Source organism: Pseudomonas sp. AP3_22 TE3818 (assembly GCF_053628995.1).
In genome coordinates this window covers 111,125-565,015 of sequence record NZ_JBRJHL010000001.1, presented here as the reverse complement: position 1 = coordinate 565,015, position 453,891 = coordinate 111,125, and the positions used below count along the sequence as shown (strand labels likewise).

421 protein-coding genes, 1 other RNA gene, 4 pseudogenes and 1 riboswitch (2 of these 427 only partly in view) are annotated in these 453,891 nt (G+C 60.6%); of the genes and pseudogenes, 195 read left to right on the top strand and 231 right to left on the bottom strand.

Going from position 1 to position 453,891, the window contains the following annotated elements; genetic code table 11:
- Positions 1 to 1,647, top strand: the 3' portion of a protein-coding gene (locus AB7M25_RS02700; RefSeq protein ID WP_454236956.1) for an RHS repeat domain-containing protein. Its footprint begins 1,098 nt before the window's first position; the window shows 1,647 of its 2,745 coding nt (coding positions 1,099-2,745); the start codon falls outside the window, past its left edge; it ends in the stop codon at positions 1,645 to 1,647.
- Here the strand turns inward: AB7M25_RS02700 and AB7M25_RS02695 are convergent.
- Positions 1,644 to 2,639 (bottom strand): GlxA family transcriptional regulator, encoded by a 996-nt coding sequence (locus AB7M25_RS02695; protein ID WP_429388495.1) that lies wholly within the window; start codon positions 2,637 to 2,639, stop codon positions 1,644 to 1,646. The two genes, AB7M25_RS02700 and AB7M25_RS02695, sit on opposite strands and share 4 nt — an antisense overlap.
- Positions 2,640 to 2,849: 210 nt before the next feature.
- Between AB7M25_RS02695 and AB7M25_RS02690 the strand changes: the two genes are divergently transcribed.
- The 6 genes from AB7M25_RS02690 (at position 2,850) to AB7M25_RS02665 (ending at position 8,423) form a co-directional block, all read left to right on the top strand.
- A complete protein-coding gene (locus AB7M25_RS02690) occupies positions 2,850 to 3,794 on the top strand; it encodes a choline ABC transporter substrate-binding protein (protein ID WP_007975498.1) in 945 nt (314 codons plus the stop codon).
- A gap of 95 nt (positions 3,795 to 3,889) precedes the next feature.
- Positions 3,890 to 4,777: a BKACE family enzyme gene (locus AB7M25_RS02685; RefSeq protein WP_007975497.1), complete on the top strand. Its 888-nt coding sequence runs from the start codon at positions 3,890 to 3,892 to the stop codon at positions 4,775 to 4,777.
- Between the two features lie 213 nt (positions 4,778 to 4,990).
- Positions 4,991 to 5,956, top strand: a complete 966-nt coding sequence (locus tag AB7M25_RS02680) for an L-carnitine dehydrogenase (RefSeq protein WP_095964145.1) — start codon at positions 4,991 to 4,993, stop codon at positions 5,954 to 5,956.
- A gap of 164 nt (positions 5,957 to 6,120) precedes the next feature.
- A complete protein-coding gene (locus AB7M25_RS02675) occupies positions 6,121 to 6,597 on the top strand; it encodes a thioesterase family protein (RefSeq protein ID WP_104450079.1) in 477 nt (158 codons plus the stop codon).
- Between the two features lie 13 nt (positions 6,598 to 6,610).
- Positions 6,611 to 7,774: a gamma-butyrobetaine dioxygenase gene (locus tag AB7M25_RS02670; protein ID WP_429388492.1), complete on the top strand. Its 1,164-nt coding sequence runs from the start codon at positions 6,611 to 6,613 to the stop codon at positions 7,772 to 7,774.
- Between the two features lie 385 nt (positions 7,775 to 8,159).
- Positions 8,160 to 8,423 carry a hypothetical protein gene (locus AB7M25_RS02665; protein WP_218481214.1) on the top strand — a complete coding sequence of 88 codons (264 nt, stop codon included), beginning with the start codon at positions 8,160 to 8,162 and terminating at the stop codon, positions 8,421 to 8,423.
- 174 nt (positions 8,424 to 8,597) lie between these two features.
- Here AB7M25_RS02665 and gbdR read toward each other — a convergent pair whose 3' ends face one another.
- Positions 8,598 to 9,701, bottom strand: a complete 1,104-nt coding sequence (gene gbdR, locus AB7M25_RS02660) for a choline metabolism transcriptional regulator GbdR (RefSeq protein WP_007975492.1) — start codon at positions 9,699 to 9,701, stop codon at positions 8,598 to 8,600.
- A 680-nt stretch (positions 9,702 to 10,381) separates the two neighbouring features.
- On the bottom strand, positions 10,382 to 11,758 hold the full coding sequence (locus tag AB7M25_RS02655) for an L-serine ammonia-lyase (RefSeq protein WP_429388491.1): 1,377 nt from the start codon (positions 11,756 to 11,758) through the stop codon (positions 10,382 to 10,384).
- Between the two features lie 435 nt (positions 11,759 to 12,193).
- On the opposite strand from AB7M25_RS02655, the gene AB7M25_RS02650 reads away from it, so the two are divergent.
- The 3 genes from AB7M25_RS02650 (at position 12,194) to choV (ending at position 15,225) form a co-directional block, all read left to right on the top strand.
- Complete coding sequence (locus AB7M25_RS02650; RefSeq protein ID WP_429388489.1) at positions 12,194 to 13,138, top strand: choline ABC transporter substrate-binding protein; 945 nt, start codon at positions 12,194 to 12,196, stop codon at positions 13,136 to 13,138.
- A 66-nt stretch (positions 13,139 to 13,204) separates the two neighbouring features.
- Positions 13,205 to 14,050, top strand: coding sequence for a choline ABC transporter permease subunit (gene choW, locus AB7M25_RS02645; RefSeq protein ID WP_104450084.1), 846 nt, complete (start codon positions 13,205 to 13,207; stop codon positions 14,048 to 14,050).
- On the top strand, positions 14,047 to 15,225 hold the full coding sequence (choV, locus tag AB7M25_RS02640; protein WP_218473364.1) for a choline ABC transporter ATP-binding protein: 1,179 nt from the start codon (positions 14,047 to 14,049) through the stop codon (positions 15,223 to 15,225). The genes choW and choV overlap by 4 nt, the downstream gene beginning before the upstream one ends.
- 200 nt (positions 15,226 to 15,425) lie before the next feature.
- Here the strand turns inward: choV and AB7M25_RS02635 are convergent, their stop codons facing one another.
- Positions 15,426 to 17,366 carry a BCCT family transporter gene (locus AB7M25_RS02635; RefSeq protein ID WP_240629017.1) on the bottom strand — a complete coding sequence of 647 codons (1,941 nt, stop codon included), beginning with the start codon at positions 17,364 to 17,366 and terminating at the stop codon, positions 15,426 to 15,428.
- Positions 17,367 to 17,747: 381 nt separating this feature from the next.
- Here AB7M25_RS02635 and betI point away from each other — a divergent pair, with 381 nt between their 5' ends.
- The 9 genes from betI to yccS all read left to right on the top strand — a co-directional run bounded on the left by betI (position 17,748) and on the right by yccS (position 31,545).
- Positions 17,748 to 18,341 (top strand): transcriptional regulator BetI, encoded by a 594-nt coding sequence (gene betI, locus AB7M25_RS02630; RefSeq protein WP_454236955.1) that lies wholly within the window; start codon positions 17,748 to 17,750, stop codon positions 18,339 to 18,341.
- A gap of 60 nt (positions 18,342 to 18,401) precedes the next feature.
- Positions 18,402 to 19,874 carry a betaine-aldehyde dehydrogenase gene (gene betB / locus AB7M25_RS02625; protein ID WP_007975485.1) on the top strand — a complete coding sequence of 491 codons (1,473 nt, stop codon included), beginning with the start codon at positions 18,402 to 18,404 and terminating at the stop codon, positions 19,872 to 19,874.
- Between the two features lie 177 nt (positions 19,875 to 20,051).
- Positions 20,052 to 21,752: a choline dehydrogenase gene (betA, locus tag AB7M25_RS02620; protein ID WP_429388487.1), complete on the top strand. Its 1,701-nt coding sequence runs from the start codon at positions 20,052 to 20,054 to the stop codon at positions 21,750 to 21,752.
- Between the two features lie 245 nt (positions 21,753 to 21,997).
- Positions 21,998 to 23,440, top strand: coding sequence for a TldD/PmbA family protein (locus AB7M25_RS02615; RefSeq protein WP_429560384.1), 1,443 nt, complete (start codon positions 21,998 to 22,000; stop codon positions 23,438 to 23,440).
- Positions 23,440 to 24,777 carry a TldD/PmbA family protein gene (locus AB7M25_RS02610; RefSeq protein ID WP_429388485.1) on the top strand — a complete coding sequence of 446 codons (1,338 nt, stop codon included), beginning with the start codon at positions 23,440 to 23,442 and terminating at the stop codon, positions 24,775 to 24,777. Before AB7M25_RS02615 ends, AB7M25_RS02610 begins: the two co-directional genes overlap by 1 nt.
- A gap of 122 nt (positions 24,778 to 24,899) precedes the next feature.
- A complete protein-coding gene (gene mdtD / locus AB7M25_RS02605) occupies positions 24,900 to 26,342 on the top strand; it encodes a multidrug transporter subunit MdtD (protein ID WP_429388508.1) in 1,443 nt (480 codons plus the stop codon).
- A 105-nt stretch (positions 26,343 to 26,447) separates the two neighbouring features.
- Complete coding sequence (gene dbpA / locus AB7M25_RS02600) at positions 26,448 to 27,785, top strand: ATP-dependent RNA helicase DbpA (protein ID WP_238540823.1); 1,338 nt, start codon at positions 26,448 to 26,450, stop codon at positions 27,783 to 27,785.
- Positions 27,786 to 27,917: 132 nt separating this feature from the next.
- Positions 27,918 to 29,096 (top strand): BaiN/RdsA family NAD(P)/FAD-dependent oxidoreductase, encoded by a 1,179-nt coding sequence (locus tag AB7M25_RS02595; protein ID WP_218481204.1) that lies wholly within the window; start codon positions 27,918 to 27,920, stop codon positions 29,094 to 29,096.
- 265 nt (positions 29,097 to 29,361) lie between these two features.
- Positions 29,362 to 31,545 carry a YccS family putative transporter gene (yccS, locus tag AB7M25_RS02590; protein WP_429517792.1) on the top strand — a complete coding sequence of 728 codons (2,184 nt, stop codon included), beginning with the start codon at positions 29,362 to 29,364 and terminating at the stop codon, positions 31,543 to 31,545.
- A 155-nt stretch (positions 31,546 to 31,700) separates the two neighbouring features.
- On the opposite strand, the gene AB7M25_RS02585 is transcribed toward yccS, so the two are convergent.
- On the bottom strand, positions 31,701 to 32,438 hold the full coding sequence (locus tag AB7M25_RS02585; protein WP_429388481.1) for a substrate-binding periplasmic protein: 738 nt from the start codon (positions 32,436 to 32,438) through the stop codon (positions 31,701 to 31,703).
- Between the two features lie 257 nt (positions 32,439 to 32,695).
- Here AB7M25_RS02585 and AB7M25_RS02580 point away from each other — a divergent pair, with 257 nt between their 5' ends.
- Positions 32,696 to 33,148, top strand: coding sequence for a GNAT family N-acetyltransferase (locus AB7M25_RS02580; protein WP_102699231.1), 453 nt, complete (start codon positions 32,696 to 32,698; stop codon positions 33,146 to 33,148).
- 95 nt (positions 33,149 to 33,243) lie between these two features.
- Here AB7M25_RS02580 and AB7M25_RS02575 read toward each other — a convergent pair whose 3' ends face one another.
- From AB7M25_RS02575 to AB7M25_RS02565, 3 genes are read right to left on the bottom strand one after another with little or no spacing between them, the layout of a single operon-like run.
- Positions 33,244 to 33,540: a winged helix-turn-helix domain-containing protein gene (locus tag AB7M25_RS02575; protein WP_454236954.1), complete on the bottom strand. Its 297-nt coding sequence runs from the start codon at positions 33,538 to 33,540 to the stop codon at positions 33,244 to 33,246.
- A gap of 36 nt (positions 33,541 to 33,576) precedes the next feature.
- Positions 33,577 to 34,068 carry a YgjP-like metallopeptidase domain-containing protein gene (locus AB7M25_RS02570; protein ID WP_429388479.1) on the bottom strand — a complete coding sequence of 164 codons (492 nt, stop codon included), beginning with the start codon at positions 34,066 to 34,068 and terminating at the stop codon, positions 33,577 to 33,579.
- 45 nt (positions 34,069 to 34,113) lie between these two features.
- A complete protein-coding gene (locus AB7M25_RS02565; protein ID WP_454236953.1) occupies positions 34,114 to 36,237 on the bottom strand; it encodes a putative bifunctional diguanylate cyclase/phosphodiesterase in 2,124 nt (707 codons plus the stop codon).
- Between the two features lie 322 nt (positions 36,238 to 36,559).
- Between AB7M25_RS02565 and AB7M25_RS02560 the strand changes: the two genes are divergently transcribed.
- Positions 36,560 to 37,228 (top strand): polysaccharide lyase family 7 protein, encoded by a 669-nt coding sequence (locus AB7M25_RS02560; RefSeq protein WP_429388473.1) that lies wholly within the window; start codon positions 36,560 to 36,562, stop codon positions 37,226 to 37,228.
- A gap of 193 nt (positions 37,229 to 37,421) precedes the next feature.
- On the opposite strand, the gene fba is transcribed toward AB7M25_RS02560, so the two are convergent.
- The 6 genes from fba to tkt form a co-directional block, all read right to left on the bottom strand.
- Positions 37,422 to 38,486 (bottom strand): class II fructose-bisphosphate aldolase, encoded by a 1,065-nt coding sequence (gene fba, locus AB7M25_RS02555; RefSeq protein WP_007975467.1) that lies wholly within the window; start codon positions 38,484 to 38,486, stop codon positions 37,422 to 37,424.
- Between the two features lie 264 nt (positions 38,487 to 38,750).
- Positions 38,751 to 39,092 (bottom strand): MliC family protein, encoded by a 342-nt coding sequence (locus tag AB7M25_RS02550; RefSeq protein WP_454236952.1) that lies wholly within the window; start codon positions 39,090 to 39,092, stop codon positions 38,751 to 38,753.
- A 56-nt stretch (positions 39,093 to 39,148) separates the two neighbouring features.
- Entirely contained in the window at positions 39,149 to 39,370 is a 222-nt protein-coding gene (locus AB7M25_RS02545; RefSeq protein WP_104450097.1) for a hypothetical protein, read from the bottom strand.
- A 35-nt stretch (positions 39,371 to 39,405) separates the two neighbouring features.
- A complete protein-coding gene (locus AB7M25_RS02540; RefSeq protein WP_454236951.1) occupies positions 39,406 to 40,569 on the bottom strand; it encodes a phosphoglycerate kinase in 1,164 nt (387 codons plus the stop codon).
- A gap of 12 nt (positions 40,570 to 40,581) precedes the next feature.
- A complete protein-coding gene (epd, locus tag AB7M25_RS02535) occupies positions 40,582 to 41,634 on the bottom strand; it encodes an erythrose-4-phosphate dehydrogenase (protein ID WP_104450099.1) in 1,053 nt (350 codons plus the stop codon).
- Between the two features lie 185 nt (positions 41,635 to 41,819).
- Complete coding sequence (gene tkt / locus AB7M25_RS02530; protein ID WP_454236950.1) at positions 41,820 to 43,817, bottom strand: transketolase; 1,998 nt, start codon at positions 43,815 to 43,817, stop codon at positions 41,820 to 41,822.
- A 261-nt stretch (positions 43,818 to 44,078) separates the two neighbouring features.
- Here tkt and AB7M25_RS02525 point away from each other — a divergent pair, with 261 nt between their 5' ends.
- The 4 genes from AB7M25_RS02525 (at position 44,079) to AB7M25_RS02510 (ending at position 48,696) form a co-directional block, all read left to right on the top strand.
- Positions 44,079 to 45,074, top strand: coding sequence for an ArsR/SmtB family transcription factor (locus tag AB7M25_RS02525; protein ID WP_102699239.1), 996 nt, complete (start codon positions 44,079 to 44,081; stop codon positions 45,072 to 45,074).
- 18 nt (positions 45,075 to 45,092) lie between these two features.
- Positions 45,093 to 46,283: a methionine adenosyltransferase gene (gene metK, locus AB7M25_RS02520; RefSeq protein WP_007975460.1), complete on the top strand. Its 1,191-nt coding sequence runs from the start codon at positions 45,093 to 45,095 to the stop codon at positions 46,281 to 46,283.
- A gap of 241 nt (positions 46,284 to 46,524) precedes the next feature.
- Positions 46,525 to 48,204, top strand: coding sequence for an NAD-dependent DNA ligase LigB (ligB, locus tag AB7M25_RS02515; protein WP_454236949.1), 1,680 nt, complete (start codon positions 46,525 to 46,527; stop codon positions 48,202 to 48,204).
- A gap of 96 nt (positions 48,205 to 48,300) precedes the next feature.
- Positions 48,301 to 48,696, top strand: coding sequence for a DUF1090 domain-containing protein (locus tag AB7M25_RS02510; RefSeq protein ID WP_429388460.1), 396 nt, complete (start codon positions 48,301 to 48,303; stop codon positions 48,694 to 48,696).
- A 158-nt stretch (positions 48,697 to 48,854) separates the two neighbouring features.
- Here the strand turns inward: AB7M25_RS02510 and AB7M25_RS02505 are convergent, their stop codons facing one another.
- A complete protein-coding gene (locus tag AB7M25_RS02505) occupies positions 48,855 to 49,304 on the bottom strand; it encodes a c-type cytochrome (RefSeq protein ID WP_429517799.1) in 450 nt (149 codons plus the stop codon).
- 128 nt (positions 49,305 to 49,432) lie between these two features.
- On the opposite strand from AB7M25_RS02505, the gene mltA reads away from it, so the two are divergent.
- Positions 49,433 to 50,617: a murein transglycosylase A gene (gene mltA, locus AB7M25_RS02500; protein ID WP_429388456.1), complete on the top strand. Its 1,185-nt coding sequence runs from the start codon at positions 49,433 to 49,435 to the stop codon at positions 50,615 to 50,617.
- A 127-nt stretch (positions 50,618 to 50,744) separates the two neighbouring features.
- Here the strand turns inward: mltA and AB7M25_RS02495 are convergent, their stop codons facing one another.
- Both AB7M25_RS02495 and AB7M25_RS02490 read right to left on the bottom strand, forming a co-directional pair.
- The gene (locus AB7M25_RS02495) at positions 50,745 to 51,128 is read right to left on the bottom strand and encodes an MAPEG family protein (RefSeq protein WP_429388454.1); all 384 of its coding nucleotides are present in this window, start codon (positions 51,126 to 51,128) and stop codon (positions 50,745 to 50,747) included.
- A 49-nt stretch (positions 51,129 to 51,177) separates the two neighbouring features.
- Entirely contained in the window at positions 51,178 to 52,011 is an 834-nt protein-coding gene (locus AB7M25_RS02490) for an EamA family transporter (RefSeq protein WP_429388453.1), read from the bottom strand.
- A 317-nt stretch (positions 52,012 to 52,328) separates the two neighbouring features.
- On the opposite strand from AB7M25_RS02490, the gene AB7M25_RS02485 reads away from it, so the two are divergent.
- Positions 52,329 to 53,498, top strand: coding sequence for an MFS transporter (locus tag AB7M25_RS02485; RefSeq protein WP_429391508.1), 1,170 nt, complete (start codon positions 52,329 to 52,331; stop codon positions 53,496 to 53,498).
- 3 nt (positions 53,499 to 53,501) lie between these two features.
- Here AB7M25_RS02485 and AB7M25_RS02480 read toward each other — a convergent pair whose 3' ends face one another.
- Complete coding sequence (locus AB7M25_RS02480) at positions 53,502 to 54,398, bottom strand: formate/nitrite transporter family protein (protein WP_429560379.1); 897 nt, start codon at positions 54,396 to 54,398, stop codon at positions 53,502 to 53,504.
- A gap of 179 nt (positions 54,399 to 54,577) precedes the next feature.
- Positions 54,578 to 54,982, bottom strand: a complete 405-nt coding sequence (locus AB7M25_RS02475; protein ID WP_102699934.1) for an acyl-CoA thioesterase — start codon at positions 54,980 to 54,982, stop codon at positions 54,578 to 54,580.
- A 198-nt stretch (positions 54,983 to 55,180) separates the two neighbouring features.
- A riboswitch (S-adenosyl-L-homocysteine riboswitch) is annotated at positions 55,181 to 55,280 on the top strand.
- A gap of 23 nt (positions 55,281 to 55,303) precedes the next feature.
- On the opposite strand from AB7M25_RS02475, the gene ahcY reads away from it, so the two are divergent.
- The 4 genes from ahcY to AB7M25_RS02455 all read left to right on the top strand — a co-directional run bounded on the left by ahcY (position 55,304) and on the right by AB7M25_RS02455 (position 60,783).
- The gene (gene ahcY / locus AB7M25_RS02470; protein ID WP_007975450.1) at positions 55,304 to 56,713 is read left to right on the top strand and encodes an adenosylhomocysteinase; all 1,410 of its coding nucleotides are present in this window, start codon (positions 55,304 to 55,306) and stop codon (positions 56,711 to 56,713) included.
- 158 nt (positions 56,714 to 56,871) lie between these two features.
- Entirely contained in the window at positions 56,872 to 57,717 is an 846-nt protein-coding gene (metF, locus tag AB7M25_RS02465; RefSeq protein WP_007975449.1) for a methylenetetrahydrofolate reductase [NAD(P)H], read from the top strand.
- Positions 57,718 to 57,882: 165 nt separating this feature from the next.
- Positions 57,883 to 58,698: a substrate-binding periplasmic protein gene (locus tag AB7M25_RS02460; protein WP_429388444.1), complete on the top strand. Its 816-nt coding sequence runs from the start codon at positions 57,883 to 57,885 to the stop codon at positions 58,696 to 58,698.
- A 222-nt stretch (positions 58,699 to 58,920) separates the two neighbouring features.
- Positions 58,921 to 60,783, top strand: a complete 1,863-nt coding sequence (locus AB7M25_RS02455; protein WP_429388441.1) for a DEAD/DEAH box helicase — start codon at positions 58,921 to 58,923, stop codon at positions 60,781 to 60,783.
- Positions 60,784 to 60,950: 167 nt separating this feature from the next.
- On the opposite strand, the gene AB7M25_RS02450 is transcribed toward AB7M25_RS02455, so the two are convergent.
- From AB7M25_RS02450 to AB7M25_RS02440, 3 genes are all read right to left on the bottom strand, one after another.
- A complete protein-coding gene (locus tag AB7M25_RS02450; protein WP_104450113.1) occupies positions 60,951 to 61,544 on the bottom strand; it encodes a YceI family protein in 594 nt (197 codons plus the stop codon).
- Between the two features lie 32 nt (positions 61,545 to 61,576).
- Positions 61,577 to 62,128 (bottom strand): cytochrome b, encoded by a 552-nt coding sequence (locus AB7M25_RS02445; protein WP_104450114.1) that lies wholly within the window; start codon positions 62,126 to 62,128, stop codon positions 61,577 to 61,579.
- Positions 62,129 to 62,390: 262 nt separating this feature from the next.
- On the bottom strand, positions 62,391 to 64,145 hold the full coding sequence (locus AB7M25_RS02440) for a flavin monoamine oxidase family protein (RefSeq protein WP_429388439.1): 1,755 nt from the start codon (positions 64,143 to 64,145) through the stop codon (positions 62,391 to 62,393).
- A gap of 224 nt (positions 64,146 to 64,369) precedes the next feature.
- Between AB7M25_RS02440 and AB7M25_RS02435 the strand changes: the two genes are divergently transcribed.
- Positions 64,370 to 65,776, top strand: a complete 1,407-nt coding sequence (locus AB7M25_RS02435) for an adenosylmethionine--8-amino-7-oxononanoate transaminase (protein ID WP_454236948.1) — start codon at positions 64,370 to 64,372, stop codon at positions 65,774 to 65,776.
- Between the two features lie 175 nt (positions 65,777 to 65,951).
- A complete protein-coding gene (locus AB7M25_RS02430; RefSeq protein WP_454236947.1) occupies positions 65,952 to 66,671 on the top strand; it encodes a 16S rRNA (uracil(1498)-N(3))-methyltransferase in 720 nt (239 codons plus the stop codon).
- Between the two features lie 116 nt (positions 66,672 to 66,787).
- Here AB7M25_RS02430 and AB7M25_RS02425 read toward each other — a convergent pair whose 3' ends face one another.
- The 3 genes from AB7M25_RS02425 to AB7M25_RS02415 are packed head-to-tail and all read right to left on the bottom strand — an operon-like array spanning position 66,788 to position 69,339.
- A complete protein-coding gene (locus AB7M25_RS02425) occupies positions 66,788 to 67,690 on the bottom strand; it encodes a transporter substrate-binding domain-containing protein (protein ID WP_454236946.1) in 903 nt (300 codons plus the stop codon).
- Between the two features lie 29 nt (positions 67,691 to 67,719).
- Positions 67,720 to 68,070 (bottom strand): RidA family protein, encoded by a 351-nt coding sequence (locus AB7M25_RS02420; protein WP_454236945.1) that lies wholly within the window; start codon positions 68,068 to 68,070, stop codon positions 67,720 to 67,722.
- 27 nt (positions 68,071 to 68,097) lie between these two features.
- Entirely contained in the window at positions 68,098 to 69,339 is a 1,242-nt protein-coding gene (locus tag AB7M25_RS02415; RefSeq protein ID WP_454236944.1) for a D-amino acid dehydrogenase, read from the bottom strand.
- 109 nt (positions 69,340 to 69,448) lie between these two features.
- Between AB7M25_RS02415 and AB7M25_RS02410 the strand changes: the two genes are divergently transcribed.
- Complete coding sequence (locus AB7M25_RS02410) at positions 69,449 to 70,366, top strand: LysR family transcriptional regulator (protein WP_007975435.1); 918 nt, start codon at positions 69,449 to 69,451, stop codon at positions 70,364 to 70,366.
- Here the strand turns inward: AB7M25_RS02410 and trhA are convergent.
- Complete coding sequence (trhA, locus tag AB7M25_RS02405) at positions 70,363 to 70,980, bottom strand: PAQR family membrane homeostasis protein TrhA (RefSeq protein WP_429388428.1); 618 nt, start codon at positions 70,978 to 70,980, stop codon at positions 70,363 to 70,365. The two genes, AB7M25_RS02410 and trhA, sit on opposite strands and share 4 nt — an antisense overlap.
- Before the next feature lie 232 nt (positions 70,981 to 71,212).
- Between trhA and AB7M25_RS02400 the strand changes: the two genes are divergently transcribed.
- Positions 71,213 to 72,127: a LysR family transcriptional regulator gene (locus AB7M25_RS02400; RefSeq protein WP_104450122.1), complete on the top strand. Its 915-nt coding sequence runs from the start codon at positions 71,213 to 71,215 to the stop codon at positions 72,125 to 72,127.
- A gap of 92 nt (positions 72,128 to 72,219) precedes the next feature.
- On the opposite strand, the gene madM is transcribed toward AB7M25_RS02400, so the two are convergent.
- The 15 genes from madM to pilG all read right to left on the bottom strand — a co-directional run bounded on the left by madM (position 72,220) and on the right by pilG (position 89,825).
- On the bottom strand, positions 72,220 to 72,984 hold the full coding sequence (gene madM / locus AB7M25_RS02395; protein ID WP_007987763.1) for a malonate transporter subunit MadM: 765 nt from the start codon (positions 72,982 to 72,984) through the stop codon (positions 72,220 to 72,222).
- A 1-nt stretch (position 72,985) separates the two neighbouring features.
- Entirely contained in the window at positions 72,986 to 73,402 is a 417-nt protein-coding gene (gene madL / locus AB7M25_RS02390) for a malonate transporter subunit MadL (protein WP_429388425.1), read from the bottom strand.
- Between the two features lie 57 nt (positions 73,403 to 73,459).
- On the bottom strand, positions 73,460 to 74,371 hold the full coding sequence (mdcH, locus tag AB7M25_RS02385; protein ID WP_454236943.1) for a malonate decarboxylase subunit epsilon: 912 nt from the start codon (positions 74,369 to 74,371) through the stop codon (positions 73,460 to 73,462).
- The gene (locus AB7M25_RS02380; RefSeq protein ID WP_429388421.1) at positions 74,368 to 74,988 is read right to left on the bottom strand and encodes a malonate decarboxylase holo-ACP synthase; all 621 of its coding nucleotides are present in this window, start codon (positions 74,986 to 74,988) and stop codon (positions 74,368 to 74,370) included. The genes mdcH and AB7M25_RS02380 overlap by 4 nt, the downstream gene beginning before the upstream one ends.
- Positions 74,982 to 75,785: a biotin-independent malonate decarboxylase subunit gamma gene (mdcE, locus tag AB7M25_RS02375; protein WP_429388419.1), complete on the bottom strand. Its 804-nt coding sequence runs from the start codon at positions 75,783 to 75,785 to the stop codon at positions 74,982 to 74,984. Before mdcE ends, AB7M25_RS02380 begins: the two co-directional genes overlap by 7 nt.
- On the bottom strand, positions 75,782 to 76,633 hold the full coding sequence (locus AB7M25_RS02370) for a biotin-independent malonate decarboxylase subunit beta (protein WP_429388417.1): 852 nt from the start codon (positions 76,631 to 76,633) through the stop codon (positions 75,782 to 75,784). Before AB7M25_RS02370 ends, mdcE begins: the two co-directional genes overlap by 4 nt.
- A complete protein-coding gene (locus AB7M25_RS02365; RefSeq protein WP_008001147.1) occupies positions 76,626 to 76,925 on the bottom strand; it encodes a malonate decarboxylase subunit delta in 300 nt (99 codons plus the stop codon). The genes AB7M25_RS02370 and AB7M25_RS02365 overlap by 8 nt, the downstream gene beginning before the upstream one ends.
- The gene (locus AB7M25_RS02360) at positions 76,925 to 77,800 is read right to left on the bottom strand and encodes a triphosphoribosyl-dephospho-CoA synthase (protein ID WP_429388415.1); all 876 of its coding nucleotides are present in this window, start codon (positions 77,798 to 77,800) and stop codon (positions 76,925 to 76,927) included. The genes AB7M25_RS02365 and AB7M25_RS02360 overlap by 1 nt, the downstream gene beginning before the upstream one ends.
- Positions 77,800 to 79,470, bottom strand: coding sequence for a malonate decarboxylase subunit alpha (gene mdcA, locus AB7M25_RS02355; RefSeq protein ID WP_454236942.1), 1,671 nt, complete (start codon positions 79,468 to 79,470; stop codon positions 77,800 to 77,802). Before mdcA ends, AB7M25_RS02360 begins: the two co-directional genes overlap by 1 nt.
- 235 nt (positions 79,471 to 79,705) lie before the next feature.
- Entirely contained in the window at positions 79,706 to 80,167 is a 462-nt protein-coding gene (locus AB7M25_RS02350; protein ID WP_015097194.1) for a chemotaxis protein CheW, read from the bottom strand.
- The gene (locus tag AB7M25_RS02345; RefSeq protein WP_454236941.1) at positions 80,160 to 86,180 is read right to left on the bottom strand and encodes an Hpt domain-containing protein; all 6,021 of its coding nucleotides are present in this window, start codon (positions 86,178 to 86,180) and stop codon (positions 80,160 to 80,162) included. Before AB7M25_RS02345 ends, AB7M25_RS02350 begins: the two co-directional genes overlap by 8 nt.
- A gap of 37 nt (positions 86,181 to 86,217) precedes the next feature.
- Positions 86,218 to 88,278 carry a methyl-accepting chemotaxis protein gene (locus tag AB7M25_RS02340; RefSeq protein WP_126048068.1) on the bottom strand — a complete coding sequence of 687 codons (2,061 nt, stop codon included), beginning with the start codon at positions 88,276 to 88,278 and terminating at the stop codon, positions 86,218 to 86,220.
- 169 nt (positions 88,279 to 88,447) lie between these two features.
- Entirely contained in the window at positions 88,448 to 88,987 is a 540-nt protein-coding gene (locus tag AB7M25_RS02335) for a chemotaxis protein CheW (protein ID WP_429388406.1), read from the bottom strand.
- Between the two features lie 10 nt (positions 88,988 to 88,997).
- Positions 88,998 to 89,363, bottom strand: coding sequence for a twitching motility response regulator PilH (pilH, locus tag AB7M25_RS02330; RefSeq protein ID WP_007975417.1), 366 nt, complete (start codon positions 89,361 to 89,363; stop codon positions 88,998 to 89,000).
- Positions 89,364 to 89,420: 57 nt separating this feature from the next.
- Positions 89,421 to 89,825 carry a twitching motility response regulator PilG gene (gene pilG, locus AB7M25_RS02325; protein ID WP_090451937.1) on the bottom strand — a complete coding sequence of 135 codons (405 nt, stop codon included), beginning with the start codon at positions 89,823 to 89,825 and terminating at the stop codon, positions 89,421 to 89,423.
- A 347-nt stretch (positions 89,826 to 90,172) separates the two neighbouring features.
- Here pilG and gshB point away from each other — a divergent pair, with 347 nt between their 5' ends.
- The 7 genes from gshB to AB7M25_RS02290 all read left to right on the top strand — a co-directional run bounded on the left by gshB (position 90,173) and on the right by AB7M25_RS02290 (position 96,180).
- Positions 90,173 to 91,126 (top strand): glutathione synthase, encoded by a 954-nt coding sequence (gshB, locus tag AB7M25_RS02320; protein WP_104450132.1) that lies wholly within the window; start codon positions 90,173 to 90,175, stop codon positions 91,124 to 91,126.
- Between the two features lie 64 nt (positions 91,127 to 91,190).
- Complete coding sequence (locus AB7M25_RS02315; protein ID WP_104450133.1) at positions 91,191 to 92,090, top strand: energy transducer TonB; 900 nt, start codon at positions 91,191 to 91,193, stop codon at positions 92,088 to 92,090.
- 182 nt (positions 92,091 to 92,272) lie between these two features.
- Entirely contained in the window at positions 92,273 to 92,845 is a 573-nt protein-coding gene (locus AB7M25_RS02310) for a YqgE/AlgH family protein (protein WP_429517813.1), read from the top strand.
- Entirely contained in the window at positions 92,845 to 93,282 is a 438-nt protein-coding gene (gene ruvX, locus AB7M25_RS02305; RefSeq protein ID WP_007975412.1) for a Holliday junction resolvase RuvX, read from the top strand. Before AB7M25_RS02310 ends, ruvX begins: the two co-directional genes overlap by 1 nt.
- A gap of 79 nt (positions 93,283 to 93,361) precedes the next feature.
- A complete protein-coding gene (gene pyrR, locus AB7M25_RS02300; RefSeq protein WP_429388400.1) occupies positions 93,362 to 93,865 on the top strand; it encodes a bifunctional pyr operon transcriptional regulator/uracil phosphoribosyltransferase PyrR in 504 nt (167 codons plus the stop codon).
- 27 nt (positions 93,866 to 93,892) lie between these two features.
- Entirely contained in the window at positions 93,893 to 94,912 is a 1,020-nt protein-coding gene (locus AB7M25_RS02295) for an aspartate carbamoyltransferase catalytic subunit (protein ID WP_104450136.1), read from the top strand.
- The gene (locus AB7M25_RS02290) at positions 94,909 to 96,180 is read left to right on the top strand and encodes a dihydroorotase (protein ID WP_102699956.1); all 1,272 of its coding nucleotides are present in this window, start codon (positions 94,909 to 94,911) and stop codon (positions 96,178 to 96,180) included. The genes AB7M25_RS02295 and AB7M25_RS02290 overlap by 4 nt, the downstream gene beginning before the upstream one ends.
- A 73-nt stretch (positions 96,181 to 96,253) precedes the next feature.
- Here AB7M25_RS02290 and AB7M25_RS02285 read toward each other — a convergent pair whose 3' ends face one another.
- Positions 96,254 to 96,685: an NINE protein gene (locus AB7M25_RS02285; protein WP_454236940.1), complete on the bottom strand. Its 432-nt coding sequence runs from the start codon at positions 96,683 to 96,685 to the stop codon at positions 96,254 to 96,256.
- 251 nt (positions 96,686 to 96,936) lie between these two features.
- Here AB7M25_RS02285 and AB7M25_RS02280 point away from each other — a divergent pair, with 251 nt between their 5' ends.
- Positions 96,937 to 97,557, top strand: a complete 621-nt coding sequence (locus tag AB7M25_RS02280) for a C40 family peptidase (RefSeq protein WP_454236939.1) — start codon at positions 96,937 to 96,939, stop codon at positions 97,555 to 97,557.
- A gap of 171 nt (positions 97,558 to 97,728) precedes the next feature.
- Here the strand turns inward: AB7M25_RS02280 and AB7M25_RS02275 are convergent, their stop codons facing one another.
- Positions 97,729 to 98,763, bottom strand: a complete 1,035-nt coding sequence (locus AB7M25_RS02275) for a type IV pilus twitching motility protein PilT (protein WP_429388391.1) — start codon at positions 98,761 to 98,763, stop codon at positions 97,729 to 97,731.
- Between the two features lie 56 nt (positions 98,764 to 98,819).
- On the opposite strand from AB7M25_RS02275, the gene AB7M25_RS02270 reads away from it, so the two are divergent.
- The 10 genes from AB7M25_RS02270 to AB7M25_RS02225 all read left to right on the top strand — a co-directional run bounded on the left by AB7M25_RS02270 (position 98,820) and on the right by AB7M25_RS02225 (position 105,768).
- A complete protein-coding gene (locus AB7M25_RS02270; RefSeq protein WP_429560375.1) occupies positions 98,820 to 99,506 on the top strand; it encodes a YggS family pyridoxal phosphate-dependent enzyme in 687 nt (228 codons plus the stop codon).
- A gap of 35 nt (positions 99,507 to 99,541) precedes the next feature.
- Positions 99,542 to 100,360, top strand: coding sequence for a pyrroline-5-carboxylate reductase (gene proC / locus AB7M25_RS02265; RefSeq protein ID WP_429519170.1), 819 nt, complete (start codon positions 99,542 to 99,544; stop codon positions 100,358 to 100,360).
- A gap of 10 nt (positions 100,361 to 100,370) precedes the next feature.
- Positions 100,371 to 100,961, top strand: coding sequence for a YggT family protein (locus tag AB7M25_RS02260; protein WP_007975402.1), 591 nt, complete (start codon positions 100,371 to 100,373; stop codon positions 100,959 to 100,961).
- A 4-nt stretch (positions 100,962 to 100,965) separates the two neighbouring features.
- A complete protein-coding gene (locus AB7M25_RS02255) occupies positions 100,966 to 101,253 on the top strand; it encodes a DUF167 domain-containing protein (protein WP_429388386.1) in 288 nt (95 codons plus the stop codon).
- 158 nt (positions 101,254 to 101,411) lie between these two features.
- Complete coding sequence (metX, locus tag AB7M25_RS02250) at positions 101,412 to 102,551, top strand: homoserine O-succinyltransferase MetX (RefSeq protein ID WP_218473274.1); 1,140 nt, start codon at positions 101,412 to 101,414, stop codon at positions 102,549 to 102,551.
- A 7-nt stretch (positions 102,552 to 102,558) separates the two neighbouring features.
- Positions 102,559 to 103,179, top strand: coding sequence for a methionine biosynthesis protein MetW (metW, locus tag AB7M25_RS02245; protein ID WP_223456686.1), 621 nt, complete (start codon positions 102,559 to 102,561; stop codon positions 103,177 to 103,179).
- A 26-nt stretch (positions 103,180 to 103,205) separates the two neighbouring features.
- Positions 103,206 to 103,640 (top strand): DUF4426 domain-containing protein, encoded by a 435-nt coding sequence (locus tag AB7M25_RS02240; protein ID WP_429388383.1) that lies wholly within the window; start codon positions 103,206 to 103,208, stop codon positions 103,638 to 103,640.
- Complete coding sequence (gene rdgB / locus AB7M25_RS02235; protein WP_007975395.1) at positions 103,637 to 104,233, top strand: RdgB/HAM1 family non-canonical purine NTP pyrophosphatase; 597 nt, start codon at positions 103,637 to 103,639, stop codon at positions 104,231 to 104,233. Before AB7M25_RS02240 ends, rdgB begins: the two co-directional genes overlap by 4 nt.
- Positions 104,230 to 105,435: a radical SAM family heme chaperone HemW gene (gene hemW / locus AB7M25_RS02230; protein WP_429388380.1), complete on the top strand. Its 1,206-nt coding sequence runs from the start codon at positions 104,230 to 104,232 to the stop codon at positions 105,433 to 105,435. Before rdgB ends, hemW begins: the two co-directional genes overlap by 4 nt.
- Positions 105,436 to 105,444: 9 nt before the next feature.
- Positions 105,445 to 105,768, top strand: coding sequence for a DUF3392 domain-containing protein (locus tag AB7M25_RS02225; RefSeq protein ID WP_429388379.1), 324 nt, complete (start codon positions 105,445 to 105,447; stop codon positions 105,766 to 105,768).
- A 118-nt stretch (positions 105,769 to 105,886) separates the two neighbouring features.
- On the opposite strand, the gene trmB is transcribed toward AB7M25_RS02225, so the two are convergent.
- The 4 genes from trmB to AB7M25_RS02205 form a co-directional block, all read right to left on the bottom strand.
- Positions 105,887 to 106,612 (bottom strand): tRNA (guanosine(46)-N7)-methyltransferase TrmB, encoded by a 726-nt coding sequence (trmB, locus tag AB7M25_RS02220; RefSeq protein WP_008065101.1) that lies wholly within the window; start codon positions 106,610 to 106,612, stop codon positions 105,887 to 105,889.
- 9 nt (positions 106,613 to 106,621) lie between these two features.
- A complete protein-coding gene (locus AB7M25_RS02215; RefSeq protein WP_007975390.1) occupies positions 106,622 to 107,416 on the bottom strand; it encodes a thiazole synthase in 795 nt (264 codons plus the stop codon).
- A 60-nt stretch (positions 107,417 to 107,476) separates the two neighbouring features.
- A complete protein-coding gene (thiS, locus tag AB7M25_RS02210; RefSeq protein WP_429388375.1) occupies positions 107,477 to 107,677 on the bottom strand; it encodes a sulfur carrier protein ThiS in 201 nt (66 codons plus the stop codon).
- 178 nt (positions 107,678 to 107,855) lie between these two features.
- Positions 107,856 to 108,224 carry a DUF423 domain-containing protein gene (locus AB7M25_RS02205; RefSeq protein WP_454236938.1) on the bottom strand — a complete coding sequence of 123 codons (369 nt, stop codon included), beginning with the start codon at positions 108,222 to 108,224 and terminating at the stop codon, positions 107,856 to 107,858.
- A gap of 74 nt (positions 108,225 to 108,298) precedes the next feature.
- Between AB7M25_RS02205 and mtgA the strand changes: the two genes are divergently transcribed.
- Positions 108,299 to 109,021 (top strand): monofunctional biosynthetic peptidoglycan transglycosylase, encoded by a 723-nt coding sequence (mtgA, locus tag AB7M25_RS02200; protein WP_429388372.1) that lies wholly within the window; start codon positions 108,299 to 108,301, stop codon positions 109,019 to 109,021.
- A gap of 169 nt (positions 109,022 to 109,190) precedes the next feature.
- Here mtgA and rpoH read toward each other — a convergent pair whose 3' ends face one another.
- The 4 genes from rpoH to ftsY form a co-directional block, all read right to left on the bottom strand.
- Complete coding sequence (rpoH, locus tag AB7M25_RS02195; RefSeq protein ID WP_007975386.1) at positions 109,191 to 110,045, bottom strand: RNA polymerase sigma factor RpoH; 855 nt, start codon at positions 110,043 to 110,045, stop codon at positions 109,191 to 109,193.
- Positions 110,046 to 110,165: 120 nt separating this feature from the next.
- The gene (gene ftsX, locus AB7M25_RS02190) at positions 110,166 to 111,188 is read right to left on the bottom strand and encodes a permease-like cell division protein FtsX (RefSeq protein WP_095964214.1); all 1,023 of its coding nucleotides are present in this window, start codon (positions 111,186 to 111,188) and stop codon (positions 110,166 to 110,168) included.
- The gene (ftsE, locus tag AB7M25_RS02185) at positions 111,185 to 111,856 is read right to left on the bottom strand and encodes a cell division ATP-binding protein FtsE (RefSeq protein ID WP_007975383.1); all 672 of its coding nucleotides are present in this window, start codon (positions 111,854 to 111,856) and stop codon (positions 111,185 to 111,187) included. The genes ftsX and ftsE overlap by 4 nt, the downstream gene beginning before the upstream one ends.
- The gene (gene ftsY / locus AB7M25_RS02180) at positions 111,853 to 113,385 is read right to left on the bottom strand and encodes a signal recognition particle-docking protein FtsY (protein ID WP_454236937.1); all 1,533 of its coding nucleotides are present in this window, start codon (positions 113,383 to 113,385) and stop codon (positions 111,853 to 111,855) included. Before ftsY ends, ftsE begins: the two co-directional genes overlap by 4 nt.
- A gap of 343 nt (positions 113,386 to 113,728) precedes the next feature.
- On the opposite strand from ftsY, the gene AB7M25_RS02175 reads away from it, so the two are divergent.
- From AB7M25_RS02175 to AB7M25_RS02145, 7 genes are all read left to right on the top strand, one after another.
- Entirely contained in the window at positions 113,729 to 115,084 is a 1,356-nt protein-coding gene (locus tag AB7M25_RS02175) for a M16 family metallopeptidase (protein WP_429519175.1), read from the top strand.
- Positions 115,077 to 116,567 carry a M16 family metallopeptidase gene (locus tag AB7M25_RS02170; RefSeq protein WP_454236936.1) on the top strand — a complete coding sequence of 497 codons (1,491 nt, stop codon included), beginning with the start codon at positions 115,077 to 115,079 and terminating at the stop codon, positions 116,565 to 116,567. Before AB7M25_RS02175 ends, AB7M25_RS02170 begins: the two co-directional genes overlap by 8 nt.
- A complete protein-coding gene (gene rsmD, locus AB7M25_RS02165; RefSeq protein WP_108217068.1) occupies positions 116,567 to 117,163 on the top strand; it encodes a 16S rRNA (guanine(966)-N(2))-methyltransferase RsmD in 597 nt (198 codons plus the stop codon). The genes AB7M25_RS02170 and rsmD overlap by 1 nt, the downstream gene beginning before the upstream one ends.
- Before the next feature lie 127 nt (positions 117,164 to 117,290).
- Positions 117,291 to 118,637 (top strand): M16 family metallopeptidase, encoded by a 1,347-nt coding sequence (locus AB7M25_RS02160; protein WP_454236935.1) that lies wholly within the window; start codon positions 117,291 to 117,293, stop codon positions 118,635 to 118,637.
- Positions 118,630 to 120,069, top strand: coding sequence for a M16 family metallopeptidase (locus AB7M25_RS02155; protein ID WP_454236934.1), 1,440 nt, complete (start codon positions 118,630 to 118,632; stop codon positions 120,067 to 120,069). The genes AB7M25_RS02160 and AB7M25_RS02155 overlap by 8 nt, the downstream gene beginning before the upstream one ends.
- 98 nt (positions 120,070 to 120,167) lie before the next feature.
- The gene (locus AB7M25_RS02150) at positions 120,168 to 121,160 is read left to right on the top strand and encodes a hydrolase (RefSeq protein ID WP_429388357.1); all 993 of its coding nucleotides are present in this window, start codon (positions 120,168 to 120,170) and stop codon (positions 121,158 to 121,160) included.
- Between the two features lie 3 nt (positions 121,161 to 121,163).
- Positions 121,164 to 122,003, top strand: a complete 840-nt coding sequence (locus tag AB7M25_RS02145) for an AraC family ligand binding domain-containing protein (protein WP_454236933.1) — start codon at positions 121,164 to 121,166, stop codon at positions 122,001 to 122,003.
- Between the two features lie 129 nt (positions 122,004 to 122,132).
- Here AB7M25_RS02145 and AB7M25_RS02140 read toward each other — a convergent pair whose 3' ends face one another.
- Positions 122,133 to 122,987 (bottom strand): sulfurtransferase, encoded by an 855-nt coding sequence (locus tag AB7M25_RS02140; RefSeq protein WP_429388353.1) that lies wholly within the window; start codon positions 122,985 to 122,987, stop codon positions 122,133 to 122,135.
- Between the two features lie 34 nt (positions 122,988 to 123,021).
- Entirely contained in the window at positions 123,022 to 123,693 is a 672-nt protein-coding gene (locus AB7M25_RS02135; protein WP_095964222.1) for a TetR/AcrR family transcriptional regulator, read from the bottom strand.
- A gap of 145 nt (positions 123,694 to 123,838) precedes the next feature.
- Between AB7M25_RS02135 and AB7M25_RS02130 the strand changes: the two genes are divergently transcribed.
- The 5 genes from AB7M25_RS02130 to AB7M25_RS02110 all read left to right on the top strand — a co-directional run bounded on the left by AB7M25_RS02130 (position 123,839) and on the right by AB7M25_RS02110 (position 128,600).
- The gene (locus tag AB7M25_RS02130; protein WP_429388351.1) at positions 123,839 to 125,269 is read left to right on the top strand and encodes a coniferyl aldehyde dehydrogenase; all 1,431 of its coding nucleotides are present in this window, start codon (positions 123,839 to 123,841) and stop codon (positions 125,267 to 125,269) included.
- A 28-nt stretch (positions 125,270 to 125,297) separates the two neighbouring features.
- Complete coding sequence (locus AB7M25_RS02125; protein WP_429560372.1) at positions 125,298 to 125,843, top strand: twin-arginine translocation pathway signal protein; 546 nt, start codon at positions 125,298 to 125,300, stop codon at positions 125,841 to 125,843.
- Between the two features lie 132 nt (positions 125,844 to 125,975).
- The gene (locus AB7M25_RS02120) at positions 125,976 to 127,571 is read left to right on the top strand and encodes a GMC family oxidoreductase (protein ID WP_429560371.1); all 1,596 of its coding nucleotides are present in this window, start codon (positions 125,976 to 125,978) and stop codon (positions 127,569 to 127,571) included.
- 115 nt (positions 127,572 to 127,686) lie between these two features.
- Positions 127,687 to 128,166 (top strand): pantetheine-phosphate adenylyltransferase, encoded by a 480-nt coding sequence (gene coaD, locus AB7M25_RS02115; RefSeq protein ID WP_003176711.1) that lies wholly within the window; start codon positions 127,687 to 127,689, stop codon positions 128,164 to 128,166.
- A gap of 182 nt (positions 128,167 to 128,348) precedes the next feature.
- Positions 128,349 to 128,600, top strand: coding sequence for a YfhL family 4Fe-4S dicluster ferredoxin (locus tag AB7M25_RS02110; RefSeq protein ID WP_003195146.1), 252 nt, complete (start codon positions 128,349 to 128,351; stop codon positions 128,598 to 128,600).
- Between the two features lie 101 nt (positions 128,601 to 128,701).
- Here AB7M25_RS02110 and mutM read toward each other — a convergent pair whose 3' ends face one another.
- Complete coding sequence (mutM, locus tag AB7M25_RS02105) at positions 128,702 to 129,514, bottom strand: bifunctional DNA-formamidopyrimidine glycosylase/DNA-(apurinic or apyrimidinic site) lyase (RefSeq protein ID WP_015097228.1); 813 nt, start codon at positions 129,512 to 129,514, stop codon at positions 128,702 to 128,704.
- Between the two features lie 42 nt (positions 129,515 to 129,556).
- The gene (locus AB7M25_RS02100; protein ID WP_104450160.1) at positions 129,557 to 130,426 is read right to left on the bottom strand and encodes an HDOD domain-containing protein; all 870 of its coding nucleotides are present in this window, start codon (positions 130,424 to 130,426) and stop codon (positions 129,557 to 129,559) included.
- A gap of 153 nt (positions 130,427 to 130,579) precedes the next feature.
- On the opposite strand from AB7M25_RS02100, the gene AB7M25_RS02095 reads away from it, so the two are divergent.
- The 4 genes from AB7M25_RS02095 to ilvD all read left to right on the top strand — a co-directional run bounded on the left by AB7M25_RS02095 (position 130,580) and on the right by ilvD (position 136,085).
- A complete protein-coding gene (locus AB7M25_RS02095) occupies positions 130,580 to 131,776 on the top strand; it encodes a class I SAM-dependent rRNA methyltransferase (protein WP_008019997.1) in 1,197 nt (398 codons plus the stop codon).
- 336 nt (positions 131,777 to 132,112) lie between these two features.
- Positions 132,113 to 133,225: an MFS transporter gene (locus AB7M25_RS02090; RefSeq protein WP_429560370.1), complete on the top strand. Its 1,113-nt coding sequence runs from the start codon at positions 132,113 to 132,115 to the stop codon at positions 133,223 to 133,225.
- 193 nt (positions 133,226 to 133,418) lie between these two features.
- The gene (locus AB7M25_RS02085) at positions 133,419 to 133,877 is read left to right on the top strand and encodes an REP-associated tyrosine transposase (RefSeq protein WP_429519184.1); all 459 of its coding nucleotides are present in this window, start codon (positions 133,419 to 133,421) and stop codon (positions 133,875 to 133,877) included.
- A gap of 366 nt (positions 133,878 to 134,243) precedes the next feature.
- Entirely contained in the window at positions 134,244 to 136,085 is a 1,842-nt protein-coding gene (gene ilvD / locus AB7M25_RS02080) for a dihydroxy-acid dehydratase (RefSeq protein ID WP_102673479.1), read from the top strand.
- Positions 136,086 to 136,646: 561 nt separating this feature from the next.
- Here ilvD and AB7M25_RS02075 read toward each other — a convergent pair.
- The 3 genes from AB7M25_RS02075 to AB7M25_RS02065 all read right to left on the bottom strand — a co-directional run bounded on the left by AB7M25_RS02075 (position 136,647) and on the right by AB7M25_RS02065 (position 140,106).
- Positions 136,647 to 138,119, bottom strand: coding sequence for a PAAR domain-containing protein (locus AB7M25_RS02075; RefSeq protein ID WP_429519186.1), 1,473 nt, complete (start codon positions 138,117 to 138,119; stop codon positions 136,647 to 136,649).
- A 187-nt stretch (positions 138,120 to 138,306) separates the two neighbouring features.
- Complete coding sequence (locus AB7M25_RS02070; protein WP_218473248.1) at positions 138,307 to 138,594, bottom strand: DUF6124 family protein; 288 nt, start codon at positions 138,592 to 138,594, stop codon at positions 138,307 to 138,309.
- A 456-nt stretch (positions 138,595 to 139,050) separates the two neighbouring features.
- Positions 139,051 to 140,106 carry a haloacid dehalogenase-like hydrolase gene (locus AB7M25_RS02065; RefSeq protein ID WP_454236932.1) on the bottom strand — a complete coding sequence of 352 codons (1,056 nt, stop codon included), beginning with the start codon at positions 140,104 to 140,106 and terminating at the stop codon, positions 139,051 to 139,053.
- A 256-nt stretch (positions 140,107 to 140,362) separates the two neighbouring features.
- On the opposite strand from AB7M25_RS02065, the gene AB7M25_RS02060 reads away from it, so the two are divergent.
- A complete protein-coding gene (locus tag AB7M25_RS02060; protein WP_429388332.1) occupies positions 140,363 to 141,754 on the top strand; it encodes an L-cystine transporter in 1,392 nt (463 codons plus the stop codon).
- A 121-nt stretch (positions 141,755 to 141,875) separates the two neighbouring features.
- On the opposite strand, the gene AB7M25_RS02055 is transcribed toward AB7M25_RS02060, so the two are convergent.
- Positions 141,876 to 142,388, bottom strand: a complete 513-nt coding sequence (locus AB7M25_RS02055; RefSeq protein WP_429388329.1) for a dihydrofolate reductase — start codon at positions 142,386 to 142,388, stop codon at positions 141,876 to 141,878.
- An 85-nt stretch (positions 142,389 to 142,473) separates the two neighbouring features.
- On the opposite strand from AB7M25_RS02055, the gene AB7M25_RS02050 reads away from it, so the two are divergent.
- Complete coding sequence (locus AB7M25_RS02050) at positions 142,474 to 143,844, top strand: DUF2868 domain-containing protein (RefSeq protein ID WP_454236931.1); 1,371 nt, start codon at positions 142,474 to 142,476, stop codon at positions 143,842 to 143,844.
- Positions 143,837 to 145,213 carry a GTPase/DUF3482 domain-containing protein gene (locus tag AB7M25_RS02045; protein ID WP_429388325.1) on the top strand — a complete coding sequence of 459 codons (1,377 nt, stop codon included), beginning with the start codon at positions 143,837 to 143,839 and terminating at the stop codon, positions 145,211 to 145,213. The genes AB7M25_RS02050 and AB7M25_RS02045 overlap by 8 nt, the downstream gene beginning before the upstream one ends.
- 127 nt (positions 145,214 to 145,340) lie before the next feature.
- Here the strand turns inward: AB7M25_RS02045 and AB7M25_RS02040 are convergent, their stop codons facing one another.
- The 6 genes from AB7M25_RS02040 to AB7M25_RS02015 all read right to left on the bottom strand — a co-directional run bounded on the left by AB7M25_RS02040 (position 145,341) and on the right by AB7M25_RS02015 (position 153,252).
- On the bottom strand, positions 145,341 to 145,898 hold the full coding sequence (locus AB7M25_RS02040) for a phosphonate degradation HD-domain oxygenase (protein WP_429560369.1): 558 nt from the start codon (positions 145,896 to 145,898) through the stop codon (positions 145,341 to 145,343).
- 135 nt (positions 145,899 to 146,033) lie between these two features.
- The gene (locus tag AB7M25_RS02035; RefSeq protein ID WP_429388320.1) at positions 146,034 to 147,059 is read right to left on the bottom strand and encodes a putative 2-aminoethylphosphonate ABC transporter substrate-binding protein; all 1,026 of its coding nucleotides are present in this window, start codon (positions 147,057 to 147,059) and stop codon (positions 146,034 to 146,036) included.
- Positions 147,060 to 147,093: 34 nt separating this feature from the next.
- Entirely contained in the window at positions 147,094 to 148,818 is a 1,725-nt protein-coding gene (locus tag AB7M25_RS02030; RefSeq protein WP_454236930.1) for a putative 2-aminoethylphosphonate ABC transporter permease subunit, read from the bottom strand.
- Positions 148,818 to 149,894: a putative 2-aminoethylphosphonate ABC transporter ATP-binding protein gene (locus AB7M25_RS02025; RefSeq protein WP_454236929.1), complete on the bottom strand. Its 1,077-nt coding sequence runs from the start codon at positions 149,892 to 149,894 to the stop codon at positions 148,818 to 148,820. Before AB7M25_RS02025 ends, AB7M25_RS02030 begins: the two co-directional genes overlap by 1 nt.
- A 216-nt stretch (positions 149,895 to 150,110) precedes the next feature.
- Complete coding sequence (locus AB7M25_RS02020) at positions 150,111 to 150,974, bottom strand: LysR family transcriptional regulator (RefSeq protein ID WP_454236928.1); 864 nt, start codon at positions 150,972 to 150,974, stop codon at positions 150,111 to 150,113.
- Between the two features lie 16 nt (positions 150,975 to 150,990).
- Entirely contained in the window at positions 150,991 to 153,252 is a 2,262-nt protein-coding gene (locus tag AB7M25_RS02015; protein ID WP_454236927.1) for a heavy metal translocating P-type ATPase, read from the bottom strand.
- A gap of 93 nt (positions 153,253 to 153,345) precedes the next feature.
- On the opposite strand from AB7M25_RS02015, the gene cadR reads away from it, so the two are divergent.
- Positions 153,346 to 153,795, top strand: coding sequence for a Cd(II)/Pb(II)-responsive transcriptional regulator (cadR, locus tag AB7M25_RS02010; protein ID WP_429388309.1), 450 nt, complete (start codon positions 153,346 to 153,348; stop codon positions 153,793 to 153,795).
- Between the two features lie 127 nt (positions 153,796 to 153,922).
- On the opposite strand, the gene AB7M25_RS02005 is transcribed toward cadR, so the two are convergent.
- The 3 genes from AB7M25_RS02005 to AB7M25_RS01995 all read right to left on the bottom strand — a co-directional run bounded on the left by AB7M25_RS02005 (position 153,923) and on the right by AB7M25_RS01995 (position 156,636).
- Positions 153,923 to 154,894 (bottom strand): thymidylate synthase, encoded by a 972-nt coding sequence (locus AB7M25_RS02005; protein ID WP_414929500.1) that lies wholly within the window; start codon positions 154,892 to 154,894, stop codon positions 153,923 to 153,925.
- 49 nt (positions 154,895 to 154,943) lie between these two features.
- Positions 154,944 to 155,756 carry a prolipoprotein diacylglyceryl transferase gene (lgt, locus tag AB7M25_RS02000; RefSeq protein WP_007976415.1) on the bottom strand — a complete coding sequence of 271 codons (813 nt, stop codon included), beginning with the start codon at positions 155,754 to 155,756 and terminating at the stop codon, positions 154,944 to 154,946.
- A gap of 97 nt (positions 155,757 to 155,853) precedes the next feature.
- A complete protein-coding gene (locus AB7M25_RS01995; RefSeq protein WP_102700000.1) occupies positions 155,854 to 156,636 on the bottom strand; it encodes a sulfite exporter TauE/SafE family protein in 783 nt (260 codons plus the stop codon).
- Between the two features lie 134 nt (positions 156,637 to 156,770).
- Here AB7M25_RS01995 and AB7M25_RS01990 point away from each other — a divergent pair, with 134 nt between their 5' ends.
- A complete protein-coding gene (locus AB7M25_RS01990) occupies positions 156,771 to 157,517 on the top strand; it encodes an NRDE family protein (RefSeq protein WP_429388303.1) in 747 nt (248 codons plus the stop codon).
- Between the two features lie 124 nt (positions 157,518 to 157,641).
- Here the strand turns inward: AB7M25_RS01990 and ptsP are convergent, their stop codons facing one another.
- The gene (gene ptsP, locus AB7M25_RS01985) at positions 157,642 to 159,921 is read right to left on the bottom strand and encodes a phosphoenolpyruvate--protein phosphotransferase (RefSeq protein ID WP_429388300.1); all 2,280 of its coding nucleotides are present in this window, start codon (positions 159,919 to 159,921) and stop codon (positions 157,642 to 157,644) included.
- A 22-nt stretch (positions 159,922 to 159,943) separates the two neighbouring features.
- Positions 159,944 to 160,423, bottom strand: coding sequence for an RNA pyrophosphohydrolase (locus AB7M25_RS01980; protein ID WP_003229203.1), 480 nt, complete (start codon positions 160,421 to 160,423; stop codon positions 159,944 to 159,946).
- A gap of 143 nt (positions 160,424 to 160,566) precedes the next feature.
- Here AB7M25_RS01980 and AB7M25_RS01975 point away from each other — a divergent pair, with 143 nt between their 5' ends.
- Positions 160,567 to 161,223, top strand: a complete 657-nt coding sequence (locus AB7M25_RS01975; RefSeq protein WP_429560365.1) for a histidinol-phosphatase — start codon at positions 160,567 to 160,569, stop codon at positions 161,221 to 161,223.
- A 102-nt stretch (positions 161,224 to 161,325) separates the two neighbouring features.
- Here AB7M25_RS01975 and AB7M25_RS01970 read toward each other — a convergent pair whose 3' ends face one another.
- Together AB7M25_RS01970 and ilvA are read right to left on the bottom strand one after the other, a co-directional pair.
- Entirely contained in the window at positions 161,326 to 161,751 is a 426-nt protein-coding gene (locus AB7M25_RS01970) for a DUF2269 domain-containing protein (RefSeq protein ID WP_429560364.1), read from the bottom strand.
- A 39-nt stretch (positions 161,752 to 161,790) separates the two neighbouring features.
- Positions 161,791 to 163,305: a threonine ammonia-lyase, biosynthetic gene (gene ilvA / locus AB7M25_RS01965; protein WP_429519208.1), complete on the bottom strand. Its 1,515-nt coding sequence runs from the start codon at positions 163,303 to 163,305 to the stop codon at positions 161,791 to 161,793.
- 269 nt (positions 163,306 to 163,574) lie between these two features.
- Between ilvA and rpiA the strand changes: the two genes are divergently transcribed.
- Positions 163,575 to 164,249 (top strand): ribose-5-phosphate isomerase RpiA, encoded by a 675-nt coding sequence (rpiA, locus tag AB7M25_RS01960; protein ID WP_454236926.1) that lies wholly within the window; start codon positions 163,575 to 163,577, stop codon positions 164,247 to 164,249.
- Positions 164,250 to 164,367: 118 nt separating this feature from the next.
- Here rpiA and AB7M25_RS01955 read toward each other — a convergent pair whose 3' ends face one another.
- From AB7M25_RS01955 to AB7M25_RS01940, 4 genes are all read right to left on the bottom strand, one after another.
- Positions 164,368 to 165,285, bottom strand: a complete 918-nt coding sequence (locus tag AB7M25_RS01955) for an SdiA-regulated domain-containing protein (RefSeq protein WP_429388293.1) — start codon at positions 165,283 to 165,285, stop codon at positions 164,368 to 164,370.
- Positions 165,286 to 165,402: 117 nt separating this feature from the next.
- Positions 165,403 to 166,329, bottom strand: a complete 927-nt coding sequence (locus AB7M25_RS01950; RefSeq protein ID WP_454236925.1) for an SdiA-regulated domain-containing protein — start codon at positions 166,327 to 166,329, stop codon at positions 165,403 to 165,405.
- Positions 166,330 to 166,474: 145 nt separating this feature from the next.
- Positions 166,475 to 167,140, bottom strand: a complete 666-nt coding sequence (locus AB7M25_RS01945) for a fumarylacetoacetate hydrolase family protein (protein ID WP_102699606.1) — start codon at positions 167,138 to 167,140, stop codon at positions 166,475 to 166,477.
- Positions 167,141 to 167,180: 40 nt separating this feature from the next.
- A complete protein-coding gene (locus AB7M25_RS01940) occupies positions 167,181 to 168,575 on the bottom strand; it encodes an FAD-binding oxidoreductase (protein WP_429388290.1) in 1,395 nt (464 codons plus the stop codon).
- Positions 168,576 to 168,779: 204 nt separating this feature from the next.
- Between AB7M25_RS01940 and serA the strand changes: the two genes are divergently transcribed.
- Positions 168,780 to 170,009 (top strand): phosphoglycerate dehydrogenase, encoded by a 1,230-nt coding sequence (serA, locus tag AB7M25_RS01935; RefSeq protein WP_007976393.1) that lies wholly within the window; start codon positions 168,780 to 168,782, stop codon positions 170,007 to 170,009.
- A gap of 59 nt (positions 170,010 to 170,068) precedes the next feature.
- Here serA and AB7M25_RS01930 read toward each other — a convergent pair whose 3' ends face one another.
- Entirely contained in the window at positions 170,069 to 170,494 is a 426-nt protein-coding gene (locus AB7M25_RS01930; protein WP_104450185.1) for a DUF4399 domain-containing protein, read from the bottom strand.
- A gap of 135 nt (positions 170,495 to 170,629) precedes the next feature.
- Here AB7M25_RS01930 and AB7M25_RS01925 point away from each other — a divergent pair, with 135 nt between their 5' ends.
- Complete coding sequence (locus AB7M25_RS01925; RefSeq protein WP_454236924.1) at positions 170,630 to 171,214, top strand: transporter substrate-binding domain-containing protein; 585 nt, start codon at positions 170,630 to 170,632, stop codon at positions 171,212 to 171,214.
- A gap of 109 nt (positions 171,215 to 171,323) precedes the next feature.
- On the opposite strand, the gene AB7M25_RS01920 is transcribed toward AB7M25_RS01925, so the two are convergent.
- Together AB7M25_RS01920 and AB7M25_RS01915 are read right to left on the bottom strand one after the other, a co-directional pair.
- Positions 171,324 to 171,809 carry a DUF523 domain-containing protein gene (locus tag AB7M25_RS01920; protein ID WP_429388285.1) on the bottom strand — a complete coding sequence of 162 codons (486 nt, stop codon included), beginning with the start codon at positions 171,807 to 171,809 and terminating at the stop codon, positions 171,324 to 171,326.
- Positions 171,810 to 171,811: 2 nt separating this feature from the next.
- Positions 171,812 to 172,444 carry a 2OG-Fe(II) oxygenase gene (locus AB7M25_RS01915; protein ID WP_429388283.1) on the bottom strand — a complete coding sequence of 211 codons (633 nt, stop codon included), beginning with the start codon at positions 172,442 to 172,444 and terminating at the stop codon, positions 171,812 to 171,814.
- A gap of 108 nt (positions 172,445 to 172,552) precedes the next feature.
- Between AB7M25_RS01915 and AB7M25_RS01910 the strand changes: the two genes are divergently transcribed.
- Positions 172,553 to 173,305 carry a DUF2059 domain-containing protein gene (locus AB7M25_RS01910; protein ID WP_429388281.1) on the top strand — a complete coding sequence of 251 codons (753 nt, stop codon included), beginning with the start codon at positions 172,553 to 172,555 and terminating at the stop codon, positions 173,303 to 173,305.
- Positions 173,306 to 173,434: 129 nt separating this feature from the next.
- On the opposite strand, the gene AB7M25_RS01905 is transcribed toward AB7M25_RS01910, so the two are convergent.
- Positions 173,435 to 174,382, bottom strand: coding sequence for an alpha/beta hydrolase (locus tag AB7M25_RS01905; protein WP_429519216.1), 948 nt, complete (start codon positions 174,380 to 174,382; stop codon positions 173,435 to 173,437).
- Positions 174,383 to 174,478: 96 nt separating this feature from the next.
- On the opposite strand from AB7M25_RS01905, the gene AB7M25_RS01900 reads away from it, so the two are divergent.
- Both AB7M25_RS01900 and AB7M25_RS01895 read left to right on the top strand, forming a co-directional pair.
- The gene (locus AB7M25_RS01900; protein ID WP_429388277.1) at positions 174,479 to 175,060 is read left to right on the top strand and encodes a DUF6436 domain-containing protein; all 582 of its coding nucleotides are present in this window, start codon (positions 174,479 to 174,481) and stop codon (positions 175,058 to 175,060) included.
- 103 nt (positions 175,061 to 175,163) lie between these two features.
- Positions 175,164 to 177,563: a penicillin acylase family protein gene (locus AB7M25_RS01895; protein ID WP_429560361.1), complete on the top strand. Its 2,400-nt coding sequence runs from the start codon at positions 175,164 to 175,166 to the stop codon at positions 177,561 to 177,563.
- Positions 177,564 to 177,710: 147 nt separating this feature from the next.
- Here the strand turns inward: AB7M25_RS01895 and AB7M25_RS01890 are convergent, their stop codons facing one another.
- Positions 177,711 to 178,676 (bottom strand): GlxA family transcriptional regulator, encoded by a 966-nt coding sequence (locus tag AB7M25_RS01890; protein ID WP_429388273.1) that lies wholly within the window; start codon positions 178,674 to 178,676, stop codon positions 177,711 to 177,713.
- A 305-nt stretch (positions 178,677 to 178,981) separates the two neighbouring features.
- On the opposite strand from AB7M25_RS01890, the gene AB7M25_RS01885 reads away from it, so the two are divergent.
- Entirely contained in the window at positions 178,982 to 179,623 is a 642-nt protein-coding gene (locus AB7M25_RS01885) for an HD domain-containing protein (RefSeq protein ID WP_429388270.1), read from the top strand.
- A gap of 134 nt (positions 179,624 to 179,757) precedes the next feature.
- Here AB7M25_RS01885 and AB7M25_RS01880 read toward each other — a convergent pair whose 3' ends face one another.
- From AB7M25_RS01880 to AB7M25_RS01850, 7 genes are all read right to left on the bottom strand, one after another.
- Positions 179,758 to 180,648 carry an ABC transporter permease subunit gene (locus tag AB7M25_RS01880; protein ID WP_104450194.1) on the bottom strand — a complete coding sequence of 297 codons (891 nt, stop codon included), beginning with the start codon at positions 180,646 to 180,648 and terminating at the stop codon, positions 179,758 to 179,760.
- On the bottom strand, positions 180,645 to 181,526 hold the full coding sequence (locus AB7M25_RS01875; protein ID WP_240629020.1) for an ABC transporter permease subunit: 882 nt from the start codon (positions 181,524 to 181,526) through the stop codon (positions 180,645 to 180,647). The genes AB7M25_RS01880 and AB7M25_RS01875 overlap by 4 nt, the downstream gene beginning before the upstream one ends.
- Before the next feature lie 35 nt (positions 181,527 to 181,561).
- Positions 181,562 to 182,704, bottom strand: a complete 1,143-nt coding sequence (locus tag AB7M25_RS01870) for an ABC transporter ATP-binding protein (protein WP_007976366.1) — start codon at positions 182,702 to 182,704, stop codon at positions 181,562 to 181,564.
- Between the two features lie 72 nt (positions 182,705 to 182,776).
- Entirely contained in the window at positions 182,777 to 183,874 is a 1,098-nt protein-coding gene (locus AB7M25_RS01865; protein ID WP_454236923.1) for a polyamine ABC transporter substrate-binding protein, read from the bottom strand.
- Between the two features lie 241 nt (positions 183,875 to 184,115).
- Positions 184,116 to 185,228 (bottom strand): polyamine ABC transporter substrate-binding protein, encoded by a 1,113-nt coding sequence (locus tag AB7M25_RS01860; protein ID WP_007976361.1) that lies wholly within the window; start codon positions 185,226 to 185,228, stop codon positions 184,116 to 184,118.
- A gap of 188 nt (positions 185,229 to 185,416) precedes the next feature.
- Positions 185,417 to 186,781: an aspartate aminotransferase family protein gene (locus tag AB7M25_RS01855; RefSeq protein ID WP_007976359.1), complete on the bottom strand. Its 1,365-nt coding sequence runs from the start codon at positions 186,779 to 186,781 to the stop codon at positions 185,417 to 185,419.
- Positions 186,782 to 186,840: 59 nt separating this feature from the next.
- Entirely contained in the window at positions 186,841 to 188,199 is a 1,359-nt protein-coding gene (locus AB7M25_RS01850; RefSeq protein ID WP_218473213.1) for a glutamine synthetase family protein, read from the bottom strand.
- A gap of 667 nt (positions 188,200 to 188,866) precedes the next feature.
- Here AB7M25_RS01850 and AB7M25_RS01845 point away from each other — a divergent pair.
- Entirely contained in the window at positions 188,867 to 190,243 is a 1,377-nt protein-coding gene (locus AB7M25_RS01845; protein WP_007976355.1) for a glutamine synthetase family protein, read from the top strand.
- Between the two features lie 226 nt (positions 190,244 to 190,469).
- A complete protein-coding gene (locus AB7M25_RS01840; RefSeq protein WP_429519498.1) occupies positions 190,470 to 191,108 on the top strand; it encodes a TetR/AcrR family transcriptional regulator in 639 nt (212 codons plus the stop codon).
- 175 nt (positions 191,109 to 191,283) lie between these two features.
- Here the strand turns inward: AB7M25_RS01840 and AB7M25_RS01835 are convergent, their stop codons facing one another.
- The 9 genes from AB7M25_RS01835 to AB7M25_RS01795 form a co-directional block, all read right to left on the bottom strand.
- Complete coding sequence (locus AB7M25_RS01835; protein WP_007967989.1) at positions 191,284 to 191,499, bottom strand: TOBE domain-containing protein; 216 nt, start codon at positions 191,497 to 191,499, stop codon at positions 191,284 to 191,286.
- Between the two features lie 33 nt (positions 191,500 to 191,532).
- Positions 191,533 to 192,339, bottom strand: coding sequence for an aliphatic sulfonates ABC transporter ATP-binding protein (gene ssuB / locus AB7M25_RS01830; protein ID WP_429388260.1), 807 nt, complete (start codon positions 192,337 to 192,339; stop codon positions 191,533 to 191,535).
- Entirely contained in the window at positions 192,336 to 193,118 is a 783-nt protein-coding gene (gene ssuC / locus AB7M25_RS01825) for an aliphatic sulfonate ABC transporter permease SsuC (RefSeq protein WP_007976348.1), read from the bottom strand. The genes ssuB and ssuC overlap by 4 nt, the downstream gene beginning before the upstream one ends.
- Positions 193,119 to 193,127: 9 nt before the next feature.
- Entirely contained in the window at positions 193,128 to 194,276 is a 1,149-nt protein-coding gene (gene ssuD, locus AB7M25_RS01820; protein ID WP_015097281.1) for an FMNH2-dependent alkanesulfonate monooxygenase, read from the bottom strand.
- Positions 194,277 to 194,317: 41 nt separating this feature from the next.
- Entirely contained in the window at positions 194,318 to 195,283 is a 966-nt protein-coding gene (locus tag AB7M25_RS01815) for a sulfonate ABC transporter substrate-binding protein (RefSeq protein ID WP_454236922.1), read from the bottom strand.
- 105 nt (positions 195,284 to 195,388) lie between these two features.
- On the bottom strand, positions 195,389 to 195,982 hold the full coding sequence (ssuE, locus tag AB7M25_RS01810; protein ID WP_007976342.1) for an NADPH-dependent FMN reductase: 594 nt from the start codon (positions 195,980 to 195,982) through the stop codon (positions 195,389 to 195,391).
- A gap of 298 nt (positions 195,983 to 196,280) precedes the next feature.
- Positions 196,281 to 196,919: a peroxiredoxin gene (locus tag AB7M25_RS01805; protein WP_429388254.1), complete on the bottom strand. Its 639-nt coding sequence runs from the start codon at positions 196,917 to 196,919 to the stop codon at positions 196,281 to 196,283.
- 291 nt (positions 196,920 to 197,210) lie between these two features.
- Complete coding sequence (locus tag AB7M25_RS01800; RefSeq protein WP_104450204.1) at positions 197,211 to 198,551, bottom strand: OprD family porin; 1,341 nt, start codon at positions 198,549 to 198,551, stop codon at positions 197,211 to 197,213.
- A 412-nt stretch (positions 198,552 to 198,963) separates the two neighbouring features.
- Positions 198,964 to 200,319 carry an OprD family outer membrane porin gene (locus AB7M25_RS01795; protein WP_429388252.1) on the bottom strand — a complete coding sequence of 452 codons (1,356 nt, stop codon included), beginning with the start codon at positions 200,317 to 200,319 and terminating at the stop codon, positions 198,964 to 198,966.
- 370 nt (positions 200,320 to 200,689) lie between these two features.
- On the opposite strand from AB7M25_RS01795, the gene tauA reads away from it, so the two are divergent.
- Positions 200,690 to 201,673 carry a taurine ABC transporter substrate-binding protein gene (tauA, locus tag AB7M25_RS01790; RefSeq protein WP_429388392.1) on the top strand — a complete coding sequence of 328 codons (984 nt, stop codon included), beginning with the start codon at positions 200,690 to 200,692 and terminating at the stop codon, positions 201,671 to 201,673.
- Positions 201,674 to 201,729: 56 nt separating this feature from the next.
- Here the strand turns inward: tauA and argA are convergent, their stop codons facing one another.
- Together argA and argE are read right to left on the bottom strand one after the other, a co-directional pair.
- Complete coding sequence (gene argA / locus AB7M25_RS01785; protein ID WP_007978929.1) at positions 201,730 to 203,028, bottom strand: amino-acid N-acetyltransferase; 1,299 nt, start codon at positions 203,026 to 203,028, stop codon at positions 201,730 to 201,732.
- A 247-nt stretch (positions 203,029 to 203,275) separates the two neighbouring features.
- Positions 203,276 to 204,445, bottom strand: coding sequence for an acetylornithine deacetylase (gene argE / locus AB7M25_RS01780; RefSeq protein ID WP_429388250.1), 1,170 nt, complete (start codon positions 204,443 to 204,445; stop codon positions 203,276 to 203,278).
- 157 nt (positions 204,446 to 204,602) lie between these two features.
- Between argE and AB7M25_RS01775 the strand changes: the two genes are divergently transcribed.
- On the top strand, positions 204,603 to 205,970 hold the full coding sequence (locus AB7M25_RS01775) for a CYTH domain-containing protein (protein ID WP_454236921.1): 1,368 nt from the start codon (positions 204,603 to 204,605) through the stop codon (positions 205,968 to 205,970).
- Between the two features lie 108 nt (positions 205,971 to 206,078).
- Here the strand turns inward: AB7M25_RS01775 and AB7M25_RS01770 are convergent, their stop codons facing one another.
- On the bottom strand, positions 206,079 to 206,543 hold the full coding sequence (locus AB7M25_RS01770; protein ID WP_008015415.1) for an Lrp/AsnC family transcriptional regulator: 465 nt from the start codon (positions 206,541 to 206,543) through the stop codon (positions 206,079 to 206,081).
- Positions 206,544 to 206,669: 126 nt separating this feature from the next.
- On the opposite strand from AB7M25_RS01770, the gene AB7M25_RS01765 reads away from it, so the two are divergent.
- From AB7M25_RS01765 to AB7M25_RS01745, 5 genes are all read left to right on the top strand, one after another.
- The gene (locus tag AB7M25_RS01765) at positions 206,670 to 207,008 is read left to right on the top strand and encodes a hypothetical protein (protein WP_454236920.1); all 339 of its coding nucleotides are present in this window, start codon (positions 206,670 to 206,672) and stop codon (positions 207,006 to 207,008) included.
- 90 nt (positions 207,009 to 207,098) lie between these two features.
- Positions 207,099 to 208,883 (top strand): GspE/PulE family protein, encoded by a 1,785-nt coding sequence (locus AB7M25_RS01760; protein WP_429388247.1) that lies wholly within the window; start codon positions 207,099 to 207,101, stop codon positions 208,881 to 208,883.
- An 84-nt stretch (positions 208,884 to 208,967) separates the two neighbouring features.
- The gene (locus AB7M25_RS01755) at positions 208,968 to 209,888 is read left to right on the top strand and encodes an SPFH domain-containing protein (protein WP_429388245.1); all 921 of its coding nucleotides are present in this window, start codon (positions 208,968 to 208,970) and stop codon (positions 209,886 to 209,888) included.
- Positions 209,889 to 209,896: 8 nt separating this feature from the next.
- Positions 209,897 to 210,346 carry an NfeD family protein gene (locus AB7M25_RS01750; RefSeq protein WP_429388243.1) on the top strand — a complete coding sequence of 150 codons (450 nt, stop codon included), beginning with the start codon at positions 209,897 to 209,899 and terminating at the stop codon, positions 210,344 to 210,346.
- Between the two features lie 68 nt (positions 210,347 to 210,414).
- The gene (locus tag AB7M25_RS01745; protein ID WP_007978921.1) at positions 210,415 to 210,732 is read left to right on the top strand and encodes a DUF2388 domain-containing protein; all 318 of its coding nucleotides are present in this window, start codon (positions 210,415 to 210,417) and stop codon (positions 210,730 to 210,732) included.
- A gap of 172 nt (positions 210,733 to 210,904) precedes the next feature.
- Here the strand turns inward: AB7M25_RS01745 and gcvP are convergent, their stop codons facing one another.
- Positions 210,905 to 213,778, bottom strand: a complete 2,874-nt coding sequence (gene gcvP / locus AB7M25_RS01740; protein WP_429519503.1) for an aminomethyl-transferring glycine dehydrogenase — start codon at positions 213,776 to 213,778, stop codon at positions 210,905 to 210,907.
- 154 nt (positions 213,779 to 213,932) lie between these two features.
- Here gcvP and AB7M25_RS01735 point away from each other — a divergent pair, with 154 nt between their 5' ends.
- Positions 213,933 to 215,072, top strand: a complete 1,140-nt coding sequence (locus AB7M25_RS01735; protein ID WP_429388238.1) for a DegT/DnrJ/EryC1/StrS family aminotransferase — start codon at positions 213,933 to 213,935, stop codon at positions 215,070 to 215,072.
- Positions 215,073 to 215,156: 84 nt separating this feature from the next.
- On the opposite strand, the gene gcvH is transcribed toward AB7M25_RS01735, so the two are convergent.
- The 9 genes and pseudogenes from gcvH to AB7M25_RS01690 all read right to left on the bottom strand — a co-directional run bounded on the left by gcvH (position 215,157) and on the right by AB7M25_RS01690 (position 224,379).
- Positions 215,157 to 215,540, bottom strand: a complete 384-nt coding sequence (gene gcvH, locus AB7M25_RS01730; protein ID WP_116579697.1) for a glycine cleavage system protein GcvH — start codon at positions 215,538 to 215,540, stop codon at positions 215,157 to 215,159.
- A gap of 49 nt (positions 215,541 to 215,589) precedes the next feature.
- Entirely contained in the window at positions 215,590 to 216,672 is a 1,083-nt protein-coding gene (gcvT, locus tag AB7M25_RS01725; protein ID WP_429387163.1) for a glycine cleavage system aminomethyltransferase GcvT, read from the bottom strand.
- A gap of 156 nt (positions 216,673 to 216,828) precedes the next feature.
- On the bottom strand, positions 216,829 to 218,445 hold the full coding sequence (locus AB7M25_RS01720; RefSeq protein WP_454236919.1) for an ABC transporter permease: 1,617 nt from the start codon (positions 218,443 to 218,445) through the stop codon (positions 216,829 to 216,831).
- 204 nt (positions 218,446 to 218,649) lie between these two features.
- On the bottom strand, positions 218,650 to 219,654 hold the full coding sequence (locus AB7M25_RS01715; RefSeq protein WP_218473187.1) for an extracellular solute-binding protein: 1,005 nt from the start codon (positions 219,652 to 219,654) through the stop codon (positions 218,650 to 218,652).
- A 246-nt stretch (positions 219,655 to 219,900) separates the two neighbouring features.
- Entirely contained in the window at positions 219,901 to 221,118 is a 1,218-nt protein-coding gene (locus AB7M25_RS01710) for a 2-octaprenyl-3-methyl-6-methoxy-1,4-benzoquinol hydroxylase (protein ID WP_162831824.1), read from the bottom strand.
- 9 nt (positions 221,119 to 221,127) lie between these two features.
- Positions 221,128 to 221,238 (bottom strand): annotated as a pseudogene (locus tag AB7M25_RS01705) (tetrameric acyl-CoA thioesterase); the annotation flags it as partial.
- 37 nt (positions 221,239 to 221,275) lie between these two features.
- A complete protein-coding gene (gene ubiH, locus AB7M25_RS01700) occupies positions 221,276 to 222,463 on the bottom strand; it encodes a 2-octaprenyl-6-methoxyphenyl hydroxylase (protein WP_429387155.1) in 1,188 nt (395 codons plus the stop codon).
- Positions 222,460 to 223,794, bottom strand: coding sequence for a Xaa-Pro aminopeptidase (gene pepP / locus AB7M25_RS01695; RefSeq protein ID WP_015097302.1), 1,335 nt, complete (start codon positions 223,792 to 223,794; stop codon positions 222,460 to 222,462). Before pepP ends, ubiH begins: the two co-directional genes overlap by 4 nt.
- Positions 223,795 to 223,821: 27 nt before the next feature.
- Entirely contained in the window at positions 223,822 to 224,379 is a 558-nt protein-coding gene (locus tag AB7M25_RS01690) for a YecA/YgfB family protein (RefSeq protein WP_429517507.1), read from the bottom strand.
- Between the two features lie 194 nt (positions 224,380 to 224,573).
- On the opposite strand from AB7M25_RS01690, the gene AB7M25_RS01685 reads away from it, so the two are divergent.
- From AB7M25_RS01685 to AB7M25_RS01670, 4 genes are all read left to right on the top strand, one after another.
- Positions 224,574 to 224,783, top strand: a complete 210-nt coding sequence (locus AB7M25_RS01685; RefSeq protein WP_007982902.1) for a TIGR02449 family protein — start codon at positions 224,574 to 224,576, stop codon at positions 224,781 to 224,783.
- Positions 224,780 to 225,097: a cell division protein ZapA gene (locus tag AB7M25_RS01680; RefSeq protein WP_007978902.1), complete on the top strand. Its 318-nt coding sequence runs from the start codon at positions 224,780 to 224,782 to the stop codon at positions 225,095 to 225,097. Before AB7M25_RS01685 ends, AB7M25_RS01680 begins: the two co-directional genes overlap by 4 nt.
- A 30-nt stretch (positions 225,098 to 225,127) precedes the next feature.
- Positions 225,128 to 225,306: non-coding RNA, 6S RNA (gene ssrS / locus AB7M25_RS01675), on the top strand.
- Positions 225,307 to 225,392: 86 nt separating this feature from the next.
- The gene (locus AB7M25_RS01670; RefSeq protein WP_007978899.1) at positions 225,393 to 225,998 is read left to right on the top strand and encodes a 5-formyltetrahydrofolate cyclo-ligase; all 606 of its coding nucleotides are present in this window, start codon (positions 225,393 to 225,395) and stop codon (positions 225,996 to 225,998) included.
- A 35-nt stretch (positions 225,999 to 226,033) separates the two neighbouring features.
- On the opposite strand, the gene AB7M25_RS01665 is transcribed toward AB7M25_RS01670, so the two are convergent.
- Positions 226,034 to 226,189, bottom strand: coding sequence for a hypothetical protein (locus AB7M25_RS01665; protein WP_007978897.1), 156 nt, complete (start codon positions 226,187 to 226,189; stop codon positions 226,034 to 226,036).
- 195 nt (positions 226,190 to 226,384) lie between these two features.
- Here AB7M25_RS01665 and AB7M25_RS01660 point away from each other — a divergent pair, with 195 nt between their 5' ends.
- A complete protein-coding gene (locus tag AB7M25_RS01660) occupies positions 226,385 to 226,834 on the top strand; it encodes an EVE domain-containing protein (RefSeq protein ID WP_429387150.1) in 450 nt (149 codons plus the stop codon).
- A gap of 84 nt (positions 226,835 to 226,918) precedes the next feature.
- Here the strand turns inward: AB7M25_RS01660 and AB7M25_RS01655 are convergent, their stop codons facing one another.
- A complete protein-coding gene (locus AB7M25_RS01655) occupies positions 226,919 to 227,326 on the bottom strand; it encodes a flagellar basal body-associated protein FliL (protein ID WP_429395014.1) in 408 nt (135 codons plus the stop codon).
- Positions 227,327 to 227,476: 150 nt separating this feature from the next.
- On the opposite strand from AB7M25_RS01655, the gene AB7M25_RS01650 reads away from it, so the two are divergent.
- A complete protein-coding gene (locus AB7M25_RS01650; protein ID WP_095964288.1) occupies positions 227,477 to 228,454 on the top strand; it encodes an NADPH:quinone oxidoreductase family protein in 978 nt (325 codons plus the stop codon).
- A 41-nt stretch (positions 228,455 to 228,495) separates the two neighbouring features.
- Here AB7M25_RS01650 and AB7M25_RS01645 read toward each other — a convergent pair whose 3' ends face one another.
- Entirely contained in the window at positions 228,496 to 229,113 is a 618-nt protein-coding gene (locus tag AB7M25_RS01645; protein ID WP_429395011.1) for an energy transducer TonB, read from the bottom strand.
- A gap of 263 nt (positions 229,114 to 229,376) precedes the next feature.
- Here AB7M25_RS01645 and AB7M25_RS01640 point away from each other — a divergent pair.
- Positions 229,377 to 229,601 (top strand): annotated as a pseudogene (locus tag AB7M25_RS01640) (hypothetical protein); the annotation flags it as partial.
- Here AB7M25_RS01640 and AB7M25_RS01635 read toward each other — a convergent pair.
- The 6 genes from AB7M25_RS01635 to AB7M25_RS01610 all read right to left on the bottom strand — a co-directional run bounded on the left by AB7M25_RS01635 (position 229,577) and on the right by AB7M25_RS01610 (position 235,796).
- A complete protein-coding gene (locus AB7M25_RS01635; RefSeq protein WP_007978886.1) occupies positions 229,577 to 230,245 on the bottom strand; it encodes a gamma-glutamylcyclotransferase in 669 nt (222 codons plus the stop codon). The pseudogene AB7M25_RS01640 and the gene AB7M25_RS01635 sit on opposite strands and share 25 nt — an antisense overlap.
- Positions 230,246 to 230,554: 309 nt before the next feature.
- Positions 230,555 to 231,523: a CDP-6-deoxy-delta-3,4-glucoseen reductase gene (locus AB7M25_RS01630; RefSeq protein WP_429387141.1), complete on the bottom strand. Its 969-nt coding sequence runs from the start codon at positions 231,521 to 231,523 to the stop codon at positions 230,555 to 230,557.
- The gene (ubiD, locus tag AB7M25_RS01625; protein ID WP_104450230.1) at positions 231,523 to 232,989 is read right to left on the bottom strand and encodes a 4-hydroxy-3-polyprenylbenzoate decarboxylase; all 1,467 of its coding nucleotides are present in this window, start codon (positions 232,987 to 232,989) and stop codon (positions 231,523 to 231,525) included. Before ubiD ends, AB7M25_RS01630 begins: the two co-directional genes overlap by 1 nt.
- A gap of 141 nt (positions 232,990 to 233,130) precedes the next feature.
- Entirely contained in the window at positions 233,131 to 234,390 is a 1,260-nt protein-coding gene (gene rho / locus AB7M25_RS01620) for a transcription termination factor Rho (protein ID WP_003206716.1), read from the bottom strand.
- Between the two features lie 247 nt (positions 234,391 to 234,637).
- Positions 234,638 to 234,967 (bottom strand): thioredoxin TrxA, encoded by a 330-nt coding sequence (gene trxA / locus AB7M25_RS01615; protein ID WP_003206727.1) that lies wholly within the window; start codon positions 234,965 to 234,967, stop codon positions 234,638 to 234,640.
- Between the two features lie 121 nt (positions 234,968 to 235,088).
- Complete coding sequence (locus AB7M25_RS01610; RefSeq protein ID WP_007978878.1) at positions 235,089 to 235,796, bottom strand: FadR/GntR family transcriptional regulator; 708 nt, start codon at positions 235,794 to 235,796, stop codon at positions 235,089 to 235,091.
- 256 nt (positions 235,797 to 236,052) lie between these two features.
- On the opposite strand from AB7M25_RS01610, the gene AB7M25_RS01605 reads away from it, so the two are divergent.
- From AB7M25_RS01605 to ppx, 5 genes are all read left to right on the top strand, one after another.
- Entirely contained in the window at positions 236,053 to 236,838 is a 786-nt protein-coding gene (locus tag AB7M25_RS01605) for a transporter substrate-binding domain-containing protein (RefSeq protein ID WP_429387138.1), read from the top strand.
- A 22-nt stretch (positions 236,839 to 236,860) separates the two neighbouring features.
- Positions 236,861 to 237,529, top strand: a complete 669-nt coding sequence (locus tag AB7M25_RS01600) for an amino acid ABC transporter permease (RefSeq protein ID WP_429560955.1) — start codon at positions 236,861 to 236,863, stop codon at positions 237,527 to 237,529.
- Entirely contained in the window at positions 237,526 to 238,176 is a 651-nt protein-coding gene (locus AB7M25_RS01595; RefSeq protein WP_429387132.1) for an amino acid ABC transporter permease, read from the top strand. Before AB7M25_RS01600 ends, AB7M25_RS01595 begins: the two co-directional genes overlap by 4 nt.
- Entirely contained in the window at positions 238,163 to 238,897 is a 735-nt protein-coding gene (locus AB7M25_RS01590; protein ID WP_454236918.1) for an amino acid ABC transporter ATP-binding protein, read from the top strand. The genes AB7M25_RS01595 and AB7M25_RS01590 overlap by 14 nt, the downstream gene beginning before the upstream one ends.
- Positions 238,898 to 239,095: 198 nt before the next feature.
- Complete coding sequence (ppx, locus tag AB7M25_RS01585; protein ID WP_429560957.1) at positions 239,096 to 240,598, top strand: exopolyphosphatase; 1,503 nt, start codon at positions 239,096 to 239,098, stop codon at positions 240,596 to 240,598.
- A 155-nt stretch (positions 240,599 to 240,753) separates the two neighbouring features.
- Here the strand turns inward: ppx and ppk1 are convergent, their stop codons facing one another.
- Both ppk1 and hemB read right to left on the bottom strand, forming a co-directional pair.
- A complete protein-coding gene (ppk1, locus tag AB7M25_RS01580) occupies positions 240,754 to 242,976 on the bottom strand; it encodes a polyphosphate kinase 1 (protein WP_454236917.1) in 2,223 nt (740 codons plus the stop codon).
- Between the two features lie 18 nt (positions 242,977 to 242,994).
- On the bottom strand, positions 242,995 to 244,008 hold the full coding sequence (gene hemB, locus AB7M25_RS01575; protein WP_007978864.1) for a porphobilinogen synthase: 1,014 nt from the start codon (positions 244,006 to 244,008) through the stop codon (positions 242,995 to 242,997).
- A gap of 207 nt (positions 244,009 to 244,215) precedes the next feature.
- Here hemB and AB7M25_RS01570 point away from each other — a divergent pair, with 207 nt between their 5' ends.
- Complete coding sequence (locus AB7M25_RS01570) at positions 244,216 to 244,848, top strand: DedA family protein (protein ID WP_104450239.1); 633 nt, start codon at positions 244,216 to 244,218, stop codon at positions 244,846 to 244,848.
- On the opposite strand, the gene AB7M25_RS01565 is transcribed toward AB7M25_RS01570, so the two are convergent.
- Positions 244,829 to 246,064: a sterol desaturase family protein gene (locus tag AB7M25_RS01565; RefSeq protein WP_454236916.1), complete on the bottom strand. Its 1,236-nt coding sequence runs from the start codon at positions 246,062 to 246,064 to the stop codon at positions 244,829 to 244,831. The genes AB7M25_RS01570 and AB7M25_RS01565 overlap by 20 nt on opposite strands.
- 115 nt (positions 246,065 to 246,179) lie before the next feature.
- Here AB7M25_RS01565 and elbB point away from each other — a divergent pair, with 115 nt between their 5' ends.
- Complete coding sequence (gene elbB, locus AB7M25_RS01560; RefSeq protein ID WP_454236915.1) at positions 246,180 to 246,848, top strand: isoprenoid biosynthesis glyoxalase ElbB; 669 nt, start codon at positions 246,180 to 246,182, stop codon at positions 246,846 to 246,848.
- 116 nt (positions 246,849 to 246,964) lie between these two features.
- Here the strand turns inward: elbB and AB7M25_RS01555 are convergent, their stop codons facing one another.
- The 5 genes from AB7M25_RS01555 to AB7M25_RS01535 form a co-directional block, all read right to left on the bottom strand.
- Positions 246,965 to 247,420 carry a YaiI/YqxD family protein gene (locus AB7M25_RS01555; protein ID WP_429387118.1) on the bottom strand — a complete coding sequence of 152 codons (456 nt, stop codon included), beginning with the start codon at positions 247,418 to 247,420 and terminating at the stop codon, positions 246,965 to 246,967.
- Between the two features lie 112 nt (positions 247,421 to 247,532).
- The gene (locus tag AB7M25_RS01550; RefSeq protein ID WP_454236914.1) at positions 247,533 to 249,431 is read right to left on the bottom strand and encodes an FTR1 family protein; all 1,899 of its coding nucleotides are present in this window, start codon (positions 249,429 to 249,431) and stop codon (positions 247,533 to 247,535) included.
- Positions 249,432 to 249,589: 158 nt separating this feature from the next.
- Positions 249,590 to 250,222, bottom strand: a complete 633-nt coding sequence (gene rhtB, locus AB7M25_RS01545) for a homoserine/homoserine lactone efflux protein (protein WP_007998964.1) — start codon at positions 250,220 to 250,222, stop codon at positions 249,590 to 249,592.
- 226 nt (positions 250,223 to 250,448) lie between these two features.
- On the bottom strand, positions 250,449 to 251,030 hold the full coding sequence (locus AB7M25_RS01540; RefSeq protein ID WP_007978849.1) for a mechanosensitive ion channel family protein: 582 nt from the start codon (positions 251,028 to 251,030) through the stop codon (positions 250,449 to 250,451).
- The gene (locus tag AB7M25_RS01535) at positions 251,030 to 252,940 is read right to left on the bottom strand and encodes an ATP-binding cassette domain-containing protein (RefSeq protein WP_104450245.1); all 1,911 of its coding nucleotides are present in this window, start codon (positions 252,938 to 252,940) and stop codon (positions 251,030 to 251,032) included. The genes AB7M25_RS01540 and AB7M25_RS01535 overlap by 1 nt, the downstream gene beginning before the upstream one ends.
- Before the next feature lie 50 nt (positions 252,941 to 252,990).
- Between AB7M25_RS01535 and AB7M25_RS01530 the strand changes: the two genes are divergently transcribed.
- Complete coding sequence (locus AB7M25_RS01530; protein ID WP_258682911.1) at positions 252,991 to 253,455, top strand: TIGR02444 family protein; 465 nt, start codon at positions 252,991 to 252,993, stop codon at positions 253,453 to 253,455.
- Here the strand turns inward: AB7M25_RS01530 and AB7M25_RS01525 are convergent.
- A complete protein-coding gene (locus AB7M25_RS01525) occupies positions 253,452 to 254,639 on the bottom strand; it encodes an AlgP family protein (RefSeq protein WP_429560962.1) in 1,188 nt (395 codons plus the stop codon). The two genes, AB7M25_RS01530 and AB7M25_RS01525, sit on opposite strands and share 4 nt — an antisense overlap.
- A gap of 192 nt (positions 254,640 to 254,831) precedes the next feature.
- On the opposite strand from AB7M25_RS01525, the gene AB7M25_RS01520 reads away from it, so the two are divergent.
- Entirely contained in the window at positions 254,832 to 255,497 is a 666-nt protein-coding gene (locus AB7M25_RS01520) for an FKBP-type peptidyl-prolyl cis-trans isomerase (RefSeq protein WP_429387107.1), read from the top strand.
- Between the two features lie 60 nt (positions 255,498 to 255,557).
- On the opposite strand, the gene AB7M25_RS01515 is transcribed toward AB7M25_RS01520, so the two are convergent.
- The 8 genes and pseudogenes from AB7M25_RS01515 to AB7M25_RS01480 form a co-directional block, all read right to left on the bottom strand.
- Positions 255,558 to 256,016, bottom strand: a complete 459-nt coding sequence (locus AB7M25_RS01515) for an Rsd/AlgQ family anti-sigma factor (RefSeq protein WP_015097328.1) — start codon at positions 256,014 to 256,016, stop codon at positions 255,558 to 255,560.
- A 177-nt stretch (positions 256,017 to 256,193) separates the two neighbouring features.
- On the bottom strand, positions 256,194 to 256,745 hold the full coding sequence (locus AB7M25_RS01510; RefSeq protein ID WP_429517486.1) for a disulfide bond formation protein B: 552 nt from the start codon (positions 256,743 to 256,745) through the stop codon (positions 256,194 to 256,196).
- Positions 256,746 to 257,008: 263 nt separating this feature from the next.
- Positions 257,009 to 258,247 carry a heme biosynthesis HemY N-terminal domain-containing protein gene (locus AB7M25_RS01505; RefSeq protein ID WP_454236913.1) on the bottom strand — a complete coding sequence of 413 codons (1,239 nt, stop codon included), beginning with the start codon at positions 258,245 to 258,247 and terminating at the stop codon, positions 257,009 to 257,011.
- Entirely contained in the window at positions 258,244 to 259,407 is a 1,164-nt protein-coding gene (locus AB7M25_RS01500) for a uroporphyrinogen-III C-methyltransferase (protein WP_258682915.1), read from the bottom strand. Before AB7M25_RS01500 ends, AB7M25_RS01505 begins: the two co-directional genes overlap by 4 nt.
- 16 nt (positions 259,408 to 259,423) lie before the next feature.
- Positions 259,424 to 260,191 (bottom strand): uroporphyrinogen-III synthase, encoded by a 768-nt coding sequence (locus AB7M25_RS01495; protein WP_454236912.1) that lies wholly within the window; start codon positions 260,189 to 260,191, stop codon positions 259,424 to 259,426.
- The gene (hemC, locus tag AB7M25_RS01490) at positions 260,188 to 261,129 is read right to left on the bottom strand and encodes a hydroxymethylbilane synthase (RefSeq protein WP_429517483.1); all 942 of its coding nucleotides are present in this window, start codon (positions 261,127 to 261,129) and stop codon (positions 260,188 to 260,190) included. Before hemC ends, AB7M25_RS01495 begins: the two co-directional genes overlap by 4 nt.
- A gap of 138 nt (positions 261,130 to 261,267) precedes the next feature.
- The gene (locus AB7M25_RS01485) at positions 261,268 to 262,014 is read right to left on the bottom strand and encodes a LytR/AlgR family response regulator transcription factor (protein WP_454236911.1); all 747 of its coding nucleotides are present in this window, start codon (positions 262,012 to 262,014) and stop codon (positions 261,268 to 261,270) included.
- Positions 262,011 to 262,133, bottom strand: a pseudogene (locus AB7M25_RS01480) (sensor histidine kinase); the annotation flags it as partial. The pseudogene AB7M25_RS01480 and the gene AB7M25_RS01485, both read right to left, overlap by 4 nt.
- A 403-nt stretch (positions 262,134 to 262,536) precedes the next feature.
- Here AB7M25_RS01480 and argH point away from each other — a divergent pair.
- Positions 262,537 to 263,931 carry an argininosuccinate lyase gene (gene argH / locus AB7M25_RS01475; protein ID WP_007978825.1) on the top strand — a complete coding sequence of 465 codons (1,395 nt, stop codon included), beginning with the start codon at positions 262,537 to 262,539 and terminating at the stop codon, positions 263,929 to 263,931.
- Between the two features lie 112 nt (positions 263,932 to 264,043).
- Here argH and AB7M25_RS01470 read toward each other — a convergent pair whose 3' ends face one another.
- A complete protein-coding gene (locus AB7M25_RS01470; protein WP_429387091.1) occupies positions 264,044 to 264,703 on the bottom strand; it encodes a glutathione S-transferase family protein in 660 nt (219 codons plus the stop codon).
- 124 nt (positions 264,704 to 264,827) lie between these two features.
- Between AB7M25_RS01470 and AB7M25_RS01465 the strand changes: the two genes are divergently transcribed.
- The 3 genes from AB7M25_RS01465 (at position 264,828) to AB7M25_RS01455 (ending at position 268,618) form a co-directional block, all read left to right on the top strand.
- Complete coding sequence (locus AB7M25_RS01465; protein ID WP_007978820.1) at positions 264,828 to 265,112, top strand: hypothetical protein; 285 nt, start codon at positions 264,828 to 264,830, stop codon at positions 265,110 to 265,112.
- 222 nt (positions 265,113 to 265,334) lie between these two features.
- Positions 265,335 to 265,580 carry a TIGR02647 family protein gene (locus AB7M25_RS01460; RefSeq protein WP_104450258.1) on the top strand — a complete coding sequence of 82 codons (246 nt, stop codon included), beginning with the start codon at positions 265,335 to 265,337 and terminating at the stop codon, positions 265,578 to 265,580.
- A 194-nt stretch (positions 265,581 to 265,774) separates the two neighbouring features.
- Complete coding sequence (locus AB7M25_RS01455; protein WP_454236910.1) at positions 265,775 to 268,618, top strand: class I adenylate cyclase; 2,844 nt, start codon at positions 265,775 to 265,777, stop codon at positions 268,616 to 268,618.
- Between the two features lie 7 nt (positions 268,619 to 268,625).
- Here AB7M25_RS01455 and rnk read toward each other — a convergent pair whose 3' ends face one another.
- The 3 genes from rnk to cyaY all read right to left on the bottom strand — a co-directional run bounded on the left by rnk (position 268,626) and on the right by cyaY (position 269,818).
- Complete coding sequence (gene rnk, locus AB7M25_RS01450) at positions 268,626 to 269,036, bottom strand: nucleoside diphosphate kinase regulator (protein WP_429387086.1); 411 nt, start codon at positions 269,034 to 269,036, stop codon at positions 268,626 to 268,628.
- 229 nt (positions 269,037 to 269,265) lie between these two features.
- Positions 269,266 to 269,481 carry a DUF1289 domain-containing protein gene (locus AB7M25_RS01445; RefSeq protein ID WP_429387084.1) on the bottom strand — a complete coding sequence of 72 codons (216 nt, stop codon included), beginning with the start codon at positions 269,479 to 269,481 and terminating at the stop codon, positions 269,266 to 269,268.
- 4 nt (positions 269,482 to 269,485) lie between these two features.
- Positions 269,486 to 269,818, bottom strand: a complete 333-nt coding sequence (cyaY, locus tag AB7M25_RS01440; protein ID WP_429387082.1) for an iron donor protein CyaY — start codon at positions 269,816 to 269,818, stop codon at positions 269,486 to 269,488.
- A 307-nt stretch (positions 269,819 to 270,125) separates the two neighbouring features.
- Here cyaY and lptM point away from each other — a divergent pair, with 307 nt between their 5' ends.
- From lptM to AB7M25_RS01410, 6 genes are read left to right on the top strand one after another with little or no spacing between them, the layout of a single operon-like run.
- On the top strand, positions 270,126 to 270,302 hold the full coding sequence (lptM, locus tag AB7M25_RS01435) for an LPS translocon maturation chaperone LptM (protein WP_007980804.1): 177 nt from the start codon (positions 270,126 to 270,128) through the stop codon (positions 270,300 to 270,302).
- A 12-nt stretch (positions 270,303 to 270,314) separates the two neighbouring features.
- Positions 270,315 to 271,562, top strand: coding sequence for a diaminopimelate decarboxylase (gene lysA / locus AB7M25_RS01430; RefSeq protein WP_454236909.1), 1,248 nt, complete (start codon positions 270,315 to 270,317; stop codon positions 271,560 to 271,562).
- A 4-nt stretch (positions 271,563 to 271,566) separates the two neighbouring features.
- Positions 271,567 to 272,397 (top strand): diaminopimelate epimerase, encoded by an 831-nt coding sequence (dapF, locus tag AB7M25_RS01425; RefSeq protein WP_429394954.1) that lies wholly within the window; start codon positions 271,567 to 271,569, stop codon positions 272,395 to 272,397.
- A gap of 13 nt (positions 272,398 to 272,410) precedes the next feature.
- Positions 272,411 to 273,136, top strand: coding sequence for a DUF484 family protein (locus AB7M25_RS01420; RefSeq protein ID WP_429560968.1), 726 nt, complete (start codon positions 272,411 to 272,413; stop codon positions 273,134 to 273,136).
- Between the two features lie 2 nt (positions 273,137 to 273,138).
- The gene (xerC, locus tag AB7M25_RS01415) at positions 273,139 to 274,038 is read left to right on the top strand and encodes a tyrosine recombinase XerC (protein WP_429560969.1); all 900 of its coding nucleotides are present in this window, start codon (positions 273,139 to 273,141) and stop codon (positions 274,036 to 274,038) included.
- Entirely contained in the window at positions 274,035 to 274,742 is a 708-nt protein-coding gene (locus tag AB7M25_RS01410) for an HAD family hydrolase (RefSeq protein WP_218481084.1), read from the top strand. Before xerC ends, AB7M25_RS01410 begins: the two co-directional genes overlap by 4 nt.
- Before the next feature lie 186 nt (positions 274,743 to 274,928).
- On the opposite strand, the gene sutA is transcribed toward AB7M25_RS01410, so the two are convergent.
- The 4 genes from sutA to glnK form a co-directional block, all read right to left on the bottom strand.
- Positions 274,929 to 275,252: a transcriptional regulator SutA gene (gene sutA / locus AB7M25_RS01405; RefSeq protein ID WP_007980816.1), complete on the bottom strand. Its 324-nt coding sequence runs from the start codon at positions 275,250 to 275,252 to the stop codon at positions 274,929 to 274,931.
- Positions 275,253 to 275,353: 101 nt separating this feature from the next.
- On the bottom strand, positions 275,354 to 275,779 hold the full coding sequence (locus tag AB7M25_RS01400; protein WP_015097344.1) for a secondary thiamine-phosphate synthase enzyme YjbQ: 426 nt from the start codon (positions 275,777 to 275,779) through the stop codon (positions 275,354 to 275,356).
- 214 nt (positions 275,780 to 275,993) lie between these two features.
- The gene (locus AB7M25_RS01395) at positions 275,994 to 277,331 is read right to left on the bottom strand and encodes an ammonium transporter (RefSeq protein WP_104450262.1); all 1,338 of its coding nucleotides are present in this window, start codon (positions 277,329 to 277,331) and stop codon (positions 275,994 to 275,996) included.
- 35 nt (positions 277,332 to 277,366) lie between these two features.
- Complete coding sequence (gene glnK / locus AB7M25_RS01390; RefSeq protein WP_002555808.1) at positions 277,367 to 277,705, bottom strand: P-II family nitrogen regulator; 339 nt, start codon at positions 277,703 to 277,705, stop codon at positions 277,367 to 277,369.
- Positions 277,706 to 278,124: 419 nt separating this feature from the next.
- Here glnK and AB7M25_RS01385 point away from each other — a divergent pair, with 419 nt between their 5' ends.
- Positions 278,125 to 278,385: an accessory factor UbiK family protein gene (locus AB7M25_RS01385; RefSeq protein WP_007980822.1), complete on the top strand. Its 261-nt coding sequence runs from the start codon at positions 278,125 to 278,127 to the stop codon at positions 278,383 to 278,385.
- Positions 278,386 to 278,774: 389 nt separating this feature from the next.
- Positions 278,775 to 279,296: a BRO-N domain-containing protein gene (locus AB7M25_RS01380; RefSeq protein ID WP_454236908.1), complete on the top strand. Its 522-nt coding sequence runs from the start codon at positions 278,775 to 278,777 to the stop codon at positions 279,294 to 279,296.
- 50 nt (positions 279,297 to 279,346) lie between these two features.
- Here the strand turns inward: AB7M25_RS01380 and AB7M25_RS01375 are convergent, their stop codons facing one another.
- Positions 279,347 to 279,652: a HigA family addiction module antitoxin gene (locus AB7M25_RS01375; protein WP_429387062.1), complete on the bottom strand. Its 306-nt coding sequence runs from the start codon at positions 279,650 to 279,652 to the stop codon at positions 279,347 to 279,349.
- Between the two features lie 8 nt (positions 279,653 to 279,660).
- Positions 279,661 to 279,939 carry a type II toxin-antitoxin system RelE/ParE family toxin gene (locus tag AB7M25_RS01370; RefSeq protein ID WP_007980828.1) on the bottom strand — a complete coding sequence of 93 codons (279 nt, stop codon included), beginning with the start codon at positions 279,937 to 279,939 and terminating at the stop codon, positions 279,661 to 279,663.
- A gap of 272 nt (positions 279,940 to 280,211) precedes the next feature.
- Here AB7M25_RS01370 and AB7M25_RS01365 point away from each other — a divergent pair, with 272 nt between their 5' ends.
- Entirely contained in the window at positions 280,212 to 281,705 is a 1,494-nt protein-coding gene (locus AB7M25_RS01365; RefSeq protein ID WP_429387059.1) for a YifB family Mg chelatase-like AAA ATPase, read from the top strand.
- A gap of 125 nt (positions 281,706 to 281,830) precedes the next feature.
- Here AB7M25_RS01365 and AB7M25_RS01360 read toward each other — a convergent pair whose 3' ends face one another.
- Positions 281,831 to 282,751: a LysR substrate-binding domain-containing protein gene (locus AB7M25_RS01360; protein WP_015097348.1), complete on the bottom strand. Its 921-nt coding sequence runs from the start codon at positions 282,749 to 282,751 to the stop codon at positions 281,831 to 281,833.
- 158 nt (positions 282,752 to 282,909) lie between these two features.
- Here AB7M25_RS01360 and AB7M25_RS01355 point away from each other — a divergent pair, with 158 nt between their 5' ends.
- Complete coding sequence (locus AB7M25_RS01355) at positions 282,910 to 284,307, top strand: NorM family multidrug efflux MATE transporter (RefSeq protein ID WP_454236907.1); 1,398 nt, start codon at positions 282,910 to 282,912, stop codon at positions 284,305 to 284,307.
- 135 nt (positions 284,308 to 284,442) lie between these two features.
- Here AB7M25_RS01355 and AB7M25_RS01350 read toward each other — a convergent pair whose 3' ends face one another.
- On the bottom strand, positions 284,443 to 286,116 hold the full coding sequence (locus AB7M25_RS01350; protein ID WP_429517476.1) for a putative bifunctional diguanylate cyclase/phosphodiesterase: 1,674 nt from the start codon (positions 286,114 to 286,116) through the stop codon (positions 284,443 to 284,445).
- Positions 286,117 to 286,380: 264 nt separating this feature from the next.
- Here AB7M25_RS01350 and rep point away from each other — a divergent pair, with 264 nt between their 5' ends.
- Positions 286,381 to 288,390: a DNA helicase Rep gene (gene rep / locus AB7M25_RS01345; protein WP_007975144.1), complete on the top strand. Its 2,010-nt coding sequence runs from the start codon at positions 286,381 to 286,383 to the stop codon at positions 288,388 to 288,390.
- A 55-nt stretch (positions 288,391 to 288,445) separates the two neighbouring features.
- A complete protein-coding gene (locus tag AB7M25_RS01340) occupies positions 288,446 to 289,018 on the top strand; it encodes a xanthine phosphoribosyltransferase (protein ID WP_007975145.1) in 573 nt (190 codons plus the stop codon).
- A 119-nt stretch (positions 289,019 to 289,137) separates the two neighbouring features.
- On the opposite strand, the gene AB7M25_RS01335 is transcribed toward AB7M25_RS01340, so the two are convergent.
- The 6 genes from AB7M25_RS01335 to dadA form a co-directional block, all read right to left on the bottom strand.
- Positions 289,138 to 291,060 carry an acetyl-CoA hydrolase/transferase C-terminal domain-containing protein gene (locus AB7M25_RS01335; protein ID WP_454236906.1) on the bottom strand — a complete coding sequence of 641 codons (1,923 nt, stop codon included), beginning with the start codon at positions 291,058 to 291,060 and terminating at the stop codon, positions 289,138 to 289,140.
- A 259-nt stretch (positions 291,061 to 291,319) separates the two neighbouring features.
- Positions 291,320 to 291,742: a c-type cytochrome gene (locus tag AB7M25_RS01330; protein ID WP_429387167.1), complete on the bottom strand. Its 423-nt coding sequence runs from the start codon at positions 291,740 to 291,742 to the stop codon at positions 291,320 to 291,322.
- Between the two features lie 182 nt (positions 291,743 to 291,924).
- Complete coding sequence (locus AB7M25_RS01325; RefSeq protein ID WP_007975150.1) at positions 291,925 to 292,473, bottom strand: cupin domain-containing protein; 549 nt, start codon at positions 292,471 to 292,473, stop codon at positions 291,925 to 291,927.
- A 128-nt stretch (positions 292,474 to 292,601) separates the two neighbouring features.
- Entirely contained in the window at positions 292,602 to 293,675 is a 1,074-nt protein-coding gene (gene alr, locus AB7M25_RS01320) for an alanine racemase (protein ID WP_454236905.1), read from the bottom strand.
- A 99-nt stretch (positions 293,676 to 293,774) separates the two neighbouring features.
- The gene (locus AB7M25_RS01315) at positions 293,775 to 294,128 is read right to left on the bottom strand and encodes a RidA family protein (protein WP_095964325.1); all 354 of its coding nucleotides are present in this window, start codon (positions 294,126 to 294,128) and stop codon (positions 293,775 to 293,777) included.
- Positions 294,100 to 295,404 carry a D-amino acid dehydrogenase gene (gene dadA, locus AB7M25_RS01310; RefSeq protein ID WP_126048278.1) on the bottom strand — a complete coding sequence of 435 codons (1,305 nt, stop codon included), beginning with the start codon at positions 295,402 to 295,404 and terminating at the stop codon, positions 294,100 to 294,102. The genes AB7M25_RS01315 and dadA overlap by 29 nt, the downstream gene beginning before the upstream one ends.
- A 157-nt stretch (positions 295,405 to 295,561) precedes the next feature.
- On the opposite strand from dadA, the gene AB7M25_RS01305 reads away from it, so the two are divergent.
- The gene (locus AB7M25_RS01305; RefSeq protein WP_007975155.1) at positions 295,562 to 296,050 is read left to right on the top strand and encodes an Lrp/AsnC ligand binding domain-containing protein; all 489 of its coding nucleotides are present in this window, start codon (positions 295,562 to 295,564) and stop codon (positions 296,048 to 296,050) included.
- Positions 296,051 to 296,185: 135 nt separating this feature from the next.
- On the opposite strand, the gene AB7M25_RS01300 is transcribed toward AB7M25_RS01305, so the two are convergent.
- Positions 296,186 to 296,539 (bottom strand): YkgJ family cysteine cluster protein, encoded by a 354-nt coding sequence (locus tag AB7M25_RS01300; RefSeq protein ID WP_429387046.1) that lies wholly within the window; start codon positions 296,537 to 296,539, stop codon positions 296,186 to 296,188.
- A 147-nt stretch (positions 296,540 to 296,686) separates the two neighbouring features.
- Between AB7M25_RS01300 and AB7M25_RS01295 the strand changes: the two genes are divergently transcribed.
- Entirely contained in the window at positions 296,687 to 297,994 is a 1,308-nt protein-coding gene (locus tag AB7M25_RS01295) for an NAD(P)/FAD-dependent oxidoreductase (RefSeq protein WP_429387043.1), read from the top strand.
- A gap of 116 nt (positions 297,995 to 298,110) precedes the next feature.
- On the opposite strand, the gene AB7M25_RS01290 is transcribed toward AB7M25_RS01295, so the two are convergent.
- A complete protein-coding gene (locus AB7M25_RS01290; RefSeq protein WP_454236904.1) occupies positions 298,111 to 298,356 on the bottom strand; it encodes a DUF1127 domain-containing protein in 246 nt (81 codons plus the stop codon).
- Positions 298,357 to 298,535: 179 nt separating this feature from the next.
- On the opposite strand from AB7M25_RS01290, the gene AB7M25_RS01285 reads away from it, so the two are divergent.
- Entirely contained in the window at positions 298,536 to 299,969 is a 1,434-nt protein-coding gene (locus AB7M25_RS01285; protein WP_454236903.1) for an aminotransferase-like domain-containing protein, read from the top strand.
- A gap of 60 nt (positions 299,970 to 300,029) precedes the next feature.
- Positions 300,030 to 301,604: a phospholipase D family protein gene (locus AB7M25_RS01280; protein WP_454236902.1), complete on the top strand. Its 1,575-nt coding sequence runs from the start codon at positions 300,030 to 300,032 to the stop codon at positions 301,602 to 301,604.
- Between the two features lie 79 nt (positions 301,605 to 301,683).
- On the opposite strand, the gene AB7M25_RS01275 is transcribed toward AB7M25_RS01280, so the two are convergent.
- Together AB7M25_RS01275 and AB7M25_RS01270 are read right to left on the bottom strand one after the other, a co-directional pair.
- Positions 301,684 to 302,826, bottom strand: coding sequence for an MFS transporter (locus AB7M25_RS01275; protein WP_429387033.1), 1,143 nt, complete (start codon positions 302,824 to 302,826; stop codon positions 301,684 to 301,686).
- Between the two features lie 192 nt (positions 302,827 to 303,018).
- Positions 303,019 to 304,512 carry an aldehyde dehydrogenase gene (locus AB7M25_RS01270; protein ID WP_007975163.1) on the bottom strand — a complete coding sequence of 498 codons (1,494 nt, stop codon included), beginning with the start codon at positions 304,510 to 304,512 and terminating at the stop codon, positions 303,019 to 303,021.
- A 235-nt stretch (positions 304,513 to 304,747) separates the two neighbouring features.
- On the opposite strand from AB7M25_RS01270, the gene AB7M25_RS01265 reads away from it, so the two are divergent.
- Together AB7M25_RS01265 and AB7M25_RS01260 are read left to right on the top strand one after the other, a co-directional pair.
- Entirely contained in the window at positions 304,748 to 305,110 is a 363-nt protein-coding gene (locus AB7M25_RS01265; RefSeq protein WP_116579750.1) for a cupin domain-containing protein, read from the top strand.
- A 168-nt stretch (positions 305,111 to 305,278) separates the two neighbouring features.
- Entirely contained in the window at positions 305,279 to 305,497 is a 219-nt protein-coding gene (locus tag AB7M25_RS01260) for a peptidase inhibitor (protein ID WP_116579751.1), read from the top strand.
- Positions 305,498 to 305,592: 95 nt separating this feature from the next.
- Here the strand turns inward: AB7M25_RS01260 and rpmG are convergent, their stop codons facing one another.
- Positions 305,593 to 305,748, bottom strand: coding sequence for a 50S ribosomal protein L33 (gene rpmG, locus AB7M25_RS01255; protein WP_003177274.1), 156 nt, complete (start codon positions 305,746 to 305,748; stop codon positions 305,593 to 305,595).
- A gap of 11 nt (positions 305,749 to 305,759) precedes the next feature.
- Positions 305,760 to 305,993, bottom strand: a complete 234-nt coding sequence (gene rpmB, locus AB7M25_RS01250; protein WP_007975166.1) for a 50S ribosomal protein L28 — start codon at positions 305,991 to 305,993, stop codon at positions 305,760 to 305,762.
- A 445-nt stretch (positions 305,994 to 306,438) separates the two neighbouring features.
- Between rpmB and AB7M25_RS01245 the strand changes: the two genes are divergently transcribed.
- Positions 306,439 to 308,025 carry an ABC transporter substrate-binding protein gene (locus tag AB7M25_RS01245; protein ID WP_429387030.1) on the top strand — a complete coding sequence of 529 codons (1,587 nt, stop codon included), beginning with the start codon at positions 306,439 to 306,441 and terminating at the stop codon, positions 308,023 to 308,025.
- 131 nt (positions 308,026 to 308,156) lie between these two features.
- On the opposite strand, the gene radC is transcribed toward AB7M25_RS01245, so the two are convergent.
- Entirely contained in the window at positions 308,157 to 308,831 is a 675-nt protein-coding gene (gene radC / locus AB7M25_RS01240; RefSeq protein ID WP_429387029.1) for a RadC family protein, read from the bottom strand.
- Between the two features lie 135 nt (positions 308,832 to 308,966).
- Between radC and coaBC the strand changes: the two genes are divergently transcribed.
- The 4 genes and pseudogenes from coaBC (at position 308,967) to argB (ending at position 313,196) form a co-directional block, all read left to right on the top strand.
- Complete coding sequence (gene coaBC / locus AB7M25_RS01235) at positions 308,967 to 310,175, top strand: bifunctional phosphopantothenoylcysteine decarboxylase/phosphopantothenate--cysteine ligase CoaBC (RefSeq protein ID WP_102700099.1); 1,209 nt, start codon at positions 308,967 to 308,969, stop codon at positions 310,173 to 310,175.
- 5 nt (positions 310,176 to 310,180) lie between these two features.
- Entirely contained in the window at positions 310,181 to 310,636 is a 456-nt protein-coding gene (gene dut, locus AB7M25_RS01230; protein WP_007975171.1) for a dUTP diphosphatase, read from the top strand.
- A 260-nt stretch (positions 310,637 to 310,896) separates the two neighbouring features.
- Positions 310,897 to 312,273, top strand: a pseudogene (locus AB7M25_RS01225) (phosphomannomutase/phosphoglucomutase); the annotation flags it as partial.
- Positions 312,274 to 312,290: 17 nt separating this feature from the next.
- Complete coding sequence (gene argB / locus AB7M25_RS01220) at positions 312,291 to 313,196, top strand: acetylglutamate kinase (protein WP_007975174.1); 906 nt, start codon at positions 312,291 to 312,293, stop codon at positions 313,194 to 313,196.
- A gap of 179 nt (positions 313,197 to 313,375) precedes the next feature.
- Here argB and pyrE read toward each other — a convergent pair whose 3' ends face one another.
- Positions 313,376 to 314,020 (bottom strand): orotate phosphoribosyltransferase, encoded by a 645-nt coding sequence (gene pyrE, locus AB7M25_RS01215; RefSeq protein WP_007975175.1) that lies wholly within the window; start codon positions 314,018 to 314,020, stop codon positions 313,376 to 313,378.
- Positions 314,021 to 314,101: 81 nt separating this feature from the next.
- Between pyrE and AB7M25_RS01210 the strand changes: the two genes are divergently transcribed.
- The gene (locus tag AB7M25_RS01210; RefSeq protein WP_003176915.1) at positions 314,102 to 314,881 is read left to right on the top strand and encodes an exodeoxyribonuclease III; all 780 of its coding nucleotides are present in this window, start codon (positions 314,102 to 314,104) and stop codon (positions 314,879 to 314,881) included.
- Positions 314,882 to 314,965: 84 nt separating this feature from the next.
- Here AB7M25_RS01210 and gltS read toward each other — a convergent pair whose 3' ends face one another.
- The 3 genes from gltS to rph all read right to left on the bottom strand — a co-directional run bounded on the left by gltS (position 314,966) and on the right by rph (position 317,718).
- The gene (gene gltS / locus AB7M25_RS01205) at positions 314,966 to 316,174 is read right to left on the bottom strand and encodes a sodium/glutamate symporter (protein ID WP_429387024.1); all 1,209 of its coding nucleotides are present in this window, start codon (positions 316,172 to 316,174) and stop codon (positions 314,966 to 314,968) included.
- A gap of 425 nt (positions 316,175 to 316,599) precedes the next feature.
- A complete protein-coding gene (locus AB7M25_RS01200; RefSeq protein WP_007975177.1) occupies positions 316,600 to 316,968 on the bottom strand; it encodes a DUF4870 domain-containing protein in 369 nt (122 codons plus the stop codon).
- 27 nt (positions 316,969 to 316,995) lie between these two features.
- Entirely contained in the window at positions 316,996 to 317,718 is a 723-nt protein-coding gene (rph, locus tag AB7M25_RS01195; RefSeq protein WP_007975179.1) for a ribonuclease PH, read from the bottom strand.
- A 268-nt stretch (positions 317,719 to 317,986) separates the two neighbouring features.
- Here rph and AB7M25_RS01190 point away from each other — a divergent pair, with 268 nt between their 5' ends.
- From AB7M25_RS01190 to AB7M25_RS01165, 6 genes are all read left to right on the top strand, one after another.
- Positions 317,987 to 318,850 (top strand): YicC/YloC family endoribonuclease, encoded by an 864-nt coding sequence (locus AB7M25_RS01190; protein WP_429387021.1) that lies wholly within the window; start codon positions 317,987 to 317,989, stop codon positions 318,848 to 318,850.
- A gap of 12 nt (positions 318,851 to 318,862) precedes the next feature.
- Entirely contained in the window at positions 318,863 to 319,483 is a 621-nt protein-coding gene (gene gmk, locus AB7M25_RS01185; protein WP_454236901.1) for a guanylate kinase, read from the top strand.
- A 167-nt stretch (positions 319,484 to 319,650) separates the two neighbouring features.
- Positions 319,651 to 319,914: a DNA-directed RNA polymerase subunit omega gene (gene rpoZ, locus AB7M25_RS01180; protein ID WP_007921129.1), complete on the top strand. Its 264-nt coding sequence runs from the start codon at positions 319,651 to 319,653 to the stop codon at positions 319,912 to 319,914.
- Between the two features lie 57 nt (positions 319,915 to 319,971).
- The gene (gene spoT / locus AB7M25_RS01175) at positions 319,972 to 322,077 is read left to right on the top strand and encodes a bifunctional GTP diphosphokinase/guanosine-3',5'-bis pyrophosphate 3'-pyrophosphohydrolase (RefSeq protein WP_007975182.1); all 2,106 of its coding nucleotides are present in this window, start codon (positions 319,972 to 319,974) and stop codon (positions 322,075 to 322,077) included.
- 22 nt (positions 322,078 to 322,099) lie between these two features.
- Positions 322,100 to 322,480: a RidA family protein gene (locus AB7M25_RS01170; protein WP_003229509.1), complete on the top strand. Its 381-nt coding sequence runs from the start codon at positions 322,100 to 322,102 to the stop codon at positions 322,478 to 322,480.
- A gap of 67 nt (positions 322,481 to 322,547) precedes the next feature.
- Positions 322,548 to 323,288, top strand: coding sequence for a hypothetical protein (locus AB7M25_RS01165; protein ID WP_429387019.1), 741 nt, complete (start codon positions 322,548 to 322,550; stop codon positions 323,286 to 323,288).
- Positions 323,289 to 323,417: 129 nt separating this feature from the next.
- On the opposite strand, the gene AB7M25_RS01160 is transcribed toward AB7M25_RS01165, so the two are convergent.
- Positions 323,418 to 324,275, bottom strand: a complete 858-nt coding sequence (locus tag AB7M25_RS01160; RefSeq protein WP_429387017.1) for an SDR family oxidoreductase — start codon at positions 324,273 to 324,275, stop codon at positions 323,418 to 323,420.
- A gap of 188 nt (positions 324,276 to 324,463) precedes the next feature.
- Here AB7M25_RS01160 and exbB point away from each other — a divergent pair, with 188 nt between their 5' ends.
- From exbB to AB7M25_RS01130, 6 genes are all read left to right on the top strand, one after another.
- Positions 324,464 to 325,435 (top strand): tonB-system energizer ExbB, encoded by a 972-nt coding sequence (exbB, locus tag AB7M25_RS01155; protein WP_429387015.1) that lies wholly within the window; start codon positions 324,464 to 324,466, stop codon positions 325,433 to 325,435.
- 6 nt (positions 325,436 to 325,441) lie between these two features.
- A complete protein-coding gene (gene exbD / locus AB7M25_RS01150; RefSeq protein ID WP_407800767.1) occupies positions 325,442 to 325,870 on the top strand; it encodes a TonB system transport protein ExbD in 429 nt (142 codons plus the stop codon).
- Positions 325,867 to 326,616, top strand: coding sequence for an energy transducer TonB family protein (locus AB7M25_RS01145; protein ID WP_015097375.1), 750 nt, complete (start codon positions 325,867 to 325,869; stop codon positions 326,614 to 326,616). The genes exbD and AB7M25_RS01145 overlap by 4 nt, the downstream gene beginning before the upstream one ends.
- A 251-nt stretch (positions 326,617 to 326,867) precedes the next feature.
- Positions 326,868 to 327,797, top strand: a complete 930-nt coding sequence (locus tag AB7M25_RS01140) for a hydrogen peroxide-inducible genes activator (protein WP_007975189.1) — start codon at positions 326,868 to 326,870, stop codon at positions 327,795 to 327,797.
- A 9-nt stretch (positions 327,798 to 327,806) separates the two neighbouring features.
- Positions 327,807 to 329,882 carry an ATP-dependent DNA helicase RecG gene (gene recG / locus AB7M25_RS01135; RefSeq protein ID WP_454236900.1) on the top strand — a complete coding sequence of 692 codons (2,076 nt, stop codon included), beginning with the start codon at positions 327,807 to 327,809 and terminating at the stop codon, positions 329,880 to 329,882.
- A 78-nt stretch (positions 329,883 to 329,960) separates the two neighbouring features.
- Entirely contained in the window at positions 329,961 to 331,361 is a 1,401-nt protein-coding gene (locus AB7M25_RS01130; protein WP_454236899.1) for an aminoacyl-tRNA deacylase and HDOD domain-containing protein, read from the top strand.
- 97 nt (positions 331,362 to 331,458) lie between these two features.
- On the opposite strand, the gene AB7M25_RS01125 is transcribed toward AB7M25_RS01130, so the two are convergent.
- Positions 331,459 to 331,842 carry a helicase gene (locus tag AB7M25_RS01125; protein WP_116579764.1) on the bottom strand — a complete coding sequence of 128 codons (384 nt, stop codon included), beginning with the start codon at positions 331,840 to 331,842 and terminating at the stop codon, positions 331,459 to 331,461.
- A 375-nt stretch (positions 331,843 to 332,217) separates the two neighbouring features.
- Here AB7M25_RS01125 and AB7M25_RS01120 point away from each other — a divergent pair, with 375 nt between their 5' ends.
- The 3 genes from AB7M25_RS01120 to AB7M25_RS01110 all read left to right on the top strand — a co-directional run bounded on the left by AB7M25_RS01120 (position 332,218) and on the right by AB7M25_RS01110 (position 334,673).
- Positions 332,218 to 332,610 carry a DUF6124 family protein gene (locus tag AB7M25_RS01120; RefSeq protein WP_429387006.1) on the top strand — a complete coding sequence of 131 codons (393 nt, stop codon included), beginning with the start codon at positions 332,218 to 332,220 and terminating at the stop codon, positions 332,608 to 332,610.
- A gap of 267 nt (positions 332,611 to 332,877) precedes the next feature.
- Positions 332,878 to 334,290 carry a PAAR domain-containing protein gene (locus AB7M25_RS01115; RefSeq protein WP_429517468.1) on the top strand — a complete coding sequence of 471 codons (1,413 nt, stop codon included), beginning with the start codon at positions 332,878 to 332,880 and terminating at the stop codon, positions 334,288 to 334,290.
- Complete coding sequence (locus AB7M25_RS01110; RefSeq protein ID WP_429517466.1) at positions 334,287 to 334,673, top strand: hypothetical protein; 387 nt, start codon at positions 334,287 to 334,289, stop codon at positions 334,671 to 334,673. Before AB7M25_RS01115 ends, AB7M25_RS01110 begins: the two co-directional genes overlap by 4 nt.
- A gap of 155 nt (positions 334,674 to 334,828) precedes the next feature.
- Here the strand turns inward: AB7M25_RS01110 and AB7M25_RS01105 are convergent, their stop codons facing one another.
- From AB7M25_RS01105 to AB7M25_RS01095, 3 genes are all read right to left on the bottom strand, one after another.
- Positions 334,829 to 335,104: an HU family DNA-binding protein gene (locus AB7M25_RS01105; protein ID WP_003195589.1), complete on the bottom strand. Its 276-nt coding sequence runs from the start codon at positions 335,102 to 335,104 to the stop codon at positions 334,829 to 334,831.
- Positions 335,105 to 335,298: 194 nt separating this feature from the next.
- A complete protein-coding gene (locus AB7M25_RS01100) occupies positions 335,299 to 336,447 on the bottom strand; it encodes an NAD(P)/FAD-dependent oxidoreductase (protein WP_007975199.1) in 1,149 nt (382 codons plus the stop codon).
- Between the two features lie 18 nt (positions 336,448 to 336,465).
- Entirely contained in the window at positions 336,466 to 336,636 is a 171-nt protein-coding gene (locus AB7M25_RS01095) for a rubredoxin (protein WP_218473074.1), read from the bottom strand.
- A gap of 199 nt (positions 336,637 to 336,835) precedes the next feature.
- Between AB7M25_RS01095 and AB7M25_RS01090 the strand changes: the two genes are divergently transcribed.
- Together AB7M25_RS01090 and ubiA are read left to right on the top strand one after the other, a co-directional pair.
- The gene (locus AB7M25_RS01090) at positions 336,836 to 337,399 is read left to right on the top strand and encodes a chorismate--pyruvate lyase family protein (RefSeq protein WP_429386995.1); all 564 of its coding nucleotides are present in this window, start codon (positions 336,836 to 336,838) and stop codon (positions 337,397 to 337,399) included.
- Entirely contained in the window at positions 337,399 to 338,289 is an 891-nt protein-coding gene (ubiA, locus tag AB7M25_RS01085; RefSeq protein ID WP_429517464.1) for a 4-hydroxybenzoate octaprenyltransferase, read from the top strand. Before AB7M25_RS01090 ends, ubiA begins: the two co-directional genes overlap by 1 nt.
- Positions 338,290 to 338,367: 78 nt before the next feature.
- Here ubiA and AB7M25_RS01080 read toward each other — a convergent pair whose 3' ends face one another.
- The gene (locus tag AB7M25_RS01080; protein ID WP_104450295.1) at positions 338,368 to 338,751 is read right to left on the bottom strand and encodes a COG4315 family predicted lipoprotein; all 384 of its coding nucleotides are present in this window, start codon (positions 338,749 to 338,751) and stop codon (positions 338,368 to 338,370) included.
- A gap of 152 nt (positions 338,752 to 338,903) precedes the next feature.
- On the opposite strand from AB7M25_RS01080, the gene phoB reads away from it, so the two are divergent.
- The 3 genes from phoB (at position 338,904) to AB7M25_RS01065 (ending at position 342,419) form a co-directional block, all read left to right on the top strand.
- A complete protein-coding gene (gene phoB / locus AB7M25_RS01075; protein ID WP_003229608.1) occupies positions 338,904 to 339,593 on the top strand; it encodes a phosphate regulon transcriptional regulator PhoB in 690 nt (229 codons plus the stop codon).
- A gap of 75 nt (positions 339,594 to 339,668) precedes the next feature.
- Positions 339,669 to 340,955 (top strand): phosphate regulon sensor histidine kinase PhoR, encoded by a 1,287-nt coding sequence (gene phoR, locus AB7M25_RS01070; RefSeq protein WP_238540821.1) that lies wholly within the window; start codon positions 339,669 to 339,671, stop codon positions 340,953 to 340,955.
- Between the two features lie 123 nt (positions 340,956 to 341,078).
- Complete coding sequence (locus tag AB7M25_RS01065; protein ID WP_007975205.1) at positions 341,079 to 342,419, top strand: hemolysin family protein; 1,341 nt, start codon at positions 341,079 to 341,081, stop codon at positions 342,417 to 342,419.
- Between the two features lie 170 nt (positions 342,420 to 342,589).
- Here AB7M25_RS01065 and AB7M25_RS01060 read toward each other — a convergent pair whose 3' ends face one another.
- The 8 genes from AB7M25_RS01060 to AB7M25_RS01025 all read right to left on the bottom strand — a co-directional run bounded on the left by AB7M25_RS01060 (position 342,590) and on the right by AB7M25_RS01025 (position 353,287).
- Entirely contained in the window at positions 342,590 to 343,486 is an 897-nt protein-coding gene (locus AB7M25_RS01060) for a peptidoglycan DD-metalloendopeptidase family protein (protein WP_429517463.1), read from the bottom strand.
- A 209-nt stretch (positions 343,487 to 343,695) separates the two neighbouring features.
- Positions 343,696 to 344,598, bottom strand: coding sequence for a response regulator (locus AB7M25_RS01055; protein ID WP_429560979.1), 903 nt, complete (start codon positions 344,596 to 344,598; stop codon positions 343,696 to 343,698).
- A 168-nt stretch (positions 344,599 to 344,766) separates the two neighbouring features.
- The gene (gene phoU / locus AB7M25_RS01050; protein WP_015097389.1) at positions 344,767 to 345,528 is read right to left on the bottom strand and encodes a phosphate signaling complex protein PhoU; all 762 of its coding nucleotides are present in this window, start codon (positions 345,526 to 345,528) and stop codon (positions 344,767 to 344,769) included.
- A gap of 109 nt (positions 345,529 to 345,637) precedes the next feature.
- Positions 345,638 to 346,471, bottom strand: coding sequence for a phosphate ABC transporter ATP-binding protein PstB (gene pstB / locus AB7M25_RS01045; protein WP_015097390.1), 834 nt, complete (start codon positions 346,469 to 346,471; stop codon positions 345,638 to 345,640).
- A gap of 184 nt (positions 346,472 to 346,655) precedes the next feature.
- On the bottom strand, positions 346,656 to 348,326 hold the full coding sequence (gene pstA, locus AB7M25_RS01040; RefSeq protein ID WP_108230919.1) for a phosphate ABC transporter permease PstA: 1,671 nt from the start codon (positions 348,324 to 348,326) through the stop codon (positions 346,656 to 346,658).
- A 15-nt stretch (positions 348,327 to 348,341) separates the two neighbouring features.
- Entirely contained in the window at positions 348,342 to 350,624 is a 2,283-nt protein-coding gene (locus AB7M25_RS01035; protein ID WP_454236898.1) for an ABC transporter permease subunit, read from the bottom strand.
- Positions 350,625 to 350,786: 162 nt separating this feature from the next.
- Entirely contained in the window at positions 350,787 to 351,788 is a 1,002-nt protein-coding gene (locus tag AB7M25_RS01030; protein ID WP_454236897.1) for a phosphate ABC transporter substrate-binding protein PstS, read from the bottom strand.
- A 200-nt stretch (positions 351,789 to 351,988) separates the two neighbouring features.
- Positions 351,989 to 353,287: an MFS transporter gene (locus tag AB7M25_RS01025; RefSeq protein ID WP_454236896.1), complete on the bottom strand. Its 1,299-nt coding sequence runs from the start codon at positions 353,285 to 353,287 to the stop codon at positions 351,989 to 351,991.
- 364 nt (positions 353,288 to 353,651) lie between these two features.
- On the opposite strand from AB7M25_RS01025, the gene AB7M25_RS01020 reads away from it, so the two are divergent.
- A complete protein-coding gene (locus AB7M25_RS01020; protein WP_007942704.1) occupies positions 353,652 to 354,056 on the top strand; it encodes an acyl-CoA thioesterase in 405 nt (134 codons plus the stop codon).
- 68 nt (positions 354,057 to 354,124) lie between these two features.
- Positions 354,125 to 355,024, top strand: coding sequence for a D-hexose-6-phosphate mutarotase (locus AB7M25_RS01015; RefSeq protein WP_429517456.1), 900 nt, complete (start codon positions 354,125 to 354,127; stop codon positions 355,022 to 355,024).
- Between the two features lie 75 nt (positions 355,025 to 355,099).
- On the opposite strand, the gene AB7M25_RS01010 is transcribed toward AB7M25_RS01015, so the two are convergent.
- From AB7M25_RS01010 to AB7M25_RS00990, 5 genes are all read right to left on the bottom strand, one after another.
- On the bottom strand, positions 355,100 to 355,636 hold the full coding sequence (locus AB7M25_RS01010; protein ID WP_104450451.1) for a DUF3299 domain-containing protein: 537 nt from the start codon (positions 355,634 to 355,636) through the stop codon (positions 355,100 to 355,102).
- A gap of 87 nt (positions 355,637 to 355,723) precedes the next feature.
- Positions 355,724 to 355,969, bottom strand: coding sequence for a GlsB/YeaQ/YmgE family stress response membrane protein (locus tag AB7M25_RS01005; RefSeq protein ID WP_104450305.1), 246 nt, complete (start codon positions 355,967 to 355,969; stop codon positions 355,724 to 355,726).
- Between the two features lie 106 nt (positions 355,970 to 356,075).
- On the bottom strand, positions 356,076 to 357,158 hold the full coding sequence (locus AB7M25_RS01000) for a 5-(carboxyamino)imidazole ribonucleotide synthase (protein ID WP_429386973.1): 1,083 nt from the start codon (positions 357,156 to 357,158) through the stop codon (positions 356,076 to 356,078).
- Positions 357,159 to 357,169: 11 nt separating this feature from the next.
- On the bottom strand, positions 357,170 to 357,661 hold the full coding sequence (purE, locus tag AB7M25_RS00995; RefSeq protein ID WP_007971731.1) for a 5-(carboxyamino)imidazole ribonucleotide mutase: 492 nt from the start codon (positions 357,659 to 357,661) through the stop codon (positions 357,170 to 357,172).
- A gap of 296 nt (positions 357,662 to 357,957) precedes the next feature.
- Positions 357,958 to 358,872 (bottom strand): LysR substrate-binding domain-containing protein, encoded by a 915-nt coding sequence (locus AB7M25_RS00990; RefSeq protein ID WP_429386971.1) that lies wholly within the window; start codon positions 358,870 to 358,872, stop codon positions 357,958 to 357,960.
- A gap of 180 nt (positions 358,873 to 359,052) precedes the next feature.
- Between AB7M25_RS00990 and aspA the strand changes: the two genes are divergently transcribed.
- The 6 genes from aspA (at position 359,053) to AB7M25_RS00960 (ending at position 367,103) form a co-directional block, all read left to right on the top strand.
- A complete protein-coding gene (gene aspA / locus AB7M25_RS00985) occupies positions 359,053 to 360,477 on the top strand; it encodes an aspartate ammonia-lyase (protein WP_003229645.1) in 1,425 nt (474 codons plus the stop codon).
- A 530-nt stretch (positions 360,478 to 361,007) separates the two neighbouring features.
- Positions 361,008 to 362,459 (top strand): alanine/glycine:cation symporter family protein, encoded by a 1,452-nt coding sequence (locus AB7M25_RS00980; protein WP_429517512.1) that lies wholly within the window; start codon positions 361,008 to 361,010, stop codon positions 362,457 to 362,459.
- Between the two features lie 100 nt (positions 362,460 to 362,559).
- Entirely contained in the window at positions 362,560 to 363,564 is a 1,005-nt protein-coding gene (locus tag AB7M25_RS00975; RefSeq protein ID WP_454236895.1) for an asparaginase, read from the top strand.
- Positions 363,565 to 363,730: 166 nt separating this feature from the next.
- A complete protein-coding gene (locus AB7M25_RS00970; RefSeq protein ID WP_454236894.1) occupies positions 363,731 to 364,738 on the top strand; it encodes an AraC family transcriptional regulator in 1,008 nt (335 codons plus the stop codon).
- A gap of 221 nt (positions 364,739 to 364,959) precedes the next feature.
- Positions 364,960 to 365,991: a histone deacetylase family protein gene (locus AB7M25_RS00965; RefSeq protein WP_007971719.1), complete on the top strand. Its 1,032-nt coding sequence runs from the start codon at positions 364,960 to 364,962 to the stop codon at positions 365,989 to 365,991.
- Positions 365,992 to 366,002: 11 nt separating this feature from the next.
- Positions 366,003 to 367,103, top strand: a complete 1,101-nt coding sequence (locus AB7M25_RS00960) for a polyamine ABC transporter substrate-binding protein (protein WP_429386959.1) — start codon at positions 366,003 to 366,005, stop codon at positions 367,101 to 367,103.
- A gap of 63 nt (positions 367,104 to 367,166) precedes the next feature.
- On the opposite strand, the gene pdxR is transcribed toward AB7M25_RS00960, so the two are convergent.
- The gene (gene pdxR / locus AB7M25_RS00955; RefSeq protein ID WP_429386956.1) at positions 367,167 to 368,720 is read right to left on the bottom strand and encodes a MocR-like pyridoxine biosynthesis transcription factor PdxR; all 1,554 of its coding nucleotides are present in this window, start codon (positions 368,718 to 368,720) and stop codon (positions 367,167 to 367,169) included.
- Positions 368,721 to 368,812: 92 nt separating this feature from the next.
- Here pdxR and AB7M25_RS00950 point away from each other — a divergent pair, with 92 nt between their 5' ends.
- Genes AB7M25_RS00950 through AB7M25_RS00940 form a run of 3 tightly spaced genes read left to right on the top strand, consistent with a single transcriptional unit; the run spans position 368,813 to position 370,582 of the window.
- The gene (locus AB7M25_RS00950) at positions 368,813 to 369,436 is read left to right on the top strand and encodes an FMN-binding negative transcriptional regulator (protein ID WP_429561109.1); all 624 of its coding nucleotides are present in this window, start codon (positions 368,813 to 368,815) and stop codon (positions 369,434 to 369,436) included.
- 10 nt (positions 369,437 to 369,446) lie between these two features.
- Positions 369,447 to 369,893, top strand: a complete 447-nt coding sequence (locus tag AB7M25_RS00945) for a GNAT family N-acetyltransferase (RefSeq protein ID WP_429386951.1) — start codon at positions 369,447 to 369,449, stop codon at positions 369,891 to 369,893.
- A gap of 17 nt (positions 369,894 to 369,910) precedes the next feature.
- Entirely contained in the window at positions 369,911 to 370,582 is a 672-nt protein-coding gene (locus tag AB7M25_RS00940; protein ID WP_429386948.1) for a GNAT family N-acetyltransferase, read from the top strand.
- A 228-nt stretch (positions 370,583 to 370,810) separates the two neighbouring features.
- Here the strand turns inward: AB7M25_RS00940 and oadA are convergent, their stop codons facing one another.
- Complete coding sequence (gene oadA / locus AB7M25_RS00935; protein WP_429561110.1) at positions 370,811 to 372,619, bottom strand: sodium-extruding oxaloacetate decarboxylase subunit alpha; 1,809 nt, start codon at positions 372,617 to 372,619, stop codon at positions 370,811 to 370,813.
- An 11-nt stretch (positions 372,620 to 372,630) separates the two neighbouring features.
- On the bottom strand, positions 372,631 to 374,046 hold the full coding sequence (locus tag AB7M25_RS00930; protein WP_007971702.1) for an acetyl-CoA carboxylase biotin carboxylase subunit: 1,416 nt from the start codon (positions 374,044 to 374,046) through the stop codon (positions 372,631 to 372,633).
- 192 nt (positions 374,047 to 374,238) lie between these two features.
- Between AB7M25_RS00930 and AB7M25_RS00925 the strand changes: the two genes are divergently transcribed.
- Positions 374,239 to 375,201 carry a LysR family transcriptional regulator gene (locus tag AB7M25_RS00925; RefSeq protein ID WP_007971700.1) on the top strand — a complete coding sequence of 321 codons (963 nt, stop codon included), beginning with the start codon at positions 374,239 to 374,241 and terminating at the stop codon, positions 375,199 to 375,201.
- Here AB7M25_RS00925 and AB7M25_RS00920 read toward each other — a convergent pair.
- Both AB7M25_RS00920 and hexR read right to left on the bottom strand, forming a co-directional pair.
- Positions 375,143 to 375,352 carry a PA3496 family putative envelope integrity protein gene (locus AB7M25_RS00920; protein ID WP_007971698.1) on the bottom strand — a complete coding sequence of 70 codons (210 nt, stop codon included), beginning with the start codon at positions 375,350 to 375,352 and terminating at the stop codon, positions 375,143 to 375,145. The genes AB7M25_RS00925 and AB7M25_RS00920 overlap by 59 nt on opposite strands.
- Before the next feature lie 226 nt (positions 375,353 to 375,578).
- The gene (gene hexR, locus AB7M25_RS00915; RefSeq protein ID WP_007954250.1) at positions 375,579 to 376,445 is read right to left on the bottom strand and encodes a transcriptional regulator HexR; all 867 of its coding nucleotides are present in this window, start codon (positions 376,443 to 376,445) and stop codon (positions 375,579 to 375,581) included.
- Positions 376,446 to 376,802: 357 nt separating this feature from the next.
- Between hexR and AB7M25_RS00910 the strand changes: the two genes are divergently transcribed.
- On the top strand, positions 376,803 to 377,114 hold the full coding sequence (locus AB7M25_RS00910) for a hypothetical protein (protein ID WP_429386978.1): 312 nt from the start codon (positions 376,803 to 376,805) through the stop codon (positions 377,112 to 377,114).
- A 58-nt stretch (positions 377,115 to 377,172) separates the two neighbouring features.
- Here AB7M25_RS00910 and AB7M25_RS00905 read toward each other — a convergent pair whose 3' ends face one another.
- Positions 377,173 to 380,043, bottom strand: coding sequence for a putative bifunctional diguanylate cyclase/phosphodiesterase (locus tag AB7M25_RS00905; RefSeq protein WP_454236893.1), 2,871 nt, complete (start codon positions 380,041 to 380,043; stop codon positions 377,173 to 377,175).
- 257 nt (positions 380,044 to 380,300) lie between these two features.
- On the opposite strand from AB7M25_RS00905, the gene uvrD reads away from it, so the two are divergent.
- The 4 genes from uvrD (at position 380,301) to AB7M25_RS00885 (ending at position 384,685) form a co-directional block, all read left to right on the top strand.
- Entirely contained in the window at positions 380,301 to 382,484 is a 2,184-nt protein-coding gene (gene uvrD / locus AB7M25_RS00900) for a DNA helicase II (protein ID WP_102701936.1), read from the top strand.
- A 156-nt stretch (positions 382,485 to 382,640) separates the two neighbouring features.
- Positions 382,641 to 383,081, top strand: a complete 441-nt coding sequence (locus tag AB7M25_RS00895) for an EamA family transporter (RefSeq protein ID WP_007971691.1) — start codon at positions 382,641 to 382,643, stop codon at positions 383,079 to 383,081.
- 179 nt (positions 383,082 to 383,260) lie between these two features.
- Positions 383,261 to 384,139: a Tim44 domain-containing protein gene (locus tag AB7M25_RS00890; protein WP_095964377.1), complete on the top strand. Its 879-nt coding sequence runs from the start codon at positions 383,261 to 383,263 to the stop codon at positions 384,137 to 384,139.
- A 138-nt stretch (positions 384,140 to 384,277) separates the two neighbouring features.
- Positions 384,278 to 384,685, top strand: a complete 408-nt coding sequence (locus AB7M25_RS00885; RefSeq protein ID WP_003187120.1) for an SMI1/KNR4 family protein — start codon at positions 384,278 to 384,280, stop codon at positions 384,683 to 384,685.
- A 22-nt stretch (positions 384,686 to 384,707) separates the two neighbouring features.
- Here AB7M25_RS00885 and AB7M25_RS00880 read toward each other — a convergent pair whose 3' ends face one another.
- Positions 384,708 to 386,471: a cation:proton antiporter gene (locus AB7M25_RS00880; RefSeq protein ID WP_429386936.1), complete on the bottom strand. Its 1,764-nt coding sequence runs from the start codon at positions 386,469 to 386,471 to the stop codon at positions 384,708 to 384,710.
- Positions 386,472 to 386,757: 286 nt separating this feature from the next.
- Here AB7M25_RS00880 and AB7M25_RS00875 point away from each other — a divergent pair, with 286 nt between their 5' ends.
- Entirely contained in the window at positions 386,758 to 387,240 is a 483-nt protein-coding gene (locus AB7M25_RS00875; protein WP_007971685.1) for an acyl-CoA thioesterase, read from the top strand.
- Positions 387,241 to 387,370: 130 nt separating this feature from the next.
- Here the strand turns inward: AB7M25_RS00875 and pdxY are convergent, their stop codons facing one another.
- Positions 387,371 to 388,243, bottom strand: a complete 873-nt coding sequence (gene pdxY / locus AB7M25_RS00870; protein WP_015097416.1) for a pyridoxal kinase PdxY — start codon at positions 388,241 to 388,243, stop codon at positions 387,371 to 387,373.
- A 119-nt stretch (positions 388,244 to 388,362) separates the two neighbouring features.
- Between pdxY and AB7M25_RS00865 the strand changes: the two genes are divergently transcribed.
- Positions 388,363 to 388,776: a DUF3301 domain-containing protein gene (locus AB7M25_RS00865; RefSeq protein ID WP_429517527.1), complete on the top strand. Its 414-nt coding sequence runs from the start codon at positions 388,363 to 388,365 to the stop codon at positions 388,774 to 388,776.
- 4 nt (positions 388,777 to 388,780) lie between these two features.
- On the opposite strand, the gene AB7M25_RS00860 is transcribed toward AB7M25_RS00865, so the two are convergent.
- A complete protein-coding gene (locus AB7M25_RS00860) occupies positions 388,781 to 389,752 on the bottom strand; it encodes a CobW family GTP-binding protein (RefSeq protein ID WP_454236892.1) in 972 nt (323 codons plus the stop codon).
- 27 nt (positions 389,753 to 389,779) lie between these two features.
- On the opposite strand from AB7M25_RS00860, the gene AB7M25_RS00855 reads away from it, so the two are divergent.
- A complete protein-coding gene (locus AB7M25_RS00855; protein ID WP_429386928.1) occupies positions 389,780 to 390,136 on the top strand; it encodes an NADH:ubiquinone oxidoreductase in 357 nt (118 codons plus the stop codon).
- A gap of 15 nt (positions 390,137 to 390,151) precedes the next feature.
- Here the strand turns inward: AB7M25_RS00855 and zigA are convergent, their stop codons facing one another.
- Positions 390,152 to 391,357, bottom strand: coding sequence for a zinc metallochaperone GTPase ZigA (gene zigA / locus AB7M25_RS00850; RefSeq protein ID WP_429517528.1), 1,206 nt, complete (start codon positions 391,355 to 391,357; stop codon positions 390,152 to 390,154).
- A 142-nt stretch (positions 391,358 to 391,499) separates the two neighbouring features.
- Here zigA and AB7M25_RS00845 point away from each other — a divergent pair, with 142 nt between their 5' ends.
- The 7 genes from AB7M25_RS00845 (at position 391,500) to AB7M25_RS00815 (ending at position 396,907) form a co-directional block, all read left to right on the top strand.
- On the top strand, positions 391,500 to 391,877 hold the full coding sequence (locus AB7M25_RS00845; RefSeq protein ID WP_429386924.1) for a glutamine synthetase: 378 nt from the start codon (positions 391,500 to 391,502) through the stop codon (positions 391,875 to 391,877).
- A 131-nt stretch (positions 391,878 to 392,008) separates the two neighbouring features.
- Complete coding sequence (gene folE2, locus AB7M25_RS00840) at positions 392,009 to 392,905, top strand: GTP cyclohydrolase FolE2 (RefSeq protein ID WP_429386922.1); 897 nt, start codon at positions 392,009 to 392,011, stop codon at positions 392,903 to 392,905.
- Positions 392,902 to 393,570: a metal ABC transporter ATP-binding protein gene (locus AB7M25_RS00835; RefSeq protein ID WP_429386920.1), complete on the top strand. Its 669-nt coding sequence runs from the start codon at positions 392,902 to 392,904 to the stop codon at positions 393,568 to 393,570. Before folE2 ends, AB7M25_RS00835 begins: the two co-directional genes overlap by 4 nt.
- The gene (locus AB7M25_RS00830; RefSeq protein ID WP_454236891.1) at positions 393,570 to 394,436 is read left to right on the top strand and encodes a metal ABC transporter permease; all 867 of its coding nucleotides are present in this window, start codon (positions 393,570 to 393,572) and stop codon (positions 394,434 to 394,436) included. Before AB7M25_RS00835 ends, AB7M25_RS00830 begins: the two co-directional genes overlap by 1 nt.
- Positions 394,437 to 394,447: 11 nt before the next feature.
- Positions 394,448 to 395,323: a metal ABC transporter substrate-binding protein gene (locus AB7M25_RS00825; protein WP_429386916.1), complete on the top strand. Its 876-nt coding sequence runs from the start codon at positions 394,448 to 394,450 to the stop codon at positions 395,321 to 395,323.
- Complete coding sequence (locus AB7M25_RS00820) at positions 395,320 to 395,880, top strand: gamma carbonic anhydrase family protein (protein ID WP_429386914.1); 561 nt, start codon at positions 395,320 to 395,322, stop codon at positions 395,878 to 395,880. Before AB7M25_RS00825 ends, AB7M25_RS00820 begins: the two co-directional genes overlap by 4 nt.
- Before the next feature lie 139 nt (positions 395,881 to 396,019).
- A complete protein-coding gene (locus AB7M25_RS00815; RefSeq protein WP_429561113.1) occupies positions 396,020 to 396,907 on the top strand; it encodes a His/Gly/Thr/Pro-type tRNA ligase C-terminal domain-containing protein in 888 nt (295 codons plus the stop codon).
- 104 nt (positions 396,908 to 397,011) lie between these two features.
- Here AB7M25_RS00815 and AB7M25_RS00810 read toward each other — a convergent pair whose 3' ends face one another.
- Positions 397,012 to 397,533, bottom strand: a complete 522-nt coding sequence (locus tag AB7M25_RS00810) for a DUF3617 domain-containing protein (RefSeq protein WP_429386910.1) — start codon at positions 397,531 to 397,533, stop codon at positions 397,012 to 397,014.
- A 132-nt stretch (positions 397,534 to 397,665) separates the two neighbouring features.
- On the opposite strand from AB7M25_RS00810, the gene cls reads away from it, so the two are divergent.
- Positions 397,666 to 399,105 (top strand): cardiolipin synthase, encoded by a 1,440-nt coding sequence (gene cls, locus AB7M25_RS00805; RefSeq protein ID WP_454236890.1) that lies wholly within the window; start codon positions 397,666 to 397,668, stop codon positions 399,103 to 399,105.
- Here the strand turns inward: cls and cfaB are convergent.
- The 5 genes from cfaB to hflK (AB7M25_RS00780) form a co-directional block, all read right to left on the bottom strand.
- Positions 399,102 to 400,286: a C17 cyclopropane fatty acid synthase CfaB gene (gene cfaB, locus AB7M25_RS00800; protein WP_429386906.1), complete on the bottom strand. Its 1,185-nt coding sequence runs from the start codon at positions 400,284 to 400,286 to the stop codon at positions 399,102 to 399,104. The genes cls and cfaB overlap by 4 nt on opposite strands.
- Positions 400,287 to 400,504: 218 nt before the next feature.
- Entirely contained in the window at positions 400,505 to 402,415 is a 1,911-nt protein-coding gene (locus AB7M25_RS00795; protein WP_454236889.1) for a cation-translocating P-type ATPase, read from the bottom strand.
- Complete coding sequence (gene hflK / locus AB7M25_RS00790; protein WP_429386902.1) at positions 402,412 to 403,470, bottom strand: protease modulator HflK; 1,059 nt, start codon at positions 403,468 to 403,470, stop codon at positions 402,412 to 402,414. Before hflK (AB7M25_RS00790) ends, AB7M25_RS00795 begins: the two co-directional genes overlap by 4 nt.
- On the bottom strand, positions 403,467 to 404,513 hold the full coding sequence (gene hflC / locus AB7M25_RS00785; protein ID WP_429517536.1) for a protease modulator HflC: 1,047 nt from the start codon (positions 404,511 to 404,513) through the stop codon (positions 403,467 to 403,469). Before hflC ends, hflK (AB7M25_RS00790) begins: the two co-directional genes overlap by 4 nt.
- A complete protein-coding gene (hflK, locus tag AB7M25_RS00780; protein ID WP_454236888.1) occupies positions 404,510 to 406,468 on the bottom strand; it encodes a protease modulator HflK in 1,959 nt (652 codons plus the stop codon). The genes hflC and hflK (AB7M25_RS00780) overlap by 4 nt, the downstream gene beginning before the upstream one ends.
- Before the next feature lie 214 nt (positions 406,469 to 406,682).
- On the opposite strand from hflK (AB7M25_RS00780), the gene lpdA reads away from it, so the two are divergent.
- The gene (gene lpdA, locus AB7M25_RS00775) at positions 406,683 to 408,083 is read left to right on the top strand and encodes a dihydrolipoyl dehydrogenase (RefSeq protein WP_454236887.1); all 1,401 of its coding nucleotides are present in this window, start codon (positions 406,683 to 406,685) and stop codon (positions 408,081 to 408,083) included.
- A 122-nt stretch (positions 408,084 to 408,205) separates the two neighbouring features.
- Here the strand turns inward: lpdA and AB7M25_RS00770 are convergent, their stop codons facing one another.
- Complete coding sequence (locus AB7M25_RS00770) at positions 408,206 to 408,679, bottom strand: Lrp/AsnC family transcriptional regulator (RefSeq protein WP_007969928.1); 474 nt, start codon at positions 408,677 to 408,679, stop codon at positions 408,206 to 408,208.
- Between the two features lie 145 nt (positions 408,680 to 408,824).
- Between AB7M25_RS00770 and AB7M25_RS00765 the strand changes: the two genes are divergently transcribed.
- Positions 408,825 to 409,454: a LysE family translocator gene (locus AB7M25_RS00765; RefSeq protein WP_429386893.1), complete on the top strand. Its 630-nt coding sequence runs from the start codon at positions 408,825 to 408,827 to the stop codon at positions 409,452 to 409,454.
- Positions 409,455 to 409,458: 4 nt separating this feature from the next.
- Here AB7M25_RS00765 and AB7M25_RS00760 read toward each other — a convergent pair whose 3' ends face one another.
- The 5 genes from AB7M25_RS00760 to AB7M25_RS00740 form a co-directional block, all read right to left on the bottom strand.
- Positions 409,459 to 411,573 carry a hypothetical protein gene (locus AB7M25_RS00760; RefSeq protein WP_454236886.1) on the bottom strand — a complete coding sequence of 705 codons (2,115 nt, stop codon included), beginning with the start codon at positions 411,571 to 411,573 and terminating at the stop codon, positions 409,459 to 409,461.
- The gene (locus AB7M25_RS00755; RefSeq protein WP_454236885.1) at positions 411,560 to 412,756 is read right to left on the bottom strand and encodes a DUF3142 domain-containing protein; all 1,197 of its coding nucleotides are present in this window, start codon (positions 412,754 to 412,756) and stop codon (positions 411,560 to 411,562) included. Before AB7M25_RS00755 ends, AB7M25_RS00760 begins: the two co-directional genes overlap by 14 nt.
- Positions 412,757 to 413,014: 258 nt before the next feature.
- Entirely contained in the window at positions 413,015 to 415,045 is a 2,031-nt protein-coding gene (locus tag AB7M25_RS00750; protein ID WP_454236884.1) for a 2Fe-2S iron-sulfur cluster-binding protein, read from the bottom strand.
- A 63-nt stretch (positions 415,046 to 415,108) separates the two neighbouring features.
- A complete protein-coding gene (locus AB7M25_RS00745) occupies positions 415,109 to 415,735 on the bottom strand; it encodes a glutathione S-transferase family protein (RefSeq protein WP_429386883.1) in 627 nt (208 codons plus the stop codon).
- Between the two features lie 126 nt (positions 415,736 to 415,861).
- Positions 415,862 to 416,764: a LysR family transcriptional regulator gene (locus AB7M25_RS00740; RefSeq protein ID WP_429386880.1), complete on the bottom strand. Its 903-nt coding sequence runs from the start codon at positions 416,762 to 416,764 to the stop codon at positions 415,862 to 415,864.
- A 575-nt stretch (positions 416,765 to 417,339) separates the two neighbouring features.
- On the opposite strand from AB7M25_RS00740, the gene AB7M25_RS00735 reads away from it, so the two are divergent.
- The 4 genes from AB7M25_RS00735 to AB7M25_RS00720 are packed head-to-tail and all read left to right on the top strand — an operon-like array spanning position 417,340 to position 422,149.
- The gene (locus AB7M25_RS00735; RefSeq protein WP_429517544.1) at positions 417,340 to 418,497 is read left to right on the top strand and encodes an AI-2E family transporter; all 1,158 of its coding nucleotides are present in this window, start codon (positions 417,340 to 417,342) and stop codon (positions 418,495 to 418,497) included.
- A 14-nt stretch (positions 418,498 to 418,511) separates the two neighbouring features.
- Complete coding sequence (locus AB7M25_RS00730; protein WP_454236883.1) at positions 418,512 to 420,023, top strand: efflux transporter outer membrane subunit; 1,512 nt, start codon at positions 418,512 to 418,514, stop codon at positions 420,021 to 420,023.
- Positions 420,016 to 421,134, top strand: coding sequence for an HlyD family secretion protein (locus AB7M25_RS00725; RefSeq protein ID WP_454236882.1), 1,119 nt, complete (start codon positions 420,016 to 420,018; stop codon positions 421,132 to 421,134). Before AB7M25_RS00730 ends, AB7M25_RS00725 begins: the two co-directional genes overlap by 8 nt.
- Entirely contained in the window at positions 421,124 to 422,149 is a 1,026-nt protein-coding gene (locus tag AB7M25_RS00720; RefSeq protein WP_454236881.1) for a DUF2955 domain-containing protein, read from the top strand. Before AB7M25_RS00725 ends, AB7M25_RS00720 begins: the two co-directional genes overlap by 11 nt.
- 45 nt (positions 422,150 to 422,194) lie before the next feature.
- Here the strand turns inward: AB7M25_RS00720 and glmS are convergent, their stop codons facing one another.
- The 21 genes from glmS to rpmH all read right to left on the bottom strand — a co-directional run bounded on the left by glmS (position 422,195) and on the right by rpmH (position 442,476).
- Positions 422,195 to 424,027 (bottom strand): glutamine--fructose-6-phosphate transaminase (isomerizing), encoded by a 1,833-nt coding sequence (gene glmS / locus AB7M25_RS00715; RefSeq protein ID WP_429386865.1) that lies wholly within the window; start codon positions 424,025 to 424,027, stop codon positions 422,195 to 422,197.
- Position 424,028: 1 nt separating this feature from the next.
- On the bottom strand, positions 424,029 to 424,805 hold the full coding sequence (locus AB7M25_RS00710) for a DeoR family transcriptional regulator (RefSeq protein ID WP_007969913.1): 777 nt from the start codon (positions 424,803 to 424,805) through the stop codon (positions 424,029 to 424,031).
- A 215-nt stretch (positions 424,806 to 425,020) separates the two neighbouring features.
- On the bottom strand, positions 425,021 to 426,388 hold the full coding sequence (gene glmU, locus AB7M25_RS00705; protein ID WP_429561123.1) for a bifunctional UDP-N-acetylglucosamine diphosphorylase/glucosamine-1-phosphate N-acetyltransferase GlmU: 1,368 nt from the start codon (positions 426,386 to 426,388) through the stop codon (positions 425,021 to 425,023).
- A 113-nt stretch (positions 426,389 to 426,501) separates the two neighbouring features.
- On the bottom strand, positions 426,502 to 426,927 hold the full coding sequence (locus tag AB7M25_RS00700) for a F0F1 ATP synthase subunit epsilon (RefSeq protein WP_007969909.1): 426 nt from the start codon (positions 426,925 to 426,927) through the stop codon (positions 426,502 to 426,504).
- 45 nt (positions 426,928 to 426,972) lie between these two features.
- Entirely contained in the window at positions 426,973 to 428,349 is a 1,377-nt protein-coding gene (gene atpD, locus AB7M25_RS00695) for a F0F1 ATP synthase subunit beta (RefSeq protein ID WP_007969907.1), read from the bottom strand.
- A 27-nt stretch (positions 428,350 to 428,376) separates the two neighbouring features.
- Positions 428,377 to 429,237 (bottom strand): F0F1 ATP synthase subunit gamma, encoded by an 861-nt coding sequence (gene atpG, locus AB7M25_RS00690; protein WP_007934344.1) that lies wholly within the window; start codon positions 429,235 to 429,237, stop codon positions 428,377 to 428,379.
- A gap of 50 nt (positions 429,238 to 429,287) precedes the next feature.
- Positions 429,288 to 430,832: a F0F1 ATP synthase subunit alpha gene (atpA, locus tag AB7M25_RS00685; protein WP_007969905.1), complete on the bottom strand. Its 1,545-nt coding sequence runs from the start codon at positions 430,830 to 430,832 to the stop codon at positions 429,288 to 429,290.
- 21 nt (positions 430,833 to 430,853) lie between these two features.
- Positions 430,854 to 431,390, bottom strand: coding sequence for a F0F1 ATP synthase subunit delta (locus tag AB7M25_RS00680; protein ID WP_007969904.1), 537 nt, complete (start codon positions 431,388 to 431,390; stop codon positions 430,854 to 430,856).
- Positions 431,391 to 431,402: 12 nt separating this feature from the next.
- A complete protein-coding gene (locus AB7M25_RS00675; RefSeq protein WP_007969903.1) occupies positions 431,403 to 431,873 on the bottom strand; it encodes a F0F1 ATP synthase subunit B in 471 nt (156 codons plus the stop codon).
- Between the two features lie 58 nt (positions 431,874 to 431,931).
- Positions 431,932 to 432,189 carry a F0F1 ATP synthase subunit C gene (gene atpE / locus AB7M25_RS00670; RefSeq protein ID WP_003097235.1) on the bottom strand — a complete coding sequence of 86 codons (258 nt, stop codon included), beginning with the start codon at positions 432,187 to 432,189 and terminating at the stop codon, positions 431,932 to 431,934.
- Positions 432,190 to 432,323: 134 nt separating this feature from the next.
- Positions 432,324 to 433,193, bottom strand: coding sequence for a F0F1 ATP synthase subunit A (gene atpB / locus AB7M25_RS00665; protein ID WP_104450363.1), 870 nt, complete (start codon positions 433,191 to 433,193; stop codon positions 432,324 to 432,326).
- Between the two features lie 16 nt (positions 433,194 to 433,209).
- A complete protein-coding gene (locus AB7M25_RS00660; RefSeq protein WP_429386857.1) occupies positions 433,210 to 433,617 on the bottom strand; it encodes a F0F1 ATP synthase subunit I in 408 nt (135 codons plus the stop codon).
- A gap of 148 nt (positions 433,618 to 433,765) precedes the next feature.
- A complete protein-coding gene (locus tag AB7M25_RS00655) occupies positions 433,766 to 434,638 on the bottom strand; it encodes a ParB/RepB/Spo0J family partition protein (protein WP_454236880.1) in 873 nt (290 codons plus the stop codon).
- Positions 434,639 to 434,647: 9 nt separating this feature from the next.
- Positions 434,648 to 435,445 (bottom strand): ParA family protein, encoded by a 798-nt coding sequence (locus AB7M25_RS00650; RefSeq protein WP_007969897.1) that lies wholly within the window; start codon positions 435,443 to 435,445, stop codon positions 434,648 to 434,650.
- Between the two features lie 18 nt (positions 435,446 to 435,463).
- Complete coding sequence (gene rsmG, locus AB7M25_RS00645) at positions 435,464 to 436,108, bottom strand: 16S rRNA (guanine(527)-N(7))-methyltransferase RsmG (RefSeq protein ID WP_007969895.1); 645 nt, start codon at positions 436,106 to 436,108, stop codon at positions 435,464 to 435,466.
- Positions 436,105 to 438,003: a tRNA uridine-5-carboxymethylaminomethyl(34) synthesis enzyme MnmG gene (gene mnmG / locus AB7M25_RS00640; protein WP_116579893.1), complete on the bottom strand. Its 1,899-nt coding sequence runs from the start codon at positions 438,001 to 438,003 to the stop codon at positions 436,105 to 436,107. Before mnmG ends, rsmG begins: the two co-directional genes overlap by 4 nt.
- Positions 438,004 to 438,553: 550 nt before the next feature.
- Positions 438,554 to 439,924 (bottom strand): tRNA uridine-5-carboxymethylaminomethyl(34) synthesis GTPase MnmE, encoded by a 1,371-nt coding sequence (mnmE, locus tag AB7M25_RS00635; protein ID WP_454236879.1) that lies wholly within the window; start codon positions 439,922 to 439,924, stop codon positions 438,554 to 438,556.
- 79 nt (positions 439,925 to 440,003) lie between these two features.
- Positions 440,004 to 441,683 carry a membrane protein insertase YidC gene (gene yidC / locus AB7M25_RS00630; protein WP_429398306.1) on the bottom strand — a complete coding sequence of 560 codons (1,680 nt, stop codon included), beginning with the start codon at positions 441,681 to 441,683 and terminating at the stop codon, positions 440,004 to 440,006.
- 2 nt (positions 441,684 to 441,685) lie between these two features.
- On the bottom strand, positions 441,686 to 441,931 hold the full coding sequence (gene yidD / locus AB7M25_RS00625; RefSeq protein ID WP_010207715.1) for a membrane protein insertion efficiency factor YidD: 246 nt from the start codon (positions 441,929 to 441,931) through the stop codon (positions 441,686 to 441,688).
- Complete coding sequence (gene rnpA, locus AB7M25_RS00620; RefSeq protein ID WP_015097448.1) at positions 441,924 to 442,325, bottom strand: ribonuclease P protein component; 402 nt, start codon at positions 442,323 to 442,325, stop codon at positions 441,924 to 441,926. Before rnpA ends, yidD begins: the two co-directional genes overlap by 8 nt.
- Positions 442,326 to 442,341: 16 nt before the next feature.
- Positions 442,342 to 442,476 carry a 50S ribosomal protein L34 gene (gene rpmH / locus AB7M25_RS00615; protein ID WP_003213577.1) on the bottom strand — a complete coding sequence of 45 codons (135 nt, stop codon included), beginning with the start codon at positions 442,474 to 442,476 and terminating at the stop codon, positions 442,342 to 442,344.
- Between the two features lie 566 nt (positions 442,477 to 443,042).
- Here rpmH and dnaA point away from each other — a divergent pair.
- Genes dnaA through gyrB form a run of 4 tightly spaced genes read left to right on the top strand, consistent with a single transcriptional unit; the run spans position 443,043 to position 449,256 of the window.
- On the top strand, positions 443,043 to 444,566 hold the full coding sequence (dnaA, locus tag AB7M25_RS00610; RefSeq protein WP_454236878.1) for a chromosomal replication initiator protein DnaA: 1,524 nt from the start codon (positions 443,043 to 443,045) through the stop codon (positions 444,564 to 444,566).
- A gap of 39 nt (positions 444,567 to 444,605) precedes the next feature.
- The gene (dnaN, locus tag AB7M25_RS00605; RefSeq protein ID WP_007969885.1) at positions 444,606 to 445,709 is read left to right on the top strand and encodes a DNA polymerase III subunit beta; all 1,104 of its coding nucleotides are present in this window, start codon (positions 444,606 to 444,608) and stop codon (positions 445,707 to 445,709) included.
- A gap of 20 nt (positions 445,710 to 445,729) precedes the next feature.
- Entirely contained in the window at positions 445,730 to 446,833 is a 1,104-nt protein-coding gene (recF, locus tag AB7M25_RS00600) for a DNA replication/repair protein RecF (RefSeq protein ID WP_007969883.1), read from the top strand.
- Positions 446,834 to 446,838: 5 nt separating this feature from the next.
- Entirely contained in the window at positions 446,839 to 449,256 is a 2,418-nt protein-coding gene (gene gyrB, locus AB7M25_RS00595) for a DNA topoisomerase (ATP-hydrolyzing) subunit B (protein WP_007969881.1), read from the top strand.
- A gap of 293 nt (positions 449,257 to 449,549) precedes the next feature.
- Here gyrB and AB7M25_RS00590 read toward each other — a convergent pair whose 3' ends face one another.
- The 4 genes from AB7M25_RS00590 to glyQ form a co-directional block, all read right to left on the bottom strand.
- The gene (locus tag AB7M25_RS00590; protein ID WP_429386846.1) at positions 449,550 to 450,329 is read right to left on the bottom strand and encodes a lysophospholipid acyltransferase family protein; all 780 of its coding nucleotides are present in this window, start codon (positions 450,327 to 450,329) and stop codon (positions 449,550 to 449,552) included.
- Between the two features lie 82 nt (positions 450,330 to 450,411).
- Positions 450,412 to 450,951: a D-glycero-beta-D-manno-heptose 1,7-bisphosphate 7-phosphatase gene (gene gmhB / locus AB7M25_RS00585; RefSeq protein WP_177318960.1), complete on the bottom strand. Its 540-nt coding sequence runs from the start codon at positions 450,949 to 450,951 to the stop codon at positions 450,412 to 450,414.
- Positions 450,952 to 450,955: 4 nt separating this feature from the next.
- Entirely contained in the window at positions 450,956 to 453,010 is a 2,055-nt protein-coding gene (glyS, locus tag AB7M25_RS00580) for a glycine--tRNA ligase subunit beta (RefSeq protein WP_454236877.1), read from the bottom strand.
- Positions 453,007 to 453,891: the 3' portion of a glycine--tRNA ligase subunit alpha gene (gene glyQ, locus AB7M25_RS00575; RefSeq protein ID WP_003187265.1), read on the bottom strand. Its footprint extends 69 nt past the window's final position; 885 of the gene's 954 nt are visible here — the last part of the coding sequence; its start codon lies beyond the right edge, outside the window — the gene reads right to left on this strand; it ends in the stop codon at positions 453,007 to 453,009. The genes glyS and glyQ overlap by 4 nt, the downstream gene beginning before the upstream one ends.

The following is a 453,891-nucleotide window of genomic DNA, read 5'->3' as shown; positions in this document are numbered from 1 at the left end:
CCCTTAACGCGCCCGTCGCAATCGACAGTGACAAGCAGCTACAAACAGACATTCTCATATGATCCCGCGGGAAACCTGAAAACCCTCATCCATGAAGGCCTTCGAGGTTACACCCGTGAGATGGTGAGCGAGCCTTCAAGCAACCGAAGCCTGACTAAACCGCAGACAGGCGAACCGGACTTCATCAAGAGCTTCGACAGCAACGGCAACTTGTTGATCCTGTCCCCTGGCGCACAAGTCATGCACTGGGACAGTCGCAATCAACTCAGCGAGGTCATTCAGGTCACCCGACACGATGAACCGAATGATGATGAACTCTATCGATATGACGGCCACGGCCAGCGACTACGCAAGGTACTCCATCGCAAGACAAAATCTGCAACCTTAACCAGCGAAGTGCGTTATCTGCCCGGGTTGGAGATCCATTACAACGGTCGCGAAGAAGTACGGTATGTCGTGAGTGCTGATGCCGACGGTTGCAACGCGCGGGTTTTGCATTGGCACGAAGACCCGCCCGAAGGCATTGCCAACGACCAGATTCGTTACAGCCTGGGCGATCACCTTGGATCCTGCACACTGGAACTTGACGAGGATGCCACGCTGATAAGCCAGGAGGGTTATTACGCCTTTGGCGGCACCGCCTGGTGGCTCGCCCGAAGTGAAACCGAGGCCAGCTACAAAACACTCCGATACTCCGGAAAGGAGCGGGATGCCACTGGGCTTTACTACTACGGGCTTCGTTACTACGCTCCTTGGTTACAGCGCTGGATCAACCCGGATCCAGCGGGTGACATTGATGGTTTGAACCGCTACCGGATGGTTCAGAACAATCCACTGCGCTTCAAGGACAGCCAAGGCCTTGCACCGGTTGAGCCCATGAATGAAATGGAACAGGAAATGATCGCCGCCGGGCAGGAAATACTTTATCGGCGGGCAGATGATTTACCGAAAGAACAGAGGCGTGAATTCGAGAGCGATTTCTCTGCCATGATCGACTTCACGAATAATGCGATTTTGTCCCTCAACGAGCCAAAACTTTCCAAAGAGACGCGAGCAAAACTGAGGAATATCTACGGTCAAAGAAAGAGCAAACAATATCTGAGAATTGCTGCGATGGCGGCCAAAGAAAAACTTGAAAACATCCTTTCTGGCGCAATAGAGGATTATGTTAGCGGTGATCGTTTTGTCTTCACCGCGAACAACCCAAACTACCCTAGCGAGCTGGCATTTTCAGACCCGCTAGAAACAAAAGCGAATATGTTTATTTACTTTAACGTCGAGGCACGCGAACAATCAGCAATGTACAGAGCAGGGACAATCTTTCACGAACTTAGCCATGTTCATGCAGAAACCCATGACTACTGGTATTTATTTTCCGCCTCCTCGCGTGAGCATACGGAAAGGGCCAGTGAGGCAATCATGGAGGACGTCATTGAACAATCCTTACGGATTGCGGAAAGCACTCCAGACCTATCAAAAATCGGAGACAGGCAAAAAAGCTCCATACAAGAACATGTACGCCTAGCACAAGAAACGTACCCAACTTCGGAGCTCCAGATATGGAATGCCCAAATAGCAATCACCACTCACAACGCTGACAGCCTTACCGCTCTAGCCCTCCAGTTCAAGTCCCGGCAGTTGCACTAAATAACTGGCGTCTCTGTGGGAGGAGGTTGCGGCACACCGGCACCTTGCCGACCGCCAACACTATGCCGATCCTCCCGCGGACAACGCTCATATTTCGCCCGATAACTGCGGGTGAAATACGACGGCGATTCAAACCCGCAGGCAATGCTCACTTCAAGCACGCTCATGTCGGTCTGCCGCAGCAACTGCCGTGCTTTTTCCAACCGTAACCGCAGATAGAAATTGCTCGGCGTGTCGTTCAGGTGCAACCGAAACAGTCGCTCCAGCTGCCGCCGCGTCACCTTGATCGATTCCGCCAGTTCCAGGGTGCTGAGCGGCGGTTCGCTGTGCTGCTCCATCTCGCCAATCACATGCACCAGTTTCTTGTTGCTGATGCCGTAGCGCGTGGCGACTTCCATGCGTTGGTGGTCTTTGCGCGGGCGGATGCGGCCGAGCACGAATTGCTCGCTGACCTGGATCGCCAGATCGGGACCGTGGGCCTGGGCGATCAGATCCAGCATCAGATCAATGGAAGCGGTGCCGCCGGCGGAGGTGATGCGCCGGCGGTCGATCTCGAACAATTCCTGGGTGACGCTGAGCTGTGGATAAGACTCCTTGAAGGCGTCGATGGCTTCCCAGTGCAGGGTCAGGCGATGACCGTCGAGCAAACCGGCCTCGGCGAGGATGAAACTGCCGGTGTCGATGGCGCCAAGGGTCACGCCTTCGTTGTCCAGTCGGCGCAACCAATGCTCAAGTGCCGGGGTCGCGAATTTCAGAGGTTCGAAGCCGGCGACCACCAACAAGGTCGCGCCCTTCTTCAGCGGCTCCAGCGCCGCATCGGCGTTGACCGACATGCCATTACTGGCCAGCACTGCCCCGCCATCGGCGCTCAGCACATGCCAGCGATAAAGCTCGCCACGAAAGCGATTGGCAACCCGCAACGGCTCGATGGCCGAGATAAATCCGATGGCCGAGAAACCCGGCATCAACAAGAAGTAGAAATCCTGGGACATGGGGCGCACTCGATTGGCGGGGAGCAAGAGGGCGGGTAGCGTGAGGATGTAGATACGCCAGTTGCAAGCGGCTTTCAAGAGCACAGGTCGCTGCAGTGCAAGAGCTGGTCGCCGCAGTGCGCTTTCATCGGTGCTTTGCTGCGTAACTTGGCATCACCGGCGCATCAGACACCGGAACTCACAATAAACGAACTGCCGAGGAACCTGAGAATGAAACGACTGATCAGCAGCTGTGTTCTTGCACTCAGTGGTACCGCGTTACTGAGCGCCAGTGTCATGGCCGCCGAACCCGCCGCATGCCAGAACGTGCGCATGGGTGTAGTGAACTGGACCGACGTGATCGCCACCAGTGCCATGACCCAGGTATTGCTCGATGGCCTCGGCTACAGCACCAAACAAACCAGCGCCTCCCAGCAAATCATCTTCGCCGGGATCCGCGACCAGCGTCTGGACCTGTTCCTCGGGTACTGGAACCCGCTGATGACCCAGACCATCACCCCGTTCGTCGATGCCAAACAGGTCAAGGTGCTTGAAGCGCCAAGCCTGCAAGACGCCCGCGCGACCCTCGCCGTGCCAACCTACCTCGCCGACAAGGGCCTGAAAACCTTCGCTGACATCGCCAAATTTGAAAAAGAACTGGGCGGCAAGATCTACGGCATCGAGCCTGGCTCGGGCGCCAACACCCAGATCAAGGCGATGATCTCCAAGAACCAGTTCGGCCTCGGCAAGTTCCAGCTGGTCGAGTCCAGCGAAGCCGGCATGCTCGCCGCGGTGGATCGCGCCGTGCGTCGCAACGAAGCCGTGGTGTTCTTCGGCTGGGCGCCGCACCCGATGAACGTCAACGTGAAAATGACCTACCTCACCGGCAGCGACGACGCCCTCGGCCCGAACGAAGGCAAGGCCACCGTGTGGACCGTCACCGCGCCGACCTACGCCGAGCAATGCCCGAACATCGGTCGCCTGCTGAGCAACCTGACGTTCACCGCCGAAGACGAGAGCCGGATGATGCAGCCACTGCTGGATCACAAGGACGCTCTCGAGTCGGCCAAACAATGGCTCAAGGATCACCCGCAGGACAAAAAACGCTGGCTTGAGGGTGTCACCACCTTCGATGGCAAACCGGCCGCTGAAAACCTGCAACTGACCAGTAAATAAACCTGAACCCACCACCGTCTCGCAGCCCCAAGGGGCTGCGAACGGGACCACCACGCCTGGCCAAAACCAAAAACTCGCCTGTAAGGAACCGCCAAATGAACCACGACGTCATCATCACCTGCGCACTCACCGGTGCTGGCGACACGACCAGCAAGAGCCCACACGTGCCGGTCACCCCGAAACAAATCGCGGCTGCCGCCGTGGAGGCCGCCAAGGCCGGTGCCACCGTGGTTCACTGCCATGTGCGCGACCCGCAAACCGGCAAGTTCAGCCGTGATGTGGCGCTGTACCGCGAGGTGATGGAGCGTATCCGCGAGGCGGACGTGGACATCATCGTCAACCTCACTGCCGGCATGGGTGGCGACCTGGAAATCGGCGCCGGCGAAAATCCGATGGAGTTCGGCCCGAACACCGATCTGGTCGGTCCGCTGACCCGTCTGGCCCATGTCGAAGAACTGCTGCCGGAAATCTGCACCCTCGATTGCGGCACCCTGAACTTCGGCGACGGCGACACCATTTACGTCTCCACCCCGGCCCAGCTGCGCGCTGGTGCCAAACGCATTCAAGAGCTGGGCGTGAAGGCCGAGCTGGAAATCTTCGACACCGGCCACCTGTGGTTCGCCAAGCAGATGATCAAGGAAGGCCTGCTCGACAATCCGTTGTTCCAGCTGTGCCTGGGCATCCCGTGGGGCGCGCCGGCGGACACCACCACCATGAAGGCCATGGTCGACAACCTGCCCGCCGACGCGGTCTGGGCCGGTTTCGGTATCGGTCGCATGCAAATGCCGATGGCGGCTCAAGCGGTGCTGCTCGGCGGCAACGTGCGGGTCGGGCTCGAAGACAACCTGTGGCTGGACAAGGGCGTGCTGGCGACCAACGGCCAACTGGTCGAACGCGCCACGGAAATCCTCAGCCGCCTCGGTGCCCGCGTGCTCACCCCCGCTGAAGGCCGCAAGAAAATGGGCCTGACCCAGCGCGGTTAATAGAACTTACACCCAACCCTGTGGGAGCGGGCTTTTGTGGCGAGGGGGCTTGCCCCCGTTGGGTCGCGAAGCGGCCCTAAAACCAGCAACTGCGGTGTTTCAGACACACCAAGCACAATGGTTTACGACTGCTTCGCAGCCGAACGGGGGCAAGCCCCCTCGCCACAAAAGCCCGCTCCCACAGGGTTTTTTTGAACTCTTTAGGACGTGACCATGAGCTTTATCACCGAAATCAAAACCTTCGCCGCCCTGGGCAGCGGCGTCATCGGCAGCGGCTGGGTGTCCCGCGCCCTCGCCCATGGCCTGGACGTAGTGGCCTGGGACCCGGCACCAGGCGCTGAAGCCGCACTGCGCAAACGCGTCGCCAACGCCTGGGGCGCACTGGAGAAACAAGGCCTGGCGCCGGGCGCATCGCAGGATCGCCTGCGCTTTGTCGCGACCATCGAAGAATGCGTTCGCGACGCTGACTTCATCCAGGAAAGTGCCCCGGAACGCCTTGAGCTGAAACTGGACCTGCACAGCAAAATCAGCGCGGCAGCCAAGCCCAATGCGTTGATCGGCTCCAGCACCTCCGGCCTGTTGCCGAGCGAGTTCTACGAGAGCGCCACGCACCCGGAGCGCTGCGTGGTCGGTCACCCGTTCAACCCGGTTTACCTGCTGCCGCTGGTCGAAGTGGTCGGCGGTAAAAACACCGCGCCCGAAGCCGTGCAAGCGGCGATGAAAGTATATGAATCCTTGGGGATGCGCCCGCTGCACGTGCGCAAGGAAGTGCCGGGATTCATCGCCGACCGCCTGCTCGAAGCGCTGTGGCGTGAGGCCCTGCACCTGGTCAACGACGGCGTGGCGACTACCGGTGAAATCGACGATGCGATCCGTTTCGGCGCAGGCTTGCGCTGGTCGTTCATGGGCACCTTCCTGACCTACACCCTGGCCGGTGGTGATGCCGGTATGCGTCACTTCATGGCGCAGTTCGGCCCGGCGTTGCAATTGCCGTGGACTTACCTGCCGGCACCGGAACTGACTGACAAACTGATCGACGACGTGGTCGACGGCACCAGCGATCAACTGGGTAAACACAGCATTTCGGCACTGGAGCGCTATCGTGATGACTGCCTGCTGGCAGTGCTGGAGGCGGTGAAGACCACCAAAGAGAAGCATGGGATGGCCTTCAGCGAGTAAACCTTACGTTATGAGGCCAGCAGTACCGGCCTCTTCGCGGGCAAGCCCGCTCCCACAGTGATTTGTGGTGTTAACACTGACTTGTTCACTCAGCAGAACCCTGTGGGAGCGGGCTTGCCCGCGAAGACGGCAGCCCAGCCACCACCAATGTTGGATCAGACATCATGCCCACCCTAACCACCTACCAAACCACCATCATCCCCGACTGGGTCGACTACAACGGCCACCTGCGCGACGCCTTCTACCTGCTGATTTTCAGCTACGCCACCGATGCCTTGATGGATCGCCTGGGCCTGGACAGCAACAGCCGGGAAGCCAGTGGCAACTCGTTGTTCACTCTCGAACTGCACCTCAACTATCTGCACGAAGTGAAACTCGACGCCCAAGTCGAAGTGCACACCCAAATCATTGCCCACGACAGCAAACGCCTGCACCTCTATCACAGCCTGCATCGGGTCGGTGATGCCCAGGAGCTTGCGGGCAACGAACAGATGCTGCTGCACGTGGATCTCGCCGGACCACGCTCGGCCCCGTTCAGCGAACAGTCCTTGAATCGGTTGCAAGCCATTGTCGCTGAACAGGCGGACCTGCCAACGCCCGGGTACATTGGCCGAGTGATCGCATTACCCCCAAAAAAATAACAAGGAGATCGCCATGAACACCGCCGCTGCATTTGCCGACTTTCGTACCTATCCGTTGATCAGCGCGCTGACTGGCGTGCAGACACTGGCGGACCGGATTCTGGTGAAGTGGGCCGACGATCGCGTCAGCCCTTTCCACCATCAATGGCTGCGGGATAACTGCCCGTGCCCGCAGTGCGTCTACACCGTGACCCGCGAGCAAGTGCTGGAAATCGTCGATGTGGCTCAAAACCTGATGCCTGACGCCGTACACCTCGACACCGAAGGTTGCCTGTCGGTGGATTGGCAGGATGGCCACGCCAGCCGCTTCGATCCCGGCTGGCTGCGCGCCCACGCCTATGACGATGAATCCCGCGCCGAACGCCTGGCGCGCAAGCCCAAAGCCAGGCTCTGGCACAGTGATTTGCAGTTGCCGGTGTTCGAATATCAGGCACTGATGAACGACCCGCAGGCGTTGCTGCAATGGCTGCTGGCGGTTCGCGATGTCGGCCTGACCCAGGTTCGTGGCGTGCCCACCGAGCCCGGCTCGCTGAAGCTGATCGCGCAACGGATTTCCTTCATCCGCGAAAGCAATTTCGGCGTGCTGTTCAACGTGCAATCGAAGGCCGATGCCGACAGCAACGCCTACACCGCCTTCAACCTGCCGCTGCACAGCGATTTGCCGACCCGGGAGTTGCAACCGGGGCTGCAATTCCTGCATTGCCTGGTCAATGACGCCGAGGGCGGCGAAAGCATTTTTGTCGACGGTTTTGCCATCGCCGATGCACTGCGTCGCGAAGACCCGGAGTCATTCAAAAGCCTTTGCGAAATTCCCGTGGAGTTTCGCAACAAGGACCGCCACAGCGACTACCGCTGCCTCGCGCCGATCATCGCCCTGGATGCGTTGGGGCAGGTATCGGAAATCCGCATGGCGAACTTTCTGCGCGGACCGTTCGACACCTCGGTGGAACAGATGCCCAAGCTCTATCACGCCTACCGGCGCTTCATCGCGATGACGCGCGAACCCCGGTTCCGCCTGATGCAGCGGCTCAATCCCGGTGAGCTGTGGTGCTTCGACAACCGCCGCACCCTGCACGCCCGCAACGCCTTCGACCCCGCTTCCGGGGCGCGGCATTTCCAGGGCTGCTATGTTGACCGGGATGAGTTGTTGTCGCGGATTCTGGTGTTGCAACGCTAGACCGCGTCATCGTTCTTCGCGAGCAAGCCCGCTCCCACATTCGACCGCATTCCCCTGATGGGACTCGGTCAACTGTGGGAGCGGGCTTGCTCGCGAAAGCGGTCTATTAATCGATACAAAACCCATTGATTCACAGACAAAAAAAGCCCCGATCAAGCCGTGACAGGATCGAGGCAGAGGGTACTGTTGAGGAGCCGCCGTGCGAGGGTGACCAAACCTTCGTGAAGCGAGCTGAGCCCAGTGTGCCCACTCCTGCGCACGGCAAGTTAGTCGAAAACGACCTGTTCATAGCCATTGCGGCCATTGCGACAATTCGCCCTTGCCGCTACTGCGTGGCCCTACCAGAATCGAGCCACGACACCGTTCCCTGAAGAAGGATTGCGTCATGATGCACGCCGATTTGATAGACCAGGAAGACCTGTTGGGCCAGCTCAAGTCGTTGGGGTTCGAGGTGCCCACCGGCGCCACCGCCGAGCAGGCCTGCGAGTGTGCTGTACGGGGTTTGAACGATGTACGGGCGATGACCCTGCGGACCATGGTCAAGCAGATGTACACCAGCAGCGCGACGATCCTGCCAGCAGTGCGTCAGGCGATCGACAAGCAGTTGTTGCCAGCGTTGGCGGAGTATCAGCAAAGCCACCGCACCTGATTTTCGAGATTAGACAATCAGGACTTGTGGGGTTTTCTGTGGCGAGGGGGCTTGCCCCCGTTCGACCGCGAAGCGGTCGCAATCCAATCACAGTGTTCCAACTGACACGACTCTGTGAATGGTTTTGGGTCTGCTGCGCAGACCAACGGGGGCAAGCCCCCTCGCCACAATGATTTAAAGCCTTACGCTTGCAAACGTCGACTCATTACGCGCCTGGCTCAGCGCCGACAACGGCCCGGACAACGGCGACAGCACCAAGGCTTGCGGCAGCGGCATCATCGCCACTTGCTGCGTCGTGTTGGAGCCTACGCGCTCGTCACGCGGCGGAATGCCGAAGTATTCGCGGTAGCACTTGGAGAAGTGCGGCGTGGACACAAAACCGCACACCGACGCCACTTCGATGATCGACATCGGCGTTTGCTTGAGCAGTTGCCGAGCGCGGATCAGCCGCAGTTTGAGGTAGTAACGCGACGGCGAGCAGTGCAGGTATTTCTGGAACAGGCGCTCGAGCTGACGACGGGATACCGCGACATAGACGGCCAGTTCGTCGAGATCGATCGGCTCTTCGAGGTTGGCCTCCATCAGCGCAACGATTTCCTGCAGTTTTGGCTGATTCGTGCCGAGCATGTGCTTGAGCGGCACACGCTGGTGATCCTGCTCGTTGCGGATGCGCTCGTAGACGAACATTTCCGAAATGGCCGCCGACAGTTCACGGCCGTGATCGCGGCTGATCAGGTGCAGCATCATGTCCAGCGGCGCGGTGCCACCGGAGCTGGTGAAACGGTTACGGTCGAGGGTGAACAGGCGGGTGCTCATGGCTACACGCGGGAAAGCTTCCTGCATGGCTGCCAGGCATTCCCAGTGCACGCTGCAATCGAAGCCGTCGAGCAGGCCGGCGCAGGCCAGGGCCCAGCTGCCGGTGCACACCGCGCCGAGGCGGCGGGACTGGCGGGCCTGGCTTTGCAGCCATGACACGTGTTCACGGGTCACCGTGCGCTGGATGCCGATACCGCCGCACACGATGACAGTGTCCATTGGCGGGGCTTTGTGCATGGAGGCGTCGGGGGTGATCTGCAGGCCGTCACTGGCCCAGACCTGGCCGCCATCGACGGTGAGGGTGGTCCACCGATATAGCTCGCGACCGGACAACTGGTTGGCCATGCGCAGGGGTTCCACTGCGGAGGCCAGAGAAATCAGCGTGAAATTGTCCAGCAGCAGAAAGCCGATGGATTGAGGCGCACGGTTCTGGGGTTGGGCCCCGGAGTTGAACGTCGTCATCGCGGTATCTCCTCACACAAAGCGGGTGATGGCCTCAGGCGGAGGCTCTTTTTATTGCCATCGTTCTCGCGTGGGAGACGGGCTTTGTAATGACAGAGCAATTGCCATGCCTAAATTTGAATGCGCGTTCAATAACTCCTAAAAACGACGTCGGGATGTGTCTATATATGTCTTGCAAGGCGTGGGGATTTAAATGGCCATCAGGACTGGCAAGCGCCCCGGCTCACGAGCGGTGAGCAATTCGGTAGCACTTGTGGGAACAGCGTTGCGCCGCACTGGAAAGGAGTGTCACCGCAAGCACGGGTGACGGGCGGTCAAAGGCGAGTTGGCGCCCGATCACTGGCGAGGCGATTTATCTGTGAGCGACGCGCTAAAAGGTGGCGCGTTTTCGAGCGGGTGTTCACTTAACGCGCAATTTTGACTGGTCTGGCCCCTTCGCTGGCAAGCCAGCTCCCACAGGGTTTTGTGGTGTGATCGAGATATCAGCTACACCGAAGAACCTGTGGGAACTGGCTTGCCAGCGATGAAGTCAGCACGGTGCCAGCATTCAACAGTACTCACCGCCGCTGGCCTCTTCGCTGGCCAGCCAGCTCCTACAGGGATTTGTGGTGTGATCGAGATATCAGCTACACCGAAGAACCTGTGGGAGCTGGCTTGCCAGCGATGAAGTCAGCGCGGTGTCAGCATTCCACAGCACTCACCGCCAACCCGCCCCGCGATGTCTCCTTGTATTTGTCATGCATGTCGGCACCGGTATCGCGCATGGTGCGGATCACCCGGTCCAGCGAAATGAAGTGCTGGCCATCGCCCCGCAACGCCATCTGCGCGGCATTGATCGCCTTCACCGCTGCAATCGCGTTGCGCTCGATGCACGGCACCTGGACCAGTCCACCCACCGGGTCGCAGGTCAGGCCGAGGTTGTGTTCCAGACCGATTTCCGCCGCGTTGCACAGTTGCTCTGGCGTGGCGCCAAGGATTTCCGCCAGCCCGGCGGCCGCCATGGCGCAGGCCGAACCGACTTCGCCCTGGCAACCGACTTCGGCACCGGAGATCGAGGCGTTCTTCTTGCACAGGATGCCCACCGCCGCCGCACCGAGGAAGTAGTCGACGACATTGGCGTCGGTCACGGCCTCGCTGAACTTCATGAAGTAGTGCAGCACTGCCGGAATGATCCCCGCCGCGCCGTTGGTCGGTGCCGTGACCATGCGCCCGCCGGCGGCGTTTTCTTCGTTGACCGCCAGGGCGAACAGGTTGACCCATTCCATGGCGCTCAAGGTCGAGCCAATCACGTTGGGTTTGTTCAGTTCCTGCAGGCTGCGATGCAGCTTGGCCGCGCGGCGACGCACGTTCAGCCCGCCGGGCAGGATACCTTCGTGTTTCAGGCCCTGTTCGACGCAATCCTGCATGGCGCGCCAGAGCTTCATCAGGCCGCTGCGGATTTCCTCTTCGCTGCGCCAGACTTTCTCGTTGGCCATCATTAATTCAGCCACGCGCAGGTTGTGCTTCTTGCACAGCTGCAACAGCTCGGCGGCGCTGGAAAAGTCATAAGGAAGTACGGTGCGATCCAGATCCACGACACCGCTGGAGGCTTGCGCCTCATCGACGACAAAACCGCCGCCGACCGAATAGTAGGTATCGCGATGCAATTCGCCGTCATCGCCTTCGACAATCAGGGTCATGGCGTTGGGGTGGAACGGCAGGTTTTCGTCGATCAGGCGCATGTCCCGGGCCCAGACGAACGGCACCGACAGGCGACCGTCGAGCAATAGCGTGTGGGTTTCGCGCAAAGCCTGGATACGGATGCCGATTTGCGACGGATCGATCGCATCCGGCCACTCGCCCATCAGGCCCATGATCACCGCGTTGTCGCTGCCGTGGCCGATGCCGGTGGCCGACAACGAGCCAAACAGCTGGACTTCGACACGCCGCACCTGTTCCAGCAGCCCGCGCTCACGCAGGTCCTGCACAAACAACGCCGCCGCCCGCATGGGCCCCACGGTGTGCGAACTGGAAGGGCCGATGCCGATTTTGAACAGGTCGAAAACACTGATAGCCATGACTGCCGAACTCCTGAATGGGCCCACTGCGCACGCCAAAGCGCACGGTGACGGAGCTGCTACGCTCAAGCTGCAATCCGTCGAGATGACCGCATCATCAAGCTTTTATCGTGTTGTTCGACGTCTCTAACCGACGCACTCATGCCCACCAACGCCGCGTGTCTTTTACGCCGTGTTTTCGCCGTTTTTTTGCGGTTCAGAGGGGAAAAAAGGGCTGAAAAAATCTGTAAACGACGTCACCGACACTGGATGCGACCATCCCTGTACTGGATACGACGCGCCCTGTAGGCGTCAGATTTTCACTGGTACATGATCATATCGACTCGATTGCAAGGCGCCGTGGTAGAGCTGTCTCCAGAACGCCATCCAACCGCAACCTATAAGTGCGGTGGTCCAGTCGGAACACTGCCAAAAAAAACACCAAGGAGTCCATCCATGAAAGGTTCCCCGTCGTTGTTGTTGGCCGCCATGCTTAGTCTGCCGGTTCTGGCGCAAGCTGCAGAACCGGCGCAGTGCAATACCGTAAACTTCTCCGATGTCGGCTGGACCGACATCACCGCGACAACCGCGACGACCAGCGTCGTGCTCAACGCCCTCGGCTACAAGACCAAGACCACCATGATTTCCGTGCCCGTGACCTACAAGTCGCTGGCCGACGGCAAGAACATGGACGTGTTCCTGGGTAACTGGATGCCGACCATGGAAAACGACATCAAGGCCTACCGCGATGCCGGCACCGTGGATACCGTGCGTACCAACCTCAAGGGCGCCAAGTACACCCTCGCCGTCCCTCAAGCGCTGTACGACAAGGGGCTGCATGACTTCGCCGACATCGCCAAATTCAAGAAAGAACTCGATGGCAAGATCTACGGCATCGAGCCTGGCAACGACGGCAACCGCCTGATCCAGTCGATGATCGACAAGAACGCCTTCGGCCTCAAGGACGCGGGCTTCAAGGTCGTCGAGTCCAGCGAAGCCGGCATGCTGTCGCAGGTCGACCGCGCGCAGAAACGCGACACCGCCGTGGTGTTCCTGGGTTGGGCGCCGCACCCGATGAACAAGCGTTTCAAGATTCAATACCTGACCGGCGGCGACGATTTCTTCGGCCCCGACTTTGGCGCCGCCACTGTGGCGACCAACACCCGCAAGGGCTACGCCGAGGAATGCAGCAACGTCGGTCAGTTGCTGAAAAACCTGGAGTTCACGGTCGACATGGAAAGCGAACTGATGGGCAACATCCTGGACGACAAGATGAAGCCTGACGCGGCCGCCAAGGCCTGGCTGAAAAAGAATCCACAGGTGCTCGATACCTGGCTCGCTGGCGTGACCACCATTGACGGTAAACCTGGCCTGGAGGCCGTGAAAGCCAAACTGCAGTAATCGCTTATGCCGGACGGCCCAAGCCGTCCGGGCTGTTTATTTCCTTGCATGCGGACGTTCACTACCATGCTGATTGATCAGAAAATACCTCTAGGCCAGTACATCGCGGGCTTCGTTGAATGGTTGACGCAACACGGCGCCAGCACCTTCGACGCAATCGCCGTGACACTGGAAACGATGATCCACGGCGTGACGTTTGCGCTGACCTGGTTCAACCCGCTGGTGCTGATCGGCCTGATCGCTCTACTGGCACACTTCATTCAACGCAAATGGGGCCTGACCGCGTTTGTCGTTGCCTCCTTTCTGCTGATCCTCAATCTGGGGTACTGGCAGGAAACCATGGAAACCCTCGCCCAGGTGATGTTCGCCACCCTGGTCTGCGTGGTCATCGGCGTGCCCCTGGGCATCGTCGCCGCGCACAAGCCGATGTTCTATACTTTAATGCGTCCGGTACTCGACCTGATGCAGACCGTACCGACCTTCGTGTACCTCATTCCTACCCTGACCCTCTTTGGTCTGGGTGTGGTCCCGGGCCTGATTTCGACGGTGGTGTTCGCGATTGCCGCGCCCATCCGCCTGACCTACCTGGGTATCCGCGATGTTCCGGAAGAACTGATGGACGCCGGCAAGGCCTTTGGCTGCTCCCGGCGTCAGCTGCTCTCGCGAATCGAACTGCCCCACGCCATGCCAAGCATCGCGGCAGGCATCACCCAGTGCATCATGCTGTCTCTTTCGATGGTGGTGATCGCGGCACTGGTGGGCGCCGATGGTTTGGGCAAACCGGTGGTCAACGCACTGAACACTGCTGATATCGCCCTGGGCTTCGAAGCAGGCCTGGCGATCGTACTGCTGGCGATCATGCTCGACCGTATCTGCAAACAACCCGACGCCAAGGTAGGGGGTGACGCATGAGCATTATTCGCTTCGATAACGTTGACGTTATCTTCTCCAAAGATCCACGCGAGGCGCTCAAGCTGCTGGATCAGGGCATGACTCGCAACGAGATCCTGAAAAAGACCGGGCAGATCGTCGGTGTTGAAAAAGCCAGCCTGGATATCGAAAAAGGTGAAATCTGCGTACTGATGGGCCTGTCCGGCTCCGGCAAGTCCAGCCTGCTGCGCTGCATCAACGGCCTGAACACCGTCAGCCGTGGCAAGCTGTTCGTCGAGCACGAAGGCAAGCAGATCGACATCGCCTCCTGCACCCCGGCCGAACTGAAAATGATGCGCACCAAACGCATCGCGATGGTGTTCCAGAAGTTCGCCCTGATGCCTTGGCTGACCGTTCGCGAGAACATCAGCTTTGGCCTGGAAATGCAGGGTCGGCCCGAGAAGGAACGACGCAAACTGGTGGACGACAAGCTTGAGCTGGTGGGCCTGACCCAGTGGCGCAACAAGAAACCCAACGAGCTGTCCGGTGGTATGCAACAACGTGTGGGCCTGGCCCGCGCCCTGGCGATGGACGCCGACATCCTGCTGATGGACGAACCGTTCTCGGCACTCGACCCGCTGATCCGCCAGGGTCTGCAGGACGAACTGCTGGAACTGCAACGCAAGCTGAGCAAGACCATCGTGTTCGTAAGCCACGACCTCGACGAAGCCCTGAAACTGGGCTCCCGTATCGCGATCATGAAAGACGGCCGGATCATCCAGTACAGCAAACCGGAAGAGATCGTCCTCAACCCGGCGGACGACTACGTGCGGACCTTCGTGGCCCACACCAACCCGCTGAACGTACTGTGCGGCCGCAGCCTGATGCGCACCCTGGACAACTGCAAACGCATCAACGGTTCGGTGTGCCTGGATCCAGGCGGTGATTCGTGGCTGGACCTGGCCGAAGGCAACACCATCAAGGGCGCTCGTCAGAACGGGTCTGTGCTGGACTTGCAGAACTGGATGCCGGGTCAGGCCGTTGAAGGCCTGGGTCGTCGACCAACCCTGGTGGACTCGAACATCGGCATGCGTGATGCGCTGCAGATTCGTTATCAGACCGGCAACAAGCTGGTGCTGCATGACAACAACAAGGTGGTGGGGATTCTGGGCGACAGCGAGCTGTATCACGCACTGCTCGGCAAGAACCTGGGGTAAGGCAACAGACACAAAAACGCCGCGAGAGAATCGCGGCGTTTTTTTTTGATCGCGTTATTTGTAACGACGCTATCCCTGTAGGAGCTGGCTTGCCAGCGAAGGCGGTGCGTCAGGTACACCGCAGTGAGGCATTCGCTGGCAAGCCAGCTCCTACAAAAGCGGCGCGGTGTTTCAGGCTGAAACACCGCGCCCCTCACAACTCAGCTGTAAACCCGGCCAAGAAGCTGCCGATGGCTTTCAAACTGATCGAGCACGTCACGGGTGATCTGATCCTGGGTGAAACCCATCAAGTCGTAGTCCTGGCTACCGTTATGCAGGTAAACCTCGGCGCGATAGAAACGCTGACGCGCCTCATCGGACTGTGCCGATTCAGTCGGCGTGGCCAGGTAACCGTCCAGGCTGACTTCGTAGACAAACGGGTTGCCCTCTTCCATCTCGACGCGCACGCCCATGCAACGCTTGGACTTGCCCAACAGCGTCTGAACCTGCAGGCCTTGAGCACGCATTTGCGCCGTCGCATCTTCCAGCGCCGGGCTCACTTGCTTGTCCATGAAGCGCTGCACCACCGACTGGCTCGGCTGCAGGTCCAGCTGGGTCAAACGCTCGCTGAAACCACGACGACCGCGTGCCGCCAGCTCCGCTTGCTCCTGTTCGATCTGCACGTCCTGGCGCATGGCCTTGTGCAAGCCGAACATGAAGAACACCAGCACCACCGAGAACGGCAGACCAGCCAGTACCACCATGGTTTGCATGGCTTCGAAGTTACCGGCGAACAGCAAGCCAATGGTCACCAGGGTGATCACCGCCGACCAGAAGATCCGCAGCCAGTGTGGCGCGTCTTCATCGACGGTACCGCCCTTGCACGACAGGTTGGCCATCATCACCGCACCGGAATCCGCCGGGGTCAGGAACAACACGAAACCGACGAAGATCGACACGCCGATCACCACCTTCGAAGCCGGGTAATGCTCAAGCAACTGGTAGATCGCCATGGATGGCTGTTCCAGCGCCGTTTTTCCAAGCTCCACCGCCCCATGGTTCATCACCAGGTCCAGGGCCGAGTTACCGAAGATCGACAGCCACGCCAGGGTGAAGCCCAGCGGAATCAGCAGTACGCCAGCCACTAGTTCACGCACCGTGCGACCACGGGAAATACGTGCGATGAACATGCCCACGAATGGTGCCCAGGAAATCCACCAGGCCCAGTAGAACAGGGTCCACAGGCCCAACCAGCGGTCGGACTTCTCGGCGTCGCCTTCATACACATAAAGGTCGAAGGTCTTCAGCACCACGCCGTTCAGGTAGTCGCCGACGTTCTGCACGAAGCCGTTGAGCAGGTGCAGGGTCGGGCCGAACAGCAGGACGAAAATCAGCAGGCCGCTGAACAGCACGATGTTCAGGTTGGACAGACGACGGATGCCGTTTTCCACACCCGACACAGCGGCGATGGTCGCCACGGTGCTCATCACGATGATCACGATCAGCAGGTTGGTGTTGCTGTGCTCCATGCCGAACAGGTTTTCAAGGCCCGACGACACTTGCAGCGAACCGATCCCCAGGTTGGTCACCAGACCCAGCAGGGTCACGAACATGCCGAAGCCGTCCACCGCATGACCGGCCGCGCCCTTGACCCAGCGCTCACCCACCAGCGGATACAGCGCCGAACGCAACGCCAGCGGCTGGTTATGACGGTAGGCAAAGTACGCCACCGCCAAACCGACCAGCGCGTAAATCGCCCAGCCGTGCAAGCCCCAATGCAGGAACGTCAGTTGTACTGCCTGACGTGCCGCGAGGTTGCTGCCGGCCACGCCTTCCGGCGGGTTGAAGTAGTGGTCCAGCGGTTCGGACGCGCCGAAATACAACAACGAGATGCCGATACCCGAGGAAAACAGCATCCCCGCCCAGGCGCCGTAGCTGAAATCCGGGGTGTCATCCTTGCTGCCCAGCTTGAGTTTGCCGTAGGACGAAAACGCCAGGCCGACGACGAAAATCAGATAGGCGGCAATCACCACCATGTAGTACCAGCCAAAGCTGCGGGACAACCAGGCTTGCGCCGTACCCAGCATTCTGCCGGCCTCTTGCGGGGCGATGATCAGAATGGCGGTCAACAACAGAATCAACGCGGTAGAGGTGTAGAACACCCAACCGTTGACCGACACCTTCTGCGGTGGGGTCTTTATTAGCGAGGCAGAACTCATGGCACAGATGCTCCGGGCAGTGCGAGAGAAGAACGCAAGGCAAACGAGTTACCCGACCAATCGGTTAGTGGGCAGCCGACCGGCGGGTGATATAAAGACACCCCGAAAAAAGCCCGAAACCCCTTGAGCGCCACAGCGCGTAGGTTTCGAGCAGATTCGGAAGTCATTTTTTCCGCCGCTACATGTAGGAAAAATCTGTAGGCAGCGACGATTTGTCGCAGATCTTATTCTTTGTTGATTGAACGTTCAATCAAAACAAAATAGACTGGCCCTCAAGCCGGTAGTCGTTTGACGTCTGCCGGAAGGCCTAAGGAGATGTGCAAGATGCCCAAGGTCGGTATGCAACCCATCCGCCGCCAACAGTTGATCGAAGCCACATTGCTGGCGGTCGACCAGGTCGGAATGGGGGACGCCAGCATTGCGCTGATCGCCCGTTTGGCCGGTGTCTCGAATGGCATCATCAGTCATTACTTTCAGGACAAGAACGGCCTGATCGCTGCCACGGCGCAGTACCTGATGAGTGTCCTCAGCGAGAACGTCACCGCGCGCCGTCAGGCGCTGACAGATGCAAGCCCGCGGGCGCATCTGCAGGTGATCATCGAAGGCAACTTCGACGCCAGCCAGGTCAATGGCCCGGCAATGAAAACCTGGCTGGCCTTCTGGGCCTCCAGCATGCACCACCCGTCTTTGCACAGGTTGCAGCGGATCAACGATCACCGTCTGTATTCCAACCTGTGCTGCCAGTTCCGCCGCGTACTGCCGCTCGACGATGCGCGCAGTGCAGCCCGTGGCCTGGCAGCCCTCATTGACGGTTTGTGGTTGCGCGGCGCGCTGTCGGGAGATGCTTTCGACACCGGGCAGGCGCACCAGATCGCTTACGAATACATGGATTTCCAACTGGCCAAGCAGGTGAGTTAGAGCACACAGAACGCTCAACCACCGGACCGCGCCAATCACTGATGCACTTGCGAGGACTTTATGGCCCGTTTCGAATTGCAAAAACTCTACATCGATGGCGCTTACTCTGACGCCAGCAGCGACGCCACTTTCGAAGCCATCAACCCGGCTAACGGTGAAGTCCTCGCAAAAGTACAACGTGCCACCTTCGATGACGTCGAGCGCGCCGTCGTCAGCGCCGAAAAGGGCCAGAAAATCTGGGCCGCCATGACCGCCATGGAGCGTTCGCGCATCCTGCGTCGCGCCGTGGAAATCCTGCGTGAGCGCAACGACGAACTGGCCGCCCTGGAAACCCTGGACACCGGCAAGTCGTACTCCGAAACCCGCTACGTCGACATCGTCACCGGCGCTGATGTGCTGGAGTACTACGCAGGCCTGGTTCCAGCCATCGAAGGCGAGCAGATTCCGCTGCGCACCACTTCGTTCGTCTACACCCGTCGCGAGCCGCTGGGCGTCGTGGCCGGTATCGGCGCGTGGAACTACCCGATCCAGATCGCCCTGTGGAAATCCGCGCCAGCACTGGCGGCCGGTAACGCGATGATCTTCAAGCCAAGCGAAGTCACCTCGCTGACCACCCTGAAACTGGCCGAGATCTACACCGAAGCCGGCGTGCCAAACGGCGTGTTCAACGTCCTGACCGGCAGCGGCCGTGAAGTCGGCACCTGGCTGACCGAGCACCCGCGCATCGAGAAAGTCTCGTTCACCGGCGGCACCGACACCGGCAAGAAAGTCATGGCCAGCGCTTCGAGCTCTTCGCTCAAGGAAGTGACCATGGAACTGGGCGGCAAGTCGCCGCTGATCATCTGCGACGACGCCGACCTCGATCGCGCTGCCGACACCGCGATGATGGCCAACTTCTACAGCTCCGGTCAGGTGTGCACCAACGGCACACGCGTGTTCGTACCGGCCCACCTGAAAGCCGCTTTCGAAGCCAAGATCGTTGAGCGCGTTGCGCGCATCCGCGTCGGTAACCCTGAAGACGAAAACACCAACTTCGGCCCACTGGTCAGCTTCGCCCACATGGAAAACGTACTGGGCTACATCGCCAAGGGCAAGGAAGAAGGTGCCCGCGTACTGTGCGGCGGCGAGCGCCTGACCGACGGCGAATTCGCCAAAGGCGCCTTCGTGGCCCCGACCGTGTTCACCGACTGCACCGACGACATGACCATCGTCCGTGAAGAAATCTTTGGCCCGGTGATGGCGATCCTCACCTACGAAACCGAAGAAGAAGTGATCCGTCGCGCCAACGACACCGAATTCGGCCTGGCCGCCGGTATCGTCACCCGCGACCTGAACCGCGCGCACCGCGTGATTCACCAACTGGAAGCCGGTATCTGCTGGATCAACGCCTGGGGCGAGTCCGACGCGAAAATGCCAGTTGGCGGCTACAAGCAGTCGGGCGTGGGCCGTGAGAACGGCATCAGCTCACTGAACAACTTCACACGCATCAAATCGGTACAGGTCGAGCTGGGCGATTACGTCTCGGTGTTCTAAGACCCGAGTCTTGTATTGCCTGCCAGGCCGTCATCGCTGGCAAGCCAGCTCCTACAGGTTCGGCGTCGTTCGCCAAACCTGCGGTTACCCCGCCCTTGTAGGAGCCGGCTTGCCGGCGATCGAGTGCGCAGCACTCGCCGAGGCCCGACCTGACCACCATCAAAGAGGGTGCATTCAATGTCCCAAGAATTCGACTACATCATCATCGGTGCCGGCTCGGCCGGTAACACCTTGGCGACCCGTCTGACCGAAGACGCCGGCGTCACCGTCCTGCTGCTCGAAGCCGGTGGCCCGGACTACCGTTTCGACTTCCGCACGCAAATGCCGGCCGCCCTGGCGTTCCCGCTGCAAGGCCGTCGCTACAACTGGGCCTACGAAACCGATCCTGAGCCACACATGGACGGTCGTCGCATGGAGTGCGGTCGCGGCAAGGGCCTGGGCGGTTCTTCGCTGATCAACGGCATGTGCTACATCCGCGGCAACGCCATGGACTACGACGGCTGGGCGAAACTGCCAGGCCTGGAAGACTGGTCGTACCTGGACTGCCTGCCGTATTTCCGCAAGGCGGAAACCCGCGACATCGGCCCGAACGACTACCACGGTGGCGATGGCCCGGTCAGCGTGACCACGCCGAAAGCCGGCAACAACCCGCTGTTCCACGCCATGGTTGAAGCTGGCGTGCAAGCCGGCTACCCGCGCACCGAAGACTTGAACGGCTACCAGCAGGAAGGCTTCGGCCCGATGGACCGCACCGTGACGCCGAAAGGTCGTCGTGCCTCCACCGCCCGTGGTTACCTGGACATCGCCAAGAAGCGTTCGACCCTGACCATCGTCACCCACGCCCTGACCGACAAGATCCTGTTCGAAGGCAAGCGTGCGGTCGGCGTGCGTTACCTGGTGGGCGCGGCTGAAGAGCGTGTTGAAGTCAAGGCCCGCAAGGAAGTGCTGCTGTGCTCCGGCGCCATCGCTTCGCCGCAGATCCTGCAACGCTCCGGCGTCGGCCCGGCCGAGCTGCTGAACAAGCTCGACATTCCGGTGGTCCACGACCTGCCGGGCGTTGGTGAAAACCTGCAGGACCACCTTGAGTTGTACCTGCAATACGCTTGCACCCAACCGGTCTCGCTGTACCCGTCGCTGCTCTTGCACAACCAGCCGGCCATTGGTGCCGAGTGGCTGTTCAACGGCACCGGCATCGGCGCCAGCAACCAGTTCGAAGCCGGCGGTTTCATCCGCACCCGTCCGGAATTCGAATGGCCGAACATCCAGTACCACTTCCTGCCGGTGGCGATTAACTACAACGGCAGCAACGGCGTGAAAGAGCACGGCTTCCAGGCGCACATGGGCTCCATGCGTTCGCCAAGCCGTGGGCGCATCCAGCTGAAGTCCAAGGATCCGCGCCAGCACCCGAGCATCCTGTTCAACTACATGGCCACCGAGCAGGACTGGCAAGAGTTCCGCGACGGCATCCGCCTGACCCGTGAAATCATGCAACAGCCGGCGCTGGACGCTTTCCGTGGTCGCGAGATCAGTCCGGGCATCGAGGTGCAAACCGACGAGCAACTGGACAAGTTCATCCGCGAACACGCCGAAACCGCGTTCCACCCGTCCTGCTCGTGCAAGATGGGCACCGACGACATGGCCGTGGTCGATGGCGAAGGCCGCGTGCATGGCATGCAAGGCTTGCGGGTGGTCGATGCCTCGATCATGCCGATCATCACCACCGGTAACCTCAACGCACCCACGATCATGATGGCCGAGAAAATCGCCGACAAGATCCGTGGCCGCAAGCCATTGCCGCGCAGCACAGCCACTTACTATGTGGCCGGTGGAGCGCCGGTGAAGGGCAAGCCGGTGCGGGAAGTGAGCCAGACGGCGTAAGGCGTTACACCGCGTCACGGCCATTCGCGAGCAAGCCCGCTCCCACAAGGTCATGCGTCGATTTTGATATCACGCATATCCTGTGGGAGCGGGCTTGCCCGCGATGGGGCCCGACCAAACAACAACACACCTCTACCGATCCAAACTTGATCCTCCCCCCATGCAGGCCTACTCTAGTGCCGCGCAATCGCTTCATCCCCTCGCCGCACCGCTGCACCGCCACTCCATACCCAGGAGGTTCACGAATGTTCGACTTCTACCCCCAGCTCAAGCAGCGCTTCGCTGCCTTGCGCACGGGTGCTGAATTCTTTTCCCTGCGTTATGTGCGCGAGTCCGGGCAGTACCTGTCGGTGCGCAAGAACGTCGCCGAACCGCCGAGCCTGAGCCGTGACGAAGGGGCGATGCTGACCGTGCGGGTCAATGGCGTCGAGGCCTATGCGGCGACCAACGATCTGTCGCAACAAGGCCTGCAGGCCGCCCTCGAGCGCGCCGAACTCCAGGCCCGTCGACTCAAGCCCCACGCCTTGCTGGACCTGCGTGAACAGGCTGTTTCCAGCGACCGTGCCGATTATTTTTCGCCGAACCTCGACCAGCCCTTCCCGTCCCTGAGCGACTGCTACCAACTGCTCGGCGCCGAGTCCGCCGCCGTGCCCAGGGACGAGCGTCTGGTGAACTGGCAGGTCAGCCTCGGCATCACTCACGTCGAACAGATTTACCTCAACAGCGCCGGTGCCGAACTGCGCCAGGCGCAACGCTTTGTTTACCCCGGCCTGGACGTCACTGCCTACGACGGCAATGACAGCCAGACCCGCAGCCTGGGTCGCGAGAACTTCGGCCAGCAAGGCGCGGCGGACGTCATCAGCCGCTGCGGCCTGATCGGTGCCGGTGCCCAGGTGGCTGATCAGGCGCTGCAACTGCTGCTGGCGCCGAACACACCGCAAGGCAAGCGCGACCTGCTGCTGATGCCCGACCAGATGATGCTGCAAATCCACGAATCCATCGGCCATCCGCTGGAGCTGGACCGCATTCTGGGTGACGAGCGCAATTACGCCGGCACCAGCTTTGTCAAAGCCGAAGATTTCGGCCGACTGCAATACGGCTCCGGTCTGCTCAACGTGACCTTCGACCCGGACATCCCCGAAGAACTCGCCAGCTATGGCCATGACGACGACGGCACGCCCGCCAGCAAACAGTTCCTGATCCGCGAAGGCCTGTTGCTGCGCCCGCTGGGCGGTGCGTTGTCGCAATTCCGGGCCGGCATGGACGGCGTCGCCAACAGCCGCGCCTGCGGCTGGAACCGCCCGCCGATCGATCGCATGGCCAACCTCAACATCGAGCCGGGCGATCAGTCCATCGAGCAGTTGATCGGCGGTATCGAACACGGCGTGCTGATGTCGACCAACCGCTCGTGGTCGATCGACGATGCCCGCAATAAATTCCAGTTCGGCTGCGAATGGGGCCAACTGATCGAAAACGGCGAACTCAAGGGGGTGGTAAAGAATCCCAATTACAGGGGCATCTCCGCGCAGTTCTGGAAAAGCCTCAGCGCCGTCGGCGATGCCAGTACCTTCAAGGTCCTCGGTACACCGAATTGCGGCAAGGGCGAGCCGAACCAGGTGATCCGCGTCGGCCACGCGTCACCGGCCTGCGTGTTCAGCAACGTTGATGTATTCGGAGGAGACGTCTGATGCATCCGTCAATCAGCCAGTCCGCATCGTTCAAGGCGCTGGTCAACAGCCTGCGTGCAGCGCTTCACGAGCCCGAACAGTTCACCCTCAGCTACGCCGCCGAATCTTCGGCCTTCATACGTTTCAACCACGCCAAGGTGCGTCAGGCCGGTCAGGTGCAGCAGGCGAGCATCGGCCTGAAACTGATCAACGAAGGCCGCCATGCCGACCTGCAAATCACGTTGGCCGGCGACCCCCAGGTTGATCTGCAACGCTTGAACGAAGGTCTGCAACAACTGCGCGACACCTTGCCGCTGTTGCCTGCGGACCCGTATCTGCTGCTCAACCACAATGGCTGGCAGAGCAACAACGTGCAGGCCCAACCGCTGCCGGACACCGAACAGGTGGTCGCGCAAATCACCCAGGCCGCCCAAGGCCTGGATCTTGTCGGTTTCTATGCTGCCGGACCGATCAGTCGTGGCTTTGCCAGTTCTTCGGGCGCCTTCGGCTGGCATCAGGCCAACAGTTTCAATTTCGACTTCAGCCTGTTCCACGAGAACGGCCAGGCGGTAAAGGCCAGCTATGCCGGGCAAGACTGGAACAGCGAAGGCTTTGCCAAACGCTTCGAGCAAGCCCGCGAGCAGCTTGAGTTTCTGGGACGCCCGCTACGCACGTTGGCGCCCGGCCAGTACCGTGCTTACCTGGCACCGGCGGCGCTGGAAGAAATCATGGGCATGCTGTGCTGGGGTGGTTTCTCGGCACAGTCGATTGCCAGCAAAAGCAGCCCGCTGCAAAGGCTCTACGGTGGCGACAGCGCGTTCAGCCCGCTGGTCTCGCTGGACGAAAAAGTCAGCGGCTCACTGAGCCCGGCGTTTTCCGATGAAGGTTATCCGCGCAGTGACCTGGGGTTGATCGTCAACGGCAAGGCCGGGGCACAACTGGTCAGCTCGCGCAGCGCCGCGGAGTACGGTTTGACTGCCAACGGCGCCAGCGGCGGTGAATCCCCGAGCGCGCTGAACATGAAAGCGGGGGCATTGCCTGACGCGGACATCCTCAAGCAGTTGGGTACGGGGCTGTACATCAGCAACCTGTGGTACCTGAACTTTTCGGATCAACCGGCCGCACGCCTGACCGGCATGACCCGCTTTGCCACGTTCTGGGTCGAGAACGGCGAGATTCAAGCACCGGTCAACACCATGCGCTTTGATGACAGCGCCTTCAGCCTGCTCGGTTCGCAGCTGGAAGCGTTGACCGCAGAGCGGGAGTTGTTGCTGTCGGCGAGTACGTACAGCCAGCGGGCGACGGCGTCGTCGTTGTTGCCGGGGGCGTTGGTCAGTCGTTTGACGTTAACCCTATAGCAACGCAACACCTGTAGGAGCTGGCTTGCCAGCGATGAGTCCGTCACATCCAACGCAGATGTTGGCTGACAGTCCGCCATCGCCGGCAAGCCAGCTCCTACAGGAACGGAGCAAAGCTCACACTGACAAGAGGTCCCATGCCCAACCGCCCGCCTCTCGACGCTGTCACCGCCCGCTGGGTGCCGTGGGTCGTCGCCATTGCCTTCTTCATGCAGTCCCTCGACGGGACGATCCTCAACACCGCCCTGCCGGCCATGGCCCGCGACCTGGCCGAGGACCCATTGCGCATGCAAGGGGTGATCATCGCCTACATGCTCACGGTCGCCTTGCTGATCCCGGCTTCGGGCTGGATCGCCGACCGTTTTGGCACCAGGAAGATCTTCTTCAGCGCAATCCTGCTGTTCAGCCTCGGCTCGTTGCTCTGCGCATTGTCAAGCAGCCTGAGCCTGCTGATCGGCGCCCGGGTGATCCAGGGGCTGGGCGGGGCGTTGATGCTGCCGGTCGGGCGGCTGGTGGTGCTGCGCGCCTACCCGCGTTCGGAACTGGTGCGGATCATGGGCTTCATCACCATTCCCGGGCTGCTCGGCCCGCTGATCGGCCCGACCATGGGCGGCTGGATGGTGCAGTACCTGACCTGGCACTGGATCTTCCTGATCAACCTGCCGGTGGGGCTGGTGGGATGCTACGCCGTATGGAAATTCATCCCGGACCTGCGCGGCTCGGAACGCACCCGTTTCGACAGCCTGGGCTTCGTGCTGTTCGGCGCGGCGATGATTCTGATCACCATCGCCATGGAAGGCCTGGGCGAATTGCACCTGCCGCACCTGCGGGTGATGTTGCTGCTGTTCGGTGGCATGGCGTGCCTGGCGGCGTACTGGTTGCGCGCAGGGCACATCGAGAACCCGTTGTTTGCGCCGTCGCTGTTCAAGACCCGGACTTTTGCCGTGGGCATTCTCGGCAACCTGTTCGCCCGTCTCGGCAGCGGTGCCCTGCCCTTTCTGGTGCCGTTGCTGCTGCAAGTGGCGCTGGGCTACTCGCCGTCCCAGGCCGGGATGAGCATGCTGCCGCTGGCTGCTGCGGCGATGATCGCCAAGTGGGTGGCCCGGCCGCTGATCGAGCGTCTGGGTTACCGCATCGTGCTGACCGGCAACACCCTGGCACTGGGCATCATGCTGGCGAGCATGGGCCTGGTCAGCGAGCAGACGCCGTATTGGCTGCTGCTGTGCCTGCTGGCGATCCTTGGCGCGATCAACTCCCTGCAGTTCACCGCGATGAACACTGTGACCCTGATCGACCTCGACGACGCCAGCGCCAGCAGCGGCAACAGCCTGCTGTCGGTGGTCGCGCAATTGTCCCTGAGCCTGGGCGTTGCCTGCGCCGGTGCGTTGCTCGGCGGCTTCACGGCGGAGATCGGAAACGACGGCGTCGAGACGGTTTTGGGCGCGTTCCAGCTGACCTTTGTGACCGTTGGAATCATGGCGATGCTAGCGGCGACCATCTTTTCCCAGCTCTCGAAGCAAGACGGACGGCGTGTCAAACGTCCGGAAGAACACATAGAGCCTTAGGGCGAATGGCCACTGGACTGGTACACTGCGCGACATTTTGTTTTGCAGGCCAGTCCCGTGACCACCATCGCCACCGAATTTAATACTTTGCCGCTGTCTGCCGCCATGCTGGCTAACCTCGAATCCCTCGGTTATGCCCAGATGACGCCGATCCAGGCGCAAAGCTTGCCGGTGATCCTCAAAGGGATGGACCTGATCGCCCAGGCCAAGACCGGCAGCGGCAAGACTGCGGCCTTCGGCATCGGCCTGCTGAACCCGATCAATCCGCGTTACTTCGGTTGCCAGGCACTGATCCTGTGCCCGACCCGCGAGCTGGCCGACCAGGTCGCCAAGGAAATCCGTCGCCTGGCCCGTGCCGAAGACAACATCAAGGTCCTGACCCTGTGCGGCGGCGTGTCCCTCGGCCCGCAGATCGCTTCGCTGGAGCACGGCGCGCACATCATCGTCGGCACTCCGGGGCGCATCCAGCAGCACCTGCGCAAGGGCTCGCTGGTCCTTCACGGCCTCAACACCCTGATCCTCGACGAAGCCGACCGCATGCTCGACATGGGTTTCTACGATTCCATCGAAGAAATCATCATGCAGGCCCCGGAGCGTCGCCAGACCCTGCTGTTCTCCGCGACCTACCCGGTGGGCATCAAGCAGCTGGCCTCGAAGTTCATGCGCAATCCGCAGCAAGTGAAGGCCGAAGCGTTCCACGACGACACGCAGATCGAGCAGCGCTTCTACGAGATCTCCCCGGATGACCGCATGAGTGCGGTGACCAAGGTACTTGGCCACTTCCGCCCGGCGTCCTGCGTAGCCTTCTGCTTCACCAAACAGCAGGTTCAGGAAACCGTCGATCACCTGACCGCCAAGGGTATCTCCGCCGTTGGCCTGCACGGTGATCTGGAACAGCGTGACCGCGACCAGGTGCTGGCGATGTTCGCCAACCGCAGTACTTCGGTACTGGTCGCCACCGACGTCGCTGCCCGTGGTCTGGACATCGATTCCCTGGACATGGTGATCAACGTCGAGCTGGCCCGTGATTCGGAAATCCACATCCACCGCGTCGGCCGTACCGGCCGCGCCGGTGAGAAAGGCCTGGCGATCAGCCTGGTGGCGCCGTCCGAGGCGCAGCGTGCACAAGCCATCGAGCAATTGCAGAAAACACCGCTGACCTGGGATCAGGTGGACAACCTCACCTCCAAGGGCGGTGGTCCGCTGTTGCCGCAGATGAGCACCCTGTGCATCGCTGGCGGCCGCAAGGACAAGGTCCGTCCGGGCGACATTCTTGGCGCACTGACCGGTGACGCCGGCATCCCCGGCGCCCAGGTCGGCAAGATCGCGATTTTCGACTTCCAGGCCTATGTGGCCGTGGAGCGCGGCGTCGCCAAGCAGGCCTTGCAGCGCTTGAACGACGGCAAGATCAAGGGCCGTTCGTTGCGCGTGCGTATCCTCTGATCTCCCTGTAGGAGCCGGCTTGCCGGCGATGAACGAAAACGCGGTCTACCTGATGGAACGCGGTGCCTTTATCGCCGGCAAGCCAGCTCCTACAGGTTTTGCGTCGTTTTGAAATTCTTTGAGGACACCGTTTTGCGCTCTACCGAAGTCGTGATCATTGGCGCTGGCGCCGCAGGGTTGATGTGTGCGCTGACCGCCGCCGGGCGCGGGCGCAAGGTGCTGCTGCTCGACCACGCGAATAAGGCCGGCAAGAAAATCCTGATGTCGGGCGGTGGTCGCTGCAATTTCACCAACATGTACACGGAACCAGGCAATTTTCTCTCGCAGAATGCCCATTTCTGCAAATCCGCCCTGGCCCGTTATACCCAGTGGGATTTCATCGGCATGGTGGCCAAGCACGGCGTGCCGTACCACGAGAAAAAACTCGGCCAGTTGTTCTGCGATAACAAATCCAGCGACATCCTCGAAATGCTGCTGAACGAGTGCGACCAGGTCGGCGTCAACCTGCACCTGGACACCTCTATCCAGACCATCGAGAAGCTCGAAAGCGGCTACCTGCTGGACACGACCCTCGACCAGATCACCTGCGAATCCCTGGTGATCGCCACCGGCGGCCTGTCGATCCCGACGCTGGGTGCCACCGGCTTCGGTTACCAGGTGGCCAGGCAATTCGGCCACGAGCTGCTGCCGACCCGCGCCGGTCTGGTGCCATTCACCATCACCGATCAGCTCAAGGTGTTGTGCACCGAGTTGTCCGGTACCTCGGTGGATTGCCTGGTGAGCTGCAACGACCAGAGCTTCCGCGAGAACATCCTGTTTACCCACCGCGGCCTCAGCGGCCCGGCGATTTTGCAGATCTCGTCGTTCTGGGAGTCCGGCGATACCGTCGAGATCAACCTGATGCCGGATCACGACGTGCCGGGCTGGCTGCAACAGCAACAGGCCGAACGCCCCAACAGCGAGCTGAAAACCCTGCTCGGTGAAATCTTCACCAAGAAGATGGCCAACCTGCTGGCGGACAACTGGTTCGTCTCCAAACCGATGAAGCAGTACACCCACGCGGAACTGGCTGACATCGCCGAGAAACTGGCGAGCTGGAAAGTCGTGCCGGCGGGCACCGAAGGTTATCGCACCGCCGAGGTGACCCTGGGCGGCGTCAACACCAATGAAGTGTCGTCCAAGACCATGGAATCGCTGAAAAGCCCGGGCCTGTACTTCATCGGCGAAGTGCTGGATGTCACCGGGCATTTGGGCGGATTCAACTTCCAGTGGGCCTGGGCTTCGGGCTACGCGGCGGCGCAGTACGTCTGACCCCACATTTCGCTAATGCGAAATGCAATCACTGTGGGAGCTGGCTTGCCAGCGATGAGGCCGGTACATCCAACATCTTTGTTGACTGTCAGACCGCTATCGCTGGCAAGCCAGCTCCCACAGGGTTCTTTGCCAATCTCAAAGATTGCGGTCGGCACAGGATCTCAAAGGAACAGATTTTGCTGTCTGATGTGATCGGCGCCATTGCGTCGGCGTCATTAGTGGCTCAATTTAGCGTCATTGCCTCGGAAGGCCTTCGCACTTCATGTCATCGACTTCGTTCCGCCAGTCTCTGCGGCGCCTTTGGGCGCTGGATAAATTCAGCTACAGCGTGCGGGTATTCATTGCCCTGACCGGCACCATGACGCTGTGTTGGTATCAGGACGAAATGGGCCTGCTGATCCCGTTGTTCCTGGGGATTATCGCCAGCGCCCTGGCCGAGACCGACGACAGCTGGCAGGGTCGTCTCAACGCGCTGGCGGTGACGCTGGTGTGTTTCGCTGTCGCGGCCCTGTCCGTCGAACTGCTCTTTCCCTATCCCTCGCTGTTTATCATCGCTTTCGCCCTGGCCGCGTTCTGCCTGACCATGCTCGGTGCTCTCGGCGAGCGCTATGGCGCGATTGCTTCGGCAACCTTGATCCTGTCGGTCTACACCATGATCGGCGTGGACCAGCGTGGCGGCGCGGTGACCGATGTCTGGCACGAACCGGTGCTGCTGGTGGCCGGTGCCGCCTGGTATGGCCTGCTGTCGGTGCTGTGGCAGGCGCTGTTTTCCAATCAGCCGGTGCAGCAGAGCCTGGCGCGGTTGTTCCGCGAACTGGGCTATTACCTGAAGCTGAAATCTTCGCTGTTCGAGCCGGTCCGGCAGATGGACGTGGAAGCGCGGCGCCTGGAACTGGCCCAGCAGAATGGCCGGGTGGTGGCGGCACTGAATGCCGCCAAGGAGATCATCCTGCACCGGGTCGGCAACGGTCGCCCGGGGTCGAAGGTCAGCCGCTACCTGAAACTGTACTTCCTCGCCCAGGACATCCACGAACGCGCCAGCTCCTCGCACTATCCGTACAACGCACTCGCAGAAGCGTTTTTCCACAGTGACGTCATGTTCCGCTGCCAACGCCTGTTGCGTCAGCAAGGTAAAGCCTGCCGTGCCCTGGCCGAATCGATCCAGATGCGTCAACCGTTCACCTATGACGCCAGTTTCACCGAGGCTCTCAGCGATCTGGATGCCTCTCTCGAACACCTGCGCATCCAGAGCAACCCGGCCTGGCGCGGCCTGCTGCGTTCGCTGCGGGCACTGGCGGCCAACCTCGGCACCCTCGACCGCTTGCTCAGCGATGCCAGCAACCCCGACGCCCTGGCCGACGCCACCGACAGCAGCTTGCTCGACCGTTCGCCACGCAACCTCAAGGACGTGTGGGTTCGCCTACGCACGCAGCTGACGCCGACTTCATTGCTGTTCCGTCATGCCCTGCGATTGCCCCTGGCGTTGAGCATCGGCTACGCCATGGTGCATTTGATTCACCCGTCCCAGGGCTACTGGATCATCCTCACGACGCTGTTCGTCTGCCAACCGAACTACGGCGCCACCCGCCGCAAACTCGGTCAACGGATCATTGGCACCGCCATCGGCCTGACGTTGGCCTGGGCGCTGTTCGACCTGTTCCCGAACCCGCTGATCCAGTCGTGCTTCGCCATTGCCGCCGGGGTGGTGTTCTTTACCAACCGCACCACCCGCTACACCCTGGCGACGGCGGCAATCACCCTGATGGTGCTGTTCTGCTTCAACCAGGTGGGTGACGGTTACGGACTGTTCCTGCCACGGCTGTTCGATACCTTGCTCGGCAGCCTGATCGCCGGGCTGGCGGTGTTCCTGTTCCTGCCGGACTGGCAGGGCCGGCGCCTGAACAAAGTGCTGGCCAACACCCTGGCCTGCAACAGCATTTACCTGCGCCAGATCATGCAGCAATACGCAGCGGGCAAAAGCGACGACCTGGCCTACCGCCTGGCCCGCCGCAACGCGCACAACGCCGACGCGGCGCTGTCGACCACGCTGGCCAATATGCTGATGGAGCCGGGGCATTTCCGAAAGGAAGCGGACGTGGGCTTCCGCTTCCTGGTGCTGTCGCACACGCTGCTCAGTTACCTGTCGGGCCTGGGTGCGCACCGGGAAACCCAACTGCCGGCAGACGTGCGTGAACAGTTGATCGAGGGGGCCGGGGTGAAACTGGCTGCCAGCATCGACGAGATCGCCCAGGGGCTGGCGAGCAAGGCTTCGATTGCGATCCAGAGCGATGAAGAAGAAGCACTGGCCAATGAGCTGGAACAGATGCCGGATGAAATCGATGAAGGCCAGCGGCTGGTGCAGACGCAACTGGCGCTGATTTGTCGGCAGCTCGGGCCGTTGCGGACGCTGGCGGCGCATCTCATCAAGGACACCAGTGAGGATTGAGATCCAGGCTGGCTGTACCGGCCCCTTCGCGGGCAAGCCCGCTCCCACAGGGTTATCTGATGGTCACAAGATTTGTGTTCACCCTCGCCCACTGTGGGAGCGGGCTTGCCCGCGAAGAGGCCATCAGCAACAGTACAGAATCCGGGTCAATGCACTTACATCCCGTGCTGTTTAATCAGCTTGTCATAACTCCCGTCTGCCTTCATCGCCGCGATCTCCCGGTCGAATCCGGCAACGATCTGCTCATGCTGCGGGTTCTTCAGGCTGACCAGAATATGCAGGCTGTTCTCGCTCAAAGCCTTGGGCAGGAATTCCACGGCGTTTCGTACCTTGGGTGACTCGCGGGCCAGGTAATAGCGGGCGACGTACTCATCTTCCAGCGTCAGCTTGACCCGGTCGGCAGCGACCATGCGCACGGCCATGGCGAAGCTGTGCACGGGGACTTTCTGCAACGAGTCATCGTTGTCGAACCCGGGCGAATAAGCGTAACCGCGCACGATGGCAATCGGATAAGTGTGCAATTGCTGCAGGTTATTGAACTCGATGGGCGCGTCCTTACGCTTGAGAAAACGAACGCGGTTGAGCAGGTATTCGCCGGAAAACTGGCCGAGTCTTGTACGCTCCTCGGTGTACCAGGCGTTGACCAGCACGTCGTATCGGCCCTCACCCAATCCCATCAAGGCCCGCGCCCAGGGCACTTGTTCAAACTCACTGGCATAGCCGGCCCTGGCGAGCGCGGTACTGACAATGTCCGTGGCCAGGCCACCGTTGACGAGCGTGGCATCGGTAAAGGGTGGCCAGGCATCGGCGACCAACCGCAGTTTTTCTGCCGCCGCTCCCTGAACCAGCAACAGCAATCCAATCAAAGCAAAAGCTCGATGCAATCGCGGCATGCTAGAAAATCCTTAGCGGGCGATTGCCCGACGTGTTTTCAGCCAAAACCCCAAGGCCCCTGATCCGGCAATACCCGGGTACTCAACATTAGCTCATCGAAGCCACAGCACAGCGCTTCGATCCAGATTACACAAAGAAGACATCCACGCGAGAAATGAATGATGGCATTTTGGCCTTTGTCACAGATTCTTCCGCCATAAAGACTTCTGGCGTGAGTGCGCTTAGTATCGGAACGACGTTTTCAGGGAATCAAAACATGACAGTCGATTGGATCTGCAAACACCACAGCGACCTGGGCAAGGAGCAGCTGTACGCCATTTTGCAGTTGCGCGCAGAAGTGTTCGTCGTCGAGCAGAAATGCGTTTACCAGGATATTGATGGCCAGGACCTGGATGGCGACACCTGCCACGTGATGGCCTGGGACGGTAACCGGCTGGTGGCCTACCTGCGGTTGCTGGACCCGCAATCGCAGGGCGGCGACGTGGTGATCGGGCGGGTGATCATTGCCCCGCAGGCACGCGGCGTGGGCCTGGGGCATGAACTGATGGACCAGGCGTTGAAACAGATCGAGAAGTACTGGCCCGGCCTGCCGGTCTACCTTTCGGCCCAGGCGCATTTGCAGGGGTATTACGGGCGCTATGGGTTTGTCGTGGCGGGTGAGGAGTATGTGGAAGATGGCATTCCACACATTGGCATGCGTCGCCCTTAAAGACCCTATCGCTGGCAAGCCAGCTCCTACAAGGACGGTGCAGACCTGTGGGAGCTGGCTTGCCAGCGGTGGCGTCAGCTCAGGTACCGCAAATCTCAGGGATACTCCAGCACCGCCTTGATCTGCCGCAGATTACGTTCGATCCACCCCCGATCAATCGCCCCCCACTCGCGAATCCGATAGCGCCCCGCATGGTTGCGCGCGCCCTCTTCCTGCTCGAATTCACAGACGATATCCAGATCCGCCAACGCCGCGATGGTGTCCTGCGCCGTGCGCCGGGGCATGCCGGTCACTTCGGTGAGCGCCGGGACGCTGCTGGCCAGTCCGATGTCGATCAGGTACGCCACATACAACCGGCGATAGAAGCTGCTCTTGGTCTTGCTCACGTCCATCCACACACTCCTTGTTGCGATTCTCGGCGGCGATAGCTACTGCATATCCCGCCACGTCAGGTACACCCGCACATCGAACTCCACCTGGTGATACCCCGGCAGCATGTGCTCGCACAGTTTGTAGAAAGCCTTGTTGTGGTCCGATTCCTTGAAGTGCGCCAGCTCATGCACCACGATCATTTTCAGGAACTCGCAAGGCGCTTCCTTGAACAGCGAGGCGATGCGGATTTCCTTCTTGGCCTTGAGCTTGCCGCCTTGCACCCGGGAGATCGTGGTGTGCAGGCCAAGGGCACGGTGAGTGAGGTCCAGGCGGTTGTCGAACAGCACCTTGTCGATGGCCGGCGCATTACGCAGGTATTCCTGTTTGAGGTCCAGGGCATAGGTGTACAGCGCCTTGTCGCTCTGCACCCCGTGTTTTTCCGGGTAGCGCTGGCTCAGGTAGTCGCCCAGCCGACCGTCGGCGATCAGCTGGCGCACCTGATCCTGCAAGGTGGCGGGATAGGCCTGGAGATATTTCAACACGGTCATCGGGGCGGCAATACAGGTCACTGAAAGGTCGCCAGTGTAGCGAATTCAGCGGGACAGCGCGCTCCAGTCAAACGGCTGGACAAAGCCCCCGGCGTCCTCGGCCATCATCGGCCGGGCCACCAGGAAGCCTTGCACACATTCGCAGCCGTTGGCCCGCAGCCATTCATACTGCGCGACGGTTTCCACCCCTTCGGCAATCACCAGCACCCCGAACTGTTTGCACAGGTCGATCACACTGCGCACCAGCGCCGCATCCCGTACCGAGTCCGGCAACCGGGCTATCAAATGCCGGTCGAGCTTGAGGGTGTCCAGCTCCAGGTCGCGCAGGTGCGACAGGGAACACGGGCCGACCCCGAAGTCATCCAATGCCACTCGTACGCCCAGATTGCGCAACAGGCGTAACTGCTTGCGGGTTTCCTCGGGGTGATGCATCAAGGCCTCTTCCGTGATCTCGACCTCCAGATGACGCGGCCGCAAGCCATGGCGCTCCAGCACCTGGCGCAGTTCAGTGGCCAGATTGGGCATGCCGAACTGCGTACTGCTCAAGCTGACGCTGAGCACCAGATCCTCGGTAAACAGGGTTTCCCAGGCTTTGCGCTGCCCGGCGCTGCGGTGGTAGATCCAGCTGCCCAGGCGACTGATCAGCCGCGCCTCTTCCAGCAATGGCAAAAACAGCCCCGGCGGCACATCGCCAACGCTCGGATGCTGCCAGCGCAGCAAGGCCTCGAAGCCACGAGTCCGACCGTCCGCAATCGCAACCTGAGGCTGATACACCAGGTTGAAATCCCGGTTCTCGATGGCCGTGCGCACACTTTCTTCCAGCATCAGCCGCGACCGCGCCCGGCCGTTCATTTCGTGATCGTAGAAGCGATATTGCTGACGCCCGGCACGCTTGGCTTCGTACATGGCGATGTCGGCCGCCCGCAGCATCCCGTCGAGATTGGCACCACAATCGGGGAACGTAGCAATGCCGATGCTGGCACCCAGGGCGATATCGAGGCCGTCGACCTGCTGACAGATCGACACGCGCTCGATGAGCTTCTCGGCAATCTTCGCCGCTTGCTCGGGAACCTCCAGATCCAGCAGCGCGGTGAATTCATCGCCGCCCATCCGCGCCAGAATGTCGAAGGGCCGCAAGCACGCCTTCAACTGTTCGGAGACCCAGCGCAGCACCCTATCGCCCGCATCGTGCCCGAGCGAATCATTGACGCGCTTGAAGCCATCGAGGTCCAGATACATCAAGACCCAGGAACTGTCGGAACGCTCACCGCGCAACAGCAGGTTCTCTACGGTCTGGTAGAAACCGCGGCGGTTGAGCAATCCGGTCAGCGGATCGGTGACCGCCTGAAACTCCAGTTGCTGATGCAGATGGCGCACCACCGACATGTCCAGCACGGTCACTACCATTGCATGTTGTTCGGCAGGCAATGGCGCACAGGACAAGGCCACCGGCACCTGCTGGCCGCGCGTCGTACGCAGCAGAGCATCGTGCAGGCGCAAGGTTTCGCCACGTTTGTAGCCCGAGAAAAACTCGGAATCGGCCCAGACCGGGACATGGGGCTTTTGCAGATAGTCCAGAAACTCCCTGCCTTGCAGTTCCTGCACCGGGGCATTGAGCAGACGCGACATCGCCGGATTGGCAAAACCGATCAGACCGTCCTCCCCCAATACCAGAATGCCTTCGGCCGCGTTATCCAGCACCGATGCATTAAAGGCCCGGGCGGATTCCAGATCATGACTCAAGCGCTGCAAGGCCCGGCGGTTGCGCTGGTGTTCGAGCAACGCCTGGACCTTGGGCGTGAAGATCTGCGGGTCGAACGGCTTGAACAGGTAATCCACCGCACCGCTGGCATAGCCCTTGATGACCGCGTCCTGGGACTGTTCATTGGCGGTCAGGAAAATGATCGGCGTGAGGCGGGTCCGCTGACTACCACGCATCAGGCGCGCCACTTCATAACCGTCCATGCCTGGCATCTGCACGTCCAGCAGTACCAGGTCGATATCGTGCTCAAGCAACAAGCCGAGGGCCTCGAATCCCGAGGTGGCAGTAATGACTCGCCAGCCCTGGCGCTGTAACAACGCGCGCATGCTGATCAGGTTTTCAGGGTAATCGTCTACGACTAAAAGGGTTGAGCCGCCTTCTACTGGCGTGGGTTGCGCGCATTCCATGCTGCTTCTCTTATTGCGGGGCGTCAGGCCGGTTTCTCGTGAAAACCGGACAAATACTGTGCCATCACTCTAGACCCGGTTCTGCAAAAGCAGAAGGTGTCAGTGAGCCATCATTCACCATTGTGACTTTTTGCCGACTAACGGTCGATGGTTCAGCACCATAAAAACCGGTAAAGATGGCATTTTGACAGAATGTTGACGCCAGCCACCCGTCAGACAAGCGTTAACAAAAACTCTCGCTACGCTTATAAAGGCCGCCCCAAAAGCGCGGTCTAGAGCATCTGGCACGCCCGTTCAGCATGAATCAAGCGGAAGAACCAACATGATCGATCTCGCAACCTGGAACCTCAGCGTCCCCGTTGGCAGCCCGCCGTACACCGTCGAAACCTCCAAGCTGGTGGATGGCTTCAAGGATCAATACTTCCACTCCGACACCGGCACGTTGTTTTTCTGGACGCCCGTGACCGGCTCTCGTACTGAAAACGCGATTTATCCGCGCACCGAGCTGCGTGAGACTTACAGCAATGGCACGCTGCACAACTGGTATTACCCGGATGCCGACAATTTGTTGCATGCCACGCTGGCAGTGAACCAGGTGCCGAGCTCCGGAAAAATCGTCATTGGCCAGATCCATGCCTATCAAAGCCAGAAACCGCTGGTGAAGCTCGAGTACCAATACAAAACCAGTACGGCCACCGGCAATATCGTCGCCAAGGTCCGGATGCATCCCGATGACGATACAGGCCGGGTGATCATCGTTGCGACAGGGGTGAAACTCGACCAGGAGTTCAACTACCTCATTCACCTCAGCCCCGGTGGCGCCTTGGGCATCAGCGCGGCAGGCTATCAGTGGGATACGCAAATCAGCACAACCTGGCGCGACAAGCCGCTGTACTTCAAGGCCGGGGTCTATGTGCAGGACAACACCGGGTACACCACTGAAGGCGGGAAAGTGACCTTCAGCAAGCTGGATATCGATCACAATCAATGATGTCGGGGCACCGTTGACCCTATGGGAGCGGGCTTGCTCGCGAAGGCGTAATGTCAGGCGACATTAATGTTGAATGACACAGCGCTTTCGCGAGCAAGCCCGCTCCCACACTGACCGCGTCGGCCATGGATCATCGCCCACAAAAAACCCGCCTCGCGGCGGGTTCTTCGTTTGTGCAGCTTAACGCCCGGACTTAGTTGACCTTGGCGTTCAACTCACCTTTCAGGTAACGCTGATACATGCCTTCCAGAGAGATCGGCTTGATCTTCGAAGCGTTGCCCGCAGTACCGAAGGCTTCGTAGCGAGCGATACACACGTCGCGCATGGCGGTGACGGTGGCGCCGAAGAATTTACGTGGGTCGAACTCGCTCGGGTTGGTGGCCATCAGGCGACGCATGGCGCCAGTGGATGCCAGGCGCAGGTCGGTGTCGATGTTGACCTTGCGCACGCCGTGCTTGATGCCTTCGACGATTTCTTCAACCGGTACGCCGTAGGTTTCCTTGATGTCGCCGCCGTACTGGTTGATGATCGCCAGCCACTCTTGCGGAACCGAAGACGAACCGTGCATCACCAGGTGAGTGTTCGGAATGCGCTTGTGGATTTCCTTGATGCGGTCGATCGCCAGCACGTCGCCGGTAGGCGGCTTGGTGAACTTGTAGGCGCCGTGGCTGGTGCCGATGGCGATTGCCAGGGCATCAACCTGAGTGCGTTTTACGAAGTCAGCGGCTTCTTCCGGGTCGGTCAGCATCTGGCTGTGATCCAGAACGCCTTCGGCGCCGATGCCGTCTTCTTCACCGGCCATGCCGGTTTCCAGCGAACCCAGGCAACCCAGCTCGCCTTCTACCGAAACGCCGCAGGCGTGAGCCATGGCCACGGTCTGTTGGGTGACGCGCACGTTGTAGTCGTAGTCAGTCGGGGTCTTGCCGTCTTCGCCCAGGGAGCCGTCCATCATCACCGAGCTGAAGCCCAGCTGGATGGAACGCTGGCAGACGTCAGGGCTGGTGCCGTGGTCCTGGTGCATGCACACCGGGATGTGCGGGAATTCTTCGATTGCCGCCAGGATCAGGTGACGCAGGAACGGTGCACCGGCGTATTTGCGAGCACCGGCCGAAGCCTGGACGATCACCGGGGAGTCAGTCTTGTCAGCGGCTTCCATGATGGCGCGCATCTGCTCAAGGTTGTTGACGTTGAAGGCTGGAACGCCGTAGCCGAACTCGGCTGCGTGGTCCAGCATCTGGCGCATGCTGATAAGTGCCATTGTGTGTGTCTCTCCCGGTTGAGGGTCGTTAATCGTGCCAGCCTGCCGTAGCGGGGGCGGCTATTCAAGTTATTGCAGATCGGGGGTTGAGCCCGGGCTGCGAATTCGGGTGATGCCAATATCTCAACAACTGCACAGAACCCTTGTGGGAGCGGGCTTGCTCGCGAATGCGGCTCAACATTCAACATCTATGCAAGCTGATCCACCGCTTTCGCGAGCAAGCCCGCTCCCACATTTGGATCTCTGTACGTCAAATCAATTGTGTTACCCAGCCTTACAGCCACGGCCAATCAAATCATTCGTGGCGACCCAGTAAACCAGGCCTTCCTCACCTTTTATGTGAAACGCCAGCATGTCATTGCTGTACAGCGAACCCGATGCACCCGGTTCCTGCTTCAAGCGGTAGACCTGATCGGCACCGCCCAGGCGCACGTCAACTTCCTTGCGGCTGTCGTCGGTGTAGCGCCACAGCACTTTGGCCTGGCTGTCGCAAGTCCAGGTGGTCCAGTTATCCACAGGTGCGGACGACTGGAACGGGTTCAACTGATTCAGCTGAGCACAACCGGCCAACAACGCCAGCGCCGTAACGGCGATAAAACCTTTCATCCGTGTCCCTCGACTGGCGGCGCACGCTGCCAGCCCTGAGTAATGAGTCAGACCCATCAAGGGCAGCCATGTTCCTTGGCGGGCGTCCGGGTCTCGTATTTGTCCAGGCCTTCCGGCCCGGAACGCTTGTTGAGCACCGGGTTGGTTTCGGCCTGCCAGTCAGCCTGGTAGCAGCCCTTGTCCGACTCGGACGGCGCCGGTTCCGCAGTGGCCTTCGGGTTACTCCCGCACGCCACCAGCGAACCTGCGATGATCAACAGCGCTAACGTCTTGACCATGTCAACACTCCCTTGCCTGGTCAAACGGGCGACCCTCAGGCCTTGGCCCGGCTTTCCAGGACTTCAACGGCTGGCAACACCTTGCCTTCGACGAATTCGAGGAACGCGCCGCCACCGGTAGAAATGTAGGAGATCTGCTCGGCCACGCCATATTTGTCGATGGCGGCCAGGGTGTCGCCACCGCCGGCAATGGAGAACGCCGCGCTGTCTGCGATGGCCTGGGCCAGCACTTTGGTGCCATTGCCGAACTGGTCGAATTCGAACACGCCGACCGGACCATTCCACAGGATGGTCTTGGACGATTTCAGCAGTTCGGCGAAGTTCGCGGCGGTCTGCGGGCCGATGTCCAGGATCATGTCGTCGGCAGCGACGTCAGCGATCAGCTTGACGGTCGCAGCGGCGCTTTCAGCGAATTCCTTGGCAACCACCACGTCCACTGGCAGCGGCACGCTGACTTTGGCGGCGATGGCGCGAGCGGTGTCGAGCAGGTCCGGCTCGTACAGCGACTTGCCGACCGGGTGACCGGCAGCGGCCAGGAAGGTGTTGGCAATGCCGCCGCCGACGATCAACTGATCGCAGATCTGGCTCAGGCTGTTCAGTACGTCGAGTTTGGTCGACACCTTGGAGCCGGCGACGATGGCCGCCATCGGCTGGGCCGGGGCGCCCAGGGCTTTGCCCAGTGCGTCCAGTTCAGCAGCCAGCAGCGGGCCGGCAGCGGCGACTTTGGCGAACTTGGCCACGCCGTGGGTCGAACCCTCGGCACGGTGAGCGGTGCCGAAGGCGTCCATCACGAACACGTCGCACAGGGCGGCGTACTGCTGGGCCAGTTCGTCGGCGTTCTTTTTCTCGCCTTTGTTGAAGCGCACGTTTTCGAACAGCACGATGTCGCCGGCCTTGACGTCAACACCGCCCAGGTAATCAGACACCAGCGGCACTTCACGGCCCAAGGCGCGGCTCAGGTAGTCGGCAACCGGCTTGAGGCTGTTCTCGGCCGAGAACTCGCCTTCGGTCGGACGGCCAAGGTGCGAGCAGACCATCACGGCCGCGCCTTTTTCCAGGGCCAGCTTGATGGTCGGCAGCGAGGCCAGGATACGCGCATCGCTGCTGACAACACCGTCCTTGACTGGGACGTTGAGGTCTTCGCGGATCAATACGCGCTTACCTTGCAGATCGAGGTCGGACATCTTCAACACGGTCATGGGTCGCACTTCCTACGGTTTTTTTGAAGTTGCTGTTTGCAGATAGTGTTCTGCAACGTCCAGCATTCGGTTGGCAAAACCCCATTCGTTGTCGAACCAGGCCAGGATGTTCACCAGCCGAGGGCCGGAAACGCGGGTCTGACTGGCATCGACGATCGCCGAATGTGGGTCATGGTTGAAATCACAGCTTGCGTGGGGTAACTCGGTGTAAGCCAGCAGGCCTTTGAGCGGGCCGCTGGTGGCGGCTTCGCGCAGGATCCGGTTGACCTCGGTGGCGTCGGTCGTGGTGGCGGTCTGCATCGTGATATCGAGGCAGGACACGTTGACCGTCGGCACCCGCACGGCTTTGGCCTGAATTCGTCCGGCAAGTTCCGGCAACAGGCGTTCGATACCGCGCGCCAGACCGGTGGACACCGGAATCACCGACTGGAACGCCGAACGGGTGCGGCGCAGGTCTTCGTGGTGATAGGCATCGATGACCGGCTGATCGTTCATCGCCGAGTGAATGGTGGTGATCGACACGTAATCCAGGCCAATGGCCTGATTCAGCAGGCGCAACAGCGGCACGCCGCAGTTGGTGGTGCAGGACGCGTTGGACACCAGCAGCTCATCGCCGGTCAGGCAATCCTGGTTCACGCCGTAGACGATGGTGGCGTCGACATCGGTCTCGCTGGCCATCGGCTGGGAAAACAGCACGCGCGGGGCGCCGGCGTCGAGGAAACGCTGGCCGTCTTCGCGAGTGTGGTAAGCGCCGGAGCACTCCAGCACCAGATCGATGCCCAGGGATGCCCAATCGATGCCTTCGGGGGTGGCACTGCGCAGGACCTTCACGCAGTCACCATTAATATGCAGACAATCGCCGTCGACCTTCACTTCGCCGGGGAACCGGCCATGGGTGGAGTCGAAGCGTGTCAGGTATTCGATGCTGGCCATGTCCGCCAGATCGTTGATCGCGACAATCTCGAACCCGGCTTTCTCGCCTCGCTCGAACAACGCACGCAAGACGCAACGACCAATCCGGCCGTAGCCGTTGAGTGCAACTTTGTAGGGACGCGGTTGAGGCATGGGGTTCTCGATAGACGCAGTCAGACGAAATCTCGTTAACAACACATCCTTGTAGGAGCGAGCTTGCTCGCGATGGACTTCAGGACAACGCGTTCATCCAGACAGCCAGCGTTATCGTTAACGACCATCGCGAGCAAGCTCGCTCCTACAGGGGATCGCGGTGGCCAGGGCCACCGCGTCGTGTTTTAGTCTTCCAGCAGTTCTTCAGCCTGACCCAGGATGTTTTCCAGGGTGAAGCCGAACTCTTCGAACAGGGCCGACGCAGGCGCCGACTCGCCGTAGGTGGTCATGCCGATCACGCGACCTTCCAGGCCCACGTACTTGTACCAGTAGTCCGCGTGAGCGGCCTCGATGGCGATACGGGCGCTGACCTGCAACGGCAGGACCGATTGCTTGTAGCCGGCGTCCTGGGCATCGAACACGCTGGTGCACGGCATGGAAACCACGCGAACCTTGCGGCCCTGCTCGGTCAGTTTGTCGAAGGCTTGAACAGCCAGGCCGACTTCCGAACCGGTAGCGATCAGGATCAGCTCAGGCTCGCCTGCGCAGTCCTTCAGCACGTAACCACCGCGGCTGATGTCGGCGATCTGGCCGGCATCACGGGTTTGGTGCTGCAGGTTCTGACGGGAGAAAATCAGGGCCGAAGGACCGTCCTTGCGCTCCAGTGCGTACTTCCAGCTCACTGCCGATTCAACGGCATCCGCCGGACGCCAGGTATCGAGGTTCGGGGTGCAGCGCAGGCTGGCCAGTTGCTCGATTGGCTGGTGAGTCGGGCCGTCTTCGCCCAGACCGATGGAGTCGTGGGTGTAGACGTGGATCACGCGCTGCTTCATCAGGGCCGACATGCGCACAGCGTTGCGCGCGTACTCCATGAACATCAGGAAGGTCGCGCCGTAAGGCACCAGGCCGCCGTGCAGGGCAACGCCGTTCATGATCGCGGTCATGCCGAACTCGCGCACGCCGTAGTACATGTAGTTGCCGCTGGCGTCTTCAGCGGTAACGCCTTTGCAACCTTTCCACAGGGTCAGGTTGGAACCGGCCAAGTCAGCCGAACCGCCGAGGAACTCGGGCAGCAGCGGGCCAAATGCGTTCAGCGCATTCTGGCTGGCTTTACGGCTGGCGATGGTTTCGCCCTTGGCGGCCACTTCAGCGATGTAGGCCGCGGCTTTTTCGCTGAAGTCGGCTGGCAGGTCACCGCTCAGGCGACGAATCAGTTCGTTGGCTTCAGTCGGGAACGCAGCGGAGTAGGCAGCGAAACGCTGGTCCCACTCGGCTTCGGCGGCGGCGCCGGTTTCCTTGGCGTCCCACTCGGCATAGATGTCCGCCGGGATTTCGAACGGGCCGTGGTTCCACTTCAGTGTAGCGCGGGTCAGGGCGATTTCCGCGTCACCCAGCGGGGCGCCGTGGCAGTCTTCCTTGCCTTGCTTGTTCGGCGAACCGAAGCCGATGGTGGTCTTGCAGCAGATCAGGGTTGGCTGCGAGCTTTTGCGCGCAGTGTCGATCGCCGTCTTGATCTCTTCCGGATCGTGACCGTCGACGTTACGGATCACTTGCCAGTTGTAGGATTCGAAACGCTTCGGCGTGTCGTCGGTGAACCAGCCTTCGACTTCACCATCGATGGAGATGCCGTTGTCATCGTAGAAGGCGATCAGCTTGCCCAGGCCCAGGGTACCGGCCAGGGAAGCGACTTCGTGGGAAATGCCTTCCATCATGCAGCCATCACCCAGGAACACATAGGTGTGGTGGTCGACGATGTTGTGGCCAGGACGGTTGAACTGCGCCGCCATGACTTTTTCAGCCAGGGCAAAACCCACGGCGTTGGCCAGGCCCTGGCCCAGTGGACCAGTGGTGGTTTCCACGCCCGGGGTGTAGCCGAGTTCCGGGTGGCCCGGGGTGCGGCTGTGCAGTTGACGGAACTGCTTGAGGTCATCGATCGACAGGTCGTAGCCGGTCAGGTGCAGCAGCGAGTAGATCAGCATCGAGCCGTGGCCGTTGGACAGCACGAAGCGGTCACGGTCGGCGAACGATGGATTGCTCGGGTTGTGCTTGAGGTAGTCGCGCCAAAGTACCTCGGCGATATCCGCCATACCCATTGGGGCACCGGGATGGCCGCTGTTGGCTTTTTGCACGGCATCCATGCTGAGGGCACGAATGGCGTTGGCACGCTCACGACGGCTAGGCATCGCTGTTCTCCTGGGGACTTGAATAAAACGAAACGGAAAAAAGGCGAGCATTTTCCCTCACCGGGCCGCCTCGGGGCAATGACAGATAGTCATCTGAAGGCGTTTTTCCAATGGATAACGACGTATTCGCCTGATGAAACCTTTCCGCTGTTCGTTTGTTGACTGAAGCTAACGTTCGGAAGTGCCATCTATCGAGCAATATCAAAACTTTTTGATATTGCTCTTGCGATGCCTTCGACCCGTGACTAGACTGCCGGCCTTATGAATTTACGCGTGCCCTCCATTCAACATGACGATTGCGATGAGCTGGCGGCCTTGTGCAAGGCTGGCGGCGATCCCCTGCGGTTGAATGTTTTGCGCGCACTGGCCAACGATTCGTTTGGCGTGCTGGAGCTGGCGCAGATCTTCGGCATCGGCCAGTCAGGCATGAGCCACCACCTCAAGGTACTGGCCCAGGCCGGCCTGGTGGCAACGCGCCGCGAAGGCAATGCGATTTTTTACCGTCGCGCCCTGCCCCACACCGAACTGCTGGGGGGCAAATTGCACGCAGCCCTGCTCGAAGAAGTGGACAACCTGACGCTGCCAGCCGATGTGCAGGCGCGCATCGCCCAGGTCCACGGGCAACGAGCAGCCGCCAGCCAGGACTTTTTCTCACGGGTAGCGGAGAAGTTTCGCGCCCAGCAAGACTTGATCGCCGGCCTGCCGCAGTACCGCGAAAGCGTGGTGGCCCTGCTCGACAAGTTGAGCCTGGGCAAAGACGCCACGGCCATTGAAGTCGGCCCCGGCGATGGCGCATTCCTGCCGGAACTGGCGCGCCGCTTCTCGCAAGTCACGGCACTGGACAACAGCACCGCGATGCTCGAGCTGGCGCGCCAGGTCTGCGAACGCGACAAGCTGACTAACGTTAGCCTGCAATTGGCCGATGCATTGAACGGCGTCAGCCTCAAGGCCGATTGCGTGGTACTGAACATGGTACTGCATCATTTTGCCGCGCCGGCCGATGCGCTCAAGCACATGGCCCACTTGCTGCAACCAGGCGGTAGCCTGTTGGTGACAGAGTTATGTAGCCACAACCAGAGTTGGGCCAAGGAGGCCTGCGGTGATCTCTGGCTGGGGTTTGAACAGGACGATCTGGCCCGTTGGGCCACCGCTGCGGGACTCGTTCCCGGGGAAAGCCTCTATGTAGGCTTACGTAATGGTTTCCAGATCCAGGTCCGCCACTTTCAGCGGCCGGCTGGCGACACTCACCATCGGTAATTTCAGGAAAACATCGAGATGAGCGAATACTCCCTTTTCACCTCCGAGTCCGTGTCTGAAGGGCATCCGGACAAAATCGCCGACCAGATTTCTGATGCGGTGCTGGACGCCATCATTGCTGAAGACAAGTTCGCCCGTGTGGCGTGCGAGACTCTGGTGAAAACGGGCGTGGCCATCATCGCCGGCGAAGTCACCACTTCGGCCTGGGTTGACCTGGAGCAGATCGTTCGTGACGTGATCACCGACATCGGCTACACCAGCTCCGACGTCGGCTTCGACGGCGCCACCTGCGGCGTGATGAACATCATCGGCAAGCAGTCCCCTGACATCAACCAGGGCGTCGACCGTGCCAAGCCTGAAGATCAGGGTGCCGGCGACCAGGGCCTGATGTTCGGCTACGCCAGCAACGAAACCGACGTGCTGATGCCAGCGCCGATCACCTTCTCGCACCAGCTCGTGCAAAGGCAAGCCGAAGCCCGCAAATCCGGCCTGCTGCCTTGGCTGCGTCCGGATGCCAAGTCGCAAGTGACCTGCCGCTACGAAAACGGCAAGGTTGTCGGTATCGACGCGGTCGTCCTGTCGACCCAGCACAACCCGGAAGTGTCGTACAACGACCTGCGCGAAGGCGTGATGGAGTTGATCGTCAAGCACGTGCTGCCTGCCGAACTGCTGAGCAAGGACACCCAGTTCCACATCAACCCGACCGGCCAGTTCATCATTGGCGGCCCGGTGGGTGACTGCGGCCTGACCGGTCGCAAGATCATCGTCGACAGCTACGGCGGCATGGCCCGTCACGGCGGTGGCGCATTCTCCGGCAAAGATCCATCGAAGGTTGACCGTTCGGCGGCCTACGCCGGTCGTTACGTGGCCAAGAACATCGTTGCCGCCGGCCTGGCCGAGCGTTGCGAGATCCAGGTTTCCTACGCGATCGGCGTTGCCCAACCCACTTCGATCTCGTTGAACACCTTCGGCACCGGCAAGATCAGCGACGACAAGATCGTCAAACTGGTTCGTGAAGTGTTCGACCTGCGTCCATACGCGATCACCACCATGCTCGACCTGCTGCACCCGATGTACCAGGAAACCGCTGCGTACGGCCACTTCGGTCGCACCCCGGCAACCAAGACCGTGGGTGACGACACCTTCACCACGTTCACCTGGGAAAAAACCGACCGCGCCGACGCCCTGCGTTCTGCTGCCGGCCTGTAAGACTTCCCCGCAATACCCGAAGCCCCGCACGGTTCGCGCCTTGCGGGGCTTTTTATTGGGGATTCGCTTTACACCGCGTCGCAGCCTTCGCGGGCAAGCCCGCACAGTGGACGGTGTGGGAGCGGGCTTGCCCGCGAAGAGGCCCGCCCAGCCACCAGAAACACTCGGCAAAAACCCCACCCGCTGCACCGACAGATACTGACCTAGCCTTCACGCACCTCACCGAGCAAGGACGCTCAAGATGCTTCCCGACCTGCGCCTGTTTTTCGCCGCCCTGCTGACCTTTGCCTGCCTGAGTGCCAGCGCCACCGAGTGCCCGGACTGGCCACCCGAACGCGCTCTGAACGAAGTCGGCACACTGCAACAGCAGATCGACTTATGGGACGACAGCTATCACCGTCAGGGACACTCACTGGTCGCCGATGAACTCTACGACCAGTCCCGCGCGCGACTCACCCAATGGCGCCACTGCTTCAACCTGAACCCGCCCGCAGACCCCTTGCGCACTGCGCGCGGCGCACTGCCCCACCCCATCGCCCACACCGGCCTTGGCAAACTGCATGATCGGCCGTCCGTCGAAAAATGGCTGCACGACCGGGTGGACGTCTGGGCCCAACCTAAAATCGACGGGGTGGCGGTGACCCTGGTTTACCGTAAGGGTCTGTTGGCCCAGGCCATCAGCCGCGGCGACGGCGAGAGCGGTCAGGACTGGACGGTTCCGGCACGACAGATTCCGGCCATCCCGCAACAGCTGTCCCAGCCTCGGGATGTGCTCGTGCAAGGCGAACTGTATTGGCGCCTGACCGATCATGTGCAGGCCCGGGCCGGCAGCCTCAACGCCCGCGCCACGGTGGCGGGCCTGATGGCGCGCAAGGTCTTGAGCGCCGAACAGGCCGCCGGCATCGACCTGTTTGTCTGGGACTGGCCCCGAGGGCCGACAGGCACACTCGCCCGGGCCGAAGCACTGACGGCGCTGGGCTTCCCGAGTACCACGGCATACAGCCAGCCAATCGCCTCAGTCATCGATGCCGAACGCTGGCGCGAACACTGGTATCGCGCTTCCCTGCCCTTTGCCAGCGACGGCATCGTCCTGCGCCAGAACCAGCGCCCGGCCGCCGAACGCTGGCAAGCCCGGCCACCCTACTGGGCCATCGCCTGGAAATATCCCTTCGCCCAGGCACTGGCCGAAGTCCGCCAGGTTCACTTCAAAATCGGCCGGACCGGACGGATCACTCCGGTACTTGAACTGACCCCGGTGACGCTCGATGACCGGCAGATCAAACGCGTCAGCGTCAGCTCGTTGCAACGCTGGCGGGCAATGGATATACGGCCGGGTGATCAGGTCGCCATCAGCCTGGCCGGGCTGACCATTCCCAGGCTCGATGACGTCGTGTTGCGCAGCAGCGAACGCGTCGAATTGACCGTGCCCAAGGCAGCGGACTTTCATTCATTGAGTTGCTGGCAACCGACTCCGGGTTGTGAGGGTCAATTTCTCGCACGCCTGACCTGGCTCAGCGGCAAACAGGGTCTGGCGCTGCCCAATGTCGGTCCGGGCACTTGGGAAAAACTTCTTGCAACAGGTCGCCTGAACGGTCTGCTGGATTGGTTGACCCTTGATGCCCAAGAGCTTGCTACCATTAACGGTCTCGGCGAGCGCAGCGCGACTCGCCTTGCAGACAGCTTCAACCAGGCCCGGCAACGCCCGTTCGCGCACTGGCTGAAAGCCCTGGGATTGCCACCTGCAGGTCCGGTGCCTCTTGGCGATTCATGGCAGACGCTGGCGCAGCGAGACATCGAACAATGGCGGGCCGAGGCCGGTATCGGGCCGGGACGCGCGGCGCAACTGAGCGCTTTTTTCCGAGATCCGCAGGTCCTGGCCTTGAGTGAAACGTTACGTGAAACGGGGATTGACGGCTTTTAGCTGCCAGCCCCGTGCCCACCGGGAACCCCTGGGGATCGCTGGGCTCCAACAAGCCATTGCCACACCGGCCCGCCGGCCTTCCTACATGGAGCTTTTATGAAATTTCTTTCACCGTTCGCCCTCCTGGCCCTGTGCAGCATGCTGGCCACCCCGTTGATGGCGGACGAGGAAGCGCCGGGGCTGTCCGGTTGCGCCGCCAAGAAGCAAGGTATCGTCAACCAGATCGAATTGGCCAAGGTCCACGGCAACGCCGACCAGCAGGCCGGCCTGGAAAAAGCCCTGAGCGAAGTCGAAGCCAACTGCACCGATGCCTCGCTGAAGAAGGAGCGGGAAAACAAGGTGCTCGACGCCAGGCACGAAGTCAGCAAGCGTCAGGCAGACCTCGACAAGGCCATGAGCAAAGGCGACCCCGAGAAGATCAACACGCGCAAAGACAAACTCGCCGATGCCCGCAAGGAATTGCAGGACGCCCTGGATGAGCTGGATAAATAAGCACTGGCAGCGAACATGGATCCTTGGTGCTAATAAAGCAGCCTTCGCGAGCAAGCCCGCTCCCACATTGGTTCTTCAGTGAACACAACATTTGTGCCAACCGAAATTCAATGTGGGAGCGGGCTTGCTCGCGAAGACTTCAGACCGAACAACGCCAATCAATGATCCCGAAACGCCTTATGACACGCACTGCAAGCATCTTCGACTTTCTGCACCGCCGGCCCCAGGTTGCTGGCCTTGTAGGGTTGGACCTGGCTGGCGATCACCAATTCACCGGTGGCGGATTCAAGATCACGGGCCATGCCCTGAAAGCGCGCCTGCTGCTCCCAGACATCACTCTTGGCGCTGGTGTGATCCTCCTCGCGCACCTGCGGAAAATGCTGCCACGGCTCACGGGACAACCCATCGAGCTTCACCGCGCCCTCGGCGAATTTCGGGCCATCGAACGGGATACGCCCGCGCAACATGCCACCCAGGTCTTCGCCGGTCTTGAGCATCTGCTTGAAAATGGCCTTGCGCTGACCGAGCGGCGAGTTGGGGTCAACGCCGCCACAAGCGGACAATGTCAGGCAGGCCAGCAATACAACATAAAATCTTTTAAGAGTCATGGTGGCTTCAGGTCACGGGAAACGGCGGCCAGTATCCTCGTGTCATCGGCAAAGACCAATAGCCCTATTATCAACAAGGGTTGCTTGAGCGCATGGAGCGATCAGGCAACCGGCAAAGGAATCACTCCATGAACAGCCGTTTCAAGGCATGGCGTCACAGCCTGGCCTGGACCCTGCCAATGATGGCCCTGCTCGCAGGCTGCACCGGTGGCGACAAGCAACAACCGAAAACCCATGCCCTGGCCACTTACTCCAGCGCTACATGGGAAGCGCTGCCGGCGGTGTCCGACGCCGACCTGGTCGCCGGTTTCGGCTCCTGGCGCAGCGCCTGCACCCGACTCAAGGCCGACCCGGTCTGGGGTGGCGCCTGCGCGGCGGCGGCCAACGTGCCGCAAACCGCCAGCGACATTCGCGGCTTTCTCAAACAGAACCTCGATGTGTATGGCCTGCGCGCCGCCAACGACAATCCCAACGGCTTGATCACCGGCTACTACGAGCCGGTCTATCCGGGCAGCCTGACCCAGACCGGCTTGGCCAATGTCCCCGTCTATGGCGTCCCCGAAGACATGATCATCGTCGCCCTCGACAGCATTTACCCGGAACTCAAGGGCAAACGCCTGCGCGGTCGACTTGAAGGTCGCGTACTCAAGCCGTACGACGATGCGGCCACCATCGAGAGCAAAGGGGTCAAGGCACCGGTCGTGGCCTGGCTGACCGATCCGATGAACCTGCAGTTCCTGCAAATCCAGGGTTCGGGTCGTATCCAGCTCGATAACGGCCGCCAGTTGCGCATCGCCTATGCCGACCAGAACGGCCATCCGTATCGACCGATCGGCCGCTGGCTGGTGGAACAGGGCGAGTTGAAAAAAGAAGACGTGACCATGGGCGCCATCAGCACCTGGGCCAAGGCCAATCCCTCGCGGATTCCCGAACTGCTCGGCAGCAACCCCAGCTATGTGTTCTTCACCCGCAACCCGGACAGCAACGAAGGGCCGCGCGGCTCGTTGAACGTACCGTTGACCGCCGGTTACAGCGCAGCGGTGGATCGCAAGGTGATTCCGCTTGGCAGCCTGCTATGGCTGTCCACCACCAGACCGGACGGAACCGCGCTGGTTCGACCCGTAGCAGCGCAGGACACAGGCGGCGCGATTGCCGGCGAAGTCAGGGCGGATCTGTTCTGGGGCACCGGCGATGCAGCCGGACAACTGGCCGGGGACATGAAACAGCAGGGACAGATCTGGATGCTCTGGCCCAAAGGTGCGGCGTTGCCGCAAGTACCGCAGGTGGCGGATGCGGTTAAAACCAACCCTTGAGCAACTGATTACTGTAGGAGCCGGCTTGCCGGCGAAGGCGGCGGATTGATCAACGATGATGTCGCCTGACACTCCGCTTTCGCCGGCAAGCCGGCTCCTACAGGTCAATGGTGTCGGCGAAGTTCTTTCAGACTGACACCACAAAGAAACTCACGATCAACGCCATCCCCACGAACCACACCAGCGACCGCAATATCGCCCAGTCCGCCAGGTAGCAAATGATGTAGAGCAGGCGGCTGGTAATGAACAGCACGGCCAGCACATTGATCGTCACCAGTTCGGCATTGCCGGCCAGATGCGCCACGATCACCGCAGCGGCGAACGCCGGGGTCACCTCAAAACTGTTCAGTTGCGCGGCATTCGCCCGCTTGCCAACGCCTTCCAGACTGTCGAGAAAGCCCCGAGGGTCATGATTGTTTTTCAGCCTGTACCCACCACCGGCCTTGGCGACACCCGTACACACATACGGCAGGAAAATCGCGATCAATATGCACCATAGAGCCACCGTCATAACGCCGTCCTTTCTTCCAGTTGTAGAGAGTTGAATTCCATCCGGGCTATCAAAACTTCATCACCAGTATGCCGATCAGCACCAGCCCACAAGCTAGGAGGCGTGGCCCGCCAAAAGGTTCTTTGAGGTAACGCATGCCAAACAGCACCACCAGAATGACGCTGATCTCGCGCAACGCTGCCGCCTCTGCAATCGAGCCCAATTGCATCGCCCACAGCACCAGAGCGTAGCTGAACAACACGCAAAACCCGACCGCCAGGCCCAGGCGCCACTGCTCGCGCCAGAACAGCATGAACGCGGGTCGTTTGCGCACCCATGCCAACAACGGAAACGGCCAGGCACTGAGCAAGGTGACCCAGACCAGGTAATCCAGAGGATGAGACCAGCGCCGCAAGGCCTGACCGTCGATGTAGGTGTAACAACCGATGCACAGGCCGATCAACGCCACCACCGGCAGCATCGACCACGGCAAACGCGCACCGCCACCGCCCTGCCAGAGCAGGCACAGCATGCCGAACGGGATCAGCAGGATCCCGAAAATCTGCTGATGGGTCAGCACCTCCCCGGCAAAGATCAGCGTCAGCGCCAGCACCACCAACGGTGACAGGCCGCGCATCAGCGGATAAACCAGCCCGAGATCGCCGACCCGATAGGCCTGGATCAGCAAGTAGCGATAGAGCAACTCGAACGCCGCCGAGGCCAGGATCCACGGCCAGATCTCCAGCGGCGGCATGCTCAGGAACGGCACCATCAGCGCGACAAAGAGCAGCGCCACGCTGTCCATGCAGGCCACCACCAGCAGCCGCTCCGCACTGAACTTGATCAGGGTATTCCACGCCGCGTGCAACAGCGCCGCCACCAACACCAACACCGTCGCAAGCACGGCCCACTCCTTTTGTTGTCTACACGATCCCTGTAGGAGCGAGCTTGCTCGCGATGGACGCTAACGATAACGCGTGCTGTCTGGATAAACGCGGCGCCTTGACGTCCATCGCGAGCAAGCTCGCTCCTACAGTATTCGGGTAGAGAATTGATTCGCCATATGTCAGCAGCTGTTTATACTGCAAACGACCACGCCGCACTCAGTTGCGCACAGACCAATTCCAATAAAAATCCTGCCCCGCCCGCTCTCGTCGAGAACGGTCGTCGGCCTGCGTATGCCTGATCACAGCGTCAAGACTACCGACAGAGACCTTGCGCATGCCACTCGCTTTGCTTGCCCTCGCTGTTGCCGCCTTCGGCATCGGCACCACCGAATTCGTCATCATGGGCCTGTTGCCCGACGTCGCCCGCGATCTCGGCGTCAGCATTCCCGACGCCGGATTGCTGATCACCGGTTACGCCCTTGGCGTGGTGTTCGGTGCACCGATCCTCGCCGTCGGCACCGCCAACATGCCGCGCAAAGCCACCCTGCTGGGCATGACGCTGATGTTCATCCTCGGCAACATGCTCTGCGCACTGGCACCGAACTACGCCACGCTGATGGCCGCGCGGGTGATCACGGCACTCTGCCACGGCGCATTTTTCGGCATCGGTTCGGTGGTGGCTGCAGGACTCGTTGCCCCCAATAAACGGGCCCAGGCGATTGCCATGATGTTCACCGGCCTGACCCTGGCCAACGTGCTCGGCGTGCCATTGGGTACCGCGCTCGGGCAATACGCGGGTTGGCGCTCGACGTTCTGGGCGGTGTCGGTGATCGGTGTGCTCGCCGCGATTGCGCAATGGATCTGGCTGCCGAAAAACATCGCGATGGATAAAGCCAACCTGGCCAGCGAGTTCAAGGTGCTGGGCAAGGCCAACGTGCTGCTGGCCCTGGGCATGAGCGTGCTGGCCTCCACCAGCCTGTTCAGTGTGTTTACCTACATCGCGCCGATCCTGCAGGACATCACTGGCGTCAGCCCCCACGGCGTCACCATCATGTTGCTGTTGTTCGGCGTTGGCTTGACCGCCGGCAGCATGCTCGGCGGTCGTCTGGCGGACAGCCGTTTGTTGCCATCGCTGGTGGGCATGGCATTGGCAGTGCTGGTGGTGCTGGCGGCATTCACACAAACCAGCCAATCGGTGATCCCGGCGGCAATCACACTGGTGCTGTGGGGGACGTTCGCCTTCGCGCTATGCCCGATCCTGCAACTGCTGATCATCGATCAGGCCCATGAAGCACCGAACCTCGGCTCAACGTTGAACCAGAGTGCCTTCAACCTCGGCAACGCCGCCGGCGCATGGATTGGCGGCCTGGTAGTGGCCAGCGGCGCGGACCTGGCGGATTTGCCGTGGACCGGCGCACTGGTCAGCGGCTTGACCGTACTGACCGCGCTGTTCTTCATCTATCGCCAGCGTCGCGGTGCGGCTGCGCTGAATGTAGCGGGCTGAGCATCACCTTGATGGTTTTTTGATCTTCTGCGGATCAGGTGCTTCGCTCTGATCCGCTGATGCTTTCGGCGGCCCGCTTTCACTGCGAATCTGCGCATGACTGATCAGCGCGAAAATAAAGCTGCCACCCATGATGTTCCCCGCCAGCGTCGGCCCGGCGAACACCAGCCAGAAGTCCTTCCACGGCAACTCGCCGGCAAACACCAGATACGAAACCTCCAGCGAGCCGACGACGATGTGGGTGAAGTCCCCCAGCGCCATGAGGTAGGTGATGAGGATGATGATCCACATCTTGGCGCTCTCCATCGACGGAATCATCCAGACCATGGTCGCGATCATCCAGCCGGAAACGATGCCCTTGGCGAACATCTGGCTGGCGTGGTTTTCCATGACCTTGCGGCCGATATCGAGGAAGGCGACGTCGGTCTTGCTGTCGAAAATCGGCAGTTCCAGCATCACGTACGCCACCAGCAAGGTACCGCAGAGGTTACCGATCAGCACCACCGTCCACAGCCGCAGCAGACGGCCGAAGTTGGCCAGGGTCGGTTTGGTCATCACCGGCAGCACGGCGGTCAGGGTGTTTTCGGTGAACAGTTGCTGACGCGCGAGGATTACCGCGAGGAAACCGGCGCAATAACCGAAACTGGCGATCACCTTGAATCCCTCGCCGTCCGGCAGGCGCGAATTGAGCAGGCCCATGCCCATCAGCGACAGGCCCATGGTCAACCCCGCCGCCAGCGCCGACCACCACAAAGCGGCAATGCTGCGCTCCAGCTCCTGGTCGCCCTGGGTGCGGATGATCTCGTGCAACACCGCGGCACGGGGCGGCTGGCTCTTTTCGACATCGTGCTCTTCTTGCGCCGACAGGTTCGGGGTCTTGCCGTCTTGTGCCGAGTTCATGATGTGCGCAACCAGTGGCGGACTATTTAGCTACGACACGCGCTATCCGGAGCTGTTCAGTCGTTGCGGCGATGACACCGCTTCCGTAGGAGCTGGCTTGCCAGCGATGGCGATATTGGCACCACCACGGAAATCGCGGCGATGCTATCGCTGGCAAGCCAGCTCCTACAGGGCTCGCATTACGAGCCGGCATCATCGTCCTGGAACTGGTCTTTGACGTACTTGATCTCGGTCCGGCCGTGGGGCGCCGGCAAGCCGTCTTCACCGAGATTCACGAAGACCATTTTCTCGACCGTGAGGATGCTCTTGCGGGTGATCTTGTTGCGCACTTCGCAGGTCAGGGTGATCGAGGTACGGCCGAATTCGGTGGCGGTGATGCCCAGTTCGATGATGTCGCCCTGGCGCGAGGCGCTGACGAAGTTGATTTCGGAAATGTACTTGGTCACCACACGCTGGTTGCCCAACTGGACGATGGCGTAGATCGCCGCCTCTTCGTCGATCCAGCGCAACAGGCTACCGCCGAACAAAGTGCCGTTAGGGTTGAGGTCTTCGGGTTTTACCCATTTGCGGGTGTGGAAATTCATGTTCACTCCTGAGCGTCTTGCCGAATGATGCTGACCATCATGGCAGAGCCCGACCCAGAGCTCTATTGAGCATCGACTATGGTCTCGATTACCGTTCGGACATTGACCGACAGAAACGCTTTGGAAGATCAGCATAGCCCGCTATAATCGCCACCGTTTCAAAACGGCCATCATCACTTGATACCGTTTTCCCGCCACCTGTCCGAGGGGCGCTGCAGCAGGTTCGACCTGTCAGGCTCGGATGGGGCGTTGCCTGGCCTTAAGCCAGACACTAAACGCACAACGGCGCCCATTCGCATACATTACGAATGGAGGCTCTTCATGAGCGCTGTTATCACGCCTGCAGATTTTACCGATTACAAAGTCGCCGACATGTCCCTGGCTGCCTGGGGCCGTCGCGAAACCATCATCGCCGAATCCGAAATGCCAGCCCTGATGGGTCTGCGCCGCAAGTACTCCGAAGAACAACCGCTCAAGGGCGCGAAGATCCTCGGCTGCATCCACATGACCATTCAGACTGCCGTGCTGATCGAAACCCTGGTTGCCCTGGGTGCCGAAGTGCGCTGGTCGTCCTGCAACATTTTCTCGACTCAGGATCAGGCCGCCGCTTCCATCGCCGCTGCCGGCATCCCGGTTTTCGCCTGGAAAGGTGAAACCGAACAAGAGTACGAGTGGTGCCTGGAGCAGACCATCCTCAAGGATGGCCAGCCATGGGACGCCAACATGATCCTCGACGACGGCGGCGACCTGACCGAACTGCTGCACAAGAAGTACCCACAGGTTCTGGATCGCGTCCACGGCGTGACCGAAGAGACCACCACCGGCGTTCACCGCCTGCTGGACATGCTGGCCAAGGGCGAGCTGAAAATCCCGGCCATCAACGTCAACGACTCGGTGACCAAGAGCAAGAACGATAACAAGTACGGCTGCCGTCACAGCCTGAACGATGCCATCAAGCGCGGCACCGACCACCTGCTGTCCGGCAAGCAAGCGCTGGTCATCGGCTACGGTGACGTGGGCAAGGGTTCCGCTCAGTCCCTGCGTCAGGAAGGCATGATCGTCAAGGTTTCCGAAGTCGACCCGATCTGCGCCATGCAAGCCTGCATGGACGGATTCGAAGTGGTTTCGCCGTTCATCGACGGTATCAACAACGGTACCGAAGCCAGCATCGACAAGGCACTGCTGGGCAAGATCGACCTGATCGTGACCACCACCGGCAACGTCAATGTTTGCGACTCGAACATGCTCAAGGCCCTGAAGAAGCGCGCTGTTGTCTGCAACATCGGCCACTTCGACAACGAAATCGACACCGCTTTCATGCGCAAGAACTGGGCATGGGAAGAAGTGAAGCCACAGGTTCACAAGATCCACCGCACCGGCGCTGGCGATTTCGACCCACAGAACGACGACTACCTGATCCTGCTGGCCGAAGGCCGCCTGGTTAACCTGGGCAACGCCACCGGCCACCCGAGCCGCATCATGGACGGTTCATTCGCCAACCAGGTTCTGGCGCAGATCTTCCTGTTCGGCCAGAAGTACGCCGACCTGTCGCCAGCCCAGAAAGCCGAGCGCCTGACCGTTGAAGTACTGCCGAAGAAACTCGACGAAGAAGTGGCCCTGGAAATGGTCCGTGGCTTCGGCGGCGTAGTGACTCAACTGACCAAGACCCAGGCCGACTACATCGGCGTGACCGTCGAAGGTCCGTTCAAGCCGCACGCTTACCGCTACTGATACACCCTGCCGCTCCCTTGTAGGAGCGAGCTTGCTCGCGATGGACGTCAACGATAACGCGTGCTGTCTGGATAAACGCGTTGCCTTTACGTTTTTCGCGAGCAAGCTCGCTCCTACAGGAGCCTGCGTCCGGCTTACGTGTTTCCAAGGATATGACCATGTCCCAAGATCGTCGCTACAGCTTCGAGTTCTTCCCTACGAAGACCGATGCTGGGCATGAAAAGCTGCTCGCCACTGCTCGTCAGCTGGCCCTCTACAACCCCGATTTCTTCTCCTGCACCTATGGCGCCGGCGGTTCGACCCGTGATCGCACGCTGAACACCGTGTTGCAGCTGGAAAGCGAAGTCAAAATCCCTGCCGCTCCGCATCTGTCCTGCGTGGGTGACAGCAAAGACGACCTGCGCGGTCTGCTGGCCCAGTACAAGGCCGCCGGCATCAAGCGCATCGTTGCCCTGCGCGGTGACCTGCCTTCGGGCATGGGCATGGCCAGTGGCGAAATGCGCCACGCCAATGACCTGGTTGAATTCATTCGTGAAGAAACCGGCGACCATTTTCACATCGAAGTCGCCGCCTACCCGGAAATGCATCCGCAAGCGCGCAACTTCGAAGACGATGTCGCCAACTTCGTGCGCAAGGCAAACGCCGGCGCCGACAGCGCGATCACCCAGTACTTCTTCAACGCCGACTGCTACTTCTACTTCGTGGAACGTGTGCGGGCGTTGGGCGTGGACATCCCGATCGTGCCAGGCATCATGCCGATCACCAACTACAGCAAGCTGGCGCGCTTCTCCGATGCCTGCGGTGCGGAAATCCCGCGCTGGATCCGCAAGCAACTGGAAGCTTACGGCGACGACACCCAGAGCATTCAGCGCTTTGGCGAACAGGTCATCACCGAGATGTGCGAACAACTGCTGCAAGGTGGCGCTCCAGGGCTGCACTTCTACACACTGAACCAGGCTGAAGCGAGCCTGGCGGTGTGGAACAATCTGAAGTTGCCGCGTTAAGCAAAGCAAGATCAAAAGATCGCAGCCTACGACAGCTCCTACAGGAGCTGCCGTAGGCTGCGATCTTTTGCTTCAACGCACTATAAATGTGCAGCAATCCACGGAGTTAGAGCATCTGCGGTGAGTTTCTGGCTCTTTCCGGTTTCTCGTCGTAATCTCAAGCCCATGCCTTTGATCACGCAGTTAATCGCCGTACTTGCCTTCACTTGCCTTAGCTTCGCCGCCCGGGGCGAGAAGTTGCGCATTGTCACGGAGCCGTGGGCGCCTTATGTGTACGATGACAACGGCAAATCACTGGGCCTGGACTACGAAACCACCGCCATTGTCTTCAATCGCCTGGGCATCGAAGTGGAGTGGCAGTTCCTGCCATGGAAACGCTGCCTGTCGATGCTTGAATCAGGCCAGGCCGACGGCGCGCTGGACATCTTTCACAGCGATGAGCGTGATGCGACCCTTCTCTACCCCAGCGAACCACTGTCTGAAGTGCAGTTCGTGTTGTTCTACGCCAATGACCGGCCCCATCCGTTTCGCACCCTTGATGACTTGCGCGGCCTGACCATCGGCACCTCGCCGGGTTACCTGTACAGCAAGGACTTCAGCGACTCCACGCTGTTCACTCGCGAGCCGGCGCCCACCCACGAAGCCAACTTCGGCAAACTGCTGCGCGGGCGGATTGACCTGTTGATTACCGACCGCCGGGTCGGCCAGCATTTGCTCGATGAACTGGGCATCCGCGACAAGATCACCGAAAACCCGACGATCATCAGCCAGCAAAGCCAGTTTCTCGCGGTGCGGCGCAATGCGGGCATGGATCTGCTGGTGCAACGTTTCGGTGCCGAACTCAAGCGCTTCAAGCGCGAGCCCGCCTACGCCGAACTGAGTGCCCGCTATGGCGCGGAACCGGCCGTCAACATGAAGACTGAAAAGGCCACGGCTGCCACGGAAAAAACCGTTGAGCAGCAGGAAAGCGGCGCGCAGTGATTGCTCTGTTATACTCCCGCCTTCCCGCCAGGCTCACGCCCGGACGCCCGGAATCGTTAAAGGCATCTCAACCCCGCTACTGCGCAGCTTTCAGCCCGCGCGAGCGCTTGCAGACGAGCCTTCGAGACCCAGCAGGACCGGACGGGATTGCGTCCTCTTAAACGCCATTCGCGCCAGGCAAGACTCCCATTGGGCCAAGCCCTAACTAAAACAGGATTACTCATGTCCTTTGCTTCCCTCGGTCTCTCCGAGGCTTTAGTCCGCGCCATCGAGGCAGCGGGCTATACCGAGCCTACTCCGGTGCAACAGCGGGCCATTCCCGCCGTGTTGCAAGGTCGCGACCTGATGGTCGCGGCACAGACAGGTACTGGTAAAACCGGCGGTTTCGCCCTTCCGATCCTGGAGCGGTTGTTCCCCAACGGTCACCCGGACAAATCCCAGCGTCACGGCCCGCGCCAGCCGCGCGTGCTGGTCCTGACCCCGACTCGCGAGCTCGCCGCGCAAGTGCATGAAAGCTTCAAGGTCTATGCCCGTGACCTGAAGTTCGTCAGCGCCTGCATCTTCGGTGGTGTCGGCATGAACCCGCAGGTTCAGGCCATGTCCCGTGGCGTAGACGTGCTGGTGGCCTGCCCTGGCCGCCTGCTCGACCTGGCCGGCCAAGGCAGCGTCGATCTGTCCCACGTGGAAATCCTCGTGCTGGACGAGGCCGACCGCATGCTCGACATGGGCTTCGTCCATGACGTGAAAAAGGTCCTGGCCCGCCTGCCGGCCAAACGCCAGAACCTGCTGTTCTCGGCGACCTTCTCCAAGGACATCACCGACCTCGCCGGCAAGCTGCTGCACAACCCGGAACGCATCGAAGTCACGCCGCCGAACACCACGGTCGAGCGTATCGAACAACGCGTATTCCGTCTGCCGGCCAGCCACAAGCGTGCCTTGCTGGCGCACCTGATCACCGCTGGCGCCTGGGAACAGGTGCTGGTGTTCACCCGCACCAAGCACGGCGCCAACCGCCTGGCCGAGTACCTGGACAAACACGGCCTGAGCGCCGTCGCGATCCACGGCAACAAGAGCCAGAACGCCCGCACCAAAGCCCTGGCCGACTTCAAGGCCGGCACCGTGCGCATCCTGGTGGCCACCGACATCGCCGCCCGCGGCCTGGACATCGACCAGTTGCCACACGTGGTCAACTTCGAACTGCCGAATGTCGATGAAGACTATGTGCACCGTATCGGCCGTACCGGTCGTGCCGGTCGTTCGGGCGAGGCGATTTCGCTGGTCGCCCCGGACGAAGAAAAACTGCTGAAAAGCATCGAACGCATGACCAAGCAGAAAATCGCCGACGGCGACCTGATGGGCTTCGATGCAAGCACCATCGAGGCGGAAAAGCCTGAAGTGCGCGAGCGTCCGGACATGCGTAACCCGCGCAATCCGCGTGGCCCGCGCGGCGACGGCCCGAACGGCAGCGGTGGCGGCGGCGGTCGCAAGGACAAAGGCAAGGACAAGGGCAAGGAAAAACCGGCCGGCGAACGCGGCGAGCGCCCTGCCCGCCAGCAAAAGCCACGTGAAGGCACTCCGGCTCGCGAACAGCGTCCGTCGCAGCCTCCTCGTGCCGCCGCTGACCGTGCCCCGGACGAGTTCCTGGACGACGATATCGATAACTTCGGTAACCGCGTCGACTACGTACCGCAGCAGAAACCCGCGCAAGGCCGTGGTCGCCGTCCGGGTGCTCCGGCACAGGGCACCGCAGCAGGTACTCCACGTCCCGGCAAGCCACAAGGTCGCCAGAACGGTCCGCGCAACAGCGATGGCGCCAGCACCGGCACCCCACCGGCCAAGCGTAGCGGTCCTCGCAGTGGCGCACCGCGCGATGGCCAGGCCCGCCGCGAAGACTCACGCAATCGCCGCCCGGCCCGTGACGACCAGCCTCGTTCGGAACCGGCTGTGCAGAACCCGCGTGGCCCGGCACCGAAGATCATGCACAAGGAATCGAAAGCCGACCGCTTCCCGACACCTGAGCAGCTGGATCAACTGCCAAGCCGTCCTCGTGGCGAAAAACCGGCATTGCTGACCCGCAATCGCTGAGTTTCGGTAAACAATAAAAAACGCCCCTGATCGCGAGATCAGGGGCGTTTTTTTATGCCTCAACACAAAACCTGTAGGAGCCGGCTTGCCGGCGATGGGATCACCCTGATTTCTGCGGGGTCGCCAATTGCGCCTTCGCTGGCAAGCCAGCTCCTACAGACTCAGCATTACTTCGCTTTGACACCTTCAAACGTAACGTACAGATCCACGGCGTCGGACTGTGGACCCAGGTCCATCATCTTGCCGAAATCGGAACGCTTGATGCTGGTAGTGCCCTCGAAGCCAGCACGGTAGCCGCCCCATGGATCCTTGCCTTCGCCCAGGAAAGTGGCCTTGACCACGACTGGCTTGGTTACGCCCGCAATGGTCAGGTCGCCAGTCACGTCGGCAGTGTCTTTGCCGGCGGCATTTTTACCAGTGGACTTAACGCTGGTGGACTTGAAAGTAGCCTTGGGGAAATCAGCCACTTTCAGGAAGTCTTTGCTGGAGATGTGCTTGTCACGTTCGGCGTTGTTGGTGAAAACGCTGGCGGTGTTCACGTTGAACTCGATCTTGCTGTCTTCAGGCTTGGCAGCGTCGAAGCTGAACGTGCCGTCGATGTCCTTGAAGGTACCGGTGATGTAGCTGTAGCCCAGGTGGCTGATCTTGAAGTTGACGAAGGCGTGCTGGCCTTGCTTGTCGACGGTGTAGTCAGCCGCCATCACGTTGGCGGACAGCAGGGCGGAACCGATTGCCAGAGCGGCGAGAGTCTTTTTCAACATGCTTTGTTTTCCTTGGGAGTCGAGGTTGAACTTCAGGCTTTGCGACCCAGCATGCGCTTGAGGGTCACATCACGATCGATAAAGTGATGCTTCAATGCTGCCAACGCATGGAGGCCGGAAAAAATTACCAGCACCCACGCCAGGTAGAGGTGAATGGCACCGGCGTTATCTGCCTGGTCCGGTAGTCCGGAGATCAGGGCAGGCACTTCAAACCAGTCAAACACCGGAATCCCGACACCTTCTGCGGTGGAAATCAGGTAACCGGCAATCATCACAGCGAACAGGCAGAGATACAGAAAGCCATGGCCGAATTTCGCGCCCAGACGCGTCATGCGGCTGTAGCTGCTCAAGGTCGGTGGCGGTGGGCTGACGAATCGCCACAGCACCCGCAACACCATGACGCCCAGCAGGATCAATCCAATGCTCTTGTGCAGATCCGGCCCTGCCTTGCGCCATGGGTCGTAATAGCCGAGGCCAACCATCCACAGGCCAAGGGCGAACAAACCGAACACGGCCAGCGCCACGCCCCAGTGCATGAAGATGCTGACCCAGCCGTAGCGGGAGGTAGAGTTACGTAGCTGCATTGCCTGGATCCTTGTAATTGCTGGCCCAAGAGTATCGAGTTATCTATCGAATTAAAGCGGAAAAATTTGCTTTGAAATATCGAAAAATACGATCAACAGTCTGAAGCCTGCGAGTTAAGGAAAGATTAAAGTCGAAATTGTGAGAAAAAATGAATACAAACCAGAGAACACCTGTATCAAAAAATTTATTCGATTCTGGTCCCGGCTTTTTCCAGGCAAAAAAAAGCGCGGCCCTTGAGCCGCGCTTTTTTTTGCCTGAACGTTACTGCGCCTTGGCATCCGTTGCCGGAGTCGCAGCCGGTTTGGCCGCAGGCTTCTTGGCCGGCTCGACTTTCTTGGCGGGTGCCTTGGCCGGGGCTTTTTTCGCCTCGGTCTTGGCGGCTGGTTTCGCCGGAGCCTTCTTGGCTGGCTCGGTTTTTACCGGTGCCGCAGGCTTCGGTGCTTCCACCGGTGCCGGCGCGGCGGCCGGGGCTGGCGCCGGAGCAGGTGCTGGCGGTGCAACAGGCTCAGGCGCCTTGACCGGTTCCGGCTTCTTCTCGTCATCCGAGCCGCCGAACAGGTTGCTGAAGAAGTTGCCCTTCTTCGCCGCCACCGCACCAGCGCCCGCCGCAGCGGCGGCCGGAACCACTTTCGCCGGTTCGAACGACTTGCCCGCCGCCAGGTCTTCAACCTGGCTGGCCGCACGCTGACCGGTGCGCAGCGCACCTTCCAGGGTGCCCGGGTACAGGGTGTCGGTGTGTTCGCCAGCAAAGGTTACGCGCTGAATCGGGCGTTCCCACAGGCGCCAGAACTTGCTGATCTGGCCCGGGCCGAAGGCCAGGTAGGCACCGCCAGTCGACGGGTCAGTGCTGTAGCGACGGATTTCATAACCGGTGAACGAACCGCGGGCCTGTGGATAAAACGCGTGCAGGCGGATCAACACCTGATCGACCATCTGCTTGTCACCGAATGCCTGCATCACCCGCGCGTTGTCGCCGGACAGGTTGATCACCACGTTGGCGCCGCCCTTCAGGGCAGGCTCGATCCACAACATGCCCAGGCCGGTGTTGCTGTAGATCTCGCCGGACATGCGCGCCTTGCTTTCCCACACCGGCGTCTTGAACTTCAGCATGATCTGGTCGCGCCAGCCGTAGTTGGTGCCCTTGATCGCTGCCAGGTGCTGGGCGTCCAGCGCCGGGGTCATCTGGATCTTGTTCAGGGCGCGCAATGGCACGGCCAACACCACGTAGTCAGCCTGGTAGCCGACGTTGTCGACTTTGACGGTCACGCCGTCCTTGTCCTGGATGATCGCCGAGACCGGGGAGTTGGTCTTGATGGTTTTCAGCTGCTTGACCAGGGCCTGGGCCAGCACCGGGCTGCCACCGACCAGGCGCGAAGCACGCAGGTCACGATCGGAGACGCCACGGTAGACGCGGCTCTGCTGCGCGAAGTACAGCAGCGACAAGCGCGAAGGTTCGTCATAGCGGGTACGGATCTGCTGGTTGATCAACTGGCGGGCGGTGGCCGGCAGGTTCTGCTTGTCGAGCCAGCTCGACACGTTGATCTGATCCAGCGCGTGCAACGTGTTGTTGGCGGCCGGGTTCAGCGGGTCGTCGATCGAGCGCGCCAGATCGTCCACGGTCTTGTCGAAGCGCTTGAGCGCCTCGGCGGTGGCCGGTTGTTTGGTCGCCAGATCGGCGGCAGAGAAGTACTCGCCATCGATCAGGTAGCCTGGGGTCCGCACGAATTCAGGGGCCGGCGTGGTGCTCAGCTTGAAGTTCGATACGTACTTGTTCAGCACCGGCTGGGTCTTGTCGTTGCCGATCCACTCGCTGGTGGCCATGCCGGAACGGCCGCCCAGGCTCGACTTGGCTTCCAGCAGGGTGACCTGCCAGCCCTTGTTCTGCAGCTCGTACGCGGCAGTCAGGCCCGACAGGCCGCCGCCGATCACGATCGCGGTTTTATCCTTGGCCAGCGCAGACACGCTGAACAGCCCCAACATCACCAGCGCACAGGCGCGCAGCCAACCGACAGACATTCAGCGAACTCCGGAATTACACGAGGAAAACAGCAGTTTTTTGCGAGCCAGACGGCTCAAGAAGCGCGAAGGATACGTCAGCTATCAGGCACCTGCCAGCAACGTCTATCGGCCTGGGCAAAGTAGCTCTTTCGACACAATGGGTTGTCCCCGTGGCACGCATTGCATAGGCTTGCCCGAATGTTTGTCCGCGCAGGTAACGGACCGCCTCCAGGAGAGTGAAAATGGGCCTGAATAATCAGTGGATGCAACGCGATCTCGCCGTGTTATGGCATCCCTGCACCCAGATGAAAGATCACGAACAACTGCCGCTGATCCCGATCAAACGCGGGGAAGGCGTGTGGCTGGAAGACTTCGAAGGCAAACGCTACCTCGATGCGGTCAGCTCCTGGTGGGTCAATGTGTTCGGGCACGCCAACCCGCGGATCAATCAGCGCATCAAGGATCAGGTCGATCAGCTCGAACATGTGATCCTTGCCGGCTTCAGTCATCAACCGGTGATCGAGTTGTCCGAGCGCCTGGTGAAGATGACGCCGGAAGGCCTGACCCGGTGCTTCTACGCCGATAACGGCTCGTCCTGCATCGAAGTCGCGCTGAAAATGAGCTTTCACTACTGGCTCAATTGCGGTCAGCCGAACAAGAAGCGCTTCGTCACCCTGACCAACAGCTACCACGGCGAAACCATGGCGGCGATGTCGGTGGGCGACGTGCCGCTGTTCACCGAGACCTACAAGGCGCTGTTGATGGACACCATCAAAGTGCCGAGCCCGGACTGCTACCAGCGTCCCGAGGGCATGAGTTGGGAAGAACACTCGCGCAACATGTTCGCCGCGATGGAGCAGACCCTGGCCGAGAACCATGACAGCGTCGCAGCCGTGATTGTCGAGCCGTTGATCCAGGGTGCCGGTGGCATGCGCATGTACCACCCGGTATACCTCAAGCTGCTGCGCGAAGCCTGCGACCGCTACGGCGTGCACCTGATCCACGACGAAATCGCCGTCGGCTTCGGCCGCACCGGGACGATGTTCGCCTGTGAACAGGCCGGCATCCGCCCCGATTTCCTGTGCCTGTCCAAGGCCCTGACCGGCGGCTATCTGCCGCTGGCGGCGTGCATGACCACAGACGAAGTCTATAGCGCCTTCTACGACGACTACCCGACCCTGCGCGCCTTCCTGCACTCCCACAGCTACACCGGCAACCCGCTGGCGTGCGCGGCGGCCCTGGCGACGCTGGACATCTTCGAAGAAGACAACGTCATCGAGAACAACAAGGCCCTGGCGCAGCGCATGGCTTCGTCGACGGCGCATCTGGTGGATCACCCGAACGTGTCCGAAGTGCGCCAGACCGGCATGGTGCTGGCCATCGAGATGGTCAAGGACAAGGCCAGCAAAGAGGCTTACCCGTGGCAGGAGCGCCGAGGCCTGAAGGTGTTCCAGCACGCCCTGGAGCGCGGTGCTTTACTGCGTCCATTGGGCAGCGTGGTGTATTTCCTGCCACCGTACGTGATCACCCCGGAGCAGATCGACTTCCTGGCCGAAGTGGCCAGTGAAGGGATCGACATCGCCACCCGTGACAGCGTCAGCGTGGCGGTGCCGAAGGACTTCCATCCGGGGTTCCGTGATCCCGGTTGATTGTTTTCACCCGATCTTCTGTGGTGCCTGGTCTGCCGCTATCGCTGGCAAGCCAGCTCCTACAGGTCAGGGTTGTATAAAAGATTTGCGGCGGCCCGTTCCTTGTAGGAGCTGGCTTGCCGGCGATAAGGTCGGCACGACCTTCTGATGATTTGCACCTTTCCAGAGACCCCGAATGAGACTGTCCCGCTTCTTCATCGACGCCCCCCTGAGCACCGGCGAGCACGAGTTGCCCGAAGCCCAGGCCCATTACATCAGCCGCGTGCTGCGCATGGCCGAGGGCGATGCGTTGCAATTGTTCGACGGCTCGGGCCACGAGTTTCGCGCCAGGCTGGTCGACGTCGGCAAAAAACGCGTCGTGGTGCAGATCGATGAAAGCTTCGCCGGGCAGATCGAATCGCCGTTGCAAATCCATCTCGGCCAGGGCCTGTCCCGAGGTGAGCGCATGGACTGGGCGATTCAGAAAGCCACGGAACTGGGCGTCAGCGAAATCACCCCGATCTTCACCGAACGCTGCGAAGTCCGCCTCAAGGACGAGCGCGCCGACAAACGCCTGCTGCACTGGCGTCAGGTGGCGATCAGCGCTTGCGAGCAATGCGGGCGTTCACGGGTACCGGTGATTCATCCGCCACTGTTGCTGACTGACTGGTTGAAGCAGACGCAAGCCGAGTTGAAGCTGGTGCTGCATCCGGTGGCCGAGCCGCTGGTGAGCCATGCCAAACCTTCAAGTCTGGCATTCCTGATCGGTCCGGAGGGCGGTTTGTCCGATGCCGAAGTCGATCAGGCCAAGGCCGGCGGCTTCCACGCCGCCCGCCTCGGTCCACGGGTACTGCGCACCGAAACCGCGCCGGTGGTGGCGTTGGCGGTGGCCCAGCAACTCTGGGGTGACTTCTAGTGCCTCTTCGCGAGCAAGTCGGATCGCCGCACCGCCGCTCCCACATTGGAACGCGTTCTGTGGGAGCGGGCTTGCTCGCGAATGGCCGCGACACGGTCTAGAGGCCGATCTGGCTGCTACTGCACCGGATCACTCACCGGTTTGGCAATGATCGCCTTGAGTTCGCTGGTCATCGGGAACTCAAGGTTCAAACCCTTCGGCGGGATCGGCTGCTCGAACCAGCGTTTGTAGATGCCATTGATCTGGCCCGAGCTGTACAGATCCGCCAACGCACCGTTGACCAGCGCCAGGAACTGCGGATCGTCCTTGCGCACCATGCAGCTGTAGATCTCCCGCGATTGCTCCTCCCCGACCACCACCCATTTGTGCGGGTCGTTGGCCTTTGCGCGCTCGCCATAGAGCAGCGCGTCGTCCATGTAGAACGCCACCGCCCGGCCCGACTGCAGCATCTGGAAGGCTTCGCCGTGGTCCTTGGCGCTGATCACGAACATGTCGATCTTGTGATCGACGTTGTAGCTTTTCAGGAAGCGCTCGTTGGTGGTGCCGGCGGTGGTCACCACGTTCTTGCCGCGCAGGTCAGCGAAGCTCTTGATCCCGCTGTCCTTCGCGGTCAGCAACTGGCCTTTGACGTAGATGAAACCATAAGAGAACGCCACCTGCTTCTGTCGTTCGGCGGTCACGCCGGTGGAGCCGCACTCCAGGTCCACGGTGCCGTTTTGCACCAGTGGAATACGGGTCTGCGAGGTCACCAGGTTGTACTTCACCTTCAAGTCCGGCAGCGCCAGTTGCTGCTGGATGCGCTCGACGATCTTGCCCGCCAGATCCACCGAGTAACCCATCGGCTTGCCGCTGTGATCACCCACGTACGAGAACGGCACCGAAGCATCGCGATAGCCCAGGGTGATGCTGTTGGCGCTGGCGATTTTGCTCAGGGTGCCGGTCAAGGGCGCGTCATTGGCCTGAACCTGACTGCCGAGCAACAGGCCAAGCGTACAAGCGAGCAACGTGATTTTTTGCATTGTTATTCTCCGTTGTGGGTGTGGGTTTATCAGACGCGTGCAGCAATGACGGTGATTTCCACCAGCACCTGCGGACGTGCCAGTTCGGCCTGCACGGTGGTGCGGCTCGGTGCCTGCCCCGGCGATAGCCAGGCCGACCAGGCCTCGTTCATCGCGGCGAAATCCTCGGTGATGTTCTTCAGGTAAATGGTCGCACTGAGCAGATGATCCTTGTCGCTGCCCGCCTCGGCCAGCAAGGTATCGATTTTCGCCAGCACTTCGTGGGTCTGGCCGCTGGCATCCCGGGCATCGCCCGGCACCTGCCCGGAGAGAAACACCAGGTCGCCAAAGGTCACGGCGCCAGACAGGCGCGGGTTGCTGTGCAGTCGGGTAATGGTCATTGCAGTGTCCTCCTTAGAAATCAGTATTCAGGCGGCCCGGTGGTTGAAACCCTGCAGGTCGATGGAAGGCCGGCGCTCGCCGATCAGTTCACTGAGCAAGCGCCCGCTGCCGCATGCCAGGGTAAAACCCAGTGCGCCGTGGCCGAGGTTGAGCCACAGGTTGCGGTACGCCGTCGCGCCCAGCAACGGCACACCGCTAGGGGTGGCCGGGCGCATGCCAGCCCACTCGACGGCTTCGTCATAGGCGCCGGCATCTGGAAAGGTGTCATGGGCCTGACGCTTGATCAGCGCCAGACGCTTGGGGTCCAAAGCAGGGTCGAAGCCGACAATGTCGACCATTGCCGCCACTCGTAATTGTTTGCCGATGCGGGCGTAGACGATCTTACGGTCGTAGTCGGTGATGCTCACGTCCGGCGCCCGGTGACCGGCGCCGATCGGCACGGTCAGGCTGTAGCCCTTGAGCGGATAAAGCGGCAGTTGCAGTCCGGGCAGCGCCAACAGCGGGCTGCGGTGACCGGCGGCGATCACCAGTTGATCGACCGGCAGCACTTGCTCACCCAGTTCGATGGCGTTGACGCTGCCGTTGCTGTGGCGGATGCCGGTTACCGCTTGCCCGAGACGAAACTCGCAACGGCCGGACGCTTGCAGCCGGGCGGACAATTGCTGGCAGAAACCGTGGCAATCGCCGACCTCTTCGTCCGGGGTGTAGATCGCCCCGACAAAGGGCGCATTGATCAGCGCCGGTTCCAGTTGTGCGCATTCGGCCGGCGACAACACCTGCTGTTGCTGCGGGTCGGCCAGGCTCTGGCGCGCACGCTCGAAGCTGCTGTTCTGGCGGAAAGTCACCAGTTTGCCATTGCGCCGCCACTGGAATCCCGTCAGCCCATCGCCCTCGCGCCAGGACTTCAATGTGTCCTGGCTGAACAGCGCCAGACGCAGCAGGTGCGCGGCGTTCTCGCGGTTGACCGAGCGGCGGCAGGCGCCGAGGAACGATGCCATCCAGCGCCACTGGGCCGGATCAAAGCGCGGGCGCAGCTTCAACGGTGAATCACCGCGCAGCATCCAGCCTATGGCTTGCAAAGGCACACCGGCGTCGGCCAGGGGCGCGACATAGCGATAGGACAACTGGCCGCCGTTGGCGAAGCTGGTTTCGCTGCCCAGCGAGTCCCGTGCCTCGACCACCGTCACCTCAAAGCCGTCGCGCACCAGCGCATAGGCCGTTGCCAGGCCAATCACACCGCCACCGATGATGCACACACGCTTAGCCATGTCCGTCCTTAAAACCGTTGTGAAGACGAGGCCAAGGTTAGTGCCAGGTGACAGACGTTGAACAATGCATAAAGATGGCAAACCCATAAACAAAGGTTATGGACTTGCCATGCGCCTTCGCCATATCGAGATTTTCCAGGCCATCCGCCAGACCGGTTCGATCAGCGCTGCCGCGCAATTGCTGCACGTCTCGCAGCCGGCGGTGAGCAAGGTGTTGCAGCACGCCGAGCAACAATTGGGTTTCCCGCTGTTCCTGCGGGTACGCGGCAAGTTGCAGGCGACACCGGAAGCGCTGGAACTGGAGCGTGAAGTGGACAAGGTCAGCGAAAGCCTGCAAGGCGTGCGACGCCTGGCGCAGAGCCTGCGCCGCGAACCGGGCCACAGCCTGCGCATCGGTGCCACCCCGGCGCTGGCCCTGTCATTGCTGCCGCCGGCCATTCACGAATGGACCGGGCGTTACCCGGACATCGCTTGCGAACTCTCCAGCGCCCACAGTCGCGAACTGGTACAGAACCTGTTGATGCGCGAAGTGGATGTCGCCCTGACCCTGCAACGTCCGGATCACCCGGGGCTCAAGGCCCAGGCGCTGGCGTCCGGCGTGCTGGTGGCGCTGGCGCCGAGTGGTTACTGGCCTCAGGAAGAAGTGGGTAAACCGTTGCCGCTGATGGCACTGGCGGATGCGCCGCTGATCGGCTTATCCAGCGCCGATCCATTGGCCGCGCGGCTCGACAGTTACCTGGAAGCGGTCGAACCGCCGCCCCGGGTACGCATCGCCGTGCAAACCTACTCACTGGCACGGGCGATGGTGGAATCCGGCGCGGGCCTGGCGGTGATCGATCCGTTCACCGCCCTTGGCGCCTCTCCCGCCAACACAATGATCCGCCCTCTGGCACCGCCGTTACCCATCACCCTGTACGCAGTGACCCGTGCCGCCGAACCGCCGCCCCACACCTTGAACGACCTGTTGCAGGTATTCAGCCGCCGAGCCCGGGAGCAACTGGATCGGCTGGCCCCGGTACAGCCTTAAAGGACATAAAAGAAAATCGCCACAAAGTGCAGCAAGCTCCCGGCGATCACGAACAGATGCCAGATCCCGTGGGCATGGCGCAGGCGATGATCAAGGGCAAAAAAGATAATCCCCACCGTGTACAACACCCCGCCCGAGGCCAACCACGCAAATCCGGCGCCGCCGAGCGCCGCGAGCAGCGGCTTGACCGCCACCAGCACAATCCAGCCCATCACCGCATAAATCACGATCGACAGAATCCGCGCCTCCGAACGCGGCTTGATCTCTTGCAGGATGCCGATCAGCGCCAGCCCCCAGACAATCCCGAACAAGGTCCAGCCCCACGGCCCGCGCAGGGTCACCAGGCAGAACGGCGTGTAACTGCCGGCGATCAACAGGTAGATCGAGAAGTGATCGACCTTCTGCATGATCGCTTTCTTGCGCCCGCGCACGCTGTGGTACACGGTCGATGCGCTGTAAAGCACCAGCAAGGTAAAGGCGTAGATCGCCATGCTGACAATCTTCCACGGACTGCCGTCGAGACTGGCCAGCACAATCAGCCACACCCCTCCGACAAACGCCGCCACTGCCCCGGCCAGATGCGTCCAGGCATTCAATCGTTCCCCGTGATACATGTGGTGCTCACCTCGAATTTCATCACCGCAACGCGCAAGGCTCAGGCTTCAAGCGTAAAAGCGCAATGTTTCAGAACACAATCACCCTGTAGGAGCCGGCTTGCCGGCGATGGGTCCCTGGAATTTTGCGCTGTACTCAAGATTGCTATCGCTGGCAAGCCAGCTCCTACAAAGGTCGGCGTGGGCTTGTTGAATTAGGCACAATCGAGGCATTCGAATAAGAGCCACGTCCATGCTGATCGATGAAGAGTTGACCCTGAAAAAACTCGAGGTGTTCCTGGCCTTCATGCGCACCGGCAACCTGGCGCGGGCGGCCGCCGAGTTGCAGACCAGCAACGTCAGCGTGCATCGGGCGATCCATTCCCTGGAAAGCGCCCTGCGCTGCCCGTTGTTCAAGCACGAAGGCCGCAACCTGACACCGCTGGAAAGCGCTTATGTGCTGGAAGAACGGGCGCAGAAGCTGATTCAGGACGTCGTCGAAAGCGTGCGCCTGACCCGCGAAGCCGCCGGGTTTTCGGCCGAACGTTTCAAACTGGGTTCACTGTATTCCCTGACGGTGAAGACCGTGCCACAGCTGATCATGGGTTTGAAAATCCGCCGCAGCGAACTCAACATCGACCTGATTCTGGGCTCCAATATCGACCTGCTCTACAAGCTCAAGAACATGGAAGTCGATGCGATCCTCGTGTCGCTGGACGACAGCGTCAACGACCCGGACTGCGAACAGATCCCGCTGTTTTCCGACGACATTTTCCTCGCCACTCCCGCCGACTCGAAGTTTGCCCAACGGACTGAAGTCGACCTGGCCGAAGTCCGCGACGAAACCTTCATCACCCTGACCCAGGGCTTCGCCACCCATCAGGACGGCAAGCGGGTATTCGAGCAGGCAGGGTTCGAGCCGAAGGTGGCGATGCAGGTCAACGACATCTTCACCCTGCTGAGCATGGTCAGTTCGGGCGTGGGTTATGCGTTGCTGCCAGGGCGGATTGCGGCGGTGTACGAGAACCGGGTGAAGCTGATCCCGTTGCAGGAAAAGTACCGCTTGCAGCAACACATTGGCGTGGTGTTTCTGAAGGCCAAGGAGCGTGATCCGAACCTGCTGGCGTTGCTGGCGGAGTGTCGGATGTATGCCAATCGGCAAGTCTGAAACCGTGTCGCACCTATCGCCGGCAAGCCGGCTCCTACAAGGGCTGCGTCAATCCTGTAGGAGCCGGCTTGCCGGCGATGGCGTCGGTATGGTCAGCCCACAATCCCGCGAACGATGAAGAACAACAGCGAAGGCCCGAGCAAGCAGCCAAGCCCGGTGTGGAAGGTCGCGGTCAACGCGCCGTAAGGCACCAGGCGTCGATCTGTCGCCGCCAGCCCCGCAGTCACGCCACTGACCGTCCCCGCCAGCCCACCGAACACCATCGCCGAACGCGGGTTGTCCAGGCCCATCCAGCGCGCCGCCATCGGCGTGCCGACCATCACCAGGATCGCCTTGATCAGGCCGGTGGCAATCGACAGCGCCACCACATCGGAACTGGCGCCAATCGCGGCTCCGGTCACTGGGCCGACGATGTAGGTCACCGCACCGGCGCCAATGGTGGTCATGCTCACCGCATCGCGGTAACCGAATGCCCAGGCCATGCACGCGCCGACAATGAACGGCAGCACCGTGCCCAACAGCAGCGCGATCACGCCGATCAAACCGGCCTTTTTCGCTTCGGTGGCCTGCACCTCGAATGCCGTGGCGACGATGGCGAAGTCCCGCAGCATGGCGCCGCCCATCAACCCGATACCGGAAAACAGCGTCAAGTCCGCCAGGCCTTTTTGCCCGCCGGTCATCGTGCCACCGACCCAGGCCAGCACCAGGCCAATGACGATAGCGATGGCAGAGCCGTGAATCCGTCCGAAGGTCAGGCGTTTGGAGAGTATTACCGACACCCACATGATGATGCCGACGAAAGCGAATGCGGTGACCAGACTGTTCGTTGCCAGGCCTTTCTCAAAGAGTTCCCACATATCAGCGACCTCCTGCCGATGCGCCAACCGGCGTTACATCCGCCGGTTCATCGGGCAAGGGTTCGCCTTTGTGGGTCCGGCTGATCAGGGCAATGGTGCAACCGCAGACCACCACCGAACCGATCGCCGCCAGCACCGCCACGGGACCACCGTGCAGCGCCGTGACCACGTTTTGTTGCGCCGCCATCGCCACCACCACCGGGATGTACATCGCGCCCCAGAAGCCGACGCCCATCTCGCACTCCCGGGTCATGCCGCCACGCCTGTGCATCCACAACCGCGCGCAAATCAGCAGGATCATCGCGATCCCGACGCCGCCGACGTTTGATTTCACACCCAGCAACACCCCGAGCATGTCACCCATGATCACCCCTGCCAGCGTACAGATCGCCAACAGCGCCACACCGTAAATAATCATCGTCGTAGTCCTCAAAGTGCATTTCGAATGTTGTTTTTGTTGTTCGAAGCCTGAGTTTTAGGAGTGGCGGCTTCCCTCCTCACGCATCAGCGCCTGCAGGGTATCGAGCCGAGCACCGTCGAAGGCAATCACGGTGCCCTGCTCGAACACCCGGCGCGCCAGCCCGGTCAGCACCGCACCGGGCGGCAGTTCGATCTGTAGACGTACGCCGCGCTCGTAGGCGCTTTGTACCGTGCCGCGCCAGTCGACAATGCGGCACATGTTGAAAGCCAGGTCGTCACGCAAGGCTTCAGGCTTGATCAGCGGACGCGCACGGCTGCCGCTCAGGTAACCCATCTTCGGGGTTTGCAGCGGTACCCTGGCGAAGGCGTCGGCTAGTCGTTGCGCGGGCACCTCAAGCAGTGGGCAGTGGGATGGCACGCTCACTGCCAGACGCTTGGCCAGGCCAGCTCCGCAACCTTTCGCCAACTCCACCACCGCTTTCATCGCCGCATCGCTGCCGGCAATCACCACCTGGTTATCGGCGTTGATATTGGCCAGATAAACCGGCGCATCGGCACTGTGAACCTGCGCCAACAAATCGTCCACCAAGGCCAGCTCCAGACCGATGATCGCGGTCATGCCGTAGCCCTGTGGATAAGCCTGCTGCATCAGCTCACCGCGCAGGCTGACCAGATGCAGCGCATCGCTGAAACCCAAGGCACCCGCCACCACTGCCGCCGGATAAGCGCCGATCGACAAGCCGGCCACATAGTCCGGGGCCATGGCCAACTGGCGTGAAGCGGCGACGCCAGCGATCAGCAGGCAAAGCTGAACCGCCCTCGTCGACCGCAGTGCTTCGGCAGAATCCAGCTGCGTCACGTCTTCACCGAGCCAATCGCTCGCCTCGTTCAACGTTTCCCGAGGCAAGCGCGCCAGCATGCCGGGTTGCTGCGCACCCTGGCCGGGGAACACCAGCAAGCTGCTCACGCTGCCTGCTCCTGTGGATGCCACGGGTCAGTGACCAGACTGGCCTGAGTGGCACTCTTCAACAGGACCCGCGACGCAGTGCCGGCCCATTCGCGCAAGGCAACGGCGCCCAAGGGTGTCTGCAACTGCATGTCCACGCGGCACACAGCCGTGTCGAGAACAGCCACCAGCGCCTGCGCGTCGGCACGACTCAACGGCCGCGGCGTTCGCAGGATCAGGTCGAGGTCGCTGCCCTCGTGCAACGCGGCAAACCCGCTGGCCAATTCGAATCCGGCGCTGCCGCTGACACCCCACCCCCAGCCACTCCCATCAAGGTGCGAGCGCAGTTGCGCCAAGGCACGCAGCGCCGGGAAATCACGCGAGCCTTGAACATGGCAGAGTTCTTCCGGCCGCACCCGCCGCGTGATGGCGGCGACTTCCATCTGCGTCGCAAACCGCTGCTCGCGCAACGGCCCGCGCACGCCCACCGCCACCTGCCCCGCCGCGCTCAAGGCGCGACGGACCACCACCGGCTGGCCGGCACTGATCGACTCGATCACCCACGCCGGGGCATCCACAGGCAACTGTCGCGGGGTCATGCCCCACAGCAGGTCGTGAGCCAGAAGCGCATTCACCACTGCGCTCTCAGCAATTGGCGAACCTTGCTCGACGCCGCACGATTGGCTGCACCGAGACGACCGCTGAGATCTGCACCCTTCTCGGCGATATCGCCCATCGCCTGACCCAGGCACTCGGTCACCCGCGCCAGATCCGCCGCAGTCGGCTGCTCGATCTGCTCAACCGACAAGGTTTCCCACAGCAGCCCGAGGCTGGCATAGCTGTCGATGTCATAGGCCATCGGCGGCACGCTGGCCGCCAGGGCTTCGAGCTCTTCGACGCTGCGCAAGGTCACCCGCGCCGCCGACGCCTTGCCCATGGCATGCACCATCACTCCCGGATCGCGCAGGGCGATCAAGCGATTGGCCTGATACCCGTGGGCCAGGAACGCCCCGGACATTGCCTTGCCCACCAGCAAACCGATCACTGCATGGCCGGCCAGACGGGCACGGGCGTAACTGCCCGCCGCTGCGGCCAGCGCCTGATGGATGCCGAGCGCTTCTTCGCGGCGACCATAAGCCTGGCTTGGCACATCGACAATGGCGATCAGGGCGCGTTTGCGGGCCTTGTTCTGATCGGCGGCGATGACTTCATCCACGGCCTTGGCCAGGCCCCAGCCTTCGAGCAAACCCACTTCGCCATTGCGCGCACGGACGAAGCGGTTTTCCGGGTCGGCCACCACCGCGATGAAACGCACAGGCTGATCGCCCAGTGAACCGTCCGCGACCTTCAGTGAAGCCGGCAAACCCTCGACCGCTGTCGCCCCGGCACTCAAGGCGTTGAACCAGTTCAAACCACGCAGGGAATACGAGCTCATGGGCGTTCTCCTTGGTACAGATCGCGAACCACGGACGGCTCGATTTGCGGTTCGGCGTCCAGACGCGCCAGGCGTTGCAGGAACAGTTCGGCCTGACGACTGCGTGATTGCGCCGGCAAACCCTGCTGGAGCAACTCACCCACCTGCTGGCGAATCTGCGCCACGTCGTCGGCCACATAGCGATCCACCAGACCACTGGCGAAGCGCTGTTCGCCACCGGTCAGGCTCCAGATGAAGGGCCGGTCGCGGGAGTCGTATTCCTCGAGTCCGGCTTCCTGCTCGATCACCTGCGGGCCGTTCAGGCCGAGTCGCGCTTCCTGGGTCACCAACAGGTAGCTGCACAACCCGGCGGCAATCGACATGCCGCCAAAGCAACCGACGCTGCCCGCCACGACTCCGACCACGGGTTGGTACTGCTGCAAATCGACAATCGCCGCGTGGATGTCGGCAATCGCCGCCAGACCGAGGTTGGCTTCCTGCAAACGCACGCCGCCGGTTTCCAGCAGCAGCACGGCGCGGGTCGGGATGCCGTTGCGGTTGTCTTCAGCGGCCAGTTCCAGTGCGCCGGCGATTTTTGCCCCGCCGACTTCACCGAGGCTGCCGCCCTGGAACGCACCTTCGATGGCGGCGATCACCACCGGCAAACCATCGAGGTTGCCCTTGGCGATCACCACGCCGTCGTCGGCTTGCGGCACCACACCCTGACGCGACAGCCACGGCGACATGATCCGTTGAAAAGGGTCGAGCAGTTCGCGGAAGGTGCCGACGTCGAGCAGAGCCTTGGCCCGTTGCCGCGCACCGAGTTCGACGAAGCTGTGCTTGTTCAGCAGAGATGCGCTGTCAGTCATGGCCGATCTCCTCGAAACCCTGTTCCAGACGCAGGCGCACCACGCCGGGGGTCGCGCCGAAATCGTGGATGTCGATGGCCATCGCCGGTGGCGTCTGGCCGTCGAACATCCGTGCGAACAGATGCTGCCAGCGTTGTTCGCTGCCATTGACCGAGGTCTGCACGTTGATCGTCAGCTTGCCGGCCTGACCCGGTTCGATCAGCACTTCCAGATCGCCCGAGCCGACACAGCCCACCAGGGTACGACCACGTGGCGGCTGCCCGGCGGGAAATTCAAAAGATAAGGTTTCCATCAAAACACTCCCTGGATAAGGCCGTCGCCAGACTCGATACGGTCAATGAACAGACAGGCTGCGAGCAGGTCCGCAGCACCACCGGGCGAGGCATTCAACGCGATCAGTTGTTGGTCCAGCTCATGCAGGCGGCGACGTCCGGCGAGGCTGGCGCTACCCCCGGCATCGAGCACGGCCTGGGCGCCGAGTTGCATCGTGTGCAGACCTTGTTCTCCCGCGCGATACAGCACGCAGGTGTCGGCCAGATTCGTCATGATCGCCAGCAGCGCATCGAGCCGGGCGTTCTGTTCGCCATGGCCGGCGGCGCGGCTGAATTTGAGTTGCGGCAACGCACGTTGCAACACCGCCGGGAAGCCCAGTTGCGCTTCTTCACGGGCGCCCCGTGCGCCGTAGCGTTGGGCGACTTGAGCGCCGTGGCTGAGTGGACGCGGCGCGTAACGGTCGTCGAGCAATGCCAGACGCGCCGCACGAATCGATACGCTGCTTGCAGCCGTGGATTGAGGGTCCAGCGCAGCGGCAGTGACCAACAGCCCCAAGGCCCAGATCGCTCCGCGATGAGTATTCACACCGCCCGTGGTGTCGAGCATTGCTTGCTCGCCTTCGCGACCGATACGGCCGACGGCTTCGCGCAGAGGCAAGCCGATCTCACCGAACGCTGTCGCGGCATCGGCCATCGCCTTGAAGGCCGGCCACAGGGACAGCGCCGAAGCGTGCATCAGCCCCAGGTGCAAATCGGTGTGGGCGCCATTGCCGCGACGGTCGACCAGTGCCGGTTTCGGCGACAGATCAGCCTCGTCGATCAGCGCGTCCACCGCCAGGTCCGCCAGCCGCTCGGCCAGGCTCAGAGTTTTGGGTTGCAGGTTGAGCGCGTGCATTACCAGCTCCTGAACTTGGCGGGCGGGTTGTAGAGGCCACCGGACCACTCCACCAGATCGGCCACGCTTTTCGCCGCGAGCAGTTCGCGGGTGGCGTCGGTGCGGCGGATGCCGAGGTCTTCGGGCAAGGCGATCAGGCCTTCGCGGCGCATGCGCGCGGTGTCTTTGGGGTTGTGGCGCAGGCCGATGGCGGTCACCCCGGCGACGGCGGCGATCATCGCCTGGCGTTCTTCCAGCGAGCGCGCCTTGTACAGGTAGGCGATGCCTTCTTCGGTCAACAAATGGGTCACGTCGTCGCCGTAGACCATGATCGGCGCCAGCGGCATGCCGCTTTTCTTCGCCACATCAACGGCATCAAGGGTTTCGACGAAGGTCGGTTTGCCGCCCTCCTGGAAGGTCTCGACCATCTGCACCACGAGTTTCTTGCCGCGCTCGAGCATCGGCTCGGCCACGTCGGTGTTGCGCATGTCGAGCCAGGCGGGTGTGCCGTGGCGGCGACCGCGCGGGTCGTGGCCCATGTTCGGCGCGCCGCCGAAACCGGCCAGGCGCCCGCGGGTCACAGTGGAGGAGTGGCCGTCGCCATCGACCTGCAATGTCGCGCCGATGAACAGGTCCACGGCGTATTGCCCGGCCAGTTGGCTGAACATCCGGTTGGAGCGCAGGGAACCGTCGCGCCCGGTAAAGAACACATCCGGCCGCGCCGCAATGTAGTTCTCCATCCCCAGTTCGGTGCCGAAGCAATGCACGCTTTCGACCCAGCCGCTTTCAATCGCGGGGATCAGGGTCGGGTGTGGGTTGAGCGTCCAGTTGCGGCAGATCTTGCCTTTGAGACCGAGGGATTCGCCGTAGGTCGGCAGGATCAGTTCGATGGCCGCGGTGTTGAAGCCGATGCCATGGTTGAGGGATTGCACGTTGTGTTTTTCGTAGATGCCGCGGATCGCCATCATCGCCATCAGCACGTGCACAGGCTTGATGTGCCGTGGGTCGCGGGTGAACAGCGGTTCGATGTAGAACGGCTTGTCGGCGACCACCACGAAGTCGACCCAGGACGCCGGGATGTCCACCCGTGGCAAGTCGCTGACGTCGTCCACCAACTGGTTGACCTGGACGATAACGATACCGTCGCTGAAGGCCGCCGGTTCGATCAGTGCCGGGGTGTCTTCGGTGCTCGGCCCGGTGTAGATGTTGCCGGCGCGGTCGGCCATGAACCCGGCCGAGAGCACGACGTTGGGAATCAGGTCCACCACCAGCCGCGCGTAAAGTTCGATGTAGGTGTGGATCGCGCCGATTTCCAGCAGGCCGTCTTCGAGCAACTGGCTGATGCGCAGGCTTTGGGTGCCCGCGAAAGAGAAGTCGAGCTTGCGGGCGATGCCGCGCTCGAAAAGGTCCAGATGCTCGGAGCGCCCGACACTGGGCATGATCATGTGCAGGTCATGCAGCTTCGCGGGATCGGCCTTGGCCAGGGAACGTGAAAGGAAATCCGCCTGCTTCTGGTTGTTGCCTTCGAGCACCACGCGGTCGCCCGGCAGGATCAACGCCTCCAGCGCCGCGACGATGTTATCGGTGGGCAGCACCACACCGTCGGCAAGACCTCGCACCAGCTCGAGACGCCGCTGCTTTTCGCTGCGCCGCCGCGTCCATCGCGAGTCGGGGGATATTGTTATTGTCATGACCACTCCACGGGTTCGCTGTCGTGGAGGTCACATTAGGAGTGTTGGGTGGGGGCATCAATCAAGCAGAGTGGCGGATCGTTACGCTCAGGGTAATGGTTGTCTGGACTGACGCCTTCGCGGGCAAGCCCGCTCCCACAGGGTTGGTGGTTGCCGTTGAATTTGGGCAATACACGGACACTGTGGGAGCGGGCTTGCCCGCGAAGGGGCCGGTCAGATCACCACTGAATCGGGATCAGTTGATCAACCCGGCATCCACCAACAACGCCTCCAGCGCCAGCAGATCCGGCACCTTTGCCACCTGCTCAGCCACCTGCACCGCCGCCTGCTCCAGCGCACACAATGGCACATCCACATAACTCAACTGGCTGTCGAGCTTGCACGAGCGCGGAATCCCCTGCACCAACAGCGCGATGAATTTCAGTTCGGGGCGCCCGCCGAGAGCGTTGAGGATGACGATCCGCGCGCGTTCACCGATGACGATTTTCTGCCCGCAGGCCGACTCGAAACTCAGCAGCGGTATTTGCCGTTCGCGCCATGTCACCAGGCCCAGGTACCACGGCGGCGTGTCGAGATCGAAGGTCCCCGGTTGCTGGTAATCGATCAGCTCGGCCACGGCGACGTTGGGCAGAATAAGGTTGCGGTCGGCCAACGGCAGCAGCAGGCCGGTGAGGTTGCTGGTGCGGTGTTCAAGCATGGGTCTTGCTCCAAAAGGCGATGCTTTCGAGCAGCACCGATTCCTGGTACGGCTTGCCCAGGTAGTCGTTGACGCCGATGGCCATGGCGCGGTCGCGGTGTTTCTGCCCGGTGCGGGAGGTGATCATGATGATCGGCAGGTGCTGCAGGCGTTCGTCGTTGCGCACCTGGGTCGCGACCTCGAAGCCGTCCATGCGCGGCATCTCGATGTCCAGCAGCATCAGGTCGGGCATGTGCTCTTCCAGCAGCAGCATGGCATCGACCCCGTCCTTGGCGGTCAGCACGTTCATGCCGTGGCGTTCGAGCAAGCGGCTGGTGACCTTGCGCACGGTGACCGAGTCGTCGACCACCATCACCAGCAACGGCCGATGCGGTTCGACCTCGACCTCCTGCCCCGAGGGATGTTGGGGTACACGGACCTGCATGGCGCGGATCGGCGCCAGCAGATCCAGAATCAGCACCACCCGGCCATCGCCGAGAATCGTCGCCCCGGACACCCCTTGCACCGCCGCGAACTGCGGCCCCAGGCTCTTGACCACGATCTCGCGAGTGCCGGCCATGGCGTCCACCAGCACGGCGATGTGACGTTCGTTGCACTGCACCAGCAGCACCGGCAATGGCAGGCTCTGGCCCAACAGTTTCGGGCGCGGGATGGTTTTCAGCAGCTCACCCAGATAGCACAGCTCGTAACGTTGCCCGGCGTATTCGTAGGTGGGCGAATCGAAACGGAAATAGCCTTCAAGCTCATTGGGCAGGACGCGAACGATGCCGTCGATGGTATTGAGCGGGATCGCGTATTGATCCTCACCGCACTGCACCATCAGCGCCCGGTTGACCGATACGGTAAACGGCAGGCGAATGCGGAAATGCACGCCCTGCCCGGGCACCGAGTCGATGTTCATGGTGCCGCCCAGTTGCCGCACCTCTTCGTGCACCACGTCCATGCCGACGCCGCGCCCGGAGATCTGGGTGATTTTCTCGGCCGTGGAAAACCCCGGTTGCAGGATGAACTGCAACACGTCGTGATCACTGATGACGCTGTCCGGGGCGAGCATGCCGCGCTTGATCGCCTTGCGCCGCACCGCGTCCAGCGGCACACCGGCGCCGTCGTCGCGGATGTCGAAAATGATGTCGCCGCCTTCGCGCAGCAGATCGAGGGTAATCTTGCCCTTGGCCGGCTTCCCCGCCGCCAGCCGCGCTTCGACGGACTCCAGGCCGTGGTCGACGGCGTTGCGCAGCATGTGTTCCAGCGGCGCGGCCATGCGCTCAAGCACGTTGCGATCCATCTCGCCTTCGGCGTTATCGACGATGAAATCCACGTCCTTGCCCAGTTCGCTGGACACCTGGCGGACAATGCGCTGTAACCGCGGGAGCATGCGTTCGAACGGCACCATGCGCGTGCGCATCAGCCCTTCCTGCAACTCGGTGTTGATCCGGCCCTGCTGTTGCAGCAGGTTTTCCGTGTCGTGATTGCGTCGTTCGAGGGTTTCCTTGAGGTCGAGCAAGTCAGAGGCCGATTCGAACAGCGCGCGGGACAGTTGCTGCAATTGCGAGTGGCGGTCCATTTCCAGCGGGTCGAACTCTTCATAGCCCAGGCGTTCGGCGTCGACTTGCTGGCGGCTGAGGATCCGCCCCTGGGTTTCGGTATCGAGGCGGCGCAACTGGTCGCGCATGCGCTCGATGGTGGTCTCCATCTCGCTCAGGGCGATGTGCGCATCGTTGACCTGCTGTTCGATCCGGCCACGGAAGATCGATGTTTCACCGGCCAGGTTGACCAGATCGTCGAGCAGCTCCGCCGAGACCTTGACCATATCGGCGCCGGCATCGGGCGGCGGCGCCAGTGGCTCGGCCTTGGGCGTGGCCGGTGACGCAACCGGCGCGGGCGCTTCGGGCACGGCCGGGTGGCTGAAGTTCTTGATCGCATCGATCAAGCAGTCGGCGGGCGGCATCGGCTCACCGGCGCGGGCCGCGTCGAGCATCTGCGCCAGGCGGTCATGGCTGCGTTGCAACAGCGCGAACAACGGCGTCGTCGGTTGCAGCACGCCGGTGGACAGACCTTCGTAGAGGAATTCCAGTTCATGGGCCAGGTCGCCAATCGCGACGATTTCCACCATGCGTGCGCCGCCCTTGAGGGTGTGCAGGTCGCGCAGCAGGGTTTCCACTTCCTGGCGACTTGAAGGCTGGGCCTGCCAGCGTTCCAGCGCCGCACCGGAGCTTTCGATGATGTCGAAACCTTCCTCGAGGAAGATCTCCAGCAACTCCGGATCATGGGCGACCGAGTCATTGGTGGCCGCCAGTTCGCTGACCTCGGCGGCGCCCGAGTGGCCCTGCCGGTAGGCGCGAATGGCCTCGATCAGCTCAGCGCAATCGCCCAAGGGCTGGCTGTGCCGTAACTGGCCAAGGTACTGCGCCAAGCGGTCATGGCTCTGCTGCAACAGCACCGCCAATGAGTCGCTGTAGGCGTAGCGACGATCCACCAGGCCTTCGTAAAGGCTTTCCAGCTCATGGGCCAGATCACCGACCGGCCCGACCTCAGCCATGCGCGCGCCGCCTTTGAGGGTGTGCAAATCCCGTTGCAGGGACGACAGCGGCGCGGCGTTGTCCGAGTCGCGCAACCAGCGCTGCAAGGCCTGGCCGGCACTTTCGAGGATATCCACCGCTTCTTCAAGGAAGATCGCGACGATTTCATCGTCCACGCCGACAACACGGTCCTCTGTAGGAGCTGGCTTGCCAGCGAAGGACTCACCGGCACTGCGTTTACCCAGTGAAAACGCGTCATCGTTAACGTCCATCGCTGGCAAGCCAGCGCCTACAGTGGGTTGCGCCGTGTGCTCTAGATCGGCGGTGGCAGCGCCCAATTCGCGGATACTCAGGGTGCGGCTGCCATCACTGCGGATCAGGCCCATGGCCGATGGATCGAGGCTCTCGTCGAGCAGCTCGCGCAAGGCCCTGATCCGTTGCGGCTGCGGGCTGACTTCCTGACCGGCGGCCAGTTCGTCGAGCATGTTGATCAGCGCTTCGTGGGCACCCTGAGCCTCATGGAAAAACCGCTCGCTGACCGCCAGGCTGCTTTCTTCCACGGCACCGTAGAGGTCGAGCAACGCCTCGCACAGCTCATCCACCGGGTGCAGGTCGGCCAGGTGGGCGCCTTCGCCGAGGGTGGTCAATTCATCCAGCAGCGCGCTGAGCTCCTGGCGTTCGCCGGGGTGTTGCTGCCAACGTTGTAGCAGGCTCTCGGCGTCCAACAGGATGTCCATGCCCTGGGCGAGGAAGTTGTTGATCAGCTGCGGATCGCGCTTGATCCGCAACCCGGTGCTCGGTGTGCTCAGGAGGTTTTCCAGGCGTTCGGCCAGCAGCGCTTTGGCTCGCTCGGTCAAACCCCGGGCGCCGGGAATTTCCGCCAGCGGATCGGTCTTGAGCTGGCGCAGACCGAGGCGGAACAGCCCTTCTGCTTCCAGCAGCAATTCCACTTCATCCAGGTCCAGCGCGATCAGGTGCGCCTTGTATTCCCGGGCCAGTTGATCCAGCGGCGCAGCCAGTTCGGCAATCGGCAAGACGCCGGCCATGGAGGCACTGCCCTTGAGGGTGTGCAAGGCGCGCTGCAATTCGTCGCTGGCCTGCAACGGCACGTGCTCGGCGGCCTGATCAAGGAAACGATTGAGGCTGCCCAAGTGGGTTTGCGCCTCTTTGCGGAAGATCTCCAGCAACAGCGGGTCGAGGGCCGCGACATCCTGCGTATCCTCATCGGACACCGGTTCGTCGCCCTTGGCCAGGGCATGGGCGCGGGCGGCCAAGTGGTCGACATCGTTGCGCTGACGCTGGGCATTGGCGGCGTATTCAGCCACCAGCTCCGGCAGCAGATGCAGCACATCGCCGATCAGTTGCTGCACCGTAGCCCCCGGTTCCACGCTGTTTTCCAGTACGCGGTTGAGCAGGTTCTCCACGGCCCAGGCCAGCTCGCCCAGCACCAGGGCACGCACCATGCGGCCACTGCCCTTGAGGGTATGAAAGGCGCGGCGCAGTTCGCTCAGGGCCGAGCGGCTGTCAGGGTTGACCGCCCAGCGCGGCAAATACTCGCGCAGGATTTCCAGGACTTCGTCGGTCTCTTCAAGGAACACCTCGCGCAGTTCCTCGTCCACCGGCTCTTCGCCCGGGGGTGGCGGCAGCAGGCTGCCCGGGGTGTCCAGGGCGGGCGGGTTCAGGCTCGAAACCGGGCTGGCGAGCACATCGGCCAGGGTCTGGACGATCTGCGGGTCATCCAGCTCCTGCATCATCTGCATGACCTGCGCTTCGCTCGGGTTGAGCACATCGTCAAGCACGGGCACACGCTGCTCACTGGGGAAAAACCCGAGGCTCGCCAGGCTTTTTTCCGCGACATCGAGCAGGTTTTCACCCTGCGCCTGCGGGTCATCGCCGAGGCGCTCGAGGTAGTACTCGATGCTGGTGATCACGTCGGCCAGGCTGTCCAGCTCCTGCCAGCCCGGCTGACCCGGCTCGTGCAACAGGTGCTCGCGAATGAAGTGATTGCAGGTGTCGACCAGGCTCGCCGCCCGGCTCAATGGAATCATTGCCAGCGCGCCGCGTACCTGGGTCAGCAAGGCCGGCAGTGCCTGCAAATGCTGGCGGTCCCAATCGGCGTCGATGTAGTCGACGATCATGTCCTTGGCCTGCTGCAAACAGATGCGGGCCTCCTTGATCACAATCTGATGGATCTGCGTCAGGTCGGTGGTCGGCAGGCGATTGTCATCCTGGCTCTCCGGCTCCACGGTGCCGACCATGCCGGCCAGCGTCGCTTCGACGTACAGCAAGGCCCCGGCAACGTCCATGAGGATCGCATCGTTGGGTTCGCGCTGGCCCTGGGCGAGGCTGAGTACCACCGCCAATTGGTCGATGATCACCTTGCGCGGCTGGCCGAAGCCCAGGACCGCCAGGGTGTCGGCGATTTGCCGCAGCGGCGCCAGCAGGCTGTCGAGGTCAGACGTGTGCTGGCGGTCACTGCGCACGAACAGATCCAGGCGTTCCTTGACCCGCACCAGCTCTTCGCACAGCGCTGCCAGCACCGAGCGCATGGCGTCACGGTCGGGACCGGCCAGCCGCGCGCGTTCTTCATCGACCATCGCGCTGTCGGGCAGCGCGTCGTCCAGTGAGTAGCGTTCTTTCATGGTCAGCATCTGCCCGGTGGGATGTTCGGCCTTGGCAATGTAGAACAGCAAACTCTTGAGCAGCTCCGGTGGCGCCGGTTGGTTGATGCCGCGCATGCCTTCTTCGAGCAGGCGCTTGAGCTCCTTGTCGGCATCCTTGAACAGGCTGCGCAAGGCCGGGCTGTTGGCGATCGCACCGCCCTGCATGCCTTCGACCAGCGCCGAGGCCACCTGCCATAACGGGTTCAGGGGGGCATTGGCGCACAGTGCTTCGAGGCGGGCGAAGACCTTGGCCAGGTAATCGAGGTTGGTTTCGTTGTCCTGCTCTCGCAGGAACCCGACCAACGCCATTTGCAGCATCTGCCGCAGCTTGCGCAACACATTGGGCAATTCGGCCGGCTCAAGCTGCGCCAGCGTTTCTGCGTCCAGCGCAGGCAACTCGGGCAACTGTGGGCTGAACAGGCTGGTTTCCGACAGCAGGCTTTCGCCACGGGCGCTGCGCAGGTCGTTGATCAGGGGCAACACCACCAGTGGCAAATCGCGGCGCGCACCTTGCACCCGGTCCAGGTAGATCGGCAACTGCCCGAGGGCCTGCATCAACAGGTGTAACGCCTCGTCGCGATGGCTGACACGGTTGCCCTGCAAGGCCATGGCCAGATGTTCCATTTCTTCGGCGAGCAATGCCGCACCGTAGAATTCGACCATCTGCAGACTGCCGTGGACCTGATGGATGCATGCAAGGCATTCATCCAGCGCGTGCGTCGCCTGCGGGTCATCGAGCAGGTTTTCAATCGCGTGATGAGCCTGTTTCAGCGTTTCGGCAATCTCGCCCTTGACCCACTCGAGGGCCACATAGTCGTGCCGATCACCCATAACCACTCCAATCACAATTCAGATACCCATGGGCGGTTCAAGCTTTGTCCACAACCTGCGCCTTGGCATCCGGCAAGGTGAAACCGGACACCGAACGACGCAACTGACTGGCCATTTTAGCCAGGTTGCCGATGCTGTCGGCCGTGGCGGTGGAACCCGACGACGTCTGCGAGGTGATCTGCTGGATCACGTTCATCGTCAGGGAAATCTGGCCGGCCGACGACGTCTGCTGTTGCGCGGCATTGGAGATGCTCTGGATCAACGCCGCGAGCGTCTTCGACACACCCTCGATTTCTTCCAGGGCCACACCGGCATCCTGCGCCAGTCGGGCGCCGCGCACCACTTCGGTCGTCGTCTGCTCCATGGAGATGACCGCTTCGTTGGTGTCGGTCTGGATCGCCCGCACCAGGGTCTCGATCTGCCGGGTGGCCGCGGACGAGCGCTCGGCCAGCCGCTGCACTTCATCGGCCACCACGGCGAAACCGCGACCGGCGTCGCCGGCCATGGACGCCTGGATGGCTGCGTTGAGGGCGAGGATATTGGTCTGGTCGGCAATGTCATCGATCAGGCTGACAATGTCGCCGATTTCCTGGGACGACTCGCCAAGGCGCTTGATGCGCTTGGCGGTGTCCTGAATCTGCTCGCGAATGTTGTCCATGCCATGGATGGTGTTGTGCACCACCTCATTGCCCTTGTTGGCGATTTCCACCGAGCGTTCGGCAACCGCCGAAGATTCAGCCGCGTTGGCCGACACCTGGTCGATGGACTCGGCCATGTCGTTGATCGCCATCGAGGCCTCGGAAATCTGCTGGGCCTGATGTTCCGAAGCCTGGGCCAGGTGCATGGCGGTGGCCTGGGTTTCCTGCACGGCGGCGGCGACCTGGCCGGCGGTGAGGTTGATGGTCGCGACCAGATCGCGCAACTGGTCGACGGAGTAATTGATCGAGTCGGCGATGGTGCCGGTAAAGTCTTCCGTCACCGAGGCCGTCACCGTGAGGTCACCGTCGGCCAGGTCTTCGATCTCGTCGAGCAAACGCATGATCGCGTTCTGGTTACGCTCGTTTTTCTCGGCGGTTTCGCGCAGCTGACGATTGGTTTCGCGCACCATCACCAGGCCAATCAGGATGATCGAAGTCAGCGCCAGCAAGCCCAGCACATAACCGCCTATGGTGTCGGTGGTACGCCCGCCGACCATGTTTTCAAAACCGCTGGCCAGGTGTGAGGCTTCGTCGAGCAGGGTTTGCGAGAGACTGAAAATGTTCGAGGCCGATTCACGGACCTTGAACAGCTCAGGCGAGGTTTCGAGGATCTCGTCCACCGAGCCCGAGACGAACTCGAACAGCTCGGCGATTTCCGCCAGTCGCGCACGGGCGTCGCGGTCTTCGACCTGGCTGACCTTGAGCGCCGGGTCGCCCTGGAGCATGCCGTTGAGCACCTTGCCGAACTGCGTCGCGTCACGTCCGAACGCATCGGCGGCCTGCTGTGAGTTTTCGTCGCCGGCCAATACCGTATTGACCGCACCGAGGATCCGCTCGGCCAGCAGCGATTGGCGCTGGGCCATGGCCACCTGGGCCGCCGGGGCGCCCCGTTGCAGGAGGATCTCGACGACTTTTTCGTACTCGACCTGCAACTGCGGCACGGTTTCGGCCAGCGTCGCGGCGACCTGATGCAGGGACAGTACGGTTTGCTCGCTGGAGAGAATCGCGTCGGTGTTTTTCAGCAGGCGTTCCCAGTCCTGTTGCACCGCGCGCATCTCTGGACGCACGGTGGCCGGGGCCGGTGGCAGGCTGGTGGCCGGGTCGCCCTTCTTCAGATAGCCCCAGCGCCGGGCAAAGTCATTGCGCGCATCGCTGAGCAACTTGAACGCGGCAGCCTTGCCGGCGGCAGCTTCGGTGGCGTTCTTGGCGATACGCTGGGACAACACGCGCAGTTCGCCGGCGTGGCCGATGTACTGTTTGTCGTAGGTCGCCTGGGTGTTGAGGTACGCGAAGTTGGCGAACAGCAGCATGATGAAGACGATCAGCGCGATGAACAGCACGATGATCTGCGACCGGCTGCGCGACCCTTCCATTGGCTTGCCTGCTTTTGTTTTTATCATCGGTCCTCGCCTGTTAACCAACACCCTGTAATGCCCGCCGAAGAAACTGTGGGAGCGGGCTTGCTCGCGAAAGCGGTAGATCAGCCAAAATCAATGTTGAATGGACTGCCGCCTTCGTCGGAACGCCGCCCGGAGCAAGCCCGCTCCCACAGGATTTCCGTTGTACCGGTTACACCGCGACGTTCATGAACCCCTGAGACCGCGTCAATGCAAACGGGCTGAACACCTGCCAGCACTGCCCGCGCTGAAACCGGCCTTTGACGAATGCCGCCACCGGCCCCTTCAACTCGTCTGTCGGCACCGGCTCCAGGCTGTCCCGGGCAAAGTGCTGGAGGCCGAAGACTTCATCGACCAGCAACCCGGCAAACACCTCATCGTGGTCCACCACCAACACCCGGCGCTGGCGGCGCACCGCCGAAAGTTCGTGCCCGAAGAAACCGCTCAGGTCCATGACCGGCAGCAATCGCCCGCGCAGGTTGGCGACACCCTTGACCCAGGATTTGACCCCCGGCAGCTGAGTGAGTCGCGGCTCATGCAAGACTTCGCTGACTTCACTCATGGGCGCGACATACCAGTGCTCGCCCAGGCGAAAACCGATGCCGCTCCAGCTGTCCCGACGGGCCGGCTGGGACGGCAAATCCGCCGCCAGCAAACGACAGCGCTGGTCGATTTGCAGCAGCAGCTCGAAAGCCGTCAGCGACTCGTTCATGGCCTGACGATCAACCGGCCAGCACGTTGTTCAGGGTCTTGATCAGGGTCTCTTCATCGACCGGTTTGGTCAGGTAGTCCTTGGCGCCTTGGCGCGTACCCCAGACCTTGTCGGTGTCCTGGTCCTTGGTGGTGATGATGATCACCGGGATGTGTCCGGTTTCAGGGTCCTTGGTCAACTGGCGTGTTGCCTGGAAGCCATTGAGGCCGGGCATGACGATGTCCATCAGGACGGCGTCGGGCTTTTCCTGGCGGGCCAGGGCCACGCCGTCGGCGCCGTTTTCGGCTTTCAACACTTCATGACCATGCTTTTCCAGCATGCCGGTCAGTTTGTACATTTCGGTCGGCGAATCATCGACGATCAGAATACGTGCCATGGTCTTCCCCATTCTTGTCGACGCAGGGCCCGATGGCCGAGCGTCACTGTGCGTGTCCTACTGCGGCAAAACGGCGGCGAAACCAGGTACATGGGCCTGGATCGCATCGAGCAATTCTTCCTTGCTGAAAGGCTTGGTCAAAAACTGGTCGGAGCCGACGATGCGCCCCTTGGCCTTGTCGAACAGGCCATCCTTGGATGACAGCATAATCACCGGGGTGGACTTGAACGCACTGTTGTTCTTGATCAGGGCGCAGGTCTGATAGCCATCCAGGCGCGGCATCATGATGTCGACAAAGATGATGCCGGGGTGGTTGTCGACAATCTTGGCCAGGGCATCGAAGCCGTCGATGGCCGTGATGACCTCACAACCCACGTTCTTGAGCAGCGTTTCGGCGGTGCGACGGATCGTCTTCGAATCATCGATCACCATGACCTTCAAGGCGCTGGGGTGCTGTTCCATAAGATGCTCTGCGTCGCCTTTACGAATCAAATTGTCCGTTTGCGGGTGATTGGCGGCTCGAAACCCTTGATACTCAAGGGCCAGCACGGCATGGAAGCCTTTTTAGCACAGTCTCCAGAACCAATCTATCGGCCGACCGGAACGATGGTTTTTCCTTGACCGCAAACACACTCAGCGCCACTCTGACGCCACTTTTATACGCTGATCTTTTGTAGGAGCGAGCTTGCTCGCGATGATCGCCAACGATGACGCGGGCTGGCTGGATAAGCGTGTTGTTCTCGGGTTCATCGCGAGCAAGCTCGCTCCTGCAGAGATCAACATAGCTCCCAAATTTCGAGGAAAACCCAATGAGCGTTCGCGTCGGGATTGTCATGGACCCTATCGCCAGCATTTCCTATAAAAAGGATAGCTCGCTGGCCATGCTGCTGGCCGCGCAGAAGCGTGGCTGGGAGCTGTTCTACATGGAACAGCGCGACCTGTATCAGGGCGAAGGTGAGGCCCGGGCGCGGATGCGTCCGCTGCAGGTGTTCGCCAATCCGGAAAAATGGTTCGAACTGGGCGCCGAAAACGACGCGCTGCTGAGCGATCTGGACGTGATCCTGATGCGCAAGGATCCGCCGTTCGACATGGAGTTCGTCTACTCCACCTATTTGCTGGAACAGGCCGAGCGCGCCGGTGTGCTGGTGGTCAACAAGCCGCAGAGCCTGCGCGACTGCAACGAAAAACTGTTCGCCACGCTGTTCCCGCAGTGCACGCCGCCGACCGTGGTCAGCCGCCGCGCCGATGTGTTGCGTGAGTTCGCCGCCAAACACGGCGATGTGATCCTCAAGCCGCTGGACGGCATGGGCGGCACATCGATCTTCCGTCACCGCGCGGGCGATCCGAACCTGTCGGTGATCCTCGAAACCCTCACGGCCCTCGGCGCCCAGCAGATCATGGGCCAGGCCTACCTGCCGGCCATCAAGGACGGCGACAAGCGCATCCTGATGATCGACGGCGAGCCTGTGGATTATTGCCTGGCACGAATTCCGGCCCAGGGCGAAACCCGTGGCAACCTCGCCGCCGGCGGCCGTGGCGAAGCCCGTCCGCTGACCGACAAGGATCGCTGGATCGCCGCACAAGTCGGCCCGACCCTGCGTGAAAAAGGCCTGTTGTTCGTTGGCCTGGACGTGATCGGCGAGCACCTGACCGAGATCAACGTCACCAGCCCGACCTGCATCCGCGAAATTGACAATGCCTTTGGCACCGATATCGGCGGCCTGCTGATGGATGCCATCGATCAGAAGCTCAAGGCACGTTGATTAGCCAAACCAACATTGCGTTATCATGCGCGGCCTGTGAAAACGCGATGTTGGTTTCCTTGTCATGACCCTCCCGTCCGATCTGCCTGTCGAACTCGCCCACCGTGGCGTGCGCCCGGCCGATCGCCTCGGTTTTACCCTGTTCCTGGCGGCGCTGATCCACCTGGCCTTGCTGCTGGGTGTCGGGTTTGCCGTGGTCGAGCCCAAGCAGATCAGCAAAACCCTGGAAATCACCCTCGCCACCTTCAAAAGCGAAAAGAAGCCCGAGAAAGCCGATTTCCTGGCCCAGGAGAATCAGCAAGGCAGCGGCACCCTGGATAAAAAGGCGATTCCCAAGACCACCGAGGTCGCGCCCTTCCAGGACAACAAGGTACAGAAAGTCACGCCACCGCCGGCCGCCAAGCCTGAAGTGCAGGTAGCCCCACCGAAGGCTGCCGTGACCACCGTGGCGCCGAAGCCGAAAAAAGCCCCCGCCAAGACCGAGGAGCCCAAGACCGAGGTCAAACCCCAGGTCCAGGCGCCGACGTTCGACAGCGAGCAACTGTCCAGCGACATCGCCAGCCTCGAAGCGGAACTGGCCGCCGAACAACAACTGTACGCCAAGCGCCCGCGCATCCACCGCTTGAGCGCCGCCTCGACCATGCGCGACAAGGGCGCCTGGTACAAGGACGAATGGCGCAAGAAAGTCGAGCGCATCGGCAACCTCAATTACCCCGACGAAGCACGGCGCAAACAGATCTACGGCAATTTGCGCCTGATGGTGTCGATCAACCGTGACGGTTCACTGTATGAGGTGCTGGTGCTGGAATCTTCAGGCCAGCCGCTGCTGGACCAGGCGGCGCAACGGATCGTCCGGCTGGCGGCGCCGTTCGCCCCCTTTACCGGGGATCTGTCGGATGTTGACCGGCTGGAGATCATCCGGACCTGGAAGTTTGCCCGCGGCGACCGACTCTCAAGTAACTGACCCGCACAAATCCCCCTGCAGGAGCGAGCTTGCTCGCGATGGTCGCCAATGATAACGCTGCAAGCCTGACACCCCGCAGTGTTCTCAGGTTCATCGCGAGCAAGCTCGCTCCTACAGAATTACGGTATTTCCTGTGCATCCCCGGCTTGTCAGTTCGCCCCTCGAACGCCACACTAGCGCACATGAAAAACGTCAGCCCCAGCTACCTCAAGCATCAATTCCTGATCGCCATGCCGCACATGGCCGACCCGAACTTTGCGCACACCTTGACCTACATCGTCGAGCACACGGCCAATGGTGCCATGGGGCTGGTGGTCAACCGTCCGCAAGAGCTGAACCTGGCCGATATCCTTGAGCAATTACGCCCGGAAATCGAACCGCCAGCGCTCTGCCAGCATGTACCGATCTTCGTCGGCGGCCCGGTGCAAACCGATCGCGGCTTCGTCCTTCACCCCAAGGGGCAGAGTTTCCAGGCGACCGTTGATCTGGAAGATGAGTTGTCCCTGTCGACGTCCCAGGACGTACTGTTCGCCATCGCCGACGGCGTCGGCCCGGCAAAAAGCCTGATCGCCCTCGGTTATGCCGGCTGGGAAGCCGGGCAACTGGAGGCCGAACTGGCCCAGAACGCCTGGCTGAACTGCCCGTTTGACGCCGACATCCTGTTCAACACCAGCAGCGAACTTCGCCTGGAAGCGGCTGCCAGACACCTGGGCGTCAACCTCAGCCTGCTGACCAGCCAGGCGGGGCACGCCTGATGGCCCTGAAGCTGATTCTGGGTTTTGACTACGGCACCAAACAGATCGGCGTTGCGGTCGGCCAGGTGATTACCGGTCAGGCCCGTGAGCTGTGCACCCTGAAAGCGCAGAACGGCATTCCTGACTGGAACCAGGTCGAAGCCCTCATCAAAGAGTGGAAACCCGATGCCGTGGTGGTCGGCCTGCCGCTGAACATGGACGGCACGCCCAGCGACATGTGCGCCCGCGCGGAAAAATTCGCCCGGCGCCTGAACGGCCGCTTCAACCTGCCCTTCTATACCCACGATGAACGCCTGACCACCTTCGAGGCCAAGGGCGAACGCCTGGCTCGTGGCGGCCAGAAAGGCAGTTACCGCGACAACCCGGTCGACGCCATCGCCGCCGCCCTGCTGCTGCAAGGCTGGCTCGACGAAAATGGCGCACTGTTCGAATCCTGAAGAGCCGCGATGCGTCTCTCTTAGCTACAACCCGAGCCACCTTGCGTGAAACCCGGCTCGGGCCCAAGAAGGAGCAACCATGAGCCTGCCCAATCCCGCCGAACTGATCAGCCAGATGGCCACGCGCCTGAAGGCTCACCTGGAACACCGTGGCATCAGCGACCCGCGTTTCATCGGCATTCGTACCGGCGGCGTCTGGGTGGCCCAGGCCCTGCTCAGGGAACTGGGCAGCAATGAACCCCTCGGCACCCTGGACGTGTCCTTCTACCGCGACGATTTCAGCCAGAACGGCCTGCACCCTCAGGTTCGCCCTTCGGCGCTGCCGTTCGAGATCGAAGGCCAGCACCTGGTGCTGATCGACGACGTGCTGATGAGCGGCCGGACCATCCGCGCCGCCATGAACGAACTGTTCGACTACGGCCGCCCGGCCAGCGTGACGCTGGTGTGCCTGCTGGACCTGGACGCCGGCGAACTGCCGATCCGCCCGAACGTGGTGGGCGCGACCCTGTCGCTGGCCGCTCATGAACGGGTGAAGCTGTCCGGCCCGGAACTCGCGCTCGAACTGCAAGACCTCGCCCTTTAATTCGCCCTATTGAGAGTCCCCCTTGCGATGACGCCTCTAGACACCAAGCGCCCGCTGCAGCTCAATGATCAGGGCCAGCTGCGCCATTTCCTCTCGCTCGACGGTTTGCGCCGTGAGCTGTTGACGGAAATCCTCGATACCGCCGACTCCTTCCTCGAAGTCGGCGCCCGGGCGGTCAAGAAAGTCCCGTTGCTGCGCGGCAAGACCGTGTGCAACGTGTTCTTCGAGAACTCGACCCGTACCCGCACTACCTTCGAACTGGCGGCCCAGCGGCTCTCGGCGGACGTGATCACCCTCAACGTGTCCACGTCGTCGGCGAGCAAGGGCGAGACCCTGCTCGACACCCTGCGCAACCTGGAAGCCATGGCCGCCGACATGTTCGTCGTGCGCCACGGTGATTCCGGCGCCGCGCACTTCATCGCCGAGCATGTCTGCCCGCAAGTGGCGATCATCAACGGTGGCGACGGCCGGCACGCGCACCCGACCCAGGGCATGCTCGACATGCTGACGATCCGTCGACACAAGGGCGGGTTCGAAAATCTTTCGGTGGCCATCGTCGGCGACATCCTGCACTCGCGGGTGGCGCGTTCGAACATGCTGGCCCTGAAAACCCTCGGTTGCCCGGACATCCGCGTGATTGCGCCGAAGACCCTGCTGCCGATCGGCATCGAGCAATACGGTGTGAAGGTCTACACCGACATGACCGAAGGCCTGAAGGACGTCGACGTGGTGATCATGTTGCGTCTGCAGCGTGAACGCATGACCGGCGGCCTGCTGCCGAGCGAGGGCGAGTTCTACCGCCTGTTCGGCCTGACCACCGCGCGCCTGGCCGGCGCCAAACCCGATGCCATCGTGATGCACCCGGGGCCGATCAACCGCGGCGTGGAAATCGAGTCGGCAGTGGCCGACGGCCCGCACTCGGTGATCCTCAACCAGGTGACCTACGGGATCGCCATTCGCATGGCCGTGCTGTCCATGGCCATGAGCGGGCAGACTGCGCAGCGTCAATTCGAGCAGGGCCAATTCGAACAGGAGAACGCACAGTGAAGCTCAGCATTCTCGGCGCCCGCGTGATCGATCCGGCCAGCGGCCTGGATCAAGTGACCGATATCCACATTGAAGCCTGCAAAGTCGTCGCCCTTGGCGCGGCGCCCGCCGGTTTTGTCGCCGTCGACACGATCGACGCCAAAGGCCTGGTGGCCGCTCCCGGCCTGGTCGACCTCAACGTTGCCCTGCGCGAGCCGGGTTACAGCCGCAAAGGCTCGATTGTCAGCGAAACCCGCGCGGCGGCGGCTGGCGGCGTAACCAGCCTGTGCTGCCCACCGAAGACCAAACCGGTGCTGGACACCTCGGCGGTGGCCGAACTGATCCTCGACCGCGCCCGTGAGGCCGGCAACACCAAAGTCTTCCCGATTGGCGCCCTGAGCAAAGGCCTGGACGGTGAGCAACTGGCCGAGCTGGTTGCCTTGCGCGACGCCGGTTGCGTGGCCTTCGGCAACGGCCTGGAGAGCTTCCGCAACACCCGCACCCTGTGCCGGGCACTGGACTACGCGGCCACTTTCGACCTGACGGTGATTTTCAACTCCCAGGATCACGACCTGGCCGAAGGTGGCCTGGCTCACGAAGGCCCGACCGCCAGTTTCCTCGGCTTGCCGGGCATCCCGGAAAGCGCCGAAACCGTCGCCCTGGCCCGGGACCTGCTGCTGGTTGAACAGACCGGCGTGCGCGCGCACTTCAGCCAGCTCACCAGTGCCCGCGGCGTGGAACTGATCGCCCAGGCCCAGGCCCGGGGCCTGAAGGTGACCGCGGATGTCGCCCTGTACCAGCTGATCCTGACCGACGAAGCCCTGATCGACTTCAGCAGCCTGTATCACGTCCAGCCGCCGCTACGCACCCGCGCGGACCGCGATGGCCTGCGCGCAGCGGTGAAATCCGGCGTGATCTCGGCCATCTCCAGCCATCACCAACCCCATGAGCGTGATGCCAAACTGGCCCCGTTCGGCGCCACCGAGCCGGGCATCAGCAGCGTTGAACTGCTGCTGCCACTGGCGATGACCTTGGTCGAAGACGGCTTGCTGGACCTGCCGACGTTGCTGAAACGCCTGAGCGCCGGCCCTGCCGAGGCCTTGCGCCTGCCGGCAGGCAAACTGGCGGTGGGTGGTGCGGCGGACATCGTGCTGTTCGACCCGGCGGCCTCGACCGTCGCGGGTGAAACCTGGTTGTCGAAGGGCGAGAACTGCCCGTTCATTGGCCACAGCCTGCCGGGCGTGGTGCGTTACACCCTGGTGGATGGGCGCATTAGCCACCAGGCGTAATACCGCGTTGCTCCAATCGCCGGCAAGCCGGCTCCTACAAATCCAGCGTAGGAGCCGGCTTGCCGGCGATGACTTACTGAAAGGCGCCGCGGCGCTGCGCGTTACGCACGGAAACCTGGTCATTCAACGTCCAGAAGTCATACAGCACCCCGAGAAAGAACAACCCGCCGGTGAGCAGGTACAGCAGCCCGCTGATCCATTTCCCCTGATACATCCGGTGCACACCGAACACCCCGAGAAACGTCAGCAGAATCCACGCCACGTTGTATTCGATCGGCCCGGCGGTGAACCGCAGGTCCGCTTCACGGTCCATGGACGGGATCAGGAACAGGTCGATCAGCCAGCCGATGCCCAGCAAACCAAAGGTGAAGAACCAGATCGTCCCAGTCACCGGCTTGCCGTAATAGAAGCGGTGAGCGCCGGTAAATCCGAAAATCCACAGCAAATAACCGATCACTTTGCTGTGGGTGTCTTGCTGCGGAAAAGTCTGTTGATAGGGGTTCATGAATGGCCTCGATTCACGCGATAGATAAATATTCTTCAATTCTTTGTGACTTTTTTACAGGCACCCGACGTATGGCAAATGCTACCTTCACTCCCGTCAAAGCCTTGTAACACCGGACTTCTGTCCGACAATTGCGCCATTTTGCCGCTTTTTTGCCACCATTGTCCCCCAGGTTGAATCGACCAACGGCCTCGGAAGCGGCAAAAAAGCTGTTATAAAGTTGCGCGCTAACTTATTAAGAGCCTTGCCTAATGCGTTCATTTTTCAAGACATGGCTAACCATTTGCCTTTTGATGCCACTGGCCGCCCACGCCACCAATCGTGAGCAACGTCTTCCTAACGTTAATGGTTACACCCCAAAATCCCATGCCTCTGCTCCTTCGAGCAAAGACAAGAAATCCGCCAAATATGCTCCAAGCCTGGCCAACAGCAAAAGCGGTCTGGTTCCACCGATGGGCACCAAGGAAAGCAGCGACGTGCTCAGCCGCGCGGTGAACGTCCTTGGCACTCCCTATCGTTGGGGCGGCAGCAGCCCAAGCAAAGGCTTCGATTGCAGCGGCCTGGTGAAATATGCATTCAACGACGCCACGTTCGACCTGCCACGCACCTCCAACGCCATGGCCAGCGGTCATGGGGAAAAAGTTGATCGCAACGACCTGAAGCCGGGCGACCTGATTTTCTTCAACATCAAGAGCCGCCGGGTCAATCACGTCGCCATCTACCTGGGCAACGACCGTTTCATCCACGCGCCACGTCGCGGCAAATCGGTGAGCATCGACACCTTGAAGAAACCGTACTGGGAAAACCACTACGTGGTTGCCAAGCGGGTTCTGCCGAAAGAACCGAATCAGTTGCGGGTTGTTCAGCGCTGAGCTGAAATTCCCGTCGCGATCCGGAATTGCGTTGAACACGATGGCCCCTTCGCGAGCAAGTCGGATCGCCGCACCGCCGCTCCCACTTTGGAATGCATTCCCCTGTGGGAGCGGCGGTGCGGCGATCCGACTTGCTCGCGAAGAGGCCCTTGAAAGCACCACACATCCTCCTCAAAACCCCTCCGGCGACCGCGCCTTCTCCTGCGCATGATCACGACTGATCAACCCCCTGTTCACCAGGTCCTTCAAGCTCATATCCAGCGTCTGCATTCCCAACGCCCCTCCCGACTGAATCGCCGAGTACATCTGCGCCACCTTGTCCTCGCGGATCAGGTTGCGGATCGCCGACGTCCCCAGCATGATTTCGTGGGCCGCGACGCGTCCGCCGCCGACCTTCTTCACCAGCGTCTGGGACACCACCGCCAGCAGCGACTCAGAGAGCATCGAGCGCACCATTGACTTCTCGTCCCCCGGAAACACGTCCACTACCCGGTCAATGGTCTTGGCCGCCGACGTGGTGTGCAGCGTGCCGAACACCAGATGGCCGGTTTCGGCGGCGGTCAACGCCAGGCGTATGGTTTCCAGATCGCGCATCTCCCCCACCAGAATCACGTCCGGGTCCTCCCGCAATGCCGAGCGCAAGGCCGTGGCGAAGCTGCGGGTATCGCGGTGGACCTCACGCTGGTTGATCAGGCACTTGCGCGGCTCGTGGACAAACTCGATAGGGTCTTCAATGGTGAGGATGTGGTGATGGCGATGGTTATTGAGGTAGTCGATCATCGCCGCCAGCGTGGTGGACTTTCCGGAGCCGGTCGGGCCGGTCACCAGCACCAGGCCACGGGGAGCGTCGGTCATTTTGCGAAACACTTCTCCCATGCCCAGTTCGTCCATGCTCTGCACTTTCGCCGCAATGGTGCGAAACACTGCACCCGCGCCACGGCTCTGATTGAACGCATTGGCCCGAAAACGCGCCACACCGGGCACTTCAAAGGAAAAATCGATTTCCAGATGCTTCTCAAAGTCCAGCCGCTGGGTGTCATTCATGATGGCATCGATCAGCGCCTGCACCTGTTGGTGGTCCAGGGCCGGCAGGTTGATGCGCCGCACATCGCCATCCACCCGAATCATCGGTGGCAGGCCAGCAGACAAATGCAGGTCCGATGCCCCCTGTTTGGCGCTGAACGCCAGCAGTTCAGTGATATCCATAGCGCCTCTCAATTCCAGTAGAATGCCGCGAACCTTCAGACCGCTGGCGCCTCTTGATGTCCACCATAGCAGACAACATTCTCGAAGTTAGTTCGCGCATCCATGCCGCAACACTTGCCGCCAATCGCGCCGAAAACAGCGTCCATCTGCTGGCCGTGAGCAAGACCAAACCTGCACAAGACCTGCGTGAAGCCTACGCCGCCGGCCTGCGCGACTTTGGCGAGAACTACCTGCAGGAAGCGCTGGGCAAACAGCTTGAACTGGCCGACCTGCCCTTGATCTGGCACTTCATCGGCCCCATTCAATCGAACAAGACTCGTGCTATCGCCGAGCACTTCGACTGGGTGCATTCCGTGGATCGTTTGAAAATCGCGCAACGCCTGTCCGAACAACGTCCTGCCGATTTGCCGCCCCTGAATATCTGCATTCAGGTCAACGTCAGCGGCGAAGCCAGCAAATCCGGCTGTACCCCGGCTGACCTGCCGGCCCTGGCCAGTGCCATCAGCGCCCTGCCGCGCCTGACGTTGCGCGGGCTGATGGCCATCCCTGAGCCGACCGAAGATCGCACCGCCCAGGACGCCGCGTTTGCGGCCGTGCAAAGCCTGCAAGCCAGCCTGAATCTGCCACTCGACACACTTTCCATGGGCATGAGCCACGACCTTGAGTCGGCCATTGCCCAGGGCGCCACCTGGGTCCGTATCGGTACGGCCCTGTTTGGCGCCCGTGATTACGATCGGCCATAACCCATGACCGACTCTCTTCTTTATAAGGACCTGACATGAGCAAGACGCGTATTGCCTTTATCGGTGCCGGCAACATGGCCGCCAGCCTGATCGGCGGCCTGCGGGCCAAGGGTCTGGAAGCCGCGCAGATCCGCGCCAGCGATCCGGGCGAAGAAACCCGCGCCCGCGTGAGCGCTGAACACGGCATCGAAACCTTCGCCGACAACGCCCAGGCCATCGAAGGCGCCGACGTCGTCGTCCTTGCGGTCAAGCCGCAGGCGATGAAAGCCGTGTGCGAAGCGATTCGCCCAAGCCTCCAGCCCCATCAACTGGTGGTGTCGATTGCCGCAGGCATCACCTGCGCCAGCATGAACAACTGGCTTGGCGCCCAGCCGATCGTGCGCTGCATGCCCAACACCCCGGCGCTACTGCGTCAGGGCGTGAGCGGTTTGTTCGCAACAGCCCAAGTGACCGCCGAGCAGCGTCAGCAAGCCCAGGAGCTGCTGTCCGCGGTCGGCATCGCCTTATGGCTCAATGAAGAGCAGCAACTGGATGCCGTCACCGCCGTTTCCGGCTCGGGCCCGGCGTATTTCTTCCTGCTGATCGAGGCCATGACCGCCGCCGGCGTGAAACTTGGCCTGCCGGCGGACATCGCCGCACAACTGACCCTGCAAACCGCACTGGGCGCCGCGCACATGGCGGTCTCCAGCGACGTCGACGCAGCCGAGCTGCGCCGCCGTGTCACCTCCCCTGCGGGCACCACGGAAGCTGCAATCAAGTCGTTCCAGGCCAATGGTTTTGAAGCCTTGGTCGAAAAAGCACTCGGCGCTGCCGCGCATCGCTCGGCCGAGATGGCCGAACAACTGGGTCAATAAGGAGCTTTTCATGATTGGATTGAACACCGCAGCGGTCTACGTGCTGCAAACCCTCGGCAGCCTGTACCTGCTGATCGTGCTGATGCGCTTCGTACTGCAACTGGTGCGGGCGAACTTCTACAACCCGATCTGCCAGTTCATCGTCAAGGCCACCCAGCCACTGCTCAAGCCACTGCGCCGGATCATCCCGAGCGTGTTCGGCCTGGACATGTCCTCGCTGGTGTTGGCGATCCTGGTGCAACTGGCACTGATGGCCCTGACCCTGTTGCTGACCTACGGCACCACCGGCAATCCGCTGCAACTGCTGATCTGGTCGATCATCGGTGTGACCGCGCTATTCCTGAACATCTTCTTCTTTGCCCTGATCATCAGTGTGATCCTGTCCTGGGTCGCACCGGGCAGCCATAACCCGGGCGCCGAACTGGTGAACGACGTCTGCGAGCCGGCCCTGGCGCCGTTCCGCAAGTTCCTGCCGAACCTGGGCGGGCTTGATCTGTCGCCGATCTTTGCGTTCCTGGCGATCAAACTGATCGACATGCTGGTGATCAACAACCTCGCCGCCTTGACCATGATGCCGCAAATCCTCCGCGTGTTGATCTGACCCGGTGAGCTGGTTTCGCTGGGACGGTGACGACCTGATTCTGGAGTGTCACCTGCAACCGGCAGCCCGTAGCGATGACTTCGCCGGGCTGCACGGTGATCGCCTGAAGATCCGCCTGACCGCGCCGCCAGTCGAGGGCAAGGCCAACGCGTATCTGATGGCGTTTCTGGCCAAGGCCTTTGGCGTGTCCAAGAGCCAGGTCAGCTTGATCAGTGGCGAGTTGAACCGGCAGAAGCGGGTGCGGATCTGTTCGCCGAAGAAGTTGCCGGACCTTCCCGACCTGAAACGCTGAACCCACTGTAGGAGCCGGCTTGCCAGCGATCCAGGCAACGCGGTGTGTCAGGCCCGCCGCCTCGCCGGCAAGCCGGCTCCTACAGAGGGCAAGGGTTAGCTTGCTGCTAGGGTCGGCGGTCTTTAGACTTACGCCTCATTTCAATGAGAGCAGGGTCGATGCCAGCTGCCTTTCCCCCCGATTCTGTTGGTCTGGTGACGCCGCAAGTGGCGCACTTCAGCGAGCCGCTGGCTTTGGCCTGTGGTCGTTCGCTCCCGGCCTATGACCTGATCTACGAAACCTACGGCACGCTCAACGCCACGGCGAGCAATGCCGTGCTGATCTGCCACGCCTTGTCCGGGCACCACCACGCTGCCGGCTATCACAGCCCCGACGACCGCAAACCCGGTTGGTGGGACAGCTGCATCGGCCCCGGCAAGCCGATCGACACCAACAAGTTCTTCGTGGTCAGCCTGAACAACCTCGGCGGCTGCAACGGCTCCACCGGCCCGAGCAGCATCAACCCGGACACCGGCAAGCCGTTCGGCGCCGATTTCCCGGTATTGACCGTCGAAGATTGGGTGCACAGTCAGGCGCGCCTGGCCGATCGCCTCGGCATCGCCCAGTTCGCGGCCGTGATCGGCGGCAGCCTCGGCGGCATGCAGGCGATGCAATGGAGCATCACCTACCCCGACCGCATCCGTCACTGCCTGGCCATCGCCTCGGCCCCCAAGCTGTCGGCACAGAACATCGCGTTCAACGAAGTGGCGCGCCAGGCGATCCTCACCGACCCGGAGTTCCACGGCGGTTCGTTTCAGGAACAGGGCGTGATCCCCAAGCGCGGCCTGATGCTGGCGCGGATGGTCGGGCACATCACTTACCTGTCCGACGACTCCATGGGCGAGAAATTCGGCCGCGGCCTGAAGAGCGAGAAGCTCAACTACGACTTCCACAGCGTCGAGTTCCAGGTCGAAAGCTACCTGCGCTATCAGGGCGAAGAATTCTCCGGGCGCTTCGATGCCAACACATACCTGTTGATGACCAAGGCGCTCGATTACTTCGATCCGGCGGCGAACTTCGACGATAACCTGGCGAAAACCTTCGAAGGTGCCAAAGCCAAGTTTTGCGTGATGTCGTTCACCACCGACTGGCGCTTCTCCCCTGCCCGCTCGCGGGAACTGGTGGACGCGCTGATGGCCGCGCGCAAGGACGTCTGCTACCTCGAGATCGACGCACCGCAAGGCCACGACGCCTTCCTGATTCCGATCCCGCGCTACCTGCAGGCATTCGGCAATTACATGAACCGCATTACGCTGTGAGAAAGCCATGAGAGCTGATCTGGAAATCATCCAGGAATGGATCCCCGCCGGCAGCCGCGTGCTCGACCTCGGGTGCGGCGATGGCGAACTGCTGACCTGGCTGCGCGACAACAAGCAAGTCACCGGTTATGGCCTGGAAAACGACGCCGACAACATCGCTGAGTGCGTGGCGAAGGGCATCAACGTCATCGAACAGGACCTGGACAAGGGCCTGGGCAACTTCGCCAGCAACAGTTTCGACATCGTGGTCATGACCCAGGCGCTGCAAGCAGTGCACTACCCGGACAGGATCCTCGAAGAAATGCTGCGCGTGGGCCGTCAGTGCATCATCACCTTCCCCAATTTCGGTCACTGGCGCTGCCGCTGGTACCTGGCGAGCAAGGGCCGGATGCCGGTTTCCGAGTTCCTGCCGTACACCTGGTACAACACGCCGAACATCCACTTCTGCACCTTCGCGGACTTTGAAGCCTTGTGTCGCGAACGTGAAGCGAAGGTCATTGATCGGCTTGCCGTGGATCAACAGCATCGGCACGGGTGGGCCAGTAAGCTATGGCCTAATCTGTTAGGTGAGATCGGAATCTACCGCGTCAGCAGTCCGGGACTTTCCGACCACAAGGTCGCGGTCTGATCCACCCTATTTCAAGGAGAACGATCATGGGTCGTCTTGCTTTGTTTCTACTCACTGCCTGCCTGAGCGTCACCGCCATGGGCGCCGAAGCCATCAAGGGCGAGCGCCAGGAAACCTTCGGTGACGTGACGGTGCACTACAACACCTTCAACTCCACCTACCTGACTCCGGACATTGCCAAGTCCGCCGAACTGATCCGCAGCAAGAACCAGGGCGTGATCAATATCTCGGTGCTCAAGGAAGGCAAGCCACTGATGGCCCAGGTGAGCGGTTCGGTCAAAGACCTGACCAGCCAGACGGTGCCACTGCAGTTCAAACAGATCACCGAACAAGGCGCGATCTACTACATCGCGCAATATCCGGTGGATCAGCAGGAAGTCCGCACCTTCGACATCAAGGTGCAGACCGGCGATAAGATCCACACCATCAATTTCAACCAAGAGCTCTTCCCTGGCCAATGATCAATTTCACGCAACTCGTATTGGCCAGCCATAACGCCGGCAAACTCAAGGAACTCCAGGCCATGCTCGGCGAGTCGGTGCATCTGCGCTCGATCGGCGAGTTCAGCAGCGTCGAACCTGAAGAAACCGGTCTGTCGTTCGTCGAGAACGCCATCCTCAAGGCCCGTAATGCCGCACGCATTTCCGGTTTGCCGGCGCTGGCCGACGATTCCGGGCTGGCGGTGGACTTCCTCGGCGGTGCGCCGGGTATCTACTCCGCGCGTTATGCCGACGGCAAGGGCGATGCGGCGAACAACGCCAAGCTCCTCGACGTCTTGAAAGACGTGCCTGAAGCCGAGCGTGGGGCGCAGTTCGTCTGCGTGCTGGCACTGGTACGTCACGCCGACGATCCGCTGCCGATCCTCTGCGAAGGTTTGTGGCACGGGCGAATCCTGACCCAGGCCAGCGGCGAACACGGTTTTGGCTACGACCCGCTGTTCTGGGTGCCGGAGCGCGATTGCTCCAGCGCCGAGCTGAGCCCTGCCGACAAGAACCAGATCAGCCACCGCGCCCGTGCAATGGATCTGCTGCGCCAGCGTCTGGGCTTGAAATGACCCGTGAATCATCCGCGTCGCCGCTGATCTTCGGCGGCGATGCTTCATCGCCCCGGGCGGCACTGCCTGTGCTGCCGCCCCTGGCGCTGTACATCCACATCCCGTGGTGTGTGCGCAAATGCCCTTATTGCGACTTCAACTCCCACACCGCCAGCCCTGTGCTGCCGGAAGAAGAGTATGTCGACGCGTTGCTGGCCGATCTCGACCAGGACCTGCACGCCGTCTATGGCCGTGAACTGAGCTCGATCTTCTTTGGTGGCGGCACGCCGAGCCTGTTCAGTGCCGATTCCCTGGGTCGCTTGCTCAAAGGCGTCGAACAACGCATCCCCTTTGCCAGCGACATCGAAATCACGCTGGAGGCCAATCCGGGGACGTTCGAGCAAGACAAGTTCGTGGCGTACCGAAAACTGGGGATTAATCGCCTGTCGATCGGCATCCAGAGTTTCCAGCAGGAAAAACTCCAGGCTCTGGGCCGGATTCACAACGGCGACGAAGCCGTACGCGCCGCCGGCATGGCGCGGCAGGCCGGCTTCGAAAACTTCAACCTGGACTTGATGCATGGCTTGCCGAATCAGTCCCTGGACGATGCCTTGGCCGACCTGCGCACAGCCATCGCCCTGAAACCGACACACCTGTCGTGGTATCAACTGACCCTGGAACCGAACACGGTGTTCTGGAACCAGCCGCCGACACTGCCGGAAGACGACACGCTGTGGGACATCCAGGAGGCCGGGCAAGCGCTGCTGGCCGAACACGGTTACGCACAGTACGAAGTCTCGGCCTATGCCCTGCCCGGCCGCCCGGCGCGACACAACCTCAACTACTGGAGTTTTGGCGATTTCATCGGCATCGGCGCCGGTGCCCACGGCAAGCTCAGCCACCCGGACGGGCGCATTGTCCGCACCTGGAAAACCCGCCTGCCGAAGGATTACCTGAATCCGGCGAAAAGCTTCCGGGCCGGCGAGAAAGCGCTGGGCAACGATGAAATGCCGTTCGAATTCCTGATGAACGCGCTGCGCCTGACTGAAGGCGTCGAATCGCGGCTGTACCCTGAACGTACCGGCATGACCCTGGAAAGCCTTGCGCAAGGCCGACGTGAAGCCGAACAAAGCGGCCTGTTGCAGGTCGAACCGTCACGCCTGGTCGCCACGATGCGCGGACAACTCTTCCTCAACGACTTGCTGCAGAAATTTCTGACATAAGGAAATCGAATGGATCTGATACTCGACCTGCTGGCCACGGTATCCCGCTGGAGCCGCAGCAACCTCTCGGAAATCGCCCTGGCCCTGGTGGGTTGCCTGCTGGTGCTGTTTGGTGCGGATTTCAAAGGCTGGGTCGAGCAGCGCCTGGGCAGCATCGCCGGCGCCTTGCGCGTGCCACTGATGGCCCTGCTGTGCATGGTCGGCAGCGGTGCAGCGCTGATCTACGCCACGCCATGGGTCGTGCGCGGCTTGAGCCAGTTCAACAACTACAGCCTGGCGCCGGTGTTGTTGGTGGTGTTGGTGTTGATTGGCGTGGTCGCTGACCGCCGCTGACTTCAGCTACACCAAACAACTACTGTAGGAGCGAGCTTGCTCGCGATGATCGTTAACGAAAACGCGGGGCATCTGGAGCCCCGCGCTGTTCTCTGGCTTTTCGCGAGCAGGCTCGCTTCTACGACTGCTTCTCGAACTTCAAATCCCAAACGCCATGCCCAAGACGTTCACCACGGCGTTCGAACTTGGTGATCGGGCGCTCGGCCGGGCGCGGTACGCACTTGCCGTCTTCGGCGAGGTTGCGATACCCCGGGGCGACATTCATCACTTCCAGCATGTATTCGGCGTACGGTTCCCAGTCGGTGGCCATGTGCAGAATGCCACCGACCTTCAACTTGCTGCGTACCAGTTCGGCGAAGGACGCCTGAACGATACGGCGCTTGTGGTGACGGCTCTTGTGCCACGGATCGGGGAAAAACAACATCAGGCGATCGAGGCTGTTATCGGCCACGCAGCGGTTGAGCACTTCGATCGCATCGCAATCGTAGACCCGCAGGTTGGTCAACCCCTGGGTCAACACGCCATTGAGCAGCGCCCCGACACCCGGACGGTGCACTTCTACCCCAATGAAATCCTGCTCCGGCGCAGCCGCTGCCATTTCCAGCAGCGAATGGCCCATGCCGAAACCGATTTCCAGCGAGCGCGGTGCCGAGCGACCGAACACCTGGTCGAAGTCCACTGGCGCGTCGGCCAGCGGCAGCACGAACAGCGGCGCGCCCTGCTCCAGGCCGCGTTGCTGGCCTTCGGTCATGCGCCCGGCGCGCATCACGAAACTCTTGATGCGGCGGTGTTGGCGCTCGTCGCCTTCTTCCGTCTGGATTGGCGTGTCGTTCGATTCAGTCATCAATGGCTCTTACTTGATCAGACCATCCAGCGGCGAAGAGGCGCTGGCATAGAGTTTTTTCGGCATACGGCCGGCGAGGTAAGCCAGGCGGCCTGCGACGATCGCATGTTTCATGGCTTCAGCCATCATGACCGGCTGCTGGGCGTGGGCGATGGCCGAGTTCATCAGCACCGCATCACAACCCAGTTCCATGGCGATGGTGGCGTCGGAAGCGGTACCGACGCCGGCATCCACCAGCACCGGGATTTTGGCTTCTTCGAGGATGATCTGCAGGTTGTACGGATTGCAGATCCCTAGACCGGAGCCGATCAGGCCGGCCAGCGGCATCACCGCGATGCAGCCGATTTCCGCCAACTGACGGGCGATGATCGGATCATCACTGGTGTAGACCATCACGTCGAAGCCTTCCTTGACCAGCGTTTCGGCGGCCTTGAGGGTTTCGATCACGTTGGGGAACAGGGTTTTCTGATCGGCCAGCACTTCCAGCTTCACCAGGTTGTGGCCGTCGAGCAGCTCACGGGCCAGACGGCAGGTGCGCACGGCTTCGATGGCGTCGTAGCAACCGGCGGTGTTCGGCAGGAAGGTGTAGCGATCCGGCGACAGCACTTCGAGCAGGTTCGGCTCGCCCTCGATCTGACCGAGGTTGGTGCGGCGCACGGCGAAGGTGACGATCTCGGCACCCGAGGCTTCGATGGCCAGGCGGGTTTCTTCCATGTCACGGTACTTGCCGGTACCGACCAGCAAACGCGACTGGTAAGTACGACCGGCCAGGACGAAAGGCTTGTCGCTGCGAACGATGCTCATGGGAAATCCTCTGTAGGGGTGAGGTACTTGCAGAATTCTGTGGCCATTCGGCCGAGACTACTAGCCGCCGCCGATGGCGTGCACCACTTCGACGTTGTCGCCGTCGTTCAACATGGTGTCTGCATGCTGGCTACGCGGGACGATATCCAGATTGAGTTCGACCGCCACCCGGCGTCCGGTCAGGTCCAGACGGGTCAGCAGGGCCGCAACGGTTTCACCGTCGGGCAGTTCAAAGGATTCGCCGTTCAACTGAATGCGCATGCCGGATGCCGCCATCATTTTTTGGGGCAGGCATTCTAGCCCGATCAGTCAGGTCGACCCAAGCCATTCGTCGTTATGGACCTTGTAGGAGCGAGCTTGCTCGCGAAAAACGCCAGGGCAATGCGTTAAATCAGTCAGCACGCGTTATCGTTGACGTCCATCGCGAGCAAGCTCGCTCCTACAGGCGCCAGGCGGCAAGTCCGAGGCAAAACCAGCCCACCAAGAACGCCAGGCCACCGAACGGGGTGATGATGCCGAGCTTGCTAAAGCCGGTCAGCGTCAATACATACAGACTTCCGGAGAACAGCAGGATACCGATGGCAAACGATGCGCCGGCCCAGGTGACCAAACGACCGGGCACCTGCGTAGCCAGCAGCGCCACGCCCAGCAGCGCCAAGGTGTGCACCAATTGATAGGTGACGCCGGTATGGAAGATCGCCAGGTACTCGGCGCTCAGGCTATTTTTCAGGCCATGGGCAGCGAAGGCGCCAAGGCCGACACCGGTGAAACCGAAAAAAGCGGCCAGCATCAGAAAGCCACGCAGCATGCAGAACTCCAGTCAGTTTCGATCCAAAGGGTCTGTATAATGGCCCGCTCAACGGGTTCGGCCAAGCCATCTCTATGCTGCGTATCTATTTCCGTCATTTCTCCAAGGCCGTGCTCTGGTTCATGGGTGGCAGCGTATTGCTGGTGCTGATCTTTCGCGTGGTGCCGCCCCCGGGGACGGCGCTGATGGTCGAGCGCAAGATCGAATCCTGGTTTGACGGCGAACCCATCGACCTGCAACGGAGCTGGAAACCCTGGGACGAGATCTCCGATGACCTGAAAGTCGCTGTGATTGCCGGGGAAGACCAGAAATTCCCGGAGCACTGGGGCTTCGATATCGGCGCGATTCAGGCGGCGTTTGCCCATAACGAGCGCGGCGGTTCGATCCGCGGCGCCAGCACCCTGAGCCAGCAAGTCTCGAAAAACCTGTTCCTGTGGTCTGGCCGCAGCTGGCTGCGCAAAGGCCTGGAAGCCTGGTTCACCGGACTGATCGAAGTGCTCTGGCCCAAGCAGCGGATTCTTGAGGTGTACCTCAACAGTGTTGAGTGGGATGACGGTGTGTTTGGCGCCGAAGCGGCAGCCAGGCATCACTTTGGCGTGAGTGCGAAAGGCCTCAGCCGCCAGCAAACGAGCCTGCTCGCCGCCGTACTGCCCAACCCCCGCGTCTGGAGCGCCAGCCATCCGACATCCTACGTTTCACGCCGGGCTGGCTGGATCAGGCAGCAGATGAGCCAGTTGGGTGGGGACAGCTATCTGGTCGGGCTGAACGATTCGCGCCGGGCGCCCTGGAAAGACTGACGAAGCTTTTGTAGGAGCTGGCTTGCCAGCGAAGGCGATAGGCCTGACACACCGCGTTGCCTTGATCGCTGGCAAGCCAGCTCCTACAGGGAGCAGCGCCACATCCAGGATTTTCGTACACAAACAAAAAAGCCCCGATCAATGATCGGGGCGTTTTTTTGATCGCCAGTTACGCAGCGATCGACAACTTGAGCTTGTTCATCGCGCTCTTCTCGAGCTGACGAATACGCTCGGCCGACACGTTGTACTTCTGCGCCAGGTCGTGCAGCGTGGCTTTTTCTTCCGCCAGCCAGCGCTGGTAGAGAATGTCACGGCTACGGTCGTCCAGCACTTCCAGCGCTTCGTGCAGGTTGTGGTTGGAGTTGTCGCTCCAGTCGGCGTCTTCCAGTTGACGTGCCGGGTCGTACCGGTGGTCTTCCAGATAGTTCGCCGGCGACTGGAAAGCACTGTCGTCGTCCGCCTCGGCAGCCGGGTCGAAGGCCATGTCATGGCCGGTCAGGCGGCTTTCCATCTCGCGCACTTCCCGAGGCTCTACGCCCAGGCTTTCAGCGACGCGATGGACTTCCTCGTTGTTCAACCAGGCCAGGCGTTTCTTCTGGCTGCGCAGGTTGAAGAACAGCTTGCGCTGGGCCTTGGTGGTCGCGACTTTCACGATGCGCCAGTTGCGCAGGATGAACTCGTGGATTTCCGCCTTGATCCAGTGCACGGCAAAGGACACCAGCCGCACGCCCATTTCCGGGTTGAAGCGTTTAACAGCCTTCATCAGGCCGACGTTGCCTTCCTGGATCAGGTCAGCCTGAGCCAGGCCGTAGCCGGAATAGCTACGGGCGATATGTACGACAAAACGCAGGTGGGCGAGCACCATCTGCCGAGCCGCCCCCAAATCCTGCTCATAATAGAGACTCTCGGCCAGTTCACGCTCCTGCTCCGGCGACAGCAATGGAATGCTGTTGACGGTGTGCACATAGGCCTCCAGGTTCGCACCCGGGACCAGAGCATATGCAGGTTGCAAAGAATTGGTCATACGAAAAAACCTCCGACTTACAAACTCGTGCAGTTCAGCACTGCGAAAATTGACCGGAAACCGAAAGACAAGTTCCCTAAAACCCAAAAACGCTGAAAGGTCAATACGAGCAAAATGATACTACTTAGGCGCAAGCTCCCTCAGGTGGCGTGCGACTGCAATCCATGCACCGATATACCCCAACAGCACCGCGCCAAGCAAGAGAGACAGACCGTCGGCAACTGGCACTCCAGCCAGCGCAAAATCACTGCCATACAAACCGGCCAGCCCTACCACCGCGTCGTTCAGCCAATCAAGGCCGAACGCAAGCACGCCCCAGGACAGAATCCCCGCACCGAAGCCATACAGCGCCCCCATGTACAGGAAGGGCCTGCGAACATAGCTGTCAGTGCCGCCGACCAGTTTAATCACTTCTATCTCTGTGCGGCGGTTTTCAATATGAAGACGAATGGTATTGCCTATCACCAAAAGTAATGCAGAAACCAGAAGCACGGTCAGACCGAAGACAAAACGGTCACCCAGCTTGAGGATGGCTGCCAGACGCTCGACCCAGACTAAATCAAGTTGCGCCTGTTGTACCTTCGGCAACTCGGATAGTTTTTGTCTTAATGCTTCAAGGGCCGGCTTGTCGACTTCGGTCGGCGTTACCAACACCACGCCTGGCAGCGGGTTCTCCGGCAACTCCTTGAGGGCCTCGCCCAAACCGGACTGTTGCTGGAACTCTTCCAGCGCCTGATCCCGGCCAACGTATTCGGCATCGGCAACGCCAGGCATGCCCTTGATCTGATCGCGCAGCGATTCGCCTTCGGCCGGCTTGGCCTCAAGGTCCAGATACAGGGAAATCTGCGCCGCGCGCTGCCAGGAACCACCCAGACGCTCGACGTTACTTAGCAAAAGTGACAGCCCCATGGGCAAGCTCAGGGCCACCGCCATCACCATGCAGGTGAAAAAACTGCCGATGGGCTGTTTGCCCAGGCGACGCAAGCTGTCGACCATGCTGGCGCGATGGCTTTCGATCCAGGCACGGAACAACGTGGCGAAGTCCGGCCCGTCGTCATCGTCGTGCTTTTTCTTTTGCGGCTGCGGATCGGCGGCTTTCGGGGCCACGCGCTCGGAAACCTTGGGGCTACGTGTTGCACTCATACCGCGGCCTCCCCGTCACCGATCAATCGACCGCGTTGCAACGTCAGCATGCGATGGCGCATGCGGGCGATCAGGGCCAGGTCGTGACTGGCAATCAGCACGCTGGTACCCAGGCGATTGATGTCTTCGAACACACCCATGATCTCGGCGGCCAGACGCGGGTCGAGGTTACCGGTCGGCTCATCCGCCAGCAGCAAGGCCGGACGGTGGACGATGGCGCGGGCGATGCCGACGCGCTGCTGCTGACCGGTGGACAGGTCACCCGGGTACAGATCGGTTTTATCCGACAGCGCCACGCGTTCCAGTGCCGAGTCCACGCGCTTGGCGATCTCGGCCTTGGACAGGCCCAGGATCTGCAAAGGCAACGCGACGTTATTGAACACCGTGCGATCGAACAGCAACTGGTGATTCTGGAACACCACGCCGATCTGCCGACGCAAGAAAGGAATCTGCGCGTTGCTGATGGTGCTCAGGTCTTGCCCGGCGAGCAGCAGCTTGCCGCTGGTCGGGCGCTCCATCGCCAGCAACAGGCGCAACAGCGTGGATTTACCGGCGCCGGAATGGCCGGTGACAAACAAGAACTCGCCACGACGGACTCGAAAGCTCAGCTCATGCAAGCCGACGTGACCGTTCGGGTAGCGCTTACCGACCTGTTCGAAACGAATCATGAACGCTCCCGCTCGGCAAACAATGCCTGGACAAAGGGTTCTGCTTCAAAGGTACGCAAATCGTCGATGCCTTCGCCGACACCAATGTAGCGGATCGGCAGGCCGAATTGCTTGGCCAGGGCAAAAATCACCCCGCCCTTGGCGGTGCCGTCGAGCTTGGTCAGCGCCAGGCCCGTCAGTTCGACGGTCTGGTTGAATTGCTTGGCCTGGTTGATGGCGTTCTGGCCGGTGCCGGCGTCAAGCACCAGGAGCACTTCGTGAGGTGCGTCGGCGTCGAGCTTGCCGATCACCCGGCGAACCTTTTTCAGCTCTTCCATCAGGTTGTCTTTGGTGTGCAGGCGGCCGGCGGTGTCGGCGATCAGCACATCGATGCCACGGGCCTTGGCGGCCTGCACAGCGTCGAAGATCACCGAGGCCGAGTCGGCGCCAGTATGCTGGGCGATCACCGGGATCTTGTTGCGCTCGCCCCAGACCTGCAACTGCTCTACCGCCGCCGCACGGAAGGTGTCGCCGGCGGCGAGCATGACTTTCTTGCCTTCCAGCTGCAGTTTTTTCGCCAGCTTGCCGATGGTGGTGGTCTTGCCGGCACCGTTGACGCCGACGACCAGAATCACGAACGGCTTGTTCTGCGAGGTGATTTTCAGCGGCTGCTCGACGGGCTTGAGCATGGCCGCCAGCTCGGCTTGCAGGGATTTGTACAGGGCATCGGCGTCAGCCAGCTCCTTGCGCGCAACCTTCTGCGTCAGACGCTGAATGATCACCGAGGTGGCTTCGACACCGACGTCAGCGGTCAGCAATCGGGTTTCGAGGTCTTCGAGCAGCTCATCATCAATAACCTTTTTGCCCAGGAACAGGCTGGCCATGCCTTCGCCGATACTGGCGCTGGTCTTGGACAGGCCCTGCTTGAGGCGGGCGAAGAAACCGGCCTTGGTTTCTTCGGTGCGTACGGGTTCTACCGGGGTTTCGACGGGCGTCGCGATCGGCGCAGGAATCGGAGCGGGTGCCGGTGCTTGAGCAACCGGAGCAACCGGAGCAACCGGAGCAACCGGAGCAACGAATACCGGAACCTCTGGCTGGCTGACAACGGGAACAGGCTCGGCCACGACGACTGGTTCTACAATCGCTTCGACCACAGGCGCATGAACCGGTGCAGGCGCAAACGCTGCCGGGGCCGGAATCGGCGGGGTCACATGGGGGGCCAGGTCATTTTCGACCAACGCCACGGGCTCTTCGGCTACCGGCAGGGTCAACCACGGTTCGGCCGTCGGGGCCAGCGGCTGTTCGGTGACGATTTCGCTGACAGGTTCGGGAGCGGCTTCAACCTTGGGCTGCAGCAACGGCTCGGTAACCGGCAGAACAACCGGCGCGGGCGCTTCTTCTATTACCGGAACCGGCGTCGGTGCTGGCTCAGGAATGGCTTGTGGCTGTTCGACGACGGGTTCCTGCGGCTTTTTGCGCAGCCATCCGAACAGGCTTTTCTTCTCGCCAGCCGCAGCTGGGGTCTTCTTGTCGTCGTTGGAACCAAACATGGAGGACGGCTATCTCACGGTAGCGACGCGCCAATGGCGCCCCGGCAAATAAATAATCGATGCAGAACAGACTGTGATTGACCCAGCTTGTTCACGCGCAACATTTTGTCGAGGTGCCAACGGCGCCTCAAAGGTCGACTAATACGAAGGACTGAAACGGCATCGTCGGCGAAAACGCAGAGTTTAGCTGACAAACTCAAAGTTTCTGCCGGTAACCCATACAACCCGCAGGCCAATCAAAGGCCTGATAGGCGTGGCCGCCAGTAAAACGGATCAGTATCCTAGCACCCTCTCGCCCGCTGACGCTAAGAACAAGCGGGCAGCCCCAAAGGTTTGAAAACGAATGAATGCTCTTGCCCGCCGCGCCGCAGGCCTGCTGCTCAGCACGGTTTGCCTGCCCCTTTCGGCCCTGGCTGCCGACCCGCAACCCACCCACGAATTCACGCTCGACAACGGCTTGAAGGTGGTCGTGCGCGAAGACCATCGTGCGCCTGTTGTGGTTTCCCAGGTCTGGTACAAGGTCGGCTCTAGCTACGAGACGCCGGGCAATACCGGCCTGTCCCACGCTCTGGAACACATGATGTTCAAGGGCAGCGAGAAGGTCGGCCCCGGTGAAGCCTCGCTGATCCTGCGCGACCTCGGCGCCGAAGAGAACGCTTTCACCAGCGACGACTTCACCGCGTACTACCAGGTGCTGGCCCGGGATCGCCTGGGCGTAGCCTTCGAACTGGAAGCCGACCGCATGGCCAGCCTGCGCCTGCCGGCCGACGAGTTCGCCAGGGAAATCGAGGTCATCAAGGAAGAACGTCGCCTGCGCACCGACGACAAGCCGATGTCCAAGGCCTATGAGCGCTTCAAGGCCATGGCTTACCCGGCCAGCGGCTATCACACGCCGACCATCGGCTGGATGGCCGATCTTGAGCGGATGAAGGTCGAAGAACTGCGCCACTGGTACCAGACCTGGTACGTGCCGAACAACGCCACGCTGGTGGTGGTCGGCGACGTGACGCCGGACGAAGTCAAGGCTCTGGCCCAACGCTATTTCGGCCCGATCGCCAAGCGTGATGTGCCGGCCGCGAAAAAGCCGCTGGAGCTGGCCGAACCGGGCGAGCGCCAGATCACCCTGCATGTGCAAACCCAACTGCCCAGCCTGATGCTGGCCTTCAACGTGCCGAGCATTGCCACCGCCGAAGACAAGCGCCTGGTCAATGCCCTGCGCCTGATCTCGGCGTTGCTCGATGGCGGCTACAGCGGACGCATTCCGACGCAACTGGAGCGCGGAGAAGAACTGGTGTCCGGCGGCTCGTCGAGTTACGACGCCTACACCCGTGGCGACAGCCTGTTCACCCTGTCGGCATCGCCAAACTCGCAGAAACACAAGACCATTGCCCAGGCAGAAGCTGGATTGTGGAAGCTGCTCGATCAGTTGAAAACCACTGCGCCGACGGCTGAAGAGCTCGAACGGGTTCGTGCACAGGTCATCGCCGGCCTGGTCTACGAGCGTGACTCGATCACCAGCCAGGCCACCGCCATCGGCCAACTGGAAACCGTCGGCCTGTCGTGGCAGCTGATGGACACCGAACTGGCCGACCTGGAAAGCGTGACCCCGGAAGATATCCAGAAAGCCGCCAGGCTGTATTTCACCCGCGAACGTCTCAGCGTCGCCCATGTACTGCCTCTGGAGACGACTCATGAGTGAGCGTAAACCCTCCCGCCTGGCCCTGATCGGGCTGATCGCTGCCGCCGTTATCGGCTCTGCCGCGTTCTATCTGTCGCGCTCCGGCGAAACCAGTGCCAGTGAAGCCCTGGACAAAGCCAAGGCCAGCCAGAAACTGCAATCGCTGACCGAACTCAACGGCAAGGCGCCGGACCACCGCAAGCTGGACGTGCAGACCTGGAACACTGCCGAAGGCACCAAGGTGCTGTTCGTCGAAGCCCATGAGCTGCCGATGTTCGACATGCGCCTGATCTTCGCCGCCGGCAGCAGCCAGGACGGCGATGCACCGGGCTTGGCGCTGCTGACCAACGCCATGCTCAACGAAGGCGTGGCCGGCAAGGACGTCGGCGCCATTGCCCAGGGCTTCGAAGGCCTGGGCGCCGATTTCGGCAACGGTGCTTACAAAGACATGGCAATCGCTTCACTGCGCAGCCTGAGTGCCAAGGACAAGCGCGAGCCGGCCCTGAAGCTGTTCGCCGACGTCATCGGCAAGCCGACCTTCCCGGCTGACTCACTGCTGCGCATCAAGAACCAGATGCTCGCCGGTTTCGAATACCAGAAACAGAATCCCGGCAAACTGGCGAGCCTGGAACTGATGAGCCGCTTGTACGGTGATCACCCGTATGCGCATTCCAGCGATGGCACGGCGAAGAGCGTACCGGTGATCACCCAGGCACAACTGCGTGCGTTCCACGAGAAAGCCTACGCAGCGGGTAACGTGGTGATCGCGCTGGTCGGCGACCTGTCCCGCGCCGAAGCCGAAACGATTGCCGCACAGGTTTCCGCTGCCTTGCCCAAAGGTCCGGCGCTGCCAAAAATCGCGCAGCCGACTGAGCCAAAGGCGAGCATCGGCCACATAGAGTTCCCGTCCAAGCAGACCAACCTGTTGCTCGCGCAGTTGGGCATCGATCGCGACGATCCGGACTACGCGGCGTTGTCCATGGGTAACCAGATTCTCGGTGGCGGCGGTTTTGGCACCCGGTTGATGAGCGAAGTGCGCGAGAAGCGTGGCCTGACTTATGGCGTGTATTCGGGTTTCACGCCGATGCAGGTGCGCGGCCCGTTCATGATCAACCTGCAGACCCGCGCCGAGATGAGCGAAGGCACCCTGAAACTGGTGCAGGACGTCCTGGCCGACTACCTTGAAACCGGCCCGACCGAAAAGGAACTCGACGACGCCAAGCGCGAACTGGCCGGCAGTTTCCCGTTGTCCACCGCCAGCAACGCCGATATCGTCGGCCAACTGGGCGCCATCGGTTTCTACAACCTGCCGTTGAGCCACCTGGAAGAATTCATGCAGCAGTCCCAGGCCTTGACCGTCGAACAGGTCAAAGCCGCCATGAACAAACACCTGGGCACGGACAAAATGGTCATCGTCAGCGCTGGCCCGACCGTGCCGCAAAAGCCGTTACCGGCCCCTACTGATAAACCTTCCGAGCAGCCGCTCGGGGTTCCGGAGCATTAATGGCCAGTCCCAAGAAACCCGCCAAAAACGTCCATAACGGCGTGAACCAGTTGCGCATCATCGGTGGCGAATGGCGCAGCCGCAAACTGAACTTCCCCGACGCCCCGGGCCTGCGCCCGACGCCGGACCGCGTGCGTGAAACCCTGTTCAACTGGCTCGCGCCGTACGTGCCGGGCGCCAAGGTGCTCGACCCGTTCACCGGCAGCGGCGCGCTGTTCCTCGAAGCCCTGTCCCGTGGCGCGGCCATGGGCCAGGCGCTGGACGCCAGCAGCATCGCGGTGTCCAGCCTGAAGGAGCACCTGGGCACCCTGCGGTGCACCAACGGCCAGGTCCAGACCGCCGATGCCCTGCGCTATCTGGAAACCCAGACCGCAACGGCCTACGACCTGGTGTTCCTCGACCCGCCGTTCAACCAGAACCTGCTGCCCGCCGTTTGCAAGTTGCTCGAAGAGCGTCAATGGCTGGCCGAAGATGCCTGGGTGTACACCGAGAGCGAATCCGCGCCGTCGACCCTGGGCCTGCCGGAGAACTGGCGCCTGCACCGCGAGCAGAAATCCGGGCGGGTTTATTACTCGCTTTGGCAACGAAGCGCCTGACACTCCGGCGAGATGACGGCTACCGAGTCGATTGGGGGAGTGCACTACATAGTTACCGCCTGACACCTTTGCGGATGCTCCACAGTGGTTTGCGCAAATACCTGCAAACCACTGAGGATGTACACGGATGAACATCTCCCGCAGCACGCTGATGCTGTCCTTTATCGCCTGGTTGCCGCTCATGGCTGCCGCGGCATCCCCCCCTGCAACACAAGACTTCTTGCTGGATAACGGTCTCAAGGTCGTCGTGCGCGAGGACCACCGGTCCCCCATCGTCACCGTCCAACTCTGGATCAAGGTCGGCTCAAGCTACGAACCGCCCGGCCAGTCGGGCCTGTCCCACGCCCTCGAACACATGGTGTACAACGGCAGCAGCAAAGCCTGCGCCGGAGGGTTCGCGGCGATACTTGAAAAACTGGGGGCCCGCCAAAACGCCTTTACCGGCACCGACTTCACGGTCTTCCATCAGACACTGTCTTCCGGCCGCGCCGGCGTCGCTTTCGAAATACTCGCCGACCTGATGAGTACGGCCGAGCTGGATGCGCAGGACTTCACGCCGGAGCTCAAGGTCATTCAGGAGGAGCGTCGGATGCACGTTGATGATGAAATCACCGCATCGGCTCACGAACGACTGAACAGCATCGCCTACCCGACCAGCGGCTACCGCACGCCAACAATTGGCTGGATGCACGACCTGCAACGAATGAGCGCCGCGCAATTGCAGCAGTGGTATCAGGCTTGGTATTCGCCGGACAATGTGACGCTGGTGGTCGTTGGCGATGTTTCACCTGAGCGAATCAAGACCCTGGCACAGCAGCACTTTGGTCACCTTGAGCGACGTGCGACACCTGTGTCGCCTGCCCCAGTCGAGCTGGCTTCTGCCGGTGAACGGTCACTGACCCTGCACGCACCGGTAGCATCCCCGCGTTTGATCATGAGCTTCAACGCGCCCAGCCTGGCCACGGCACCGGATCGTCGGACCGCCCATGCCCTGCGCTTGCTCCAAAGGTTACTGGCCGGTTCCAGTAGCGCGCGGATCCAACAGCAACTGCAACTGAGCGAAGCGATATTCACCGAGGCCCAGTCAGAGTACGACGCCTTCAATCGCGGCGATTCGTTGCTGACCATCAGCACACAACTCAACCCGGACAAGCTCAATGACGCTGACGAAGCCCTCGCCCGTCTGTGGCAAGTGATCGATTCACTGAAGAGCAAGGCACCGGAACCGGCAGAACTGGAGCGCGCGAAAAACCTCCTGATCGCTGAAGCGGTTTATGCGCAGGACGATCTGCAAGGGCAGGCCAACACCTTGGGCCTGCTGGAAGCCATCGGCCTCGACTGGCGGCTGGCCGATCAGGATACGGATGAGCTGAACAAGGTCACCCCCCTGGAAATTCAACAGGTCGCAAAGACTTACCTGACGCGTGAGCGCCTCAGTACCGCGAAAATCTTGCCGGAGAAAAACAATGGGTAAGCTCAAAAGCGTCATCAATGGATTGATCCTGGCCAGCATGCTGTTGAGTACCCAGGCCTCCGCCACAATGTCCCCACAGAAACCAGTGCTGCAATCGCTCAATGAACCACAGACTCCGACGCTCCACCGCACGCTGTCGATCAAGGGTTACAAAACCCTCAGTGGAACCAAGATCCTGTTCATCCGCACGCCTGGCCTGCCGATGTTCGACGCTCTGGTGAGCTTTGCCGCCGGCAGCGTCCACACCCCCCATCAACCCGGTCTGGCAGCGGTGACCTTAAGCCTTTTGAATGAGGGCGTGGCTGGCAAGGACGTCAATGCCATACAGGCGACGTTCGATAATCTGGGTGCAAGGATGGACATGGGTATCGGTCAGGACCGGACCTGGTTTTCCCTGCGCAGCCTGAGTGACGAATCACGGCGCGCTCCAGCCCTGGAACTGTTTGCCCAGGTACTTGGCAAGCCGCTGTTGCCGGAGGCATCCCTGCCTGCGGTGAAATCCCAACTGCAGTACTTTCTGGACCTCGAGGATCAGTCCCATGCCACTCAAGCCCGACAAGTGAACCTCGGCCAACTGTTTCCCGACCACGGTTATGCTCAGTCCCTCTACGGCACCCGGGCCGGGCTTGCCTCCATCACCCGCACTCAGGCGCAAGACTTTCATCGCGAGGCTTATGCCGCAGGCAATGCCCAGATCACACTGGTCGGCGACCTCACCGAGGAGGAAGCCCAGCGCATTGGTACACAGATATCCGCAGCCTTGCCCCTGGGGCCGGCCACTGCCGCGATCCAGCCAGTGACAAGTCCAACGGCCCCGAGTCTGCTGCGCGTTGAGCGACCATCGACCCAGGCTTACCTGCGTCTTGCCCAGCCAAGTGTCCTGCGCAGCAGCCCGGACTACGACGCGCTGCAGATGGCCATGCGGATTTTCACCAACCGACTGAGCAATGAACTCCGTGAACGCCGAGGCCTGACCTACCACGTTGAAGCCGACCTTACAGCCCTTCAGGCACAAGGGTTGCTGACCATTAAATTGCAGACCCCACCCGAGCAGGTCGATGCCGTGCTGGCCCATATCAAGACGATGTTCAGCGACTTCCTGGCCCAAGGGCCGACCCAAGAGGAACTTGACGACAGCCAGCAGCAACTGGCCGGTAGCGCACCGTTGAACAGCGCTACCAATGCGCAGATTCTTAACCAGTTGTACGCCATCAGTGCCCACAATCTGCCGCTGGACCTCGACTTTGCCACGCAAGCCGCCTTGAAGCTGAACCTCGCATCCATCAAAACCGCGCTCAACCGGCATTACCACGCCGACCAATGGCGCGTTGTCATTCTGGGGCCGAAGGCAGATCAACAACCGCTACCCGCTCCAATCGAAAGCGCAACCAACGCCATGTGTCGCGCACCTGACGAGAATGTGGCAAGTTAGTTACCCCCCGACGACGCGGTCGCGGCGCTGTCCCGCCGCGCCTTCGGACAGACCCATGAGCACTTTCTCCGAGAATCACTGTGCACCCGCACCCCGCAATGCCCCAATCACCGTTCACCCCAGCCTTCGGCCTCGGCAATCCGCACTTGCAAACCTTGTGGGGGCCGCTGTGGCGTAAAACCGTGCACATCGGCCGCGAACGCGAACGCCTGTGGCTTGAAGATGGCGACTTTCTCGATCTGGACTGGCACGGCCCGCACAGCGCCGACGCGCCTTTGGTGCTGGTGCTGCACGGACTCACCGGGTCCTCGAATTCACCTTATGTCGCTGGCCTGCAAAAAGCCCTGGGTGACCGGGGCTGGGCCAGCGTCGCGCTGAACTGGCGCGGTTGCTCGGGCGAACCCAATCTGCTGCCACGCAGTTACCATTCCGGTGCCAGCGAAGATCTGGCCGAAGCGATCAAACACTTGCGGGCCAAACGACCTCTCGCCCCCCTGTATGCGGTGGGTTACTCCCTCGGGGGTAATGTCCTGCTCAAGCATCTGGGCGAAACCGGCAGCGACAGCGGCGTGACGGCCGCCGTGGCGGTATCGGTGCCGTTCCGCCTGGACCAGTGCGCCGACCGTATCGGCCAGGGTTTCTCCAAGGTTTACCAGGCACATTTCATGCGCGAGATGGTCGCCTACATCAAGAACAAACAACGACAGTTCCAGCACGACGGACGCGAGGATGGACTGGCCACATTGGCTGCGCTTGGCTCGCTGGAAAACATGCGTACGTTCTGGGATTTCGATGGCCGGGTTACCGCACCGCTGAACGGCTTTGTCGATGCCGAGGATTATTATCGCCGCGCCTCGAGCCGCTACTTCCTCGGCGAGATTCGTACGCCGACCTTGATGATTCAGGCCGCCGACGATCCCTTCGTGTTTCCCCACAGCCTGCCGCACGCCGATGAGTTGTCCGCCTCCACGCAATTCGAGCTGCAAGCCAAGGGCGGGCATGTCGGCTTCGTCGACGGCACGCTCAGGCAACCGGGTTACTACCTTGAACGGCGCATCCCCGAGTGGCTGGCCGCCACAGGGCGCGCTTGAATCATGGACGCTGACCAGGGCGAGTCAATCCACTTCTGGCAAACCCCGCCCCTGGCCGGGGTCGAGTTATTGTCCGCCCGCTACATCGATCATCGTTTTGCCCCGCATGTGCATGACGGCTATGTGATCGGCATGATCATGGCCGGCGCCCAGCGTTATCGCTATCGCGGTGCCGAACACCTCGCGGGCAGCGGCACGCTGGTGCTGATCAACCCCGATGAAATGCACACCGGCCACAAAGGCACCGAGGATGGCTGGCTTTACCGGGCGTTTTATCCGGACAGCGGGCAGATAACCTCGCTGCTGGCCGAACTCGAACTGCCGACCCACCACCTGCCGGCCTTCGGCGCCACGCTGTATCGCGACCAGGATCTGGTGAACGGCTTCTGCCAACTCCATCGCTTGCTGGAAAGCCCCGCCACCGCCTTGCAGCAACAAACGGTCTGGCGCGAACTGGTGCTGTCGCTGTTGCAGCGCCATGCGGCGGTGCCCGATACCGGTAAACCCGGCAAGGAACACCGGGCCGTGACCCTGGCCAAGGAATTGCTGCACGCGCAACTGGCAGCGCCGCCCTCACTGGAGACGCTGGCAGCGGCGGTCAACCTCTCGCCCTTCCATTTCGCCCGGGTGTTCCGCCGGGCCACCGGCATGCCGCCGCACACCTGGCTGATGCAACAGCGCATTGCCCGGGCGCGGGTGTTGCTGCAGAGTGGTTGTCTTCCGCTGGAAGTCGCCATGCAACTGGGGTTTGCCGACCAGAGCCACCTGAGTCGGCAGTTCAAGCAGGTGTATGGGGTTGGACCGGGGGCGTATCGCACGGCCCGGCAGTCACTCGAATGCTGACGGTATTTCACGAACAGCGACGGCCCCTGTGGGAGCGAGCTTGCTCGCGATGAGGCCATCACATTCAACGATGATGTTGACTGTTCCACCGCCATCGCTGGCAAGCCAGCTCCTACAGAGGATGTGTGTTTACTCGCCCGTGGCAATGCCCCGCGCAGGCTCGTTGATCCACTCGCTCCACGACCCGGCATACAACGAACCCAACGGATAACCGGCCAGACACAACGCAAACAGGTTGTGGCACGCCGTCACGCCGGAACCGCAGTACGCCACCAGTTCCTTCGGCGAACGATCGCCCAGTTTTGCGGCAAAACGCTGCTTGAGCTGATCGGCCGGCAGAAAACGCCCGTCACTGCCCAGATTGTCGGTAAACGCCGCACATTGAGCGCCGGGAATGTGCCCGGCGATCGGATCGATCGGTTCCACTTCCCCCTTGAAACGCGGCAGTGCGCGGGCATCGAGCAGGGTCAGTTCCGGCCGGGCGAGGCGCTTTTGCAATTGCTCGGCACTGACCAGCAATGCCGTGTCAGGACTGCCTGTGAAGGAACCACGAGTGATCGCCGGCGCATCCAGGCTCAGCGGCAAACCGGCCGCGTGCCAGGCCTTGAGGCCGCCATCGAGGATAAATACACCGTCGCGTTTGCCCAACCAGGCCAGCAACCACCAGGCCCGCGCCGCATAGGCCCCCGGACCGTCGTCGTACAGAACCACGTCGCTCTCGGCATTGATGCCCCAGGCTTGCAGGCGCTCGATCAGTTGTGCCGGCTCGGGCAGCGGATGACGCCCGGTCACGCCTTTGACCACCGCGCCACTCAGATCTCGCTCGAGGTCGGCATAGCTCGAACCGGCGATGTGCCCTTCGGCATAGCTGCGCTGACCATAATCCGGGTCTTCAAGGGCAAAACGACAATCCAGAATCACCAGCCCCGGCTGGTCCTTTCTCAGGTCCAGTGTTTGCGGGCTGATCAGTTGCGCAATGGGCATAACGGACTCCTGTGATTTTTATCAGACGTCGATCCTACGACACTTCCTCGAGCGCCTGGGCAAGGGGCACGTAAAACTCTTCGAACAAGGCCTTGACCGCATCGCGGGACTGATCCGTGACGAACCCGGCTTCCAGCACCAGCACCTGATAAACCCCGCGTTTAATGGCCTGTTCGCTCAAGTGGCTGGAGTTCTCCCGCGTGGTGCACAGGAAGCGCACCCAGGACGTGAGGATGATCCAGGCATTGAGGGTCAGGGATTCGATCTGCACCTTGTCCATTTGCAAAATGCCGGCGGCGACAAAACCTTCATAGATCGCTCCACCCTGGATCAGGCAGCGCTGGGAAAAGCGTCGATAGCGGTCGGCCAGCTCGGGGTCGCTGTCGAGTAAATGTTCGAGATCGCGATGCAGAAAGCGGTAGCGCCACATCGCCGACAGCAGCTCCTTGAGGTAGAAGCGTTTGTCTTCCACCGTCGCGGCGCGGCCCTGGGGCGGGCGCAGGAAGCTGTCCACCAGGCTTTCGTACTCGCTGAACAGCACGGCGATGATCGCCTGCTTGTTAGGGAAGTGGTAGTACAGATTGCCCGGGGAAATTTCCATATGGGCAGCAATGTGGTTGGTGCTGATGCTGCGCTCGCCCTGCTGGTTGAACAGCTCCAGGCTGTTCTGCACGATGCGCTCGCTGGTTTTGATCCGTGGGGCCATGGCTTGAGCTTTAATTCAGAGTGCGTTGACGGGCATCTTAGATCTATCCGCGAGCGGATAAAACAAAGCTGTTCCAGGATGTCATTTGACTTTCTAGAGTATAGACTCTAAAAAGTACCTCATTACAATAAATCCGGAGCCGACCATGACTGCTGACATTTCCTACCTGCAAAACCTACAGCAGCCGCTGGAAGAGCTTCAGGCCTTGTTCGACGCCCAGCGTGCCGCCTACGCCGCCAACCCGATGCCACCCGCCGCGCAGCGTCAGCAATGGCTCAAGGCCCTGAAGGACTTATTGAACAGCGAACGCCAGGCCTTGATCGACGCGATCAGCCACGACTTCAGCCATCGCAGCGCCGATGAAACCCTGGTCGCCGAACTGATGCCCAGCCTGCACGGTATCCATTACGCCAGCAAACACCTCAAGGGCTGGATGCGAGCTTCGCGGCGCAAAGTTGGTGTCGCTTTCCAGCCCGCCTCTGCCAAAGTCGTTTACCAACCGCTGGGCGTGGTCGGGGTCATCGTGCCGTGGAATTACCCGCTGTACCTGGCCATCGGTCCGTTGGTCGGCGCGCTGTCGGCGGGCAACCGGGTGATGCTCAAGCTCAGTGAGTCGACCCCAGCGACCGGCCTGCTGATGAAGCAACTGCTGGCGCGCATCTTCCCCGAAGACCTGGTGTGCGTGGTTCTTGGCGAGACAGACATAGGCGTGGCGTTTTCACGCCTGCCGTTCGATCACCTGCTGTTTACCGGCGCCACCAGCATTGGCAAGCACGTGATGCGCGCCGCGGCGGAAAACCTGACCCCGGTGACCCTTGAGCTGGGCGGCAAGTCCCCGGCCATCGTTTCCCGCGATGTACCGCTCAAGGACGCCGCCGAGCGCATCGCCTTCGGTAAAACCCTGAACGCCGGCCAGACCTGCGTGGCCCCGGACTATGTGCTGGTGCCGGAGGATCGCGTGGGAGGGTTCGTCGAAGCCTATCGTTCTGCCGTCCGCGGGTTTTATCCGACGCTGGCCGACAATCCGGACTACACCGCGATCATCAATGAGCGACAACTGGCGCGCCTCAACGGCTATATCAGCGACGCCACCAGCAAGGGTGCGCTGCTGATGCCGCTGTTCGACCAGGGCCAGGGCCGCCGCATGAGCCATAGCCTGCTGCTCAATGTCACTGACGACATGACGGTGATGCAGGACGAAATCTTCGGGCCGCTGCTGCCGATCGTGCCCTACAAGGATCTGGACCAGGCGTTTGCCTACATCAATCAACGCCCACGCCCACTGGCGCTGTATTACTTCGGCTACGACAAGCGCGAACAACAGCGCGTGCTGCACGAAACCCACTCCGGCGGCGTATGCCTGAACGACACGCTGCTGCACGTCGCCCAGGACGACATGCCGTTCGGCGGCATCGGTGCCTCGGGCATGGGTCACTACCATGGCCATGAAGGCTTCCTGACCTTCAGCAAGGCCAAGGGTGTCTTGATCAAACAGCGGTTCAACGCGGCGAAACTGATTTACCCGCCGTATGGCAAATCGATCCAGAAGCTGATCCAGAAACTGTTCATCCGCTAACGATCATCACCGCCGGGTAATAACAAGAATGAATCCCAGTCTGTCCGATACACCCGCGCTGTCACGGCGCGGGTTGCTTAAATTCAGCCTCGGCGCCAGCGCCTTTCTCGCCACTGCCGGGTTGGGCGCCAGCCTCAGCGGCTGTTCGGCAAGCGTACCGGCCAGTGGCTTCGTCACGCTGCGCAGCGGCGACCTGCTGTTCTTGCGAGCGTTGATTCCGGTCATGCTCGATGGCGCCGTGACCTCCGAACGGATGCCCGAGGCTGTCGAAGGCACACTTAAAAGCCTCGATTACAACCTCGCACACCTGTCGCCGGAAATGCTCAAACTGACCCGGCAACTGTTCGATGTACTGGGAATGGCCGTCACCCGCGGACCATTGACCGGAATCTGGGGCAGCTGGGCAAACGCCAGCGCCGACGATATCCGGCAATTCCTCGATCGCTGGGAAAACAGCTCGTTGAGCCTGCTGCGCATGGGCCACAGCTCTTTGCTGCAACTGGTGATGATGGCCTGGTACGGCCGCAAGGAATCGTGGGCGCATTGCGGGTACCCCGGGCCGCCCACTGTCTGATACCGAGTCGCCCCCTTCGCGGGCAAGCCCGCTCCCACATTGACCGCGTGCCCCTGTGGGAGCGGGCTTGCTCGCGAAGGCGTCAGTCTTATCACCACAGCACCTGAACCATAATAAAAAGAGAACCCGAAGATGCCCGTACCCGATCCGTTTCGCGAAGGCATGGCCCGAGGCTGGAAAACCTACAACGGCTCACAACTGACCCAGGACCTGACACTCGAAGCAGATGTAGCGATCATCGGCAGCGGTGCCGGCGGCGGCACCACCGCCGAAATCCTCAGCGCGGCCGGTTACAAAGTGCTGCTGATCGAGGAAGGCCCGCTCAAGACCAGCAGCGACTTCAAACTGCTTGAAGACCAGGCCTACAGCAGCCTCTATCAGGAAGGCATCGGCCGCATGAGCAAGGATGGCGCAATCACCATCCTTCAGGGCCGGGCGGTGGGCGGCACCACACTGATCAACTGGACCTCCAGTTTCCGCACTCCGGAGCCGACCCTGGAACACTGGGCCAAAGAGCACAACGTCAAGGGTCACAGCCCGGCGGACATGGCGCCGTGGTTCGAGAAAATGGAGCAGCGCCTGGGCGTCGCGCCGTGGATGGTGCCACCCAACGCCAACAACGATGTGATCCGCAAGGGCTGCGAAGCGCTGAATTACTCTTGGCACGTCATCCCGCGCAACGTTCGCGGCTGCTGGAACCTCGGTTACTGCGGCATGGGCTGCCCGACCAACGCCAAGCAATCGATGATGGTCACCACCATTCCGGCGACCCTGGAAAAAGGCGGCGAGCTGCTTTACCTGGCCCGCGCCGAAAAACTCATGATCAGCGGCGACAAGATCACCGGCCTGCACTGTTCGGCGATGGATGAACGTTGCGTCGCACCGACCGGGCGCACCATCACGGTCAAGGCACGGCATTTCGTGCTGGCCGGTGGCGGCATCAACAGCCCGGCCTTGCTGATGCGCTCCGGGGCACCCGACCCGCACAAGCGCCTGGGCAAACGTACGTTCCTGCACCCGGTGAACATGTCCGCCGCGTTGTTCGACGAAGTCGTCAACCCGTTCTACGGCGCGCCGCAGTCGATCTATTCCGACCATTTCCAGTGGCAGGACGGCACCACGGGCAAGATGTCCTTCAAACTGGAGGTCCCGCCATTGCATCCGGCGCTGGCCGCCACCTTGCTCGGCGGTTTCGGGCAGGAGAATTCGCAACACATGGCCAACCTGCCCCACACCCACGCCATGCTGGCGTTGCTGCGGGACGGCTTTCACCCGGACAGCCCCGGTGGCAGCGTCGAATTGCGCAGCGACGACACGCCGGTGCTGGATTACCAGCTTTCACCGTACGCTTGGGATGGCTTGCGCCGGGCCTTTCATACCATGGCCGAGATCCAGTTTGCCGGTGGCGCCAGGGCCGTGATGCCGATGCACGCGGACGCCCGTTACGTGAAGACCCTCGCCGAAGCCCGGACGCTGATCGATGGCCTGAGCCTGGAGCTGTACCGCACGCGCCTGGGCAGTGCCCATGTGATGGGCGGCTGCGCCATGGGTGAAGACCCGACAAACGCAGTGACCGACAGCCTCGGCCGACACCATCAGTTGGGCAATCTGTCGATCCACGACGGCTCGCTGTTCCCCACCAGCATTGGCGCCAATCCGCAATTGTCGGTCTACGGACTGACGGCACAACTGGCGACTTCCCTGGCCGAGCGTTTAAAAAACCCATGAAAATGACGATTATTCCCATCGTCTATAGTGCTTTCTTACCCAACAGGCGACTTGGCCGACCGGGAAGGCTGCGATACCATCCGACTCCCCAACGGATTCCCGCCAGGACGACGCGATGAACCGAGTGTTGTACCCAGGTACCTTCGACCCTATTACCAAGGGCCATGGCGATCTGGTCGAACGCGCCTCGCGCCTGTTCGATCACGTGATCATCGCCGTCGCCGCCAGCCCGAAGAAAAACCCGCTGTTTCCCCTGGAACAGCGTGTGGAACTGGCGCGCGAGGTCACTAAACACCTGCCGAATGTTGAAGTCGTCGGTTTCTCGACGCTGCTGGCGCATTTCGCCAAAGAGCAGAATGCCAACGTGTTTCTGCGTGGTTTGCGTGCGGTGTCGGACTTCGAATACGAATTCCAGCTGGCCAACATGAACCGCCAACTGGCGCCGGATGTGGAAAGCCTGTTCCTGACCCCGTCCGAGCGTTATTCGTTCATCTCGTCGACGCTGGTCCGTGAAATTGCGGCCCTGGGTGGCGATATCACCAAGTTCGTACACCCTGCGGTGGCGGACGCCCTTACACTTCGATTCAAAAAGTAATACACGACTGTAGGAGCCGGCTTGCTGGCGATCAATACAACGCGGTGCACCTGACACACCGCCATCGCCAGCAAGCCGGCTCCTACAGAACGTCGCGCCCGCGTGCACTGCGGGCGCCAATGCGGCACAATTGTACGCATTGGTTTATTGCGCCCGGGCCTGCCGCCCCGGCTGGAGTTAGCATGTCCCTGATCATCACCGACGATTGCATCAACTGCGACGTCTGCGAACCCGAGTGCCCGAACGCCGCCATTTCCCAGGGCGAAGAGATCTACGTGATCGACCCGAACCTGTGCACCCAGTGTGTCGGCCACTACGACGAACCGCAGTGCCAGCAGGTCTGCCCGGTGGATTGCATTCCACTGGACGAAGCCCATCCGGAGACTGAAGAACAGTTGATGGAGAAGTACCGCAAGATTACCGGTAAGGCTTAAGTCTTCTGGCGCCTGCTCGGACGCCATCGCGGGCAAGCCCGCTCCTACAGATGAATTCGCTCACGGACAAATTGTAGGAGCCGGCTTGCCGGCGAAGCTCTTCAGCTCTGGCAACGCGGGCAAAAAACGCTGGCGCGCTGCCCCAGTTTCACTTCCCGCAGTCCCGTGCCACAGACCTTGCAGTGTTCGCCACCACGGCCGTACACGAACAGCTCCTGCTGGAAATAACCAGGCTGACCGTCACCACCGATAAAGTCCCGCAACGTGGTACCGCCGCGCTCGATGGCGGCCGCCAGGATGCGCTTGATCTCGATGGCCAGTTTCAAATACCGCGCACGAGAAATGCTCTTGGCTTCGCGGCGCGGGTCGATTCCAGCAGCGAACAACGCTTCGGTCGCATAGATATTGCCAACGCCCACCACCACCGCGTTATCCATGATGAACGGCTTGACCGCCATCGAACGTCCACGGGACTGCTGGAACAGGCGCTCGCCGTCGAACAGGTCGGTCAGCGGTTCCGGCCCCAGGCGAATCAGCAATTCGTGATTGAGCGGATCGAGGCTCCAGAGCATGGCGCCGAAGCGCCGCGGGTCGGTGTAACGCAGGGCCAGGCCCGATTCCAGCTCAATGTCCACATGCTCATGCTTGGCCGCCGGCAACCCGGCCTCCACCAGACGCAAGTTGCCTGACATGCCCAAATGGCTGATCAAGGTGCCGACTTCGGCGTTGATCAGCAGGTACTTGGCGCGCCGCTCCACCAATACGATGCGCTGGCCGGACAGGCGCACATCGAGGTCCTCGGGGATCGGCCAGCGCAGACGGCGATCGCGCACGATCACCCGGCTGACGCGCTGGCCTTCCAGGTACGGCGCGATGCCGCGACGGGTGGTTTCGACTTCTGGCAATTCAGGCATGGTGCTCTCGGATCAGGCGCATGGCCTGGAAAGGTCCGACACTCAGCGATGAGTGCCGAGGTCGCGGATCGTCTGCTTGAGGGTCTCGAAGTCGTAGTCCGAGAGGCCGACATAATCGAGCACCAGCGGCGCGATGCTGTTCCACTCGTGATCTTCGGTCTGATTGCCCAGCACCCGATGCGACGCGCAAATGTGCTCGGCCATTTTCAGGATCGCCAACAGGTTCTTCAACGAACTGTTGCGCGAAGTCTCATCGCTGAATACCGCCAACGCATTGTGGTGATTGGCGATCGCCGCGCTCACGTGCTCCGGCAGGCGCCAGGACTTGGCCGTGTAATAGCCGACCACCGAGTGATTGGTATTGAACACCTGATTCTCCGTGTCCACCACCCGGCATTCGGCGCTGGCGTTGGCATAGGCCTGCTCCAGAACACCCATGTAGTCGGGGAAACGCTGGAGCATCAAGGGCACACCGCAGTCGTGGAACAGGCCCAGGGCATAGGCTTCGTCGCCATTTTCAACGCCGATGCGCTTGGCCAGGGTCAGGCAAGTCATGGCCACATCCTGAGCGGTGTCCCAGAAACGGTTCAGGGTGACAATGGTGTCGTCATTCATCTCGCCCTTGATCGACTGCGCATTGATCAGGTTGATGACCGAGCGGCTGCCCAGCAGATTGACCGCGCGCTGGATCGAGGCAATCTTGTTGCTCAACCCGTAATACGGCGAATTGACGATCTTCAGCAGGGAACCGGAAAGGCCCGGATCCTGGGATATCAGCTTGGCAATGACTTCCAGATCCGGGTCGGGCATGTACTGTTCCATCTGCAAATCCACCATGATCTGCGGCTGGGCCGGTACGCTGATGCCCTGCAGGGCTTGTTGGATCTGTTCGGAAGTCAGCTCTTGGGACATAGGTACACACTCTGGGTCAGACGGCGATTCTAACCTTTATGAAGTTGGATCCGACATACCAAATCGCAAGACAGCCCTCGCCACATGTCCATTCGCAGGCCAATCCGGGGCCTCAACACGCTATACTCCCGCTCTTTTTTCCGGAGCGACGACATGTCCCTGCCTAGCCTGCGCCTCAAAGCCAACGCCGACCGTCGTCTGCGCAACGGTCACTTGTGGGTCTACAGCAACGAAATCGATGTAGCCGCTACGCCTTTGCACGGTTTCAAGGCCGGCGACCAGGCGATCCTCGAAGCCGCCGGCGGCAAGCCGCTGGGCATCGTTGCCATGAGCCCGAACAACCTGATCTGCGCCCGTGTGCTGTCGCGCGACATCAAGCTGCCGCTGGACAAATCGCTGCTGGTGCATCGCCTGAACGTGGCCCTGTCCCTGCGCGAGCGCCTGTTCGACAAGCCGTTCTATCGCCTGGTCTACGGCGACTCCGACCTGCTGCCAGGCCTGGTGGTCGACCGTTTCGGCGACATCCTGGTGGTGCAGATCGCCTCGGCGACCATGGAAGCCCATAAAGACGACGTGATCGCGGCGCTGACCCAAGTGCTCAAGCCAAGCGGCATCCTGTTCAAGAACGACTCTGCCGCCCGTGACGCCGAAGGCCTTAACCGCTACGTCGAAACCGTGTTCGGCCTGGTGCCGGAGTGGGTTGCCCTCGAAGAGAACGGCGTGAAATTCGAAGCGCCGGTCATCCAGGGCCAGAAAACCGGCTGGTTCTACGACCACCGCATGAACCGCGCACGCCTGGCGCCGTACGCCAAAGGCAAACGCGTTCTGGACCTGTACAGCTACATCGGCGGCTGGGGCGTGCAGGCTGCCGCGTTCGGCGCCAGCGAAGTGTTCTGCGTCGATGCCTCGGCCTTCGCCCTCGACGGCGTCGAGCGCAACGCCGCGCTGAACGGCTTCGCCGAGAAAATGACCTGCATCGAAGGCGACGTGTTCGAAGCCCTCAAAGAACTGAAAGCCAGCGAAGAACGCTTCGACGTGATCGTGGCCGACCCGCCGGCGTTCATCAAACGCAAGAAAGACATGAAAAACGGCGAAGGCGCCTACCGCCGCCTGAACGAGCAAGCCATGCGCCTGCTCACCAAGGACGGCATCCTGGTCAGCGCATCGTGCTCGATGCACCTACCGGAAGACGACCTGCAGAACATCCTGCTCACCAGCGCCCGCCACCTGGACCGCAATATCCAGATGCTGGAACGCGGCGGCCAGGGGCCGGATCATCCGGTGCATCCGGCCATCCCGGAAACCCGCTATATCAAGAGCATTACTTGCCGGTTGCTGCCAAACAGCTAACAACACAGACCACTGTAGGAGCGAGCTTGCTCGCGATGGTCGTCAACGATAACGCGGGGAACCTGATGCCCCGCGGCGTTCTCGGGTTCATCGCGAGCAAGCTCGCTCCTACGGGGTTATTTCCTTCGGGATAATCCCGCATCAAAACGGGAAACTCCCTACAGCGCTTTTGATTGTATTCCCTGCGTCCCAGACTAGTATCGGTTTCTGGTTTCAAGCACGAACGCTTGATCACTCCGGAAAACAAAAACAATGTCTGAGTCCTCTTGTCCAGCTCCAAGTAGCGACCTGAAACGCCAACGGGCCTCCCGCTTTATCCTCATTACCAATATCTAGTTGATCAGTTTTTTCCCGCTGAATATCCTCCTGCCTTCTTTTCCTGCCTTGGCCGGGGAATTCAACACTTCAACCGCAGAAATCGCCCTATCAACCAGCCTGTTCACGCTGGCTTTTGCGATTTCTCAATTAATAACCGGCCCGCTCTCGGATAAGTGGGGCCGCAAGGAAGTTCTTCTTGGGTGCATCGTTGTTTCTACGCTCGGCTCGATAGGGTGCGTGCTGGCTACGGACTACCTGAGCTTCCTGTTGTTTCGCGTCATCCAGGCAATCGGATGTGGTTTCTTTGTGCTGGGTCATGCACTGGTGGAGGACTTGTTCGAAGAACAGGATCGCGCCCGAGTGCGAATTTATTACATGACACTGAGCGGCTCCTTTGTTGCACTGTCGCCGTTATTGGGATCATGGTTGCAAACCACGTTCGATTGGCAGGGAAGTTTTTATGGTTTTGCGCTCATGGCGCTCGGCATGTTTATCCATGCCCAAGTAATACTGCCATCCAAAGCAGTCAGCCATCAAAGAACACCGGTTTCCGTTCTACGCACGCTGAAATCCATTGTTGGAAGTCGAGACTTCATCCGCTACTGGTGGATTGCCGCATTAGTGTTTGCTTGTTACTTCGCATTGATCAGCGTGACGCCGCTGATTTTCATGGATGAGTTCAAGTTATCCGAATACCAGTACGCACTAGTGCTTATGGTGTATGGGTTGGCCTACTTCCTTGGTGGAGTAGTTGCCAGCGCCGTGCAGAAACACATCTCCCTCACACTGCAAATCAACATCGGGCTCGGATTGCTGGGTGCCGCCGGTATGTTGTTAGCATTGATCGTCAATTATGAATTGATGACAACTATCACCCTCCTCATACCGATGCTGATCAGTGCTCTGGCAGTCACCCTTGTGCGACCTGCCGCAATTTCCGCAGCCATGTTGCTGTTCTCAAGCAGCGCCGGAACGGCAGCATCTGCAGGCAATAGCATTATGTTCATCACCGCCGCGGTCAGCAGCGCTGCGCTCGCACAAACCGGGGACAATTTGCTGATGACCATTGCTGTTGGCTTCATCGCCTTCAGCCTTTGGGGGTTGCTGACGAATGCCCGGATAGGGCACTGACTGTAGGAGCGAGCTTGCTCGCGATGGTCGTCAACGATAACGCGGGGAACCTGATACCCCACGGCGTCTTTGAATTCATCGCGAGCAGGCTCGCTCCTACAGGTGCAGGACACATCCTGATCCACTGCCGAAGCGACAATCTCCCACCCCACACCTACCGTTTTCTCTTCCCATCACCGAAGAGGACAACGGAATGTCCAACACGCCAAAAGCCCATCGATTACGCACAGGTCGGCACTCGCAATCCGGTCGCATCTATCACCTGACCGCTGTCACCCACGAACGACAACCATTCTTCCAGGATTGGCGCACTGGCCGCTTTTTGGTGCACGAGTTCAGAAGGGCTCAGGAAGCCGGCCATGCCACGTCTATAGCCTGGGTAGTCATGCCGGATCACTTCCACTGGCTGATTGAATTGCACAACGGTGATTTACCGAAACTGGTGCAAGCCACCAAATCTCGCTGCACACGCCTCATCAATCAGCAACGGGACCTACATGCTCCTGTATGGCAAAAGGGCTACTTCGACCGAGCCCTGCGTCGCGAGGAAGATCTGAAAGCCATTGCCCGATACATCATCACCACCCCCCTACGCGCAGGCCTCGTCGACCATATCGGCGGCTACCCACTCTGGGACGCCATCTGGCTCTGATGCACAAATCACTGTAGGAGCGAGCCTGCTCGCGATGGTCGTCAACGATAACGCGGGAAACCTGGTACCCCCGCGGCGCTCTCAGGTTTATCGCGAGCAGGCTCGCTCCTACAGGAAATGGAGTGCCCGCACGTCTTGTGAATACTACCTCCAGGTTTGCAGGCATTCCCTCCAGCCGCCAGCCGTGTAGAATCGCGAACATTCATCGCCAGTCATCCCCGGCGGGTTTATGAGCTCAAGCTGAAGCGCGCGGCGATCCCGCAAAGTTATCGGCAACTTCCGGACACGCGGCCATTTCTGAGTGTTCCAGACGTCAATAGAAGCTCACTTCCCTTTTGATACCTGATTAGCCGCCCGGAGTGCTTCATGCCTGATTACCGCTCGAAAACATCCACCCACGGCCGCAACATGGCCGGCGCCCGCGCACTGTGGCGCGCCACGGGGATGAAAGATGACGACTTCAAGAAGCCGATCATCGCCATTGCCAACTCGTTCACCCAGTTCGTACCGGGCCACGTGCACCTCAAGGACCTGGGGCAACTGGTCGCCCGCGAGATCGAACGCGCTGGCGGCGTGGCCAAGGAATTCAACACCATCGCCGTCGATGACGGCATCGCCATGGGCCACGACGGCATGCTGTATTCGCTGCCGAGCCGCGAGATCATCGCCGACTCCGTCGAGTACATGGTCAACGCCCACTGCGCCGACGCCATCGTGTGCATTTCCAACTGCGACAAGATCACCCCTGGCATGCTGATGGCGTCCCTGCGCCTGAACATCCCGGTGATCTTCGTTTCCGGCGGCCCAATGGAAGCCGGCAAGACCAAACTCGCCTCCCACGGCCTCGACCTGGTCGACGCCATGGTGATCGCCGCCGACTCCAGCGCTTCTGACGAGAAAGTCGCCGAGTACGAGCGCAGTGCCTGCCCGACCTGCGGTTCGTGCTCCGGCATGTTCACCGCCAACTCGATGAACTGCCTGGTTGAAGCGCTGGGCCTGGCCTTGCCGGGCAACGGTTCGACCCTGGCCACCCACAGCGACCGCGAGCAGTTGTTCCTGCAGGCCGGCCGCACCATCGTCGAGCTGTGCAAGCGTTACTACGGCGAGAACGACGAGTCGGTGTTGCCGCGCAACATCGCCAACTTCCAGGCGTTCGAAAATGCCATGACCCTGGACATCGCCATGGGCGGTTCCACCAACACCATCCTGCACTTGCTGGCCGCCGCCCAGGAAGCCGAGATCGATTTCGACCTGCGCGACATCGACCGTCTGTCCCGTCACGTGCCGCAACTGTGCAAGGTCGCGCCGAACATCCAGAAGTACCACATGGAAGACGTGCACCGTGCCGGCGGGATCTTCAGCATCCTCGGTTCGCTGGCCCGTGGCGGCCTGCTGCACACCCAGCTGCCGACCGTGCACAGCCGCAGCATGGAAGAAGCCATCGCCAAGTGGGACATCACCCAGACCGACGATGAAGCCGTGCACCACTTCTTCAAGGCCGGTCCGGCGGGCATCCCGACGCAAACCGCGTTCAGCCAGTCGACCCGTTGGGAAACCCTGGACGACGACCGTGAAAACGGCTGCATCCGCAGCGTCGAGCACGCTTACTCGAAAGAAGGCGGCCTGGCCGTTCTCTACGGCAACATCGCCCTTGACGGCTGCGTGGTGAAAACCGCTGGCGTCGACGAGTCGATCCACGTCTTCGAAGGCAACGCCAAGATCTTCGAAAGCCAGGACAGCGCCGTACGCGGCATCCTCGCCGACGAAGTGAAAGAAGGCGACATCGTCATCATTCGCTACGAAGGCCCGAAAGGCGGCCCGGGCATGCAGGAAATGCTCTACCCGACCTCGTACCTGAAATCCAAAGGCCTGGGCAAAGCCTGCGCCCTGCTCACCGATGGCCGTTTCTCCGGTGGCACCTCGGGCCTGTCCATCGGCCACGCTTCGCCTGAAGCGGCTGCCGGCGGCGCGATCGGCCTGGTGCAGGACGGCGACAAGGTGCTGATCGACATTCCGAACCGCTCGATCAACCTGCTGGTCAGCGACGAAGAACTGGCCGCGCGCCGGGTCGAGCAGGACAAGAAAGGCTGGAAGCCGGTGGAAGTGCGTCCACGTAAAGTGACCACCGCACTGAAAGCCTACGCCCTGCTGGCCACCAGTGCCGACAAGGGTGCCGTGCGTAACAAGGCGATGCTTGACGGGCTTTGATGCTTGATCGCTGAACAAAAAATACCCCGCCAAGTGCGGGGTATTTTTTTGGATCAATTATCAGTCGATCATATCGGTCCTTGGCACTTCTAACTTTCCATATCAAAACGCCCTATATCAGGGAATCAAAAAGCAAGAGTTCCTTATTCGCGGGAGCGAGAGCTCCGCGCAACTTTCCACAGGTAGTGAAGCGCTAACAATGTCGGCCCAAGAACTACCGCACCAAACCACATCTTGCTGCTAGGGTGAGTTAATGAATATATCAGCACAGGAAATATTACAATCAAGCCTATTACCAACATTACTGATATAACTAGCCTGCGACACGGCCTGATGCCACTAGGCCAGTTGAACGACGCCAGTAAAAGCCCGATAGTTCCCAGCCATGCGAGTGTGCTTAGCAATATGCCAAACAAGTCACCAAACATCGTAAAAAACAGACTGAGTAGAGCCAACCCAACAGCAGGCAGAACACCTCCAACCAAATATATAGCTGACCAAAAAATGCGTACCACCATGTACATCTACTCCATTAAAGCCGCCGAGTTAAATATTCTGACCTCATCGCACGCCCCGGCCTGCGGCAATGTCAAGAATCGCCTGTTCGATGAGGTGGCGATCAGAGCGCCGCAGCAGCTCATCAAATTGCGTGGCGGCCTTAAGTACGAAGGGCATGCGTTGATGGATGTCGGCCAGATTGGCAAAGTAATCGCTGCTGAAACCAACTGTACGTCCATCGTCACTGGGACGGCACTGGCTTGCCAGGGTCAGTTCGACGGCTGCAGCGGCACCGGACGGTAAGTTCGTAACATAAGAGAACTGATTGCCAAGTAGCAAAGCCACCAGATTCAGGTCACTGTACATTGCTGGCTGCAGGATGTTCTTCTGTTCATGTTCGGCAAGAAAAACAACACTTTCGGTGATGTTGCCTGCATCAACGGCTTCGAAGGCTTGCAGGATTTCCTTGTGGTTATAACCAAATATCACCTTCTTCTGCTCGATCGGCCACAGGACTGGATACTGATCATGTTCATAAATATCTTGACGAGCGCCCAAGCAAGTCTTGAGCGCCGACAACCCACGCTCTTTGTAAAAAGCGTGTAGCGGAAACACATCCAAAAACAGCGTGGTATTGCCAAGCGCCAGCATGTCGTGCACGTACTGGAGTTGCTTCTGCACGTACGACAATGATTCACCTTCGAACCTGGGACCGCTGGGCAGCGGGTTATTGCGGCTGGCTTGTTCGTATTCCTGTTGCGCTTGTTCATGACGTTGTGAGCTTTGCTGCCGTTCACGCTCGCTTCGCTTATCGAACAACCCGGAGAATCCTCTGCGGATTGCATCCCTCCAGCGTAATTGCGCTTCATGTTCGCCCTGGATCTTGTCGATCGAATCAGCCGCATGTAGCAAACCACAACCCACCTGCTTGGAGGCGAACGCCGCGAGGCCCGCCCATTGGAAGCGCTGATCCTCCAGCCACAATCGGGCGTACGCCGAATTGATCGCGCGATTACGCGCCTTTGGGTCGGCGATCAGGATGCCGCCCGGCGCCACAATGGCTTCAGCTCTTTGCTGATAGCTGCGCCACAGGTTCTGGCAGACCTGTCCCGACTGCTCACTATAGCTCGTTACAGGACGGCTTGGCGGCGGGGTGAAGCTGGAGAGACGTGGCTCGGCTGTCGGTTGTCGTGCATCGGCTGGCGTGGCGGGCTGGGCAGCAGCTCGGACAGGTGGCGCAACATTGCCGGTTTCTATCCGCTGGCTCCTGAAAGTCTGGTTGGCAATCAGCTTGGGCGGCGGATCGCACTTGCACTTGCACAGGTCGCCATCCAGGGCGGGCTTACGTCCATCCCACTCCTCCGACAGGCGTGGGGCGACGCAAATGATGGTCCCGGTGCTGTCGCATTCCGGGCATTTGACTTCATCGCCTTCGCGGGCCATGGACTGGCCATTGATGCGACCATGAGGCAAACCACTGACGACAGTGCCGCCGACGGTGGTTTTGGCCCCGACCGTGATGTAATAGCGCTTCATGCGAAATGTGTCCTTGTCAGATCGAAAGGACGCACGCTAGAAGGGGCGAAGTGGAGGAAAAATCAGACGCGTCTTTGATTGATGTAGGTCAATTCTGAAAAGAGACCGGATATGGACGTCGGTGTGCTCGCGTTAACCGTCGAACATGAAAATGCCCCGCCAAGTGCGGGGCATTTTTTTATCCGCGTTATTCCTGCGGGTCGAGGTTATCCAGCGCCTGGTTCACCGCCAGTTCGCCCAGCATGATGACCTGGGCAATCCCCAACATCGTGCTGCGTTGAGAGCCTTCCAGCAGTCCCGCGAAATCGCTGGCCATGACATTGGCCGAGGCGAGGGATTCGCAGGCGTGGGCCAACAGGGTTTCGGTGTCGAGGCCCGGTGCGATGACGAATGTTTGGCTGGGTTTGCGCGGGGTGGAATTGATGCGGGTGGACAGGTTGTCGCAATCGGGAGGATCGGGGGTAACTTTCAACATTTGATGGAACTCCGGGTGAGAAAAATGGAGCCATCACCCTCGCTACCAAACGAGGGTGGCGGCCATACGCAGGTTGGTAGACCGGTCACCAGGAACCCGGCGCGTCCGAAGATGCCCTGCGCATGGCCACCATATGAGCAGAGACAGAAACGACCCCTGCAAAGGGTGGCGCAATGCGCCGAGGTGAACACGGGCTACCAAACCCGATCACTGATGTTCAGTGACGCGGAAACGATAGAAGCCGCCCCCCAGGCGCACAAGCCGGCGGATTCTGGCGCAGTCGTAGTCCCTTACGCAAGAATGCGTAGGTTGCGACTGTCAGGAGATGTCGATCAGGCAGAGGCTTTGAGTGCACCGACTGGCCCCTTCGCGAGCAAGCCCGCTCCCACAAGGGGTCTGCGTTGATCACAAATCCAGTGTGGGAGCGGGCTTGCTCGCGAAGGCAGCGACTCGGTCTTACTGAATCTCTTCCGGTTTGACGACCACCCAGTTCTTGTCGGCAGTCACCGTCAAACCTTCCTTGGCCTGAGCCGCAGCGTTCTTGGCCATCATGCCTTGGATCTGGGTCATGTATTTGTCCTTGCGGTTGACCCACAGGTGGATGCCGCCCTTGGCCACGTCAACACTGTGGAACAGCATGTAGCCGTCGCTGCTCGGGGTATCGCCGCCCACCAGCACCGGTTTTTTCCACTCATCGATGTAAGTCAGGATCGCCGCCTGCTTACCCGCCATCCAGGTCGCCGGGGTCCACAGGTACGGGGTCAGTTCGAGGCCGAGGTTGGCTTTCTCGTCATATTTGCCGGCGGTGATCTGCTTGCGCGCGGTGGTCAGTTCGCCCGTCTTCGGGTCCTTGAGCAGCAGCGACACGCCGATCACGTTCTGCGGTTTGACGTTGTAACCGTACTTCGGATCGGCCGCGACCATGCGCACCAGTTCTTCGGAGGCGGCGGTCATCACGTAGACCTCGATGCCGTTCTCCATCAGCTTGTTGTACAGCTCTTGCTGGCCGGTGAAGATTTTCGGCGGATTGACGTCGAGTTTCTTGACCACGTCGCCTTCGTAATAAGTCGCCGGCACCGGCTTGCCGGACGCCATCATTTCGTCGACGTAGACCTTGAGTTCCTTGAGGGTAAAGCCGGAGAAGACCTGCGCGACCCATGGATAGCAAACCATGTCGTCGACTTCGCAGAGGCGGTAGTAGTAGCTGAACAGACTTTCCTTGTGGTCGGCGGTGTCCTTGAACGGCATCAGTTTCAGGGAGGGATCGAGCTTTTCGCGGGTGATCAGGCCCTTGTTTTCCATGAACGGCAGCAACGACTCTTCGAGGTCGTAGCGGTAACTGGTGTTGTCCATGTCGAACACCGCGTAGTTACCCTTGTTGGCGTTGGCGGCGATCATCGCGTCCAGTGCCTTGGCCTGATCGGCGGGCCAGTGTTTCAGATCCGTTGCGAAAACCTGGCCGGCAAGGCCCAGGCAAAGTGCTGCAGCCAGTAATTTCGGTGCGAACTTCATCGGCATGCTTCCCTTATTAAAAGATCCTGAATGTGAAAGACATCGACGCTAACAAATAAGTGTGACAGTCCTCGTCTGTCAGCGACCGCCCGCGTCCCTTTCGCGCCAATTGCATTTCTGACAGCGACACCCGCTTATTCCAAAAACGACGGATACCATACGTTTTTGATATTAATTCATTAGTTTTCAAGCTGTTAGGCTTGCTGGTTCGCGGTTGCCCAAGGGTGCAACCGGCACAAGTCTTATCGGAGTCTTCATGAATCTGCCGCTGATCCTCAATCTGCTGGTGTTCCTCGCTTTGCTCTTCGGCCTGGCGCAAACCCGCCACACGACATGGAGCCTGGCGAAAAAAGTCCTGCTCGCGCTGGTGCTGGGCGTGGCGTTCGGTGTGGCGTTGCACACTGTCTACGGTGCCGGCAACCCGGTACTGAAAGCCTCGATCGGCTGGTTCGATCTGGTGGGTAACGGCTATGTGCAGTTGCTGCAAATGATCGTGATCCCGCTGGTGTTCGCCTCGATCCTCAGCGCCGTGGCCCGTCTGCACAACGCCTCGTCACTGGGCAAGATCAGCTTCCTGACCATCGGCACGCTCTTGTTCACAACGGCCATCGCAGCACTGATCGGCATCGGCCTGACCAACCTGTTCGGCCTGACCGCCGAAGGCCTGGTGGCCGGCACTCAGGAAATGGCGCGCCTGCAGACCATCCAGACCGATTACGCCGGCAAGGTCGCCGACCTGAATGTGCCGCAGTTGCTGCTGTCGTTCATCCCGCAAAACCCCTTCGCCGACCTGGCGCGGGCCAAGCCGACGTCGATCATCAGTGTGGTGATTTTCGCTGCGTTCCTGGGTGTCGCGGCGCTGCAATTGCTCAAGGATGATGCCGAGAAAGGTCAGAAAGTGATCAACGCCATCGACACCCTGCAAGCCTGGGTAATGCGTCTGGTGCGTCTGGTGATGAAGCTGACCCCGTACGGCGTGTTGGCGCTGATGACCAAAGTGGTCGCCGGTTCCAACCTGCAAGACATCATCAAGCTGGGCAGTTTCGTGGTGGTGTCCTACATCGGCCTAGGCCTGATGTTCGTGGTGCATGGCGTGCTGGTGTCGGCCGCCGGGATCAACCCGCTGCGGTTCTTCCGCAAGATCTGGCCGGTGCTGACGTTTGCCTTCACCAGCCGCTCCAGCGCAGCGACGATTCCGTTGAGTATCGAAGCGCAGACCAGCCGCCTGGGCATCCCGCAGTCCATCGCCAGTTTCGCCGCTTCGTTCGGCGCGACCATTGGCCAGAACGGCTGTGCCGGTCTGTACCCGGCGATGTTGGCGGTGATGGTGGCGCCGACCGTGGGCATCAACCCGCTGGACCCGCTGTGGATCGCGACGCTGGTGGCGATTGTGACGCTGAGCTCGGCCGGTGTGGCCGGTGTCGGTGGTGGCGCGACCTTTGCCGCGTTGATCGTGCTGCCGGCAATGGGCTTGCCGGTGTCACTGGTGGCGTTGCTGATTTCGGTCGAGCCGCTGATTGATATGGGGCGTACGGCGCTGAACGTGAGTGGTTCGATGACGGCCGGGGCGATCACCAGTCAGGTGATGCAGCAGACGGACAAGGCGCTGTTGGATGCGGATGAGCATTCGGCGTTGGCGCACGCTTAAAATTCTACGTTGCCTGACCTGCCCTCATCGCTGGCAAGCCAGCTCCTACAGGGATCTATGGTGTTCACGCAATAGGTGATTCACCTTGGATACTGTGGGAGCTGGCTTGCCAGCGATGCTTTCAGACTTTTTCCCAAACTTCGAAGTTGTACGCTGGCTTACCGTCTAATGCCGGGTTTTCAACGTTGGAAACCAGTTTCCACTCCTTCAAATCAAACTCCGGAAACCAGGCATCCCCTTCCGGGCTCAACGCCACGCGGGTCAGGTACAACCGATCAGCCTGCGCCAGCCCTTGCGCATACAACTGCGCGCCGCCAATCAGCATCAGTTCATCGACACCCTGTTCCTTCGCCCATGCTTCGGCGCGAACGACGGCGGCTTCCAGCGACGGATAAACCTCCGCGCCTTCGAGCTGCAGATCCGCCTGGCGACTGACCACGATGTTCAGGCGGCCCGGCAGCGGACGACCGAGGGAATCCCAGGTCTTGCGACCCATGATGATCGGCTTGCCGAGGGTGGTGGCCTTGAAATATTTGAAGTCCCCCGGCAAGTGCCAGGGCATGCTGTTGTCGACGCCGATCACACGGTTTTCACCGAGGGCTGCGATCAGGCTGAGGGGGAGTGATTTAGTCATGCCGGCGAGGATACCAGAGCCTCGCTTTCGCCGATAAGCGCCACAGCGGTTATGCTCACAGCTCATTTAAGCGACGGGATGCCGCGTGACTGAACTCAATACCCTCTGGCTGACAGAAACCATCCGCCTGCGTGAAGAACACGCAGGCCCCCTGGAAGACCTGGAAGCCAACCGACTGGCCCGCAGCGCCGGCGGCGATTTGCCGGCGCGCATTCAACGCCGCGCCCTGTGGCTCGCTGAACGCGATGGCCTGACTACAGCCCTCAAACACTGGCTGCAAGGCGCGCGGTTGGCGCTGCTGGTGTTGGCGGTACTGGCCGTGATCAGCGGCGCCGGCCTGGCCTTCGCGGCTATGGGCGACGGCCTGCACCCGGTGAATGTGTTCTGGGCCCTGGGCAGCCTGCTTGGGCTCAATCTGGTCCTGCTGCTGAGCTGGGCGTTGGGACTGGTGTTTGCCGGCGAACACGGCGCCAGCCTCGGACGCCTGTGGCTATGGCTCAGTGAAAAACTCGCTCGTGACGCGAAAGCCGCGCAGTTGGCCCCCGCCCTGCTCCTGTTACTGCAACGGCAGAAACTCAATCGCTGGGCCATTGGCGTGCTGGTCAACAGCCTGTGGCTGCTGGCGATGCTCAGCGCGCTGGTGATCCTGCTGATGTTGATGGCGACCCGGCGCTACGGCTTCGTCTGGGAAACCACGATCCTCAGTGCCGACACCTTTATCGCCGTCACCCAGGCGCTGGGTGCGTTGCCGGCCCTGCTTGGCTTCAGTGTGCCGACCGTAGAGATGATCCGCGCCAGTGGCGATGCCGCACTCAACATCGAAAGCGCCCGCCAGGCCTGGGCCGCCTGGCTGGTGGGTGTGCTACTGGTCTACGGCGTTTTGCCGCGCCTGCTACTCGCGCTGTTTTGCCTGTGGCGCTGGAAGACAGGGCAAACAGCGCTGCGTCTGGATTTGAACCTGCCCGGTTACGCGCAGCTGCGCGAACGCTTGATGCCCACCAGCGAACGCCTCGGCGTCAGCGATGCGGCACCGGCGCAACTGCATCGCGTGGAAAGCGGTGTCACCGAGCAGCACAGCGACGGTGCGCTGTTGGTCGCCATCGAACTGGACGACCAACGCCCGTGGCCACCGCCATTGCCGAAAACCGTGAGCAACGCCGGCATCCTCGACAGTCGCGAATCGCGGCACAAACTCCTCGAACAACTGAGCCGCTTCCCCCCGGCACGCCTGGCCATCGCCTGCGATCCACGGCGTTCGCCGGATCGCGGCAGCCTGGCCTTGATTGCCGAACTGGCCCGCAGCGCCAGCGCCACCCGCGTGTGGTTGCTGCAGGCGCCGCCCGGTGAAGCACTGGACGCCGAGCGCCTGGGCGACTGGCACTTGGCGCTGCAACAGCTTGAGTTGCCGTTTGCCGATTGTGCACCGATGAACTGGCTGGAGACGGGTCATGACTGACACCAGGAAGCAGCCTCTGAAACTCGCTGTGGTCGGTCACACCAACGTCGGTAAAACCTCGTTGTTGCGCACCCTGACCCGCGATGTCGGTTTCGGTGAAGTGTCCCATCGTCCCAGTACCACGCGGCACGTCGAAGGCGCGCGGTTGTCGGTGGACGGCGAGCCACTGCTCGACCTCTACGACACCCCGGGCCTGGAAGACGCCATCGCCCTGCTCGATTACCTCGAACGCCTGGAACGCCCGGGTGAACGCCTCGACGGTCCGGCACGCCTGGCGCGTTTCCTTGAGGGCAGCGAAGCCCGGCAACGCTTCGAACAGGAAGCCAAGGTGCTGCGCCAGTTGCTGGCGTCGGATGCCGGTCTTTATGTGATCGACGCCCGTGAGCCGGTGCTGGCCAAGTATCGCGACGAGCTGGAAGTGTTGGCCAGTTGCGGCAAACCCTTGCTGCCGGTGCTGAATTTCGTCAGCAGCGCCAACCACCGCGAACCGGCCTGGCGTGAAGCGCTGGCGCGGCTGGGTCTGCATGCCCTGGTGCGTTTCGACAGTGTCGCGCCGCCGGAAGATGGCGAGCGTCGACTCTATGAAAGTCTCGCCCTGCTGCTGGAAACGGCCCGGCCACAACTCGAGCGCCTGATCGCCGATCAGCAGGCCCAGCGCCTGGCTCGCCAACAAAGCGCGGAGCGACTGATTGCCGAATTGCTGATCGATTGCGCGGCTTGCCGGCGCAGCGTGGTCAGTGAAGCCGAGCAGGAACAACAGGCGATCAGCGAATTGCGCAAGGCCGTACGCCAGCGTGAGCAGCGTTGCGTCGAGGCCCTGCTCAAGCTCTACGCCTTCCGCCCACAGGATGCCGCGGCCAGTGATTTGCCGCTGCTCGATGGCCGTTGGGGCGATGACCTGTTCAACCCGGAAACCCTCAAGCAACTGGGTGTGCGCGTCGGTGGTGGTATCGCGGCGGGTGCTGCTGCGGGGGCCGGGGTCGATTTGCTGGTGGGCGGGATTACGCTCGGCGCCGCTGCACTGGCCGGCGCCATCGCCGGTGGCGCCCTGCAAACCGCGCGCAGTTATGGCAGCCGCTTGCTGGGCAAGATCAAGGGCCAGCGCGAACTGACGGTGGATGACAACGTGCTGCGCCTGTTGGCGCTGCGCCAGCGGCAATTGCTGCAAGCGCTGAACGCCCGTGGGCATGCGGCGATGGACAGCATCCAGGTGGCCACGCCTCAGGACAAGAGCTGGCGCGAAGGCAAGCTGCCCGAGGCGTTGAACAAGGCGCGGGCGCATCCGCAGTGGTCGTCGTTGAACCCGCATCCGAAGTTGAATCAGGCGGAGCGGCAGGAGCAGGTTGAGGTGTTGGCAAGAGATTTGTAGGGGCTGATCCGGCGCCTTCGCGGGCAAGCCCGCTCCCACAGGCTCTGTGGTGCACACAAGATCTGTGTCACCACAAATCATTGTGGGAGCGGGCTTGCCCGCGATGGCAGCGACTCGTTTTAAAGGCTCACGCCGCCAACAACCGCACCGCCTTGTCTTTCAACACAGCCAGATCAATCACCGGCACATGCATTTCCTTGGCCTGCTCATTCCACTGGCGCATGCGCAAACTGACTTTGCACAACGGGTCCTGCTCGAAGGCATCGGCTTCGGCTTCGGTCATCACACCCCCCTGATATTCCAGGGTCCGGCGACTGGCTTCGCTCAGGCGTTCGTAGTACCCCGGTTCCCTGAGTGTCAGATAACGCTTGGCCTGGACGTGGTACTCCACCAACCGAGCCAGGCGTTCGCTGAAGCCGGCATTGCGCAAATAATCGGCGCCCAGTCGTTCGTGGCTGACCACGCCATAGCCGCCCATGTTCTCGGCACCCTCGGCGCAGATGTGCCCGATATCGTGGAAGAACGCCGCCAGCACGACTTCGTCGTCGAAGCCTTCGGCCATCGCGCATTGGGCAGCCTGGGACATGTGCTCGATCTGCGACACCGGCTCGCCGATGTAATCGCTGTCGCCAAAGCGCTCGTAGAGGGCGAAGACCTTGGCGACGGTTTGTTCATGGCTGTGCATCGGAAGTCTCCCGATCAGTGAGACTGGTGGTGAATGGTAGACCGCTTTCGCGGGCAAGCCCGCTCCCACATTGGAACGCATTTTCCTGTGGGAGCGGGCTTGCTCGCGAAGAGGCCCTTTCAGCCGATAAAGATCTTACTTGGCCGCCACTTTCTCGGACTTGCCGTCATAACGCTTGCGCCATTCGGTCAGGATGTCATCGCGATTCTTCGAGGCCCAGGCGAAGTCGTTCTTGATCAGGCGCTGTTCGTAGTCGGCTGGCAGTTCGGTTTGCGGCTTGGCGATGCCAGGCTGGGCGAGCACGGCGAAGTTTTCTTTGTACAACTCCATCGCCTCAGGGCTGGCGGAGAAGTCAGCCAGTTTCTTCGCGGCTTCCTCGTGGGCAGTGCCCTTGATCACGGCAGTCGCTTCGATTTCCCAGCCCAGGCCTTCCTTCGGCAGGATGATGTCCAGCGGTGCGCCCTGGCGTTTCAGTTGAACGGCCGGGTACTCGAAGGAGATACCGATCGGGAATTCACCCGCAGCCGCCAGTTTGCAAGGCTTGGAACCGGAGTGAACGTACTGGCCGATGTTCTGGTGCAGGCCGTCCATGTAGGCCCAGCCCTGCTTCTCGCCGAAGGTTTGCAGCCAGGCGCTGACGTCGAGGAAGCCAGTGCCGGACGATGCCGGGTTCGGCATGACGATCTTGCCTTTGTACTCAGGCTTGGTCAGGTCTTGCCAGCTCACGGGCTTGGTCAGGCCCTGCTTCTCGGCTTCGACGGTGTTGAAGCAAATGGTCGCGGCCCAGACGTCCATGCCGACCCAGGCTGGCGGGTTGGCGGCGTCGCGGTAGTTGACGCCGATCTTGCCCAGGTCCTTCGGTGCATAGCTTTGCAGCATGCCCTGCTGGTCGAGGATCGCCAGGCTGGAAGCCGCCAGGCCCCACACGGCGTCAGCCTGCGGGCGGGCTTTTTCGGCGAGCAACTTGGCCGTGATGATGCCGGTGGAATCACGCACCCACTTGATTTCGACGTCCGGGTTGGCCTTTTCGAAGGCTTCTTTATAGGTTTTCAGCTGTTCGGCTTCGAGGGCGGTGTACACCGTCAACTCGGTCTTCGCCGCAAAGGCGTTCAGGCTGAAAGCGGTGAGGACAGCAGCGGCCAGGGCCAGGGGCTTGAACATGATCGTTTTCCTGTAGTTGAGTTGAGGGTGTGGATCAGTGACCGGGCGCGGTCTGCCGCCAGGCCTGGGAGCGGCGCAGCAAACCGCGCGAGGCCCAGGCCAGCAGCAGGGACACGCCCGCCGAGGTGAACAGAATCAGGGTCGACATCGCCGCCGCGCCGCCGACGTTGCCGGCGTCGTCCATGTTCAGCACCGCCACCGCCGCGAGGATGGTGTCGGGGCTGTAGAGGAAGATCGCTGCCGAGACGGTGGTCATGGCCGAGACGAACAGGTAGCGCACGATGTCCAGCAAAGCCGGCAGGCAGATCGGCACGGTGACGCGCAAGTAGTGGCGGTACAGCGGCGCCTTGAGCGACAGCGCGGCGGCTTCGAACTCGGCATCGAGTTGACGCAATGCGGTGGTGGCGGTCATTTGCGCGGTGGTCAGATAGTGCGCAATGGTGCAGACGATCAGCAGGGTCATGGTCCCGTACAGCGCATGCAGCGGGTTGCCGGTGAGGTTGAAAAAGAAGACGTAACCCAACCCCAACACCAGGCCCGGCACCGCCATCGGTACGAAACTGAGCATGCGCAAGGTCAGGTTCAGGCCGCGCTGGCCCCTGGTTTTTTCCATCAGGTAGGCGCCGGTGAAAATCAGCAGGCTGCCGATCAACGCCGTGCCCAAGGCCATCTTCAAGCTGTTGCCATAGGCCTGCCAGCCACCGCCGGCGGTTTCATTGAACTGGTAGTGGTTGAGCGACAGCGACAGGTTGTACGGCCAGAACTTCACCAGCGACGAGAACACCGCCATGCCGAACACCAGCAGCAACGCAGCGCTGATCAACAAGACGATGGCCAGGTAGCACGCGTCGCGCAGTTTCGATGGTGCAGGCTTGAACACCTGGGCACGACCGCTCATGGCGTCGCCGTGACGGCGACGCAACCAGGCATCGACGCCAAAGCTGAACAGCGCCGGCAGCAACAACACCATGCCGATCAAGGCACCGCGGCCGAATTGCTGTTGGCCGACCACGGCTTTATAGGCTTCCAGTGCCAGCACTTGATAGTCGCCACCGACCACCACCGGAACCCCGAAATCAGTGATGGTCAGGGTGAACACCAGGCAGAACGCTGCGAAAACCGCCTGACGGGTCGCCGGCCAAGTGATGCTGCGGAACGCTTTCGCCGGACTGGCGCCCATGCTTGAAGCCGCATCGAACAGTCGCGCATCCGCCAGGGACAAGGCCGACAGAAGAATCATCAAGGCGTGCGGGAAGGTGTAGATCACCTCACCCAGAACAATGCCCCAGAAGCCGTAGATGTTGTCCGAGAGCAGGCCACGCAGCATGCCCTGGTTGCCGAACAGGTAAACCAGCGCAATCCCGGGCAGCATCGACGGCGCCATCAATGGCAGCAGGGAAATGCCACGCCAGAGGCCTTTACCCGCAATCATGGTGCGTTGCAGCGCGTAGGCAAACAGGTAAGCCAGGGGTACGACAATCGCCGCGACGCTGAGGGAAACCTTCAGACTGTTGCCGAGCAACCAGTGGAAGTTCTCGCTGGTCACCAGTTCTTTCGCAGCAACCCAACCACCACCCTGCCCGGCTTCAGCGCTGAAACCACGCCAGAAGATCGCCAGCAACGGCATCAATACGGCAACACCCAACAACACCAGCAGAAGCACTTTGCCGCCGACCACGAACAGCCGGTCACCGATCTCGGCACGGGAAGTCTGCCGAACCTGCTTGTGTGGCAGCGGCAGCGCGATGTTCGCGCTCATCAGGCAAACACCTGCAGGCTGCGTGGCGGCAAGGCGACCATGATCTGCTGGGCGCCAAGGCGCGGCATGGCTTCCGGTGCCAGTTCCGCCAACAGCGCATGGCCCGGCAAATGATCGAGTTCGAAGCTCATGCGGCAGCGGTTGCCGAGGAAGGTGATCTCACGAACCTTGGCCGGGAACAGGTTTTCCTCGTGCACCAGCGGATTGACGTTGATCGCTTCGGGGCGGCAGAACAAGCGGCCCGAGGCGGTCTTGGCGCTGCCGTCGGCCAGGCGCATGTTCATGCCGCCGACCTGGGCGTGGCTGTCGCTGCTGCGCTGGAACGGCAACCAGTTGCCCTGGCCGACGAACTCCGCCACGAACGGCGTGGCCGGGCGGTTGTAGATTTCCTGCGGCGTGGCGTACTGCTCGACTTTGCCGTTGTTCATCACGGCGATACGGTCAGCCATCAGCATGGCCTCGTCCTGATTGTGGGTCACCATCAGGGTGGTGATGCCGAGGTTGCGTTGCAGCTGGCGCAGTTCGGTGCACAAATGCTCCCGCACCCGGGCATCGAGGGCCGACATCGGCTCGTCGAGCAGCAACAGCGAAGGCGCCGGGGCCAGAGCGCGAGCCAGTGCAACCCGCTGCTGCTGACCACCGGACAACTGACCGGGATATTTTTTCTCGCTGCCGCTCAGGCCGACCAGTTCCAGCATCTGACCGACTCGCTGGCGAATCGGGTCGCGACCATTGCCGGCGAGGCCGTAAGCAATGTTCGCTTCAACGGTGAGATTGGGGAACAACGCGTAGGACTGGAACAGAATGCCGTAGTCCCGCGCCTGGGGCGCCATGTGGGAAACCTCGCGATCACCCAGGTACAACTCGCCGCGGTCCTGCTTTTCCAGGCCGGCGATGCAGCGCAGCAAGGTGGTCTTGCCACAGCCCGACGGACCCAGCAGGCACACCAACTCACCGGCCGCCACGTCGAGTGAAACGTTATCCAGCGCCGTGAAAGCGCCGAAACGTTTCTGTACGCCGCGCACCTTCATCGGGGCGCCAGGATTGGTCAGGGCAGTAGCGATCGAGTTGTTCATGGACGGACCTCATCTAGCAGATGAAGGCCATCCTAGGGTTGTAATGAGTCCGTCATGTGGCAGTAAGGCAAAAACTGCCGATAGTGGTATTCAAGGATTTTGGTTGAGTGTTGTCTGATCTGACGCTATCGCTGGCAAGCCAGCTCCTACAAGGTTTCGCATTCCCCTGTAGGAGCTGGCTTACCAGCGATGAGGCCCGAACAGTCACCGAAGATGTCAGACCGGCGCCATTTCCTGCGCTAACCCCAGAAACGCCGCCGGCAACCGCGCGCCTTTGCGTTCCTTGAGGCAATACAGGTATTCGGGAATCTGCGGCGCATTCTCGATGGTCAGCACCCGTAGTTGCGGATCATGGGGTACTTCCTGCCGGGCGATGATGCTGATGCCGATGTTGCGCAGCACCGCCTCGCGGATCGATTCGCGGCTGCCGATCTCCAGCAGCGGCCCAAAACTCACCCCGGCGCTGGCCAGCAACGCTTCGGTCAGGCGGCGGGTGGTCGAGCCCGGTTCGCGCATCAGCAGGGTATGCCCGGCCAGGGCGCCAAGTGGTACGTGATCATGAACCGCCAGTGGATGATTGCGATGCACCGCCAGCACCAGCGGATCGCTGCCGAGCACCCGGCGAATCAGGCGCGCGTCATCGAGCAACTGCGACGACGCCGCGACATCGACCCTGTACTCTTCCAGCGCTTCGAGTACTTGCTGGGAATTGCCGATTTCCACCGACACCTCCACCTGCGGCAAGCGCTCGCGAAAGGTTTTCACCAGGTCGAGGATGTAATACGGCGCCGTGGCGGCAATGCGCAATGTGCCTTGGACCTGGCCGCAGTTACGCAGGAAAAACTCGATGTCGGCTTCCTGCTGCATCAGCACCTTGACCATCGGCAGCAGCCGCGCCCCCTCCTCGCTGACACTGAGACGCCGACCGCCACGGTAGAACAGCTCGACCGAATACTGACTTTCCAGGTTGCGGATCTGCGTCGTCACCGTCGGCTGGCTCAGGCCAAGCTTTTTGGCAGCCTGGGTAATGCTGCCCAGGCGGGCCACCATGTAAAACGCCTTCAGCTCGGCACTCAGCACAACCGCCCCTCATTCTTTACTTGCGCAGCAGGCGCAAACCGTTGAACACCACCAGCAAACTCACGCCCATGTCGGCGAACACTGCCATCCACATGGTAGCGACCCCGGCGAAGGTTACCCCAAGAAAGATCGCCTTGATGACCAACGCCAGGGCGATGTTCTGTTTGAGGATGCTCGACGTCTGCCGCGACAGGCGAATGAATGCAGGGATCTTGCGCAAATCATCGTCCATCAGGGCGACATCGGCGGTTTCGATAGCGGTATCGGTGCCCGCGGCGGCCATGGCGAAACCGATCTCGGAACGCGCCAGCGCAGGCGCGTCGTTGATACCGTCGCCAACCATCCCGACCCGGTGCCCCTGGGCATAAAGGGCCTCGATAGACTGCAATTTGTCCCCCGGCAACAGGTCGCCCCTGGCTTCGTCGATGCCGACCTGCGCGGCAATGGCTTGCGCGGTGTGGACGTTATCGCCAGTGAGCATCAGGGTTTTGATCCCCAGGTCATGCAGTTGCTCGATGGCTTCGCGACTGGACGCCTTTACCGTATCGGCGACAGCGAACAGTGCCAAAGGACCGAACGCATCAAGCAGCAGCACCACCGACTTGCCCTGCTTTTCCAGGGCAAACAGTTTTTCTTCCAGTGCTGGCGAACACAGCCCGAGGTCCTCCACCAGACGATGGTTGCCCAAGTGGTAGAGCTGGCCGTTGATCTCGCCGCGCACACCGCGCCCGCCCAGGGCTTCGAAGTTATCCACAATCAGCGTCGCGCTTTGGTTATCCACAGCCGCTTTGGCGATGGCCAGGGAAACCGGGTGATCCGAGCGCCCGGCCAGCGCGGCGGCAATGGCCGGGGTCGATGCATCGGCGGTCGGGTCCAGCGACAGGTAATCGGTCTGCACCGGCTTGCCGTGGGTGATGGTGCCGGTCTTGTCCAGGGCCAGGTAGTCGAGCTTGTAACCGCCCTCCAGATAGACCCCGCCCTTGACCAGGATCCCTTTGCGCGCCGCCGCCGCAAGACCGCTGACGATGGTCACTGGCGTGGAAATCACCAGTGCGCACGGGCACGCCACCACCAACAACACCAGCGCCCGATAGATCCAGTCAAACCACAACGCGCCCATGAACAGCGGTGGGATAACCGCCACTGCCAGCGCAAGGACAAACACTGCCGGGGTGTAGATTTTCGAAAATTGATCGACGAATCGCTGGGTCGGCGCCCGCGCGCCTTGCGCCTGTTCAACGGCGTGGATGATGCGGGCCAGGGTCGAATTACCCGCGACGGCGGTGACCGCGTACTCAAGGGAACCGGCCTGATTGATGGTACCGGCGAACACTTTGTCGCCGACGGTTTTCTCCACCGGCAGACTTTCCCCGGTAATGGGCGCCTGATCGATGGTCGAACGCCCGGACAGCACTTCGCCGTCCAGACCAATGCGTTCGCCGGGACGCACCCGCACCCGTGCGCCGATTTCGATGATTTTGACATCCTGCTCGACCCAACTGCCGTCGGCCTGCAACACCGTCGCCTGCTCCGGCGCCATCTGCATCAGCCCGCCGATGGCATTGCGCGCACGATCCAGGGAGCGAGCCTCGATCAGCTCGGCCACGGTGAACAGGAACATCACCATCGCCGCTTCCGGCCATTGACCGATCAGGACGGCGCCGGTGACGGCAATGCTCATCAGTGCGTTGATATTCAGATTGAGGTTCTTGAGCGCGATCCAGCCCTTTTTATAGGTGCCGAGACCGCCGCTGAGGATGGACACCAGCGCAATGACCGCGACCACCCAATCCGGCGCGGTAGCGGTGAAGTGGATGACTTCCGCCAGCAATGCGCCCACACCGGACAACGCCAATGGCCACCAGTGTTTCCTGTCGGGTTTCGCTGCCGGTGTTTCAGTCCCCTGCACCAGCGGTTCGGCGTGCATGCCCAGGGACTTGATCGCCTCGATGATTGGCTCGGTGCCTGGCAAATCGTGGGTCACGCCGAGCACCCGGTTGATCAGATTGAACTCCAGCTGCTGCACGCCTGTCAGCTTGCTTAGCTTGTTCTGGATCAGCGTCTGCTCGGTCGGACAGTCCATCGCCTCGATGCGAAAGCTGCTCAGACGGGCACCCGCCGTCGGCGATTCGCTCAGGGTGACCCGCGCAGGCGCTGCCGTTCTTGATGAACAGCAAGCGTCGCCGTGACCGCCATGGTCATGCTTGGGCAAGGGCCGGAGCTTAACGCTGATTTCATGTTCGGCCACAGGTTTGTGGGTATGCTGAGAATCGCTCATTGGTTGCGTCCATAAGAGTGCCTGTTGCCCAGTAAAGACCCTGTAGCCACTATAGGGTCAAGCACCCATTTTGGAGTTTTGGAGATTGTCGTCATGAAGATTGGAGAATTGGCGAAACTCACGGACTGCGCCGTAGAGACGATCCGCTACTACGAGCGCGAGAACCTTTTGCCGGAACCGGCCCGCAGTGACGGCAACTATCGCGTCTACACCCAGGCCCACGCCGAGCGCCTGACCTTCATCCGCAACTGTCGCACCCTCGACATGACCCTCGAGGAAATCCGCAGCCTGCTGGCGTTTCGCGACAGTCCGCAGGACCAGTGCGAAAGCGTCAACGCACTGATCGACGAGCACATCCATCACGTCAAGGCGCGGATCGACGGCCTGCTGGCCTTGCAGGCACAACTGCTCGACCTGCGCCAACGCTGCGGCGAGGGGCCGGGTATCGATCAATGCGGGATTTTGCAGCGGCTGGAAGTGAGCGGCGGGGTTGTGCCGACAGAGGCTGAGCACTCCCATGTCGGCCGCAGTCACGGCCACTGACACAATCCCCCTGTAGGAGCGAGCTTGCTCGCGATGAACTCAAGGACGACGCATTTTTTCAGACAATACGCGTCATCGTTCACGTACATCGCGAGCAAGCTCGCTCCTACAGGTGGATGCGTGAACTTCAGACCGCCATCGGTGCGGTCATTGGCGCGTGGTGCTCGTAGCCTTCCAGCGAGAAGTCGCCCGGCTCCACCAGCTCCAGCCATTCCGGCTGATACACACCTGTCTTGGCAAACTCCGGCACACGGTCGGAAATCACCAGTTTCGGCATTGGGAACGGTTCACGCTTGAGCTGTTCGTTGAGCATGTCCAGGTGATTTTCGTAGACGTGCGCATCACCGATGAAATAGGTGAACCAGCGTGGCGTGTAGCCCGTCAGGCGACCGATCAGGCTCAGCAGCGCGGCGCCTTCGGTGAGGTTGAACGGCGTGCCCAGGCCCAGGTCGTTGGAGCGGATGTAGAGGGTCAAGGAGATCTCCCTGGTCTCGACATTCGGGTGGAACTGGTACAGCAGGTGGCACGGCGGCAAGGCCATTTCATCAAGCTGGGCGCAGTTCCAGCCGTGGAACAGGATGCGACGGCTGCCCGGGTCCTTGATGATGGTGTCGATGCACTGGCGAACCTGGTCGATGGCCTTGTACAGCACCACATAGGCCTGGCCGTCTTCCTCGCCTTCGGCAATCTGGCGATAACCTTGCTTGAGGGTCTGCTCGATGGCGGCCGGGTTGCTGAGCGGAATCTGCTTGTACGCTGGCCATTTGCGCCATTGCACGCCGTAGATTTCACCAAGGTCGTCTTCGCCCTGGCGGAACGGGTTGGCCAGCCACTGGGCGTTTTCGTTGGCGTTCTGGTCCCAGACCTTGCAGCCCAAGGCACGAAATTCGGCAGCGTTGTTCACGCCACGCAGGAATCCGCACATTTCGCCGATGGCCGATTTGAAGGCCATCTTGCGCGTGGTGATCGCCGGAAAACCTTCCTGCAGGTCATAACGCAGCATCGCACCGGGAAAACTGATGGTGTTCACGCCGGTACGGTTGGCCTGCTTGGTGCCGTTCTTGATGACGTGGGCGACCAGTTCGAGATATTGCTTCATGAGTTACCTGTGTCCTTGAACCCGCAGCCATCGCTGCGGGGTTCGAATTTTATACGGCTGCCGCTGGCGTTGCCGGGGCGCGGTGATACGCCAGCCAGATCAGGACCAGACCGCCGACGATCATCGGCAGGCACAGCACCTGGCCCATGGTCAGCCAATTCCAGGCCAGATAGCCCAGTTGCGCGTCCGGTACGCGGACGAACTCGACGATGAAACGGAAGATGCCATAGAACAGCGCGAACATCCCCGATACCGCCATGGTCGGCCGCGGCTTGCGCGAGAACAGCCAGAGGATCAGGAACAGCGCCACACCTTCGAGGGCGAATTGGTATAGCTGCGAGGGGTGACGCGGCAACTGCGCCGGGTCGCTGAACGGCGGGAAGATCATCGCCCACGGCACGTCGGTCGGCTTGCCCCACAGCTCGGCATTGATGAAGTTGCCGATACGCCCGGCCCCCAGGCCAATCGGCACCATCGGCGCAACGAAATCCATCAGCTGGAAGAACGACTTGTTGTTCTTTTTACCGAACCACAACGCCGCCAGCATCACGCCGATGAAACCGCCGTGGAACGACATGCCGCCCTTCCACACTTCGAAAATCAGCGTCGGGTTGGCCAGATAGGCGCTCAGGTCGTAGAACAGCACATAACCCAGGCGCCCGCCGACGATCACCCCCATCGACATCCAGAACACCATGTCGGAGAGTTTCTCCTTGGTCCAGGTCGGGTCGAAGCGGTTCAGCCGGCGGGAGGCCAGCAGCCAGGCGCCGCCGATGCCGATCAGGTACATCAGGCCGTACCAGTGGATTTTCAGCGGACCGATGGCCAGGGCCACCGGGTCGATCTGCGGGTAAGGCAGCATTGCGACTCCTCGTTAGAGTTCAAATCTTAAAAATTCCCGGGCGACGCTGCCACCTCAGGATTAAGCCAGGATTGCGCTGTGCGTCAGAGCAGATGCTTCAGACTAGAAAGTTCAGACCGACGCAGAACAGCAAAGCGGCAAACAGCCTTTTCAGCAACCTCGGCGACAACCTGTGGGCCAGTCGCGCGCCCAAACGGGCGAACACCATGCTGGTCAGGGCAATGCCCAGCAGCGCCGGTAAATAAACAAAACCGAGACTATGGGCCGGAAGCAACGGTTCGTGCCAGCCCAGAATCATGAAACTTAATGCACTGGCCAAGGCAATCGGCAGCCCACAGGCCGATGAAGTGGCCACGGCTTGCTGCATCGGTACGCTGCGCCAGGTCAGGAATGGCACGGTCAACGAACCGCCGCCAATGCCGAAAATCGCCGAGGCCCAGCCAATCACGCTGCCGGCCACGGTCAGACCGAGTTTGCCCGGCACGGTTCGGCTGGCCTTGGGTTTGACCTCCAGTGCCAATTGAGCTGCGATCACCAGGGCAAATACACCAATGAGTTTCTGCAGGTTGGGGCCGGAAATCGCTTCCGCCGTCAAGGCGCCGAACCCGGCACCGATCAGAATGCCGACGGTCATCCACATGAAGATCGGCCAACGCACGGCGCCACGGCGGTGATGCTCGCGGACCGCGTTGACCGAGGTAAAGATGATCGTCGCCAGGGACGTCCCCACCGCCAGGTGCGTGAGGATCGACGGATCGAACCCTTGGGCCTTGAAGCTGAACACCAGCACCGGGACGATGATGATCCCGCCACCCACGCCAAACAGCCCGGCAAGCACACCTGCACAGGCGCCGAGCGCCAGATAGAGCAGAAATTCCATGGTTGTCCCGCCCGCATCCCCAAAACCGGAGCGGCATGGTAACGGATGCATGGCCTCAAGCTCCACTGTGCAAGGCGATGGATCGATGAGCGATGTCTGCGTAGAGTGGGCAAAAAACACACAAGGACTCCCTTATGTGCCTGATTGTTTTTGCCTGGCGACCGGGTCATGCCCAGCCGCTGGTCGTGGCGGCCAATCGCGACGAATTCTATGCCCGCCCCAGCCTCCCTCTGGCGCCATGGCCCGAAGCGCCGCAGGTGCATGCGGGGCGTGACCTCGAGGCCGGCGGCACCTGGCTCGGTGTCGGTGCCAACGGACGTTTTGCGGCGCTGACCAACATCCGTGACCCTCACCGACCGCCAGGGCGCAAATCTCGTGGGGAGCTGGTCGCGCGGTTTCTCACCGGGGAACTGACAATTGACGACTATTTAGCCGACGTTGTCGACCGTTCGCTGGAGTATGGTGGCTTTAACCTGCTGGTCGGCAATCCCCATGAGCTCTGGCACTTCAATCAACGGGAATCGGAAGCCGTCATGCTGGCCCCGGGGGTCTACGGGTTATCCAATGCCGGGCTGGATACGCCGTGGCCAAAGCTGCTCAAGGCCAGGGCGGCGTTGAGCGAGGTGCTGGATGATCCGCAGCCTCAGGCACTGCTGGCGTTATTGAGCGATGCGCAGACCGCGCCGTTTGCCGAGTTGCCGGATACCGGCGTGGGGCTGGCGACCGAGACGTTGCTGTCGAGTGTGTTCATTGCCAGCCAGAGTTATGGGACGCGGGCGAGTACGGCGTTGATTGTGCAGGCGGATGGCACGCGGCATATCGTCGAACGCAGTTTCGGGCCGTATGGCGGGCATCTTGGGGAAGTGGAGATTCTGGTTTAGCGGCGCCTGGACGGACGCTATCGCTGGCAAGCCAGCTCCCACAGGGCTCTTCGGCGAACACAAATTTTGTGAACACCTGAAAAACCTGTGGGAGCTGGCTTGCCAGCGATAAGGCCAGCAGGGTTTAGAGGGCTTTGATCGCCGCCGGATTGATCATCCGCGCTAACCCGAGGTTCTTCAGCGCCAGTTGCAGCGAGCTGTGGATAACCTGCGGGTTGTCGATGGTCATCAGCTCGGCCAGCAATTCCCGGGCCTTGCTCAGGTTGATCTGGCGCAGCATCCACTTCACCTTCGGCAAGTTGGTGGCGTTCATCGACAGGCTGTCGAAACCCATCGCCATCAACAGAACGGCCGCCGCCGGGTCACCGGCCATTTCACCGCAGATGCTCACCGGCTTGCCTTCGGCATGGGCGTCACGCACAACGTTCTGCAATGCCTGAAGCACCGCCGGGTGCAGGTAGTCGTAAAGGTCGGCGACCCGCGGGTTGTTGCGGTCCACGGCCAACAGGTATTGGGTCAGGTCGTTGGAACCGACCGACAGGAAGTCGACTTGCCGCGCCAGCTCCTTGGTCTGGTACACCGCCGCCGGGATTTCGATCATCACGCCAATCGGCGGCATCGGCACGTCACAGCCTTCGTCGCGCACTTCGCCCCAGGCGCGGTGGATCAGGTGCAGTGCTTCTTCCAATTCATGAATGCCGGAGATCATCGGCAGCAGAATGCGCAGGTTGTTCAAGCCTTCGCTGGCCTTGAGCATGGCACGGGTCTGCACCAGGAAGATTTCCGGGTGGTCGAGGGTGACGCGAATGCCGCGCCAGCCGAGGAACGGGTTGTCTTCCTTGATCGGGAAGTACGACAGTGACTTGTCGCCACCGATGTCCAGGGTGCGCATGGTCACCGGTTGCGGGTGGAACGCGGCCAGTTGTTCGCGGTAGATCGCCAGTTGTTCCTTTTCGCTCGGAAAACGCTGGTTGATCATGAACGGCACTTCGGTGCGGTACAGGCCCACGCCTTCGGCACCGCGCTTCTGCGCCCGCGCCACGTCCGCCAGCAGGCCGGTGTTGACCCACAGCGGCATGCGGTGGCCATCGACCGTGATACACGGCAGATCGCGCAGCGCATCCAGCCCGAGGGCCAGTTGCTTCTCTTCCTCGACCACTTCGGCGAACTGCTTGCGCAGCACGTCACTCGGGTTGGTGTAGACCTCGCCATGGTAGCCGTCGACGATCATCTGGATGCCGTCGACCTTGGAGTACGGCAGGTCGACCAGGCCCATCACGGTCGGGATGCCCATGGCGCGGGCGAGAATGGCGACGTGGGAGTTACCGGAACCGAGCACCGACACCAGGCCGGCCAGCTTGCCTTCCGGCACCTCGCCAAGCATCGCCGGCGTCAGTTCTTCACTGACCAGGATGGTGTTGTCGGGGTAGACCAGGGTTTGCTGGCGCTCTTCCTGCAAATAAGCCAGCAAGCGCCGGCCGAGGTCCTTGACGTCCGAGGCGCGCTCGCGCAGGTAGGCGTCGTCCATCAATTCGAAACGGTTGACGTGATCGGTGACCACCTGGCGCAACGCGCCCTGGGCCCACTGACCGGTCTTGATCACCGTGGTGACTTCGCTGCCCAGCGCCGCATCGTCGAGCATCATCAAATAGACGTCGAACAAGGCGCGCTCTTCCGGGCGCAACTGCGTGGCGAGCTTGGCTGACAACGCGCGCATGTCGGCGCGCACGCCTTCGATGGCGGTCTTGAACAACCCGAGTTCGGCGTCGATGTCAGTGATGGTCTTGTCCGGCACCACGTCCAGATCGGCCGGCGGCAGCATGACCACCGCCGTACCCACAGCCGCACCCGGCGAACCCGGCACGCCGACGAACTTGGCTTCCTGGATGCCTTTGCCCTGACGACCAAGGCCACGGATCGAACCGGTGGCTTCGGCGTGGGCGATAACGCCGGCGAGCTGCGCGCTCATGGTCACGAGGAAGGCTTCTTCACCTTCATCGAACTGACGACGTTCTTTTTGCTGAATGACCAACACGCCGACGACGCGGCGGTGGTGAATGATCGGTGCCCCGAGAAATGAGGCGAAGCGCTCTTCACCGGTCTCGGCGAAGTAGCGGTAGCGCGGGTGGTCCGCAGCGTTTTCGAGGTTCAGGGGTTCTTCGCGCGTACCGACCAGGCCAACCAGACCTTCGTTGGGTGCCATGCTGACTTTGCCGATCGAGCGCTTGTTCAAGCCCTCGGTGGCCATCAGCACGAAGCGGTTGGTCTCGGGGTCAAGCAGGTAGACCGAGCAGACCTGGCTGCCCATGGCCTCTTTGACGCGCAACACAATAATCCCCAACGCCGCCTTGAGATCCTTGGCGGAGTTAACTTCCTGGACGATCTTGCGCAGCGTATTGAGCATGGCTCGGGGTCGAACTCCGTCGTCAGTCGCGCGCTAAAAGGCGCGGGGCAAGCTCTTTGAGAGCGCGTCGATACACCTCGCGCTTGAATGTCACCACCTGGCCCAACGGATACCAATAGCTGACCCAGCGCCAGCCATCGAATTCCGGTTTACCGGTCAAATCCATCCGCACCCGCTGCTCGTTGGAGATCAGGCGCAGGAGAAACCATTTCTGTTTCTGGCCGATGCACAGCGGTTGGCTGTGGGTACGTACCAGACGTTGCGGCAAACGATAGCGCAACCAGCCCCGGGTGCAGGCGAGAATTTCAACATCTTCGCGCTCCAGGCCTACTTCTTCGTTCAGCTCGCGGTACAAGGCGTCTTCCGGCGTCTCTTCGGGGTTGATTCCCCCCTGCGGAAACTGCCAGGCATCTTGATTGATTCGGCGAGCCCATAGCACCTGGCCGGCGTCATTCGTCAGAATGATCCCGACATTGGGGCGAAAACCATCGGGGTCGATCACGGCAACAACCTCGCAAACGCATGTCGCCGCATTGTTCCACAAAGGTTGTTAAGGCGGCAACGAAGGTTCCTACCTTATGTGCACTCTTGTGAAAAGACCGTATTCTTGTCGCCTTTTTACTGACTTTTCAGCGGGTAACTGCAATGCGCCTGGCTTTATTCGATTTGGACAACACCCTTCTGGGCGGTGACAGCGATCACGCCTGGGGCGATTACCTGTGCGAGCGCGGCTTTCTCGACGCCGTCGCCTACAAGGCGCGCAACGATGAGTTCTACCAGGATTACCTGGCCGGAAAACTGGATAACGCTGCTTACCTGAACTTCTGCCTGGAAGTCCTCGGGCGCACCGAAATGGCTACGCTGGATCAGTGGCACAGCGACTACATGCGCGACTGCATCGAACCGATCGTGCTGCCCAAGGCTATCGAGTTGCTGGCCAAGCACCGCGCCGCCGGCGACAAACTGGTGATCATCACCGCGACCAACCGCTTCGTCACCGGGCCGATCGCCGAGCGCCTGGGCGTCGAAACCCTGATCGCCACCGAATGCGAAATGGTCGACGGCCGCTACACCGGACGCAGCACCGATGTGCCGTGCTTCCGCGAAGGCAAGGTGACGCGGTTGAATCGCTGGCTGGAAGAAACCGGGTTTACGCTGGAAGACAGCTACTTCTATAGCGACTCGATGAATGATTTGCCGTTGCTGGAGCAGGTGACGAATCCGATCGCTGTCGATCCTGATTCGAACCTGCGGGCCGAGGCTGAGAAGCGGGGCTGGCCGGTCATCAGTTTGCGCGATTGAAGACGCCATCGCCGGCAAGCCGGCTCCTACAGGTAATGTGGCGCACAACTCAACCCTGTAGGAGCTGGCTTGCCAGCGATAGGACCGACTCGGTCTTATGCCTTAAACCGGCTTGGCGCCCATCAACCCGGCAATGGCGATAAAACAGACAAAACTGAACAACGCCAAGGCAAAGGTGAATTTCCCCACGCTGCCCGGCGCCTTGCGCAGCTTGTTCAGCCGCACCAGCAGCCAGAACCACGCCAGTGCCGCCACGGTGTACAACACACTGGAGGCCAGCAACCAGGTCTGTCCCAACGGCCAGCCCACCAGGTGCACCATCCACCAGCCGGTAAACGGCATGCTCAGCAGCGCCAGCCCCATCAACAGCCAGACAAATACACGTGGCCGTTGCAGGGTGCGGCTTCCCGCCGTCGCATCACCCTTGCGCCGCGCAAGCCAAACCCAGACGCCCAGACCCAGCGCACAGGCCAGCAGTACAACCGTTGCCACCATGTGCGCCGCTTTCAGGGCAGTTAACGTTTCCATTGTTCGATTTCCTTATGACCTGCCCATCAGCGTAGCCCCTCAGCCAAGAAACAGCTGGTAGGCCGGGTTGTCACTTTCATCCCAGTACGGGTAACCGATTTCTTCCAGCGCCGCCGGCACCAGGTGACGCTCGTCGTGCGGCACTTGCAGGCCCGCGACGACCCGGCCATCCGCCGCACCATGGTTGCGGTAATGGAACATCGAGATGTTCCAGCGCCCGCCGAGCTTGTTGAGGAAGTTGAACAGCGCCCCCGGACGCTCCGGGAATTCGAAACGCAGGATCACTTCGTCGACCACATGTGCCGCACGCCCGCCGACCATGTGGCGGATGTGCAACTTGGCCAGTTCATTGTCGGTCAGGTCCAGCACCGGGAAACCTTGTTCGCTCAGGCTGGCGATCAGGGCGCTGCGCGGGTCGTTTTCCGGGTGGGTCTGCACGCCGACAAAGATGTGCGCTTCGCTGCCGGTGTTGTAGCGGTAGTTGAATTCGGTGATCTGGCGCTTGCCGATGGCTTCGCAGAACGCCTTGAAGCTGCCCGGTTTCTCGGGAATGGTCACGGCGATGATCGCTTCGCGGCCCTCGCCCAGCTCCGCGCGCTCGGCGACGTGGCGCAGGCGGTCGAAGTTGACGTTGGCCCCGGAGTCGATGGCGACAAAGGTCTGGCCGCTGACGCCGTGCTGCTCGACATACTTCTTGATCCCGGCCACGCCCAATGCACCGGCAGGTTCGGTGATCGAGCGGGTATCGTCGTAGATATCCTTGATGGCGGCACAGATTTCGTCGGTGCTCACGGTAATCACTTCATCGACATGGTCCTTGCAGATGTCAAAGGTGTGCTGACCGATCTGAGCCACCGCAACCCCGTCGGCGAAGATGCCCACGGTCGGCAACACCACTCGCTCGCCCGCCGCCATGGCGGCTTGCAGACAATTGGAGTCATCCGGCTCGACGCCGATGATCTTGATGTCCGGGCGCAGGTACTTCACGTACGCCGCAATGCCGGCGATCAGGCCGCCACCGCCCACCGGGACGAAAATCGCATCCAGTGGCTGTGGGTGCTGGCGCAGAATCTCCATCGCCACGGTGCCCTGCCCGGCAATGGTGTGGGGATCGTCGTACGGGTGAATGTAGACGTAGCCTTTTTCATCGACCAGTTTCAGCGAGTAGGCCAAGGCTTCCGGGAACGAATCGCCGTGCAGCACCACTTTAGCGCCGCGCGAGCGCACGCCTTCGACCTTGATCTCGGGGGTGGTCTTTGGCATGACGATGGTCGCCTTCACACCCAGCACCTTCGCCGCCAGGGCCAGGCCTTGCGCATGGTTGCCCGCCGAAGCCGTCACTACGCCGCGGGCGCGCTCCTCGTCGCTCAACTGGGTCAACTTGTTGTAGGCGCCGCGAATCTTGAAGGAGAACACCGGCTGCAAGTCTTCGCGCTTGAGCCAAATGCTGTTGCCCAGCCGCTCGGAAAGCTGGCGGGCAGACTGCAAGGGGGTTTCTACGGCAACGTCATAAACGCGCGAGGTGAGGATCTTTTTGACGTACTGTTCAAGCATCGGAAAGCATCACTGAGCGGGTTGGGCGGGACCAAGGAGTCTAACCCGGCTTTCAGTTACACGACCACCTGTTGTAGGAGCGAGCTTGCTCGCGAAAAACGCAATGGCACCGCTGAACATCTATTTTCGCGCGTTATCGTTCACGATCATCGCGAGCAAGCTCGCTCCTACAGGGAACGGTCACGAACCGCCAATCGGGCAATGACCTTCCCCGCCCCGGGGCCTATAATGCCGGCCTTTCGTTCCCTCCTCGGCACTCCGGAGCCCGCATGAACCAGGATCAACTCAAACAGGCAGTGGCCCAGGCCGCCGTCGACTTCATCCTTCCGAAACTCGACGACAAGAGCATCGTCGGGGTCGGCACCGGCTCCACCGCCAACTGCTTCATCGATGCCCTGGCCCAGCACAAGGGCGCATTCGATGGCGCCGTCGCCAGTTCCGAAGCCACCGCCGCGCGCCTCAAGGGCCACGGGATTCCGGTGTACGAACTGAACACCGTCAGCGACCTGGAGTTCTATGTCGACGGTGCCGATGAAAGCGACGAGCACCTGAACCTGATCAAGGGCGGTGGCGCCGCCCTGACCCGCGAGAAGATCGTCGCGGCCGTGGCCAAGACGTTCATCTGCATCGCCGATGCCAGCAAACTGGTGCCGGTCCTCGGTACTTTCCCGCTGCCGGTGGAAGTCATCCCGATGGCCCGCAGCCATGTGGCCCGCGAACTGGTGAAGCTCGGTGGCGACCCGGTCTACCGCGAAGGCGTGCTGACCGACAACGGCAACATCATCCTCGACGTGTTCAACCTGCAGATCACCAACCCGGTGGAGCTGGAGACACAGATCAACGCGATCGTCGGCGTGGTCACCAATGGTTTGTTCGCGGCGCGTCCGGCGGATCTGTTGCTGTTGGGTACCAGCGAAGGCGTGAAGACCCTGCGCGCACAGTAAGCCACACACAACTTTTGTAGGAGCTGGCTTGCCAGCGATGAGGCCTTAATGCTCAACATCGATGTTGACCATTACGCCGCTTTCGCTGGCAAGCCAGCTCCTACAGAAGCCAGCCGGTTTAGGGTTGTGCGGGTTTCTTGAACACGTAGAACAGGTTCGGCTCGCTGACGAGGTACAGCGTACCGTCGTCGTCCACGGCGATCCCCTCCGCTTGCGGCACGGTGTTTTGCAGACCCTGGCGCCCCTTGCCCAACGACATTGTGCTCAGCGGACGCCCGCTCACATCCAGCTCCAGGATCAACCGCGACTCATCCGACAGCGCCAGCAAATGCCCGCTGCGCTCGTCGTATTGCAGGCTCGACAGATCCCGCACGAACATCCCGGCATCACGCTTGGGGTCGTTGATCACGTGTACCGAGTAGGATTCTTCAGGATTGAAGCGCGGGAAACCGTGCACCTCGTAGATCAGCATCGGGTTGCGCTCCTTGGCGACGAACAGGCGCTTGCCCACAGAGTCGTAAGCCAGGCCCTCGAAACCCTTGTTGCCGCCCATGTGGACGCCAATGGTCATCTGCTCGGCGTCCGCCGCATCGACGAAAGTGGTGTCCGGCTCCAGACGAATCTTGATCAGCCGCTGCTGGCTCTCATCAGTGACCACATAGGTGTCCTCACTGATGAACTCCACCGCCTCCGGATCGCCGAAACCGACCAGCGCCACACGGCGCAAAATCCTGCCGTCGAGGGACAACTCGATCAGCTCGCTGTGCTTGTTGGTGACGGTGAACAGACTTTTGCGCACCGGGTCGTAGGTCAACGCTGAAACGTTGTCCGCCAGGCCATCGATCACCTGCGCTTCGGTCACGACCCGGTATTGATCAAGGCCCATGACCTGGGAACTCACCGGCTGCCACAACGTATGCAGATTGAACCAGGCACGCTCGAACAGACGCAGGTATTGGCCGAGCGCAACCAAGGTGATCAGCAAGATCGCCGACAGGATCAGAATCAGGGATTTGGGGCGGGCAAATCGACGCATTCGGGCGGGCTCAGGGTCAAAACAGGCGGATGGAATACCACGCCTGTCTGAACTGAAGCTTAATGGCCACTGGCCCGATCCTACAACCGAGCGAAGACATCCTGCCTATCGTCAACGTCAGTGCTGTTTTTCGAAGCGATAAAACAGGTTCGGCTCACTCACCATGTACAGCGTGCCTGCTTCATCCATGGTCACGCCTTCGGCACGCGGAATGGTGTTTTTCAGGCCGTTGAAGCCACGCAGCAGGGTGATGAAACTGACCTGCTCGCCATTCTTGTCCAGCTCCAGCAACAGGTGCGAGTCGGCGGACAGCGCCAGCATGTGGCCGGTCCGCGGGTCAATGGCCAGCGCCGACAGGTTGCGCATGTCCAGTGCATGACTGGCCAGCTTCAGCTTGTCGCCGGTCAGGACCTTGCCGTCACCTTTCCAGGTAAACAATGCCGGCGGGCGCTCTTCACCCAACACCAGTTGCTGATTGCCCGGATCCCAGGTAACAGCCTCAAAGGCTTTGTTCTGGTCTTTGGAAGGGCCGAGGTCGTATTTCGTGAAGTCGGCGATGTTCAGTTCGCGGGTGTCGGCATCGACCTTGACGATAGCGATCAGATGCTCGCGCTCATCGACAATGGCCAGTCGGCCGTCGCCCAGCACGGTGACGCCCTCCGGGTTGCTCCAGCCGACCAAAGGCATTTTGCGCAACACATCACCCTGCAGGTTCAACTCGACCAGGAAGGGGTTCTTGCCCATGACCGAAAACAGGGTCTTGGTCTGAGGGTCATAGGCCACGTCCGATGCTTCGTCCTTCTCCATGCCCGGCAACGGCTTGGCATCGATCACCGCCCGATAGTCCGGCAGCCAGATACTGGCCTGACGCTCGGCCGGGCTTTTGAATTGCTCTTTCACCCAGAGCACGCCCCGCGCATCCCAGTGCATGGCAAATGCAACGCCGTAGGCGACAACGGCCACCAACAGCAGCCAGGTGTGCCAACGCAGGGCGAAACGTGAGCGGCGGGCAGGTTTAAGCGCGGATAGCGGAGGAGTGACCATTGGGGAATGCGTTCCAGAAATTCAGGCTAGGGGTAATAGCTGTAGGAGCTGGCTTGCCAGCGAAAGCGGTGTAACAGTCAACATGGATGTTGAATGTTGAGGCCTCTTCGCTGGCAAGCCAGCTCCCACAGGGTACAGCGGCGAACTAGCGAACGCTGCTGCTGAAGCGGCTGGCGCCCGGCAGTTCCAGGACGATCTCGTCACCGACATTCAGCGGACCGACGCCCACTGGCGTGCCGGTGAGGATCACATCCCCGGCCTGCAACGAGAAGCAGCCGGCCATGTGCTGGATCATCGGCACGATCGGGTTGAGCATTGCGCTGCTGTTGCCGTCCTGGCGCACTTCGCCATTGATGGTCAGGCGGATGCCGATGTCGGTCAGGTCGGCAAAGGTGCTGCCTGACACGAACGGAGCAATCACCGCCGCACCGTCGAAGGACTTGGCGATTTCCCACGGCAAACCCTTGGATTTCAGCTCGGCCTGCTTGTCGCGCAGGGTCAGGTCCAGGGCCGGGGCGAAACCGGAGATGGCGTCGAGCACTTCTTCACGGCTTGGCTTGGTCGACAACGGCTTGCCGATCAACACCGCGATTTCCGCCTCGTAGTGCACCGAGCCGCGCTCGGTGGGAATGCTGAAACCGCCTTCCAGCGGCACCACGCAACTGCCTGGCTTGATAAACAGCAGTGGCTCGGTCGGCACCGGGTTATCCAGTTCCTTGGCGTGCTCGGCGTAGTTGCGGCCGATGCACACCACTTTCCCCAACGGGAAATGAATACGCGTACCGTCGACATACTGGTGCTGATAGCTCATTTACCGTCTCCTGCCTTCAAAGGTGCGTAAGGGTTGCAGCTCAAACCGCGAAGATCTTGCCCGGGTTCATGATGCCGTTCGGGTCGAACACTGCCTTGACCGCTTTCATGTACTCGATCTCGACCGGCGAACGGCTGTAGGTCAAGTAATCCCGCTTGGTCATGCCCACGCCGTGCTCGGCGGAGATCGAACCGTTGTACTTCTCGACGGTTTCGAACACCCACTTGTTGACGGTCGCGCACTTGGCGAAGAACTCGTCCTTGCTCAGGTTATCCGGCTTGAGGATGTTCAAGTGCAGGTTGCCGTCGCCGATGTGGCCGAACCAGACGATTTCGAAATCGGGGTAGTGTTCGCCGACGATCGCGTCGATTTCCTTCAGGAACGCCGGGACTTTCGACACGGTGACCGAGATGTCGTTCTTGTACGGCGTCCAGTGGGAGATGGTTTCGGAAATGTACTCGCGCAGCTTCCACAGGTTCTGCAGCTGGGTTTCGCTCTGGCTCATCACGCCGTCCAGCACCCAGCCTTGCTCGACGCAGTGCTCGAAGGTTTCCAGGGCGTGGTTGGCCACCTCTTCGGTGGTCGCTTCGAATTCCAGCAGCGCGTAGAACGGGCAGTCGGACTCGAACGGCGCCGGCACGTCACCACGGGCCATGACCTTGGCCAGGGCCTTGTCGGAGAAGAATTCGAAGGCGGTCAGGTCGAGTTTGCTCTGGAAGGCGTGCAGCACTGGCATGATCGAGTCGAAATCGGCGGTGCCGAGGACCATCGCAGTCAGGTTTTTGGGCGCGCGATCAAGGCGCATGGTCGCTTCGACCACGAACCCGAGTGTGCCTTCGGCCCCGATGAACAGCTGGCGCATGTCGTAGCCGGTGGCGTTCTTGATCAGGTCGCGGTTCAGTTCCAGCACGTCGCCCTTGCCGGTGACGACTTTCATGCCAGCGACCCAGTTACGGGTCATGCCGTAGCGAATCACCTTGATCCCGCCGGCATTGGTGCCGATATTGCCGCCAATCTGGCTCGATCCTGCCGAAGCGAAGTCCACCGGGTAGTACAGGCCGTTTTCTTCGGCCACGTTCTGCAGGTGCTCGGTGACCACGCCCGGCTGACAAACGGCGGTGCGGTCAGTGAGGTTCACGTCGAGGATCTGGTTCATGTAGTCGAACGACACGACCACTTCGCCATTGGCCGCCACGGCAGCAGCGGACAGCCCGGTACGGCCACCGGACGGCACCAGCGCGATCTTGTGTTTATTGGCCCACAGGACGATGGCCTGGACCTGCTCGGTGGTCTTGGGGAACACGATGGCGGTCGGGGCCGGGGCGAAATGCTTGGTCCAATCCTTACCGTAAGCATTCAGGGAGTCGGCATCGGTCAGCACCTTGCCAGGCTCAACCAGGGTCTTCAGCTCTTCAATCAGGGCAGGATTGGTCATCGACAGAACTCTCGAACAATTCATGGTCATCCTGAGAACGCTTCACGTCGCAGGAATGAGTGTTTAGCGGGGCGCATATGCTAGCATACCGACCCCGCAGCATAGTGCCCAACGGCTATTCTGCGGCGACGGCTGTCATGCCGCTCGGGTCAGCGTCTGTTGACCATTTCCTGCCAATTTTCTCCGGGATACAGGTTTACGCAGATGAGCAAGACTTCTCTCGATAAGAGCAAGATCAAGTTCCTTCTTCTCGAAGGCGTCCACCAATCGGCTGTCGACGTCCTCAAGGCGGCGGGCTACACCAGCATCGAGTACCTCACAGGTTCTCTGCCGGAAGCCCAGCTCAAGGAAAAGATCGCCGATGCTCACTTCATCGGCATTCGCTCCCGTACTCAACTGACCGAAGAGATCTTCGATCACGCGAAGAAGCTGGTGGCGGTCGGCTGTTTCTGCATCGGCACCAACCAGGTCGACCTGGACGCTGCCCGCGAACGCGGTATCGCGGTGTTCAACGCGCCCTACTCCAACACCCGTTCCGTAGCGGAGCTGGTGCTGGCCGAAGCGATCCTGCTGCTGCGCGGCATCCCTGAGAAGAACGCTTCCTGCCACCGTGGCGGCTGGATCAAGAGCGCGGCCAACTCCTTCGAGATCCGTGGCAAGAAGCTGGGCATCGTCGGTTACGGCTCGATCGGTACTCAACTGTCGGTCCTGGCGGAAGGCCTGGGCATGCAGGTGTACTTCTACGACACCATCACCAAGCTGCCTTTGGGTAACGCTACTCAGGTAGGCAACCTGCACGAGCTGCTGGCGATGTCCGACATCGTTTCGCTGCACGTACCGGAAACCGCCGCCACCCAGTGGATGATGGGCGAGAAAGAAATCCGTGCCATCAAGAAAGGCGGCATCCTGATCAACGCCGCCCGCGGCACCGTAGTCGAACTGGACCACCTGGCGGCCGCCATCAAGGACAAGCACCTGATCGGCGCGGCCATCGACGTATTCCCGGTGGAGCCACGCTCCAACGACGAAGAGTTCGAAAGCCCGCTGCGTGGCCTGGACAACGTGATCCTGACCCCGCACATCGGCGGTTCTACCGCTGAAGCCCAGGCCAACATCGGTCTGGAAGTTGCGGAAAAACTGGTCAAGTACAGCGACAACGGTACTTCGGTATCGTCCGTGAACTTCCCGGAAGTGGCCCTGCCGGCTCACCCTGGCAAGCACCGCCTGCTGCACATCCACGAAAACATTCCGGGCGTACTCAGCGAGATCAACAAAGTCTTCGCCGAAAACGGCATCAACATCTCCGGTCAGTTCCTGCAGACCAACGAGAAGGTCGGCTATGTGGTGATCGACGTCGACGCCGAGTACTCGGACCTGGCGCAAGAGAAGCTGCAACACGTCAAAGGCACCATCCGTAGCCGTGTGTTGTTCTGATCGCGGCTTGAGCCAAAAAAGGGAGCCTTCGGGCTCCCTTTTTCATTGACGCAACAACGTTACTTGACGTTGACGGTGATCTTCTCGGAAACGATCGGCGGATCGAACGGCATGTGGTTGCTATCGCCCAGTTCAAGCTGCAGGGTGTGCTTGCCCGGCGTGAGCGTGACTTCAGCCTGGGTCTGCGCGGCGCCGAAATGCTGGTGGTTGGCATCTTTGGGGATCGGCGCTCCGGCGGCCGGCAGCTCATCGACATCGATCAGCAAATGGTGATGACCGGTGTTCTTGGTGGTATCGCCCGCCGGTGCCAAGGCAATATTCTCAACAGCGAACTTGACGACCACAGTCTGTGGAACAGTCGCGCCGTCCTTGGGAGACACGATGGACACTTCGGCGCCTTTGGGAGCCGGCGTTGCAGCACTGGCCAGCACCGAAACACCCATCAACAGGCCAGCCAAAGCAGCACGTGACATAAAGGTTTTCATTCTCTTCTCCAGTTTTTTCGTAAAATCCGCGTGGCCATGACAACTTCATGGCCATTCGTTGTCGAAGGCACTCGACAACCATAGCAAAGCGAGCCTGAATCAGAGGGTCGCGATAATAAATTCAAAGGAGTGACCATGCGCTTTCTGCCTGGCCTGATCTGCCTGCTACCCCTTCTGAGCCCTTTGGCTCATGCCGAACTGATTGATGACGTCAACGACCGGGGCGAGTTGCGCATAGCCGTTGAAGCCAACACTCCCCCATTCAACTACAAGGATGGCGACAAGCTCACCGGCTTCGAAGTCGAACTGGGCCAACTGCTGGCAAGTGAACTCGATGTCCGGGCCGACTTTGTCGTCACCGACGGCAGCGATCTGCTGACCGGCGTCGAAAGCGGCAAATACGACATCTCTATCAACCACATAGCAGTGACCCCGGATCTCAGTGATCGTTTCGATTTCAGCGAACCTTACGTTCAAGCCCAGGCGCAATTGATCGCGCAGAAAGAAGAGCCGCGCTCCATTCTGCTGGTGCAGTCGTTGACCGAAGAGAAGCCCAAAACCAACCCGGCCGTGAACCTGGCGATTCCGTTTCAGAAGGGAAATCCGGCGTTCCATGCCAGCCTGGAAAACGCCTTGCAGCGAATCAAGGATGATGGGCGACTGCACGCGCTGGAGCAGAAGTGGTTGGGGGCGGAGGCGGATGTGGTGCCGAAACAATAACCTGTAGGAGCTGGCTTGCCAGCGATGAGGCCATGACATTCAACGACTATGTTGCCTGTTATACCGTCATCGCTGGCAAGCCAGCTCCTACAAGGATAGGTGTTCGGTGTTAGTTCAGTGCTGCCAAGGCTGCCGCTGCTTGCGGCAACTCCAGCTCACTGAATACCTGCACCCCGTGGCGCTTGAGCAGCGCCGCCGTCACGCCCTCGCCACTGACCTTCACACCGCTGAACGTCCCGTCATAGGTCAGCAGATTGCCGCAGGACGGGCTGTTGGCCTTGAGGACGGCAATGCGGATGCCGTGTTTTTGCACCAGTTCCAGCGCCTGATATGCCCCCGACAAAAACTGCGCGCTGACGTCCTCGCCCTCGGTAGTGATCACTGCGGCCTGGCCATCGAGGACTTGCGCGCCCTGCCCGCCTGGAATTTCCGCGGCCGCCCGAGGCGTTGGCAAACCGCCGGCGACCTCCGGGCACAACGGTACGATCCGACATTCGTCAAGCCATTGCTGAAGCTGATCGAAGGGCCCGCTGGCCCCGCCATCGTAACGAACGCGGTGGCCCAACAGGCAGCGGCTGACGAGAATTTTCTGCATGATCAGAACGGCTCGTTGCCGCGCCGCCGGAACCAGCCCGTCAGCGACAGGCGATCGCGGGTCGCGGGCAGGACTTCGTGGGGAACCTCTCCGGAGAGAAACACCACCAGGCAGCCGCCGGTAGGTTGCACGTCGTGGACTCGATCGTTGTTGAGGTACATGCGCAACGAGCCGCCGTGCTCGGGAAGCCAGCCGTCATTGAGGTAAACCACCGCTGAAACCATGCGCCGGTCGTCATCGCGAAAGCGATCGACATGCTTGAGGTAGAACGCCCCGGGCGGGTACATCGCAAAATGGCTTTCGAAATCCTCCAGGCCGAGAAACAGACCGCGATTGATCGCCTCGCGCAGGCTGTCCATCAAACTCAGATAGCTGTCGCAAGCCTCGGCCTGACCGGGGTCGATCCACTGGATATGGTCGCCGCGAATCCCTTCGCGGATCTCCGACGACGGCCCACGACCGACAGCAGCCGGAGCCAGCTCACCCTCGGCAGCACGTTTGCGACACTCGGCCGCCAGCGCTCGGGTCAGGTCCTGAGGCAGGAAAATATTCTGCTGCGACCAGCCGTGCTCGGCCAGGTCGTCGACGATTCGTAACAGCAGCGGGTGATCAGAGGATATTTGCATGGCGCGCATAGTATTCCTGTGCCCGAAAATCCGACAGAGCCGCGCAGCGGGTTGATACGAATTCTCGACAAGTACGGATGCCACACGGAGAATAGTCGCCTGCTGACTGGAGTCCCTATGCGCCGTTTGCTTTTATCACTGCTGATGTTCTGCGTTTTGCCCGCCTGGGCAGACGGCCACGACCAGTTGTACAAGGTCGCCGGCTGGCCGGAACAACGCGCGCATTTCAACGACGCTCTCTCGGCTGCCCAGCAACGCTACCAGGGCAGCCTGCCTCCGGCGGTGTATCAGGCGCTGGTCAATAACAGCAATCAGCGATTTTCCGCCCAGGCCGTGGACCAGCGCGCCGAAGCGCAATTGCGCAAGAACCTCGCCGATCCAAAACCTGCACTGACGTTTTTCCAGTCGCCCCTGGGCAAGAAAATCGTCGCTGCCGAGTTGCTGGCGACCCGTCGCGACCAACTGGCGAAAAATGCCAAGGGCTTGCCAAAGATGCAGGCCAGCGATAGCCGCCTGCTGATCATCGGCCACCTGGCACAAGCGCTGCCTGCTCGCGAGGCCGGCGCGGAAGTCAGCCTGGCGATTGCCGGTGTGGCCGCCGACAGCCTGAGTTCGATGATCCCGGGGTTGCTCGGTGCCGGTCAGGCCCAGGGCATGCTCAACGGCCAACGCCAGCGCCTGATGGACCAGATTGGCAGCGACCTGAACAACACGCTGCTGTATGTCTATCGCGACCTGTCGGACGACGAGCTGGAAGAGTTCGCGACCTTTGCCGAATCGACGCAAGGCCAGGCTTACTATCGGGCGGCACTGGCAGCGATTCGCGCGGGGTTGGCGGTAGGGCAGAGCAATTCGAACCTGACCCAGTGATTTTTAGCGCCAGATAAATCGCTTTCGCGGGCAAGCCCGCTCCCACAATGCTTTGAGTCAACCCACTATTTTGTGATCACCGCGAAACCTGTGGGAGCGGGCTTGCCCGCGAAGGGGCCGGAACTGTCACTAAGGATTCCGACCCTTGATCCGCTTGGTCAAGAACCCTAAATACTCCGTGCGCATCGCCAGTGTTTCATTCGCCAGATGATGCCGCGCCTCAGGCAACATCAAAACCTGCGGCCTATCAAACTTGCCCCGCAACACTTCAAGGTTATGCTCCCAATCCACGGTCATGTCCGCCTGCCCTTGCACGATCAGCGGCCGCCTGGTGCTGACCGGCGCCGCTTCAACGCGTTTGATCCAGCGTGCCAGCGCGCCCACCCAGGCCGTCGGCAGACGTAGCGGCTGCAAGGGATCGGCTTGCAGGAACGGCAGAAAGGCCGGGTCGTTGGAGTTCTCGCTGAAGCGCCGGGCGATGGCTTTGACGAAAGGCCTGAGCAAGTAATAGCTCAGATGCGACCAACCCCACGCTCGCGGCCGCACCAACGGTGCCAACAGGATCACCTGACCCTGGGCCGGGCTGCTCGCCCCCGCATTCAACACATGATCGATCACGATCGCCCCACCGGTACTTTGCCCGCACAGGTGCCACGGTTGCGGCAATTCGAGGGATTGCGCCTCGCTGAACAACCCTTGCAGCGTGTCCTGGTACTCGGCGAAATCCTTGATACTCGCCCGCTCACCACTGGACAAGCCATGCCCCGGCAGGTCGCAGGCAATCACCGCAAAGCCTTGGTCCAGCGCCCATTCGATCACATGCCGGTATAGCCCGGTGTGGTCGTAAAAGCCGTGGATGACAAACAGCGTCGCCTTCGCCCGCTCGGGCCACCAGAACTGGCTGACCAGTTCATAGCCATCGACCTCGAAGCGCCCAAGACCGCTGCGCACCTGGCGCGGTGAAAAATCCAGTCCGTAGAACTGCTGGTAGGCCTTTGCCTGCGCCGACAACGGCTGCCCGGCCGCCAGTGGCAGCAAGCTTGCACGTAGAAGATCAGGGTCGAAAGTGGCCGGCATGGACGATTCCAGAGCGTGAAACGGACTTTATAGGCCTGCGATATTCTTCTGTCGCGGCAAGCATGGCAAGCTAGCCGACCTTCGAGGACTGAACCGATGCGCCCGCCCCTTCGCGCCACCCTGTTTGCCAGCCTGCTCGCCGTGGTGTGCGCCGGCGTATTGTGGGCGGCCTACGACTGGTTCCAGGGGCGTTACCTGCGGGCGTTCAGCGACCACACTGCAATGTTTTCGGGTGATCCGCTGCGCCTTCCCGAAGACCTCGCAGGCCCTGGCGCCATCCGCCTGGTGCATTTCTGGGACCCGGCCTGCCCGTGCAACGTCGGCAATCAACAACATCTGACCGAACTGGTCGAGCGCTATGTCCCCCATGGCGTGGAATTCTATGCCGTGCAAAAACCCGGTAGCCATGGCCAGTTACCGGGCACCTTGAGCCGCCTGAAAACCATCGACGTCCTGCCCGGCTCCGAACAGATCCCCGCCAGCCCGGCCGTGGCGATCTGGGACCGTAGCGGCAAACTGGCGTATTTCGGCCCCTACAGCGAAGGCCTGACCTGCAATTCCAGCAACAGCTTTATCGAACCCATCCTGCAAGCGCTCGATGAAGGCCGAGCGGTGAGTGCCACGCACACACTGGCGGTGGGGTGTTACTGCCCGTGGCCTGTCGAGCCGGCGAAATAGGCAAAGACACGCCAATACGAATCCCTCCTACGGGCGATGCGCCAAACCGGCGCGTCGTGTTACACAGTGGCACCAGGAATCACAATAACAACAAGGAGTCTCCATGAAACGCAGCCTGACCGCTCTCGCGCTGTTGATCGTCGTGCTGGCCACCGGAGCCGGCTGGTACCTCTACAGTAAGCAGCCGTCACGCCAGGGCATGGTCGAACTGCAACACCTGCAAGGCTCAGTCACTGTGCGCTACGACGAGCGCGGCGTTCCGCATATCCGCGCCGACAACGAAACCGACCTGTACCGCGCGCTCGGCTACGTGCATGCCCAGGACCGCTTGTTCCAGATGGAAGTCCTGCGTCGTCTGGCTCGTGGCGAACTGGCCGAGGTGCTCGGGCCGAAGCTGCTCGACACCGACAAACTGATGCGCAGCCTGCGCATTCGCGAACGCGCTGAAACCTACTTCGCCAATCTCGACAAACAGTCGCCTTCTTTCATCGCCATGCAGGCTTATCTGGACGGCATCAACCAGTATCAGGACAGCCACGCCAAACCCGTGGAGTTCGATGTACTGGGCATTCCAAAACGTCCGTTCACCGCCCAGGACACCATCAGCATCGCCGGTTACATGGCCTACAGTTTTGCGGCGGCATTTCGTACCGAACCCTTGCTGACATTCGTGCGCGATCAACTGGGCCTCGACTACCTGAGCGTTTTCGATCTCGACTGGCAGCCCAAAGGCGTGCTCAACGGGACCGCACCCTCCCTGGCCAGCGCCGACTGGAAGGACCTCAACGCCCTCGCCCGCCTGAGCGAACAGGCCTTGGCTGACAACGGCCTGCCCCAGTTCGAGGGCAGTAACGCCTGGGTCGTCGCGGGCAGCCGGACCCAAAGCGGCAAGCCGCTACTGGCGGGCGATCCGCATATCCGTTTTTCCGCGCCGTCGGTGTGGTACGAAGCACAACTCTCGGCGCCGGGCTTCGAACTCTACGGGCACTACCAGGCCTTGATGCCGTTCGCCTCCCTGGGCATGAACAACGACTTCGGCTGGAGCATCACCATGTTCCAGAACGACGACCTCGACCTGATCGCCGAGAAGGTCAACCCGGACAATCCCAATCAGGTCTGGTATCGCGGCAAGTGGGTGGACATGGTCATCAGCGAACAGAAGATTGCGGTCAAGGGCCAGGAACCGGTGACGCTGGTGCTGCGCCAGTCGCCCCACGGCCCGATCGTCAACGATGCCTTGGGCAGCGGCGTCGGCAAGACACCGATTGCCATGTGGTGGGCGTTTCTCGAAAGCCAGAACCCGATTCTGGACGGTTTCTACCAGCTCAACCGCGCCGACACCCTGGTCAAGGCCCGCAGTGCCGCGGCGAACATCCAGGCACCGGGCCTGAACGTCGTATGGGCCAATGCCAAGGGTGACATCGGCTGGTGGGCGGCGGCGCAACTGCCGAAACGTCCGGCGGGTGTACGCCCATGGTTCATCCTCGACGGCAGCACCGCCGAGGCCGACAAGGATGGCTTCTATCCGTTCAGCGCCAACCCTCAGGAAGAAAACCCGGCGCGGGGCTACATCGTCTCGGCCAACTTCCAGCCGGTGTCGCCGACCGGCATGGAGATTCCCGGCTATTACAACCTTGCCGATCGCGGCCAGCAGCTCAATCGTCAGCTCAGCGACAAAGCCGTGAAATGGGACCTGGAAAGCAGCCAGAAACTGCAGCTGGGCACTACCACCGCCTACGGCCCGCGCTTGCTGGCGCCGCTGCTGCCGGTGTTGCGCGACGTGGTGAGCGACCCCGCCGAACTCAAACTGGTGGAGCAACTGGCCCAGTGGAAAGGCGACTACCCGCTCGATTCCACTAGCGCCACGCTGTTCAACCAGTTCCTGTTCAATCTGGCTGACGCGACGATGCACGATGAACTGGGCAACGACTTTTTCGAAACACTGCTCTCGACCCGGGTGATCGACGCCGCGCTTCCCCGCCTGGCCGCCAGTGCCGATTCACCGTGGTGGGACAACCGCAGCACCCTCGGCAAGGAAACCCGCGCCGACACGGTGAAGGCCGCCTGGCAAGCCAGCCTCGCACACCTCAAGAGCACCTTCGGCGCAGACGCCTCGCAATGGCAGTGGGGTAGCGCGCACACCTTGACCCATGGTCATCCGCTGGGGCAGCAAAAGCCGTTGGACCTGGTCTTCAACGTCGGCCCCTTCGCCGCACCCGGCAGCCATGAAGTGCCGAACAACCTATCGGCGAAGATTGGCCCGGCACCCTGGCCCGTCACCTACGGCCCTTCGACCCGGCGCCTGATCGACTTCGCCGACCCGGCCCACAGCCTGACTGTCAACCCGGTTGGCCAGAGCGGCGTAGTGTTCGACAGTCACTACGATGATCAGGCCGAGGCCTACATCGAGGGAATGTACTTCCAGGCGCATCTCAATGATGAAGAAGTCACGGCCAATACCCGCAGCACCTTGAAGCTGTTGCCGGCGCGGGCGGCTCAGTAATTTTGCATTGGCTGGACCGGCCCCTTCGCGGGCAAGCCCGCTCCCACAGGGATTTGTGTCGAACACAAATTTTGTGAACACCAGAGAAACCCTGTGGGAGCGGGCTTGCCCGCGAAGGGGCCCGCAAGAGCAATGCAAATTCATGGTTCAAACCATCGCCGCAAAATTCAACCTGAACTGCTGCGGCGTCACCCCCAATCTGCGATTGAACACACTGCGCATGTGCTGGGCATCGCGGAAACCGCATTGATAGGCCACGGTCTTGAGCGGCGCACGAGTGCTTTCGAGCATCACCCGCGCCGCATCGACCCGCGCGCGTTCGACGAACTCGGCCGGGGTGATTTTCGCTTCCCTGGCAAACACCCGCGAAAAATTGCGCGCGCTCATGTTGGCCGCATTGGCCAGGTCGGCGATGGCTAAATCGCCCGTCAGGTTGGCCAGCACGTAATGCTGGACCATCGCCACCGCCGAATCCGGTTCGGCGTGGGGCGTGAGGAACGGGCTGAACTGTGACTGCCCACCCGAACGCTGGGTGAACACCACCAGCCGCTTGGCGACATTCAATGCCACTTCCGGCCCGTGATCCCGGCCCAATAGATACAACGACAGATCGATCCCCGCTGTGACCCCGGCCGAGGTGAACAGGTCGCCGTCCTCAACGTACAGTCGATCCGCTTCCACCCGGGACGAGGGGCACAACGTCGCCAGATCCGATGCGTCCTGCCAATGCGTGGTGACCGTGCGCCCCTCCAGCAACCCGGCGCGGGCGAGCATGAAGGCACCGTTGCAGATCGAGCCGAACCGGTGCGCCCGCCCGCAGGCCCCGCGCAGCCAGGTGTCGAACGCCACGCCGAAACTCATGAACGGCAATTGCGGCCCGCCAGCCACCAATAACAAGTCGTACACCTCGAGCGCTTCGCTGAAATGCCGATGGGCATTGAGTGCCAAACCGTTGGAGCACGCCATCATCCCCTGCTCGACGCCGATCACCTCCAGCCGATAGTGATCCTGCGGGGCAAGGAATCGATTGGCCTCGGAAAACACATCCATGGGGCCGGTGACATCCAGCGACTGGACGCCGGCGAAGACCACGATGGCGATGGTTTTACTCATGAGATGAATTGCCCTCAATGGCTATGGATACGCCGTACATCTGTAGGAGCGAGCTTGCTCGCGATGCACGTGAGGACACCGCGTTCATCCAGGCGGCCAGCGTCATCGTTGAACTCCATCGCGAGCAAGCTCGCTCCTACAGGGTTTGCATGCACCCTAGCCAAACCGAGCGCAACAAGCGAGGTTGGCGCGATATGCATGCTCATTGGCCGGGATCGCAGCCATGGCGCGATTGTCCGGATTCGGGGGGCGGAACAGACTGGAACCCTCAGCGCCACCCAGGCGTTCACGACGAGGAAAACTCCATGAGCACCACCATCGCCGGCATCAGGATCCCCGACAGCGCGCTGGCCAAGGCCACCACCGAATACATCCGTGACATCGAATCGGACCTGCTCTTCCACCACTCGCGTCGGGTCTTTCTGTTCGGCGCCCTGAGCGGCGAGCGCAAGCAATTGGCCTACAACCCGGAGTTGCTGTACGTCGGCGCGATGTTCCATGACCTGGGCCTGGTGGAGGGACACCGCAGCGACAACGAGCGCTTCGAAGTCGATGGCGCCAATGCGGCAGCCGCATTTCTCAAGCCTTACGGGCTGAGCGACGACGATATCGAGCAGGTCTGGCTATCGATTGCCCTGCACACCACACCGGGCGTTCCTCAGCACTTGCGGCCCACCGTGGCGCTGGTGACGGCGGGTGTCGAGATGGACGTGCTGGGCATGGACTACGCGGCGTTCTCTACCGTGCAGCGTGAAGCGGTGGTGCATGCGCATCCACGGGGCGAGGGGTTCAAGGAGTGCATCATCTGTGCGTTTGCCGATGGCTTGCGTCATCGTCCGCAGACTACGTTCGGGAATGTGAAGACGGATGTGCTGGCGGATCAGCAGCCGGGATTCAAGCCGATGAATTTCGTCGAGGTCATTCGCCAATCCCCTTGGGTCGCCTGAAACCTTGTAGGAGCCGGCTTGCTGGCGATGGTGTGTCAGTCGAAATCAATGTGACTGCCACACCATCGCCAGCAAGCCGGCTCCTACAGTGGATTCGGGTTGGCCACAAAGTTGTGGTCAACCCGATTTCAGGCTCAAGCCGCTTCCGGTGCCTGTGCGCGACGCACGTCCGGTTGCTTCCACGAATCGGCGGCTGCTTCTTCGATCGCTTGCTGGATCGCACGACGACGGCCTTCTTCGGCGCGACGACTGAAGAACCAGACCAGGAAAGTCACGATGGACACCGCCAGCAGGATCAGGCTGGCCACGGCGTTGATCTCGGGTTTCACGCCCAGACGTACCGCCGAGAACACCTCCATCGGCAGGGTCGTGGACCCCGGGCCCGACACGAAGCTCGCCAGCACCAGGTCATCCAGCGACAGGGCGAACGACATCATGCCGCCCGCTGCCAGCGACGGCGCGATCATCGGAATCGTGATCAGGAAGAACACTTTCCACGGTTTCGCGCCCAGGTCCATGGCCGCTTCTTCGATGGACAGGTCCAGCTCGCGCAAGCGTGCCGAAACTACCACCGCCACATAGGCCGCACAGAACGTGGTGTGGGCGATCCAGATGGTGACGATGCCGCGTTCCTGTGGCCAGCCGATCATCTGCGCCATGGCCACGAACAGCAGCAACAGCGACAGACCGGTGATCACCTCAGGCATCACCAGCGGCGCGGTCACCAGGCCACCGAACAGGGTGCGGCCCTTGAAGCGCGTAATACGCGTCAGGACGAACGCCGCCAGGGTACCCAGCGCCACCGCCGCCACCGCCGTGTAGCAGGCGATTTCCAGCGAGCGCACCACCGAACCCATCAGTTGCGAGTTGTCGAGCAGGCCGACGTACCACTTGATCGACCAGCCGCCCCACACCGTCACCAGTTTCGAGGCGTTGAACGAGTAGATCACCAGGATCAGCATCGGCAGGTAGATGAACAACAGCCCCACTACCAGCATCAGGCTGGAGAAACGGAAGCGCTTCATTCTTTACCCTCCATTTCCTTGGCCTGACTGCGGTTGAACAGGATGATCGGCACAATCAGGATCGCCAGCATCACCACCGCCAGGGCAGACGCCACCGGCCAGTCACGGTTGTTGAAGAACTCTTGCCAGAGCACTTTACCGATCATCAGGGTTTCCGGGCCGCCGAGCAGTTCCGGGATCACGAACTCACCGACCACAGGGATGAACACCAACATGCAGCCGGCGATGATGCCGTTTTTCGACAGCGGCACGGTGATTTTCCAGAAGCTGTTGAAGGTGCTCGAACCCAGGTCGGACGCGGCTTCCAGCAGGCTCTGGTCGTGCTTCACCAGGTTGGCGTACAGCGGCAGGATCATGAACGGCAGGTAGGAATAAACCACACCGATGTAGACCGCCAGGTTGGTGTTGAGGATCTGCAGCGGCTCGTTGATCCAGCCCATGCTCATCAGGAAACCGTTGAGCAGGCCGTTGTTGCTGAGGATGCCCATCCACGCATACACGCGGATCAGGATCGCGGTCCAGGTCGGCATCATGATCAGCAGCACCAGCACCGTCTGCACTTCCTTGCGGGCAACGGAGATGCCGTAGGCCATCGGGTAGCCGATCAGCAGGCAGAGGATGGTGCTGAACAGCGCCATCTTCAACGAGCCAAGATAAGCGGCGATGTACAGCTCGTCACCGGCCAGCATCGCGTAGTTGCCCAGGTTAAGCAGCAACTGCAGCTTCTGCTCGGCGTAGCTGTAGATTTCGGTGTAGGGAGGAATGGCCACGTCCGCTTCGGCGAAGCTGATCTTCAAGACGATGAAGAACGGCAGCATGAAGAACAGGAACAGCCAGATGAAGGGAACCCCGATGACCATCTGACGGCCACCGGGAATTATTCGATTGAGTCGACGCTTGAATTTGCGCATGTTCATGAGCGAAGTACCACGCCGCTATCGTCTTCCCAATACACGTAGACCTGATCGCCCCAGGTCGGCCGCTGGCCACGGCGCTCGGCGTTGGCGACGAAGGACTGGACGATCTTGCCGCTCGGCAATTCGACGTAGAACACCGAGTGGCCGCCGAGGTAGGCAATGTCGTGCACCTTGCCACTGGACCAGTTGTATTCACAGGTCGGCATGGTCGGGGTCACGAGCAGTTTTTCCGGACGGATCGCGTAGGTCACGGATTTGTCTTGCACCGAGGTGCTGATGCCGTGGCCCACATAGATCTTCCGGTCGAGGTCCTTGCAGGTGATGATCGCGTGGCCCTCGGCATCGTCAATCACTTCACCGTCGAAGATGTTGACGTTACCGATGAATTCACAGACCAGGCGGCTGGTCGGGGTTTCGTAGATGTCGATCGGGCTGCCGATCTGGGCGATCCAGCCCAGGTGCATGATCGCGATGCGCTCGGCCATGGTCATGGCCTCTTCCTGGTCGTGGGTCACCATGACGCAGGTTACGCCGACGCGCTCGATGATCTCCACCAGCTCCAGCTGCATCTGCGAACGCAGCTTCTTGTCCAGGGCGCCCATCGGTTCGTCGAGCAGCAGCAGCTTCGGACGCTTGGCCAGGGAACGGGCCAGGGCCACACGCTGACGCTGGCCACCGGACAACTGGTGCGGCTTGCGCTTGGCGTACTGGCTCATCTGTACCAGCTTGAGCATGTCGGCCACCCGCGCATCGACTTCGGCGGCCGGCAGTTTGTCCTGCTTGAGGCCGAAGGCGATGTTCTGCGCCACGGTCATGTGCGGGAACAAGGCGTAGGACTGGAACATCATGTTGATCGGCCGCTCGTAGGGCGGCATGTCGGTGATGTCTACGCCATCGAGGAAAATGCGCCCCTCCGTGGGCCGTTCGAAACCTGCGAGCATGCGCAGCAATGTGGACTTGCCCGATCCCGAGCCGCCGAGCAGGGCGAAGATCTCGCCTTTCTTGATTTCCAGGGACACATCGTCCACGGCAATCGTCTCGTCGAACTTCTTCGTGACCCGGTCGATTTTGACCAGCACCTGCTTAGGTTGCTGGTCGCCCTCGAGGGCTTTCTTATAGGCGCCGGAGGCAACTGCCATTTACGAAACTCCCAAAAAAAAGAGTGCAGTTCGCTCAAGGTGAGCCAACCTTGGATAGTTTGAGCCTTGAAACTATTTACCCGACTTGACCATGGTCCAGCTGCGGGTCATCAGGCGTTGAATCTTCGGTGGCAACTCGACGGACACGTAGGTCTTGTCGAGCACCTCTTGCGGTGGATAAACCGCTTCGTCGGTGCGAATGGACTGTTCCATCAGTTTGTCCGACCCCGGGTTAGGGTTGGCATAGCCGACGTAATCGCTGACCTGGGCGATAACCTCGGGTTTCAGCAAATAATTGATGAACGCGTGGGCCTCCCTGGGGTTGGCCGAATCCTTCGGAATCGCCAGCATGTCGAACCAGAGAGCGCCGCCTTCTTTCGGAATGGCGTAGGCGATGTTGATGCCTTTCTTGGCTTCCTGGGCACGGTTGCGGGCCTGGAAGATGTCGCCGGAGAACCCGACCGCCACGCAGATATCGCCGTTGGCCAGGTCGGTGATGTACTTGGACGAGTTGAAGTAGGTAACGTAGGGCCGCACGGCCAGCAACTTGGTGGTCGCCTTCTTGTAGTCTTCCTCGTTGGTGCTATTGGCGTTCAGGCCCATGTAGTTAAGGACCGTCGGCATCATTTCATCAGCGGAATCGAGGAACGCCACGCCGCATTTGTGCAGCTTCTTGATGTTTTCTGGCTCGAACAGCACGCTCCAGGAGTCAATCTTGTCGACACCCAGCACGGCCTTGACCTTGTCGACGTTGTAACCGATGCCGTTGGTGCCCCACAGGTAAGGCACGGCGTACAGGTTGCCCGGATCGTTCTGCTCCAGGCGCTTGAGCAGCACCGGGTCGAGGTTCGAATAGTTCGGCAGCTGCGACTTGTCGAGCTTCTGGAAAGCGCCGGCCTTGATCTGCTTGCCGAGGAAGTGATTGGACGGCACGACCACGTCATACCCTGTATGCCCGGCCAGCAACTTGCCTTCCAGGGTTTCGTTGGAATCAAAGACGTCGTAGACCGGCTTGATCCCGGTCTCTTTCTGGAAGTCCGCCAGGGTGCTCTCGCCGATGTAATCCGACCAGTTATAAATATGCACGGTGCCGGCGGCCTGGACACTGACGGCAATCGTCAGCCCGGCGCCCACCAGCATGGCATTGCGCAATAAAGAAAAAATAGGCACGTGGAGGTCCTCTGAAATTAGTTGGGCCCAAGTTGCCCAGCGTTACATGACAACCGTGATTGCCCAGCAACAAAACCGGCGCGCAACTTACCCTCGAAAAACCGTTCCAGCAAAACTTTTATGCAGACCCTTGTAGGAGCGAGCTTGCTCGCGATGAAACTGAGAGCAACGCGGGGTGTCAGGCACCCAGTGTCATCGTTGACGACCATCGCGAGCGGGCTCGCTCCTACAGGGGTTTTACTTATTTACCCGATTTGATCTTGGTCCAGCTGCGGGTCATGATCCGCTGGGTCGCGGCCGGCAAGTCGGCAATCGCGTACAGCTTGGCCAGCACGTCCGCTGGCGGGTAAACGCCCGGGTCGCTGGTGATGTCTTTATCGACCAACGCAGTTGCAGCCGCGTTACCGTTCGGGAAACGCACGGCGTTGGTGATTTCAGCCATGATTTCCGGCTTTTGCAGGAAGGTCATGAACTTGTAGGCGCCTTCGACGTTTTCGGCATCTTTAGGGATGGCGACCATGTCGTAGAAGCTGCCGGCACCTTCTTTCGGAATGTTGTAGCTGACTTTCACCTTGTCACCGGCTTCGGCAGCGCGGGATTTGGCCTGGTAAATGTCACCCGAGTAACCCACGGCCACGCAGATGTTGCCGTTGGCGAGGTCGGAGATGTACTTGGACGAGTGGAAGTAGGCGATCGAAGGACGGACCTTCATGATCAGCGCTTCAGCCTTGTCGATGTCTTCTTTCTTCTGGCTGTCGGTTGGCAGGCCCAGGTAGTGCAGCGCCACCGGAATCATCTCGGTTGGCGAGTCCAGCAGGCTGATACCGCACGCTTTCAGCTTGGCGGCGTTTTCAGGTTTGAAGATCAGGTCCCAGGAATCGACCGGTGCGTCGGCACCCAGTGCTGCCTTGACCTTCTCGGCGTTGAAGCCGATACCGATCGAACCCCACATGTACGGGAAGGCGTGCTCGTTGCCCGGGTCGCTCACGGAAACGGCCTTGAGCAGGTCGGTGTTCAGGTTCTTCCAGTTAGGCAGCTTGGACTTGTCCAGCTTCTGGTAGACCCCAGCCTTGATCTGCTTGGCCAGGAAGTTGTTCGACGGTACGACGATGTCGTAGCCGGACTTGCCTGCCAGCAACTTGGCTTCCAGGGTTTCGTTGCTGTCGAAGACGTCATAGACAACCTTGATGCCCGACTCGTCTTCAAACTTCTTGACGGTGTCCGGTGCGATGTAGTCGGACCAGTTGTACACGTGCAGTACTTTGTCATCGGCCTGAACCGCGCCCGCCATCAAACCCATAACGGACATGGCAAGCAGAGTCTTGCCAGCGAGCTTTTTACCTAGTGCCTTCATGCGTAATGCTCCAAATTTTTCTTTTTTGAACCACTTGTTCAGCGACCGAACCCGGGCAACTGGAACCGCGGCTAGTCTGGCAAGATCCACATCGGTCTTTCAAGGAAACGGCCACGCTTTCTGACAGTTCTGAGCGAAAGTTCCTACTTCATATGCAGAACTTCGGACTTCCGCTCAGAGCCTAGCACTTAGCCCTGCAATGCACTCAGGGTCAGGTCAAGGCACTTGCGAGCCTTGGTCACCAGCTCATCGATTTCCGCCGGTGTAATCACCAGTGGCGGTGCGATGATCATGGTGTCGCCGACGGCGCGCATGATCAGGCCGTTGTCGAAGCAGAACTGGCGGCAGATCATGCCGACACCCTTGCCCTCGTAACGCTTGCGCGTGGCCTTGTCCTGGACCAGTTCGATGGCCCCCAACAAACCGACCCCACGAACTTCACCTACCAGCGGGTGATCGTTCAGTTCCCGCAGACGCTTTTGCAAATACGGTGCCGTTTCTGCATGGACGCGCTCGATAATTTTCTCGTCGCGCATGATGCGGATGTTTTCCAGCGCCACCGCAGCCGCCACCGGGTGACCGGAGTACGTGAAGCCGTGGTTGAAGTCGCCGCCTTCGTTCAGGACTTCCACCACTTCGTCACGCACGATCAGGCCGCCCATCGGGATGTAGCCCGAGGTCAGGCCCTTGGCGATGGTCATCATGTCCGGCTTGAGGCCGTAGAAATCGCTGCCGAACCACTCGCCGGTACGACCGAAACCACAAATCACTTCGTCAGCCACGAACAGGATGTCGTACTTGGCGAGGATTTCCTTGATGCGCGGCCAGTAGGTGTCTGGCGGAATGATCACGCCACCGGCGCCCTGGATCGGCTCCGCAATAAAGGCACCGACGTTGTCGACGCCAACCTCCAGAATCTTTTCTTCCAGCTGATTGGCCGCCCACACACCGAATTCTTCCGGGGTCATGTCGCCGCCTTCGGCGAACCAGTACGGCTGGGCAATGTGGACGATTCCCGGGATCGGCAAGTCGCCCTGTTCATGCATGTACGTCATGCCACCCAGGCTCGCACCGGCCACGGTGGAACCGTGATAGCCATTCTTGCGGCTGATGATGACTTTCTTGTTCGGCTGGCCCTTGATTGACCAATAGTGACGAACCATGCGCAGCATGGTGTCGTTGCCTTCAGAGCCGGAACCGGTGAAGAACACATGGTTCATGCCTTGCGGCGCGATGTCGGCGATGGCCTTGGCCAGCTCCAGTACCGGCGGGTGCGCCGTCTGGAAGAACAGGTTGTAGTAAGGCAGCTCGCGCATCTGTTTGCTGGCGGCATCGGCCAGTTCATCGCGACCATAACCAATCGCGACACACCACAGGCCGGCCATGCCGTCGAGGATCTTGTTGCCTTCGCTGTCCCAGAGGTAAACGCCCTTGGCATTGGTGATGATCCGCGGGCCTTTCTCTTTCAGCTGTTTGAAATCGCTGAACGGGGCCAGGTGGTGATCATTGCTCAAGGTTTGCCATTCACGGGTTTGCGGATTGTTGCTGGTCATACGAATCTCCTAAAAAAATCAGGTGAAGGCGCCATTAGAGAACAACGGCGCCCGGCGTATCAGACGGCAAAGAGCAGGAATTCCCTTTCCCACGAACTGATCACGCGCTTGAAGTTTTCATGCTCGGCCCGCTTGACCGCGACGTAGCCAGTGATGAAATTTTTGCCAAGGTAACGCTCGATGGTCGCGCTGTTTTCCATGCGTTCCAGCGCGTCTTCGATGGTCAGCGGCAGGCGCAGGTTGCGGCGTTCATAGCCACGCCCTACCACCGGCGCACTCGGATTCAGGCCTTCAACCATGCCGATGTACCCGCAGAGCAGGCTTGCAGCAATCGCCAGGTACGGGTTGGCATCGGCGCCCGGCAGGCGGTTTTCCACCCGACGGTTCTGCGGCCCGGCATCCGGAACCCGCAGGCCCACGGTGCGGTTCTCTTCGCCCCACTCGACGTTCACCGGCGCCGAGGTATCGGGCAGGAAGCGGCGGAACGAGTTGACGTTGGGGGCGAACAGCGGCAACAGCTCGGGAATGAGTTTCTGCAGGCCACCGATGTGGTGCAGGAACAACTGGCTCATGGTCCCGTCGTCATTGGAGAAGATGTTCCTGCCGGTCTCGATGTCGATGATGCTCTGGTGCAAATGCATGGCACTGCCCGGCTCGCCGGTCATCGGCTTGGCCATGAAGGTCGCGGCCACGTTGTGCTTGAGCGCAGCCTCGCGCATGGTGCGTTTGAACACCAGGATCTGGTCGGCCAGGGACAGGGCATCGCCGTGACGGAAGTTGATTTCCATCTGCGCCGTGCCGTCTTCATGAATCAGCGTATCGAGGTCAAGGTCCTGCAGTTCACACCAGTCGTAGACGTCTTCGAACAGCGGATCGAACTCGTTCGCCGCTTCAATGGAGAACGACTGACGACCGGTTTCCGGGCGACCGGAGCGGCCGACCGGCGGCTGCAGCGGGTAGTCCGGGTCGTCACTGCGCTTGGTCAGGTAAAACTCCATTTCCGGCGCCACGATGGGCTGCCAGCCTTTGTCGGAATAGAGTTTCAGGACCTTCTTGAGCACGTTGCGCGGCGACAGCTCGATCGGGTTGCCTTGCTTGTCGTAGGTATCGTGGATAACGATGGCGGTCGGCTCAATAGCCCACGGCACCAGGTACACCGCACTCTGGTCGGGACGGCAGATCATGTCGATGTCGGCCGGATCGAGCAGTTCGTAATAGATGTCGTCTTCGACGTAATCGCCCGTCACAGTCTGCAGCAGAACGCTTTCTGGCAGGCGCATGCCTTTTTCGGCGATGAATTTGTTGGTCGGCGAAATCTTGCCCCGGGTAATCCCGGTCAAGTCGGCGATCATGCATTCGACTTCTGTGATCTTGTGGTTTTTCAACCAATCGGTGAGCTGGTCGAGGTTGTTACTCATAAATGCCTCTAGGCTTGAGTTGTCTGACCCTTTTAAGGTCAGGCGTTGTTTGACGCATCGGCGTCGCGGTGTAGAGCGTTTCTGCGGCAGATTATCGTGTTTGCCAACTCTGCCGCAGAGGCCGGGCGTGCAGAATCACGAGCATTGCCCCGAACGATGGTCAGGCCGCTATTGTGAATCGGTTCTATATTGAATGGAGTAACCGTAATGGGGGTGCCATCGCGACCGTCCAGAATATCGGACGGGGACGGGTGAACCGTCGCGGACGGGAGGATCACCGCAAGCGCCGAGACCACGGAACGGACGGACGTGTCATCACTGATGTGATAAACATGCCGACCGAGCTGTCTTGAGCAGTCGGTGACGCCGATTATCGGCAGGCGAGACATGAAGCACCCCGGTATTATTGCTGTTATGGGTTTGATTCGAGCTTAGCCTTGTTCATTTTTTTACACAACACCCCCGTAAAAAATACAACACGGCCCGCTCAAGCTCGCGGCCGCCACTACGTCAAGCGGAGTAAAATCGCCCCAAAGTGCCTCAAAAAAGCCACACGAGCGCTTTTTTAGGGCAAAAAAGGCCTCGCTTGACTTCGGCATGCCGTTCGGGTTGACTGAAACCAGAAAAGATCAATGATTGATATTTTTAACAACAAAGGTGTTGCATCATGTCGGTACCCCCGCGTGCCGTTCAGCTTAACGAAGCGAACGCGTTCCTTAAGGAACATCCTGAGGTTCTGTACGTTGACCTTCTGATTGCGGATATGAATGGTGTGGTGCGCGGCAAGCGCATCGAACGCACCAGCCTCCACAAGGTTTACGAGAAAGGCATCAACCTGCCGGCCTCTCTATTTGCTCTGGATATCAACGGCTCGACGGTGGAAAGCACCGGCCTGGGCCTGGACATCGGTGATGCTGACCGAATCTGCTATCCAATCCCCGATACCCTGTGCAACGAGCCATGGCAGAAACGCCCGACCGCGCAACTGTTGATGACCATGCACGAACTCGAAGGCGAACCCTTCTTCGCCGACCCGCGTGAAGTGCTGGCCAATGTGGTGCGCAAGTTCGACGAAATGGGCCTGACCATCTGCGCCGCGTTCGAACTGGAGTTCTACCTGATCGACCAGGAGAACGTGAACGGTCGTCCGCAACCACCTCGCTCGCCGGTTTCCGGCAAACGTCCGCACTCGACCCAGGTCTACCTGATCGACGACCTCGACGAATACGTCGACTGCCTCCAGGACATCCTGGAAGGTGCCAAAGAGCAAGGCATTCCAGCCGACGCCATCGTCAAGGAAAGTGCCCCGGCGCAGTTCGAAGTGAACCTGCATCACGTGGCCGACCCGATCAAGGCCTGCGACTACGCGGTCCTGCTCAAGCGCCTGATCAAGAACATCGCCTACGACCATGAAATGGACACCACCTTCATGGCCAAGCCTTACCCAGGCCAGGCGGGTAATGGTCTGCACGTCCACATCTCGATTCTCGACAAAGACGGCAAGAACATTTTTGCCAGTGAGGATCCCGAGCAGAACGCCGCACTGCGTCACGCGATCGGCGGTGTGCTCGAGACCCTACCGGCGCAGATGGCTTTCCTCTGCCCGAACGTCAACTCCTACCGTCGTTTCGGCGCACAGTTCTACGTGCCGAACTCGCCGTGCTGGGGCCTGGACAACCGTACCGTAGCGATTCGCGTGCCGACCGGTTCTGCCGATGCCGTGCGCATCGAACACCGTGTGGCCGGCGCCGATGCCAACCCGTACCTGCTGATGGCTTCGGTCCTGGCAGGTGTGCACCACGGTCTGGTCAACAAGGTCGAGCCTGGCGCTCCGGTCGAAGGCAACAGCTACGAGCAAAACGAGCAAAGCCTGCCGAACAACCTGCGTGATGCGCTGCGCGAGCTGGACGACAGCGAAGTCATGGCCAAGTACATCGATCCGAAATACATCGATATCTTCGTGGCCTGTAAAGAGAGCGAGCTGGAGGAGTTCGAACACTCCATCTCCGACCTCGAGTACAACTGGTACCTGCATACCGTGTAAGCGGTTGCGGTAGTGAAGAAACGCCGCCGGCCTCTCAGCCTGCGGCGTTTTTTTATGGCCGCCTGCGGCGGATCGCTGGCAAGCCAGCTCCCACAGGGTTCTTTGTCGACCACAAATCGGGTGTACGAAACCAATCCCTGTGGGAGCGGGCTTGCCCGCGAAGGCGTCCGGGCAGACAACACACAACCCGACTCGTACAATGCCCCCTGCCCCGCAGGAGACTCCAATGACACGCGTAGCCCCCCCCCGCAAACCCCGCGCACGCAGCCAGGCCCGGATCGATTCGATACTCGATGCGGCCCGCACGCTGTTGGCCGCCGAGGGCGTGGCCAGTCTGTCGATCTACAGCGTCGCCGAGCGCGCGGAGATTCCGCCCTCCTCGGTCTACCATTTCTTCGCCAGCGTGCCGGCGCTGCTCGAAGCCTTGACCGCCGACGTCCATGCGGCCTTCCGCGCGTGCCTGCAAGCACCCATCGATCATCACGCCCTCGGCAACTGGCGCGATCTGTCGCGCCTGGTGGAACAGCGCATGCTCGACATCTACGCAGAGGACGCCGCCGCCCGCCAACTCATTCTGGCCCAGCACGGCCTGACCGAAGTCACCCAGGCCGACCGCCAGCACGACCTCGAACTGGGCGAGCTGATGCACAAGCTGTTCGATCACCACTTCGAGCTGCCGACGCTGCCGAGTGATGTCGATGTCTTCGCCCTGGCCATGGAGCTTGGCGACCGGGTGTATGCGCGCTCGGTGCAGCAGCACGGGCAGATTACGCCACGCATGGCCGAGGAAGGGATGCGGGTGTTTGATGCTTATGTGGGGTTGTACCTGCCGCCCTATCTGCCCAAGCGCGGCATTCCAGCCTGAGATATTTATTGGTCACGCCGACCTCTTCGCGAGCAAGCCCGCTCCCACATATGAAATGCATTCCCCTGTGGGAGCGGGCTTGCTCGCGAAGGCCGCGCCACGTATCCCAAGACAAGCACACATAAAAAACCCCGAAGGGCTCAAACCCTTCGGGGTTGTTGTTTACGCATGTGGCTTACAACTTGGCGATCGACACCTCGGTGGATTTCACAAACGCGATCACTTCACTGCCCACCGCCAGTTCCAGCTCTTTCACCGAGCGCGTGGTGATCACCGAAGTAACGATGCCGGAAGCGGTCTGCACGTCGATTTCCGACAGCACGTCGCCGAGGACGATTTCCTTGATGGAGCCTTTGAACTGGTTGCGAACGTTGATGGCCTTGATAGTCATGATGTTGATTCCTGTCGTTGGGTAAGACTTGAGTTATTGAGCCCAGCGCAATTGCGTAGGCAAGGGTGAAACAGGTTCCGGCTCCGGTGGCTGGCCGGGCAGCGCCAGCACGCGATTGAGAACTTCGGTTTCCAGCGCCGCCAGCCGATGGGATCCGCGCACTCGAGGGCGCGGCAGTTCCACGTGCAGGTCGAGGCCGACTTCACCGTCTTCGATCAGGATCACCCGATCGGCAATCGCCACCGCTTCACTGACGTCATGGGTCACCAGCAACACCGTGAAGCCGTGCTGCTGCCAGAGCCGTTCGATCAGTTGCTGCATTTCAATTCGGGTCAGGGCATCCAGTGCACCCAAGGGTTCGTCGAGCAACAGCAGGCGCGGCTGATGAATCAACGCACGGGCCAAAGCCACGCGTTGCTTCTGTCCACCGGACAACGCTGCCGGCCATTCATTGGCGCGGTCGGCCAGGCCCACCGCGTCCAAGGCTTCAAGCGCTTGCGGCCGCCAGTTGCCCTTGAGGCCCAGACCGACGTTGTCGATGATCTTTTTCCACGGCAGCAAACGCGCTTCCTGGAACATCAGCCGCGTGTCTTCCCGCGCCTCACTCAATGGCGCGGCACCGGCGAGCAATTCACCACCGGTGGGCCGGTCAAGGCCGGCGAGCAAGCGCAGCAAGGTGCTTTTGCCGCAACCGCTACGACCCACCACGGCGACAAACTGGCCCGCCGGAATGTGCAGGTCGATCTCGCGCAGCACCTGCCGCGCGCCAAAGGTTTTTTGCAGCTTGCGCACCGCCAGCGGAATGCCGCGCAGCAGGCGTGGAGGTTGTTCCGCGATCATGCCGCACCTCCCTTGGCTACCTGATACGCCGGGTGCCAGCGCAGCCACACACGCTCAAGTCCACGGGCCGCGAGGTCGGCCAGTTTGCCGAGCACCGCGTACAGCAGAATCGCCAGCACCACCACATCGGTCTGCAAGAACTCCCGGGCATTCATCGCCAGATAACCGATACCGGAACTGGCGGAGATGGTTTCCGCGACGATCAACGTCAGCCACATGAAGCCGAGGGCGAAGCGCACGCCGACGAGAATCGAAGGCAGCGCCCCCGGCAGGATCACCTGCCAGAACAGACTGAAACCGGTCAGGCCATAGCTGCGCGCCATCTCCACCAACGCCGGGTCGACATTGCGGATGCCGTGATAGGTGTTGAGGTAGATCGGGAACAACGTGCCCAGCGCCACCAGGAAAATCTTCGCCGACTCGTCGATGCCGAACCACAGGATCACCAGCGGAATCAGCGCCAGGTGCGGCACGTTGCGGATCATCTGCACCGAACTGTCGAGCAGGCGTTCGCCCCACTTCGACAGGCCGGTAATAAAACCAAGGGTCAAACCGATGCCGCCACCGATGGTGAAACCCAGCGCGGCACGCCAGCCACTGATCGCCAGGTGCGTCCAGATTTCGCCGCTGCGCACCAGGCTCACGCCAGCTTCGATCACGGCAACCGGCGCCGGCAGAATCCGTGTCGACAACCAGCCCGCCGACACACTCAACTGCCACACCGCCAGCAACAACACCGGCAACGCCCAGGGCGCGAGACTGTGGATGATTTTCTTCATGGCCGCGCCTCAGCTCTGGGACGCAGCTTTAGGCAGAATGTCGTTGGCGACCATCTCGCCGAACGGACTCACGTAACCCGCACTTTTCGGCAGTTCAGGACGCTCGACATCGAGGTGCGGGAACAGCAGTTCGGCGACTCGGTACGACTCTTCCAGGTGGGGATAACCGGAGAAAATAAAGGTGTCGATGCCAAGGTCCGCGTACTCCTTCACGCGGGCGGCCACGGTCGGGCCATCGCCCACCAGCGCCGTACCGGCACCGCCACGCACCAGGCCGACACCGGCCCACAGGTTCGGGCTGACTTCCAGGTTGTCGCGGCTGCCGCCATGCAATGCGGCCATGCGCTGCTGACCGACCGAATCGAAGCGCGCCAGCGACGCCTGGGCACGAGCGATGGTGTCGTCGTCGAGATGGGAGATCAGCCGATCCGCGGCTTTCCAGGCTTCATCGTTGGTTTCGCGCACGATCACATGCAGGCGAATGCCAAAGCGCACGGTGCGTCCGAGCTTCGCGGCCTTGGCGCGAACCTGTTCGATTTTTTCCGCCACGGCGGCCGGCGGCTCGCCCCAGGTCAGGACCATTTCCACCTGTTCGGCAGCCAGGTCTTGCGCGGCATCCGAAGAGCCGCCGAAGTACAGCGGCGGGCGCGGCTGCTGGATCGGTGGATAGAGCAGTTTCGCGCCCTTCACGCTGATGTGCTGGCCGTCGTAATCAACGGTTTCACCTTCCAGCACGCGGCGCCAGATACGGGTGAACTCCACGGAAGCCTGGTAGCGCTCTTCGTGGCTGAGGAACAGACCATCGCCCGCCAGCTCTTCCGGATCACCGCCGGTCACCAGGTTGAACAGCGCACGGCCGCCGGACAGACGATCCAGGGTCGCGGCCTGACGCGCCGCTACCGTCGGGGAAATGATCCCGGGGCGCAGGGCGACAAGGAACTTCAAACGCTGGGTCACCGGGATCAGCGACGCCGCCACCAACCAGGAGTCTTCGCAGGAGCGCCCGGTGGGAATCAGCACACCGCCAAAACCCAGTCGGTCCGCCGCTTGCGCGACTTGTTGCAGGTAACCGTGATCAACGGCGCGGGCGCCTTCGGCGGTGCCAAGGTAATGGCCGTCGCCGTGGGTAGGCAGGAACCAGAATATATTGAGGCTCATATGGAGTGGTCTCCTTGGGGAATCGATTTACCGGGCTTTCATTACTGAGCTTTGGCAACAGCTGCCGGCGGCGTCCAGATCACGTCTTTGATGCTCAATTGCTTTGGAATCAGCTTGAGCTGGTAGAAGGAGTCGGCGATTTTCTGCTGTGCCGCGACCACTTCCGGGGTCAGGAACAACGCGCCGTAGCCCTGGCGTTTCACCGAAGTGCGGGTGATGTCTGCCGACAGGCCGAGCAGTGGCGAGACTTGCTGGGTCACGTCTTCAGGATTGGCCCGGGACCACTCGCCGACCGCGCGCACTTCTTCCACCAGGGTCTTGATCACCTCGGGATTTTTTTGCGCGTAGGGTTTGGTCGCCAGGTAGAACTGATGGTTGTCGACGATGCCCTGGCCATCGCGCAGGGTGCGCGCTTGCAACTGTTGTTCGGCGGCGGCCTGGTACGGGTCCCAGATGACCCAGGCGTCGACACTGCCACGCTCGAACGCAGCGCGGGCATCGGCCGGCGGCAGGAATACGGTCTGGATGTCGGTGTATTTGAGGCCGGCGTCTTCCAGTGCACGCACCAGCAGGTAGTGCACGTTGGAGCCCTTGTTGAGCACGACCTTCTTGCCCTTGAGCTCTGCCACCGACTTGATCGGCGAGCCCTTCGGCACCAGGATCGCCTCACTGTGCGGCGCTGGTGGTTCATAGGCGACGTAAAGCAGATCGGCGCCGGCCGCTTGGGCGAACACGGGCGGCGTCTCGCCGGTAACGCCGAAGTCGATGGAGCCGACGTTCAAGCCTTCAAGCAGTTGCGGGCCACCGGGGAATTCAGTCCATTGCACGTCCACGCCTTGGGCGGCGAGGCGTTTTTCCAGGGTGCCCTTGGCTTTGAGCAGCACCAGGGTGCCGTATTTCTGATAGCCGATTCGTAACGTCTCGGCCTGGGCTTGAGTAATGGCGCCGAAGGTGACAGCCGCAGCAAACAGAGCGACCAGACCACGACGCAAAATGACAGGGCGCATGGCGCTCTCCTTTTTGCAGTTGGGTTTTGGCTGCACCTGCTTGCCCGTTGGCGGGCGAGTAAGGCCAGTACTTCAATTTTCGGTGGGGCTAATGTTCAGTGGAGCTCATATGCTCCAGCGAGCACTCAACAAACGTTCATTCAACAGGTTCGGATCGAGCGGCTTGGGCCGTCGTGCCATGGCGCTGAGAAACAGCTCCAGCGATTCATTCAGCCGTTGCTCCAGCTCGGGCGCCAACTGCGCCAGGGCGCTGCCTTCGCCGTAAGCGATCTGGCTGTCGACGGCGAAAATCCCGTGGAGCATTTCCTGGGCTTTCAACGCCGACAGCACCGGCTTGAGCGCGTAGTCCACAGCCAGCATGTGGGCGATGCTGCCGCCGGTTGCCATCGGCAATACCACCTTGTGGCTCAGGGCGCGTTCGGGCAGCAGATCCAGCACGGTTTTCAATGCGCCGGAAAACGAAGCCTTGTACACCGGCGTAGCGATCAGCAGGCCATCGGCGTTTTCAATCTGTTGCAGCAGGTCAATGACCTTCGGGCTGTCGAAGCGTGCATGCAGCAAGTCTTCGGCCGGGAAGTCCCGTACCTGATAACTCACCACCTCCACGCCCTGTTCTTGCAACCAACTCCTGGAGCGGTCCAGCAGCACCCCGGAACGGGAGCGTTGACTGGGACTGCCTCCGAGTGAGACGACCAACATTCAGACGATTCCTTGAGCGGTGTTGGCGATTCGCGGTTTGCGATCTCGCTTCGATGGAGTGACCTTAACAGCTGATTCATATATCTATAAATCATATTTATTCATTTGGTTATGCATTATAGAGATATACAAATCGACTTCATTCGGGCAAAAAAAAAGGCCGTCGAAACGGCCTGAAATCCCCTGCTTAGAGAACCTCCGAACACATACCTGTAGGAGCTGGCTTGCCAGCGATGGCGGTGTATCTGATACACCGCGTTGTATCTATCGCCGGCAAGCCGGCTCCTACAAAAAAGGATCAGCGATTGGGCTGCGGCGTCAGGCGCAGGTAAGGCTTAACGGCACGATAGCCCTTGGGAAAACGCTGTTTGATTTCCTCTTCATCCTTGAGCGACGGCACGATCACCACTTCATCACCGTCCTGCCAGTTGGCCGGCGTGGCCACCTTGTAGGTGTCGGTGAGTTGCAGCGAGTCGATCACCCGCAGGATTTCATTGAAATTGCGCCCGGTGCTCGCCGGGTAGGTAATCGTCAACCGAACCTTTTTGTTCGGATCGATCACGAACAGCGAACGCACAGTCAGGGTGTCGTTGGCGTTGGGATGGATCAGGTCGTAGAGGTCCGAGACTTTGCGGTCGGCGTCATCCAGGATCGGAAAGTTGACCACGGTACTCTGCGTCTCGTTGATGTCCTCGATCCATCTGTGATGCGACTCCACAGGGTCCACGGACAGTGCGATAGCCTTGACACCGCGTGCCGCGAACTCATCCTTGAGCCTGGCGGTGAAGCCCAGTTCGGTGGTGCATACCGGCGTGAAATCCGCCGGATGGGAAAACAGCACGCCCCAGCTATCGCCCAGCCACTGATGGAAACGGATGATGCCGGCGCTGGAGTTCTGTTCGAAATCGGGGGCGATATCGCCAAGTCTGAGACCCATGGTGCTGCTCCTGGTGAGTGCTTGATGGGTTCAACTGTGCCTGTGTTTTTTATCTATTAAAAAGAATAAATATCGATTTATTTAGATCATTAAGAAATATTAAAGATCTGTTCACTGGACGTGCACGCACAACCCGCCGAACATCGGCCACGAGGTTCGAGAAGGCCTTGAGTTGCTGCAAAGAGGGAACTTCAGGACGGGATTACGGGGGTGAACCCGTCCTGAACATGTAAAAGCCCCGCCCGGTGCAATACCGGGCGGGGCTTTTTTGCATCGGTTACGCGAGCGCTATTACAACAGCGGGATCGAGTAGCTGACGATCAGGCGGTTTTCGTCCTGCGAACGGGTGTTCGGCAGGTCGGTGCGCCAGGTAGCGTTTTTCCACGCCAGGCCCAGGTTCTTCAACGGACCTTCCTGCACCACGTAGGCAACACTCAGGTCACGCTCCCACTCGGAAGCACCGTTGGCCGCCTGGCCACCCTTGGCGTTGACGGTATCGATGCTGTCGCCGTGCAGGTACACCAGACCCGCGGTCAGGCCAGGTACGCCGACCTTGGCGAAGTCGAACGAGTAACGTGCTTGCCAGGTTTTCTCGCCGGCACGGCCGAACTTCTGGATTTGCGAATCGGTGATGGTGTAGTTCGACGAACCGTCACCCTGGTTCAGCCAAGGGAAGTCACTGCTGCCGTTGCTGACCTGGTAACCGCCACCGAAGGTATGACCGGCAACCGAATACAGGAACAGGCCGCTGTACAGGTTGTTGTCGACCTTGCCTTTACCGTTTGGTGCGTTGTAGTTGCCAGTGGTGAAGTACAGAGGGTCGTGGCCGTTGGCACCGTCGTCGGAACTGTTGAAATAACGGAAGTCCGACTTCAACACGCCCGGGCCGATTGCCCAGTTGTGGACCAGACCCAGGAAGTGCTGCTTGTAGAACTCTTCCAGCTTGCCGTAGTAGTACTGGGCCGTCAGGTCCTTGGTGATCTTGTAGTCGCCACCGGCATAGATGAACTTGTTGCTGTCGCGGAACTTGGTACCGCGAGTGTTCGCACCGGAAATCGACATCTGCTCGTTGTTGCTGGAGTTACGCCCTTTAACGGCTTCGATCTGACCAGCGACCAGCGACAGGTCCTTGATCTCGGCGGAAGTGATCTGGCCACCCTGCCAGGTTTGCGGCAGCAGACGACCATCGTTGGTCACGATCACCGGGTTTTTCGGCTGCAGGGTACCCAGCTTCAATTCAGTCTGGGAAACCTTGGCTTTGGCGGTCAGGCCCAGGCTGGAGAAATCATCTACCGCCTCGCCGTTGGATTTGCTCGGGAAAACCGTGCCGCCGTAAGAGGTCGCCGTGGCGCCGTTGGTACCGCCGCCCGAATCCAGCTTGACGCCCAACAGGCCGATCGCATCGATACCGAAACCGACGGTGCCCTGGGTGTAACCGGAGATGAAACGCAGGTCGAAGCCTTGGCCCCACTCTTCGTTTTTGTTGGGACCGGTACCGTCGCGGTTGTCGGTGTTGATGTAGAAGTTACGCAGCCCCAGTGTTGCCTTGCTGTCTTCGATGAAACCCGCGGCGTTTGCCTGCTGGGCCAATACCCCGACGGCCACAGCCATGGCCAAGGTGGACTTGTTCATGTTTCGCTCCTCTCGTTTCTAGTTCTGATGTTCCTGGTCCCGAATCGATTGCCCGGGATCCTGAATGCATAAATTCGCGGCAAACCGTCTAAGCCGGTCGTTTGGCGGGCGGCAGGATACATGGCCTTAAAGCCAAAAAGAATTTCTTTGGTTTTTTTAATATCACTGTGGAATATGGCTTCCCACGGCAGATCCGAGGTATCGGCGGCAAGGCCAATTCCTGAAACTGATCAATTGTCGAGGGACGAAGCTGCCAAATCCGAGTTCAGGGATGAGTGTCGGACAGGCGCACTTTAGTGTGCGGATTGAAAAACTAAAAAGAATAAAAAAGAAATAGTATCTTTATTTTTGGAATATAAAGCGCGACACGAAAAAAAGCCCCGTCAACGGACGGGGCTTTTTCTTGCGGCTCTTACATGAAGCTGTAGGTGTAGTTGAAGATCAGACGGGTCTGGTCTTGATCAAGGGTGCTGGTGTTGCCACGGTAGGTACCGTGACGCAACGTCGTACCAAACCCTTTCAGTGCACCGGTTTGAATCACGTAGTCCACACGCGCGTCAGTCTCGTGCTCGCTCAGGTCTTTACCGACACCGTTGGTAGCCTTGATGTCCTGGCCATTCAAGTAACCAATCGAAGCTTTCAACCCTGGTACACCCAGGGAGGCGAAGTCATAGGAGTACTGACCGAAGGTGGTGTTTTCACCGGCACGGATAAAGCTGCCCACGGTGGCATCGGTAAACGAGTAGAAGCTGGCGCCGCCGGCACCTTCTTGACGACCCTGATCATCGATAAGGCTGCCCTGGTTCAAGAACACAAAGCCGCCGTCATCGTTGACGCGCTGATGCCCGAGCAGGAACGCGTGGCCACCCAGGGTATAGGTGAACATGGCACTCCAAGTCTTGTTATCGACCACGCCCCTTTCTTTGGCAAAGCCATTGTTGTTGTTGAATTGATAGCCGGCGTCGCCGTTCTTGCCGTCGGAGCTGCTGTCGAAATAACGGATATCGGTCTTGAACGACTGATTGGCCGCGATCGGGTAGACGTGCACCAGGCCGAGGAAGTTCTGCTTGTAGAAGTCTTCCAGGTTCGCATAGTAGTACTGCAGCGTGAGGTCTTTGGTGACCTTCCAGTCAGCACCGCCGTAGAGGAACTTGTTGCTGTCCTTAGTAGCGCCAGCCACAGACAGGCCAGTGGAGTTCGAGGAGGCGCGACCCGACGCATGCTCCAGTTGACCAAAGTTAAAGGTCACGTTGTCGATTTCTTTGGAGGAGATGGTGCCACCGTCAAAGGTCTGCGGCAGCACACGACTGTCGTTCGCGATCAGGATCGGCAGGTTAGGTGCCAGAGCGCCACCCAGGTGGGCTTCGGTCTTCGAGAAGCGAGCCTTGACGTTGCCATCCAGACGGCTCCATTCGTCGGCCGCCTTATCGCCATCGCTAGGGAAGAACGAGTTGGCGTTACCGGTCGGGTGATGCCCCTTGCCGCCATCCAGGTGGATACCCATCACAGCTTGGGCGTCGATACCAAAACCTACCGTACCCTGGGTGAATCCGGACAGGTAATCGAACTTGAGACCCTCAGCGGTTTCGCGCTGACGGTTGGCAGGAAGATCGTTAGCAGGAGAACTCAGACTTGAACGCACATCGGCGTCGTAATACATGGTGCGGGAACTGATGGAAGCCTTGCTGTCTTCCAGGAAACCTGCGGCGCCTGCCTGCTGCGCCACTACCCCTACGGCCACGGCCAAAGCCAAGGTGGACTTGTTCATTGTGAAGCTCCTCTCGATTCTAATTCTTGTATTCCTGGTCTCGAGTCGACGCCCGAAATCCTAAGATGCGCGATTAGCGCCAGACCGTGACCCATAAGTCAATCGTAACTATATGTGTCTACGACCATAGTCTAACCCCCGTTTTTTTGGTCCCTGCTGGGTCATGAATTCGTCATGAACCTGAAAAGAATTACCCGATTCTTTTCTAATACCGTTTAGGAATTTAGCTCCCCGATCGCCATTCACCCCAGAATAGAGGGTTTGGACCATAAGCTAATTCCTAATCGGTATTTATTTTTACTTTTTTAGATCGTTTAGTTTTTGACGCAATTCGGAAACAAATTCTTTACCGAAAGGCGGCCCCATGACGATCAAACGCGCACTATCCGGATCAATTGTTACAGTTTGTGTATCGCTCGCATTTTCCTTCACCGCTCAGGCGGCGAACCTCACCGTCGGTTATCAAACCGGAATCGACCCCAGCAAAGTCCCCCAGGCCGATGGTCTTTATGAAAAAACCATCGGCCAGCCCATCGACTGGCGGCGCTTCAACAGCGGCCCGGAAGTGGTCACGGCGATTGCCTCGGGTGATGTGCAAATCGGCAATCTCGGCTCCAGTCCGCTGGCCGCTGCCGCCTCGCGCAACCTGCCGATTGTCGCGTTCATCGTCTCGGCCCAGATCAATGCCGCCGAAGCGCTGGTGGTGCGCAACGGCAGCGGCATCGAAAAACCGCAAGATCTGATCGGAAAGACCATCGCCACGCCCTTTGTTTCGACCTCCCACTACAGCCTGCTCGGTGCGCTGAAGCACTGGGGCCTGGACAGTTCGGAAGTCAAAGTGGTGAACCTGCAGCCAGCAGAAATCGCCGCCGCCTGGAAGCGCGGCGATATTGACGGCGCGTTTGTCTGGTCGCCCGCATTGGGGGAAATCCGCAAGACGGGCAAGACCCTGACCGACGCTGCGCAGGTCGGCCAATGGGGCGCGCCAACCTTTGAGGTCTGGGTAGCGCGCAAGGATTACGCACAGAAGCACCCAGAGGTGGTGGCCAAATTCGCCAAGGTCACCCTGGATTCGTTCGCCGACTATGCCGCCCATAAGGACCAATGGACCGTTGATTCGGTGCCCGTCCAGAAAATCGCCAAACTGACCGGTGCAAACGCCGTCGATGTACCGGAGCTATTGGCCGGTTCCGCATTCCCGGATGCCAAGGCGCAACAGAGCACCGCGCTGCTGGACGGCGGCACGGCCAAGGCCATTGGCGAGACGGCGAAATTCCTGAAGGAGCAAGGGAAGGTGGAGACAGTGCTGCCGGACTATTCGCCGTATGTCAGCGCGAAGTTTGTCACCGAGTAATCCACTGAAAACCTGTGGCGAGGGAGCTTGCTCCCTCGTCACAAAAAGCTGCTGGGTTACAGGGCTTTTTCGAAGATCTTCGAATTACGCTGATAGTTGTACAGCGACGCCCGTGCCGACGGCAGGCGGTCGACGCTGCTCGGTTCGAAACCACGCTCGCGGAACCAGTGCGCGGTGCGGGTGGTGAGGACGAACAAGGTTTTCAGTCCCTGAGCCCGCGCGCGGGTTTCAATACGCTCTAGCAGCTCATCACCGCGACCGCCATGGCGGTACTCCGGATTCACCGCCAGACACGCGAGTTCACCCGCGTCCGAATCGGCGATCTGATACAGCGCCGCACAGGCGATGATCATACCTTCGCGTTCCACCACACTGAACTGCTCGATTTCGCGCTCCAGCACCTCGCGGGAACGGCGCACCAGGATGCCCTGCTCTTCCAGCGGACTGATCAAATCCAGCAAACCACCGACGTCTTCAATGGCCGCTTCGCGTACCACTTCGAACTGTTCCTGAGCCACAAGGGTGCCGCCACCGTCGCGAGTGAACAGCTCGGTCAGCAACGCACCGTCTTCGGCGTAACTGACGATATGGCTGCGGGCCACGCCGCCACGGCAAGCTTCGGCCGCGGCATCGAGCAACTCTGCCTGATAATTACTGCCCAACCGTTGCAGATGCGCCGGCACTTGCTGCGGACGCAGCTCGCGCACCAGGCGCCCATGTTCGTCGATCAGGCCCAGGTCGGCGCCGAACAGCAGCAGCTTGTCGGCGCCCAGGTCGATGGCCGCGCGGGTGGCGACGTCTTCGCAGGCCAGGTTGAAAATCTCACCGGTCGGCGAATAGCCCAGCGGCGACAGCAGTACGATGGAGCGCTCGTCCAGCAGACGGTTGATGCCCTTGCGGTCGACCCGGCGCACTTCGCCGGTGTGGTGATAGTCGACGCCTTCAAGCACGCCGATCGGTCGAGCCGTCACCAGGTTGCCGCTGGCCACCCGCAGGCGCGAGCCCTGCATGGGCGACGAAGCCATGTCCATCGACAGGCGAGCCTCAATGGCAATGCGCAACTGGCCGACCGCGTCGATCACGCACTCCAGGGTCGCGGCATCGGTGATACGCATGCCGTGATGGTAATGCGGGGTCAGGCCGCGGGCCGCGAGGCGCGCTTCGATTTGCGGCCGGGAACCGTGGACCAGCACCAGGCGCACGCCCAGGCTGTGCAATAGCACCAGGTCATGGACGATATTGCCGAAATTCGGGTGTTCAACGCCGTCGCCGGGCAGCATGACGACAAAGGTGCAATCGCGGTGGGCGTTGATGTAAGGCGAAGCGTGACGAAGCCAATTGACGTATTCGGGCATGAACCTGGGCCTGTAATAAATAGCAGCCGAAAAAAGGGCGAAACTGAAAACGCACAGCGGGCTGATGGTTATCGTCGGAACAGGCTTGGCGACACGCGCGCTCTCCTCATGAATACGGGTTTGGAAACTGGCAATTTATACTATCAAACCTGTAGGAGCCGGCTTGCTGGCGATGAACGATGATGCGGTTCACCTGCTGGACCGCATCGCCTGCATCGCCAGCAAGCCGGCTCCTACAGTCATGTGCCTAACAGACCGGCGTTGGTTTTTGCGCCGGTGTCAGGCAATAGTGTTCGATCAGTTGCCTTAATAGATGCACCGTAGGCTGCAAACGTGACATTTCGAGGTATTCCCCCGGCTGATGGGCGCAAGCGATATCACCCGGGCCAAGCACCAGCGTTTCACAGCCAAGGCGCTGAAGATAAGGTGCTTCGGTGCCGAACGCCACTGCTTCGGCGTTGTGACCGGTAAGCTTTTCGGCAAGTCGCACCAGTTCGGCGTCCTCGGCCTGTTCGAACGACGGCACGTCGGGGAACAACGGCGCGTAATCGATCTTGACCTGATGCCGCTCGGCAACCGGCTTGAGCTTTTGCAGGATCTCGGCACGCAGGACCTTGGGGTCCATGCCGGGCAGCGGTCGCAAATCGAATTCCAGCGAACACTGGCCGCAGATGCGGTTGGGATTGTCGCCGCCATGGATGCAGCCGAAGTTCATCGTTGGCGTCGGCACGCCAAACTGTGGATTGCGGAATTCGCGCTGCCACAACAAGCGCAGGCCACGCAGTTCGCCGATGGCATCGTGCATGGCCTCCAGGGCGCTGTGGCCCAGGCGCGGGTCGGAAGAGTGGCCGCTCTGCCCGAGGATGTCGATGCGCTCCATCATGATGCCTTTGTGCATGCGGATCGGCTTGAGTCCGGTCGGCTCGCCGATCACCGCCGCCCGCCCCAGCGGCCGCCCCGCTTCGGCCAGCGCGCGGGCACCGGACATCGAGCTTTCTTCATCGCAGGTGGCGAGAATCAGCAATGGCTGTTTGAACGGTTGATCGAGCAGCGGTATGACCGCTTCGATCGCCAGGGCGAAAAACCCCTTCATGTCGCAACTGCCCAGGCCGACCCAACGACCGTCGACTTCCGTCAGCTTCAGCGGGTCGGTTTGCCACAGCGCACCGTCGAACGGCACGGTGTCGCTGTGCCCGGCCAGCACCAGGCCGCCGGGGCCGGAACCGAAACTGGCCAGCAGGTTGAACTTGCCGGGGTTGATCTGCTGGATCTCGCAGGTAAAACCCAGCTCACCGAGCCACGTCGCCAGCAGATCGATGACCGGGCGGTTGCTTTGATCGAGTCTGGGCTGGGTACAACTGACGGACGGCGCGGCGATCAGCGCCGCGAACTGTTCTTTCATCGACGGCAATGGCATCGCTGACTCCCGGCACCCGAATTGAGGTTCATCATAGAACCAACCGATGACAGGAATAAACCGTCTCGGCGCGTACTAACCTTGAGTCCTGTACACTGCACGACCTTGGCAGCCACACATTCCCCCGGCTGCGCTCCCGATCCTGGATTTTCCGGCCATGCAGAAAGAAACCGAAATCAAACTCCGCGTCAGCCGCGAAACCCTCGCCGCCCTGCGCGAGCACCCCTTACTGAAAAAACGCAACAAAAGTGGCTGGGAACGCCGTGAGTTGATGAATCAATACTTCGACACCCCAGAGCGCGATCTGGCCCAGGCCAAAGTCGCCCTGCGCCTGCGCAAGGATGGCGAAGAAGTGATCCAGACCCTCAAGACCCGCGGCCAGAGCGTCGCCGGCCTGTCGGTGCGTAACGAATACGACTGGAACCTGCCCAAAGCCAAGCTCGACCTGAAGAAACTCGACGGCGAATGCTGGCCCGAGGAACTGGCCAAACTGGACAAGAAAACCCTGAAGCCGATCTTCACCACCGACTTCGTCCGCGAGCGCGCGGAAATCGCCTGGGGCCGCGGCAAGACCAAAGTGGTCATCGAAGCCGCCCTGGACCTCGGCCACGTAGTGGTCGGCAAGCAGAAAGAAGAAATCTGCGAGCTGGAACTGGAACTGCGTGAAGGCGAGCCGGCCGCATTGCTGGAACTGGCCGCCGAGCTGGCCGAGAAACTGGCGCTGATGCCATGCGATATCAGCAAGGCCGAGCGCGGATATCGCCTGTACGACGCCCACAGCTACTCATTGAGCCTGCCGGCGCCGCAGATCACGGCCGAAACACCGCTGGACGACGCGTTCTCCGCACTGAGCTGGCACTTGCTCGGCAGCAGCCAGCGCCTGGCTGAGCAATATCGCTTCAACGGCCACTGGCGCCTGTTGCAGGACTGGGTCGAGTGCCTGGCCGAAATGCGCGCGCTGATCAGCAGCCTTGGTCAAGCCGCACCACGTCAGTCGACTCACGATCTGCGCATCGCCCTTGATGCCTTGCTGGAAGACTGGCGTCCGCTGGTCCAGGCCGGCCTGGACGATGAAGACGTGCGCAAAGCCGCGCCCGAACAGTTCCTTGAAGAACTCGAAGACCCGCGCTGGGGCCTGTTCTCACTGACTACCTCGCGCTGGCTGCTGGCCCGCACCTGGGCTGCCGACCGCAACACCCGTGGCAATCGCCAGGGCGCTGCGCAACTGGGCAGCTGGTTGCCACGCCTGCTGGGCGAAGAAGCCAACTCGCTGCAATTGCAACGCTACCAGCAGCAACCGGAAGATCTGGCCGAGCAACTGCCGCGCATCGAACGCATCCAGGTCTGGCTGCACCATGCGCGTAACGTGCTGGAGATCCCGGAAATGGATCGCCTGTACGGCGAGCTGAACAAACTGGCGCAACTGGCCAACGAATCGATCACCGACGAAGTCCTGGATGCGCGCAAGCAGCAGGCGATTGCGGTGTATCAGAACCGTGCCTGGAAGATGTTGCTGCGTCTGTAACACCGCCTTCGCGAGCAAGCCCGCTCCCACACTGGATCTGTGATCGACACAAATCCCCTGTGGGAGCGGGCTTGCCCGCGAAGAGGCCTGCACATTCACCACAAAACATCAGACCGGCAAACTCGTCGTGGACTTGATCTCCGACAACGCCACGATCGAGTTGACCTCCTGAATCCCCGGCACCATCGACAGTTTCTCGAAGAAGAAGCGCTCGTACGCCTCGATGTCCGCCGTGACAATCCGCAGCAGAAAATCCACCGCCCCCATCAGCACGTAGCACTCCAGCACTTCTGGAAAGCCGCGAATCGCCTCGGTGAATTCGGTGAAGTTCGAACGCCCGTGGGCATTGAGTTTCACCTCCGCGAAGATCTGCGTGTTCAGGCCGATTTTCTTGCGGTCGAGCAAGGTCACCTGGCCGCGAATGATGCCCTCCTCCTTCATCCGCTGGATCCGCCGCCAGCAAGGCGATTGCGAAAGGCCCACCTGCTCGGCGATCTGCGCGCTGGAGAGCGAAGCGTCCTCTTGCAGCAAGGCGAGGATCTTGCGGTCGTAGCTGTCCAGTTCGCTCTGCATAAAAAAACCTTTAACCTCTCAATATATGAATTGATCAAGTCTGTGTACCTGCCATTTGGCCAATCATAGAGAAGAAATACCCGGCACAGGATGTAAATATTTCTCCAGTAATTCTGGAGCCTGACCATGCCGTATCTCGAAGCCGTGAACACCCCACCTACCCGCGCCGATGTCTGGAACGCCAGCAATGCCCATTGCCGTGTTCACTATCAAATGCGGGCCGAGGCCGAACCGGACCTGCTGTGTCGCGCTCTTAATTTGTTCGCCTTGCAATTGCTCACACCGGAACAGATCAACGTGCAGCGCCAGGACGGCTGGCTGACCATCGAGATCGTCATCGACGGTTTGAGCTGGCACCGCGCGCAAGTGATAGCGGAAAAACTTCGTAACCTGATCTGCGTCTGCTCGGTAGAGCTGCAGGAAGCTGACTCCGCCTGGGCCGAAACGGTACGGGCGGCGGGCTGAAAAACGCCGAAACGGCTTCGTCGGGTAGTGGCCCAGCGGTCAGCCGGGCCACGGCTATCCTTTGCGCACTGTCGTTCAAAAGGAGCCCGCATGTCCGTACAACTCGCCTTTCAGGACCGCTGGCTGGATCTCAATGATGTGCTGCGCGAACTGGTCGCGCAGGGCTTTATCAGCCAGGATTCGGCCGAACACGCGCTCAATGCCCGGCGCCGCAACGCCACCCATGGCCAAATGCATCCGCTGGAGTTCATCGCCAGCCAACAGTTGGAGGACCTCAGCCGCCCCGGCAAACCGCTGGACCTGGAAAGCCTGACCCTGTGGCTATCCCGGCACGCCGGACAGCCTTATCTGCGCATCGATCCGTTGAAAATCAACGTCGCGGCCGTGACCCCGCTGATGTCCTATGCCTTCGCCCAGCGTCACAAGATCCTCGCGGTAGCGATCGACCGTGATGCGGTGACCGTGGCCAGCGCCCAGCCTTATGTCAGCGGCTGGGAGGCTGACCTGACCCACGTGCTCAAATTGCCGATCAAGCGCGTGGTGGCCAACCCGGTGGACATCCAGCGCTTCAGCGTCGAATTTTTCCGTCTGGCCAAATCGGTCACCGGGGCCAACAGCGCCGACCCGCACGTCAGCACCCTCGGCAATTTCGAACAGTTGCTCAACCTCGGCGCCAGCGACCAGGAGCCGGACGCCAACGATGCCCACATCGTCAACATCGTCGACTGGCTGTTCCAGTACGCGTTCCAGCAACGCGCCAGCGACATCCACATCGAGCCCCGTCGCGAGCAAGGCACGGTGCGCTTTCGCATCGACGGCGTGCTGCACAACGTCTATCAATTCCCGCCCCAGGTCACCATGGCCATCGTCAGTCGCCTGAAAACCCTGGGGCGCATGAACGTCGCGGAGAAACGCAAACCCCAGGACGGCCGGGTGAAAACCAAGACCCCGGACGGCGGCGAAGTTGAACTGCGTTTGTCGACACTGCCCACCGCCTTCGGCGAAAAAATGGTCATGCGGATCTTCGACCCGGACGTCCTCCTCAAGGACTTCGACCAGCTCGGTTTCTCCACCGACGACCTGCGCCGTTGGCAGGACATGACCCGCCAGCCCCACGGCATCATCCTCGTCACCGGGCCGACGGGGTCGGGCAAGACCACCACCCTCTACACCACCCTGAAAAAACTGGCGACGCCGGAGGTCAACCTCTGCACCATCGAGGACCCGATTGAAATGGTCGAGCCGGCGTTCAACCAGATGCAGGTCCAGCACAACATCGACCTGACCTTCGCCGCCGGCGTGCGTGCGCTGATGCGGCAAGACCCGGACATCATCATGATCGGCGAGATCCGCGACCTCGAAACCGCAGAGATGGCGATCCAGGCGGCGCTCACCGGGCACCTGGTGCTGTCGACCCTGCACACCAACGATGCGCCCGGCGCCATCAGCCGCCTGCTGGAACTCGGCGTGCCGCATTACCTGATCAAGGCCACAGTGCTTGGCGTCATGGCCCAGCGACTGGTGCGAACCCTGTGCCCGCACTGCAAGGCGCCGCTGACGCTGGGCGAAGATGACTGGCAAACCCTGACCCGCCCCTGGCAGGCCCCGCTGCCAGGCAATGCGCAACGAGCCATCGGTTGTGTGGAATGTCGCGACACCGGTTATCGCGGTCGTGCCGGGGTCTACGAAATCATGCAACTCAGCGATGGCATCAAGGCGTTGATCAGTCCTGATACCGATCTGCTGGCCGTGCGGCGCCAGGCATTCAAGGAAGGCATGCGCAGCCTGCGACTGTCGGGGGCGCAAAAGGTCGCCGCCGGGCTGACGACCATCGAGGAAGTGCTGCGCGTGACGCCCCAGAGCGAGCAGAACTGAGCCCTGCCGTTCTTATCCGCCATCGGCACCGCTACACTCCAGCGATTGCAACTCAACAGATCCATACATCAACAAGGAATCGTTATGCAGATCGGTAGTGTGCTTTTGCTTTTTGTCGGCCTGGTGGTCGCCATTCTGTTCATGGGCTTCAAGGTCGTGCCCCAGGGCTTTGAATGGACCGTCGAGCGTTTCGGGCGTTACACCAATACGCTCAAGCCGGGGCTGAACATCATCATTCCGGTCATGGACCGCATCGGTCGCAAGATGAATGTGATGGAAAGCGTGCTGGATATTCCGCCACAGGAAGTCATCACCGCCGACAACGCCACGGTGCAAATCGACGCGGTGTGCTTCTTCCAGGTGGTCAACACGGCCCAGGCCGCCTACGAGGTCAACAACCTCGAGCACGCCATTCGTAACCTGTTGCAAACCAACATCCGCACGGTGCTCGGCTCAATGGAACTTGACGCCATGCTCAGCCAGCGCGACGGCATCAACGAAAAACTGCTGCGCACCGTCGATGAAGCGACCGCGCCGTGGGGCATCAAGATCACCCGGATCGAGATCAAGGACATCAGCCCACCCGCCGACCTGATGGCGGCGATGAGTGGGCAGATGAAAGCCGAGCGAATCAAGCGTGCACAGATCCTCGAGGCCGAAGGCCTCCGTGCTGCAGCGATCCTGACCGCCGAAGGCAAGAAGCAGGCCCAGATCCTCGAAGCCGAAGGCAGCCGGCAGGCCGCCTTCCTGGAGGCCGAAGCCCGCGAGCGGCAAGCCGAGGCGGAAGCCCAGGCGACCAAAGTGGTGTCAGAAGCCATCGCCAGTGGCAACGTGCAAGCGGTCAACTACTTCGTGGCGCAGAAGTACATCGATGCGCTGGGCAAATTGGCTTCGGCCAACAACAGCAAAGTGATCCTGATGCCACTGGAAGCCAGTTCGATGATCGGCGCGGTGGGCGGCATTGGCGAAATCGTCAAAGCCACTTTCGACAACAAGAAAGCCTGAGGCCCGCCATGTGGGCATTTTTGCAGCATCTTTCGTTCTGGGACTGGTTGGCGCTGGGCACGGTGCTGTTGATTCTTGAAGTGTTCGGCGCCGGCGGCTACCTGCTGTGGATCGGTATGGCAGCGGCTGCCGTCGGCGTTCTGACCTTCCTCCTGCCGGGCCTGTCGTGGGAATGGCAGTTCCTGTCGTTCGGCCTGCTGTCGATCGCCACCGCGTTGTACTGGTGGCGGCGTCAGCGCACGGCGACCCGTCCAAGCGATCAGCCGCACCTGAACCTGCGTGGCCAGGAGCTGATCGGCAAGACCTTCGTGGTGCATGAAGCGATTGTCGACGGCCGCGGCAAAATCAAGGTGGCCGACGGCGTGTGGATGGCCCGCGGGCCGGACGCTGCCATTGGCAGCCGCGTGCGGGTGGTCGGCCAGCAAGGCGCGATCCTGCTGGTCGAAACGGCGGAATAGGTAGCCACGGAACTCGATTGCAGGTTGGCAATCCAACCGCGTAGTCAACCCAGTGGAGTCACCCTGTCATGCGTTTCAAACTTGCTGTCGCTACCGTCGCGCTGTTGTCCCTGCCTGTCGGTTCGGCGATGGCCGATACTTTTTGGCGTAACGTTCTTACGTCCGGCGCGACCACCGGTTCGAGCTATCTGACGTCCAAGGATCACAAGCTGGTCGTCGCGGCCCAGGACGATGCCAGCAGCTTCGTCGCCAGTGACGGCAGCATCCGCGGTCCGTACCTGGAAGCAGCCATGCAGAAAGTCCGTGCCGACAACCCGGGCTTGCAAGCCACTGACATGGAACTGGCGAATGCGATCCTGGCGAAGAATGCCGTGGCGTCTGAATAAACGTTGCGAATGAAAAATGCCGCTCACATGAGCGGCATTTTTTTGCCCCACATAAAACCCCGTGGGAGCGGGCTTGCTCGCGAAAGCGGTGTGTCATTGAGCATAAATCTGGCTGACACGACGCCTTCGCGAGCAAGCCCGCTCCCACAGGGGTTATGTATTGCCTGGGAGGTCAGCGGTAGTCGTCGACCGGCACACACGCACAAAACAGGTTCCGATCCCCATACACATTGTCCACCCGGTTCACCACCGGCCAGTATTTGTGAGCCTTGGTATGCGCGTCCGGCGTGACGGCTTGCTCGATGCTGTACGGCCGCTCCCACACGCCGGTGATATCGGCCAGCGTATGCGGCGCACCTTTCAACGGGTTTTCCTCCGCCGGCCAATTACCGTTCTGCACCTCGTTGATTTCCGCGCGGATGCTCAGCATTGCGCCGATAAACCTGTCCAGCTCCGCTTTCGATTCACTTTCGGTCGGTTCGACCATCAGCGTCCCCGGCACCGGGAACGACATGGTCGGGGCATGGAAGCCGTAGTCCATCAGGCGTTTGGCGACGTCCTCTTCAGTGATGCCGGTCAACACCTTGAGCGGTCGCAGGTCGAGGATGCATTCGTGGGCCACCCGTTCGTTGCGTCCGGTGTACAGCACCGGAAAGGCACCGGACAAATGCCGCGCGAGGTAATTCGCAGCCAGGATCGCCACTTCGCTGGCGTCCGCCAGTTGCGGCCCCATCATGGCGATGTACATCCAGCTGATCGGCAGAATGCTTGCGCTGCCCCAGGGCGCCGCGCTGACGGCGCCATTTTGCGGCTGCGGCCCGTCGATCGGCACCACCGGATGGTTGGCCACGAACGGCGCCAGATGCGCCCGGACTCCGATCGGCCCCATGCCCGGACCGCCGCCACCATGGGGAATGCAAAAGGTCTTGTGCAGGTTCATGTGCGAGACATCGGCGCCAATATCCGCCGGCCGCGCCAGCCCCACCTGGGCGTTGAGGTTGGCACCATCCATGTACACCTGGCCGCCGTGATGGTGGATCACTTCACAGATTTCGCTGATGCCTTCCTCATACACGCCATGGGTCGAAGGATAGGTCGCCATCAGGCAGGCGAGTTTGTCGGCGGCCTGCGCGGCTTTTTCCTTGAGGTCATCCAGATCGACGTTGCCTGCCTCGTCACACTCGACGATCACCACGCGCATCCCGGCCATTTGCGCCGACGCGGGATTGGTGCCGTGCGCCGACGAAGGAATCAGGCAAATATCGCGGCCGCCCTGTTGCCGGCTCTCATGGTATTTGCGGATCGCCAGCAGCCCGGCGTATTCGCCTTGGGCACCGGAGTTGGGCTGCATGCAGATGGCATCGAAACCGGTGATCGCGCACAACCAGCGCTCCAGTTCCTCGATCATCAGCCCGTACCCGGCGGCCTGCTCTTTTGGCACGAACGGGTGCAGGTTGGCGAACTGCGGCCAGGTGATCGGGATCATCTCGCTGGTGGCGTTGAGCTTCATGGTGCAGGAGCCCAGCGGGATCATCGATTGATTGAGTGCCAGGTCCTTGTTTTCCAGTTGCTTGAGGTAGCGCAGCATCTCGGTTTCGCTGTGATGGGCGCTGAACACCGGATGGCGCAGATAAGGTGAAGTTCGCACCAACCCTTGGGGAATTCCGCCAGGCAGGACTTCGGCATCCAGGTCCTCGATACTGAGCCCGTGATCAGCCCCCAGAAACACGTCGAACAGCTTCGCCACGGTGGTTTCGTCGCAGGCCTCGTCAAGGCTCAAGCCCAGTTGTCCGCGCCCGAGAATGCGCAGGTTGATCTGCGCGGCCCGGGCACTTTCGATGATCGCGGTCTGGGTTCCGCCGACCTCCAGCGTCAGAGTGTCGAAGAAGTGCCGGTTGACCCGAGTGATGCCCTTGCGCTCAAGCCCCGCGGCCAGGATGCAGGTCAGCCGGTGAACCCGCTGGGCGATTCGCCTGAGCCCTTCCGGGCCGTGGTAGACCGCATAGAAACTGGCGATATTGGCCAGCAGCACCTGGGCCGTGCAGATGTTGGAGTTGGCCTTCTCCCGGCGGATGTGTTGCTCGCGGGTTTGCAGGGCCATGCGCAGGGCGGTGTTGCCCCGTGCATCTTTCGAAACACCGATGATCCGCCCAGGAATCGCCCGTTTGTACTCATCGCGGCTGGCAAAAAATGCCGCATGCGGCCCGCCGTAGCCCATGGGCACGCCAAATCGCTGGGACGAGCCGAACACCACATCGGCGCCCAGTTCACCCGGCGGGGTCAGCAGCAACAGACTCAGCAAGTCCGTGGCGACACAGGCCAGGGCCTGTTGCGCGTGCAGGTGATCGATCAGCGGTCGCAGGTCGTGGATGTCGCCGTGGGTGTCAGGGTATTGCAGCAGCGCACCGAACACCTGGTGCTGCTTCAAGTTATCCACAGCATCGACGATCAGCTCGAAGCCGAAACCTTCGGCGCGGGTCTGCACCACGGAAATGGTTTGCGGGTGGCAGTTTTCGTCGACAAAGAACAGGTTGCTTTTGGACTTGGCGACCCGCTTGGCCAGGGCCATCGCTTCCGCCGCGGCGGTGGCCTCATCGAGCAGCGAGGCGTTGGCCAGTTCCAGACCGGTCAGGTCGATGGTCAATTGCTGGAAGTTCAGCAGCGCTTCGAGCCGCCCTTGGGCGATCTCCGGTTGATAGGGTGTGTACGCAGTGTACCAACCGGGATTTTCCAGCACGTTACGCAGAATGACCGCCGGCGTGAGGGTACCGTGGTAGCCCATGCCGATCAGGCTGGTCCAGACCTGGTTCTGCTCGGCATAACCGCGCAGCTTGGCCAGCGCGGCTTCTTCATCGAGCGCCGGGGGCAGGTCCAGCGCCCGGTTGAGGCGGATGCCCGGCGGCACCGTTTGCTCGATCAATTCGACCCGGCTGCCCAGGCCAAGGCTGTCGAGCATCGCCTGTTGCTCGGCGGCATCGGGTCCTAGGTGGCGGCGCAGAAAGGCATTGGGGTCGTGTAACTGGCTCAGGGACGGCAACTGGGACATGACGGGCTCTCTCTTGACTGGCGCTCAGCGTCGATGCAACACGGTCAAACCAGCATAGCAGTCGATCTCCGCGTGGATGGCGTGGCGTCGTCGGCCAATCCGGCTCATCATGTCCGGCGCCTCTTTAATGTCCGCTGATCGGGTGACCGTATCCATGAGCCAACTGCCGTTCCTGCCGTTTTCCAAACCCACCATCGATGAAGCCACGATCGCCGCTGTCGGTGACGTATTGCGCTCGGGCTGGATTACCAGCGGCCCCAAGGTCCAGGCCTTCGAAGCGCAACTCTCGGAGTATTTTGGCGGGCGCCCGGTACGCACCTTCAATTCCGGCACCTGCACCATGGAAATCGCCTTGCGTATTGCCGGGGTCGGGCCGGGCGATGAAGTGATCACCACGCCGATTTCCTGGGTGGCCACCGCCAACGTCATCCTGGAAGTCGGCGCCACCCCGGTGTTTGCCGACATCGACCCGGTGACGCGCAATATCGATCTGAATCAACTGGAAGCGGCGATCACTCCACGCACCAAGGCCATCATCCCGGTGTACCTCGCCGGATTGCCCGTGGACATGACGCGTCTGTACGCACTGGCGAAGAAGTACAGCCTGCGGATCGTCGAGGATGCGGCCCAGGCACTGGGCTCCAGCTGGAACGGCCAGCGCATAGGCTCGACTGGTGATTTCGTGTCCTTCAGTTTTCAGGCGAACAAGAACGTCACCTCCTCAGAAGGCGGTTGCCTGGTGCTGAATACGCCCGAAGAAGTGCGACTGGCAGAGAAATACCGGCTGCAGGGCGTTACCCGCAACGGCTTCGATGGCCTGGACGTCGACGTGCTGGGTGGCAAATTCAACATGACCGACGTCGCCGCGGCCATTGGCCTGGGACAATTCGCTCATATCGAAGCCATCAGCGCTCATCGCCGTGAGCTGGCCCGGCACTATTTCGCCTGCTTTGGCGAGGATTTCGAAGCGCGGTACGGTGCGCAACTGCCTCCGGCGGATTTCACCCACAGCAACTGGCATTTGTTCCAGCTGGTGTTACCGGAACGTACGGATGGCAAACCGGCACGGGCGACGTTCATGGAGCAGATGCAGGCTTTGGGTGTCGGGATCGGCTATCACTACCCGCCGATTCACCTGTTGAGTCTTTACCGCGAGCGCGGTTTCAAGGAGGGCATGTTCCCGGTCGCCGAGCGGGTCGGTCGGCTGATTGTCTCGCTGCCGATGTTCACCGCGATGAGCAAAGCCGATGTCGAGCGTTCGGTGGCGGCGGTGAAAGCAGTACTCAAGCCTTGATCCACCCTTGTAGGAGCCGGCTTGCCGGCGATGGCGATTTCGAGGACGCCATCGCCGGCAAGCCGGCTCCTGCAGGGGCGAGTGTTACTCGCCGATGGCGGCCTTGTAGCCGGCGGCATCCAGCAGTTTTTCCAGATCGGCGGTGTTGCTTGGCTTGAGCTTGAAGATCCACGCGCCGTACGGATCGGAGTTGAGCAGCTCAGGCTCAGCACTCAGCGCTTCGTTGACCGCGATCACCTCACCGGCAATCGGGGAGTAGATATCAGAAGCGGCTTTGACCGATTCAACGACACCCGACTGATCACCGGCAGCAAACACGTTGCCAACTTCGGTCAGTTCGACGAACACCACATCACCCAGCGCTTCCTGCGCGTGATCGCTGATGCCCACGGTGACGGTGCCATCGGCTTCCAGACGTGCCCATTCGTGACTTTCGGCAAAACGCAGGTCGGCAGGGATATTGCTCATGTTCTGTGTCCTCAGGAAATTGTCAGCGGTCGTTAACCGCTGGAAAAGATTAGATCAAGGTTTTGCCGTGGCGCACGAAGGTCGGTTTGACCACCCGGACCGGGTACCACTTGCCACGAATTTCCACTTCAGCGCGGTCGGCAGTTGCCATTGGCACGCGCGCCAGTGCTATCGACTTGCTAAGCGTAGGAGAGAAACTACCACTGGTGATCTCCCCTTCGCCAACATCAGCGATGCGGACCACCTGATGAGCGCGTAAAACCCCGCGTTCCTCAAGGACCAGACCGACCAGTTTGTGCCGTACACCAGCAGCTTGCTCGGCTTCCAGGGCCTTGCGCCCGATGAACTGCCGGGTGGCAGGTTCCCAGGCGATGGTCCAGGCCATATTGGAGGCCAGGGGTGAAACATCCTGCTGGATGTCCTGACCGTAAAGGTTCATGCCGGCTTCGACCCGCAGGGTATCCCGCGCGCCAAGACCGATGGGAGAAATCCCGGCACCGACCAGATCGTTGAAGAATCCGGGCGCCTGATCCGCCGGCAGAATGATTTCCAGGCCGTCTTCGCCGGTATAACCGGTGCGCGCGATGAACCAGTCACCATCGGGCAGGCCTTCGAAGGGCTTGAGGAGCTGGATCAGGTTGCCACGGGACTGGTTGACCAGCTCGGCAATCTTTTGCCGGGCGTGAGGCCCCTGGATGGCCAGCATCGCCAACTCGGAACGCTCGCGAAGCTGCACGTCGAAACCGTCGAGATGCGCTTGCATCCAGGCCATGTCCTGATCGCGGGTGGAGGCGTTGACCACCAGGCGGTAGCCCTCATCGAGACGGTAGACGATCATGTCGTCGACGATGCCGCCCTGCTCGTTGAGCATGGTGCTGTACAACGCACGGCCGGGGCTGTGCAGGCGTTCGACATCATTGGCCAGCAAATGCTGAAGCCAGGCTTTGGCCTGGGAGCCGTCGACGTCGATAACGGTCATGTGGGATACATCGAAAACACCGCAATCGCGGCGCACCTGATGGTGTTCCTCGACCTGCGATCCATAATGCAGAGGCATGTCCCAACCGCCAAAATCGACCATCTTTGCGCCGAGCGCGAGATGAAGGTCATACAAAGGCGTACGCTGTCCCATGGGTTTCTCCTTCCGGGCGTGGCGAAGGTGCGGGCAAGTGCTGCACGGACTGAATGCCTTGAAACAAAAGGCCTTTAGCCGATTTCAGCTACCTGGTCTGTCAGACGGACCGCACCGAATGCCGCGCATTGTAGCCGCAAGGTGTAGGACTGACACCTAGCTGTTTCGATGCGCTGAGCGCCGGATCAATCCGATGACCGGCAGCAGCCCGACCAGCACCAGCGTCAACGCTGGCAAAGATGCCCTCGCCCACTCTCCTTCGCTGGTCATTTCAAAGATCCGCACCGCCAGCGTGTCCCAGCCAAACGGGCGCATCAGCAGGGTCGCGGGCATTTCCTTGAGCACGTCGACGAACACCAGCAGCGCCGCGCTCAAGGTGCCGGGCAACAACAACGGTAGATACACTTTGAAAAAAAGTCGTGGCCCACTGACGCCAAGGCTACGTGCCGCTTCGGGCAAAGATGGCCGTATACGCGCCAGGCTGCTTTCCAAGGGTCCGTAGGCCACCGCAATGAAGCGCACCAGATAGGCCAGCAACAACGCTGACAGACTGCCCAGCAGCAGCGGCTTGCCCGCGCCACCGAGCCAGCTCGAGAGCGGGATCACCAGCTCGCGATCCAGGTAACTGAACGCGAGCATGATCGACACCGCCAGCACCGAGCCCGGCAAGGCGTAACCCAGGTTGGCCAGACTGACCCCGGAACGAATGACCCGGGTGGGCGCCAGGCGTCTGGCAAACGCCAGCAACAAGGCGACGCTGACGGTGATCAACGCCGCCATCGCCCCCAGGTACAAGGTATGGACGATCAACCCGGTGTAGCGCTCGTCGAGATCGAAGCGTCCGCGCTGCCAGAACCACACCGCCAATTGCAGCATCGGGATAACGAAAGCGCAGGCAAACACCAGACCGCACCAGGTCGAGGCCGCCAGTGCCTTGAAGCCCCGCAGGTGATACAGCGCCTTGACCCGTGGCCGCTCGTTGCCCGCCCGGTTGGCCCCGCGAGCACGCCGCTCGCCGTAGAGCACGAGCATCACCACCAGCAGCAACAAGCTGGCCAGTTGCGCGGCAGAAGACAGGCTGAAAAAACCGTACCAGGTCTTGTAGATGGCCGTGGTGAAGGTATCGAAGTTGAACACCGACACGGCGCCGAAATCCGCCAGGGTTTCCATCAGCGCCAATGCCACGCCCGCACCGATGGCCGGCCGTGCCATGGGCAATGCCACGCGCCAGAACGCTTGCCAGGGCGATTGACCAAGGACCCGCGCCGCTTCCATCAGGCCTTTGCCCTGGGCGAGGAAGGCCGTGCGGGCCAGCAGATACACATAGGGATAGAAAACCAGCACCAGCACCACAATCACCCCGCCCGTGGAGCGCACGCGCGGCAGCCGCAGACCGCTGCCGAACCATTCGCGCAGCAGGGTTTGTACGGGCCCGGCAAAATCCAGCAGGCCGACGAAGACGAAGGCCAGCACATAGGCCGGAATCGCGAAGGGCAGCATCAGCGCCCAGTCCAGCCAGCGCCGGCCGGGGAATTCGCAAAGGCTGGTCAGCCAGGCAAGACTGACACCCAGCAGGGTGACGCCCACACCAACGCCGAGCACCAGCGTCAGCGTATTGCCCAGCAAGCGCGGCATCTGCGTGTCCCACAGGTGGGACCAGATTTGAACGTCGATGGTTTGCCAGGAAAGCAGCAGGACGCTCAGGGGCAACAGGACCAGCGCAACGATGGCGAAGACGACGGGATACCAGCGGCGTTGGGCAGGGTGGGCCACAGGCTTGGTTCTCTAATATTTAATGGGTGAGATAGACACTGTAGGAGCGAGCTTGCTCGCGAAAAACGTCAACGATAACGCGGGGAGTCTGACGATCCGTGGAGCCCTGACGTTCATCGCGAGCAAGCTCGCTCCTACAGCGTCAGAAGCGCGCAACGCAAAAACAAACGCCCCGCATAGGCGGGGCGCAGTATATCGGGCAAATCAGTTCCAGCCAGCCTTGTCCATCAGGCGAATCGCCTCAGCCTGGCGCTTGCCGGCAATTTCCACAGGCAAGGTATCAGCGATGAACTTGCCCCATGCGGCGACTTCAGCCGATGGCTGCACGGCCGGATTCGCCGGGAACTCCTGGTTCACGTCGGCAAAGATCTTCTGCGCTTCAGGGGTGGTCATCCACTCCACCAGGGCCTTGGCCGCTTCCGGGTGTGGCGCGTGTTGGGTCAGGCCGATACCCGACAGGTTGATGTGTACGCCACGGTCGGCCTGGTTCGGCCAGAACAGCTTCACCGGCAGATCCGGCTTCTGCTTGTGCAGGCGGCCGTAGTAGTAGGTGTTGACGATGCCGACATCGCACTGGCCGGCATTGATCGCTTCGAGCACGGCGGTGTCGTCGGAGAATACGTCAGTGGACAGGTTCTTGACCCAGCCCTTGAGGATTTCCTCGGTCTTGTCGGCACCGTGCACTTCGATCATGGTCGCGGTCAGGGACTGGTTGTAGACCTTCTTCGCCGTACGCAGGCACAGGCGGCCTTCCCATTGCTTGTCGGCCAGTGCTTCGTAGGTGGTCAGTTCGCCCGGTTTCACGCGGTCGGTGGAGTAGGCAATGGTCCGCGCCCGCAGGCTCAAGCCGGTCCAGGCATGGGAGGCGGCCCGGTACTGCAGCGGAATGTTGGCGTCGATGGTTTTCGAGGTGAATGGCTGGAGGATGCCCATCTGCTCGGCTTGCCAGAGGTTGCCGGCATCGACGGTCAGCAGCAGGTCGGCCGGCGTATTCGCGCCCTCGGCCTTGAGCCGCTGCATCAGCGGCGCTTCCTTGTCGGTGATGAACTTCACCTTCACGCCGGTCTTGGCGGTGTAGGCATCGAATACTGGCTTGATCAACTCGTCGATACGCGAGGAGTAGACCACCACCTCGTCAGCGGCCTGGGCGGCGGTACTGCCAATCAGGGTCAGGGCCAGTGCAGTCAGTAGACGCTTCGGTGCCAACATGGGAGCGGTCTCTCGATTGAAAAATGAGGCCAAATGATAAGGACTCACATTTAGCTTCTCAATCGAAGCTGTTCGCGGAGGAGTTACCAGATGTTGCGCCGCCTGGAGTTTTTGGTGCTCGTGCTGACGCCTTCGCGGGCAAGCCCGCTCCCACAGTGGCCGGTGTTGTTCACAAATCCCGTGCCCAAAGCGATACCTGTGGGAGCGGGCTTGCCCGCGAAGAGGCCAGTAGCCTCTATGCAGAACTCAGGGCTTGGCCAGCGCCGGCAAATCTCCGGTCAACCCCAGCGCTTCACGCACGAACAAGGCCTTGGCTTCCGGCATCTTCTCAACCATTTTCAACCCGGTATTGCGCAACCAGCGCACCGGCAACGGATCCGCCTGGAACAAGCGCTCGAAGCCTTCCATCGCCGCCATCAGTGCCAGGTTATGGGGCATGCGCCGACGCTCGTAACGGCTGAGGACTTTCACATCCGCCAGGCGTTCGCCACGGGTTGCCGCTTGCAGCAACACTTCGGCCAGCACGGCGGCATCGAGGAATCCGAGGTTCACACCCTGCCCGGCCAACGGGTGAATGGTATGGGCCGCGTCGCCGATCAACGCCAGGCCTTCCGCCACATAACGCTTGGCATGCCGCTGGCGCAGGGGCACACACAGGCGCGGGTCGGCGCTGAGCACTTCACCGAGTCGCCCCTCGAAGGCTCGCTCCAGTGCCTTGCAGAAACCCTGGTCATCCATCGCCATCAAACGTTCGGCTTCGCCGGGTGTGGTCGACCAGACGATCGAGCACCAATCCTGTTCGCCGTCGCGCTCCAGCGGTAGAAACGCCAACGGACCGTTGTCGGTGAAGCGCTGCCAGGCCGTCATCTGGTGCGGCTTGGCGCAACGCACGCTGGTGACGATGGCATGGTGCAGATAATCCCATTCGCGGGTCGCGACCCCGGCCAGGCGCCGCACGGCCGAATTGGCGCCATCCGCTGCGATCACCAGCGGCGCTCGCAGGGTGCGGCCATCGGCCAGGGTCAGCAGCCAGTCATCGCCGGAGCGGCGCATCTGTTCCAGCCGTGCATTGGCCAGCAACCCCAGGTCACAGTCGTGCAGGCGCTCGAGCAAGGCATCCTGGACCACTCGGTTTTCGACGATATGCCCCAGCACCTCGGCATGCACGCTGGCCGCCGAGAAGTGGATTTGCCCGGTGCCGCTGCCATCCCAGACCTGCATGTCGGTGTAGGGGCTGCTGCGCCGCCCGGCGATGCCGTCCCAGACGCCAAGGCGTTCGAGAATCCGCTGGCTGGCAGCCGACAAGGCGCTTACGCGTGGCTCAAACGCGGCCTGAGCGTTGAAGGGTTTGACACTCATGGGGCTGCCGTCCAGCAGCAGGACTTCCAGCCCGCTGTTCTGCAACGCCAGCGCCAGGGCGCTGCCGACCATTCCGGCCCCGACAATCAGCAGATCTGCGCGCATTTCCATGCTTTAAGCCTGTCTCTCTTGCGGCTTGAGCCGCACGTAAAGGGTTTTCCCGACTCGCGCCACCAGGTGGCCGGCGCCGTCATGAATGTCGACCTGCAAGTGCGGCAGTTTTTTTATCAATCGTGCCTTGCCGAACCGGCGCATCAACCAGCTACGCATTCGGTCGAGTCCCCAGCCCCATCGCCTGTCGGGCAAACCAGCGTTTGGCCGGTGGCAGCAGGTCGAGGCCGAGCAAGCCGATGTTGCGGCCCAGGGACACCAGCGGTTGGGTACTGCCGAACAGGCGCGTGACCTGATCGGAGAAGCCCACGGTGAGGTCCTGGTCGAGACGCTGATGTTCGCGATAGGCCTGCAAGGTGGCGAAGTCGCCCAAGGGTTTTTCGCTGGCGAGCAAGGCATCGGCCAGGGCCTGGGCATCGCGCAGGGACAGGTTGAACCCCTGGCCGGCAATCGGATGCAGGCTGTGCGCCGCGTTGCCGAGCACCGCCAGATGCGGGCGCACCTGTTCCTCGGCCTCGACCAGTGTCAGCGGATACAGGTGTCGTGCACCGACCTGTTTCAACGTACCGAGGCGATAACCGAAGACGCCCTGCAATTCACTGAGGAAACTGCGCTCATCGATGGCTGCCAGGCGTTGCGCGTCCATGCCCAGGCGGGTCCAGACCAGCGCGCAGCGGTTTTCCGGCAGCGGCAGCAACGCCATCGGGCCTTCGTCGGTGAAACGCTCGAAGGCCATGCCGTTGTGAGATTCACTTGGGGTGATGTTGGCGATCAGCGCGCTCTGGTTGTACGGGCGCTTGCGGATGCCGATCCCCAACTGCTCGCGCAGGCCGGAACGGCCGCCATCGGCAAGCACCGCGAGGTCGCACTCAAGGGTGGTTTCATCGTTGAGGGTCAGGCGATAGCCATCGGTCAGCGGCTCCATGCGGGTGACTTCCGCCGGGCAGCGCCAGTTGATCACGTCCTTGTCCAGGCCTTGCCACAGGCATTGGCCGAGCCAGGCGTTTTCAACGACATAACCCAGCGCTGGAACACCCTCTTCCATCGCCGACAACCGCGCCGTCGAGAATCGACCACGGTCGGAAACATGAATCTGCTTGATCGGTTCGGCGCGGCGGGAAACTTCCTGCCAGACGCCCAGGCGTTGATAAATCTGCCGCGAGCCAAAGGACAGCGCCGAAGAACGGGCGTCGTAACTCGGTTGATACGTATCCCCCGGGGCGAACGGCTCGATCAGCACGATCTTCCAGCCCCGGGCCTTGGCGCCGGCCTGCAAGGCCAGCGCCAGACTCGCACCGACCAGCCCGCCACCGATAATTGCCAGGTTGACTCGACTCATGCCGCTTGTGTCCGTGCTTGCGCCATCAGGGCCTCGATTTCGCTGACGGTTTTCGGCACGCCGCCCGTCAATATTTCACAACCGGTTCTGGTGACCACTACGTCGTCCTCGATGCGCACGCCGATGCCGCGCCATTTCTTCGCCACGCTCTGGTTGTCCGGGGCGATATAGATCCCCGGCTCCACGGTCAGGGCCATGCCGACTTCCAGCACGCGCCACTCGCCGCCGACCTTGTATTCGCCGACATCGTGCACATCCATGCCCAGCCAATGACCGGCGCGATGCATGTAAAACGCCTTGTAGGCTTCGCTGGCGATCAGTTCGTCAACGTCGCCCTGGAGCAACCCGAGCTTGACCAGCCCGGCCGTGATGACCCGGACCGTCGCTTCATGCGCCTGGTTCCAGTGTTTGTTCGGGGCGATTTCGGCAAAGGCGGCTTCCTGGGAAGCCAGCACCAATTCGTAAATCGCTTTCTGTTCCGCTGAATACTTGCCGCTGACCGGAAAGGTCCGGGTGATGTCGCTGGCGTAGCAGTCGATCTCGCACCCGGCGTCGATCAGCACCAGGTCACCGTCCTTGAGCAGCGCGTCATTCTGCTGGTAATGCAGGATGCAGCTGTTGCGCCCCGCCGCGACGATCGACCCGTAGGCCGGCATCTTCGCCCCGCCCTTGCGGAATTCGTAATCGAGTTCGGCTTCCAGGCTGAATTCGTGCAACCCGGCGCGACAGGCCTGCATTGCCCGCACGTGCGCCTGGGCAGAAATCCGCGCCGCCTCGCGCATCACTTTCACTTCTGCCGCCGATTTATACAGGCGCATGTCGTGCAGCAGATGATCCAGGGCAACGAATTCGTTCGGCGGCTGGGCACCGAGGTTGGCCTTGGAGCGGATCACGTTGATCCATTCCATCAGGTGGCGGTCGAATTCAGGGTTGCTGCCCATGGCCGAGTACACCCGGTCACGGCCTTCGATCAAACCCGGCAGGATGTCGTCGATATCGGTGATCGGAAAGGCGTCGTCAGCACCGAAGTCGCGGATCGCGCCTTCCTGCCCGGCACGCAGGCCATCCCACAGCTCGCGCTCGGCATTGCGCTCGCGGCAGAACAGGATGTATTCGCCATGCACGCGCCCCGGCATCAGCACCAGTACGGCCTGGGGCTCGGGAAAACCGCTGAGGTACTGGAAGTCGCTGTCCTGGCGGTAGACGTGCTCAACGTCGCGGTTACGAATGGCCACCGCGGCGGCGGGCAGGATGGCGATGCTGTTGGGTTCCATCTGCGCCATCAGGGCCTTGCGGCGACGGCTGTATTCCGATTTCGGGATATGGATCATGGGCAGATGGCGTTCCCTGGCAAACGATTAGTGCAGCGACGGTTTGGCGGCGGCCGGCACGTCTTTCTTGGTCTCGGAGAACAGCAGCAGCGGCGCGACGCGCAGGTACTCCATGACTTCCATATAGTCGTTTTCGCCGTCGTCGGACTCTTCCAGGGCATCTTGCACCTGGGAAATGGCCGCCAGGTCCTGCAGCACTTCGGTGGCCTCGGTGCTCAGGGCGCTGCTGTCGCGGCAGTTCAGACCGAAACCGCTGAGGAAACCCTGGCACCATTGGCCCAGTGCGGCGGCACGCTCGGTGAGCGGAGCTTCGTCGGACGGCAGCAGCAGAACGACGGTCACGTCATCACCGGTGAGCTCGCCTTTTACCATCTCTTGCAGGCCGATCAGGGCGTTGCGAACGTTGTCCTGGGGCTCGCTTTCGAGCAGTTCGGCGGCGTCGATCAGCCAGCCTTCGGCGTCGAAACCGGCGCCGGCGCAGCTGCGGCCGAGCAACAGGCCGTGCAGTTCGGCAGGCGAGACGTTGTGCCCGCTGGAAGTCAGCAGGGTGGCGAAGCCTTGGTACGGGGAATTCTGAATGGTCATGGGCAGCTAGGCGCCAGACGGCGCTATGTCTAGAATGAAGGCCTTGTATCCTACATCGACTACCCCCGTAGGAGCGAGCTTGCTCGCGATGGTCGTCAACGATAACGCTGGGAACCTGACAACCCGCGGCGTTCTCGGGTTCCTCGCGAGCAGGCTCGCTCCTACAGTCCAACACCCATCAGACAGTGAAGACAATGGAAGACACCGACCTGCAAGCGCTGATGGCCAGACTCGAACTGCTGATTACCCGAGTCGAGCAACTAAAGAGTCAAAACGGACTCTTACTAGCTCAGGAAAAGACCTGGCGCGAGGAACGCGCGCATCTCATTGAAAAAAACGAAATCGCCCGGCGTAAGGTCGAGTCGATGATTTCGCGCCTCAAGGCCCTGGAGCAAGACTCATGAGTTCAAGCAATAGCGTCACCGTGCAGATTCTCGACAAAGAGTATTCGATCATCTGCCCTCAGGAAGAGCGCAGCAACCTGGTCAGCGCCGCCCGTTATCTGGACGGCAAGATGCGCGAGATCCGCAGCAGCGGCAAAGTCATCGGCGCCGACCGTATCGCCGTGATGGCTGCACTGAACATCACCCACGACCTGCTGCACAAGGAAGATCGCCCGGACGTTCAGGTCAGCGGCTCGACCCGTGAGCAGGTTCGCGACTTGCTCGATCGCGTCGATCTGGTGCTCGCGACCGATCCGGACGTCACCAAAGGCTGATTCGCGTCGCCGCTTGCGGTATACTGCCCTCACTCCCTGGGGTGTTTGCCAGTTGGCGATGTCCCTGAGCCGATTTGCTATACCCTGGAGGTTGCACGTTGGGCTGGTGTGCATGTCCGCTAGACGGAAAGCCTTAAAGCCTACTGCATCTTCCACCTTGAACTTTCGGGTTCAAGGGCTAAGTCGACAGCGACACATTCGGGGAGCCTGATTCCAGTCCAATGCCGGTTTAAATACCGGCATTGGCGTTTTTGCGGGTACGCTTCATGTATCCGTCCTGCCGAAGTCCGAATCCATGACCGAACCTGCGCTGCTTCCCCGCCCGCAACTTCGACGCATGCTGCGCAAGGCCCGTCGCGCACTGACACCCAGTCAGCAGCGCCAGGCCGCTCGCGGGCTGTACAAGCAATTGGCCCAGCAACCGCTGTTCCGCCGCGCCCGACACATCTCCCTCTATCTGCCGACCGACGGTGAAATTGATCCGCGTCTGTTGCTGCGTGCCGCACAGCGCCGGGGCAAGGCCACCTATTTGCCGGTGCTGAGTGCCTGGCCGCGAACCAAAATGGTGTTCCAGCGCATCCGGCCAGGGGAAAAACTCAAACCCAACCGCTTCCGCATTCTCGAACCACGGGCCAACCTCGCCCGGCAGCGCAGGATCTGGGCGCTGGACCTGGTGTTGTTGCCATTGGTGGGGTTTGACGATGTTGGCGGACGCCTGGGGATGGGCGGCGGTTTCTATGATCGGAGCCTGGCTTACCTGGCGCGCCGCAATGACTGGCGCAAGCCGACGCTGTTGGGGCTGGCCCATGAGTGTCAAAAGGTGGAGCGATTGGCTCAGGCGAGCTGGGATGTGCCGCTGCAGGGAACGGTGACAGACAAGGCCTGGTATTACGCAGGCTAGGCGCCACTTCGATCAGCGACGCCGGGACAACAGGATCAGCGCTTGAAGGCTGTCGACTGTTGCTGCAATTGGGCGAGTTCGACCGGTGCATCGGTCTTGCTGGCCCACAGGCTTTGGGCATAGCCGGTGGTCACGACGCCAAGGCCAAACAAAATGACCAAAATCCATAGTAAATCCGGTTTGCGTTTCATCGATTGCCCCCCAAAGGCAGATCTACACGATGACAGCAGCGGTTTCCGTTTGTAGGCCGTGCAGCAGCGTCAAGCTTTAAAGGCCGGCATTTTGCGACAACGTGAACCGCTGCGCAAATGCTGACGTCAACCGACTGTCGGTTTGTCATAAAATTGCCGAGAAGCTGCTCAATCACCACGCAAGGAGCAAAAGACATGGCCTATTGGCTGATGAAATCCGAGCCCGACGAACTCTCGATCAAGGGGTTGGAAAAACTCGGCAAAGCGCGCTGGGACGGGGTTCGCAACTACCAGGCACGCAATTTCCTGCGGGCCATGGCCGTGGGGGATGAGTTCTTTTTCTATCATTCCAGCTGCCCGGAGCCGGGCATCGCCGGCATCGGCAAGATTGTCGAAGCCGCGTATCCGGACCCGACGGCACTGGAACCTGAAAGTCATTACTACGACCCAAAGGCAACGGCGGAGAAAAACGCCTGGAGCGCGATCGATGTCGCCCATGTCGAGACGTTTGCTCGGGTTCTGAAGCTGGATTACCTGAAGCAGCAGACGGCGCTGGCCGAGTTGCCGCTGGTGCAGAAAGGTTCGCGATTGTCAGTGATGCCGGTGACGCCGGAGCAGTGGGTGGCGGTGATTGCACTGCGTTGAGATGCTTCTGTAGGAGCCGGCTTGCCGGCGATGGCGGTCTTGAGGGCGCTATCGCTGGCAAGCCAGCTCCTACAGGATCCAGCATTACTGGATGATCAGGTTGTTAAACAACAAATCCTCAACCACCGGCTTGCCGGTTTCGTCGCTCATCACCTGCTGGGTCTGTTTCAGGGCTTCCTGACGCAGCTTTTCCTTGGCCTCGACATTGTTCATCGTCTCGGTGGTCTGCTGGGCGAACAGCGCGACCAATTGATTGCGGATCAAGGGTTCATTGGCCTTCACCGCCTTGGCAGCCTCGTCACCGGTCACCCGCAACGCCACATCGGCCTTGTAGACTTTCAGTTTCGGCGTGCCGTCCAGGCCGTAGTTACCCACGAACGGCGGGCTCAGGGTGATGTAACTGACCTTCGGAGCGGTACCTTCTTTGGCTTCTTCGGCCATCGCTGCCACAGGCAGGGACAGGGCCAGCAACAACATGATCCACGCTTTCACAATTCACTCCTTATCCGGTTTGCGGCCTAGCATAACGACCCGCCATGCAAGCACAAGCTTATGGCTGACTATCAGGGCCGGGCATGCTCGTTGACCCTTCGACCCACACACCTACACTTATCGGCCATCACTCCCAAAGGAATAGCCCTGATGAAAGCCGTGCTGTGCAAAGCCTTCGGCCCTGCCGAATCGCTGGTGCTGGAAGACGTCGCCAGTCCTGTCGCGAAGAAGAATGAAATCCTGCTGGAGGTGCACGCCGCCGGGGTCAATTTCCCCGACACGCTGATCATCGAGGGCAAGTACCAGTTCAAGCCGCCCTTCCCGTTTTCTCCGGGTGGCGAAGCGGCCGGCGTGGTTCGCGAAGTCGGCGAGAAGGTCAGCCACCTGAAAGTCGGTGACCGGGTCATGGCCCTGACCGGCTGGGGCAGCTTTGCCGAACAGGTCGCCGTGCCGGGCTACAACGTATTGCCGATTCCGCCATCCATGGACTTCAACACCGCTGCCGCCTTCAGCATGACCTACGGCACCTCGATGCACGCCCTCAAGCAGCGCGGCAACCTGCAACCGGGCGAAACCCTGCTGGTGCTGGGTGCCTCCGGCGGTGTCGGCCTGGCGGCGGTGGAAATCGGCAAAGCCATGGGCGCCCGGGTGATTGCCGCAGCCAGCAGCGCGGAAAAACTCGCCGTGGCCAAGGCCGCCGGTGCCGATGAACTGATCAACTACAGCGAAACCAGCCTCAAGGACGAAATCAAGCGCCTGACCGACGGCCAGGGCGCCGACGTGATCTACGACCCGGTGGGCGGCGACCTGTTCGACCAGGCCATCCGCGCCATCGCCTGGAACGGCCGCCTGCTGGTGGTCGGCTTCGCCAGCGGGCGCATCCCCGAACTGCCGGTGAACCTGGCGCTGCTCAAAGGCGCAGCGGTGCTCGGCGTATTCTGGGGCTCCTTCGCCCAACGCCAACCGCAGGACAACGCGGCGAACTTCCAGCAGCTGTTTGGCTGGTTTGCTGAAGGCAAGCTGAAGCCGTTGGTATCGCAGGTGTATCCGCTGGGCAATGCGGCGCAGGCGATCAATGATCTTGGCCAGCGTAAAGCTGTCGGGAAAGTGGTGGTGCAGGTTCGCTGAACCCGGCAAAGGGCCCGGACCTCTGGGTCCAGGCTCTTTCCCTACAGTAACTGGCGGATATCTTCCGGCAAAAACCTTACATACCTGGAACCCGGGTTGTTCGAGCATTGCCTGATAATGATCGGCACCTTCCTGTTCATATCGGCGATCAATGACAGACGCCGTTCGGTTGGCAGTGTTGCCGTGGAAAACGCGTTCGACAGATAAGCCCGGATGTAATGGAATGCAGCGGAATCAATCCACTCGTGCTCCGGGGCACGCGCCAATGCCTCATTGAGATCGCGGCACCTCAATGCCTTGAGCCGCTGGTTGAGATGCAACGGTAGATACACATCGAACCTGAATATCATCGGCGCAATGACTTCCTGCTCCTCAGGCTTGTCACCCTCAACGGTCCATGGCTTGAACCGCCACTGCGCTATGGCAACCCGGGTCGCCTCGGCGAAATCAGGGTGATCGCTTTGCAAAATGCTCACCTTGCTGACCGAGCCGTTGGCATGTGCCACGAACCTGACCCGGACATTACCGGTGATTCCGGCCCGTTGCAGCGCCGGTGGGTAAATCGGCTTGGGGTTGTTTTCCGGTATCAGGAACACCTCACCTGCGTTGCTTGCAACAGACCAGACAATCAGCAGCACCACGAACACAAACCACCGCATCCTCCTCTCCCCGCACCTTAAACGCCACAGCTGGCTATACGGCCAAGGTTAAAGCTCAAGGGTGCTGCACTGAAGATCACGGCTTCCGGTAACAGAGCAGGACATTTCCCAAAGAATTGCCCTACCCGGGACGGATCAGCCGCGTAAAGCATGAGTAGGTAACGCTTCCTACAACGCCCTTCACTTGCACCTGAGCAACAGGTTCATAAAGGAACGCGCGATATCCAACATTTCCGCTGTTTTGCCGATGAGAACCGATGCACTGGTACATCACCCTGGCCAACGTCTTTGTCTATCTGCTGCGCTACAGCGTGCTGGACTGGGCACCGACCTACCTCAAGGAAGCCAAGAGCTACACCGTGGACCACTTCGGTTGGGACGGCGGTTTCGTGCTGCTGGTGGGCGCCTGCCTGCTGGCGATGGCTTTCCTCGCCCCGACGCTACGACACAAACAAGTCGCCAGTCAGGGCCGTGAAGCACTCGCTTGATCGGCCTTTGATTTACAGCGCTTGAGCCGCGCCTCCAGATTCCGGTCTGGCATGGCGTGGCTACGCAGGGCGTGCGCGGTCTGCTCGACATAATCGCGAGTGGTGCCGTAACGCCCGCAAGCGTTTTCGAACACATGGCTCAGCACGTGGTCCGGCAGGTTGCCGGCATAGCTGGGCAGATGTCGTTCCAGCACAAACCCCAAGGCCTGAACCTGGCTGCCATCTTCGAGTCGGCAGTTGAGCCAGTGCGGGCGGTAGGAAGGAAATGGCATCTCGCGCTGCCAAAGTGCGTACAGCGACGCTTCGAGTTGCTCTTCGGGCAAGCGATAGGCGAAACCGCTGCAAGAGCCACCGCGATCCAGGCCGAACACCAGGCCGGGCATTTCCGGGGTGCCGCGATGTTCGTGGGACCACAGGTATAACCCGCGATGGTAGCCATGCACCCGGCCGCGAACCCGTTCAACCGCCGTGCATTCAGGCCGCCAGATCAGCGAGCCGTAGGCAAACAGCCACACCGGCCCACCCTTGTGACGGGCCATGGTCGACTGCATCGAGCTGAGCAATTGTTCGTGAGTGAGCTGCGGCCCCAGATCGAGCCGCGGAGGGTAAGCCAGATTCAAAAAAGCAGATTCGATGGCGCTCATGGCGAATAGCGTTCAGCTCCCCGCGGGTGAAGAATTACTTAATAGAACGCACGGCTGTAACAATAAGGCACATAAGTTTTAAGGCAATTTGAATGCCATGGCACAGTTCTTAATTAATTGCCTGGATGGAATATAACCTACCGGCATTTATATGTTTTTATAAATACCGATAGGCTATATAGCGAGTTATATACCTGTAGGAGCGAGCTTGCTCGCGATGGTCGTTAACGATTACGCGGGAGGTCAGGCTACCCGCAGCGTTCTTGAGTCCATCGCGAGCAAGCTCGCTCCTACAGGGGGGGGGCAGCATCAGGATCTGGGGGCGTAGGCAAATACGTCGGCGCGCATCTGGTGGGCGTCCATCCCTGCCTCTACCAGTGCATCCAGCGTGCCGTAGACCATGGCCGGCGAGCCACTGGCGTAGACATGCAGGGGCTTGAGATCGGGAAAGTCTTCACAGACCGCTTCATGCAGCATGCCGCAGCGCCCTTCCCAACCGCATTGGTCGCTGACGACCTTGTGCAGGAACAGGTTGGGCAATTTCAGCCATTCGTTCCAATGCTCGACGTGATAAAAGTCCTCTGGACGACGCACGCCCCAATACAAATGCACCGGATACTTGAAACCCGTGGCCCGGCAATGTTCGATCAGGCCGTGAATCTGGCCCATGCCGGTGCCAGCGGCGATCAGCACGAGAGGGCCGTCCGGCAACTCCTCCAGGTGGGTATCGCCAAACGGCAACTCGACCCGCACCATGCTGTTGCGCTGGAGCTGCTCGATCAGGCTCAGCGCACTGGATTCGCGCGCCAGTACGTGGATTTCCAGGTCGCGCCCCGCATGCGGTGCCGAGGCGAGGGAGAAAGCGGACTTTTCGCCGTTCTCACGTTCGATCATCAGGTACTGGCCCGCGTGGTAGCGCGGCGGTTTGCCGGCCGGAGCCCGCAGACGCACGCGCCAGGTATCGCCGCCCACGTCCTTGCACTCAATGACCTGACACGACACGCTGCGCACCGGCAGTTCTCCCAAGGCGAGCACGCCATCCCACAGCACGATGCAGTCTTCCAGCGGCTCCGCTATGCAAGTGTAGAACTCGCCATGATCACGCACATTGCCGGCCTGCTCGACCCGACCTTCCACCAGCAGCGCCGCGCACACGTGGCAATTGCCGTTGCGGCAACTTTGCGGGCATTCGTAGCCCAGTCGTCGCGCGCCATCGAGAATCCGCTCGCCGGGCAATATCTCAAGCACTGCTCCGGAGGGCTGCAAGGTTACACGCATCAATCTATTCCTAACTGATTCCAGATGGCATCGATCCGCTGGGTCACCGCATCGTCCTTGACGATGACACGGCCCCACTCACGGGTGGTTTCGCCCGGCCATTTATGCGTGGCATCAAGGCCCATTTTCGACCCCAGGCCGGACACCGGCGAAGCGAAGTCCAGGTAGTCGATCGGCGTGTTGTCGATCATCACCGTGTCGCGCTTGGGGTCCATGCGCGTGGTGATGGCCCAGATCACGTCGTTCCAGTCCCGGGCGTTGATATCGTCGTCAGTGACGATAACGAACTTGGTGTACATGAACTGTCGCAAAAACGACCAGACACCCAGCATTACCCGCTTGGCATGGCCCGGGTACGACTTTTTCATGGTCACGATGGCCATGCGGTACGAGCAACCTTCGGGTGGCAGGTAGAAATCGGTGATTTCCGGGAACTGCTTCTGCAGGATCGGCACGAACACTTCGTTCAGCGCGACACCGAGGATCGCCGGCTCATCCGGCGGACGACCGGTGTAGGTGCTGTGGTAGATCGGCTTGATCCGGTGGGTGATGCGCTCGACGGTGAACACCGGGAAGCTGTCGACTTCGTTGTAGTAACCGGTGTGGTCGCCGTACGGGCCTTCATCGGCCATCTCGCCTGGATGGATCACGCCTTCAAGGATGATTTCGGCGGTGGCCGGCACTTGCAGGTCGTTGCCGCGGCATTTCACCAGCTCGGTGCGGTTACCGCGCAACAGGCCGGCGAAGGCGTATTCGGAAAGGCTGTCGGGTACCGGGGTCACGGCGCCGAGGATGGTCGCCGGGTCTGCGCCCAATGCAACGGCAACAGGAAAGGGTTGGCCCGGATGCTTTTCGCACCACTCGCGATAATCCAGTGCACCGCCACGGTGGCTCAGCCAGCGCATGATGACTTTATTGCGGCCAATCACCTGCTGACGGTAGATACCGAGGTTCTGTCGGTCCTTGTTCGGCCCCTTGGTGACGGTCAGGCCCCAAGTGATCAGCGGAGCGACGTCGCCTGGCCAGCAGGTCTGCACCGGCAACTTCGCGAGGTCAACATCGTCGCCTTCGATGACCACTTCCTGGCAGATCGCGTCTTTGACCACCTTGGGCGCCATCGAGATGATCTTGCGGAAGATTGGCAGCTTGGACCAGGCGTCCTTCAGGCCTTTCGGCGGCTCGGGCTCCTTGAGGAACGCCAGCAGCTTGCCGATCTCGCGCAGTTCGCTGACCGCTTCGGCGCCCATGCCCAGTGCTACGCGCTCAGGCGTACCGAACAGGTTGCCGAGTACCGGGATGTCAAAACCCGTGGGCTTTTCGAAAAGCAGGGCCGGGCCTTTGGCGCGCAAGGTGCGGTCGCAGACCTCGGTCATTTCCAGTACTGGGGACACCGGAACCTGAATGCGCTTGAGTTCGCCGCGCTGTTCCAGCCCGCTGATAAAGTCGCGCAAGTCGCGATACTGCATGCGTAAGCCTCGTGTTTGGCCGTGGCGTTCGGGGCAGGCAGTTTAGCGCCGAACCCTTCGGTTCAGAACCACGAACTGCCACCTGATCAAAAATCGGATAGCAAAAAGCCGGGTTTCCCCGGCTTCTTGTGCCTGCTCGACTTACTTGCGTTTCATCGACAGGAAGAACTCATCGTTGGTCTTGGTCGTTTTCAGCTTGTCGACCAGGAACTCGATGGCAGCCACTTCATCCATCGGATGCAGCAGCTTGCGCAGGATCCACATGCGCTGTAGCTCGTCGTCGGCGGTCAGCAACTCTTCGCGGCGGGTGCCGGAACGGTTGATGTTGATGGCCGGGAACACGCGTTTTTCAGCGATGCGGCGATCCAGAGGCAGTTCCATGTTGCCGGTGCCTTTGAATTCCTCGTAGATCACTTCGTCCATCTTCGAGCCGGTTTCAACCAGCGCGGTGGCGATGATGGTCAGCGAGCCGCCTTCTTCGATGTTCCGCGCGGCGCCGAAGAAACGTTTCGGTTTCTCCAGGGCGTGGGCATCGACACCACCGGTCAGTACCTTGCCGGAGCTCGGGATCACGGTGTTGTAGGCACGGGCCAGACGGGTGATGGAGTCGAGCAGGATCACCACGTCTTTCTTGTGCTCGACCAGGCGCTTGGCCTTCTCGATCACCATTTCGGCAACCTGCACGTGGCGGGTTGGCGGCTCGTCGAACGTCGAGGCAACCACTTCGCCGCGCACGGTGCGCTGCATTTCGGTTACTTCTTCCGGACGTTCGTCGATCAGCAGCACGATCAGGTGAACTTCAGGATTGTTACGCGCAATGTTCGCGGCAATGTTCTGCAGCATAATCGTCTTGCCCGCTTTCGGCGGAGCAACGATCAGACCACGCTGGCCTTTGCCGATCGGGGCGCACAGGTCGATGACACGACCGGTCAAGTCTTCGGTGGAACCGTTACCGGCTTCCATCTTCATGCGCACAGTCGGGAACAGCGGGGTCAGGTTCTCGAAGAGAATCTTGTTTTTCGCGTTTTCCGGACGGTCGAAGTTGATCGTGTCGACCTTGAGCAGCGCGAAATAACGCTCGCCTTCCTTTGGAGGGCGGATCTTGCCAACGATGGTGTCACCGGTGCGCAAGTTGAAACGACGGATCTGGCTCGGCGAGACGTAGATATCGTCTGGACCGGCGAGATAGGAGGCGTCAGCGGAGCGCAGGAAGCCGAAGCCGTCCTGGAGAATCTCCAGCACGCCATCACCGGAGATTTCCTCACCGCTTTTCGCGTGCTTCTTGAGCAGGGAGAAAATCACGTCCTGCTTGCGCGAACGGGCCATATTTTCTATGCCCATCTGTTCGGCCAATTCGAGCAGTTCGGTAATCGGCTTTTGCTTGAGTTCAGTCAGATTCATATAGGAATGACGTAATCATTTATGGAGGGGGGAAATTAAGCTTTTGGCTTAATGAGGCCGCGCCGCAGAGAAGGCGACAGGATCGCGTACTTATTCGAAAAGGAGTGCGTCGGCGACGGCTAGCAGGGGGCAATGGAGAAACCAGTGCGGGGCCGAATGTACCACCTGAGTTTAGGAGCGTCTAGCCCTGAATACGCAAAAAGCCCCGCTATTTGCGAGGCTTTTTCAGGACACTTTGCAGCGACGCTTAGATGTTGGCGTCGAGGAAAGCAGCCAGTTGCGACTTCGACAGTGCGCCGACCTTGGTCGCTTCAACGTTGCCGTTCTTGAACAGCATCAGGGTCGGGATACCACGCACGCCATGCTTGGCCGGGGTTTCCTGGTTTTCGTCGATGTTCAGCTTGGCGACGGTCAGCTTGCCTTTGTAGGTCTCGGCAATTTCGTCCAGAACAGGAGCGATCATTTTGCAAGGGCCACACCACTCAGCCCAGTAATCGACCAGTACAGCGCCTTCAGCCTTGAGTACGTCGGCCTCGAAGCTAGCGTCGCTAACGTGTTTGATAAGATCGCTGCTCATGGAATTCTCCAGGGTTGTAAGCAAAAAAACGTGGCCCATCATAGCTGCCCTTCCCTCGTTCAGGAAGGTGCAGTTGATTGAGTCTCGCTATGGTGTTCCATGAGTTTGGGTATAGCCCGGGTCACGCCGTGGCGGGAGCGACGAAGGCGATTCCGGTGCGCAGCGCCGCGTTGCGCACGTGCTCGTGCATGGCTTTTTGCGCGGCGCCAGAGGCTCGGCGAGCCAGCGCGCGAAGAATCTTGCGGTGTTCCTGCCAGGTTTCCATGGCCCGCTCGGCCCGGATGAACGGTAATTTCTGGCTTTCCAGGAAGATATCGGCGCTGGCGGTGAGGATACTCAACATTGCCTGATTGCCGCTGGCGAGCAGGATCCGCCGGTGGAATTCGAAGTCCAGGCGCGCCGCCGCTTCGAAATCAGCGGCTTTAAGTTCGTTGCGCATGGCGGCGACATTGTCTTCCAGCGCATCGAGTTCCTCGGTGCTCAAGGTCACGGCCGCCAGCCCCGCAGCAAACCCCTCCAGCGCGTAGCGCAACTGGAAGATATCCAGCGGCGAAGCCTGTGCCGCAAACGGCCAGCCCGCTGCGGCCTCGCCTCGCGGCAACTCCACCGGCGCCTGCACGAACACGCCTTTGCCCGGCTGGATGCTGATGACGCCCAGCGCACTCAGGGACGACAACGCCTCGCGCAAAGAAGCACGGCTTACGCCCAGCTGTACCGCCAGGTCCCGTTGCGAGGGCAAGGCATCACCCGGCCCGAAGCCCTGCTCGGTAATCAGTTTGCGGATGGCTTGCAGCGCCACTTCGGGTACGGCGCGGGAGATCGAGTTCATGGTTTTCCAGACGAACCAGGCCAATGTGCGCTCAGTTGTAAAGCTATTCGCGACGCCCGGCAAGTCGTGCCCCATGGGGGTTCGGTGATTTTCCCGACTGCGCCATCGGGGTGCGAAACACAACCTGACTGTTCAGACCAGTAAGACCGTTCGACACCAGCAAAACCGCGCTCTGGCGCCCCCATAACCCCATGTTGGCATGGCCCATGCTCTGTCGATCGGCAGAAATCACTTCTTGCCGATTTGGAGATTTGCCATGACCCAGCGTTTCAGCGCCCTCCTCGCAGTCCTGTTTGCCAGCCTGATGCTGACCCAGGCACCCGCCCACGCCGACGGCCTGGAGGATGTGGTCAAGCGCGGCGTCCTCAAGGTGGCCGTGCCCCAGGACTTCCCGCCCTTCGGCTCGGTCGGGCCGGACATGAAACCCCGGGGCCTCGATATCGACACCGCGAAACTGCTCGCCGACCAGCTCAAGGTCAAACTCGAACTGACCCCGGTCAACAGCACCAACCGCATCCCGTTTCTCACCACCGGCAAGGTCGACCTGGTGATTTCCAGCCTCGGCAAGAACCCGGAGCGTGAGAAGGTCATCGACTTCTCCCGCGCCTACGCGCCGTTTTACCTCGCCGTGTTCGGTCCGCCAGACGCCGATATCAAGACCCTGGACGACCTCAAGGGCAAGACCATCAGCGTCACCCGCGGCGCCATCGAAGACATCGAGCTGACCAAGGTCGCCCCCGAAGGCGTGACCATCAAGCGCTTCGAAGACAACAACTCGACCATCGCCGCGTACCTGGCGGGCCAGGTCGACCTGATCGCCAGCGGCAACGTGGTGATGGTGGCGATCAGCGAGAAGAGCCCGAAACGCGTGCCGGCGCTGAAAGTGAAGCTCAAGGATTCGCCGGTCTACGTCGGTGTGAACAAGAACGAGCCGGCGCTGCTGGACAAGGTCAACCAGATCCTCGTCACCGCCAAGAGCGACGGTGCCCTGGAGAAAAATGCCCTGACCTGGCTGAAAGAACCACTGCCGGCCGACCTCTGATCTCGCGCGCAGGAGACACGTTATGGCTTATCAGTTCGACTTCTTGCCGGTGGTGAACAACACCGATCTGTTGCTGCGCGGTGCGTTGTTCACCCTTGAGCTGACCGCCATCGGCGCGGTGCTCGGCGTGGGGCTGGGCATCGTCGGGGCGCTGGTGCGGGCGTGGAACATCCGGCCTTTCGCGGGGATTTTCGCGGTCTACGTCGAGTTGATCCGCAACACGCCCTTCCTGGTGCAGCTGTTTTTCATCTTCTTCGGCTTGCCGTCCCTGGGCGTGCAGATTTCCGAATGGCAGGCGGCGGTGCTGGCGATGGTGATCAACCTCGGCGCCTATTCGACCGAGATCATCCGCGCCGGCATCCAGGCGATCCCCCGGGGGCAGCTGGAAGCTGCGGCGGCGTTGGCGATGACGCGCTTCGAAGCGTTCCGCCATGTGGTGCTGTTGCCGGCACTGGGCAAAGTCTGGCCGGCCCTGAGCAGCCAGATCATCATCGTCATGCTCGGCTCGGCGGTGTGTTCGCAGATCGCCACCGAAGAACTGAGCTTCGCCGCCAACTTCATTCAGTCGCGCAACTTCCGCGCCTTTGAAACCTACGCCCTGACTACCTTGCTGTACCTGTGCATGGCACTGCTGATCCGCCAGTTGCTGAACTGGATAGGCCACCGCTTCATCGCAAGGAGCAACCGATGAGTGATTTCACCTTCTGGGACATCGTGCGCAACCTGCTCACCGGCCTGCAATGGACGCTGGCACTGTCGCTGGTGGCGTTCGTTGGCGGCGGGCTGATCGGCTTGCTGATCATGGTCATGCGCATCTCGAGTAAATCCCTGCCGCGCAGCTTTGCCCGCACCTACATCGAACTGTTCCAGGGTACGCCGCTGCTGATGCAGCTGTTCCTGGTGTTTTTCGGCGTGGCCCTGGCCGGGCTGGAGATTTCGCCGTGGATGGCGGCGGCGATTGCCCTGACGCTGTTCACCAGCGCCTACCTGGCGGAGATCTGGCGCGGCTGCGTCGAGTCGATCCCCAACGGCCAGTGGGAAGCCTCGGCGAGCCTGGCGCTGAACCCGCTGGAACAATTGCGCCATGTGATCCTGCCCCAGGCGTTGCGCATCGCCGTGGCGCCGACCGTGGGCTTCTCGGTGCAAGTGGTCAAAGGCACCGCCGTCACTTCGATCATCGGCTTCACCGAACTGACCAAGACCGGCGGCATGCTTGCCAACGCGACCTTCGAACCCTTCATGGTCTATGGCCTCGTCGCCCTTGGCTACTTCCTGCTCTGCTACCCCCTGTCGCTCAGTGCGCGCTACCTGGAAAGGAGACTGCATGCCTCTGCTTAGAATTTCCGCCCTGCATAAATACTACGGCGACCATCATGTGCTCAAAGGCATCGACCTGAGCATCGAAGAAGGCCAGGTGGTAGCGATCATCGGCCGCAGTGGCTCGGGCAAATCCACCTTGCTGCGCACCCTCAACGGCCTGGAGTCGATCAACGACGGTGTGATCGAAGTCGACGGCGAATACCTCGACGCCGCCCGCGCCGACCTGCGCAGCCTGCGACAGAAAGTCGGCATGGTGTTCCAGCAGTTCAACCTGTTCCCGCACCTGACCGTGGGTGAGAACGTCATGCTGGCGCCGCAAGTGGTGCAGAAGGTGCCAAAGACCAAGGCCGCCGAACTGGCGCGACAGATGCTGGAGCGGGTCGGGCTGGGCGAAAAGTTCGATGCCTTTCCGGATCGACTGTCCGGTGGCCAGCAACAACGGGTGGCGATTGCCCGTGCCCTGGCGATGTCGCCGAAAGTGCTGCTGTGCGATGAAATCACCTCGGCCCTGGACCCGGAGTTGGTCAACGAAGTGCTGAGCGTGGTCCGGCAACTGGCCCGGGAAGGCATGACACTGATCATGGTCACCCACGAAATGCGCTTCGCCCGGGAGGTTGGGGACAAGTTGGTGTTCATGCACCAGGGCAAGGTGCATGAGGTGGGGGATCCGAAAGTTTTGTTCGCCAATCCGCAGACGGCGGAGCTGGCGAATTTCATCGGGACCACCGAAGCCGGCTGAGCCGCCCCACCTGTAGGAGCCGGCTTGCCGGCGATCGGGGCCATTGTGCCTGGCGCTATACCGATGTGTGGCGATCGCTGGCAAGCCAGCTCCTACAGGTCAAGCCTTATGAGCCATATCAGGGCTTTGAACACTACGCGTTGGCGGCAGCCTTTGATCGTGGCACGATGTCGAGGTTATCGACCGAGACCCCCGACCATGCCGCAATCCCAAGCCAAGAATCTGTCCCTGATCGCCGCAATCGACCTGGGCTCCAACAGCTTTCACATGGTCGTGGCCAAGGCCCAGAACGGCGAAATCCGTATTCTCGAGCGTCTCGGGGAGAAGGTTCAGCTGGCCGCCGGCATCGACGAAGAGCGCCATCTCAACGAAGAATCGATGCAACGCGGGCTCGATTGCCTCAAGCGCTTTGCCCAACTGATCAACGGTATGCCCACGGGTGCCGTACGCATCGTCGGCACCAACGCCTTGCGTGAAGCTCGCAACCGCGCCGAATTCATCCGTCGCGCCGAAGAAATTCTCGGCCACCCGGTGGAAGTCATTTCCGGCCGTGAAGAAGCGCGTCTGATCTACCTCGGCGTGTCCCACACCCTCGCCGACACCCCGGGCAAACGCCTGGTGGCCGACATCGGCGGCGGCAGCACCGAATTCATCATTGGCCAGCGCTTCGAACCCCTGCTGCGCGAAAGCCTGCAGATGGGTTGCGTCAGCTACACCCAGCGCTATTTCAAGGACGGCAAGATCACCCCGGCCCGCTACGCTCAGGCGTACACGGCTGCGCGGCTGGAGATCATGAGCATCGAGCACGCCCTGCACCGCCTGACCTGGGATGAAGCCATCGGCTCCTCGGGTACCATCCGCGCCATCGGTCTGGCGCTGAAGGCTGGCGGCCACGGCACCGGCGAGGTCAACGCCGAAGGCCTGGCCTGGCTCAAGCGCAAACTGATGAAGCTGGGCGACGTCGAAAAAATCGACTTCGAAGGTATCAAGCCGGATCGCCGGGCGATCTTCCCGGCGGGCCTGGCGATTCTCGAGGCGATCTTCGATTCCCTCGAACTGCAACGCATGGATCACTGCGAAGGCGCCCTGCGCGAAGGCGTGCTCTATGACTTGCTGGGCCGCCATCATCACGAGGACGTGCGCGAACGTACCCTCACCTCGCTGATGGAGCGCTACCACGTCGATCAGGAACAGGCGGCACGGGTCGAGCGCAAGGCGTTGCACGCGTTTGACCAGGTGGCCGAAGACTGGGACCTGGAAGACGGCGTCTGGCGCGAACTGCTCGGCTGGGCGGCCAAGGTCCATGAAGTGGGCCTGGACATCGCTCACTACCAGTACCACAAGCACGGCGCCTACCTGATCGAGCACTCGGACCTCGCCGGGTTCTCCCGCGAAGACCAGTTGATGCTCGCGCTGCTGGTACGCGGCCACCGGCGCAACATCCCCAAGGACAAGTTTGCCGAGTTCGGCGATGACGGCACCAAGCTGATTCGCCTGTGCGTGCTACTGCGCTTTGCGATCCTGTTCCACCACATCCGCGGCACCCAGCAAATGCCCCAGGTGGAACTGAACGCCCATGGCAACCACCTGGAGGTGGTGTTCCCGGAGAACTGGCTGGACGAAAACCAGCTGACCCAGGCCGACTTTGAAATTGAAGCGCAATGGCTGACCCGGGTCGACATCGTGTTGACCGCCCGCTGACACACGCTCTGTAGGAGCCGGCTTGCCGGCGATCGGGCCTGCGCCTTGCGGTGATTGCAAGGCCGCCATCGCTGGCAAGCCAGCTCCTACAAGGTTTTCGGCGCAAACAAAAATGGCGATCCGCAGGAATCGCCATTTTTTGTTTCCGGTTTGGGTTAGCGCACGGCCAGGATCGGACTCCCCAACCGCTCCAGCAATGTCGCCTGGGCGCTGCGCGGGTTCTGGTTGCCGGTCGGTGTGTTACGGATGTAACGACCGTCCGACTGCAGGCTCCAGCTGTGGGTGTTATCGGTCAGATACAGCTCCAGCTCTTTCTTGACCCGCATGATCAGCTTCTTGCCTTCCACCGGGAAGCAAGTCTCGACGCGCTTGTCGAGGTTGCGTTCCATCCAGTCGGCACTGGACAGGAACATCTGCTCGTCGCCGCCGTTGAGGAAGTAGAAGACCCGGGTGTGCTCCAGGAAACGACCGATGATCGAACGCACATGGATGTTGTGGGAAACCCCGGCGATGCCCGGCCGCAGGCAGCACATGCCACGCACCACCAGATCGATGCGCACGCCTGACTGGCTGGCCTTGTACAGCGCGCGGATGATCTTCGGATCGGTCAGCGAGTTGAACTTGGCGATGATGTGCGCCGGTTTGCCGTCGAGGGCGAACTGGGTTTCCCGGGCAATCATGTCGAGCATGCCCTTTTTCAGGGTGAACGGCGCGTGCAACAACTTCTTCATGCGCAGCGTCTTACCCATGCCGATCAACTGGCTGAACAGTTTGCCGACGTCTTCGCACAAGGCGTCGTCGGAGGTCAGCAGGCTGTAGTCGGTGTACAGGCGGGCGTTGCCGGCGTGGTAGTTACCCGTACCGAGGTGCGCGTAACGCACGATCTCGCCCGCTTCGCGACGCAGGATCAGCATCATCTTGGCGTGGGTCTTGAAGCCGACCACGCCGTAGATCACCACCGCACCGGCCGCTTGCAGTCGGCTGGCCAGTTGCAGGTTGGATTCTTCGTCGAACCGCGCACGCAATTCGATCACCGCCGTGACTTCCTTGCCGTTACGCGCCGCATCCACCAGCGCATCGACGATTTCCGAGTTCGCGCCGGAGCGGTACAGCGTCTGGCGCACCGCCAGTACGTGGGGATCCTTGGCAGCCTGGCGCAGCAGGTCGACCACCGGGGTGAACGACTCGAACGGGTGCAGCAACAGGATGTCCTGCTTGCTGATCACACTGAAAATGTTCTCGCTGTTCTGCAGCAGTTTCGGGATCTGCGGGGTGAACGGCAGGTATTGCAGATCGCGCTGGCTGTCCAGGCCGGTGATGCTGAACAGCCGTGTCAGGTTCACCGGACCGTTGACCTGGTACAACTCGGTCTCGCTCAGGTTGAACTGCTTGAGCAGGTAGTCGGACAGGTGTTTCGGGCAAGTGTCGGCCACTTCCAGGCGTACTGCGTCACCGTAGCGACGGGAGAACAGCTCGCCGCGCAAGGCGCGGGCCAGGTCTTCGACGTCTTCGGAGTCCAGCGCGAGGTCGGCGTTGCGGGTCAGGCGGAACTGGTAGCAACCCTTGACCTTCATGCCCTGGAACAGGTCATCGGCGTGAGCGTGGATCATTGACGACAGGAATACATAGTTGTCGCCGGCGCCGCCGACTTCTTCCGGCACCTTGATGATGCGCGGCAGCAGGCGTGGCGCCGGGATGATCGCCAAACCGGAGTCGCGACCGAAGGCGTCGATACCTTCGAGCTCGACGATGAAGTTCAGGCTCTTGTTCACCAGCAAGGGGAACGGGTGCGTCGGGTCGAGGCCGATGGGGGTGATGATCGGTGCAATTTCGTCGCGGAAATAGCGGCGGACCCAAGTCTTGAGCTTGGTCGTCCAATTGCGGCGACGGATGAAGCGGACCTGATGTTTCTCCAGCTCCGGCAACAGAATGTCGTTGAGGATCGCGTACTGACGGTCGACGTGACCGTGTACCAGTTCGCTGATGCGCGCCAACGCCTGATGCGGTTGCAGACCATCGGCGCCCGCCTGTTCACGGGCGAAGGTGATCTGCTTCTTCAGGCCGGCAACGCGAATTTCGAAGAACTCGTCCAGGTTGCTGGAGAAGATCAGCAGAAACTTCAGCCGCTCCAGCAATGGGTAGGACTCGTCCAGCGCCTGCTCCAGCACGCGGATGTTGAACTGCAGTTGCGACAGTTCGCGGTGGATGTACAGGCTACTGTCATCCAGACCGGGAATGGCCACCGCCGGTGCTGCCGCAGCGGTTTCGACGACCGCCGCGGGCGGAGCTGGCTCCAGCTCCGGCGGGGTCTCGTCGACTTGCTCCACCACCGGTTGAGCGTCTTTTACGGCAACTTCAGTGAGTACTTCGGTATTCATCGAATGTTCCTGGGAGGGCTATTTTTGCTCTCGTAACAATTGAGCGGCACGAACGGCAAAGTACGTCAGGATGCCATCGGCGCCTGCACGTTTGAAAGCGGTCAGCGACTCGAGGATAACCCCTTCGCTCAACCAGCCATTCTGGATCGCCGCCATGTGCATGGCGTATTCGCCGCTGACTTGATAGACAAACGTCGGCACTTTGAATTCTTCTTTGACCCGGCACAGGATGTCCAGGTACGGCATGCCTGGCTTGACCATGACCATGTCCGCACCTTCTGACAAGTCCGCCGCGACTTCGTGCAGGGCTTCGTTGCTGTTGGCCGGGTCCATCTGATAGGAGGCCTTGTTGGCCTTGCCCAGGTTCAGCGCCGAACCCACCGCATCGCGGAACGGGCCGTAATAGGCGCTGGCGTACTTGGCCGAGTAGGCCATGATCCGCACGTTGACGTGACCGGCCACTTCAAGGGCTTCGCGGATCGCCTGGATACGCCCGTCCATCATGTCCGATGGGGCCACGACCTGAGCGCCGGCTTCGGCGTGGGACAGGGCCTGCCTGACCAGTGCGTCGACGGTGATGTCGTTCTGCACGTAGCCTTCTTCATCAAGAATGCCGTCCTGGCCGTGGGTGGTGAACGGATCCAGGGCCACGTCGGTGATCACGCCCAGCTCAGGGAATTGCGCACGCAGGGCGCGGGTGGCGCGCTGGGCGATGCCCTCCGGGTTCCAGGCCTCTTCAGCATCCAGAGACTTGAGTTCCGAAGGCGTCACCGGGAACAGCGCCAGCGCCGGAATCCCCAGTTCGACCCACTTGGCCGCCTCTTCCAGCAACAGGTCGATGGTCAGGCGTTCGACGCCCGGCATCGAAGCCACCGCTTCGCGACGGTTTTCACCGTCCAGAACGAACACCGGCAGGATCAGGTCATCGACGGTCAGGACGTTTTCACGGACCAGTCGACGCGAGAAGTCGTCACGACGGTTGCGGCGCAGGCGGGTTGCGGGGAACAGACGGTTGGCGGGGGTAAAGCTCACGGCAGACTCCTGAGCCCGCGCAGACGGGCGAGCGTGACAGTTATAAGTGCCCATTATGACGAACGTATGACAGTTATGTGCACCCTGCGACGTGTAGCCGCATTCCATTGTCGTTGTAGGAAATGTTCACGTCGAGACACATTTGGACACTTTCCTGAATGTGTCCGAAGGGTTAGGCTGCGCGTTCATTTCGCCAGCACCCAGACAATGCTCCAACAATTTCTGCATGACTTCGGCTACTTTGCCCTTTTTCTAGGCACGTTCTTCGAAGGCGAAACCATCCTGGTACTCGCGGGCTTCCTCGCGTTCCGTGGATACATGGACATCAACCTGGTGGTGGTCGTGGCCTTCTTCGGCAGCTATGCCGGCGACCAACTGTGGTATTTCCTGGGACGCAAGCACGGTCGAAAACTGCTGGCGCGCAAGCCGCGCTGGCAAATGATGGGTGACCGGGCGCTGGAGCACATTCGCAAGCACCCGGACATCTGGGTACTGAGCTTCCGCTTCGTTTACGGTTTGCGCACGGTCATGCCGGTGGCGATCGGGCTGTCGGGCTATCCGCCGGGGCGTTACCTGCTGCTCAACGGCATTGGCGCGGCGATCTGGGCCGCCGCCCTGGCGGCGGCTGCGTACCATTTCGGCGCAGTGCTCGAAGGCATGCTCGGCAGTGTGAAGAAGTACGAACTTTGGGTGCTCGGTGCCCTGCTGGTCCTGGGCCTCGTGCTGTGGCTGCGCCGGCGCTTCAAGAATGCCCGCCTGGCCAAGCAGGTCTATGCCGACGAGCAGGCCCTGAAAGCTGCGCGGACCAATACCGAAGACCCTACGACGCCAACCGAGTGATGCGGTTTCTGCAACAGTAGAGACCGATGCCGCTCAACAGGCTGTAACTGAGCAGGCCGACCCAGCCCACGGCGCTGGCCGGCCACAGCCCCACCATCGGGGCCAGCCATGCCAATGGCAGATTCGACGCCAGCCGCACCAGCTCCAGCTTCAACGCCCACGGGCGATTCTCCAGGGCCACGCCCAGCACAAACAGACCGAACGCCACCGCTCCCCAGCCCAGCACCAGGGCGGCGACTGACAGCTTCGGTTCGAGATTCATCAAGTAGCTGCCCAGTGCGATATAGACGCAGAACTGCAATAGGACGTAGCGCTGCTGACGCCCGTCCAGCGGCACCTCGAATTTGCGGAACTGGCTCAAGTCCGGCTTGTTCATCGGGTATCTGGCCGCCACGTCCGCCGGGCGCCAGCCCGTGCGCATGAACCAGATCCGCAGCTTGTCCCAGGTGCTTTCGGCACGCCGCGCATCGACCCACAACTGCGCGTAAAACTGCACGTTCGCCCACACGGGATTCCAGCTCGCCAGCGGCGTGGTCACGCCGAAGATCACCGGCTCGTTGTCGTCTTCTTCCTGGAACGAGCCGAACAGACGGTCCCAAATAATGAACACGCCGCCGTAGTTGCGATCCATGTAGAGAGCGTTCTGTGCATGATGAGCCCGATGATTGGATGGCGTGACAAAAAACCATTCGAACCAGCCAAGCTTGGGGATGTGCCGCGTATGCACCCAGAACTGATACAGCAGGTTCAGCGCCGCAACGCTGACGAATACCAGCAGCGGCACGCCAAACACCGCCATCGGCAGATAGAAGATCCAGCCCAGGAGGAATCCGGTACTGGTCTGGCGCAACGCCGTGGACAGGTTGTAGTCCTCGCTCTGGTGATGCACCGAATGCGCGGCCCAGAGAATGTTGCGCTCGTGGCCCAGGCGATGCAGCCAGTAGTAGCAGAAATCATAGAGGACGAAGGCAAACACCCAGGTCCAGACGCTGTCGGCCGACAATTCGAACAGCGCCAGATGCTTGAAGGCGAACGCGTAGGTCACCAGTCCAATGCCTTTGGTCAGCAGTCCCGTGGTGGTCGACAGCACGCCGGTGCTGATGCTGTTGATCGCGTCAGCCACCCGATAGTTGCTCACCCCGCGCCTGCGGTCGGCCAGCAGCTCGAGGGCGATCAGCACAAAGAAGAACGGCACCGCGTACAGAATGAAGTCCATGACGCGCCCTGATCGGAATCCTGAGGACAAATGCTATGTGTAACCGCGAATTAACCCTATGGCAACGTGTGACAAATTAGTGGACATTTAACGCCATGAATCTGGAGAAAAGCCCATGAGCAAAAAAGTTGCAGTGATCCTTTCCGGTTGTGGCGTGTACGACGGCGCCGAGCTCCACGAGAGCGTCATCACCCTGTTGCGCCTTGATCAACGCGGGGCGCAGGTGCAGTGCTTCGCACCGAACATCGCGCAGTTGCATGTAATCAATCACCTGACCGGCGAAGAAATGCCCGAATCGCGCAACGTGCTGGTCGAGTCGGCGCGGATTGCCCGGGGCAACGTCCAGGACATCCGTGACGCGAACGTCGATGACTTCGACGCGTTGATCGTGCCCGGCGGCTTCGGCTCAGCCAAGAACCTGTCCAACTTCGCCATTGAAGGCGCCGGCTGCACCGTTCAACCGGATGTCCTGGCACTGACCGAAGCCTTTGCCGAGGCCGGCAAGCCGGTGGGATTGATGTGCATTTCCCCTGCCCTGGCGGCCAAGATCTATGGTCCCGGCGTCACCTGCACCATTGGCAATGACACCGACACCGCTGCCGCGATGAACAAGATGGGCGCGACCCATACCGATTGCGCGGTCAGTGACATAGTCGAAGACAAGGCACGCAAACTGGTGAGCACCCCGGCCTACATGCTGGCGCAGTCGATCGGTGAAGTGGCATCGGGGATCAACAAGCTCGTAGACCGCGTACTGGAACTGACCCACGAAAACGACGCCTGACACGATTTTCTGTAGGAGCTGGCTTGCCAGCGATCGCGCCATAACATTCAACGCCGGTGTGGGATGGTCGATCGCTATCGCTGGCAAGCCAGCTCCCACAGGGTTTGTTGCAGGGATCAGCCTTTGCGGGCCAGCCGTGTGAGGATCCGGTCCAGCGCATTGGCGAACGCCTGCTTCTCACGCTCGCCAAACGGCGCTGGCCCACCCCCCATCTGCCCCTGTTCGCGCAAATCGGTGAACAGGTTGCGCACCGCCAGCCGCTCGCCCATGTTCTGCGCGTCAAACTCCTTGCCCCGTGGATCGAGCGCGGCCACTCCTTTCTTGACCAGGCGGTCGGCCAATGGCACATCGCTGCAGATCACCAACTCACCGGGCACCGCGTGTTCCACCAGATAGTCATCCGCCGCATCCGGGCCGCTCGGCACCACGATCAGCTTGACCAGTGCCAGCCCCGGCTTGGTCTGCGGCTGCCCGGCCACCAGCACCACTTCGAACTGGCGCTTGAGGGCGAACTTCACCACCAGATCCTTGGCCGCCCGCGGACAGGCATCGGCATCGATCCATACACGCATTGGTTTTTCCTCTGTTGAAAAGCATCGTCGGAACGCCGCCCGGGGCAAGCCAAGCGCCGCTAAACCTGTGGGAGCGTGGCTTGCCCGCGAAAGTGAGCGAAGCGAATGCCGTTTAAGAAACCTGCACCCGCTGCCTCTCAACCACCCGGCTACGACCATACAACACGACAATCGCAATGATCGCCACGGCCTGAGCACTCAGCGAGTAGGCATCGGCGTGGATCCCCAGCCAGTCAAAGTCAAAGAACGGCACCGGCCGCGTGCCGAAAATCCCGGCTTCCTGCAGCGCTTTCACGCCATGCCCGGCAAACACCACCGACAAGGCGCACAACAGACCCGCGTTGATGCTGAAGAACAGCGCCAGTGGCAACTTCGCCGAACCGCGCAAAATCACCCAGGCCAGGCCGACCAGCAGCACCACCGCCGTGGCCCCACCGGCCAACACGGCGTTGTGCCCTGCGGGACCTGCCTGCAACCACAGGGTTTCGTAGAACAGGATCACTTCGAACAGTTCGCGATACACCGAGAAAAACGCCAGGGTCGCAAAGCCGAAACGCCCACCGCCACCCACCAGGCTGGACTTGATGTAATCCTGCCAGGCCGCCGCATGACGACGGTCATGCATCCACACGCCCAGCCACAGCACCATGACACTGGCGAACAACGCCGTCGCACCTTCCAGCAGTTCGCGCTGCGAACCGCTGACATCAATCACATAGGCTGCCAGCGCCCAGGTGCCCAACCCGGCCAGAAATGCCAACCCCCAACCGACGTTGACGCTGCGCACCGCCGCCTGTTGGCCCGTGTTACGCAGGAAGGCCAGGATCGCCGCCAGCACCAGGATCGCTTCCAGACCTTCGCGCAGCAGAATCAGCAAGCCGGAAATGTAACTCAGCGACCAGCTCAAGCCGTCGCTGCCCAACAAGCCGGCCGAGGCCTTCAACTTGTCCTTGGCCACGTCCAGGCGTTGCTCGACCTCGCTCACCGGCAAGCCGTCCTGCAACGACTGACGGTAGGCCATCAGGGATTTTTCCGTGTCTTTACGCACGTTGGCGTCAATGTTATCCAGCGAGCTCTCGACCAGCTCGAAGCCTTCCAGATACGCCGCTACCGATAAGTCATAAGCCTGATCATGCTCACCGGCACGATACGCCGCGATGCTCTTGTCCAGGGTGGCCGCCGTGTAGTCAAGCAGTTGCGCCGGGCCTCGCTTGACCTGAGGCGGTTGCGCCCGCTGGGCACGGAAGGTCGCGGCGGCTTGCGGGCCTTCGACGACCTGTACTTCGGCCGGGGTCTGCCGAGCGAGGTCGGCGATGTTGTAGGTCTTTTCAGCCTTGGCCGTCGCCGGGTCAACACTGAAGCTGGCGATATAGGTGGCCAGGTCCCAACGCTGACGATCATCCAGTTGGTCCGCGAAGGCCGGCATGTCGGTGCCTTCAATGCCTTGACCAAGGGTACTGTAGATCGCGTAGAGACTCAGGCGGTCCAGCCGTGAGGCATCACGCAGATCGGTCGGCGCTGGGGTCATGCCGACGCCCGCCGGGCCGTCGCCGGCCCCTGTATCGCCATGGCAGACCGAGCAATGCTGAGCGTACAGCGGCGCGCCCCGTACCGGGTCCGGCGTAATGACCGGGGCCTGGCTGACTTCATAGGCCACGGCCAGCTTCGCACCCAGTTGCCGGGCCTGGCGTGCAACTTCGGCACCGTCCTGATGGGCACCAATGGAATTTCCCAGCGCGGCCAGGCTTTGCTCCAGCGCGGCTTTTTCCGGCTTGGCCGGCATGGCTGCAATCAGACTTCCCAGCGTCCTGACCGACTCTTGTTGCGCGCGAAATCCGGACGGGTCCGTGATGCTGCCCCCCTGTACCGTGCCTGGGTAATCCGCGCCGATGTAGTCGAGCAAGTGCAGCGCCTGCGGCGTACCTTCGGCGGAGGCGGCCAGCAGTTGAAAGCTGCACGCAGCCAACAGCGGCAGCAACAGCCAGGCCAGGAAACGGGAGGGGGCAATCATGAATGAATCTCAATTTGAAAAACGAAGTTACATATTGTTATCGCCCAACGGGTTTCGCTCAAGCTTTGTTGATACTTCTTCGTAATTGCATCGGTTTCGGGAACGGCTCCCCAAACGAAAAAGGCGACCAAGGTCGCCTTTTTTTGTCAGTCGCCGTTTTACACGGCGGCTCTGCGCAACGTCGCCATAAACGCCGCCGCCCCGATGAACAGCCCGGCAAATGTCCGGTTCATGCGTTTTTGCTGTTTTGGTGTGCGCAGCAGACGCAGCACTTTGGACGCCAGACCGGTGTAGCCGGCCATGACGATCAGGTCGACGCAGACCATGGTCACGCCGATCACCAGGTACTGGATCAGCAGCGGAGCATGGGGGTCGATGAACTGCGGCAGCACCGCCAGCATGAACACCAGCGCCTTGGGGTTGCTGATGTTCACCAGAAAACCACGGAACACCAGGGCCATCGGCTTGCCGATCTGGCGCACCGCCGCGTCATCGCTCATGTCGCTGGGCAGCGCACGCCATTGCTTGATCGCGAGGTAGACCAGGTACGCCACGCCAAACCATTTGATGGCGTAGAAGGCCGTGGCCGACGCGGTGAGAATGGCGCCGACACCGGCACCGACGATGGCGATCTGCAAAGCCAGGCCCAGTTGCAGGCCCAAGGCGTTCCAGTAGCCGCGCCAGAAACCGTATTGCAGGCCGCTGGACATCGACGCAATGGCGCCGGCACCGGGGGACAGGCTGATCACCCAGCAGGCGGCAAAAAACGCCAGCCATGTTTGAAGCTCCATTGCACACCTCGACTCGGACTCGTGACAGATGTCTAAGCTAATGCGGCTTTGATTGGATGACTACCGATTTTTTGTAGGACATGGCGACGGCCGACCAGCGTTCAGTGCTTGAGGGCCCTTTCGCGAGCAAGCCCGCTCCCACATCAGACCGATGTCGCTAATAAGAACGCGATCACCTGTGGGAGCGGGCTTGCTCGCGAAAGCGTTGTATCAGGCAGCAGAAGGTTTACTTTTCAAACCCGCTGGAAGGAAACACATCCGTCCCGCGCCAGCGCCGCACCGAACGCTGGAAGAACAAACTGTTGGGCACCTGCACCATGGCGCTGCCGGTTCCGACTTCTTCGGCCTCGAGCAACGTGGTGTAAAGAAGATTGATCGCCACCACCCGACCTTTGACGCCGGGCTTGTCGGTGGTGTCCACCAACTCGACCACGTCACCTATGCGGAACGGGCCGACGGTAAAGATCAGGATCGCGCACAGCAGGTTCGAGAGCACGCTCCACATGGCAAAAAACGCCACCGCCGCGACGGCGACGAAACCGGACAACGCAGTCCAGAGGACCGTGGCCGATACACCGAGTCGCTCGAGGACGAAAATCAGCGCGCTGCCCATGATCAGCCAGCGCAAGCCGCCCCGCAGCGGCATCATCAATTGCGGCGGAAACGGGTAACGCTCACCGAGACGGGTCAGGCCTTTGGCGACGAAGCGCTGGGTGAAGTAGCCGGCGAGCAGGATCAGCAGGATTTGCACGCCGAGCCAGATCGGCTCGACCCACACCGCCGGCAACGGCAGCTTGAAGGCGTCCATCAGGACAGCGCCTCCAACTCCGCCTGCATGCTTTCCAGCAATTCCAGGGCTTCCATCCACGCTTCTTCCAGCTCTGCTTCACGCACTTTCAGCTTGGCCTGCTCGGCCAGCAGGTCACGCAATTCGTTCTTGCGCGCCGGCTCGTAGATGTCGCTGTCGCCAAGGCTGGTATCGACCTTCGCCAGTTTTTCATGGAGCTTGCCCAGTTCGGCTTCGAGCTTGTCAGCCTCACGCTTGTGTGGGGCCAGTTGCTGACGCAACGCCGCTGCAGCCTGACGCTGGGCTTTCTTGTCGGTCTTGTCCGGATTGACCGGGGTGCTGCTGACCGGGGCATTGCGCTGGCGATACTCCACCAGCCAGCGGGTGTAGTCCTCCAGGTCGCCGTCGAACTCTTCGACCTTGCCATCCGCCACCAGATAGAAGTTGTCGGTGGTGCTTTTGAGCAAATGACGATCGTGAGAGACCACCAGTACCGCACCACTGAACTCCTGCAGGGCCATGGTCAGCGCCAGGCGCATTTCCAGGTCCAGGTGGTTGGTCGGTTCGTCGAGCAGCAACAGGTTCGGCCGGTCCCAGGCAATCAATGCCAGGGCCAGGCGCGCTTTCTCGCCACCGGAGAAATTCAGCACCGGCTCGTCGATCCGCGCGCCACGGAAGTCGAAACCGCCGAGGAAGTCGCGCAGGGTCTGTTCGCGCTCGGTCGGTGCCAGGCGTTGCAAGTGCAGCAACGGGCTGGCCTTGGAGTCCAGAGAGTCGAGCTGATGTTGAGCGAAGTAACCGACCACGGTGTTCTCGCCACGGGTCAAGCGACCGGCCAATGGCGAGAGCTCACCGGCAAGGTTCTTGATCAGGGTCGATTTACCGGCGCCGTTAGGGCCGAGCAGGCCGATGCGCGCACCCGGGGTCAGTTGCAGCTTGACCTTCTCCAGCACGGTTTTGTCGCCGTAACCCAGGCGGGCATCGGACAGGTCGATCAGCGGGCTGGAAATTTTCTGCGATTCGCGGAAGACGAAGTCGAACGGCGAATCGACATGGGCAGCGGTCAGCTCTTCCATCCGCTCCAGGGCCTTGATCCGGCTCTGGGCCTGACGGGCCTTGGTAGCCTGGGCCTTGAAGCGGGCGATGTAGCTTTCCATGTGCGCACGTTGCGCCTGCTGCTTCTCGTACGCTTGCTGTTGCTGGGCCAGGCGTTCGGCACGGGCGCGCTCGAAGGCGCTGTAGCCACCGCGGTAAAGGGTGATCTTGCGCTGATCGACGTGGGCCACGTGGTCGACCACGGCATCGAGGAAGTCCCGGTCGTGGGAGATCAGCATCAGGGTGCCCGGATAGCTCTTGAGCCATTCCTCAAGCCAGATGATGGCGTCGAGGTCCAGGTGGTTGGTCGGTTCGTCGAGCAGCAGCAGGTCCGATGGGCACATCAAGGCCTGCGCCAGGTTCAGACGCATCCGCCAGCCACCGGAGAAGTCTCCGACCTGACGATCCATCTGCTCGTTGGTGAACCCAAGACCGGCCAGCAACTTGCGCGCCCGGGCGTCGGCGGTATAACCGTCGGCGCTGTCGAGTTCCGAATGCAGGCGGGCCTGTGCGGCACCGTCATGGGCCGCTTCGGCTGCCGCCAGGTCGCGTTGCACCTGGCGCAGGCGCAAGTCGCCATCGAGCACGTAGTCGACCGCCAGGCGTTCGAGGGTGTCGACCTCCTGGCGCATGTGGGCGATACGCCAGTCGGCCGGCAGAAAGCAATCACCCGAGTCCGGGTGCAGTTCGCCCCGAAGCAAGGCGAACAGGCTCGATTTGCCGGCGCCGTTGGCACCGATGAGGCCGGCTTTCTGGCCGGCGTGCAGGGTCAGCTCGGCGTCTTCTAGCAGACGTTGCGGGCCACGCTGTAAAGTCAGGTTCTGAAGTCGAATCATAATGGCGGCGGAGTCTACCAGCTTCGCTCGCAACTGGCGCGAGTAGCACTATGTCCTCTGACCTGTGGAGCTTTTCCCTGACCACTTACGCCCGTCCCGGTGTTGAGCAGGCATGCCTGCAATTGCAGTCGGCGGGGGTCAATGTGTGTCTGCTGCTGTGTGGTGCGTGGTTGGGACAACGAGGCGTGGCCTGCGATGAGCAGCGCTTGCAGCTACTGCGCAGTGTGGCCGCCTCGTGGGACATCGATGTCGTGCGGCCGTTGCGCACCTTGCGCACACAGTGGAAAGCCGCGGCCACGGAAGACGTCGACTTGCAGACCTTGCGTGAACAAGTGAAGGCACTCGAGCTGGAAGCCGAACGGCATCTGTTGTTGCGGCTGGAGAGAGCGGCGCAGAGTTGGCCGCAAAATGCCGAGACCGATCTGGCGGCCTGGCTGGAAGGTGCGACGGCCGAGGCCGCCCACCTGCACCGCGACGCGCTGCATCAGCTGCGCGTCGCGGTAACCGGCACTTAGGAAGCGCTGGTTGGGGTGGTTGCTGCGATCGATGCGGCGGCCGGCGTTGGCGCTGGCGTAGCTGTCGAGGTGGCTGCTGCCAAAGCAGACGTTGCTACCGGAGCCGGGTTGGCTGGCTTGGCAGCCGGTGCGGTGGCTGGCTTTGCAACCGGAGCGGTGGCTGGCTTGGCGGCAACCGGCTTCTTCACAGCAGGTTTGGCTGCGGGTTTTGCAGCAGGTTTTGCAGCAGCTGGTTTAGCAGCTGGTTTGGCCGCTGCTGGCTTGGCGGCAACGGCTGGTTTTGCTGCAGCTGGTTTGGCGGCTGGTTTAGCAGCAGGTTTGGCAGCCGCTTTTACAGCAGGTTTTGCCGCTGGCTTGGCTGCTGGTTTAGCGGCCGGTTTTGCAGCGACAGGTTTTGCAGCCGGCTTGGCAGCAGGTTTCGCAGCAGCGGTGCGGGCAGCTGGTTTAGCGGCCGGTTTTGCAGCTGGTTTTGCAGCTGGTTTTGCCGCCGATTTAGCGGCTGGTTTAGCGGCTGCGGTTTTAGCCACGGCTGGTTTGGCAGCAGCGGTTCTTGCGGCGGCAGGTCGTGCAGCGGCTGGTTTGGCAGCCGTGGTTTTAGCCGCAGGTTTTGCAGCGCTGGCAGCGGCCGGTTTTCTCGCTGCAGGTTTTGCAGCAGGTTTGGCTGCGGCGGTTTTAGCTACCGGTTTGGCAGCGGCCGGTTTTGCAGCAGCAGGCTTGGCCGGTGCTTTTGCAGCAGCCGGTTTGGCAGCGGCTTTCTTCGCAGGTGCCGCAGCAGGCTTGGCCGAACGCAGGGACAACACCTTGCCGACAGCCTCTTGTACACGACCGACACCCTGGGCCAGTTTCAGGCTTTCCTGGGCATCGCGCTTGAGTTGCAGAATGTAGCCGCGGGTTTCCGATTGACGATCCTTGAGGGCATCGAGCAGTTCCTCAAGATCGGTCACTGCGCCCTTGGCCTTGGCTTGCGCCTTGGCTTTTCCGGCCGCCGCAGCGTCCTGCAATTTGGTGCGGGACTTGTGCAGTTTTTCTTGCGCTTTTCCACGCTGCTTTTCCAGTTTGGCGAGCAGTTTTTCAGCATCAGCCAAGGCTTCGGAACAAGCGGTTTCCAGATGCTCGAGCAGGCTGCCCGAGAGTTGTTGGAGCAGGTGCAACGGAGTGTTTACTGGCTTCTTGGTGGCCGACATGATTTACCTCCTGGCTGAAGTGAGTGCGGCTCATACTAGACCTCTGCTGCAACCGCCGCTAGGGCATGTTGACACTATCGAAAGCGTTGTGTTGCAAAGGACTGAAAAACTTCTGCGTCGACGTGAAAGCAGTTCACCGTTGCGCGCATTCTCGCTGGCATAATCGCCCGCAATTCAGGTCGGAGAGTGCCCATGTCGCGCTGCCTTTTTTTATCGCTGTGCGTGTTTTTTTCGATCGCCCAGGCCGCCGAAACAACACCGGAAAATGAAGCCCACGATCTCGCTTACAGCCTGGGTGCGAGCCTTGGCGAACGCTTGCGCCAGGAGGCTCCCGACCTGCAACTCCAGGCACTGGTCGAGGGATTGCAACAAGCCTATCAGGGCAAGCCGCTGGCGCTGAAAGACGAGCAGATCCAGCAGATATTGACCGAGCATGAAGCGCGGATTGCCATGCAGTCGGCCGAGCCGCAAAGTGAATTGGCACTGGAAAAGGAACAGCGCTTTCTTGCCACCGAGAAAGCCAGACCCGGCGTGCGCGAACTGGCTGACGGCGTGCTGCTGACCGAGTTGACGCCGGGCGCTGGCGCCAAGGCAGGACCCAACGGCAAGGTGCAGGTGCTGTACATCGGTCGCTTGCCCGACGGCACGGTGTTCGATCAGAACAGTCAGCCTCAATGGTTCAGTCTCGACAGCGTGATCGCCGGATGGCGCAGCGCATTGCAAAACATGCCGGTCGGGGCGAAATGGCGACTGGTGATTCCCTCGGCCCAGGCCTATGGCGCCGAGGGTGCCGGTGACGTGATCGCACCGTTCACACCACTGGTGTTTGAAATCGAATTGCGCGGTGCCACTGGCTGACGACACAAACGAAAAACGGCGTGCCTCGGCACGCCGTTTCGGGATCTTGCAGAAAGCGCTTCAGGCCTGAACCGAATCGGCTTCCTTGTGGGCCGTGTGCAACACTTCGATCAGGCAGTCTTCCAGCTCGAAGCGTTCATGCAGCAGGCCACCCAGTTCCTTGAATTTCTCGGCGACGCATTTGCCTTCATCGCACAGGTCATTGAACGCGAGCAGCTTCTCTGTGATGACGTCGATGCGCGGGTAGATCGTCTCGGCGAGTTCCAGGCCACGCGTGTCGTTGAAGGCCTTGGCCTCCCCCGTCAGTTGCTCGTAGATCTCGAAGTGCCCGGCCGAAACATAATCGACCAGCACGCCGCAGAACTCCTGCAAAGGCTTGCGGTTCTCACCCAACGCCTCAGGCTTTGCGCCAAGAGCGTCATAGGCCCCGATCAGTTCGTGTCGTTCCTGCAACCAGCGATCGATCAGCAGGTGCACTCCACCCCAGCGTTCCTGAGCATTCTGACAACTTTCGAGCATGGTGATCTCTCTTCCCTTGTGGGTCAGCTGCTCTATGCCCGCTCGCCTCTTGTAACATCGGTGGGCGGTCAGGCTGAGCGTCATCGAGCAACATAATTCCAATGACACGTGCGGGCCAGATTATGCCCGCACGTCACTGGCTTCAAGGTACGCAGGCGATAAAGTTCATACAAGTGTTTAATCGCCGGCAAAGACCCGGTGCGACGACTCGTCGCTGAGCGGTCGCTGATAGCTGATCCAGACCAGTCGCAACGACTGGTAAACGGCCAGAATCATCATCGCGACGAAGAACAGCAGGCTCCACTCCGTGAGACTCAGGTCGAACAGCGTCCAGGAAATTTCCACACAATCGACAGCGCCCTTGAACACTTGCTGCAGGATGGAGAGCAGCGCAGAACCGGCGAACATATCCGCCAGATGGGTGGAGCACGCCGCTGCCTGTTCCATCGGAAGGCTTTGCAACAGAACCTGCCGCCACGCCGTGACAGTGCCGGCCAGGCTGCATCCAAGACTGAGCAGCCAATACAGAACGGTTCCGATGCGACCTGGACCATGGACCGAAGCCATCAGGCAGACACCGGTCAGGAGCGCCAGACAAAACCGCTGCACCAGACACAAGCCGCAAGGCCTCAGGCCGACCGCATATTCCAGGTAGTAGGAAACGCCCAACGCCAGGGCACCCGCAATGAAAGCCATGAAAAACAAGGAGCGTGAGCAGGCCAAAGACATGGCTTATCCGTAAAAGTAGTGACAGGCCGTTACGGTAGAGGAAAGCGCGGCGGCCTTTCAAGGCAGGCGCCCACGGAGACTTCAGCAGAAGTGTAGGGAAATCCCGACACAGACGAGAGGATAAAAAGTAGTCCTCTGTAGGACTTTGCCTGCGACGAGAATGGGTAACCGAGTTTCAGCGAATCCTCTCACTGCGACGAGGGCGATTGCTGCCTCGCCGCAGTCCATCACACAGACGCCGGAGCCTGGCCCCAGCGAATGGGTCAAGCGCGCACTGGCACAGGCAGAGGGGCAGCGAGCAAGCGCTCATCCAGCAATCCCAGGCCTTCCTGAAACAGCTGGTTGCTGCGCTCGGTATCGCCCATTTGCGCCAACAGCCGCGCCAGTTCCGCACAGGCTTCCGGATTGCGTTGTACACGCAGGCTGCTTTCCAGATAGTCCCGGGCCTTGCCCCACAAACTGTTTTGCAGGCACAGACGACCCAGTGTCAGCAGCAGGCCAGGATCGGTCGGATGGTCCTTGAGCCAGCCTTCAGCGGCCTGCAACTGGCGGGCCGGATCATTGCCGCGCACCAGCCCGTAGAGACGAGCCAGATGACTGTCGTAGCTGCGCTTGAGCGCGGTGCGCAGGACGTCCTCGGCTTCGACCTGAGCCCCCAATTGCCGCAGTTGCTCGGCATAGGCGAGCACCAGTTGCGGCTCCTGGCGTTGCGCCGAGGTCAGTTGCTGCCAGGCACGTTCGAGCGCTTGCTGCCCCACCGCTCCGCCTTCTTCCCGTTGCGCCGCCAGAGACAGGTTCGCCCCCCAGGCCCGACGCTCCAGTTCGGTGAGTTCGGCCGCCGGCAGAACCTTGTCCTTGCGCAGTTCCGGCAGCAGGCGAATCACTGCCGACCAGTCACCACGTTGTTGAAGCAGACGCTGCAACTGACGCAGGGTCTGTGCGTTATGAGGATGGCGCTCACGCATGGCTTGCAAGGTGGCGAGGGCGCCGTCGGTATCACCGCGGTCGGTCTGCAACTGGGCGTGATTCAAGGCGATCGCCAACTCGGCCTGAGGCTGACGCTCCAGGGCGCGCTCCAGCAAGTTGTCGCTTTCTTCGTAATTGCCTTGTTCGTTTGCGGCACGGGCCGCACCCAGGTAGTAAAGCAACGGCTGGCGCTCGGCCTCGGCAGCCCGATGCAAGTGACGTTGCGCGCTGGCCCAGCGCCCCTCGGCCAGGTCCAGTTGACCGTGCTCGATCGCCACCTGCACCCGACGGCTGCGGTTACGCCGCGACCACGGGTTGACCACCCCGCTGGAAGCCATCACCAGTTCGACCAGCGCCTTGATACCCCAGATCACCAGCCACAGCACAGCCACCAGCGCCAAAGTAGCCCACAGGCTCGACTCATAGCGGAAGGTCTTGTAGGCAATCAGCACATAACCGGAATGTTCGGCAATCGCCAGCCCCAGCGCAGCGGTAGCGGCGATCGCGAGGAACACGATCACATAGAGGCGCTTCATGGCGTGGCCTCCGGCGCGGTGTTCGCGGCAGGCCTGGCCATTGGCTTGACCGAATCTTCGGCGTTGACGTTGCGCCGTTCCAGGTACCCCTGCACTGCACTCAGAGTGCCGGTCATGTCCGGGGTGACTACGGTGACAGGTTGCCTGCTCAACTCGGCGACCTGCTCAAGCATGACTTTGCTTTGCGAGTTGTCCGGGTTGAAGTTGCCCTTGAGGATGTCCCGCGCTTCGTCCAGCACTTGGGAGTACACCGCGGCCTGACCATTGAGTGCGGCCCACTGTGCCTGCTCCAGCGCCAGGCTCAGGGCCAGGCGTACCTGACTCAGGCTCTGGCCGGCCAGCAATGGACGAACGTTTTTATCGGCATTGAAATCGATACGGATGTAGCGCGAAATCTGATCCCACCATTGCGCCCAGCGACTGGCACCGTCGCCATCGGCAGTCAGGCCCAGCAGCGAATCGCCACGGTCCTTGTACTCCGGTGCCAGCTCGGTGAGGCTGGCCACTTGATCGCGCAGTGCGCCCAGACGCAGAAACAGCCCGGTGCGGTCCGGTTGTTCGGTACTGCGCAAGGCAATCAGGGTCTTGGCCACCTGCTCGCGCGCGGCAAAGGAGCCCGGATCGTTCTGCTCACGCAGTATCTCGTCGGCACCCTGGACCAGTGCCTGGGCGCTGCTGATGTCCTGCAAGGCCGACAGTCGCAGGCTGGCCAGACGCAGCAAGTGCTCGGCCTCGGCCAGACGCCAGTCCTTGCGACTGGCGCCGAGTACGGTTTCCAGACGCTGGTTCAAACGCTGCTGATCACCTTGCAGCTGGATCACCAGGCGACTGCGTGCTTCCAGCTCATCGGCAGCCGGCAATTGTGCCAGGCGTGCGCTCAGGCGCTCCTCATTGAGCTTGAGGTTCTGCGCCTGGTCATTCAACGCCTGTACCTGGCTCAACTGCTGCTGATTGTTGGCCTGCAGGTGACGCACCTGCCAGACACCCCAGCCGCCCACCGCGACACCGGCCGCGCCCAGCAACAGTGCGAGGATTGCCAGACCATTGCCTCTACGCTGCTCGGCAGCTGGTGACGGCGGCGGCATTTCTTCTAGAGGAGCATCAACAGGTGCATCAAGCACCGGTCGCGAGTCATCTTTAGGCAAGGCTGTTTCGCTCACGTATCCATCCTTTGCATCAGAAAACGGGTACGGGTTGCTCCCGTAACGCCGTCAGCAAGGCCGCGGCACTCGCGCCACGACAATCCACAACTGTTTTGGCCCCGGCGGCATGCGCCAGCTCGGCAACCCTGGGGCTTGGTACAAACAACGGCAACCGCGCCAACTGCGGCCAGGCATCGCCGGCCAATTGATGCAGGTGCTCAAAACCTTGTCCACTGCTGACCACCAGCCCGTTCAGGCGTTCCGCCTGGATCCGTTGCGGCAGCACTTGCGGCGGGTAAATCGGCATTGCCCGGCGGTACAGCTCCAGATACTCGACACTAGCACCAAGCTCACGCAAGCGCTCAGCCAGCAATTCGCGCCCACCCTCCCCGCGCAGGATCAGCACCCGCGCATCGGGTTGTGCGATAGCCTCGCGCAGGCGGGAAAGTTCGAGCAAGGCCTCACTGTCATCACCCTCTGCCGGGAAGCTCACGTCCAATCCGTGAGACTGGAGGATCTGCGCTGTCGCCGCGCCGACGCTGAACCACTTCACAGCGGGCGGCGCTGGCCGAAACCGCTCGAGCAGTTCGACGCCGATCCGGGCGGCAGGCTTGCTGACCACGATGATTGCGCAGAACTTTTCCAGCGTCTGAACCACCTGGCGCATTGTGTCAGTCGCCGCAATCGGCACGATGTCCAAAAGCGGCAGACTGCTGCTGAAAATCCCCTGTCCGGCCAAAAAACTGCCCAGCGCCGCCGCCTCATCGGCGGGACGCGTCAGCAGCAAGCGCCAGCCGGTCACTCGTGACCTGCCTCGCCATAGACCGCTTTGAGAATGGCGTCGGCACCCTGGCTCAGAAGGTCTTCAGCGACACGCACACCCAGTGCCTCGGCATCGCCGCGAGGGGCACGGGCTTGTGCGCTGAGCAGCAGGCCACCCGCTGGATCGCCCACCAGTCCGCGCAACCAGAGCTGCTCACCCTCCAGCACGGCGTAGCAGGCAATCGGTACCTGGCAACCGCCATTGAGGTGCTTGTTGAGGGCACGTTCGGCGGTCACGCGGGTGGCGGTGTCCTGGTGATGCAGGGGCGCCAGCAGCGCATGGATTTCATTGTCGGCGCTGCGGCATTCGATACCCACCGCGCCCTGGCCACCGGCCGGAAGGCTGTCGTCGACACTGATGGCCGAAGTGATGCGGTCTTCAAAACCCAGTCGGATCAGGCCGGCAGCGGCAAGGATGATGGCGTCGTATTCACCGGCATCGAGCTTGGCCAGGCGCGTGTTGACGTTGCCGCGCAGGAAGCGGATTTCCAGATCAGGGCGGCGGGTCAGCAATTGCGCCTGGCGACGCAGGCTGGAGGTGCCGACGATGCTGCCCTGAGGTAACTCATCCAGGCTGGTGAAGGTGTTGGAAACGAAGGCGTCGCGCGGATCTTCCCGTTCGCAAATGCAGTACAGGCCAAGACCTTCGGGGAAGTCCATCGGCACGTCCTTCATGGAGTGCACGGCGATGTCGGCTTCATTGTCCAACAGCGCGGTTTCGAGTTCCTTGACGAACAGGCCCTTGCCGCCGATTTTCGACAGCGGAGAGTCAAGCAGCTTGTCACCACGACTGACCATGGGGACGAGAGTCACCACCAGGCCCGGGTGAGCCGCTTCAAGGCGGGCTTTGACGTATTCGGCCTGCCACAGGGCGAGTGCGCTTTTGCGGGTGGCGATGCGGATTTCGCGAGAGGACATGGATCAATCCGTACTGAATAGATACGACGGATAATAACAGCTCAGCCAAATCCACTTTGACTTGTATCAGATACTACTCGGCCTCCCTGGCCCCGGATGTCCGGCAATCGGGTGTGAAATTCGCCTGCGCACAGCTGTTTAGAGCTGTTGCATCATCTTGCGCACGCCAGCCACATGGCGCCGGCTGACGATCAGCGCATCACCATTGAGGCCTTTGAGGAACAGCTGGAAATGCCCCAGGGGTGTGCGTTGCAGTCGCTCGATACGCTCACGGGCGACCAGTGCGTTGCGATGGATACGCACGAAACGGTCACCGAATTCGTCCTCGAGGGCCTTGAGTGGCTCATCGAGCAGTACTTCACCGCTTTCGTGACGCAAGGTTACGTATTTGTGGTCGGCAATGAAGTACACCACCTGATCCAGCGGAATCAGCTCGATCCCTTTACGGGTTCGGGCGCTGATGTGGCTGCGCGGTCCGCTGCCGCTTTCGGCGGCAGGGCGGGTCAGGGCGGCGAGCTGGGCACGATTTGGGCGCTCGGCTCTCTTTAATGCGTCATGTAACTGTTCAGGTCTCACAGGTTTCACCAGATAGCCTACGGCGCTGGCCTGTAAGGCTTCCACGGCAAATTCATCGGGCCCGGCGCAGAACACCACGGCGGGCGGAGTTTCGCGTTCGCATAACCGTGCAGCCACTTGCAGGCCATCGAGGCCGGGCATGCGGATATCAAGCAGCACGATATCCGGCTTGTGGCTGTCGATCAGTGCCAACGCCTCTTCGCCATTCGTGGCACTAGGCTCCAGGACACTGTATCCCTCGAGTTCGCCAACCATTCGGCACAGGCGCTCGCGGGCCAAGGGTTCGTCATCAACGATCAGGACATTCATATTGCGCTGGATTCCTGCGTGAGTCTCGCACAAGGATAGCGTAGACAGGTGAAGTGACGTCCGTCACCGCGATCCACGCTAAGACTAGCCCGAGCGTCAAAAAGTGCCGCTGGTCCGGCGGCTAAATTTTCATCTGCCGGGCGATTGGCGGCCCAGGCCCGCATTGGCGACACATCGCCACAGGGTTTGCTGATATGCAATATGAACACCCCCTCTTCTTATGGTCAGCGTTTGCACCGAGAAGTGCGCTGATCCTACTGTCCAACTGTAGACGGTTGCCGGGACGTTATTGCTCAATTGAAAAATATCGTTGCGCTAATGCAGGAGCGAGCTTGCTCGCGATGAACCTGGCGTCGACGCGTTTATCCAGGAAGTACGCGTTATCGTTAACGCCCATCGCGAGCAAGCTCGCTCCTACACCAAAAAACGTATCGACCAGTGTCAGCGACAGGGTTGGCAACCCTGTTATTATCCGCGCCAGCGTTCCACGCCTTCTTTCTTCAAGCCGATACGAGCGAATTCATGAGCACTGACAAGACCAATCAGTCCTGGGGCGGCCGCTTCAGTGAACCCGTCGACGCCTTCGTCGCCCGCTTCACCGCCTCCGTCACCTTCGACCAGCGCCTGTATCGCCACGACATCATGGGTTCGATCGCCCACGCCACCATGCTGGCCAAGGTCGGCGTGCTGACCGATGCCGAGCGCGACAGCATCATCGATGGCCTGAAGACCATCCAGGGTGAAATCGAGGCCGGCCAGTTCGACTGGCGCATCGACCTTGAAGACGTCCACATGAACATCGAGGCGCGGCTGACCGACCGCATCGGCGTGACCGGTAAAAAACTGCATACCGGCCGCAGCCGTAACGATCAGGTCGCCACCGATATCCGCCTGTGGTTGCGTGACGAAATCGACCTGATCCTGGCCGAAATCACTCGCCTGCAAAAAGGCTTGCTGGAGCAGGCCGAGCGCGAAGCCGCCAGCATCATGCCGGGCTTCACCCACCTGCAGACTGCCCAGCCAGTGACCTTCGGGCACCACATGCTGGCCTGGTTCGAAATGCTCAGCCGCGACTACGAGCGCCTGGTCGACTGCCGCAAGCGTACCAACCGCATGCCGCTGGGCAGCGCGGCGCTGGCCGGCACCACCTATCCGATCGATCGTGAGTACACCGCCCAACTGCTGGGTTTCGACGCGGTTGGCGGCAATTCGCTGGATAACGTCTCCGATCGCGATTTCGCCATCGAATTCTGCTCGGCCGCCAGCATCGCGATGATGCACCTGTCGCGCTTCTCCGAGGAGCTGGTGCTGTGGACCAGCGCGCAATTCCAGTTCATCGACCTGCCCGACCGCTTCTGCACCGGCAGCTCGATCATGCCGCAAAAGAAAAACCCGGACGTGCCGGAGCTGGTGCGCGGCAAGACCGGTCGCGTATTCGGCGCGCTGATGGGCCTGCTGACCCTGATGAAAGGCCAGCCACTGGCCTACAACAAGGACAACCAGGAAGACAAGGAACCGCTGTTCGACGCCGCCGACACCCTGCGCGACTCGCTGCGGGCCTTTGCCGACATGGTGCCGGCGATCAAGCCCAAGCACGCGATGATGCGCGAAGCAGCCCTGCGCGGCTTCTCCACCGCCACCGACCTGGCCGACTACCTGGTGCGGCGCGGCCTGCCATTCCGTGATTGCCACGAAATCGTCGGTCATGCCGTCAAGTACGGCGTGGACAGCGGCAAGGACCTGGCGGAAATGAGCCTGGAAGAACTGCGCAAGTTCAGCGACCAGATCGATCAGGACGTGTTCGCCGTGCTGACCCTCGAAGGCTCGGTCAATGCCCGTAACCACATCGGCGGCACCGCGCCGGCACAGGTGAAGGCTGCTGTCGCTCGCGGTCAGGCACTTCTGGCCAGCCGCTAAATCGTCAAAAGCTTCGCGAGCAAGCCCGCTCCCACATTGGGTTGGGTTCTCACATCAAACCCTGTGGGAGCGGGCTTGCTCGCGAAGGCGATCGACAGAACGCCGCAAAAATCTACTTCCTGGCAGAAATCATCGCCATGAACGCCGGCATCGCCGCCTCCTTGTCCGCCGCGATCCGCTTCACATTCGGATTCTGATCCAGACGCTCCAGCAACGCCTTGGCCTTCGGCATTTCAGCCAACAAATCAATGCCGAACAACTTGTGTGCCACGCCACACGCCAGCGGCACGCTGTACAGGAAATACAGATCCGCCACGCTCAAGCGGTCACCCGCCACGTAAGGGCTGAATTTGCCGTGCCGGCCCAGCGCAGCCATCCCCAGCAACAGTTCGGCCTTGGTTTTTTCCTTGATCGCATCCGGCAGGGTCATGCCAAAAAAGGCTTCGCCGTAACAGGCGCGGCCCGGCAGTTCGATATACAGCTCGATTTCCTTGGCCAGCGCCAGTACCTGAGCACGCTCGAACGGATCACTCGGCAGCAGTGGCGTGCCTTTCTGGCTTTGCTCGATGTATTCGAGGATGACGGCGGTTTCATTGATGAACCCCTGCTCTACGTGCAGCACCGGGACCTTTCCACGCGGGCTGATGGCCAGTGCTTCGGGAGCGGTGCCACCGTAAAACGGCACTTCTTCGAAAGGCAGTCCTTTTTCCAGCAGCGCCAGTTTGACCATGTTGTAGTAGTTACTGACGGAGAATCCATAAAGCTTGATCATCACAAAGCCTCCAGGCCATGCGGGGTGGGCAGTGCCTGTTTATAGAACGCTCGAGGGTTTCTTGCCAGCAGCATCACGCCAATGAATACGGGTAAACTGGCCGCCTTTCCCTGAGGAGCCTGCCATGAGCGAGCCAATCGACATCGAAGACGACGAAGAAGAATTCGCCGAAAATACCTTGATCGAAGCTATCGAAAATCAGATCGAAAGCGACAATCCGCCAGCGGCCAAGGCGACCTTCAACAAGCTGACCCTGGTGGGCTACGAGCGGGAAGAGATTCTCAACCTGATGGCTCACGTTTTGGCAGTGGAAATCGACGCGATCCTCGAAGAAGACCGCGCGTTCAACACCGAATGGTACGAAGCTGCGCTGCGCGCATTGCCCGAGTTGCCGCCGCAAAAGCAGTAGGCCTACGCCCCCCTGTAGGAGCGAGCTTGCTCGCGAAAAACCCGAGAGCGCCGCGGGGCGTCAGGTTTCCAGCGTCATCGTTGAAGACCATCGCGAGCAATCGAGCGTCGACCGGCTGCTCCTACAGAGAAAAAAAACCCTGTCGCCAGCACTGGACATGCCGGACAAGCGGGTTCACCTTAGGGGCGCTGTCGTCCAATTCCTAGAAAGTCTGGAGTCCTTATGTCGCTTACCCCTGAGCTGGTTGCCGAACTGGAAGTCCTCGCACTCTTCAACCTGGACAGTTCCCAGGAAGGCCTGAAAATTCATCAGACCGCTGCCCCGAAACACATTGCCGCCGCCAAACGTCTCTTTGAAAAAGAACTGACCGATCAGCCTGATGGTGGCTACCTCACCAGTCTGGGTCGCGACGCCGCGCAAAATGTGCAAACGATGCTCACCATTCTGAGAGCCGAAGAAACAGCCTGAATTCGCCTGCATCGCCCACGGAAACCCCTGCTGAAAGGATTTCCGCGGGCGCATTTCATTACCCGCTGCCGCGACGCGATAGAAATCTGACGCCTGAAATACAAAATCAGCTTAAAAGTCCCGTGGTCGAGGCGCTAAACTGCCCCCCACCTGAGACTCCCACGTCCGCGCCCTGCGAGCCGGTTTGAGCTGACATGACCCGCAACCATGAAATCCGCCCTGATCTGGACGAGGGAATCGACCGCAAGGTTCTCAGCCAGCTGCGCGCACGCTTTCTGAAACTCAACGAAGGGCGCATGGCTCGTGCCATGGAAGGCTTGTCGACTCGTCAGCAAGGAGTTTTGACCTTGCTGCCGCTGTTTTTCCACGTTAATCATCCGCTATTGCCCGGCTACGTTTCCGGCAGTACGCCGGCGGGGCTGTCGAACTTCGAACCGGACGCCAATGTCCTCGCAGAAGCCCAGCGCCTGACCCGCTCGTTTTCCTACAAACCTCGCCACGGCAGCAACCCGCCGAGGCCGATTCACGGACTGTTCCTGATGGGTAGCCTCGGCACCCTGGCCCAGGCCGACCAGAGCGACATGGATGTTTGGGTCTGCCATGGGCCGGACCTGACCGAGAACGAACTCGCCGAACTGCGCAAAAAATGCCAGCTGCTGGAAGCCTGGGCCGCCAGCCAGGGCGCCGAAGCGCACTTTTTCCTGATCGAACCGACCCGTTTCGTCCGTGGCGAGCGCGATACCCAGCTGAGTTCGGAGGATTGCGGCACCACCCAGCACTACCTGTTGCTTGACGAGTTTTACCGCACCGCGATCTGGCTGGCCGGGCGTACGCCGATCTGGTGGCTGGTGCCGGTCTACGAAGAATCGAGCTACGACCGCTACACCCATACCTTGATTTCCAAGCGCTTTATCCGCTCCGATGAAACCCTCGACCTCGGCAACCTGGCCTTTATCCCGCCTGGCGAGTTTATCGGCGCCGGGCTCTGGCAGTTGTTCAAGGGCATCGAGTCGCCCTACAAGTCGGTACTCAAACTGCTGCTGACCGAGGTCTATGCCAGCGAACACCCCAGGGTCCATTGCCTGAGCCTGCGCTTCAAGCAAGCGGTGTTCGCCAACCGGCTCGACCTCGACGAGCTGGACCCGTACGTCGTGGTGTACCGGCGCATCGAGGAATACCTGATCGCCCGCAACGAACCGGAACGGCTGGAACTGGTGCGTCGCGCGCTGTACCTGAAGGTCAATCGCAAACTGACCGGCAGCAGCCGCACCCAGGGCTGGCAACGTTCTTTGCTCGAGCGCCTGGCCCATGAATGGCGCTGGGACCCGCGCCAACTGGCCTTGCTCGATAGCCGCAGTCAGTGGAAAGTCCGCCAGGTCGGCTCCGAGCGGCGGGCACTGGTCAATGAACTGAACTACAGCTACCGCTTCCTCACCCAGTTTGCCCGACAGGAGCAAACGGTCAGCCGCATCAACAAGCGCGACCTGAGTGTCCTCGGGCGTCGGCTATACGCCGCTTTCGAGCGCAAGGCCGGCAAAGTCGAATTCATCAACCCCGGGATCGCCCCGGACCTGGCTGAAGACACCCTGACGCTGGTGCACGCGCCGAACAAGAAAGAACCGGGGCAAAGCCAGTGGGGTTTGTACAACGGCAGCCTGACGGCGCTGGAGTGGGAACATTTCGCGCCGATCAAACGCAGCCGTCACTTGCTCGAGCTGCTGACCTGGTGCCACCGCAATGGCGTAATCGACAGCAGTACCCGCCTGGCCCTGCACCCGGGCACCAGCGACTTGAGCGAGTTCGAGCTGTTCAACCTGCTCGGCAGCCTGCAACAGACTATCGCCCTGCCCTTGCCCACCGTCGCCGAAGAACCTCTGCTGCGCGCCAGCGTGCCGAGTGAAGTGCTGATTCTGGTAAATGTCGGCATCGATCCGCTCAAGCACCATCGCGACCTGAACATCCTGATGACCACCGAGCGCACCGATTCCCTGAGCTACGCCGGGGTTCGGGAAAACCTGGTGCTGACGCTGGACCAGGTCACGCTCAATAGCTGGAACGAAGTGCTGGTGGCTCGCTACGACGGCCCCCACGCCCTGCTCGACTGCATTCGCGATTACCTCAACAACCTGCCAGCCGGGCCGCAACAGCCGAAGCTGAGGGTGCGCTGTTTCTGCCATAACCGCGCGCAGTTCATCGCCCAACGGGTGGAAGACATCCTCGACACTGCGCAGAACCTGCTGCTGAGCCGGCTCAATCACCGCTACCTGATCCAGGTCCAGCAGCACTACCACGTGCTGGAGCTGGTACCGGGACAGGTCCAGCACATCGCACTGGACACCCTGCCGGCGTTGATCGACTACCTGGGTGAAGAAATGGCGAGCTACAGCCCGCTTCACCTGGATCCAAACGCACTGGAAGAGCACGACCTGGCGCTGTTGCTGCCAACGGGCCAGCCGGACTGCATCCAGGTGTTCTACCGGGTCAACGAAGATCAGGCTGATCTGTACGTGCTCGATGAGTTCAATGCCCTGTGGCAGCAACGCCTGCCCTGGCACGACGAGCAAAGCCTGCTGGTGCCGCTGCAGCGTTTCCTGCAATCGATCCAGTACCGTCGCGATGCCCTGTTGCCGATGGACGCTGCCCACCCCTTGAACCTCGACACCCGGTATTGCCAGTTGCTACCGTCAGGCCCTGGCCGGGCGCGCCGCATTGAAGCCCGGCCGGTGCCGCAGACGCCAGTGAACAAACCGTTTTACGACGTGCAGGCGATCGTCGGCAAAGCCGCACCGGGTCAGGTGCAGGTGACGCTGTATTGCAATCAACGGGAGTTTTCCGAACTGGAGCATGGCGACCAGCTGTTCAGCGTGGTCGCCCGGGAAATCGTCGAGCAGCGCCGGGAAACCGACCGCTACCGCTGCTACATCACCGACCTCGACCTGTCAGGCCTGCTCGGCGAAGGGCAGAGTTCCACCCATCTGTACCTGCGCTACAAAGCAGACCTGGAGCAGGCATTGAACGAGGCGCTCGATCAGGTCTGAGGGAATGTCACTCCGGGAACGCGCCGCCATTGGCCGGCTGCGATTCGACTTCCAGCAGCGTCAGCTTCAGGGTCTTGCCGCCCGGAGCCGGCCAATCGATATGCTGGCCAACCTTCAGACCGAGCAGCGCGCTGCCCACCGGCGCCAGGATCGAGACCTTGCCTTGGTCGGCATTCGCATCCTTGGGGTACACCAGGGTCAGGTGGTAGTCCTTGCCACTGCCTTCTTCCCGGCAATGCACACGGGAATTCATGGTCACGACATCCGCCGGCACTTCATCGTGGCCGACCACGGTATCGGCGCGATCCAGTTCGGTTTGCAGCGCAATAACGCCCGGCAGCGTCTCGTCCAGGCTGTCGATCAGGCGCTGCAGACGCTGGACGTCCAGACGGGTAAGGGTGATGGAAGGTGCGGTCATGATCTGGGCAGACTCCTTTCTTCTGCACGAAAAAAGCAAAACCCCGCCAGAAAAAGGCGGGGTTTTCACAAGCCTCGATGGGTTGAGGCGTATCTGGACACTATCACAGCTCAAAAAATATACAAGTCAGAACCGGACAGCGCGAAAACCCTGTAGGAGCCGGCTTGCCGGCGATGGGATTTTGAAATGTGCGGTGATCTGCAGGCCGCCATCGCTGGCAAGCCAGCTCCTACAGAGGTCGGCGGTTCAGGGCCTGCGCGCAAATCACCCGTCGGCGCTCGTCATCGGCCGAGCGCCATTCGCGGATGTCTTCGACATGGCGCAAGCAGCCCAGGCAGACTTTCTGCTCGTCCAGCCGACACACACCGCTGCATGGCGACGGCACCGCCGGGCTGACATTACTGTAGAGCGGCTTCGGTGGGCGGACAGACGCAGGCTGGGTCACGATCTCACAGGCCTTCGAAATCGAGCTCGACACCGGCCTGCTGCTTGACGATACGCTCAAGCATTTCACCCAACTGCTCTTCGCTCTTGTCACACATCCAGCGCTCGCTTTCTTCGTCGTAGTCGAAGTGGAAACCACCGGACACCGCGGCCAGCCACAACTGCCGCAGCGGCTCCTGGCGACTGAAAATCAGCGAAGTGCCGTTCTCGAACTTGACGGTCAACACACCGGCCGAGCTTTCGAGGTCGATGTCCAGGTCGCTGTCGTCAAAGATGTCCTCCAGGGTTTGCTGGGTGGTATCGACCAGGTCGTGGAAACGCGCTTCGGACAAACTCATTACGGCAACCTCAAAAAGTGTCTGATCAGGCTCAAGCGCCGCAAGATACGGCCGAGCTTCGTCGATTGCAAAGGATAACGACCAAGCGGCCGTTTGTGGGAGCGGGCTTGCCCGCGAAAGCGGTGGCTCAGTCAACAAAGAGGTTGAATGTGCTGGCCCCTTCGCGGGCAAGCCCGCTCCCACAGGGATTGCGTGATACCAACCGGTATCGGCCCAACCCCCGCCGGACGGGCGGTCCGTTGCATAGGCAAGCTGCCGGGTGGCCGGTATACTCCGGCGCAATTAATGCATTTTCAAGGATTTCGCCATGAAGCGCCTGATCTCTTCCCTTGCTGCGCTCCTCGCGGTTGCCTGCCTTGTGTCGGCCTGCGGTCAAAAAGGCCCGCTGTACCTGCCCGATGAAGACCAGGACCCTGTCGAGCAAGCCAAGTCGTCGCAGCAGCAGCCTGCCTCCAAAGCACACAAGCACGACGTCTACCAATAATAAGGGAACCTCATGGACGCTTTTAACTACCGTGACGGTGAACTGTTCGCGGAAGGTGTTGCCCTGTCTGCCATCGCCGAGCGCTTTGGTACACCGACCTACGTTTACTCCCGTGCACACATCGAAGCCCAGTACCTGGCTTATGCCGATGCGCTGGCCGGCACGCCGCACCTGGTGTGCTTCGCAGTCAAGGCCAACTCCAACCTGGGCGTCCTGAATGTCCTGGCGCGTCTGGGCGCCGGTTTCGACATCGTCTCCCGTGGTGAACTGGAGCGTGTGCTTGCCGCTGGCGGCAGCGCCGACAAGATCGTGTTCTCCGGCGTCGGCAAGACCCGTGACGACATGCGTCGCGCCCTGGAAGTCGGCGTGCACTGCTTCAACGTCGAATCCACCGACGAGCTCGAACGCCTGCAAGTGGTCGCTGCCGAACTGGGCGTTCGCGCGCCGATTTCGTTGCGCGTCAACCCGGACGTCGATGCCGGCACCCACCCGTACATTTCCACCGGTCTGAAAGAGAACAAGTTCGGCATCGCCATCGCCGACGCCGAAGACGTGTACGTGCGCGCCGCGCAGTTGCCGAACCTCGAAGTGGTCGGCGTCGATTGCCACATCGGTTCGCAACTGACCACCCTGCCGCCGTTCATCGACGCTCTCGACCGCCTGCTGGCCCTGGTCGACCGCCTCGGCGATTGCGGCATCTACCTGCGCCACATCGATCTCGGTGGTGGCCTGGGCGTGCGCTACAAGGACGAGGAGCCGCCACTGGCCGGCGACTACATCAAGGCCGTGCGCGAACGCCTCGATGGTCGCGACCTGGCACTGGTGTTCGAGCCAGGCCGCTTCATCGTCGCCAACGCCGGTGTTTTGCTGACCCAGGTCGAATACCTCAAGCACACCGAGCACAAAGACTTCGCCATCGTCGACGCCGCCATGAACGACCTGATCCGCCCGGCGCTGTACCAGGCCTGGATGGACGTCACGGCCGTGCGCCCGCGTCAATCGGCGGCCCGCGCCTACGACATCGTCGGCCCGATCTGCGAGACCGGCGACTTCCTGGCCAAGGATCGTCAGCTGGCCCTGGAAGAAGGCGACCTGCTGGCCGTGCATTCGGCCGGTGCCTACGGGTTTGTCATGAGTTCCAACTACAACACCCGCGGCCGTACCGCTGAAGTGTTGGTGGACGGTGATCAGGCATTTGAAGTGCGTCGCCGTGAAACGGTAGCCGAGTTGTTTGCTGGCGAAAGCCTGCTGCCGGAGTAAAACCATGCTGCTGCGTTTTACCAAGATGCACGGCCTGGGCAATGACTTCATGGTCCTCGACCTGGTCAGCCAGCACGCGCACATCCTGCCCAAGCATGCCAAGCAATGGGGCGACCGGCACACCGGCATCGGTTTCGACCAATTGCTGATCGTCGAGGCACCGAGCAATCCGGACGTGGATTTCCGCTACCGGATCTTCAACGCCGACGGCTCCGAAGTGGAACAGTGCGGCAACGGTGCACGCTGCTTCGCCCGTTTCGTGCTCGACAAGCGCCTGACCGCAAAGCGGCTGATTCGGGTCGAGACCAAAAGCGGCATCATCGAACTGGACGTGCGTAACGACGGCCAGATCAGCGTGAACATGGGCGCCCCGCGCCTGGTGCCGGCGGATATTCCGTTCCAGGCACCGGAGCAGGCCAAGAGTTATCAGGTCGACGTCGACGGCACTCCGGTCGATCTGGCCGCCGTGTCCATGGGCAACCCCCATGCCGTGCTGCGGGTCAGCGATATCAACAACGCGCCGGTGCATGAGCTGGGGCCGAAAATCGAACACCACCCGCGCTTCCCGGCACGGGTCAATGTCGGCTTTCTCCAGGTCATTGACCGGAACCGCGCGCAGTTGCGCGTCTGGGAGCGTGGAGCCGGGGAAACCCAGGCTTGCGGAACCGGCGCCTGTGCCGCCGCAGTGGCCGCGATCAGCCAGGGGTGGATGGATTCGCCGCTATTGATCGACCTGCCTGGCGGGCGCTTGTCCATCGAATGGGCAGGCCCTGGCCAGCCGGTGATGATGACCGGCCCGGCAGTGCGTGTATATGAAGGACAAGTGCGTCTTTGAGTGAGCAAAATCCATGACAGACAAGCCTCAGGTACCCGCACGACAAGCTGACGAATCACCGTCCGAAAGCCTGGAGGCGGCGGCTGTTGCCGCGTACCTGGAGGCTCATCCGGACTTCTTCGTCGAGCACGAAGAACTGCTCCCGTCCCTGCGTATTCCCCATCGACGCGGCGATACCGTGTCGCTGGTGGAGCGTCAGATGACCATTCTGCGCGACCGCAACATTGAACTGCGTCATCGCCTGTCGCATTTGATGGACGTGGCCCGGGACAATGACCGGCTGTTCGAAAAGACCCGTCGCCTGATCCTCGCGCTGATGGACGCCGCCAGCCTGGAAGACGTGGTGATGTGCGTCGAAGACAGCCTGCGCCAGGAATTCCAGGTGCCCTTCGTCAGCCTCATCCTGCTCGGCGACAACGCCATGCCGGTGGGCCGCTGGGCCACTCACGCCGAAGCGCAAGTGGCCATCGGCGGCTTGCTCTCGGAAGACAAAAGCGTCAGCGGCAGCCTGCGCGAGCATGAACTGGACTTCCTGTTCGGCGAAGAACAGCGCAAGCAGATCGGCTCCACCGCGGTCGTCGCCATCAGCTACCAGGGCATCCACGGCATCCTGGCCATCGCCAGCCGCGATCCGCAGCACTACAAAAGCTCGGTGGGCACCTTGTTCCTGAGCTACATCGCTGAAGTCATGGGTCGCGTGCTGCCACGGGTCAACAATCCCCTGCGCTCGGTACGCTGAACATGGAACGACAACTGGACGCTTACTGCGAACACCTGCGCAGTGAGCGGCAGATGTCGCCGCACACGCTGTCGGCCTACCGCCGCGACCTCGACAAAGTGCTCGGCTGGTGCGTCAAACAGAACATCGGCAGCTGGGCGACGCTGGACATCCAGCGCCTGCGCAGCCTGATTGCCCGCCTGCACGCCCAAGGGCAATCGTCCCGCAGCCTGGCGCGCTTGCTGTCGGCCGTTCGCGGGCTCTATCACTACCTCAATCGCGAAGGCCTGTGCGACCACGATCCGGCCAATGGCCTGACGCCGCCGAAAGGTGAACGCCGACTGCCGAAAACCCTCGACACCGACCGCGCCCTGCAACTGCTGGAAGGCGGTGTGGAGGATGACTTTCTGGCACGTCGGGACCAGGCGATTCTGGAGTTGTTCTACTCTTCCGGGCTGCGGCTGTCGGAGCTGACAGGGCTCAATCTCGATCAACTCGACCTCGCCGACGGCATGGTCCAGGTGCTCGGCAAAGGCAGCAAGACCCGCCTGTTGCCAGTAGGAAAAAAAGCCCGCGAAGCGCTGGAGCAGTGGCTGCCACTGCGGGCCATGGCCAACCCGGCGGACGATGCGGTGTTCGTCAGCCAACAGGGTCGACGTCTCGGCCCCCGAGCGATCCAGGTGCGGGTCAAGGCTGCCGGCGAGCGCGAACTGGGGCAGAACCTGCATCCGCACATGCTGCGGCACTCCTTCGCCAGCCATCTGCTGGAATCCTCCCAGGACCTGCGCGCGGTGCAGGAACTGCTCGGGCACTCGGACATCAAGACCACGCAGATCTACACCCACCTGGACTTCCAGCACCTGGCCACGGTCTACGACAGCGCCCACCCAAGGGCCAAACGCATTAAGGGCGACGATTCATGAGCATTCAGTTGATCACCTTCGACCTCGACGACACCCTGTGGGACACCGCACCCGTCATCGTCAGCGCCGAAGCCATATTGCGTGCATGGCTGACCGAACATGCACCCAACCTGGGGGCGGTGCCGGTGGAACATTTGTGGGCCATACGCGAACGCATCCTGAGCATCGAGCCGAACCTCAAGCACCGCATCAGCGCCTTGCGCCGGCGCGTGTTGTTCCAGGCCCTGGAAGAAGCCGGATATCCCCATGCTGAAGCGTCGGACCTGGCCGATCAGAGCTTCGAAGTGTTTCTGCATGCCCGGCATCAGCTGGAAATATTTCCGGAGGTGCAACCGACCCTGGAGTTGCTGGCCAACCATTACGCCCTCGGCGTGGTCACCAATGGCAACGCCGATGTGCGTCGGCTGGGGCTGGCGGACTACTTCAAGTTTGCGTTGTGCGCCGAAGACATCGGCATCGCCAAACCTGATGCGCGTCTGTTCCATGAAGCCTTGCAACGTGGTGGCGCGACGGCTGATACGGCGGTGCATATTGGCGATCATCCGGGCGATGACATTGCCGGTGCGCAACAAGCGGGGATGCGGGCGATCTGGTTCAACCCGGCGGGCAAGGTCTGGGAAGCGGACCGGCTGCCGGATGCGCAGATTGGCAGTCTGACCGAGTTACCAGCGTTGTTGGCGCGGTGGAACAAGGCTTCGGCCTGACACAAAACCTGTGGGAGCGGGCTTGCTCGCGAATGCGGTGTACCAGTCGACATTGATGTTGGCTGACGCGACGCCTTCGCGAGCAAGCCCGCTCCCACAGTAGATTGTGTTCAACCCGACAGTTTTGTTCCGGGCATGAAAAAGCCCGCAGCGACGGCGGGCTTTCTCAGCAAGCGGGTAGCAGGCTCAGATAGGCCGGCTGCCGTACTTGTTATCCGGCTTCTTGGGAGGATCGGCGACCACATTGGCCTCCACTTCCTGCACCTTGCCACCACGCGCAAGGAACTCTTCCATGGCCTTGGCCAGGGCATCGCGTTCCTTGTTCTTGGCTTCGACACTCGGCAGCTCATCGACCGATACCGCTGCCTTGGCCTTGCCTTTGGCGGTCGGAACCGGCGCATCACCGCCGTCGTCTTCAGCGACGTCTTCCGCCGCTGCTTCCAGACCTTCTTCGGTTTCGTCGTCGTCGCCTACTTCGAGGTCGTCGTTTTCCAGATCATCGTCGCTCATGTTCTACCTCATGACTTGCGAAAAGCAGATTAGTTATAGCCCAGCTTTGCCCTCTGTCGAAGGCTGCCGGAAAAAAATCAACAGCCGCTGCTGACCAGCGGTTATGCCTCTTCACCGTGCACGGTGGCGAGGACTTTACGGGCACCGCCATGATCGCGGTGCTCGCCCAGATAAACGCCTTGCCAGGTTCCCAACGCCAGCCGGCCTGCCGAAATCGGCAAACAGAGCTGACAGCCAAGCACGCTGGCCTTGAAGTGCGCCGGGAGGTCGTCCTGGCCTTCGTCGTTATGCTCATAGCCGTCTGCTCCTTGTGGGATCAGACGATTGAAAAACCGTTCGAAGTCGCGACGTACCGCCGGATCGGCGTTCTCGTTGATGGTCAACGACGCCGAGGTATGCTGCAGCCACAAGTGCAACAGACCGACCCGACACGCCTTGAGTTCAGGCAGGCCGGCGAGTAACTCGTCCGTTACCAAGTGAAAGCCCCGGGGCCTCGCCCGCAAGGTAATCAGAGTCTGTTGCCACATACAGTTCTCCGCACGTTCGGGGCGCATTCTAGCGCGCTCTGGGAAAAAACAAAGGCCCTAATATTCCTTCAATCCTGTAAGCCTTCGACCGCACAAAAACACCCGACGTAAACAACCTAAAACCTGTAGGAAAAAACCTTTCAGCTCACCCTTCAATGACAAATTTCAGACAAAAAAATGCCCGGCAAGCCGGGCAAGTTTTTTATGCGCGTGCTTACAAGTTGTAGCCGCGTTCGTTGTGAAGCGCCAGATCGATGCCGACCGCCTCTTCTTCTTCATTGATGCGCAGACCCATGACCGCATCCAGCACCTTGAGGATGATGTACGTGGCGATCGCGGTGTAGATCACCGTGAAACCTACGCCTTTGCACTGAATCCACACTTGTGCGGCGATGTCGGTCACGGTGCCGAAACCACCCAGGGACGGCGCGGCGAACACACCGGTCAGGATTGCGCCGAGGATACCGCCGATACCGTGTACGCCGAAGGCGTCCAGGGAGTCGTCATAGCCGAGCTTGCGTTTCAGGGTGGTCGCGCAGAAGAAGCACACCACGCCAGCCGCCAGACCGATGACCAGCGCGCCCATCGGGCCAACGGTGCCGGCAGCCGGGGTAATTGCAACCAGGCCGGCAACCACGCCCGAAGCGATGCCCAGTGCGCTAGGTTTGCCATGGGTGACCCACTCGGCAAACATCCAGCCCAGCGCAGCAGCGGCAGTCGCGATTTGCGTCACCAGCATCGCCATGCCGGCGGTACCGTTGGCCGCAGCGGCGGAACCGGCGTTGAAACCGAACCAGCCGACCCACAGCATGGCCGCGCCCATCAGGGTATAACCAAGGTTGTGCGGTGCCATCGGCGTGGTCGGGAAGCCTTTGCGTTTGCCCAGCACCAGGCAGGCAATCAGACCGGCCACACCGGCGTTGATGTGCACCACGGTGCCGCCGGCGAAGTCCAGAACGCCCCAGTCCCACATCAGGCCGCCGTTACCGGACCAGACCATGTGCGCAATCGGCGCGTAAACCAGGGTGAACCAGATGCCCATGAAGACCAGCATCGCGGAGAACTTCATCCGCTCGGCGAAGGCACCGACGATCAGCGCCGGCGTGATGATGGCGAAGGTCATCTGGAAGGTGATGAACACCGCTTCAGGGAACAGCGCCGCAGGACCGGTCAGGCTGGCTGGCGTGACACCGGCAAGGAATGCCTTGCCCATGCCGCCGAAGAACGAGTTGAAGTTGACGACGCCCTGCTCCATGCCGGTGGTGTCGAACGCGATGCTGTAGCCATAGATGACCCACAGGATGCTGATCAGGCCGGTAATGGCGAAGCACTGCATCATCACGGAAAGAATGTTTTTCGACCGGACCATGCCGCCGTAGAACAGCGCGAGGCCGGGAATGGTCATGAACAGCACCAAGGCTGTAGAGGTCAACATCCAGGCGGTGTCGCCGGAGTTGAGGACCGGGGCCGCCACTTCGTCTGCCGCCAAAGCAAGGCTGGGCATTACGATAGACAACAGGGCTCCTAGCCCTGCGAATTTACGCAGAGTCATATTGTTTTCTCCTGGGGCGTTGGGTTTGTGGCGGCTTAGATAGCGTCGGTATCGGTTTCGCCGGTACGGATGCGAATCGCCTGTTCCAGATTGACCACGAAGATCTTGCCGTCACCGATCTTGCCGGTGTTGGCAGCCTTGGTGATGGCCTCGATTACCCGGTCCAGATCCTTGTCGTCGATGGCGACGTCGATCTTCACCTTGGGCAGGAAATCGACCACGTATTCCGCGCCGCGATACAGCTCGGTGTGACCCTTCTGCCGACCAAAGCCTTTGACTTCAGTGACGGTAATGCCCTGCACGCCGATCTCGGACAGCGACTCGCGTACGTCGTCCAGCTTGAACGGCTTGATGATGGCAGTGACTAGCTTCATGAAAACTCTCTCCCGAATTGGTGGACTTGCCCCAGGAAAACAAACCCGTCTCAAGTCTAAGCGCAGTGCCTGGCTTTGTAACGCATCGTCGGCCTTACCTGCCCGTCCGACGCCAGCTAACCGCTCCTTGCGAAGCACTCCCCGTGATTCGCCTGGCGCACTGCATTCGTCACAGCGACTGCATCAGTGCATGGGTCACCAGCATCTAAGCAGAAAGCTTGCCATCTCCACAAAACTGACTGTTTTCAAGCCTTTACCGGCGGATGGCGGACACTTCGCGACAACACCCGGCACGTTACGCACAACAACGGTGCGACGCCGTCCGTCCCGATGCGCGAAAACCGTGCACCCTTTGCCCGCGCAAATGACTATAGACACTGCGTGATACACTGCCCGTCATTGTTTCCAGGACATTGCCCATGCTCGCGCCAAAAGACTTCCTCGACGCCCTGACCGGCACCGCCTCCCGCCTCTTCAGCGGTGACACGCCGCTGCCGAAAGCCGAAATCGAAAGCCAGTTCAAAATGTTGCTGCAGAGCGGCTTCAGCAAACTGGATCTGGTGAGTCGGGAAGAGTTCGATAGCCAGATGGTTGTACTGGCACGCACGCGGGCGCGGCTGGAGGCTCTTGAAACGAAGGTCGCGGAGATGGAAGCGAAGCTCAATCCGCCAACCGAGTAACCCATCAATCCCGCTTTGAAACACAGCCCCCTGTAGGAGCTGCCGAAGGCTGCGATCTTTTGATCCCAAGCCCCGCAAAAATCCCGGCAACGTCCTACAAACATCACACCGCCGTCCGATTGCGTCGCCAGGTATACGGTCTCTAAGCTCATCCCCGCTGAATGTTCAGCACTGGGTTTGGCGACCTGGAAAAACCCCGACGCACTACGACCACATTCGAAATAGGGAGTTTCTCCCCATCTTGAGTTATGGCAGCTGTGCGTGGGAGACCTTAAGGTCTGCCGGTTTTTCGGGCGTCACCGGTTCGCCAACCCGCGCATGGCTGCCACCCTTTTCGTTTGGCGACGATCAGAGGCAGTTTCTCTTCACTCGACCCCGAGAACTGCACGATGGAAGAAAACTACCTAACCCCCCATATCTTCACCCGCCACAAACTCCACCTCCACGCCCTCCTCCTGCAAAACCAACCCTGGTTCAGCGCCCGCGACCTAGGCCGACTACTACGCATCCACCTCAACGACCGCCAACTCCGAAAACTCGATCCCGACCAATACCAAACCACCAAAACCCTCATCTACGGCCGCATCGAAAACACCCTGCTGATCAGCGAATCCGGTGTCTACGCCATGCTCGTCTACCACTACTGCCCCGAATACCGAGCCTTGCGTGAATGGCTCACCCACGAAGTCGTCCCCGCCCTGCGAGACGCCCAACACCCCACCACAACCGAACGCCCACAACTGAGCCTGCTCAACTGGCCGGAAATTTCGTTGAGCTTGCTGCACTGGAATAACCAGCCGTGGATTCGGTTGCAGGATGTTCCGCAGATGCTGCCTGATCAGGAGGCTTCAAGGCCTGCTTTCAGTGCGCCTTGGTGGAAAAGAGCCGCGAAGATTCTTCACGCACTTTGAATAAAAACCCCACGCTTTTGGCGTGGGGTTCAGAAAATCCAAGACAACAATCAGGCACAGTGCGCGAGCCGCTCAACCTGATCCCGAATCGCAGCCCCTCGCTCAATCTCGGCTTTACGCAAATCGTAAGTCGATTGCAGGTTCAGCCAAAATTCCGGGGTAGTGTCCAGACAGATAGATAACCTTATAGCCATATCAGCACTGACACCCCGACGCTGGAGCACGATGTCGTTCACCGTAGGTGTCGACACATTCAACGCTCTTGCCAGAGCGGCAGCCGTAAGGCTCAGAGGCTCCAGGTATTCCTCTTTGAGGATCTCGCCAGGGTGAACCGGGCGCATACCATTCTTAGTCATTACTCACCTCAGTGATAATCGACGATTTCGACATTCTCTGGTCCGTTAGGACCCCAAATGAAGCAAATTCGCCATTGAGCGTTGATACGGATGCTGTACTGACCTTTTCGATTCCCCTCCAGCGCCTCCAGGCGATTACCTGGCGGGGATCGAAGGTCTATCAACACGGCAGCAGCATCAAGCATCGTCAGCTTTCGTTCCACGACGCTCAGAATGGCTGACCACATACGGGTCTTACCGTTGCGAAACAGGTACTCGGTCTCAGAACACTTAAAGCTAACGATCATAATTTAAAGCTTAACGTTATGCATTAATCTTGAGTGTATAAGCTGACTTGCCAAATGCAACCAAGAGGGCGTGACTCTCAGTGACCTTTCAACATTTTAGGAAAAGGACTACCTGCTCGACTCCTCAGAGCCTTCATTGATCATCTCGCACTTCAGCGCAGGCAATATCCTGCGATAGTTTCCCTACCCCTGCCGTCACGCGAAAACGCCAGCACACAACTACCCTTCAACAACCCGCAGGAAGCGGCTCCCGATTAGCTCAAGGAACGACCATGTCCCTCTCCATCGTCCACAGCCGCGCCCAGGTGGGCGTCGAGGCACCCGCCGTCACCGTAGAAGTTCATCTGGCCAACGGCCTGCCATCCCTGACCATGGTCGGCCTGCCCGAGGCGGCGGTGAAGGAAAGTAAGGACCGGGTGCGCAGTGCGATCATCAATTCGGGGCTGCAATTTCCGGCGCGACGAATCACGCTAAATCTGGCGCCGGCTGATTTGCCCAAGGATGGAGGGCGCTTCGATCTGGCGATTGCCCTGGGGATTCTTTCGGCCAGCGTGCAGGTGCCGACGCTGACACTGGATGACGTGGAGTGTTTGGGGGAGTTGGCCCTGTCAGGTGCGGTACGGGCAGTTCGAGGGGTGTTGCCGGCGGCGTTGGCGGCGCGCAAGGCCGGGCGCTGGCTGATGGTGCCACGGGCGAACGCTGAGGAAGCGTGCCTGGCGTCGGGACTGAAGGTGATTGCTGTTGACCATTTGCTGGAGGCCGTCGCGCATTTCAACGGGCATACACCGATCGAGCCTTACGCTTCCGATGGACTGCTCTGCGCCAGCAAACCTTATCCCGATCTGAATGAAGTGCAAGGGCAGCTGGCGGCCAAGCGTGCGCTGCTGATTGCGGCGGCAGGCGCTCACAACCTGTTACTCAGTGGTCCCCCGGGGACCGGAAAAACCTTGCTGGCGAGTCGTTTGCCAGGGCTGCTGCCGCCGCTGACCGAAAGCGAGGCGCTGGAAGTGGCGGCGATTCAATCGGTCACCAGTTGTGTGCCCTTGCGTCACTGGCCACAGCGCCCCTTTCGCCAGCCCCATCACTCCGCCTCCGGCCCCGCTTTAGTGGGTGGTGGCTCGAAACCGCAACCGGGTGAAATTACCCTCGCCCACCACGGCGTCCTGTTTCTTGATGAGCTTCCCGAGTTTGAACGCAGAGTATTGGAGGTCCTGAGGGAGCCGATGGAATCCGGGCATATCGTCATCTCGCGGGCGAAAGATCGCGTGCGCTTTCCGGCGCGCTTTCAATTGGTGGCGGCAATGAATCCCTGTCCCTGTGGATATCTTGGCGAGCCAAGCGGGCGCTGCTCCTGCACGCCGGACATGGTGCAGCGTTATCGCAACAAGCTGTCGGGGCCGCTGCTCGATCGCATCGACCTGCACCTGACTGTCGCCCGGGAAGCCACGGCGTTGAATCCAAAAGTGAAGCCAGACGAGAACAGCGCCAGCGCTGCGGTGCTTGTCGCCGAGGCTCGTGAGCGCCAGCAGAAGCGCCAGAGTTGTGCCAATGCGTTTCTCGATCTGCCGGGGCTGCGCCGGCACTGCAAGTTATCCACAGCCGATGAGCACTGGCTCGAATCTGCCTGTGAACGATTGACCCTGTCATTGCGCTCGGCACACCGGTTGCTCAAGGTGGCGCGGACGCTGGCGGATCTGGAACAGGTTGATGCGATCAGCCGTGAGCATCTGGCGGAGGCGTTGCAGTATCGGCCGGCGACTCAGTGAGTGCTGAAACCGAGGCGCGCCTTTCGCGGGCAAGCCCGCTCCCACAGGTTCTGCGTCGTTCATGCAATGGCATATCGACGGCAATCCTGTGGGGGCTTGTCCGGGTAGAAACCGGGGACATCCTTTCAACTCAAATGCACGACATCCGGCAATTCCATGGACCGGACTTCGTTTTGCAGAAAGTCGCTGAGCCGGCGCATGCGTTCGCCGCCGGGACGGGTTTTCGGCCACACGAGGTAGTAACACAAGCCGCTGGCCACCGCTGTCGGCCACGGCAGGCTCAAGCGGCCCTGAGCCACGTCCTCGGCGACCATCAGCAGATCGCCCATGGACACGCCATAGCCTCGCGCAGCGGCGATCATGCCCAGTTCCAGGGTATCGAACACCTGCCCGCCCTTGAGCGACACCTGTTCGGCCAGGCCCATGCGCTCCAGCCAGTTGCGCCAGTCGCGGCGGTCCGGCGTCGGGTGCAGCAACTCGGTGTTGCTCAGGCGTTCGACATCCCAGGGCTGGTCGCCCCGCAGGTTGGGTGCGCCGACCGGGATCAACTCCTCGGGGAACAGGTAACTCGCCTCCCAGTCCGGAGGGAAATGTCCGTTGCTTAACAGCACCGCACAGTCGAACGGCTCGTCGTTGAAATCCACGGAATCGACGTCCATCCACGCACTGGTCAGCTGCACTTCGTTGCCCGGTTGCAGATGGCGGAAGCGACTGAGGCGCGCCAGCAACCAGCGCATGGTCAGGGTCGACGGGGCTTTCATGCGCAGGATGTCGTCTTCGGCGCGCAAGGTATTGCAGGCGCGCTCCAGGGCGGTGAAGCCCTCGCGAATACCCGGCAACAGCAAACGGGCCGACTCGGTCAGTTGCAGGTTGCGGCCACTGCGGTGAAACAAGCGGCAGGCAAAATGCTCTTCGAGCGTACGAATATGTCGGCTGACCGCACTTTGGGTAATCGACAGTTCCTCCGCGGCCCGGGTAAACGACGTGTGTCGCGCCGCCGCTTCAAATGCGCGCAGGGCATATAAGGGAGGAAGACGACGCGACATCAGGAAAGCTCCTACAGCGGTTTTTGGATACCCTAGCAGAAACTATCCAGCATGAGTTTGAATCATGCTACCCATCCTTTTTATCCCTTTGTGCAAACGCCGCAGAGCGCCGAGAATCGACGCTTTCCTGTCCACTTCCAGAATCGAGCGCGATGACCATGCAGCATCCAGCACGTACTGAACTCTGGGCCATCCTGCGGCTGGCGGGGCCGCTGATTGCCTCGCAGTTGGCGCACATGCTGATGGTCCTCACCGACACTCTGATGATGGCGCGCCTGAGTCCCGAGGCGCTAGCCGGTGGCGGGCTCGGCGCGGCGACCTATTCGTTCGTGTCGATTTTCTGCATCGGCGTGATTGCTGCCGTCGGCACACTGGTGGCGATCCGTCAGGGAGCCGGGGACATTCTCGGGGCGACCCGGCTGACCCAGGCCGGGTTGTGGTTGGCATGGCTGATGGCGCTGGTCGCCGGTTTGCTGCTGTGGAACCTCAAACCGGTGCTGCTGCTGTTCGGCCAGACCGAAAGCAATGTCCAGATGGCCGGGCAGTTTTTGATCTTCCTGCCGTTCGCCCTGCCCGGCTACCTGAGCTTCATGGCCCTGCGCGGGTTCACCAGCGCCATTGGCCGTGCGACACCGGTGATGGTCATCAGCCTGGGCGGGGCCGTGGCCAACTTCCTGCTCAACTATGCGCTGATTACCGGCATGTTCGGCCTGCCGAAGCTGGGGCTGATGGGCATCGGGCTGGTCACGGCGATTGTCGCCAACCTGATGGCCCTGGCGCTGGCGTGGCACATTCACCGGCATCCGGCTTATGAGGCTTATCCACTGCGTCAGGACCTGTCGCGGCTGAATCGCCAGTACCTGAAGGAGTTGTGGCGTCTGGGCCTGCCGATTGGCGGCACCTACGCGGTGGAAGTCGGGCTGTTTGCCTTCGCCGCGCTGTGCATGGGCACCATGGGCAGCACGCAACTGGGCGCCCACCAGATCGCCCTGCAAATCGTCTCGGTGGCGTTCATGGTGCCGGCGGGGATTTCCTATGCGATCACCATGCGCATCGGTCAGCATTACGGCGCCGGGCAACTGCTGGATGCGCGGCTGGCCGGGCGGGTCGGCATTGCGTTCGGGGCGGCGGCGATGCTGTGTTTCGCCATGGTCTTCTGGCTGTTGCCGAATCAGTTGGTCGGTTTGTTTCTCGACCACAACGACCCGGCGTTCCGCGATGTCATCAACCTCGCCGTGAGCCTGCTCGCGGTGGCGGCATGGTTCGAGCTGTTCGACGGCACGCAAACCATCGCCATGGGCTGCATTCGCGGGCTCAAGGATGCCAAGACCACGTTCCTGGTGGGCCTGGGTTGCTATTGGCTGATTGGCGCTCCGGCGGCGTGGTGGATGGCGTTCCACCTGGATTGGGGGCCAACGGGTGTCTGGTGGGGCCTGGCGCTGGGGCTGGCGTGTGCGGCGGTGAGCCTGACGCTGGGGTTTGAGTGGAAGATGAAGCGGATGATCAAGCGCGAAACGACGTCAGAGCAGCGCTTCGAAGTCGCTCAGCCTGACTGAGATCCCTTGTAGGAGCGAGCCCGCTCGCGATAAACCCGAGAACGCCGCGGGGCACCTGCCAACCAGCGTTATCGTTGACGACCATCGCGAGCAAGCTCGCTCCTACAGGGTTCCGTGGCAACCAATTACTCGTGATCAGCTTACGACTTCCAGCGGCGGCTGCTGGCTGGAGCCAAACATCAGATATTCCACCAGCTCGGCCAACGGCAATGGCCTGCTGATCAAATACCCCTGCACCTGATCGCATTCGAACCCGCGCAGCAGATCCAGTTGCTCCGGTGTCTCCACACCTTCGGCGACCACCTCAAGGTTGAGGTTGTGCGCCAGGTTGATCATCGCGTGGACCAGCTTGCGGTTTTCCTCACGCTGTTCCATGCCACCGACAAAGCTCTTGTCGATTTTCAGCAAAGTGATCGGCAGGCTGTTGAGGTGCACGAACGACGAGAAGCCGGTGCCAAAGTCGTCGAGAGAGAAGCGCACACCGAGGCGCCCAAGGGCGTCCATGGTCTGTTTGACCAGATCGCTGCGGCGCATCACGGCCGTTTCGGTCAACTCGAACTCCAGCCATTGCGCTTCGACGCCGCGCTCGGCAATCAGGCGACTCAGGGTCGACAGCAACTGACTGTCCTGGAACTGCCGGAATGACAGGTTGATCGCCATGTGCAACGGCGGCAAACCCAGCTCAAGCAGCGCCTGCATGTCGCGCAAGGCCCGGGAAATTACCCAGTAGCCCAGCGGCACGATCAGGCCGCTTTGCTCGGCCAACGGCACGAATTCGCTCGGTGGCAGCAAGCCGCGCTCGGCATGGCGCCAGCGCACCAACGCTTCGAGGCCGACGATCTGCCCGTCTTCAAGGTTCAGCCGTGGCTGGTAGTGCAATTCCAGCTCATCGCGACGTAACGCCCGGCGCAGCTCGGTTTCGAGGTCGGCGATGCTGCGGGCATTGCGATTGATACGTTCGTTGAAAATGTGAAAGGTGCAGCCCTGGGTGCTTTTGGCCTGCTGCATGGCAATGTGCGCGTGCCACATCAGCGGGTCCGCACCGGCCTGGGCCCGGGCGTGGGCAATGCCCAGGCTGGAGCCGATCAACAGGCTTTCGCCGTCGACCCAATAGGGTTCGGCCAGCGCTTCGCTGATGCGCTCGGCCATCCACTCGGCACGCTGGGGAGCACGACGGGTGTCGATCAGCAGCGCGAATTCATCACTGCCCAGGCGCGCGAGTTGATCGCCGGCTTCAAGCTGGCTCTTGAGCCGCGCCACCACTTGCAGGATCAGGCGGTCACCGGCCTGATGGCCGAGGGCATCGTTGGCATAACGAAAGTTGTCGAGGTCGAGATGCCCGAGGGCCAGGCCGCGACCGTCGTTTTCCGCCAGCCGCGCCGTCAACAGGGTCTGGAAGCCCTGGCGGTTGGCGATGCCGGTGAGCGGATCTTGCTCGGCCAGCCGTTGCAGGGTGTTTTCCAGCACGCCACGTTCGCGCACATGGCGCAGGCAACGGCGCAACATGCCCGGATCGAGATGATCGCGCACCAGCCAGTCACTTACACCGTCGGGCGGGGTCAGCGGCTCATGGTCGAGCAGCAACACCGTCGGCAGGCTGCAACGGCCCGGCGCCGGTTGAAGTTGCGGGATGGTCAATAACACCGCGCTGCGGTTGTCATCGAACAGGCTGCTGACCGACTCCCAACTCGGCGCGCTGATGAGCACGGCCGAGCTCCCCATCGGAGCCAGACACTCGCGCAACAACGCTGCCCACGCTGGCTCTTCGGCCAGTAGCAGCAAACGCAAGGGTTCGACAGGCGTAGACAAGCTAGCTCCCTAGACTCTGCAAAGATGTAGGCGACGGGCATTATGCCGTCCCGATGACCAATGACAATGACATCAGCTATCAAAACGGGCCCTTTGTATCTGGAATTACGAACATTAGCCGCAAATTCGTTGCGCATCCTGCGTGAAAGTAACAAAACCGGCAATTACAGATAGCGCGGTACGTCACAAGTCGGACAGAGCAGCACAATTCGCTGAGCCTGTTAAAATGCCGGCCCATTTCGTGACTGACTCCTGAATTTACCTATGTCCCGACTCAATCCCCGGCAGCAAGAAGCCGTGAGCTACGTCGGCGGCCCTCTTTTGGTGCTCGCCGGTGCAGGCTCCGGCAAGACCAGCGTGATCACGCGCAAAATCGCGCACCTGATCCAGAACTGCGGCATCCGCGCCCAGTACATCGTCGCCATGACCTTTACCAACAAGGCCGCCCGCGAGATGAAGGAACGGGTCGGCACCCTGCTGCGTGCCGGTGAAGGTCGCGGGTTGACGGTCTGCACCTTCCACAACCTGGGCCTGAACATCATCCGCAAGGAACACGTGCGGCTGGGCTACAAACCGGGCTTCTCGATCTTCGACGAGACTGACGTCAAAGCCCTGATGACCGACATCATGCAGAAGGAATACTCGGGCGACGACGGTGTCGACGAGATCAAGAACATGATCGGCGCCTGGAAAAACGACCTGATCCTGCCGGCCCAGGCCCTGGAAAACGCGCGCAACCCCAAGGAGCAGACCGCCGCCATCGTCTACACCCACTACCAGCGCACGCTCAAGGCGTTCAACGCAGTGGACTTCGACGACCTGATCCTGCTGCCGGTGAAGCTGTTCGAAGAACACGCCGACATCCTGGAAAAGTGGCAGAACAAGGTGCGCTACCTGCTGGTCGACGAATACCAGGACACCAACGCCAGCCAGTACCTGTTGGTGAAAATGCTCATCGGCAAACGCAACCAGTTCACCGTGGTGGGCGACGATGACCAGTCGATCTACGCCTGGCGCGGTGCCCGCCCGGAAAACCTGATGCTGCTCAAGGAGGACTACCCGTCCTTGAAAGTGGTGATGCTGGAGCAGAACTACCGCTCCACCAGCCGCATCCTGCGCTGCGCCAACGTGCTGATCTCGAACAACCCCCACGAATTCGAAAAGCAGCTGTGGAGTGAAATGGGCCACGGCGACGAGATCCGCGTGATCCGCTGCCGCAACGAGGACGCCGAGGCCGAGCGTGTGGCCATGGAAATCCTCAGCCTGCACTTGCGCACCGACCGCCCGTACAGCGATTTCGCGATCCTCTATCGCGGCAACTACCAGGCCAAGCTGATCGAGCTGAAATTGCAGCACCACCAGGTGCCGTATCGCCTGTCCGGCGGCAACAGCTTTTTCGGCCGTCAGGAAGTGAAAGACCTGATGGCCTACTTCCGCCTGATCGTGAACCCGGATGACGACAACGCCTTCCTGCGGGTGATCAACGTGCCGCGCCGCGAGATCGGCTCGACCACGCTGGAGAAGCTCGGCAATTACGCCACCGAGCGCAAGATCTCGATGTACGCCGCCACGGACGAAATCGGCCTGGGCGAGCATCTGGACAGCCGCTTCACCGATCGCCTGTCGCGCTTCAAGCGCTTCATGGACAGGGTGCGCGAGCAGTGCGCCGGCGAAGACCCGATCTCCGCCCTGCGCAGCATGGTCATGGACATCGACTACGAGAACTGGCTGCGCACCAACAGCTCTAGCGACAAGGCCGCCGACTACCGCATGGGTAACGTGTGGTTCCTGATCGAGGCGCTGAAGAACACCCTGGAAAAAGACGAAGAAGGCGAAATGACCGTCGAGGACGCCATCGGCAAACTCGTCCTGCGAGACATGCTCGAGCGTCAGCAGGAAGAGGAAGACGGCGCCGAAGGCGTGCAGATGATGACCTTGCATGCGTCCAAGGGACTGGAATTCCCCTACGTGTTCATCATGGGCATGGAGGAGGAAATCCTCCCGCACCGTTCCAGCATCGAAGCCGACACCATCGAAGAAGAACGTCGCCTGGCCTACGTGGGCATTACCCGCGCGCGCCAGACCCTGGCCTTCACCTTCGCGGCCAAGCGCAAGCAGTACGGCGAGATCATCGATTGCGCGCCGAGCCGCTTTCTCGATGAGTTGCCGCCGGACGATCTGGCTTGGGAAGGCAACGACGACACACCGACCGAAGTCAAAGCCGTGCGGGGCAACAACGCATTGGCAGATATACGCGCGATGTTAAAGCGCTAGAATTGACCACTTTTATATGACCTTCGGCGCACAGGCGCCAAAAGAGGACAGCTTCATGGAAGCCCTGCACCAGAAAATTCGCGAACAAGGCATTGTGCTTTCCGACCAGGTCCTGAAGGTCGACGCCTTTCTGAACCACCAGATCGACCCGGCCCTGATGAAGCTGATCGGCGACGAATTCGCCACGCTGTTCAAGGACTCGGGCATCACCAAGATCGTCACCATCGAAGCCTCGGGCATCGCCCCGGCGATCATGACCGGTCTGAACCTCGGTGTGCCGGTGATTTTCGCCCGCAAGCACCAGTCCCTGACCCTCACCGAAAACCTGCTTTCGGCGACCGTTTACTCGTTCACCAAGCAGACCGAAAGCACCGTGGCCATCTCCCCGCGCCACCTGACCAGCAGCGACCGCGTGCTGATCATCGATGACTTTTTGGCCAACGGTAAGGCGTCCCAGGCGCTGATTTCGATCATCAAACAGGCCGGCGCTACCGTGGCGGGCCTAGGCATCGTGATCGAGAAGTCGTTCCAGGGCGGCCGTGCGGAGCTGGATTCGCAGGGTTATCGCGTGGAGTCGTTGGCTCGCGTGAAGTCGCTGGCCGATGGGGTTGTCACTTTCATCGAATGACCCACAAATCCTGTAGGAGCTGGCTTGCCAGCGATGGCGTTACAACAACCAACATCGAGGTTTGATGTTATGGCCTCATCGCTGGCAAGCCAGCTCCTACAAGGGTTCGTCGTTGGCTGTTATTGCGCGGTGGCTTTCAGGCCGGCCAGCAGCAACCGCTGATACAACTCCTCCTTCAGTCCTTCAGGATTGGCCAGCTGCATGCGCTCCAGATGCTCCGGGAACGCTGCTGCCTCCGGCGCATCCAGCGCCGCCTTGCCCAGCTCCAGCACCTCGCTCAGCTTGAACTTGCTCTTGAGCCAGTTCAGCGCCCGCAACACATCTCGCTCGACCTCGGTGAAATCACACCCCAGCGGATACTCCGGAAAAAGCCGCGGATGCCGCGCCTGGATCTCCTGCAACCGCTGCGGACTGTTATCGGTAAAGCGCGGATCGAGACGGAAGTCCTTGGGCAATTTGCCGACCTTCTGCGCCTGTTCAATCAATCCCGACTGAAAACGCGAGTCGCTGATATTGAGCAAGGCCTCGATCACTGCCACATCGGTTTTGCCACGAAGATCGGCGATGCCATATTCGGTGACCACCATGTCCCGCAAGTGCCGGGGAATCGTGCAGTGGCCATACTCCCAAACGATGTTCGAGCTGACATCGCCGCCAGACTCACGCCAGCTGCGCAGCAGCAACACCGAGCGCGCGCCTTGCAGCGCATGCCCCTGAGCCACGAAGTTGTATTGCCCGCCTACGCCGCTGAGCACACGTCCGTCTTCGAGCTGATCCGCCACCGCGGCACCGAGCAAGGTCACGGTGAACGCGGTGTTGATGAACCGCCCATCCAGACGCTGCAAGCGCTTGAGTTCTTCCTGACCGTAGAGCTCGTTGATGTAGCTGATGCGGGTCATGTTGAATTCGAGCCGCTTGTTTTGTGGCAATTCGCGCAAGCGTTCGTAGTAGCTGCGCGGACCGAGGAAGAAACCACCGTGCACCGAGATGCCATCGGTTTGCGCAGTCTCGTCGAGGGTGCCGGCATTCGCCTGTTGCTGGGTCGCCACGTCCGGGTAAACCTTGCGCCGCACGATTCCGGCATCGGCCAGCACCAGCAAGCCGTTGACGAACATTTCGCTACAGCCATACAGGCCTTTGGCGAACGGTTCGATGCCGCCCTCGCGCTCGATCAGTTGCGCCCAGTGGTTGAGGTTTACGTCGGCCAGCAACGCCTTGTAAGCGTTGTTGTCCGCTTGCCGCGCCAGCAGCGCCGCCGTCAGCGCATCGCCCATGGAGCCGATGCCGATCTGCAACGTACCGCCGTCACGCACCAGGGTGCTGGCATGCAAGCCGATGAAATGGTCCTGACACCCCACCGGCATGTTCGGCGTGGAAAACAGCGTGGTGCGGTCTTTCTCATCGATCAGCAGGTCGAAGGTGTCGATGCCGATTTCCGCATCGCCGGGCATGTAAGGCAGATCGTTGTGCACCTGGCCGACCATCAGGATGGTTTCTCCGGCGGCACGGCGCTTGGCGATCATCGGCAACAGGTCGAGGGTGATGTCGGGATTGCAGCTCAGGCTCAAGCGGTCGGGATGCCCGGCATGGCTGGCCACCAGTTGCGCCACCAGGTTCAACCCGGCGGCGTTGATGTCCCGCGCCGCATGGCTGTAGTTGCTGCTGACGTAATCCTGCTGCGCCGTGGCACTGTTGAGCAGGCTGCCCGGCTGCATGAAAAACTGCTGGATGTGGATGTTGCCCGGGAGTTGATCACGACGCAGGTCGGCGAGGAAATCCAGCTCCGGATAATCGCCGAAAACCCGTTCGACAAAGGGTTCGAGGAAGCGCTTCTGCAATCCGTCGCCCAAGGGCGGGCGGCCCAGGCACAACGCGGTGTAGATCGTCAGCCGCCGCTCGGGCAGTTGGGCGATTCGTCGATACAACGCGTTGACGAAGTGATTGGGTTTGCCCAGGCCCAGGGGCAAGCCCATGTGAATGTGGACCGGCAACCGCGCCAGTACGTCATCGACCGCCTGCTCGATAGAACACAACTGCACCATCGGATCCTCCCTCATATTCCATGAATTGGGGTTAGACCGAGCTTGCCGGGTCTTGGCTGCAATGAACAGCCTGTACCGGCCAATCGCCCGACACAAATACCTTGTAGGAGCGAGCTCGCTCGCGATGGTCGTCAACGATAACGCGGCGATTCTGACACCCCACGGCGCCTTCGAATTCATCGCGAGCAAGCTCGCTCCTACAGGGATTGGGGGCACAAAAAAACCGTCCGAAGACGGTTTTTTGCAGAAGATCTGGCGCTTATTTCAGGCCGGACATCTTCTGGATGGCGCCTTTGAGCTCGGCATCGGAGCAGTCGGCGCAGGTACCTTTAGGCGGCATCGAGTTGATACCGGTAATGGCTTTGGCCAGGATGCCGTCGAGGCCGCCCTGGTGATCGGCACGTTCTTTCCAGGCAGCGGCATCACCGATTTTCGGTGCGCCCAACAGGCCTGAACCGTGGCAAGCGTTGCAATGTTTTGCAATCACTTCATCCGGAGTCTTTGCACCACCGCCGCCGCCAGCTGCAGCGGCCACTTCCATGCCCTTGCACTCTTTGCCCTGAACACAGACCTGGCCGACTGGCTCAAGGCGTTTGGCGATATCGTCGTTGGTCGCAGCCTGAGCGCTGACACTGACAGCCCATAGGGCCAATACGGTTGCTGGTGCAGCCAGCATTTTCATAATTAGGTTCACGCGTTCACCCTCAATGGTGGCTAGTCACGCCTACGGCCACGGTTCGCAGGCGGGCGCAAGTATAGCGGTAAGCCCGCCGCACTGAAACAACCCCAAAGTCGCAAGGGTCTTAGGCTGTGGCGGAAAAACGGCCCGGGCGCCTCTGCGATGCTGGCAGGACGCCTCTTTTCTTAGAAATTCGCCGGCGTGGCTGCGCTGATTAGTCGCGCAGGCGCATCGAACGGATTCCGGAAACGGTGTGGCTTGGTACTTTCAAAGTAGTAGCTATCACCGGCTTCGAGGACAAAAGTTTCGAGACCGACCACCAGTTCCAGTTTTCCTTCGACCAGGATGCCGGTTTCCTCACCCTCATGGGTGAGCATCTCGTCACCGGTGTCGGCGCCTGGCGGATAGATTTCATTGAGGAATGCGATAGCCCGGCTCGGGTGGGCCCGACCGACCAGTTTCATGGTCACGGCGCCATCGGAAATATCGATCAGCTCGTTGGCCTTGTAGACAATCTGGGTCGGCTTTTCCTGCAGGATTTCTTCGGAAAAGAACTCGACCATGGACATGGGAATCCCGCCCAACACCTTGCGCAACGAACTGATCGAAGGGCTCACGCTGTTCTTTTCGATCATCGAAATGGTGCTGTTGGTGACACCCGCCCGTTTGGCGAGCTCACGCTGGGAAAGGCCTTTGAGCCTACGGATGGATTGCAGTCGTTCACCGACGTCCAAAGCTTGCGCCTCCAGGATTCAAGATTATTGGAATAGTGGACGTTATCATGGCGACAGCGTTCAGTATTTACAACACCTTGACCTGAATCCTGCTCAGCGAGGCGACTTCCGGTCTGGAGCCTTGCGCACTAAGCCCCGGAATAGAGCAGTGGCACCCGGCGCAGGTTGCAGAAAATCTGGTAAGGAATCGTCCCGGCTGCCATGGCCACATCACTGGCGAGGATGTTTTTGCCCCACAACTCGACGGTCGAACCGAGACCGGCCTGCGGTACATCGGTCAGGTCGATGCAAAGCATGTCCATCGACACCCGGCCGATCAACTGGCTACGCTGCCCGGCAACCAGCACGGGGGTGCCGGTCGGTGCCAGACGCGGGTAGCCGTCGGCGTAACCCATGGCCACCACACCAATGCGCATCGGTTTGGGCGTGATGAACCTGGCGCCGTAACCGACTGGCTCGCCAGCCGGCAGTTCGCGGACACTGATGACTTTCGACTCAAGGGTCATCACGGGTTGCAGGCGTGAGGCAACTTCGTTGGCCTCTTCGAACGGCGTGGCGCCATAGAGCATGATGCCGGGACGTACCCAATCGCTCGGAATCTGCGGCCAACCAAGCACCGCCGGCGAGTTGCGCAGGCTGACCTCGGCGGACAAGCCCTTGCGCGCCGCTTCAAATACCGCCACCTGATCGGCACTGGCTTGTTCGTGCAGTTCATCGGCACGCGCAAAGTGGCTCATCAGCACGACCTTCGCGACCTTGCCGCTGGCCAGCAGCCGTTGGTAGGCGGCCTGATAATCCGCCGGGTGCAGCCCGACGCGGTGCATGCCCGAATCGAGTTTCAGCCACACGGTGATCGGTTTGCTCAACGCCGCTTTCTCGATGGCTTCGAGTTGCCACAGCGAATGCACCACGCACCAGAAATCATGCTCGACGATCAGCGCCAGCTCATCGGCTTCGAAAAAACCTTCCAGCAGCAGGACAGGTGCACGAATGCCCGCCGCCCGCAGCTCCAGCGCCTCTTCGATACAGGCCACGGCAAACCCGTCCGCCTCGGCTTCCAGCGCCTGGGCGCAACGCACCGCGCCATGGCCATAGGCATCAGCCTTGATCACCGCGAGGGCCTTGGCCCCCGTGAGCTCACGGGCGATTCGGTAGTTGTTGCGCAGGGCTTGAAGGTCGATCAGGGCACGGGCAGGACGCATGGCGGCAGACTTCTGGTCGGGTTATCGGGAAAAAAAACCGGCGCTGGCTGACAGCGTGAACCACCAACAGCACCGGGAGAGGGATCTTTTCTGACAGGCTTATGGCAGAGCTGCGACAACTGACAGCTCGACCAGGATTTCCGGTTCGCACAATTTCGATTCAACGGTGGCACGGGCCGGGGCGACGCCTTTTGGCAGCCAGTTGTCCCAAACCGCGTTCATGCCTTCGAAATGCGCATCGATGTCTTTCAGGTAAATCGTCACCGACAGCAGGTTGTGCTTGTCGGTGCCGGCCAGATCGAGCAAACGCTCGATGTTGGCGAGGGTTTCACGGGTCTGCTGTTCAATCCCGGCGTTCATGTCGTCGCCTACCTGTCCGGCCAGGTAAACCGTGCCGTTATGGGTGACGATCTGACTCATGCGCTCATTGGTGAGCTGGCGCTGGACTGACATGCTTTGCAGACTCCTGGGTTTTGTTGCCATAACGGGAAATATCGAGGCCTTCGGCGCTGATCTGCGGCTTTCTCTTGGCCATCAGGTCCGCCAGCAAGCGACCGGAGCCGCACGCCATGGTCCAGCCGAGAGTGCCGTGACCGGTGTTCAGGAACAGGTTCTTGAACGGGGTGGCGCCAACGATCGGCGTGCCGTCCGGAGTAGTCGGACGCAGGCCGGTCCAGAAGCTGGCCTGAGCCAGATCGCCGCCCTGAGGATAAAGATCGTTGACGATCATCTCCAGGGTTTCCCGGCGACGCGGGTTCAGCGACAGGTCAAAACCGGCGATTTCAGCCATCCCGCCAACGCGGATGCGGTTGTCGAAACGGGTGATCGCGACCTTGTAGGTCTCATCGAGAATGGTCGAGGTCGGGGCCATCGCCGAGTTGGTGATCGGCACAGTCAGGGAGTAGCCCTTGAGCGGGTACACCGGCGCCTTGATCCCCAGCGGCTTGAGCAGTTGCGGCGAGTAGCTGCCCAGGGCCAGCACGTAGCGGTCGGCGGTTTCCAGCTTGCCGTCGATCCACACGCCATTGATGCGGTCACCGGCGAAGTCGAGGCGCTGAATGTCCTGGCCGAAGCGGAATTGCACACCGAGGTTCGCGGCCATTTCTGCGAGCTTGGTGGTGAACATCTGGCAGTCGCCAGTCTGGTCGTTCGGCAGGCGCAGGGCACCGGCGAGGATGTCAGTCACGCTGGCCAGCGCCGGCTCAACACGAGCGATGCCTTCGCGGTCGAGCAGTTCGAACGGCACGCCGGACTCTTTCAGCACGGCGATGTCTTTCGCGGCGCCGTCGAGTTGAGCCTGGGTGCGGAACAGTTGGGTGGTGCCGAGGCTGCGGCCTTCGTAGGCGATGCCGGTTTCGGCGCGTAGTTCATCGAGGCAGTCACGGCTGTACTCGGACAGGCGGACCATACGCTCCTTGTTCACTGCATAACGGCTGGCGGTGCAGTTGCGCAGCATCTGTGCCATCCACAGGTACTGGTCGATGTCGGCAGTGGCCTTGATTGCCAGGGGCGCGTGGCGCTGCAACAGCCACTTGATGGCCTTGAGCGGCACACCCGGTGCGGCCCACGGCGAGGCATAACCCGGCGAGACCTGCCCGGCGTTGGCGAAACTGGTCTCCATGGCAGCAGCCGGCTGCCGGTCGACGACCACCACTTCAAACCCGGCACGGGCCAGATAATAAGCACTGGTGGTACCGATGACGCCGCTGCCCAAGACCATGACGCGCATTTTCATATCCCTCATCGCGGCTAACCGCTGACGTTTGTTGTTCAGAGCTTTAGATGCGCGCAGTGTAAAAAAGATTTGCCAGTGCTTTTCACTATATAAGCGCCTATATTTGGCGACAATTCTCGGCAAAAACCCTTTTCACGGAGGCGCATCCCCTATGCGGACCAACACTCAGACTAAACGTGAGCTGGACAAGATCGACCGCAACATCCTGCGGATCCTGCAAGCGGACGGGCGGATTTCCTTTACAGAGCTGGGGGAAAAGGTCGGGCTCTCGACCACGCCCTGTACTGAGCGGGTCCGGCGGCTGGAGCGCGAGGGGATCATCATGGGCTACAACGCTAGGCTGAATCCGCAACACCTGAAGGGTAGTCTGCTGGTGTTCGTCGAGATCAGCCTGGATTACAAATCCGGCGATACGTTCGAAGAGTTCCGACGTGCGGTGCTGAAATTGCCCCATGTGCTGGAGTGTCACCTGGTGTCAGGGGATTTCGACTACCTGGTGAAGGCGCGGATTTCCGAGATGGCCTCGTACCGCAAGTTGCTGGGCGACATCCTGCTCAAGCTGCCGCATGTGCGGGAATCCAAGAGTTATATCGTGATGGAAGAGGTGAAGGAGAGTTTGACTCTGCCGATTCCGGATTGAGATTGGCGGTGTCTGTTCAGCCGCTTTCGCGAGCAAGCCCGCTCCCACAGTTGATCGCAGCCGTACACAAATCTGTGGCCACTGAAGATCCAATGTGGGAGCGGGCTTGCTCGCGAAGGCAGCGACTCGGTCTATCTAGACCAGCACTTGCCGGGTGCTGGCCATATACTCGAACACCTGCTTCTCCACCCGCGGATGAATCAACTCCACCGGCCCGCGCCCATTGGGGCATGGCAAGGTCCTGGTGGTGCCGAACAACCGGCAGATCAGCGGCCGTTCGTCATACACAGTGCAACCATTGGGCCCCAGATGCACACAGTTGAGTGCTTCCATGGCGGCATCCTGCTCGGCGCGCGTCTTGCGCGGCAGGCGCGACATTTCTTCCGGCGAGGTGGTCACCGGCCCGCAGCAGTCATGGCAGCCGGGGACGCACTCGAACGAGGGAATCTGTTGGCGCAATGTGCGGATTGTCTGGCTGTTGCAGCTCATTGCAGCGGTGTCCCAAAGCGGAATAGAGCGCGATTCTGACGCAAAAGCCCCGATCCAGACAGCACCAGCCGACCAATGTTGCCCGTCCGGGAAGGTCCGGCATATGCTCCGTCAAATTTTCTAAACGCAAGAATCAGGAACACGCACATGACCCCACGTGCTCAACAGCCTGCTCTGAACCACACCGCGTCCTACTACGCCGCCACCAGCCTGCCGCAGCCCGAACTTCCGGTGCTCAAAGGCGAAGTGCTGGCCGATGTCTGCGTGGTGGGCGGCGGATTTTCGGGGTTGAACACGGCGCTGGAGCTGGCCGAACGCGGCCTCAGCGTGGTGTTGCTTGAAGCCCACAGAATCGGTTGGGGCGCCAGCGGACGCAATGGAGGGCAACTGATTCGCGGCGTCGGCCACGGCCTTGATCAGTTCACCAACGTCATCGGTGCCGATGGCGTGCGGCAAATGAAACTCATGGGCCTGGAAGCCGTGGAAATCGTCCGGCAACGGGTCGAGCGCTTCCAGATCCCCTGCGACCTGACCTGGGGTTACTGCGACCTCGCCAACAAGCTCCGCGACCTTGAAGGGTTTGCCGAGGATGCCGAAGAACTGCGCAACCTCGGATATCGCTACGAGACCCGATTGCTGCAAGCCAATGAGATGCACACCGTGGTCGGCTCCACACGGTACGTCGGCGGCCTGATCGATATGGGTTCGGGGCACCTGCACCCACTGAACCTGGCCTTGGGCGAAGCGGCGGCGGCGCAACGGCTGGGAGTCCGACTGTTCGAGCGGTCGGCCGTGACCCGCATCGACTATGGCCCCGAGGTCAAGGTCCATACCGCCGAGGGCTCGGTGCGCGCCAAGACCCTGGTGCTGGGCTGCAACGCCTACCTCAACAACCTCAACCCGGAACTCAGCGGTAAAGTCCTGCCCGCCGGCAGCTACATCATCGCCACCGAACCACTGAGCGAGGAACAGGCCCACGCCCTGCTGCCGCAGAACATGGCGGTCTGTGACCAACGGGTGGCGCTGGACTACTACCGGCTTTCGGCGGACCGGCGCCTGCTGTTTGGCGGCGCCTGCCATTACTCCGGCCGCGACCCGAAAGACATTGCCGCATACATGCGCCCGAAAATGCTCGAGGTTTTCCCGCAGCTGAGCGCAGTGAAGATCGATTACCAATGGGGCGGCATGATCGGCATCGGCGCCAACCGCCTGCCGCAGATCGGACGACTCAAGGAACAGCCGAACGTGTATTACGCCCAGGCTTATTCCGGTCATGGTGTAAATGCCACGCACCTGGCCGGCAAGCTGCTGGCCGAAGCCATCAGCGGCCAGCACAGCGGCGGCTTCGATCTGTTCGCCCGGGTTCCGCACATCACCTTCCCCGGCGGCAAGCATTTGCGCTCGCCGTTGCTGGCGTTGGGGATGTTGTGGCATCGGCTGAAAGAGTTGGTCTGAAGGATTGTCGGTGTCAGCTCTGACGCCTTCGCGGGCAAGCCCGCTCCCACAGGTACAGCGGCGATCCTGTGGGAGCGAGCTTGCTCGCGATGAGGCCCTGAAGAACACTGCAAAGCTCAGATCCGCCAGAAAGGCTTCAACCCCTCCTCCAGCGCCTGCTCCCGCGTCAGCCCGACATCCTTGAGCTGATCCGGTGTCAGCGCCAGCAACGCCTTGCGCGTGTGCAGCCGGCGCCAGAACTGATCCCAACGACTCTGGCCGGACGACGCATTGTGCATGCCCGCCTCCCGCGCCCCGTTGTTCTGCCCTGTCGCCAGTTCCTGACTGTGTAATGTCAGCCGCACATCGCTCAAACCGTTCATCTTGGATGCTCCTGTTTACTTGGGTAGCCAGAGGTTCCATGATGCGTGGGCGCACAAAAGCATTACAGATTCAAAACAACTGTATTAACTCCATACAGCTTTACCGATTCCGCCACTGAATCCCGATTTTTCATCTGATCTGTACTGGTTGACCGAATCATCCCTATCGAGGCTGCATCATGACCCTTTACGTCAACCTGGCCGAACTGCTCGGCACGCGTATCGAACAGGGCTTCTATCGCCCCGGTGACCGGCTGCCCTCGGTACGGGCGCTGAGCGTCGAGCACGGCGTCAGCCTGAGCACGGTGCAGCAAGCCTATCGGGTGCTGGAAGACAGCGGGCTGGCCACGCCACGTCCCAAGTCCGGGTACTTCGTCCCGGCCAGCCGCGAACTGCCGGATTTGCCGGCAGTCGGCCGCCCGGCCCAACGGCCGGTGGACATCTCCCAATGGGATCAGGTGCTGGAGTTGATTCGCGCCGTGCCGCGCAAAGACGTGGTGCAACTGGGCCGCGGCATGCCGGACATCACCAGTCCAACCATGAAGCCACTGTTGCGCGACCTGGCACGGATCAGCCGGCGGCAGGACATGCCCGGTCTGTATTACGACAACATCCACGGTAACCTCGAACTGCGCGAACAGATCGCCCGCCTGATGCTCGATTCCGGCTGCCAGTTGGGCGCCAGCGACCTGGTAGTGACCACCGGTTGCCACGAAGCGCTGTCCACCAGCATTCGCGCGATCTGCGAACCGGGAGACATTGTGGCGGTGGACTCGCCGAGCTTTCACGGTGCGATGCAGACCCTCAAGGGCCTGGGCATGAAGGCCCTGGAAATTCCCACCGATCCACTGACCGGCATCAGCCTCGAAGCGCTGGAACTGGCCCTGGAGCAGTGGCCGATCAAGGTCATACAGTTGACCCCCAACTGCAACAACCCGCTGGGCTACATCATGCCCGAGTCGCGCAAACGCGCGTTGTTGACGCTTGCCCAGCGCTATGACGTGGCGATCATCGAGGACGATGTGTATGGCGAACTGGCCTACACCTATCCACGCCCGCGCACGATCAAGTCCTTCGACGAGGACGGTCGCGTCCTGTTGTGCAGTTCGTTTTCCAAGACCCTCGCGCCCGGCCTGCGCATCGGCTGGGTTGCACCCGGCCGCTATCTGGAACGGGTGCTGCACATGAAATACATCAGCACCGGCTCCACCGCGCCGCAACCGCAGATCGCCATCGCCGAATTCCTCAAAGGCGGCCATTTCGAACCGCATTTGCGGCGGATGCGCACGCAATACCAGCGCAATCGCGACCTGATGATCGATTGGGTAACCCGCTACTTCCCGGCCGGCACCCGCGCCAGTCGCCCACAAGGCAGCTTCATGCTGTGGGTCGAACTGCCGGACGGCTTCGACACCCTGAAACTGAATCGCGCATTGCACGACCAGGGCGTACAGATTGCCGTGGGCAGTATTTTTTCCGCCTCCGGCAAATACCGCAATTGCCTGCGCATGAACTACGCTGCCAAGCCAACACCGCAGATCGAAGACGCGGTGCGCAAGGTCGGTGCGACAGCGATCAAACTCCTGGCGGACACCGATCAGCTCAGCGACTGACTTTTATTGGTGAATCAGCGTCCATATGCCTGACTATGCCGCCAAACGGAACGACCCTACGTGAGAGTCAGACAGCCCCTGCTTGCTCTTGTGCTACTCGCCGCGTTCCTGGGCGGTTGCGCCAGCCTCGACGTACAGCGTATTCCGAGCCAGGCGCTGCCGGCTTCAGACTCCGCATTCGGCCGCTCGGTCCAGGCACAGGCCGCGCCTTACAAGGGCCAGTCAGGCTTCCGCCTGCTATCGGACAGCACCGAGGCCTTCACCGCCCGCGCCGAACTGATCCGCAATGCCCAAAGCAGCCTCGATTTGCAGTACTACATCGTGCACGACGGCATCAGCACACGCATGTTGATCGAGGAATTGCTCAAGGCCGCCGACCGAGGTGTGCGGGTGCGGGTACTGCTTGATGACACGACCAGCGACGGCCTGGACCGCGTCATTGCCACCCTCGCCGCGCATCCGAAAATCCAGATCCGCGTGTTCAATCCGCTGAACCTGGGCCGCAGTACGGGGGTGACACGTACCGTAGGCCGACTGCTCAACCTGTCGCAACAGCATCGACGCATGCATAACAAGTTGTGGCTGGCGGACAGCAGCATGGCCATCGTCGGCGGGCGAAATCTGGGGGATGAGTATTACGATGCCGAGCCCAACATGAATTTCACCGACATCGACTTGCTCGGTGTCGGCCCGGTTGCCGAGCAACTCGGGCACAGTTTCGACCAATACTGGAACAGCGCCCTGAGCAAGCCGATCGACGAATTCCTGTCGAGCAAACCCACCCTGCGCGACCTGGAAAACACCCGCACCCGACTGGAAGAGTCCCTGGCGGAAACACGCAAACAGAATCATGCGCTCTACAAACACTTGATGACCTTCGCCACCCATCCGCGCCTGGACATCTGGCGCCGCGAACTGATCTGGGCCTGGAACCAGGCATTGTGGGATGCGCCGAGCAAGGTACTGGCCAAGGGCGAGCCCGATCCGCAGTTGCTGCTGACCACGCAATTGGCGCCTGAACTCGACGGCGTCCGCAAAGAGCTGATCATGATTTCGGCTTATTTCGTGCCTGGCCAACCGGGGCTGGTGTACCTGACCGGGCGCGCCGATGCCGGCGTTTCGGTGAGGTTGCTGACCAATTCACTGGAAGCCACGGACGTTCCCGCGGTTCACGGTGGGTACGCGCCCTATCGCAGGGCATTGCTGGAACACGGCGTGAAGCTGTACGAATTGCGTCGTCAACCCGGCGAGGGAGGCGGCAGCGGTAGCGGGCCGCATCTGTTTTCCAGCAGCTCTTATCGCGGCTCTGATTCCAGCCTGCACAGCAAGGCGATGATCTTCGACCAGCAGAAATCCTTCATCGGCTCGTTCAATTTCGATCCGCGCTCAGTGCTGTGGAACACCGAGGTCGGCGTGCTGGTGGACAGTCCGGAATTGGCTGCACGGGTCCGCGAACTGGCGCTGCAGGGCATGGCGCCAGCCCTGAGCTATCAAGTGGAGCTGGAGAACGGTCAGATTGTCTGGAGTACGGAAGACGACGGAAAAATGCACACCCTGACCAAGGAGCCAGGGAGCTGGTGGCGTCGTTTCAATGCCTGGCTGAGCGACACGGTTGGGCTGGAGCGCATGTTGTAGCCCCCTCAAAAGATCGCAGCCCTGTAGGAGGTGCCGAAGGCTGCGATCTTTTGATCTTTTGATCTTTTGATCTTTTGAGCTAAGCCGGCTGCACCGCACCAAATGCCCCTTGCCGCGACACCACGATCAACACGCCCAAGGCCCCGACCGCCATCAGCAACGGCAACGCATGGCCGCTGATCCACTGGCTGCCGGCGCCCGCCAGCAACGGCCCGACCAGACAACCGATGCCCCACAGCTGGGCGATGTGCGCGTTGGCCCGCACCAGCGCATCATCGCGATAACGCTCGCCGATCAGGATCAGCGACAAGGTGAACAAGCCGCCGGCACTGGCGCCAAACAAGACCCACAGCGGCCAGATCAGCAGCGTATCGATGAGCATCGGAATCGCCAGGCTCGACACCAGCAAGACAAAGGCGCAGCCGGTAAACAACGCCCGGCGCGACAAGCGATCGGCCAACGCACCAATCGGCAATTGCAGCACCGCATCGCCGACCACCACCGTACTGACCATCGCCAGGGCGATCTCGGTGGTGAAGCCCTGGCGCAGGCAATAGACCGGCAGCAGCGTCAGAATCATCGCTTCGAACGCGGCGAACAGCGACACCGCCCAGGCAATCGCCGGCAGGCCACGACAGAAAGCGAGCAAATCACTCAAGGTCACGCTGCTGGCTTCGCTACTCGGTGCACCACTGCGGCCCAGCAACAGGAGCGGAGCCGCCATCAGCAAACCAACACCCACCCAAAAGCCATAATCGTGTTCGGTACCGATAAAACCCAGCAACACCGGGCCTGCCAGCTGACTCAGTGCATAGCTGCTGCCATACAGCGCCACCAGCCGCCCGCGCCACTCCTCGACCACCAATTGATTGATCCAGCTTTCACCAATGATGAATACGAGGGTCAGGATCACGCCGATCATCAATCGCAGCACCAACCAGACCGGATAACTCGGCAACAGCGCCAGCAATCCGATCGAAACCGCCCCGGCCCACAGGCACAGGCGCATCAGATTGGCGGTACCGAATCGCGCCGCCAGATGGCTGGAGATTTTCGCGCCCAACAGGACGCCGATGGCCGGCATCGCGGCCATGACGCCAATGGCAAACGAGCCGTAGCCCCAGCTCTCCAGGCGAAACGACACCAGCGGCATGCTGACGCCCAGGGCCAGGCCGACACTCAGGACAGATGCCAATACGGCGAAATAAGTCGCCCAACGCATGTTCCACGCTCCTGTGGATTGATTTTTTCTTCAGGACACACAAAACAAATGTGGGAGCGGGCTTGCTCGCGAAGAGGCCATCACATCCAACATCAAGGTTGGCTGATACACCGCCTTCGCGAGCAAGCCCGCTCCCACAAGGGATCTGCGTCGTTCGGGAGGCCTGCTACCCGGCAGGCCTCCCTCACAAGCTTACAGCTTGATCCAGGTTGCCTTCAGCTCGGTGTACTTGTCGAACGCGTGCAGGGACTTGTCGCGACCGTTGCCGGACTGCTTGAAGCCACCGAACGGAGCGGTCATGTCGCCGCCATCGTACTGGTTGACCCAAACGCTACCGGCACGCAGTGCGCGGGCGGTGAGGTGAGCCTTGGAGATATCGGCAGTCCAGACCGCAGCCGCCAGGCCGTACGGCGTGTCGTTGGCGATCGCGATGGCCTCTTCGGCGCTGTCGAATGCGATGACCGACAGTACCGGGCCGAAGATTTCTTCCTGGGCGATTTTCATCGCATTGCTCACGCCGTCGAAAATCGTCGGCTCAACGTAAGTGCCGCCAGTTTCCTGGAGGGTACGCTTGCCACCGGCCACCAGCTTGGCACCGTCGGCATGGCCGGACTCGATGTAGGACAGCACGGTGTTCATCTGTTGGGTATCGACCAGCGCGCCAACATTGGTCTCCGGATCCAGCGGGTTGCCCGGCTTCCAGGTTTTCAGCGCTTCGATCACCAGCGGCAGGAATTTATCCTTGATCGAACGCTCCACCAGCAGACGCGAACCGGCGGTGCAGACTTCGCCCTGGTTGAAGGCGATGGCGCCAGCAGCGGCTTCGGCAGCTTCCTGCAGGTTCGGCGCATCGGCGAAGACGATGTTCGGACTCTTGCCGCCGGCTTCGAGCCAGACGCGCTTCATGTTCGACTCGCCGGAGTAGATCAGCAGTTGCTTGGCGATTTTGGTAGAGCCGGTGAATACCAGTGTGTCGACGTCGTTGTGCAGGGCCAGAGCCTTGCCGACGGTGTGGCCGTAACCTGGCAGCACGTTCAACACGCCTTTCGGAATGCCGGCTTCGACGGCCAGAGCGGCGATGCGGATGGCAGTCAGTGGCGATTTTTCCGACGGCTTGAGGATCACCGAGTTACCGGTGGACAGCGCCGGACCGAGTTTCCAGCACGCCATCATCAGCGGGAAGTTCCACGGCACGATGGCCCCGACCACGCCGACCGGCTCACGGGTCACCAGACCCAATTGATCATGCGGGGTGGCGGCGACTTCGTCGTAGATCTTGTCGATGGCTTCGCCGCTCCAGCTCAGGGCTTGCGCCGCGCCAGGGACGTCGATGTACAGGGAGTCGCTGATCGGCTTGCCCATGTCCAGGGTTTCAAGCAGCGCAAGCTCTTCGGCGTGCTGTTTGAGCAGGCCGGCGAAACGGATCATGGTGGCTTTGCGCTTGGTCGGCGCCAGGCGCGACCAGACACCGGAATTGAACGTGGCGCGGGCGTTTTCCACAGCGCGCTGGGCATCGGCGGCGTCACAGCTGGCAATCCTGCCCAACAGACGGCCATCGACCGGGCTGATGCACTCGAAGGTCTCGGCGGAAACGGCGTCGGTGTATTCGCCATTGATATAAGCGCGGCCTTCGATTTTCAAATCGCGGGCACGTTGTTCCCAGTCGGCACGGGTCAGGGTGGTCATGCGAGTGTCCTCCTCTTATTGATACGACACCCGCGTTCTTCGCGGGCGCTGTCAGGAATTCTGCCCGGCCAGCCTGCTTTTCGGCCCAAGGCATCCACCACCCTAAACCAGCCGCACATGAAGTTTCAATATATTTGACATAACGCCGGCAAACGGCCTTGCGATGTTCATTTTAATAAACATAGACTTTGGGCTCATCAACCAACCGCGCCGCAATCACGGGGAGATAACAACAATGAACATCCAGAACGTCGTCGACTTCAGCCAGGCCACCACCGCCGCCGAGCGCTACCGCCCGGATCCGGCCAAAGTGCTCAAGGGCGACCCGGAACAAGCGGTGTACAACCACTACAACAGCCCTTGCGGTCAGTTGAATGCTGGCGTGTGGGAAGGTGAAGTCGGACAGTGGACGGTGAATTTCACCGAGCACGAGTACTGCGAGATCCAACAGGGAGTTTCGGTGCTGCGTGACAGCGACGGCAATGCCAAGACCCTGCGCGCAGGCGATCGCTTTGTGATCCCGGCGGGTTTTCGCGGCACCTGGGAAGTGCTGGAGCCGTGCCGCAAGATCTACGTAGCGTTTGAACAGAAGGCTTGAGCCCACCTCGAAACAGTCGCTGACATTCTGCCGCTGGCCCCGGGCAGCGGCACCGGGTAAGACTTGCTGACAGGTGCCCCGTATTTAATTGTCGGGCCGGGAATGCACAGGACGTGCAGCCTCCCGGCGACGTGGGCGCCCCAACCAACAGTCATGCAAGGAGGCAACATGCCAGTCTTACCCGATCAATGCGATCTCGCCATCGCCCAATACACCATCGGCCAGAAATGCACCCCGGAACTGCTTGAAGAGGTTCGCGCCCTGGCCAATGGCGCACCAGTGCGAGCCACTGGACCGAAGTACCCTTCGAGCTGGGACCTGCGCCCGCAACGCATCAACCTGCACACCAATGCCGACAGAATCATCGTCAGCATCAACTGCGGCTGATCCGTTTCGGCGCTGACGAAACAACCTGATTCCCGCGCAACAAAAAAGGCCCGTATCTCGCGATACGGGCCTTTTTTGTAAGAGAGAAAAATCAATTACTTGATTTTGCCTTCTTTGTAGATCACGTGCTTGCGAACAACCGGATCATATTTCTTGATCTCGATTTTGTCCGGGGTAGTACGCTTGTTCTTGTCGGTAGTGTAGAAGTGACCAGTACCGGCGCTCGAAATCAAACGAATCAATTCACGCATGATTAGCTCCCTTAAACCTTGCCATCGCGGCGAAGTTCGGCCAGCACGACAGTGATGCCACGCTTGTCGATGATACGCATGCCTTTGGCAGATACGCGCAGACGCACAAAACGTTTCTCTTCTTCAACCCAGAAGCGGTGATGCTGCAGGTTCGGCAGGAAACGACGACGGGTTTTGTTGTTTGCGTGGGAAATGTTATTCCCGGTTACCGGACCCTTACCGGTAACTTGACATACTCTAGACATGCCTCAGCCCTCTAAAACCACATGCCCAACCCGGCATGGGTTGGCCGCTTAATCTCTCAGTCATTTGGCGCCAGGCGCCGCGTTTCTTTAGAGGTCTTACCGGCTACACCTACAGTGAAGGAACCGGGCCCCTAGAAAAGAGCGCTGCTTTATACCAGAAAGACTGGAGAGCAACAACATTCAGTGTGCGTTGAATTCACAAAATCCCCGTTTTCCGGGCTCCGAGCGCTTTGGACAAAGGCTATCGCCGATGGCGACCGCTCGTCGCAGAGAATCGGGCATTGGGCCAATCAAGGGGGTTTCTCAACCGCTGCACAGCAAAACAGTCGCCTATAGTCCTCTCAAAATGAAAAAGGGGATAGTCATTTGCAAAAGAGCCCACTAGGGTAAGGCTTTTCCAGACTGCACTTGCAGATGGGCCTTCGATCTGTAAAGGAAGCCGACCATGCGCCTCGCTGCCCTACCGCTGTTGCTCGCCCCGCTTCTGCTGAGTCCACAAGCCTTTGCCGCCGCCCTGAGCGTCTGCACCGAGGCCAGCCCTGAAGGGTTCGATGTGGTGCAGTACAACTCGTTGACCACCACCAACGCCTCGGCTGACGTGCTGATGAACCGCCTGGTGGATTTCGACACGGCCAGCGGTAAAGTGGTCGCCAGTCTCGCCGACAGCTGGGAGGTCAGCCCCGACGGCCTGATCTACGCCTTCAAGTTGCACCCTCAGGTAAAATTCCATCGCACCGAGTACTTCACCCCAACGCGCGACCTGAATGCCGAAGACGTGATTTTCAGCTTCGACCGCATGCTCGACCCGGCCAATGCGTGGCACAAAGTCGCCCAGAGCGGCTTCCCGCATGCGCAATCGATGCAGTTGCCGGCGCTGATCAAGAAAATCGACGCCCTCGACCCACAGACCGTGCGCTTCACCCTCGACCACGCGGATTCGACCTTCCTGGCGACCCTGAGCATGGGCTTCGCCTCAATCTATTCTGCCGAGTACGCCGACAAGCTGATGAAGGCCGGCACGCCTGAAAAACTCAACAGCCAGCCGATCGGCACGGGCCCGTTCGTATTCACGCGCTTCCAGAAGGATGCTTCGGTTCGCTATAAAGCCAACCCCGACTACTTCGGCGGCAAACCCTCTGTCGATCCGCTGATTTTTGCCATCACACCGGACGCCAACGTCCGCTTGCAGAAATTGCGTCGCAATGAATGCCAGATCGCCCTCTCGCCCAAGCCCCTGGACGTACAGGAAGCGCTGAAAGAGCCGACCCTGAAAGTCGAAAAGACTGACGCGTTCATGACCGCATTCGTCGGCATCAACAGCCAGCATCCACCGCTGGACAAGCCAGAAGTGCGTCAGGCCATCAACCTTGCCTTCGACAAGGCCAATTACATCAAAGCCGTGTTCGAAGACACCGCCAAAGCGGCCAATGGTCCGTATCCGCCGAACACCTGGAGCTATGCGAAAAGCCTTCCGGGGTATCCGCATGACGTCGAGAAGGCCAAGGCGCTGATGGCCAAGGCCGGGCTCAAGGAAGGCTTCCAGACCACCATCTGGACCCGCCCTTCCGGCAGTCTCCTCAACCCCAACCCGAGCCTCGGCGCTCAACTGCTGCAATCCGACCTGGCGGAAATCGGCATTCAGGCCGAAATCCGCGTGATCGAATGGGGCGAGCTGATCCGCCGCGCCAAGGCCGGTGAGCACGACTTGCTGTTCATGGGCTGGGCCGGTGACAACGGCGACCCGGACAACTTCCTCACACCGCAGTTTTCCTGCGCCGCGGTCAAATCCGGCACCAACTTCGCCCGCTACTGCAATGCGGACCTGGACAAACTGATCAGCGCCGGCAAGACCACCGGCGAGCAAGGCGTGCGCACCAAGCTCTACGAACAGGCGCAGACGCAGATCCAGCAACAGGCGTTGTGGTTGCCCCTGGCTCACCCGACGGCCTTCGCGCTGACGCGCAAGGATGTCGAGGGGTATTCGGTCAGCCCGTTCGGACGGCAGGACTATTCCAAGGTCAACCTCAAATAATCAGACACAACACAAAACCCTGAAGGAGCGAGCTTGCTCGCGATGGTCGTCAACGATAACGCGGGAAGCCAGACACCCCGCAGCGTTCTCGGGTTTATCGCGAGCAAGCTCGCTCCTACAGGGGTCGCGCACTACATCCACCCATACTCAGCCATCGACAGCGGATCGCCATCGCCAATGATGAAATGGTCGAGCACCCGCACATCAATCAACTCCAGCGCCTCTTGCAGACGCTTGGTCAGCACCCGGTCGGACTGACTGGGGCTACTGTTACCCGAAGGATGGTTGTGACAGAGGATCAATGCCGCTGCGTTGTTGGCCAAGGCGCGTTTGACCACCTCTCGCGGATGAACGCTGGTGTTGTCAATGGAGCCCCGAAACAGTGTCTCAAACGCCAGTACCTGATGCCGGGAATCGAGAAACAGGCAACCAAACACCTCGTGTGGCTCATGGCGCAGCATTGATTTCAGGTACTCGCGAACCGCCTGCGGGCTCTCAAGTGCCGGCTTCTGACGCGCCCGCTCGGCCAGGTGGCGCCTGCTCATTTCTTGCGCAGCCTGCAACTGTGCGAATTTCGCCGGCCCCAGCCCCAACTGCTTGCTGAACGCTTCCTGATCGGCTTCTAGCAGCAAACGCAAGCTGCCAAACTGATTCAACAGGTGTCGTGCCAAATCCACGGCGCTTTTACCGACCACACCCGTCCGTAAAAATATCGCCAGCAATTCGGCGTCCGAAAGGCTTCCCGAGCCCTGTTCAAGCAACCTCTCCCGCGGCCGCTCCGCCGCCGGCCAATCGCGAATACTCATAACACCTCCCTGTCTGTGGGCGCCGCTGTTCCGTAGCGGTCGCTGTGATATCGTAGCCCATCTTTTTTGCGGGCGAATTCACCCTGGGGAGGGGGTTTCGCCACGTATGTCACCAACGAATTGAAAGGCAGGCCTATGCAGCGGCTGTATCGGAAACGCATTGTTCTGGGCGTCGGCGGCGGTATCGCTGCCTACAAGAGCGCCGACCTGGTTCGCCGCCTGATCGACCAGGGCGCCGAAGTGCGCGTGGTCATGACCCGTGGCGGCGCAGAATTCATCACCCCGTTGACCATGCAGGCCCTGTCCGGGCACCCGGTCCATCTGGACCTGCTGGACCCGGCGGCCGAAGCGGCCATGGGCCACATCGAACTGGCGAAATGGGCCGACCTGGTGCTGATCGCCCCCGCCACGGCGGATCTGATTGCCCGCCTGGCCCAAGGCATTGCCGATGACCTGCTGACCACGCTGGTGCTGGCCACCGACGCGGTGGTCGCCGTTGCCCCGGCCATGAACCAGGCCATGTGGCGCGATCCGGCGACCCAGGCCAACCTGCAAACCCTCGAGAGCCGCGACATCAAGGTCTTCGGTCCGGCCTCCGGCAGCCAGGCCTGCGGCGATGTCGGCCTGGGGCGCATGCTCGAAGCCCTTGAGCTGGCCCAGTGCGCGGCAGACTGCTTCCAGCGTCAGGCCCTGACCGGCAAACACGTGCTGATCACTGCCGGCCCGACCCAGGAAAACATCGACCCGGTGCGCTACATCACCAACCACAGCTCCGGGAAAATGGGCTTCGCCCTGGCCGAAGCCGCCGTGGAAGCCGGTGCCCGCGTGACCTTGATCACCGGCCCCGTGCATCTGCCGACCCCGGATCGCGTCACTCGCATCGACGTGGTCAGCGCCCGCGACATGCTCGCCGCCTGCGAAGCAGCCATCCCTTGCGACCTGTTCATCGCCTCGGCAGCCGTCGCGGACTACCGCCCGGAAGTCGTCGCCCCACAGAAACTCAAGAAAGATCCTACGAACGGCGACGGCTTGTTGCTACAGATGGTGCGTAACCCGGACATCCTGGCCACCATCGCCACCCGCCCCGACCGCCCGTTCAGTGTCGGTTTCGCCGCCGAGACCGAACACCTGCTCGATTACGCTGCACGCAAGTTGAAAGACAAGAACCTCGACTTGATCGTCGCCAACGACGTCGCCAACCCGAGCATTGGCTTCAACAGCGAAGAAAACGCCTGCAGCGTCATCGATCGCGAGCTTCACGCCACACTTTTCGCCCAGACCAGCAAGAGCAAGATTGCTCGCCAGCTGATCACTTTTATCGCCGAACGTCTGAACCAGGTTTAATTTACATGCACGCTTTGCAAGCCAAGATCCTCGACCCACGCATCGGTACCGAATTCCCGCTGCCGCAATACGCCACACCGGGCTCCGCCGGCCTCGACCTGCGCGCCATGCTGGAGCAGGACACCGTGATCAAGCCGGGTGAAACCGTGCTGATCCCTACCGGCCTGTCGGTCTATATCGGTGACCCGAACCTGGCGGCGCTGATTTTGCCGCGCTCGGGGATGGGCCATAAGCACGGCATCGTGCTGGGCAATCTGGTCGGCCTGATCGACTCCGACTACCAGGGCCCGCTGATGGTCTCCTGCTGGAACCGTGGCCAGACCGAATTCACCATGCCGGTCGGCGAGCGCCTGGCGCAACTGGTGCTGGTGCCAGTGGTGCAGGCTCACTTCGAGATGGTTGAAGAGTTTGTTGAAACCGAGCGCGGCACTGGCGGTTTCGGCCATACCGGTACCCGTTGATACAGATCCATCGTGGCGAGGGAGCTTGCTCCCTCGCCACAAAATTCAAATTGTCATCTGCAACGTTTAGCACCGAAAATCAAGGCATTGCCCGGCCAAACCCCTGCCATCAGGGGCGTCATGGCCCTTTCATACCACGAACTCTCTGTGGAAAACGCCGTCATACCCTTCAGTTTGAACCTGTCGCTGAATGACTCGGCGGCCTGTCCAGCCACTTTCGAGATGGAGCATTTCCACAGATGAACACCCCGGCCAAAATTGCACCCAAGTTCCCTGACAGCATCTTCCGCGCCTACGACATCCGCGGCACCGTCCCGGAATTCCTGAACGCCGAGACCGCTTACTGGATTGGCCGCGCCGTCGGTTCCCAAAGCCTGGCCCAGGGCGAGCCAAATGTGTCCGTCGGTCGCGACGGTCGCTTGTCCGGTCCGGAGCTGGTCACGCAACTGATCAAAGGCATCGCCGACAGCGGCTGCCACGTCAGTGATGTCGGCCTGGTCCCGACGCCGGCGCTGTACTACGCCGCCAACGTGCTGGCCGGCAAATCCGGTGTGATGCTCACCGGCAGCCACAACCCGTCGAACTACAACGGCTTCAAGATCGTCATTGCCGGCGACACCCTGGCCAACGAACAGATCCAGGCCCTGCACGACCGCCTCAAGACCAATAACCTGAGCAGCGGCCAGGGCAGCATCACCCAGGTCGAAATCCTCGACCGCTACACCACCGAAATCGTCCAGGACATCAAGCTGGCCCGTCGCCTGAAAGTGGTCGTCGACTGCGGCAACGGCGCGGCCGGCGTGATTGCCCCGCAACTGATCGAAGCGCTGAACTGCGAAGTGATCCCGCTGTTCTGCGAAGTCGACGGCAACTTCCCGAACCACCACCCGGACCCGGGCAAGCCTGAAAACCTCGTCGACCTGATCGCCAAGGTCAAGGAAACCAACGCCGACATCGGCCTGGCCTTCGACGGCGACGGCGACCGCGTCGGCGTGGTGACCAACACCGGCAGCATCGTCTACCCGGACCGCCTGCTGATGCTGTTCGCCCGCGACGTCGTGGCGCGCAACCCGGGCGCCGAGATCATCTTCGACGTCAAATGCACCCGCCGCCTGATCCCGCTGATCAAGGAATACGGCGGTCGGTCGCTAATGTGGAAGACCGGTCACTCGTTGATCAAAAAGAAAATGAAACAATCCGGCGCCCTGCTGGCCGGCGAAATGAGCGGGCACATCTTCTTCAAGGAGCGCTGGTTCGGTTTCGACGACGGCATTTACAGCGCTGCGCGGTTGCTGGAAATCCTCAGCAAGGAAAAATCCTCGGCCGAAGAGCTGTTCGCGACCTTCCCGAACGATATTTCTACGCCGGAAATCAATATCCATGTGACCGAAGAGAGCAAATTCAGCATCATTGATGCACTGCACGACGCACAATGGGGCGCAGGCGCCGACCTGACCACCATTGACGGCGTGCGAGTCGACTACGCCAAAGGCTGGGGCCTGGTACGCGCATCCAACACCACACCGGTGCTGGTGCTGCGTTTCGAGGCCGATGACGAGGCTGAATTGCAGCGCATCAAGGACGTTTTCAAAGTCCAGTTGAAGCGCGTTGCACCTGATCTCCAACTACCGTTCTGATTCACCCGGAGCCCTGAATGACCCTCGAACGCGAAGCCGCCGCCAACACCGCCAAGGTCCTGTCCGAAGCGTTGCCTTATATCCGCCGATACGTCGGCAAGACCCTGGTGATCAAATACGGCGGCAACGCGATGGAAAGCGAGGAGCTGAAAACCGGCTTCGCCCGCGACATCGTGCTGATGAAGGCTGTTGGCATCAACCCGGTGGTGGTTCACGGCGGCGGCCCGCAAATCGGTGACCTGCTCAAGCGCCTGTCGATCGAGAGTCATTTCGTCGACGGCATGCGCGTCACCGACGCAGCGACCATGGACGTGGTGGAAATGGTCCTCGGCGGCCAGGTCAACAAGGACATCGTCAACCTGATCAACCGTCATGGCGGCAGCGCCATCGGCCTGACCGGTAAAGACGCCGAGCTGATTCGTGCGAAGAAGCTCACCGTCACCCGCCAGACCCCGGAAATGACCACCCCGGAAATCATCGACATCGGCCATGTGGGCGAAGTGGTCGGGATCAATACCGACTTGCTGAACCTGCTGGTCAAAGGCGATTTCATCCCGGTTATCGCGCCAATCGGCGTCGGCGCCAACGGTGAGTCGTACAACATCAACGCTGACCTGGTGGCCGGTAAAGTCGCCGAGGCGTTGAAGGCCGAGAAGCTGATGCTGCTGACCAACATCGCCGGCCTGATGGACAAGTCGGGCAAGGTCCTGACCGGTCTGACGACTCAACAGGTCGACGAACTGATCGCCGACGGCACCATCTACGGCGGCATGCTGCCGAAGATCCGCTGCGCACTGGAAGCGGTCCAGGGCGGCGTGGGCAGCTCGCTGATCATCGACGGCCGCGTGCCTAACGCGATCCTGCTGGAAATCTTCACCGATACCGGCGTGGGCACCCTGATCAGCAATCGCAAGCGTCACTAAGCGATAGCGCAATGAAAAAGACCCCGCTCAGCCAGGCTGAGCGGGGTCTTTTTTATTCCACAATCCCTGTAGGAGCGAGCTTGCTCGCGAAAAACGTCAACGATAACGCGGGGTGCCTGGCGAAATGCGGCGCTCTGACGTGCATCGCGAGCAAGCTCGCTCCTACAAGAGAATTGCGGTTAAACGCCGAACTGGGCGCGGTAGGCTTCGACGGCTGGCAGGTGCTGCTTGAGCTGTGGATCATCCGCCAGGAATTCCAGCACCTGGTTCAGCGAAACGATGCTGATGACCGGGATGCCGAAGTCACGCTCGACTTCCTGGATCGCCGACAACTCGCCATTGCCGCGCTCCTGACGGTTCAGGGCGATCAGCACGCCAGCAGCCTTGGCACCGTCCTGGGAAGCGATGATCTGCATCACTTCACGGATGGCTGTACCGGCGGTGATCACGTCGTCGATGATCAGCACTTCGCCGGTCAAAGGTGCGCCGACCAGGCTGCCGCCTTCGCCGTGAGCCTTTGCTTCCTTGCGGTTGAAGCACCATGGCAGGTCACGGTTGTGATGCTCGGCCAGGGCCACGGCCGTAGTCGCCGCCAACGGGATGCCTTTGTAGGCTGGGCCAAACAGCACGTCGAACGCAATGCCGCTCTCGGCAATGGCAGCGGCGTAGAAACGACCCAACTGCGCCAGGGCCGAACCCGAGTTGAACAGCCCCGCATTGAAGAAGTAAGGACTGGTGCGCCCGGACTTCAGGGTGAACTCACCGAAGCGCAAAACGCCGCGATCGATGGCAAAACGGATGAAATCGCGCTGATACGCTTGCATGAAAAAACCCCAAATACCACGGATTTAGCTAATTAGCTTGACGCCGTGTATCATACACGCACGCGATTTTTGGGGCCATTTATGCGGATCATCAGTGTGAACGTCAATGGTATTCAGGCTGCAGTCGAGCGTGGTTTGCTCAGTTGGCTGCAGGCACAGAATGCCGACGTCATCTGCCTGCAGGACACCCGCGCCTCCGCCTTTGAACTGGACGATCCAGCCTTCCAACTGGATGGATACTTCCTTTATGCCTGCGATGCCGAAGTCCCTGCCCAAGGTGGCGTGGCTTTGTATTCGCGGCTGCAACCGAAGGCTGTCATCAGCGGTCTCGGTTTCGAGACGGCCGACCGCTACGGGCGCTACCTGCAAGCCGATTTCGACAAGGTCAGCATCGCGACCTTGCTGCTCCCTTCGGGGCAGAACGGCGATGAAGACTTGAACCAGAAGTTCAAGCTAATGGACGACTTCGCCCGTTATCTGGATAAACAGCGGCGCAAACGTCGCGAGTACATCTATTGTGGCTCGCTGTACGTGGCGCAACAGAAGCTGGATATCAAGAACTGGCGCGATAGCCAGCAATCTCCGGGCTTCCTGGCGCCTGAACGTGCCTGGATGGACGAGATTGTCGGCAACATGGGCTATGTCGACGCCCTGCGCGAAGTCAGCCGCGAAGGCGACCAGTACAGCTGGTGGCCGGATAACGAACAGGCGGAGATGCTCAACCTCGGTTGGCGCTTCGACTACCAACTGCTGACCCCGGGCCTGCGCCGCTTCGTACGCAGTGCACGCCTGCCACGCCAGCCGCGGTTCTCGCAACACGCGCCGCTGATCGTGGACTACGACTGGACGCTGACCATCTGAGGCGTCGTTTCGCAGACGCCCCGGTCAAAAAAATGCCCGTATCGCAAGATACGGGCATTTTTTATGGGGCAAGCCGGCTGAACTTCAGACAGCGACGAAAAATGGCAGCACCAGGAACAACTTGATCACAATGACATTAATGATGTCGATGAAGAATGCACCCACCATTGGCACCACCAGAAACGCAATCTGCGAAGGTCCGTAGCGTTGTGTCACGGCCTGCATATTAGCGATGGCTGTTGGCGTGGCACCCAGCCCGAAACCGCAATGTCCTGCCGCCAGTACTGCCGCATCGTAGTTGCTCCCCATTATTCTGAACGTCACGAATATCGCAAACAGCGCCATGACCACTGTTTGCACAGCCAGAATGATAAAGATCGGCAAAGCCAGCGATGCCAGGTCCCATAGTTTGAGGGACATCAGGGCAATTGCCAGGAACAGCGACAAGCTTACATTCCCCAGTACCGAGACTTCGCGCTCAAACACCTGATACAAGCCAAGTGCCGAAAGCCCGTTGCGCAGAACAACACCGACGAACAACACACAAACGAAAGTCGGCAACTCGAATGCACTGCCGAGCAACAGCCCATTGAGAAGATTACCTGCCAGCAAGCTGACGGCGATCAGCGCGAGTGTCTCGATAAACGAGAAGGGCGTGATCGAGCGCTCCTTGTTCGGTTGCTCAAAGCCCCTTGGCGCGCGCGGCTTCGCTTGCTCAACGCAACCGGGTACCTGTACTCGCTTGATCAGCAAGCGGGCGACCGGCCCACCAATCAGACCGCCCAGCACCAGGCCGAAGGTTGCAGAGGCCATCGCAAACTCGGAAGCCGAAGCCAGGCCGTATTTCTCACTGAATGTCGCGCTCCAGGCAGCGCCTGTGCCGTGACCGCCCGCCAGGGTCACCGAGCCTGTCAGCAGGCCCATCAGAGGATCAAGCCCCAGCAGGCTGGCAAGACCGATGCCCATGGCATTCTGGACCAGCAGAAGCCCGGTGACCGCAAGAATGAAAATCCCCACGACGCGCCCGCCCTTCTTCAGGCTGGCGAAGTCGGCGCTCAAGCCAATGGTGGCGAAAAACGCCAGCATCAAGGGGGTCTGCAACGAAGTGTCAAACCGGACTTGAACATCAAAGCTGCGCAAGGCCAGGAGAACCAAGGCAACCACCAGGCCGCCCGCTACAGGTTCGGGGATATTGTAGGCGCGTAAAAAACCGACACGTGTGACAAGCCCGCGACCCAATAACAGCACCAGGGAGGCGGCGACTAATGTTCCATAAAAATCGAGCTGAATCATTTTGCACTTATTCTTGGATATATATTCAGGGGCGAACTTTTTACCTGGACACGCCTCTTGAACAGGTTGAATTTCTCAACACTGATTGATGGTGGATTCAAGGACCTTCAATGGTCTGAATATATCAAAATATTTCTTGAAATATTTCGTGGGGGCAACTTTATCAATCACCCTGACTTATTGCCAAGCACAAGGGCAATATCGACACTTTACAGTTGTGACTAAAAATGTATTAGCTCAGCAGTACTTACCGTAATACTTGTTACAACTAGCAAATATAAATTACAACTTGAAACATTTATTTGATGTGGCAAACGAAAATGCCCCGAGTTATCGGGGCATTTGCTTATTACCTTGGCTGATGCTGCTTCTGCTTTGCTTCTGTGGGTGCGAGAAGGCTCGCTCCTACACGTGAAGATTGATCGTTATTTGATCAATCGCCATGTGAACGGGTACCGATAAGGAAACCCTTCATTGGCTTTCACCCCGGCAATAATCGTCAGCACCAGCGCACCTATCGCCACCAGTCCGAACAGGAAGAACCCGATGATCACCACCATCAGCAGGAAGCAGATGGCCGAGGCAATGGCGACGGTGATCTGGAAGTTCAATGCCTCTTTGCCCTGGGCATCGATGAACGGGTCCATCTCGCGCTTCATTTGCCAGAGAATCAGCGGGCCGATCAGCGTGCCGAACGGAATCCAGATCCCCAGCAAGGCGGACAGGTGACAGAACATCGCCCACTGACGCACCTCCTGGCTCGGCGTGGGTAGCGGCAGTTGTTCGTCACTCATGGTGTCCTCCTTGCCTGGAGCGTCCGGTCAGTCGGCCAATGCGGCCTTTTGCAGTTCGAAGATCTCGTTCATGCCTTTCTTCGCCAGCTCCAGCATGGCGTTCAGCTCTTCAGGCTGGAACGGCGCGCCCTCGGCAGTACCCTGGACTTCGATGAAACCGCCGGCGCTGGTCATCACCACGTTCAGGTCGGTTTCGGCCGCCGAGTCTTCCAGGTAGTCGAGGTCGAGCACAGGCTCGCCCTTGTACATGCCCACGGAAACAGCAGCGATCATCTGCTTGACCGGGTCGCCGCCTTTCAGGCCGCCACGCTTCTTGATCACTTTCAAGGCATCGATCAGCGCGACCATGGAACCGGTGATCGACGCCGTACGGGTGCCACCGTCTGCCTGGATCACGTCGCAGTCGACGTACAGGGTGACGTCACCCAGTTTGGTCATGTCCAGCGCAGCGCGCAGGGAACGGCCGATCAGACGCTGGATTTCCAGGGTACGACCACCTTGCTTGCCACGGCTGGCTTCACGCTGGTTACGCTCGCCGGTAGCACGCGGCAGCATGCCGTACTCGGCAGTCAACCAGCCCTGGCCCTGACCTTTCAGGAAACGCGGTACGCCCGGTTCAACGCTGACGGTGCAGATGACCTTGGTATCACCGAACTCGACCAGCACAGAACCCTCGGCGTGTTTGGTGTAGTTGCGGGTGATGCGGATCGAGCGGAGCTGATCGGCAGCGCGACCACTTGGACGTATCATAGGGAATACCTGTACTGGGGACGGAAAACTGCGGAGCATTATAGAGCCGACGGCCGCCCCTGGGCACTTCTAAAAAAATCCGCCGACGACCGAAGGCTCTGCACTGCACGCCGGCGCAGGCCTGCCGCTCTTTGTCACACCCTGTGTTTGGGCGCATCCGCGCCACTGCGCTACAATCCTGCGCCTTTGCTGCCAGTCGGCTTTAATTCATTGATATCGGATTCCCGGAACCAAGGTTCTGCGCCGATCTGCCTTGCGAGGTACCGCCATGGTGCACAGCATGACCGCCTTCGCCCGCGTCGAAAAAGCCGGCGTCCAGGGCACCCTGAGCTGGGAACTGCGGTCGGTCAACAGCCGCTACCTGGAACCCCACCTGCGCCTGCCGGAGTCCTTTCGCGACCTCGAAGGCGCGGTACGTGAAGCCCTGCGCCAAGGCGTATCGCGGGGCAAGCTCGAATGCACCCTGCGCTTCACCGAAGAAAACACCGGCAAAGCGCTGCAGATCGATCAGGAGCGCGCCGCGCAACTGGTCGCCGCCGCCGAGACCATCGCCGGCCTGATCAAGAACCCGGCCGCGTTGAACCCGCTGGAAGTTCTGGCCTGGCCCGGCGTACTGGTTGGCGACGCCACCGACCCGCAAGCCTTGAACGCCGAAGCGCTGGCACTGTTCAACCAGGGCCTCAAGGAACTCAAGGCCGGCCGCGAGCGCGAAGGTGCGGAGCTGGCACGGTTGATCAACGAGCGCCTGACCGCCATCGAAGAAGACGTGGTGACCCTGCGCGAACTGGTCCCGCAGATGCTCGCCACCCAGCGCCAGAAAGTCCTCGACCGTTTCGCCGACATGAAAGCCGAGATGGACCCGCAGCGCCTGGAGCAGGAAATGGTCATGCTCGCGCAAAAAAGCGACGTCGCCGAAGAACTGGATCGCCTGAGCACTCACATCATCGAAGTTCGCCGGGTACTCAAATCCGGCGGCGCTGCCGGTCGGCGCCTGGACTTCCTGATGCAGGAACTCAACCGCGAAGCCAACACACTGGGCTCCAAAGCCTTCGACCCGCGCAGCACCCAGGCTGCGGTCAACCTCAAGGTGTTGATCGAGCAGATGCGCGAACAAGTGCAGAATATTGAGTAAGGCTACCCCGACATGACCCACAGCACTGGCACCCTTTACATCATTTCCGCCCCTTCGGGCGCGGGCAAGAGCAGCCTGGTCAAGGCCCTGACCGATGCCGATCCGGAGATCCGCGTCTCGGTCTCCCACACCACCCGCGCCATGCGCCCGGGTGAAGTGAATGGCGTGAACTATCACTTCGTCGACCGCAGCGAGTTCGTGAAGATGATCGAGCACGGCGATTTCCTCGAGCGCGCCGAAGTGTTCGGCAATCTCTACGGCACTTCGCAAAGCCACCTGCAGCAGACCCTGGACCAAGGCCACGACCTGATCCTGGAAATCGACTGGCAAGGTGCCGAGCAAGTGCGCAAGCTGATGCCGCAGGCCCGTTCGGTCTTCATCCTGCCGCCGTCACTGCAGGCCCTGCACCAGCGCCTGACCAACCGCGGCCAGGACAGCGACGAGATCATTGACGGCCGCATGCGCGAAGCCGTCAGCGAAATGAGCCATTACGTCGACTACGATTACCTGATCATCAACGACGATTTCGCCCACGCACTGCACGACCTGAAGGCGATTTTCCGCGCCAATCAGCTGATTCAGAAGCGTCAGCAGCAGCGTCACGGCAAATTGCTGGCTGAATTGCTCGGTTAATCAGCTCTTCCCAAAACCGCTGCAAGGGCTTTACATTGGCACTTGCAGCGCGTTGAAGGGCTTGGTCAAAAAATCAGCGCTTCCCTAATCGCTGGTGATTTTTTAAACTGTTGAGTCCGCTCGCCCATCCGGGCAGCGCGCATATTGCATTTGCTACGAGGAAGACCATGGCCCGCGTAACCGTTGAAGACTGCCTAGAACACGTGGATAACCGCTTTGAGCTGGTCATGCTCTCTACCAAGCGTGCCCGTCAACTGGCCACCGGCGGCAAAGAGCCGAAAGTAGCATGGGAAAACGACAAGCCTACCGTCGTCGCCCTGCGCGAAATCGCTGAAGGCCTGATCGACTACGCAGCTATCGCCGAAGCCGAAATCGTTGAAGATGAACCGCTTTTTGCTGCATTCGAGGACGAGTCCAACGAGGCCGTCTAAGCCTATGCCTGGTCGACGTAGCACGGCGCGGGATAAAAGCTTACGGCAGGAGACATCATGCCGAGCATAGACGCCCTCGCCGATCGCTTATCGACCTACCTCGGCAAGGACCAGGTCAACCTGGTCCGCCGAGCGTATTTCTACGCCGAACAAGCCCACGACGGCCAACGCCGCCGTAGCGGCGAGGCGTACGTCACACACCCACTCGCGGTGGCGAATATTCTTGCCGACATGCACATGGACCATCAGAGCCTGATGGCCGCGATGCTGCATGACGTGATCGAAGACACCGGTATTGCCAAGGAAGCGCTGCAAGCGCAGTTCGGCGAAACCGTGGCCGAACTGGTCGACGGGGTCAGCAAACTGACCCAGATGAACTTCGAGACCAAGGCCGAGGCCCAAGCCGAAAACTTCCAGAAGATGGCCATGGCCATGGCCCGCGACATTCGCGTGATCCTGGTCAAACTGGCCGACCGCCTGCACAACATGCGCACCCTGGAAGTGCTGTCCGGTGAAAAACGCCGGCGCATCGCCAAGGAAACCCTGGAAATCTATGCGCCCATCGCCAACCGGCTGGGCATGCACGCCATCCGCATAGAATTCGAAGACCTCGGCTTCAAGGCCATGCACCCGATGCGCTCCGCGCGGATCTACCAGGCCGTCAAGCGCGCCCGGGGCAACCGCAAGGAAATCGTCAACAAGATCGAAGAGTCCTTAAGCCACTGCCTGGCCATCGACGGCATCCAGGGCGAGGTCAGCGGTCGCCAGAAACACCTCTACGGCATCTACAAGAAAATGCGCGGCAAGCGTCGGGCCTTCAACGAGATCATGGACGTCTACGCGTTCCGGATCATCGTCGACAAAGTCGATACCTGCTACCGCGTGCTGGGTGCTGTACATAACTTGTACAAACCGTTGCCGGGGCGCTTCAAGGATTACATCGCGATCCCCAAGGCCAACGGCTACCAGTCGCTGCACACCACGCTGTTCGGCATGCACGGTGTTCCGATCGAGATCCAGATCCGCACCCGTGAAATGGAAGAGATGGCCAACAACGGCATCGCCGCCCATTGGCTGTACAAATCCAGCGGCGACGAGCAGCCCAAAGGCACCCATGCCCGCGCCCGCCAGTGGGTCAAGGGCGTGCTGGAAATGCAGCAACGCGCCGGCAACTCGCTGGAATTCATCGAAAGCGTGAAGATCGACCTGTTCCCGGACGAGGTCTACGTATTCACGCCCAAAGGCCGGATCATGGAGCTGCCCAAGGGCTCCACGGCGGTCGACTTCGCTTACGCGGTGCATACCGACGTGGGCAACAGCTGCATTGCCTGCCGGATCAACCGTCGTCTCGCACCGCTGTCCGAACCGCTGCAAAGCGGCTCCACGGTCGAGATCGTCAGCGCACCCGGCGCACGGCCGAACCCGGCGTGGCTCAACTTCGTGGTCACCGGCAAGGCGCGCACGCACATCCGCCATGCCCTGAAGCTGCAACGCCGCTCCGAATCCATCAGCCTCGGCGAACGCCTGCTGAACAAGGTCCTCAACGGATTCGACAGCGCGCTGGAGAAAATCCCGGCCGAACGCGTCAAGGCGATGCTCGCCGAGTACCGCCTCGAACTGATCGAGGATTTGCTCGAAGACATCGGCCTGGGCAATCGCATGGCCTATGTGGTGGCTCGCCGACTGCTCGGCGAAGGCGAACAGCTGCCAAGTCCGGAAGGCCCGCTGGCGATTCGCGGCACCGAAGGCCTGGTACTCAGCTACGCCAAGTGCTGCACGCCGATCCCGGGCGACCCGATTGTCGGCCACCTGTCCGCGGGCAAAGGCATGGTCGTGCACCTGGACAACTGCCGCAATATCAGCGAAATCCGCCACAACCCGGAAAAATGCATCCAGCTCTCGTGGGCCAAGGATGTCACCGGCGAATTCAACGTCGAACTGCGCGTCGAACTGGAACACCAGCGCGGCCTGATTGCCCTGCTGGCCAGCAGCGTCAACGCCGCCGACGGCAACATCGAGAAAATCAGCATGGACGAACGCGATGGTCGCATCAGCGTGGTCCAGTTGGTGGTCAGCGTGCACGACCGCGTGCACCTGGCCCGCGTGATCAAGAAACTGCGCGCCTTGACCGGGGTGATCCGCATCACCCGAATGCGTGCTTAAGCCCACTTACAAGGAGTCATCAATGACCAAGACTGTTATCACCAGCGACAAGGCCCCGGCCGCCATCGGTACTTACTCCCAGGCGATCAAGGCCGGCAACACCGTCTACATGTCGGGCCAGATTCCCCTGGACCCAAAAACCATGGAACTGGTCGAAGGCTTCGAAGCCCAGACCGTCCAGGTGTTCGAGAACCTCAAGGCCGTAGCCGAAGCAGCCGGTGGTTCGTTCAAGGACATCGTCAAGCTGAACATCTTCCTCACCGACCTGAGCCACTTCGCCAAGGTCAACGAGATCATGGGCAAGTACTTCGACCAGCCTTACCCTGCCCGCGCCGCCATCGGCGTTGCAGCCCTGCCAAAGGGTTCGCAGGTTGAAATGGATGCCATCCTGGTCATCGAGTAATGTGCACGGCGCAGCCTGGGGCTGCGCCGACTGCCCTGCTGTAAAGAAAGCTTGAAAGGATTCCACCATGCGCAATGCGCTTGCTCTCTCGCTGCTCGCCCTGCTCCTGGGCGGATGTGCCAGCAACCCTGCCGATCGTGATATCAGCGGCACCTGGATCAATCAGGTGGCGATCGATGCTGCTGCCAAAGGCGTCCCCCTACGTGAAGCGCTCCAGGCCTATGGCCCGAACCTGGAATGGGACATCAACACCAAGGCCGGCCAGGCCCGCTACACCAATGGTTTTGAAAATGTCGACGGCAAGTTGCTGGGTGAAGAATCCGGCGCCTGGAAAATCGACTTTTATGGCAGCTCGGCTAGCGAGCTGAAGCGTGACGGCAAGCAACTCAGCCAGTCCGCCAGCGAAAACGAGCCCGAGCAGGTTTTCGACCGCGCCCAGATTCCGGTGCCGGACGGCGCTCCGATCGGCGCCAGTTTCGAGCGTGCACTGTATTCAGCCTACATGGGCGGCAGCTGGACAATCGTCAGCGGTACCGGCGAAGGCAACACGGTTCAATTCCAGGCCGACGGCCAGGTGACCGGCCTGCCCGGCAGCGACCGTTATGCGTTGTGCCTGGCTGGCGATTGCGCCTCCATGAGCGGCGGTAATGACAACATGTGGCTGCAACTCAATGGCCAGGGCAACGCCTGGATCTTTGCGCGCAAGGGCAAGGAGCTGGAGATTTTCCAGACCGTGAACACGGCGCAGGCGGACGAAATGCCTTCGTTCACTCCGGGTGAGCGCAGGTGGTTGCTCGAGAAGCAGTAACCTGCGCATAACCCATGTGGGAGCGGGCTTGCTCGCGAAAGCGGTGTAACAGCCAACAGAGATGTTGAATGTCATGCCCCATTCGCGAGCAAGCCCGCTCCCACATTTGGTTTGTGGCAATCGGTAAAGTCAGCAACGCCCTTCAATGATCGCCGCATACCCCTCGCGAAAACTCGGGTACTTCGGCGTCCAGCCCAACGCCTTGGCCCGCGCATTGCTGCAGCGCTTGCTGCCAGTGCGACGCACGCTGTCGTCATCGGCCCATTCGGTCACGCCCAGATACTCACGCAACCAGCCCACCACATCGGCCAGCGCTGCCGGCGCGTCATCGACACCGATGTAGACATCATCCAGCGCCACGCCACGCCGATCCGCCTCAAGCAGGCACGCCATCAAACCTGCGGCATCGTCCGCATGAATCCGGTTGGCATACAACGGTGGTTCGACCGCCACGCGATAACCCCGGCGCACCTGCGTCAGCAGCCATTCCCGGCCGGGGCCGTAAATACCGGTCAAGCGCACGATACTGGCTGGAATGCCGCTTTTGAGCGCAAGTTGCTCGGCTTCGAGCATCACACGCCCGGAATAGCCCGCGGCCACGGCCGGTGAAGTCTCGTCGACCCACTCGCCACCCTGCTGCCCGTAAACACTGCTGCTGGAGACAAACAACAGGCGATTGGGCACCTGCCCGTAGTCGTTCAGCCACTCCAGCACATGCTCCAGCCCCTGGACATAGGCAGCACGATAGCCAGCTTCGTCGTGATCGGTGGCTGCCGCGCAATACACCAGGTAATCCACGGCACCGATTGGCCAAGTGGCCGGGCAGTCTTTGTTGAACAAATCACCGGCAACGCCAATGACGCCCGCGGGCAGGCGTGAAACATCCCGCCGCAGACCATGAACCTCCCACCCCGCCGCCAGCAGTTGTATGGCCAGGCGGCTGCCAACATCACCGCAACCGGCGATCAAAACAGTAGGCGCAGACATCAGAAAACTCCCATCGCAAAGCCACAGACTAGCGCCGGCGACAGACAGGCGGCTAGCAACGCAGGAAAAAAAGAGACGCTATTACTTCTGTTAACAAGAATTAATTGCAATAATACGCCCCACTTTTGTTCTCGGCCCTTCGAGGCCTGGAAGAACATCACCCGTTTTTTCTCTCAGGTCCGGCCAGCATGACACGTAATCAACTCTCCGCTTCGCCAACCAAACGACCTCGCGCCTGGAGCGCGGCGGCCGCCCTGCTCCTCAGCCTGATGCTCGCGCCAGTCGCCGCTTTGGCCGATGCCCAGGCGCCCGCTACTCCGGCCGCCGCAGCCCCTGCACCGGCTGATCACGCCGCCCCGGCCGTTGCTCCCGCCGCGACCGATCCTGTCCAGGCAGCACCGGCAGAGAACCTGGGTGAAGACGCTCCTGAAGTTCTCGAAGCCGACAACACCTTGGGCATGGCCCATGACCTGTCGCCGTGGGGCATGTACAAGAATGCCGACATCATCGTGAAAATCGTGATGATCGGCCTGGCCATCGCCTCGATCATCACCTGGACCATCTGGATCGCCAAGGGTCTTGAGCTGATGGGCGCCAAGCGTCGCCTGCGCGGTGAAATCGCCCAACTGAAAAAATCCGCCTCCCTCAAGGAAGCCAGCGCCACGGCGGCGAAGGAAGGCACCCTCGCCAACCTGCTGGTGCACGATGCTCTCGAAGAGATGCGCCTGTCGGTCAACAGCCGCGAGAAAGAAGGCATCAAGGAACGCGTCAGCTTCCGCCTTGAGCGCCTGGTCGCGGCCTGCGGTCGCAACATGAGCAGCGGCACCGGCGTGCTGGCGACCATCGGTTCCACCGCGCCCTTCGTCGGCCTGTTCGGTACCGTGTGGGGCATCATGAACAGCTTCATCGGCATCGCCAAGACCCAGACCACCAACCTCGCCGTCGTCGCTCCCGGCATCGCCGAAGCCCTGCTGGCCACCGCACTGGGCCTGGTTGCTGCGATCCCTGCGGTCGTGATCTACAACGTCTTCGCCCGCTCCATCGCCGGTTACAAGGCTCAGGTGTCCGACGCGTCGGCACAGGTCCTGCTGCTGGTCAGCCGCGACCTCGACCACCAGCCTGAGCGCAGCTCGCAACCGCACATGGTGAAAGTGGGGTAATCGGCCATGGGCCTGCATTTGAAAGAAGGGGCAGACGACGATCTGTCCGAAAACCACGAAATCAACGTCACGCCGTTCATCGACGTAATGCTGGTGCTGTTGATCATCTTCATGGTGGCGGCCCCGCTGGCCACCGTGGACATCAAGGTCGACCTGCCCGCTTCCACCGCCAAACCGGCGCCGCGGCCAGAGAAACCGGTGTTCCTCAGCGTCAAGGCTGACCAGCGCCTGTTCCTCGGTGAAGACGAAGTGAAGGCTGAAGTACTCGGCGCCACCCTCGACGCCAGGACCCAGGGCAAGAAAGACACGACGATCTTCTTCCAGGCCGACAAAGGTGTGGATTACGGCGACCTGATGAGCGTGATGGACAACCTGCGATCGGCCGGTTACCTGAAGGTAGGTCTGGTCGGACTTGAGACGGCAGCCAAGAAATGATCACGACGCGCCATAAGCTGACGCGTTACAGCGGTAGCCTGGCCGTGGTGCTGGGCGTTCACGCACTGGCCATCGCGCTGGCGCTGAACTGGTCCGCACGCCCGCCCATCGAACTGCCTCCTCAGGCAATGATGGTCGAACTGGCACCGGTCCCTGCCCCGCCACCGCCTGCTCCGCCGAAGGTTGTCACCCCACCGCAGCCACCGGCTCCAGTTGAAGAACTGCCGATCCCCAAGCTCGCCGAAGCGCCGAAAGCTGAAATTGCCGTGCCCAAGCCCGTCAAGCCAAAGCCGAAGCCACAGCCGCCCAAGCCGGTAGAGAAGAAACCCGAACCGCCGAAGGAAAAACCGGCCGAGGAGAAACCGGCAGAAACGCAACAGACTCAGGCGCCTACGGAGAAATCCGCCCAGCCTGCGCCGGGTCCTTCGCCGGCTCAACTGGCGGCCAAGGCCAGTTGGCAAGGCACGCTGCTGGCGCACCTGCAGAAGTACAAAAAGTACCCGGCCAGTGCTCAGGCACGGGGCAAGGAAGGCATGAATCGCCTGCGTTTCGTCGTGGATGCCGAAGGCAATGTATTGTCGTTTGAGCTGGTAGGCGCCTCGGGCACTGCCGATCTGGACCGGGCCACCCTGGAAATGATCCGCCGCGCTCAACCGCTGCCCAAGCCGCCGGCCGACATGCTGACCAATGGATCCATCGAAATCGTTGCACCCTTTGTGTATTCGCTGGAAAAACGCCGCCGGTAACAATGTGGGAGCGGGCTTGCTCGCGAAGACGGTAAATCATTCGACATTGATGTCGCCTGAAGCACCGCTTTCGCGAGCAAGCCCGCTCCCACAGGGTTGTACGCCAAGCAAAAGGCACCGAAAGGTGCCTTTCTCTTATCTGCCAGCGGCAAACCGGCATTGCCCGGTGTCACCCGACACGCTCAGTCTGATAACGTGCGTCTATCGATTGCAGCCGGTATGCTTGGCACGCAAACTCATGGACGCTTGCTATGACCCTCACAGAATTACGCTACATCGTTACCCTCGCCCAAGAGCAGCACTTCGGCCACGCGGCCGAGCGTTGCCACGTCAGCCAGCCGACCCTTTCGGTGGGCGTGAAAAAGCTTGAAGACGAACTCGGTGTGCTGATTTTCGAGCGCAGCAAAAGCGCCGTGCGCCTGACGCCGGTCGGCGAAGGCATCGTGGCCCAGGCGCAAAAGGTGCTGGAACAGGCCCAGGGCATCCGCGAACTGGCCCAGGCCGGCAAGAACCAGCTGACCGCCCCGCTCAAAGTCGGCGCGATCTACACCGTCGGGCCGTACCTGTTTCCGCACCTGATTCCACAACTGCACCGGGTCGCCCCGCAGATGCCGTTGTACATCGAAGAAAACTTCACCCACGTGCTGCGCGACAAACTGCGCAACGGCGAACTCGACGCGATCATCATCGCCCTGCCGTTCAGCGAAGCCGACGTGCTGACCCTGCAACTCTACGACGAGCCGTTCTACGTGCTGATGCCGGCGCAGCACCCGTGGACGCAAAAAGAGTCCATCGATGCCAGTCTGCTCAACGACAAGAGCCTGCTGCTGCTCGGCGAAGGCCACTGCTTCCGCGATCAAGTACTGGAAGCCTGCCCGACCCTGACCAAAGGCAACGACGGCGCCAAGCACACCACGGTGGAATCGAGCTCCCTGGAAACCATTCGCCACATGGTCGCGTCCGGCCTGGGCATTTCAATCCTGCCGTTGTCGGCGGTGGACAGCCATCACTACGCCCCCGGCGTGATTGAGGTGCGTCCGTTGTCGGCACCCGTGCCGTTCCGCACCGTGGCCATTGCCTGGCGCGCCAGTTTCCCGCGTCCGAAGGCGATTGAAATCCTCGCCGACTCCATTCGCCTGTGCTCGGTGGCCAAGCCAGCGGCGCAGGTCGCTGCGGGCTAAGCGACGGTCATGAGCGAGTTGTCGCAAGTGTCGGTGACGGCACTCAAGGGTGTCGGTGAAGCCATGGCCGAGAAACTGGCCAAGGTCGGCCTGGAAAACCTCCAGGACGTGTTGTTTCACTTGCCCCTGCGCTATCAGGACCGCACCCGCGTGGTCCCGATCGGCGCACTGCGACCCGGACAGGATGCGGTCATCGAAGGCACCGTCAGCGGCGCCGATGTGGTCATGGGCCGTCGGCGCAGCCTCGTCGTGCGCTTGCAGGACGGCACCGGCGGACTCAGCCTGCGCTTCTACCATTTCAGCAATGCACAGAAGGAAGGCCTCAAGCGCGGCACGCGGATTCGCTGCTACGGCGAGGCACGGCCCGGTGCTTCGGGGCTGGAAATCTACCACCCGGAATATCGCGCCATCACCGGCGACGAACCACCGCCGGTGGATGAAACCCTGACTCCGGTCTACCCGCTCACCGAAGGCCTGACCCAACAGCGCCTGCGCCAGTTGTGCATGCAGACCCTCACCCTGCTCGGCCCCAGCAGCCTGCCCGACTGGCTGCCCAACGAGCTGGCCCGCGACTACCAATTGGCGCCGCTGGCCGATGCAATCCGCTACCTGCACAACCCGCCCGCCGATGCCGACGTCGATGAACTCGCCCTCGGTCATCACTGGGCGCAGCACCGCCTGGCTTTCGAAGAACTGCTGACCCATCAACTGTCACAACAGCGCCTGCGCGAAAGCATGCGCGCCCTGCGCGCGCCGGCGATGCCCAAGGCCACCCGGCTGCCGGCCAAATACCTGGCCAACCTAGGCTTCAGCCCGACCGGCGCCCAGCAACGGGTCGGCAACGAAATCGCCTACGACCTCAGCCAGCACGAACCCATGCTGCGGCTGATCCAGGGCGACGTCGGCGCCGGCAAAACCGTGGTTGCCGCCCTTGCCGCGCTGCAAGCGCTGGAGGCCGGTTATCAGGTCGCACTGATGGCGCCCACCGAGATTCTCGCCGAGCAGCATTTCATCACCTTCAAGCGCTGGCTCGAACCGCTGGGCATCGAAGTCGCGTGGCTCGCCGGCAAGCTCAAGGGCAAGAACCGCACCGCCGCGCTGGAGCAGATCGCCAGTGGCACGCCCATGGTGGTCGGCACTCACGCGCTGTTCCAGGACGAAGTGCAATTCAAGAACCTGGCGCTGGTGATCATCGACGAACAGCACCGTTTCGGCGTGCAGCAGCGTCTGGCCCTGCGCCAGAAAGGCGTCGGCGGACGCATGTGTCCGCACCAGTTGATCATGACCGCCACGCCGATTCCGCGCACGCTGGCCATGAGCGCCTACGCCGACCTCGACACCTCGATCCTCGACGAACTGCCCCCCGGCCGAACCCCGGTCAACACCGTGCTGATCACCGACACCCGGCGGGTTGAAGTCATCGAGCGGGTGCGCAGCGCTTGCGCTGAAGGGCGACAAGCCTATTGGGTGTGCACGCTGATCGAAGAGTCGGAAGAGCTGACCTGCCAGGCCGCCGAAACCACCTTCGAGGACCTCACCGCCGCCCTCGGCGAGCTGAAGGTCGGGCTGATCCACGGCCGCATGAAGCCTGTGGAAAAAGCCGCAGTGATGGCCGAGTTCAAGGCCGGCAACCTGCAACTGTTGGTCGCGACCACGGTGATCGAAGTGGGCGTGGACGTACCCAACGCCAGCCTGATGATCATCGAGAACCCCGAGCGCCTGGGCCTGGCGCAACTGCACCAGTTGCGCGGCCGCGTCGGTCGGGGCAGCGCCGTCAGCCATTGCGTGCTGCTCTACCATCCGCCGCTGTCGCTGATCGGCCGTCAGCGCCTGGGCATCATGCGCGAAACCAACGATGGTTTTGTCATCGCCGAAAAGGACCTGGAATTGCGCGGCCCCGGCGAAATGCTCGGCACCCGCCAGACCGGCCTGCTTCAATTCAAGGTCGCCGACCTGATGCGCGATGCCGATTTGCTGCCCGCCGTGCGAGATGCCGCCCAGGCATTGCTCGAGCGCTGGCCGACCCACGTCAGCCCACTACTCGACCGTTGGCTGCGTCATGGCCAACAATACGGCCAAGTGTGACAACCGTCACAGTTTCTGAGGCGTGGCCTTAGGCAAGCTGGTTATACTCCTGCAATTGTTTAATCACGGATACAGACCATGACCGACGTTGCCTTCGCACCCGATACCCCGCACGCTCCGTCGGTTATTCGGCTGATGCTGGGCAAGTTGGGCATTGCCTACGAAGAAGTGTTGGAGCATCACGGCCTCAATGCCGCACGCAAAGTGCAGGCCGTTCTGCTCGATGACAGCGTCGGCGCGTTGATGGTGTTGTTCCCGCAGAGCCAGTTGCTGGACCTCAATCGCCTGACCGAACTCACCGGTCGCCGCCTCACTGCCGTACCCACCGAGCGCCTGAAAAAAATGCTCGGCAAGCACAACCTCAGCTTGCTGCCGGGCCTGCCAGCGCTGACCAGTTCACCCTGCCTGTACGACGAAAGCCTGCTGCGTGAGCCGAAGTTGCTGATCAACTCTGGTGAGCCGGGCGTGCTGCTGGAAGTCTCCAGCGAAGACTTCAAGACCATGCTGATCAAGGCCAGCGCCGCCAACTTCGGCGAAAATCTGACCAGCATCCGTCCGAACCTCGACCGCCCCGATGACGACCGCAAGGAAATCACCCAGGCCGTCCAGGCGTTTACCGCGCGGCGCATCCAGCAGCGTCTGGAAGAGACCATCGAAATTCCGCCGCTGGCCGAAACCGCGCAAAAGATCATCAAACTGCGTGTCGACCCCAACGCCACCATCGACGACATCACCGGCGTGGTCGAAACCGACCCGGCGCTGGCCGCGCAAGTCGTGAGCTGGGCGGCGTCGCCGTACTACGCTTCACCGGGCAAGATCCGCTCCGTGGAAGACGCCATCGTGCGCGTGCTGGGCTTCGACCTGGTGATCAACCTGGCGCTGGGCCTGGCCCTGGGTAAAACCCTGAGCCTGCCCAAGGACCACCCGCAACAAACCACGCCGTACTGGCAGCAATCCATCTACACCGCCGCAGTCATCGAAGGCCTGACCCGCGCCATGCCGCGCGCCCAGCGTCCGGAAGCCGGCCTGACCTACCTGGCCGGCCTGCTGCACAACTTCGGCTACCTGCTGCTGGCCCACGTGTTCCCGCCACACTTCTCGTTGATCTGCCGCCACCTGGAGGTCAACCCGCATCTGTGCCACAGTTTCGTGGAACAACACCTGCTGGGCATCAGCCGTGAACAGATCGGCTCGTGGCTGATGCGCTACTGGGACATGCCCGAAGAGCTGTCCACCGCCCTGCGCTTTCAGCACGACCCGGCCTACGACGGCACCTACGCCGAATACCCGAACCTGGTCTGCCTGTCGGTGCGTCTGCTGCGCAGCCGAGGCATCGGCTCCGGCCCCGACGAAGACATCCCGGACGCACTGTTGGAACGCCTCGGCCTGAGCCGCGCCAAGGCCGAAGACGTGGTCAGCAAAGTGCTGGAAGCTGAAGTGCTGCTGCGAGAACTGGCGTCGCAATTCAGCCAAGGCTGAAAGCAAAGCGGGCAAGCCACGCGCCCACATGATTCAAGCGATCCCTGTGGGAGCGGGCTTGCCCGCGATGAATATCACTCGGTCTAACTGAAAGACCTCAAGCCTTGGGCTTCGCCTTCTTCGGCTTCAAATACTTGGTCAACCCCTGGAACCAGATCACCAGCGCCGGGTTGCCCTTGATCTGAATCGATTTGTCCTGAATCCCCGTCATGAACGCCAGTTGCTTGTTCTTCGCCTGCATCGTGGCAAAGCCATACGCGGCATCTTTAAAGGCAATCGCAAACGCAGGCTCAGCATGCACACCCGATTGGCTGGTGATGCGCTGGTCCTTCACACGGAATTGCCGCGCCACTTTCCCGTCCAGGGTCTGCAGCTGGAACACCAGGTCCTTGTCACCCAACTGCTGCTGAAACGCCGGATTGGTCCGGCTGGCCTTACCCATCAAAAAACCCAGCATCCACAGCAGAAAACGAAATTTCATGCGCACAGCCTCAGAAGGAAAATGAACGGCCGGGGCAGTTTAACGGCTTCAGGCGATAACACCAGTATCTACTTGCGTTAGAAGAAGATCATAACCATTGCCCGCACGATGACTACCAAGTCACAATTATCCAAGTATCCCTTCAAACCACTCCCACACCAAACGAAACACATTCTCTGGAGCTGCCGAAGGCTGCGATCTTTTGATCTTCAACCCTGCAAACCTATCGGAAATTTCCTTCAAAATGCTGAGCCATACATGAACTAGGCGAATTTTGGATTCATCGATAACCTCTGATCATCGCCGCCAAAAACGGCGACCGGATGTGCAAGTCCGAAATCGGGAGCAAAACCTCTTAACCAAGGATTTACGCCAATGACTCCGATACCCGACGCATCCGAAAACGAAGCCACATCCCCCTACGAATCCCTCGATTCCAAAAAACTCCACGAAGCCGCCGAACGCGCTCTAGATCAATATCTCGCCCCACCAAAACAAACACCAACGAAACGCAGCGGCCAACTCTTCAGCGTCTGCCCGGACATCAATACCGAAGCACTGCTGGCCAACGCCTCGGAAGATCTGCTGTCCATCAGCGCCATCGCCGCTGACCTGGCCGATAATGTAGACGGCTCGCGCCGCTCAGTAGCCCTGGCGATCAGTCGCGTGGCTGAGGGGGCGCATTTGCTGGTAGAGCGAGCTCTCGATCATCTGGATGAGCCGGAAATGGTGGCGATTCTCACAAGGAAATCAAACCAAGCCAGCTAACTCGCCAAAAAGGAAAAGCGACCCCGATTGTTGCCGTCACTTTCGGGGTTTTAAGGCAAGTCTCTACCGCCCTCCTTAAAAGCCAATTCCCACTCACTTCTCCCTTTCCCAAATTTGCGTAGGAAGCTTCCTGTTCTCCCTGCTCCGTCTTGAATAACTTTCTTGCCCACGTACTTTGTGCGCGCCCGCTCATTCCTGAGTCGGTGCCATTCATGTAACCGCAACACGCGTCCTGTCTGGCGCGTGAATAGACACGGAGTGCACGCAATGACAAAGGGATACTTCATTCGTGAGGGTGACAAGACCACCTGCGGTGGCAAAGTTCTGGAGGCCGATACGCACATCACGATGTTTGGCTTCGCGCACGCGCGCGACGGGGACCGGGTTTCCTGCGGAAAAGACAATAAAACCTACGTCATCACTGGCGGTGTTTCATACATCAAAAGCAACGGCAGGATGGTGGCGGGATCGCTGGATAGCTTCAGTAGTTGTCCTTGCAAAGCCGGGCTTATCCCATCGCAGTCCACGGCGAAGTACGAGTCCAACCGCAGTGCGGAACCACACACTATGCGGACCACCACTGCGCAGGCTTCGCCCGCCGCAGCCAGCGCTCCGGTCGCGTCACGATCATCCAGCTACGCCCCTGCACCAAGCTCTCCCATGCCGATGCGTGACAACAGTGCACAGACTGTAGAGCCCGGCTTTTACATCGTTCCAAAGAGCACCACCCGCGAACAACTCGAGGCCTCATTGTTCACCCTGCGCGACCCGGCGGTGATGGGCAAATTCAAACTGCTTAATCCCAATCTGCGCGACGTCAAAGCCGGCTCGATGATCGTGCTGAGCGACCCGAACAACTATCAGTGCACCCGTGAAGAAGCCCTGCTGATGGATGTGGCGGCCAGGACAAATCAAATACTGGAAACGCTTAGCCCGGAAGAAGCGAATTTCATGGTGCAGCACCGTGATGCCATCCAGACCTTCCTGGGCCATGGCTCGACCGCAGTCGGCGTCGGCGCGAGTATTCTCAAAAACAACCTGGATAACGTAGGCAATTCCTTGAGGGATATTGAAGCGTTGCAACAAAATGCGCTCCAGAGAGATGGGCACCTGCGCTCGCCAACGTTCTTTGCAGAGCGCCAGCGTCTGCTCGCACAACTGAACAGCCATATGACGGCACTGACCCGCAAAGGCATTGGACTCCCTGACCATATCAATTTGAAAAAGGCACTGGGCATTTCCAGTCAAAGCCTGGTTCACCTCTGGACCGACGCCAGTCCTGCGGGGCAAATACCGGGTTACGCCACCCATCTTGAAGGTGTGGCGAAGGCTTCTAAATACGTTCAATACGGCGGTTGGTTGGGTACTGCCATAGGCGGTGGAGCGTCGGCGCTGAAAGTTCAAGATGTGTGTGCTGCAGGGAACCCCGAAGCCTGTGAGCGGGTTAAGTTTACTGAGACGGGGAGTTTTGTTGGAGGGGTCGCTGGAGGCATATTTGCAGGAGCATTAAGTGCCCACGCTGTCGGCGGACTCTGCGTAGGTCTTGGTATTACTACAGGAGGTTTAGCTACTCTAGGTTGCGCCGTTTTGATAACAGGAACCGCCTCTCTATCAGCTGGCTACGCCGGGGGCAAGGTTGGGGAAACAACAGCTGAAAAAATATATGAGTCTGTTAAGTGAGCCTGAACACAGCGGATAAATTATTCCTAGTTATGGGAGTGCTCGACATCTCAGGCTTACTCGCAGGTATTGGTTATATGTTGTATATGGCCAACACAAAAATGGAAATCCTGTTGAGTTGCTTTAAAAACAGCTCCGGTGTAACAGCCATGAACTCATTTAGACACGGTGGTCCGTGGGGGAAAATAATGATCATTGGAGGAATATCCGGCTTTGTGACGTTCTCGAATTTTTACATTAAACGAGGCAGCCTCGACACTGGAGATTTAAAAAATCTACCTATCTCACTCAAGCGCGAACTGGTTATTTTACAGTGGACTGGAATTGCCTTACTACTTATTCTGTTTAGCCTCGCGGCGGTGACAGAGCTAGAGTTAGTCTAATTAGTAGCGACTCATTGGAAAAATAACTGGCCACATTGAATAACAAACATCTACGTCACCGCCCATTAACTAGGGCTCAAAAAAATGGGCACCCAACTTTAGTTGGCGTGCCCATTTTTATTCCGCTCCCCCGCAATGCAGGTTCGGGAATTAGATTACGGATTAACACTATCCTTCAACGACTTACCCGGTTTGAACGCAACGGTGTTGCTGGCCTTGATTTTGACGGGTTCACCGGTTTGCGGGTTTTTGCCGGTGCGGGCACCGCGATGGCGTTGCAGGAAGGTGCCGAAGCCTACCAGCGTCACGCTGTCTTTGCGGTGCAGGGCACCGGTGATTTCTTCAAGAACGGCGTTGAGAACGCGGTTGGCTTGTTCTTTGGTGAGGTCTGCTTTTTCAGCAATGGCTGCAGCGAGGTCTGGTTTACGCATGTGAGTGAAGCCCCTTTGACGGTTTGTTGTTGTTATGTCCGTGCTGCTCTCTGCGGAGCAGCGCCAAAAGCGCCGCAGGTGCTCTACTCTGCGGCAGACGGGAGTGAGGATGGCACGCAGTGAGGCCCCGCGCCAGTATCGGCGCGGCCATTGTTAGGGCAAAAGGGGGGTGATTCCGACAGAACGACCGGTATTTATGCCAACAGGGCTGGAAGCTCTTTGTTCAGGGCCAGTTTTTCCATCACGGCGGCGCCTGTGAGGGCATAACCGAGCAGTTTGCCTGCGGCATCGCGGCATAAAACCTTGATGTCGGCGCCCTGCCCTTCGACGGTCCAGATGCCTTCTGCGCCCCGTGGCGGCGGGGACACCACCAGCGGGCACACCGGTGTTTTGACGGTGATAGGCATCGGGCCATAGGTGACGGCGGTCGGGTTGCCGGCCAGGGTTTGCGCCAGCGCTCGCGCACAGCTCATCAGGGGCATCACGTACAGCAGGTTCAGCCCATCGACCTCGGCACAATCGCCCAAGGCGTAGATGTTGGCGTGGGAGGTCTTCAGGTGCCGGTCGACCATGATGCCGCGGTTGACCTGCAAACCGGCCGCTGCCGCCAGGTCGACACGCGGGCGCAAGCCAATGGCCGAGACCACCACGTCGCACGGGATCACCTGGCCATCGGACAGGTGCGCTTCCAGACCGTCCGCCACGCGTTGCAGGCGATTGAGTACCGGCCCGAGGTGGAAACGTGCACCGAGGCTTTCCAGGCCAGCCTGCACCGCAGCCGCAGCCGCCGGGTGCAACAGGGTCGGCATGACTTGTTCGCACGGTGCAACCAGTTGCACTTCGTAGCCGCCCAGGGTCAGGTCGTTGGCGAACTCACAACCGATCAGGCCGGCGCCCAGCAGCAGCACGCGGCGCTTGCCAGCGGCTGCCGCACGGAAACGTGCGTAATCTTCCAGGTCGTTGATGGGGAATACGCAATCCGCCGCGTCACCTTCAATGGGCACGCGCACGGTTTCGGCGCCCCAGGCCAGGATCAGGTCGCGGTACATCACCGCTTCTTCACCGATCCACAGGCGCTTGTGGCCCGGGTCAATGCCGCTGATGCGCGTGTGGGTGCGTATTTCGGCCTTGAGTTGTTCGGCCATGGCGCCGGGTTCGGCCATGCTCAGGCCGTCGGCATCCTTGTTTTTGCCGAAGCCGGTGGAGAGCATCGGCTTGGAGTAGGAGCGCCCGTCATCGGCGGTAATCAAAAGCAGCGGGGTTTCGCTGTCGAGCTTGCGAAACTCGCGGGCGACGTTGTAGCCAGCCAGACCGGTGCCAATGATGACGACAGGTGCGTTCATTCCTTACTCCTCAATTATTCAGGCAGCGATTTCGATCATTTCAAAATCCATTTTGCCCACACCGCAGTCCGGGCACAGCCAGTCTTCCGGCACGTCTTCCCAACGGGTGCCCGGCACAATGCCGTCATCCGGCCAACCGTCGGCTTCGTTGTAGATCAGGCCGCAGACGATACATTGCCACTTTTTCATCAGGTACTTCCTCAGGGTTCAGGCGTTTTGCCGGCCGGACGGTCGATGGTTGTAGCACTGCCGTCCAGTTCAGCGCGTTTTGTACTGATCGATGCCGCCGGATGCAAGCCTGTTCGGCGCAACGGCAGGCCAATTCAATCGATATCGGCGGCTGACATGTTAAGCTCGCCGCCTCATTTGCTGCCAATAATGACTCATTGTGCAACACACAGAATCCCCCTCTCCAGCTCCTCTCTGGCTCTCGCGCAGCGAACTGACGCCCCTCCCCGATGCTTCTATCCTGGACTGGCTGTTCGACGAAGGCTCGCTCACCCGACGCCTGATTCATCTGTCGAATGATGCCTTCAGCGTCTCGCCAATGTTCGAAGGCTGGCAAACCCTGCGCGCCGACGAATGCGCAGCGCTGGACCTGGCCGACGGCAGTGAAGGCTGGGTGCGCGAGGTGTATCTGCGCGGTCATGGTGAAGCCTGGGTGTTCGCCCGCAGCGTCGCGGCACGCAGTGCATTGCAAGGCGACGGCTTGCACATGGACGAATTGGGCAGCCGCTCCCTGGGTGAATTGCTGTTCTGCGACCAGGCCTTTCAGCGTCGGGCCATCGAAGTTTGTCATTATCCTCAAGAATGGCTGCCGAGTGAGGTGCGGGCGCCGGGTCTATGGGGCCGCCGCTCACGTTTTGACCGCGGCGCGTTGAGTGTACTGGTGGCCGAAATCTTCCTGCCTTCCCTATGGGACGCCGCACGCGCCCAATCGGAGAACCTCTGATGTACCAAAGCCTGCTCAAGTCCTTGAACCGCGTGAACCCTCGGGCCTGGGACTTCATTCAGCTGACGCGCATGGACAAGCCGATCGGCATTTACCTGCTGCTGTGGCCGACACTGTGGGCGCTGTGGATTGCCGGCAAGGGTTCGCCGTCCCTGGCCAACATTGTGATTTTCGTCCTGGGCGTAGTGCTGACCCGCGCCGGTGGCTGCGTGATCAACGACTGGGCGGACCGCAAGGTCGATGGTCATGTGAAACGTACCGAGCAGCGCCCGCTGGTGAGCGGCAAAATCAGCTCGAAAGAGGCGCTGGTGTTCTTCGCATTGCTGATGGGCATCAGTTTCCTGCTGGTGCTGTGCACCAACGCTGCGACCGTGTGGCTGTCGCTGGGCGGCCTGGCGCTGGCGTTCAGTTACCCCTTCATGAAGCGCTACACCTATTACCCGCAAGTGGTGCTGGGCGCGGCGTTTTCCTGGGGCATGCCGATGGCCTTTACCGCAGAAACCGGTGAATTGCCGGCCGTTGCATGGCTGCTGTGGATCGCCAACCTGATGTGGACCGTGGGTTACGACACGTATTACGCGATGACCGACCGCGATGACGACCTCAAGATCGGCGTGAAATCCACGGCAATCCTGTTCGGCGATGCGGACCGGGCGATCATCCTGACCCTGCAAGGACTGGCGCTGGGCTGCCTGTTGCTGGCGGGTTCGAAGTTCGACCTGGGTGGCTGGTTCCACCTCGGATTACTGGTAGCGGCGGGCTGCTTTGCGTGGGAATTCTGGTACACCCGTGACAAGGACCGGATGCGTTGCTTCAAGGCTTTTTTGCACAATCACTGGGCGGGATTGGCGATTTTCGTCGGGATTGTGCTGGATTACGCGTTGCGTTGAGGCATCAAAAAGATCGCCGCCTTCAGCAGCTCCTGCAGAGCAACGAAGGCAGCGATCCAGTGCGGCAGGCTACGACCGTTACATATGCTCGCGAACGACGTGCCAGACGTCTTTTTTCTTGTCGCCTGTCATGTCTCCGGGTTTTTTGTCGTCCTCGTAGTAGTACAGCGGCTTGCCGTCATAGGCCCATTGCATCTTGCCATCGTCACGCTTGATGACTGTCCATTTACCTTCGGCCTTGGCACCCGCCGGCGCCATCATTGGCGGCCAGTATTTGGCGCAGTCGCCGTTGCACATTGACTTGCCGCCCGCGTCCTTGTCGAACGTGTAGACCGTCATGCCTTTGTGATCGACCATCATGCCGTCTTTCATCATCGCCGGGTCGGCGGCAAAGGCCAGTGTCGGCAGCGTTAACGCAGCAGTGACCAGCAAAGCCTTCCAGGATTGAGCAATGTAGTTCATGGAAACCTTCCTTTTGTGGTTGTCAGGATTCGGAATTAGAGCTTAGCCCAGGATCCAGCCAATCGCCGGTCAACTAAAATACTGTCACACGACTGCAATAATTCCGTTATCTAATGCGGCGCAAGACAGTTAAATGACAAGAGGATTAAGGCATGGTTGGCAGGAGCATTCTGATCGTCGACGACGAAGCGCCTATTCGCGAAATGATCGCCGTTGCGTTGGAAATGGCCGGCTATGACTGCCTGGAGGCTGAAAACTCCCAGCAGGCCCACGCCATTATCGTCGACCGCAAACCGGACCTGATCCTGCTCGACTGGATGCTGCCCGGCACGTCCGGCATCGAGCTGGCCCGTCGGCTCAAGCGTGATGAACTGACCGGGGACATCCCGATCATCATGCTCACCGCCAAGGGTGAAGAGGACAACAAGATCCAGGGCCTGGAAGTCGGCGCCGACGACTACATCACCAAACCGTTTTCCCCCCGTGAGCTGGTGGCGCGCCTGAAGGCCGTACTGCGCCGTGCCGGCCCGACCGATGGCGAGGCGCCCATCGAAGTCGGCGGCCTGCTGCTGGACCCGATCAGCCACCGCGTGACCATCGACGGCCGTCCCGCCGAGATGGGCCCGACCGAATACCGCCTGCTGCAATTCTTCATGACCCACCAGGAGCGCGCCTACACCCGTGGCCAGTTGCTGGATCAGGTCTGGGGCGGCAACGTCTATGTCGAAGAGCGTACCGTCGACGTGCACATTCGACGCCTGCGCAAAGCCCTCGGCGATGCTTACGAAAATCTGGTACAAACCGTGCGCGGCACTGGCTACCGGTTCTCAACCAAGGCCTGATGATCGCAGCGGTTCCACTTTCAAGGACGTATTTTTTTCGTGAACCAAAACTGGCATGGCACCCTGATTCGCCACATGCTGCTACTGGTCACCGCCTGCCTGGTGATCGGCCTGATCACCGGCTATTACGGCTGGAGCCTCGCCGCAGGCCTGGGTCTTTACCTGGCCTGGACCCTCAAGCAATTGCTGCGTCTGCACGAGTGGCTGCGCCTGCACAAACCCGATGAAGCGCCACCCGACGGCTACGGCCTGTGGGGCGAGGTGTTCGACAGCATCTACCACCTGCAGCGCCGCGACCAACGGGTACGCGGGCGCCTGCAAGCGGTGATCGACCGGGTTCAGGAATCCACCGCCGCGTTGAAAGACGCGGTGATCATGCTCGACACCGACGGTAACCTGGAATGGTGGAACCGCGCCGCCGAAACTCTGCTGGGCCTCAAGACGCCACAGGACAGCGGCCAACCGGTGACCAACCTGGTGCGCCATCCGCGCTTCAAGGAATACTTCGAGCAAGACAGCTACGCCGAGCCGCTGGAAATTCCTTCGCCGACCAACGACCGCGTGCGCATTCAGCTGTACATCACCCGTTACGGCAACAACGAACACTTGATGCTGGTGCGCGATGTGACGCGCATCCATCAGCTTGAGCAAATGCGCAAAGACTTCATTGCCAACGTTTCCCATGAACTGCGCACACCGTTGACGGTGATCTGCGGCTACCTGGAAACCCTGCTCGATAACGTCGACGAGGTGAACCCGCGCTGGGGCCGTGCCTTGCAGCAGATGCAGCAACAAGGCGGTCGCATGCAGACCCTGCTCAACGACCTGTTGTTGCTGGCCAAGCTGGAAGCCACCGATTATCCATCGGACAACCAGCCGGTGCCGATCGACGGCTTGCTGCAATCGATCAAGAGCGACGCGCAGCAGTTGTCCGGCCAGAAAAACCAGAAAATCACCCTGGAAGCCGACCCGACGATTCTGCTCAAGGGCAGCGAGGCGGAGTTGCGCAGCGCGTTTTCCAACCTGGTGTTCAACGCAGTGAAATACACCCCGGCCGAAGGCAACATCCGCATTCGCTGGTGGGGCGATGACCAGGGGGCACATCTGAGCGTGCAGGATTCCGGGATCGGCATCGATAACAAACACCTGCCCCGCCTGACCGAACGGTTCTATCGCGTCGACTCCAGCCGCAACTCCAATACCGGTGGCACCGGCCTGGGGCTGGCGATCGTCAAACACGTTTTGTTACGTCATCGGGCACGGATGGAAATCAGCAGCGTACCGGGCCACGGCAGTACCTTTACCTGCCACTTTGCGCCGGCTCAGGTCACCCAATCACGGGTTATCAGCACCGCCGACTGATACCGGCCAGCACGCGCCACTAGGCAACCGCCCAGTCAGCCGCTACATTGGCTGACTTGCGTCTGCCTTTCAGGCGCGATTCTTACTTCCCTCTCGAATACACGGAACCCGCAAAACTCCATCATGGACCCTTCCCCTGGCTTGACCCTCGCTACAATTTTCGCCGACTTCGGCATGATTCTTTTTGCTCTGATCCTGGTTTTGCTCAACGGCTTTTTCGTTGCGGCGGAATTTGCCATGGTCAAGCTGCGCTCGACCCGAGTCGAGGCCATCGCTGATAAAAACGGCTGGCGCGGGCACATCCTGCGTACCGTGCACAGTCAGCTCGATGCGTACCTCTCGGCCTGTCAGCTCGGTATCACCCTCGCCTCCCTCGGCCTGGGTTGGGTCGGTGAACCCGCGTTTGCCCACATTCTTGAGCCGGTGTTGAGCGCTGTCGGCGTTGAATCGGCCGAAGTGGTCAAAGGCATCTCGTTCTTCACCGCGTTCTTCATCATTTCGTACCTGCACATCGTGGTGGGCGAACTGGCCCCGAAATCCTGGGCGATCCGCAAACCCGAATTGCTGTCGCTGTGGACCGCCGTGCCGCTGTACCTCTTCTATTGGGCCATGTACCCGGCCATCTACCTGCTCAACGCCAGCGCCAACACCATCCTGCGCATTGCAGGGCAAGGTGAACCCGGCCCGCATCATGAGCATCACTACAGCCGTGAAGAGCTGAAACTGATCCTGCACTCCAGCCGTGGCCAGGACCCGAGCGACCAAGGCATGCGCGTGCTGGCCTCGGCGGTGGAAATGGGTGAACTGGAGGTGGTCGACTGGGCCAACTCCCGCGAAGACCTGGTGACCCTGGAGTTCAACGCACCGCTCAAGCAGATCCTGGCGATGTTCCGTCGCCACAAGTTCAGCCGCTATCCGGTGTACGACAGCGAACGCCAGGAGTTCGTCGGCCTGCTGCACATCAAGGATCTGCTGCTGGAACTGGCGGCGCTGGACCACATTCCCGAGTCGTTCAACCTCGCCGAACTGACCCGCCCGCTGGAGCGCGTGTCGCGGCACATGCCGCTGTCGCAGTTGCTGGAGCAGTTCCGCAAGGGCGGCTCGCACTTCGCCGTGGTCGAAGAGGCCGACGGCAACATCATCGGCTACCTGACCATGGAAGACGTGCTGGAAGTGCTGGTGGGCGACATCCAGGACGAACACCGCAAGGCCGAGCGCGGGATCCTCGCGTACCAGCCGGGCAAGTTGCTGGTGCGAGGCGATACGCCGCTGTTCAAGGTTGAACGACTGCTGGGCATCGACCTCGACCACGTCGAAGCCGAAACCCTTGCCGGGCTGGTCTATGAAAGCCTCAAGCGCGTTCCGGAAGAGGAAGAAGTGCTGGAAGTCGAAGGCCTGCGGATCATCATCAAGAAGATGAAGGGGCCGAAGATTGTCCTGGCCAAGGTGTTGATGCTCGACTGATCTGTGGCTGACGGACTTTTTGTGGCGAGGGGGCTTGCCCCCGTTGGGCTGCGAAGCGGCCCTGAATCCAGGGAACACGTTTTTGCTGAAATACCGCGATCAATGGTTTGGGGACGGCTTCGCCCTCCAACGGGGGCAAGCCCCCTCGCCACAATTGATCGCGATCGCCTTCACTGCTTGCCCAACGCAAAGTTGGGCAGCGCGCCCACCGGCTGGTTGAACTGATACGGAATCGACACCAGCCCCAGCCCGGTATTGCGCTGCACCACGAAGTGCAAATGCGGCCCGGTGCTGTTGCCGGTGTTACCGGACAACGCCAAAGCACTGCCTACCGTTACCCGCTGACCTTCCCGAACGCAGACCGAACCTTTTTTCAGATGCAGGTAAACACCCATGGTCCCGTCATCGTGCAGCACCCGCACGAAATTGCCGGAGGCATCGGTGCCGCGCCCGCTCTGTCTGTTCTCGGTTTTCACCACCACCCCACCTCGCGCGGCAATGATCGGCGTGCCCTCGGGCATCGCGATGTCCATGGCGTAACGGCTCTTGGGGCCAAAGTGGCTGTAGGGCCCGTTGGCACCCTGACTGATCCGGAACGGGCCGCCACGCCAGGGCAACGGGTACCGATAGCCCACCATGGGTCCTGAAGGGTCGCCCAGGGAATACTTGAACTGCGGGACGTACGCGAGGGGCCTTCCACCTTTGGCCGCCGTGAGCTGCGCCAGGCGAACGCTGCTGCGCAGTGGTATCACGCGCCGAATCGTCCGCCCCGGCACACCGCTGGCGTTCTTCACCCCGGTAAAACTCAATTCGACCTCTACCGGCGCATACAGGTCATTGCGCACATACACGCTGTGCACGTCGTTCTTCTTCGTGATGATGAGGCGCACCTGACGCTCAAGGTGCTCGACCATGCCATCGCGGAAAACGAACACATGGGCGCCTTTGCTGGGGCGGTCGCTGTAGGAAACCACGCCATTGGCGTCTTTGGACTTGTAGATGGTCATGGCCACGGCGGAGGTGGCGACCATGAACAGGCCACAGAAAAACAGCAGGCGCGTGAACATGGGCAAGGAATCTGTCGAGTGGGAACTGAGATGGAGCCTAGCAGCTGCTATGGACCCGGGTAGTCGGCAGATGTTTCAAAATGGGCCGTTCAGAAGATTTTTGACAAAGCCAATGGCCCCTTCGCGAGCAAGCCCGCTCCCACATTGTAATGCATTTCAAATGTGGGAGCGGGCTTGCTCGCGAAGACGGACTGACAGGCGACGTTGTATCAAGCGCCAGGAATGAAGTGCTTCTGCGCCGTCCCCCGCGCAATCAGGCGCGAGATGTAATCGAGCTTCTGCGCATCCTGATCGACAAAGCGGAAGGTCAGTTGCAGCCAGTCGCTGTCGGGCTTCGGTTCGTGGGCCACGACGGCATGCAGATAGCCGTTGAGGCGGGCGATTTCGGCATTGTCGCCCTGCTCCAGGTCCAGCACGGCGCTGTCGAGGATCTGCGGCAAGGTCTCGGTGCGCTTGACCACTAACAGGGCTTCCTTGAGGCTCAGGGCCTTGATCACGCACTGCTGGATGCCGTTCGGCAAACGCAGTTGACCCTGGCCACGGCCGCTGGCGGGTGCTGAAGAGGCCGCAGGCGCCTTGACCGGCGGGCTGCTGAGCAAGCCTTTGGACGGTGCGGGCGGGACTGTTGGCGTGGTGACGGGAGCCTTGCCAGCGGTCAAGGCGGCCAGGGAGTCGTTGGCGAATGCAGGGCTGGTTTTGGTCGCGGCTACGCTGATCAAGGCATCGAGTTTGCCGACCTTGTGCAGCGCCTGCTTGACCTTGGTGATCAGCTGTTCGTTGGTGAACGGTTTGCTGACATAACCGGATACCCCGGCCTGGATCGCCTGGACGACGTTCTCTTTGTCGCCGCGGCTGGTCACCATCACGAAGGGCATGGCTTTGAGGCTGTCTTGCTCACGACACCAGGTCAGCAGTTCCAGGCCGGACATTTCCGGCATTTCCCAGTCGCACAGGACCAGGTCGAATGCTTCCTTGGCCAGCATGGCCTGGGCTTTTCTGCCGTTGATCGCGTCTTCGATCCGCATGCCCGGGAAATAATTGCGCAGGCATTTTTTCACCAAGTCACGAATGAACGACGCGTCGTCCACGACCAACACACTGACCTTACTCATCCACCACCCCTTTAAAAAATCCCGGCCAGCATACCGCCTTGCTGATGGCACATTGCCAAAAAACCTTCAGTCACGCCGGACTTTTCGTTCACGGGTGCTGCTTTTCGAATGCGTAGGCCACAAACAAAAACGCCCGGCCAACAGGCCGGGCGCTTTACTTGGGCAACCTTACTTATCGTCAGTTTTGCCCGGAACATTAGCGGTTTCGCCGGTTGTTCCTTCGACTTCTTCCTTCATGCGCTTGAGACCCAGGTGTCGCACGTCGGTGCCGCGTACCAGGTAGATCACCAGCTCCGAGATATTGCGCGCGTGGTCGCCGATACGTTCCAGCGAACGCAGTACCCAGATAATGCTCAGAACCCGCGAGATAGAACGCGGATCTTCCATCATGTAGGTCGCCAGCTCACGCAGGGCGGTCTTGTATTCGCGGTCGATGATCTTGTCGTACTGCGCCACCGACAAGGCCAGCTCGGCATCGAAACGGGCAAAGGCGTCCAGTGCATCACGGACCATGTTACGCACCTGGTCACCGATGTGGCGCACTTCGACGTAACCGCGCGGCGCCTCGCCTTCTTCGCACAGCTGGATGGCGCGACGGGCGATCTTGGTCGCTTCGTCACCGATGCGCTCCAGGTCGATCACCGATTTGGAAATGCTGATGATCAGTCGCAGGTCGGACGCTGCCGGCTGACGACGGGCCAGAATGCGCAGGCATTCTTCGTCGATGTTGCGTTCCATCTGGTTGATCTGGTCGTCGATCTCCCGCACCTGCTGGGCCAGGCCGGAGTCGGCCTCGATCAGCGCGGTGACCGCGTCGTTGACCTGCTTCTCGACCAGCCCGCCCATGGCCAGGAGGTGGCTGCGCACTTCCTCCAGTTCGGCGTTGAACTGCTGGGAGATGTGGTGTGTAAGGCCTTCCTTAGAAATCATGTTGTCTGCTCCGCAAAAGCTGTGAGCTGCAAGCTACAAGCTGCAAGCTGATGTGTTGTACCCGAACTGCCCTGACTTGCCGCTTGAAGCTTGCGGCTCGTAGCGGCTGCTAGCCGTAGCGACCGGTGATGTAGTCTTCGGTCTGCTTCTTCGCCGGATTGGTGAACAGGGTGTCGGTGTCGCCAAATTCCACCAGTTTGCCCATGTACATGAACGCGGTGTAGTCGGAAACCCGCGCCGCCTGTTGCATGTTGTGGGTCACGATGACGATGGTGAACTTGGATTTCAGTTCGTAGATCAGCTCTTCGACTTTCAGCGTGGAGATCGGGTCGAGTGCCGAGCAGGGTTCGTCGAGCAGCAACACTTCCGGCTCAACGGCGATGGTGCGGGCGATCACCAGACGCTGCTGCTGACCACCGGACAGACCCAGTGCCGACTCGTGCAGGCGATCCTTGACTTCGTCCCACAGCGCCGCACCTTTCAACGCCCACTCAACGGCTTCGTCCAGCACGCGCTTCTTGTTGATGCCCTGGATGCGCAGGCCGTAAACCACGTTTTCGTAGATGGTTTTCGGGAACGGGTTGGGCTTCTGGAACACCATGCCGACGCGACGACGCAGCTCGGCCACGTCTTCGCCCTTGCGGTAGATGTTGTTGCCGTACAGGTTGATCTCGCCTTCGACGCGGCAGCCATCCACCAGGTCGTTCATGCGGTTGAAGGTGCGCAGCAGCGTCGACTTGCCACAGCCGGACGGGCCGATGAAGGCGGTCACGCGCTGCTTCGGGATGTTCATGCTGACGTCGTACAGCGCTTGTTTCTCACCGTAGAACAGGCTCAGGCCAGGTACTTCGATGGCGACGGTTTCCTGCTCGAGGCTCAGGCTCTGTTTATCGCGACCCAGTGCCGACATGTTGATGCCGTGGGTATGTGCTTCGTGCTGCATGGGAGGCTCCCTGTGCTAACAAATTCGGTTCGTTTAACCGCTGGTCCAGCCAGCGGGTTACTCAAAATTCATGTCTGGCTGAGGCCCCTGTGGGAGCTGGCTTGCCAGCGATGGCATCACTGCGGTGTTACCGATCAACCGCATCGTCTGCATCGCTGGCAAGCCAGCTCCCACAGGATTCGTATTAACTATCCAGCGCCTTGTACTTCTCGCGCAGGTGGTTGCGGATGTAGACGGCCGACAGGTTCAACGTCGCGATCACCAGTACCAGCAGCAGCGCCGTGGCGTACACCAGCGGTCGTGCGGCTTCGACGTTCGGGCTCTGGAAGCCGACGTCATAGATGTGGAAGCCCAGGTGCATGATCTTCTGGTCCAGGTGCAGGTACGGGTAGTTACCGTCCACCGGCAACGACGGCGCCAGTTTCACCACACCCACCAGCATCAGCGGCGCCACTTCACCCGCGGCACGAGCCACGGCGAGGATCATGCCGGTCATCATCGCCGGGCTGGCCATCGGCAATACGATCTTCCACAAGGTTTCAGCCTTGGTCGCGCCGAGGGCCAACGAGCCTTCACGCACGGTGCGAGGAATCCGCGCCAGGCCTTCTTCAGTGGCCACGATCACCACCGGCACGGCCAGCAGCGCCAGGGTCAGCGAAGCCCAGAGCAGACCCGGCGTGCCGAAGGTCGGCGCCGGCAAGGCTTCCGGGAAGAACAGACGGTCGAGCGAGCCGCCCAGCACATAGACGAAGAAGCCCAGGCCGAACACCCCGTAAACGATGGCCGGAACACCGGCCAGGTTGTTCACCGCGATGCGGATCACCCGGGTCAACGCGTTCTGCTTGGCGTATTCACGCAGGTACACCGCCGCCAGCACGCCGAACGGGGTCACGATCATCGCCATGATCAGGGTCATCATCACGGTGCCGAAGATGGCCGGGAAGATCCCGCCCTCGGTGTTCGCTTCACGCGGGTCGTCGCTGAGGAATTCCCAGACCTTGCTGAAGTAGAAACCGATCTTGGTGGTCGTGCTCATGGCGTTCGGCTGGTAGGCGTGGACCACTTTGCCGATGCCGATTTCGATTTCCTTACCGTTCGCATCGCGGGCGGTCAGGCTGTCGCGGTTGAACTGCGCATGCAGGTCGCTCAGACGTGCTTCGACGTCCTGATAGCGAGCGTTGAGCTCGGCACGCTCGGATTCCATATCCGCTTGTGCGGTGGCGTCGAGTTTGCCTTCCAGCTCCAACTTGCGACCATGCAAACGGATGCGCTCGAGGCCGGCGTTGATCGCGCCGATGTCGGTTTTTTCCAGGTTCTTGAGCTGAGCAGCCAGCTTGTTCACGCGGTCGACACGGGCCTGCAACTCAGGCCATGCGGCTTCGCCTTCAGCGATGACCTTGCCATCCTGTTTGACGTTGACCAGGTAACCGTAAAAGTTGCCCCACTCGCGACGCTCGATCGCCATCAGCTCCGGCGGGGTCGTCTGGTTGGTCAGCCACTCGCCGACGGTCCAGGTGAAGTCGTTGCCGTTCAGGTCACGGTTGCCGACCTTGATCAGCTCGCGGGTCATGAACTCCGGGCCTTGATCCGGCACCGGCAAGCCGGCGCTCTTCAAGCGTGCACGGGGCACTTCTTCCTTCTGTACCACTTCGCCGATGACCAGGTGCTGGCCCTGGCCCGGTACGTCGTAGCTGGCGTGGATCAGATCCGCCGGCCAGAAGTGACCCAGGCCGCGCACGGCAATCACTGCCAGCAGGCCAATGGTCATGATGACCGCGATGGACACCGCGCCACCGCTGATCCAGACGCCGGGGGCGCCGCTCTTGAACCATCCTTTCAGGGAGTTCTGTTTCACAGACTTCTACCTTTCTTAAAGCGACGAGTATTTCTTGCGCAGACGCTGACGAATCAGTTCTGCGAGGGTGTTCATGACGAAGGTGAACAACAGCAACACCAGCGCCGAGAGGAACAGCACGCGGTAGTGGCTGCCGCCGACTTCCGATTCGGGCATTTCCACCGCAACGTTGGCCGCCAGGGTGCGCAGGCCTTCGAACAGGTTCATTTCCATGACCGGGGTGTTACCGGTGGCCATCAACACGATCATGGTTTCACCGACCGCACGGCCCATGCCGATCATCAGCGCCGAGAAGATGCCCGGGCTCGCGGTGAGAATCACCACGCGGGTCATGGTCTGCCACGGCGTGGCACCGAGGGCGAGCGAGCCCAGGGTCAGGCCGCGAGGCACGCTGAACACGGCGTCTTCGGCGATGGAGTAGATGTTCGGGATAACCGCGAAGCCCATGGCCAGGCCAACCACCAGGGCGTTGCGTTGGTCGTAGGTGATGCCCAGGTCGTGGGAGATCCACATGCGCATGTCACCGCCGAAGAACCAGTTTTCCATGAACGGGCTCATGTACAGCGACAGCCAGCCCACAAACAGGATCACCGGGATCAGCAGCGCACTTTCCCAACCATCCGGGACTTTCAGGCGGATCGACTCAGGCAGGCGGCTGAAGGTGAAACCGGCAACCAGGATGCCGATCGGCAGCAACATCAGCAGACTGAAGATGCCCGGCAAGTGCCCTTCCACATACGGCGCGAGGAACAGGCCGGCGAAGAAACCGAGGATCACCGTCGGCATCGCTTCCATCAGCTCGATCACCGGCTTGACCTTGCGGCGCATGCCGGGAGCCATGAAGTACGCGGTGTAGATCGCCGCGGCAACGGCCAGTGGAGCGGCCAGCAGCATGGCGTAGAACGCGGCTTTCAGGGTACCGAAGGTCAGCGGTGACAGGCTCAGCTTGGGTTCGAAGTCGGTGTTGGCGGCGGTCGATTGCCAGACGTATTTAGGCTCGTCGTAGTTCTCGTACCAAACCTTGCTCCACAGCGCACTCCACGACACTTCCGGGTGCGGGTTATCGAGCAGCAGCGGGTGCAACTTGCCGCCGGCTTCCACAATCACGCGATTGGCGCGAGGCGAGAGACCGAAAATGCCCTGGCCTTCAGCAACCGGCTCCACCAGCAAAGTGCGGTGGGCGGTGCTGTGGAACACACCAAGCTTGCCGGAAGCGTCGAGGGCAACGAAGCCCTTGCGGCGTTCTTCGGCGGTGATTTCAACGATAGGCGTGGTGCCCATCTGGAAGGTGCGGATTTGCTTCAGACGTTGTTCGCCATCGGGGTCGCGAGCCATGAACCACTGGGCCAGGCCACCTTTGGAGTCACCGATGATCAGCGAAATGCCGCCTACAAGCTGAGTGCTGGCGGTGACTTGAGCTTCACCGTCTTCAAGCAGTTTGTAGCGACCGTTGAGGCTCTTGTCGCGCAGGCTGAATACGTCGGCCTGGGCACGCCCGTTGATCACGTACAACCACTGCTGACGCGGGTCGACAAAGATGTTCTTCACCGGCTCGTTCATCTGCGGCAGGTCGATGCGCTTCTGCTCGTTGGTGACTTCGCCGGTCATCATGTTCTCTTCGCTGGTCAGCGACAGAACATTGAGTTGCGAACCGGTGGCACCGACCAGCATCAGGGTCGAATCGTTGGCGTTGAGGCTGACGTGCTCCAGCGCACCGCCAGCTTCGTTCACCGCAATTGGCGCTTCGCCATACGGGTACTCGACGGCCGGGGTGATGGTTTTCTTGCCATCCGGGTAGCTGACTTTATAGGTGTGACGGAACACCAGTGCCTGGCCGTTCGACAGACCCACAACCACCAGCGGGTGGCCTGGCTGGTCTTCACCGATGGCGGTCACGGTGGTGCCGGCCGGAATCGGCAAATCGACGCGCTTGAGTTCGGCGCCACTGTCGATGTCGAAGAACAATGCCTGGCCCTTGTCGGAAACCCGCATCGCCACCTGATTCTGCTCTTCCAGGGAGATCATCAGCGGCTTGCCGGCGTCTTGCATCCAGGCTGGCGTGATAGCGTCCTTGGCGGTCAGGCTGGCACCCTGGAACAGGGGCGCGACGACGTAGGCAAGGAAGAAGAAGATCAAGGTGATCGCGCCCAGAACAGCGAGGCCGCCAACGAGGACGTACCAGCGGGTCAGGTGATCTTTGAGCGCGCGAATGCGGCGCTTGCGTTGTAGCTCAGGCGTATTGAAGTCAATTCGCTTGGGGGGATTAGTAGTCATGTTGGAATTGGCCAGATCATTCATGCGCACACCCTAGCGATCCTGTATGACAGAAAGATGACAATGCAGTGACGCAACAAATCCGCCGCTGGCGGTAACCAGCAGTGGATAGAGAATTAGAGGTGTATGGGGGCGACTCCTGCCGCCCCCATGTGAGTCCGAGGGGTTCACCTCGAACTCAATTTGTTACTTTTTTGCGACTTCAGCGCCGCCTTCCGCGAGACCCAGGTCAGCCAGAGCTTTGGCAGCTACTTTGGCCGGCAGTGGGATGTAGCCGTCTTTCACCACAACTTCCTGGCCCTGTTTCGACAGAACCAGTTTCACGAACTCGGCTTCCAGCGGGGCCAGAGGCTTGTTCGGGGCTTTGTTGACGTAAACGTACAGGAAGCGGGACAGCGGGTACTTGCCGTTCAGGGCGTTTTCTTCGGTGTCTTCGATGAAGTCCTGGCTGCCTTTCTTGGCCAGGGCCACAGTCTTCACGCTAGCGGTCTTGTAGCCGATGCCCGAGTAACCGATGCCGTTCAGCGAGGAGCTGATCGACTGCACGACCGAAGCCGAACCTGGCTGCTCGTTAACGTTAGGCTTGTAGTCGCCTTTGCACAGGGCTTCTTCCTTGAAGTAGCCGTAGGTGCCGGACACCGAGTTACGACCGAACAGTTGAACCGGCTTGTTGGCCAGGTCGCCGGTCACGCCCAGGTCGCCCCAGGTTTTCACGTCGGTTTTAGCGCCGCACAGACGAGTCGACGAGAAGATTGCGTCGACCTGTTCCATGGTCAGGTGCTGGATCGGGTTGTCCTTGTGTACGAATACCGCCAGGGCGTCCACGGCAACCGGGATAGCGGTTGGCTTGTAGCCATACTTCTGTTCGAAGGCAGCCAGTTCGGTGTCCTTCATCTTGCGGCTCATCGGGCCCAGGTTGGAGGTGCCTTCAGTCAGCGCAGGTGGCGCAGTGGCGGAGCCAGCGGCCTGAATCTGGATGTTTACGTTCGGGTATTCTTTCTTGTAGTTCTCGGCCCAGAGGGTCATGAGGTTGGCCAGGGTGTCGGAACCAACGCTGGACAGGTTGCCCGACACACCAGTGGTCTTGGCGTAGCTCGGGATAGCAGGGTCAACAGCGGCAACCGCGTTGGCAGTCGCAACGCCAGCAGCGACAAAAGTCATTGCCGCCATCAAACGCTTCAGTTTCATGCCTTACTCCTAGCAGATAGGGTGTGTTAAGTCGGGGCCAAGTATCAGCAGGCCGTGTGAACACTCTATGGCTGAAATATGACAATTGGATGAAAGGCCAGTATTTGGCTGTTACGGGATAATTCGCGCCGCCCTTATCGCCAGCAAGCCGGCTCCTACTGACTTCTGTAGGAGCCGGCTTGCTGGCGATAAGGCCAAAACTAGCGACCCTTCTTCCAGAGCCAGGCGCCCACCAAAATCCCGACCCCGCACAGCACCGCCACATAATAAGCAGGCCCCATCGGGCTTTCCTTGAGCAGCAGACTGACGATCATCGGCGTCAGGCCGCCGAAAATGGCGTAGGCCACGTTGTAGGAGAACGACAAGCCACTGAAGCGCACCACTGGCGGGAACGCCTTCACCATCACGTACGGCACCGCACCGATGGTGCCGACCAACAGACCGGTCAGCGCATACAGCGGGAACAGCCAGTCTGGATAGTCAGCCAGGCTGTGATAGAAGGTCCAGGAGCTGGCTAGCAACGCGGCGCAGCCGAACACGAAGACTCTTCCCGCACCGAAGCGATCCGCCAGCGCGCCGGCGATGATGCAACCAAAGCTCAGGAACACGATCGCCAGGCTATTCGCCTGCAGGGACGTGGTTGGCGAGAAGTGATAGACCGTCTGCAGCACAGTCGGGGTCATCAGGATCAACACCACGATGGCGGCAGACAGCAGCCAGGTCAGCAACATCGAAATGGCGATGGCACCGCGATGATCACGCAGCACCGCGCGCAGCGGCACCTCTTCGGCCAGAGCCTTGCGCTGTTGCAGCTCGGCGAACACCGGGGTTTCGTGCAGCCAGCGACGCAGGTACACCGAGAACAGTCCGAACACGCCGCCCAGCAGGAACGGAATCCGCCAGGCGTAATCCGCTACTTCCACCGGGGTATAGAGGCTGTTGATCGCCGTGGCGACCAGCGAGCCGAGCAGGATGCCGGCCGTCAGACCGCTGGTCAGGGTGCCACAGGCGTAGCCGATATGACGCTGCGGCACGTGTTCGGAAACGAAGACCCACGCACCCGGCACCTCACCGCCAATGGCCGCGCCCTGAATCACCCGCATCAGCAGCAACAGGATCGGTGCCCACATGCCGATCTGCGCATAGGTCGGCAACAAACCCATGATCAAGGTCGGCACGGCCATCATGAATATGCTCAGGGTGAACATTTTCTTGCGGCCCAGCAGGTCGCCGAAATGCGCCATCACGATGCCACCCAGCGGCCGTGCCAGGTAGCCGGCAGCGAAGATGCCGAAGGTCTGCATCAGACGTAGCCACTCAGGCATGTCCGCCGGGAAGAACAGCTTGCCCACCACCGTGGCGAAGAACACGAAGATGATGAAGTCGTAGAACTCCAGCGCGCCGCCCAGGGCAGACAGCGATAGAGTCTTGTAGTCGTTGCGGGTCAGCGGACGTGCGGGTTGTTCTGGCTGCGCGATGCTCGAGGGCGCTGTGGTCATGGCAAGGGCTTCTCTTATAGTCGGATCTGCAACCTCAACAACGCTGGTTGAGGCCTGGGCAGGTCCGGCACGATAGCAAATTGTTCGAAAAAGCACATAGAGGTGCGTTTTTGACGGTCAAAATGAGAACCGGACGGTCGTCGCGGAGTCTACCGACCGATATACTCGCAGCCTTGCTCCGGTTTTTAAGGGGTTGCTGTGCGAAAACGCCTCTCAGGTTCATAGGCGATTTCGCAGAGTTTCCCTTTAGGCGCCTTATGGAAAACGTGACGAACGTAGTATGTTCGGTGCTGAATCGTTTTTCCCGAAGACGGCTACCACCAGCAATACCAACGAAGAGTCACGGGTCAGAGGCACCCCCGGCATGATAGAGCTCGAACAAGAAGATCCGATCCCGCAAGGCGACCTGGCCCTGCAAATCACCGCACTCCCTCGCGAAACCAACGGCTTTGGCGACATTTTCGGCGGCTGGCTGGTAGCGCAGATGGATTTGGCAGGCACCGCGATGGCCAGCAAGGTCGCCGGCGGGCGCGTTGCCACCGTTGCCATCGACCGCATGGCATTTCTGGTTCCGGTGGCGGTGGGCGCTCAGCTTTCCTTTTATACCCAGGCCCTGGAAATCGGCCGCAGCTCGATCAAGATGATGGTCGAGGTCTGGAGCGACGATCCACTGTCCAGCGAGTGGCGTAAAGTAACCGAAGCGGTGTTTGTGTTCGTTGCCATCGACGGCAGCGGCCGCACCCGTTCGGTTCCGCCCAGGGCTCGATAAAGAGCCACTAAACCTGGAAGCCGTTTTGCGGTCGATAGTCGTCCACGTTACTGATCGAGAGCTGTCCCATGAGCACGCCCAATGTTGAAGCCGTAAAACTGGATGAACTGAACTGCTGGCGCATCCGCCACGGTCAGGCCGAATTACTGGTGGCCCAGCAAGGTGCGCACATCCTCAGCTATCAATTGGCCGGCCAGCCGCCGCTGATCTGGCTCAACGACGAGGCCGTATTCAAGACCGGCAAGAGCATCCGTGCCGGCGTGCCAGTGTGCTGGCCGTGGTTCGGTGTCTTCGACCGCAACCCGCAAAGTGTCAAGGCGATGCGTGTCAGCAATGACGCGCCATCGGCTCACGGCTTCGTGCGAGCGATGGATTGGGAACTGGGTGGCATCGAAGCCGAAGGCGAAAGCCTGAAGGTCGAATTCCTCCTGCCCTACCCCGAAGGCGGCTTTCCCGGCTGGCCGCACCAGGTGGATTTGACCCTGACCATTCGCCTCGACGAGCAATTGCACATCCAGTTGACCAGCCACAACCGGGGCACCGATACCGTCAGCATCAGCCAGGCGCTGCACAGTTACTTTGCCGTCAGCGATGTGCGCGAGGTGCACGTCGAAGGTGTGGACGGCCTCAACTACATCGAAACCCTGGACAACTGGAAAACCGTCACCCAGACCGGTGATCTGCATTTTACCGGCGAGACCGACCGCATCTACCTCGACGCCCCGCCACAGTTGAGCATCGTCGATCCAGCCTGGGAACGGCGCATCGCACTGACCAGCAGCGGATCGCGCACGGCGGTGATCTGGAACCCGTGGATCGACCGCGCCGCTGCGTTCAGCGATATGGCCGACGACGGCTGGCAGCGCATGCTGTGCATCGAGACGGCGAACGTGATGGGTGATGTGGTGAACCTGGCGCCGGGTGCCAGCCATACCCTGGGTGTGAGTATTTCAAGCATATCGCTGTAACCCTGTAGGAGCCGGCTTGCCGGCGATGGCGCCCTCAAGATCGCCATCGCCGGCAAGCCGGCTCCTACAGTGCTTTTACAGATCCGACTCTTTCACTACCCTCACCTTCGCCGCATCCAGCGCATACGCCGCATCCGCCAGGTCATTGCTGACCTTCTCGATCTTCAGCGTGCCGGTCACCCACAGCGGCGTGTAGATATCATCCAGCTTCAAGCCCTTGGGATAACGCACCAGCACCAGTTGATTGGGTGGCGGTGGCGGCACGTGGATGCAGGCACCCGGGTACGGCACGAGGAAGAACAACGTACTGCGGCCCTTGGCGTCGGACTCCAGCGGCACTGGATAACCGCCAATGCGGATATTTCTGTCGTTCATCGACGCAACGGTCTTGGTCGAGTACATCACCGCCGGCAAGCCTTTGGCCTGCTTCATCCCGCCCTTGTCGGTGAAGGTGCCATTGGCTTCAGGGGAGTCGTGGTCGATTTCGGGCATGGCCTCGAGGGCCTTCTGGTCCGACTTGGGCATCAGTTCGAGCCAGTCGGTCTCCGGCAGTTCGCCCGCATGGGCAAAGCCCGTACCCAGTAAAACAAGAGTCAGCAAAAGACGGCGCATGAAGGTGCTCGGCAAAGGGAAGAACAGGAAACGCCGAGCATTCTAGCCCTCCCGACCGACTTGGCGGAGAGGGCTTTGTCGCCTGGATCAGTTCTTTTTGATCAGTCCGTAGATCACCAGCAACACAACGGCGCCTACCAGCGCCCCGATGAAGCCTGCACCTTGGCCAGCCTGATAGATACCCAGGGCCTGACCGCCATAGGTGGCCGCCAGCGAACCGCCGATACCGAGCAGGATCGTCAAGATCCAGCCCATGCTGTCATCGCCCGGTTTCAGGAACCGGGCCAGCAGACCGACGATCAGGCCGATAAAGATGGTTCCGATAATTCCCATGGCATTCTCCTCTCAATGAAGTAGCTATCCGAAAGCCTAGTCAGACTTTCGCAACCTGCCATGAGAGAACGGCGCAACCCGAAGGTTCCGCCATTGCCAGAGAAAACTATTCGGCGATCAGTGCTTGAACCTTGAGAATCTGGGCCGCCAGCGTCTCGCGGTCTGCACAACGAAGGTTGGCGTGACCGACCTTGCGGCCGACCTTGAACGCCTTGCCATAGTGATGCAGATGGCAATCGGCGATGTTCAGGACCTTCTCGGTCTCTGGCACTTTGCCGATGAAGTTGAGCATCGCGCTTTCGCCGACCTTGGCCGTCGAACCCAACGGCAGACCGGCAACGGCCCGCAGGTGGTTTTCGAACTGGCTGCACTCGGCGCCTTCGGTGGTCCAGTGCCCGGAGTTGTGCACGCGCGGGGCGATTTCGTTGGCCTTGAGGCCGCCGTCGACTTCAAAGAACTCGAACGCCATCACGCCGACGTAATCCAGCTGCTTGAGCACACGGCTGGAGTAGTCTTCGGCCAGGGCTTGCAACGGGTGATCGGTGCTGGCCACGGACAGCTTGAGGATGCCGCTTTCGTGGGTGTTGTGCACCAGCGGGTAGAAGCGGGTTTCACCGTCGCGGGCACGCACGGCGATCAGCGAGACTTCACCGGTGAACGGCACGAAGCCTTCCAGCAGGCAGGCCACGCTGCCCAGCTCGGCGAAGGTGCCGACCACATCTTCAGGGGTGCGCAGGACTTTCTGGCCCTTGCCGTCGTAACCCAGGGTACGGGTCTTGAGCACCGCCGGCAGGCCAATGGAGGCCACAGCGGCGTCCAGGTCGGCCTGGGACTGGATGTCAGCGAACGCCGGGGTAGGAATCCCCAGGTCCTTGAACATGCTCTTCTCGAACCAGCGGTCGCGGGCGATGCGCAGGGCTTCGGCGCTCGGGTAGACCGGGACGAATTGCGAGAGGAACGCGACGGTTTCCGCCGGAACGCTTTCGAACTCGAAGGTCACCAGATCGACTTCATCGGCCAGCTGGCGCAGGTGATCCTGATCGCCGTAATCGGCTCGCAGGTGTTCGCCCAACGCGGCTGCGCAAGCATCCGGCGCCGGGTCCAGAAAAGCGAAGTTCATGCCCAGCGGAGTGCCCGCCAACGCCAACATGCGACCCAACTGGCCGCCACCGATTACACCGATCTTCATCGTCAACAACCTCAGGCGATGCGTGGGTCTGGATTTTCCAGGACGCTGTCTGTCTGCTCAGCACGGAAGGTTTTCAGCACCGCATGGAACTGCGGGTGCTTGGCGCCAAGGATACTCGCCGACAGCAGCGCTGCGTTGATCGCACCGGCCTTGCCGATGGCCAGGGTGGCAACCGGAATGCCTGCTGGCATCTGCACAATGGAAAGCAGCGAATCAACGCCCGACAGCATTGCGGACTGAACGGGTACGCCCAGCACCGGCAAGTGGGTCTTGGCTGCACACATGCCTGGCAAGTGGGCCGCGCCGCCGGCACCAGCGATGATCACCTCGATGCCCCGTGCTTCGGCCTCTTCGGCGTACTGGAACAGCAGGTCCGGGGTGCGGTGGGCAGAAACCACTTTCACCTCGTAAGGGATGCCGAGCTTTTCCAGCATATCGGCGGTGTGGCTAAGGGTGGACCAATCGGACTTGGAGCCCATGATCACGCCAACCAGTGCACTCATCGTCGTGCCTCTTCTCTCTGGGCGCCCGCAGGCGCATCAAAAAACAACAAGCCACGCAGGATGCGTGGCTTGATTGTACGAATTATGGCCAGTCGTAACCGGCCGAAGGCCGCGCAGTATACCTCAATGAAGCCAATAAACAGCCCCCGTGGCGACCATCTGTCATACGGCGCAAAGTACCGGTTTTATTGACTTAGGGGTCAATCCAATACAACACAAATCCGTAGGAGCTGGCTTGCCAGCGAAAGCGGAGTACCTGACACACCGCATGAAGCCATTCGCCAGCAAGCCGGCTCTTACAGGGTCGGCGTTTGTGCCGCTCCGCCTTCCAGCTTGCGCCACAACAACCGCACGTTGGCCTTGCGTACCAGAGCACAGCGGTACAGACGAATCTCCAGCGGCACATGCCACTGCGGTCCACCGCAGACCACCAGCTCACCGCGCGCCAGTTCGGCGCGCACACTGAGCTGCGGCACCCAGGCAATGCCCAGGCCTTCCAGGGCCATGCTTTTCAGGCTGTCGGCCATGGCGGTTTCGTAGATCGTGGTGAAGCGCAGCGCCCGTTGGCGCAGCAGCATGTTCACCGAGCGGCCGAGAAATGCCCCGGCGCTATACGCCAGCAGCGGTACGCTGGCTTCTCCCTCCAGATCGAACAGCGGTTTGCCGTCGGCGTCCGCCGCGCAGACCGGCAGCATTTCGGTATGGCCAAGGTGCAGGGAGGGGAATATTTCCGGGTCCATCTGCATCGCGGCGTCCGGATCGTAGAAGGCCAGCATCAGATCGCAACCGCCTTCGCGCAAGGCATGCACCGCGTCGCCGACGTTGGTCGCCACCAGTCGCGTGGCGATGTTCAAGCCTTCGTTGCGCAACTGCGCAATCCACCGCGGAAAGAAACCGAGCGCCAGGGAGTGTGCGGCCGCTACCTGCATCACTTCGCCCTGCCCGCCTTCCAGATGATGCAGATGGCGCAAGACTTCGCCGAGTTGCTCGACCACGGTGCGTGCCGTGACCAGAAACAATTGTCCCGCCGCCGTCAGTTCGATCGGTGTGCGCGAACGGTTGACCAGGGTCAGCCCCAGTGCTGCCTCCAGGCTGCGGATTCGCCGGCTGAACGCCGGTTGCGTCACGAAGCGCCGTTCGGCTGCCTGGGAGAAGCTGCGGGTGGCAGCCAGGGCACTAAAGTCCTCCAGCCATTTGCTTTCCAGATTCATCACGTCCTCCCGGACACGCACCAATTTAGGTCGCACGCTCGCCGTCAAGCCGGCGTCACACGGGCATTATGCCGAATGTGCATAGGCTAGTGTTTAACAGCATTGGCCCAAAATTTCGCACAAGCCTAGCATTCACAGCGTTCCGGCACAGACCGGGTCCATATTGAGATGATTTCTATCATGTCCTCCGCTGCATCATTCCGCACAGAAAATGACCTGCTTGGCGCCCTCGAAGTACCGGCTCAAGCGTATTACGGTATCCAGACCCTGCGAGCGGTGAACAACTTCCGCCTTTCAGGCGTTCCGATTTCGCACTACCCGAAACTGGTTGTCGGTCTGGCCATGGTCAAACAGGCCGCTGCTGACGCCAACCGTGAGCTGGGTCACCTGAGCGAAGCCAAGCACGCTGCCATCAGCGAAGCCTGTGCACGTCTGATCCGCGGCGACTTCCACGAAGAGTTCGTGGTGGACATGATTCAAGGCGGCGCTGGCACTTCGACCAACATGAATGCCAACGAAGTGATCGCCAACATCGCGCTGGAGGCCATGGGTCACCAGAAAGGCGAATACCAGTACCTGCACCCGAACGACGACGTGAACATGGCGCAGTCGACCAACGACGCCTACCCGACGGCGATCCGTCTGGGTCTGTTGCTCGGTCACGACGCCCTGCTCGCCAGCCTCGACAGCCTGATTCAGGCGTTCGCGGCCAAGGGTGAGGAATTCAACCACGTCCTGAAGATGGGCCGTACCCAGCTGCAAGACGCCGTACCGATGACCCTGGGTCAGGAGTTCCGTGCGTTCGCCACCACCATGGGCGAAGACCTGGCCCGTCTGAAGACTCTGGCCCCGGAACTGCTGACTGAAGTGAACCTGGGCGGCACCGCGATCGGCACCGGCATCAACGCCGACCCGCGCTATCAGGCCTTGGCTGTACAGCGCCTGGCCCTGATCAGCGGTCAGCCGCTGGTTCCGGCAGCCGACCTGATCGAAGCTACCTCCGACATGGGCGCCTTCGTGCTGTTCTCCGGCATGCTCAAGCGTACTGCGGTCAAGCTGTCGAAGATCTGCAACGACCTGCGCCTGCTGTCCAGCGGACCACGCACCGGCATCAACGAGATCAACCTGCCAGCGCGTCAGCCAGGCAGCTCGATCATGCCAGGCAAGGTCAACCCGGTTATTCCGGAAGCCGTTAACCAGGTGGCCTTCCAGGTCATCGGTAACGATCTGGCGCTGACCATGGCGGCCGAAGGCGGCCAGCTGCAACTGAACGTGATGGAACCGCTGATCGCTTTCAAGATCCTCGATTCGATCCGCCTGCTGCAACGCGCCATGGACATGCTGCGCGAGCACTGCATCGTCGGTATCACCGCCAACGAAGCCCGCTGCCGTGAACTGGTCGAACACTCGATCGGTCTGGTCACCGCACTGAACCCGTACATCGGCTACAAAAACGCCACCCGCATCGCCCGTATCGCCCTCGAAAGCGGCCGCGGCGTGCTGGAACTGGTGCGCGAAGAAGGTCTGCTCGACGAAGCCATGCTCGCCGACATCCTGCGCCCGGAAAACATGATTGCTCCGCGTCTGGTGCCCCTGAAGGCCTGACCCGTCGCGTTACCTGTAGCACCGCTCACCAGGTCGAGGGACTAGACACCTCTCACCTTTTGAGGGCCTGGAGATCATTCTCCAGGCCCTTTTTTTTAACTGTTTGCCAGTGAAAACCATATGTCTGGGGACTGACCAATGTGGGAGCGGGCTTGCTCGCGAAAGCGGTGTATCAGACACATCATTGTTGAATGTGCCGCCGCCTTCGCGAGCAAGCCCGCTCCCACCCAGAGCAGCTCCCACATAGCCTGACAGCAAAAATGTCAGGTGTTTCAAGGGCTTCGTTTCACCGCATGCGCCACAACCGTGCAGACGGACGGCACTGTCATCGGTATAGTGCCGCCCCTCTTCGCGTGAGCGGTCGTCGGTAGCGAGGCCACAACCCATGCGAAACCCGAACTAATAACAAACCCGCGATATGAAACCGGGACGAACTTCGAACCGCCCGTTGTGCCGTGCGCCCACCGGTGTAACTCGATGTGTCTGCCCGGCAAGCATTTGCCAACACAAAAAACAGCGAGGAATAATCCATGCTCGAAGTCATTAACGACTTCCTCTCAGGGAAAGTACTGATCGTGCTCATTGTCGGGCTCGGTAGCTACTTCACGATCCGCTCGCGTTTCGTTCAATTGCGTCACTTCTTCCACATGTTCGCGGTGTTCCGCGACAGCCTCAAAAGCAGCGCCGGGCAACTCAGTTCATTCCAGGCCCTGATGCTCAGCCTCGCCGGCCGCGTCGGTGCGGGCAACATTGCCGGTGTCGGCATTGCCGTGACACTCGGTGGGCCTGGCGCGGTGTTCTGGATGTGGGTGACCGCACTGGTCGGCATGTCCAGCAGCTTCTTCGAATGCTCCCTCGGTCAGCTGTACAAACGCACCGACTCCGACGGCACCTACCGTGGCGGCCCGTCCTACTACATCCAGCACGGTCTGCAGAAACGCTGGCTGGGCATGCTCATGGCGTTCCTGTTGCTGGTGACGTTCGGCTTCGCCTTCAACGGCCTGCAAGCCCACGCCGTGACGCATTCGCTGAACAATGCGTTCGGCCTCGACACCACTTACACCGGCATCGGTCTGGCCGTGCTGCTGGGCCTGGTGTTCATCGGCGGGATCAAGCGTATCGCCAAGGTTGCCGACCTGTTGGTACCGGTGAAAACCCTGGTGTACATCGGCGTGACCATCTACGTGATCGTGCTGCAATTCGACCAGGTGCCGGGCATGCTGATGACCATCGTCAAGAGCGCCTTCGGTCTGGACCAGGCCTTCGGCGGCCTGATCGGCAGCGCCATCGTCATGGGCGTGAAACGTGGCGTGTTCGCCAACGAAGCAGGCCTGGGCAGTGCGCCTAACGTGGCGGCTGTAGCAGCGGTCGAACACCCTGTGGCGCAAGGCGTGGTTCAAGCGTTCAGCGTGTTCCTCGACACCTTCGTGATCTGCACCTGCACCGCATTGCTGATCCTGCTTTCGGGCTTCTACACCCCGGGCTTCGAAGGCGACGGCATTGCCCTGACCCAGAACTCCCTGGCCGCCGTGGTCGGTGACTGGGGCCGGATGTTCATCTCCGTGGCCCTGGCGTTGTTCGTGTTCACCTCGATCCTCTACAACTACTACCTGGGCGAGAGCAACCTGCGCTTTCTGATCGGTGAGAACCGCAAGGCGCTGATGGGCTATCGCGCACTGGTACTGGTGCTGATCTTCTGGGGCGCCATCGAAAACCTCGGTACCGTATTTGCCTTCGCCGACATCACCATGACCATGCTCGCGTTCGTCAACCTGATCGCGCTGTTCCTGCTGTTCAAGGTCGGCATGCGCATCCTGCGGGACTACGATGACCAGCGCGCCGCCGGCATCAAGACGCCGGTGTTCGACTCGAGCAAATTCCCGGATCTGGATCTGGACCTGAAAGCCTGGCCAGCCAACCCGCCAGCACCCGCCGCCAAGGCTGAAGCTGCTCCGGCAGGCGTGACCGCAGCGCAACGCTGATCGGTAAAAAACCGGGCGCACCCCCTGCGCCCGACGTGACACAGCTTGCGACCGGCGTCATGCTCGGAAACAAGCTGTAATCGTTTTTGGAGAACCACCCATGAATGCCCCGACCTATCCTGCCGCCCAGCACGTCATGGTGCTCTACACCGGCGGTACCATTGGCATGCAAGCCAGCGCCAACGGCCTGTCTCCAGCGTCCGGTTTTGAAGCGCGGATGCGCGAATACCTGCACAGCCAGCCCGAACTTGTCGTGCCGCAGTGGCGTTTTCGCGAGATGTCGCCGCTGATCGACAGCGCCAACATGACCCCGGCGTACTGGCAGCAGTTGCGTGAAGCGGTGGTCGATGCGGTGGATGTTCAGGGCTGCGACAGCGTGCTGATCCTGCATGGCACCGACACGCTGGCCTACAGTGCCGCCGCCATGAGCTTCCAGTTGCTCGGCCTGCATGCCCGCGTGTGTTTTACCGGCTCCATGCTGCCGGCCGGTGTCACCGACAGCGACGCCTGGGAGAACCTCGGCGGCGCGCTGGTTGCGCTTGGCCAAGGCCTCGCGCCGGGTGTGCATTTATACTTCCACGGCGAACTGCTGGACCCGACCCGTTGCGCCAAGGTTCGCAGTTTTGGCCGTCATCCGTTCAAGCGGCTGGAGCGTCAGGGCGGTGGTGTGAAAGCCTCTTCGCTGCCGACAGCGTTGAACTACAACCAGGCAAAACAACTGGCGAAGGTTGCGGTGTTGCCGCTGTTCCCTGGCATCGCTGCCGAGATCCTCGATGGCCTGCTCGACAGCGGCATTCAAGGTCTGGTGCTGGAGTGCTACGGCAGCGGCACCGGGCCGAGCGACAACCCTGAATTCCTCGCCAGCCTTGGGCGTGCTCGGGATAACGGCGTGGTGGTGGTGGCAGTCACGCAATGCCACGAAGGCGGGGTTGAACTGGACGTCTATGAGGCCGGCAGTCGCTTGCGCGGTGTCGGTGTGCTGTCCGGTGGCGGCATGACCCGTGAAGCGGCATTCGGCAAGTTGCATGGTTTGCTCGGTGCGGGACTTGAAACCGCTGAAGTCCGCCATCTCATTGAACTGGACCTGTGCGGCGAACTCAGCTGACACCCCATCAAACCCTGTAGGAGCTGGCTTGCCAGCGAAATCGGAGTGTCAGGCAACGTCTTTATCAACCGGGACGCCGTCTTCGCTGGCAAGCCAGCTCCTACAAAAATCGTCAGCGGGCACATAACTTGCTGTCACTCCCAGCATCCCAAGGCTGGAAGTCCTCATGCTCCACTCCCACCTCACCACGCTCAACGCGGTCTCCCTGGTGCTCAACGCCTTCAAGGCCGACGGCTTGTCCAGCGAAGCGCTGCTGGCCGGCAGCGGCATCAGTGCGGCGGATCTGAACCGGGCCGACACGCGCATCACCACCAATCAAGAGATGCAGGTCTGTGCCAACGCCGTTGCCCTCAAGCGCGACATCGGCCTGGAACTGGGTCGGCGGATGCACGTTTCCTGCTACGGCATGCTCGGTTACGCCCTGCTCACCAGTGCCACCTTCGGTGACGCATTGCGGCTGGCGATACGCTATCCGGCGCTGCTGGGAACACTTTTCGAGCTGAGCCTGGAGGACGACGGCGAACGCATCTGGTTCGCCGCCGCCGATTACCGCGAGAGCCCGGCCATGGCGGTGTTCAACGCCGAGTTCTGCCTCGTATCGCTGAAAGTCACCTGCGACGACCTGCTTGGCCATCCCCTGCCCTTGCTCGGCGCACGCTTCGAACATGCCGCGCCGGACTACGAAACGAGCTACGCCGAACACTTCGACTGCCCGCTGGATTTCGGCGCGCGCAACAATGCCTTTGCCTTCGACAAGCGCTGGCTCGACCTGCCGTTGCCGTTGGCCGATGTGATCACCCATCAAGCCATGGCCGAGCGCTGCCGCAAACAGAACATCGAGTTCACCGGGCGACAGGCATGGCTCGGACGGATCCGCCAATTGCTCAGCGCGCAATTGAACGCGGCGCCGGGGCTGGAGGGCCTGGCCGAGCAGATGAATTGCTCGGCGCGGACCTTGCGTCGGCATCTCAAGGACATGGGCTGCAGCTATCAGGAGTTGCTCGACGAACTGCGCTTCGAACAGGCCAAGCAAATGCTGTGTGAGGATCAATTGCCGATCTACCAGATTGCCGAGGCGCTGGGCTTCAGCGAGACCGCGAGTTTTCGCCATGCGTTCGTGCGCTGGAGTGGTGTGGCGCCCAGCCAGTTCAGGCCGCAACACCGCCCCCTGTAGGAGCTGGCTTGCCAGCGATTGCAGACGACGCCGTACACCTGACCCACCGCTATCGCCGGCAAGCCGGCTCCTACAAAAGACGCGCTCTGCGCTAATAAGGGGCGAATTTCGGTCAAATGTTTTGGCCATATCGATCCCCTTTTGGCCTTTCCTGCCGTTCTCCGAAATCGTCCGTGCCGCAAGACTGTGTTCAACCGAATCAGCCTGCGGAGAACAACAAAATGCTGACGATCTACTCGAACGATCACCACCTGCACCATGGCCGTTGTGAATTGATAGACGGGCAACTCAAGCCCTGCTTCGAAATGCCTTCACGTGCCGACCACGTGTTGGCACGGGTGCAAAATCAAAATCTCGGCCCTGTCGAAGCGCCGAAGGATTTCGGCCTCGGACCGATCGAACGCATTCACAGCCGTGACTACCTCGACTTCTTCAAAGGCGCCTGGGCACGCTGGACCGAGTTCAACACCGACGGTGACTTGCTGCCCTACACCTGGCCGGCCCGCACCCTGCGCCGGATCAAACCCGCCAGCCTGCACGGCGAACTCGGTTATTACAGCTTCGATGGCGGCGCACCGATCACCGCCGGCACGTGGCAGGCGGCGTATAGCGCAGCGCAAGTCGCCCTCACCGCCCAAGCGGAAATCCAGCGCGGCGCCCGTTCGGCCTTCGCCCTGTGCCGTCCACCGGGACACCACGCCGCCAGCGATTTGATGGGGGGTTATTGCTACCTCAACAATGCGGCCATTGCCGCCCAGGCTTTCCTTGATCAGGGCCACAAGAAGGTCGCGATCCTCGACGTCGATTACCACCACGGCAACGGTACGCAGTCGATCTTCTACGAACGCAGCGACGTGCTGTTCACGTCGATCCATGGCCACCCGGAAGCCGAGTTTCCGTTCTTCCTTGGCTATGAAGACGAATTGGGCGAAGGCCCCGGCGAGGGCTTCAACTTCAACTATCCTCTGGCCGCGGGTTCGGGCTGGGACACCTGGAGCGCGGCGCTGGAACAGGCCTGCAAAGAGATCGAAAGCTACGGCGCCGACATCGTCGTGGTCTCCCTGGGCGTCGACACGTTCAAGGACGATCCTATCTCGCAATTCAAACTCGACAGCCCGGATTACCTGGCCATGGGCAAGCGCATTGCGGCTCTCGGCAAACCGACGCTGTTCGTGATGGAAGGCGGCTACGCGGTAGAAGAAATCGGCATCAACGCCGTGAACGTTCTCGAAGGTTTCGAAAGCGCCCAATGAGGATTAGAACAATGACAAGCCTCAAGCGTTTGATCGTTCCAGCCCTGGGCGCCCTGGTGCTCAGTGGCGTTGCCCATGCTGAAGAACGAACGTTGCGCGTCTACAACTGGTTCGACTACATCACTCCCAAGGCCCTGGAAGACTTCAAGGCCCAGAACAGCCAGACCAAACTGGTCTACGACATTTTCGACACCAACGAGGCACTGGAAGCCAAGTTGCTGACCGGCAACTCCGGCTACGACGTGGTGGTGCCGTCCAACGTGTTCCTCGCCAAGCAGATCGAAGCCGGCGTGTTTCAGCCACTGGACCGCAGCAAGCTGCCGAACTGGAACCACCTCGATCCCAAGCTGATGAAGCTGATCGAAGCCAACGACCCGGGCAACAAGTTCGCCGTGCCGTACATGTACGGGACCATCCTGATCGGCTTCAACCCGGACAAGGTCAAGGCCGTGCTCGGCGACAACGCGCCAGTGGACAGTTGGGACCTGATCTTCAAGGAAGAGAACATCAGCAAGCTCAAGCAGTGCGGCGTCGCCCTGCTCGACTCGCCCTCGGAGATCTTACCGCTGGCCCTGCAACACCTCGGCCTCGACCCCAACAGCAAAAAGCCTGCGGACTACGACAAGGCTGAAGCGCTGCTGATGAAGATCCGCCCGTATATCACCTACTTCCACTCGTCCAAGTACATGGCCGATATCGCCAACGGGGACATCTGCGTCGCGGTCGGTTATTCCGGCAGCTTCTCGCAAGCCGCCAACCGCGCCAAGGAAGCCAAGAACGGTGTGATCGTCGACATGCGCTTGCCGAAGGAAGGCGCGCCGATCTGGTTCGACATGCTCGCAATCCCCAAGGGCGCGAAGAATCCGGAAGACGCCTACACCTTCATCAACTACCTGCTGCAACCCCAGGTGATTGCGCCGGTCAGTGACTTCGTCGGCTACCCGAACCCGAACAAGGACGCCACGGAACTGGTCGACCCGGCGATCCGCAACAACCCGAACCTGTACCCGACCGACACGGCAATGAGCACGCTCTACACCCTGCAACCGTTGCCGCGCGATGCCGAACGTGCGCGGACCCGGGCCTGGACCAAGATCAAGTCCGGCACCTGACAACCGCGTCGTTCCCATCATCATCAAGACCTGCGTTTACGCAGGTCTTTTTTTGCCCGCGCTTCAGCCGGCACGCCACACCGCCCTCAACCGTAGCAGCGCCGCCTCGATTGCCTTTTCGGGTACCGCGGCAAAGCCCAACACCAGCCCCGCTCGCTGATCCATCGGCGTCGTGGAGTCGGGCAGCCAATAGCTGCTCAAGCCGTTGATCTCGACATCGACACTTTGCGCCAATTCGATCAATTCACGTTCACGCGCCACGCTATCGACGGGGACGGTCATGTGCAGCCCGGCGGCGACTGTGGGTAATGGTCCGACCCCGGGAATCTCCGTCAGCCAGCCATTGAGCAATGTATTACGGCGACTCAACGCCGCACGGCGCATGCGGCGGATATGTCGCTGGAAATGCCCGGCCGCCATGAATTCGGCCATCACCGCTTGGGTACTGACCTCGGAATGGCGTACGTCCACGGCACGGCGTTGGGCAAAGGCCTGCACCAGCCCCGTCGGCAACACCAGGTAACCCAGGCGCAACGCCGGAAACGCCACTTTGCCGAACGTGCCGACGTAGAGCACCCGGCCTTGCCGATCCAGTGCCGCCAAAGGTGCCAGCGGCGCACCGCTATAGCGATACTCGCCGTCGTAGTCATCCTCGACGATCCAGCCCTGAGTACGCTCGGCCCAGGCCAGCAGCTCCAGACGGCGAGCCAGGCTCATCACCACCCCGGTGGGGTACTGATGGGACGGGGTGACGTAGGTCAAACGGCAATCGCGCAACTGTGCCAGTTCAGCGCAGTCGATGCCCTCGCCATCCACCGCCACCCCATGCAACCGCGCACCTGCCACGGCGAACGCATGCCCGGCCGCCCGATACCCTGGATTTTCAAGCGCCACCCCGTCACCAGGCTCCACCAGCAGCTGTGCACAAAGGCTGATCCCCTGCTGCGCGCCACTGGTGATCACAATTTGTTCAGCCGTGCACTGCATGCCACGGGAACTGCGCAAATACGCAGCAATCATCCCGCGCAGGCGCGCATCGCCAGCCGGGTCGCCGTAGCACAGCTGCTGCAAATCCGGCTTGCGCCAGAAAGCCGCATTCAGCTTGGCCCAGACCTCGAATGGAAACAGATCGAACGCCGGAACACCGACCCGAAATGCCCGCGGCGGACCGCTCGGCGGACTGGGTAAATGGTTGTTTTTCACCCGTGCCATCGGATCGTTGTGGATAACTTTGCTGGATGGATCCACAGGTAAATCGAGCCAATTTGTGGATAAGGTTGTTGATAACCCTGTTGAAAAGCCTGTGGATATTTTTGTGGATAGTTTTTTTGCCGGCAACGCCGCCTGAGGCAGTTGCGCGACATAAGTGCCGTCCCCGACGCGCCCCTCAATGAAGCCTTCGGCGTACAACTGATCGTAGGCACGCACCACGCTGTTGCGGGAGATTGCCAGCGCTGCGGCCAGGTCACGACTGGCTGGCAGACGCGTTCCACTGGCCAATCGTCCGTCGAGGACGCGCAGGCGCAAGGCCTGATAAAGCTGGCGACTCAACCCCAGGCGACGGTCGAGTTCGATGCCAGCCGGGTTGAACGACAGGGAAAGCGGCGCATCCGTCATGACAATGGACCCATGAAATTGGTCATTAATGGCTCTTACAACAGACCAATAGCCTGCCTAGGATGAAGACATTCGCCAAGGAAAATATCTCCATGTACACGCCACGCGCTTTTGCCATCGACGAGTTGTCCCAACTGCATGAACTGATCCTCGCCACCCGTCTCGCCATATTGGTGACCCACGGCGAAAGCGGCCTGCAAGCCAGTCATGTGCCGGTGCTGCTGCATTGCGAACAAGGCTTGAACGGCACGCTGTACGGGCATCTGGCCAAAGCCAATCCACAGTGGAAAGACCTGCGCGACGGTGCCGAAGCCCTGCTGATTTTTGCCGGTGCCGACGCCTACGTCAGCCCCGGCTTCTACCCGAGCAAGGCCGAACACGGCAAAGTCGTGCCAACCTGGAACTACGTCGCCGTTCACGCCTATGGCCGAGCCGAAACCTTTAGCGATGGCGGGCGGCTGCTCGACATCGTCAGCACCCTCACCGACCGTCATGAAGCTGGCCGCGCCCAACCGTGGTCAGTGGCCGATGCCCCCGCCGATTACATCGACGGCATGCTCAAGGCCATCGTCGGTTTCGCCATTCCCATCGACCGTCTGGAAGGCAAGCGCAAGCTCAGCCAGAACCGCAGCCCCGCCGACATCGCCGGCGTACGCAAAGGCCTGGCCGCCAGCCCCGACGTCAACGACCAGGCCCTCGCCCAATTGATGCGCTAAGGAAATCACCATGAGTCAAATCGACATTCGCCAAGTCACCGCCGGTGATCACGCGGCCTGGTTGCCGCTGTGGCAAGCCTACCTGCGCTTTTATAAAACCGAATTGCCGGCGGCTGTAACTCACAGCACCTGGCAGCGCATGCTCGACCCGAATGAGCCAACCCACGCCGCCCTCGCCTGGGCTGACGGCAAAGCGGTGGGCATGGTGCACTTCATCTACCATCGTTCGAACTGGGCCATCGAAAACGCCTGCTACCTGCAGGACTTGCTGGTGGTCCCGGAAACCCGAGGCACCGGCGTCGGCCGGCAACTGATCGAATTCGTCTACACCACCGCCAAGGCCGACGGCTGCAACAAGGTGCACTGGCTGACCCACGAAACCAACGCCACCGCGATCCAACTCTATGAGCGCATCGCCGAACGCCCTGGTTTCATCCAGTTTCGCAAAGCCATTTAAGGTTCAAGGAGAACAACATGTCGACTTCACTCGCCAACTGGAAAGGCGTCCCGGCCCCCACGACGCAACTGATCGAAGGACGCTTCATCCGCCTGGAAAAACTCGACCCGGCGCGCCACGGCGACGACCTGTTCAAAGCCCTGCAAGGCCCGGGCGCCGACCCGAAACTTTGGGACTACCTGCCTTACGGTCCCTTCCCGGAGCGCAGCGCCTTCAACGACTGGCTGAACAACCACGCGGCCAATAGCGACCCGTACTTTTTCAGCGTGATCGATCGCGCCAGCGGCGAGGTCCAGGGCATCCTCAGCCTGATGTCCATCGTCCCGGCCCAGGGCCGCATCGAAATCGGCCACGTCACCTTCGGTGCGCCGATGCAGCGCTCGCCGAAAAGCACCGAGGCGGTTTACCTGCTGGCCAAGGAATCCTTCGCCCTCGGCTACCGTCGCCTGGAATGGAAATGCAACAACGCCAACGCCCGCTCCAAATATGCGGCCGAGCGTTTGGGTTTCAGTTTTGAGGGTGTGTTTCGCCAGCACATGGTGGTCAAGGGGCAGAACCGCGATACGGCGTGGTACTCGATCCTGGATTCGGAATGGCCGGCGATTGGGACTGGGTTCGAGCGTTGGTTGAGTGATGAGAACCAGACGGGGTCGGGGCAACTGAAGACGTTAGCCGAGTGCCGAGGATAAAGGCGTTTGGTGAAGTTGTAGGAGCCAGCTTGCTGGCGATGGACTTAAGTGCGCCGCGTTTATCCGGCTCACACGCGTTATCGTTAACGACCATCGCTGGCAAGCCAGCTCCTACAGGAAACCGCGTCCGCGTCGAAAATGATGTGATCTCCAAACCAGTGAAAGAACCAAAAAAAAGGGGAGCACATGCCCCCCCGAGGTTTAAAGCGTTGTATCGAGGCTGTTAACTCAGCCTTCGATCTCGATCAGGATCTCGCCCGGGTTCACCCGGTCGCCCTTGGCCACGTGAATGGCGGTGACTTTGCCGGCGATGGCTGCCTGGACTTCGGTTTCCATCTTCATCGCTTCAGTGATCAGCACGGCCTGGCCCGCCTTGACGGTGTCGCCCTCCTTGACCAGCACATCGACGATATTGCCCGGCATGGTGGTGCTGACATGGCCCGGTGCAGTGGCTTGCTTGCGCTTGCTGCTGCCGCCGCCGACGAACTCGTTGAGCGGCTCGAACACCACTTCTTCCGGCATGCCGTCGATGGACAGGTAGAAGTGACGCTTGCCTTCAGCCTTGACGCCAACACCGGTGATGTCGACGCGGTAGGTTTCGCCGTGAACGTCGATGACGAACTCGGTCGGCACGCCTTCGCCGCCCGCCGAAGCCACCTTGCCGGCCTCCGGAATCGGCAACAGCACTTCAGGTGTCAGGGTTCCAGCCGCGCGCTCTTCGAGGAACTTGCGACCGATGTCCGGGAACATCGCGAAGGTCAGCACGTCTTCTTCAGACTTGGCCAGAGCACCGATATCGGCACGCAGCTTGGCCATTTCCGGCTTGAGCAGATCGGCTGGACGCACGTCGATCACTTCTTCGCTGCCGATGGCCTGGCGACGCAGCTGTTCGTTGACGGTGCCCGGCGCCTTGCCGTAGCCGCCTTGCAGGTACAGCTTCACTTCGTTGGTGATGGTCTTGTAGCGCTCGCCGGCCAGCACGTTGAAGAACGCCTGGGTGCCGACGATCTGCGAGGTCGGGGTCACCAGCGGCGGGAAGCCGAGGTCTTCGCGAACGCGCGGGATTTCGGCCAGCACTTCACTCATGCGATTCAGCGCGCCCTGCTCTTTCAACTGGTTGGCCAGGTTGGAAATCATCCCGCCCGGTACCTGGTTGACTTGCACACGGGTGTCCACGGCGGTGAATTCGCTTTCGAACTGGTGGTACTTCTTGCGCACGGCGTAGAAGTACAGGCCGATCTCTTGCAGCAGCTCCAGGTTCAGGCCGGTGTCGAACTCGCTGCCTTTCAGGGCGGCGACCATCGACTCGGTGCCCGGGTGGCTGGTGCCCCAGGCGAAGCTGGAGATCGCGGTGTCGATGTGGTCAGCGCCGTTTTCGATAGCCTTCATCTGACACATCGCGGCCAGGCCAGCGGTGTCGTGCGAGTGAATGAACACGGGCAGCGATTGCTCGGCTTTCAGGGCCTTGACCAGTTCGCCGGTGGCGTACGGGGTCAGCAAACCGGCCATGTCCTTGATCGCCACCGAGTCGCAACCCATGGCTTCCATTTGCTTGGCCTGGTTCACGAAGGCCTCGATGGTGTGCACCGGGCTGGTGGTGTAAGCGATGGTGCCCTGTGCGTGTTTACCCGCAGCCTTCACTGCTTCGATGGCCACGCGCAGGTTACGCACGTCGTTCATGGCGTCGAAGATGCGGAACACGTCGATGCCGTTGACAGCCGCCTTGGCGACGAAGGCTTTGACCACGTCGTCGCTGTAGTGGCGGTAGCCCAGCAGGTTCTGGCCGCGCAACAGCATTTGCAGGCGGGTGTTAGGCAGCGCGGCGCGCAGTTGGCGCAGACGCTCCCACGGGTCTTCCTTCAGGAAACGTACGCAGGCGTCGAACGTCGCGCCGCCCCAGCACTCCAGCGACCAGTAGCCGACTTTGTCGAGCTTGTCGCAGATCGGCAGCATGTCTTCGGTACGCATGCGGGTGGCGAGCAGCGATTGGTGGGCGTCGCGCAGGATGGTGTCGGTTACGTGAATCTTCTTGGACATTGTTTTATTCCTCACAGGCCTGCGTGGGCGGCGATGGCGGCGGCGATGGCCAGGGCCAGCTCTTCGGGTTTGCGCTTGATCGAGTAGTTGGTCAGTTCAGGGTGGCTTTCAACGAAGCTGGTATTGAACTGGCCGCTACGGAATTCCGGGTTACGCAGGATTTCCTGGTAGTACGCGGCAGTGGTCTTGACCCCTTGCAGACGCATGTCATCGAGGGCGCGCAGACCACGGTCCATCGCCTCTTCCCAGGTCAGCGCCCACACCACCAGTTTCAGGCACATCGAGTCGTAGAACGGTGGAATGGTGTAGCCGGTGTAAATCGCCGTGTCGGTACGCACGCCGGGACCACCGGGCGCGTAGTAACGAGTGATCTTGCCGAAGCTCGGCAGGAAGTTGTTTTTCGGGTCTTCGGCGTTGATGCGGAACTGCAACGCAAAACCACGGTGCTGAATGTCTTCCTGCTTCACCGACAGCGGCAGGCCCGAGGCAATGCGGATCTGCTCGCGAACGATGTCGATCCCGGTGATTTCTTCGGTGATGGTGTGTTCCACCTGCACCCGGGTGTTCATCTCCATGAAGTACACCTCGCCCTCGGCGAGCAGGAACTCCACGGTGCCGGCGTTCTCGTAACCCACAGCCTTGGCCGCACGCACCGACAGGTCGCCGATGTAGGCGCGCTGTTCCGGGGTCAGTTGCGGGCTCGGGGCGATCTCGATCAGCTTCTGGTTGCGGCGCTGGATCGAGCAGTCACGCTCGAACAGGTGCACCACGTTGCCGAAGCTGTCGCCAAGGATCTGCGCTTCGATGTGCTTGGGATTGACGATGCATTTTTCCAGGAACACTTCCGCGGAACCGAATGCCTTGGTGGCTTCGGAAATGACCCGAGGGAAAGCCTGTTCGAGTTCTTCACGGCTGTTGCAGCGACGAATACCGCGCCCACCGCCACCGGATGTTGCCTTGAGCATCACCGGGTAGCCAATGCGATCACCTTCGGTCAGGGCTTCTTCGATGCCCGACACATTGCCTTCGGTGCCCGGGGTAACCGGTACGCCAGCCTTGATCATGCTGCGGCGCGCTTCGGTCTTGTCGCCCATGCGGCGAATGACTTCAGCCGATGGACCAATGAATTTGATCCCGCGCTCAGCGCAGATTTCCGCCAGTTCGGCGTTTTCCGAAAGGAAGCCATAACCGGGGTGCAACGCATCGCAACCGGTTTCCACAGCCAGGTTCACCAGCTTGCGCGGGTTCAGGTAACCGGCCAGCGGTTCGGCCCCGATGCTGTGGGCCTCGTCTGCACGCTTCACATGCAGGGCATGGCGGTCGGCGTCGGAATAGATCGCGACCGAGCGAATGCCCATTTCGGCACAGGCACGTACGATTCGTACGGCAATCTCACCACGGTTGGCGATCAGGATCTTTGTTATCACTTGGAGTTTCCCTTGAGGCCGGTGGTACCCACGACCTGCTAGACCCAGGTCGACGCGTGACCAAATGTTTCAATTTGGTCGCAGGTCCACACTAGCGCCCACAAGGGATTAACAAAAATGAATAAAAATTGGGTCGTGCATAAGTAAAGACTTATAGTTGATTCACCAGCCAGCGACGAGAGTGACCGGATAATGCGTAAGTCATTGATGCGTATGACTTTGCGGCAATTGCAGATCTTCAATGAGGTCTGTGATTTGCGCTCTTATAGCCGCGCGGCCGACGAAATGTCGCTCACACAACCTGCCGTCAGCCTGCAGATTCGTCAGCTCGAAGAGCTGATTGGCCAGCCTTTGTTCGATTATGTCGGCAAAAAGCTCTACATGACCGAAGCCGCTGAAGCGTTACAGCGAGCCAGCCGGGATATTTTCGGACGCCTGGAAAACCTCGACATGCAGCTGTCGGACATGCAGGGCTCGTTGCAGGGGCAACTGAAACTGGCGGTGGAATCCAGCGCCAAATATTTCGTGCCGCATCTGTTTGCCGCATTCAAACGCCAGCACCCGGAGGTGAACCTGCAACTGACGGTGGTCAATCGCGGCCAGGTGATTCGGCGTCTGTCGGACAACCGCGACGATCTGGTGATCATGTCCATGGTGCCCCAGGACATGGGCCTGGAGTTCCTGCCATTCCTGAACAACCCGATCGTCGCCGTGGCGCCACCGGATCACCCGCTGTGTCATATGGGGCCGCTGCGCCTGCAGGATCTCGAGCCCTACACACTGCTGCTGCGAGAGCCAGGCTCCGGGACGCGGCTGGCGTGCGAAGAATATTTCAAAGAAAAACGTGTGCACTTCAACCAGACCCAGGAAGTCTCGTCTGCCGAAGCTCAGCGTGAATGTGTACTGGCAGGCCTGGGCGTTGCGCTGCTGACGCGCCACGCCCTGAACCTTGAGCTGGCAACCGGTGGGTTGATCGAGCTACCCATCGAAGAGCTGCCACTGTTTCGCAGCTGGTGCCTGGTGCAGGCCAAGGCGAAACGCCTGTCACCGGTGGCTCACGCCTTCCTGGCGTTTATCCGTAGTGAACGGATCCAGATCAGCGCGCTGGTTGAGCGTTTCGACGGGAAGTCGAGGGAGATGCCTGCCAGAAGTTGAGTTCCAACTCCGGAAAATCGCCAATCTCGGCCAGAAGCTGACGGCGTTCGCAGCGATCTTCGATGGCGCGACGGAATTCCATGCGGCGCTGGTCTTCCTGCTGACGACGGGTTTTGACAGCGCTGTTGCGTTCTTCGTAGGGCATGGCCATTTCGAGTCTCCCAAGGCGAGTACGGGAGTTTCAAGATAGGCGCGAGGGATGACGGTTTGGCGGCTCGGGTGTTACAGACTGATGAAAATTTGTTGGGCGCCCACTGTACCTGTGGCGAGGGGGCTTGCCCCCGTTGGGCGGCGCAGCGGCCCCGAGTATATTGCGACTGCTGCGCAGTCGAACGGGGGCAAGCCCCCTCGCCACAGAGTCGGTGCCGGCCTTGAAGTCAGTCATCCAGCGCTTTCACCGACTTGGGCGACAACCGCAAACTGCGCAAACTGCGTTTAACGCTCTTGAGGTGATTGACCAGGCTCGGGCCGCGGGCCATGGCCACGCCCATCGCCAGCACATCGATCACCACCAGGTGGGCGATACGCGAGGTCAGCGGCGTATAGATTTCAGTGTCCTCGTGCACATCGATCGCCAAGTTGACCGTCGACAACTCGGCCAATGGCGTCTGGCTTGGGCACAACGTGATCAACGAAGCGCCGCTTTCGCGCACCAGGTTGGCGGTGATCAGCAGGTCCTTGGAACGACCCGACTGGGAAATGCAGATGGCCACGTCAGTCGGCTTCAATGTCACGGCCGACATCGCCTGCATGTGCGGATCGGAATACGCCGCCGCGGTAAGCAGCAAGCGGAAAAATTTGTGCTGCGCATCCGCCGCGACCGCACCCGAAGCGCCAAAACCATAGAACTCGACGCGCTGGGCCTGGGACATCAGCGTCACAGCCCTCTGCAACTCCAGCGGATCGAGTTTCTCGCGAACCTCCATCAGGGTGTGCAGGGTGGTGTCGAAGATCTTCAGGCTGTAGTCGGCGACCGAATCGTCTTCGTGGATCGCAAACTGGCCAAAACTCGCACCGGCCGCCAGGCTCTGGGCCAGCTTCAGCTTCAGGTCTTGAAAGCCGGAACAACCGATGGCACGGCAAAAACGCACGATGGTCGGTTCACTGATGCCCACGCTGTGGGCCAGGTCGGCCATGGAGCTGTGCATCACGGCCGCAGGATCAAGCAGCACGTGGTCGGCGACCTTGAGCTCCGACTTGCGTAACAGGTGGCGAGACTGGGCGATGTGTTGCAGCAGATTCAAAGGGCTGGACTCTTTGTTATTGGCAGGCGCCGGGGATGTAGCACGCTTGTAGTTATACTACATGAATCGGCTTTTTGCCTCCTCAAAGCGTAACCACATCCCTCGGCATTCAGGCACGCGCGCTCCATGTAGCGCTCATTGCCAGATTTTCAGCTGCTCCTCCACGTGCGCCTTTTGGCGGTGCCGCGAAAAGGCGACTCTCGCTTCAAACACCACTAGTACTTAATTAGTTAACAACCCGCCCCCACATCAACTTACAAACAAGTTAACCACCACCACCCACAAGTTAAATAAAGCTGGATATATTAAACAGGCAGGACGCAAATAAATTAATTACAGGAGTTACCCATCATGAGCATTAAAATTGCCACCCGCGATTGGACCGCCCAAATTGACCGCATGCCAGGTGCTGCTTCCTTCCGTGTCTTTGGCAACGTAACCGTAACAAATTCGGCCCATACACCAAGACTGGTACGAAGTGAAATTCAGGACAAGCCATGTGATTTGCGACTTGACCTGCAAATAGATACCAGCGGAATTGGACTAACCGTCCTAACGAAAAAGCACGTCGAATATAAGTCTACCGACATTCCCGATATCACTAGCGTCAGCATTTATTTCGAAGACAAGTTACTGGTCTGCATTAATGAAATACTGATCACCGATTAAGAATACCCGCTGCAAACTTCCCGTCAGACCGCCATGGCCTGACGGGAAGCCATTTCGGTCAATCCACACCATTCTCTCGCAGCAGAACGGCCAGGACCTGCGCCTCGACCGGCCGACTGATCAGATAACCTTGCACCTCATCGCAGCGCTCAGCCTTGAGAAACTCAAGCTGCTCCTGGTGCTCCACCCCTTCCGCGACAACCTTCAACGACAAGCCATGGGCCATGGCAATGATCGCCCGTGTGATCGCCGCATCTTCGGTGCCTTCGCCCAGTCCGCGGATAAACGCCTGATCGATCTTCACGTAGTCCACCGGAATGCGTTTGAGATAACTCAAAGACGAATACCCGGTGCCAAAATCATCGATCGCCAGTTTCACCCCGAGATCACGCAGCTGCTGGAAGGTTGCGATGATGTGTTCGACGCTGTCCAGCAACTGGCTTTCGGTGAGTTCCAGCTCCAGGTAGCGTGGCTCCAGCCCGGTTTCCTCCAGCACTTGGCGCACCAGACTGACGAGTTTTCCCTGGCGCAATTGATGCACCGACAGATTGACCGACACCCGAATCGCATCGAGCCCCTGCCGCTGCCACTCACAGGCTTGCCAGCAGGCCTGACGCAGCACGAACTCACCGATCGGGCCGATCAATCCGGTTTCTTCCGCCAGACCGATGAAATCCCCCGGCGGCACGCGGCCCATGGTCGGATGATCCCAACGCACCAGCGCCTCGGCAGCATTCAGCTTGCCCGTGGCGAGGCACAGCTTGGGTTGGTAGAACACCTTCAACTGCTTTTCTTCGATGGCTTTGCGCAACTGGTTTTCCAGCTGCAAACGCTCCAGCGTGCTGGCTTGCAGGCTGTCGGTGTAGAACTGGAAGTTGTTGCCGCCCAAATGCTTTGCGTGCTGCATGGCCATGTTCGATTGACTGACCAGCGCGGAAATTTCCCGGGCGTTATCCGGGAGCAGGCTGATGCCCATGGACGCGCTGACCACCAGCTCATGACCCTCAATGGTCACCGGCACGCGCAACTTGGTCGCCAGACGAGTCGCCACCCGGGCCAGGCTCGAAAGGTTGCCGTAGGCGTTGAACAGCACGGCAAACTCATCGCCGGACAGACGTGCGATGGTGTCTGCTTCAGGCAATGCATTCACCAGTCGCCGGGCCATTTTCTGCAACAACTGGTCGGCGACTTCATGCCCCAGGCTGTCGTTGAGTTGCTTGAACCGATCGAGATTGATGTGCAGCAACGCCAGACTGCGATAACCGCCCTGTCGTACCCGTTGATGAGCCTCGCTGAGGCGCTCGCGGAACATCGCGCGGTTGGCCAGACCGGTGAGTTCGTCGTAATGGGTCAGATAGCGCATTCGCTCTTCGGATTCCCGGCGGGCAGAAAGATCCGCGAAGAAGCCCACGATATGGCTGACATTTCCCCGGCTATCGCGCACGGCATTCAATTGCAGCCATTGCGGATACATCTCGCCGTTCTTGCGGGTTTCCACCAATTCGCCCTGCCAGCTGCCTTGCTGCTCCAGCGCCTGATGTATCGCGGCGTAATGCCGACGCGCATCGCGACTGCAGGGCAACTCAACGACATTGCGTCCGATCATGTCTTCGATGGCATAACCGGTCACCCGACTGAAGGCTTGATTGATTGCGATCAGGGCATAGTTCGGGTCGAAAATCACAATCCCTTCGCTGGCCGCCTCGAATACGGTCGCCGCCAGTTGCCGCTGCTCTTCCAGGTTTTTGCTGACGCTGATGTCGCGCCGAGTGCCGACCATGCGCAAAACCCGTCCGTTCTCGGCACGCTCGACCGCCCGCCCACGGTCCTCGATCCAGACCCAGTGGCCATCGCCATGGCGCACGCGATACTCGATTTGATAATCCTCGGTGCGGCCCTTCAGATGCTCGACCAGCGCCCTTTTCAGCGCCGGAAGGTCCTCGGGGTGAAGACGCGGCTTGAGGTGACGCAGGATTGCCGTGACCTGGTCCGGCTCCAGGCCGAACAACTCCTGAATCTGCGTGTGATGGACTTCGTCGGTTTGCAGATTCCAGTCCCACAACCCCAACTCGCTGGCCTTCAATGCCAGCGCCAGGCGCGCTTCGCTCTTGCTCAGCGCCTGGTTGGCGGCGTCCAGTTCCAGGCTGCGCTGAGCGACGCGGTTTTCCAGGTCGACCTGGATCTCTCGCAATTCGTTCTCGGCGCGTCGACGCTGCTCGATCTCCTTGGCCAGCTTTTGATTGAGCTGGTCACTGCAGCTTTGCGCCCGCTGTAGATGTTCGATCAATGCCTGGTTCTGAAAGCGTCGCATCAAGCCCCGATCGATCAATCGATTGACCTGCCAGGCAACCACACTCAATGCACCGAGCAGAATCAGCCCGAACCAGCCCCAGCCCTGCTGCTGCTCGTCACCACCCCAAAACATATAGGCGATGGCCGGTAGCAGACAGGGCAAAGTGAAAGACAGAAAGGCCGGCAAACTGACTGCATAAGCCACACTGGCCGAGAGCGCTGCGGCACCGATGAGGCCGAAGACCCAGGCTTGCTGAATGAAGTTATCGGCGGGAGCCAGGGCAATGCCGGCACCGGCCAGGGTCAGACCGGTGAGACCGGAACCCAGCAAAAACATCCGTCGCCAAATGGGCTGGGCTTGACGATTGGGGATGGCCGAATCGAAGGCTGCGACCTGAATCACCCGCAATGCCACCAAAGACAACAACCACACCAGCCAGACACTGACCAGGAAATAGCGCTGCGGACTCCAGAGCAACCCGGCACAGACCAGGCCATTGATCAGCATGAACAACGTGGGCAACAGCGACCCCTGATACAACAGGCGCGTGCGTTCGACCGCCATTTCCATGGCGTATTGCTTTCTGATAACCCGGGGCTCCACAGTGGGGCCCGACAGGTCGAAGCTGAGGGTCATAGGCGATGTTCTTGTTCTTATAATGATGAGCATAGGCCCGAAACTGCTCGGAGCATACACAAGCAATTGCCCGGACCAAACTGCTGCTGATCAATAAATCGCCAATTTTTTCAGCTGCCGCCTCACCCTGAAAACGCTCAAGGCACGCCCCGCCAACGCCTGCGGCCGATGACTGACCGGTCGTCCCTCGCATAACTTTCATCGGTTAATGCGAAGCGGGGTTTGCCCGGTGTGACGCGGCCCCCTAGAATGCCCCGATGCGCGATGATCTCTCCCTTCTGCTGAACTCCCTCAACGATGCCCAACGCCAGGCCGTAGCGGCCCCCGTGGGTCGTCAGTTGGTCCTGGCCGGTGCTGGTTCCGGTAAAACCCGAGTGCTGGTGCACCGTATCGCCTGGCTGATCCAGGTTGAAAACGCCTCGCCCCACTCCATCCTGTCGGTGACCTTCACCAACAAGGCTGCTGCCGAGATGCGCCAGCGCATCGAGCAACTGATGGGTATCAACCCGGCCGGCATGTGGGTCGGCACCTTCCACGGCCTGGCGCACCGCTTGCTGCGGGCGCACTGGCAGGAAGCAGGCTTGAGCCAGACTTTCCAGATCCTCGACAGCGATGACCAGCAACGGCTGGTCAAGCGGGTGATCCGCGAACTCGGCCTGGACGAGCAACGCTGGCCGGCCCGTCAGGCCCAATGGTTCATCAACGGGCAGAAAGACGAAGGTCTGCGCCCGCAACACATTCAAGCCAGTGGCGATCTGTTCCTGGCGACCATGCGCGGCATCTATGAGGCCTACGAGGCCGCGTGCCTGCGCGCCGGTGTCATCGACTTCTCCGAACTGTTGCTGCGCGCCCTCGATCTGTGGCGCGATCACCCAGGCCTGCTCGCACACTATCAAAAGCGCTTCCGGCACATCCTCGTGGACGAGTTCCAGGACACCAACGCCGTGCAATACGCCTGGTTGCGCCTGCTGGCCAAGGGTGGCGACAGCCTGATGGTGGTGGGCGATGACGACCAGTCGATCTACGGCTGGCGTGGCGCGAAAATCGAGAACATCTACCAGTATTCCGAAGACTTCCCGGACGCCGAAACCATTCGCCTGGAGCAGAACTACCGCTCCACCGCCGGCATCCTGAAGGCAGCCAACGCCTTGATCGCCAACAACACCGGACGCCTGGGCAAAGAGTTGTGGACCGACGGTGGCGACGGCGAGGCAATCAATCTGTATGCCGCCTTCAACGAACACGACGAAGCACGCTACGTTGTTGAAACCATAGAAAGCGCGCTGAAAACCGGCCTGGCTCGCAGCGATATCGCGATTCTGTACCGCTCCAACGCCCAATCACGGGTTTTGGAAGAAGCGCTGCTGCGTGAACGCATTCCGTACCGCATCTATGGCGGTCAGCGCTTCTTCGAACGCGCGGAAATCAAGAACGCCATGGCTTACCTGCGGTTGCTCGAAGGACGGGGCAACGATGCCGCGCTGGAACGGGTGATCAACGTGCCGGCCCGCGGCATCGGCGAGAAAACCGTCGAGGCGATCCGTGACCATGCGCGCCACAGCGATGTGTCGATGTGGGAAGCGATGCGCCAACTGGTGGCCAACAAAGGCCTGACCGGTCGTGCGGCCGGCGCCCTTGGCGCGTTTATCGAGTTGATCGAGAACCTCGCCGCCAAGTGCATGGAAATGCCGCTGCACCTGATGACCCAGACCGTCATCGAGCAGTCGGGGCTGATCGCCTATCACGAAGCGGAAAAAGGCGAGAAAGGCCAGGCCCGGGTGGAAAACCTTGAGGAACTGGTCAGCGCCGCCCGCAACTTCGAAAACAGCGAAGAAGACGAAGACCTGACGCCATTGGCCGCGTTCCTCGGTCACGCGTCGCTGGAGGCCGGCGATACCCAGGCCGACGAGCACGAAGACAGCATTCAACTGATGACCCTGCACAGCGCCAAAGGCCTGGAATTCCCTTACGTGTTCCTGGTGGGCATGGAAGAAGGCCTGTTTCCGCACAAGATGAGCCTGGAAGAACCCGGCCGCCTTGAGGAAGAACGTCGTCTGGCCTACGTCGGCATTACCCGGGCGATGCAGAACCTGGTGATGACCTACGCTGAAACCCGACGCCTTTATGGCAGCGAGACCTACAACAAGGTGTCGCGCTTCGTACGCGAAGTGCCGAAAGGCCTTATTCAGGAAGTACGGTTGTCCAACAGCGTCAGCCGGCCGTTTGGTGGCAACCAGTCGATGAGTGGCAGCAACCTGTTCAGCGGTAGCGAAATTCCGGAAACCGGCTTCAGTCTGGGTCAGACCGTGCGTCATTCGATCTTCGGTGACGGCGTGATCCTCAACTTCGAGGGCGCCGGTGCCCAGGCCCGGGTGCAGGTGAACTTCAGCGAAGGCAGCAAGTGGCTGATGCTGGGTTACGCCAAGCTGGAAGCGATCTGAACCAGACAGAGGACCTTTGTGGGAGCGGGCTTGCCCGCGAAGAACGATAACGCGGTATTACTGCACTACCACGGTGTACCCATTCGCGAGCAAGCCCGCTCCCACAGGGTTCCGTGTGGTCTTACAGATATTGATCTGAATAAGGTGCAAAAAAGCATGGGCTCAGGCTTCTTTTCTTCCTGGACATTCTGGGCCCTTTTATCGGCGGCATTCGCGGCGATGACTGCCATTTTCGCGAAAGTCGGCATCGAAAACGTCAATTCCGACTTCGCCACCCTGCTGCGTACGATCGTGGTCTTGGTCAGCCTGGCCTTGATTTTGTACGCCACGGGCCAATATCAGTCTTTAGGATCGATCTCTGCGAAGAGCTACCTGTTCCTGCTGTTGTCGGGCCTGGCCACCGGTGCGTCGTGGATCTGCTATTTCCGTGCACTCAAGGTCGGTCCGGCGTCACTGGTTGCCCCGGTGGACAAACTCAGCGTGGTGCTGGTGGCCGTTCTTGGCGTAGTCCTGTTGGGTGAAAAACTTGACCTGCGCCAATGGGGCGGAATCGGTCTGATCACGGCCGGGGTCGTCATGCTGGCACTACGTCGCTAGGCGATCGTCCTACAAAACTCATCCACTCATCTGACAGTTCAAAGTCAAAAGGCCCTATTGCACTGACTGAAGCTGAATGAAACCTGTCAGGCAAAAGCCCGAAACACTCTGCCGCTAGCCAGTAACACTTCAGCTGTGCAACATGGCGCGCGTGCCTTCCACAAATGGGAATTCCCTTTATGAAACGTTTTCTTAGCATCGCCATGGCGTTGTGCATCGGCCTGACGATGAGTCTCGACGTCAATGCCGCCAAGCGCTTCGGTGGTGGCAAAAGCGCAGGCGCTGCGCCGACGCACCAGACCAGCCAGATGGCTCCTTCTTCTCCAGGCATGGGCGGCGCTGCGGCGACCGCGGGTGCTGCCGGTGCCGCTGGCGCCGCTGCCAAGGCCGGTGGCGCTTCGCGCTGGCTCGGCCCGCTGGCCGGTATCGCGGCCGGCGGCCTGCTGGCATCCATGTTCATGGGCGACGGCTTCCAGGGCATGCAGATCTTCGACATCCTGATCATGGCTGTCATCGCATTCCTGGTGTTCCGCTTTATCGCCGCCCGTCGTCGCAAGCAGCAGGAGCATTACGCGCCGGCCGGCCACGCGCCGATGCAACGTGAAGCGTTCGAACAGAAGCCTGCCGGTGGTTCGATCTTCGGTGGTTCGCCAGCGCCTGTTGCCGCTCGTCCAGTGATCAACGCTCCAGCCTGGTTCAACGAAAGAAACTTCGTCGAAGCGGCGCGCAATCACTTCCAGTCCCTGCAACAGCACTGGGACGCCAATGAAATGGACAAGATCGCCGAGTTCGTGACCCCGCAAATGCTGGAGTTCCTCAAGCGTGAGCGTGCCGACCTGGGCGACGGTTTCCAGTCCACCTACATTGATAACCTCAATGTGCAACTGGACGGTGTGGATGATCGCGCCGACAAGACCATTGCCACCCTGACTTTCACCGGCGTGTCGAAAACCTCGCGTTTCGACCAGGGCGAAGTCTTCAGCGAAAGCTGGAACATGGAACGTGCACAGGGCGAAAACCAGCCTTGGCTGGTGGCAGGTATCCGCCAGAACGGCTGATCCCGCACCGCGCTTCACTTGCTGAAAAGAAAACCCCGGCCTCGGCCGGGGTTTTCTATTTCGCGGTTGCATCTATAGCAAGCTACTGTATAAACCGCCCCATATAAACCGCGCCATACAAGCAAGAGGATCCCGGACGTGGAAGAAATCATCGAACAACTGCGTGAAGCCAACGAACCGGTACCGGTCCCCTTGGAATTGCCTGACGAAGACCTGCTGGTCGAAATCGAAGAACAACTGTTCATCGACATTCCGTTCGTCTTCAGAGAGTTTCTGCTGACCGTCAGCGACGTGGTCTACGGTAGCCTGGAGCCGGTCACCGTGACCGACCCGCAATCCCACACCTACCTGCCCGACGTTGCCGCCAACGCCTGGGACGCCGGCGTCGATCGCAGCCTGATCCCGATCTGCCAGGACGGTGACGACTACTACTGTGTCGAAGAGGACGGCACCGTGGTGCTTTGGCAGGCCGAAGAAGAGCTGATCGCCGAAGAAACCTGGGAGTCGGTATGGCACTGGGCACGGGACGTCTGGCTCGAAAGCTGATCCAGTCAACGCTGCTGGGTGGTCAATGCCCGGACGACTCCTTGTGATTGTCGAGGGTTTCCAGCAACGCTACCTGCATCCGCGTATGCACACGAATGAACCAGCGCCACAGCAGCGCCGCCACGGCGGCCGCGACCACGGCGATCAGTACCAGCAACTTGTTGGTCGGCAGAATACTGGCCGACAAGGCTGCCAACAGCAAAAAGATCACCAGCAGCGACAGGATCGGGATCACTTCGGCGATCACCCTGCGCACTCGCTGCGTGTGGCGCCCGGCCATCTCTGGCTTGACGCCCATTTCCGCCAGCAACATCGACAGGGCTTTGAGCTTGCGGTACGCCGCAATCAAAAAAGGCAGCGACAACAATAGCGCCCCACCCCAGATCAATGCCTTCTGCCAGCTCGGGTCGCTGATCCAGACTTGCACGTAAGCCGACATGCGTTCGGCGAAGTACGCGCCCGAGAAGAAAATCGCGATCACCAATGCCAGGTTGACCCCGACCTGCAGCAAAATCCTTCTGATCATCGACGCCAGCAACGCCCCCTCGCCCTGAGGCTGGATGCTGCGCAGCCATTCGCCGTACATCCCCAACACCCGTCCCAGGCGTTCCGGCATGACGCCCGCGAGCTTGATCGACAATGGATCAGCCGCGCGAATCAGATAAGGCGTCAGCAAGGTCGTGATCACCGACACCGCCACAGCCACCGGGTATAAAAAGTTACTGGTGACCTGCAACGTCATGCCCAGTGCAGCAATGATGAAAGAGAATTCGCCAATCTGTGAAAGACCCATCCCGACCCGCAGCGAGGTGCGTCCGTCATTACCGGCGATAAACGCGCCAAGGCCGCAGGACAGCATCTTGCCGAGCACCACGGCTACGGTGATTACGGCGATTGGCCAGGCGTACTGAAGCAGGATCGCCGGATCGAGCATCAGCCCGATGGCCACAAAGAAAATCGCGCTGAAAAGATCTCGAACCGGTTCAATCAAGCGCTCGATTTTCAGCAGTTGCCGGGATTCAGCCATGATCGCGCCGATCAGGAACGCGCCGAGGACCATGCTGTATTCAAGCCTGACCACCAGCAGGCAGAAGCCGAAACACAGGCCCAGCACGGTAATCAGCAGCATTTCGTTGCTCTCGAACCTGGCCACGTAGGCCAGCAACCGCGGCACCATCAGAATGCCGATGACCAATGCGACGATCATGAACAGCGACAGTTTGCCCACTGTAGAAAACACTTCGCCGGAGCTGACCGTACCACTGACGGCGATGCTGGACAGAAGCGCGATGATGCCGATGCCCAGAATGTCTTCAACGATCAGCACACCGAATATCAACTGCGCAAACCGCTCGTTCTTCAACTTCAGATCATTGAGTGCCTTGACGATGATGGTGGTTGAGGAAATCGCCAGGATCGCGCCGAGGAACAGTGAATCCATGGTGTTCCAGTCAAACCAGCGACCGATCTCGTAGCCGATCCAGATCATCAGCACGATTTCCAGGAATGCCGCGATGAAGGCCGTGGCACCGACCTTGAACAACTTGCGCAGGCTGAACTCCAGGCCCAGGCAGAACATCAGGAATATCACCCCGAGTTCGGCCAGGGTCCTGATGGTTTCTTCGTCATGGATCAGGCCGAATGGCGGGGTATGCGGGCCAATGATGAAACCGGCCACGATATAGCCCAGCACCACCGGTTGTTTCAGGCGATGAAAAACCACCGTCACCACACCTGCGATCAACATGATCACTGCCAGATCCTGAATGAAACTGATGGCATGCATGGCGAGCGGCTCCCTGATTGAAGTTGCCCGACTCACAGACGCAGGAATGGTCTGATCGAGCCGAGCAAAAGTCTGCTTTGCGCGTAGGAAATGCCCCTGTGTCCGGGCTTTTTGCAGGGTAACACCGCGACTTCTGGCAGAAAGGCGGTGCAATATATGGAAACAGATCGATCCGGCGTGACGGCGACTCTGCGCCCGGCGTCCCGATAACTGTCGGTTTGAAAAAACCGCCGAGGCACCCGCAGAGGTGCATCCCTCAAACCTGGCCTTGACCCGTGAGAATGCTATGGAACCCGGAAACGCCCAGCTGTCGATGACGGTATTGATGACCCCTGACATGGCCAACTTCTCTGGCAATGTTCACGGTGGCACCCTGCTCAAATACCTCGACGAAGTGGCCTACGCCTGCGCCAGCCGCTATGCCGGCCGTTATGTGGTGACCCTGTCGGTGGACCAGGTCATTTTCCGTGAGCCGATCCATGTCGGCGAACTGGTGACCTTTCTCGCCTCGGTCAACTACACCGGCAACACCTCCATGGAGGTGGGCATCAAAGTGGTGACCGAGAACATTCGCGAGCGATCGGTGCGTCACACCAACAGCTGCTTCTTCACCATGGTCGCGGTGGATGACCAGCGTAAACCTGCCCAGGTACCGCCGCTGCAACCGGACAACAGCGAGAGCAAGCGCCGCTTCATCCAGGCCCAGCAGCGCCGGCAGATTCGCCAGGAACTGGAAAAGCGTTATCAGGAGATCAAGGGCGACGCCTGAGTTTGTTCAGTCAGGTTGACGGTGTTCTCTAGATAGCCTTCGCGAGCAAGCCCGCTCCCACACTGGATCTATGCAACACCGAAGATCAAATGTGGGAGCGGGCTTGCTCGCGAATGGGCTCAACGCTCAATCAGAGGCTGATCGAGGTCGCCTCGAAGCGCACCCGCGGATGGGCAATCCGGTCCTGAGCCCGAACCAGTTCCAGCTCGTAGCTGGCACAGGCCTGGGTTTCCAGCAGCACTTCATGCACCGCCGACGCCGCGAACTCGAACGCGGCCACCAGGCTGTCACCCAACAGCACACGTGCCAGGAACAGCCCGGACGTCAGATCGCCCACGCCCACCGGCTGACGCGGGAACGCCAGCAATGGGCGCTGCAAATGCCAGCTGCCTTCGGCTGTCACCAGCAGCATCTCGAAGACCTCTGCCGACTTGCCTGGGTAGTCCAGATGCTTGACCAGCACCGCTTTCGGGCCGCGCGCCAGCAATGCACGCGCCATGGCCAGGCAATCGAACAGCGATTGCGGCTTGCGCCCGGAGAAACTGTCCAGCTCCAGCTGGTTCGGGCACATGAAGTCCGCTACGGCGGCGGCCTCCTCCAGCAGAAAATCACTGACTTCCGCCGGAACACTGCAGCCTTTCTCCGGATGCCCCATGACCGGGTCACACAGGTACAGTGCCTTGGGATTCATCGACTTGATCCGCGCCACCCCCGTCAGGATCGCCCGGCCCTGGGCCGCACTGCCGAGGTAACCGGAGAGCACCGCATCGCAGTTGCCCAGCTCGCCAATCGCCGCGATACCCTCGACCAGCTCAGGTATCTGATGCGGCGCCAGCACTTCACCGGCCCATTGACCGTACTGGGTGTGATTGGAGAACTGCACGGTGTTGAGCGGCCAGACATTCACCCCGACCCGTTGCATCGGGAAAACCGCGGCACTGTTGCCGGCGTGACCGAATACCACGTGGGACTGGATAGCGAGCAAATGCGGTGTACGTTTCATGCGGTGGATTTCCGTAAAACGATTGAAATTCTAGCCGCGCAGTATGCGACTAAACGCAGCCTGTACGACAGACCAGCGACGCAGTTAAGCTGACACTATCTTGTTGGAGCACCCTGTTGATGCTGACCCTTGGAAATATATTCGTGCTGATGCTGTTCGCCACTGCCGGCGCATGGCTATGGCACAACCACGGCTTGCGCGAGCGCGCGCTGGAGCGGGTCAAGCAGCATTGCACCAAGCTCGGGATCGAATTGCTCGACGGCAACGTGGCCTTGAAAAGAATCGCGTTAATCAGGGATGCCAGTGGTCGGCGACGCCTGGCCCGTGTGTATAACTTCGAGTTCACCGTGACCGGCGAAACCCGCCACAACGGCACCATCACCCAGTTCGGCGCGCACAGCGCACAGATTGAACTGGCGCCCTACCCGGTCCCGTTCGACGAAACCGAACCAGTGGTCGATGTGGTAAAGCCTCGCGCAGAAGTAATCGAGCTGAGCCAGTGGCGTCAGGAACATACCAAGTGGCGGCCGTGAGCCGTTAAGCCGATTCGGCTCGGCACGCTGCCAGCTCACGCTGCAACCGCTCTGCATCCTGGGGTTCACTGAAAATCAGCTCGATGCGTGAATCCTGCCGCCATTCACTGGGCTGCCAGTCCAGCACCGAGTTATCCACCGCGTTCGCCGAAACCCATTTGTGGGTACTGTGGATAACCAGCTTCGCCCGCCTCCAGCCAAGGCCTTCAAGCCACCGGCCAACCAGCGTGGCATCAAATACCTGGCTTGGGTGCCAACGCCACCCGATGCTCCAGCCTCCGTCCTGTTCCTGACTCAAGCAAATGGGCAACGCGGGATCGCTCCAGACCGCCGGCGGCTGCGCCAATCCCTTGGGCAGGACGAAGTTATCCACACCTGCCCGCGCTTTGGCATTCAGCCCCGGCAGCTCGCTCAAGGGTAAAACCGCCTGTTGCGTCCAGCACAGGGGGGTCGGCGGCAATAGCGTGGCGACTCGCTGGCGACTGTCTTCCTCGAGACCTTCGGACTTGTTCAGCAGTAACAGTCCCGCAAGGCTCAGGGCTTGCTGTTGTGCATCCGGCAACGGCTTGCCAGCGGCGAGCGCCTGGGCGTCCAGTACCAGCACACAAGGCTGAACAGCCAACACGCCTTGCCACGGCGCTTCGCTCAATTGCCTGAGCAACTGCGCCGGATGCCCCAGCCCCGAGGGCTCGATGAACAGCCGATCCGGCTGCGCCTTGCGCAACAAACGCCCAAGACCAATCTGAAAGGGTGCACCGTTGACGCAACACAGGCAGCCCCCGGCCACTTCACCCAGTGCGATACCATCGGCGTCCCGGGTCAGTAGCGCAGCGTCGAGACCGATCTGGCCAAACTCGTTGATCAACACCGCCCACCGCTCGCCTGCCGGGCGTTGGGCCAACAGGTGCTTGATCAGGCTGGTCTTGCCGGCGCCCAACGGACCGGCAATGACATGAGTGGGGATATTCTGCAGCATGGTCGATGATTTCTGAGGAGGTGATGGATGCGGTTGATTGGCTTGTCGTTGCTCCTGGCACTCGTTTCAGGCGAGGCGCTGGCCCAGGCCTGCGTGGTTCACAGCCAGGCCGCGCGGCTTGATGTCCAGGTTTGCCAGCAGAACCGCAACATCCCGCCAAAACTCTTCGCCGATGGTTTCTGCCAGCCGAACCTGGCTGGGCAGAAAGTCGATGTGCAGTATGTCGATCAATGCCCCGGCGGCGCATTTGGCATCTGCAGCAACGCCCAAGTCGCCAATATGCCCTACCGCCAGGATATTCACTATTACGGCGTTGCCACTGACGCGGCGTATTTGCAGCCGTACTGCGAGGCCCAGAGCCAGGGCACCTGGCTCAAGCCTTGAAGCGCCATCAGAGGATCAGGCAGCTTCTTCGTACCAAGGGCCGAATGGATCAGGCAGCAAACGCCAGCCCTCTACGCCCAACGCCATTTCCTCATCGGTCAGCAGGCAGGCGTCCAGTTCGGCGGTGAGCTGCGTGAAGTCGATGTTCTGGCCGATGAACACCAGTTCCTGGCGACAATCCCCGCTGTCGGCGGTCCAGTTCTTCATGATCCCGGTGGTACTTTCTTCGTCCTGCGGCCATTGGTTTTTCGGTACGAAACGCCACCAGCGCCCGGCAAAACCATAGCGCATCAATCCACCGGCCTGGGACCAGCTGCCGGCGTCCATATGCTTGCTCGCCAGCCAGAAAAAGCCCTTTGAACGCAACAGCTTGCCGTTGTCCCAGGGGCCATTGATGAAGTCGAAGAAACGCTGCGGATGGAACGGCCGACGTGCCCGGTAAGCGCTGGAAGCAATGCCGTATTCTTCGGTTTCCGGCACGTGCTCCCCGCGCAGCTCCCGCAACCATCCCGGCGCCTGGGCAGCCTTTTCGAAGTCAAAACGACCGGTGTTGAGGATTTTATCCAAAGGGATTTCGCCCATCGTCATCGGAATGATTTCCGCCCGGGCGTTGAGCCACTCGAGGATGGCGATCAGTTCTTCGCGTTGGTGGCTGCTGATCAAGTCGATCTTGCTGAGCAAAATCACATCGGCAAACTCGACCTGCTCAATCAACAGATCGGTAATTGAACGTTCGTCTTCTTCGCCAAGTGTTTCCCCCCGGGAGGCCAGGCTTTCGGCAGCCTGGTAATCGAGCAGGAAGTTCATGCCGTCGACCACCGTGACCATGGTGTCGAGACGTGCGATGTCGTTGAGGCTCTGACCGTTTTCATCGCGAAAGGTGAAGGTTTCCGCCACCGGCAGCGGTTCGGAAATGCCGGTGGATTCGATCAGCAGATAGTCAAAGCGACCCTCCCTGGCGAGTTGGCTCACCTCCTCGAGCAAGTCTTCACGTAACGTACAGCAAATACACCCGTTACTCATTTCCACCAACCGTTCTTCAGCCCGATTAAGGCTGACATCACGCTGGACTTCGGTGCCATCGACGTTGATTTCGCTCATATCGTTGACGATGACTGCAACCCGCAAACCATCGCGATTACGTAGTATGTAATTAAGAAGTGTACTCTTTCCGGCACCAAGAAAGCCGGAGAGAACGGTCACGGGGAGTCGGTTGGACATCTGCATATTCCTCACGGGGATACCCGATAGCTGTGTCTGGCTTACACAATGTTATACTGTAACACCACAAATAAACCATCCCCTCTTGCCCAGCCGGGTAAAGGACAGGATGCTGAATGCCGCTTCCGACGTGAGAAAGCCCATGCGCAACGCCCTGAAAACTGCACTGATCATGCTTTCCCTGCTGGTGGCTGCCGACGCGATGGCACAGGTCCCGAGCCTGGCCAAGTGCACCCGCAGCGCTAACCTGCTGGCCTGCGTGGATACGGATGGCAACGCCTACAGCGTCAACACCGCCGGAAGCACGATCTACCTGCGAGGTTTCGAAATGGCCGGAAAACGCTATTGGGTACAGACCAATAGCCGCTACGGTCAGCTCACGTTTTTCACTGGCATCGCTTCCGATGGCGAAGCCTGGGTTGGCTACAACCAACGCGTCGGCTGGACCACGATCAACCGGTTTTCCAGTTCCGGTGGCAGCAGTGCGAAGTTCACCTGCAACCGGATCACGGGCTGCTAGGCCCGCACCGGCCGAAATCAGGTTAAGCACGTGGCGCCCGGGCATGATGAAAACCTGCTCATGAAAAAAGCATCGTCGATTTAATTGTTATACTATAACATGTCGAATCTACTCCCACGATGGACCTGCTCATGAATGCGCTGACTCTGCCGGATATCGCCGCGCAGGCCTCACGCCAAGCCCTGCCACTGGAGTGGGTGGGCATGTGCGACATTGCTCTTCCTGTTTTGCTTGATGGCCAACGCTTGAATGCAAAGGCCGATGCCGGCGTGAGCCTCGACGATGGCAATGCGCGCGGCATTCACATGTCACGGCTCTATCTGGCGCTTGAATTGCTGGAGCAGGAAAACCTTTCACCGGCTTTATTGCAGCGGGTTTTGCAGCGTTTTCTTGAGAGTCATGAAGGACTGTCCAGCAGTGCGCACTTAACCATTCACGCCGAAGTGCTGCTGAAAAGACCGGCGCTGATCAGCCCACTGTCTGGTTGGAAAAGCTATCCGGTGAGCATCGAAGCGCGTTTGAAAAATGCGATGTTCCACGTGGAACTAAAAATCGATGTGGCTTATTCCTCAACCTGTCCGTGTTCTGCGGCCCTTTCTCGACAGTTGATACAACAGCAGTTCGTCGATGATTTCGCCAACAAGTCATTGCAACACGCTGACGTTTTAGCGTGGCTCGGCTCCACGAACGGCATCGTCGCCACACCTCACAGCCAACGCAGCAGCGCACAGTTGCGCGTACGGCTGGCGGACTTCCTGGATGAGTTACCTCTGATCGCCGTCATCAACGACGCCGAAGCTGCACTGGGCACAGCCGTTCAAACAGCGGTAAAACGCGCCGACGAACAGGCCTTCGCCTTGGCCAATGGTCAGAACCTGATGTTCTGCGAGGACGCCGCACGCCGTTTGAATCTGGCCCTGAAACGCTCCACAGGCATCAATGCCTTCCACATTCGTGTGATCCACGCCGAAAGCCTGCACGCCCATGACGCCGTAGCCGAAAGCCGTTTCAACTGGGAGATCGCATGATTGCTTGCCATGCCTTGCGCTGGGGCGCACCGGGACAGCCACTCACCCCGGCACTGGACCTCGAGCTGCCGAGGGGCAGCCTGACCGCGATCATCGGTGCGAATGGCTCTGGGAAAAGCAGCCTGTTGAAGGTCATCGCCGGCATGCAAAAGCCTTTGGCCGGAAAGGTGCGATTGAATGTTCCACTCAAGGGCGGTGTGTCGTTCCTGCCTCAGCAACAACACCTGGACAGGCAATTTCCGATCAGCCTTCAGTCATTGGTCGCCGCCGGTTTCTGGGGCAACAAACAATCAGCCGAAATCCGCAGCCAACGATTGGCAACCGTCTTCGAAAACTGGTGCCTGAGCGGTCTGGAAGATCGCCCCTTGCAAGCCCTCTCCGGTGGCGAATTGCAACGTGCCCTGCTCGCCCGTTTGAGCCTGACTGACGCGCCCTTGCTACTGCTCGACGAACCCCATGCGGCCCTCGATGAGCTCGGCCAGGCATTGCTCTGGAAACACATACACGAGTGGCAGTTCGAAGGCCGGACGCTGGTGGTCGTGTGCCATGACCTCGCCGCTGTCCGCGAGCACATCCCGCACACATTGCTGATCAAACACAGCGGTTGTGTATTCGGCCGGAGCGCCGAACTGATCCACCAACCACCTCAATCGCAGGTGGCCTGATGATCGCGGCTGCGCATCTCTGGCAACCCTTCCACGAATTCGTCTTCATGCGTCGCGCACTGCTCGGTGGACTGCTCCTGGCGTGCAGCACGGCGCCCCTGGGCGTGTTTCTGATCCTGCGGCGCATGAGCCTGATCGGCGATGCCGTCGCCCACGGCATCCTTCCCGGTGCGGCGCTGGGCTTCTGGTTTGCCGGATTGAGCCTCCCGGCGTTGACCCTCGGCGGCCTCGGCGCCGGTCTGGGTATGGCGGGCCTCGCGGCCTGGATTACCCGACGCACCGGCCTGCGGGAGGACGCCAGTCTCGCGGCGATTTACCCGATCTCCCTGGCCAGTGGCGTACTGATTCTCGGCATCGCCGGCAAACGCCTGGACCTGTTGCACCTGCTGTTTGGCTCGGCGCTGGCGGTCGACGGCCCCACCTTGACCGGCATGCTTTGGGTCTCGGGCCTGAGCCTGGTGGCCATGGCCCTGATCTACAGACCACTGTTGCTCGACACCCTCGACCCGCTCTTTTTACAAACCGTCAGCCGCCTCGGCCCAATGGCGCACGGCGTATTCCTGACGTTGGTGGTGTTGAATCTGGTCATCGGTTTCCAGGCGATCGGCGCGCTGATGGTGGTCGGCCTGATGATGTTGCCTGCCGCCGCGGCACGTTTCTGGAGTCGACGTTTGCCGGTGCTGATCCTCATTGCCGCGTTGCTCGGCAGCCTTTCGGTATGGCTCGGATTATTGATCTCGTTCTATTACTCGCTGCCCAGTGGACCGGCAATCGTGCTGGTGGCCGGCGCTGGCTATCTGTTGTCCGTGGTGTTCGGGCCGGTGCACGGCTTGCTGCGCCGCCCGCCTTTACTCACATCCCGATGAGGAGTTACCCGATGCGCGCTGTACTCGTGCTGATCAGTTTGCTGGTGTCGATGTCGTTGTCTGCCGCCGAAAAACTTCAGGTGGTGACCAGCTTCAGCATCCTTGCCGACATGACCCGGCAGGTTGGCAAGGAACATATCCAGCTCACCAACATGGTCGGTCCGGACGCGGATGCCCACACGTATGAGCCGACCCCGGACGACGCCAAGGCGCTGCTCGAAGCCAGGCTCATCATCAAGAACGGCCTGGGTTTCGAACCCTGGCTGGATCGCCTGGTGACGAGTACCGAGACCCGGGCACCGGTCATCAGCGCAAGCCACGGTGTCATACCGCGCAGCCTGGATGAAGACGGCGAAACCGTTCCCGACCCGCATGCCTGGCATAACCTGGCGAACACCGAGCTGTACATCGCCAACATCACCAAGGCGCTTATCGCCGCTGACCCGGCCAACACCGCCGACTATGAGCGCAACAGCCAGGCGTACCTGAAACAGGTCTACGCCCTGCTCGCCGAAGCCAAGGCCAAACTCGGCTCGCTGCCACCGGGCAATCGCAAGATCGTGACGTCCCATGACGCCTTCGGTTATCTCGGCCAGGCCTATGGCATCGAGTTCATGGCGCCTCAGGGCCTGTCCACCGAGCGCGAACCTTCAGCCGCGGAAGTGGCCGCCCTGATCACCCAGATTCGTCAGGCCAAGGTCAAGGCCGTGTTCATGGAGAACATCAAGGACGCCCGCCTGCTCAAGCAGATCGCCGATGAAAGCGGCGCGCAGATCGGCGGCACCTTGTACTCCGATGCCCTGGCGGCGAGCGGTCCGGCCAGCACCTTCACCGGGCTGTTCGAGTACAACCTCAACACCCTGTACAACGCGTTGAGCAAGCCATGATCCGCAAGAATCCTTCCGGAGATTTACCGCGGATTGCCGAGTCGGCCTACGTCGACAAGACGGCAATCATTTGCGGCAAAGTGGTGATCGGCGAGAACGTGTTCGTCGGGCCCTACGCCGTGATCCGCGCTGACGAAGTCGACGAGTCGGGCGATATGCAGCCGATCACCATCGGCGCCAACTCGAACATCCAGGACGGCGTGGTGATCCACTCCAAATCCGGTGCGGCGGTGACCATTGGCCAGTTCAGTTCCATCGCCCACCGCTCGATCGTGCATGGCCCCTGCACCGTGGGCAATCGGGTGTTCATCGGCTTCAACAGCGTGCTGTTCAACTGCGTGGTCGGTGACGGTTGCGTGGTACGGCACAACTCGGTGGTCGACGGGCGTGACCTGCCTGAAGCCTTCTACGTGCCCTCCACCACGCGGATCGGCCCCAACACGGACCTCTCGCAATTCCCGCCGGTGAGCGTCAGTGCGTCGGAGTTTTCCGAAGACGTGGCGCGCACCAACGTCGATCTGGTGCGCGGCTACAAAGCCCTGCAAAACGAGTTCTGACCATGAGTAGCGCAATGCCCGATTGGTGAACGCGTCGATACAAATTGCCTGGCACGACAAAGGTCTTAATGACAGCGGCCAGGCATTAGCACTAGCTTTATGCGATAACGCTCGTTAGCAGCACCTGAGTACGCCGACCATGATCCAGATCACTCTGTCCGATGGTTCAATGCGTGAATACGACCAACCGCTGTCTGTGCACGAGTTGGCCGCCAGCATCGGCCCCGAACTGGCCAGCGCGGCCGTAGCGGGCCGGGTCGATGGTGTACTGGTGGACTGCGAATACATGATCGAGGCGGATGCCCGGGTCAGCATTGTCACCCCCCGCGAGCCGGACGGATTGGAGATCCTGCGCCGCTCCTGTGCCTTGATGCTGGCCATGGCGGTCAAGCAACTCCACCCGCATGCGCAAATGCGCGCGGGCAGGGAGTTGGGCGATGGCTTCTTTTACGAGTTTGTCGTCGAGCGACCGCTGACTCCGGCAGACCTGCCCCTCATCGAAGCGCGCATGCAGTCACTGGCAGCGACCAATCACTCGATCCGTCGTCGGCCACCGCGCGAGGAGGTGTCGATGTACCGTCTGGGGGACACCGAATACCAGAGCCATGGACCGCACGTCCCCACCACCAAAGTCTTGCAGGCGTTTGCCCTCGATCACATCAGCGGCACGTTGCAACAACGGATCTACGGCACATGCTGGTCCAGCCATCAGGAGCTGCAGCACTGGAGCCTTCCACCCCATGTGGTCGTCGTCAGCATGGATGACCGCCAGGCGACTTATGCACAGGCGGTGACCGAATCCTTGCGCCAAAGGGGTGTGCGTGCAAGGGCCGACCTGCGCAACGAAAAAGTCCGCTTCAAGATTCGCCAGCACAGCCGGACCGTGCCGTACCTGGTGGTGGTCGGCGAAAAAGAACAGGCGGGGGGGTTTGTCAGTGTGCGCAGCCGCACGGGGGAGGATTTTGGCCGGATGGCGGTCGAAGCAGCGTGTGAGTGGTTGAGTCAGTCGGGGATTCAGAGCGGCTGAACTGACGCCTTCGCGAGCTAGCCCGCTCCCACACTGGATTTGTGAACGACACAGATCCAGTGTGGGAGCGGGCTAGCTCGCGAAGCTCTTAAGCTCTTAAGCTTTTAAGCTCTCGGCTTCACCGTACCGCAATCCTGCCCCAACCAGACGGCGCGGGATTCGAGGCTGCCCTTCTGCTGAATGCCGGTAGCGTTGAACGTCCCGTTGACCTTGGTGGTGAATTCACGGTCGCTGAGGAATGTCGCCACGCCGGCGCCCTGGGCTCTCGGGCAGCTGAAGCGGAATTTCCACTGGTTACCAGTGCGGTCGGTGATTTCCTGCTTGCAGCCTGACTGTGGATCGGTCAGCGGAATGTTATCGCTCTTGACCTGCTCCGGCGTCAGGCACGCCCGGACCCCTTTGCCCCCCATGGTGATCCCCTGTTTTTCCAGCTGTGCACGCTGCTCAGGGGTCATCTGGCTCTGGATCTGACCGAGGATCAATTGCAGGTCCGGCATATTCTGCTCATCGACCTTCATGTTGCTCGTGGTCAGCTCCCACAATCCTGGTTGCAGCATTTGCGCGTGAGCCGCCACAGGAAGTGCCAACCCAAGTGCCATGGCCAAACCCAGCAGACGAACGTTCATCGAGTAACTCCTGATCAGTAGTGGCCGTTAGACGTCAGCCGCGAGCATCGGTTCATGGGCCAATTAATTAGCGACATTCTGCACGGAACATGGTCTGTTAAGCACTGAATCTTCAGGAGCAAGGCAGCCCCCATGGATTATTTCGGACCGCATATTTTCGGTTATACCATCGCCCTGTTGCACTCGCTGGGCATGATCGCGGCCATCCACGCCGTGTTGACCGTCCGCACTGCCCAAGGCTCAATCGCCTGGGCCCTGTCACTGTTTTTCATCCCTTACCTCACGCTGATCCCGTACCTGGTGTTTGGCCGCAGCACCTTCGACGGCTATATCAAGGCGCGGCGGCAGGCCAACGAGCAAATGCGCAAGGCCATCTCCGAACTCAACTGGCGGCCCTGGGTGGAAGAAGCACTCACCGCCCGCGCTTCCTCGGCGTACGCCTCACTCAGAGCGATGCCGAAGCTGGGAAACATGCCGTGCCTTGCCAATAACGAGACGCGGCTGTTGATCAACGGTCAGTCGACGTTCGAGGCCATTTTCGAGGCCATCAGCCAGGCGAAAGCAGCCGTTTTGATCCAGTTTTTCATCGTTCACGACGACCGCCTCGGCCAGCGCCTGCAAACCCTGCTATTGAAGAAAGCCGCCGAGGGCGTGGCGATTTACCTGTTGTATGACCGGATCGGCAGCCACTCGCTGCCCCATAGCTACGTGCAGGCCTTGCGTGATGGCGGAGTCGAGGTCAAAGCCTTCGCCACCCGCAGTGGCTGGCTCAATCGCTTTCAGGTGAATTTTCGCAACCACCGCAAGATCGTGGTGGTGGACGGCATTCTTGGTTTTGTCGGCGGGCATAACGTCGGTGACGAGTACATGGGCGAGAAACCGCCCCTGGCCCCATGGCGCGATACCCACGTGCAAGTGCGCGGGCCGGTGGTGGCCTGCATGCAGGAGTCTTTCGCCGAAGACTGGTTCTGGGTGGCTCGTGCACTGCCGCCGCTGATCCTGCCCGAGGTTTATCCGGAAGACGGCGTGCTCTGCCAGTTGCTCGCCAGCGGGCCGGCCGATGCCTACGAAACCTGTTCATTGTTCTTTGTCGAGGCCATCCATGCCGCGACCGAGCGGGTCTGGATGACCAGCCCGTATTTCATCCCCGACGAAGCCGTATTCGCGGCATTGCGCCTGGCAGTGCTGCGCGGTGTGGATGTGCGTCTGCTGTTGCCGTCGCGGCCGGACCATCGAATCGTCTACGCCGCCTCCAGCCTCTACGCCTTCGAAGCGGTGCGCGCGGGTGTGCGGGTGTTCCGCTACGAACCCGGGTTCCTGCATCAGAAAGTGGTGTTGATCGACAGCGAAATCAGCGCCATCGGCAGCGCCAACATGGACAACCGTTCGTTCCGGCTGAATTTCGAAGTGATGTTGCTGACCGTCGACCGCGCATTTGCCGCCGAGGTGGAACAGATGCTCAACGATGACTTCGCCAAGGCCCACGAAATCGCCAAAGAAGAAGGCCGGGAGACCCGCCGCGTTCAACAGCTCGGCATGCGGGTCGCCCGGCTGATTTCACCGATTCTTTAAAGGTAGATATCGTCCCGGGTCCATGGCAGTTCATGGCTGCCATCGGCGTGGGCCTTCACGGCGAGAATCTGGTGCAGATTGATCCAGCCGCGGGCGAACGCATAGGCGCAACCGGCCAGGTACAGCCGCCAGATGCGCAGGGCTTGTTCGGGTACCAGTTTGGAAGCCGCTTCGAGATTGTCTTCGAGGCGTTCGCTCCAGTGATCGAGCGTGCGGGCGTAGTGCAGGCGCAAGCTTTCGACGTCGACGATTTCCAGCCCGGCCTCACTGATCTCGGCAGAAATCATCGACAGGTGCGGCAGCTCGCCATTGGGGAACACATACTTTTCGATGAATTCACCGGCACCGCGTCCCACCGGACGGCCATCGGTGTACTTGGCGGTGATCCCGTGGTTCATCACCAACCCGCCCTCTTTCACCGCGCCGAACAAGGTATTGCAGTACTCGGCAAGATTGGCGTGGCCGACGTGTTCGAACATGCCGACGCTGACCACTTTGTCGAAACGGCCATCCTGCGGCAGATCCCGATAGTCGAGCAGTTGCAGTTCGACCAGATCTTCCAGGCCCTCCGCTTTTACGCGTTCCCGGGCCAGGGCCAACTGCTCCTTGCTGAGGGTGATACCGAACACTTTCGCGCCAAACTCCCGCGCTGCATAACGCGCCAGTCCGCCCCACCCACAACCCACATCCAGCAGATATTCGCCGGGCTGCAGGCGCAGCTTGCGGCACAAATGACGGAACTTGGCTTGCTGGGCCTGCTCGAGGCTTTCGCTGCCGGTCTCGAAGTACGCGCAGGAATACGCCATATCGCTGTCGAGCCACAGCTGATAGAACGCGTTGGAAAGGTCGTAGTGGTAGGAAATCGCCTTGGCATCTGACTCTTTGTCGTGGACGGTGCGCACAGGCTGGTTGCCGTCGTCATCGTCCAGCAACGCCTGGCTCCATTCATCACAGACGCGGATCACGTCGCTGATGGAACCTTCGAGTTCCAGTTTGCCTTCGACAAAAGCAGTACCGAGGGCATCCAGGCTTGGATGGGTAAACTGGGAGACCATTTGCGGGTCCTTGACCACAATCGTGACGCTGGGCGTCGGCCCCAGATTGAATTCATGGCCGTCCCAGAGTCTCAGGCGAAGCGGTAACTGCAGATTCTGTAAGGCCGGTGGAAGTTGCGCGAGCATGGAGAATCCCCCTTGTTTCAGACGTCTGATCAGAGGGTAGACCATCTTTGAAAAATAGCTGGCTATCGAATTAATAGCCATTTTCAATGATTCGCGATGCCTACACCTGCCGCCGCGAACGCACAAAATGATGTGCCCTCACTTTCAATGACTACACACCACGCCTACAGTTCTAAAAATTTGAAAACGGGTAATCACCCGGTTTAGAGCATTTGCCTTCAGGTTTCGTCCTTGAGCTTGAGCAACGGCTCCTGGAACCGCAGCAATCGACCGGCATTGCCCAGGACCAGCAGGGTGCTGAGGTTATGCAGCAACGCCGCAATCATTGCCCCGGCAGCGCCGAGCCAGCCGAACGCGGCGAAGGCCACAATGGCCAGGGTCCAGCCCAATCCGATGATCACATTGACCTGCAATGTCTGGCGGCACTGGCGACTCAGGCGCACGCAGGTGCCGAGGCGACGCAGGTCACTGCCGATCAGCACGATGTCGGCCGACGCCAGGGCGATGTCTGCACCGCCCGCGCCCATGGCTACACCGACCACTCCCGCCTTGAGGGCCAGTGAATCATTGATGCCATCGCCGACCACCATCGGCCGGAAGCCGCTGTCGATTTCCTTGAGCACGCGGTTGAGTTTGTCTTCGGGCAGGGCTTGCGCTTCGACGTCACTGATCCCGACATCCCGGGCGAGCGTTTGCGCAACGCTATGGCGGTCACCCGTGAGCAACAACTGACGACCCAGACCCAGTTCACGCAACTCACCCAAGGCAAACTGCGCCTCGGGTTTGACGCTGTCGGCCAGCAACAGCCAGGCAAGAAACTCCCCGTTGACTGCAAGCCCGGCAATCGGACCATCGTGATCGGGAACTGCCGTTGTACTGATGCCCAGTTGCGCAAACAACTCCGGCCGGCCGAGCGCCGCTTCACCCTGCTCGGTCATCGCCACCACGCCCAGGCCCTGACGTTCATGAATGTCGGTCAGCAGCAGAAAATGCTCCTGGGCCACCAACCCCGCCAGGGCGCGGCTGACCGGATGGCTGCTGGCCGAGCCGAGGCTCGCCGCCAGCTGCAGGACATGGCTGCGATCCTCCAGCGCGCTGTCGATGGATTGCAGGCGCAAGGTGCCGAAGGTCAGCGTCCCGGTCTTGTCGACCACCAGCGAGGTCAGGTCCGCCAACTCTTCGAGGAACGCAGAACTGCGGATCAGAATCCCGTGACGTGCCGCCACCGCCACACCCGCAATCGCCGTGGCCGGTGCCGACAACACCAACGCACAAGGACAGGCCGCCACCAAGACCGCAAGCATTGCCTGGGCGTTGTTGGTGATGAACCAGGTCACTGCCGCCAACAGCAACACCAGCACCATATAGCTGCCAGCGTAGCGCTCCAGTAAGCGGGTAATGGGCGGCTTCGAACGCTCGGCGTTTTGCATCAGGGCAATCACTTTGCCGAGGGTCGACTCATGGCCGGTGCGGGTCACTTCGATTCGCAACAGACCATCGAGGTTGATCGCGCCACCGAACACCGACATGCCGACACCGACCTCCATCGGTACCGATTCGCCGGTAATGGAGGCGGTGTCCAGACTGGCCTGGCCGGACAACACCCGGCCATCCGCCGGTACCCGGTCCCCGGCACGCACCTCGACCCGATCGCCCGCCTTGAGCGTGCCGTTGTCGACTTCGATGATGGAGCCGTCCGCCTGCACCTTGCGCGCATGGCTGCGGGTCAGTTTGCCGAGGGCGTTAATCGCCTCCTGGGAACCGATCACACTGCGCTCCTCCAGCACGTGGCCGAAGATCATGATGATCGGCAACAGGGCCGCCGTCAGCAGATCCCCGGTGGCCCAGGCACCCAGCATGGCCAGGGCAATCAATTGATCGGTGATGCCGTGCAGGCTTGGATAACGCAGGCTGTACCACGCCGAGCGCATGACCGGTACAGCAACCAGCAGCGAAGCAACCCCCAGCAGCAACTGACTGACACCGGTCTGCTCCGGTGCCAGCCAACGCCAGATCAGGCCCAGCGCCAGCAGGCCCAATGCGAGCATGGCCAGGGTCAACTGGCGCGCGGCGCGGCGCTGTTCAGCCGAAGACAACAGGCTCGGTGCAGCGGCGGTTTTAGCGTTCATTGTGCAGCTCCCTGAATGATCAGGCGGGAATCGTCTTTGGGATCCACCGTGGTGACCGAACCGGCCTGGCCAAGAATTTTCGGCATGCGCTCGCGATAAATGCGCAGCAGCATCTGCGGGTCGACACCTTGCTGCCGGGCCTTGGCCAGGCTCAACACGGTGGCCGTATCGGCAGACGCTTTGGCCAGCCGCTCACTCGCCTGGGCATGGGCCACTTGCAGCGTACGGTCGGCTTGCTCGTTGGCGGTCTGTGTCAGTTTCTCGGCTTCGGTGCGCGAATTGGCGACGGCCTTATCAGCTTGCTGGCTGGCGGTCAGTACCGCGTTGAAAGCGTTCACCGCAGGGCTTGGCAAACTCGATTGCACATCGACCCGTGCCACTTCGATGCCCAAGCCTTGCCCTGTTGCAGCAAGTTCGGCCAGCCGTTGATTGATGCCCTGCACCAGATCACCACGCAAGCGCTCACGTCGCTCCGCCGCCTGGCTATCGGCGCCGATCAGTTCCGGACGAGCGACCAGAATGGTGTCCAGATCACGTGCGGCCGTGAGCGCTAGCGCGCTGCGGGTCACCAGCCGATCCAGAGCCGGCAATACATGTTCGCCCTGAAGCACAAACGCATAGGGCTCGGTGACCTTGTAGAACACCCGCACATCGAGTTGCACCACGCCGGCGTCCCCCGTTAACAGATAGCCAGAGCCTGCGAGGGCATCGCTGATGGGCGTGGCAAAACTGGCCACGCGATCAGCCTGCGTCGCGGCATCACTGCGCAACAGGCTTTCCACTCGACGCTCGATCACCCGATCCGCCGCCGGCAACAAAATCACCTGCTCGAAGGGTTGCGGCCAAGCCAGAAGCAGCCCTGCATTCTGAATGCGATCCAGCGCGCCGAAATGCAAAACCACGGCGCGATTTTGTGGATCGATCTGCCGCACATTGGAAAACGCCCACGCCAATGCAGCCAATACCGTCACTGCATACAGCGCAATAAACGCCAGGCGCCCGGCCTGAATCCAGGGGCTGCTCAACTCATTTGTTCCACGTGGAACCAAACTCATGGCTGCGATCCAGGCTTGTTGTCGAGGCTCGGCGGACCATCTACCAACACCCGGAACGGTGCGGCATCGGTGCGCAGAATCAGCTTGGTCCCCGGGGTCACCACCGTGCCCAAGGTGTCGAGCGAGCGCAGCAGGTTGTAGAGCTGCGGCGACTCCGCATAGGCGCGACCATAAATCTGCGCCGCTTCGACGCGCGATTGCGCTTCGATATCTGCCGCTTTCACTGTGGCATCAGCCTGCACAATTCGCGCATCACGTTCGGCGGCAGAACGAATTTGTGCGGCTTCACGCTTGCCGATGGCCGTGCGTTCAGTGGCGATGGTCTCACGCTCGGCGCGCATCCGGTCGACGGTCGCGGTGAGCGTTACCGAAGGCAGCGTCAATCGCTCGATACCAACCTGCAACACGCGCACGCCATAAGTGGTGAGCAACTGCTGATCGATTTGCTTGCGCAGTTGGGCTTCGAAATCGGCGATGCGCACTTGGCTGGCATCGGTATTGACCAGGTTCGCCAGATCAAAACTGCTGGCGGTGGTCTCCAGTGCGGAGCCGACAAAGGTACGAATCTGCCGCGCAGCCTCATCAGGCTGGTTCTGCACCGCACGCATGAAACGTTGCACATTGTCCGGATCGCCCTGCACCTGCCACGCCACATAGGCCTGGACGATGATGCGCAAACCGTCCCGGGTGCCGACATCCTGCAAACCGCTGGACGTGGTGCGCAGCCGCAGATCCACCGGGATCGCCGCCTCGAACGGTGCCGGCCAGCGCCAGCCCAGCCCCGGCTCCAGCAAAACGCGTGAAGGGTTGCCGAAGCGCGTGATCACCGTGGCCTCCCCCGAACGCACCTGCACCAGGCTCGCAGCGGCGACTGCAAACGCTACCAGCAATGCCGCCCAGCCCATGCGGCGCCACGGAAATGGACCGGCCTCTTGCGGATCACCGTGGTGATGATGGTGGTGATGGCCGTGGTGGTGATGCGCGCCATGGCCGTGATCGTGGCCGCTGTGGTCATCGTGATCGTGTGTATGGGACTGGCTCAATTGGCAGCTCCTGGCTGAACGGTTTTACGCGACGGCGCAGGATCAACCGGCAGCGTGAAAGTACGGAGGTCGATGGTCGGCGCATTGCTGCTGCCACCCAGACGATGATCGAGCACCAGCAATTTGGCGTTGGCCAACCCCTGGGACAACTGACTGAAATACTGCTCCAGCACGAAAGCCTGGCCAGCGCTGGCATAGGCTTTCTGCTCGGCATTGAATTTCAGATCCGCAGCTTGGGCGCCAGCGTTGATTTCACGGGCGCTGGCCGTCGCCTGATCGCGGGCGATGCTGGCCTGCAACTGCGCCTGGTTAGTGGCTTCGGCGGCGGCACCGCGTTCACGGGCAATCAAGGCTTGCGCCCCAATCTGCGCCGCTTGCACGCCGTGATAGGCGTTGGCGGCACCGGCCGGAGGGTGAATCGCCTCGACCACCGTGGCGAGAATCTCCACGCCGCTGTCGAGTTTTTTCAGGTCCGCCTGGACGGCGCGGCCGATTTCTTCCGCCAGCCCTACCCTGTCCTCACCCAGTAAACCGTCGAGGGTGCGCGAGGCAAAATCGTGAACCAGAATTCGGCTGGCCGTGCTGCGAATCAACATCGGCACATCGGCACTGTTATAGGTCGCGGCCAATGCCGCCTCATCGCTCAGACCGATGCGATAGACGAAGCGCACATCCATGTTGACGATCTGAAAGCTCTGCCTGTCGGCTCGGCTGCTGGCGATCACCTGGGATTTGTCGTTCACATGGCTGGCGTCCCACAGGCGATTGGCAATTGCCGGGGCCGGGCCTTCGGCAGGGTCAGCCAGGGCAGGCGTCGTGGTTTCGCCAACACTGGTGGCCAACTCGTGAACCACGCCATTCTCGACGCTCAACACCCGACCCAATGGCCAAGGCAGGCCTAGATGCAAACCCGGGCCAAACACCTCCACCGGCTTGCCGAATCGTTCATAAATGCCACGCTCTTGCAGCGCAATTTCGTGAATGCCCGTGAGCGACCAGCCGACCAACGAAATCACCGCCAACACGGGAAGGAACGCCCGACGCATGTAAGTGAAGGCCCAGATCTGCCGCAGATCTATACCGAAGCGGTTGTGTAATTCGTGCTGCAACGCCAGCAATGGCTGTGGTGGCCAGCGCAGCATGTCGGCGACAAAGCTGCGCGCCAGGAGCTCCGGCTCAAGACGTTCGCGGCGCGGACTGAACAATGACAACACCGCACGCAGCAACAGCTCTGCCGCCACCAGCCCCGGCAGCAGTCCGGACAACACCGCCAGGCGTACGGGCCACACCGAGGTTTCACCGGCAAACAACAGACAAAACGCAGCGAGTAACAGGCTGATGATCGGCACACGGGTCAATTGCGCCAACGCCGCGGCTTCAGGCCATTGTGCGGTGTTTTCCTGTGCCAGATGACGTTCCATCACCAGCAGGCCGAAGGCCAACAGCAATGAGCACGCCGCCCCGACAGTGGCCGCCAACCCCAGCCCTATCGGGGGCAACGAAAGGTCCCAGGCCTGTTCGACGCCCAACACCGCCAACAATGCCCAAGCGCCAAGCCACAGCGTCGGCGCGCCAATTTGCCCGAGCAGGTTGTGCGATTGCCGACTGATCCGGTCCAGCAAACGTTCATACCAGCCCAAAGGCTCGGCAGAGTCGTCGACAACCACCACCGGCACCACGGGATTCATGGCGCGGGCACGCCATTGGGCGACCCACCCGGCCGATTGCATGCCCGCCATCAACACCACAAATGCTGCACTCAGATTCAGCGACAACGCTGGCCACAACGTTTTCGAGGCGAACAGCCCGGTAAAAAACGCCAGCAACGCACCCACGGTGGCGAGTAAGCCCGCGCCGATGGCGAACTGGCGCAAACGCCGCCCTTGGATGAACGCCTGTTGAAAGCGCGGCAACCCGGCCAGCGGCGTTTCATCAACATCGAGATCGACTTGCATACCACCCCAGAGCGTCTTCGCTAACAGGACAATTCGTTACGATATAACGAAATTAGTGAAATTTCCGTCTTCAAGCGCGCTATCTAAAGATGCCCAACCTGTCGCTAACCTGAAGCCTTGACCGAAATGCTGCGGCGTGCACATATTACGTTCGTAATTTTATTCGGGAACTACTTTTACCCATCCCTTCCCCTTTCGATCCAGGAGTACATCCATGAGCACTTATGATGTCGTGATACTCGGCGGTGGCCCCGGCGGTTACAACGCGGCGATCCGCGCCGGACAACTGGGTCTGAAGGCGGCCTGCGTGGAAGGGCGCGCCACACTCGGTGGCACCTGCCTGAATGTCGGCTGCATGCCATCCAAGGCATTGCTGCATGCCTCCGAACTGTACGACGCGGCCATGGGCGCGGAATTCGCCAACCTGGGGATCGACGTCAAGCCCAGCCTCAACCTCGCCCAGATGATGAAGCAAAAGGATGAAAGCGTTACCGGGCTGACCAAGGGCATCGAGTTTCTTTTCCGCAAGAACAAAGTCGACTGGATCAAGGGCTGGGGCCACATCGACGGGCCGGGCAAAGTCACGGTGACCGACAGCGCCGGCGGCAAGACCGAACTGAGCGCCAGGGACATCATCATCGCCACCGGTTCCGAACCCACGCCCCTGCCCGGCGTGGACATCGATAACAAGCGCATCCTCGACTCCACCGGCGCCTTGGCGCTGACCGAGGTGCCCAGGCATCTGGTGGTGATCGGCGCTGGCGTGATCGGCCTGGAGCTGGGTTCGGTATGGCGACGCCTGGGGGCACAGGTAACGGTGGTCGAGTTCCTTGACCGGATCTGCCCCGGTGTGGACATCGAAGCCGGCAAAACCCTGCAACGCTCCCTGAGCAAGCAAGGCTTGAGCTTCAAGCTGAGCTCGAAAGTGACCAGCGCCACCACCTCCGCCACCGGCGTACAGCTCAGCATCGAGCCTGCCGCAGGCGGCACTGCCGAGTTGCTGGAGGTGGATTATGTATTGGTGGCCATCGGGCGCCGACCTTATACACAGGGCCTGGGCCTGGAGAACGTCGGCCTCGCCACGAACAAGCGCGGCATGCTCACCAACAAGGGACATCGCACCGAAGCCGCCGGGGTCTGGGTGATTGGTGACGTGACCTCCGGCCCCATGCTCGCGCACAAGGCCGAGGACGAAGCCATGGCCTGCGTCGAACAGATCGTCGGCAAGGCGGGCGAGGTCAACTACAACCTGATTCCCAGTGTGGTCTATACCAGGCCGGAGCTGGCCAGCGTCGGCAAGACCGAGGAGCAGCTCAAGGCCGAAGGCCGGGCGTATAAGGTGGGCAAATTTCCGTTCACCGCCAACAGCCGGGCGAAGATCAACCACGAGACCGAAGGCTTCGCCAAAGTGCTGGCCGATGAGCGCACGGACGAAATCCTCGGCGTGCATCTGGTTGGCCCGAGTGTCAGTGAAATGATTGGCGAGTATTGCGTGGCCATGGAATTCAGCGCCTCGGCCGAAAACATCGCCCTGACCTGCCACCCACACCCGACCCGCTCCGAGGCGTTGCGCCAGGCGGCGATGAATGTGGAGGGGATGGCGACGCAGATGTAAGACTTGAAGCGTTGCAGTGACTGATCTATCGCCTTCGCGAGCAAGCCCGCTCCCACAGTGGTTGTGTGTGCGCCACAAATCAAATGTGGGAGCGGGCTTGCTCGCGAATCAGGCGACTCGGTTTAGAGCGGCAAATGCTCCAAAGGCAACGCCCCCGGCGCCTTCACCGTATGAATCGCAAAATTGCTGCGGATGTCGCTCACCCCCGGCAGCTTCAACAAACGCCCGGTGAGAAACCGGTCATAGGCACGCAAATCCGGCACCACCACCTGCAGCAGAAAGTCCGACTCCCCGGACACCAGGAACGCCGAAATCACCTCGGGCAGTGCCGTCACCGCCAGGCGAAAGGCTTCGGCCTGTTCGTCGTTATGGCGCTCGACCTTGACCCCGACAAACACCGTCAGCCCCAACCCCACTTCGTCGCGATCCAGATTGGCCTGATAGCCACGAATCACCCCCGCCTCTTCAAGCATCCGCACCCGGCGCAAGCAAGGCGATGCCGACAGGCCGATCTCGTCTGCCAGTTGCACATTGCTCAGGCGGCCGTCCCGTTGCAGCGCGGCGAGAATCTTGCGGTCGTAGGCGTCGAGTTTCATGGCTTGGCAGATTCCGATGGTGCATGCGAAAGAAAGTGGCAGATTATGCCAATACAGCCCCCGATAGAAGCTGACAACGCAAGCACCTGCCCTGCCCTCCGGCTCTAGACTGGCGCTACCGAATCGACAACGAATGGGGTGCAACGTGGACGGACTCTGGATGTTTTTCATGGCGCTGGCGGTGGTCTATCTGTTGCCGGGGCCTGACATGATCCTGCTGTTGCAGACAGGTGCCCGCCAAGGCAAAGGCGCCGCGCTGGCCACGGCCGTGGGGTTGGGCATCGCCCGGGGTTGTCATGTGGGATTGGCGGCGCTGGGGCTGGCGGCACTGTTCAAGGCGGCGCCCTGGACCTTCGATGTGGTGCGCCTGGCAGGCGCCGCGTACCTGCTGTGGATCGGTATTCAGTGCCTGCGGACGACGATGCTGCCGAGCCTCGGAAGCGCCGACACAACCGGCGAAAAACCGCGCTGGAGCATAGCCATCCGGCGCGGCTTGCTGACCAACCTGCTCAACCCCAAGGCGCTGTTGTTCTGCTCGGTGCTGCTGCCGCAATTCATCAACCCACAGGCCGGGCCGGTGCTCGGACAGTTTGCGACCCTGGGCGTGGTGCTGGTCGGTGTCGGTCTGCTGTTCGACAGCGCTTACGCCCTGATCGGCGCGGCACTCGGCCGTTGGCTGCAACGGAGCCCTTCAGCCCAGCGTCTGCAGCAATGGTTGTTCGGCAGCCTGTTGATCGGTTTCGCCGTGCGGCTGACCTTTGTGCAACAGGCCTGAGCCTTTACTGCGCCTTGCGGCGGCGTTTGAACAGCAACAGCGCGGCCGCCGCGAACGCCAGTACGCTACCGACCTGCAACGGTGTCTTGTACGGGCGCAAGGCCGAACGCGCCGCGTCGGTGACTTGAGTCACGTAGCGCTTGTCGGCGTTCTCGAAGTCGGGGTACGGGCACTGGTGACCGAAATCGGCTGCCCACTCCACGTAAGGCCCTTCTTTGACGTAACGCTGATAAATCGCGCTTTGCTCCTCGAGGCTGCTGTTCCACCCCGAGGCCTCGCACAGTACCGCCGCAAAGGCCTGACTGGTGTGAGGCAAGTTATCCGCCGCCTTGCTCGCCAGCGCCGTGGCCACAAAGCGATAGTGATAACGCTGATCGGGCTGGGCGGCGCTGGCCTGCTGACGCTTCACTTCGTCCTCGGCCATCAATGGACCAACCTTCAGTTCGGCGTTTTCGAGGATGTAATTACCGCCGAACGTAGCGTAGTCCGGCGCCATTTCGTAGCCCAGGATATCCATGCCCCACTCACGCGCCGTCCAGGCGGCATTGAACAATGCAGCGGCCCGACGGGTCGGCCACCAGGCTGAATCTGCCGCCTGGCGTTGCTCGCCGTACAACCTGGCCTTGTGCCGCAAGCCGTCATTATCGAAGTACGCCAGCGCTTGCTCGTAATGGCCTTCGCGCAACAAACGCCGCCCCAGCAGATTGCGCAGGCTCGCCGCTACGGGCAAGGGCACATAGTTGTCGCGTTCCTGCTGGCTGAGCGGCGGCGGGGCCGGCACTTGTGTGTCGACGTAGTGCTTGAGTTCTTCGAGGGTCAACACGCGCTCGGCAACGGTGGCGGCGTCGAACCAGTAAATGCTTTTGCTGCGATACAACTGATCGAAGGCTTGCAGGTAATCCCCGCGTTGCAGGGCGAGGATCGCACTTTCACCCTCGACCCGGCATTTGGGCTGGAGCGTTTCGTAATCGTAGTCCGGAGTCCGTCGCTCGCCCCAGGATTCATTCTGCGGAAAGGCCTGGGCCGCTTTGGCATAGGCTGCGGCGGCTGCGTTTTTATCGCCGTCGCGCACCGCCAGTTTTGCTCGCAGCCACCAGGCCAACCCGCCATCGCCAGCATGCTCGAGGAACGCCTTGGCGCTGGCGTAATCGCCCTGTTGATAATTCATCGCCGCCAGGCGGTCGGCGTTTTCGAGACTGCCGCGCGTGCTGTTTTGCAACAGCTTGATCATTTTCTGTTCGTTCGGTGGTTGATCGCCAAACGACCAGCCCAAGCGGCTGATCAAGGACGCGGTCACCAACTGCTGCACGGGCTGGCCCTTGAGCAACTCGGCCACTTGATCATCCGGCAGCGTCATCAGGTCCGCCATCAACAGCTTCAACGAGGAATAGCCCACCGCGGAGCCGTGCAGATTCTGCGTGGCGTACAGCTCGATGGCTCGGTTCCAGTCGCCGGCAGCGCGCACGACCCGGGCTTCTTCGCCGAGGCTGGCGACGCCCAGTTCCAGCGGATCGCTGAAGCCGTCGATGCTCAGTTGCCGGGTTTGCTCGAAGGCCTTTGCCGATTGTTCGAGCAGATCCGGCGCCGCATTGGCTTCGGCACTCATGGCGAACAACGCGCGCCCCAGCGAGTAAGCCGCCCAGGTGCTGCGCGAAGCCCGTTGCTCGGCGGGCAAGGCCAGCACTTTCTTGAAATACCCGGCGGCCGATGCATTATCACCCGCGCCAAATGCCACAGCGCCGGCCAGGTACCACCTGAGCTCGGGCGGCAGTTGCGCGCCTTCGGTTTCAACCTGATGGGCATCCGTCAAACCGCGCAGGTGTTTCACCAGCACTTGTTGTTCAGCGGAAAGGCCCGCCTGTTCGGCCTGATCCCGTAGCGCTACCGCGTCAGGTTGATCGCTGTAGTCGGCGCCCGCGGTGACGTTCTTCAAGCCCCTGATGGCGTGGCCGAGACGACTGATTTCAAAGCTGAAGTTGCCTTCGGGCAGTTCCGTCAGCGACTGGCCACGGTTATCCAGCAGGCGCATGGGGAAGTCCGGGCCGCAGGCCAGCGCCGAACCCAGCGGCAGGCTGAGGCTCAGGCAAAGCAAATGACGCGGCCAGTTACGGGTGAACATTCGAACCTCCTTGATCAATGTGTGCGCAGCGAGCCCAACCGATGGCACGCTGTCCGCCGGCCGGAATTCGGCCATCGCGCAGGCGGGTGAAGGTAAGCAGATCCGGTCGCTGTTGCAACGCGTAACCGGCCAAGGCATCGGCCCCGTCACAGCCGCTGACCGCGAGTGTCAGGCGTTCGGGCCAGGCACTGTCGAGGTTGCCCTGGTTGCTGATGCCGATGTCATAGAGCCCATTGTCGGCCGAGAGTTGCAGCGTCAACTGACTGTCGAGGACATCAGCACGCGCCACGGCGCGCAAGGTGGTCAAGCTCCAGGCCCGGCGGTCGTTGGCCAATGGCAGGCGAAACCAGATCAGGCCCGCCAGATGCTCGGGTGGATCGGCACGCAGTTGGGTGCCGAGGGTGCGCAGTGACTGCGGATCGGCAAGTAATTCCCGGCGCAGGCCTTCGCGCTCCAGCGTCACTTCACTTTCCACAACCGGTGCGCCCTCCGTCGACGGCAGCAACGCCACGCCATAAGCCGGCAGCGCCAGATAGAACGGTTTTGTCGTGACGCGGCTCCAGGCCTTCGCCCATTGCCGGGCCTGATCGGCATCAAACAAGCCACGACGCGGATCGCTTACCGCGTGCACCTGCAACACGCTGCTGTCGACTGTGGATAACAACGCCGGCAGTTCGCGACTGTCGAGCCAGGACGGCAGCGCCGTGATGCTCAGCGGCAGCGAAGTCGGCAATGCTCCACGCAGATGCGCGAGAAATTCGCGGTACGAAGGTAACCGGGCATTACCGGCATCGTGGTCGATTTCTACGCCAGCGAGGTTCAACCCTTGCCCCTGCCACTCGCTGATCACCTGGTGGATCTGTGCGGTGATCTCTTGCTGATCGAGTGCCTTGAGCTGCCCGTCCAGGCGCACCACCGCAATCACCGGTCGACCATCGCGCCTGAGTAATACCGGATCAATACGGGCACGGCTCCAGCCGGCATTGGGGAAGGCCTGCAAGGCCAGCACCCGCAACGTTGAAAAGTCGGCACGGCTGTCCCTGAGGGCGGCGTCGTGGGCCGGCGTCCACTGCCGCTGCCAGACGTAGAGTTGCTGATCCAGTGGCGGTGCGTCGTGCCTTTCGCAGCCGGCGGTCAGTACCAGCGCCAGCAGCAAGGCGATCGAGCGAGTGAAAAAAACCATTGAAACGCCTGTTCCTGAATTGCAGAAAGGGCCGCGTCAAGCGTTTGCACACCGCAAACCTTGTGGGAGCGGGCTTGCTCGCGAAGGCAGTGTGTCAGCAACATTGATGTTGACTGACACGACGCCTTCGCGAGCAAGCCCGCTCCCACAATGTCAGGGGCATGACCGAATGGCCTTAGCCTCTGCGGCCCTTTTTCGTTCTGCCCACTACCCTACCCAGCCATTGACCAGCGGGCAATGTTCAGCGGTAATCTTCCTTCAGATATCGAGCACCAACGGCTGCGCCCCCTGCGCCGGAATCGCACAGCAAATCAGCACCTGTCCGTCATCCGGCACCTCCGCTGGCGGTAGTGGGTAATGCACCTGACCGCTGACCAGGCGCGTCTTGCAGGTGCCGCAAGAGCCGCCGCGACAACTGAATTCCGGGCGCAGGCCACGGCTTTCCGCCAACTCCAGCAAACTGCCGCCCTCCGGCTGCCAGCGCGCTTCCTTGGCCGAACGCTGGAACACCACGGGCACCGATGTGGTGGCGGCCGGTGGTTGCTCGATGACCACCGCATCGGGGTCCGGGCGCCGGCGCAAGGTGGACGGGCCGAAGGTTTCGGCGTGAATCCGCGAGTCGCGAATGTCCAGCTCGCGCAAGCCGTCGTACAGCGCCTGGGTAAAACTTCCCGGGCCACAGACGACAAAGTCCGGCTGATCATAGTCTTCGACGGTCAGAAGCTCCTTGAGCAGCGCGACGTCGATCCGTCCACTGAGGTCGAAGTCCGCACCTTGCACCGCCTCGGCTTCCGGTTGGCTCAGCAGACGCACCACCCGCACCGCGTCACCGGCGTCTTCGAGCAGGCGATCCAGTTCACGGCGAAACGGCTGGTCGGCCAGCGTGCGCGAACCCTGGATAAACCACGTCGGGCGGATACGGCGGGTGCGCAATCCCTGGTAAACCACCTCGCGCAGCATCGACAACAGCGGCGTGATGCCTACCCCGGCCGCCAGCAACACCAATGGCCGATGCTCATGGGGCGCCACGGTGAAATGCCCTTGCGGCGCCCGCGCCTCCAACAGGTCGCCGACCCGAATCCGCTCATGTAAATGGGTAGAGACCCGCCCGTCGCGCTTCACGCTGATGCGGAAAAAATCATCGGACGGGGCGCTCGATAAACTGTACGTGCGAATGTGCACTTCACCGTCAATATTGAAGCGCAGGGGTAAATGCTGCCCCGCCTGGAAAAGCGGTAATCCGGCTCCGTCGGCGGGCTCCAGGTAAATCGAGCGAATGCTGTGGCTTTGCGCTTCAATGCGCGTCACCCGCAACGGCCGCCATTGATCGCCCAGGGCTTTGGCCTGCAAACGCGCCGCGGCCTGCTCCCAGGTACCGGTGAGCAAACTGGTGGGTGATACGCCGTCGAAGCGCCAGCGTAACGCCAGGGCGGCGGGGCGACGTACGACGTGTTCGACATCGATTGTCCACAGGCGCTCGGCTCCCTGGAACGCCTCGACCTGCGGGCCCTCGAGGATGATTTCGGTGCGCCCGCTGAGCTGCAGCAAATCACCGGTATTGAAATCGATGAACAACAACCCGGCCCGGGGATTGAGCAGCAGGTTGCCCAAGGTGTTGAAATGCAGGTTGCCGGCGAAGTCCGGAATGGTCAGGCGATTGCCTTCCACGTGAACGAAACCGGTCTGACCGCCACGGTGCGATACATCCACCGAGCGCTCGCCATCGACCATCACATAACTGGCAACGAAGAACGTGTCCGCCTCGGCGATCATGGCCTTGGCCGCGTCATCCAGTTCGTTGAAGTGTTGCGCGACTCGCGTCGAAGGGTCGGCCAGCGGCACCGAACGAAACTGGCGCAACTGAATGTACTGCGGGCAATTGCCGAAGGACTGATCTACCGTCACCGCGAAACCGCCGGTCGTCATGGCACGGACATGTCCATTGATGCGGTTGCGCCGACGGGTATGCAATTCGATACCCAACAGGCCGATGGCCGCGCCGTCACTCAACTGCGCGGGATCATCAAAGGCAGGCAGGCTGCTGAACTGCAATAAACCAGGTGCTGGCGAGTGGGCGAATCCAGGTTGGCCTTCAAGGATGCTGGCCCAGGGATGACCGTCGGCATCCACCGCTCCGTACAGCATGAACGGCAATTGCTGATAGAAGGTGCGGTGCTGGTCCGGCATCTCGCTGCGAATCACCTTACGACCGAAAGTCTCCATTCGTTCGGCAACGCCCACATGCGCCTGCAATTGTTTCTCGCCGGCATGCCAGGGTGAACGGTCCATACGGCTTCTCCCTTGCGCCACTGGCGCAGGTCTGGGCGGCCCGGCAACACCGGGCCGCGAGCATCAGGCAGTTTTTTGCAGGCCGGCGACGGTGCGCGGCATGCCAATAAAACCTGGCAAGGCTTCGATACGGGCCAGCCACGCGCGAATATTGCGGTACTCGTCCAGCGACACATTGCCCTCCGGCGCATGGGCGATGTAGCTGTAGGCGGCGACGTCGGCAATCGTCGGTTCAGTGCCAACCAGATACGCTGTATCGGCCAGTTCGTGATCGATCACCTTGAGCACGGTATGCGCGTAGGCAATCACTTCTTCAGCGTTGTAAGGCGCACCAAATACAGTGATCAACCTGGCCCGGGCCGGACCGAAGGCAATCGGGCCGGCAGCCACCGACAACCAGCGCTGGACGTTGGCCGCCCCCACCGGATCAGCCGGCAGCCAACGGCCGTTGCCGTACTTTTGCGCCAGATACACCAGAATCGCGTTGGAGTCGGCCAACACCACGCCCTGGTCATCAATGACCGGCACCTGACCGAATGCATTGAGCGCCAGGAACGCCGGTTGCTTGTGTTCGCCCTTGGCGAGGTCAACGAAGATCAATTCGGTCGGCAATTTCAGCAGGGACAGCATCAACTCGACACGATGCGCGTGGCCGGAACGTGGGAAGTTGTAGAGTTTGATCGCTTGCATGGTCGACACCTCGGGTCAGTGGCGCTGCTCAGTAAGACCAGCGCCGGTGGGTCGTATCTTCCACTCACAAGCAAAACAACAGAATCACCAGCAAACGCAATCCATTATTTCACTGGGTGAAATAACTCAACCCTCGAGCGCCGGGTGCTCGCGCAGGGTCTTGACCGCGAAATCCACAAAACTGCGCACCCGGGCCGGAGCTTTGCGCCCGCCCTGATAGAGCACGTGGATGGGCAATGGCGGCAGTTCGAACTCAGCCAGAACAATCTCCAGCTCACCGGCGGCCACCTTGCTCGCCACTTGATAAGACAGCACCCGCGTGAACCCCAACCCCAGACTGGCTGCCGTGAGGGCCGCCTGATTCGCCGTCACCACCAGTCGCGGTTCAGCCCTCACACTCAGGGTTTCGCCGTCTTCAATGAATGGCCAACTCCTGAGTTGGCCAATGGCCGATGTCGCAATGATCGGCGCCTGAGCCAGTTCCTGTGGATGCCTGGGCCGACCATGGCCGGCCAGAAACTGTGGCGAGGCGCAGATCACCCGCCGCACCTCGCCCACGCGAATCGCATGCTGATTGCTGTCGGGTAGCTCGCCGATACGGATGGCCACATCGACGCCCTCCTCGACCACGCTCACCACCCTGTCCACCAGCAGCGCGTTGATACAGACCTCGGGGAATTGCGTCAGGTAGCTCACCATCAGCGGCGTGACAAACAGCTCGCCAAACAAGACCGGTGCGGTGATGGTCAGTTGCCCACGAGGATGGATATGGCTGCCCGCTGCCGAATCCTCGGCTTCCTGCACCTCGGCGAGAATTCTCCGACAGTCCTCCAGATATCGCTGACCGGCTTCACTCAAATACACGCTGCGCGTCGTACGCGTGAGCAATTGCGTGCCAATCCGTTGCTCCAGCGCCGCCACCGCTCGGGTGACACTGGCCGCCGACAGACCCAAACGCCGCGCCGCCGCCGAAAAACCCTGCTCCTGGGCAACGGCAGCGAAGACCTGCATTTCCTGGAAGCGGTCCATGGGCATGTCCTCATTTCAAATAGATAAATCGCAATCGAAGGCCGGGATATTAAGCGCGGGCGCCCCAACAACATAGTTGGGCCCCGACCATCAACTAAATCAACGGACTACTGCACTCTAGCGCCTCCACCGTAAAAACGAAGCGTGGCACACACCTCTAAGAGCGGACCGGGGATTATTGATAATTAATGAGGGTTATTTTCTTGCGACGGATGCGACTGTTCGCAATGATCCGGCCCCGCTCGCTGAAGCGGCTAATGCCAGACCGGGAACAAGCGCCTTCGGCTGCACTCCCCACTCGTTTCCGGCATGGGTTCGTCAGCGGACACTATCCACAGCGGCAGAATTGCAGCCTGCGTAATCAGGCGGAATATTCGACTGCTCCTATACTACAAGCCACTCTGTTACCTATTGAGTTTTAGTAGGTACCTCGTTGAATTTTCCCTACATGAAAGAAGGCGTTAGTTGTTAACGCTGGAACGACGGTCGGTCGATCCTGCTTTCAAGATTCACGGGTAGGGAAGAGTGAACTTCAACTGGCTGGCTAACCTGGTGACACCGCAAGGAGTTCGAAAATGTTGCGCACTAACATTTCCGCTAGAGCACTGTCCGGTGGTTTGCTCGATGTACTGATACGCGCCGGGCTGATTACGGTGCTGGTACTGTTCTGCTTCCAGATCTTCCACCCCTTCCTCAACCTCATGCTCTGGGCACTGATTCTGGCGATCACCCTGTATCCCCTGCATGCGCTGATCAAGCGCAAGCTGGTCAATAAGGACGGTCGTGCCGCCACCCTGATCGTGGTGGTCTCCCTGGCCTTGCTGATGGTGCCGATCTACCTGCTGGGCACCTCGATCAGTGAATCGGTCCAGGGCACCCTGGCGATCCTCAAGTCCGATTCGCTGCAGATTCCGCTACCCAGCGAAAAAATCGCGTCCCTGCCGCTTGTTGGCCAGCCGCTCTACGACTACTGGATGCAGGCCGCCACCAATATGAGCAGCGTGTTCATGAAGCTCATGCCCTATATCAAGTCCATCGGCCTGACCTTGCTGGGCAAAATGGCCGACGTTGGTGTGGGTTTTCTGTTGTTCATCGGCGCCCTGATCATTGCCGGGGTGTTCATGGCCTATGGCGAAAATGGCGAAAGAAGCGCCTTGGCCATCGCCTCGCGTCTTTCCGGACCGGAGCGTGGCCCACGTATCACCGAGCTCTGCACCGCAACCATCCGCGCGGTGGCCCAGGGCGTGGTCGGCATCGCGTTCATTCAGATGTTGTTGGTGGGTGTGGGTTTCGTGCTCATGGGCGTTCCCGGTGCCGGCCTGCTGGCGATGGTTGCGCTACTGATGGGGATCATGCAATTGCCGGTGCTGCTGGTGACCCTTCCAGTAATCGCTTATGTCTTCGCCACCGAAGGGACGAGCCTGGCCACTGTTGTGTTCGGCATCTATAGCCTTATCGCCGGGATGGCCGACAACGTCCTCAAACCCTTGATGCTTGGCCGCGGCGTCGACGTCCCCATGCCGGTGATTCTGATTGGCGCCCTGGGCGGCATGGTCAGTGGCGGTTTCATTGGTTTGTTCATCGGCCCGGTTGCACTGGCAGTGGGCTACCAACTGTTCTGGCAATGGGTCCAGGACCAACCGTCTGCCGAGCTACTGAGCGAAACACCAGAGATCGAGGCGTTGAACGAGACACCGCACATCGAGGCCATGAACGATCAGCGTCCCCTCTGAGGAGGTTGCGCTTGATGCCACGTCCTGCTCGCATCAGCCGGCTGTTGCTCTGCGGGACTGCCTTTCTGGGGGGCTGCGTGCAACTGGGCCCGGACTTCCAGTCGCCAGCCCAGCCCTGGGTCGAACACTGGAACAGCCCGGCCCTGGAAATGGCCGGGCAAAAACGCGCGCAACCGGACAGCCGCCAATGGTGGCGTGTGTTCAAAGACCCGGTGCTGGATCACCTGATGGCCGAAGCCGACGCCCATAACCCCGACCTGGAGGTCGCTGGCCTGCGGGTCATGGAGGCTCGCGCGCAACTGGGCATCGCCCTGAGTGGACGCTACCCGCAATTGCAGCAGGCCAGCGCCGACAGCCTGTACCTGAACCGTCGACAATCGGGCGGCGCCAACCCACAGGACACGCATTTCTGGCAACACAGCGTCGGCTTCGATATTGGTTGGGAGCTGGATTTCTGGGGTCGTTTCAGCCGTGCCATCGAGTCGGCCGACGCGTCCTGGTTTGCCGCCCAGGCCAACTATGAAAATGCCCTGGTGCTGTTGCACGCGCAGCTGGCGCAAAACTACTACGCGCTGCGCACCGCCGAGGCACGCCTGGCCATCGCCCGCAGTAACGCCGCCTTGCAAAAACGCAGCTACGAGATCACCAAGCAGCTGTTCGAAAGCGGGGAGAATGCCGAACTCGACCTGCAACAGGCCAAGACCCAGTACCTGGGCACCTTGAGTACCATCCCGGATTTCGAGAGCCAGGTGGCGAGCTTGCGAAATGCATTGTCCACCCTTATCGGCCAGCCACCGGGCTCTATCCCTGACCTGGATCGCTACACCGGGGTGGTGCCATTGCTCGATACGGCGGTGCTGCAGGATGTACCGGCCAATCTGCTGGTGCGGCGTCCCGATGTTCGTGCTGCCGAACTGCAAGTGGCGGCGCAGTCGGCGTTGATCGGTGTGGCCGAGACTGACTTGTACCCCTCCATCAGCCTGCTGGGCAGCATCGTCTGGTCTGCCAGCTCGCTCAACGGTGCATCCAATACCCTCGACATGGTGGCCGGCCCCAGCCTGCGCTGGGACATCTTCGACCATGGCCGGATCACCAACAACGTCCGCGTGCAGGATGCGCGCTTGCAGCAGTTGATCGTTATCTACCAGGACAGCGTACGCCAGGCTGCACGCGAGGCAGACGATGCCGCGACCGGCTTGATCAAGGCGCTGGAGCGCGACCGGATCCTCAGCGATGCATCGGTGGCCGCCCAACGTTCGGTGACCCTGGCCAGTACCCAGTACCGCGAAGGTTATACGGATTTCCAGCGCCTGCTGGATGCTCAGCGCGCCCTGTTTGCCCAGCAGGATATTTACCTGGTCAACCGTGGCACCGCCGTCAACAGCCTGATCGCCCTGTACAAGGCGCTGGGCGGTGGCTGGTACAGCGACCAGCCGATGATCGACCCGGCCACCCGCCAACAGATGCAACAACGGACCGATTGGGGCGACCTGCTCGACGAACCGAAGGAAAATGCCCATGACTGACAGCCCACAACCGGCCGCCGAGAACACCCCGGCAGCCGCCGCCGACCCGGCCAGAAAAGCCATCAACTGGGTAGTACTGCTGATCATCCTGAGCCTGGTCTGGTACCTGATGGCCGACCGTTACACGCCCTACACGCAACAGGCACGGGTGCAGGCCTTCATTGTGCCGGTGGCGGCCGAGGTATCCGGCCGGGTGACCAAGGTACATGTACGCAATAACCAGGACGTCAAGGCTGGCGAATTGCTGTTTGAAGTCAATCCGGAGCAGTACCAGATTGCCGTCGATCGCGCCCGCGCCGACCTTGAGTCGACCCGTCGCCAGGTGGGCGCCAACACGGCTGGCGTCGACTCCAAGCTAGCGTCCCTGCGCGCGTCCCAGGCCAATGAGCTCAAGGCTCGCCAGGATAGCCAGCGGCTTGAGCGACTGTATCGCGAAGACCCGGGCACCATCTCGCTGCGCCGCCTCGAGATCTCCCGCGCCACCCTGGAAGAGTCCATCAGTCAGGTCGCCGCGGCCAAGGCCGAAGTGCAACGGGCACGGGAACAACAGGGCGGTAACGAATCAGAAAACGCCCAGTTGCTCAGCGCCGCCAGCAACCTCGAAAAAGCCGAGCTGGACTTGAGCAATACCAAAGTCCACGCGCGCTCGGCCGGCCTGATCACCGATTTGCGCACCGATGTCGGCCAGTTCGCCGCCGCCGGTGCGCCGGTGATGACCCTGATCGCCATCCACGACGTGTGGATCAGCGCCGACATGACCGAAAACAACCTCGGCAGTGTCCAGCCCGGGACGCCGGTGTCCATCGTCCTCGACGCCCTGCCAGGGAAAATCTACAAAGGCCATGTGCGCAGCGTCGGCTATGGCGTCGACATCGGCCAGACCACCCAGCCGGGCAGCCTGCCGAAGGTGGAGAACAGTCGCGATTGGCTCCGCCCGGCACAGCGCTTCCCGGTCATCATCGAGTTCGAACCCGGTGAGTTGACCGGTCCACAAGGCATTCGCTCCGGCGGACAGGCCGAAGTCATGGCCTTCCCGAGCGAAGGCAACCCGTTGAATATTCTTGGGCGCGTGTTTCTGCGCCTGATGAGCTGGATGTCCTATGCGTATTGAGCGCCCGGCCCGGGTTCAGCGCGCGCTGCGCCTGGGCTTCGGTACGGCGCTGTGCCTGGCGGCAAGCTTCGGCCTGGCCCTGCCCATCCCGTTCCTCGCGCCGATGCTGGCGCTGATGATGCTGGCAGCGATGAACCGGCCGTTGCCGTTCAAGGCCAGCCTGGGTCTGATCCTGATCCTGATGTTGACCACCGGGACAGGCCTGCTGCTGATCCCCCTGCTGCGTTACTACCCTCTCAGTGGCGTATTGATGGTCGGACTGTGCCTGTTCCTGGCTTTCGGTTACGGCCTGCGCGGTGGCAACCCGCTGGTGGCGACGTTCCTGGTGGTGGGCCTGACCTTGATCAGTGCCGCCGGAACCGCTGAATTCGCCCTGGCACTCGAGGTGATCGTGGCCCTGGTCAAGGGACTGTTCCTGGCCGTCACGACACTGACCATCAGCCATTGGCTGTTTCCCGACCCCGCCAGCGCCCCACCGGCCAAGCCCGGCCCGAGCCTTACGCCCACCGAAAGCAGCTGGCTGGCGCTACGGGCCACGCTGGTGGTGCTGCCGACGTTCCTGCTGGCCATGATCGACCCGGCCAGCTATCTGCCGATCATCATGAAAGCCGTCAGCCTCGGCCAACAGAGCTGCGCAACCAGCGCCCGCAGCGCCGGCCAGGAATTGCTCGGCTCGACCCTGCTCGGCGGCCTGATGGCGATTCTCTTCTGGTGCGCGCTGAGCCTGTTCGTGAATCTGTGGATGTTCTTTCTGTGGATGCTGCTGTTCGGTTTGCTGGTGGCCAGAAAACTCTACGGCCTGGCCACAACCCGACAACCACCGAGTTTCTGGCTCAACAGCCTGGCAACCCTGATCATTCTGCTCGGCCAATCGGTACAGGACAGCGCAGCGGGCAAGGACGTCTACACCGCCTTCGCCATCCGCATGGGGCTGTTCATTCTGGTGACTTTGTATGCCTGTTTGATGGTGTATTTGCTGGACACGCGGCGGCAACGGCGAATTACGCTCTCCTAGAAACAGAAAAACCCCCTGAAGAGGGGGTTTTTCGTTGTGGATAACTTATTCCACAGTAACCGACTTCGCCAGGTTGCGCGGCTGGTCAACGTCGGTGCCTTTGAGTACGGCAACGTAGTACGACAGCAGCTGCAGCGGGATGGTGTAGAGGATCGGCGACAGGATGTCGTGGATGTGCGGCATATGCACCACGTGGGTGCCTTCACCGTTGGTCATGCCGGCCTTCTCGTCAGCGAAGACGATCAACTGGCCACCACGTGCACGGACTTCCTGGAGGTTGGACTTCAACTTCTCCAGCAGCTCGTTGTTCGGCGCCACGGTCACGACTGGCATGTCGTTATCCACAAGCGCCAACGGGCCGTGTTTCAGCTCACCGGCCGGATAGGCTTCGGCGTGGATGTAGGAGATTTCCTTGAGCTTGAGTGCACCTTCCATCGCTACCGGGAACTGCGCGCCGCGACCGAGGAACAGCGTGTGGTTTTTCTCGGCGAACAGCTCGGAGATTTTTTCCACAGTGCTGTCCATGGCCAGCGCCTCGCCCAGGCGGGTTGGCAAACGACGCAGTTCTTCGACCAGCGTCGCTTCTACGTCTTTGGCCAAGGTGCCACGAACCTGGCCCAGGGAAAGCGTCAGCAACAACAGGCCGACCAATTGCGTGGTGAAGGCTTTGGTCGAGGCCACACCGATTTCGCGGCCGGCCTGGGTCAACAGGGTCAGGTCGGACTCACGCACCAGCGAGCTGATGCCGACATTGCAGATCGCCAGGCTGGCGAGGAAGCCCAGTTCCTTGGCGTTGCGCAGAGCGGCCAGGGTGTCGGCGGTTTCGCCGGACTGGGAAATGGTCACGAACAAGGTGTCCGGCTGCACCACCACCTTGCGGTAGCGGAATTCGCTGGCGACTTCGACCTGGCAAGGAATGCCGGCCAGCTCTTCGAGCCAGTAACGCGCGACCATGCCGGCGTGGTAACTGGTGCCGCACGCGACGATCTGTACGTTGCGCACTTTGGCGAACAGCTCGGCCGCCTGTGGACCGAATGCCTGTACCAGTACCTGGTTCTGGCTCAGGCGACCTTCCAGGGTGCGCTGCACCACGGACGGTTGCTCGTGGATTTCCTTGAGCATGAAGTGGCGGAACTCGCCCTTTTCAGCGGCTTCGGCACCGTCACGATACTGCACGGACTCGCGCTCGACAGCCTGGCCATCAACGTCCCAGATCTGCACGCTGTCGCGGCGAATTTCGGCGATATCGCCTTCTTCCAGGTACATGAAGCGGTCAGTGACCTGACGCAGGGCCAACTGGTCGGAGGCCAGGAAGTTTTCCCCAAGGCCCAGGCCGATCACCAGCGGGCTGCCGCTGCGGGCTGCGACCAGGCGATCAGGTTGCTTGGAGCTGATCACTGCCAGGCCGTAAGCACCATGCAGCTCTTTGACGGTCGCCTTGAGGGCCACGGTCAGATCATGCAGATCCTTGAGTTTGTGGTTCAGCAGGTGCGCGATGACTTCGGTGTCGGTGTCCGAGGTGAACACATAACCCAAGGCCTTGAGTTGCTCACGCAAGGCTTCGTGGTTTTCGATGATGCCGTTGTGCACCACCGCCAGGTCACCAGAGAAATGCGGGTGGGCATTGCGCTCGCACGGTGCACCGTGGGTAGCCCAGCGGGTGTGGGCAATACCCAGGCGACCAACCAGCGGCTCGGTGGTCAATGCCTGCTCCAGCTCACTGACCTTGCCCGGGCGACGCAGGCGCTCGAGTTTTTCATCGTTGGTGTAGACCGCCACGCCAGCGCTGTCATACCCACGGTATTCGAGGCGTTTCAGGCCTTCGACGAGGATGGCGGTGATGTTACGTTCTGCGACTGCGCCGACAATTCCACACATGTTATTTCTCCTGACTGACAGCCGCGCATATCAAATTGATGCCGCGGGCCTGAATCTGATCGCGAGCCTCGAGCGGCAGGCGTTCATCGGTAATAAGGGTATGGACGCTGCTCCAGGGCAGCTCCAGGTTGGGAATCTTGCGGCCGATCTTGTCGGCCTCCACCATCACGACGACTTCACGGGCGACTTCAGCCATGACCCGGCTCAGTCCGAGCAGTTCGTTGAAGGTGGTTGTACCGCGAACCAGATCGATGCCATCGGCACCGATAAACAGCTGGTCGAAATCGTAGGAGCGTAGTACCTGCTCGGCAACCTGCCCCTGGAAGGACTCGGAGTGCGGGTCCCAGGTGCCACCGGTCATCAACAGCACCGGTTCATGCTCAAGTTCGCTCAAGGCATTGGCGACATGCAGCGAGTTGGTCATCACCACCAGGCCGGGTTGTTGGCCGAGTTCCGGGATCATGGAGGCGGTGGTACTGCCACTGTCGATAATGATGCGCGCATGCTCGCGAATCCGCGCGACGGCGGCGCGAGCGATGGCTTGTTTGTACTTGGAAACCGGCTGACCCAGGTCGGCCACCAGTTCCTGCGGCATGGTGATCGCCCCGCCGTAACGACGCAGCAACAGACCATTGCTTTCAAGTGCCGCCAGATCCTTGCGAATCGTAACTTCCGACGTTTCGAAGCGCTTGGCCAACTCATCCACACTGACTTCGCCCTGCTCAGTGAGCAAGGCGAGGATGTTGTGACGGCGTTGAGGTGTGTTGCGCTTCGACATGACTTAGTAAGTTTCGATTCGAAAGATAACGGAAGCAATAAAAACCTATCGGCGAAACTTCGTCAAGTGCGGAGTGATGAAAAGACCTGTGGATAACTTGTAGGAGCGAGCTTGCTCGCGATGGGCGTGAACGATAATGCATTCTTTCTGGAAAAATGCGCCGCTCTCGAAATCATCGCGAGCAAGCTCGCCCCTACAGGGAGGTTGTGGATAACTCAGCCTTTCTTGACCTTCTCCGGCCGCTTCCAGCCGTCGATGTTCTTCTGACGAGCACGCCCGATGGCCAACTGGGATTTATCCACAGTCGACGTAATGGTCGAACCCGCCGCTGTGGTCGCGCCATCCAGGATATCCACAGGCGCCACCAACGAGTTGTTGGAGCCAATGAACACATCTTCGCCCAACACGGTTTTCCACTTGTTGACGCCATCGTAGTTGCAGGTGATGGTGCCGGCACCAATATTGGTGCGCGCGCCCACTTCGGCATCGCCCAGATAAGTCAGGTGACCGGCCTTGGCACCCTCGCCCAGGTGTGCATTTTTCAACTCGACGAAGTTACCCACATGCGCGCGGGCTTCCAGCACGGTACCTGGACGCAGACGAGCGAACGGACCGGCATCGCTGCCTTCACCCAGGATGGCACCTTCGATATGGCTGTTGGCCTTGATGACCACGCCTTTGCGCAGGGTGCTGTCCTTGATCACGCAGTTCGGGCCGATCACCACGTCATCTTCAATGACGACCTTGCCTTCGAGGATCACGTTGATGTCGATCAGCACGTCGCGGCCAACCGTGACGTCACCGCGAATGTCGAAACGAGCCGGGTCGCGCAGCGTCACACCTTGAGCCATCAAACGACGACCGGCGCGCAATTGATAATGCCGTTCCAGTTCGGAAAGCTGCTTGCGATCATTGGCGCCCTGCACTTCCATGGCGTCGTGCGGTTGCTCGGTAGCCACCACCAGACCATCGCTCACGGCCATGGCAATGATGTCGGTGAGGTAATACTCGCCCTGGGCGTTGTTATTGGAGAGACGGCTCATCCAGTCGCCAAGACGGGCAAAAGGCAGCGCCAGAATGCCGGTATTGCCTTCGGTGATTTTGCGCTCGGCTTCATTGGCATCTTTCTGCTCGACAATGGCTGTGACCTTGCCCTGCACATCACGAACAATGCGGCCGTAACCGGTCGGGTCATCCAGCTCGACGGTCAGCAAGCCCAATTGCTCTGGCCCCACCTGCTTGAGCAGACGTTGCAGGGTATCGACTTCGATCAACGGCACATCGCCATAAAGCACCAGCACGGTGTCGGACCGAATGAACGGCACGGCTTGAGCAACGGCGTGACCGGTACCCAACTGTTTATCCTGCAGGACGAAGTTCAGATCATCCGCCGCCAGGCGTTCGCGCACGGCATCGGCACCATGACCGATCACGACGTGGATGCGCTGTGGATCAAGTTGCCGGGCGCTGTGGATAACATGGCCGAGCATGGAGTTGCCGGCAATCGGGTGCAAAACTTTCGGCAAAGCGGAACGCATACGCGTGCCTTGGCCAGCAGCGAGAATAACGATTTCAAGAGACATAACTGGCTACCAATCCTGGGTGGTCAGCGGCTGCGACCGGGTTGTAAAAAACGGAAAAGAAAAAAGGGTAGCCGAGGCTACCCTTTTTAATCAATCACACAACAAATGCAGCCTTAGTGGCCGAACTTCTTGCGGATCTGCTGGACGGTGCGCAGCTGAGCTGCAGCCTCGGCCAGACGTGCGGCAGCAGAACCGTAATCGAATTCAGCGCCACGTTCATGCAAGGCCTTCTCGGCAGCCTTAACGGCTTCCTGAGCGGAGGCTTCATCCAGATCGGCAGCACGTTGCACGGTGTCGGCAAGTACCTTGACCATGTTCGGCTGAACCTCGAGGAAACCACCGGAGATGTAATACACCTCCTCTTCCCCGCCCTGCTTGACCAGGCGGATCGGACCTGGCTTCAGATTAGTGATCAGCGGCGCGTGACCCAGGGCGATACCAAGATCACCCAGTGCACCGTGCGCAATCACCATCTCGACCAGACCGGAAAAGATTTCCCCTTCCGCGCTGACGATATCGCAATGGACTGTCATAGCCATCTGATTGCCTCAACCTAAATTAGCGCCCGTTGCCGGGCGCCGGGATTACAGTTTCTTGGCTTTCTCGATCGCTTCTTCGATGCCGCCAACCATGTAGAACGCTTGTTCTGGCAGGTGGTCGTAGTCACCGTTGAGGATGCCTTTGAAGCCAGCAATGGTGTCTTTCAGGGAAACGTATTTACCCGATGCACCGGTGAAGACTTCAGCCACGAAGAACGGCTGCGACAAGAAGCGCTGGATCTTACGAGCACGGTTTACCAACTGCTTGTCGGCTTCCGACAGCTCGTCCATACCCAGGATCGCAATGATGTCCTTCAGTTCTTTGTAACGCTGCAGCACGTACTGAACACCGCGAGCGGTTTCGTAGTGGTCGTTGCCGATCACGTTCGGGTCCAGCTGACGCGAAGTCGAGTCCAGTGGGTCTACCGCCGGGTAGATACCCAGGGAAGCGATGTCACGGGACAGAACGACGGTGGCGTCCAAGTGGGCGAAGGTGGTCGCTGGCGACGGGTCGGTCAAGTCGTCCGCTGGTACGTATACCGCCTGGATCGAAGTAATCGAACCTTGCTTGGTCGAAGTGATGCGCTCTTGCAGCACGCCCATCTCTTCAGCCAGGGTCGGCTGGTAACCTACCGCCGAAGGCATACGGCCCAGCAGTGCGGATACTTCAGTACCGGCCAGGGTATAACGATAGATGTTGTCGACGAACAGCAGAACGTCGTTACCTTCGTCACGGAACTTCTCGGCCATGGTCAGGCCGGTCAGTGCTACGCGCAGACGGTTTCCCGGCGGCTCGTTCATCTGACCGTAAACCAGTGCCACTTTGTCCAGAACGTTGGAGTCCTTCATCTCGTGGTAGAAGTCGTTACCCTCACGAGTACGCTCACCCACACCGGCGAACACGGAATAACCGCTGTGCTCGATGGCGATGTTACGGATCAGTTCCATCATGTTTACGGTCTTGCCTACACCGGCACCACCGAACAGACCGACTTTACCGCCCTTGGCGAACGGGCAAACCAGGTCAATAACCTTGATGCCTGTTTCCAGCAGCTCGTTGCCACCGGCTTGTTCAGCGAAGGTTGGCGCAGGGCGGTGAATGCCCCAACGCTCTTCTTCGCCGATCGGGCCAGCTTCGTCGATCGGGTTGCCCAGTACGTCCATGATCCGGCCCAGGGTCGCTTTACCGACCGGTACGGAGATGGCTGCGCCAGTGTTGTTGACGTCCAGACCGCGCTTCAAGCCTTCGGTGGAGCCCATCGCAATGGTACGAACCACGCCGTCGCCCAGCTGCTGCTGAACTTCCAGAGTGGTTTCGGCGCCTTGAACTTTCAAGGCGTCGTAGATGCTCGGTACGCTGTCGCGTGGGAATTCCACGTCGATAACGGCGCCGATGATTTGAACGATACGTCCGCTACTCATAGCTGGATCCTCTGAATATTTGAACCGTTAAACCGCGGCAGCGCCGCCGACGATTTCCGAGATCTCTTGGGTGATCGCAGCCTGACGCGCCTTGTTGTAGACCAGCTGCAAATCGCTGATCAAATCACCGGCGTTGTCGGTAGCGTTCTTCATCGCGATCATCCGCGCAGCTTGTTCAGCCGCGTTGTTCTCGACCACCGCCTGGTAGACCTGCGACTCCACGTAACGGACCATCAAGCCGTCGAGCAGCTCCTTGGCATCCGGTTCGTAGAGATAGTCCCAGTGGTGCTTGAGTTCTTGATCCGGGGTTGCCACCAGTGGAATCAACTGCTCCACGGTAGGCTGTTGTGTCATGGTGTTGATGAACTTGTTGGACACCACGGACAGGCGGTCAATACGGCCGTCCAGGTAGGCATCCAGCATCACCTTGACGCTGCCGATCAGATCATTGATCGACGGCTCTTCACCCAGGTGGCTGATAGCTGCAACGACGTTACCGCCGAAGTTGCGGAAGAAAGCCGCACCCTTGCTACCAACGACACACAGATCGATCTCGACGCCGTTTTCGCGGTTTACCGCCATGTCCTTGACCAAAGCCTTGAACAGGTTGGTGTTCAAGCCACCACACAGACCACGGTCACTGCTCACTACGACATAACCGACGCGCTTTACTTCACGGTCGATCATGAACGGGTGGCGATATTCCGGGTTAGCGTTGGCCAGATGGCCAATAACCTGGCGGATGCGCTCCGCATAAGGACGGCTAGCAGCCATGCGCATTTGTGCCTTGCGCATTTTGCTGACCGCCACTTTTTCCATGGCGCTGGTAATCTTTTGCGTGCTTTTGATGCTCGCAATCTTACTGCGAATCTCTTTTGCGCCTGCCATGTAACACCTATCAGGTTAGCAAGCGGGAGCCGCTAGGCTCCCGCTGCGGCTTACCAGGTTTGGGTGGCCTTGAACTTCTCGATACCGGCTTTCAGGCCGCCATCGATTTCGTCATTGAAGTCACCCTTCACGTTGATCTTCGCCATCAAGTCGGCGTGATCGCGGTTGAAGTAAGCAATCAGCGCTTGTTCGAAGCTGCCGATCTTGGCGATTTCAACGTCGGTCAGGAACCCACGCTCAGCGGCATACAGCGACAGCGACATGTCGGCGATCGACATTGGCGCGTATTGCTTCTGCTTCATCAGCTCGGTAACGCGCTGACCATGCTCAAGTTGCTTACGGGTCGCTTCGTCCAGGTCAGAAGCGAACTGGGCGAATGCCGCCAGTTCACGGTACTGAGCCAGAGCGGTACGGATACCACCGGACAGCTTCTTGATGATCTTGGTCTGAGCGGCACCACCCACACGGGATACCGAAACACCGGCGTTCACTGCAGGGCGGATGCCCGAGTTGAACATGGCCGATTCCAGGAAGATCTGACCGTCGGTGATGGAAATCACGTTGGTCGGAACGAACGCGGAAACGTCGCCAGCCTGGGTTTCGATGATCGGCAGAGCGGTCAGGGAACCGGTTTTGCCGGTCACTGCGCCGTTGGTGAACTTCTCTACGTACTCTTCCGAAACGCGGGATGCGCGCTCCAGCAGACGGGAGTGGAGATAGAACACGTCGCCTGGGTAAGCTTCACGGCCTGGTGGACGGCGCAGCAGCAGGGAAATCTGGCGGTAAGCCACTGCTTGCTTGGACAGATCGTCATAAACGATCAGCGCGTCTTCACCGCGGTCGCGGAAGTATTCGCCCATGGTGCAACCGGAGTACGGAGCCAGGAACTGCAGTGCTGCAGATTCCGAAGCGCTCGCTGCAACGATGATGGTGTTAGCCAGTGCACCGTTTTCTTCCAGCTTGCGAACAACGTTGGCGATGGTCGATTGTTTCTGACCGATCGCTACGTAGACGCAGAAAATGCCGCTGTCTTTCTGGTTGATGATCGCGTCGATCGCCAGAGCGGTTTTACCGATCTGACGGTCACCGATGATCAGCTCACGCTGGCCACGGCCGACAGGGATCATGGCATCGACAGCCTTGTAGCCAGTCTGTACAGGCTGGTCTACCGACTTACGCCAGATCACGCCTGGAGCAACTTTCTCGACCGCGTCGGTCTCGGTGTTGTTCAGCGGACCTTTGCCGTCAACTGGGTTACCCAGTGCGTCGACTACGCGACCCAGCAGTTCCTTACCAACCGGAACTTCAAGGATGCGGCCAGTGCACTTGGCGCTCATGCCTTCAGCCAGAGTCTGGTATGCGCCCAATACAACGGCACCTACAGAGTCTTGCTCCAGGTTGAGGGCCATGCCGAAGACGCCGCCCGGAAACTCGATCATCTCGCCGTACATTACATCGGCCAGACCGTGAATCCGCACGATGCCGTCAGATACGCTGACGACAGTGCCTTCGTTACGGGCTTGGGAGGTCACATCGAGCTTGTCGATGCGGCCCTTGATAATTTCACTTATTTCGGAAGGATTGAGTTGCTGCATTGCTCTGCTGCCCCTTCAAACTCAAGATTTCAATGCTTCGGCAAGTTTCGCGATTTTGCCGCGAATCGAGCCATCGATAACCAGGTCGCCGGCGCGGATGACAACACCCCCAATAAGGGATGAATCTTCCTCGACTTGCAGGCGCACTTCCCGGTTGAGTCGTGCACTGAGAACCTTGGCGAGTTTGTCTTGCTGTTCTTGGTTCAATGCGAAGGCACTGGTCACTTCAACGTCTACCGATTTCTCTTGTTCGGCCTTGTACAGGTCGAACAGAGCGGCGATCTCCGGCAACAGCGGGAGACGGTCGTTTTCGGCAACGACGTGAATGAAATTCTGTGCCTTTACATCAAACTTGTCGCCGCACACGTCAATGAACGTGGCGGCCTTTTCTGCGCTCGTCAGTCGCGGGGCCTTGAGCACGCGCTGCATGGTGTCGTCTTGCGACACCGCTGCTGCCAGGCCGAGCATGGCTGACCAATTGGCCAGTTGCTGGTGGGCCTGAGCGTGCTCGAAGGCCGCCTTAGCGTAAGGTCGGGCCAACGTGGTCAGTTCTGCCATGATCGCCCTCGCTTAGATTTCAGCAGCCAGTTGGTTAACCAGCTCTGCGTGCGCGTTTTGATCGATTGCTTTGCCCAGGATCTTCGAAGCACCGCCAACGGCCAGGCTACCCACTTGGGCGCGCAGCGCGTCTTTGACGCTGTTCAGTTCCTGTTCGATCTCGGCCTGAGCCTGAGCCTTCACACGGTCAGCTTCGACGCGAGCCTGTTCACGGGCTTCGTCGACAATCTGGGTACCGCGTTTCTTGGCTTGCTCGATGATTTCAGCTGCCTGAGCTTTCGCTTCGCGCAGTTGCTGACCCGCTTTCTCTTGGGCCAACTCCAGGTCGCGAGCTGCTCGGCTGGCAGCGTCCAGACCATCAGCGATCTTCTTTTGACGTTCGTGCAGAGCCGTGATGACCGGAGGCCATACGAACTTCATGCAGAACAGTACAAAAATCAGGAACGCAACGGACTGGCCAATCAGGGTCGCATTAATGTTCACGCCAACACCTCGCAGTTACGTTGTCCATCACACCAAATTACCCGGAAGATCCGAGTAATTAGCCAGCGATCTGACCAACGAACGGGTTCGCAAAGGTGAAGAACAGAGCGATACCAACACCGATCATGGTTACGGCGTCGAGCAGACCGGCAACGATGAACATTTTAACTTGCAGCATTGGAACCATTTCTGGCTGACGCGCTGCGCCTTCCAGGAACTTGCCGCCCAGCAGGCCGAAACCAATTGCGGTACCCAGTGCGCCCAGGCCGATCAACAGTGCAACAGCGATAGCGGTTAGACCAACTACAGTTTCCATCTTTCCTCCCGACTTTTACGTCGTATGGTTTAGGTTTTTTTAATTTAAAGCGGTAAAACAAATCGTTTCAGAGGCCCCGTGAAGAGCCCCTTCCCGTTTGACCGGGAAGGACATCAGACTAGTCGAGACTGGTCTTAATGGTTTTCTTCGTGCGCCATCGACAAGTAGACGATGGTCAACATCATGAAGATGAACGCCTGCAGGGTGATGATCAGGATGTGGAACACAGCCCACGCCCACTGCAGAACGACGCCCAGGCCGCTGAGCCAGAGCAGACCGCTGCCGAACATCACAGCAATCAGAATGAAGACCAGTTCGCCGGCATACATGTTGCCGAACAGACGCAGAGCCAGGGAGATCGGCTTGGCGATCAGGGTCACGAATTCCAGCAGGAAGTTCACCGGGATCAGCAGGGCCTGAACGAAGATGTTCTTGCTGCCGAACGGGTGCAGGGTCAGCTCGCCGATGAAGCCGCCGAGGCCCTTGACCTTGATGCTGTAGAAAATGATCAGTGCGAAAACCGAGAACGCCATGCCCAGGGTCGCGTTCGGGTCGGTGGTCGACACGGCACGGAACGGGATGTGGTGGTCGCCGGAGATCAGGATGGCCAGTTGAGGAATCCAGTCGACCGGTACCAGGTCGACGGCGTTCATCAGGAACACCCAGACGAAGATGGTCAGTGCCAGCGGTGCAATCACCGGGCTACGGCCATGGAAGCTGTCTTTCACGCTGCCATCGACGAATTCGACCAGTACTTCAACGAAGTTCTGCAAAGCACCTGGCTGACCGGAAGTCGCCTTCTTTGCCGCCATGCGGAAAAGAAGAACGAAGATCAGACCCAATGCGACCGACCAGCCGAGAGTATCGACGTGGAAAGCCCAGAAGCCCATTTCCTTGGCTTCTGCTGCGGTGTGGGCAAAGCCCCAGCCGCCGGTAGGGAGCTGACCGAAAGTCAGGTTCTGCAAGTGGTGCTGGATATAGCCCGAAGCGGTTGTTTCTGCCATGGTTGCCTCAAACGCCCTAAGGTCTCGAAAGTCTTGTTCTCATCAGCAGGGGAGCGAACCAGCTGACTGACTGAGTCAGCACGAAGACACCGAATACTGCAATCGGCGCCAATGGCTTCACACCTGCAAACACCAGTGCAAACAGCACTGCCGTCAAAATCAGTTTGCCTGCCTCGCCGGCATAAAAAGACCGGACGATGGACTGGGCTGCTCGGGCGCCGGAAAACCGAAATGCCCTGTGAGCGAAATAAACATTGGGCAGCAAGGCTATCAGGCCTCCGCAAAGTCCCGAGTACCCGGCAACGACTCCCCGCCATTGCCAGAGCGCCAAAGCAGCAATGAGCAAAATGACAAGTTGAGCCATTAACACCGGAAAAACTGCCAGGCGATGGAAGGGCAAGCGGTTTGGCGTGCGGGTTTCCATCACTTTTACTCTCCAATGGTCGGCTGCCAGAATTCAATAACTTGGCATAATTTGTGCCGACAAAATGCGCGCAGAGTATAGGGGCGGTTCTGCCCCTATTCAACTGTCAGGTAGTGATTTCCGACTGCGCGCTACATGAGGAAATGTTTCAGCGGATATGTGCAAGTACACCTTGAAGCTCATCCAGGGAGTTGTAGCCAATCACCAACTGCCCTTTACCCTTCTTACCGTGGCGAATCTGCACCGCAGAGCCTAGGCGCTCGGCCAGGCGCTGTTCGAGGCGGGCGATATCCGGGTCGGGTTTTGCAGGTTCCACAGGCACTGGTTTGCCACTCAACCACTGGCGAACCAGTGCCTCAGTCTGGCGCACGGTCAGCCCGCGTGCGACAACATGTCGCGCCCCTTCAACCTGCTGATTTTCCGGCAAACCGAGCAAAGCACGGGCGTGACCCATTTCCAGGTCGCCGTGGGACAGCATGGTCTTGATGACTTCCGGCAAGGAAATCAGGCGCAGCAGGTTGGCCACGGTCACCCGGGACTTGCCCACGGCTTCGGCGACCTGTTGCTGGGTCAGCTGGAACTCCTGCTGCAAACGCTGCAGGGCCACCGCCTCTTCAATCGGGTTCAGGTCTTCGCGCTGGATGTTCTCGATAAGGGCAATGGCGATCGCGGTTTCATCGGGTACATCGCGAACCATCGCCGGGATGGTTTCCTGCCCGGCTTGCTGGCTGGCGCGCCAGCGACGTTCGCCAGCAATGATTTCAAAACGACCGCTGCCGATCGGGCGAACCACAATGGGCTGCATGACGCCCTGGGCCCTGATCGACTGCGCCAATTCTTCCAGCGCCTGCGGGTCCATGTCACGACGCGGCTGGTATTTGCCGCGCTGGAGCAGATCCAGGGGAAGGTGTTGCAGCTCACGCTGATCGGCTTGCGCCGCTTGTTCTTCCAGCGAGCTGACAGTCGGACCACTCAACAGAGCATCCAGTCCACGTCCGAGACCTCGTTTCTTGACGGCCATGGGGATTCCTTAAGTTGCCTGAGCGGCGGCGATGCGTGAGTTTTTGCGTTGACGACGAACCATTTCGCCCGCCAATGCCAGATAGGCAACGGCGCCTCGCGACGCTTTGTCGTAAGCCAGCGCCGGCATGCCGTAACTTGGCGCTTCGGCCAGACGGATGTTGCGCGGAATGACGGTGTCGTAGAGCTGTTCGCCGAAGTGTTCCTTGAGCTGCGCCGAGACATCGTTCATCAGGCTCAGGCGCGGGTCGTACATCGTCCGCAGCAGGCCTTCGACCTTGAGGTTCGGATTGAGCAATTCAGCGATACGTTTGATGTTATCCACAAGGTCGCTCAAGCCTTCGAGTGCGAAGTACTCGCACTGCATGGGGATAATGACCCCATCGGCGGCAACCAGTGCGTTCAAGGTCAGCATCGACAGCGACGGCGGACAGTCGATCAGGATGTAATCGTAGTTTTCCCGGATCGGCGCCAGCGCACTGCGCAGACGGCTTTCCTTCATCTGCATTTCCAGCAGCACCACTTCGGCCGCGGTCAGGTCGCGGTTGGCCGGCAACAGCTGGTAACCACCGTGTTCGGAGAAGTGCATGGCCTGGGCCAGGTCGCACTCACCGATCAACAGGTCGTAGACCGAGTTTTCCAGGCCATGTTTATCCACACCGCTACCCATGGTGGCGTTGCCCTGTGGATCGAGGTCGATCAACAGCACCCGGCGCTTGGTCGCGACCAGGGATGCTGCGAGGTTGATGCAGGTGGTGGTTTTGCCCACGCCACCTTTTTGGTTCGCTATCGCGAATACCTTAGCCATTCTTGCTTGTGTTCCCAATCATGCCGTGCGGCGCAGTATCAGCAGATGGCGTTGGCCTTGGCAACCAGGTACGGCCAGGGCGTGTTCGCTATCGAGGTGGAAGTCTGCCGGCAATGCTACCAGCTCATCGGCCGGATGAACGCCCTTCATTGCCAGCCAGCGTGTTTCGCTATCGCCGAGGTGGCGAGTCCAGTTGCTGAAGTTTTCCATGCTGCTGAACGCCCGGGAAATGATCCCGTTGAAGGGTTGGGCAGGCTGGAACGCTTCGACGCGACTGTGGATAACTTGCAGGTTATCCAGTTTGAGTTCGAGTTTGACCTGGGTCAGGAAGCGGGTTTTCTTGCCGTTACTGTCCAGGCACGTCACCTGGGACTCGGGAAACAGGATAGCCAACGGAATGCCGGGCATGCCGCCGCCACTGCCGACGTCGAGCCAGCGTCCGTTTTCGATGAATGACATCACGCTCAGACTGTCGAGCAGGTGACGGGAAACCATTTCGTCCGGATCACGCACGGCGGTGAGGTTGTAAGCCTTGTTCCATTTGATCAACAGGGCCAGATAACCCAGCAGTTGCGCGTGCTGGGTTTCTGTCAGCGTGACGCCAAGCTGGCGGGCACCTGTGGATAACTCTTCTGCATGTTGCGAAGTGACCAACGAACTCAAGCGCTTTGCTCCAACTGACGGCCCGCGCCGCGTTTTTTCAAATGAATCATCAACAGCGAAATGGCTGCCGGCGTTACGCCCGGGATACGCGAAGCCTGGCCCAAGGTTTCAGGGCGGGTCGCACCGAGCTTGCTCTGGATCTCTTTGGAGAGACCGGAAATATTCGTGTAATCGATATCCACAGGCAGTTTGGTGTCTTCGCTGGCGCGCAGGCGGGCGATTTCATCCTGTTGACGATCGATGTAGCCGGCGTACTTGGTCTTGATTTCGACCTGTTCGGCGACTTGTGGATCTTCTGCACCGCCTCCGGTCACTGAGATCAGACCAGCGTAGTCGATTTCCGGACGGCTCAAGAGATTCAGCAGGTTGTATTCGTGGGTCAGCGGCGTGCCGAATTTTTCGGCAATCGCATCGCCCTGTTCGGTACCCGGGCGAACCCAGGTGCTTTTCAGGCGCTGTTCTTCCAGTTCGATGCTTTCGCGTTTTTTGCAGAAAGCCGCCCAACGCGCGTCATCCACCAGGCCGAGTTCGCGACCTTTTTCGGTCAAGCGCAGGTCGGCGTTGTCTTCGCGCAGAATCAAACGGTATTCGGCGCGGGAGGTGAACATCCGGTACGGCTCTTGGGTGCCAAGGGTAATCAGGTCGTCGACCAACACGCCGATATAGGCCTCGTCGCGACGTGGGCACCAGGCATCTTTGCCCTGCGCGCGCAGTGCCGCGTTGGTTCCGGCGAGCAAACCCTGCGCGCCGGCTTCTTCGTAACCGGTGGTGCCGTTGATTTGCCCGGCGAAGAACAGACCGCCGATCACTTTGGTTTCCAGGCTGTACTTCAGGTCGCGCGGATCGAAGTAGTCGTACTCGATGGCGTAGCCCGGGCGCACGATGTGTGCGTTTTCCATGCCGCGGATCGATTGCACGATCTGCAATTGCACATCGAACGGCAAGGATGTGGATATCCCGTTCGGGTACAGCTCGTTCGTGGTCAAACCTTCCGGTTCGATGAAGACCTGGTGGCTTTCCTTGTCGGCAAAGCGATGAATCTTGTCTTCGATCGACGGGCAGTAACGCGGACCGATGCCTTCGATCTCGCCTGCATCGGAATACATCGGCGAACGGTCGAGGTTCGCCGCGATGATTTCGTGGGTACGGGCGTTGGTGTGGGTAATCCAGCAACTGATCTGCCGTGGATGCTGCTCTTTGGACCCCATGAACGACATCACCGGGATCGGCGTATCGCCGGCCTGCTCGGTCATCACCGAGAAATCCACAGAACGGGCGTCGATACGCGGCGGCGTACCGGTTTTCAGGCGACCGACACGCAGAGGTAATTCACGCAGACGGTGAGCCAGGGCAATCGATGGTGGATCACCGGCACGGCCGCCGGAGAAGTTCTGCAAACCAATGTGGATAAGTCCACCGAGGAAGGTGCCGGTGGTCAAAACCACCGAGTCAGCAAGGAAACGCAGGCCCATCTGGGTCACTACGCCGCGCACTTGTTCCTGCTCGACGATCAGGTCATCGGCGGCCTGTTGAAATATCCACAGGTTCGGCTGGTTTTCCAGGATTTCGCGGACAGCGGCCTTGTACAGAATCCGGTCGGCCTGTGCACGGGTTGCACGCACGGCCGGGCCTTTGCGGCTGTTCAACACGCGAAACTGGATGCCGCCTTTATCGGTGGCCATGGCCATCGCGCCGCCGAGGGCGTCGATTTCCTTGACCAGATGGCTTTTGCCGATCCCGCCAATGGCCGGGTTGCAACTCATGGCACCGAGGGTTTCCACGTTATGCGTCAGCAACAGGGTTTTCACCCCCATACGTGCTGAGGCCAGTGCTGCCTCGGTACCGGCATGACCGCCGCCGATGACGATCACTTCAAAACGGGAAGGGAAATCCACCACGCACCTCGTGCCTGCTTAAGTAGGTAATTCAGGAATAGTTTGAGCTCAGGTTTTCGGACCTGGTCGACAAGTATAGGGACTTCGCCCTTCCTAAAGAACCCTTTGCACAAAATTTAACCAGCTGTGGAAAAGTCGGAGTTATAGAAATTAAAAAGAGAGAAATTTATTAAATCTTTGTTTTTATGTTTATTTCTATGCACCTGCCTTTCTGTGGATAGATCTCTATAGGCCTTTATTTTCAATATGTACAGCGATTCAAAACCCTGTGTTCATGTGCCAATGAGGCCCTTGGATAACCGGTGTAAGCCTGTGGATGAAAGGGGTGCTTATCCACAGAGGCGGTTATGTTCAGTTTTCAGGCCCTGTTATCAACTGACCTTAGCGGCGGTTATTCACAGGGCTTAATCCACAGAAAAGTGTCGTTTGCCCGAAATTCAGGCACGAGAATTTCGCTCAAGCAGACAAAGTCGGCTCGGCACTGGAGGGTTTATTCAGAAAAAGAGAGAGCAGACAGGCACGAACGGCCTGTCTGTGAACAACAGGAGGGTTACTTACCGATACAGAAGCTGGAGAAAATTCGCCCCAACAGATCGTCAGAGCTGAAGGCGCCGGTGATTTCTCCCAGTGATTGCTGAGCCTGGCGCAGATCTTCGGCTAACAATTCGCCAGCGCCAGCCAGGGTCAATTGGGCACGACCATGCTCGAGGGCAGCACTGGCATGACGTAGCGCCTCCAAGTGGCGCCGGCGAGCACTGAAGCTGCTTTCGGACGTTTGCTCGTAGCCCATGCAGGCCTTGAGGTGATCACGCAGCAGCTCCAGACCGACACCTCCGGACTTGGCGCTCAGGCTGATGGTGACGTGGCCGTCGTCGCTGACCTCCATGGCAATGGCTTCGCCCGTAAGGTCGGCCTTGTTGCGGATCAGGGTAACTTTCGCGGGATCGGGACGGGTTTCGAGAAATTCCGGCCACAGTGCGAACGGATCGAGCGCTTCCGGTGCGGTAGCATCGACCACGAGCAGTATCCGATCCGCTTCACCGATGGCTTTCAAGGCACGTTCGACGCCGATTTTTTCCACATGGTCATCGGTATCGCGCAGACCGGCGGTATCCACCACATGCAGCGGCATGCCATCGATGTGGATATGTTCACGCAGTACGTCCCGGGTAGTGCCGGCAATTTCGGTCACGATCGCCGCTTCACGTCCTGCCAGTGCATTGAGCAGGCTGGATTTACCGGCATTCGGACGACCGGCAATGACCACGGTCATGCCGTCTCGCAGCAAGGCACCCTGCCCGGCTTCGCGCATCACAGTGGATAACTCGTCGCGCACCTTGTCGAGCATGCTCAGTACATGGCCATCGGCGAGGAAGTCGATTTCCTCTTCCGGGAAATCGATGGCCGCCTCGACATAGATACGCAGGCCGATCAGTTGCTCGGTGAGGTTATGCACACGTGACGAGAACGCACCCTGCAGGGAGCGCAACGCGTTTCGCGCAGCCTGGGCAGAACTGGCTTCAATCAGGTCGGCAATTGCCTCGGCCTGGGCCAGGTCAAGCTTGTCGTTGAGGAACGCGCGCTCGCTGAACTCCCCCGGCCGGGCGAGCCGGCAACCCAGTTCCAGGCAGCGTTTGAGCAACATATCCAGAACGATCGGGCCACCATGCCCCTGAAGTTCCAGCACATCCTCGCCGGTAAAGGAGTTTGGCCCCGGAAAATACAGTGCGATGCCCTGGTCCAGTACCTCATCGTGTTCACTGAAAAACGGACCGTAATGGGCAAATCGCGGCTTGAGCTCGCGACCACTGAAAGCCTTGGCCGCAACGCTGGCCAACGGCCCGGAAATTCGCACGATGCCTACACCGCCACGACCTTGAGCGGTGGCGACGGCGGCGATGGTTTCACGAGGAACGCTCATAAACCGGTATCCAGACAAAAGTGACAGATAGCAAAACGCCCCACTAGGGGGCGTCTTGAGTGGTTATCCACAGTGTAAATCAGGCAGCTGCTTTGGTAGCCGCTTCGATCTTACGAGTGATGTACCACTGTTGGGCGATCGACAGGCAGTTGTTCACTACCCAGTACAGCACCAGACCCGCCGGGAACCACAGGAAGAAGAAGGTGAAGATGATTGGCATCAGCTTCATCACCTTGGCCTGCATCGGATCCGGAGGCGTCGGGTTCAACTGCTGCTGGATGAACATGGTTGCACCCATGATGATCGGCAGAATGAAGAACGGATCCTTGATCGACAGGTCAGTAATCCACAGCATGAACGGCGCCTGGCGCATTTCAACGCTTTCCAGCAGAACCCAGTACAGCGAGAGGAAAACCGGCATCTGCACGAGGATTGGCAAGCAACCACCCAGCGGATTGATCTTCTCTTTCTTGTACAGCTCCATCATGGCTTGCGACATTTTCTGCCGGTCATCGCCATGTTGCTCTTTCAGCGCGGCCAGTTTCGGTGCAACTGCACGCATGCGCGCCATGGATTTGTAGCTGGCAGCCGACAACGGGAAGAAGATCCCTTTGATCAGCATGGTCAGGAAGATGATCGACCAGCCCCAGTTACCCACAATGGCGTGGATGTGTTGCAGCAACCAGAAGATCGGTTGGGCGATGAACCACAGAATGCCGTAGTCGACAGTCAGTTCCAGACCTGGGGACAACTCTTTCAGCACGGCCTGGCTTTTCGGGCCGGCGTACAGAACAGCGCTGGTTTCGGCCTTGGCGCCTGGGGCAACACTCATCGATGGGCCGGTGTAGCCGATGATGTAGTTGCCTTTGCTGTCTTTACGGGTCTGGACGACGTTGTTTTCGCCCTTGGCCGGAATCCATGCGGTCACGAAGTAGTGCTGCAACCAGGCAACCCAACCGCCAGTGACGGTTTCTTTCAGCGGCGCCTTGTCCATGTCCTTCATGGACACTTTCTTGTACGGCTCCGAACTTGTCCACAGGGCGGCGCCCAGGTAAGTCGCGGTACCGGTCGCCGTGGTCGACGAAGGATCGGCGCTGGCGTCACGCTTCAACTGAGCGAACATCGCACCGGTCCAGGGCTGGGCGCTCTGGTTGTCGATCAGGTAGGAAACGGTTACGTCATACAGGCCGCGTTTCAGGGTGAAACGCTTGATGTAGTTGACGCCGTCCTTGCTGAACTTCAGGTCCACGACCAATTGGTCCTGACCGTCAGCCAGTTGATAAACCTTCTTCTCCGAGGAATAAACCGGACGACCGGCCGGATTTGCATCCGGACCGTTGGTGCCGATCAGACCGCTTTGTGCCAGATAAGTACGTTCGCCGCCGTTATCGAACAGCTGGAACGGAATTTCCGGGTGATCCTGACGACGCGGATACAGCGGCAGGGTCAGCTGGGCAACATCACCACCTTGTGGGTCGATAGCCAGGTCCAGTACATCCGTTTTGATCTGGATGAGGTCCTTGCTCACAGCCACCGGTGTTTCGGCAGGTGCGCTGGTGTCGCTAGCAGCACGTGGAATGTCGTCACTGGCGGAAGCGTTGGAGCCAGATGCCGTATCCGGCAGGCCCGATGCAGTCGTATTGGTGGCAACATTCTGAGTCGGCAGGGCAGCCTGGCCATAGTCCTGGTTCCATTTAAGAACCATAACGTAGGACACGATTGCCAGGGCGACGATCAGGATCGTGCGTTTGATATCCATGATTACTCGGCCATCGAAGAAGAACGGGAGGTAGGGATAGGTGGAACCGGGTCATAACCACCGGGATTCCACGGATGACAGCGACCTAAACGACGAAAGGTCAGCCAGCCACCGCGAAGAAGGCCATGATTTTCGATGGCTTCTAACGCGTAGCAGGAACAACTGGGGTAGAAACGACAGTGACTGGCCATCAGGGGACTAATGGCATAGCGATAAAACTGGATCGGAACGAGTGCCAGTTTACGCATCTGGACTGTCTACCCCTACAGTTTCGGTTTTGACTGCTGGTACCGGCGAACTGCGAGCCAGGCGTTTCCAGAGTTTGCCGAAATGCTGAATCAATTCGGGGTTTTCTACGTCACCCAAACCTTTGCGCGCGACGATAACAATGTCCCAACCGACCAGTGAATCCTGGTTCAGGCGAAACGATTCGCGCATCAGACGTTTGAGGCGATTGCGCTCGACGGAGAGCTTTACGCTCTTTTTCCCGATAACCAACCCGAGACGGGGGTGATCAAGATCGTTGTTGCGCGCAAGGAGCAGGAGATTTTTCCCCGGAACCTTGCCGGTAGGGGAGTCAAAGACTGCCTTGAAATGCCGGGGAGTAAGCAGACGCTTTTCCCGACTGAAGTCCTGACTCACCTCCAGTGCCGGCTTATCAAACTGCCAGACGCGCACGACCTTTGGCGCGACGACGCGACAGAACGGCACGGCCGTTCTTGGTAGCCATGCGAGCACGGAAACCGTGGGTACGAGCGCGTTTGATAGTGCTTGGTTGGAAAGTACGTTTCATTGTCGTGTTACCTGGTTCGTCCACAACGGGCCGGAATGGCCCCCGTTTTAAGAGACCGGGGATTCTAGAGAAAGCAAGCCTTCAGGTCAATTTCCAACCAGCGTTTCCTTATAAATAGATCTCCAGGCGTTTTGCGCTGAACGAACTGCCGGTAAATATAAAAATAAGAAAGGAAAGTATTTAAAGCTTTTCTGTAAAGCTTATAAAAGCTAGGCCCACGCCCTTCTGTGGATAAGTGGCTTCAGACCTTGTTTTACCTGATGTACAGAGAATGACAACTACAGTGGAAAACCGTGTTCAGCCTGTGCTGCGCTGTCGGATAACCTGTGTGTGGAATGTCTGTTTATCCACAGGCCGGTTATCCACTGAGTTTCGCCCCCACTTGTGCAATGACCTTAACCCCGGTTATCCACAGAGCTTATACACAGACCACTGGTCGTCTTTTTTGCGTATGAAACGGCGATTCTTCTTGGTCGATGAACCACCTTCGTGTGGATAAGTCGGCGTCTGGTCGCTACAATGGCCGCTTGTTTTTGCCTCACCGGCTTTCAACTTAGGGGATATCCGTGTCAGTGGAACTTTGGCAGCAGTGCGTGGAGCTTCTGCGCGATGAGCTGCCTGCCCAACAATTCAACACTTGGATCCGTCCACTACAGGTCGAAGCCGAAGGCGACGAGTTGCGTGTCTATGCACCCAATCGTTTTGTTCTGGACTGGGTCAACGAAAAGTACCTGGGGCGTGTTCTCGAATTGCTCGATGAGCACGGCAATGGCATGGCGCCTGCGCTTTCCTTATTAATAGGCAGCAAACGCAGCTCGGCACCGCGTGCCGCGCCAAATGCTCCCCTGGCAGCCGCGGCTTCCCAGGCCCAGGCTGCTCAAACACTTGCCAGCCCGCCGCCGTCAGCACCTGCTGCGGCTTCGACCAAGCGCGCCACGCAAAAAGTGGCCGAGGTCACCGAGGAAGAACCTTCCCGTGACAGCTTCGACCCGATGGCCGGCGCCAGTTCGCAACAGGCCCCGGTTCGCGCCGAGCAACGTACCGTGCAAGTCGAAGGTGCGCTCAAGCACACCAGTTACCTGAACCGTACCTTTACCTTCGAGAATTTCGTTGAAGGTAAATCCAACCAGCTGGCGCGCGCCGCCGCCTGGCAGGTGGCTGACAATCCGAAGCACGGTTACAACCCGCTCTTCCTTTATGGTGGCGTCGGCCTGGGTAAAACCCACTTGATGCACGCTGTGGGTAACCATCTATTAAAGAAGAACCCGAATGCCAAGGTGGTGTACCTGCATTCCGAGCGATTCGTGGCGGACATGGTCAAGGCCCTGCAACTGAACGCGATCAACGAGTTCAAACGTTTCTACCGTTCGGTGGATGCGTTGCTGATCGATGACATTCAGTTCTTCGCCCGTAAAGAGCGTTCCCAGGAAGAGTTTTTCCACACCTTCAACGCCCTGCTCGAAGGTGGCCAGCAGGTCATTCTCACCAGTGACCGCTACCCGAAAGAAATCGAAGGCCTTGAAGAACGCCTCAAATCCCGCTTTGGCTGGGGCCTGACCGTAGCGGTCGAGCCACCGGAGCTGGAAACTCGCGTGGCGATCCTGATGAAGAAGGCCGATCAGGCCAAGGTCGAGCTGCCGCATGACGCCGCGTTCTTCATTGCCCAGCGTATTCGCTCCAACGTCCGTGAGCTGGAAGGCGCGCTCAAACGCGTGATCGCCCACTCGCACTTCATGGGGCGCGATATCACCATCGAGCTGATTCGCGAATCCTTGAAGGACTTGTTGGCGTTGCAGGATAAACTGGTCTCTGTGGATAACATTCAGCGCACTGTCGCCGAGTACTACAAGATCAAGATCTCCGACTTGCTGTCCAAGCGTCGTTCTCGCTCGGTCGCACGTCCGCGTCAGGTTGCAATGGCCTTGTCCAAAGAGTTGACTAACCACAGCCTGCCGGAAATCGGCGACGTGTTTGGCGGCCGCGACCATACGACAGTTTTGCACGCCTGCCGCAAGATCAACGAACTTAAGGAATCCGACGCGGACATCCGCGAGGACTACAAGAACCTGCTGCGTACACTGACCACTTGATGAACACCAGCGCAGCTAATTAAGGCAAGGGACTAGACCATGCATTTCACCATTCAACGCGAAGCCCTGTTGAAACCCCTGCAACTGGTCGCAGGCGTCGTCGAACGCCGCCAGACCTTGCCGGTGCTCTCCAACGTGCTGCTGGTTGTCGAAGGCCAGCAATTGTCGCTGACCGGTACCGACCTGGAAGTCGAGCTGGTTGGTCGTGTTCAACTCGAAGAGCCGGCGGATCCGGGTTCCATCACCGTGCCTGCGCGCAAGCTGATGGACATCTGCAAGAGCCTGCCAAACGATGCGCTGATCGACATCAAGGTCGATGAGCAGAAGCTTGTGGTCAAGGCCGGCCGTAGCCGCTTCACCCTGTCGACGTTGCCGGCCAACGACTTCCCTACCGTGGAAGAAGGGCCGGGCTCGCTGACCTGCAGCCTGGAGCAAAGCAAGCTGCGTCGTCTGATCGAGCGCACCAGCTTCGCCATGGCCCAGCAGGACGTTCGTTACTACCTCAACGGCATGCTGCTGGAAGTGTCCGCAGGTGTGATCCGCGCGGTGGCCACCGACGGTCACCGCCTGGCCATGTGCTCGATGCAGGCCGACATCGGCCAACCGGATCGTCACCAGGTCATCGTACCGCGCAAAGGTATCCTCGAGCTGGCACGTCTGCTCACAGAGCCGGACGGCAATGTCAGCATCGTGCTGGGTCAGCACCACATCCGCGCCACCACCGGTGAATTCACCTTCACCTCGAAACTGGTCGACGGCAAATTCCCGGACTACGAACGCGTTCTGCCAAAAGGCGGCGACAAGCTGGTACTGGGTGATCGCCAGGCGCTGCGCGAAGCGTTCAGTCGCACCGCGATCCTGTCCAACGAGAAGTACCGTGGTATCCGTCTGCAACTGGCCAGCGGTCAGCTGAAGATCCAGGCGAACAACCCGGAGCAGGAAGAAGCGGAAGAAGAAGTGGGCGTTGAATACAACGGTGGCTCTCTGGAAATCGGCTTCAACGTGAGCTACCTGCTCGACGTGCTGGGCGTGATGACCACCGAGCAGGTTCGTCTGATCCTGTCCGACTCCAACAGCAGTGCGCTGGTGCAGGAATCGGATAACGACGACTCGGCCTACGTTGTCATGCCGATGCGTCTGTAATCATGCCCAGCAGAAGCTAGATGTCCTTAAGTCGCGTCTCGGTCACCGCGGTGCGCAATCTGCACCCGGTGACCTTCTCCCCCTCCCCCCGCATCAATATCCTTTACGGCGCCAACGGCAGCGGCAAAACCAGTGTTCTGGAAGCCATCCATCTGCTGGGGCTTGCCCGTTCGTTTCGCAGCACCCGACTGTTGCCGGTCATTCAATACGAGCAACTGGCGTGCACCGTCTTTGGCCAGGTTGAACTGGCGGAGGGTGGGCACAGCGCCTTGGGCATATCGCGGGATCGCCAAGGCGAATTCCAGATCCGTATCGATGGGCAGAACGCCCGCAGCGCCGCGCAACTGGCAGAGATATTGCCGCTGCAACTGATCAACCCGGACAGTTTTCGATTGCTGGAAGGTGCGCCGAAGATTCGCCGGCAGTTTCTCGACTGGGGCGTGTTCCACGTGGAACCGCGCTTCATGTCAACCTGGCAGCGCTTGCAGAAGGCCCTGCGCCAGAGAAACTCTTGGCTGCGGCATGGTACACTTGACGCCGTTTCGCAAGCGGTTTGGGACAGGGAACTGTGCCAGGCCAGCGCTGAAATTGATGAATACCGCCGCGCTTATATCAAAGCCTTGAAACCAGTCTTTGAACAAACCTTGAGCGAACTGGTTGAGCTTGAAGGTTTGACGCTCAGCTATTACCGCGGCTGGGACAAGGACCGTGAACTGAGTGCTGTGCTCGCCGGGTCTCTGCAGCGGGACCAGCAAATGGGGCATACCCAGGCCGGACCACAACGTGCTGATTTGCGTCTCAGACTGGGCGCACACAACGCCGCGGACATCTTGTCCCGTGGCCAGCAGAAGTTGGTGGTTTGCGCATTGCGGATTGCCCAAGGGCACCTGGTCAGCCAGGCTCGACGCGGTCAGTGTATTTATCTGGTGGATGACTTGCCGTCCGAGCTGGACGAGCACCACCGTCGCGCGCTTTGCCGCTTGTTGGAAGACTTACGCTGCCAGGTATTTATCACCTGTGTAGATCACGAATTATTGAGGGAAGGCTGGCAGACGGAAACGCCAGTCGCTCTGTTCCACGTGGAACAGGGCCGTATCACCCAGACCCACGACCATCGGGAGTGAAGGCATTGAGCGAAGAAAATACGTACGACTCAACGAGCATTAAAGTGCTGAAAGGCCTGGATGCCGTACGCAAACGTCCCGGTATGTACATTGGTGATACCGACGATGGCAGCGGTCTGCACCACATGGTGTTCGAGGTGGTCGACAACTCGATCGACGAAGCGCTCGCCGGCTACTGCGACGACATCAGCATCATCATCCACCCGGATGAGTCCATCACCGTTCGCGACAACGGCCGTGGCATCCCGGTAGACGTACACAAAGAAGAAGGCGTTTCGGCAGCCGAGGTCATCATGACCGTGCTGCACGCCGGCGGTAAATTCGACGACAACTCCTACAAGGTATCCGGCGGTCTGCACGGTGTGGGTGTGTCGGTCGTAAACGCCCTGTCGGAAGAGCTGGTCCTGACCGTTCGCCGGAGTGGCAAGATCTGGGAACAGACTTACGTCCACGGTGTTCCGCAAGAGCCGATGAAAATCGTTGGCGACTCCGAAACCACCGGTACGCAGATCCACTTCAAGGCTTCCAGCGAAACCTTCAAGAACATCCACTTCAGCTGGGACATCCTGGCCAAGCGGATTCGTGAACTGTCCTTCCTCAACTCCGGTGTCGGCATCGTTCTCAAGGACGAGCGCAGCGGCAAGGAAGAACTGTTCAAGTACGAAGGCGGGCTGCGTGCGTTCGTTGAATACCTGAACACCAACAAGACCCCGGTCAACCAGGTGTTCCACTTCAACATCCAGCGTGAAGACGGCATCGGCGTGGAAATCGCCCTGCAGTGGAACGACAGCTTCAACGAGAACCTGTTGTGCTTCACCAACAACATTCCACAGCGCGACGGCGGTACTCACCTGGTGGGTTTCCGTTCCGCACTGACGCGTAACCTGAACACCTACATCGAAGCAGAAGGCCTGGCGAAGAAGCACAAGGTCGCCACTACCGGTGACGATGCCCGTGAAGGCCTGACCGCGATCATTTCGGTGAAGGTACCGGATCCGAAGTTCAGCTCCCAGACCAAAGACAAGCTGGTGTCTTCCGAAGTGAAGACCGCGGTCGAACAGGAAATGGGCAAGTACTTCTCCGACTTCCTGCTGGAAAACCCGAACGAAGCCAAGCTGGTTGTCGGCAAGATGATCGACGCCGCCCGTGCCCGTGAAGCGGCGCGCAAGGCCCGTGAGATGACCCGCCGCAAAGGCGCACTGGACATCGCCGGCCTGCCGGGCAAACTGGCGGACTGCCAGGAAAAGGACCCTGCCCTGTCCGAACTGTACCTCGTGGAAGGTGACTCCGCGGGCGGCTCTGCCAAGCAGGGTCGTAACCGCAGGACCCAGGCGATTCTGCCCCTCAAGGGTAAGATTCTGAACGTCGAGAAGGCACGCTTCGACAAGATGATCTCTTCCCAGGAAGTAGGCACCTTGATCACCGCGCTCGGCTGCGGCATCGGTCGCGAAGAGTACAACATCGACAAGCTGCGCTATCACAACATCATCATCATGACCGATGCTGACGTCGACGGTTCGCACATCCGTACCTTGCTGCTGACCTTCTTCTTCCGTCAGTTGCCGGAGCTGATCGAGCGTGGCTACATCTACATCGCCCAGCCGCCGCTGTACAAAGTGAAAAAAGGCAAGCAAGAGCAATACATCAAAGACGACGACGCCATGGAAGAGTACATGACGCAGTCGGCCCTGGAAGATGCGAGCCTGCACCTGAACGAGGAAGCCCCGGGTATCTCCGGCGAAGCCCTTGAGCGTCTGGTGAACGACTTCCGTCTGGTCATGAAGACCCTCAAGCGTCTGTCGCGCCTGTACCCACAGGAACTGACCGAGCACTTCATCTACCTGCCGGCGGTCAGCATGGATCAACTGTCCGATCACGCAGCGATGCAGGATTGGCTGGCCCAGTACGAAGTGCGTCTGCGCACCGTCGAGAAATCGGGTCTGGTCTACAAGGCCAGCCTGCGTGAAGACCGTGAGCGTAACGTCTGGCTGCCAGAGGTCGAACTGATCTCCCACGGCCTGTCTAACTACGTCACCTTCAACCGCGACTTCTTCGGCAGCAACGACTACAAGACCGTGGTTTCCCTGGGCGCTCAACTGAGCACCTTGCTGGACGACGGCGCGTACATCCAGCGTGGCGAGCGCAAGAAGCAGGTCACCGAGTTCAAGGAAGCCCTTGAGTGGTTGATGGCCGAAAGCACCAAGCGCCACACCATCCAGCGATACAAAGGACTGGGCGAGATGAACCCGGATCAGCTGTGGGAAACCACCATGGACCCGGGCTCGCGCCGCATGCTCAAAGTGACTATCGAAGACGCCATTGGCGCGGACCAGATCTTCAACACCCTGATGGGTGATGCGGTCGAGCCTCGTCGTGACTTCATCGAGAGCAACGCCCTGGCGGTGTCCAACCTGGACTTCTGATTCCGGTCGCCCCGCCATACAAAAGGCCAACGCTCATGCGTTGGCCTTTTTATTTGTTGAGGTCAAAAGATCGCAGCCTGTTTCACGCTCGACTCGCTTTGTACACCGCCTGAAACATCCACATTACAGGCATAAAAAAACCGGCTATATCAGCCGGTTTTTTTACGTCCGAAAAAAACTTATGCACGTTTTTATGGGATTTATCATTCTAAGAAATATGTAAAAAAATCATAAAGTTACGTGCAAATAACAACGGTTTGAAAGGAAACGGTACACAGGTTATCCACAGAATCTCAGACAGTCACCTGATCGTTTGAAACCGGCGCTTGCGGAGCCGGTGGCAGTGAGCCCATTTCCCGTTGCATCTGCTCGTTCCACGCCTGCACCCGATCGTTCAAATCGGCGATGGCGCGTGGTCCGCTGCCCTCGGCATACATCGGTGCGCCGATGATCACGGTGATGACGCCCTGCTTCTTCGCCCAACCGGTTTTCGGCCAGAACTTGCCGGCATTGTGCGCAATCGGCAGTACCGGTAACTCGGCATTCACCGCCAGTGCAGTCCCACCGCGTGAGAATTTGCCGATGGTGCCGTAAGGAACGCGTGTCCCTTCGGGGAAGATCAGTACCCAGACGTTATCCTTGAGCAGCTCGTCGCCCTTCTTCGCCACATGCTTGAGTGCGGCTTTAGGGTTGTCGCGATCGATGGCGATCGGTCGCAGCATGGCCATGGCCCAACCGAAGAACGGCACATAGAGCAATTCGCGTTTGAGCACCTGGCTCAGCGGCGAGAAGTAGGCAGAGAGAAAGAACGTCTCCCAGGTGCTCTGGTGGTTCGACTGAATGACGCAAGGCCGTTCAGGGACGTTCTCGGCACCCTTCACTTCGTAGCGGATACCCAGAAACACTTTGCTCAGCCACAAGGCGCAGCGGCACCAGTAGACGTTGATGAAGCGATAGCGCGCCTTGAACGGCAGAAACGGCGCGATAAAAAAACTCAGGCTGCACCACAGCAAGGAGCTGGTGCCCAGCAGCAGGTAAAAGAGGAAGGTTCTGATGGCCTGCAGTATCGACATGGTGACGGTTACCGTGCGGGCTTTGCCCGTCTATATAAAGCGCACTTCCGATCACTCCCTGGTCAGGAGTCTCGAAAACGCTCTAATTGTGGATAAGTTCTGCGGCAATCGCCGCCAGATCGTCAAAAATCAAGGTGCCTGCCGGTAAGGTCTTGCCCAAGGTTTTTTCGCCTTTTCCGGTCTTAACCAAAACTGGCTGTGAATCGACGGCTTTAGCGGCTTCCAGGTCACCAAGGCTATCGCCGACGAACCATAGATTAGTCAGCGACACGTTGTAATGTGCGGCGATGTTTTTCAACATCCCGGGTTTCGGCTTGCGGCAATCGCAGCCTTCGTCCGGCCCGTGGGGGCAGTAGACGATCAGGCCGACTTCACCACCCTGCTCCGCCACCAGCGCGCGCAAGCGCTCGTGCATGGCATCCAGGGTGGCGAGGTCGTAGTAGCCGCGAGCGATGCCCGACTGGTTGGTAGCGACGGCTACCGTCCAGCCGGCCTTGCTCAACTGCGCGATGGCTTCGATCGAACCGGGGAGTGGAATCCACTCCTCCACCGACTTGATGTAAGCGTCGGAGTCGTAATTGATCACTCCGTCCCGATCGAGAATCAGCAGTTTCAACAGCAACTCCTCAGCCCAGCAGCGAAATGTCGGCGACGCCGAGGAACAGGCCACGCAGACGCGCCAGCAATGCATAACGGTTGGCGCGGACTTTTGCGTCCTCCGCGTTGACCATCACGGCTTCGAAGAACGCATCCACCGGCTCGCGCAGGGCGGCCAGGCGTGCCAGGGATTCGCTGTACTGACGCGAGGCGGCCATTGGCTGTACAGCCTGGTCAGCCTGCTGGATCGCCGAGTACAGGGAGAACTCGTTGGCATTGTCGAAGTACTTGGCTTCTACGACGGTAGGTACCGAACCTTCGACCTTGCTCAGCAGGTTCGACACACGCTTGTTCACCGCGGCCAGAGCAGCGGCTTCCGGCAATTTGCGGAAGGCCTCTACCGCTTGCACGCGCTGGTCGAAGTCCAGAGCCGAGCCTGGTTTCAGGGCACGCACCGACAGGTAGGTGGCGACATCGACGCCTTCGTCTTCGTAACGGGCACGCAGACGGTCGAAGATGAATTCCAGCACCGAGTCGTTGAGGCCGGCAGCCTTGACCTTGGTACCGAACGCATCCACGGCGAAGGCCACGGCCTCGGTCAGGTCCAGATCCAGTTGTTTCTCGATCAGGATGCGCAACACACCCAGTGCCGCACGGCGCAGGGCATACGGGTCTTTGCTACCGGTCGGCAGCATGCCGATGCCGAAAATACCGACCAGCGTATCGAGCTTGTCGGCGATGGCCACGGCCGCACCGGTCAGGGTGGACGGCAGTTCAGCGCCGGCACCGCGCGGCATGTACTGCTCGTTCAGGGCCAGTGCGACATCTTCCGGCTCGCCATCGTTGAGGGCGTAGTAGTAACCGGCGACACCTTGCATCTCCGGGAACTCACCGACCATTTCGGTCGACAGGTCGCACTTCGACAGCAGGCCGGCACGAGCGGCCCATGCGGCGTTGCCGCCGATGCGTTGAGCGATGAACGCGGCCAGTTTGGAAACACGTTCGGCCTTGTCGTAGACGCTGCCGAGTTTTTCCTGGAACACCACGTTCTGCAGGCGCAGGTTGAAGCCTTCGAGCTTCTGCTTCTTGTCCTGCTTGAAGAAGAATTCGGCGTCGGTCAGGCGTGGGCGAACCACTTTCTCGTTACCGGCGATGATCTGCTGCGGGTCTTTGCTTTCGATGTTGGCCACGGTGATGAAACGTGGCAGCAACTTGCCGTCGGCATCCAGCAGGCAGAAGTACTTCTGGTTGTCCTGCATGGTGGTGATCAGGGCTTCTTGCGGCACGTCGAGGAAGCGTTCCTCGAACGAGCACACCAGCGGCACCGGCCATTCGACCAGCGCAGTCACTTCGTCGAGCAGGGCCGGCGGAACGATTGCCGTGCCTTCCTGGCGGGTGGCCAGCTCTTCGGTGCGCTTGCTGATGATCTCGCGACGCTCGTTGGCATCGGCCAGCACGTAGGCGGCACGCAGGTCGGCCAGGTAGCTCGACGGCGAACCGATACGCACGCTTTCCGGGTGATGGAAGCGGTGACCACGGGAGTCGCGACCGGCTTTCTGGGCGAGGATGGTGCAGTCGATGACTTGGTCACCGAGCAGCATCACCAGCCACTGGGTCGGACGCACGAACTCTTCCTTGCGCGCACCCCAACGCATGCGTTTCGGGATCGGCAGGTCGTTCAGGGAGTCTTCGACGATGGTCGGCAGCAAGCTTGCAGTCGGCTTGCCGGCGATGCTTTGGCTGTAGCGCAGTTTTGGGCCGCTCTGATCGATTTCGCTCAGTTCGACGCCGCACTTCTTGGCGAAACCCAGGGCTGCCTGGGTCGGGTTGCCTTCGGCATCGAATGCAGCCTGACGTGGCGGGCCATCGAGGTTGATGCTGCGATCCGGCTGCTGGGTGGCCAGCGAGGTGATCAGCACAGCCAGGCGGCGTGGCGCGGCATAAACGGTTTTGGTCTCGTAGTTCAGGCCGGCAGCTTGCAGGCCCTTGTCGATACCGGCAAGAAACGCCTCGGCCAGGGTATTCAGGGCTTTGGGTGGCAGTTCTTCAGTGCCCAGTTCAACCAGAAAATCCAGAGCACTCATTGTGCAGCCTCCAGCTTGGCCAGTACTTCGTCACGCAGGTCCGGGGTCGCCATCGGGAAGCCCAGCTTGGCGCGAGCCAGCAGGTAGGCTTGCGCAACGGAACGCGCCAGGGTGCGTACACGCAGGATGTATTGCTGACGCGCGGTCACCGAGATTGCCCGGCGCGCATCCAGCAGGTTGAAGGTATGGGAAGCCTTCAACACCATTTCGTAGCTCGGCAACGGCAGCGGCTGGTCGAGTTCGATCAGGCGCTTGGCTTCGCTTTCGTAGAAATCGAACAGTTCGAACAGCTTGTCGACGTTGGCGTGTTCGAAGTTGTAGGTCGATTGCTCCACTTCGTTCTGGTGGAACACATCGCCATAGGTCACTTTGCCGAACGGACCGTCAGCCCAGACCAGGTCGTAGACCGAGTCCACGCCTTGCAGGTACATGGCCAGACGCTCGAGGCCGTAGGTGATCTCGCCGGTCACCGGGTAGCACTCGATGCCGCCCGCTTGCTGGAAGTAGGTGAACTGGGTCACTTCCATGCCGTTGAGCCAGACTTCCCAGCCCAGACCCCAGGCGCCGAGGGTCGGCGATTCCCAGTTGTCTTCGACGAAGCGGATGTCGTGGACCAGCGGGTCCAGGCCGACATGCTTGAGGGAGCCCAGGTACAGTTCCTGGAAGTTGTCCGGGTTCGGCTTCAGGACCACCTGGAACTGGTAGTAGTGCTGCAGACGGTTCGGGTTTTCGCCGTAGCGGCCGTCAGTCGGACGGCGGCTTGGCTGCACGTAGGCGGCGTTCCAGGTTTCCGGGCCAATGGCGCGCAGGAATGTAGCAGTGTGGAAAGTGCCGGCGCCTACTTCCATATCGTAGGGCTGAAGTACCACACAACCTTGCTC

Excerpts from the sequence above, each read along its gene's own strand:
- dapF (WP_429394954.1), top strand. The coding sequence starts at position 271,567 with ATGCTGCTGCGTTTTACCAAGATGCACGGCCTGGGCAATGACTTCATG.
- rpoH (WP_007975386.1), bottom strand. The coding sequence starts at position 110,045 with ATGACCAATTCTTTGCAACCTGCATATGCTCTGGTCCCGGGTGCGAAC.
- cls (WP_454236890.1), top strand. The coding sequence starts at position 397,666 with ATGGATTATTTCGGACCGCATATTTTCGGTTATACCATCGCCCTGTTG.
- ligB (WP_454236949.1), top strand. The coding sequence starts at position 46,525 with ATGCTTCCCGACCTGCGCCTGTTTTTCGCCGCCCTGCTGACCTTTGCC.
- AB7M25_RS02525 (WP_102699239.1), top strand. The coding sequence starts at position 44,079 with ATGAATTTACGCGTGCCCTCCATTCAACATGACGATTGCGATGAGCTG.
- AB7M25_RS00725 (WP_454236882.1), top strand. The coding sequence starts at position 420,016 with ATGACTGACAGCCCACAACCGGCCGCCGAGAACACCCCGGCAGCCGCC.
- AB7M25_RS01995 (WP_102700000.1), bottom strand. The coding sequence starts at position 156,636 with ATGGAATTTCTGCTCTATCTGGCGCTCGGCGCCTGTGCAGGTGTGCTT.
- gcvP (WP_429519503.1), bottom strand. The coding sequence starts at position 213,778 with ATGTCCCAGTTGCCGTCCCTGAGCCAGTTACACGACCCCAATGCCTTT.
- AB7M25_RS02655 (WP_429388491.1), bottom strand. The coding sequence starts at position 11,758 with ATGGCTATCAGTGTTTTCGACCTGTTCAAAATCGGCATCGGCCCTTCC.
- oadA (WP_429561110.1), bottom strand. The coding sequence starts at position 372,619 with ATGTCCAAGAAGATTCACGTAACCGACACCATCCTGCGCGACGCCCAC.
- AB7M25_RS01410 (WP_218481084.1), top strand. The coding sequence starts at position 274,035 with ATGAGCATTCAGTTGATCACCTTCGACCTCGACGACACCCTGTGGGAC.
- AB7M25_RS01380 (WP_454236908.1), top strand. The coding sequence starts at position 278,775 with ATGGAAGAAAACTACCTAACCCCCCATATCTTCACCCGCCACAAACTC.
- glyS (WP_454236877.1), bottom strand. The coding sequence starts at position 453,010 with ATGAGTGCTCTGGATTTTCTGGTTGAACTGGGCACTGAAGAACTGCCA.
- AB7M25_RS00770 (WP_007969928.1), bottom strand. The coding sequence starts at position 408,679 with ATGAAACTCGACGCCTACGACCGCAAGATTCTCGCCGCGCTGCAACGG.
- ilvD (WP_102673479.1), top strand. The coding sequence starts at position 134,244 with ATGCCTGATTACCGCTCGAAAACATCCACCCACGGCCGCAACATGGCC.
- atpE (WP_003097235.1), bottom strand. The coding sequence starts at position 432,189 with ATGGAAACTGTAGTTGGTCTAACCGCTATCGCTGTTGCACTGTTGATC.
- AB7M25_RS00815 (WP_429561113.1), top strand. The coding sequence starts at position 396,020 with ATGATCCAGATCACTCTGTCCGATGGTTCAATGCGTGAATACGACCAA.
- AB7M25_RS01645 (WP_429395011.1), bottom strand. The coding sequence starts at position 229,113 with ATGCGGTGGTTTGTGTTCGTGGTGCTGCTGATTGTCTGGTCTGTTGCA.
- choW (WP_104450084.1), top strand. The coding sequence starts at position 13,205 with ATGCTGATTGATCAGAAAATACCTCTAGGCCAGTACATCGCGGGCTTC.
- AB7M25_RS02455 (WP_429388441.1), top strand. The coding sequence starts at position 58,921 with ATGTCCTTTGCTTCCCTCGGTCTCTCCGAGGCTTTAGTCCGCGCCATC.
- AB7M25_RS01595 (WP_429387132.1), top strand. The coding sequence starts at position 237,526 with ATGAGTGATTTCACCTTCTGGGACATCGTGCGCAACCTGCTCACCGGC.
- thiS (WP_429388375.1), bottom strand. The coding sequence starts at position 107,677 with ATGCGCATTCAGTTGAACGGCGAATCCTTTGAACTGCCCGACGGTGAA.
- AB7M25_RS02580 (WP_102699231.1), top strand. The coding sequence starts at position 32,696 with ATGACAGTCGATTGGATCTGCAAACACCACAGCGACCTGGGCAAGGAG.
- AB7M25_RS00990 (WP_429386971.1), bottom strand. The coding sequence starts at position 358,872 with ATGAATCTGGAAAGCAAATGGCTGGAGGACTTTAGTGCCCTGGCTGCC.
- ubiA (WP_429517464.1), top strand. The coding sequence starts at position 337,399 with ATGTACCAAAGCCTGCTCAAGTCCTTGAACCGCGTGAACCCTCGGGCC.
- AB7M25_RS01525 (WP_429560962.1), bottom strand. The coding sequence starts at position 254,639 with ATGTCGGCCACCAAGAAGCCAGTAAACACTCCGTTGCACCTGCTCCAA.
- AB7M25_RS01165 (WP_429387019.1), top strand. The coding sequence starts at position 322,548 with ATGCGCAATGCGCTTGCTCTCTCGCTGCTCGCCCTGCTCCTGGGCGGA.
- AB7M25_RS02160 (WP_454236935.1), top strand. The coding sequence starts at position 117,291 with ATGAACATCTCCCGCAGCACGCTGATGCTGTCCTTTATCGCCTGGTTG.
- AB7M25_RS02270 (WP_429560375.1), top strand. The coding sequence starts at position 98,820 with ATGTCCACCATAGCAGACAACATTCTCGAAGTTAGTTCGCGCATCCAT.
- AB7M25_RS01330 (WP_429387167.1), bottom strand. The coding sequence starts at position 291,742 with ATGAAAATGCTGGCTGCACCAGCAACCGTATTGGCCCTATGGGCTGTC.
- AB7M25_RS00720 (WP_454236881.1), top strand. The coding sequence starts at position 421,124 with ATGCGTATTGAGCGCCCGGCCCGGGTTCAGCGCGCGCTGCGCCTGGGC.
- rpoZ (WP_007921129.1), top strand. The coding sequence starts at position 319,651 with ATGGCCCGCGTAACCGTTGAAGACTGCCTAGAACACGTGGATAACCGC.
- AB7M25_RS01025 (WP_454236896.1), bottom strand. The coding sequence starts at position 353,287 with ATGACCACAGCGCCCTCGAGCATCGCGCAGCCAGAACAACCCGCACGT.
- AB7M25_RS01065 (WP_007975205.1), top strand. The coding sequence starts at position 341,079 with ATGGACCCTTCCCCTGGCTTGACCCTCGCTACAATTTTCGCCGACTTC.
- AB7M25_RS00825 (WP_429386916.1), top strand. The coding sequence starts at position 394,448 with ATGCGCGCTGTACTCGTGCTGATCAGTTTGCTGGTGTCGATGTCGTTG.
- ubiH (WP_429387155.1), bottom strand. The coding sequence starts at position 222,463 with ATGAGTCGAGTCAACCTGGCAATTATCGGTGGCGGGCTGGTCGGTGCG.
- coaBC (WP_102700099.1), top strand. The coding sequence starts at position 308,967 with ATGCAGCGGCTGTATCGGAAACGCATTGTTCTGGGCGTCGGCGGCGGT.
- AB7M25_RS00710 (WP_007969913.1), bottom strand. The coding sequence starts at position 424,805 with ATGTCGAAGCGCAACACACCTCAACGCCGTCACAACATCCTCGCCTTG.
- AB7M25_RS02275 (WP_429388391.1), bottom strand. The coding sequence starts at position 98,763 with ATGGATATCACTGAACTGCTGGCGTTCAGCGCCAAACAGGGGGCATCG.
- AB7M25_RS01660 (WP_429387150.1), top strand. The coding sequence starts at position 226,385 with ATGGCCTATTGGCTGATGAAATCCGAGCCCGACGAACTCTCGATCAAG.
- lysA (WP_454236909.1), top strand. The coding sequence starts at position 270,315 with ATGGACGCTTTTAACTACCGTGACGGTGAACTGTTCGCGGAAGGTGTT.
- AB7M25_RS01890 (WP_429388273.1), bottom strand. The coding sequence starts at position 178,676 with ATGAGTAAAACCATCGCCATCGTGGTCTTCGCCGGCGTCCAGTCGCTG.
- exbD (WP_407800767.1), top strand. The coding sequence starts at position 325,442 with ATGGGCCTGCATTTGAAAGAAGGGGCAGACGACGATCTGTCCGAAAAC.
- phoR (WP_238540821.1), top strand. The coding sequence starts at position 339,669 with ATGCTGCTACTGGTCACCGCCTGCCTGGTGATCGGCCTGATCACCGGC.
- rpiA (WP_454236926.1), top strand. The coding sequence starts at position 163,575 with ATGAACCAGGATCAACTCAAACAGGCAGTGGCCCAGGCCGCCGTCGAC.
- AB7M25_RS02670 (WP_429388492.1), top strand. The coding sequence starts at position 6,611 with ATGAACACCGCCGCTGCATTTGCCGACTTTCGTACCTATCCGTTGATC.
- ftsE (WP_007975383.1), bottom strand. The coding sequence starts at position 111,856 with ATGATTCGTTTCGAACAGGTCGGTAAGCGCTACCCGAACGGTCACGTC.
- AB7M25_RS01815 (WP_454236922.1), bottom strand. The coding sequence starts at position 195,283 with ATGCGCCCTGTCATTTTGCGTCGTGGTCTGGTCGCTCTGTTTGCTGCG.
- hflK (WP_454236888.1), bottom strand. The coding sequence starts at position 406,468 with ATGCAAGTCGATCTCGATGTTGATGAAACGCCGCTGGCCGGGTTGCCG.
- AB7M25_RS01710 (WP_162831824.1), bottom strand. The coding sequence starts at position 221,118 with ATGCGCGCAGATCTGCTGATTGTCGGGGCCGGAATGGTCGGCAGCGCC.
- AB7M25_RS02095 (WP_008019997.1), top strand. The coding sequence starts at position 130,580 with ATGTCCCTGCCTAGCCTGCGCCTCAAAGCCAACGCCGACCGTCGTCTG.
- AB7M25_RS01550 (WP_454236914.1), bottom strand. The coding sequence starts at position 249,431 with ATGATTGCCCCCTCCCGTTTCCTGGCCTGGCTGTTGCTGCCGCTGTTG.
- AB7M25_RS01485 (WP_454236911.1), bottom strand. The coding sequence starts at position 262,014 with ATGAATGTCCTGATCGTTGATGACGAACCCTTGGCCCGCGAGCGCCTG.
- argE (WP_429388250.1), bottom strand. The coding sequence starts at position 204,445 with ATGCCATTGCCGTCGATGAAAGAACAGTTCGCGGCGCTGATCGCCGCG.
- gcvT (WP_429387163.1), bottom strand. The coding sequence starts at position 216,672 with ATGGGACAGCGTACGCCTTTGTATGACCTTCATCTCGCGCTCGGCGCA.
- radC (WP_429387029.1), bottom strand. The coding sequence starts at position 308,831 with ATGAGTATTCGCGATTGGCCGGCGGCGGAGCGGCCGCGGGAGAGGTTG.
- AB7M25_RS01895 (WP_429560361.1), top strand. The coding sequence starts at position 175,164 with ATGAAACGCAGCCTGACCGCTCTCGCGCTGTTGATCGTCGTGCTGGCC.
- lpdA (WP_454236887.1), top strand. The coding sequence starts at position 406,683 with ATGAGCACTTATGATGTCGTGATACTCGGCGGTGGCCCCGGCGGTTAC.
- AB7M25_RS02350 (WP_015097194.1), bottom strand. The coding sequence starts at position 80,167 with ATGCTTGAACACCGCACCAGCAACCTCACCGGCCTGCTGCTGCCGTTG.
- AB7M25_RS01590 (WP_454236918.1), top strand. The coding sequence starts at position 238,163 with ATGCCTCTGCTTAGAATTTCCGCCCTGCATAAATACTACGGCGACCAT.
- AB7M25_RS01665 (WP_007978897.1), bottom strand. The coding sequence starts at position 226,189 with ATGAAACGCAAACCGGATTTACTATGGATTTTGGTCATTTTGTTTGGC.
- pepP (WP_015097302.1), bottom strand. The coding sequence starts at position 223,794 with ATGATCCATATCCCGAAATCGGAATACAGCCGTCGCCGCAAGGCCCTG.
- pdxY (WP_015097416.1), bottom strand. The coding sequence starts at position 388,243 with ATGAAACGTACACCGCATTTGCTCGCTATCCAGTCCCACGTGGTATTC.
- AB7M25_RS02450 (WP_104450113.1), bottom strand. The coding sequence starts at position 61,544 with ATGTTGAAAAAGACTCTCGCCGCTCTGGCAATCGGTTCCGCCCTGCTG.
- yidD (WP_010207715.1), bottom strand. The coding sequence starts at position 441,931 with ATGCGTAAACTGGCACTCGTTCCGATCCAGTTTTATCGCTATGCCATT.
- rhtB (WP_007998964.1), bottom strand. The coding sequence starts at position 250,222 with ATGGAGCTTCAAACATGGCTGGCGTTTTTTGCCGCCTGCTGGGTGATC.
- rdgB (WP_007975395.1), top strand. The coding sequence starts at position 103,637 with ATGATCAATTTCACGCAACTCGTATTGGCCAGCCATAACGCCGGCAAA.
- AB7M25_RS01420 (WP_429560968.1), top strand. The coding sequence starts at position 272,411 with ATGACAGACAAGCCTCAGGTACCCGCACGACAAGCTGACGAATCACCG.
- AB7M25_RS00865 (WP_429517527.1), top strand. The coding sequence starts at position 388,363 with ATGCTGACCCTTGGAAATATATTCGTGCTGATGCTGTTCGCCACTGCC.
- ssuB (WP_429388260.1), bottom strand. The coding sequence starts at position 192,339 with ATGATCGCGGAACAACCTCCACGCCTGCTGCGCGGCATTCCGCTGGCG.
- AB7M25_RS00855 (WP_429386928.1), top strand. The coding sequence starts at position 389,780 with ATGCGGTTGATTGGCTTGTCGTTGCTCCTGGCACTCGTTTCAGGCGAG.
- AB7M25_RS00655 (WP_454236880.1), bottom strand. The coding sequence starts at position 434,638 with ATGGCCGTCAAGAAACGAGGTCTCGGACGTGGACTGGATGCTCTGTTG.
- phoB (WP_003229608.1), top strand. The coding sequence starts at position 338,904 with ATGGTTGGCAGGAGCATTCTGATCGTCGACGACGAAGCGCCTATTCGC.
- AB7M25_RS00795 (WP_454236889.1), bottom strand. The coding sequence starts at position 402,415 with ATGAACGCTAAAACCGCCGCTGCACCGAGCCTGTTGTCTTCGGCTGAA.
- AB7M25_RS01715 (WP_218473187.1), bottom strand. The coding sequence starts at position 219,654 with ATGTTGGCACCGAAGCGTCTACTGACTGCACTGGCCCTGACCCTGATT.
- pdxR (WP_429386956.1), bottom strand. The coding sequence starts at position 368,720 with ATGACGGATGCGCCGCTTTCCCTGTCGTTCAACCCGGCTGGCATCGAA.
- AB7M25_RS01605 (WP_429387138.1), top strand. The coding sequence starts at position 236,053 with ATGACCCAGCGTTTCAGCGCCCTCCTCGCAGTCCTGTTTGCCAGCCTG.
- mdcE (WP_429388419.1), bottom strand. The coding sequence starts at position 75,785 with ATGAGCTCGTATTCCCTGCGTGGTTTGAACTGGTTCAACGCCTTGAGT.
- AB7M25_RS00830 (WP_454236891.1), top strand. The coding sequence starts at position 393,570 with ATGATCGCGGCTGCGCATCTCTGGCAACCCTTCCACGAATTCGTCTTC.
- AB7M25_RS01650 (WP_095964288.1), top strand. The coding sequence starts at position 227,477 with ATGAAAGCCGTGCTGTGCAAAGCCTTCGGCCCTGCCGAATCGCTGGTG.
- AB7M25_RS00875 (WP_007971685.1), top strand. The coding sequence starts at position 386,758 with ATGGAACCCGGAAACGCCCAGCTGTCGATGACGGTATTGATGACCCCT.
- cyaY (WP_429387082.1), bottom strand. The coding sequence starts at position 269,818 with ATGAGTTTGTCCGAAGCGCGTTTCCACGACCTGGTCGATACCACCCAG.
- AB7M25_RS00760 (WP_454236886.1), bottom strand. The coding sequence starts at position 411,573 with ATGTTCACCCGTAACTGGCCGCGTCATTTGCTTTGCCTGAGCCTCAGC.
- AB7M25_RS00920 (WP_007971698.1), bottom strand. The coding sequence starts at position 375,352 with ATGGCCATGCCCTACGAAGAACGCAACAGCGCTGTCAAAACCCGTCGT.
- AB7M25_RS01470 (WP_429387091.1), bottom strand. The coding sequence starts at position 264,703 with ATGATCAAGCTTTATGGATTCTCCGTCAGTAACTACTACAACATGGTC.
- AB7M25_RS01520 (WP_429387107.1), top strand. The coding sequence starts at position 254,832 with ATGTCGCGCTGCCTTTTTTTATCGCTGTGCGTGTTTTTTTCGATCGCC.
- AB7M25_RS01300 (WP_429387046.1), bottom strand. The coding sequence starts at position 296,539 with ATGAGCTGCAACAGCCAGACAATCCGCACATTGCGCCAACAGATTCCC.
- AB7M25_RS02360 (WP_429388415.1), bottom strand. The coding sequence starts at position 77,800 with ATGCACGCGCTCAACCTGCAACCCAAAACTCTGAGCCTGGCCGAGCGG.
- AB7M25_RS02425 (WP_454236946.1), bottom strand. The coding sequence starts at position 67,690 with ATGCAAAAAATCACGTTGCTCGCTTGTACGCTTGGCCTGTTGCTCGGC.
- AB7M25_RS02100 (WP_104450160.1), bottom strand. The coding sequence starts at position 130,426 with ATGTCCCAAGAGCTGACTTCCGAACAGATCCAACAAGCCCTGCAGGGC.
- AB7M25_RS02285 (WP_454236940.1), bottom strand. The coding sequence starts at position 96,685 with ATGAACCCCTATCAACAGACTTTTCCGCAGCAAGACACCCACAGCAAA.
- proC (WP_429519170.1), top strand. The coding sequence starts at position 99,542 with ATGAGCAAGACGCGTATTGCCTTTATCGGTGCCGGCAACATGGCCGCC.
- AB7M25_RS00925 (WP_007971700.1), top strand. The coding sequence starts at position 374,239 with ATGCGTAAGTCATTGATGCGTATGACTTTGCGGCAATTGCAGATCTTC.
- recG (WP_454236900.1), top strand. The coding sequence starts at position 327,807 with ATGAGCGAGTTGTCGCAAGTGTCGGTGACGGCACTCAAGGGTGTCGGT.
- AB7M25_RS02120 (WP_429560371.1), top strand. The coding sequence starts at position 125,976 with ATGCCCGTACCCGATCCGTTTCGCGAAGGCATGGCCCGAGGCTGGAAA.
- AB7M25_RS01540 (WP_007978849.1), bottom strand. The coding sequence starts at position 251,030 with ATGGACGCCTTCAAGCTGCCGTTGCCGGCGGTGTGGGTCGAGCCGATC.
- AB7M25_RS01565 (WP_454236916.1), bottom strand. The coding sequence starts at position 246,064 with ATGGACTTCATTCTGTACGCGGTGCCGTTCTTCTTTGTGCTGATCGCC.
- AB7M25_RS01035 (WP_454236898.1), bottom strand. The coding sequence starts at position 350,624 with ATGAATGATCTGGCCAATTCCAACATGACTACTAATCCCCCCAAGCGA.
- pyrR (WP_429388400.1), top strand. The coding sequence starts at position 93,362 with ATGAGCCTGCCCAATCCCGCCGAACTGATCAGCCAGATGGCCACGCGC.
- gcvH (WP_116579697.1), bottom strand. The coding sequence starts at position 215,540 with ATGAGCAATATCCCTGCCGACCTGCGTTTTGCCGAAAGTCACGAATGG.
- metX (WP_218473274.1), top strand. The coding sequence starts at position 101,412 with ATGCCAGCTGCCTTTCCCCCCGATTCTGTTGGTCTGGTGACGCCGCAA.
- AB7M25_RS02045 (WP_429388325.1), top strand. The coding sequence starts at position 143,837 with ATGACTGACACCAGGAAGCAGCCTCTGAAACTCGCTGTGGTCGGTCAC.
- mnmE (WP_454236879.1), bottom strand. The coding sequence starts at position 439,924 with ATGAGCGTTCCTCGTGAAACCATCGCCGCCGTCGCCACCGCTCAAGGT.
- AB7M25_RS01375 (WP_429387062.1), bottom strand. The coding sequence starts at position 279,652 with ATGACTAAGAATGGTATGCGCCCGGTTCACCCTGGCGAGATCCTCAAA.
- AB7M25_RS01900 (WP_429388277.1), top strand. The coding sequence starts at position 174,479 with ATGCGCCCGCCCCTTCGCGCCACCCTGTTTGCCAGCCTGCTCGCCGTG.
- AB7M25_RS02280 (WP_454236939.1), top strand. The coding sequence starts at position 96,937 with ATGCGTTCATTTTTCAAGACATGGCTAACCATTTGCCTTTTGATGCCA.
- AB7M25_RS01010 (WP_104450451.1), bottom strand. The coding sequence starts at position 355,636 with ATGCGCCGTCTTTTGCTGACTCTTGTTTTACTGGGTACGGGCTTTGCC.
- AB7M25_RS01570 (WP_104450239.1), top strand. The coding sequence starts at position 244,216 with ATGCTCCAACAATTTCTGCATGACTTCGGCTACTTTGCCCTTTTTCTA.
- AB7M25_RS01765 (WP_454236920.1), top strand. The coding sequence starts at position 206,670 with ATGCCGTATCTCGAAGCCGTGAACACCCCACCTACCCGCGCCGATGTC.
- AB7M25_RS01635 (WP_007978886.1), bottom strand. The coding sequence starts at position 230,245 with ATGAGCGCCATCGAATCTGCTTTTTTGAATCTGGCTTACCCTCCGCGG.
- AB7M25_RS00745 (WP_429386883.1), bottom strand. The coding sequence starts at position 415,735 with ATGCAAGCGATCAAACTCTACAACTTCCCACGTTCCGGCCACGCGCAT.
- AB7M25_RS01275 (WP_429387033.1), bottom strand. The coding sequence starts at position 302,826 with ATGCGTTGGGCGACTTATTTCGCCGTATTGGCATCTGTCCTGAGTGTC.
- trxA (WP_003206727.1), bottom strand. The coding sequence starts at position 234,967 with ATGAGCAGCGATCTTATCAAACACGTTAGCGACGCTAGCTTCGAGGCC.
- AB7M25_RS02005 (WP_414929500.1), bottom strand. The coding sequence starts at position 154,894 with ATGAAGCAATATCTCGAACTGGTCGCCCACGTCATCAAGAACGGCACC.
- rsmD (WP_108217068.1), top strand. The coding sequence starts at position 116,567 with ATGGCCAGTCCCAAGAAACCCGCCAAAAACGTCCATAACGGCGTGAAC.
- gltS (WP_429387024.1), bottom strand. The coding sequence starts at position 316,174 with ATGATTCAGCTCGATTTTTATGGAACATTAGTCGCCGCCTCCCTGGTG.
- metF (WP_007975449.1), top strand. The coding sequence starts at position 56,872 with ATGTCCCAAGATCGTCGCTACAGCTTCGAGTTCTTCCCTACGAAGACC.
- AB7M25_RS02065 (WP_454236932.1), bottom strand. The coding sequence starts at position 140,106 with ATGAAGTTCGCACCGAAATTACTGGCTGCAGCACTTTGCCTGGGCCTT.
- AB7M25_RS01115 (WP_429517468.1), top strand. The coding sequence starts at position 332,878 with ATGACAAAGGGATACTTCATTCGTGAGGGTGACAAGACCACCTGCGGT.
- AB7M25_RS00845 (WP_429386924.1), top strand. The coding sequence starts at position 391,500 with ATGCGCAACGCCCTGAAAACTGCACTGATCATGCTTTCCCTGCTGGTG.
- coaD (WP_003176711.1), top strand. The coding sequence starts at position 127,687 with ATGAACCGAGTGTTGTACCCAGGTACCTTCGACCCTATTACCAAGGGC.
- AB7M25_RS02570 (WP_429388479.1), bottom strand. The coding sequence starts at position 34,068 with ATGACCGTGTTGAAATATCTCCAGGCCTATCCCGCCACCTTGCAGGAT.
- AB7M25_RS01170 (WP_003229509.1), top strand. The coding sequence starts at position 322,100 with ATGACCAAGACTGTTATCACCAGCGACAAGGCCCCGGCCGCCATCGGT.
- AB7M25_RS02695 (WP_429388495.1), bottom strand. The coding sequence starts at position 2,639 with ATGTCCCAGGATTTCTACTTCTTGTTGATGCCGGGTTTCTCGGCCATC.
- AB7M25_RS02315 (WP_104450133.1), top strand. The coding sequence starts at position 91,191 with ATGACCCTCCCGTCCGATCTGCCTGTCGAACTCGCCCACCGTGGCGTG.
- AB7M25_RS02480 (WP_429560379.1), bottom strand. The coding sequence starts at position 54,398 with ATGAACTCGGCACAAGACGGCAAGACCCCGAACCTGTCGGCGCAAGAA.
- AB7M25_RS02370 (WP_429388417.1), bottom strand. The coding sequence starts at position 76,633 with ATGACTGACAGCGCATCTCTGCTGAACAAGCACAGCTTCGTCGAACTC.
- AB7M25_RS00970 (WP_454236894.1), top strand. The coding sequence starts at position 363,731 with ATGCTCCACTCCCACCTCACCACGCTCAACGCGGTCTCCCTGGTGCTC.
- AB7M25_RS01395 (WP_104450262.1), bottom strand. The coding sequence starts at position 277,331 with ATGACTCTGCGTAAATTCGCAGGGCTAGGAGCCCTGTTGTCTATCGTA.
- pilH (WP_007975417.1), bottom strand. The coding sequence starts at position 89,363 with ATGGCACGTATTCTGATCGTCGATGATTCGCCGACCGAAATGTACAAA.
- metK (WP_007975460.1), top strand. The coding sequence starts at position 45,093 with ATGAGCGAATACTCCCTTTTCACCTCCGAGTCCGTGTCTGAAGGGCAT.
- AB7M25_RS01610 (WP_007978878.1), bottom strand. The coding sequence starts at position 235,796 with ATGAACTCGATCTCCCGCGCCGTACCCGAAGTGGCGCTGCAAGCCATC.
- AB7M25_RS02565 (WP_454236953.1), bottom strand. The coding sequence starts at position 36,237 with ATGGAATGCGCGCAACCCACGCCAGTAGAAGGCGGCTCAACCCTTTTA.
- AB7M25_RS01955 (WP_429388293.1), bottom strand. The coding sequence starts at position 165,285 with ATGCGTCGATTTGCCCGCCCCAAATCCCTGATTCTGATCCTGTCGGCG.
- AB7M25_RS01775 (WP_454236921.1), top strand. The coding sequence starts at position 204,603 with ATGCAGAAAGAAACCGAAATCAAACTCCGCGTCAGCCGCGAAACCCTC.
- AB7M25_RS01030 (WP_454236897.1), bottom strand. The coding sequence starts at position 351,788 with ATGAAACTGAAGCGTTTGATGGCGGCAATGACTTTTGTCGCTGCTGGC.
- AB7M25_RS01365 (WP_429387059.1), top strand. The coding sequence starts at position 280,212 with ATGTCCCTCTCCATCGTCCACAGCCGCGCCCAGGTGGGCGTCGAGGCA.
- AB7M25_RS01285 (WP_454236903.1), top strand. The coding sequence starts at position 298,536 with ATGACCCTTTACGTCAACCTGGCCGAACTGCTCGGCACGCGTATCGAA.
- AB7M25_RS02035 (WP_429388320.1), bottom strand. The coding sequence starts at position 147,059 with ATGTTCAAGCCCCTGGCCCTGGCCGCTGCTGTCCTCACCGCTTTCAGC.
- AB7M25_RS01940 (WP_429388290.1), bottom strand. The coding sequence starts at position 168,575 with ATGACCAATCCTGCCCTGATTGAAGAGCTGAAGACCCTGGTTGAGCCT.
- AB7M25_RS02430 (WP_454236947.1), top strand. The coding sequence starts at position 65,952 with ATGAGACTGTCCCGCTTCTTCATCGACGCCCCCCTGAGCACCGGCGAG.
- AB7M25_RS02680 (WP_095964145.1), top strand. The coding sequence starts at position 4,991 with ATGAGCTTTATCACCGAAATCAAAACCTTCGCCGCCCTGGGCAGCGGC.
- choV (WP_218473364.1), top strand. The coding sequence starts at position 14,047 with ATGAGCATTATTCGCTTCGATAACGTTGACGTTATCTTCTCCAAAGAT.
- xerC (WP_429560969.1), top strand. The coding sequence starts at position 273,139 with ATGGAACGACAACTGGACGCTTACTGCGAACACCTGCGCAGTGAGCGG.
- dnaN (WP_007969885.1), top strand. The coding sequence starts at position 444,606 with ATGCATTTCACCATTCAACGCGAAGCCCTGTTGAAACCCCTGCAACTG.
- AB7M25_RS00965 (WP_007971719.1), top strand. The coding sequence starts at position 364,960 with ATGCTGACGATCTACTCGAACGATCACCACCTGCACCATGGCCGTTGT.
- dut (WP_007975171.1), top strand. The coding sequence starts at position 310,181 with ATGCACGCTTTGCAAGCCAAGATCCTCGACCCACGCATCGGTACCGAA.
- AB7M25_RS01915 (WP_429388283.1), bottom strand. The coding sequence starts at position 172,444 with ATGCGCGCCATGCAAATATCCTCTGATCACCCGCTGCTGTTACGAATC.
- AB7M25_RS00980 (WP_429517512.1), top strand. The coding sequence starts at position 361,008 with ATGCTCGAAGTCATTAACGACTTCCTCTCAGGGAAAGTACTGATCGTG.
- betB (WP_007975485.1), top strand. The coding sequence starts at position 18,402 with ATGGCCCGTTTCGAATTGCAAAAACTCTACATCGATGGCGCTTACTCT.
- AB7M25_RS01750 (WP_429388243.1), top strand. The coding sequence starts at position 209,897 with ATGTGGGCATTTTTGCAGCATCTTTCGTTCTGGGACTGGTTGGCGCTG.
- aspA (WP_003229645.1), top strand. The coding sequence starts at position 359,053 with ATGTCCTCCGCTGCATCATTCCGCACAGAAAATGACCTGCTTGGCGCC.
- AB7M25_RS01000 (WP_429386973.1), bottom strand. The coding sequence starts at position 357,158 with ATGAAGATCGGTGTAATCGGTGGCGGCCAGTTGGGTCGCATGTTGGCG.
- alr (WP_454236905.1), bottom strand. The coding sequence starts at position 293,675 with ATGCGTCCTGCCCGTGCCCTGATCGACCTTCAAGCCCTGCGCAACAAC.
- AB7M25_RS01160 (WP_429387017.1), bottom strand. The coding sequence starts at position 324,275 with ATGTCTGCGCCTACTGTTTTGATCGCCGGTTGCGGTGATGTTGGCAGC.
- AB7M25_RS02445 (WP_104450114.1), bottom strand. The coding sequence starts at position 62,128 with ATGCAGCTACGTAACTCTACCTCCCGCTACGGCTGGGTCAGCATCTTC.
- AB7M25_RS02550 (WP_454236952.1), bottom strand. The coding sequence starts at position 39,092 with ATGAAAGGTTTTATCGCCGTTACGGCGCTGGCGTTGTTGGCCGGTTGT.
- AB7M25_RS00735 (WP_429517544.1), top strand. The coding sequence starts at position 417,340 with ATGTTGCGCACTAACATTTCCGCTAGAGCACTGTCCGGTGGTTTGCTC.
- AB7M25_RS00880 (WP_429386936.1), bottom strand. The coding sequence starts at position 386,471 with ATGCATGCCATCAGTTTCATTCAGGATCTGGCAGTGATCATGTTGATC.
- AB7M25_RS01060 (WP_429517463.1), bottom strand. The coding sequence starts at position 343,486 with ATGTTCACGCGCCTGCTGTTTTTCTGTGGCCTGTTCATGGTCGCCACC.
- mdcA (WP_454236942.1), bottom strand. The coding sequence starts at position 79,470 with ATGACAATAACAATATCCCCCGACTCGCGATGGACGCGGCGGCGCAGC.
- madL (WP_429388425.1), bottom strand. The coding sequence starts at position 73,402 with ATGATTATTTACGGTGTGGCGCTGTTGGCGATCTGTACGCTGGCAGGG.
- uvrD (WP_102701936.1), top strand. The coding sequence starts at position 380,301 with ATGCGCGATGATCTCTCCCTTCTGCTGAACTCCCTCAACGATGCCCAA.
- AB7M25_RS02145 (WP_454236933.1), top strand. The coding sequence starts at position 121,164 with ATGGACGCTGACCAGGGCGAGTCAATCCACTTCTGGCAAACCCCGCCC.
- AB7M25_RS02575 (WP_454236954.1), bottom strand. The coding sequence starts at position 33,540 with ATGGACGTGAGCAAGACCAAGAGCAGCTTCTATCGCCGGTTGTATGTG.
- AB7M25_RS02225 (WP_429388379.1), top strand. The coding sequence starts at position 105,445 with ATGGATCTGATACTCGACCTGCTGGCCACGGTATCCCGCTGGAGCCGC.
- folE2 (WP_429386922.1), top strand. The coding sequence starts at position 392,009 with ATGAATGCGCTGACTCTGCCGGATATCGCCGCGCAGGCCTCACGCCAA.
- AB7M25_RS00905 (WP_454236893.1), bottom strand. The coding sequence starts at position 380,043 with ATGACCCTCAGCTTCGACCTGTCGGGCCCCACTGTGGAGCCCCGGGTT.
- AB7M25_RS02260 (WP_007975402.1), top strand. The coding sequence starts at position 100,371 with ATGATTGGATTGAACACCGCAGCGGTCTACGTGCTGCAAACCCTCGGC.
- AB7M25_RS01600 (WP_429560955.1), top strand. The coding sequence starts at position 236,861 with ATGGCTTATCAGTTCGACTTCTTGCCGGTGGTGAACAACACCGATCTG.
- epd (WP_104450099.1), bottom strand. The coding sequence starts at position 41,634 with ATGCCTCAACCGCGTCCCTACAAAGTTGCACTCAACGGCTACGGCCGG.
- AB7M25_RS01355 (WP_454236907.1), top strand. The coding sequence starts at position 282,910 with ATGCAGCATCCAGCACGTACTGAACTCTGGGCCATCCTGCGGCTGGCG.
- AB7M25_RS01210 (WP_003176915.1), top strand. The coding sequence starts at position 314,102 with ATGCGGATCATCAGTGTGAACGTCAATGGTATTCAGGCTGCAGTCGAG.
- rnk (WP_429387086.1), bottom strand. The coding sequence starts at position 269,036 with ATGACCGCACCTTCCATCACCCTTACCCGTCTGGACGTCCAGCGTCTG.
- AB7M25_RS02340 (WP_126048068.1), bottom strand. The coding sequence starts at position 88,278 with ATGATAAAAACAAAAGCAGGCAAGCCAATGGAAGGGTCGCGCAGCCGG.
- AB7M25_RS02170 (WP_454236936.1), top strand. The coding sequence starts at position 115,077 with ATGAGTGAGCGTAAACCCTCCCGCCTGGCCCTGATCGGGCTGATCGCT.
- AB7M25_RS01555 (WP_429387118.1), bottom strand. The coding sequence starts at position 247,420 with ATGCGTGTATGGATCGATGCCGATGCCTGTCCGCGGGCGGCCAAGGAT.
- AB7M25_RS01840 (WP_429519498.1), top strand. The coding sequence starts at position 190,470 with ATGACACGCGTAGCCCCCCCCCGCAAACCCCGCGCACGCAGCCAGGCC.
- AB7M25_RS02690 (WP_007975498.1), top strand. The coding sequence starts at position 2,850 with ATGAAACGACTGATCAGCAGCTGTGTTCTTGCACTCAGTGGTACCGCG.
- AB7M25_RS01950 (WP_454236925.1), bottom strand. The coding sequence starts at position 166,329 with ATGGTCACTCCTCCGCTATCCGCGCTTAAACCTGCCCGCCGCTCACGT.
- AB7M25_RS01055 (WP_429560979.1), bottom strand. The coding sequence starts at position 344,598 with ATGAGTAAGGTCAGTGTGTTGGTCGTGGACGACGCGTCGTTCATTCGT.
- hemC (WP_429517483.1), bottom strand. The coding sequence starts at position 261,129 with ATGTCCTCTCGCGAAATCCGCATCGCCACCCGCAAAAGCGCACTCGCC.
- AB7M25_RS00945 (WP_429386951.1), top strand. The coding sequence starts at position 369,447 with ATGAGTCAAATCGACATTCGCCAAGTCACCGCCGGTGATCACGCGGCC.
- hflK (WP_429386902.1), bottom strand. The coding sequence starts at position 403,470 with ATGAGTTTGGTTCCACGTGGAACAAATGAGTTGAGCAGCCCCTGGATT.
- AB7M25_RS00820 (WP_429386914.1), top strand. The coding sequence starts at position 395,320 with ATGATCCGCAAGAATCCTTCCGGAGATTTACCGCGGATTGCCGAGTCG.
- AB7M25_RS01745 (WP_007978921.1), top strand. The coding sequence starts at position 210,415 with ATGCGTTTCAAACTTGCTGTCGCTACCGTCGCGCTGTTGTCCCTGCCT.
- atpD (WP_007969907.1), bottom strand. The coding sequence starts at position 428,349 with ATGAGTAGCGGACGTATCGTTCAAATCATCGGCGCCGTTATCGACGTG.
- AB7M25_RS01105 (WP_003195589.1), bottom strand. The coding sequence starts at position 335,104 with ATGCGTAAACCAGACCTCGCTGCAGCCATTGCTGAAAAAGCAGACCTC.
- AB7M25_RS01200 (WP_007975177.1), bottom strand. The coding sequence starts at position 316,968 with ATGAGTGACGAACAACTGCCGCTACCCACGCCGAGCCAGGAGGTGCGT.
- atpG (WP_007934344.1), bottom strand. The coding sequence starts at position 429,237 with ATGGCAGGCGCAAAAGAGATTCGCAGTAAGATTGCGAGCATCAAAAGC.
- pilG (WP_090451937.1), bottom strand. The coding sequence starts at position 89,825 with ATGGAACAGCACCCCAGCGCCTTGAAGGTCATGGTGATCGATGATTCG.
- ssuE (WP_007976342.1), bottom strand. The coding sequence starts at position 195,982 with ATGTTGGTCGTCTCACTCGGAGGCAGTCCCAGTCAACGCTCCCGTTCC.
- AB7M25_RS01015 (WP_429517456.1), top strand. The coding sequence starts at position 354,125 with ATGAGCACGCCCAATGTTGAAGCCGTAAAACTGGATGAACTGAACTGC.
- AB7M25_RS02345 (WP_454236941.1), bottom strand. The coding sequence starts at position 86,180 with ATGGGTGATCGGCACGACTATGTGGCCCTCGAGTGGGTCAAGGGCGAG.
- AB7M25_RS01385 (WP_007980822.1), top strand. The coding sequence starts at position 278,125 with ATGCTCGCGCCAAAAGACTTCCTCGACGCCCTGACCGGCACCGCCTCC.
- AB7M25_RS02295 (WP_104450136.1), top strand. The coding sequence starts at position 93,893 with ATGACGCCTCTAGACACCAAGCGCCCGCTGCAGCTCAATGATCAGGGC.
- AB7M25_RS01630 (WP_429387141.1), bottom strand. The coding sequence starts at position 231,523 with ATGCGTGTAACCTTGCAGCCCTCCGGAGCAGTGCTTGAGATATTGCCC.
- AB7M25_RS00895 (WP_007971691.1), top strand. The coding sequence starts at position 382,641 with ATGGGCTCAGGCTTCTTTTCTTCCTGGACATTCTGGGCCCTTTTATCG.
- rpmH (WP_003213577.1), bottom strand. The coding sequence starts at position 442,476 with ATGAAACGTACTTTCCAACCAAGCACTATCAAACGCGCTCGTACCCAC.
- rph (WP_007975179.1), bottom strand. The coding sequence starts at position 317,718 with ATGATACGTCCAAGTGGTCGCGCTGCCGATCAGCTCCGCTCGATCCGC.
- AB7M25_RS00810 (WP_429386910.1), bottom strand. The coding sequence starts at position 397,533 with ATGAACGTTCGTCTGCTGGGTTTGGCCATGGCACTTGGGTTGGCACTT.
- AB7M25_RS02215 (WP_007975390.1), bottom strand. The coding sequence starts at position 107,416 with ATGAGCATCGTTCGCAGCGACAAGCCTTTCGTCCTGGCCGGTCGTACT.
- AB7M25_RS01265 (WP_116579750.1), top strand. The coding sequence starts at position 304,748 with ATGAACATCCAGAACGTCGTCGACTTCAGCCAGGCCACCACCGCCGCC.
- lgt (WP_007976415.1), bottom strand. The coding sequence starts at position 155,756 with ATGCTGCCTTACCCGCAGATCGACCCGGTGGCCCTGGCCATCGGTCCG.
- AB7M25_RS01360 (WP_015097348.1), bottom strand. The coding sequence starts at position 282,751 with ATGTCGCGTCGTCTTCCTCCCTTATATGCCCTGCGCGCATTTGAAGCG.
- AB7M25_RS01930 (WP_104450185.1), bottom strand. The coding sequence starts at position 170,494 with ATGAAAACCTTTATGTCACGTGCTGCTTTGGCTGGCCTGTTGATGGGT.
- AB7M25_RS00590 (WP_429386846.1), bottom strand. The coding sequence starts at position 450,329 with ATGTCGATACTGCAGGCCATCAGAACCTTCCTCTTTTACCTGCTGCTG.
- ahcY (WP_007975450.1), top strand. The coding sequence starts at position 55,304 with ATGAGCGCTGTTATCACGCCTGCAGATTTTACCGATTACAAAGTCGCC.
- ilvA (WP_429519208.1), bottom strand. The coding sequence starts at position 163,305 with ATGCTTGAACAGTACGTCAAAAAGATCCTCACCTCGCGCGTTTATGAC.
- AB7M25_RS02150 (WP_429388357.1), top strand. The coding sequence starts at position 120,168 with ATGCCCCAATCACCGTTCACCCCAGCCTTCGGCCTCGGCAATCCGCAC.
- AB7M25_RS01095 (WP_218473074.1), bottom strand. The coding sequence starts at position 336,636 with ATGAAAAAGTGGCAATGTATCGTCTGCGGCCTGATCTACAACGAAGCC.
- AB7M25_RS01850 (WP_218473213.1), bottom strand. The coding sequence starts at position 188,199 with ATGAGTAACAACCTCGACCAGCTCACCGATTGGTTGAAAAACCACAAG.
- gbdR (WP_007975492.1), bottom strand. The coding sequence starts at position 9,701 with ATGACGACGTTCAACTCCGGGGCCCAACCCCAGAACCGTGCGCCTCAA.
- AB7M25_RS02410 (WP_007975435.1), top strand. The coding sequence starts at position 69,449 with ATGCGCCTTCGCCATATCGAGATTTTCCAGGCCATCCGCCAGACCGGT.
- AB7M25_RS02560 (WP_429388473.1), top strand. The coding sequence starts at position 36,560 with ATGATCGATCTCGCAACCTGGAACCTCAGCGTCCCCGTTGGCAGCCCG.
- AB7M25_RS02240 (WP_429388383.1), top strand. The coding sequence starts at position 103,206 with ATGGGTCGTCTTGCTTTGTTTCTACTCACTGCCTGCCTGAGCGTCACC.
- AB7M25_RS02075 (WP_429519186.1), bottom strand. The coding sequence starts at position 138,119 with ATGAAGCGCTATTACATCACGGTCGGGGCCAAAACCACCGTCGGCGGC.
- AB7M25_RS02495 (WP_429388454.1), bottom strand. The coding sequence starts at position 51,128 with ATGACGGTGGCTCTATGGTGCATATTGATCGCGATTTTCCTGCCGTAT.
- ruvX (WP_007975412.1), top strand. The coding sequence starts at position 92,845 with ATGGCCCTGAAGCTGATTCTGGGTTTTGACTACGGCACCAAACAGATC.
- dbpA (WP_238540823.1), top strand. The coding sequence starts at position 26,448 with ATGCTGGCTAACCTCGAATCCCTCGGTTATGCCCAGATGACGCCGATC.
- ppk1 (WP_454236917.1), bottom strand. The coding sequence starts at position 242,976 with ATGAATACCGAAGTACTCACTGAAGTTGCCGTAAAAGACGCTCAACCG.
- AB7M25_RS00975 (WP_454236895.1), top strand. The coding sequence starts at position 362,560 with ATGAATGCCCCGACCTATCCTGCCGCCCAGCACGTCATGGTGCTCTAC.
- argA (WP_007978929.1), bottom strand. The coding sequence starts at position 203,028 with ATGCCCGAATACGTCAATTGGCTTCGTCACGCTTCGCCTTACATCAAC.
- glnK (WP_002555808.1), bottom strand. The coding sequence starts at position 277,705 with ATGAAGCTAGTCACTGCCATCATCAAGCCGTTCAAGCTGGACGACGTA.
- AB7M25_RS01270 (WP_007975163.1), bottom strand. The coding sequence starts at position 304,512 with ATGACCACCCTGACCCGTGCCGACTGGGAACAACGTGCCCGCGATTTG.
- trmB (WP_008065101.1), bottom strand. The coding sequence starts at position 106,612 with ATGACTGAATCGAACGACACGCCAATCCAGACGGAAGAAGGCGACGAG.
- AB7M25_RS02070 (WP_218473248.1), bottom strand. The coding sequence starts at position 138,594 with ATGTTGAAAGTTACCCCCGATCCTCCCGATTGCGACAACCTGTCCACC.
- elbB (WP_454236915.1), top strand. The coding sequence starts at position 246,180 with ATGAGCAAAAAAGTTGCAGTGATCCTTTCCGGTTGTGGCGTGTACGAC.
- ftsY (WP_454236937.1), bottom strand. The coding sequence starts at position 113,385 with ATGTTTGGTTCCAACGACGACAAGAAGACCCCAGCTGCGGCTGGCGAG.
- cadR (WP_429388309.1), top strand. The coding sequence starts at position 153,346 with ATGAAGATTGGAGAATTGGCGAAACTCACGGACTGCGCCGTAGAGACG.
- argH (WP_007978825.1), top strand. The coding sequence starts at position 262,537 with ATGAGCACTGACAAGACCAATCAGTCCTGGGGCGGCCGCTTCAGTGAA.
- atpA (WP_007969905.1), bottom strand. The coding sequence starts at position 430,832 with ATGCAGCAACTCAATCCTTCCGAAATAAGTGAAATTATCAAGGGCCGC.
- pstB (WP_015097390.1), bottom strand. The coding sequence starts at position 346,471 with ATGCAGCACGAAGCACATACCCACGGCATCAACATGTCGGCACTGGGT.
- mltA (WP_429388456.1), top strand. The coding sequence starts at position 49,433 with ATGAACAGCCGTTTCAAGGCATGGCGTCACAGCCTGGCCTGGACCCTG.
- AB7M25_RS01920 (WP_429388285.1), bottom strand. The coding sequence starts at position 171,809 with ATGCAGAAAATTCTCGTCAGCCGCTGCCTGTTGGGCCACCGCGTTCGT.
- AB7M25_RS01835 (WP_007967989.1), bottom strand. The coding sequence starts at position 191,499 with ATGACTATCAAGGCCATCAACGTTCGCAACCAGTTCAAAGGCTCCATC.
- AB7M25_RS00680 (WP_007969904.1), bottom strand. The coding sequence starts at position 431,390 with ATGGCAGAACTGACCACGTTGGCCCGACCTTACGCTAAGGCGGCCTTC.
- AB7M25_RS01100 (WP_007975199.1), bottom strand. The coding sequence starts at position 336,447 with ATGAACGCACCTGTCGTCATCATTGGCACCGGTCTGGCTGGCTACAAC.
- AB7M25_RS02665 (WP_218481214.1), top strand. The coding sequence starts at position 8,160 with ATGATGCACGCCGATTTGATAGACCAGGAAGACCTGTTGGGCCAGCTC.
- ptsP (WP_429388300.1), bottom strand. The coding sequence starts at position 159,921 with ATGCTCAATACGCTGCGCAAGATCGTCCAGGAAGTTAACTCCGCCAAG.
- ftsX (WP_095964214.1), bottom strand. The coding sequence starts at position 111,188 with ATGAGTGCAACACGTAGCCCCAAGGTTTCCGAGCGCGTGGCCCCGAAA.
- AB7M25_RS02015 (WP_454236927.1), bottom strand. The coding sequence starts at position 153,252 with ATGAGCGATTCTCAGCATACCCACAAACCTGTGGCCGAACATGAAATC.
- AB7M25_RS02135 (WP_095964222.1), bottom strand. The coding sequence starts at position 123,693 with ATGGCCCCACGGATCAAAACCAGCGAGCGCATCGTGCAGAACAGCCTG.
- AB7M25_RS01145 (WP_015097375.1), top strand. The coding sequence starts at position 325,867 with ATGATCACGACGCGCCATAAGCTGACGCGTTACAGCGGTAGCCTGGCC.
- AB7M25_RS00755 (WP_454236885.1), bottom strand. The coding sequence starts at position 412,756 with ATGGTTTTTTTCACTCGCTCGATCGCCTTGCTGCTGGCGCTGGTACTG.
- gmk (WP_454236901.1), top strand. The coding sequence starts at position 318,863 with ATGACCCACAGCACTGGCACCCTTTACATCATTTCCGCCCCTTCGGGC.
- AB7M25_RS02110 (WP_003195146.1), top strand. The coding sequence starts at position 128,349 with ATGTCCCTGATCATCACCGACGATTGCATCAACTGCGACGTCTGCGAA.
- ppx (WP_429560957.1), top strand. The coding sequence starts at position 239,096 with ATGCCGCAATCCCAAGCCAAGAATCTGTCCCTGATCGCCGCAATCGAC.
- sutA (WP_007980816.1), bottom strand. The coding sequence starts at position 275,252 with ATGAGCGACGATGATCTGGAAAACGACGACCTCGAAGTAGGCGACGAC.
- AB7M25_RS02085 (WP_429519184.1), top strand. The coding sequence starts at position 133,419 with ATGTCCAACACGCCAAAAGCCCATCGATTACGCACAGGTCGGCACTCG.
- AB7M25_RS01535 (WP_104450245.1), bottom strand. The coding sequence starts at position 252,940 with ATGATTCGACTTCAGAACCTGACTTTACAGCGTGGCCCGCAACGTCTG.
- glmU (WP_429561123.1), bottom strand. The coding sequence starts at position 426,388 with ATGTCTCTTGAAATCGTTATTCTCGCTGCTGGCCAAGGCACGCGTATG.
- AB7M25_RS02675 (WP_104450079.1), top strand. The coding sequence starts at position 6,121 with ATGCCCACCCTAACCACCTACCAAACCACCATCATCCCCGACTGGGTC.
- AB7M25_RS02335 (WP_429388406.1), bottom strand. The coding sequence starts at position 88,987 with ATGAACGAGTCGCTGACGGCTTTCGAGCTGCTGCTGCAAATCGACCAG.
- AB7M25_RS01515 (WP_015097328.1), bottom strand. The coding sequence starts at position 256,016 with ATGCTCGAAAGTTGTCAGAATGCTCAGGAACGCTGGGGTGGAGTGCAC.
- metW (WP_223456686.1), top strand. The coding sequence starts at position 102,559 with ATGAGAGCTGATCTGGAAATCATCCAGGAATGGATCCCCGCCGGCAGC.
- hemW (WP_429388380.1), top strand. The coding sequence starts at position 104,230 with ATGACCCGTGAATCATCCGCGTCGCCGCTGATCTTCGGCGGCGATGCT.
- AB7M25_RS02510 (WP_429388460.1), top strand. The coding sequence starts at position 48,301 with ATGAAATTTCTTTCACCGTTCGCCCTCCTGGCCCTGTGCAGCATGCTG.
- AB7M25_RS01905 (WP_429519216.1), bottom strand. The coding sequence starts at position 174,382 with ATGCCGGCCACTTTCGACCCTGATCTTCTACGTGCAAGCTTGCTGCCA.
- AB7M25_RS02540 (WP_454236951.1), bottom strand. The coding sequence starts at position 40,569 with ATGACCGTGTTGAAGATGTCCGACCTCGATCTGCAAGGTAAGCGCGTA.
- AB7M25_RS01845 (WP_007976355.1), top strand. The coding sequence starts at position 188,867 with ATGTCGGTACCCCCGCGTGCCGTTCAGCTTAACGAAGCGAACGCGTTC.
- ubiD (WP_104450230.1), bottom strand. The coding sequence starts at position 232,989 with ATGCAGTATCGCGACTTGCGCGACTTTATCAGCGGGCTGGAACAGCGC.
- AB7M25_RS02060 (WP_429388332.1), top strand. The coding sequence starts at position 140,363 with ATGAATCTGCCGCTGATCCTCAATCTGCTGGTGTTCCTCGCTTTGCTC.
- AB7M25_RS01945 (WP_102699606.1), bottom strand. The coding sequence starts at position 167,140 with ATGAGCTATCAGCACCAGTATGTCGACGGTACGCGTATTCATTTCCCG.
- AB7M25_RS00860 (WP_454236892.1), bottom strand. The coding sequence starts at position 389,752 with ATGCTGCAGAATATCCCCACTCATGTCATTGCCGGTCCGTTGGGCGCC.
- spoT (WP_007975182.1), top strand. The coding sequence starts at position 319,972 with ATGCCGAGCATAGACGCCCTCGCCGATCGCTTATCGACCTACCTCGGC.
- yidC (WP_429398306.1), bottom strand. The coding sequence starts at position 441,683 with ATGGATATCAAACGCACGATCCTGATCGTCGCCCTGGCAATCGTGTCC.
- AB7M25_RS01860 (WP_007976361.1), bottom strand. The coding sequence starts at position 185,228 with ATGAAGGCACTAGGTAAAAAGCTCGCTGGCAAGACTCTGCTTGCCATG.
- AB7M25_RS02650 (WP_429388489.1), top strand. The coding sequence starts at position 12,194 with ATGAAAGGTTCCCCGTCGTTGTTGTTGGCCGCCATGCTTAGTCTGCCG.
- AB7M25_RS01080 (WP_104450295.1), bottom strand. The coding sequence starts at position 338,751 with ATGAACTACATTGCTCAATCCTGGAAGGCTTTGCTGGTCACTGCTGCG.
- rep (WP_007975144.1), top strand. The coding sequence starts at position 286,381 with ATGTCCCGACTCAATCCCCGGCAGCAAGAAGCCGTGAGCTACGTCGGC.
- trhA (WP_429388428.1), bottom strand. The coding sequence starts at position 70,980 with ATGTATCACGGGGAACGATTGAATGCCTGGACGCATCTGGCCGGGGCA.
- ssuD (WP_015097281.1), bottom strand. The coding sequence starts at position 194,276 with ATGAGCCTCAATATATTCTGGTTCCTGCCTACCCACGGCGACGGCCAT.
- AB7M25_RS02030 (WP_454236930.1), bottom strand. The coding sequence starts at position 148,818 with ATGAGCGCGAACATCGCGCTGCCGCTGCCACACAAGCAGGTTCGGCAG.
- rho (WP_003206716.1), bottom strand. The coding sequence starts at position 234,390 with ATGAATCTGACTGAACTCAAGCAAAAGCCGATTACCGAACTGCTCGAA.
- AB7M25_RS01530 (WP_258682911.1), top strand. The coding sequence starts at position 252,991 with ATGTCCTCTGACCTGTGGAGCTTTTCCCTGACCACTTACGCCCGTCCC.
- gshB (WP_104450132.1), top strand. The coding sequence starts at position 90,173 with ATGAGCGTTCGCGTCGGGATTGTCATGGACCCTATCGCCAGCATTTCC.
- AB7M25_RS01685 (WP_007982902.1), top strand. The coding sequence starts at position 224,574 with ATGGAAGACACCGACCTGCAAGCGCTGATGGCCAGACTCGAACTGCTG.
- AB7M25_RS01510 (WP_429517486.1), bottom strand. The coding sequence starts at position 256,745 with ATGTCTTTGGCCTGCTCACGCTCCTTGTTTTTCATGGCTTTCATTGCG.
- AB7M25_RS01290 (WP_454236904.1), bottom strand. The coding sequence starts at position 298,356 with ATGAACGGTTTGAGCGATGTGCGGCTGACATTACACAGTCAGGAACTG.
- AB7M25_RS01400 (WP_015097344.1), bottom strand. The coding sequence starts at position 275,779 with ATGTGGCAACAGACTCTGATTACCTTGCGGGCGAGGCCCCGGGGCTTT.
- betI (WP_454236955.1), top strand. The coding sequence starts at position 17,748 with ATGCCCAAGGTCGGTATGCAACCCATCCGCCGCCAACAGTTGATCGAA.
- AB7M25_RS02175 (WP_429519175.1), top strand. The coding sequence starts at position 113,729 with ATGAATGCTCTTGCCCGCCGCGCCGCAGGCCTGCTGCTCAGCACGGTT.
- glmS (WP_429386865.1), bottom strand. The coding sequence starts at position 424,027 with ATGTGTGGAATTGTCGGCGCAGTCGCAGAACGTAACATCACCGCCATC.
- atpB (WP_104450363.1), bottom strand. The coding sequence starts at position 433,193 with ATGGCAGAAACAACCGCTTCGGGCTATATCCAGCACCACTTGCAGAAC.
- AB7M25_RS02055 (WP_429388329.1), bottom strand. The coding sequence starts at position 142,388 with ATGACTAAATCACTCCCCCTCAGCCTGATCGCAGCCCTCGGTGAAAAC.
- betA (WP_429388487.1), top strand. The coding sequence starts at position 20,052 with ATGTCCCAAGAATTCGACTACATCATCATCGGTGCCGGCTCGGCCGGT.
- recF (WP_007969883.1), top strand. The coding sequence starts at position 445,730 with ATGTCCTTAAGTCGCGTCTCGGTCACCGCGGTGCGCAATCTGCACCCG.
- serA (WP_007976393.1), top strand. The coding sequence starts at position 168,780 with ATGAGCAAGACTTCTCTCGATAAGAGCAAGATCAAGTTCCTTCTTCTC.
- purE (WP_007971731.1), bottom strand. The coding sequence starts at position 357,661 with ATGAGTGCACTGGTTGGCGTGATCATGGGCTCCAAGTCCGATTGGTCC.
- AB7M25_RS00835 (WP_429386920.1), top strand. The coding sequence starts at position 392,902 with ATGATTGCTTGCCATGCCTTGCGCTGGGGCGCACCGGGACAGCCACTC.
- AB7M25_RS00730 (WP_454236883.1), top strand. The coding sequence starts at position 418,512 with ATGCCACGTCCTGCTCGCATCAGCCGGCTGTTGCTCTGCGGGACTGCC.
- zigA (WP_429517528.1), bottom strand. The coding sequence starts at position 391,357 with ATGTCCAACCGACTCCCCGTGACCGTTCTCTCCGGCTTTCTTGGTGCC.
- AB7M25_RS00660 (WP_429386857.1), bottom strand. The coding sequence starts at position 433,617 with ATGGAAACCCGCACGCCAAACCGCTTGCCCTTCCATCGCCTGGCAGTT.
- AB7M25_RS02435 (WP_454236948.1), top strand. The coding sequence starts at position 64,370 with ATGGGCCTGAATAATCAGTGGATGCAACGCGATCTCGCCGTGTTATGG.
- AB7M25_RS01870 (WP_007976366.1), bottom strand. The coding sequence starts at position 182,704 with ATGGCAGTTGCCTCCGGCGCCTATAAGAAAGCCCTCGAGGGCGACCAG.
- AB7M25_RS02125 (WP_429560372.1), top strand. The coding sequence starts at position 125,298 with ATGAATCCCAGTCTGTCCGATACACCCGCGCTGTCACGGCGCGGGTTG.
- AB7M25_RS02040 (WP_429560369.1), bottom strand. The coding sequence starts at position 145,898 with ATGCACAGCCATGAACAAACCGTCGCCAAGGTCTTCGCCCTCTACGAG.
- fba (WP_007975467.1), bottom strand. The coding sequence starts at position 38,486 with ATGGCACTTATCAGCATGCGCCAGATGCTGGACCACGCAGCCGAGTTC.
- AB7M25_RS01245 (WP_429387030.1), top strand. The coding sequence starts at position 306,439 with ATGCGCCTCGCTGCCCTACCGCTGTTGCTCGCCCCGCTTCTGCTGAGT.
- AB7M25_RS01735 (WP_429388238.1), top strand. The coding sequence starts at position 213,933 with ATGAGCCAACTGCCGTTCCTGCCGTTTTCCAAACCCACCATCGATGAA.
- AB7M25_RS01990 (WP_429388303.1), top strand. The coding sequence starts at position 156,771 with ATGTGCCTGATTGTTTTTGCCTGGCGACCGGGTCATGCCCAGCCGCTG.
- AB7M25_RS02460 (WP_429388444.1), top strand. The coding sequence starts at position 57,883 with ATGCCTTTGATCACGCAGTTAATCGCCGTACTTGCCTTCACTTGCCTT.
- AB7M25_RS02585 (WP_429388481.1), bottom strand. The coding sequence starts at position 32,438 with ATGCCGCGATTGCATCGAGCTTTTGCTTTGATTGGATTGCTGTTGCTG.
- madM (WP_007987763.1), bottom strand. The coding sequence starts at position 72,984 with ATGTGGGAACTCTTTGAGAAAGGCCTGGCAACGAACAGTCTGGTCACC.
- ssuC (WP_007976348.1), bottom strand. The coding sequence starts at position 193,118 with ATGAAGAAAATCATCCACAGTCTCGCGCCCTGGGCGTTGCCGGTGTTG.
- AB7M25_RS01125 (WP_116579764.1), bottom strand. The coding sequence starts at position 331,842 with ATGAAATTTCGTTTTCTGCTGTGGATGCTGGGTTTTTTGATGGGTAAG.
- AB7M25_RS02615 (WP_429560384.1), top strand. The coding sequence starts at position 21,998 with ATGTTCGACTTCTACCCCCAGCTCAAGCAGCGCTTCGCTGCCTTGCGC.
- AB7M25_RS00650 (WP_007969897.1), bottom strand. The coding sequence starts at position 435,445 with ATGGCTAAGGTATTCGCGATAGCGAACCAAAAAGGTGGCGTGGGCAAA.
- AB7M25_RS02685 (WP_007975497.1), top strand. The coding sequence starts at position 3,890 with ATGAACCACGACGTCATCATCACCTGCGCACTCACCGGTGCTGGCGAC.
- AB7M25_RS01910 (WP_429388281.1), top strand. The coding sequence starts at position 172,553 with ATGCGCCGTTTGCTTTTATCACTGCTGATGTTCTGCGTTTTGCCCGCC.
- AB7M25_RS01140 (WP_007975189.1), top strand. The coding sequence starts at position 326,868 with ATGACCCTCACAGAATTACGCTACATCGTTACCCTCGCCCAAGAGCAG.
- AB7M25_RS01885 (WP_429388270.1), top strand. The coding sequence starts at position 178,982 with ATGAGCACCACCATCGCCGGCATCAGGATCCCCGACAGCGCGCTGGCC.
- pyrE (WP_007975175.1), bottom strand. The coding sequence starts at position 314,020 with ATGCAAGCGTATCAGCGCGATTTCATCCGTTTTGCCATCGATCGCGGC.
- exbB (WP_429387015.1), top strand. The coding sequence starts at position 324,464 with ATGACACGTAATCAACTCTCCGCTTCGCCAACCAAACGACCTCGCGCC.
- AB7M25_RS01260 (WP_116579751.1), top strand. The coding sequence starts at position 305,279 with ATGCCAGTCTTACCCGATCAATGCGATCTCGCCATCGCCCAATACACC.
- AB7M25_RS01455 (WP_454236910.1), top strand. The coding sequence starts at position 265,775 with ATGACCCGCAACCATGAAATCCGCCCTGATCTGGACGAGGGAATCGAC.
- AB7M25_RS01690 (WP_429517507.1), bottom strand. The coding sequence starts at position 224,379 with ATGACCATTCAGAATTCCCCGTACCAAGGCTTCGCCACCCTGCTGACT.
- AB7M25_RS00700 (WP_007969909.1), bottom strand. The coding sequence starts at position 426,927 with ATGGCTATGACAGTCCATTGCGATATCGTCAGCGCGGAAGGGGAAATC.
- AB7M25_RS02485 (WP_429391508.1), top strand. The coding sequence starts at position 52,329 with ATGCCACTCGCTTTGCTTGCCCTCGCTGTTGCCGCCTTCGGCATCGGC.
- AB7M25_RS01680 (WP_007978902.1), top strand. The coding sequence starts at position 224,780 with ATGAGTTCAAGCAATAGCGTCACCGTGCAGATTCTCGACAAAGAGTAT.
- AB7M25_RS02610 (WP_429388485.1), top strand. The coding sequence starts at position 23,440 with ATGCATCCGTCAATCAGCCAGTCCGCATCGTTCAAGGCGCTGGTCAAC.
- mutM (WP_015097228.1), bottom strand. The coding sequence starts at position 129,514 with ATGCCTGAATTGCCAGAAGTCGAAACCACCCGTCGCGGCATCGCGCCG.
- AB7M25_RS02440 (WP_429388439.1), bottom strand. The coding sequence starts at position 64,145 with ATGTCTGTCGGTTGGCTGCGCGCCTGTGCGCTGGTGATGTTGGGGCTG.
- rpmB (WP_007975166.1), bottom strand. The coding sequence starts at position 305,993 with ATGTCTAGAGTATGTCAAGTTACCGGTAAGGGTCCGGTAACCGGGAAT.
- yccS (WP_429517792.1), top strand. The coding sequence starts at position 29,362 with ATGTCATCGACTTCGTTCCGCCAGTCTCTGCGGCGCCTTTGGGCGCTG.
- AB7M25_RS00960 (WP_429386959.1), top strand. The coding sequence starts at position 366,003 with ATGACAAGCCTCAAGCGTTTGATCGTTCCAGCCCTGGGCGCCCTGGTG.
- phoU (WP_015097389.1), bottom strand. The coding sequence starts at position 345,528 with ATGATTTCTAAGGAAGGCCTTACACACCACATCTCCCAGCAGTTCAAC.
- AB7M25_RS01335 (WP_454236906.1), bottom strand. The coding sequence starts at position 291,060 with ATGGTGCAGTTGTGTTCTATCGAGCAGGCGGTCGATGACGTACTGGCG.
- AB7M25_RS02505 (WP_429517799.1), bottom strand. The coding sequence starts at position 49,304 with ATGACTCTTAAAAGATTTTATGTTGTATTGCTGGCCTGCCTGACATTG.
- AB7M25_RS01755 (WP_429388245.1), top strand. The coding sequence starts at position 208,968 with ATGCAGATCGGTAGTGTGCTTTTGCTTTTTGTCGGCCTGGTGGTCGCC.
- AB7M25_RS01505 (WP_454236913.1), bottom strand. The coding sequence starts at position 258,247 with ATGAAGCGCCTCTATGTGATCGTGTTCCTCGCGATCGCCGCTACCGCT.
- AB7M25_RS02420 (WP_454236945.1), bottom strand. The coding sequence starts at position 68,070 with ATGACCATTACCCGACTGCACAGCAACCCGCGCCTGTCTGGCGCCGTG.
- AB7M25_RS01795 (WP_429388252.1), bottom strand. The coding sequence starts at position 200,319 with ATGAACAAGTCCACCTTGGCTTTGGCCGTGGCCGTAGGGGTAGTGGCG.
- argB (WP_007975174.1), top strand. The coding sequence starts at position 312,291 with ATGACCCTCGAACGCGAAGCCGCCGCCAACACCGCCAAGGTCCTGTCC.
- AB7M25_RS02205 (WP_454236938.1), bottom strand. The coding sequence starts at position 108,224 with ATGCTGCGTGGCTTTCTGATGCTGGCCGCTTTTTTCGGTTTCACCGGT.
- AB7M25_RS02400 (WP_104450122.1), top strand. The coding sequence starts at position 71,213 with ATGCTGATCGATGAAGAGTTGACCCTGAAAAAACTCGAGGTGTTCCTG.
- AB7M25_RS01340 (WP_007975145.1), top strand. The coding sequence starts at position 288,446 with ATGGAAGCCCTGCACCAGAAAATTCGCGAACAAGGCATTGTGCTTTCC.
- AB7M25_RS01975 (WP_429560365.1), top strand. The coding sequence starts at position 160,567 with ATGCGCCTGGCTTTATTCGATTTGGACAACACCCTTCTGGGCGGTGAC.
- AB7M25_RS01760 (WP_429388247.1), top strand. The coding sequence starts at position 207,099 with ATGTCCGTACAACTCGCCTTTCAGGACCGCTGGCTGGATCTCAATGAT.
- AB7M25_RS00940 (WP_429386948.1), top strand. The coding sequence starts at position 369,911 with ATGTCGACTTCACTCGCCAACTGGAAAGGCGTCCCGGCCCCCACGACG.
- AB7M25_RS02140 (WP_429388353.1), bottom strand. The coding sequence starts at position 122,987 with ATGCCCATTGCGCAACTGATCAGCCCGCAAACACTGGACCTGAGAAAG.
- AB7M25_RS01305 (WP_007975155.1), top strand. The coding sequence starts at position 295,562 with ATGCGGACCAACACTCAGACTAAACGTGAGCTGGACAAGATCGACCGC.
- rpmG (WP_003177274.1), bottom strand. The coding sequence starts at position 305,748 with ATGCGTGAATTGATTCGTTTGATTTCGAGCGCCGGTACTGGTCACTTC.
- AB7M25_RS02475 (WP_102699934.1), bottom strand. The coding sequence starts at position 54,982 with ATGAATTTCCACACCCGCAAATGGGTAAAACCCGAAGACCTCAACCCT.
- AB7M25_RS01315 (WP_095964325.1), bottom strand. The coding sequence starts at position 294,128 with ATGTCAGTCCAGCGCCAGCTCACCAATGAGCGCATGAGTCAGATCGTC.
- AB7M25_RS00740 (WP_429386880.1), bottom strand. The coding sequence starts at position 416,764 with ATGGACCGCTTCCAGGAAATGCAGGTCTTCGCTGCCGTTGCCCAGGAG.
- AB7M25_RS01130 (WP_454236899.1), top strand. The coding sequence starts at position 329,961 with ATGACCGACGTTGCCTTCGCACCCGATACCCCGCACGCTCCGTCGGTT.
- AB7M25_RS02415 (WP_454236944.1), bottom strand. The coding sequence starts at position 69,339 with ATGGCTAAGCGTGTGTGCATCATCGGTGGCGGTGTGATTGGCCTGGCA.
- AB7M25_RS00950 (WP_429561109.1), top strand. The coding sequence starts at position 368,813 with ATGTACACGCCACGCGCTTTTGCCATCGACGAGTTGTCCCAACTGCAT.
- AB7M25_RS02155 (WP_454236934.1), top strand. The coding sequence starts at position 118,630 with ATGGGTAAGCTCAAAAGCGTCATCAATGGATTGATCCTGGCCAGCATG.
- AB7M25_RS01190 (WP_429387021.1), top strand. The coding sequence starts at position 317,987 with ATGGTGCACAGCATGACCGCCTTCGCCCGCGTCGAAAAAGCCGGCGTC.
- AB7M25_RS01670 (WP_007978899.1), top strand. The coding sequence starts at position 225,393 with ATGACCGAACCTGCGCTGCTTCCCCGCCCGCAACTTCGACGCATGCTG.
- AB7M25_RS00890 (WP_095964377.1), top strand. The coding sequence starts at position 383,261 with ATGAAACGTTTTCTTAGCATCGCCATGGCGTTGTGCATCGGCCTGACG.
- AB7M25_RS01460 (WP_104450258.1), top strand. The coding sequence starts at position 265,335 with ATGTCGCTTACCCCTGAGCTGGTTGCCGAACTGGAAGTCCTCGCACTC.
- AB7M25_RS01120 (WP_429387006.1), top strand. The coding sequence starts at position 332,218 with ATGACTCCGATACCCGACGCATCCGAAAACGAAGCCACATCCCCCTAC.
- AB7M25_RS02130 (WP_429388351.1), top strand. The coding sequence starts at position 123,839 with ATGACTGCTGACATTTCCTACCTGCAAAACCTACAGCAGCCGCTGGAA.
- AB7M25_RS01880 (WP_104450194.1), bottom strand. The coding sequence starts at position 180,648 with ATGAAGCGCTTCCGTTTCTCCAGCCTGATGCTGGTAGTGGGGCTGTTG.
- AB7M25_RS02365 (WP_008001147.1), bottom strand. The coding sequence starts at position 76,925 with ATGGAAACCTTATCTTTTGAATTTCCCGCCGGGCAGCCGCCACGTGGT.
- AB7M25_RS01370 (WP_007980828.1), bottom strand. The coding sequence starts at position 279,939 with ATGATCGTTAGCTTTAAGTGTTCTGAGACCGAGTACCTGTTTCGCAAC.
- AB7M25_RS01770 (WP_008015415.1), bottom strand. The coding sequence starts at position 206,543 with ATGCAGAGCGAACTGGACAGCTACGACCGCAAGATCCTCGCCTTGCTG.
- AB7M25_RS02310 (WP_429517813.1), top strand. The coding sequence starts at position 92,273 with ATGAAAAACGTCAGCCCCAGCTACCTCAAGCATCAATTCCTGATCGCC.
- mtgA (WP_429388372.1), top strand. The coding sequence starts at position 108,299 with ATGCTGCGTATCTATTTCCGTCATTTCTCCAAGGCCGTGCTCTGGTTC.
- tkt (WP_454236950.1), bottom strand. The coding sequence starts at position 43,817 with ATGCCTAGCCGTCGTGAGCGTGCCAACGCCATTCGTGCCCTCAGCATG.
- AB7M25_RS01855 (WP_007976359.1), bottom strand. The coding sequence starts at position 186,781 with ATGACCAGCAACAATCCGCAAACCCGTGAATGGCAAACCTTGAGCAAT.
- AB7M25_RS01925 (WP_454236924.1), top strand. The coding sequence starts at position 170,630 with ATGCGCTTTCTGCCTGGCCTGATCTGCCTGCTACCCCTTCTGAGCCCT.
- AB7M25_RS01800 (WP_104450204.1), bottom strand. The coding sequence starts at position 198,551 with ATGAACAAGTCCACCTTGGCCATGGCTGTGGCCGTCGGGGTATTGGCC.
- AB7M25_RS01970 (WP_429560364.1), bottom strand. The coding sequence starts at position 161,751 with ATGGAAACGTTAACTGCCCTGAAAGCGGCGCACATGGTGGCAACGGTT.
- lptM (WP_007980804.1), top strand. The coding sequence starts at position 270,126 with ATGAAGCGCCTGATCTCTTCCCTTGCTGCGCTCCTCGCGGTTGCCTGC.
- AB7M25_RS00750 (WP_454236884.1), bottom strand. The coding sequence starts at position 415,045 with ATGGACCGTTCACCCTGGCATGCCGGCGAGAAACAATTGCAGGCGCAT.
- AB7M25_RS01020 (WP_007942704.1), top strand. The coding sequence starts at position 353,652 with ATGATAGAGCTCGAACAAGAAGATCCGATCCCGCAAGGCGACCTGGCC.
- AB7M25_RS01005 (WP_104450305.1), bottom strand. The coding sequence starts at position 355,969 with ATGGGAATTATCGGAACCATCTTTATCGGCCTGATCGTCGGTCTGCTG.
- dadA (WP_126048278.1), bottom strand. The coding sequence starts at position 295,404 with ATGCGCGTCATGGTCTTGGGCAGCGGCGTCATCGGTACCACCAGTGCT.
- AB7M25_RS02025 (WP_454236929.1), bottom strand. The coding sequence starts at position 149,894 with ATGAACAACTCGATCGCTACTGCCCTGACCAATCCTGGCGCCCCGATG.
- AB7M25_RS01295 (WP_429387043.1), top strand. The coding sequence starts at position 296,687 with ATGACCCCACGTGCTCAACAGCCTGCTCTGAACCACACCGCGTCCTAC.
- AB7M25_RS01465 (WP_007978820.1), top strand. The coding sequence starts at position 264,828 with ATGAGCGAGCCAATCGACATCGAAGACGACGAAGAAGAATTCGCCGAA.
- cfaB (WP_429386906.1), bottom strand. The coding sequence starts at position 400,286 with ATGCTCGCGCAACTTCCACCGGCCTTACAGAATCTGCAGTTACCGCTT.
- AB7M25_RS01805 (WP_429388254.1), bottom strand. The coding sequence starts at position 196,919 with ATGGGTCTCAGACTTGGCGATATCGCCCCCGATTTCGAACAGAACTCC.
- AB7M25_RS02545 (WP_104450097.1), bottom strand. The coding sequence starts at position 39,370 with ATGGTCAAGACGTTAGCGCTGTTGATCATCGCAGGTTCGCTGGTGGCG.